The following is a 445,316-nucleotide window of genomic DNA, read 5'->3' as shown; positions in this document are numbered from 1 at the left end:
GGGCTGGACGCCTATATCGTGATCACCCGGGCGAGATCGAAACTCGGAAACGGTCGCAACGTCGAGGGCGTCGGGCTCGCTCAATATCGGACGCTGCTTGCGGACTACGGCCTCATCCACGCGTTGTATGAGGTGCGTGTGATCGAGGGGAAATCATTCGACGTGATCGAGAAGCGTGCCGCCGCGCCGCTCGACAACACGGGGACCATGCGGCTTGCGGGTCCAAGCGGGCCGGTCGACGAGACGTTTGAAGGCCCGGCTGCGAACGACCGGCTGCGCGCGGCGATTGCGGATCTCATCACGCGCAGCCTGCCGGTCACGCTGGGTGATATGCACCTGATCGATGGTCAGTGACCGGGGGGTTATTGTCCTCAGGTCACCGGCGCCGGGTTGAACAGCGTGAGATCATTGTGGATACCCCAGCGGTCCGACCACGGCTTGGTCCGGCCGCTGGCGACGTCGAGGATCAGGCGGAACAGGTCCCAGCCGGTTTCCTCGATGGTCTTCTCGCCGGTGGCGATGCCGCCCGCGTCGAAGTCGATCAGGTCCTTCCAGCGGCGCGCAAGCTCGGTGCGGGTCGCGACCTTGATCACGGGCGCGGCCGCAAGGCCGTAGGGCGTGCCGCGGCCGGTGGTGAACACTTGCAGTGTCATGCCGGAGGCGAGCTGGAGCGTGCCGCAGATGAAGTCTGACGCGGGCGTCGCCGCGAACAGCATGCCCTTCTGCGTCGCCTTCTCGCCGGGCGAGAGCACGCCGGTGATGGCGCTCGAGCCGGACTTGACGATCGAGCCCAATGATTTCTCGACGATGTTGGCGAGGCCGCCCTTCTTGTTGCCGGGCGTGGTGTTGGCGCTGCGATCGGCGCCGCCGCGGGCGAGATAGGAATCGTACCAGGCCATCTCGCGCACCAGCGCGCGGCCGACGTCCTCGTTGATGGCGCGGCGCGTCGGCAACTGGATCGCGTCGCGTACTTCGGTGACCTCGGAGAACATCACGGTGGCGCCGGCGCGCACCAAGAGGTCGGCGGCAAAGCCGACGGCGGGGTTCGCCGTGACGCCGGAGAACGCGTCGCTGCCGCCGCACTGCAGGCCGATGACGAGGTCCGAGGCCGGACAGGTCTCGCGCGTGCGGGTGTTGAGGATTTTCAGGCGGGCTTCGGCCTGGGTCATGATCGCATCGACGATCGCGCCAAAGCCGTCGAAGGCTTCGTCCTGCATCCGCACGATGGCGTCACTGACGCCTTCCGGCACCAGCCGCTCCGGCGCGAGCTTTTCGCAGCCGAGGCTGATGACCAGAATCTCGCCGCCGAAATTCGGGTTCTGCGCGATGTTCTGCAGCGTGCGGATCGGCACGATCGCATCGGGGGCATTGATGGCGACCCCGCAGCCATAGGCGTGCGTCAGCGGCACGACGTCATCGACGTTCGGGTACTTCGGCAGCAGTTCGGCGCGGATGCGCTTGACCGCATATTCCATCGTGCCCTTGACGCATTGCACGGAGGAGGAGATGCCGAGGATGTTCTTGGTGCCGACCGAACCGTCGGTGTTGCGAAAGCCCTCGAAGGTGAAACCTTCGAGCGGCGGCAGCGGCGCGGGGACGGCGGTGGAGATTTCGAGCTTGTCGAGGGCAGGAGCCTCCGGCATGCGGATGCGCGCCTCATCCACCCATTCTCCGGCCAGAATCTGCGACAGCGCGTGGCCGATGACCTCGCCATAGCGGACGATCGGGGCGCCTTCCGCGATGTCGACCAGCGCCGTCTTGTGCCCTTGCGGCACGAAGGCGCGCAGTGTCAGGCCGCTGGCGAAGCGCGAGCCGGCGGGAAGCCCGAAATCATTGACCACGATCGCGACATTGTCGCGCTCGTTGAGCTTGATGTAGCGGGGCTGCTCTTTCGCGGCGACGTCCTGGTCCATTTGCTTTGCCTCAGAAGCCGAAGTCGTAGGTGGGCAAAGGCGCAACGCGCCGTGCCCACCATGCTTCACGTCAAGCGTAGGCGGTGGGCACGCTTCGCTTTGCCCACCCTACGGGGTTTCAGCCCGGAAAGGTATAAGCCGTCTTCACCGTCGTGTAGAACTCGCGCGCATAGGAGCCCTGCTCGCGGGCGCCGTAGCTCGAGCCCTTCCGGCCGCCGAACGGGACGTGATAGTCGACGCCGGCGGTCGGCACATTGACCATCACCATGCCGGACTCGCTGTTGCGCTTGTAGTGCGAGGCATATTTCAGGCTCGACGTGCAGATGCCGGAAGCGAGGCCGAACTCGGTGTCGTTGGAGATCGCCAGCGCTTCGTCGTAATTCTTGGCGCGGATGACCGCGGCGACGGGGCCGAAGATTTCCTCGCGCGCGATACGCATGTTGTTGTTGGCTTCGGTGAACAGCGCCGGCTGGAGGTAGTGGCCGGGCGTCTCGCGCTTGAGCAGCTCGCCGCCGAAGGCGAGCTTGGCGCCCTCGTCCTGGCCGATCTTGATGTAGCGCAGGTCCTGGTCGAGCTGGCTCTGGTCGACGACGGGGCCGATATGCACGCCGGTCTTGAGCGCGTCGTCGACCGAGAGGCTCTTCAATCGTTCGGCCATCGCGGCGACGAAGCGGTCGTGGATGCCTTCGGTCACGATCAGGCGGGAGGAGGCGGTGCAGCGCTGTCCCGTGGAGAAATAGGAACCGTTGACGGCGACCTCGACGGCAGTCTTCAGGTCGGCGTCGTCGAGCACGACCAGCGGATTCTTGCCGCCCATTTCGAGCTGGAACTTCTTCATCGGGTTCGACAGCACGCAAGCCTGGGCGATCTTGCGTCCGGTCTGCACCGAGCCGGTGAAGGAGATCGCGGCGACATCAGGATGTTCGAGCAGGGTCTGGCCGACGACGGAGCCGGAGCCGATCACGAGATTGAACACACCGGCGGGAATGCCGGAGCGGGTGATGATCTCGGACAGCGCATGCGCGGAGCCCGGCACCAGCTCAGCCGGCTTGAACACCACCGTATTGCCGTAGCAGAGCGCCGGCGCGATCTTCCAGGCCGGGATCGCGATCGGGAAATTCCAGGGCGTAATCATGCCGATGACGCCGACCGGCTCGCGCGTGAGCTCGACGTCGAGACCGGGACGCACGGAGGCGCCCTTTTCGCCGATCAGCCGCAGGGCCTCGCCGGCGAAGAACGCGAAGATCTGGCCGGCACGCGCGACCTCGCCGACGCCTTCCGGAAGCGTCTTGCCTTCCTCGCGCGCCAGCAGACGGCCGAGTTCGTCCTTGCGGGCGAGAATTTCGAGAGAGATCTTGTTCAGTGCGTCAAAGCGCGCTTGCGGCGTCGATTGCGCCCAGGCGGGGAAGGCGGCCTTGGCGGCGGCGATCGCCTTCTCGGTCTGCGCCTTGTCGGCCTTGGCGTATTCGCCGACGACGTCGTTGGTGTTGGAAGGATTGATGTTCCTGGTGACGCCGGAGCCGTCGACCCATTCGCCGCCGATGAAGTTCTTCAGGATCGCAGTCATCTCACTTCCTCCAAATTTTCTAGCGCACGAGGCAGGGGCGCTTGTCGTCAAACGTCCAGCCGGGGATCAAGTCCTGCATGGCAATAGCGTCATCACGGGCGCCAAGTCCATGCTGTTTGTAGAGCTCATGGGCGGTCTCGATGGCTGCGCGGTCGATCTCGATGCCGAGGCCGGGACGTTCCGGCACCGCGATCTTGCCGCCCCTGATCCGGAGCGGCTGTTTGGTCAGCGCCTGGCCGTCCTGCCAGATCCAGTGGGTGTCGATCGCCGTGACCTTGCCGGGGGCGGCGGCACCGACATGGGTGAACATCGCGAGCGAAATGTCAAAATGGTTGTTGGAGTGCGAGCCCCAGGTCAGGCCGTTGTCACGGCAGGTCTGGGCGACGCGCACCGAGCCCTGCATGGTCCAGAAGTGGGGATCGGCGAGCGGAATGTCTACCGCACCCAAGCGCAGCGCATGGGAGAGCTGGCGCCAGTCGGTCGCGATCATGTTGGTGGCGGTCGGCAGGCTGGTTGCGCGTCGAAACTCGGCCATGATCTCGCGGCCGGAGAAGCCGGCCTCGGCGCCGCAGGGGTCCTCGGCATAGGCGAGGATGCCGTGCATGTCCTTGCAGAGCCGGATCGCCTCATCCAGCGACCAGGCACCGTTCGGGTCCAGCGTGACGCGCGCCTTCGGAAAGCGCCTGGCGATCGCGGTGACGGCCTCGATCTCCTGCTCACCGTCCAGCACGCCGCCCTTGAGCTTGAAGTCCGCGAAACCGTAGTGATCGTGGGTGGCTTCCGCGAGGCGCACCACGGTTTCCTGCGTCATCGCCTCCTGATGGCGGAGGTTGAACCATTCGGCCTTGCCGGTCTCGCCCTTGACGTAGTCGAGCTTGCTCTTCCGGCGGTCGCCGACGAAGAAGAGATAGCCGAGCGTCTCGACGCTGTTGCGCTGCTGGCCTTCGCCGAGCAGGGCGGCAACGGGCAGATCGAGATGCTGGCCGAGCAGGTCGAGCAGCGCGGATTCGATCCCCGTGACCGCGTGGATCATCACGCGCAGGTCGAACGTCTGCTTGCCGCGGCCGCCGGCATCACGGTCGGCGAAGGCGGTGCGGACGTCGGCGAGGATGTCGTTCATCGCGCCGACGGTCTTGCCGACCACGAGATCTCGGGCATCCTGGAGCGTCTGCCGGATCTTCTCGCTCCCCGGCACCTCGCCGACGCCGGTGTGGCCGGCATTGTCGGTGAGGATGACGATGTTGCGGGTGAAGAACGGCGCATGCGCGCCGCTGAGGTTGAGGAGCATGCTGTCACGGCCGGCGACCGGGATCACCTGCATCGACGTAACGACCGGTGCACCAGAAATTTTGGTTTCGGCCATCGCACGCTCCTCCCTGTTGTCGTCTGTTATTCTGCAGCCTGTTGTGACGATCGAATGGCGGGCAGATTCTTCACCAGCGCGGCCAGCTCGGCGATCTCCTGCTCGGTGAGGTCGGTCAGCGGCGGGCGGACCGGGCCGGAATCGCGGCCGATCACCTTCATGCCGGCCTTGATGATCGAAACCGCATAACCCTTCCTGCGGTTGCGGATCGCGATCAGCGGCAGGATGAAGTCCTTCAGTCCGGCGTGGATCGTCGCATGGTCGCGCTTGCGCACCGCGGCGTAGAAATTGGTGGCGAATTCCGGAACGAAGTTGAACACGGCCGAGGAGTAGGTCGTCACGCCCATGTCGAGATATGGCAGCGCGAAGGTCTCCGCGGTCGGCAGACCGCCGATATAGGTCAGGCGGTCGCCGAGCTTGGTGTAGACGCGGGTCATCAGCTCGATGTCGCCGATGCCGTCCTTGTAGCCGACGAGGTTCGGGCAGCGCTCGGCGAGGCGGGCGAGCGTGTCGGGCTGGAGGATGGCGTTGTCGCGGTTGTAGACGATGACGCCGATCTTCACGGAGGCGCAGACTGCCTCGACATGGGCGGCAAGGCCGTCCTGCTCCGAATGGGTGAGATAGGGCGGCAGCAGCAACAGGCCGTCGGCGCCGGCTTTCTCTGCGCCAATAGCGATCTCGCGGGCGGTGGCGGTGCCGTAGCCCGTGCCGGCGAGCACGGGCACGCGGCCTTTGGTCTCGTCCACGGCGATCTTGACGATCTCCGGCACTTCGCTCGCCGTCAACGAGAAGAACTCGCCGGTGCCGCCGGCGGCGAACAGACCTGCAACATCATAGCCGCACAGCCAGTCCATGTTGGCGCGGTAGGTCGCCTCGTCGAAGGAATGGTCCGCTTTGAATGGTGTGACGGGGAAGGACAGCAGGCCCGATCCGATCTTCTGGGCCATTTCCTGCGGGGTCATCTTGCTCATAGGCGCGGCTCCCTTGCCTCGTGTTGTGGAGGACGCGAGCCTGCGCGTCCATGCGCCGTGGTTTAGGAGACCGTTCGATGCGCGTCCAAGCCAAAGCCTATATCGACCAATGCGAAATCAGCATCAATCTTCCATCGGGTCCGCGCAGGACAATTCACCGGCGATTTTGACCAGGGCCGACAGCAGCGGATTCTCGTCGTCGCGGCGCCAGACCATGAATAGCTCCACCGGAAGGCGCGTGCGCAGCTTGAGGGGACGCAGGCGGACGTCGGAGATCTTCAGCCCGGCAGCCGCGGCCGGCACGATGGCAAGGCCGAGGCCGGCGCGGACCATGGCGAGGATCGAGTGGATCTGGCTGAGATGCTGGACGTAGCGCGGCAACACGTCGGCGCGGGTGAACAGCGCCACCAGCAGATCGTGGAAGTAGCGGCTCTCGTAAGGCGAATACATCACGAAGGGCTGGTCGTCGAAATCCTTGATGGTGATGCTCTCCGCATTCGCCAGCGGATGCTTCCTGGGGATCGCGGCGAGCAGGGGTTCGGCGACGACGCGGCGGCTGGCCACTTCGGGGCGCGCGATCGGCGGGCGGAGCAGGCCGGCGTCGATCTGACCGGAACTGAGCGCTTCGAACTGGTCGCCCGAGACCATCTCCTTCAGCGAAAAATCCACCTCCGGCAACTTGGCGCGGCAAGCCGCGACCAACTCGGGCAGGAAGCCGTAGGCGGCGGCGGCCGTAAAGCCGATCTTCAACGAGCCGGTCTTGCCGAGCGCGATGCGGCGGGCGACCTGCGAAGCGCTCTCCGCAAGCTTCAGGATCCGGCGTGCCTCCGGCAGGAAGCTGCGTCCGGCCGGCGTCAGCCGCACCGAGCGGCTCGTCCGCTCCAGCAGCGGCGCATCGATGATGTGCTCGAGCACTTGGATCTGCCGCGACAGCGGCGGCTGGGTCATGTTCAGCCGCGCGGCGGCGCGGCCGAAATGCAGTTCTTCGGCCACAGTGACGAAACAGCGGAGCTGGTTGAGGTCGAACATCGATGCATGTCTTAGATGGATAAGGCGCTTCCTCGGAACTTCTAGCATCGATCATCCCCAGAACAAAGACGGCGGCTTTTTGAGCCGCCGTTGAGTTGCCTGTCCCGCTCCGATCCTTTGGAGCGCCCAGGAGGAACATTTGAGCACCACCCGCTGGATCCTGCCGACCACCATTTCGAGGTCGGCGGCATGCGATTCCTAGAGGTGCGCGCGGCGGAGTGTCCAAGTTGAAGGGGGTATCGATCGATGCCGTTTTTGGATTGATGGAACGGCAGGTGCTCCGCGCTCCACTGGTCATTCCCCGCGAAGGCGGGAAATCCAGTACGCCGCGGCATCTCGATTCAAGCACTGCTGTCACGGAGTACTGGATCGGCCGCTTTCGCGGGCGATGACAACGCGGGTGGGGAGAGAGCTCGCTCTCGCTTCTACTGCTGCGTACCTAGCAGCGGGGCCAGCAGCCCGCGCGTCACGCCCGGCGGCACGGCATCGAGCCCCAGCACCGCGCTCGCGGCCGGCAGCGTGGCGTCCGCCATCGCAGCGTGGCCCTCGGCGCTCGGATGTACGGCGCCGCCATAGACGGCCGACAGCACGCCCCAGGTGGCGTCGTGGATATCGGTCGGCTGGCTCGCCGCCGGCAGGCCCTGCGGATAGGTCATCGCGGCGAAATAGCTGTCATTGGCGTCGCGGATCCAGCGAGCGCGGGGCAGGTAGGCGCGATATTCGGAGGCGCCGCGACCGCACAGCATCGGCTGGCTCGCCGCGCTGACGATATCCGGATTGAAGCTCCGGCCGTTCTCGGCAAAGCAAGTGCGGTCGAATTCGGGATCGTTGCCGGCATGAGCGCAGAAGCCGTGATCGGCGAACGCGGCCTGATGCGAATCCACGAAGGTCATGCGGTCGGCTTCGGGATCGCGGCACAGCGCGCCGCGCGTGCAGGTCGCGAGCCCCTTCAGTTGCGGCAAGAACTCGGTGTCGACGAAAGTCGAGACGCGGGCGATACGCTGTGGGTCGGCGTTGAAGGACGGATGGATGTCGAAGCCGGCGCGGCCGCCGCGGCATGGCACGCCGCCGTCGGCGAGCGCGGGATTGGCGTAGGAGACATAGACCACGTGCGAGAGGTCGCCGCCGACCAGCGGCTTCAACGCCTCGCGCAACTTGACGAAATTCTGCGGCAGCTCGCGCGCGAGCGCGTCGCGGGAATCATCGACGCTCGCCATCACGCCGGAGCGGCGGAAGATGGCGCGTTCGGTCGCGGTCTCGACGATGACGTCGGCGACGAGGCCGGAGAAATAGACATCGTTGGCGCCGACCGAAAGCAGCACGAGGTCGAGGTTGCGGTCGGGCTGGCGCTTCTTCGCGGCGGTGAGCGCTTCGCGCAGCTCGGCGACCTGCGCGTTCACACTGGTGTTGCAGACGCCGGTTTTGCCGGGCGGGCATTCGCGGGCACGCTGCGAACCGAGCAGACCATCACTGATGCTGGCGCCGGTGCAGGCGAGCGGGAGGAAGGTCACCGCGATGTGGGTGTAGCGGACCGCGAGGGCGAGCGCCGTGCGTGCCTGGTAGCTGTAGAGCGAACGGTGGCAGGGCGAGTTCAACCAGAGCGCGCCGTAGCGTTGCCAGTTGGCGAGCGTATCGGGCGCCTCGCAGGCACGGCCGCCCTTGTAGCCGGCGCGGCTCGGCCGGTAATACTGCGCACCGGCGGTGCCGAGATAGGAGCGGAAGCAGAAGCCTTCGTCCGACAGCGCCAGCGGCCGGTCCGGATTGCCTTCGCCCGAGGCGATGCTGTCCCCGAGCCCGGCAATGAAGATGTCGCGAACCTGGATCTCGGTCTGGACGCGCTGTGTCGGATCGGAGCCGGAGGAGACGTCCACGCTTGCGACCGTCTGCTTGCCGTAGCGGACCCGCAGATTGATCGGCTCGGCGCAGTCGAAGGTCGATTGTTGTGGCCCGTCGCCGTCGTCGAACGACCAGGCGCAGGTGGCGCCGACCGGGACCGCGCCGGTCAGGCGCACCGTGACGGGATGGTCGATCGGGGTAATGTAGTTCTCTTTGACGTTGTCCCGGGTACAGGGCTGGTTGACGCGGCCCTGCAGGTCGATGCAGAGCCGGTTGACCATGTTGCGAGCCCAGCCGCGGCCCTCGCTCTGCAGCTCCAGCGACTGCTCGGCGGCGAGAATGCTGCGGTTACGCGCGTTCTCGACGTGGAGCAGGAAGTCGCGCTCTTCGCGAAAGAGGCGAAAGCGGTTGCGCACCTCCCAATTGATCTGCATCGCGCCGGCGTCCTGCGCGGCGGCGTGCTGGAGCGGCAAAGACGTCAGAAGCCCGACGAGCAGCAGAGCGCCCGCGGCGAGGGTACGAAAGGAGACAGCGATCATGGCCCGCGTGTTCAACGGCAAAGTTGAGGCGGAAATAAGAGAGGATTGCTGCGCCGCCCGCAACCCTTGTTTGGACCGTCCAGCCTCTTAACGCTTGCTGGCCTGCCGCAGCGACCGCTCGCGCTCCATCGCTGCCACCTGCTTGGGAAGGTTGGCCTGGGCGCAGGCCTCCGCCAGCCGCCGTCGCTCCTGCCAGGGCTCGACCACGTTCATCCAGAGCTCGCGCGCGCCCATGATGGAGATGGCCAGACCGAACGGGATCACGAAATAGAGGATGCGGAACACCAGCAAGGTCGCCAGCAGCTGCTCGCGGCCGAATTCGGGCAGCGCCACCAGCATGGCGGCGTCGAACACGCCGAGCGAGCCCGGGGCGTGGCTGGCAAAGCCGAGCAGCGTCGCCAGGATGAACACGACGGAGAGCGACAGGAAATCGATGTGCGGATTGGCCGGCACAAGCAGGTACATCGCCAGCGCGCAGAAGCCGAGATCGACCACGCCGATCATGATCTGCACCAGCGTCAGCGGCGCCGACGGCAGCACCACCTTCCAGCCCTTCTGGCCGAGCTCGCGGCGCTTCTCGCCCATGCACAGCCAGACCAGATAGGCGCCGATCGAGACCAGGCCGCCGATCGCGATCAGCCGGTTGATCGACGGAGGGAGCTGGTCCATGTAGGTGGCGGCATCCGGATGGATGGCCATGCCGATCGAGAGCACGAAGATGTTACCGAGCCAGAAGGTCAGGCCGGACAGGAAGCAGATCTTGGCAACGTCGATCGCGTTCAGCCCGTAATCCGAATAGATCCGGAAGCGGATCGCGCCGCCGGTAAACACGGTGGCGCCGATGTTGTGGCCGATCGAATAGGACGTGAAGCTGGAAAGTGCTGCGATGCGATAGGGCACGTGTTTCTTGCCGATCGTTCGCAGCGCAAAAAGTCGTAGAAGGTCAGCGTACAGAACGCGAAGACGACGCAGATCGCCGCCAGCCCGATATTGGCGCGGGGGATTTCGGTCAGCGCGGTCAGGATGACGCCGGTATCGATCCCCTTGAGGGTGCGCACCAGCGTGGTGACGGCAAAGGCGATGATGAAGACGCTCGCGGCAATGCCGAGCCGTCGCCAGCCGATCCATCTCTTGAAGCCGCGTTTCAGCGCGGGCAGCAGTCCGTGCATTCATCCTCCCGGCGGGGGCAAGACCGACCGGGCCAGACATTGGCCGGTCGGGTACGATCAGTGCCCGAACTGGGCGTCGATCGCTAGGCATGATGTAGCTCATTTAAGGCAAAAACAGCGACTTGTGCAGCCCTTGACAAGGATAGGTTCTGCGTTCGGCAACCGCTTTTGTCATATGTGGTTCACATCCGGCGCGTTAAGCATATGAGTCGCGAGGTTGCGGGCGGACCGTGCGTCCGTAAGTTGCCATGATCGCAACTGCGACCCTCGCCGGCATTGTTCCAGCGCAAGCCTTGCGGGCTTTTTAGGAACGTCGCTGCCGCGCGATGGTTAGCGTCCCATCAGCAATCGAACATGGCGGAAGATGCGGCTTTTCTTGTGAGCCGTTGCCGTCGTGTTCCCGAACCCCGAGAGGATCCGCAACGATGGGACTGTTCACCAAGGACATCAAGACGATGAACGATTTGTTCGTGCACCAGCTGCAGGACATCTATTACGCCGAACAGCAGCTCACCAAGGCGCTGCCGAAAATGGCGGAGAAGGCGACCGATCCGCAGCTGAAGCAGGGCTTTTGACGCACCTCGAAGAGACCAGGCAGCACGTCGCCCGCCTCGAGGAAGTGTTCAAGATGCACGGCGCCCAGGTCAAGGCGGTTGATTGCCCGGCGATCGACGGCATCATCGAGGAAGCCGAGGAGACCGCCGGCGAAGTCGCCGACAAGGCGGTGCTCGACGCGGCGCTGATCAACGCGGCGCAGGCCGCGGAGCATTACGAGATCGTCCGTTACGGCAGCCTGATCGCCTGGGCCAAGCAGCTTGGCCGTACCGATTGCGCGGCCGTGCTCGCCAAGACGCTCGAGGAGGAGAAGGCGACCGACAGGAAGCTGACGACGCTTGCCGAGAGCAAGGTGAATCTGCGCGCCGCCAGCTAACGCGAAGCTGCTGCTTGAAACGCCGCGCGGTTTTTCGCGCGGCGTTTTCGTGTTCAGCCGCGGCGCAGCGCGAAATGCGCGCCGCAGAACGCCATCACCGCGCCAAGGCAGAGCGCGGCCAGCCCGGCGAGCACGCCGGAGACGGTCGGGATCGGGCTTGGCGCCGAAGCCACCTGGCCCGCACCCGCGAGCAGGAGCACGCCGACCGCGATCAGGAACTGGCGCATGCGCTGCGGGATCTGGCCGTCGGCGGCGCTCTGCATCAACGTCGCGGTAAAATAGCCGCCGGAAAAACCGACCGTGGCGATCAGCCACCAGGCGATCGCCGCGCCCGCGGGAATGAACTCATGCGTGTCGGAGTGCCAGAGGCCGCCGAGGTCGAGGCCGTAGCGCGCGCCCAGCATGTGCACCGCGAGCGCGAGCAGCACGCCGGAGATCATTGCGGCGCCGAGAATCAGGCGTCGCGGAAAAAGGTCGTCTCAGCCATGTCCCGCTTGTAGGATGGGCGAGGGCGATCGTGCAAGCGGATCGCCGACGGGATTGCGGTACGGGTTGATTGCCGAGATGCAGGTTTCGGAAGCTGAGGTGCCTTCGGGTGAGAGCTACGCCTACAAGGCGTCGCTGATCGGCTCGGCGCATCGCTTCGAGCTGACGGACGAGGGGCTGTCCTGGCACATCTCCGGCCGTTCCGGCCTGTGGCCCTATGACGAGATCAGCGCTGTCAGTTTGTCGTTCCGCCCGGTGTCGATGCAGCAGCACCGCTTCCGCGCCGATGTCAGCCATGCCGGTGGCGGCCGCATCAGGATCCTGTCGACGAGCTGGCAGACCCCGGCGCTGGTGGCGCCGCAGGACAATGGATTTCGCGATTTCATCATCGCCCTGCACGCGCGGATGGCGAAGGCCGGCAGCCGTGCCACACTCACGGCGGGTCTGGGTCGCAGGACCTATGCGGCGGTGCTGGCGTTCCTGGCCGTGCTGGCGGTGGCAATGACGGGCCTGCTGATCCGCGCGCTGGTGATCGGCGAATTCGCCGGCGCGCTGTTCATCATCGGCTTTGCCGCGCTGTTCATCTGGCAAGTCGGCGGCTTCGTCCGGCGCAACCAGCCGCAAAGCTACAGCTTCGATCGCGTGCCCAAGGCTTTATTGCCATAAGGCTTTGTTGCCATAGCCCTTGCTGCCTTAGCGCTACTCCGTCGAGTCGAAATCCTCTTCCTTGGTGCCGAGCAGCGAGACGAGCGTGCGCAGGCCGGAATCGAGTTGTTCGGGCGAGGGCGGTGCGAGCGCGAGCCGCACTGCGTTCGGAGCGTGTCCATGTGCGATGGCGAAGGTCGAGGACGGCGTCAGTGCAATGCCGCGCCGGGCGGCCGCGGCGACGAAGGTCTGCGAGCGCCAGTGCGGCGGCAGCGTCAGCCACAGATGATAGGAGCGCGGGTCGGCCGCGAGCTGGTAGCCTGCGAGCAGCCGTGCCGCGGTGTGCTGGCGGCGCGCAGCGTCGATCCGCTTCAGCCGCGTCAGCTCGGCGACGGTGCCGTCGGCCATCAGCCGCTGCCCGGAGGCGAGCGCGTGGCCCGAGGCGATCCAGCCGCCGGTGCGGACTGCGCCCATCACGCTCTCGCGCAGATGCGGCGGCGCGACCATGATGCCGAGTGCGAGTCCCGGCGCGACCTTCTTGGACAGGCTGTCGATTACGATGCAGCGGTCGGGCCCGAGCGCCGCGAGCGGCGTATCGTCGGCGAGGAAGCCGTAGACGGCGTCCTCGATGATGTTGAGATCGAGCTTCTCGGCGACGCGCATGATGTCGGCGCGCCGCGTCGCGTTCATGGTGACGCCGAGCGGGTTCTGGATGATCGGCTGCAGATACAGCGCCGACAGATGCGCTTCGCGATGCGCCTTCTGGATCGCATCGGGACGCGCGCCGAATTCGTCCATCGTGATCGGGACCAGCGTCACACCCAGCCGCGCCGCGATGCTCTTGACGTAGGGGTAGGTCAGCGCCTCGACGCCGCAGCGGCCGCCGGTGGGGACGAGTGCCGCAAGCGCGGCTGCGAGCGATTGCTTGCCGTTGGCGGTGAAGACGATCTGCTCGGCCTGCGGCGTGAAATCCTTGCGCGCGAGATAGGCTGCGGCCGCATTGCGCGCGCTCTTGGTGCCGGTGCTGGTCGAGACGCGCAACGCGGATTCGAGCGCATCGACGCGTTCGAGTCCGGCAAGGCTCTTGGCGATCATCGCCCATTGCTGCGGTAATAACGGATAATTGACCTCGAAGTCGATCCGCGCGTCGCGCGGCTCGCTCAGCGACTCGACCTCGCGCCTGATGTCGCCGGAGATGAAGGTGCCGCGGCCGACTTCGCCGACGACGAGGCCGCGACGGAGCAACTCCGTATAAACCCGGCTCGCGGTCGAGACGGCGATGCCCCGATCGTAAGCAAAATTTCGCTGTGGCGGCAGACGGTCGCCGGGCCTTAACGTCCCGTTAGAAATATCCGAGGCTATTGCGTCGGCAAGCTTCACGTACTCGAACTTGGACATTATTGCACCGAGAGCAATGTTTTACTTGCTCCGAGTAATGTACTGGAGCATTTAAGTTCCATCAAGGCCCGCGATTGAGCCGAGGAAAGCGAGAGCAATCCGACGGCAAATGAGGTGCAAACGCTCAGGCGTCTGCGCCAACGGCATCCGCTTCGCCGCGTGGACCACAGGCCGGAGAAGAAACATGACCACGATTTCCCAAACTGCCGGGCGGAGTTTGCGCCCGTCCTCGACGGGCGGATTTTTCAGCACGCTCGTCAACGCCGCCTATGCCCTGTTCGATCGTCTGGAGCACCGCACCGCGGTCAAGACGCTGAACGAACTCGACGACCGCGCCCTGCGCGACATCGGGATCAATCGCAGCCAGATCGAGGATGCGGTGTACGGTCAGTTCAAGGCCGAGCTGACGCGGTATCTGTAAGCGCATCTTCTCTTGTCCCGGACGCGCTTCAACGCAAAGCGTTGCTGCGCAGCGTCCGGGGCATGAGACCGAGGCTTGGTGCGTAGCTGCTGCTTCTGCTCCGTCATTGCGAGCGCAGCGAAGCAATCCAGCCTGTCACCGCGGAAAGTCTCTGGATTGCCTCGCTGCGCTCGCAATGACGGAGCACGAGGCGTCGGCCCCGCTCTTTCAATTTGCATTCTCGTTTGCGGACGCACCTTCGCCCTCTCGCGGCGCATGTCGCCCGAGCTTTGCTTCATCTCGACACCCTCAAGTGAAAGAGGGCGCAGGGAAGGCCGGGTGCCGGCCGGGCACCCACGGTCCACTGTGCGAAAGGTGGCAACAAGAATCTGCACAGCGGCATACAGGTGAAGCCAAACATCCGGCCTTCCCTGCGCAGTGGCTTTACGGCTTATGTCGTACTCTCCTCGGGGAGCGATGCACTATTGCCCCCGTCGCCTTGCGGCTGACGATGCGCATGTCCGGTTGGACAACGCCCATCACCGCAACGCTTGACGCCAGCCTGCGGGCGCCAGGACCACACGATTTTGCCGTACGCAGATCACACCGGTCGTGCGTGCGATGTGCGTCGCTCACGGTTTCCCGCCCTGCGATCACCGTCGCACCAGTGTGACCCACGTCCACCGCCGTCCGGCCCGCGTTCGTGACGATCGCGATACGCCCCTTGTCGTTGGGCCGGAGTGCGCGCAATATCCGCCTATTCCGAAATTCTGTAAAGGCGAATATTTTGATGGCGGGCGTTGACCGGTAGGTTGTGTGTTTTGCCCGACGGGCAACGCAAGGGCTTGTAGATGGGATCAGGCGACCGCGACCTGATCCCAGACGCCGCCATAAGCTCGATCGTCCCCGGATTGATCAGGCTTGCGGCGCGGCCTCGTCGGTACGCTGCGTTGGCGCCGATGCCGGACGTCGAGCCGCCGCACATGCGCGACGACGCTGCACGCGAGCAGGGCGATACGCGCGGCAGCCTGCCTGACCACGAACAGGATCGTCGTGACGCGGCTCAACACGCCGAGCAGGAACAGCGCCGAGAAGATGTCGATATAGGCGAGGAAGTCGCCGACCAGCATCAGCTCCGGCGGGATCGGGATGCTGTGGTAGTAGGCCAGTACGAGGATCACGACGGGGATGAAGGCGATGACCTTCCGCACCGTCAGTCTGTCCAACAGAGCGGCCAGTTGTACGACCAGCACGTCCCACAGCGCATCGCCAATCGCGAGCGGGACCTCGTAAGTCCATCTCCGCCACCATTGCTTCACGACATTGCTCCGAGCTAATGCCTGACCACCAGCACCGAACATTTGGCGTAGCGCACGACGTGGCCGGCGTTGGAGCCGAGGAAATAGGTGCGCATGGCCGGCCGATGTGAGGTCATCACGATCAGATCGGCCTTCATGTGCACGGCTTCCTCGAGGATCTCGTGATAGATGCCGCCCTGCCGCACCACGCTGGAGATGCGCGCCGCGTCGATGCCGGATTCGCGGGCGACGATGGCGAGGGCTTCTTCCGAGGTCTGGCGCTGCTGTTCGTCGAAATCGGCAGGCACGTATTCGGCCAGCATCACCGGCGTCATCGGCAGCACGTTGAGCAGGCGCACCACGCCGCTCCAGGTCTGCGACAGCGTTGCCGCGGTCGCGATCGCAGGCTTGGCGAGGTCGGTGTCGGCGAGGTCGATGGGAACGAGGATGGACTTGAACATCTGCGCCTCCAAATCTTCCGGTCAGGACGTCCTGCCGGTACGTCGCGCGATCAACCCGATCGAAGCAGCCTCGAATTACCGAAGCAGCTTTGGGCTCACGAACAGCACCAGTTTGCCGCGGCGGTAGGCCACGTCGCTCCAATCCTCGACGTCAAAGTCGAAGACCGCAAGCCCCGCGGTGGGCAGGTTGTCGGCCAGCGCCTTGGCGCCGGCCGGATCGCCGCTGCCCATCAGCATCAAGGCGGCCTCGTGCATGCCGGGATTGTGGGCGATCAGCAGCAATTGCTTCGGGTCGGCCGGGGCGGTTGCAGTGCGAATGGATTCAAGGATCTGTGCGGGATCGGCGCCGTAGAGTTCCGGCAGGACCTCGACCTGCGGCGCCGCGACGCGGTCCTTCATCGTCTCCCAGGCCGCGTCCCAGGTCTGCCTTGCACGGACGGCGTGCGACACCAGCACCGCATCGGGGAAGGGGGTGGGTGGCGATCCAGTCGCCGATCCGGGCCGCGTCCTTGTGGCCGCGGTCGTCGAGGCGGCGATCCTGGTCACGGCCGCTCGGCGCGTCGGTCTCGGTCTTGGCGTGACGCAGCAGCATCAAACGGCGCATGGCATTCTCGAATCGTTATACGTCCAGGATATCCAGATGGATCATCTACAGGCGCCGGCTGAGGGCAAGGTGACAACGGCCCGCACGGTCCTCTAAAGCGCGACGAGATTAGGACAAATCCTCATCGCGCTTAAATTTTTCGTTTGGAGCATGATCTTTTCGGAAAACCGCTGCACACTTTTCCGGATCATGCTCTAAGAAAACGACATGAGCGAGACTTTCACAAGCGTGGCCCAGGAAGAAGCCGGCTTTCGCGACCGCGCGCGGCTGTCGTTCGACCTCGATGCCGACATCTGCGTCATCGGGGCCGGGCTCGCCGGGCTTTCGATCGCGCTGGAGGCGGCCCGGCTCGGGGCCAGCGTCGCGGTGCTCGAGGGTCGCCATATCGGCTGGAACGCCTCCGGCAACCAGCTCGGCACCGTGATGCCGGGCTTCGCCCTGCCGCTGACCGACCTGATCGAGCGCATCGGCTTCGAGGACGCGCGCGAATTGTGGGCGATGTCGAAAGAGGGCGCCGAGTTCGTCCGGGCCAACGCCACCGAGGCGAACATGCCGGGGATCGGGCCCAGCGACGGCGTGCTGGAGGTCTCCAATGTCGATGCCGGCGACCGGCTGATCAGCCGGCTGCAGATGCTTCACGAAGATTTCGACACCGAGGTCGAGGGCTGGCAGGTCGATCGCGTCCGCGAGGCGCTCAAGACCGACCATTACTTCCACGGCGTCTACTATCCCAGGGCATTCCAGGTCGACGGCCGCAAATACGTGCACGGCCTTGCGGCGCTGGCGCGGCGGGCAGGCGCCCGCATCTTCGAGGATACGCCGGTCGTCAGCATCGATCATTCCGGCATCCGCAAGCGCATCGTCACGCCCTCGGCGCGGCTGCGCGCCACGCACATCGTACTGGCGGGCAACATCCACCTCGGCGCGCCGCTGAGGCGCCTGTCGGAGACGCTGTTGCCGGTCTGGCGCTATGCCGGCATCACGGCGCCGCTCGGCGAGCGCCTGCACGAGATCATCGCCTTCAAGGGATCGGTGATGGATTCCGACGGCATCGACCATTTCCGTATCGTCGACGGCGACCGGCTGATGTGGGAAAGCCCGGAGACCACCTGGGCGGCGCGGCCGCAGCGCTTTGCAGGCAGCGTCAGGCGGCGGGTCCGGACGATCTTCCCCCAGCTCGGCAATGTCGAGATCACCGAGACGTTCGGCGGCGCCACCGGCCAGACCGTCCACGGCATGCCGCAGATCGGCCAGCTGCGCAAAGGCCTGTGGGTCGCCAGCGGCTTCGGCCGCCAGGGCATGAACACCTCGGCCATGGCCGGACAGCTGATCGCCCGCAGCATCTTGTGGGGTGACGAGCGCTGGAAGCTGTTCTCGCCGTTCGAGCTGGTCTGGGCGGGCGGCACCACGGGGCGCGTCGCGGGCCAATTGGTGGGAATCTGGGGCAGGGCGAGTTCCGCCGCCGCTGGTTCACTCGCCCGCTATCGCGAGCGTGCCAGGATCAAGGACAGGGAACGCGAGGCGCGGTTGGCCGCAGCCAACCGGGCTGCCGGAACCGGTCCGCGCCGTCCGCCTCCCGGCGTCCGGCCGCGATCGGCCCCGCCGCCGAAACCTGCAGTCGCGGAGGTGGAACCGGCCTCGCACGACGGCGGCGTCCCGCAATAATCCCGCGAAAAATTCCGCCCGAAAGTGTAACGTCGGCCGTTAGACCCCGTATCTCAGGACGTGGGAGTCCCCGCGCACGGAGAATGAGATGTTTGACCGCCGCATCCTGCTAACCACCGTCGCCGGCTTGTTCGGCCTTTCGGCCTTCCGCTGGCTGAGAGCAACCCCTGCCGAGGCCGGCGAGAAGGCCGCGCAGAATTCGAGATCGAGAAGACGGACGCCGAGTGGCGCGCCCAGCTCACGCCGCAGCAATATGAAATTCTCCGCAAGGAGGGCACCGAACGGCCGGGCTCCAGCCCGCTGCTGAAGGAACACCGCAAGGGCGTCTTCGCCTGCGCCGGCTGCGACCTGCCGCTGTTTGCGTCCGACACCAAGTTCGAGAGCGGCACCGGCTGGCCGAGCTTCTACCAGCCGATCGAGGGCAATGTCGGCAAGACCGAGGACCGCACCTACGGCATGCTCCGCACCGAGGTGCATTGCCGTCGCTGCGGCGGCCATCTCGGCCACGTCTTCGACGACGGCCCGAAGCCGACCGGACTCCGCTACTGCATCGACGGTTTCGGGCTGGTCTTCCACCCTGCGGCGGCCTCCGCCACGTAGGCCTCTTGTGACCTCATGCCCCGGCAATTGTTGCCGGCCCGGCAATTGTGCCCCGGTCATCCGACCGGGGCCTGTCCATTCAAGTCATTGATTTCATGAAAATACCCGCATTGGCATAGCCCTTGCGACTGTCTCCTCCGACTGCGGCCATGGTCGACCGGCCGCCGAGATCGGATCTGGAGACAAAGTTATGGGTATCTTCGATGCAATGAACACCTCGGTGGGTGGCCTGCAGGCGCAGTCCTACGCGCTACAGAACATTTCCGGCAACATCGCGAACTCATCCACCACCGGTTACAAGGGCATCGGCACCAGCTTCGTCGATCTGATCCCCGACTCTTCCACGCCGAGCAAGCAGGTCGCGGGCGGCGTCACGGCCAACGCCAAGGCCACCATCACCACGCAGGGCACGATCTCGTCCTCCAGCGTCGCCACCAACATGGCGATCACCGGCGACGGCTTCTTCTCGATCCAGAAGGCGACCGGCACGGTCGATAACGTGCCGGTGTTCAGCGGCGTCACCTATTACACCCGCCGCGGCGACTTCCAGCTCAATGCCAACGGCAACCTGGTCAACGGCGCCGGCTACTACCTGATGGGCGTCGCTGTCGACTCCAAGACCGGCAACCCGACCGGCAGCGTGTCGACGGTGCTGAAATTCCAGAACAACTTCATTCCGGCGCAGGCGACGACAGCGATCCAGTACGCGGCGAACCTGCCGACCCAGCCGAACACGTCGGCGAGCACGACGGCGGCGAGCGGCACGTTGCTGGCGGAAGGCGGCCTCAACCCATCCGATTTCGCGGCCAACCCGCTGCCGGTCGGCACACCGCCCGCGCCCTACACCAACGCGACGGCGTCCGGCGCGGCCGCCACCGGCAACATCCGCTCCGCCTATTCATCGACGACGGCGACGGGCACGACTGCACTCCAGAACAACTCCTCGGCCGTGGCCTCGACGACGACGTCGCTCGACGCCACCGTGGGCACGCATCTCGCCTCCAGCATCCTCACCGCGCTGAGCGGCCAGACGCTGACGGTCAACGGCAACACGATCACGTTCGACACCAGCACCACGGTCACGACGACCGGCAGCAACACCACGATCGGTCTCGGCGCGGGCACGACGGCCACGGTTGCCGACATCCTCGGCGCGATTCAGACCGCTGGCGGCGCTGGCGTCACCGCGTCGCTGAGCGCCAGCGGCAACATCGTGATCTCGAGCGGCACCGGCACCGACGTGGCGGTCAACAGCGGCACGGCAGCCACGGCTCTTGGCATCACCAGCGTGACCCGCGGCGGCAACGTGCTGTCCTCGCCGGCGATTTCGGGCGCCACGGTGCTGAGCGGCGCCGCGGCGGCCGGCGGCGCCCAGGTGCTTTCGTCCGGCTTCGCGGCCGGCGACACCATCACGGTCGACGGCCAGACGCTGACCTTCATGGCCTCCGGCGCGTCAGGCCCGAACCAGATCGACATCACCGACAACATCACGACCCTGCTCGGCAAGATCGATGCGCTCGCTGGCGCCTCGGGATCGTCGGTCAGCACTGGTGGCGTGATCACGCTGAACACCGGAACGGCCGGCGATCTGTCGGTATCCAGCTCCAACAGCGCCGCCTTCGCCGCGCTCGGCTTCACCTCGACCATCACCAAGAGCCGCAATGGCGGCGGCACCGCCGGCACCGGCGGTGTGATCGGCAACGATATCTCGACATTCACCAAGGAATCGATCAGCGGTGGCGCCGTCACGGCCTACAATGCGGCCGGCACGCCGGTGAATCTGCAATTGCGCTGGGCCAAGACCGACAGCACCTCGCTGGGCGCGGGCCATGCCGATACCTGGAACCTGTTCTACCAGACCGATCCGGATGCGACAGGCACGACGGTCGGCTGGGTCAATACCGGACAGGCTTTCACCTTCGGCAGTGACGGGTCGCTGACCTCGCCGAGCGGCTCCGGCATCACCATCAACAACGTCTCTGTCAGCGGACAATCGCTCGGCTCGGTCGCTTTCAACATCTCTTCGGGCGGGCTGACGCAATATGCCAGCACCAGCGGCGCGGTGACCATCAACACCATCACGCAGAACGGCTACGCCGCCGGTCAGCTCCGTTCGGTCGCCGTCAACAACAGTGGTCTCGTGGTCGGCACGTTCTCGAACGGCCAGAACCTCAACCTCGCCCAGGTGACGCTCTCGCATTTCAACGGCACCAACTATCTGAAGGCGATGGACGGCGGCGCCTACGCTGCGACCGAACAGTCGGGAATTGCCATCGACGGTGCCTCGGGCAGCATCAGCGGCTCGTCGCTGGAAGGCTCGAACACCGACATCGCCGACGAATTCACCAAGCTGATCGTGACCCAGCAGGCCTATTCGGCCAACACCAAGGTGATCACGACGGCGAATTCGATGGTGCAGGACCTCCTCAACGTATTGCGCTGAACGGCGCGTGACGTAACCAAAGGCGGCTAGTCAAAATGGGTTTGAGTTCAGCCCTTGCCAGTGCGATGAGCGGTCTGCGCGCCAACCAGGCCGCGCTCTCGATCGTCTCGTCGAACGTCGCCAACGCGCAGACGCCGGGTTACACCGTCCAGACCCCGAACCAGATCGAGGTCACCACAGGCGATTTCGGCTCGACGGTGACGACCACCGGCGTCAGCCGGGAGCTCGACACTTACGTGCAGAACCAGCTGCGTACCGAGACCGGGGGCAGCGGCTACGCCGACCAGATGGCCAACATCCTGAAGCAGCTTCAGAATGTCTACGGCACGCCCGGCAACAGCGGCACGCTCGAAACCGCGCTCAACAATTTCACCACCGCGTTGCAGGCACTGTCGACCAGCGCGGGCTCGTCGTCGGCGCAGACGGTTGCCGTCGGTGCGGCGCAGGCGCTGGCACAGCAGCTCAACGTCACCACCAAGGGCATCCAGTCGCTGCGCTCCAATGTCGAGCAGGATCTCGGCAACTCGGCGCAGGCCGCCAATTCGGCGTTGAACCAGATCGCAGACATCAACACCAAGCTGCAGGGCCTGTCGGCAAACGATCCGTCCGCGGCGACGCTGATGGACCAGCGCGACCAGGCCATCAACACGCTGTCAAAACTGGTCGATGTCCGCGTCACCACCGACGGATCGAACCAGGCCAACATCTACACCACCACCGGCATCCAGCTCGTCGGCGCCGGGCTCGCGTCGCAGTTCTCCTTCTCGGCGGCCGGTGCGCTGTCGGCGACCGACCAGTACAACATCGATCCGGCCAAGTCAGGCGTCGGCGCGTTCAACATCAGGCTGCCGAACGGCTCGCAGATCGACGTCGTCGCCAACAACGTGGTCTCTTCCGGCCAGATCGCGGCCGATCTGAAGCTGCGCGACCAGACGCTGGTGCAGGCGCAGACCCAGATCGACCAGCTCGCCGCCACGATGTCGAGCGCGCTGTCGGACAAGACCACGGCCGGCAGCACCGTCACCGGTCCGCCGGCCGGTTTCGACATCGACCTCGCCGGTGCGCAGCCGGGCAACACCGTCAACTTCACCTATACGGATACGACGACCAACACGCAGCGCCAGATCACGCTGGTCAACGTGACCGATCCGGCGGCGCTGCCGTTGCAAAACGCCACCAACGCCAACCCGATGCAGATCGGCGTGAACTTCAACGGCGGCATGGGCGCGATCGCCTCCGCGCTCAACACCGCGCTGTCGGGCGCGCATCTGACCTTCGCCGCGGCTCCGTCGCCGGCGACGGCCACGACGCTGCGCATCACCGACGACAACACCGGCCTTGCCAGTGTCAATTCATCATCGATCACCAAGACGATCTCGTCGCTGACCTCGGGCAATCCGCAACTGCCGCTGTTCACGGACGGCGGGCAGGCGCTCTACACCGGCGCGATCACGGCGTCGGGCTCGCAGATGACCGGCCTTGCCGGGCGCATCGCCGTGAACACGCAGCTGGTCACCGATCCGACCAAGCTGTCGGTCTACAGCACTTCGCCGGTGACGCCCGCGGGCGACACCACGCGCTCGGACTATCTCTATTCGCAGCTCACCAATGCGCTGTTCTCCTATTCCCCGCAGACGGGCCTCGGCTCGGCGAACCAGCCCTTCACCGGCAGCGTCTCGAACTATCTCCAGCAGTTCTTGAGCATCCAGGGCAACGCTGCGACGCAGGCGACCCAGCTCCAGCAGGGCCAGAGCGTCGTTGTCTCGACGCTCCAGGCGAAGTTCAACTCGACCTCCAGCGTCAACCTCGACTCGGAGATGTCGAACCTGATCCAGCTCCAGAATGCCTATGCCGCCAACGCCCACGTCATGTCGGTGGTGCAGAGCATGATGAACACGTTGCTCCAGGCGCAAGTGTAACAAGTAACAGGGCCCTGAAACATGTCGATCAGCAGCATCAATTACGCGTCGTCGATTCTCGGCTCGCAGATCCGCAACATCAACCAGCAGCTCACCGACCTGTCGACGCAACTGTCGACCGGGAAGCTGTCGCAGAACTATTCCGGCATGGGCACCAACGAGGGCTTCGCGATCGCCGGGCGCGCGCAGCTCTCCAACATCGCCGCCTATACCGACACGATCACCAACGTCAACGTCAACATCAACCTCGCCAACACCGCGCTCCAGTCGCTGACGACGATCCGCAACACGGTGCAGACGGGCTCCGCCAGCACCTCGCGGGATCTCAACGTCAATGGACAGACGGTAGCGCAGAACACGGCGGCCGCGCAGTTCGGCTCGATGGTCGGCGTCCTCAACACCCAGTCGGGCAACCGCTATCTGTTCTCCGGGACGGCGTTCAACACGCAGTCGGTCGCCAATGCCAGCGATATCATCAACGGCACCACGACCCAGGCGGGTTTCAAGACCGTCATGGCGGAGCGACAGGCCGCCGATCTCGGCGCCGACGGCATGGGCCGGCTGGTGCAGACCCAGCCGACGCCCAGCTCGGTGCAGGTGTCGGAGGACGTCGCGGGATCGCCGTTCGGGCTGAAGATCGCCGCAGTGTCCTCGACGCTGACGGGCGCCACAGTCACCGGCCCGAGCGGCTCGCCGGTCTCATTCTCGATCGACTTTGGCGCGACTCCTCCCAACAACGGCGACAAGTTCAGTGTTCAGTTCACCCTGCCGGACGGTACGACCGAACAGATCGACCTGACCGCTTCCTCGGCCACGCCGACGCCGCTCGGCGGCTTCGCGATCGACCCCGGCAATCCCAACGCCATTCCGCCGGTTGCCTCCAACCCGAACATCACGGCGTCGAACCTCAACACCGCGCTGGGCACCGCGATCAAGAAGCTCGCGGGTACCTCGCTGGTGGCGGCATCCGCCGTGACCGCCGGCGACAATTTCTTCAATACGGCGGGTTCGGCCACCGCGAATGTGGTAGCCACCGGCAATCTGCTCCCGGCCTATACCTCGACGACCGGGACAGGCTCGGTCGCGTTGCAGGACAGCGCATTGGCGGCTTCGTCCGCGACCACGTCGCTCGATGCTTCGGCGACCCCGCATCTCGACGGAACCATTCTCAGCGCACTCGCCAACGCTCCGACCGGAACCACCCTGACCATCACCGGCGCGAGCGGCGTCCACACGATCACCTTCGACCCTGCCGCCACAACTGTCACGACGGCCGGCGGCGATACCACGATCGGATTGGGGTCGGGAAGCGCCGCAAAGGTCTCTGATATCCTGAATGCGATCGCGACGGCCGCCGGCGTCCCCGCCGCGAACGTGACTCTGAGCGCCAGCGGCAACATCGAGATCGCGACCGGCACCGGCACCGACGTGGCGGTCACCGGCGGGGCGGCGGCCACAGCGCTCGGTCTCAGCAGCGTGACGCGCGGCGGAAACGTGCCGTCGACGCCTCCGATCACCGGTTCAACCGTGCTGAGCGGCACTGCGACCTTGGGCGGGCCGGAAGTGCTCTCCACGGCGTTCCAGGCGGCCGATACGATCACGGTGAACGGTCAGACGCTGACGTTTGTCGCCTCAGGCGCCACCGGCCCAAACCAGATCAACATTACCGACGACATAACGACTCTGCTTGGCAAGATCGATCAGATCACCGGCACCACGAAGCCATCGACCATTCATGGCGGCGTGATCACGATCAATACGGATGATGCCGCAAGCCTCAACATCGCGAGCTCGAACAGCACGGCGTTCGCGGCGCTCGGCTTCACGTCCTCCCCGGTCACTGCAACCCAGCCGCCGCTGCGCGTCGGCTCGTCGCCCGCAAGCTCGGCAACGACGCTGGTGAACGGCTCGGCCAATACCGTGAAGTGGTACCTTGGCAATGACGGCCCGGGTTCGGCGCGCTCCACCGCGGTGGCGCGGGTCGACGATTCCGTCGCGGTGCAATACGGCGCACAGGCCGACGAGGACGCGATCCGCCGCCAATTGCAGGCGATTGCCGTGTTCGGGACGTTCTCGACCTCGCCGACCGGGCAGTATTCCGGCGAACAGGTCTCGGCGCTGAGCTCGCGGGTGACGCAAGCGCTGACGCCGCAGCCCGGTCAGCAGCGCATCGAGGACATCCAGACCGACATCGCGATGGCCCAGAACACGATGAAGGACGCGAGCACGCGCCAGACCCAGGCCAAGGCGCAGCTTCAGTCCATCATCGACCAGGCGGAGTCGGCCTCGCCCGACCAGGTCGCGAGCCAGATCCTGGCGCTGCAGAACGCGCTTCAGGCGTCCTACCAGGTGACCTCGAACCTCTCGCAACTGTCCCTCGTCAAGTTCTTGTAAGGAGGCATTAAGGCTCCGTTAACCATGCTTCTTTACGTCTTGGTGAGGATTTGAGCGCGGGGCGGAGCCGCCAATGTCGGACAAGATGCAGCTGGTGGTGGCGACGCCGTGCTTCGGCGGGCAGGTGTCCAGCATCTATGCGAGCTCGATCTTCGCGCTCCAGCGCGCCGTGCACGACATGTCGAACCTCGGGCTCAAGGTGCTGCTGCGCGACGGTGATGCGCTGATCACGCGGGCGCGGGCCAATCTGGTCGCGATGTTCCTGGACGATCCAAAGGCGACCCACCTCCTGTTCATCGACGCCGACATCGGCTTCAAGCCCGAGCAGGTGTTCCGGCTGATCGAGAGCGGCGCGGATGTCGTCGCCGGCTGCTACCCGATCAAGCGGGTCAACTGGGACAAGGCGAAGCGGGCGATCCAGTCGGGCCGTGATGACGTGCCGGCCGCCTCGCTCGACTACGTGCTCGAGATCGAGGACCCCGACCGCATCGTGGTGGTCAACGGATTCACCCGCGTGCGCTACGCCGGCACCGGCTTCCTGATGATCCGCCGCCACGTGCTGGAGGCGATGTGCCGCCACCCCGGTTACGCCAACCTGCAATTCTTCCGCGAGCATTCGCACGATACGCTGGCAGCGAGCCAGAACCGCTTCGCGCTGTTCGAGTGCATGATCGACCCGGCGACAGGCATGTATCTGTCCGAGGACTTCGCCTTCTGCAAACGCTGGACCGACATGGGCGGCGAGATCTGGGCCGACATCCAGAGCCCGCTCGATCACGTCGGGCCGTCGGTGTTCCACGGCGACATCGCTTCGCAATTCGCGGCGGCGGCCGATGCGGCGTGAGCTTCCCGGGATGAGCGCCGGCGCATCCCGTATGTCGGCCCGCGAGCGCACGCCCGACGACGGCTCGCGCTACCGTCTGCGCGATCTCTTCACGCCACTGGACACGCTGCTCGTCTCCGGTGGAGACCCGCGGCTGGCGCTCGATCCGAACGACCGCCTCAACGCCCATGGCTGTGCGGCCGCGCCGGAGCCGGAGCTCTGGAATTTCGCCTCGGCGACCGCCTCGACGATCTCGCAATCGGCTTATGACCGCGCCGCGCTGGCGCGCGAAGAGCTGATGCACAAGTGCCTCTTCGACGAGGTCGAGGTCGCCTTCGATGCGCGCTGCGAGGACATGCGCGAGGAATTGCGCGGCCATCTCCAGCTCCCGTCGCGCGTCGACATCGTGTTCTCGCCTTCGGGTACGGACTCCCAGCTCCACGCACTGTTCCTGGCACGCGCGGTGCTCGGCGCAGCTCCCGTGACGATCGTGGTCGGCGCCGACCAGACCGGCAGCGGCACGGTCCACACCGCGCGCGGCCACCATTTCAGCTCCCTGACGGCCAGCGGCTTTGCCGTGCGCAAGAACGGCCCGGTCGCGGGTCTTGCCGGCGACAGCATCGCGGTGCCTCTGCTCGATGATGCCTCCGACGTGGCGATGCGCCGGGATCCGGATGCTGCTGTCATGCGTGCTATCCAGGACAGCCTCGCGCAAGGCCGGCGCGTTTTGTTGCACATCATGGATTCGTCAAAGCTCGGCTGGCGCGCCCCAAGCGAGGCCTGCCTCGACGAGATCGCCAAGCGCTGGAATGGCCAGGTGCAGATTGTGGTTGATGCCTGCCAGACGCGGCTCGGGCGCCGGCGACTGCGCTTCTATCTGGATCGCGGCTACATGGTGCTGATGACGGGGTCGAAGTTCTTCGGCGGACCCGCCTTCAGTGGCGCGCTGCTGGTTCCGAAGGGATTGTCTCGCGTTGTCGATCAGTTGGGTGAGATCGCGCCGGGCTTGTTCGACTACGCCGGACGCTGCGACTGGCCGATGGGCTGGACGGCATTGCGCTCGCGCTTCGAGCGTCGGCCGAATTTCGGTCAATGGCTGCGCTGGGAGGCGGCGCTCGCGGAGATCGGCAGCTACTACGCCGTGCCTGGGGCCTTTCGAGCGAGAGTGCTGGCCGAGCTTGCCGCCGGCATCGACAGCATGATTGCGTTGTCGCCATCGCTTCGCCGCGTTTCGATCGGGACCCGGACGACCGGTCCGGACGACGAGGAATTTGCGCACGCCACGATCTTTCCCTTCACGCTGCAGCGCGATGGCAAGCCGGTCTCTATCGCCGAGACAGTCGCCGTTCACCGGGCGCTGGCACGGGACATGAACGAGGTGATCAGCGGCAGCGCGGCGGACCGGCAGGTCGCCGCGCAGCGCTGCCTGATCGGCCAGCCGGTCCGGCTGGAGCAACCGGACGCGGCGCCGCAGGCCGTCTTGCGCCTCTGTGTCGGCGCGCGGCTGGTCACCGAAGCCTGGTCGGCGGACGCCGCGCAGGCGCAACGCAATTTGCAGCACATTCTCGATCGCATCGCCCATGTCGTGACGAAGATCGAACTGCTGCTTGATCGTGCCACGGCTGCGCCGGGGAAGTTTGTGCTCGAGGCCTGAGATGCTGCATCCTGTTTCCGCGCCTGACAGCGTGACCACGCCGAACTATTCCGACCGCATCGGCTTTGCGCAATTAACGCGCCGTGCCTTCGAGGGCGGCGATCTGCATCCGCTCCGCGAGCATCTGCTGGCACGGATCGCGGATGGAACGGCCGAGGCGGGCGAAGGCCTGGATCTGTCACTGGTTGCGCAGCTTCTTGGTGAGAAAGAAGCGGGGCTCGTGATCCAGAGCGAGGTACTCTCCTTCCATCAATTGTTTCGGACCCCATGCGCAGTTCCGAAACCCCGCCTGCGCGTGCTCGCGCTCGCGGCCGATATCGACATGGGCGGCAACACCCCGATCGAATTCCTGCTCGAAGGCTCCGACATCGAGCTGCTGACGCTTTATGTGGTCAAGGGCGTCGGCCTTCCCGAGACATTGCCCGATCACGACGTCGCCATCGTGGTCGCTTCCGATTCCGAGGAGTGCCGCGAGACACTCGCCGTGATCGAACAGGCCGCGCCACGCTGGCCGCGGCCGCTGCTCAATCGTCCCGAGTTCATCGGCAACCTCGATCGCGACAAGCTGTTCCGGTTGCTGGCCGGCATCTCCGGTCTGGACATTCCAGTGACCGCCCACGCGACGCGCGCGCGATTGTCTGAACTTTCGGAAGGGAAGATCGGTTGCGAGAGCATCACGGGGGAGCTGCGCTTTCCGATGATCGTGCGGCCGCGCGGCACGCATGCCGGCGTCGGGCTCGCGAAGGTCGACGACGCTGCGGCGCTCCAGGCTTATCTTGCGGAGCGGCAGGAGCAGGATTTCTTCGTCGCGCGCTTCGTCGACTATGCGAGCCCGGACGGGCTTTACCGCAAATATCGTCTCACCATGGTCGACGGCAAGCCTTACGCCTGCCACATGGCAATCGCCGATCGCTGGGACATCTGGTATCTCAACGCGTATATGGCGTTCAGCGAGGAGAAGCGGGCGGAAGAAGCCATCTTCATGAGCGACTTCGATCGTGCTTTCGCTGCGCGTCACAAGGCAGCGCTCGACGAGATGAGCAGGCGCGTTGGTCTGGATTATTTTATCGTCGATTGCGCCGAAAACCAGAACGGCGAGCTGCTGGTGTTCGAGGCCGACAACACCGCCGTCGTGCACAACATGGATCCGCCGGCCGTCTTTCCGTACAAGCCGCCGCAGATGCGCAAGATCTTTGCCGCGTTCACGGCGATGCTGTCGCGGCATGCAAAGGCGCGCGAGGAGAGTGTTGCATGAACGAGATCATCCGCAACGCGCAAAGCGCCGTCACGCACACCTCGCTCGATCCGCAGGATTGGAGCGAATTTCGCGCGCTTGCCCATCGCATGCTGGACGATGCGATCGACGGCATCGCCAATGTTCGTGCGCGTCCCGTGTGGCAGCCGATCCCAGATGATGTCCGTGGGGCGATGAAGGCCGGCGTGCCGCGCGAAGCCAGCGATCTTGCCGATGTCTATCGAGAATTCTCCGAGCATGTCGCGCCCTATGCGACCGGCAACGTTCATCCCGGCTTCATGGGCTGGGTGCATGGCGGCGGGACAGCTGTCGGCATGCTCGCGGAAATGCTCGCAGCCGGCCTCAACGCCAATCTCGGCGGGCGCGACCACATGCCGATCGAGGTCGAGCGCCAGATCGTCGCCTGGATGCGCGATCTGTTCGCCTTCCCGGAAAGCGCCAGCGGCATCTTCGTCACGGGCACGTCGATGGCCAATCTGATGGCCGTGCTGGTGGCGCGCACAGCCGTGCTCGGTGCGCTGGCGCGGCAGCACGGCATCGGCAACGATGGCGCGCTGCTCACGGCTTACACCTCGCGGGTCGCGCATGGCTGTGTCTCCAGGGCGATGGACATTGCCGGGCTCGGCACCGACGCGCTGCGCAAGATCGATGTCGATTCCGATCATCGCATCGACGTGGCCGCACTGCGCGCGCAGATCGAGGCGGATCGCGCGGTCGGCTTCAAGCCGTTCCTGGTGGTCGCCTCCGCCGGCACGGTCGATATCGGCGCGATCGACGATCTCAATGCGATCGCGGAGCTGTGCCGCGAGCAAGGGATCTGGTTTCACGTCGACGGCGCCTTCGGTGCGCTCGCGATCCTCTCGCCGGAGCTTGCGCCCCTGCTCGGCGGCATCGAGTGTGCGGATTCCATTGCGCTCGACTTCCACAAATGGGGGCAGGTGCCTTACGACGCCGGCTTCCTGCTGGTGCGCGACGGCGAGCGGCATCGGCAGGCGTTCGCGCAGCCGGCGGCGTATCTGAGCCGCGAGGCGAGGGGCTTGCAACCGGCGCGGTCTGGCCCTGCGATCTCGGTCCCGATCTGTCGCGCGGCTTCCGCGCGCTGAAGACCTGGTTCACGCTGAAGACGTTCGGGACCGAACGGCTGGGCGCGGTCATCGCGCGAAGCTGCGCGCTGGCGAAATATCTGGAGGCGCGCGTTGTCGCCGAGCCGCGGCTGGAGCTGCTCGCGCCGGTCAACCTCAATATCGTCTGCTTTCGCTACCGTGCCGACGATGCGGTCAATCGCGAGATCGTCGCCGATGTCCAGGAGTCCGGCATCGCGGCGCCGTCGAGCACGACGCTGGACGGCAAGTTCGCGATCCGCGCGGCCATCGTCAATCACCGTACCGATGCGAGGGACGTCGACGCGCTCCTGGCTGCGGTGCTGGAGTTCGGCGGACGCCGCAGTGCCGGGGCGGTGATCGAGGTCGACGCGCCGCCGCTCGCGGCGCAGTGACATCAGGACCTGTTTTGACGCGTTGAAACGAAAACGCCCCGGAGCTGGTCCGGGGCGTTCTCGTTCGGATGTGCGCAGCGTCAGGCGGCCGAGCTGACTCCGGCCGCGACGCCGCCCTTGGGATGGGTCGCCTCGAACTGCTCACGCAGCTTGTCTTCATAGGAGATCAGTTTGCGGGCCTCCTTCAAAGCCCGGTAGAGATCGCCGTTCATGATGTTGTTGTTGATGCTTTCAATGATCGGCCAGGCGCTCGGCACGGCGGTGACGATATCCCGCACCAGGTTGAAGTAGGTGCCGTGCTGGCTCTGTGGATCCGGAGAGATGTACATGAGCTGGACCGCCAGATAGACGAGCTTCGCAGGCGAGTCCGCGGTCTCGGGCGTGAGGATGTCGCGCTCGCGCAGGATCGGCACGTTCTCGCCGTCGATCAGGAGGCGGGCGCGCTGGTCCGTATTGGTAATCACGCAGTTACCGACGATGATGCGTTCGTGCGGTCTCAGCTCGACCTTGAGGGCCATGCCAGTTCTCCATTAACTCGACTGTAATGATCGGGCGACGTGCACCGCGTTACAAGCGTTCGTCGCCGATTTTGGTCGCAATCCTTGCTGAACATGGTTAATGGCTGGTAAACGCCGCGGCCCGCGAGAAAAAGGCCAGCAATTTCAAATGCTTTGATGCCCCCTCCGGAACGCGGCTCTGGCGCGCGGAGAGTCCGTCGCGCGTCATGTCCGCAAAGGCGGCGGCTTTGTTTCATGGATTGTTAGAGGCTTGGACGCACGGTCCGCCGGTCGTTCGATCAATCTCGGTCGAGCAGGGCACATAGCTACCAGAAAGGTACAGATTATGTCCGGTATTGTTCTCTCCGCGTCGGTTCGTCAGAACCTCCTCTCCCTCCAGTCCACCGCCGACCTTCTCGCCACCACCCAGAGCCGCCTTTCGACCGGCAAGAGCGTGACCTCGGCGCTCGACAATCCCACGAACTTCTTCACCGCGCAGGGTCTCGACAACCGCGCGAGCGACATCAACAACCTGCTGGACGGCATCGCCAACGGCGTGCAGGTGCTGCAGGCCGCCAACACCGGCATCACCTCGCTGCAGAAGCTGGTCGATACCGCCAAGTCGATCGCCAACCAGGCGCTGCAGGCGACCTCGGGCTACAGCACCAAGGCGACACTGACCAGCGCTTCGATCGCCGGCCTGTCCTCCACCAGCCTGACCGGCAGCGCCGGCGCGACCTCCAGCGCCACCAACACCGGCACGGCTCTGACCTCCACCGGCACGGCCGTGACCGCGCAGACCGTCACCGGCAGCACGCTGACGGCCGACACGACCACCTCCGCGGTTGTGGCCAGCAAGACCGGCACCGCTCTCCATGCCTATGACAAGGCGACGCTCACCACCGGCATTGACAATACGGGCGCCTCCGGCTTCTCGGCTGGCGACACCTTCACGATTTCGACCGACGCTGGCGATACGATCGTGTCGTTCTACACCGGTGGTGCACCGGCTCCGGCAGCCAATACGGTGTTCATCGACGCCGCTACGCTCACTGGTACGGGCGATGCGACTGCGATCGCCGCCGCGATCAATGGCGGCACGTCGACCTCTGGCGTCGTGGCTGACGCGACCAGCGGTTCGCTGGTGCTGACGGCTGCCACCACGGGCACGTCGCTGTCGGTCACCGACAACTCTCCCTCCAGCTCGAACCTGTTCAACGGTGTTGCCGGTGTTTCCGGCGCAACCGTCACGGCTGCTCCCACTGCCAACGGCGCCGGCGCAACGCCCACCGGCGGCAGCCTGGTGAGCGATCTCGGCATCAACGCCGGTGACACGTTCACCGTCAACGGCACGACGGTCACCGTCGCCGGCAGCGATACCATCAGCGGCCTGGTCACCAAGATCAACACGGCGGCCGGCGGCACTGTTGCCAGCTTCGCTACTGGCCAGTTCACGCTGACCTCGACGGCCTCGATCGCCAACGTGTCCGTTCAGGACGGCACGGCCGGCACGGTCGCCAAGCTCGGCCTGACGGGCAACAACACGGTGGCCAGCACGCCGGCGGGAACGCCCCCGACGGTGTCCGCAGCCACCCTGCTGAAAGGCACGGCCAGCAACACCTCGAACGATCTGAGCACCGCCATCACCGCCGGCAGCACGCTGGTCGTCAATGGCACCAAGACCATCTCGTTCTACGACTCGGGCGCCGGTGGTTCGGCTGGTAGTGCGGCCGACACCACCTATCTCGATCTCGCCACCTCCCGCGTGGGCGATGTTCTGGGTGCGATCGACGCCATCACCGGCGGCACGTCCTCGGTCAGCGCCGCCGGCAAGCTGCAGATCAGCACCGGCACGACCGACGATTTCAGCATCACCGGTACGGGCAACGCGCTGACCGCGCTTGGCCTGAACGGCTCGCTGGCGGTCAGCGGCGGTTCGGCCACGACGCTGGCGGCGGGTGCGACTCTTGCCAAATATGCGGCGCCTGCGGCGATCTCGGCCACCACCTCGCTCAGCGATCTGACTAATATCGGTAACATCGCCAATGGCTCGTCGTTCGTCGTGAACGGCAAGACCATCACCTTCTCCACGAGCGCTGCCACAAGCACGAACTCGACCGGCAGCACGATCAACCTGGCCTCCGGCAAGGTGCAGGACCTGCTCGACGCCGTCGACAAGGCGCAGGGCACCTACAACTACGTGTCGCAGACCGGTGCGTCGTCGGTGTCCGCCGACGGCAAGCTCCAGCTCGCCACCGGCACGACCAGCAACCTGGTGATCGCGGCCTCCAGCGACAACAGCGACGCGACCGTGGCGACCAAGAGTGCGGCGGCCCTCGGGGCGCTCGGCCTGGCGGCCGGCACCACGGCGGTCACCGGCAGCACCACGTCCGGCCTGTCCGGCAAGACGCTGCACATCGACTCGTTCGGCGGCGGCACGGCGCTCGACATCACCTTCGGCACCGGCACCGGCCAGGTCAACACGCTGGATGCCCTCAACACGGCGCTGGCGGCGAACAATCTGTCGGCCTCGATCGACGGCGCGAGCGGTACGCTGAAGATCACCAGCACCAACGACTACGCCTCGCAGACCTTCTCTGTGAGCGGCACTGCGATCACCGACAGCGGCTCGGCATTCGAGAGCAAGACGGTGTCGGCTCCGGTGGCTGATGTGAACGCGCAGAACTCCCGCGCGTCGCTGGTGGCTCAGTACAACAACGTGATCGACCAGATCCGTACCACGGCGCAGGATGCCTCCTTCAACGGCGTCAACCTGCTGAACGGCGACCAGCTCAAGCTGGTGTTCAACGAAACCGGCAAGTCCACGCTGAACGTTACCGGCATCAACTTCGACCCGGCCGGTCTCGGCCTGTCGTCGCTGACCTCCGGGACCGACTTCGTGGACAACAACTCGACCAACTCGGTTCTGTCCAGCCTCTCCAAGGCTTCGACCGCGCTGCGTTCGGAAGCTTCGACGCTGGGTTCGAACCTGTCGGTCGTGCAGATCCGTCAGGACTTCAACAAGAACCTGATCAACGTGCTGCAGACCGGTTCGTCCAACCTGACGCTGGCCGACACCAACGAGGAAGCCGCCAACAGCCAGGCGCTGTCGACCCGCCAGTCGATCGCGGTCTCCGCGCTGTCGCTGGCCAACCAGTCGCAGCAGAGCGTGCTCCAGCTGCTCCGCTAAGCACGGAAGCCACACAAGATACGGAAAACGGCGGGGGCAACCCCGCCGTTTTGCTTTGTCGTTCGATCCTTTGGTTCCGTCACCCCGGGACCTTGCGGACATGCAGCAGGCGGCGGCTTTCCAGCTCGAGCTCCTCCGCCGACGGGCGATTGAAATCACTCAATAAATCCAAGCCGCGGGGGCATTTCCCCGCGGCTATTCTTTTGGTCCGGACGGGGGCAGGGGCCTTTACGAGCGATTAACCCTGTCTCTTAAACCGGCGTTAACCATACTTTAAAGGACAGCCCGTAAAACTGGACGAAAGCTCGCTCTTCAGACCTGCACGGTCGATTCGCATTCGGTTCAAGAGGAAGACCTGCCAATGTCCAACATCGTTCTCTCGGCATCGGTTCGCCAGAACCTGTTGTCGCTGCAATCGACGGCCGAATTGCTGGCCACGACGCAGGAGCGGCTTTCCACCGGGAAGAAGGTGAACACCGCGCTCGACAATCCCACGAACTTCTTCACCGCGCAGGGCCTCGACAACCGCGCGAGCGACATCAACAACCTGCTGGACGGCATCGCAAACGGCGTGCAGGTGCTCCAGGCCGCCAACACCGGCATCACCTCGCTGCAGAAGCTGGTCGATACCGCCAAATCGATCGCCAGCCAGGCGCTGCAGGCGACCTCGGGCTACGACACCAGGGCCACACTGACCAGCGCTGCGATCGCCGGCCTGTCCTCCACCAACCTGACCGGCAGCGCCGGGGCGACCTCCAGCGCCACCAATACCGGCACGGCCCTGACCGCCACCGGCACGACCGTGACCGCGCAGACCGTCACCGGCAGCACGCTGACGGCCGACACGCTGAGCTCCGCGATTGTGGCCAGCAAGACTGGCACGGCGCTTCATGCCTATGACGCCGCGAAGCTCACCACCGGCATTGACGATACGGGTGCCTCCGGCTTCTCGGCTGGCGACAGCTTCACGATTTCGACCGACGCCGGCGATACGATCGTGTCGTTCTACACCGGTGCTGCACCGCCGCCCGCAACAAATACGGTGTTCATCGACGCCGCTACGCTCACTGGTACGGGCGATGCGACCGCGATCGCCGCCGCGATCACTGGCGGCACGTCCAGCTCGGGCGTCGCGGCGAGCGTGGTCGGCGGTAAGCTGACGCTGACGGCCGCCAACACCGGCACGTCGCTATCGGTCACCGACAACTCCGCCGCCAGCTCGACCCTGTTCACCGGTGTCGCCGGTGTCTCCGGCGCATCGGTCACGGTCAATGCCACTGCCAACGGTGCCGGCGCAACGCCGACGGGCGGCAGCCTGGTGAGCGATCTCGGCATCAAGACCGGTGACACGTTCACCGTCAACGGCACGACAGTCACCGTCGCCGGCGGCGATACCATCAGCGGCCTGGTCACCAAGATCAACACGGCGGCCGGCGGCACTGTTGCCAGCTTCGCTACTGGCCAGTTCACGCTGACCTCGACGGCCTCGATCGCCAACGTCAGCGTTCAGGACGGCACGGCCGGCACGGTTGCCAAACTCGGCCTGACCGGCAACAACACGGTGGCCAGCACGCCGGCGGGAACGCCCCCGACGGTGTCCGCAGCCACCCTGCTCAAGGGCACGCCCAGCAACACCTCGAACGATCTGAGCACCACCATCACCGCCGGCAGCACGCTGGTCGTCAATGGCACCAAGACCATCTCGTTCTACGACTCGGGCGCCGGTGGTTCGGCGGGTAGTGCGGCCGACACCACCTATCTCGATCTCGCCACCTCCCGCGTGGGCGACGTTCTGGGTGCGATCGACGCCATCACCGGCGGCACGTCTTCGGTCAGCGCCGCCGGCAAGCTGCAGATCAGCACCGGCACGACCGACGATTTCAGCATCACCGGTACGGGCAACGCGCTGACCGCGCTTGGCCTGAACGGCACGCTGGCGGTCAGCGGCGGTTCGGCCACGACGCTGGCGGCGGGTGCGACTCTTGCCAAATATGCGGCGCCTGCGGCGATCTCCGCCACCACCTCGCTCAGCGATCTGACCAATATCGGCAACATCGCCGATGGCTCGTCGTTCGTCGTGAACGGCAAGACCATCACCTTCTCCACGAGCGCTGCCACAAGCACGAACTCGACCGGCAGCACCATCAACCTGGCCTCCGGCAAGGTGCAGGACCTGCTCGACGCCGTCGACAAGGCGCAAGGCACCTACAATTACGTGACGCAGACCGGTGCGTCGTCGGTGTCCGCCACCGGCGAGCTCAAGCTCGCCACCGGCACGACCAGCAACCTGGTGATCGCGGCCTCCAGCGACAACAGCGATGCGACCGTGGCGACCAAGAGTGCGGCGGCCCTCGGGGCGCTCGGCCTGGTGGCCGGCACCACGGCGGTCACCGGCAGCACCACGTCCGGCCTGTCCGGCAAGACGCTGCACTTCGACTCGTTCGGCGGCGGCACGGCGCTCGATATCACCTTCGGCACCGGCACCGGCCAGATCAACACGCTGGACCAGCTCAACACGGCGCTGGCGGCGAACAATCTGCGGGCCTCGATCGACAGCGCGAGCCACACGCTGCAGATCACCAGCACCAACGACTATGCGTCGCAGACCTTCGCGGTGAGCGGCACTGCGATCACCGACAGCGGCTCGGCATTCGAGAGCAAGACGGTGTCGGCTCCGGTGCCGGATGCGGACGCGCAGAACGCCCGTGCGTCGCTGGTGGCTCAGTTCAACAACGTGATCGACCAGATCCGTACCACATCGCAGGATGCCTCCTTCAACGGCGTCAACCTGCTGAACGGCGATCAGCTCAAGCTGGTGTTCAACGAGACAGGGACCTCCACGCTGAACATCCCCGGCTCTGTCTTCGACCCGGTCGGCCTCGGCCTGTCGGCCCTGACCGCCGGCGTGGACCTGGTGGACGGCGCCTCGACCAAAGCGATCGTGTCGGCTCTCAACGGGGCTTCGACCGCGCTGCGCTCGGCAGCTTCGACGCTGGGTTCGAACCTGTCGGTCGTGCAGATCCGTCAGGACTTCAACAAGAACCTGATCAACGTGCTGCAGACCGGTTCGTCCAACCTGACGCTGGCCGACACCAACGAAGAAGCCGCCAACAGCCAGGCGCTGTCGACCCGCCAGTCGATCGCGGTCTCCGCGCTGTCGCTGGCCAACCAGTCGCAGCAGAGCGTGCTCCAGCTGCTCCGCTAATTTCGCCAGCGCAAGATCGCAAGTTGAAATGTCGCGGCGGGGCTCATGCTCCGCCGTACTCTTGAGAGAGATCGCTCAGATTAGTTGGGATCGGATCGATGCCGATGATGCAGGGCACGTCTACAGCTTGCGTGCGCGCATCCAATCTCGCGCTGACGAAGGACTCCATGACCCGTAATAGTCCGGAGTGCTTCCAAGCTTACACGTAAGCAAATCTTAAGCCGTGCTGCCTAGGGTTAAACAAGAAATTTTTAAGCTTGCTCAACGAGCTAGGTAACTTCCAAGGTGTGATTGATGTCGAATTACGGTGCCTCGGCCTACGCGCGTGTTGCCACAACCACCGCCACCCCTCGCGATGTCGAGGCGCAGACCTTGCTCAAGGCCGCCATGAAGCTCCAGGACGCGGTCAACGGCGCCGATCCGTTCAGCGAGCAGGCCAAGCACGCGCTGATGTTCAATCGCAAGCTATGGACGATTTTCCTGAGCGAGGCGATGCGCGAGAACAATCCGCAGCCATTCGATGTCCGGCAGAAGATCGCCAACATCAGCGTGTTCGTGCTGAGCCAGACCGCCGCGCTGCAGATGAGCCCGCAATTGGATCACTTCCATCCGCTGATCGAGATCAACCGCAACATCGCCGCCGGTCTGTCCGGCCGTCCGTGACGGAAGCTCGTCATGGCCGACGTCCTGAGCATCCTGTCGACGGCGTATAAGTCGAACGTGCTTTCGAGCACAGCGAGTTCGTCGAAATACGTTGCGGTCGATTCCTCGCTCTATCAAGGCAGCTGGTCAGGCAAGTATCCGGACGGCAAGAAGTTCTCGCTGAACGTCTCGCAGGTCAGCGGATTTCGCGCGCAGGTCCACTACGAGAGCGAAGGCACGTCACAGTACCAGCAGGTGCTGATCAAGGACGGTTCGTTCCGCTTCGGGAATACCAGGTTCACGCTGACGGACGTCGGCAAGGCGCAGGTCAAGAACGTCGTCACCGATCCCGCGACCGGCTCGACCTATCTCGATACCGCGCAAGCCACGCTCGACACCTGATGCTCAGGCGCTGACGTCCGTATTGAGCGGACGCGAGGGCTGGGACTTCAAATCCTCTGCATGGAAATAGGCCCGCCGGCGCAGCATGGCTTCGTCGGGGAACTGATTGACCACCGCGTCGGTCTTGTCGTTGACCACCTGAAAGACGAAAGATGCGGCGGCCTGGTCGAACACGACCTGACGCGAGACGTTCTCGTTCTTCGGCAGATCGCTGCGCACGGCCGCACTGGTATCGCTTGCGGCCACCGTCTGGATCACCGGCAAATCAGTTTGCACGGCCTCGTTCGCCGCCGAATTCGACGTCGTTACGGTCTGCACAGGTGCCGGTATCCCCACCGGCCTGATGCTGAAATCTGTACTCATGGCAGCCTCCTGGTTGCCTCACGTGAGTCAAATCCCAACCCCTCTCAATACGCAACCATGGGACACCAGGTTTGAACATCGGGTAAGGAAACGTGCCTAACCGCGCGGCGAGATCGCCGCGCGGTTTTTCGTAAAATTACAGATGTTCTTGCGTGCGTTCAGAGCGAGCGGCTGACCGCGAGCGGGGTGATGTGGCGCGGGCCCGGCGTGGCGCGGCGGCCGGCAGCCGTATAGGTGTTCGGCACGTTGCGCTTCTGGATCTCGGCGTTGACGCCGCGCACGACGCTCTCTGAGACCGCATGTGCGGTCGCGAGCACGGTGAGATTGACCTGGAGCATCGCGCGGAACGCATCGTGGTGCCGATGCAGCGTCGAGAGCAGCTCGGGCGCGGATTTGGCGATCTGGGGCTGGTTCGCCTTCAATTCGCTGACGGCACTGACGTAGTTTCGCGACAACTCCTGCTTTTGCTCTCGAGCGTCATCGCCTCGCGGACCTTGCCGGCGCGAACGAGCTCGGTCTCGCGCTCGATCAGCCCGAGCAGGGCACTCATCGCGTCCATCAATCGCTCGGCGACCTTGCGCGCTTCGGCATTGCCGGGTGCAGTGTTCGGACGCTGCGCTTGCACCGGCTGTCGTGAGGCGTTGAAGTGGTTCATCTCGTTTGACCTTATGCCGTGCGGATGGTTTTCGCCTGCTGCATGATGAGGGTGCGGTAGACCTCGGTCGCGACGCCGACGCCGCCGGCCTTGGCGAAGTTCCTGGAATATTGCTCGGTCAGCATCGAGCGCCACACGCCGGTGCCCGTCGTGTCGCCGAACGGACCTTCGCCCTTCAGGCCCGAGGTCATCTGCGAGAACATGCTGTTGAGGAACATCGCCTCGAAATCGGTGGCGGTCTTCTGCGCCTTTGCCTGCTGCTTCGGCGAGACCTTTTGCAACGCGGCTGCGAGCTCGAAATCGGGCCGGCCGTTACGGCTCTCGACGGAGAACGCCGGGGAGCTCGCGACGTGCGGGGTGTTGATCATGCTCGTCTGCATCACATCACCTCGATGTCGGCTTCGATCGCGCCGGCGGCCTTGATCGCCTGCAGGATGCTGATGAGGTCGCGGGGGCCGATGCCGAGGCCGTTGAGCCCGTCGACGAGCTGTTGCAGCGAGACACCGTCCTTGACGACGGCGAACTTCTTGCCGTCCTCGGTGACGCTGACGCCGGTGCGCGGCGTGACGACGGTACGGCCGCGTGACAGCGGGTTGGGCTGGCTGACCTGCGGGCTCTCGGAAATGGTGACGGTGAGGTTGCCCTGGGCCACCGCGACCGTGGCGACGCGGACATCGCGGCCCATCACGATGATGCCGCTGCGCTCGTCGATGATGATCTTGGCGGCGAGGTCGGGATCGACCTGAAGCTGCTCGATCTCGGTGAGGAAGGCGACGACGTTGCCCTTGAAATCCGGCGGGATCGACAATTGCACCGTCGAGGGGTCGATCGGCTCGGCGCTTTTGACGCCGAGATAGTCGTTGATCGCGGCCGCGATCCGCTTGGCCGTGGTGAAGTCGGCGTTGCGCAGCGCCAGACGCACGTTCGGCAGCCGATTGAGCGCGAACTCGATCTCGCGCTCGATGATGGCGCCGTTGACGATGCGGCCCACGGTCGGAACGCCGCGCACGATCTTGGCCGCTTCACCCTCGGCCTGGAAGCCGGAGATCGCGAGCGAGCCCTGTGCAACCGAGTAGACGTTGCCGTCGGCGCCGAGCAGGGGGTGACCAGCAGCGTGCCGCCGCGCAGATCCTTGGCGTCGCCGAGCGCGGAGACGGTGACATCCATGCGCGTGCCCTGGGTGGCAAAAGCCGGCAGATTGCCCGTCACCATCACGGCGGCGACGTTGCCGGTGCGGATGGTGGCGCCGCGGATGTTGACGCCCATGCGTTCGAGCATCGCCTGCAGCGACTGCTTGGTGAAGGGGATGTTGTTGAGCGTGTCGCCGGTGCCGTTGAGGCCGACGACGAGGCCGTAGCCGATGAGCTGGTTCTGCCGCACGCCCTCGATATTGGCGAGATCCTTGATGCGCGACGTCGCGCTTGCGGACGCGACCGAGAGCGCCAGCGCTGACAGCGCGGCGCAGGCCACCCCAAGAATCCTCACCCAACGAACGCCTTGCATCCTCTGCTCCCCAAGGCTCCCGAGAAAGCCTCCTCAAATCTCGGACCAATCCCGACACTCCCATGACGAGCTGGTCCGACGCTGTCCTTGCGAGCGCTGTGCCAACACGGGATAATGGGAGCAGGTGATTGAATAGGTTGAATAAACCTGTTTCGACCGGTCTCAGCCGGCGTTCGCTTTGAGGAGCGAAACTGCCGCCTCCCGGCAGATTTTGCCGGGCTGTTTACGCGCCGTTAACCATAAGGCGGCGAATGTGACGCATCGATCACCCGGATTGCTGCGATGCGCATCTACGGACCGAACGGCACAACGCTTGGAGCGCCGGCCAGCCAGGCCAAGCGGACGGGCTCCGGCACCTTTGTTCTGCCCGACGCCTCGTCGGCGCAGGAGACGCGGAGCGCTGCCGCACCGAAGGCCGCCGCCAACATCGATGCGCTGCTCGCACTGCAGGGCATCGAGGAGGATCCGGTCGAGCGCCGCAAGCGTTCGGTTGCTCGCGGCAGGACCGCGCTCGACGTGCTCGACGATCTCAAGATGGGTCTGCTGTCCGGCAATCTCGACGCGTCGACGGTGACGCGGCTGCGGGATGCCGCGACGAATCTGAAATCGTCCTCCGGTGATCCCGGTCTCGATTCCGTGCTGTCCGAGATCGAGCTGCGCGTCGAGGTCGAACTCGCCAAGGCCGGGCAGGCGTAACGTCGGCCCTTACGCCGCGACATCCTTCAGCTGCGCGTCGTAGCGCCGCTGTGCGGCGAGGACGTCTTTCAGGTTTTGCTCGGCCCAGTCGCGCAGGGGGTCGACTGCGGCGGCGAGCGTCACGCCGAGCTGCGTGATCGAATATTCCACCGTCACCGGCACGGTCGCGATGGCGTGACGCTTGATCAATCCGTCGCGCTCGAGCGACTTGAGAACCTGGCTCAGCATCTTCTGCGAAATCCCTTCAATCGTGCGGCGCAACTGATTGAAGCGCATCGGCTCCTCGCGCAGCAGCAGCAGGATCAGCACCGCCCATTTGTCGCCGACGCGGTCGAGTATCTGGCGTGTGGGGCAGTTCGCTGCATAGACGTCTGGCTTCATCGTCGGGTCCTCACGATCCATGCCGGCTGCTTGCCGGTTACTCCTGCGTAATCAGGTAAGCACAAAGTGCTCTCTTAACACCAGCATCCTTTGCGATATCTAGTCACCATTAGTTACCATAGAAGCAAAGGAAGCCTTCCATGAAAATCGCAGTCGCCGGCGCCTCCGGCCGGGCCGGATCGGAAATCACCAAGGAACTGGCCCGTCGTGGCCACACGGTTACGGCCATTGCCCGGAACCCCGAGAAGATCGCGGCCCTGCCGAATGTCACGCCCACCAAGGGCAACGTGCTCGACCAAGCGGGCCTTGCCAGGCTGTGGGCCGGACACGATGCGGCCGTGAGTTCCGTGCACTTCCTGGCCAGCGACCCGCTCAAGCTGATCGGGGCGGCAAAGGAGTCCAGGGTCGGCCGCTACCTCGTCGTCGGCGGAGCCGGAAGCCTGGAAGTCGCTCCCGGTGTGAAACTGGTTACAACCACCGGTTTTCCGGCCGAATACAAGGCGGAAGCGGAAAAGGCGGGGCGTTCCTCGACCTGCTGCGGCAGGAGAAGGACCTGAACTGGACCTTCATCTCGCCTTCGGCCCTGTTCATCGAGGGGGAGCGGACCGGCAAGTTCCGGCTGGGGACCGACCAGCTTCTCGCAGATGCGAGCGGGAAGAGCTGGATCAGCTTTGCCGACTACGCCATCGCGCTTGCCGACGAGATCGAGCGGCCGGCCCATGCGCGGCAGCGTTTCACGGTCGGTTACTAGGCTTTTGGCCGCCTCCGGACCCTCCAGGATAAACCTTCCTGTGCAAGGGTTTGGGGGCGGTAACCGAGCGATTAAGGAAATATTGTCTGTCACAGGAGGTCGCTATATAAGCCCCGGCTCAGCGGACGTCGTTCCGTTCACGAGTCGTTGCTTGAGAAGATAGGCCGCCCTTGGAAAAGTTGAAAAACTACCGACCGACCGAAAAAGAGCCTTTCATGAACGACCGGCAGAAGGAGTACTTCCGTTTGAAGCTCCTCGCCTGGAAGGATGAGATCCTCAAAGAGTCCAAGCTCACCCTGCAGGCTCTGCAGGAGGAGAACGTGAATCACCCCGATCTCGCCGATCGGGCATCGTCCGAAACCGACCGCGCCATCGAACTCCGCGCCCGCGACCGCCAGCGCAAGTTGATCGCCAAGATCGACGCCGCGCTCCAGCGCATCGAGGACAACACCTACGGTTATTGCGAGGACACCGGCGAGCCGATCTCTTTGAAGCGGCTCGAAGCCCGGCCCATCGCGACGCTCTCGGTGGAAGCGCAGGAGCGCCACGAGAAACGCGAGAAGGTCTATCGCGACGAATAGAGTCCGAGCCGCAGCGATGCGGCTCTTTGTTTTAGGACCCAAGGTGCCGCTTCGCGCCCTGATCAGCATGTTGCCTGTCGCTTGCGGCCGCTCGTCGCGCGGCCGCAATCGCGAAAAGTGAATCGCGATCAATGAGCTAGACTCGACTCTTCCGAGCTCACGTGAGTTCGGATGAGAACCAGCCTTCACTTCAGGTGCGGGACGTTTTGTGAGTCGCATCAACGGGATCGACCCGGATGCTGAGACACCGATACAGCAGCATCACACGTCGCTGCAATCAGGCCTGCCGCGGCGCCACGAGGCGCGCATCCCCATAAAGCCTGGACCAGCTCAATATTTCCTTAAACGCCGGCAGCAGGCCGTAGGCTGCATCCGTCAGTTCGTACTCCACCCGCAGCGGCTTCTCCGCGAAGACGGTGCGCGACACCAGGCCATCCTGCTCGAGCTCGCGCAGTTGCGTGGTCAGCATGTGCTGGGTGATGCCGCTGATCGATCGCCGCAAGGCGCCGAAGCGAACCGCGCCGTTCATCAGCACGAACAGGATCTCCAGCTTCCACTTGCCGCCGAGCGCGTGGATCGCCCGCTTGAAGTCGGTGAGCAGGGCGGGGTCGGGGCTGCAATCGCAGTCGCCGTCGCAAATGCTGGTCAGGTTTTCCATACCGGTCTCGAAATCCATTCTACTTGTGCGCTCTCAGATAGTGACCAGATGCGGCCTTGAGCAGGTCCGGCGGAACCCATTCGCCCGGCCGCGCACCGAGGGGAATTTGGCAATGAGCACCGTTCTGGTCACCGGCGGGTCCGGCTTCGTCGGCAGCCATGTCGTCCTGCAACTTCTGGCCGCCGGTCACGCGGTCCGGACGACGGTGCGCCGTCCGGATCGGCGGGACGACGTGCTGGCGATGCTGCACGAGGGCGGGGCGACTTCGCCGGAGAGCCTGTCCTTCCTGACCGCCGACCTCACGGCAGACGAGGGGTGGCGCAAGGCGGTCTCGGGTTGCGACTACGTGCTCCATGTCGCCTCGCCATTGTCGACCAGCGTTCCCAGGGACGAGAACGAGATGATCATCCCGGCGCGTGACGGCACGCTGCGGGTGTTGCGCGCCGCGCGGGACGCCGGCGTCAGGCGGGTCGTCATCACCTCCTCGCTGGGCGCGATCGGCTATGGCCATTCACCGCGCGAAAAGCCGTTCGACGAGACCGACTGGACCAATCTCGAAGGCGCCGACGTGCAGCCCTACATCAAGTCCAAGACGCTGGCCGAGCGGGCGGCCTGGGATTTCGTCGCGCGCGAGGGCGGCGGGCTGGAGCTGTCGGTCGTCAATCCCGCCGGCATCTTCGGTCCGGTGCTGGGGCCAGACTTCTCCGGCTCGATCGAGATCGTCAAATCGCTGCTCGACGGTGCCATGCTGGCGGTGCCGCGGGTCTATTTCGGCGTGGTTGACGTGCGCGACGTCGCCGATCTGCATCTGCGGGCAATGATTGCGCCCGAGGCGAAAGGCGAGCGCTTCATCGCGGTGTCCGGCGAGGCGATGTCGATCCTCGACATCGCCAAGGTGCTGCGGCGGGAACTCGGACCGGCCGCGCGGCGGGTTCCGCGGCTCCAGGCCCCGGACTGGCTGGTGCGGCTGGCCGCCCACCGGATTCCGCTGCTGCGCGCCGTAGTGCCGATGCTCGGCAAGGTCAGGCATTCCACCAGCGCCAAGGCAAGGTCGCTGCTCGGCTGGCAGGCCCGCTCCAATGACGAGGCGATCCTGGCCACGGCCGGGAGCCTGATCCGTCTTGGTCTCGTCAAGGCGTGAGGCCGCCCCGTCCTTGTCACGCCCCGGCGGGGATGCTGAAGTGCCGTCCTCGATTGGGTAGCGTAGGAGGCGGCGCCGATGGACAATATTCTCGAAGCCGCAAAGGCGATCGCGCTGGCGCGGCGCAACCATGCGCCGCTTGCCGCGCTTGAGGTTCCTCCCGCCGACGAAGACGAAGGCTACGAAGTCCAGCGCGCGCTGCACGATCTGCTGCTGCCGCATGCCGGGCCGCTGGTCGGCTACAAGATCGGCTGCACCAGTGCGGTGATGCAGGACTATATCGGCATTCCGCACCCCTGCGGCGGCGGCGTGTTCCAGAAGGGCGTGCACGACAGCGGCGTCAAGCTCGCTTCTGCCGACTATGTCCGGGTCGGCGTCGAATGCGAGATCGCGGTGCGCCTGAAGCGCGACCTTGCCGCCGGCGAGGCGCCGTTCACGGCCGAATGGGTCGGTGAAGCCGTCGAGGCCTATCATCCCGCCATCGAGATCGTCGACGACCGCTATGTGAAGTGGGAGACGATGGGCGCGCCGACGCTGATCGCCGACGATTTCTTCGCTGCCGGCTGCGTGCTGGGGCCGTCCGTGCCGCGCTCGTCGGTGCCGGACCTCAAGGCGGTCAAGGGCCGCGCCATCGTCAACGGCGAGGAGGTCAGCAACGGCACCGGCGCCGACGTGCTCGGCCATCCCCACAACGCACTCGCCTGGCTCGCCAACCACCTCGCCGCCGAAGGCAGGGGTCTTCACGCGGGACAGCTCGTGCTCACCGGAAGCCTCGTCAAGACGCTGTGGCTCAAGGCCGGCGACAAGGTGCGGATGGAGCTGGACGGGCTGGGCGTGGTGGAGGCGGAGTTTACTTAAGGGGGCCGGCACCCTGCGCGGTCCCCTCCGCGCAGCGGGCGTGCGTTCGCCATCGAGACCAAACGTAAGGCGAGCCGTCAGCGACGCCGTCGCGGCCACCGCATTCCATTTCTTGTTCGGGACGGTCGCGTGGCGCCCCCTTGCGGCGTGGAACAAAAAGTGAACATAATGGGTTGATCGAGGGTGTCGAGTTTAATTCCTAAAACCCGAATTTACGGGATTGGATTTAATAGCAAAAGTGCTATATTCTGGGTGGAAATGCCCAATCGCAAGCCGACGATTTGGATTGGCTCTTCCCTGGATGATCTGCGGGCATTCCCGGACGAGGTGCGTCGCCTCATGGGATTTGCGATCGACGACGCGCAGAATGGGGCAGAGCATCCGCGTGTCAAAGCGTTGAAAGGGTTTGGCGGGCGCAGCGTTGCTCGAAGTGGTCGATGATTTCGATGGCGATACTTTCAGGGCGGTCTACACGGTTCGCTTTGCTGACGTGATTTACGTTCTCCATGCCTTTCAGAAGAAGTCGAAGCGAGGAATCGAGACGCCGAAGCATCATATCGATCTTGTCAAGACGCGTTTGAAGCTTGCCGAGGCACACTACCATGAGCGCTATGGCAAAGGAGGCCTCAGATGAGCGATGATAAAAATATCAGGGTAGGCAGCGACAATGTGTTTGCCGATCTCGGCTTTGCCAATCCCGAAGAGGAGTTGCTCAAGGCCAAGCTCGTCCGTGAGATTCGTGATATTCTGAAGCGCCGTAAACTCACACAGGCCAAGGCCGCAACCCTGCTGGGTCTGAAGCAGCCGGACGTCTCCGGTCTTGTCACGGGGCGTGTCGGCAAGTTTTCGATTGAACGTCTGGTCCGCTGTCTGGATCGGCTGGACTACAAGGTCGATTTGGTGGTGCGCCAAAAGCCGCGGCGCGCTGCTGCTTGAATGATCGAGATTGTTTTTGTGGGTGCAGCGAGCGCCGCTACGATCGCGGGCCTGACTCGCTGTGCGTGTCCCAAAATACATGCGGCCTCCGGCGAGGAGCTACCGGAGGCCGCGTCGTACATCGTCGTTCGCGCCTAGGTTCGCGAACACGATGTGGGAGCTCGGGAGAAACTTAGAAGGGCAGCAGCACGTCCATGACTTGCTGGCCGTAGCGCGGTTGCTGCACGTCCATGATCTGGCCGCGGCCGCCGTAGGCGATGCGGGCCTGCGCGATCTTGGTGGAGTCGATGGTGTTGTCGCTCTGGATGTCCTCGGGCCGCACGACGCCGGCGACGATGAGCTCGCGGATCTCGTAATTGACCCGGATCTCCTGCTTGCCCTCGACCACGAGGTTGCCGTTTGGCAGCACCTGCGTGACCACCGCGGCGACGTTGGTCTGCAACGCTTCCGTGCGATTGACCGAGCCCTTGCCATCGCTGGCGGCGCTGGAATCGGCGGTGAGGATGCGGCCGGGCAGCACCTTCTGCGCCTGCGCGCCGAGCGTCTTGGCGCCGATGAAGTCGGTGATGCCCGAGTCTTCCGAATTGGTCCGGCTGCGCTGGGTCTCGTTGGAGAGGTTGGCCTTGTCGGTGATGTTGACGGTCACGGTGAGGAGGTCGCCGATCTGGTGGGCGCGCTGGTCCTTGAAGAAGGCGCGGCTGCCGCTGCGCCACAGCGAGTTCGGATTGTAGGAGGCGACTTCCGGCTTCGGCATCGGCATCTGCACCGGCTTGTAGCCGGGCTGCGTCGTCGGATTGTCGATCGCCGACAGTTTCGGTTGCTCGCCAATCTGCGACAGGCGGTCGATCGAGGAGCAGCCGCTCGCCAGCGCGCAAGTCGCCAGCAGCAGGGCAGAGATCGCGATGCGACGAGGACGGAAAGCCGAACTGAACCTGGACATGACTTACTCTGACTTGGCTGGAGCTTGCGAGACGCGAACTTGCGGGAGCTGGGCCTGTGCGACCTGGGCCGGCGAAGCGGGGCCCTGGACCAGGCTCCGGAGCAGGGCAGCAGTGTCGACGGGGGCGGGCGCTTCGTCGCGTTTGAGCGATGAGGTCTGCTCGACCGCAGCCGGTATCGGTGCGGACTGGCTGGCGCCCTGGACGGTGATCTGGCCGCGGGCGGTGACGGTCCCGGTCAGCGTGCGCTTGGTCTGCAGATTGAGGACGCTCACGGTATCGCCCTCGGCGCCGCTCTCGAGCCGCCTTGCCGCGGGTGGTGAGGTAGATCCCGGGGACCTGGTAGATCACGGTGACGCTCTGGTCGCGCGACACGAAGTCGGGCTTGACGATGTCGGCGACGCGGATTGGCGTGCCCGCCCGCATCGGCCGGCGCAGCTGCATGCCGATGGCGCGGTCGCGCGAGGCGGCCTCGCCGGTGATCTCGGCCCTCGGCCGACGCTCCAGTGCGATGTCGGAGAACTTCAGGAGTTCGACGCGGTCGATGTCGCGCGTCAGCACGGCCACTTCCACCGTCTCGATCGCGGTGCCGGTGAAGCGCAGCTTGGTCAGCGTCGGATTGTTGTCGTTGCCGATCTCGAAGGCAATGTCGAAACGGCCGCTGCGGGCGTCGTAGCGCGTCGCCACCGGTTGCAGCGCGCCGCTGTTGGACGCGTCCAGCCGCATGTCGGAGATGCCGCGGTCGAAGGTGACGGTGATGTTGGCGGCGTCCCCAAGGCCGAAGCGGCGCTCCAGCGCCGAGGCGACCGCGTTTTCGAGGTCCTTGTGAACGAGCGTGCGGGCGAGGCGGGTGACCTGGACTTCCTTGATGTCGCCGGTCATCACGCCGATCACCTGTTTTCCGCGCAGCACCGACAGCACCTGCGCGACCGGCAGCTCGCCGGTGGTGCCGAGATCGGGCGAACGGTAGACCGGGATCGGCGCGGCCGAGCCGGCATTGTCGATGAGATCGCCGACCCGCACCACGTCCGAGGTGACGGTGACGCTGGCGCGCAGCGTCGGCGCTGCGATGAAATCGTCGGCGGCCCGCGCCGGCAGCGCCAGCGCGAGAAGGACGGAGATCGTGGCAAGGGCGGTGCGGATCATCGTCATTGCCTCAGCGGAACAGCGCCGTGGTCGATTGCATCATCTGGTCGGCCGCGCTGATGACTTTTGCGTTCATCTCGTAAGCGCGCTGCGCGGCAATCAGGTCGCTCATCTCCGAGACGACGTCGACATTGGCCTGCTCCAGGCTGCCCTGCGTGAGCTTGCCGTAGCCTTCGGAGTTCGCGGTGCCGTCCTGCGGCGCGCCGGAGGCCGGCGTTTCGGTGAACAGGTTGCTGCCGACGGGCTGGAGGCCGGCCTTGTTGATGAAACGCGTCACGCCGATCTGGCCGACGATCGAGGAGGTCGACGAGCCGGGCAGCGTCACCGAGACCTGGCCCTGCTCGCTCACGGCGATGCCCGAGGCGTTGTTCGGGATGGTGATCGTCGGCTGCACCGGGTTGCCCTGCGCCGTGACGACGCGGCCCTGATTGTCCATCTGGAAGGTGCCGTCGCGGGTGTACTGGTAGGTGCCGTCGGGCATCAGGATCTTGAAGAAGCCTTCGCCCGAGATCGCGAGGTCGAGGTCGTTGCCGGTCTGCGACAGCGTGCCCTGCGTCATGCTGCGCGGCGTGCCGACGGTCTTGACGCCGCCGCCGATGTCGACGCCGACGGGCAGGATGGTGCCCTGGTCCGAGGCCTGCGCGCCGACGCGGCGGACGTGTTCGTAGATCAGGTCCTGGAACGAGGCGGTCTGCTTCTTGAAGCCGGTTGTGCGCAGGTTGGCGATGTTGTTGGAGATGACCTGGACGTTGAGTTCCTGGGCCGCCATTCCGGTCGCAGCGGTGTGGAGCGCTTGCATGTCAGTAATCCCTTACATCAGGCCGGAACGTCGGCGAGTTTCTCGATCGCCGATTTGTGGAGGTCGCTCTGCTGCTGGAGCAGATTGGCGATGGCGGTGTAGCTGCGCATGACTTCGACCATGCGGCTCATTTCCCCGACCGAGTTGACGTTCGATTTCTCGATGTAGCCTTGGCGGACCACGGATTTGGCGTCGGCCTGGATGACGGCGGAGCCGGCGCTGTAGAGGTTGGCGCCGAGCTTGGTCAGCTTGGCCGGGTCGTCGAACGAGGCCATGCGGATCTTGCCGCGGATCGAGTCGGTCCTGGCCGTGCCCTCGAGCACGGTGACGGTGCCGTCGGGGGCGACGTTGATGTCGTGGTCGGTCGGCTGGAATGTGATCGGGCCGCCGGTGCCGAGCACGAGGTTGCCGTCGGAGGTGACGAGCTGGCCGGTGCTGTTGAGCGAGAACTTGCCGTCGCGGGTATAGCGTTCGGCGCCATTGGCCTGCACGGCGAAGAACGCGTTGCCGTCGATCGCCATGTCGAGCGGATTGTTGGTCGGCTCCATCGGCCCTTGGCCGACGTCGCGGAAGGTGCCGCGGTCCTGCACATAGGAGACCCGGCGGTCGGAGGCGACGAAATTGTCTTCACGCGCGTTCGAATTGAGGAATTCCTCGAACAGCGAATGGTCGGCCTTGAAGCCGTTGGTGTTGGCATTGGCGACGTTGTTGGCGATGACATCCATCTGCCGTTCCAACGTCATCTGCCGTGACAAGCCGATCAGAAGCGCGTTCTGCATCGGAAATCTCCCCTGAGCGAGCCCGCCACCTCGCTCTCCCAAGCGCCTTGGCCGACCCCGTGAACGAGACTGTCAGGTTCTCCCAAACCCTCCGGTCTCCGCCCTCTCTCAGCGAAAGCCGTGCCAACGTGGGAAGTTAAGAAATTTCAATGGCTTGTTGATTTTCCGAGGGCGCGGGAAGGCGGCAGAAAGGTTCTGTTAGCCATGTTTGCCCGGCAGATTTTTCCTAGTGCAGGCCCGATCGAAAGGTTCCGTTAACCATTATTACCGTAGCGTTTGCGAGCAAGAGGAGCGCATTGCGCTGGGACATTTGTATCGCGTCATTGTCTGCCAGGAGGCTTCGCTCTTTCGAACCGTTTAAGATGAGCGAGCCTGATCGACCATGGCAGAGAACGAAGCGGAAGGCGGCGCAGCCGCCGAAGGCGCGGAAGCCGCTGCCCCCAAGAGCAAGTTCAAGCTGATCCTGATCATCGTCGGCGCACTCGTCCTGCTCGGGGGCGGCGCTGCGACCTGGTTCCTGTTCTTCCGCCATGGCGAGGACGAGCATCACGCCGAGGCGGCGCCACCGCCGAAGCCGCCGGCCTTCGTCGAGGTGCCCGACATCATGGTCAACCTCGCCGGCGCGCCGGGTGAGCGCGTGCAATACCTGAAGCTGAAGGTCGTGCTGGAGCTGAAGGAAGAGAAGCAGATCGAGGCGATCAAGCCGACGATGCCGCGCATCACCGACATCTTCCAGACCTATGTGCGCGAATTGCGCTCGTCCGACCTCAACGGCTCCGCCGGCATCTTCCGCCTCAAGGAAGAGTTGACCAAGCGCGTCAACGCGGCGGTCGCGCCGGTCCAGGTCAGCGCGGTGCTGTTCAAGGAAGTCGTGATCCAGTGAGCATGGTGGGCTAGGGATCATGGCGGGCACCGACCAACCAGACCAGGATGCAATTGCCGCCCAATGGGAGGCCTCGCTCGATTCCGAGGATCCCGCCGAGGCCGCGAAGGCTGCTGCCGAAAACGAACTATCCGAAACCATGGCCCTGCAATGGGCCGCCATGGTCGAGGACGGCAGCCGCGATCTCGGCGCCGGCAAGAATTCCGGCGAGCGGGTGCTGTCGCAGGAGGAGATCGACAACCTCCTCGGCTTCACGGTCGGCGACGTCACGCTCGACGACCATTCCGGCATTCGCGCCATCATCGATTCGGCGATGGTCTCCTACGAGCGTCTGCCGATGCTCGAAATCGTCTTCGACCGCCTGGTGCGGTTGCTGACGACCTCCCTGCGCAATTTCACTTCCGACAACGTCGAAGTCTCGCTCGACCGCATTACCTCGGTTCGCTTCGGCGACTACATGAACTCGATTCCGCTGCCCGCCGTCCTCACCGTCTTCAAGGCCGAGGAGTGGGACAATTTCGGCATGGCGGTGGTCGATTCCAGCCTGATCTATTCGATGATCGACGTCCTGCTCGGCGGCCGCCGCGGCTCGAGCTCAGCTCCGCATCGAGGGCCGGCCCTACACCACGATCGAGACCGAGCTGGTCAAGCGGCTGGTCGAGGTCGTCATGGCCGATGCCGAACAGGCGTTCCGGCCGCTGTCGCCGGTAACCTTCACGATCGACCGGCTCGAGACCAACCCGCGTTTCGCCGCGATCAGCCGTCCTGCCAACGCCGCGATTCTGGTGCGCCTGCGCATCGACATGGAAGATCGCGGCGGCAACATCGAGTTGCTGCTGCCTTACGCGACCATCGAGCCGATCCGGGGCGTCCTGCTCCAGATGTTCATGGGCGAAAAATTCGGCCGTGACACGGTCTGGGAGGGCCATTTCGCCACCGAGATCAACCAGGCCGAGATTGCGGTCGACGCCGTGCTCTACGAGGCCGAAATCCCGCTCAAGCAGCTGATGCGGCTGAAGGTCGGCGACACCCTGCCGCTCGACATGCGTGCGGATGCCAACGTGACCGTGCGCTGCGGCGACGTCACCCTGACCGAGGGGCGCATGGGCCGGGTCGGCGACCGCGTCGCTATCCGCGTGACGAAACCCTTGCGCAAGCCAAGTACGACACTTGCGATGTTCGAGAAAGTCGACGAGCAGAACAAGATGATGGAGGCCCCATGAACCACTCCCTGGGAATGGCGATCGAGACACTGGTGGCTATCCTGCTGATGCTGACGATCTTCTACTGCGTCATGCTCAACAAGCGACTGACGCGGCTGAAGGCGGACGAGCATTCGCTGAAAGCGGTCATCGGCGAGCTGATCACGGCGACCGAGATCGCCGAGCGCGCGATCGGCGGGCTGAAGCTCGCGGTGCGCGACGTCAACGAGAACCTCGGCAACCAGCTCGCGGCGGCAACCCAGATGTCGGACCAGCTCTACAAGCAGCTCGGCGAAGCCGACAACGTGGTGCGGCGCCTGTCCAAGATCGCGATCGCCGCGCGTCCCATGACCGGTCCGGAAACGGTTGCCGCGCCCGTGGCCAAGCCATCCTCGGCGAAGGCGGTGGCGGCCGCGGCCGAAGCCTTCTCCGAGCGCCGACGATCCAACGGCGGCCTTGCCGCATAAAGTCAGGGTATGAAGTCCTTTCGTAACATCCGCGTCATTCCGATCGTCCTGGTCGCCGTCGCAGGCCTCGCCACGCTCAAGGTCGCGGGCCTCGTGATCAATGGCGGCTATGTCTTCGACTACCAGCCGAACAAGCTCAAAAAATCCTGGGCGCAGGAGAACCTGAATTTCCCGGGACGGGAAGACCCCGACATCACCGGCTCGACCCATGGCGCGCCGAAGGAGGCACCGAAGCCCGCTGCTCCCGAGACCAAGATGGAGGGGGCACCGTGATCAAGATCGACGAGACCCAGCCGCAGATCTCGGCCTCGGAGCGCGCGATCCTGGAACGGCTGCAGGCGCGTCGGCAGGAGATCGAGGCCCGGCAGCGCGAGATCGACATTCGCGAGAGCCTGCTCAAGTCGGCCGAAAAGCGTATCGAAAACAAGGTCGACGAGATGAAGGCGGTGGAATCCCGCATTTCCGCAGGCCAGGCCGAGCAGAAGGCCGCCGAAGCCCAGCGCATGAAGGGTCTCGTGACCATGTATGAGGGCATGAAGCCCAAGGACGCCGCGCGGGTGTTCGACCGGCTCGAGATGGGCGTTCTGATCGAGATCGCCTCCGCCATCGCGCCGCGAAAGATGTCGGACATCCTGGGACTGATGTCGTCGGAAGCCGCCGAGCGGCTGACGGTCGAGATGGCCCGCCGTGCCAATGGCGGTGGCGATCAATCGGCCTCGGCCGGCGATTTGCCCAAGATCGACGGCAAGCCGACGCAAAAGCCGAATTGAGGGCTCATACTTAAGAAGCCCTTAATTGGCAAAACCTACAATCGACGGCACGGGCCGGCGCCAGTGCCGGCATGGACCGTCGAACTGGAAGAAATGCCGCCAATGGCGCAGCAGGCAGCCGCTGGATTTGTGTCGCGAGCCCGCGCTTTGGCGCGGTTGCCGTCGCGCCATGTCCGCAAGGCCGTCATGCTGGCCGCCTGCCTGCTGATCGGCTTCAGTGCGCCCGCCGGGGCGGCCGACCCGATCCGGGGCGAGGCGAGTTTCTCGGCCGCCGGCGGCTTCGCCCGGTTGGTGATCAAGCTCGGCGAGGACGTTCCCTCCGAGGTCACGACCGCGGGTTCCATTCTCATCATCCGCTTCGACCGGCCGGTCGACGTTCCCGTCGACCGCGTTCCGGAAGGCGCGCCCGACTACGTCAATTCTGCCCGGCGCGATCCCGATGGCGGCGCCATCCGGCTGTCGCTCGCGCGGCGCGTCACCGTCAACACCATGAATGCCGGCGAGCGCACCTTCATCGATCTGTTGCCGGACGGCTGGAAGGGGCCGCCGCCGAGCCTGCCCATGGACGTGGTCAAGGACCTCGCCGAGCGCGCGCGTGTGGCCGAACGCGCCTTGCGCGCCCAGCGCGCCGCCGCCGAGAGCAAGAAGCGTCCGCCGATCCGCGTCCGCGCCTCGGTGCAGCCGACCTTCGTGCGTTTCGTGTTCGAGATGCCCGACGGCGTCGGTGTGTCCTCCGTGCTCAACGAGCAGAAGCTCACGCTGGCCTTCAACGCCAACCTCAGTTTCGATCTGGCGGACGCCGTCGTCGCCGCCCCCCGAACGTCGCCTCGATCAAGCAGAAGGGCGACATCGACCAGACCAGCGTCGAGATCGCCCTGATCGGCGATTCCGACGTGCACTCCTTCCGCGACGAGAAGAACTACGTCGTCGACATCGCCTTCCAGCCGGACAAGGGCAAGACGGCCACAACCGCCGAATCCGTGCTCGCGCAGGCGAAGCCTGCTGCCCAAGGTCGTGCACCGGCGCCGGAAAAGCCGGCGGCGGAAAAGCCGAAGGGCGCCCAGCGCGAGATCGTGCCGCCGACCTCGGAGACGATCGCCCGTGAAGCCAGGATCGAGGTGAAGCCCCAGGCGAAGATGGAAGCACCCGCCGCGGTGCCGCCCGGCGAAGCCCCCAAGGAAGGACTCAAGGAGGCACCCAAGGCGGCGCCCGCTCCCATGGTCGAAGCGCCGCCCGCGGCTGAAGCGCCCAAGGAAGCAGTCAGGGAAGCAGTCAAGGAAGTCGCCAAGGAGGCCGTCAAGGAAGCCCCGAAGCCGGTCGCACCGGCAATGGAAGCCGCGGTCGCGCCCGTCAAGGCTGCGGCTGCCGAGGCGCCGGCCGCGCCGTCGCCGCCCATTGCCAGCGTCGATGTACGCCGTGACAGCGACGGCTTGCGCGTCACGTTCCCGCTTCAGGTCGCAACGCCCGCGGCGGCGTTCCGCCGCGGCGACACGGTGTGGCTGGTGTTCGACACCCCGAAGCCGATCGACGTCGAGGCGATCCGCACCAGGGGCGGTACGATGATCGGCGAAGTCAGCCGCATGCCGCTCGACAAGGGGCAGGCGGTGCGCATCCGTCTCACCCGGCCGCTGGTCTACTCGCTGACGAGCGAGGAGGTCGGCAAGGAGACCAACTGGCTGCTGACGCTCGCCGACAAGATCCAGGCGACGCCTTTGCCGCTGATGATGTCGCGCAACATCACCGATCCCGCGCTCGCCACCATCGCGATCCCCTTCGCCAATCCGGGCGTTTTGCATAAACTGACCGATCCCGACGCCGGCGACATGCTCTATGTCGTCACCGCGCAGCGACCGGTCCGCGGCTTCATCAAGCGGCAGGACCTCGTCGATCTCTCGCTGCTGGAATCCGCGCACGGCATTGCGATCCGGCCGAACTCCGACGAGGTCGGTGTGGAGGTCGGTTCCGACAAGGTCATTCTCGGCAAGAAGGGCGGACTGACACTGTCACCGGTCGATATTTCCGCCGACCGGGCGCCGACCGCGGTGCGGCCGATCTTCAGCCCGGAAAGCTGGCGCAAGGGCCAGTCCGAGAACTTCGTAGCGAGGCAGGGTGAGCTGATCATGGCGGCCGCCGCCGCCGAGCCGGCGCAGCGCTCGCTGCCTCGGCTCGACCTCGCGCAGTTCTACATGTCGCGCGCCATGTATCACGAAGCCAAGGCCGTGACCGACCTGATGCTGAGCGATCCTCTCAACAAGGAGGAGAGCAGCGCGCTGATCACGCATGCGATCGCGAGCATCCTGATCGGCCGGCCGGCGCAGGGTCTGAAGGACCTCGCCAATCCCGTGATCGGCAACAGCCATGATTCCCAGCTCTGGAAGGCGCTCGCCTATGCGCGCCAGGGCAAATGGGCCGATGCGCGCGAGAAGTTCAAGAACGTCGAATTCGCCATCGCCTCGCTGCCGCTCGACATCCAGCGCATCGTGACGATGGACGCGATGCGCGCTTCGCTCGAGGTCAAGGACTATGCCGGTGCCTCCAAGCGCCGCAGCGAGATCGAGGTCGTCGGCGTCCCGCCCGAGGCCGCGCCCGGCTTCGCGGTGCTGCGCGGCCGGCTCGCCGAGGCGCTCGGTCACGACAAGGACGCGCTCGACGACTACAAGTTCGCGGTCGACTCGAACGACCGGCCGGCGGCGGCGGAGGCCAAGCAGCTCGAGGTGGCGTTGCGGCAGAAGCGCGACGAGATCAGCAAGGAAGACGCGCTGCGCGAGCTCGAGACGCTGTCGATGACCTGGCGCGGCGACTCGATCGAGGTCAAGACGCTCCAGTTGCTGTCCCAGATGTACGCGGAGAACGGGCGCTATCGCGACGCACTCACGGCGGCGCGCACCGCGACGAGGCTTCAGCCGAACGCCGAGGCCTCGCGCCAGGCACAGGACCTCGCCTCCGACCTGTTCACGCAGATCTTCCTGGGCCCCAAGGGCGACGACCTGCCGGAGGTCGAGGCGCTCGGGCTGTTCTACGAGTTTCGCGAGCTGACACCGATCGGCAGGCGCGGCGACGAGTTGATCCGCCGCCTCGCCGACCGTCTCGCCTCGATCGACCTGCTCGACCAGGCCGCCGAGCTGCTGCAATACCAGGTCGACCACCGTCTCGAAGGCGCCGCCCGCGCCCAGGTCGCCGCACGCCTGTCCATGATCTATCTCGCCAACCGCAGGCCGGACAAGGCGATCGCGGCGCTGCGCGCGAGCCGCATCAGCGATCTCTCCGGCGAGCTGCGCCAGCAGCGCCTGCTGCTGGAGGCGCGGGCGCAGAGCGACGTCGGCCGTCACGACCTCGCGCTCGACATCGTCTCCAACGTCTCCGGGCGCGAGGTGCTTCGCCTGCGCTCCGACATCTTCTGGGCGGCGCGGCGCTGGCGCGAGTCCGCCGAGCAGATCGAGCTCTATTACGGCGAGCGCTTCCGCGACTTCAAGCCGCTCAATGCGGTGGAGAAAAGCGACATCATCCGGGCCGCCGTCGGCTATGCGCTCGCGGACGATTCGATCGGCCTGTCGCGATTCCGCGAGAAGTACGCGCCGCTGATGAGCGAGAGCGCCGACCGTCTAGCCTTCGACATCGCCAGCAAGCCGGCCGCTTCCTCGAGCCGCCGAATTCGCCGAGATCGCCAAGCTCGCCGCCAGCGTCGACACGCTCGACGGCTTCCTGCGCGAGATGAAGCAGCGCTTCCCCGACGCCACCGCCCGCGGGCCGGGCTCGCCGCAGGCCAAGGAAGAGGCCGACCACACCGGCTCGCTGCCCACGATCCCCGTCGTGCGGCAGATCAAGATGACGCGGTAGGAACCTGCGGCTTCCGGAGTTCTCGACAGGTGCCGTTGAGGCAGCACCCGTACCTTCATGCCGTGCAAGCTTTGACTGTGGGCAAGGCTGCCAATGCCGAAGCCGAACTCAGCGCCATAACGTGGGCCGCAGGAAGCTATCCCCCGTAACTCTGCACCAGACTCCCCGCCACCAGCGACCAGCCGTCGACCAGCACGAAGAAGATCAGCTTGAACGGCAGCGAGATCGTCGCCGGCGGCAGCATCATCATGCCCATCGACATCAGCACGGAGGCGACGACGAGGTCGATGATCAGGAAGGGCAGGAACAGAAGGAAGCCGATCTCGAAGGCGCGCTTCAGTTCGGAGATCATGAAGGAGGGGACGAGGATGCGCAGCGCGACATCGTCGGGGGTGGCCGGCGGCGGCTCGCGGGACAGGTCCAGGAACAGCTTGAGGTCCTTCTCGCGCACGTTCTTCTGCATGAAGCCGCGCAACGGGACGGAGGCGCGCTGGAGCGCGTCCTCGACGCTGATCTGGTTGGCGACGAGCGGACGGATGCCCTCGTCATAGGATTTTTGCAGCACGGGTCCCATCACGAAGAAGGTGAGGAACATCGCGAGCGCGATGATCACCGAGTTTGGCGGTGCGGTCGCCGTGCCCATCGCGGTGCGCAGCAGCGACAGCACGACCACGATGCGCGTGAACGACGTCATCATGATCAGGATCGACGGCGCGATCGACAGCACCGTGAGCAGGGCGATGAGCTGGATCGCGCGCTCGGTGACACCGCCGCCGCCCTGACCGCCCAGATTGATGCTGATGTCCTGCGCATGCGCAGGGCCCGCGAGCGAAGCCGCGCCGATCAGGACAGAAAGAAGAAAAACTCTACGCGGGAGGGCCGGCAGCCTCACGAAGACGGCTTCGGACGGCCGAGTAGCGAGGCCATCTCGTCTTCGAGATTTTCAAAGCTGGTCTTTTCCACGGCCGGCTTTGCGGGCGGAGCCGGCGGCTCGCTGCGTGCCGCGCGCGGCGGGGCGGGCGGCTCCGGTGCAACCGGCGGCGCGACCGTCTCACCGGCGGGACGGCGCAGCGCGGCTTCGAGCCGCTGCGCCATCTCCGCGAGATTTTGCTCGGCGCTCGATGGCGCCGCAGGGGCGAGAGCCGGCGGCGCCGGAATGGACGGTGCCTGCGGCACGGGCGGAGGAGGGGGCGGCGGCGCGGGCGCGCGCTCGGCGCGGACCGGCGGCACCTTCACCGGCTCGCTCTGGCGCGGCGGACGCGGCATCAGCGGCGGTTCGTTGCGGGCGATGCGGGGCGGTACGGGATCGGGACGCAGCTCGCGCTCAGGGCGCGGCGCGATCGGCTCGGGCGTCAAGCCGCCCAGTTGCGGCTCGCCGCGGCGCTCGGCCAAAGCAGGCGCGGGACGGCGCACCTCGTCGGCGAAGGAGGGACGTGCGGGCCGTGGCGGCGGCTCGGGCATCTGCGGCTCGGGATGATCGAGCAGTTCGGGCCGCGGCGCTTCGTCTGCCCAGCCGCCGGTGTCGGGCATCGGCGCAAGGCGCGGCGGCTCGGCGGCGTTGGAACGCTGCGGGAGCTGGTCGCGGCCGGGCGCGCCGCGCACGATATTCGGCTCGACGACGATGTCGGTGGGGCCGCCGATCATCAAGAGGTGTTCGACATTGTCACGCCGGACCAGCACCAGGCGGCGCCGGCCGTCGACCGCGGCGGCATCGATCACGGCGAGCCGGGGCATCCTGCCGCGTTGGGTGTTGGCGCCGAGCCGGCTGGAGGCGAATCGGCGAACCAGCCATGCAGCGACGCCGATCAACGCCAGAACGACGATGAACGCGACGATGAAGGTAATAGGGCTGCCTTGCATACTTGTCCCCGACAAATGGCGCTTTTCTCGTGCCCAAGGTCAGACGCGCCGACCACAGGCGTGCAATGCCCCAAACTGCGATTTCTTAACGTCCCACGGCAAGTTTTGCCGTCCCCAACTCTTAATAACCCATGAATCGCCCGATCCAAAACGACTTCTTGGCCTGTACATGGCCGGCCAAGCGGTTGGGTTAATGCCGCTTTTCGGGGCGTAGAATCACGGGGGCGCAAACGCGTGTTCCGCACGTTGGCAAGCGTCGATCGCATCCTTAACCACCTGTTAACCATACACGCGGCAAATTCTGCCTAGCTTCGGACCTCAGATCCGCAAGAGGCGGAAGGAGCCGCAACGATGTCCATCAACGACCTTCCGGTGCTGTCGGCGCTTCGCACCAAGATGCAGTGGCACCAGGAGCGCCAACGCGTCCTGTCCGAGAACGTCTCCAATTCCGACACGCCCCAATTCCGGCCGCGCGATCTGGTCGAGCCGAAGCTCGACAAGGCAGGCGCGGTCACGGGCGCGATGGGCCCTCTGGCGCTCACCCGCACCAGCGGCTCTCACATCAGCCCGTCAGGCGCGGCTTCGGGCTTCGACCAGAACAAGAATGCGGGCTTCGAGACTCGTCCCGCGGGCAACGCCGTCAATCTCGAAGAGGAGATGATGAAGGCTGCCAGCAACCAGATGGATTACGCGGCGGCGACCTCGCTCTACTCGAAGAGCCTGCATCTGCTCAAGACCGCGATCGGTAAAGGCTAGGGCCGGAGAGGTAGACCATGGCGAATGACAGCAGCGACTTTGCCCGCTCGATGGCGATCGCGACCTCCGGGTTGCGCGCGCAAGCCGGGCGCATGCGGGTGATCTCGGAAAACATCGCGAATGCGGACTCGACCTCGCAGACGGCAGGCGGCAATCCCTACCGGCGCAAGGTGCCGACCTTCTCCTCCGCGCTCGACCGCACCCTCGATGCGCAGGTGGTGACGCTGGGCAAGATCAAGCCCGACCAGTCCAACTTCCGCGTCAAATACGAGCCGAACAATCCGGCGGCGGACGCCTCCGGCAACGTCAAATATCCCAACGTGAACTCGGTGGTCGAGATGACCGACATGCGCGATGCGCAGCGGTCCTACGAGGCCAACCTCAACATCATCAGTGCGACGCGCCGGATGATCCAGCGCACTCTCGACATCCTCAAGAGCTGAACAGGACAATTGAGCCATGGCAACACCGACAGTCGCCGCCAATGCTTATGCCAACCTCGCCCGCGTGCTGGAAAACAGCGGCGCCGGTGCCGGCAAGGGCAGCGAAGCAAGCGGGCAATCCTTTGCGTCGCTGCTGAAAGACGCGGTCGGCAGCGTCATGGAGTCCGGCAGAAAGTCCGACGCGCAGACGGTGGCAATGGCCGCCGGCAAGGCCAACGTGATGGACGTGGTGACGGCGGTCGCCGACACCGACGTCGCCGTGTCCACGCTGGTCTCGGTCCGCGACCGCGTGATCGCGGCCTATGAAGACATCATGAAGATGCCGATCTGATTTTTGCGCTCGCGCTCGCCCCGGGCGTCATTGCGAGCGCAGCGAAGAAATCCAGAGTCTTTCCGCGGGATGCAGTCTGGATTGCTTCGCTGTACTCGCAATGACGGGGGATAGGCCTTTGCATCGCTCACAGGAGTGGTGGGAGGCGAGGAATGAACAGAGGAAGTTTGTAGATGACCGGACCCGAAACCCTCGACGTCGCGCGTGATGCGATATGGACCATCGTGATCGTGTCGTCGCCGCTGATGGTGGTCGGCCTCGTGGTCGGCGTCATCGTGTCGCTGTTCCAGGCGCTGACGCAGATCCAGGAGCAGACACTGATCTATGTGCCAAAGATCCTGGCGATCTTCGCCACGATGCTGCTGGCGCTGCCGTTCATGGCCGACGCCCTTCATTCCCACATGCTGCGGATCTCGTCGCGAATCATCGGCGGCTGAGGCACAATGCGCCTGTCATGCGCATCGACGTCTCGCTGCTGCCGGCGCTCGCCGCGGCCTTCATGCTCGTCTTCGCCCGGGTCGGCGCGATGGTGATGCTGCTGCCGGGGCTGGGCGAGACCAATATTCCGACGCGGATCAAGCTGTCGATCGCGCTGCTGCTCACTCTGATCATCCTGCCGCTGCATCGCAGCGCCTACCAGGTCGACATGGGCTCGCTGGCGCCGCTTCTGGTCCTGATGCTGCATGAAATCGTGATCGGCATCGTGCTGGGCGCGACCGCCCGCGTGACGCTCTCGGCGCTTCAGGTCGCAGGTTCCGTCATCGCGCAGCAGATGGGGCTCGGCTTCGTTACCTCGGTCGACCCGACCCAGGGACAGCAGGGCGTGCTGGTCGGCAACTTCCTGACCATGCTCGGCATCACGCTGCTGTTCGCCACCGACAGCCATCACCTGGTGATCGCGGCGCTGAACGACAGCTACGCGATCTTCTCGCCGGGCGAGACCGTGTCGAGCGGCGATGTCGCTTCGCTGGCGACGCGTGCCTTTGCCGCCGCGTTCCTGCTCGGCCTGCAGCTTTCCGGGCCGTTCCTGGTGTTCGGCCTCGTCTTCAATATCGGGCTCGGCGTGCTGGCGCGGCTGATGCCGCAGATGCAGGTCTATTTCGTCGGCGTGCCGCTTTCGATCTTCGCGGGCTTTCTGGTGCTCGCCGTGGTGCTGACCGCGATGATGGGCACGTTTCTCGACTATTTCATCGGTGTCATGCACCAGATGATGCCGTTGAACAGGTGATCGATGTCGGACGACAAGGATCCAGAGAGTCAAACAGAAGACCCGACGCAAAAACGCATCGAGGAGGCGCTCGAACGCGGTGACGTCGCCAAGAGCCAGGAGATCAACACCTGGTTCATGATCGCCGGCGGCACGCTCGTGGTCTCGACCTTCTCGGGATCGGTCGGCAGCGGGCTGCTGACGCCGATGCGTGGCCTGCTCGCCAATTCCTGGATGATCAAGACAGACGGCAAGGCCCTGCTGGCGTTGATGCAGCAGATCGAATTGGCGGTGCTCGCGGCGGTCGGTGTGCCGCTGATGATGCTGGCGCTGGCGGCGATCGCCGGCAACATGCTCCAGCACCGGCTGGTGTGGTCGGCGGACTCCCTCAAGCCCAAATTCAGCAAGATTTCGCCCGCCGCGGGCTTCGCCCGCATCTTCGGCAAGCAGGCGGCGGCAAACTTCCTGAAGGGCATCGGCAAGCTGATCGCGCTCAGCGTGGTGATGACCATCGTCCTGTGGCCGGAACGGCACCGCATGGAGGCGATGGTCAAGCTCGACCCGGCCGCCCTGCTGGGCGCCACCACCGGCATGACCATCCATCTGCTCGGTGCCGTGGTCGCTGCGCTCGCGATCGTCGCCATCGGCGACTATTTCTTCCAGTATCGCAGCTGGTTCCAGCGGCAGAAGATGTCGCTCCAGGAGATCAAGGAAGAGTACAAGCAGTCCGAAGGCGACCCGCATATCAAGGGCAAGCTCAGGCAGTTGCGCCAGCAGCGCTCCAAGAAGCGCATGATGGCTGCGGTTCCCAAGGCGTCCGTGATCATCACCAACCCGACCCACTATTCGGTGGCGCTGTCCTACGAGCGCGGCATGTCGGCGCCGATCTGCGTCGCCAAGGGCGTCGACAACCTCGCCTTCAAGATCCGGGAGATCGCGCGGGAGCACGACATTCCGATCGTCGAGAACGTGCCGCTGGCCCGCGCACTTTACGCCACCGTCGAAATCGACCAGGAAATCCCGACCGAGCACTACCATGCGGTCGCCGAGGTCATCGGCTACGTGATGCGGCTGAAGCGCGGATTCAGCGCCGGCCGCGGATAAAACCCCCGAAAAGTACCGGAAATGGCCGTAATCTGGGAATCAGCGTACCTTTCGCCCTTGCTGCCCTTGCGCCTGCGGGTCCGATTCAGGCAGGGAGGACCCTGCGCGCGGCGTAGCGCGTTGATTCTCTGCCGACAGGCTGTGCCAGCTTGAGATGACTGCCGAGACCGACCACGACCTCCCACGCGAGCCCGTTGCGGCGCACGAGCCGTCGCCGCGCTCGGGCAGCATTGCGCTCGTGCTGCTGGTGGCGGCCGGCCTGGTCGCGGTCGCGGTCGGGCTGATGACGCTCGGGCGCGTGCAGGCGCAGCCCTACATTCTCGGCATCCTCGCCGTGCTGGCGATGGTCGGCCTGTTCAACCTGTTCGCCTTCGCCGCCGGCATCATCCGCTTCGTCGACCGCAGTCTCGACGATCCCGTGATGGGCCGCATCGCCGACCACGCCTTCGATGGGCTGGCGGTGACCGACCCGCGCGGCCATGTGATCTATTCCAATGCGGCCTATCTGACGCTGACCGGCGCCACCGGTCCACAGGACGTGCGTCCCGTGGAGCGCGTCTTCATCGGCAACCCCGACGTCTCCGAAGCCGTGTTCCGCTTGCTGAAGGCGGCCCGCGAAGGCAAGCGGCAGCAGGAGGAGGTGCGCATCTCCGGCCAGGACGGCAGCCAGGGCCGCTGGCTGCGCATGCGGGTGCGTCCGCTCGGCACGGGAAAGCGCGAGACGCGCTATGCGGTGTGGTCGATCGCCGACATCACCCGTGATCGCGAACGCCAGGAAGACGTGTTCCAGGAACTGCAGCACGCGATCGAATATCTCGATCACGCGCCCTGCGGCTTCTTCTCGGTCAATCCGGCCGGGGAGCTCGCCTATGTCAACGCGACGCTGGCGAACTGGCTCGACTACGATCTGGCCGAGATCGGCTCGGGCGGGCTGAAGCTCACCGACATCGTCTCGGGCGATGGCGCCTCGCTGCTGACGTCGATCGTGGCGGTGCCGGGCGAGGTGAAGACGGAAGTTTTCGACATCGACCTGCGCATGCGCACCGGCAAGACCATGCCGGTGCGGCTGTATCACAAGCTCGCCTTCGGCGCCGACGGGGCGCCGGGGCCGTCGCGCACGCTGGTCATCAGCCGCGCCCGCGACGAGCGCAGCGATCCGGACCGCGCCGCCGAAGTGCGCTTCATGCGCTTCTTCGACCACACGCCGATGGCGATCGCGACCGTCGACCGCGGCGGCAACGTCGTGCGCGCCAATGCGCGCTATGCCAAGCTCGGGCAGGCGCTCGGGCTCGACAGCGCCAGCAAGTCGATCTTCCGTGCGGTCAGTTCGCGCGACCGTCATCTGCTGATTGCGGCCATCAACCAGGCCGCAGAAGGCCAGGCGGACATCGCGCCGGTCGAGGTCGCCCTCGAGGGGACGAAAGAGCGCTGGGGCCAGTTCTTCGTCACGCCGGTCGACTCGGCCGAAAACGACGCCGAAGCCGCCATCGTGCACATGCTCGAGACCACCGAGCGGCGCGCGCTGGAGAACCAGATCAATCAGTCGCAGAAGATGGAGACCGTCGGTCAGCTCGCCGGCGGCATCGCCCACGACTTCAACAACGTGCTCTCCGCCATCATGATGGCGAACGACTTCCTGCTGAACGCGCACAAGCCGACCGATCCGTCGTTCCAGGACATCATGCAGATCAAGCAGAACGCGACGCGTGCCGCCACGCTGGTGCGGCAGCTGCTGGCGTTCTCGCGGCGGCAGACACTGCGGCCGCAGGTGCTCGATCTCGGCGATGCGCTTTCCGACCTCGCGATGCTGCTGCGCCGCCTGATCGGCGAGAAGGTCAAGCAGGAAACCATCCACGGCCGCGACCTCTGGCCGGTGAAGGTGGACGTCTCCCAGTTCGAGCAGGTGATCGTCAATCTCGCGGTCAACGCGCGCGATGCCATGCCCGACGGCGGCAAGCTGATCGTCCGCACCGCCAACGTCACCGCGGAAGAAGCGGCCAAGCTCGCCTACAAGGGCATGCCGGCCGCGGACTATGTGCGGATCGAGGTCGCCGATACCGGCACCGGCATTCCCGCCGACATCCGCGACAAGATTTTCGAGCCGTTCTTCTCGACCAAGGAAGTCGGCAAGGGCACCGGCCTCGGACTGTCCACGGTCTACGGCATCGTCAAGCAGACCGGTGGTTTCATCTACGTCGATTCCGAGCCGGGGCAGGGCACCTCGTTCCAGATCTTCCTGCCGCGCCATCATGCCGAGCCCGAAGCGCAGGTCGAGCAGCCCGCGGCTGTGGCCAGCGCGACCAATGGCGCCGCCAAGGACGCTGCGCCCGCGGCGGAGGCGAAGCCGCGCACAGATCTCACCGGACAGGGCACCATCCTGCTGGTCGAGGACGAGGAGGGCCTGCGCGCGCTCAACGCACGCGGCCTGCGCTCGCGCGGCTACACCGTGGTCGAGGCCGAGAACGGCGTCGAGGCCATGGAGTTGCTGGAGGAGCAGAACGGCGCGATCGATCTCGTCGTCTCCGACGTCGTGATGCCGGAGATGGACGGCCCGACGCTGCTCAAGGCGATGCGGGAAACCAATCCTGACATCAGGTTTATCTTTGTCTCCGGCTATGCCGAGGACGCGTTCGAGAAGAGCCTGCCGGAAGGCCAGCAGTTCGACTTCCTGCCAAAGCCGTTCACGCTCAGCCAGCTCGTGGCGGCCGTGAAGGAGACGATGACGAAATAGGGGTAAGCGTCCGCACCACCGTTCCGTCGCAAGAGCGCCTCGCGAGGTAGAGGAAAAGCGGAATCCCTGCCGTTAAATCGCCGGTAACCCGCGACCACGGTTCCCTGACATGCCCGGCCAAAGCCCCGTCAAATATGGGCTTTTGCCACATCCCCGCGACTGAGGGCCGCAGCCACGGGTTCCGAAACCGGCTTCCTTTTTCGGGAAGTCTGCCCATCTTAGGAGCACGTCCCCATGTCGGGGATCTGGGAAACGAACATGAATTTCTCGCAACGCTCCCGCAGCCTCTTCAAGACGATCGCCGTGATGCTGGCGCTTGCGCTGCCGACCGCACTGGCGATCTCGTCCGCCGATGCGCGCGTCGGCGGTGGCATGTCGTCGGGTTCGCGCGGCTCGCGGACCTATTCGGCGCCGCCCTCGACCACGACCGCGCCGGGCTCGGCCTCGCAGTTCAACCGCACCTACACCCAACCGGGTGCAGGCATGAATTCGGCCGCAGCCGCGCCCGCGCGCGGCGGCCTGTTCGGCCGTGCCGGCGGCTTCATGGGCGGCCTCGCGGCCGGCTTCCTCGGCGCAGGCCTGCTCGGCATGCTGTTTGGCGGTGGCCTGTTCGGCGGCCTCGGCGGCCTGTCGTCCATCATTGGCCTGATCATCCAGATCGTGCTGGTGGTTGTCGTGGTGCGGCTGGCGATGTCTTGGTGGCAGCGCCGCCACACGCCGCAGGCGGCCTATGCCAACGCTGATGCGAATGCTGGCCAGGGTCCGCAGCCGAACTATCGCAGCGGCCTTGGCGGCGGTGCTCCTGGTGGTGGCCTTGGCGGTGGTCTTGGCAGCGGCCTTGGCGGCTTCGGCTTCGGTGGTGCCAACAACGCGCCGCTCGAGATCAAGCCTGATGACTACGAGGCGTTCGAGCGCCTGCTCGGCGACGTTCAGGCCGCCTGGTCGAACGAGGACGTGGCCAAGCTGCACACGCTCGCGACGCCGGAGATGGTCTCTTATTTCGAGCAGGACCTCGGCAAGAACGGGGCGCGCAACGTCGTCAACAAGGTCACGAATGTGAAGCTGTTGCAGGGCGACCTCGCGGAATCCTGGCGCGAAGGCGAGACCGACTACGCCACGGTGGCGCTGCGCTTCGCACTCACCGACAAGACGCTCGACCGCAATACCGGCGCGATCGTCGATGGCAGCGAGCAGCCAGGCGAGGCCACCGAGGTCTGGACCTTCGCCCGCCGTCCGAACGGTGCTTGGGAATTGTCGGCGATCCAGCAGACCAACTGATCGCCTTCGAATTGAAGACAAGGGCGTCGTGCTTCGGCACGGCGCCCTTTCCGTTTGCGTGGCGTGAGCTCTCTCCTTCGTCACTGAGCCCGACCCTGACGGAACCGGCAGCCGCGTGTTAGATTGGTCCGTCGCCTCCACATGCACGGACCCTTCCCATGAAATACGAGCTCTTCTATTGGCCCGAGATCCAGGGCCGCGGCGAATATGTGCGGCTGGCGCTGGAGGAGGCGGGTGCGGCTTACGTGGACGTCGCGCGCGGCCCGCGCGGTACCGGCACGATGATGAAGATGATGGACGCGGACAAGGGCACGCCGCCCTTTGCGCCGCCGTTCCTGAAAGCCGGCAAGCTCGTCATCGGTCAGACCGCCAACATTCTGCTCTATCTCGGCGGTCGTCACGGGCTCGCACCGAAGACGGAAGCGGGAAAGCTCTGGGTGCACCAGCTTCAGCTTACCATCACCGATCTCGTGCTGGAGATCCACGACACCCATCATCCGCTCGGGCCTTCGCTCTACTACGAAGACCAGAAGCCGGCGGCCAGGAAGCGCACGGCCGAGTTCTGGAGCGAGCGGGTGCCGAAATATCTCGGCTATTTCGAGCAACTCGTCACCGGCAATGGCGGCGCTTATGTCACCGGACGCAGGCTCACCTATGTCGATCTCTCGCTATTCCAGATCGTCGCCGGGCTGCGCTACGCCTTCCCCAGGCGCATGAAGGCGTTCGAGGCGGACATCCCCGGCCTTGTCGACCTGCACGACCGGATCGCCGGGCGGCCGAACATCAAGGCCTATCTTGCGAGCGAGCGCCGCATTCCCTTCAACGAGCAGGGCATCTTCCGCCGCTATCGCGAACTGGATGGTTAGCGTGTTAGCCGGTCCGGACGGAGGCTGGCGGCAGCCCCCGTTCCGGACCGGCCGTTTCGGGCGCGATCAATCGCCCGAACGCGTCATGGCTCCCGAGCGTCTGTGAACACTCCGGACCGGATCGCTCGTTTGAATCGTCGGGGACGGGGGAGAGGTCGTGCTCGTCTGGGCAGGGGGCTTGCAGAACATCGTCACGACTCCCGTTGCGTGGGTGCGGACGCTGTCTAGCGGGGCCCGGACGCGGCGGCGTCGCCCGATTGGAGGAGCGCGCGCGTTTTTCCGGGAAGTCCCGTTTTCGCAGAGCTGCGTGATGCTTGCTTAGGGACGGGCGATTTGCAGCGCGTACCTCGCGACGGGTGCGGCTGCATCGGAGACGCCAAAGGCCCGATCGACCGGATCGGGCGCTTCGTCTTCGTTAGTCTCGATCAGGCGAGCTGATCGATCCGCGTGCCCTGACCCGGCGGCAGCGGCGCCGGCGGCGGCGGCTTGTAGGTCGGGTCGTTGTCCTTGGTCTTGGCCTGGTCGTCCTGCTGCTTGGTCGTGTCGTAGCTCGGGACCACGATCGCGATCGGCGGCGGCGTAACGGTAGAAACGCTCATCCACAAATCCTCACATATGGAAACAATTGACTTTGCGCCGCGAGGCGCGAAACTTCCGTCAAGCCAATCGTTAAAATGCGAGGGATCTGGTGTGGCGGAAGGCGCCCTTCTATTCGTCCTTGCCGCGCGTGATCGCAATGGACGCGTCCGTCTTGGTGCGGGTGCATTCCATGTTGAGCCGGCGATAGCGCATAACGACCTTGTCGCCGCGGAGCAGCCCCATCCGTTTCAGGCAGCGTGTCGCGCCCGTCGTGGTGTCGTCCTTGGTCACGGTAAACACGATCGCCGCCATCGATCCTACCAGCGCAAAGAATTCCGGCTTCGGCTTGCGATCACCCTTGGCATAGAGCTCGATGGAATATTTGTCGCCGCGGCAAGCCACGGACAGCTCCTTGGCCGACGGATGCGTCAGGTAGACCACGTTGGCAGCGCGGAAATTCACCTTGAGGCGATCGACCTGGTTGGCCAACTCCTTGGCGCTGTCGTCGCAGCGGTCGGCGCGCGCGGGCGAGGTGAGGGTCACAAGGCCGGTGATGGCGGCGGCGACCAGGATCGCGCCGCGGACGTGCAGTTTGAAAATCATGATGAAAAGCCCCTTAGAGCGCGCATTCAACCGTCGTCGCACGCAGAGTGCAAGGGGGCGCCTTGGTCTTCCCACGCATCATGATGGCCCCGGCTTGCCGCCGACAGCCGCCGAATCGGGATGCCCTGGCCGCGCCGTAGCGCCTTCCCTTTGTGGCAAAAAAGCTTAGAACGCTTCCATGCTGAGAGGCCCGCGAGGGCTCCAAAACCCCGAGATCCGCCCCCATGAACGCTCCCACGGCCTTCCCCGACCCCGCAAAGCCCGTTCCGCCCTACAAGCACACTCCGCTGTTCCCGCTGGGCAAGGACGAGACGCCCTACAAGAAGATCTCGGCCGAGGGCGTGCGGATCGAGAAGGTCCTGGGCAGGGACATGCTGGTGGTGTCGCGCGAGGCGCTGCGGGCGCTGTCGGAGGCGGCTTTCGGCGACATCAACCATTACCTGCGCCCCGGCCATCTGAAGCAGCTCCGCGCGATCCTGGAGGACGGCGAGGCGAGCCCGAACGACAAATTCGTCGCGCTGGACTTTTTGAAGAACGCCAACATCGCGGCCGGCGGCGTTCTGCCGATGTGCCAGGACACCGGCACCGCGATCATCATGGGCAAGAAGGGCTGCAACGTCATCACCGACGGTGACGACGAGGCCGCGCTGTCGGAAGGCGCGCGCGATGCGTATCTGCGCCGCAATCTGCGCTACTCGCAGGTCGCGCCGCTCTCGATGTACGAGGAGAAGAACACCGCCAACAACATGCCGGCGCAGTGCGAGATCTACGCCGAGGGCGAAGACGCCTACAAGTTCATGTTCATGGCGAAGGGCGGCGGCTCCGCCAACAAGAGCTTTCTGTTCCAGGCCACGCCCTCGGTCCTGACCAAGGACCGGCTGCTCGCCTTCCTGAAGGAGAAGGTGTTGACGCTGGGCACGGCGGCATGCCCGCCCTATCACCTCGCCATCGTGATCGGCGGCACCTCGGCCGAGCTCTGCATGAAGACGGTGAAGCTCGCTTCCGCCCGCTATCTCGATGCGCTGCCGACCCACGGCTCGCCCGACGGCAACGCGTTCCGCGATCTCGAGATGGAGCAGGAAATCCTGAAGATGACGCAGTCGCTGGGCGTCGGCGCGCAGTTCGGCGGCAAGTATTTCTGCCACGACGTGCGGGTGATCCGCCTGCCGCGTCACGGCGCCTCGCTGCCGATCGGGCTTGGCGTGTCCTGCTCGGCTGACCGCCAGGTGCTCGGCAAGATCACGAAAGACGGCGTCTATCTGGAAGAGCTCGAGCACAACCCGGCGCAATATCTGCCTGAGGTCGAGCAGGCGCTCGGCGGCGAGGTCGTCAAGATCGACCTCAACCAGCCGATGAAGGAGATCCTGGCGACGTTCTCGAAGTTTCCGATCAAGACCCGGGTCTCGATGACCGGCACCATGATCGTCGCGCGCGACAGCGCGCATGCCAAGCTGCGCGAGCGCCTGGACAAGGGCGAGCCGCTGCCGGATTACTTCAAGAACCACCCGGTCTATTACGCGGGCCCCGCCAAGACGCCTGAAGGCTACGCCTCCGGCGCATTCGGTCCGACTACCGCTGGCCGCATGGATTCCTTCGTCGACCAGTTCCAGGCCGCGGGCGGCTCGATGGTGATGGTGGCGAAGGGCAACCGCGCGCCGGCCGTGCGCGAGGCCTGCAAGAAGTATGGCGGCTTCTATCTCGGCTCGATCGGCGGCGCCGCGGCGAATCTCGCCGAGCACTGCATCAAGAAGGTCGAGGTGCTCGAATATCCCGAGCTCGGCATGGAAGCGATCTGGCGCATCGAAGTCGTCGACTTCCCGGCCTTCATCATCATCGACGACAAGGGCAACGACTTCTTCAAGGAATTGAATTTGGGCTAGACCTGCATCTCGCCGTCATGTCCGGGCTTGTCCCGGGCATCCACGTTCTTGCTGCCCAGAAGAAGACGTGGATGGCCGGGACAAGCTCGGCCATGACGACGCGGACGCTTCAGTCCCCCTAACTGCAATTCGTCACCTGGTTCGAGCACAGACCGCGCCACCAGCCGCGGATGCCGTCCTGGCTCTCGACCAAGGCCCAGAGGCCGCTGCACGCAAAGATGCGCTTCGGGCCGCCGTCGGTGTCGATCGCGCCGCCGAGCTCGCGCTGGGCGGGCGTCCATTTGGCATCGACGAAGGGCGCCTGAAACAGTCCGCCCATACGGGTCGCGCCGTTGGCATAGGCGGCGCCAACCTTGTTGGAGGCGACCCAGCCGCGGCCGGCATAGGGTTTGGGCGCGCTGCGCGGATATCGCTTCTCGTCCTCGTAGTCCTTGCCCGGGGGCCTCGCGCCTTCGATCAGGAACCAGCCGTCCCTGAAGCCGATGATGCGGAATTCGGTGAACCAGCCGCCATCCGGCGTGTTCTCGGCGCCGCCGAGCTTAAGCCGGTAGGGCGGCGGCAGCGTGCCGAGCACGCGCGACTTCACCGACGGCTCGGCCCGGACGTTGAGTCCGTTGGGATCCTTGTCGGCGGACCAGGCGCCGAGATCGCACGGCTCGGTGCCTTCAGGCAGGCTAGCGCGCCTGGCGGCGAGATCGGCGTGCAGCTTGGCGAAATCGGTGTCGTCGTTATCAGGATCCGGCCCGGTGCGCGGCTTCAGCTCGGCCGAGATCGCGCGCGTCGCATCCGGTGTGAGCGTGACGACGAGCGACTGGCGCGCAGCGAACACGCTTGCCGGTGTCTTCGGATCGTTCGACGTGGCGGGATCGACGGCGAGGTAGCCGGTCGCGCCATCGGTCCGGTAGGCGGAGCCTGCGACATAGCCCGCGGGCACCATGGCGAGCGCGCTTGCGCGCCACGCCAGTTCGGCGTCATCCGCACGCGCCGCTTGTGTCGCGACGCAGAGGAGCGTTGCCGCGATGAGACGGAGAATGCGCATGGTTGCCTGATGCGCGGCTTTACGCCTTCGTGCCGGTGAACGGGAAGCTGCCCATCGGGCCTATGCCCATTTCGCCGCTCATGCTGTCGCCGGAGACCTTTCCGATGAACTCGAGCGTCAACGGCATCGGCTTGTCGATCGAGACTTTCCAGTTGACGGCGTCGCCGCTGACGGTGCCGTCGAAGATCTCGGCGGAGTTGCCATCGGCGCCCTGAGTGCCCGTCAGCGCGCCGCCGGAGCTCGACAGAGTCAACGTCGCCTGGCGCTCGCCCATCGGCGTGGTCATGGTCAGATTCCAGTTGCCGTCTACGGCCATTCCCGTCTCCCGAACAAATCCCGGCGGACCGCGACGATCGCGGCCAGTCCTGGGCCGAGCGTATAGCGCAACTTGTCGCGGCTGCCTAACCCGGCGTGAGCGGCAATCAGGCGCGGGCCGCAGCACGCCGGCGACTGGTGACGACGAGCCGGAGCACGATGTACTGGACGGCAAAGGCGAGGATCTTGGCACCGCCTGCGACGACCGAGATGTAGAATGCCCACAGCTTCAGATCGCCGGTCGAGGCGACCGCGATCGTGCCGGCGCCAATCGCGAACATCAGCGCGGCCCATATATAACCCGCGGCCGTTACATATTCGGGGACTGTTTCCGTCACGATCGGCGGCATGTAGCGCAGCATCCAGCCGCGCTTGAGCATGATGATTCCGATCGCAAAATGCGCGATCGCCGGCTTTGCCAGCATGAAGCGGGGATCGTTGGTGAGCAGCGTGACCGCCCCGAGCACGACGACGAGTCCGAGACTCGCATAGGTCATGAAGCTCAGCTGGTGCCCCTTAACGCGAGCATAGATCACTTGCGCGATCGCACCGGCAATCGCCACCGATGTCGCGAGGACGACGTTGTCGGTGGCGAGATAAATGACCAGAAAGATGATGGCTGACAGGAAGTCGGAGGCGAGGCGGGCGAATACGTCCTTCATCGTCGATCCTGTTCAGTGAGGGGTGGGCAGTGCGTCGGCCAGCGTACCGTACTTGATCTGGCGATATTCGGGATACCACTTCGTGAAATAGATCGCACTGTTGCGGGCGGCGAAGGCGACCGCAAGGCCCGACCAGACCGGCAGGCCGGGGAAGTAGAGCAGCGCGATGTTCGCTGCCATCATCAACAGCGCGGCCGCGGTCCAGGCACCGGTGATGATGTAGTTGGCGGTGAGGAAGCCGGGCATCGCCGCAGTTTCGGCAGGGACCGCTTCAACCGCATATTGCAGTGTGAAGGGACGGCGAACCAGCATCGAGCCGAGCGAGACCACGAAGATCCCGATATCAACCGACAGCTTGACGCCGAGCGTTCCGAGCGCGGGATCGACCAGCGCGAGGGTGAGGCCGATGGCGGCGAAGACGATCGCCGAGCCCGCGGCCAGGATCTTCACGGAGCGGCCGCGCGCAACGTCGATCGCGATGGTGGCGAGGCAGATCGCGGAGGCTGCGAACACGCTTGAAGTCGCCGACGTCACCAGCATCAGGAAAGAGTAGGCGCCGTAAGGCGCGAGGATCAGGAAAATCGCCATGGACGGCCTCGGTCTGGCTAATCTTTACAATGTCAAGATAGATAGTCGAGCCGGTCCGGTGGGTCAAGCGAAATCTTTACAGTGTCAAAATGACATAAGTAACTTCTGAAAAATGAAGGGCGGCAATGGCTTGGTCGGATGCTTCGTCGGCTAGCTCGGCCCAAGGCAGGTGCGACAGGGTCGGCAACGCCGCAGCGACCGCGAGGCCGATGGCGAGCAGGAAGCCGCCGTTCAAGATGGTCTGGCAGCTCCGTCGCGGCCGGCTCGCCAGGAAAGCGAGCGCGGCGCAGGCGAGTGCGAGGACGGCGAGGCAATCCGTGGTGATTGAGGGCATGTGCATGGGAGGCTCCTCTTATGTCATTCCGGGGCGACGCGAAGCGCCGAGCTCTGGTGCACACTTGCGCATCGGAGAATCCATCGGGCGTCAGACGTGTGGCAAAATGGATTCCGGGTTCGCGCGAACGCGCGCCCCGGAATGGCGAAGGGAGAGCTACGCCGCCCCCACCCAATTGCCGTGAAAGCCGTCCGGCACGCGATGGCCGAGCTGCACCAGCGCGACGGGGCCCGCCTCGACATCGGTGGCGTTGAACACGGCGAGGTCGCTGCGGTTTTCCCGCGCGCGCCAGACAACCGCGAGCAGCCAGCCGTCGCCTTCGGCCGCATCCTTCGCGCGCTCGACGAACACCGGCTCGGAGATGGTGTCGCCGGCCGGCAGCAGATAGTGGCCGAGCCGCTTGCCGTTGCCGTCGACATGAACGACGCCTGACAGCGCGCCGAACATCGGCAGTTTCGGATTGGCGCAGGCGTACCAGCCGTGGTGGTTCTTCAGCCCCGCGCGACGGTCGTCGATGCGGGGAATTCGCCGGTGAGATCGTCCAGATACGTCTGCTGGAAGCGGTCGGTATTGCCGGAGAGATCGAACGTCCAGCGGCAGTGGCGGGCGCGCGATTTCTCGGGATCCGTCGGCCGGCCGTCGGGATGCGGAAACAGCGGCGCTTCCTCGAACTGCATGACGTCAGCGACGATGCGATTGCCGTCCTCCCATGCATTCATGACGTGGAAGACGTAGCACGCCTCGGCACGAAACCAGACGATGTCCTTCGCTTCGCCGTTGCGCTTCATCACGCCGACATAGGCACCCTTGTCCGGCTCCCAGGCATAAGGCGGCCGCCCGCTCATGGCGCGCTCCATGCTGCCGGTGATGGGGAGGATCGGAAACAGCACGTGGTTCTCGGTGACGATGAAGTCGTGCACCATGCTGGCATAGGGCGCCTCGAAGCGTTCGAACCGCGTCGCCTTGCCGGATGCGTCGATCGATCCCCAGGAGAGGGCAGGCGTCAGCGGTCCCGCCGCGTTGTAGCCGAAGAACACCAATTCGCCGGTCGCGGGATCGGTCTTCGGATGCGCGGTAAAGCTGCCGGCGACGCGGCCCTGATAATTGTGATAGCCGCGCGTCGCCAGCGTTCCCGGCTCGATCTCGGTCGGCAGATGCGCTTCTTCCAGTGCCAGCAATTTGCCGGCATGGAAGATGATGTTGGTGTTGGCGACGCCACCGTCGGTGATGGTCGCAGGCGCATCCGGCAGCTTGCGGCCGAAGCCGCCGAACAGCGCGCGGCCGGCATCATGCTCGGCCAGCCATTTTGGCGTGCGGACCCAGCGGTTGCGATAGCTGGCGCGGCCGTTTTCGAGATGGAAGGCGTGCAGCATGCCGTCGCCGACGAACCAGTGCGCGCCGGGCGAGTCGAACTGTGGATTGGGGCCGTTGCGATAGAGCGTGCCGTTCAGGTCGCGTGGGAGTTCGCCGACGATCCCGAGGAAGGGCGCGTCGGCCTCGAATGGGATTGGCCCGAGATTGTTGCGACGCTCAGTGGCGGCGTTCGGCTGCACGGCGTATCCCTCCCTTTATCTTTACATCGTAAAGATCAAATAATGCCGATCGCGGTGCCGGTCAAGCGAAATCTTTACACTGTCAATATTGCATCCTATAGCTGGGGGCATGGCCAGGACAGAAACGGCGCGCCGTCCGCGCGCTTCGAAAAAGACACCATCGGCATCGTCGGCGCCGCCCCGCACCGCGAGCGCGAAGACCGAGACGCCTTATCATCACGGCGCCCTGCGCGAGGCGTTGCTGCAGGCGGCCGAACGGGTGCTGGAACGCGAGGGGCTGTCCGGCCTGACCTTGCGCGCGGTGGCGCGCGAGGCGGGCGTGTCGCATGCCGCACCGACCCATCATTTCGGCGATCTCACCGGCCTGCTCAGCGAGCTCGCGGCCGTCGGCTTCCGCCAGTTCAACGCGGCAATGGTGTCGGCGTGCGATACAGCCGCCACGCCGCTCGCGCGCGCGCTGGCGCGGCCGAAAGCCTATGTCGCCTATGCGCAGGCCCATCCGGGCATGTACGGCATCATGTTCCGTACCGAACGCCTCGATTATTCCCGGCCCTCGCTGCACGAGGCGGCCGAGGCCTCCTTCGCCGGGCTCGCCAACGCCATCGGCATGATGCGGCAGGAGCAGATCAGCGAGGACTCGCTGACGCTGAACCAGGGCGCTGCGATCGCGCGCGCCTGGTCGATGGTGCACGGTTTCACCATGCTGCTGCTCGACGGACGAGCTCGAGGATATCATGGGGCGCCTGCCCGAGGGCACGACGTCCGAACGACTATTCGAGGCGATGCTGACGGCGCCCATGAGCGGGAAGCTGCCGGGGCCCTGATCGATCGGCGGGCGCGCAACCCTTGCCATCGTCGGGCGTTGACGCCGCATGGCAAGAGCACCCCGCGCGCCCTGGAAACGCGCCAACCCGCGCAAGCGCGCGGGCAAGGCGTCGAAGCATCTCACGCCCTCGCAGAAATCATCGGCAAAGGCACGTGCGCGCCGCGCGGGCCGCCGCTATCCGAACCTCGTGGACAACATGCGCATGGCAGCGAAGAAAACCACCAAGGCGAAATCCTCCAAGACAAAATCCTCGAAAACAAAATCCTCGAAAACAAAATCCTCGAAGACGAAATCCGCGAAGTCGCGCAAGCGCAAGACCGCCAAGAAGGGCGTCCGGAAGATCGCAAAGACCTCTCGCAAGCGCAGCACCGCGGCGAAGGAAAGGAACCCGCACGGTGGCCTGACCGCGGCGGGTCGCAAGGCCTTCGCACGCAAGCAGGGCGCGCATTTGAAACCGGGCGTCACAAAGCATGAATCCGAGATGACGCCGCAGGAGATGCGGCGAAAGGGAAGCTGGGCGGTGCGCTTCTATGGCCGTGCCAACCTGCCGCCGCTGGTCGATGCCAAGGGGAGGCCGACCCGGCACGCGCTGTCGGCCCATGCCTGGGGCGAGCCCGTTCCCAAGACGGTGGCGGCGGCGCGGCGTATTGCAGCGAAGGGAGAGCGGCTATTGGCCCGTTATAACCGCGCCAAAGCAAAGGCCTAGCGCCGCGCTGCGAGCTCGACCGCGCGCCCGCTATTTCCAATGATCTTCACCTCGTCCCTGTCGCAGTTGAAGCCGCGGGCACCTTCGTCCGCTGCCTGGCGCGCGAGCTCATTGGCGTTCGGATTGGCTGTCGCATCGACATAGGCAACATGGCAGACCGGGCCCGGCGGCAGCCGCGTCACGACCAGCATGGCCTTGGTGTTCGGACGCCCCCACTTGTCGGGATCGGTGCTGTCGGCGATGTGCCAGCGCTGGATGATCGCGAACGGCTTTCCATCCGCCGCGCGCCACTCGACTGTGATTTCCGACGAATTGAACGGGCCGAACCAGACCCTTGCCGCCGGCTCCTCGCCGGCGGCCTTGCGGTTGCGGCCGACCGAGACGATTTCGCGCAAATCGTCCTCCGAGATCAGCACCACCAGCCCGGCCTTGCCCGGGCAGACCCGCGTGGTGCTGCCGTCAAGCTCGCTGGGCTTGCCGATCTGGCGGCAATTCTTTGGTGCAGTAGAGGTGTAGGTGCTGCCCAGCGATTGGGCGTCGGCATTGCCTGCGTTCGAGCAGGCAAGCAGCCCGGCAAGGCAAATCAACGCAATACGCCTCATGATGACGCCCTGATGCAGCGGGAACTCCGTACCATCAGACGTCTTCATTGTGGGCAAGGTTCAAACAGGGGCGGGATATACCTGACAGGGCCGAGGAATCGTTCTAGAAGAGCGGCTTCGCTTGGGGCATAGGGCCTCGTTTGCGTCCTCATTTTTTCGATCATGCCAGCCATCGCTTCCAGCAAATCCTATCGTGTCGGCCGTTCCAAAACCGGACTTGGCCTCTTCGCCACCATGCCGATCAAGAAGGGGACCCGGATCATCCGTTATTTCGGACCGATCCTGGACTCCAAAATTCCCGCGCATGACGAGATCGAGAACAAGTATCTGTTCGAGCTCAACAACCGCTGGACCATCGACGGTTCGGTGCGTAAGAACCTCGCCCGCTACATCAACCATTCCTGCCGGCCCAACGCCGAATCCGACGTCAGGCCGCGCGAGCGCAAGGTCTTCATCCGCGCCATCAGGAACATCGAGCCGGGCGACGAGATCAACTACGATTACGGCACCGATTATTTCAAAGCCTATCTGAAGCCGATCGGCTGCAAGTGCGACTCGTGCGAGAAGAAGCGCAAGAAGCTGCGCGCAGAGGCGCGCGCCGAACGCGCCAAGGTGAAGGCCCGCGCGGAGCGCAAGGCGCTGAAGGCCGGCGCGAAGGGCGCCGCTGCGAAAAAGAAGAAGCTGAACGGCAAGCATTTCGGCGGCAAGGTCGGCCGGGCGAAGGCGTAGCTTCTGCCGGTCACGGCTTGCTGGTGCTGCCTGCATCCAGCGCCGACCGGACGGCGGAGGCGAGCTCGGCAGGCCGGAACGGCTTGCGGAGAAACGGTGCGGAGCCCATCGCGGCTTCCAGGGCCGCGGAATCGGCATAACCGCTGACGAACAGCACGGGCAAATTGGGTTGCACGACCCGCGCCGCCTTGACGACCTCGGCGCCGTTGGTGCCGGGCATCGAAAAGTCGATGATCATCAGTTGCGGGTTTACGGTGCTCTGCATGGCGAGCGCCGCGTTGCCGTGGTCTGCTTCGTGCACCACGTATCCGATCTCGGACAGGAAGCTGGTCATCAGCCCGCGGACATCGTGGTCGTCGTCGACGACCAGGATTCGTTCCGCGTGTCCGCTTTCGGCCGCGCCCTGCGCTTCGGCGGTCGCCTCTGTGCCGATAGTCGACCTGCGCAGTGACAGTTGGATCGACGTGCCCTTGCCGACTTCGCTCTTGATGTCGACGTCGCCGCCCATCTGCCGTACCAACCCGTAGACCTGCGACAATCCGAGGCCCGTCCCCTTGCCGGGTGGCTTGGTGGTGAAGAAGGGATCGAACGCCCGCGCAATCACGTCCGGTGGCATCCCCGTCCCGGTGTCCGTCACGGACAGCTTGACCCTGAGATCGTCCGTGTCGTGGGGAGCCGTGGTGATCGTCAGGGTGCCACCGTCCGGCATCGCATCCCGGGCGTTGATCGCCAGATTAAGCAGGCTCACTTCGAGTTGGTTGTAGTCGGCGACGACGAAGGGCGCGCCCGCATCGAGATCGGTCTTGATCGCAATGTTGGCTCCGAGCGACTGACCGAGCAGTTCGGAGGCGTCCAGGATCAGGCGATTGAGGTCGACCGATTGGGTCGCAAGCTTCTGGGTCCGCGAAAACGCCAGCAATTGCGCAGTCAATTTCGAGCCGCGCTCGGCCGCCTTGAAGGCATTCTCCGCCAGCCTCGTGATACGCGGCTCTGTCGTACGGGAACGTATAAGATCGAGATTGCCCACCACTGCGGTCAGGAGATTGTTGAAATCGTGCGCGAGCCCGCCAGTCAACTGGCCGACGGCCTCCATTTTCTGGGCCTGCAGCAGCTCGGACTCCACCTTCTGTCGTTGCTCGATTTCCTGGCGCAGTTTTCGGTTGGCTCCTTCAAGCTCTTCGGTGCGCTGCTGAACCTGCTTGTCGAGTGTCGCATTCAGCGATCGCAAGGCGTCCTCGGACCTGCGGACACGCAGAAGCGCATTGATCGCGGCGGCAAGCTCGAGTGGTTCGGCCGGCTGCACGAGATAGGAATCGGCGCCAGCATTCAGTCCAATGACGCGGTGTTCGCTCGCCGTGAAAGTGGCCGACGTCTGCAGCACCATCACTTGCGGCCATTTCTGCTTGATGAAGGCGCAGACTTCGAAGCCGTTGATGTCTGGCAATTGAACGTCAAGGAGAACGAGAGGCGGCATGTGCTGCTCGATCAGCCGCAGCGCCTCCGCGCCGGTCTTGGCCTCGATCACGGCAAATCCGGCGGCCTGCAGATCGCGTGTCTTCACGTAACGCTGCGATTCGAGGTCGTCCACGTTGAGGATGACGGTCTTTTCGCTGCTGCTCATGAGACACCCTGGACGGCGTCGCGCAGGAACGAGGTTACGCTCTCCCGGGAGATCGCGTTCTTGGAGATCAGCCGCACATGCTCGGGCAGCCGCGCCCGGAGCGGGCCGTCGATCGTCATCGACGTCGAGACGACGACGGGGATGCCGTTGGTGCGGTCGTCGGCGGCGAGCTGCTGCAGCACGGTGAAGCCGTCGACCGCCGGCATTTGCAGGTCGAGAACGATCACGTCGGGTTTTTTCTCGCGAGCCAGCCGCAGGCCTGCTTCGCCGCCGTCGGCCTCCATGAACTCGTAGCGCGTCTCGTTACCGATGATCTGGCGCATGACGTAGCGGAAGGTCTCGTCGTCGTCGATGAGCAGCACGCTCTTGCTGTCGTCGGCTGAGCGAGCCAGCGTCTCGCGGTCGGGCTCGCCGAGCGAGGCCGGGATCTTCAGCGAGAAAGTTGAGCCCTGGCCCTGGTTGCTATCAACGGTGAGGTCGCCGCCGAGCAGGCGCGCGAGCGACCGTGACAGGGGCAGGCCAAGGCCGGTGCCTTTCACCTTTCTTTGCAGTTTCGTGTCGACCTGGGAAAATTCCTCGAAAATGCGCTCATGGTGCTCCGGAGCGATCCCGATGCCGGTGTCGCGGACGGAGAAGAGGATGCTCGCGCCGTTGTCGCCGGTGCGGGCAGTCACCCGCACTTCGCCTTCCTCGGTGAATTTCAACGCGTTGGAGATCAGATTGCGCAGGATCTGCGCCACCTTCGCCTCATCGGTGTAAAGCGGTTGCAGTTCTTTCGGGGATTCGAACAGCAGCTCGACGGCCGAGCTGGTCAAGAGCGGCTTCAGCGCGCCGCGCAGCGCCCCGAACAGGCTCGTGACCGCGAACCGCACCGGCTTGATCTCGGCCTTGCCGGCCTCGACCTTGGCGAGGTCAAGCATGTCGTTGACGAGATCGAGCAGGCTCTCCGCCGATCGCCTGATGTAGCCGACCTGTCGCTCCTGTTCGGGCGTCAAATCGCCGTCAATGCGATCGAGCAGCAGACGCGACAGCGCGAGCACCGAATTCAGCGGTGTCCTGAATTCGTGACTCATGTTGGACAGGAAGCGGGTCTTGAGTTCGCTGGCCTGCCGCAATTGTTCGGCGCGGCCGTCGAGCTCGGCGTAGAGCGCCACCACGCCGCGGTTGGTATCGCCGAGCTCTTGGTTGAGCTGCTGGCTCTCCTCTTCGCGGCGCCGCAGCTCCTCCAGGTTCTGCATCAGCTCGCGATTCTGCTCGCGCAGGGCTGCGAGCGGATCGGACGAGGTCTCCTTCTTCAGGCTGCTGACCACGTCGGTGAGCTTGGCGCGCGGCCACGGCGCAATGTGGGGCGGCAGCTTGTGCCCGACCTCGACGATCGTCCCCCGGCCCGGCGTCGACTCGATATTGAACGTGTCCATCAGCCGGCGCGCGCCGATCAGACCAAGGCCCATCCCGCTCGACGAACGGTATTGCCCGTCGAGGATGAGCTGGAGATTGTCGATGCCCGGCCCGTTGTCGCAGATGCGGACGGCGAAACGCTGCGGAACCGTCCCGGCATCCAACGCAAATTCGGCGCGCCCGCCACCGGCATAGCCATAGGCGTTGCGTGCGAGCTCGGAGACCGCGGTGGCGATGCGGGTCTGGTCCTGCCGCTCAAATCCCAGCATGTCGGCGACGCGATGAGCGCGTTGGCGGACTGCGACGACATCGCTCTCGTTCTCGATCGGCACGGTGACGATGGGCCACAATTTGGCGGATGCGGGCATGTGCTTCACCATTTGCCCACGAGCACGGTCGCGTCGTCGCGAACCCGGGTGAAATCGCGATAGAGGATCGCGGCGATCAGAGACGGGTGCAGGGCCGCGAGATTGGGATAGCGGTCCACCGTCCAGCTCGAAGCCAGACCGTCGGAATGCAGGACGATCAGACCGTGCGAGAAGGGGTAGTCGAAAGTCCGGATCTTGCGCGTATTGAAACCCGCCGTTCCGGCCATCGACACCATCCGCTTGGTTTCGCCGGCGGTGATGATGACACCGGCGACATTGCCGATTCCGGAGAAGCTGACGTTTTTTGTGGCGGGATCGAAGCGCGCAACCGAGACCGCTGCCCCGCGCGTCGAGCGCAAGCCGCCATGGATGTAGTCGAGCAAATTGGCGATCGTGTTTCCGTTGTAGCGATGGAATAGCCGGACAGCCTCGACCGCGGCTTCGGCCGCTTCCGGCCCATGCCCCAAGCCGTCAACCACGAGCAGGGTGCGTACGTTTCCGGCATCGGAGACGCTCAAGGCGTCGCCGCAGACTTCTTCGCCGGCCTTGGCAACGGACACACCGCCCCAGGTCGGGACGGTCGGCGGTTTGACCAATGGAGCAGCGCCGGGTGCGACGCGTGCCAGCACGGCCGTCCCCACGCCGGGCCACGAGCCGATGTCGATGAAGTGGGATTGCCGTATCACCGCGCCGAGGCCACGGCCTGCGGTGCCTGCACTTGAATACCCGTCCTCCAGGCAAGCGGCGACATTGCTCATGCCGGGGCCCTTGTCGAGCGCGAGGATCTCAATGCCCTGGCTTTCGCTGTCCTCATAGGCTCCGACCAGAATTTCCCCGCCCGACCCGTGCTTGACGAGGTTGGTTGAAAGTTCGGTCGCGACCAGGGCGAGCTTGCCCTTATCGGTCTCGTTGAAGCCCAGGCGCTGTGCGAGATCGGTAGCTGCCCGCCTTGCCTCCGCGACGCCGCTTGGATCGTTGACGCCGACGGATTTCATCATCATTTCCAACGTGCGATTGTGACTTTGGTGCCTGTGCCCGGCGCCGAGACGATGGAAAATTCATTGCAGAGCCGTTTCGAGCCGCCGAGACCGAGGCCCATGCCCTTGCCGGACGTGAAGCCGTCCTTGAGGGCCTGCTCGATATCGGCGATACCCGGGCCCTTGTCGTCGAATGTCAGGCGAACGCCGCGGCGGCCGCCTTGCTCGACGATTTCCGCTGTCACTTCGCCACCCCCGCCATAGTCGAGCGTATTGCGCGCGAGCTCGCTGGACGCCGTGACGATCTTGGTCTGGTCAACCAGGCTGAGGCCGACTTCGACCGCGAACGCCCGGGTCAGCTGCCTCACCCGTACCACGTCGTCCGAGACCTTGATCCCGACGCGTTCAGTCTTCGTCGTCGGCATCGTCAGCCTCCGCCCCCGCGAGGCGGTCGTGGATCATGGCCATGCCGCGCTCGACGTTCAGCGCGGTCTTCACGCCAGTCAATGAAAGGCCGAGCTCGACCAGGGTGATCGCCACCGCGGGCCGCATTCCAACGACGACCGTGTCGGCGTCGAGGATGCGCGAAACCGCGGCGATATTGTCCAGCATGCGGCCGATGAAGCTGTCGACGACTTCGAGCGCCGAAATGTCGATCAGCACACCACGGGCATTGTGAGTGACAATCCGGGCGGTCAGATCTTCCTCCAGCGCCGTCGCAAGCCGGTCGTGCATGTCGACCTGAATGGTGACGAGAAGCGCGTGGCCGAATTTGAGGATTGGGATGCGGTCCATCGTCAGGCGTCCTGCCCGCCGCTCTTCTTATCCGCAAACGAGTATCCTTCGACGCGCTTCGCCTTGACGATGGTCCGCCCGGTCTGGCGCAGTGCGACCGCGAACGCGTCGGCCAGCGAGGCCTTTGAAATGACGTTCAGCTCGACGCCGAGATGCACCATGGTCTGGGCGATCTGGGGCCTGATGCCGCTGATCAGGCAATCGGCCCCCATCAGGCGAGCTGCCGCGACGGTCTTCAGGAGATGCTGAGCCGTGAGCGTGTCGACCGTCGGCACGCCGGTGATGTCGATGATGGCGATCTCGGCCTCGTCGTCGACGATCGTTTGCAGCAGGTTCTCCATCACCACCTGTGTGCGCTGGCTGTCCAGCGTACCGATCAGGGGCAGGGCGAGAATGCCCTCCCACAGCTTGACCACAGGGGTCGACAGTTCGGCAATTTCGCGCTGCTGGCGAACGATGACCTCTTCGCGGCTTCGCTGGAAAATCTCCAGCGTGAACAACCCGAGTTCGTCGAGCAGCATGGTCAACGTCCAGACCGTTGACGCGACCCGCTCCGCGGACAGCGCTCCCTCGCGATTGAGCGCGTTGAACAAAGGCTGCTTGAGCGAAAAGACGAATGTCGCGGTTTCGCTGGGGGAGAAACCCTGCATTGCCCGCGTTCGGGAGAGGTCGGCCAGCATGGACTTGGCCGGCTCGTAAGCGTCGGCGGACGTGTCGGTCCCTCCCTGCGTCAATGCCTCATGTAGCAAATGGAGGAAATTCCTGGACTGCGACAGCAGTTCGGCTTCCGAAATGCGCCCGGTATGAAGGATGCCTGCCTTCTTCTGCAGTTCGACCCATTCCGGAAGGATGGCCTTCTCGTTTCGTGACACGAGTGACGCGACGTCACTGCCTGCCTGCGCTGCCATTATTGTTCTCCTTGATTACGCATCGTCGCAGCCGCTCGTTCAGAGTGGCGACACTCCGGTGGCAAATGCGCCTGCCTGCATCCTGCTGAATTGTCGGTAGTTTTCGTTGCCCTAAGCAACATGATAGCTCAGCTTGACGTGCTGAGACCCCCAATATGCCGCAACGACAACGCGCCTTGGAACGATTGGTTCCGGGCTTTTCTAAAATTTTCTGCGGCCGATGCCTATGTGCACTTTTAAACATTCAAAGCTCAAAAGAGCGGGCATATTTTACCTATGCCGTATCAGGTCAAATTAGGCTCGTTTATGATCGTCGCACCGTCGCTGCCCGCAGCGCTCAAGCTGTACGACGACATGCGAACCGGATCCGAGGAGGTGTCGATTCGGGACATGGAGGGCAGGGAGATCGATATCGACGAAATCCGTCCGGTCCTCAATGACGGCGAGCCTTCGTAAACTCTGCTGATCTGGTGGCCCGGTCTGCCGTGTTGCCTGTTGGCCGAAAATGGGCGTCGCAGCGACAATCACTGTCGCGAGCTGCTCGCTCCAGCCAATGGTCGTGCCTTTCTCCGCATCCATAGGTCGGCCAAGACCTTGACCGCCGCCGCGAGGACGAGCGCGCAAAGCACGGCCTTCGACACCGTCTCCATCGTTCCCTCGATCAGCAGGCAATGGACGACACTGCCGATGACGATGACGATCGCGAGGGGGATGTGAGCGATGCGCCACGCTCGTAGCCGCAGCCCCAATCGCCGGCGCAGGGCGGCCAGCAGCCCAACAGCGAAGATGGCCCACATCGCGATCACGCCAAAGGGGAGAACGGCGTCGGCGATGAGAAGGTCAGGGCGTCGATCATATCGGGCGGACTGGTGAACCAGAGGCCGGCGACATGGATCATCACCGCCACGAGCAGCACGCCACCGATCCAGTGATGGGCGCGGCGTCCGCGATAAGCCGACAGCAGCGGCAAATAGCCGCCGATCAGCAGAGGCTGAACCAGCACCAGTCCCAGCGCGATAATGCCTGCGAACCCTGCCAGGATGTAGACCGGACCGCGCCATGCGAGCAGCTCGCTCGTCGCGGCCGCGGCGATCGGCACGCCGACGGCTGCTGCAAGGGCGGCCCAGATCAGGGTCACCTTCGCCAATCTCATTCCTGTGTTCCCAATTCGGTCAGGCCTGCTGAAGGACGAAGTGGGCCTCCAGGCTCGTTTCCTTTGCACTGCGCATCACCGGCCGCAGGAAGACGGTTTTGAATTCACCGCTGTCATAGGCGAGGTGACCGTGCGGCTGGCCGAAGACGGGAATGATCTGCGGCATCTCGAGCCGGAACGCCCCGTTCTTGTCGGTGAGCGTGGCGCCATGGCTTTGCGGCTCGTGCTCCTGCCCTTCGGTCGTGTGCGCCCAGATCTGGATGCGCTGCCCGGCAAGCGGGGTTCCGTCGCCGGCGCGGCGCACCGTGCCGCTCATCCAGAAGCCGCCCTTTCCGATACGGTCCACGATCGGCGCGCCCTTGCGGTAGTTGTTCGACCCGCCCGACATCGAAGCTGTCGGTGGGAGGCCTTCTGCGCGCGCGGGCAACAGCAGCCCGGAGACCCCGGTTGCGAGAACGGAACCGCCGGCGGCAAGGAGGAGGTTGCGGCGGTTGAGTACCACGTTTGTCATGTCCATTCCTCCTGGCGGCCGGGCAATTGCGCCACCGATCGTACAACAACATGCGCGAGAGGCCCAGTTGAGGAAGGCGAACAGGTCGACAGGCCGCAATGACAGTGTTGTGAACGGGGCGTGCCGCTTCCCGGCTCTGCGTCGCAACGCGAGAAGCGTTGCGGCGCGTCCGGGCGCGGGAAGATCACGCCGTCACGACACCGCTGCTCTTGCGCAAGCCCACATATTGCAGCTCCGCGAACACGCCGGTCGCGATCGCTTGCGCGACTACAATCAGCTCGCCGCCGATGTTCGGCGACACCGCGCCCGAAAGCAGCAGCGCAATGCTGCCGGCCGTCCAGGCCGCATTGCCGACCACGACCAGCAGCACGAGCGGCCTCGGCACGGCTGAGCGCGTGGCGAGCCAGCCGACCAGCGCGGTGTAGGCGATCAGGAACAGCCCGGTCTCGCGCAGCAGCGATTCAGGCAGATTGAACAGCGTCGCGAACGCGCCTGCACCGAAAGTGAAGCCGAGGGCGGCGACGCCGCTGAAGATCGCGTCGGCAAGGAGCGCGCGGCGCAAGAAGGTGGATGCGTCAATCATCGTGGGTCTCCATGGCTGGTTTGGCTTGGGGTAAACTTAATGCAGTCCGCGCCACCAGGCGCGAAGCAGGCGGGCGAGACGGAACGGGCAGAGACTTCTGCCGACGCTGTGCTCGAAGGCCGTGACCCGCGCGACGACGTAGTCGCCGGTCGAATGCACCAGCGGCTCCGGCATGTTGAGGCTGCGCGCCAGCATCCGTGTGGCGAACGCGATGGCCAAGGGGACGAGGTGGTCTGCGACGGTCCGGTAGAGCAGCAGCGCGAGCATGGTCATCTCCTGTTGCGATCGAAGATGCGCGGGGCCGAGGTGGAATTCGATTACCCCGGGGGTAATGGAAGGGCCGAAATCCGCATGCTAGGTTTTCGACCATGACTGCACATGCATCCACGGCACGCGCCGAACACAGCCAGCCGGCCCGTATCGGCGATCATTTGCGCGAATGGCGGCAGCGCCGCCGCATGAGCCAGCTCGATCTCGCCGGCGAGGCCGAGATCTCCGCGCGGCATCTGAGTTTCGTCGAGACCGGCCGCGCCGCGCCATCGCGCGACATGGTGCTCAGGCTTGCCGAGCGCCTCGACGTACCCTTGCGCGAACGCAACGTGCTGCTGGTCGCGGCTGGCTACGCGCCGGCCTTTCCGCAACGCCCGCTGGAGGATCCCGCCTTGAAATCAGCCCGTCAGGCGATCGACCTCGTCCTCAGGGCGCATGAGCCCAATCCGGCGCTGGCTTATGACCGGCACTGGAATCTGGTCGCCGCCAACCGCATGCTGGCACCTCTGCTCGACGGCATTCCGCAGCGCTTGCTCGGCCAGCCCGTCAACGTGCTGCGGCTGGCGTTTCATCCCGAGGCTTTGGCGCCGCGCACGGTCAATCTGGCGGAATGGTGCGGACACCTGCTGGAGCGGCTGCACCGGCAATGCGAGGCGACTGCGGATTCCGAGCTGATCAAGCTCTACAATGATCTGAAGAACTATCCCATCCCGGCGCGCTCGGCGCCGCTGTCGAGCGACAATGTCGCGATCCCTTTCAAGCTCCGTCTTGGCGGTGAGATACTTAGTTTCTTCTCCACCACCATGGTGTTCGGAACCCCGGTCGATATCACCCTGTCCGAGCTGGCGCTGGAGACGTTCTTTCCGGCGGACGAGCGCACCGCCGAGCGGCTGAAGCAGATGGCCGCAGATCTGGGCTAACACCCTTGCCTCAGACGCTTCTTCAGGCCCTTGCCTCAGGCGGAGTTCGGCTTATCTTCGGACAAAACCACACCATCCTAACGAGGCGCCAATGAGCACCCTTAAACCGCTCCAGATCGATGTCGTCTCCGACGTGGTGTGCCCCTGGTGCTATATCGGCAAGCATCGCATCGAGAGCGCGCTGGCGCTCGTGCCCGACGTTCCCGTCAAGCTCAATTTCCGTCCCTTCTTCCTCAATCCCTGGGTGCCTCGCGAAGGAATCAGCCGCGAGGCGTATCTCACCCAGAAGTTCGGCTCGGTCGAGGCCTATAAGGGCATTGCAGGCCGCGTGGTCGGGGCGGCGGGCGAAGAGGGCCTCATCTATCGGCCCGAACTGGTCGCGCGCCAGCCCAACACGACCGACTGCCATCGCCTGATCCTCTGGGCCGAAGCGATCGGCAAGGCACCCGAGATGAAGCAGCGCCTGATGGAGCTCTACTTCCGCGACGGCGGCGACCTGACCGACGTCAACGTGCTGGTGCAGGCCGCTGCGGATATCGGTCTCGATGCCGATGACGTGCGCAAGCGCCTTGCCACCGACGAGGACGTCGCACGCGTCTCGGCTGATGCGCAGGAAGCCGCCGAGAAAGGCATCTCCGGCGTGCCGACCTACGTGTTCGCGCAGAAATACGCCGTATCAGGCGCGCAGGATCCGAACCTGCTCGCCCGTGCCATCCGCGAGGTCTCGGCGGAAATCAACGCCCAGGCGGCGGAGTAGCTTATTTGCGCAGCCGGCGGACCACGCGCCGCGCGGCCTCGTGCGCGAGGTTGAGGCCGGTCAACGCTGCGTGAATCAGGGCGACGACCGGATCGTTCCTCCGCAGCGGAATCAGCACGTCACCGATCGCGAAGCGCCCGCGCCAGATCGGATTGATCATGGGGTGATCCGCGCTTGCGGTGGAATCCGCGCTGGCAATGGCGGGATCGGCGCAGAGGTGGCGGGTGAGCTCGAGCGTGAGCTGCACACCCGGCGAATATTTTGCAAAGCGCTCGTCAATGCCGAGCTTGAAGAAGAAGGCACGGTCCTGGTGGCGCAGCACGATTCCGGCGGCCACCGGTGTGGTGCCCGTGCGCAAGGTTATGATCTCGCATTGCGCGGTCTCGGCGAGTGCCGGGACGGCGCGGCGGATGAAGGTCGCATCGCCCGCATGCTGGACCAGCGCGGTGCCGCGCTTGCCTTTCCAGCCGCTGGCTTCGAGCTGCAGGAATGTTTCGAGTGCTGGTCGGATCTCGTCGGGCTTGCGCGCAACCTCGAACAGGACGGGGCCGTGCTCTTCGAGGCGATGGCGCTGACGGCGGAGCTCCTTGACTCGTCTGGCGCCGAGCGCCTCGCGGAGCAGCGTCTCGCCATCCCGCGTCGCATCGAGGCTCGCGCGGATGTAGGAGGATAGAACGCGCGGCTTCAGGCCGTCGCGATCGAGAGCCTCGCCGAGCGCATTCATCGCCGCACCGTCAAGCGCGACATCTTTCAGAACGAGCACATGGGCTCCGGCGGCGCGCGCCTGCTGCAACAGACGCGTGGCCGCCTCGATCGGAGCGTCGCGGTCGATGAGAGGGCTGCAGAGCGTGCCGTAGGGATGCGCGCTCACCAGCGCGGGCAGGGGAATCTTGTGGGCGCGCCAGAGCGAGATCACAGGCATCAGTCCGATCAGCCGCGAGGAATATCCGTCGAATGCGGCCAGCGTCGAAGCATCCGTGCGGCCGCGCGCGGCGGCGCTGACGGCAAGCTCCCAGCCCGGCAGGTAATATCCGTTCGGCTCGATCGCGCGCTGCGCCAGCGCGCGCCATTGGCCCGGGTCGATGGAGATGAGCGGGACGAGCGCGTGCGCCGCCGCGGCATCTCTTGCCGATGCCGGATTGATCGCAGCCTCATGCGCGATATCGACCACGTCCCGTCGTCCCCGTTCACGCGGGCCACGCCCGTGTTGCACGGCCATGTTTAGCGCAAAGACTGGAAAGATACCGTTGGCAGGTCGCGTCAATTCGAGTGGTAGCGTTAATGTCTCATTGACCATCCGGCGGCCGGTGCCGGCGATGAGGGGATCATTTGTCGCCCGGGATGAAGTGGTCGCGGGCGCTTGCGCGTGCCCCGCTGGCGGTGTCGGTGATGGCGATGTCGATGTCGCGCGACGTCTGCGGCAGATTGGCCGGGCCGACCTGCACCGACAGTCTGACCTCGTGGGTCTGATCCTGCCCAACCTCGACGACTGGCCTGCCGTCGGGCTCGGTCTCGACGCCGGCGACGCGAATGGTCGCACCGGGCAGGCCGGAGACCTTGATTGCGAATGATCGCTGCGCGCCCTTGTTGAGGATGCGCACGGTGTAGTCGTTGCGCACCCCGCCATCCGACAGCTGCACGAACAGCGGATTGCGCTCGTGCAGTACGTTGACGTCCATGGTCGCGCGCGTGGCCAGCGTGTAGAGCATGATGCTGCCGACGACGGCGATGGCGGCGACATAGATCAGCGTGCGCGCGCGGATGATGCGGTAGATCGGCGTCTTGCCCTCGCGCCGGCGCTGCATGTTGATGTCGGTGTCATAGCCGATCAGGCCCGCGGGCCGGCCGATCTCGCGCATGACGTTGTCGCAGGCGTCGATGCACAGGCCGCACTGGATGCAGCCGAGCTGGATTCCGTGGCGAATGTCGACGCCGGTCGGGCAGACATTGATGCACTGATGGCAGTCGATGCAGTCGCCGGCGGGCTCTCCGTGCATGCGGGCGGCTTGTGCCTTCTTGACCGACATGCGCGGCTCGCCGCGGTCGAGGCGATAGGTGACGTTCAGCGCCCACTCGTCGGTCAACGCCGCCTGGATGCGCGGCCACGGGCACATGTAGATGCAGACCTGCTCGCGGGCGTGGCCGGCGAAGAGGTAGGTCGTCGCGGTGAGGATGCCGATCCAGAGATAGGCGATGAAGGGCGCCTGGAAGGTCGCCAGCTCCTTCACCAGTGTGGGTGCGTCGGCAAAATACAGCACCCAGGCACCGCCGGTCCACCAGGCGATCATGATCCAGAGGAAGTGCTTGAGCGCGACCTTTCGGATGTGGTCCAGCGTCCAGTAGCGCTTGTCACCCTGCATGCGCTCGCGCCGGTCGCCCTCGACCCAGCGCTCGACCGCGTAGAACAGGTCGGTCCACACCGTCTGCGGACACATGTATCCGCACCAGAGCCGGCCGGCGACGGCGTTCATCAGAAACAGCGTCATCGCGGCGATGATCAGAAGGCCGGTGAAGTAGTAGACCTCCTGCGGCCACAGCTCGATGAAGAAGAAGTAGAAACGCCGATGCGGGAGGTCGACGAGCACGGCCTGGTCGGGCAGGCCGGCCCCCCGATTCCAGCGCACGAAGGGGAGCAGATAGTAAGTCCCGAGTGTGACGCAGAGAATTGCCCATTTGATGCGGCGGAAGGGGCCATGGACCGACTGCGGATAGACCTTCCTGCGCTTCTCGTAGAGAGGTCCCTCGATGAGGGTGTCGTCAGTCATGGGCGGAATTCCTCGCGATCAATAATATGTGCTCAGGCGACGTCGGCGACGACCTGCCTGAGCAGTTCGCGCACCTTGCCGGCCACAGCACCAAGTCCAGGGTTCTCGATCGATGCCATCGACGCGACCGGATCAACCGCGGAAATCTCGACAACGCCGGGATCGTGCTGTTGAACTACGACATTGCACGGAAGCATCGTGCCGATCTTGTCCTCGAGCGTCAGCGCTTCGTAGGCAAGCTTCGGATTGCACGCGCCGAGGATCAGGTAAGGGCGGAAGTCCACCCCGATCTTCTTGCCGAGGGTTTCTTTCACGTCGATTTGCGTGAGAACGCCGAAGCCGTGTTTCTGCAGGGCTGCGGTTACGGCCGTCACGGCCGCGTCGAACGGCATGTCGACGGTCTTCGAGAAATGGTAGGTCATTGCTGTGTTCCCTCGAGCGGGTTGCGTCCGCAGGGCCGCGTTCACGAGAATGCGCAACCGCTGCGCAAGCCGAGTTTCCTGAACACCATTGCCGCCGGGCAGAAGCCGGTGATCGACGCCTGAATCATGTTGAGGCCGGCGAACGCCGTCAGCAGGTACCAGTAGGCATTCACATATGTGCCGAGCGCGAGTCCGAGCAGAACGACGCATCCGGCGAAGGCGAGAACGGCTTTATCGAGATTCATAGTGAGCTCCTCTTTGTGCGATTTGGTGTGACTTGCGAGCGCGTCAGCCCGGACTCCGTCCAGGCCACGATACTGCGCGCATCCATTGCTCCGGCGTGGCGAGCGATTTCGCGGCCGCCGTGCATCAGCAACAGGGTCGGGATGCCGCTGATGTTGAATCGTGACGACATCGCAGGCGCATTGTCGGAATTGAGCTTCAACAGCCGGACTTTCGGCTCCAGTTGCTGCGCGGCCCGCTCGAACATCGGGGCCATCGCCCGGCATGGTCCGCACCAGGGCGCCCAGACGTCCACGAGCACCGGGATGTCGCTGTTGGCGACATGGCGTTCGAAGGCTTCTTCGTCCACTTCGACGGGGTGGCCGGTAAACATCGCCTGGTGGCATGCGCCGCAGCGCGCGCCTTCCGGCGCGCGCCCGGCGGGCAGGCGGTTGATGCGCCCGCAATGACCGCAGACGATCTGGGTTGTCTCGCTCATGCGTCCGTCCTGACCTCCTTGATCTTGGTGATGTTCAGCTTGTCGAGCAGGAAGCGTTCGTAGAACGGCTCGCTCTCGCCCCGCCGCATCTTTCGGATGAAGTATTTCTCGAAGGCGACCTTGGCGTAGTGAACCCACTCGCCCTTGGACGACCAATTCACGTTGCGTGGCGGGATCTGCGGCTGCGCCAGGAAGGCGACGCCGGAATCGCCGAAGTCGGCGAGGCAGATCGCGTTCCACGTCGGCTGTGCGGTCGGAACATGACCGCGCAACAGGGCTCCGATATTCATCGCCGTTGCCGTCACCATGGATTCGATCATGAAGCCGGTCTTCGGCACGCCGACCGGCACCGGCGTCGACCCGATCGGGGCGATCGCGACACAGACCCCGACTGCGAACACGTTGGGGAAGGACGGATTGCGCTGATGCTTGTCGACGATGACGAAGCCCCGCGGATTGGTCAGCTTCTCGATGCCGCGCACCGCCTCGACGCCGCGAAAGGCGGGAAGCATCATCGAATAGGCAAAGGGCAGGTCGTGCGCCCTGTGAGCCGTGCCGTTCTCGGCAAGCTCCTCCACCGACATCATGCCCGGCCCGACGTTGTCGATGCGCGCGTTGGTAATCCACTTGATGTGCTTCTCGCGCATCTCGCTTTCGAGCAGCCCCTTGGTATCGCCGACGCCGTCGAGGCCGAGATGGCCGATATAGGGCTCGGAGGTGACGAAGGTCATCGGCACCCGGTCGCGCAGCTTGCGGCGGCGCAGCTCGGTTTCCAGAATGAAGAGGAATTCGTAGGCCGGCCCGAAGCAGGAGGCGCCCTGGACCGCGCCGATCACGACAGGGCCGGGATTGGCTGCGAGCTTTTCAAACGCTTCGTTGGCGTGCGAGGCATGGTCCACGTGACAGATCGATTGCGTGTGGCCTTGCGGACCGAGGCCCGGGATTTCGTCAAACGCAAGCTCGGGACCCGTCGCGACGACCAGATAGTCGTAGTCGATCGAGGTACCGTCGCCGAGATCGATACGATTCTCCGCCGGATGCACGCGCTTGGCGCCCTGCGTCAGCAGGCGGATACCCTTGCGCTTCATGATCTCTTCGAGATCGATCTCGATCTCGTTTCGCTTGCGCCAGCCGATTGCCACCCAGGGATTCGACGGAACGAAATGATAGACGGCGCCCTGCGAGATCACGCTCAGGCGATCGTCCTTTCTCAACTGTGGCAGCAATTCATAGGCCATCAGCGTTCCGCTAAGCCCGGCTCCGATTACGACGATTTCCGCCATGGGGACCTCCCGTTGAATGTCGATCGCCGGTTCAGTTCCGGCCGTTCTGTGCTTGACGATATATTCGTAATTGCGTATATACGCAAGTATGAAAATAAACAGCGAAGTCATGGAACGGGCGGCCGATCAGGCGAGCGAATTGCTGAAGGCGCTCTCGAATCGGCACCGGCTTCTGATCATTTGCCAGTTGATCGACGGCGAACGATCGGTCGGTGAGCTGGCCGAATTCCTCAGCTTGCGGGATTCCACGGTCTCCCAGCATCTTGCGCTCCTTCGCAAGGATGGCTTGGTGTCCGCCCGCCGGGACGCGCAGACGATCTTCTACTCGATCGCAAGTGAGCCGGCGCGTGAGGTCCTGAAGACGCTGTATCAGGTGTTCTGCGCACCGAAATCCGCAAGAGCGAAATAAAATCTACGAGCGATCGCGTGGCGGCGCCTTGAGCGAGATCAACGTCCCACCGGATAAAACCAACGAGATGACGGAGGCGCACCGTGCCGCGGTGTGACGGCTTCATGATTATGCGGATAGACCTTATGCGCACCTTGGGATTTCTGGTCGCGCTCGCGGCCGCCACCCTGCATGCCAGTCTCGCGACGGCGGAAACGCTGACGGTGGCGCAACACGTCGTTACCGACGAAAAGGCCGTCTTTGCCACGGTCGAGAGCATCAGCGTAGTACCGGCGCGCGGGCGCATCGGCGGAACCGTAGTCCAGCTCCACGTCAGGGAAGGCGATCGCGTGACCGCAGGGCAGGCGATCGCCGCCATCGGCGACGAGAAGCTCGGTCTGCAGATGAAGTCTCTGGATGCGCAGATCGAAGCACTGCAGGCGCAGGCCAACCAGGCGCAGATCGATTTCACCCGGATCGAAGGTCTGGTCGAGCGCGGCACGCTTCCGCGCGTCAAGCTCGACGAGGCCCGGACCGCGCTGAACGTGGCGGAGAACGGCCTTCGCGCCAAGACCGCCGAGCGTGCCGTGATCAACGAGCAACTCAACCAGGGGCAGGTGCTGGCGCCGACAGAGGGGCGCGTGCTGAAGAGGCTCATCACGATTGGTTCTGTCGTATTGCCAGGTGATCCCATCGTCACGGTCGCGCAACAGAACTTCAAATTACGCTTGCGGGTGCCGGAGCGCCATGCGCGCCGTCTCAAGGCCGGCGACAAGGTTCGCGTCGACGGCGCGGAGCTTGGCGGCGAAGCCGCCAAGTGGGGCGTTGTCGATCTGGTCTATCCGCTGATCGAGGAAGGACGGGTCATTGCGGATGCGACCGTCGATGGGCTCGGCGAATATTTCGTAGGCGATCGGCTCCGGGTCTGGATCTCCGGTGGCGCGCGGCCGGCTTTCATCGTTCCGGCAGGCTACGTGACGACCCGGTTCGGCATCGACTACGTGCGGCTGCAAAAAGGCGGCGGGGTGATCGACGTGCCGGTGCAGCGCGGTCCGGAATTGCCGACGCCCGCGCTTCCCGACGGACTTGAGATCCTGTCCGGCATTCGCGCCGGCGACCAATTGGTGCGGCCGTGAATCTCGGACTCTCGGGCAGGCTCACCAAGGCGACGATCGCATCGCCGCTGACGCCGCTGTTTCTGATCGCAGCTTTCGTCGTCGGTCTGATCGCGGTCATCGTGATTCCGCGCGAGGAGGAGCCGCAGATCAGCGTCCCGATGGTCGATATCCGCGTCAACGCCGACGGCTTGCGCGGACCCGACGCGGTCGAGCTCGTCACCAAGCCGCTCGAGGCAATCGTCAAGGGCATCGACGGCATCGAGCATGTCTACAGCCAGACCGAGGACGACCGGGTGATGGTCACCGCGCGGTTTCTGGTGGGCACCAAGGCGGAGGACGCGATTCTCCGTGTTCATGAAAAGATTCGAGCCAATCTCGATCGCATCCCGGTTGGAATTCCCGAACCCTCGATCGTCGGCCGCGGCATCAATGACGTCGCTGTGACCGTCTTGACGCTTTCGCCGAAGCCGGAAGCGGCGGAACGCTGGACCGACAAGGATCTGTTCGAGCTCGCCGACAAGCTCCGCTCGGAGCTCGTGAAGGTCGACAGCATCGGACTGACCTACATTTCCGGGGGCGCGGCGCAGCAGATCAGGGTCGAGCCAGATCCGGAAAAATTGTCGCTGTTCGGCGTCACGCTGCAACAGCTCGTAGCCAAGGTTAAGGACGCCAATCGCTCGTTCCTGGCCGGCCAGGTTCGCGATGCCGGCATCGTTCGCAACGTCGCCGCAGGCCAGACGCTCGCAGGTATTCCCGATATCGGCCTGCTCCTGATCTCGACCCGAGACGGACGGCCGGTCTACGTCAAGGACGTGGCGAGCGTCATCATCGGCCCGAATACGATCGAACACCGGGTCTGGAACGATGCGCGGGACGAGAAGGGGCAGTGGGCCCGGGTGCCCGCGGTCAGCCTCGCACTCGCCAAGCGCGCCGGCGCCAATGCGGTGGTTGTGTCTGCCGATATCAATCACCGCCTGGAGGGATTGAAGGGGCGTCTGATCCCCGAGGATGTCCAGGTCACGGTGACCCGCGACTATGGCGAGACCGCCAACGAAAAGGCCAACGAACTTCTGTTCCACCTTGGGCTCGCGACCGTCTCGATCGTCGTCCTGATCGCAATCGCGATCGGCTGGCGTGAAGCGTTGGTGACCTTCGTCGTGATTCCGACGACGATCCTGCTGACGATGTTCGCCGCCAACCTGATGGGCTACACCATCAATCGCGTCAGCCTGTTCGCGCTGATCTTCTCAATTGGCATCCTCGTCGACGACGCCATCGTCGTCGTCGAGAACATAGCGCGGCACTGGGCCATGCGCGACGGCCGGCCGCGCCTGCAGGCGACCATCGAGGCCGTTGCGGAGGTCGGCAATCCCACCGTCGTCGCGACGCTGACCGTGGTTGCGGCGCTGTTGCCGATGCTGTTCGTGTCGGGGCTGATGGGCCCTTATATGGCGCCTATTCCCGCCAACGCGTCGGCGGCGATGCTGTTTTCCTTCTTTGTCGCCATGGTGGTCGCGCCGTGGCTGATGCTGAAGCTGGCCCCGAAGGGCGAAATGACATCCGCGCATGCAGCGCATGACGAAGGACGCCTGGGCCGGCTCTACCGACGCATTGCCACGCCGATCGTGCGCAGCAGGCGTTCTGCCTGGATATTCCTGCTTGGCGTCGGCATCGCGACGCTGTTGTCGATGACGCTGTTTGCAACCAAGTCGGTGACCGTCAAGCTTCTGCCGTTCGACAACAAGTCCGAGATCGCCGTGGTCGTCGACCTGCCGGAGGGCGCAAGCCTGGAGGCGACCGAGCGCACCTTGTTCGGCGCGGCCGAGATCGCCCGGCAATTGCCGGAGGTCACCTCGTTGCAATCCTACGCGGGCACGCCGGCTCCCTTCAATTTCAACGGACTTGTGCGGCACTATTATCTGCGGGAGAGGCCTGAGCTCGGTGAAGTGCAGGTCAACCTGGCTGCGCGTGGCGATCGCAAGCGCGCGAGCCATGAAATCGCGCTGGAGCTGCGCGAGAAGCTGAAGGCACTCGATCCGCCCAAGGGCACCAGCATCAAGGTGGTCGAGGTACCGCCCGGGCCGCCGGTGCTTTCGACGTTACTCGCCGAGGTCTATGGCCCCAATGCGGCCACGCGCCGCGCGGTCACGGCCGAGCTCAAGAAGGTCTTTGCGGAAGTGCCGTTCATCGTCGATGTCGACGATTCGATCGGGGAGAAGCGGCCGCGGTTGCGGCTCTCGATCGACCAGGATCGGCTCGAGTTCTTCGGCGTCGAGCAGCGCGATGTCTACGACACGATCCAGGCGCTGTTCAGCGGCATTTCGATAGGCTACTCGCATCGCGGCGAGGACCGCAACCCGATCGAGATCGCAGTACATCTGGGCAAGCGCGATCTGGTCTGGGATGAGGCATTGGCCTCCACGCCTGTGCCGGCCAACACGGTGCCCGGCAGCAAGACGGTGGTCGAACTCGGCCAGGTCGTGAAGGCGACCATGGAGGAGGGCTCGCCGACGATCTTCCGCCGCGACGGTCGTTTCGCCGACATGGTAATGGCCGAACTTGCCGGGCGCTTCGAGGCGCCGCTCTACGGCATGCTTGCAGTAGCCGACCGCGTCGATGCCCATGACTGGGGCAATCTCCCGAAGCCGGCGATCAGTCTGCACGGGCAGCCGGTGGATGAGTCGCGTCCGACGCTGTTGTGGGACGGAGAATGGGAAATCACCTGGGTGACCTTCCGCGACATGGGCGCGGCTTTCGGTGCGGCGATCCTCGGCATCTACGTGCTGGTCGTCGCCCAGTTCAAGAGTTTCCGTTTGCCGCTCGTCATCCTGACGCCGATCCCGCTGACGTTGATCGGAATCCTCGTCGGACATTGGCTGCTGGCTGCACCGTTCACGGCGACGTCGATGATCGGCTTCATCGCGCTGGCCGGCATCATCGTGCGCAACTCGATCCTGCTGGTCGACTTCATCAGGCACAGCGGCGGGGACGGCAAGTCGCTTCGTGAGGTGGTGCTCGAGGCCGGCGCGGTCCGCTTCAAGCCGATCCTGCTCACCGCGCTTGCTGCCATGATCGGCGCCGCGACCATCCTGCTCGATCCGATCTTTCAGGGATTGGCGATCTCGCTGCTGTTCGGGCTTGCGTCGTCGACTCTTCTCACCGTGCTGGTGATTCCCGCGATCTATATCGCCCTGCGCGCGCCGCGCGAGGCGACTTCGACCACTACACTCAGCTAGCGAGGGTCCGATGGACAAGAACTACGTCGATATCACCAGGAACATCTCGGCCAACCTGAAGAAGCTGCGCAGCGACATTCCCGACACGATGAAAGGGTTTGCGATGCTCGCGCAGGCCGCGACGCGGGACGGCGCGCTGGACAAGAAGACCAAGGAGCTGATCGCGCTTGCGCTCGGCGTCGCCGCGCATTGCGACGGCTGCATCGGCTTTCACACCGAAGCGCTGGTCAAGCTCGGCGCTAAGCGCGAGGAAGTCGAGGAGGCGCTTGGTATGGCCGTCTACATGGGCGGCGGGCCGTCGCTGATGTATGCCGCGGATGCGATTGCGGCATACGAGCAGTTCCAGCAACAGGAAAGCGCCGCGTGACGTCGGCGAGGTGCTATATGGGCTCGTAGTTCTCCGACCCGCAGATGTCGTCCGCTTCGGCACGTCGGCGATCGACCACCTTTCCGTCCGATATCGTCACGATGTAGATCTGGGTGCCGAGCTGGGAGCCGGTGGCGGAGGTGAGCTGCGCGCGGACGCAGGCCGTCCAGCCCGCTCCGCGCACCTCGCGATGCGGCGGGGCCACCTGAACCTCGCGCGGATAGGACGTGTTGAGGAAGACCACGTTGACTTGCTCGCGCACGACGCGCTTGACGTCGGGGGCGGGTTCGGGCGGCGGCGGCTCGGCTTCCTTCAGGCGCATGAACTCGGGCACCGGCGCGCGGCTGTCGGCAAAGCCACAAGACGCCAGTGCCAGCGCGGCGGCGATCAGCGCCGCATGAGCAACAATCCGCAACATCCGTGAAGGTCCCCTGCGGGCCAACAGATAGTCAGAAATGTGATCTGGCGAAGTCCCGGCCGATCAAGATTTGCTGAAGATCCGGCAGCCGGGTACATTTGCTATTACGGGATTGCAGGCTAGTTTGTACCCCGGACGAGGGGGATTGCTCCAATGAGAGTTTTGGTCATAGCGGCCGCACTGCTGGCACTGATGGCCGTGTCGGTACAGGCGCAGGGCCGTGGCAGAGGCCAGCCGAACGAGGGCGCGCCCAAGGCGGACAACAAGCCCAAGGTCGACGAGAAGGCCTACAAGGCCGCAGCTCGAGCCGCATTCCCGAGCCCAAGGAGAAGTACGACCCTTGGGGCGGTGCGCGTCCTGCCGAGCCCGTCAAGAAACCGAAATAGGCGAGGCGGGCGTTGGCGACCCGCCCGTGCTGTTTGGCCGCTGTCCTCGCGCTTCTCCTGCTTGCGTCATGGCCGTGCATGGCTTGGGACAGCTGGGGCGGCGATGCCGGCGGCTCGCGCTTTTCGCTCTTGCGAGACATTACGCCCGACAATGTCGGTCATCTGGTCCGGGCGTTCGAATTCCACACCGGCGATCTTGCGGCCCGTCCGCCAGAGTTGATGCGGCGAACAAAATTCCAGGCGACGCCACTCTTCGTCGAAGACAGCCTGATCTTCTGCACGCCCTTCAACGAGGTGATTGCGCTCGATCCCGGCACCGGCGTGCAGAAGTGGCGCTTCGATCCGAAGATCGCCACAAATCAACGCCCCGCCAATCGCTACGTCTGCCGCGGCGTGACGTACTGGATCGACGATGGGGCGCCTGCGAATGCCGCCTGTCGATCGCGCATCTTCATGGGCACCAACGATGTTCGCCTGATCGCGCTCGACGCGAAGACGGGGCTCCCTGTACCGGCTTTGGCGAGAATGGGCAGATCAGGCTCGATATCGGCACGGCGCTGGAATGGCCCGGCGAATTCCAGATCACCTCCCCGCCGGCCGTTGGCCGCGGTGTCATCGTGGTCGGCTCTGCGATCGGTGACAACCGCCGCGTCGACGCGCCGAGCGGCGTGGTGCGCGCGTTCGATGCGCGCACGGGTCAGGCACGCTGGACCTTCGAGCCACTGAAGCGCGACGGCATCGAGGCTGGTCACGCCAATGTCTGGGCGCCGATGTCGGTGGACGCGGCGCGCGGGCTGGTGTTCCTGCCGACATCCTCGCCGTCGCCGGACTTCTGGGGCGGCAAGCGGCCGGGCAACAACGAGCACGCCAATTCGGTGGTCGCACTGCGCATCGAGACCGGCGAACTCGTGTGGGCATTCCAGACCGTGCACCACGACGTCTGGGACTACGATCTGCCGGCGCAGCCGACGCTGACGCGCCTCGATACCGGTGACGGCCAGCGCGACGTGGTGATCCAGCCGACCAAGCAGGGTTTTGTCTTCGTGCTCGACCGCGACACCGGCAAGCCGGTGTGGCCGGTCGAGGAGCGCGCGGTGCCGCAGGGCGGCGCCGCGGGGAACGGCTGTCGCCGACACAGCCGTATCCGACGCATGTGCCGGCGCTGACATCGCAGACGATTTCGACCGACGATGCGCTCTCGCTGTGGCCGGGCCTGCGCCGCTCTGCTTGCGAAAAGCAGTTCGCGGAGGCGCGCAACGACGGGCTGTTCACGCCGCCCTCGACGCAGGGCACGATGGAATTTCCGTTCACGGGCGGCGGGGTGAACTGGGGCAGCGCTGCGTTCGATCCGCTCAATCAGATTCTCTACGCCAACACGGGCCGCGCCGTTCATCTCATCAGGCTGATCCCGCGCGCCGAGGCCGCCGGATTCAATCCGCCGCCCGGCCACGATTTCGGCCAGCAGCGCGGCGCGCCGTTCGCGATGTCGCGTGCGGTGATGATGTCGCCGCTCGGATTGCTCTGCAACAAGCCGCCCTGGGGCGAAATGGTCGCGGTCGATCTGAAGGCCGGCAAGATCATCTGGCGTGCGACGGTCGGGACCACCGAGGACCTCGCGCCGCTCGGCGTGCCGCTGCCCTGGGGCGCGCCGCTCGTGAACGGGCTCGCGGTCACCGCGGGTGGTCTGGTCTTCACCGGTGCGATGGACGCTTACTTGCGCGCCTTCGATGCGCGAAGCGGCAGGGAGCTGTGGCAAGGCCGGCTGCCCGTGCCCGGCGTCGCCAATCCCATGACCTATCTCTGGAACGGCGAGCAATATGTCGCGATCGGAGCCGGCGGCCATTCCGAGGCGGGCACCTCGATCGGCGACAGCGTCGTTGCGTTTCGTCTGGCGCGGCCGGGCGAGGGGCGGTCATTGTGGTCGCGCACGATCGATCGTCCGGGCGGACGATTTTTTGCGGAGGCCTCACTGGTCGTGTTCGCGATCGTCGTGCTCGCGATCGGGAGCCTGCGCTGGCGTCGCAGACGTCGTATCGGGCGAACATAGCACCGCATCGTGCGCGCGTTGCGAACGAGCATTCACACCATGTGTACTACCGTACGAAAGCGAGGCCGACGCGTCTGTCGCTGCGCCAAACGGCACGGCAATTCCGCACGAAATTGTCGCGCGCGATCGACAGCGTGAACGATTGCGGCAATGTGGCGGAGCCTTCGACATCGATCGCCGCGCCGCTGGACGACATATTTCGCACCGTGCACGCGATGCCGCTGTTTTCAAAAATGATCTTTCCGCCCTTAAAAACACGGTGCCGCTGCGTTGCACGCTTCTCGATCATTCGCGTTAATCCCTACTGACGCTTGTCAAATAGTGCATAGAAATTACGTTGAACTAAACTCAATACTGGCGCTACTTGCGCAGCGCTTCAGAACTTCGTTTACGACGTTGAAGCGGAGTCGCTCCGCCGACTTTCCCCACAAGCCTTTTCTTTTATGGCGTCTCGCGCCGATGGAGATACTGATGAAGACCACGATTTCGCTTTTGTTCGCCGCTGCGCTCTCGCTGTCATCGATGCCCGCCCATGCCGTCAAATGGGACCTCTCGACCATGACCTGCAAGCAGTTCCTGGAGAGCGGAGAGGACAACATCTCGGTGGTGCTGACCTGGATGGACGGCTGGTACAAGGGCGACGAGGACAATGCGATCATCGACACCGACGTGTTCATCGACAACGCCAAGAAGTTCGGCGCCTATTGCGGAAAGAATCCGACCGTCAGCATCGTGACCGCGGCCGACGAGATCCTCGGCAAGTAATGCTCGACGTGCGCCGGCTGGAGCGCGGATGCGATTGCGCTTTTGCCTCTCGCTTCGATGCGAATGTGACGAAGGGCCGCGGTGCGCTTTGCGCTCACGCGGCCCTGTTGTTTCGGGATGACGCTCAGCCCGGCAACATCGCGAACGCGCTCGATACCATCGCCACCGGCTTGTTGTCGGTGGCCGAGAGCAGCGTGACGCGGCCGAAGCTCATGGTGCGTCCGAGCCTCACCACGCGGGCGTCGGCGAGCACGTCGGAGGAGGAGACCGCGCGCATGAAATGCGTGGTCTGGTCGACCGTGGTCATCGGACGATAGCCGCGGTTGGCGGCGAGGTTCGCGATCACCATCGCGGTGTCGGCGAGCGCCATCAGCGCCTGGCCGCAGACCACGCCGCCGTTGCGGCACAGGCGTTCAGAGAACGGCATGCGAAGCAGCGCGCTCGGCTGCCAGTCCGGCATATCGTCCGGCTGCGCGTGCTCGATGCGCTCGACGGTGAGGTTGAGATCCTGGACCCATGGTGCGAAGACCTCACTGAGGATGCGTCTGGCCTCGGTGATGCCGAACTCGGCTTCTGGCTGCGATGGCATTGCTGTCGTTTCCCCTGTGTTGCCGGATGTTGCGGCCATCTTGCGCGGATTGCCGCGGCAAAGTCACCCGGTCTTGCGCCGGTCGGTCGGCTTGAAAATGCCTGACTTGGCCCGATATGGTGCAGCGGATGCGGCCCTCGGCGGGCGGTTGACAGGGACGACCAGGCGCGGTTGATCCGTCCCTGATGGACCTAGGGAGTACATGATGAAGCTTTTCCGTATGGCGGCGGTGCTGCTGGCCGTGCTGGCGGGACCGGCCTACGCGCAAATGCCCAATCTCAATTTGCTGCAGGACGGCCCGAGCAAGACGCCGGAAGAGAAGGCTGCGGAAGCCGAGCGTGACCGGGCCTACAAGGAAACGCTGAAGAAGATTCCGGACTCCAAGGCCTCCAACGATCCCTGGGGCGGCATGCGCTCCGATCCGCCGAAACCGTCTGCTGCGCCGAAGGCGTCGGCCGCAACCAGCGCGCCGAAGAAGAAGTCCAGCACGACCCCCAATTGATCGTATCGTCCGATCGGAAGCGGTTGACGCCTCCGGCAGGGACTCCTCTTCGTCCGGTCGCGCCCTACATTCCTGAATGCGTGTTGCGTAGTGGAGGTACGGGATGGCCGATCGTCCGCGGGATCTCGCCGAGCGGATGGCGCGCCGGCGCAAGATGGGCGGCCGGCCGGGCGAAAGCCGCGGCGACGGATATCTGCGTGAGACTTTCACCCTGCCGCGTGAGGCGGCGCGGGCAAGGGCGCAGGCCTTCTTCGCCCGCTATCCCAAGGCGGGCTATATGAGCGCCGTCGAGGCCTGGCGCGAACTGCCCGGCGGCGAGATCGAATTCACCATGCGGCGGCTGCCCAGCGCGGACTAGGCGTTTTCACCCGCGAGGCCGCCGCCGATCTCGGTTCTACGGGGTCAAGCCTTCTGTCCGATCGCCTTCAACTCCCGATCGATGCGTAGCTGCACACGGCGGATCGCCAGCAGGTCGATCTTCGTCTCGGTCTTGCCCGTCTTGGTCTCTTCACCGATGCGGAACTGCCACTGCCAGATGCCCGGTATGGCGGTCTTGGCGACGGTGAACTCGACGCCCCTGTGATTCATGGTCACCTCCACGATTCACTTCCATGATCGCAAACATGTTGGGCGTCACAATATTCCCGCGACAAGCGAAATCTGCCGGTAACCCATGGATAGATCGTCGGAATCTGGAAATCGCGCGTGGTCCGAAACAAACGAAGTGGATTTCGAAAGGCGAATGGCTCGTGAAGCCCGCGCCGCGCGCGCAGGCGCCTGAGGTGAGTGGCCGACGATCCTGACGCGACGGTGCGACTCGTCGCCCTGCACTGGGATGCGCCCTCGGCGAGGCGCGGGAACTCTGTTCAGGGTGGGAGAACCACGGACGATCCATGGCGAGTGGCGGCACGTGCCTTGCTTGACCTGATGCCCTGCCAGCAACAAGGATGCGTCATGCTCGGCATTCCCCGCCGCTACAGTCATTTCGTCTTCGGCATCATCCAGTCCGGCCTGACCTCGCTGGTCGCGGCGGGCATCGCCAGCTTTCCCGCAGCCAGCGCAATGAGTTTCCTCGAGCACTGGATGGCGTCGTGGCTGATCGCCTGGGCCGTGATGCTGCCGATCGTGTTGCTGGCGGCGCCCGTGATCCGCGCCTTCGCGCTGCGGCTGACGCGGGAGGAGAGGGCGCCGTGATCCTGCCCGCGGGCATGAAAAAACCCGCTTGGGGAGAGCCAAGCGGGTGGATGAGTTGTTGGAGGCTGAGGTGCTGGGCTGCAACACCATAGCCGGAGAACACTAGCCTGCCCGGCTTACGACAGCCTGACAGGCCGGCCGATCGAATCCGCGCTCGTGCCAGCACGCCAAAAACCCCGCTCGGGGCAGAGCGGGGTCCTCGGGCTGGTATGGAGACCCGGTGTTGGTCCACCGGGCCGAGGAAGATTAGGGGAGCAGGCTTACGGGTGCCTGACGGCGATCGACAGCCGCTCCCGAACAGGCCGCAGACTGGCCCCGCACACGTCCCAATTTGGCCATCCGATCGCACGACTGGAGCCACAGCCGCGGGCGAGATTTCGCACCGTCAGGCGCGGCCATGGGGAAACGTGGTTCGCCGGCAAGCGGGGTCGCATCATGGACAAGGTAGAGCGTTCGTTCGCCGCCGCGACGGCGGTTGGCTTTGTGGTGCTGGTGATCGGCATCGGGTTGCTGGCGCTGATGTAGGCGCAGCATGGGCGGAGGGGGACTGCCATTGCCGGGCGGCCACGCGCCGCCGCAGAAACATCGAAAACAACCCCATGCACAGTAGGTCGCCGAGGGATTTCGCTGCGCCGTCAATGGCTTGTTGGAGGTGTTAGGATACCAATGGCCCGCTCGTGGGCGGCCCTATTGGACATTGATCGGGTCGAGAGGAAGGTGAAGTTCGGCGGCGCGCTCCCGGCGATCCTTCTGGCGGAATTCGTTTTCCTTCCGTTCGAACTTCGCCATCTCCTCGAGCCGCTGCCGCCAGCAGCCGATTGCGCCCCGCGGCATCGTGATGCGTCGTTTCAGTCATGATCGAGGTCCCCGAAGTGGCGGTCTCCGCACTGATAAAGCCGTTCGCCGCCAAATGTTCGCTACGGCAGGATTGCGAAATCATGACGGCGCCCGGGCGATGCGTCTTTGATGCGCGTCATGCTTCGGGCGCGTGTCCTCGGCCGGTCCCCGTTATCCGCAAAAGAACATATTGCGAACTCGGAACAAATAGGGTACATTGCTTTTGTCGACGACCCCCGCGCCAGCCGTTTGTCCCCCTAGCGAATCCCCGCCATAAGGAGCACGACCCATGTCCACCACTGCCCTGCGTATCGTCGAAGGATCCTCCATGGACAAGACTAAAGCCCTGGCCGCCGCGCTCTCCCAGATCGAGCGCCAGTTCGGCAAGGGCTCGGTGATGAAGCTCGGAAAGAACGACCGCTCGATGGATGTCGAGGCGATCTCGTCGGGGTCGCTGGGGCTCGATATCGCGCTCGGGATCGGCGGCCTGCCGAAGGGGCGCGTGGTGGAAATCTACGGGCCGGAATCCTCGGGCAAGACCACGCTGGCGCTGCATACGGTTGCGGAAGCGCAGAAGAAGGGCGGGATCTGTGCCTTCATCGACGCCGAGCACGCGCTCGACCCGGTCTATGCGCGCAAGCTCGGGGTCAATATCGACGAGCTCCTGATCTCGCAGCCGGACACCGGCGAGCAGGCGCTGGAAATCTGCGACACGCTGGTGCGCTCGGGTGCGGTAGACGTTCTGGTGGTCGATTCGGTCGCGGCGCTGGTGCCGAAGGCCGAACTCGAGGGCGAGATGGGCGACGCGCTGCCGGGACTTCAGGCGCGATTGATGAGCCAGGCGCTGCGCAAGCTGACGGCGTCGATCAACAAGTCCAACACCATGGTGATCTTCATCAACCAGATCCGCATGAAGATCGGTGTGATGTACGGCTCGCCTGAAACCACGACCGGCGGCAACGCGCTGAAATTCTACGCTTCGATCCGCCTCGACATCCGCCGCATCGGCGCGATCAAGGAGCGCGACGAGGTCGTCGGCAACACCACCCGCGTCAAGGTGGTGAAGAACAAGCTGGCGCCGCCCTTCAAGCAGGTCGAATTCGACATCATGTACGGCGAGGGCGTCTCCAAGATGGGCGAGATCCTCGATCTCGGCGTCAAGGCCGGCATTGTCGAGAAATCAGGCGCCTGGTTCTCCTACGACAGCCAGCGTCTCGGCCAGGGCCGCGAGAACTCGAAAGCGTTTTTGAAGGCCAACCCTGATATCACCGCCAAGATCGAGACCGCGATCCGCCAGAACTCCGGCCTGATCGCCGAGCAGATTTTGGCCGGTACGCCCGAGCGTGACGCCGACGGCGAGGAGCCGGGAGACGAGTAAGCCATAGCGCGAAAGAGTTTTTCGCGAGGAGCGGGCGCCGAGGACGTTGAGTTGCCGACGTCTTCGGGGCCCGTTTCGTTTTGCGTTGGAGTGATCAGGTGGTGCGATGAAGCGTCTGATCTTGACCAGTTCGTTCGGAAGTGATCTCGCCAAATCGGGGCTGGCCGAGATTGCAGTCTTCTTCGCTTTCCGTTTCGTGTGGGGGCGCTGCCTTCGCCGGAATATTTCGCAGCTTATTTCGGAGCGCGTTCGGGGACGCTCAAGACAGGCGATCACTGGTCGGATTGGGGCATCGTCTGGCCTCCCGCCTTCAAGAATCGCAGGGAACGGCCCTTTGCCGAATTTTGCGAGCGCTATGACGAGATTGAACTTTGGTTTGATCGGAGCCCCGAAGACCAATTGCAGTTGATTTGGCTGCTCGACTATCTCGGGTCATGCCCCGCGCTGCTGGAAAAGCTCCGATTGCGCTTGGTACCGTCTGATTTTCTCGACGTGAGCATCGAACGACTCGGAACTTCCACCTCGTATATTCCCCTCGTGGACGTTGGGGCCCGTGAGCTCGCAACCGCCAGGATGGCTTGGCAGGCCTATTGCGCGCCGACACCGGAGGCCTCCGCTGATCTGCTCCACAAAGACCTTAGCGCTCTGCCGATGTTGAGGCCGACTCTGGTCGATCTGTTGGCAGAGCTTCCGTCGCCTTTAACAGGACTTGGTGCGACTGAGTTGCGGTTCTTGGAGCTCATTGCGCGCGGGTTCACGCTCACAAATGCGCTATTTCACCTGCGCTCACTCCGAGGCACGCGGATATTTGGTGAGTTTGAGTCGGGATGGTTGCTTCAAGGGCTGGCGCATGGTCCGAAGCCTGCGGTGGCAGGGCTGGACGATGAACTGCGCACAATCGACCGAGAGAACCTGAGGGATCGGCACGCCGCGTATCTCCGCAGCCGGTTGTCGCTGACCGAGTTCGGCAAGGCCGTCCTGGCTCATCAGGAAGATTTCAGCCGTTACAATCCGATTGATCGTTGGTGGGGCGGTACGCATCTGACCAACGACCGGCTGTGGCGCTACGGCGCTGCTCTGACGAAGCCTTGATGGATCCGAGCAATGACGAAGCTCATGGTGACGACCGACTCGTCCATCGCCGGCGCCGTCCAACAAGCGGGCCTTGCCGACCTCGTGATCGCGATCGAGCGTCGGCTCGTGTGGGGTCGATTGCCGTCCGCTGCGGAGTGCGAGGCGTTCTTTGCGCCGCGTACGACTCAGCCGCAGGGGCTTCATTGGCTCGACGATACGCCGTCCTGGCTTCTCGAGGAATCGGGGGTAAAGGATCGAGGATTCATGGAGCTGCTGGGGGAATACGACAAGGTCGAGTTTTGGCGGGGACCAGCGCCAAATGCCCAATTGATCCTGCTCTGGCTGCTCGATCATTGGCGCCGTGGCACCGCAACCGCGAGTTCGAATTTCACCCTGCGTCCGCTGCACCCGGCCGTCGGCGACATCGACCCACAAGAGCTTGCCAGGCCGTACCCGTTCGTAAATGAGATCGAACCTCATGACTTCAAATTGGCCAGCCTTGCTTGGCAGGCCTACCGTGCTCCCACGCCCGAGAGCTGGCACAATCTCTTCAAGAACAATCCGGTTTTACTTCCGCAACTCGGTCCTTGTGTAACGGCACTTCTCGAAGAGCTTCCGAATTGCGCCTCGGGCCTAAGCGCCACGGAATGTAGGATTCTGAAGCTCATCCAGAGAGGCGGCGTGCTGCCTCTCGATGTCTTAAACCGTGCTAACCGCCACGTGCTTCCTGTCTACGGATATTGGGAAGTTGGCGCATTGCTCGATGGGCTCGCCCGGTGCGGGCGGCCGGCAGTCTCGGGACTCGATGAAGGTCCGTTTTCCCTGGAGATGCACAACGATCCCGTCCGTTTCGATCGGTACAAGCGGTCGCAATTATCGCTCACCGAGTTCGGCAAGGCGGTGCTGGGAGGCGACCAGGATTTCCGACGTCACAACCCAATCGACCGCTGGTGGGGCGGCACCCACCTGACCAACGAGCGGCTGTGGCGGTGGGACAGCGAGACCCACGCCGTTGTTGCGCCCGGATGATGTCTGCGTCGTCGCTCAAGGCGTTCCTGTATTGCGCATCGATTTTGAGAGGCAATCGTGTCCCATTTGATCCTGACGACGAACGATCGCGCGGAAAACACGCTTAGCCAGACGCGCCTCGCGAATGTCGTGCTCGCACTCTGTCCGCGCTTCGTCTGGGCGAAATTGCCTTCCGAGAATCAGCTTTTGATGGGGCTGGAGCGTCGATCGGCGAATCATCGTAATCCCGGCGATCATTGGCTCGATCACGCCTGTCCCGACAAGCTCAGCGGTTTCGGCACGCGCGATGTCGGCTTCTTCGAGCTGTGTGCGAAGTTCGACTCAATTGAAATATGGGTCGATCCTCGGCCAAATGACCAGCTTGTGCTGGTCTGGCTGCTGGACCTGCTTCGTCCCTACAAGGAGATCACGACGAAGCTGAGCCTGGTGCACACAGACGATCAGGTTGCGAACTATGCGCCGGAGTCTGTCGCAAAATGGAAGCTGCCGGCCTTCAGGGTGACCGACAATCATTTCGCGATGGCAAGCCGCGCCTGGCAAGCCTACCGGGCTGAAACGCCGGAATCATGTTTCAATCTCCTGATGACGAATCTGATGATCCTGCCGCGACTTCGATCGGCGCTCATTGCGTTGCTTGAAGAACTTCCGGACAGCGTGACGGGACTCGGTGCCAGCGAAATGGACATTCTGGACTTTGTGAACGATGGGCACATCGACCCAAAGCGCGTCGCCGAGGCGAGGTGGATGCGCGATGTGTTCGACGAAAACGACGCGGGCGATGCCTTGCTCGAACTGGGTGCACATCCGGCGCCGGCGGTCCTGCTGGGCGATCCGGCGTTCGACAATGAGGACCGCTACTTCGGCAGGAGCGAGTGGAAGGTCACGCTGACCGAACTCGGGCGTTCAATTTTTGCGCGCGAGGACGACATGTGGCGCCACAACCGGATCTATCGCTGGTGGGGCGGGACTGAACTCACCAACGAAAAGCTCTGGCGATGGGATTGCGAGAGCCGATCCCTGGTTGCACCTTGAGTCGGAATGGTAGGGTGGATTAGCCGAAGGCGTAATCCACCACTGTTGATTTCCGCGGATGTAGAAATGGTGGGTTACGGCTTCGCCTAACCCACCCTACGAAGCCTACTCCGCGGCTTCCGCGTAATCGCTCACCGGCGGGCACGAACACACCAGATTGCGGTCGCCATAGACGTTGTCGACGCGGCCCACGGGGCACCAGTATTTGTCGGTGCGCGAGGTGCCCGCGGGGAAGCAGCCCTCAGTGCGGGAGTAGGCGCGCGTCCAGTCGTCATCGGCGATGTCGTGCACGGTGTGCGGGGCGTGACGCAGCGGCGATGCTTCGATCTTGAAGCGGCCGGCTTCGACCTCGGCGATCTCCTTGCGGATCGCGATCATGGCGTCGCAGAAGCGATCCAGCTCCGCTTTCGACTCCGATCTCGGTCGGCTCGATCATCAGCGTGCCCGGCACCGGGAAGCTCATCGTCGGGGCATGAAAGCCGTAATCGATCAGGCGTTTTGCGATGTCGTCGACGGTGACGCCGCTCGTCGTCTTGAGCGGACGGGGATCGACGATGCACTCATGTGCGACGCGGCCCTTCTCGTTCTTGTAGAGCACCGGGAAGTGCGGATCGAGGCGGGCTGCGATGTAGTTGGCGTTGAGGATCGCGATCTCGGTGGCGCGCTTCAGGCCGTCGCCGCCCATCATCAGGATGTAGATATAGGAGATGGTCAGAATCGACGCCGAGCCGAACGGCGCGGCCGAGACCGGGCCGACCGGAGCGTCCGCCTGCGTCGCGGGATGGCCGGGCAGGAAGGGCGCCAGATGCGCCTTGACGCCGATCGGGCCCATGCCGGGGCCGCCGCCGCCATGCGGGATGCAGAAGGTCTTGTGCAGGTTGAGATGGCTGACATCGGCGCCGTAATCGCCGGGCCTGCTGAGCCCGACCTGCGCGTTGAGGTTGGCGCCGTCGAGATACACCTGGCCGCCATGGCCGTGGACGATCTCGCAGATCTCGCGGATGTGCTCCTCGAACACGCCATGGGTGGAGGGATAGGTGATCATGACCGCGGCAAGATTCGCCGCGTGCTTTTCCGCCTTGGCGCGGAGATCATTGACGTCGACGTCGCCATTCTTTTCGCAGGCGACCACCACCACATCCATGCCGGCCATCGCGGCCGAGGCAGGGTTGGTGCCGTGGGCGGAGGAGGGGATCAGGCAGATCTTGCGATGACTCTCGCCGCGCGCGGCGTGATAGCCGCGAATGGCCAGAAGCCCGGCATATTCGCCCTGCGCGCCGGAATTCGGCTGCAGCGAGATCGCGTCATAGCCGGTGATGTCGCACAGCCATTTTTCCAGCCGCGCGAACAGCGCGTGATAGCCGCGTGCCTGCTCGCGCGGGACGAACGGGTGCAGCGTCGCAAATTCCGGCCAGGTCAGCGGCATCATCTCGGTGGTCGCGTTCAGCTTCATCGTGCAGGAGCCGAGCGGGATCATCGCACGGTCGAGCGCGAGGTCGCGGTCGCTGAGCTTGCGCATGTAGCGCAGCATCTCGGTCTCCGAGCGATGCGCGTGGAACACCGGATGGGTGAGGAAAGCGGTGGTGCGCTTCAGCGCCTCCGGCAGCGCCTCGCGTGTGGTCGCGTCGATCTCGGCATAGGAAAGCGTGCCGCCGAAGGCGCGCCAGACCGCCTCGACCGTCGCGGGCGTGGTGGTCTCGTCGAGCGCGATGCGCAATGCGGTCTCACCGACACCAAGATTGATCTTCTCGGCGGCGGCGCGCGCGACGATCTCGGCTCGCTCAGCGCCGGCATCCACGCTAAGCGTGTCGAAGAAGCTTTCCGACTGCGGTGCAAAGCCGAGCTGGCGCAGGCCGGCGGCGAGCACGGCGGTGCGGCGATGCACATTGCGCGCAATCTGCGTCAGGCCCTCGGGGCCGTGATAGACGGCGTACATCGAGGCGATCACGGCGAGCAGCACCTGCGCCGTGCAGATGTTGGAGGTCGCCTTCTCGCGGCGGATGTGCTGCTCGCGGGTCTGCAGCGCAAGGCGGTAGGCGGGCGCGCCGCGGGAGTCCACGGAGAGGCCGACGATGCGGCCGGGCAGCGAGCGCTTCAGCGCATCGCGCACCGCCATGTAGGCCGCGTGCGGTCCGCCGTAACCCATCGGCACGCCGAAGCGCTGCGCCGAACCGATGGCGATGTCGGCGCCGAGCTCTCCGGGCGAGGCGATCAGCGTCAGCGCCAAGAGATCGGCGGCCACGATCGCGAGTGCGCCCTTGGCCTTCAGCGCTGCGATCGCGGGGCGGAGGTCGCGCAATGCGCCCGAGCTTCCAGGATGTTGCAGCAGCGCGCCGACCACGTCGGCCTTGTCGAGATCGGCAAGGGGATCGCCGACGACCAGGGTCCAGCCCAGCGGCTCGGCACGGGTGCGCATCACCGCCAGCGTCTGCGGATGCACGTCCTTGTCGACGAAGAAGGCTTTTGCTTTCACCTGCGAGTGCCGCTCGGCGAGCGCCATCGCTTCGGCGGCGGCGGTCGCCTCGTCCAGCAGCGAGGCATTGGCGACGTCGAGCCCGGTGAGGTCGCAGATCATGGTCTGGAAGTTGAGCAGCGCCTCCAGCCGGCCCTGGCTGATCTCGGGCTGGTAGGGCGTGTAGGCCGTGTACCAAGCCGGGTTTTCCAGGATGTTGCGCTGGATCACCGTGGGCAAGATCGTGCCGGAATAGCCTTGGCCGATCAGCGAGGTGAAGACCTGGTTCTCTCGCGCGAGCTCGCCCATATGCGCGATCGCCTCGGTCTCGCTAAGCGGCTTGCCGAGGTCGAGCGGGGCGGCCTGCCGGATCGAGGAGGGCAGCGTCTCCGACATCAGCGCGTCGACGCTCTTGGCGCCGACGGTTTCCAGCATCGCGGTGACGTCGCGCGCGGACGGGCCGATGTGGCGGCGGACGAAGGAGGTGGCGGTGTCGCCGTTGGATTTGCGGTGCGCGGTCATCATGGGTCCTCGCTTTAGGAGTTCTTGTCGCCGTCATGCCCCGCGAAGGCGGGGCATCCAGTACACGCAGGCGTCACGGCTTGAACCGAAAAGCCGCGGCGTACTGGATCGTCCGCCCCAGTGCGCCGTGCGCACAAGGCGGACGATGACACCGAACATGAGGTCAGAGTTCGCTTCATCTCACGCCGTATGGGCCTTGTACGCCGCTTCATCCATGAGGCCGCCGAGCTCGCCCTTGTCGGCAATCCTGATCTTGAAGAACCAGGCCTTGCTTTGCGCATCGGAATTGACCAGCGCGGGCTCGGCGGTGAGGGCATCGTTCACTTCGAGCACCTCGCCGGTCACAGGCGCGTAGACGTCGGAGGCGGCCTTGACCGATTCCACCACGGCGGCGGCTTCCGCCTTCTTCAGAGCGCGGCCAACCTTGGGCAGTTCGACGAACACGACGTCGCCGAGCTGCGACTGCGCGTAGTCGGTGATGCCGACGGTGGCGACATCGCCGTCGATGGCGAGCCATTCATGGTCGGAGGTGTACAGCGTCGTGGTCATTCTCGGATCCTCAGCGTTTGTAGGTGTTTTTCACGAAGGGCATGGCGGCGACGGTGAGCGGCAGGCGCTGGCCGCGTACCTCGGCGAAGATTTGCGTGCCGAGCGCGCTCGATGCGGAGGGCACGTAGCCCATCGCGACCGGCGCATTCAGGCTCGGGCCGAAGCCGCCTGATGTCACTTTTCCGATCGGCTCGCCGCCTGCACTGGCCGCGAACAGCAGCGCGCCTTCGCGCACCGGCGCGCGGCCCTGGGCCAGCAGGCCGACACGGCGACGGGAGGCGCCGTTGTCGAAATGGGCGAGGATCTTGTCCGCGCCGGGAAAGCCGCCGGCGCGCGCGCCGCCGCTGCGTCGGCTCTTCTGCACCGACCATTCCAGCGCGGCTTCGACCGGCGTGGACCCAGTGTCGATGTCGTGGCCGTAGAGGCAAAGCCCGGCTTCGAGCCGCAGGCTGTCGCGGGCACCCAGGCCGATCGGCATGACGTCGGGATTGTCGAGCAGCATTTTGGCCAGGCGCTCGGCATCGGCGGCGGGGACTGAAATCTCGAATCCGTCCTCGCCGGTGTAGCCGGAGCGTGAAACGAAACAGTCGAGGCCGGCGACCTCGTGCGGGCCGGCGTCCATGAACTTCATGGACGGCGCCTCTGCACATAATTTCGCCAGCACCGATTCCGCCTTCGGGCCCTGCAACGCGACCAGCGCGCGGTCAGCGAGCGGCTCGATGACGCAGTCGCCGGAAAGATTCGCGCGCAGATGCGCTTCGTCCGCGTCCTTGCAGGCGGCGTTGACGACCAGGAACAGGTGATCACCGAAATTGGCGACCATGAGATCGTCGAGGATGCCGCCATCCGCATTGGTGAACTGGGCGTAGCGCTGCCGTCCCGGCGCAATCGCGACGATATCCTGCGGCACCAGCCGCTCCAGCGCGCGGGCGGCGTCCTCGATCCTCCCGGACTTCGGCCGGAGCGCGAGCTGGCCCATGTGGGAGACGTCGAACAGGCCGGCGGAAGAGCGGGTATGCAGGTGCTCTTTCAGCACGCCCGCGGGGTACTGCACCGGCATGTCATAGCCCGCGAACGGCACCATCTTGCCGCCGAGTGATACGTGAAGGTCGTAAAGGGGGTACGTTTCAGGGAGTCTTGATCGTCGCGCGCAAGCATCACGGGGCCCTCGGCGGTTCCCCGAGGACGATTCCCCGGTGGACACCCATCGAAGCCCCATCTGTCGCTGTGCCTGAGAGTATTATCCCGTCGGCGGACGCTGCCCGGGTCTTGAAACCCGCCAGTGCCTCTTTCCAGATGTCGTCAAAGCCACGCGGTCCTTTTGCCTGAGAGTTTCCGGGGCGGTTGCTCCTTCGGCGCCGGCACCCATGCCGGTCTCTCCCGACGTGGCCGTACGATACAGATGGGTACAGACCACAGGGCAGCCAAGCCTGTCAACGCAGGCTTTGCGGCTTTCCAAAGGGATTGCAACGGGATTGCGCTGATGCGGCAACCCACTGATCCGGCTGCACAGTTTCTGGACAGCGAAGCTGGCCTTGTCTAAAAGCGCTCTGGCCCGCAGATATCAGTCCAAACTCGCGGTTTGGATGGCAAGTCAGCGGGTTCTAAAGCGCGATGAGAGTCATCGCGCTTTAGCTCTTTGTTTGAGCATGATCTTTTCGGAAAACCGCTTCACACTTTTCCGGATCATGCTCCAGCACACCCGATTGGATGAACATGAGCGGCGTCAACGAGATCAGGTCGACCTTTCTGAACTTCTTTGCCGAGAACGGCCACGAGATCGTGTCGTCCTCGCCATTGGTGCCGCGCAACGATCCGACACTGATGTTCACCAATGCCGGCATGGTGCAGTTCAAGAATGTCTTCACCGGCGTCGAGAAGCGGCCCTATCAGCGCGCCACCACCTCGCAGAAATGCGTGCGCGCCGGCGGCAAGCACAACGACCTCGACAATGTCGGCTACACCGCGCGCCATCTCACCTTCTTCGAGATGCTCGGCAACTTCTCGTTCGGCGACTATTTCAAGGAGCGCGCGATCGAGCTGGCCTGGAAACTCATCACCAAAGAGTACGGACTGAAGAAGGACAAGCTGCTCGTCACCGTCTACCACACCGACGACGAGGCGGCTGATCTCTGGAAGAAGATCGCGGGCTTCTCCGACGACCGCATCATCCGCATCCCGACCTCGGACAATTTCTGGGCGATGGGCGACACCGGTCCGTGCGGGCCGTGCTCGGAGATCTTCATCGACCGCGGCGATCACATCTGGGGTGGACCGCCGGGCTCGCCGGAAGAGGACGGCGACCGCTTCCTCGAGTTCTGGAATCTCGTGTTCATGCAATACGAGCAGGTGACGAAGGAGGAGCGCGTGGCGCTGCCGCGTCCCTCGATCGACACGGGCATGGGCCTCGAGCGCATGGCCAGCATCATGCAGGGCGTCGACAGCGTGTTCGAGACCGACCTGTTCCGCCATTTGATCGACGCGACGTCGTCCGCGCTCGGCGGTGGGCCGAACGAGCAGACGATGGCCTCGTTCCGCGTCATCGCCGACCATTTGCGCTCCTCGGCCTTCCTGGTCTCCGACGGCGTGCTGCCCTCGAACGAGGGCCGCGGCTATGTGCTGCGCCGGATCATGCGCCGCGCGATGCGCCATGCGCAGCTGCTGGGCGCGAAGGAGCCGCTGATGCATCGGCTGGTCTGGGCGCTGGTGCGCGAGATGGGCCAGGCCTATCCCGAGCTGATGCGCGCGGAGAATTTGATCGAGGAAACCCTTCGGCTGGAAGAGACCCGATTCCGCAAGACGTTGACCCGCGGCCTTGCCATCCTCGACGAGAAGAGCGCGTCCTTGAAGAAGGGCGACATGTTCGACGGCGACGTTGCCTTCACGCTGTACGACACCTACGGCTTCCCGCTGGACCTGACGCAGGACGCGCTGAAATCGCGCGGCATCGGTGTCGATCAGGCCTCGTTCACCGACGCGATGGAGCGCCAGAAGGCCAAGGCGCGCGAGTCCTGGAAGGGCTCGGGCGAAGCAGCTTCCGAGGCGATCTGGTTCCCGCTGCGCGAGAAGCTCGGGGCCACTGAATTCCTGGGCTACGAGACCGAGAGCGCCGAAGGCGTGGTCTCCGCACTGGTCAAGGACGGCCAGGAAGTCGCCCACCTCAAGACCGGCGACACCGGCGCGCTGCTGCTGAACCAGACGCCGTTCTACGCGGAGTCCGGCGGCCAGGTCGGCGACACCGGCGTGCTGACGGGCGAGGGCGGCATCAAGTTCCGCGTCACCGATACGCAGAAGAAGCTCGGCGATCTCTTTGTCCATGTCGGCATCGTGGAGAGCGGCGAGCTCAAGCTCGGCACCGCGCTGCAGCTCGAGGTCGATCACGGCAGGCGCTCGTCGATCCGCGCGCATCACTCGGCGACGCATCTCATTCACGAGGCGCTGCGCCAGGTGCTCGGCGATCACATCGCCCAGCGCGGCTCGATGGTCGCGCCGGATCGTTTGCGCTTCGACTTCGTGCATCCCAAGCCCATCACGGCGGAAGAGCTCGCCCGCGTCGAGGACATCGCCAACGACGTGGTGCTGGAGAACGACGAGGTCACGACGCGCGTCATGGGCGTCGATGAAGCGCGTGAAGCGGGCGCGCGCGCCCTGTTCGGCGAGAAATACGGCGACGAGGTCCGCGTCGTCTCGATGGGCCGGACCGCGCGTGAGCGCGGCGCCAACGCGCTCGGCTGGTCGGTCGAGCTCTGCGGCGGCACGCATGTGAAGCGCACCGGCGACATCGGCCTGATCACGCTGACCGGCGAGAGCGCGGTGGCCTCCGGCGTGCGCCGCATCGAGGCGTTGACGGGCAATTACGCGCGCAGGCACGCCAACGACACCATGGCGCTGGCGAAGACGGCAGCCAACGAGCTGCGCACCTCGATCGACGACGTCCCGGCGCGCATCGCAGCGCTGATGGACGAGCGCAAGAAGCTCGAGCGCGAACTCTCCGACGCTCGCAAGAAGCTCGCGATGGGCGGCGGTGCATCTGCCGGCAATAGTGCAGCTTCCGGTGTGCGCGAGGTCGGCGACGTCAAGCTGATGGCGCGTGCGGTCGAGGGCGTGGAGATGAAGGATCTCAAGAGCCTTGCCGACGAGGCCAAGAAGCAGATCGGCTCCGGCGTGATCGCCATCGTCGGCGTTACCGAGGACGGCAAGGCTGGAATCGTGGTGGGCGTCACCGCCGATCTCACCTCGCGCTTCAATGCCGTGAACCTCGTGCGCGTCGCCTCCGAGGCGCTCGGCGGCAAGGGCGGCGGCGGCCGGCCGGACATGGCGCAGGCCGGCGGTCCCGATGGTGCCAAGGCGCCCGAGGCGCTCGCGGCGATCGAAAAAGCGATGACGGGCGCGTAAGGCTCGTGGGCCTCGTTCCGCGAGGGCGTGGGCTTCGCGATCCCAACTTAAGGGATCGCCTCTACGAATTGCTGGAGCACGATCCGCTGGCCTATTCGGCGGGATCGCGCTTCATCCAGCTCATCATCGGCGTCATCGTGCTCGACGTCGCCGCGATGATCCTCGCCTCGGTGCCGGAGCTCGACTCGGAATTCGGCGCACTGTTCTCGGCGATCACGATCCTGTCCGTGATCGTGTTCGCGCTGGAATATGCCGCGCGGATGTGGACGGTGGCGGGGCACACCCAACGCAAGGCCTCGGCACTCGCCGACCGGCTCGGCTATGCCTTCTCGACGCTCGGCATCATCGATCTGCTGGCGTTCCTGCCCGCCGCGATCGTATTGGCCACGGGCGGGCACGCGACGCTGGCGGCCCTGGGCGTGCTGCCGTTCTTCAAGCTGATACGATACTCGCCGGCGATGCGCTCGCTGCTGGCCGCCGTGCACGCCGAACGGCGCGCGCTGATCGGCTGCATCGTCATCCTGATCGGCGCGGTGCTGACCTTCGCCTCGCTGCTCTACGCCATCGAGCGCGACGTGCAGCCGGACAAGCTCGGCACCATCCCGCAGGCGATGTGGTGGGCGATCGTGACGCTCGGCACCGTCGGCTATGGCGACGTCGTGCCGGTGACGGGGCTCGGAAAATTCATCTCCGTCTTCACGATCATCGCAGGTTTTGCCATGATCGCGCTGCCGGTCGCGATCATCTCGACGGCCTTTGCCGAAGAGGTGAAGCGGCGCGATTTCGTCGTGACCTGGGGCATGCTGGCGCGGGTGCCGCTGTTCTCGCATCTGTCGGCCGCGGAGATCGCCGATATCATGCGGCTGCTCCGGGCCCGCACCATCGAGCAGGGCGAGATTTTGGTCCGCCGGGGCGATGCCGCCTCGTCGATGTATTTCATCACCGCCGGCGAGGTCGAGATCGCGCTGCCGAGCCAGCAAGTGAAGCTGGCCGACGGCACCTTCTTCGGCGAGATCGCGCTGCTGCACAAGACCAAGCGCAGCGGCACGGTGACGGCGACGCGCAAGACACGGCTGCTGGTGCTGGATGCCCATGATTTTCACGCGCTGATCGCGCGCATGCCGACGCTCGCCGAGCACGTCCACACCACCGCCAAGGCGCGGCTCGCCGACACCGGCGACCTTGCGCCGGCCGAGCTGGCACAGGCCGAACAGGACGACGGGCGCCGCGGCGAGTAGCCGTCAGTCCTTGTCGAGGAAGGGCGCGACGACCTCGCGCGTCTCCTTGCTGGGCACCACAGGCACGATCTCGAAGGTCATGCCATTGCCCTGGCAGTTCAAAACCCATTCCTGCAGCAGGCGGGCATCGTCGCATTCCATCAGCTGGAAGCAGCGGTCGAAATTCGGCTCGATCCAGCTGCCGTGATATCTAAGGCCGTCCGGAAACTTGACGCCCTCGTCGCGCACGCGGCGATAGACCGGAATCGGGTCACGGTCCCTGAAGCGTTCGATCACCATGAAGAGCATCGGCCTCAGCCCTTCTTCAGGAAGACGTACTCGGCCGAATAGGGCGCGCTTCTGAACTCGCCGGCTTTCTCGCAAGACCCCTCGAGCTTGCCGCCATGGGTGTTGATGCGCTGGACCGTGGTGACGGGAGTGAGGACGCCGCTGCCGCGATGGGCGGTGACGTCCAGCTTCAGCCAGGCGATGTCGGCCGCGGTGGCGCCGGGCGCGTTGCCGAGCACCTTGCCGACGATGGCGCTGCCGTCGGCCAGCTCCCAGTTCGGGCCCGCATAATGCCGGCCGATGGTCTTGCCCTCGGACAGCAGCGTCGCGATCGGCTCGCGGAAGGCCCAGGCGAGCTTGCCGTCGGTGCCGGCTTTGCACTCATAGACCTGCGCGCCTTCGGCATGGACGCTGAGCACGATGGATTCGCCCGGCGCTGCGATGGCGTCAGGGAGTGGGTCCGCGGCGGCGGCCGGTCTGATCAGGGCCGCGAGCAGCAGCAGGCAGGCGACGGCTGGCTTGAAGGGCATGGTGGTCTCCGCGCGGGGGTCACAAAAGCAAACGGGCCGCGCATGCTGCGCGGCCCGTGATGATGTCCGGCCCAGTCGGGCGAAATTGCGGATGGCCGTCAGGCCGCCAGCGCCTTTGCCAGGTTTTCCGCGACCTTGTCGAGGAAGCCGGTGGTCGAGAGCCAGCGCTGGTCGGCGCCGACCAGGAGCGCGAGGTCCTTGGTCATGTAGCCTTCCTCGACGGTGTCGACGCAGACCTTCTCCAGCGTGTTGGCGAACTTGGCGAGCTCGACATTGTTGTCGAGCTTGGCGCGGTGGGCGAGACCGCGGGTCCAGGCGAAGATCGACGCGATCGAGTTGGTCGAGGTCTCCTTGCCCTTCTGGTGCTCGCGGTAGTGCCGGGTCACGGTGCCGTGAGCGGCTTCGGCTTCGACCGTCTTGCCGTCGGGGGTGAGCAGCACCGAGGTCATCAGGCCGAGCGAGCCGTAGCCCTGCGCGACCGTGTCGGACTGCACGTCGCCGTCGTAGTTCTTGCAGGCCCAGACATAGCCGCCGGACCATTTCAGCGCCGAGGCCACCATGTCGTCGATCAGGCGGTGCTCGTAGGTCAGGCCCTTGGCCTCGAATTCCTTCTTGAACTCGCGGTCGTAGATGTCCTGGAAGATGTCCTTGAAGCGGCCGTCATAGACCTTGAGGATGGTGTTCTTGGTCGAGAGGTAGACCGGATAGTTGCGCAGCAGGCCGTAGTTCAGCGAGGCGCGGGCGAAGTCGATGATGGAATCGTCGAGATTGTACATCTCCATGGCGACGCCGGCGCCCGGGGCCTTGAACACTTCCTTCTCGATCACGGTGCCGTCCTCGCCGACGAACTTCATCGACAGGGTGCCCTTGCCCGGGAACTTGAAATCGGTGGCGCGGTACTGGTCGCCATAGGCGTGGCGGCCGATGATGATCGGCTTGGTCCAGCCTGGAACGAGGCGCGGCACGTTCTTGCAGATGATCGGCTCGCGGAAGATCACGCCGCCGAGGATGTTGCGGATGGTGCCGTTCGGCGACTTCCACATCTGCTTGAGGTTGAACTCCTTCACCCGGGCCTCGTCCGGAGTGATGGTGGCGCACTTGACGCCGACGCCGACCTTCTTGATCGCTTCGGCGGCGTCGATGGTGACCTGATCGTTGGTCTGGTCGCGGTACTCCATGCCCAGGTCGAAATAGAGCAGTTCGACGTCAAGGAACGGGTTGATCAGCTTGTCCTTGATGTACTGCCAGATGATCCGGGTCATCTCGTCGCCATCGAGTTCGACGACGGGATTGGATACCTTGATTTTTGCCATGATCGGGGAAGCCCTCTTGGGAACGGCGCTTGCGGCGCGCCACGTGAATATCCGCCGCCTCTTAGCACCGCCGCGCGGCGGGCGAAAGCCAAGGGATTATGCACTTTTAGCTCATCCAGCTTCCGCAGATGGGGGCGGGGAGCGGCCCGGCCGCGGGGCGAGCTTGAGGTTTCAGGCGAGATTCAAAAGTCGAATCCAACCCGTTATTTCCCTTGAGAATTTCGTCAGGACAGGCAAACGACAGGCGAGCGGGCGGAGCCGGCCCTAGACCTTCCCAAGACCGGTCCAAAGCCCGGGCCGAGTCCGGGCCAAGGCCGGCCTCCAATCCATTCCTGAAGTGCGCCTTGGCAAGGCCTTGAGAACCAGTGTGAAAGCGAAACGAGATGTCGGGGACTGACAAGAGCAAGGAGGGCCTTTCCCTCGCCGGTCCCATCGTGATCCTGGTCGAGCCGCAGCTTGGCGAGAACATCGGCATGGCCGCGCGTGCCATGGGCAATTTTGCGCTTGGCGCCTTGCGCATCGTCAACCCCCGCGACGGCTGGCCCAACATCGCCGCGCAGCGCGCCGCGGCCGGCGCCGACCACATCCTGGAGAAGGTCGAATTGTTCGGCACGGTCGAAGAGGCGGTCGCCGACCTCGACCTGCTGTTCGCCACCACCGCACGTCCCCATGACCAGGCCAAGCCGGTGGTGGGGCCCGAGGCCGCCGCCGCCGAAATTTCGGGGCACGTCGCGGCCGGGGGCAAGGCCGGCATCCTGTTCGGACGGGAGCGCTGGGGCCTGACCAACGAGGAGGTCGGGCTCGCCAACCGCATCATCACCTTTCCGGTCAATCCGGGCTTCGCCTCGCTGAACCTCGCCCAGGCGGTGCTGCTGGTCGGCTATGAATGGTTCAAGCGGGCGACCTCCGGCGCGTTGCCGCACGCGATGCCGGAGCGCTCCGAGCGCGCCTCGCAGCACCAGATGCAGGCCTTCTTCGACAACCTGATCCGTGAGCTCGACCGCGTCGAATTCTTGCGCCCGGCCGAGAAGCGCGACACCATGCTGGTCAACCTGCGCAACATCTTCAGCCGGATGGAGCCGACCAAGCAGGACATGCACACCCTGCACGGGGTGGTGATGGCGATCGCGGAAGGGCGCAAGGGCCCGGCCAAGGGCGGCGTGCTCGACGGCGAGCAGGCCACGCGGCTGCGCGCGCTGCTGGCCGAGCACGGCAGCGGGACGCCCGACAGCGGCTCCACCGTGCGCGGCCTCGCCCGCCTGCTCCGCCGCAACCCGACCGATGCCGAGCGCCTGCTCTGGCAGGCGCTCACGCGCGATCGCCGTTTTGCCGGTCAATTCCAGCGCCAGACCCCGGTCGGCCGCCACATCCCGGACTTCGTCTCGTTCCCGCACCGGATCGCGATCGAGCTGGTCAACCCGGGTGAGGGCGAGACGATCGCCGCGGATCGGGCGGGCCGGCGGACGTGGCTCGAGGCGAGGGATTATCGGGTGATCGAGATACGGGCGGCGGACGTGGAGCGGGATATCGAGCCGGAACTGGTGAAGCTGCAGGCGATGATCGAGCAGGCTTCGTAGGTCTCGTAGGGTGGATTAGCCGAAGGCGTAATCCACCTCTTTGCTATCCGAGCGGACAGAGAGGTGGTGGATTACGCTTCGCTAATCCACCCGACGCACCCGTTGCGATTCAGCATTCACTTGCCGGGCGGGTCGAGGAATACGTAGAGCGCGGCGATCCTGCCGTCCTCCACGATGATGACGTCCCATCCGGTGTAATCAGGTGCTTCGCCGCGCGGACCCGATCCCCAGGCCAGCCGCCCAGCGTTGTGAAGCGCCTGCGGCTCGCCGATTGGCGTGTAGACGAAGTGGGGATGAGTGGCCCGCAACTCGCTGGCGAACTTGTCGATCGCGTCGCGGCCGACAATGACGCCCGGCGGCGCGTATAGGGCGCCGTTCCCGGCCCACAGCTCGTCGATGGCGGCGCGGCGGCGCTTCGCGTCGCCCTCGCCGAAAACCTCCTGAAGGTTGCGACGGAGCAACTCGTGGATGCGATCCGCCGATTCATTGGTCTTTGTCATCGGTCTTCTCCAATTTGCGTGAGTTGTACTGAGGTCGATGCGGGTTGCGCTTTCAGATCTGAGCCTGTCCGCCGTCGACGAAGAGCTCTACGCCGTTGACGAAGCTGGACTCGTCCGAGGCGAGGAACAGAACGGCCTTGGCGATCTCCTCGGGCTTGCCGACGCGGCCCGCCGGAATGAGGCTGGCCAGAGACGTCTTGGTGCCTTCCGCCTGCGCGCCGCCGCCGAACAGATGGCTGAGGCCGGGCGTTTCGGTCACGCCGGGGCTGACCGCGTTGACGCGGATGCGCCGGTCCTTCAGGTCGAGGATCCAGTTGCGCGCGAAATTGCGTACGGCGGCTTTCGTTGCCGAATAGACGCTGAAGGCCGGCGTGCCCGAGATGCTGGTGGTCGACGCGTTCAGGACGATGGAAGCGCCGTCCCGGAGCAACGGCAATGCCTTCTGCACGGTAAAGAGGACGCCCTTCACGTTGGTGTCGAACGTGCGCTGGTAGTGCTCTTCCGTGATCGCGCCGAGCGGTGCGAATTCGCCGCCACCTGCATTGGCGAAGATCGCGTCGATGTGCTGGTGCTTGTTCTGAACGGCGTCGTAGAGCCGGTCGATGTCGGCGAGGACAGCCATGTCGCCTTGCACGCCGGTCACGCGGCCGCCGATCGATTTCACCGCCGCGTCGAGCGCATCCTTGCGGCGGCCGGTGATGAACACCGAAGCGCCCTCGTCGGCAAAAGCCTTTGCGGTTGCGAGCCCAATGCCGCTCGTGCCGCCGGTCACCACCACGACCTTGTTGTTGAACCTGTCAGTCATCGTCCGTCTCCGTTGGAAGCACCTGGCAGAAGCGCCGTTGCTCTTCGTAGATGTATTCAGAACGATGATGCGGGTAGTTGGCGAATATGATACACAGCGTTCCATATGAGGAACGATGAAGACCGATTTGAACGACTTTGCCTATTTTGCCGAGGTGGTGGGACATGGCGGCTTCGCCGCCGCCGGACGGGCCCTGCGCGAGCCCAAGTCAAAGCTCAGCCGGCGCATTGCCGGGCTCGAGGAGCGCCTCGGCCTGCGCCTGATCGAGCGGTCGAGCCGGCGCTTTCGAGTTACAGAGGTGGGACAGGCCTTCTACGAGCGCTGTCGCGCGATCCTGGCCGAAGCGGAACAGGCGGAGGCGCTGGTGACGCAGGCGCAGGCCGAACCCCACGGCCGCATTCGCTTCAGCTGCCCGACCGGCATGGTCGCGGAAATCTTCGGGCTAACGTCGAGCTTTCTGATCCGCTATCCCAAGGTTCGCCTGCAACTCGTCGCCATCGACCGGCCGGTCGACCTGATTGAAGAGCGGATCGATTTGGCTCTGCGCGTTCGATCCGTGCTCGTGGGCGATGCTGCGCTCACCATGCGCTCGCTGGGGACGTCCACGCGCATCCTCGTTGCGAGCCCGCAATTGGCAAGCCGGTTGCGAACGCTGGATGATTTGAGCGCGCTTCCGACGCTGGCGACCTCAGATGAGGACAATCTGGTCGAATGGCATCTTGAAACGGATGACGGGCGCGCGCGCATCGTCAAACACGAACCGCGCATGGGGAGCGGTGACTTCAGCGCGGTGCGTGATGCGGCGGTCGCGGGCATCGGTATTGCGCTGCTGCCAGATCACCTTTGCCGGGAGGCGCTTGGGCAAGGCAAGCTGGTCCATGTGCTTTCGGACTGGCGCGGCCAGCGCGGCATGGTGCATCTCGTCTTCACGACACGACGAGGCCTGCCGCGGGCGGTTCGCGCGCTGATCGATCATCTGGCGGCTGGTTTTTCCAAGACGTTGGTCTCGCAGGATAGCTAGCCGGCCGAGAACGAACGGCTCACGCAGCGACGCCGGTCTCGTTCGTGCCGCGCTTGCTGCTATGCTGAAGCCGGCGCAGCGCGGTCAGGTTCAGATCGATCGAAGCCAGGCAGCAGCGAGACTTGCCGCTGGATTTCGCCTCGTAGAGGGCTCCATCCGCGACCGCAAGCAGCTCGGCCACCTGGGAGCCGTGATCCGGTGACAGCGCAATGCCCACGCTCGCACCGATACTGGCGTGGGTCTCGCTATCGAGCTGATAGGGCGCCCCAATCTCGCCGACGATGCGTTGTCCCATCGCCAGCGCCTGCTCGGCTGTGACGTTGTCAACGAGCGCGACAAATTCGTCGCCGCCCATCCGCGCGATTGCCGCGCTCTCCGGCACTGCCTTGCGCAGTCGCTCGGCGGCTCCCTTGAGCACCCGATCGCCGGCTCCATGCCCGAACGTGTCGTTGATCGGCTTGAAAGCGTCGAGATCCACGAAGAACAGGGCAACAGGGCGGTCCTCGCGACTGGATGCCGCGATCTTCGCCTCCAGCGCGTCGATGAATCCTGCGCGGTTCAGCAGACCCGTGAGCGCGTCATGCTGCGCGCGATGGCTGTTCTCGCGCTCGGCCCGCATGGTCGTGATCAGCATCCTGTTGAGCCGGAAGGCCGCGCCCGCCATGGCCGCGAGATACATCGGGATCTGATAGATCATGATGTAGAGCATCGGCTCGCCAAGAAGAGCGATGTACACGGCGACGGGGCCGAGGCTGATCAGCATCATCACCCCGGCAAATCGCGGCGCGCCGAAATTGCGGAAGCAGATGCCGCCGATCATGGCCGCTGTGGACATCGAAGCGAGCATCGCGACCAGCCAGTCGCCGCTGCCGATGCTCGCGATAGCGCCCAATCCGAGGCTGAGACTCCAGGCCATCGAGAGCAAGAGATGAAGATCGGTCGGGGTAGGCCGGTGCAGCCGGATCGCGCGATGCGCCGCGACCAGAACCGCAAGGCGAGCAAGGCAAATCATCAGTTCGAGTACGAACCAGGCGACAAGCAACCCGGTCTGCAGGCGATAAGCGATGATAGCCGCGATCGCGACGGAATTGATGGCGCCGCCCGCGAAGATCGGGACCGCACCGAAGAGTTGGGAGATGAGGGCTGCGCGAATGTCGCCCGGCACGTCGGGGCCGACATCGGTCAACCAACGCATCGCGCGCCAGCGCGGCAAGCTGTATCGTCCGCCGTTGGACAACATCCCGGAGCATCCCCTCGTCTTGCGGATGACCAAAGACGAAGTGGTGCTAAAGCCGTCTTTACAGGCCTCGCCCGATCGCAAGCCGTGCTTGACGGAAGGTAAATTCGATGGAGGCTCGCCCTACGAAGGACGCCCGATCTGCACCTCGCGGTCGACCGCGATCCATGTCGTCCGCGCCACGGCCAGCAACGTCCCGGCTTCATCATGCAGCGCAGCCTCGGCGGTGCGCTTGCGGCCGTCGCGGCCGATGGGCCAGGCCGTGATGATGCAGCGGTCGCCGGGGTGTGGCCGTGCATCGATCCGTGCCGCCATCCGTCCCAGCAGGAGCGGCGTCGTGTCGTAGGTGCCGCCCTGCGGATTGCAATTGCAGGCAAAGCCGGTGGGGCAATCGAGCGCCGACCAGAGGAATTCAGGCGCGACCAGGCCATCCTCCGCAGCGAGATTCGGATCCGGCGTCCAGCTCGCCGCAAGAACGGCGTTTCGCGCATGGCGCCCGAGCGGTCCGGCAAAGATGCGCAGGCCGTCGCCTTTGGCCCGCGCGGGGCCGCACACGAAACAGGTCGGCAGCGGATGTTCGTGCGGCTTGACCGGCGTCAATAGTTCGGCGGCGCAGGCTTCCTCGAAGCTGGCTGTCTCGATCTGGGGCAGCTCGACGCTCGTCGTGCGCCCGGTAGCGACGACGATGGCGCCGTCGCGAAGCTCCCATGTGCCGGCGTCCGTCGCGATCGCAGCAAGCCGCTTGTCCAGAGGAGGCGGTGCGCGCAGCGTCACCTCCGCAGCCCCGGGAATGTGCCGGGCGAGCTGGCCGCAGACATAGCCGCCGTTGCCGGAATTCGGAGGGCCGCAAAAGCGCTTGTCGATGATGATCTCGGTCAACTCTTGCGGTCCTTTGTTGCCGTTCTCCACGCAATCTATCTGATCCTCAGGACAATTCTTCCCTGAACCGTGCGATTGGCGACGGCTTGCATGGCTTCGGTGGCCTCCTCCAAAGGGAGGATGCGATCGATATGCGGGCGGATTTTTCCTTCAGCCAGCAACTGCACCAGCGCATCGTTCATGCGCGCGGCCTCTGTGGAGTATTTTTCCGCCCAGGCGCCGACGAAGACGCCGATGATGGAATAATTCTTCAGGAGCGGCAGGTTCATCGGGATCGAGGGAACCTCGCCGCTGGTGAAGCCGATCGGCATCAGCCGTCCGCCCCATGTCATCAGCCGGGCGATCTGCTCGAAAATAGCGCCGCCGATATTGTCGAAGCCGATATCGATGCCGTCTCCGGATGTGATCGACTTGATCCGGTCGCGCAGATCCTCGCTGCGGTAGTTGACGATGTCGCCGGCGCCGTAGCGGCGGACCAGGGCCGCCTTGTCGTCGGAGCCGACACCGGCAATGACGCGCAGGCCCAGATGGCGGCCGAGGTCGACGGCGGCAAGGCCGACCCCGCCGGAAGCGCCGGTGACGAGCAGCGTTTCGCCGTGTTTGGCCCGAGCCCGCTCGACCAGCGCATAATAGGCCGTGCCGTAATTGTGCAGCACCGTCGCCGCGGATTCGAACGCGACGCCGTCCGGCAGAAGCACGCTCTTCGATGCCTTGGCTGTCATCCGTTCGGCGTAGCCGCCGGTCCAGCTGCTGCAGGCGACGCGATCGCCGGGCCGGAAGGCCGTGACCTTGTCGCCGATTGCGACGACGATTCCGGACGCTTCCGTGCCGGGCACGAACGGCGTCGGCGGCCGCATCTGGTAGAGGCCCGAGACCAGCAACTGGTCCATGAAGCTCACGGACGCTGCATGGACGTCGATGAGAATCTCGTCGGCCGCCGGCTTCGGCTCGTCGATCTCGCCGAGGCGCAAATCACCAGGTCCCGTGAACGACCTGCAGAGAACCGCTTTCATCATGACTCTCCCATGTCGCGCAGCGGCGTCGCATATCCCGCGACGAGCTTGACGAAATCGGCCTGCCGCGCGGTGCCGGTCTTTTCGAACAGGCGGCGGACATGCGTCCGGACCGTCGTCGCGGCCACGCCGAGTGCCGCGGCGACTTCGGGAATGCCGCCGAGTTCGACGATGGCGAGCAGCACGCGCAGCTCGGTCGGCGTCAATCTGAACGCGTCGCGCAGCGCATCCGAGCGAGGCGGTATCGTCAGCGCGACCTTGCGGACGAACAATGCGGCGACGGCGCGGTAGGCGGCCCCCGCACGCCGGCGTGGGCCTGACGTCAGCGGCAAGACGTGGGCGATGTGGCGCGCGCCGTCCAAGCCGACCATCGGGATAGCGCTTTCGCGGGCGCCCGCGGCCGCATCGCCGCGGCCGCTCGCCGCGAAGGCCTGCCGCAACCGATGCGTGACCATGGGATCGCAGGCCATCAGTTGCCCGCGGATCTCCAGCAGGACGTTGTACGCATCCAGCATGGCCCGCCCGGCGGCATTGGCGTGAATGAGACGTCCGTCCGCATCGACGAGATAGAGGCCGGCGTCGAGACCATCGAGGGTGTCGGCGAACGCAGCGGCGTCCGCGGCCTCCGGCTCAGGCGTTCGGGCGGCAGCGGGCGTGCGGCATGGCACGACGTTCATTGCGGCGCTCCGGCAGGCCGCGGCAATGGGCGCTCTTCGCTGCGGCGGCGACCGAACAGGCGTGGCACCAGCATGGGAACGCGCCGGCGATACTCCAGGTAGGTCGCGCCGAACGCGGCGATCAGATCCCGCTCCTCGAACTGCAGCGCGACCAGGATGTAGGCCGTGTTGGCGATGGCGAACAGCAGATGGCCGGCGGTCATCTCGGGCGTGGCCCAGAACGCGAGCAGGAAGCCCAGCATGAGCGGATGGCGCACGATCTTGTAGAGCAGCGGGGTCTTGAAGGATTGACCCGATATTTCGGTACCGCGGAGCGCGACGAAAGCCTGGCGCAGGCCGAACAGGTCGAAATGATCGATCATGTGGGTCGAGGCAAACGCGATCAGCCAGCCAAGCCAGTGGACGCCGATCAGCAGCCAGGCCGCAATGCCGTGGACTTGCCAGACCGGAGCCGGGATCGGCCGCCACTGCCAGAACAGCAGCAGGAGGATCAGGCTGGAGAGCAGCACATAGGTGCTGCGCTCGCAGGCGGCCGGGAGGAATTGGGTCAACCGTCGTTTGAAGGATGCGCGGGCCATGACGCTGTGCTGGACTGCGAACAGGCTCATCAGCAGCAGGTTGACGACGATGGCCTCGCCTGGATTGGTGGCGGCACCGACGTCGATCGGCCCATCGATCGACTTGGGGACGACATAATTGCCGACGAAGCCGAGCGCATAGAGGAATGACGCGGTGAAGATGCCATAGCTCACGATGGCGTAGAGCAGGATTGCGAGGCGCGCGACCATGGATTTTCCTATTGTGCCTGATGAGGCGGTGCCGCATGCAGGAGCATGAGCCGCTCGCTGGCGAGCCGGCTCGATCTGGCCCGACTGTTACCGTTCGACCGTCCCCTGCACGTCCCCCGGGGACGCCGCGAGGGGAGGGAGGATTTTAATGACGGCTTTCTCGCTCGGGGCGTTCGGGTTCCCCGAGGTCCATGCCGACGGCCGTCCGATCAAGCTGGCCTTGCGCAAGGGTCTCGCGCTGCTGGTCTATCTTGGGGAGGCCAGGGTCGCCGTGGCACGGGACGTCATTGCCGCGCTGCTGTGGCCCGAGACGGACCGCGAGACCGGCCTGGCGCGATTGAGGCGGCTGCTTCACCGCGTCGAGCTGACGCTGGGCCAGCCGGTTTTCGAGACCGACCGCACCAGCGTGCGATGGTCGCCTGCGGCCCTGCTGACGATCGACTCACATGTGTTCGAGAGCGCCTGTGACGCCGGCGACTTCGAGCAGGCCTGCGCTATCTATCGGGGCGACTTCCTGGCGGGCTTCGCTCTGGATGGCTGTGCCGAATTCGACGATTGGGCGTTCTTTCGCCGGGAGGCGCTGCGGGGACGGCTCATGCATGCGCTGGAGCGTCTGGTGCAGGACAGGAACGCCGTCGGCGACCATTTTGCCGCCACGGTACATGCGGGCCGGCTGGTCGAGCTCGATCCGCTCAGCGAAGTGTATGGCCGGCATCTGATCCGCAGTCTGCTGCTCGCCGGCGACCGAAGCGCGGCGGAGCGGCAGCACGGGGCACTGACGCGGCGACTGCGGGACGAACTCGGGGTGGCGCCGGAAGCCGAGACGGAGGCGCTGATGAGCCCCGCGGCGGCGCCGCATGCCGCCCCGATGACGCGCTACGTCAAGGGCGCCGGCGTGCATCTGGCCTATCAGACCTATGGCAGCGGCCCGCTCGACATTCTGGTCATGCCCGGTTTCGTCTCGCATGTGGAGCGCGCCTGGGAGCATCCCGGGAGCCGCGCGTTTCTGGCGTCGTTGATGAAGCTTGGACGCCTGGTCGTTTTCGATCGTCGCGGCATCGGACTGTCCGACCGGGTTGGATCAGCCCCGGGCATCGACGTCACCGCACAGGATATCGGCACGGTGCTGCGGGCGGCGGATTCGCGCCGCGTCGTGCTGTTTGGCGCATCCGAATGCGGGCCCGCCTGCATCAAATTCGCGGTCGATGAACCGCGCCGCGTGGCCGGGCTCATCCTGTTCGGCGCGCTGGCCAAGGGCTGCTGGTCACAGGACTATCCGCACGCGCTGCGCGCCAGCCAGTATGACGCCTGGAGCAAGCATCTCATCGCGCAATGGGGCGGCCCGGTCGGGATCGAAACCTTTGCGCCGAGCCTGGCCAATGATCCGCAGGCGCGGGCCTGGTGGGCCGGGCTGCTGCGCGCGGCCTCCAGCCCCGGAGGCATCTCCGCCGTGCTGGAGGCGTTTCGCGACGCCGACGTGCGGCATCTTCTGGCGCAGATCGCCGTGCCGACATTGGTGCTGCACAGGCGGGAGGACAAGGCCGTGCGATTCGCGGCCGGCCGCGATATTGCGAGCCGGATCAAAGGTGCGGAGTTCGTCGAGCTCGACGGCAGTGATCACTGGTTCTTTGCGGGGGATCAGGGGCCGGTGCTGGCGGCGATCGAAGGATTCATGAAACGAATTTTGTAGGGTGGGCAAAGCGAAGCGTGCCCACCATGTCGGTCAACGAAGCCGAAAGATTTGGTGGGCACGGCGCTATGCGCCTTTGCCCACCCTACGAGATCACGGCAAGTTCACACCGTCTCCAACTGATCGGCTGCGCGTTTCTTCTTCGGCTTCGTTTGGCCGAGCAGGGGGCCCGCGGTTAGCGCTGCCGTATCCGCCACGCCGGGATCGCGCGAGATCATCGCCGCGACGATGGCGCCGTCGATGAGGAGCCCGAGCTGATGCGCGAGCACTGCAGGCTCGCTCGAGCCGAGCTCGCCGGCGAGCTTCTCGATATGGCCGAGCACGATCTTCTTGTGCTTCAACGCGATGTTGCGGAACTGCTTGGCGTCCTTGTCGTGCTCGCCGACGGCATTGATGAAGGGGCAGCCGTAGAAGCGCTCCTGCGCGAACCAGCTCTTCAGTGCCGGGAAGATGCGCGTCAGTTTCGCCTGTGCGTCGCCGCCGCCGTCCTCCATGGCGCCGATGAACCATTCGCGCCACTGCTTGCCTTCGCTCTCCAGCACCGCGTTGACGAGATTGGTCTTGGAGCCGAACAGTTTGTAGAGCGTGGTCTTCGCCGTGCCGGCTTCCTCGATGATCGCGTCGATGCCGGTGGCGTTGATGCCGTTCTTGCAAAATAGATGCGTCGCGGCGCTCAGGAGGCGCCCGCGCGCGGACTCGTCGTCGCCTGCAACGGCATGCGGCGAGGACTTCTTGGATGACGTCTTGTTCAGCGAGGGCTTGGCCATGAGTGCGAACTTACCTGCAGCCGCGCCGCATCAGCAAGCCGCATCTGCTCTGCGCTGAAAAGATTCGCAGGCGGCGCGCCATCTGCACCGCCTTTGAGCAAGCGGCCGCTGATCAATCCTCAGGCAGGGATCGCTAAGCGGCTCCAATGCTTCGCCTTTTGTTTTTGGGCTGCTCTGGCACGCTCCATGCAAGGAAACAGACCGTTCGGTATCCTGCCGTTTTCCACGGCTGCCAGGGAGAATATGATGACTGCCGTCGTTCAAAAGACAGTGCTGACGGGGTGCCTTGCGCCCATCGACAAGAATGGCCTCGAGCAACTGATTGCGAGCGGCAAGGCCAATCCGAAGGTCATCAAGACCTTGAAATGCAAGACGGTCGCGGAAGGTAAATTCCGCCACGCCAACTACATCCGCAACCTGCCGCCCTACATCGTCGACGAGCCGCCGGGCCTTCTGGGCGACGACACCGCGCCGAATCCGTCGGAGGCCTCGCTTGCCGCACTCGGTTCGTGCCTTGCGGTCGGCCTGCATGCCAACGCCGTGCATCGCGGCTGGATCGTCAACAAGCTCGAGCTCGAACTCGAGGGCGATCTCAACATCACCGCGGTCTGGGGCACCGGCGACATGTCGGACAAGCCCGTTGGATTTACCGATGTGCGCGTCAAGGTCGACATGGAATGCGAGGGCATCCCGCAGGACGAGATCAACGCGCTGGTCGCCCATGTGAAGAAATGGTCGCCGGTCGCCAACACCTTCACCCGCCCGGTCAATCTCGAGGTCGGCATCTAGGCTGACGGCAACAGGACAAGGTGCGGGAGACGATCATGGGTTCACTGGCTTTATCACGGGTCGAGACTTTGGATCAGCCCGCACCGTCCATTGCAGGGGAAGTGGCGCGGATTGCACGCGAGCAACTCGCGCCGCTCGCCGCCGGCATCGACGACGGCTCGGTCTATCCGGCCGAGGTGCTGCGTGCGTTCGGCGCCGTCGGCGCCTGGGGCAGTCATGTACCGCACGAAGGTCCTGCGGATCTTCGCTGTGCCATCCAGGCGATGGCGGCGATCGGCGAAGTCTGCGGCGGCACGGCCTTCATGGCGTGGTGCCAGAACACGCTGGTCTGGTACGCCGCCAACTCGACCAACATGAAGCTTGCAAAGCGCTTCGGCGACGCCTTCTCGACCGGCCGTGTGCTCGGCGGCACTGGCCTCTCCAACCCGATGAAGAGCTTTTTCGGCATCGAAAAACTGAAATTGAAGGGGCGCAAGGTCGAGGGTGGCTACATCGTGCGCGGCGCGCTGCCCTGGGTCTCCAATCTCGGTCCCGATCATTACTTTGGCACCATCTTCGAGCGAGAGGACGATCAGGGCAGCGCAAGCGGCGCGCCGGGCACGGTGATGTTCCTCGCCGACTGCTCCGATCCCGCGATCGCGCTGACGCCCTGCAAGCCGTTCCTCGCCATGGACGGCACCGGCACCTATGGCGTCCAGTTCCGCGATGTCTTCGTGCCGGACGACCTGATCCTCGCCGATCCTGCTGGCCCGTTCGTCAAGAAGATCCGCGCCGGCTTCATCCTGCTCCAGGCCGGCATGGCACTCGGGCTGATCAAGGATTGCATCAACATCATGGATGAGGTCGGCGGTCCGCTTGGCCACATCAACCGCTATTTGCCGCAGCAGCCGGTGAATTTCCGCGAACTCGCGGCCGAGCTCGAGACCGAGACCATGATGCTGGCACGCGATCCCTACAACGAGGAGGAGATCTACTGGCGCAAGGTGATCGCGCTCAGGCTTCGCGCCGGCGAGGCCAGCGTCGCGGCGGCGCATGCGGCGATGCTGCATTGTGGCGCGCGCGGCTACCTCATGAGCCACCGCGCGCAGCGCCGCCTGCGCGAGGCCTATTTCGTCGCGATCGTCACGCCCGCCACCAAGCAGTTGCGCAAGATGCTCGCCGACACCTGAATCCATACGTGCCCACCCCGAAGACCCCTCAACCTCAACCGAGAGGCTGCCATGACTGACGTCCTGATCACTGCCGTCGAACTTGCCGATCTCTTGAAGCTAGAGCCGTGTGTCGTGATCGACACCCGCAATCCCGACGCCTACGCCGCCGGGCACCTGCCGAACGCCGTCAACGTGCACGAGATCTTCACCTTCCTCGCGACCTCGACGCCGGAGGGCATGGCCGAGCTGAAGACGAAATTCGCCGACGCCTTCGGCGCCGCCGGCCTTTCCGGCAAGGAAACGGCGGTGATCTACGAGCAGTCGATGAACTCCGGCTTCGGCCAGTCCTGCCGCGGCTATTATCTCCTCACCATGCTCGGCTATCCCAAGGTGAAGGTGCTGCATGGCGGCTTCGACGCCTGGGCGGGCGCGGGCTTCCCGGTGACGAAGGACGTGCCGGCGCCGGCGAAGGCCTCGTTCGCGATCGTGCCCGAAGCAGGCGAGATTCTGATCGATGCCAAGACCATGTTGGCAGCAGTCGGCAAGCCGGGCGTCGCCATTCTCGACGTGCGCGACGTTGACGAGTGGATCGGCGACAGCTCGTCGCCCTACGGCAAGGATTTCTGCCCGCGCAAGGGCCGCATCCCCGGCGCCGTCTGGCTGGAATGGTACCGCATGATGAAGCCGACCGCGGAAGGCCCGCGCTTCAAGTCCAAGGACGAGATTCTCGCGGAATGCGCCACCGTCGGCATCTCGACGACGACGCCTGTCTATCTCTATTGCTTCAAGGGTGCGCGCGCCTCGAACACTTTCCTCGCGCTGAAGAATGCCGGCGTGAAGGACGTGCGGATGTATTTCGGCTCCTGGAACGAATGGTCGCGCGATCCTTCGCTGCCGATCGAGCAGGGGTTGCCGATTGCATCTGACGTCACGACCAAGGCCGCGTGAGCGCCCGCGATCACACCTGCGATCACATGGCCCGCGGACGGGGCGCGATTCCAAGCGCCTTGATCCGCGAGGCCAGCGTGGTCGGCTTGATGTCGAGCATCTCGGCCGCCCCGCCGGGGCCGAACACTTTTCCGGCGCAGGCCTCCAATGCGGCGAGGATGTTGGTGCGCTCGTGATCGCGCATCTCCGATGAGGTCATGACCGTCGGGCGCGCTTCGGCCTTCTGGCGTGCGGCGCCTGCGGTCGGCTGTATGGCGGAGCCATCCGGCAGGTCGATCCGCAGGCGGCCGTTCTGCGACAGGATCGCGGCGCGCTCGATCACGTTCTGCAATTCGCGGACATTGCCGGGCCAGTCGTAGCGCGTCAGTCGCCGCGCATCGCCTTCCGACAGCCGCAGGTTCGATTTCAACGCCTTGCTCTCGCGCGTCAGAAAATGTTGCGCCAGCAGGGGATGTCTTCGCGCCGTTCGCGCAAGGGCACCGTCTCGATCGGGAACACGTTGAGGCGGAAATAGAGGTCCTCGCGAAAACGTCCGCGCTGCACCTCCTGCTTGAGGTCGCGATTGGTCGCGGCGATGACGCGGACGTCGACCGCGCGCGTGCGCTCCTCGCCCACACGCTCGAAATTGCCTTCCTGCAGCACCCGCAGCAGCTTGCCTTGCAGTTCGAGCGGGATCTCGCCGACCTCGTCGAGAAACAGCGTGCCGCCGTCGGCGAGCTCGAAGCGGCCGATGCGGTCGCGCATCGCACCGGTGAAGGCGCCGCGGACGTGGCCGAAAAACTCGCTCTCGAACAATTCGCGGGGGATCGCGGCGCAATTGACGCGGATCAGCGGGCGGTCGCTGCGGGTGGAGTCTTCATGGATGGCGCGTGCGATCAGCTCCTTGCCGGTGCCGGACTCGCCTGTGATCATCACCGCCGCCGTGGTCGGCGCCACCAGCTTGACCTGGCGCAACGTTGTCTGGATCGCCTCGCTGCCACCGATGATGCCGCGCGGATTGGTCTCGATGCGGATTTCTTCCTGGAGATAGGCGTTTTCCAGCTCCAGCCGCTCGCGCAGGCGGTCGACTTCGGCGAGCGCGGCATGCAGCTTCTCGTCGGCCTCGCGCCGCTGGCTGACGTCGCGAAACACCACGACCGCGCCGACCACCACGCCGCGGTCGCGGATCGGGGTCGAGGTGTATTCGACCCAGGCCGGCGAGCCGTCCTTGCGCCAGAACACCTCGCCATCAACCTGATGCACGGCGCCGTCGCGGAATGCCGCGTAGATCGGGCAATCATGATTGGGATAGTGCCGGCCATCATGGTGGGTGTGATGCATGATGGGGTGGATTTCCTTGCCGACCAGCTCCTCGGCGGTCCAGCCCAGCATGCGCTCGGCCGCGGGGTTGACGAAGGTGGTCTTGCCGTCGGCGTTGACGCCATAGATGCCTTCGCCGGCGGCGCGCAGGATCAACTGGTTCTCGCGCTCGATGTCCTGGAACACGCGCTCGACCCGCTGCCAGGTCGCAATGCCGCTGCGCATGTGATCTTCCGCGGCGGCGTCGACATTGCGGCGGCGGCGCGCTTCAAGATCGGTCAGGGTGATCTGCACCAGCGTACGGCCGTCATGGGGGAGGACGCAGCCGGCATATTCGAGACGGAGCGTTTGCCCGGTGGCATGGCGGGGGTTGAGTGCAGTGGTCCAGTAGGCGCCCTTGTGCAGCACGGCCTGGGTGAACACGGTCAGGGCCGGAAGCTCGCCGGCGTGGAGGGTGCTCGCTTTGGTCTGGCGCAGCAGCGCCCGGTCGTAGCCAAGCAGGGCGCAGGCGGCCGGATTGGCGTCGACGATCTGATCGCCATAGGGGTCGACCAGAAGGGTCGCCTCGACCGATGACTCGAACGCTGCAACGCGCGGATCGAGGGGCTGGACCGCATCGTCGTGGGCAAGCATTGGCGTCGTTGCCATTGCGAAATCTCGTAATTTGACTACGAAATCTCGTTTATCACGAATTTTCGTAGCGGCCAAGCCTGAGCGAAAGCTCTGCGTCATCAAGGTACTGGCCTGCTGGAGGATCATGGCATGCTCCTTGCGTAATTCCTCCTCGCAATGACGCGCAGGAGGTCCGATGTCCATTTTCGACAATCCGTTTGATCCCGATCGCAATCTTCGAGGCGGCTGTGCCTGTGGCCAGCACCAATCAGCGGCCGAGCACGAGCAGGCGACGGCGTTGCGTTGTGATCCCGTCGAGAGCGAGGAGAAGCGCTACGAGGGCGTCGTCGCCTCCGCTGTAATGCGCGCGATGTTTCCGCAGGACGTGGCACGACGTGCCTTCCTGAAATCGGTCGGCGCGTCCACGGCGCTCGCCGCGATCTCGCAATTCTTCCCGCTTCAGACGGCGACCGAGGTGTTTGCGCAAACCGGCACGCCGGAGAAGAAGGACCTCAAGGTCGGCTTCATTCCCATCACGTGTGCGACGCCGATCATCATGGCGGCGCCGCTTGGGTTCTATTCCAAGCACGGCCTCAATGTCGACGTGGTGAAGACCGCCGGCTGGGCGGTGGTTCGCGACAAGACCATCAACAAGGAATACGACGCCGCCCACATGCTGGCGCCGATGCCGCTCGCAATCTCGTTGGGCCTGGGGTCGAACCCGATTCCGTTCGCTGTGCCTGCGATCGAGAACATCAACGGGCAGGGCATCACGCTTGCGATGAAGCACAAGGACAAGCGCGATCCCAAGGACTGGAAGGGGATGAAGTTCGCGATCCCGTTCGACTACTCGATGCACAATTATTTGCTGCGCTATTATCTCGCCGAGCACGGCATCGATCCCGACACCGATGTGCAGTTGCGCTCGGTGCCGCCGCCGGAGATGGTCGCTAACCTTCGCGCCGACAACATCGACGGTTTCCTCGCGCCCGACAACATCTGCCAGCGCGCGATCTATGATGGCGTCGGTTTCATGCACATCCTGTCCAAGGAAATCTGGGACGGACATCCCTGCTGCAGCTTCGCCGCCAGCCGCGAGTTCATCACGTCAGCACCGAACAGCTTTGCCGCGCTGACGCGCGCCATCGTCGATGCGACCGCGTATGCATCCAAGGCCGAGAATCGCAAGCAGATCGCCGAGGCCATCGCGCCCGCCAACTACATCAACGCGCCCGTCACGGTGCTGGAGCAGGTGTTGACCGGAACTTATGCCGACGGCCTCGGCGGCGTGAAGACCGATGCCAAGCGCGTCGACTTCGATCCGTTCCCCTGGCAGTCCTTTGCGGTGTGGATGCTCACGCAGATGAAGCGGTGGGGCCAGATCAAGGGCGACGTCGACTACAAGGCCGTTGCCGAGCAGGTGTATCTGGCGACGGATACCAAGAAGCTGATGACCGAGATGGGGCTGACACCGCCGACGACCGCCTACAAATCGTTCTCGGTGATGGGCAAGAATTTCGATCCGGCCAAGCCGGAGGATTACGTCGCGAGCTTCAAGATCAGGAAGGCGTCGTGAACGCGCCGCTCGCGCCATTGTCGTCCCGGCGAACGCCGGGACCCATACCGCGGAATCTGTCGGTCGCGATCGATAGTGGTACCGAACTTCGAGTCTTCGCCAAATATCTCCCTGGGGTTATGGGTCCCGGCGTTCGCCGGGACGACGCATGGAGAAATATCTCACGATGACCTCCTCCCTCCGCCTCCGGGCCGGCCTCGTCTCGATCGTGCTGCTCGCCGCGTTCCTCGGCATCTGGCATCTTGCCACGCGCTCGACCGGGTCGGTCGCCACGATGAGCCCGGAATATGCCAAGCTGATGGGCCTGACCGCGACGCAGGGCAAATCCGCTATGCCCGGGCCGCTCGATGTCGGCGCCAAGCTGTGGGAGCATTTGAAGCGGCCGTTCTACGACAACGGGCCGAACGACAAGGGACTCGGCATCCAGCTCGGCTATTCGATTGCGCGCGTAGGGCTCGGCTATCTGCTCGCGGTGCTGGTCGCGATTCCCCTCGGCTTCCTGATCGGAATGTCGCCGCTGCTCAGCAAGGCGCTCGATCCGTTCATTCAGGTGCTCAAGCCGATCTCGCCGCTGGCCTGGATGCCGCTCGCGCTCTACACCATCAAGGATTCCTCGATCTCGGCGATTTTCGTTATCTTCATCTGCTCGATCTGGCCGATGCTGCTCAACACCGTGTTTGGCGTGGCGAGCGTGCGGAAGGAATGGATCAACGTCGCACGTACGCTGGAAGTGGGCACGCTCAGGCGCGCCTTCACCGTGATCCTGCCGGCAGCCGCGCCGACGATCCTGACCGGCATGCGTATCTCCATCGGGATCGCCTGGCTCGTGATCGTCGCCGCCGAGATGCTCGTCGGCGGTACCGGCATCGGTTACTTCGTCTGGAACGAGTGGAACAACCTTTCGATCACCAATGTGATCATCGCGATCCTGCTGATCGGGGTCGTCGGCATGCTGCTCGACCAGATCCTCGCCCGCTTCACGCGCATGGTCACGTTTCCGGAGTAGAGCCTGTGACCGACAAATTCGTCTCCATCGAAGGCATTGCAAAGCGTTATCCGGGCGCGAACGGCACGACGACAACCGTGTTCGAGAATCTCTGGCTGTCGATGGCCCGCGGCGAGTTCTGTTGCGTGATCGGTCATTCCGGTTGCGGCAAGACCACGGTGCTCAACATCCTCGCCGGCCTTGATACGCCGAGCGAGGGCGTGGTGATCGTCGACGGGCAGGCGATCTCCGGCACCAGCCTCGACCGCGCCGTGATCTTCCAAAGCCACGCGCTTCTGCCCTGGCGCACCGTGCTCGGCAACGTTGCCTACGCCGTGAGCTCGAAATGGCGCAGCTGGGACCGCGCCAAGGTCAAGGCGCATGCGCAGAAATTCATCGACCTCGTCGGCCTCTCGGGGTCGGAGCACAAGCGTCCCTCGGAGCTGTCGGGCGGCATGAAGCAGCGCGTCGGCATCGCGCGGGCGCTGTCGATCACGCCGAAGATGATGCTGATGGACGAGCCGTTCTCGGCGCTGGACGCGCTGACGCGCGGCACGTTGCAGGACGAGGTGCGGCGCATTTGTCTCGAGACCGGGCAGACGGCGTTCATGATCACCCATGACGTCGACGAGGCGATCTACCTCGCCGACAGGATCTTCCTGATGACCAATGGTCCCGGCGCGGTGCTGGCGGAGGTCGTCGAGAATCCCCTGCCGAGGGATCGCGGCCGCACCGATCTACACCGTCATCCGCTGTACTACGCGCTGCGCAACCACATCATCGATTTCCTGGTGACGCGCAGCAAGACGTTCACCGCCGAAACGCCCGACCACGATCCCCGCAGCGTGCCCGTGGTCCAGATCGGCAAGCCCGGGCTGACGATAGCGTCCGATGTGAAACCGGAGTCGCCAAGAGAGCCGTCATGGCCGGGCTTGTCCCGGCCATCCACGTCTTCTTGAGGCCGGCAAGAACGTGGATGCCCGGGACAAGCCCGGGCATGACGAGAATTAACGAAAGGAGACCCTGACATGAAACGCAAAGACCTCACCGAGAAGCTGCTCGACATCAAGCGCGAGAAGGGCTGGAGCTGGAAATACATCTGCGAGAAGATCGGCGGCTATTCGGAGGTGCTGATCACAGGCGCGATCCTCGGCCAGATGAAGCTGACCAAGCCGCAGGCCGCCAATGCCGCCGAGCTGTTCGGCCTATCGAAGGCCGAGACGGCGATGCTGAACGAGACGCCGATGCGGGGCATGCCGATGCCGCCGACCGATCCGCTGATCTATCGCTTCTACGAACTCGTCATGGTTAACGGACCGGCCTGGAAGGCGCTGATCGAGGAGGAGTACGGCGACGGCATCATGTCGGCGATCGACTTCGACATGGTGATGGAGCGCCAGCCCAATCCGAAGGGAGATCGCGTCAAGATCACGATGTCCGGCAAGTTCCTGCCGTACAAATATTACGGCGCCAGCGGCAACGTGCCCGAGTACGGGTTCAAGGAAGGCTGAAACACGCGAATGGCGAGTAGCGAATAGGGGTCCATTCGCTACTCGCGGCTCGTTGTTTGCTTACTTTCCCGCCTTCACCTCGGCGGCCGCCACCGCGATCAGTTCGCTCATCTTGGCGCGAATCGCCTGCTCCGTGATGGCGACGTTCTTGGCGGCGAAATCGGCCATGACCTTGCGCAGGACGTCGGCATCGCCGGCTTCCTCGAAATCGGCCGCAACGACTTCCTTGGCATAGGCCGTGGCGGCCTCGCCGGTGATTCCGAGCTTTTCGGCGGCCCAGAGCCCGAGCAGCCGGTTACGGCGGGCTTCCGCCTTGAATTTCTGCTCCTCGTCGAGGGCGAACTTCTTCTCGAAGCCTTCCTCGCGCTTGTCCAACGTGCTCATGCCTTTTCCAATTCCCTGCTGACTGGACCCGGGGCCCTCGTTGCGAGAGCCCCGTCGCATGCCTAGATAGGGGGCACGAATCGGCAAAACAACGGGCCGTTAAGCCGCAGGCAAGGCGGTATAAGTTGGCATCGAATGAGCCGGATCGATTGTACTGGGACAGCCAATCGGATAGGTTGCCCGAAGGCTTGGTTCCCGTTCTGTTTCCAAGAGTTGCAGATGGGGTCCCGGTCGTTCACGGCAGCTCCGCTGTGGGTCGTATTCCTGGTAACCGGAGCACACCAAATACATGGATTTCAACAAAACACGGTACATCCCCATGAGCCGTCGGCGTCGCATTTATGAAGGCAAGGCAAAGGTTCTTTACGAAGGCCCGGAGCCCGGTACCCTGATCCAGCACTTCAAGGATGACGCCACCGCGTTCAATGCGAAAAAGCATCAGGTGATTGAGGGCAAGGGTGTCCTCAACAACCGGATCTCGGAGTACCTGTTTCAGCACCTCAACGACATCGGGGTGCCGACCCACTTCATCCGCCGCCTCAACATGCGTGAGCAGTTGATTCGCGAGGTCGAGATCGTGCCGCTCGAGGTGGTGGTGCGGAACGTCGCTGCCGGCTCGCTGTCGCAGCGCCTCGGCATCGAGGAGGGCACGCAACTGCCCCGCTCGATCATCGAATTCTACTACAAGAACGACCAGCTCAACGACCCCATGGTGTCGGAAGAGCACATCACCGCCTTCGGCTGGGCGACACCCCAGGAGATCGACGACATCATGGCACTCGCCATCCGCGTCAACGATTTCCTCACCGGACTCTTCCTCGGCATCGGCATCCGCCTCGTCGACTTCAAGATGGAGTGCGGCCGGCTGTTCGAGAACGATATGATGCGCATCATCGTCGCCGACGAGATCTCGCCGGATAGCTGCCGCCTGTGGGACATCAAGTCGAACGAGAAGCTCGACAAGGATCGCTTCCGCAGGGATCTCGGCGGCCTCCTGGAGGCCTATACCGAAGTCGCCAAGCGTCTCGGCATCCTCATGGAGAACGAGCGCCCGGCGGGCTCCGGCCCGGTGCTGGTGAAGAGCTAAGAGGGATCTAACGTGAAGGCACGTGTTACCGTTACCTTGAAGACGGGCATCCTCGATCCGCAAGGCAAGGCCATCGAAGGCGCGCTGAAGTCGCTCGGCGTCGACGGCGTCGCCAGCGTCCGGCAAGGCAAGGTGTTCGACATCGAGCTCGCCGGCGCCGACAAGGCCAAGGCGGAAGCGGCGTTGAAAGACGCCGCCGACAAGCTCTTGGCGAACACCGTGATCGAGAACTACCGGGTGGAACTGCTCTGATGAAGGCCGCGATCCTCGTATTTCCCGGGATCAATCGCGAGCGCGACATGGCGCGTGCGCTGAAGCTCATCTCGGGCCATGAGCCCGCGATGGTCTGGCACGCCGAGCCGTCGCTTCCTGCGGGCACCGATCTCGTGGTGGTGCCGGGCGGCTTCTCCTACGGCGACTATCTGCGCTGCGGCGCGATTGCGGCGCGCGCGCCGGTGATGGATGCGGTGCGCGACTACGCGGCCAAGGGCGGCCTCGTGCTCGGCGTCTGCAACGGCTTCCAGATCCTTTGCGAATCCGGCCTGCTGCCGGGCGTGCTGATGCGCAATGCGCAGCTCAAGTTCATCTGCAAGGACGTGCATCTGCGCGTCGAGCGCTCCGACACCCCGTTCACGCGCGGCTACAATGCGGGCCAGGTGATCCGCGTGCCGGTCGCGCACGGCGAGGGCAATTACGAGGCGGACGAAGACACCATCAAGCGGATCGAGGGCGAGGGGCGGGTGCTCTATCGCTACTGCTCCGCCGACGGCGCGGTCGACGAAAGCCACAACATCAACGGCGCGGCGCATTCCATCGCCGGTCTCGTCAACGACAGGGGCAACGTGCTCGGCATGATGCCCCACCCCGAAAACCACGTCGAAGACATCATGGGCTGCACCGACGGCCGCGGGCTGTTCGCGGGCCTGGTCCAGCATCTGGAAAAGGCCGCGTGATCTCGTTCGTGGCGAAGCGGCTTTCGGCCGCCATTGCCGTCGTTGCGTTTGCGTCCGCTGCGTTGGCGCAGGACTTCCCCAAGCGTCCCGTTACCATGATCGTGCCGTTCGCGGCCGGCGGCACGTCGGACGTGATCGCGCGTACGGTCGCCGAGCAGATGGGTATCGCGCTCGGCCAGACCATCGTGATCGAGAACGTCGCGGGTGCGGGCGGATCGACCGCGCTGGCGCGGGCCTCCCGCGCCGAGCCTGACGGCTACACCATCGCGATCGGCAATGCCGGCACGAACGCGGCGACCTACACGATCTATCCGAAGCTCCCCTTCACGCCCGAGTCCTTCGTGCCGATCGGAATGGTGGCGAAGACGTTCGGCATCATCGCGCTGCGCAAGGATTTTCCGGCGAAGGATCTGAAAGAGTTCATCGCCTATGCCAAGGCCAATCCGGGCAAGATTAATCTCGGCCATGCCGGCGTCGGCTCGTCGAACTATCTGATCTGCAAGAGCTTCGTCACGGCGGCCGGGATCGACGCCACGCTGATCGGCTATCGCGGCGCGGCGCCCGCGCTCACCGACGCGGTCGGCGGCCAGATCGATGGCGTCTGCGACGCAGCGGCCTCCGTCTCGCAATCGATCAACGAGAAGCTGGTGCGGGGACTCGTGGTCGGCTCGACCGTGCGGCTCGCCACGGTGCCCGATTTGCCGACGTCGACTGAAGCGGGCTTGCCGGAATTCGAGGCGCAGGGCTGGAACGGCCTGTTCGCGCCCAAGGGCACGCCGCCGGCCGTCATCGCGAAGCTGAATGCCGCCGCGCGCACGGCCGTGGAGACCGACGCCGTCAAGAAGCGTTTTGCCGAGCTGTCGACCGTTGTGCCCGACGACAACGAGCACACGCCGGAGGTGCTCCAGCAGCTCGTGACGCGCGACGTCGAAAAATACCGGAAGATGCTGGCGGACGACGCCAAGTAATAGCGTTCGAAGCTACCGCCTCTTCAGCCGTTCCGCCGGCACTGTCATCGCGGCGACGCCGGCCATGACCAGCAGCAGTCCCAGCGCCAGGTTCGACGGCACGCTCTCGCCGAGCAGCAGCACTGATAGCCCGACGCCGATCGGGATGCGCAAATAGCCTTGCGCGTTCGTGGTCAGCGTGCCGAGCCGTCCCAGGCACATGTAGAACAGCATCAATCCCAGCGCGCTGGAGACGATGCCCATCACGATGGTGGCGATGATCGCCGTCGGCGTCGGGTGCAGCGTCCAGGGCTGATCGATGATCAGCGAGGGCGGTAGCAACACCAGGCCGCCGAACAGCAGCGAGCCGGCCGCCACCACCATCGGGTCGTAGTCGGAGAGCCGCAAGCCGAAGATCGTCGCGCAGGCGAAGGAGATGGTGGCGAGCAGGATCGCGATCTCCGCGATGATCTCGCTACCGAAGCCGCGCAGTGCGTCGAGGCCGACGATGACAACAGTGCCGGCAAGGCCGAGGATCGCGCCCGCGAGCTTCAGCAGCGTGGCCGGCTCGTGACGCGTGATCAGCGAGGTGATCAGGAAAGCGAAGATCGGCGTCGTCGAAGCAAGCACCACGGTATTCGACGCCGGCACATATTGCTGCGACCAGGTGATGATCAGGAACGGGAACGTCGAGTTGATCAATTGCTGGGTCGCGAACAGCTTCCAGGCTTTCAAATCGGTCGGCAGGCTGATGCCTCGCATCCAGAGGATCGCGAACAGGAACGCGGCCGCGATCAGCGAGCGCGCCGAGATGAAGGTGATCGGCGGGATGGTGGGAAGCGCGAGCTTGGCCAGAGGATAGGTGGAACTCCAGCAACAGGCGAGCGCGAACAACAGCGCATAGTCGCGCCAGTTGCGCGCGCCGGTGGCGACCATCGATGGCAATGGCGATGCGACGGAGGCCGCTGTGCGGCCCGTCCTCGATGTGCTCTGCGGCACCTTGGTCCTGCTCCCCGGCGCGATAGCGCTTGGCCCAACTTTGGGCGAGGGGACGCGAAAAGGGAAGGTATCGAGCTATGCGTTTGGCTGCAGGGCCGGCTTCCGCTTCACCCGCTTGATCGTGCCGGAGAAGGTGAACAGGGGTCGCCCGCCGGACGTCAGCTTGCCGCGCAGGAAGATCATCGAGCCGCCGGCGCGGGATACTTCGCCCGTGCACTCGATCAGCTCGCCCTCGCGGGCCGCGTCCAGGAAATCGCAGGCAAAATTGGTGGTCACCGCCGGCCCATCCAGTTCGTGGGTCGCGATCGCGAACAGGCAATAGTCGGAAAATGCCATGAAGCAGCCGCCATGAACGTTTCCGGAGCCGTTGAGGTGCTTTTTCTCGACCCGGAAGGCGCTGCGGACGCTGCCGTCGTCCTCGATCTTGTGCCAGAACGGGCCGATATGGCTCTCGAAACTGTCGCGAATCCAGGTCCGCCAGCCCTTGAATTCGCCCTCGGTGGCGACGTGCAGGTCGGGGCGGCGGGTGGATGGGACTTTGGTCAATTCGTGCAAGGGAATGGGCCTTCAATTACGGGTCTTTAGCCCTTAAATCGGATCCGTCAGCGCCTTGCAATTCCCGTTCCCGCCGACCCCGCCTGCAAAACGTGGGACAGCGGGAAAATGCTTGATAAAGGGCTTTTCGTAGGCCCCCGATCTTCCTAAGAACGGCCACAGCACGCCGAAAGCCCCGAATCCATGAAGAACGAACCCAAGATCACCCCCGAACTGGTTGCCGCCCACGGGCTCAAGCCCGACGAGTATGAGCGCATCCTGAAGCTGATCGGGCGGGAGCCGACCTTCACCGAGCTCGGCATCTTCTCGGCGATGTGGAACGAGCACTGCTCGTACAAATCCTCGCGCATCCATTTGAAGGGGCTGCCGACGAAGGCGCCGTGGGTGATCCAGGGACCCGGCGAGAACGCCGGCGTGATCGACATCGGCGACGGCCAGGCGGTTGTCTTCAAGATGGAGAGCCACAACCATCCGAGCTATATCGAGCCCTATCAGGGCGCGACCACCGGCGTCGGCGGCATTTTGCGCGACGTGTTCACCATGGGGGCGCGTCCGATCGCCTGCCTCAATGCACTGAGCTTCGGTGCGCCCGAGCATGCCAGGACGCGGCATCTCGTCTCCGGGGTGGTCGCCGGTGTCGGCGGCTACGGCAATTCCTTCGGCGTGCCGACGGTCGGCGGCCAGGTGCGTTTTCACACCCGCTATGACGGCAACATCCTCGTCAACGCGATGGCGGTCGGCCTCGCCGACACCGACAAGATCTTCTATGCCGCCGCCTCCGGCGTGAACATGCCGATCGTCTATCTCGGCTCCAAAACGGGGCGCGACGGCATCCATGGCGCTTCTATGGCGTCGGCCGAATTTGACGACAAGTCGGAGGAGAAGCGTCCCACCGTGCAGGTCGGCGATCCCTTCGCCGAGAAGCTGCTGCTGGAAGCCTGCCTCGAGATCATGGAGAAGGGCTGCGTTATCGCGATCCAGGACATGGGCGCCGCGGGGCTCACATGCTCGGCGGTCGAGATGGGCGCCAAGGGCGACCTCGGTGTCGATCTCGATCTCGATTCGGTGCCGACCCGCGAGACCGGCATGAGCGCCTACGAGATGATGCTCTCGGAGAGCCAGGAGCGCATGCTGATGGTGCTCAAGCCCGAGAAGGAAAAGGAAGCCGAGGCGATCTTCAAGAAGTGGGGTCTCGACTTCGCCGTGGTCGGCTACACCACGCCGAGCAAGCGCTTCGTGGTCAAGCATGGCGGCGACGTCATGGCCGATCTGCCGATCAAGGAGCTCGGCGACGAGGCGCCGCTCTATGACCGCCCGCATGTGCCCTCCGCCGCGCTGCCGGTCGTGCACGCGCGCGAGGTGCCGGCGCCGATGGGCGTCGGTAGCGCGCTGGAGAAGCTGATCGGCACGCCGGACATGTGCAGCAAGCGCTGGGTCTGGGAGCAGTACGACCACGTCATTCTCGGCAACACATTGCAGCGTCCGGGCGGCGATGCCGCCGTGGTGCGCGTGCAGGACGGGCCGAAGGGGCTGGCGCTGACCGTCGACGTCACGCCGCGCTATTGCGAGGCCGATCCCTATCAGGGCGGCATGCAGGCCGTGGCGGAAGCCTGGCGCAACATCACCGCGGTCGGCGGCAAGCCGCTTGCGATCACCGACAATCTCAATTTCGGCAACCCCGAGCGGCCCGAGATCATGGGCCAGTTCGTCGGCTGCCTGAAGGGCATCTCGGAAGCCTGCCGCACGCTCGACTTCCCGGTCGTCTCCGGCAACGTCTCGCTCTACAACGAGACCAACGGCCGCGCGATCCTGCCGACGCCCTCGATCGGCGGCGTCGGCCTGCTCGACGACTTCACCAAATCGGCTTCGCTCGCCTTCAAAGCCGAGGAGAGGCGATCCTGCTGATCGGCGAGACCCATGGCTGGCTCGGCCAATCGGTTTATCTGCGCGACCTCTGCGGTCGCGAGGAGGGCGCGCCGCCGCCGGTCGATCTCGCCGCCGAGAAGCGTAACGGCGACTGCGTCCGCGGCATGATCCATGCGGGCACCGCGACCGCCGTGCACGACCTCTCCGACGGCGGCCTCTTGATCGCTCTGGCCGAGATGGCGATGGCGAGCGGGATCGGTGCCAAGCTGCTGGCGGCGCCAACTTCGCTCGTCTCGCAGGCCTATTGGTTCGGCGAGGACCAGGCGCGCTATCTCGTCACCGTGCCGGAGGCGGAGGCAGGTCTGGTGCTTGCCAAGATGCGCGGCTGCGAGGTGCCCTGCGTGCGGATCGGCACCACCGGCGGTGATGCGATCGCGATCGCCGGCGAAGCGCCGGTTACGATCGATGCTCTGCGCAAGTCGTTCGAGCGCTGGCTGCCGGAGTATATGGGCGGCAAGGCGGCGTAAGCTGCTGCCGCATACGTCGTCATTGCGAGCGTAGCGAAGCAATCCAGACTGTCCCCGCGGAGAGATTCTGGATTGCTTCGCTGCGCTCGCAATGACGAGCGGATAGGCCTCGGCCTCACAACACGTGCGACGCGCCCGGAATCTTCCTTAAGCCCGCCGTCAGGCCCCAGCTCAGCATCACCGTGAGCACAAAGCCGACCGCGGCCTTCATGATGGCCGGCCAGCCGTAGTCGAACAGCGCGTACTGGATCCACAGCGCGATCGGGTAATGCACCAGGAACATGCCGTAGGCATCGGCCTGCATGCGGTCGAGCAGGTTCGGCCCCGGCGATTTCTGGTGCAGGAAGAAGGCGAGGATCGCGAGCAGGATCGAGCCGAGAACAGCACGAAGAACGTGCTGTAAATCGCCTGATACCAGTGCGGCTGCGGGTCGGGATTGCCGAGAATTTCGCGCTTGATGTAGATCATCGCCCACATCAGGCAATAGGGAATCAGCGTGACGAGCAGCCACGTCCAGCGTTTCTTCGGCAGTTGGCCATCGGCGCTGAGGATGCCGCGATCGAAATTCGCAGCACCAACGCTGACGCCGATGAAAAAATACGCGAAATAGAGCAGGACGCGGCTCGCCTGCACCGAGAACGGCCCGAACTCGAACCATTTGCTGCCGCCGAAATAGAGCAGGGCCGGCACATAGACGATGGCGCTGACGACGACGAGCAGCAGCCAGAACGCTGCGGGCTGGTCGAAGCCGCGCAGCGAGACGCGGTTGACCGGATCGACCAGATGCGCCGAGACCCGGTAGAGCAGGCTCGCGGTCAGGTCGAACGCCAGCAGCACCCACACGAACCAGATCGGACCGCTCGGCCACGGGCCGACGGTGATCGTCTTCCACCAGAACGAAGCAAAGGTCAGCTCGGGATCGGCCCGCAGCGCGATCGCGTAATAGGCGAGCGGAATGACGGTGAAGGCCGCGATGACGAACGGCAGCCCCAGCCGCAACAGGCGGTCGCGCAGGAAGACCTGCGGCGCCTTGCGCGCGATGCCGGACCAGGTGAACAGTCCCGACAGGAAGAAGAACATCGCCATGAAGAAGCTGTCGGTGGCGAGCACGATCACGTCGAAGCCGATCCAGGACACGGGATCGGTGTGGCCGAAATGGGTATAGGGAATGACGGCGTGATGCAGCAGCACCACCAGCGTCAGGAAGGTGCGTGTGCGATCGAGCGACAGATTGCGCGCCCTGGCCTTCGGCGCGGCGTGCGCCTCCGCACCGATCGTCGCGGAATGTGACATCGTGATCATGGTCGCCCCGGTCGCGCTTCTCTCCGGTACGACTGTGCCGCGGGGAACCCAATTCAGCAAGCGCCGTTTGGCCGCAACGGTCAAAGGCCAGCGGAACCAGTTCCGGGCAGGGAAGTTGAAGTTCCCGAACAGGTTGAACGGCTGCTGCGTGCGGCCTCAGGTCGGAGTTTGACGATGACGATTCTGAAATGGGCGCTGATATTCCTCCTCGTCTCGATCGTGGCCGGCGTGCTCGGCTTCACCGGCATCTCGGCCGCCTCCGCCGACATCGCCCGCTTTCTGTTCTATGTCTTCGTGGTGATCTTCCTGGTGCTGCTGATACTGGGGCTCACGATCTTCAGGGCTTGAGCAGGTTGGGCAAACTTTCGCGTCCGTCATGGCCGGGCTTGTCCCGGCCATCCACGCATCTCCGCCCGCGATCAAGAACGTGGATGCCCGGGACAAGCCCGGGCATGACGTCGAGAAGCTACCCCACTTCCTCGATCTTCACCTTGTCCGGATAAAAGGCGAGGTGACCGGAAATCTCGGTCATCGCGGGGAAGGGCGTCTCGTAGGTCCAGATCGCGTTGTCCAGCGTCTTGCCGTCGGCCTTGACGCTGTAGTAGCTCGCATCGCCCTTGTAGGGGCAATGGGTGACGCGGTCGGTGCGCTCCAGCAGCGCCATGTTGGCATCCTCCCGCGGCACATACTGCACCGCCGGATATTTGGCCTCCTTCAAGGTCAGGGCCTTGCTGGTCTCGGCGATCACGATGTCGCCGGCCATGACGCGGACACGACGCGGGTTTTGGGTGATGGTGATGGGGTGGTCGGGCCCTGGAAGCTTCATGATGTCACGCCTTTTCGATTGATCTGCCGCGCGCGGCACTTTGTCGTGCCTTTATCCTGATGGGATCAGGGATATAGTGCCTGAAGGCGTGACGTAGAAGGCCATTCACGCTAAGTTTGGTCTCTGCTGGCAAGCTTGGCTTTCCAGATCAGGACCCCGGCAGCGATTCGACGCCGAGCCGAGACAAGGAGCAAGACCAGAATGCCTATGGACGCCCACGATATCGAGGCGATGATCAAGGCAGCGATCCCCGATGCCGAGGTGACCATCCGTGACCTCGCCGGCGATGGCGACCACTATGCCGCGACCGTGATCTCTGAATCCTTCCGCGGCAAGTCCCGCGTCCAGCAGCACCAGATCGTCTACCGGTCCCTGCAAGGCCAGATGGGCGGCGTGCTGCACGCGCTGGCGCTGCAGACCGGAGTCCCTGGCGGGCCCGGGTTGCCCGGCGCCTGATCTGACGAGCACCTGATCCGATCGCGACGGGGGCGATGATGGCTGCGGACAACCCGCGCGGCGCGATGTTTCGCGTCATCCTGCCGAACCAGCACAGCCGCGTCACCAATGTCGAGCTGTTCTTCGATCTCGTCTTCGTCTTTGCCGTCACGCAGGTCTCGCACACCCTGCTGCACCATTTTACGCCGCTCGGCGCGGTGCATGTCACGGTGCTGTTTCTCGCGATGTGGTGGGTATGGATCTACACGGCCTGGGTCACCAACTGGCTCAATCCCGACCTGACGCCGGTTCGCATCCTGATCTTCCTGATGATGCTGGGCGGCCTCGTGCTGTCGACGACGATCCCGACCGCGTTCGAAGGGCGGGGCCTGTGGTTCGCGCTCGCCTACGCGACGATGCAGGTCGGACGTACCGCGTTCTGGCTGCTCGCAACGCCCGCGCATCGGACTCTGGTGCGGCACAACGCGATCCGCATCCTGGTCTGGCTCTGTGGCTCCGCGATTTTCTGGATTCTCGGCGGCCTCGCGCATGAGGAAGCGCGGCTATGGTTCTGGATCGTGGCGCTGACCATCGAATATGTCGGGCCGTCGGCCCGCTTCTGGGTCCCGAAGCTGGGTTTCTCGTCGGTCGAGGCCTGGGCCGTCGAGGGCGGCCACATGGCCGAGCGCTGCGCCCTCTTCGTCATCATCGCGCTCGGCGAGGCCGTCGTCGTCAACGGCGCGACCTTCGCCGAGCTGGAATGGACCGCCGACAATATTCTCGCCTTCGCGTCTGCGCTGGTCGGCGCCATCGCAATGTGGTGGATCTATTTCCACAAGGGCGCCGAGGCCGGCGCCGAGCAGATCTCGAAATCCGCCGAATCCGGCCGGCTGGCGCGGCTCGCCTACACCTATCTGCACATGCCGATCGTCGCCGGCATCATCCTGACGGCTGTGTCGGATGAACTGGTGCTGAAGCATCCGACCGGCCATTCCGATATCAGGACCATCGTGAGCACGATCGGCGGCCCGCTGGTGTTCCTGGTCGGCACCATCCTGTTCAAGCACGCGATCCGCGGCTTCCTCCAGCTCTCGCACGGCGTCGGAATCATGCTGCTGTTGGCGCTGTGGTGGTTCGCGTCGGAGCTGTCGCCGGTCTGGCTGTCGGTTGCGACCACCGTGATCATGATCGTGGTTGCGATATGGGAGTCGGTGTCGCTGGGGTCAGCGCCGGAAGGGGCTGAGGCGCATTGAGCTCCCCGCGCGCCTACTCCGCAGCCTCCAGCGCATGCACCGAAAACATCTTCGCCGCGTCCGTCCAGCTCTCGCGCACCCGCCAGCCAGCGCCCTGCGCCAGCGCCGCAAAACGTTCGAGGCTGTACTTGTAGCTGTTCTCGGTGTGGATGCTCTCGCCGGCCCGGAAGGAGAAGCTGGTTCCCAGCAAACGCACCGTCTGGTTCTTCTTGCTGATGAGATGCATCTCGATGCGGTGCCGCTCGCGATTGTAGATGGCGCGATGGGTAAAGGCGGACAGATCGAAATTGCCGCCGAGCTCGCGATTGATCCGCACCAGCACATTGAGGTTGAAGCGAGCGGTGACGCCGGCGGCATCGTTATAGGCGTCGTGAAGCAGGCGCTCGTCCTTTTCGAGGTCGGCGCCGACGATCATCTGCGCGCCCGCACCCAGAATTTCGCGCGCGCTCTTCAGGAAGGCCTGGGCCTGCTCCGGTTCGAAATTGCCGATGGTCGAGCCGGGGAAGAAGCCGACCTTGGGCATAGAGGCAACCGCCTTGGGCAGCTCGAACGGCGTGGTGAAGTCGGCCGCGACCGGATAGATGCCGAGCGTGGGGAAATCACGCTTGAGGCCGTTCGCCTGCGCCTTCAGGAAGTCGCCGGAGATATCGACTGGGACATAGGCCGCGAACTTGCACTGGTTGAGCAGCAAGCGGACCTTCGTGGTCGCGCCCGCGCCGAACTCGACCAGCGCCGCATGCTCCGGAATGATTTTTGCGATCTCGCTGCCGCGCTCTTTCAGGATCGATAGCTCGGTGCGGGTCGGATAATATTCCGGCAGGCGCGTGATCGCCTCGAACAGCTCCGAACCGGTCGCGTCGTAGAAATATTTCGGCGACAGTTTTTTCGGCTGCTGCGAGAGGTCCTCAATGGCTTCGCGGGCGAAGGCAGTGGTCTGCTCGTCGGGAAGATGGGCTTCGGCCAAAGCGCTGGCGTGCACATTCATGATACTCTCCTGAACGCGCTGTCCGGCGCGCGATTGTCGTCGGATAAGAATTTCACTCGTAGTCGGCGAGCCGCAGTCCCGTGAATTGCCAGCGGTGGTGCGGATAAAAGAAGTTGCGATAGGTAATACGGCTGTGGCCTTCAGGAGTTGCAAGCGAGGAGCCGCGCAACACCAGCTGATTGATCATGAACTTGCCGTTGTACTCGCCGAGCGCGCCTTCGACGGCCCGGTAACCAGGGTAGGGTGAGTACGACGATCGGGTCCACTGCCAGACGATGCCGAAGGCGTCGTTGAGCTGGCCGGCGCGCGCCGCGACCTCCCATTCCATCTCGGTCGGCAGGTGTTTTCCGGACCAGCGCGCAAACGCATCGGCCTCATAGTAGCTGATGTGGCAGACCGGGGCGTCGGGATCGATCGGCTTGAGCCCGGCCAGAGTCATCACCTGCCATTGGCCGTCGACCTCGCACCAATGGCCCGGAGCCTGCCAGTCTTCCTTGCTGGCGGCAGCAAAGCCGTCCATCAACCACAGCGTTGCTTTCGCATAGCCGCCGTCGCGCATGAAGGCGAGCCATTCGGCGTTGGTGACGAGATTGCGGGCGATCTTGACCGGGCCGACGAGGGCGCGATGCGCCGGCTTCTCGTTGTCGAAATGGAAGCTGTCGTCGACATGGCCGACGGTGTGGATGCCCTCGTTCAGCGACAGCCAATCTTCGCCCGTCCGTGTCGCGGCCGGAAAGCGCCAGTCCGGATCGTAAGCCGGCGAGACCGGATTTTGCGCAAAGGCGTGCAGGATGTCCGTGAACATCAACTCCTGATGCTGCTGCTCGTGGTTGAGCCCGACCTCGACCAGCGGCGCCAAGGCGAGGAGCTTGTCCTCGCCGGCCTCGCGGAAGAATTTGACGACGGCTGCATCGACATATTTGCGATAGGCGCCGACCTCGCCCGCGCTCGGGCGGGTGATGTCGCCGCGATGTCCCCGTGCATGGCGCGGGCCGGCGCTGACGTAATAGGAATTGAACAGGAACGCGAAATCGGGGTGGAAGGGCCGGTAGCCCGGACAGTGCTCGCCGAGCAGGAATTGTTCCCAGAACCAGGTCGTGTGAGCCCGGTGCCATTTCGCCGGGCTGGCATCCGGCATGGACTGGATCTGCTGGTCCTCGGGCGACAGGGAGGCGGAGCGGCGTTCGGTCTCGGTGCGGACGGCGAGAAAAGCGTCTTCCAGCTGCTGGGCGAGGGTGCCCGGGGCGGAGGACGGTGACGAAATCGGGGGGCGGCCGTAGCGGAGGCTTGTTTCGTCACGTTTTTCTCCAGACAGGACAAGAGAACGTCGTTCGCGTTGTCCGGTTCCAAAAATGAGGTTCGTCCTAGATAGGGGCTCCGTTACGGTATGAAAGTCCTGCCCGGTGATGATATTCGTGCCATCATGTAATGGGCCCGATGCCGCCAGGACCGGCTGCGGAGGGGCTGTTCGCCGCCATTTTACTTTGGATGCACAACGGTTTGGGCTACATATATAGGCAGGTATCGGGTTAAATCGGCTGAGCCGGCCCGGAGTGATCGGTTAGGGCTCCGCCCCAGAAGGACATGGATATGAGCATCGAGGAATTCATCGCCAACGAAGTGAAGTCGAACGACGTGGTTCTGTTTATGAAGGGTACGCCGCAATTTCCGCAGTGCGGTTTCTCCGGCCAGGTCGTCCAGATCCTCGACCATATCGGTGTTGGCTATAAGGGACTCAACGTCCTCGAATCCGCCGAACTGCGCAACGGCATCAAGGACTACTCGAACTGGCCGACCATCCCGCAGCTTTACGTGAAGGGCGAGTTCGTCGGCGGTTGCGACATCGTCCGCGAGATGTTCCAGGCCGGCGAATTGCAGCAGCTCTTGTCCGAGAAGGGCGTCGCTGCCGCGGCCTGAGGTGCCCCCGCTGACGTGCCGGTTCGGCGGCGCGCAGCTCGAGGTCATCGTTGCTGACATCACCACACTGAGCGTTGACGCCATCGTCAACGCCGCTAACACGTCGCTCCTTGGCGGGGGCGGCGTCGATGGCGCGATCCATCGGGCGGCCGGGCCAGACCTGGTCGCCGAATGCCGTACGCTCCACGGCTGCAAAACGGGCGACGCCAGGATTACCAAAGGTTATCGGCTCAAGGCCGCGCATGTGATCCACACCGTCGGACCGGTCTGGAATGGCGGCACGCTGGGCGAGGACGATCTGCTGGCCTCCTGCTATCGCCGCTCGATGGAGCTGTGCCGGCAGCACGAGCTGACTTCGGTGGCATTCCCCGCGATTTCGACCGGTGTTTTTCGTTTCCCCGCCGACCGGGCAGCCGATATCGCCGTTCGTACGACGATTGAAGGGCTCTCGGCCGCGCCATCCGTTTCTCGCGTTGTGTTCTGCTGCTTTGCGGAGCCGAGCGCCAGGCACCATGCCGAGGCGCTTGCGCGACACGGCGGCTCTTGTGCCGGATGACGTGGTCAGTACACTCCGCCCGCCATGTTCCGGGGAGGGGATATGATTTTTAACTTTGGACTTCGTTCGTTGGTTTGTGGCGCACTGGTGTCGCTTGGCGCGATATCGTTGGCTCGCGCCGAGGGCACCTACGAGATTCCGGCCGGAGCGCATTTCAATCAGGAGAAGCTCGGCAAGATCAGCGAGTTCTTCAAGAACGAGGTCGCGACTGGCAAGATCGCCGGCGCAACCGTATTGATCAAGCAGCACGGCAAGCCGGTCTACCACGAAGCGTTCGGCGTGCAGGATGTGGTCAGCAAGGCGCCGATCACGGACAAGACGATCTTTCGCCTGTTCTCGATGAGCAAGGCAATCACGTCCGTCGTCGCGGTGCAATTGATCGAGGACGGCAAAATCAAGCTCGACGATCCCGTCTCGAAATACATTCCGTCGTTTGCCAACGTGAAAGTCGGCGTCGAGAAGAAGGCTGATGACGGCACCAAGTCGCTCGAGCTCGTGCCGCCGAACCGGCCGATGACGGTGCACGATCTGATGACGCACACTTCGGGCATCACCTATGGCTTCTATGGTGACAGCCTGGTCCGCAAGGCCTATCGCGACGCCAACATCTACGCCGGCGATTTCGACCTCGCGGAGTTCGCCGAGCGCATCGCCAAACTGCCGCTGCATAACCAGCCCGGCGCGCTGTGGCAATACGGCCATTCCACCGACATCCTCGCGCGCGTGATGGAGGTCGCGACCGGCAAGCCGCTGCTCGATATCATGCGGGAGAAGCTGCTGGGCCCGCTCGGCATGGTCGACACCGGCTTCTTCGTCACGGAGCCGGAGAAGCAGAAGCTGATTGCCCAGCCGGTGCCGAACGACAGTGATTTCCGGGTTGGCCGGATCAACGATCCGACGGTCGTCAAGAAGATCCAGTTCGCCAGCGGCGGCATGGTCACGACCATGGCGGACTATGAGCGCTTCGCGCAGATGCTGCTCAACGGTGGGACCCTCGACGGCAAGACCATCCTCAAGCCCGAAACGTTCAAGCTGATGACGACCGATCACATCGGTCCAAAATCGGGCGTCGATCGTGATTATTTCTACTTCCCCGGCGACGGTTTCGGCTTCGGCCTCGGGCTTGCGGTCCGCACCGATCCCGGCAACGCCAAGCCGCCACCGCCCGGCGATCTCGGTGAATTGAAGTGGGACGGCGCCTCCGGCTGCTATTTCGTGATCGACCCGAAGCAGGACATGTTCTTTGTTCTGCTGGAGCAGACCCCGACCGAGCGCCAGCGTGTGCAGCGGACATTGAAGCAGTTGGTCTATGAAGCCATGGAGAAGTGACGTGTTCGGGCGCCGCGTTCTGATCGCGGCGCTCGTGCTTCTGTCCGGTGCCATCGGAGCGAAGGCGGGTTCCGAGGAGCACGTCGCGCGCAGTTTCACGCCCGAGGGGCTGGCGAAAGTCTCCGACTACATCCGGAACGAGGTCGCGACCGGGAAGATTCCGGGCGCGATCATGCTGCTCCAGCAGCACGGCAGGCCGGTCTATTCCGAGAATTTCGGCGTCCGCGACGTCGCGACCGAGATCTCGATGAGCGCGGATACGATCTTCCGCCTCTATTCGATGTCGAAGCCGATTACTTCAGTCGTGGCGATGATGCTGGTCGAGGAGGGTAAGCTCTCGCTCGACGATCCCGTCTCCAAATACATCCCCGCCTTCGCCAGCATGAAGGTCGGCGTTGAGAAAAAGGCCGAGGACGGCAAGGTCGCGCTGGTGCTGGAGCCGCTGGAACGTCCCGTCACGGTCAAGGATCTGCTGCGCCACACCGCCGGACTGCCGTACGGCTATTACGGCGGGGAGTTGGTGAACAAGCTCTATGCCGACGCAGGTCTGTTCAACAACGGCAATTCGACCAATGCCGAGTTCGTCGCAAAAATCACCACGCTGCCGCTCGCCGAACAGCCCGGTACGAAGTGGGATTATGGCCACGCCACCGATGTGCTCGGCCGCATCGTCGAAGTGATCTCGGGGAAATCGCTGCTGCAGTTCGAGAAGGAGCGGTTGCTCGATCCGCTTCACATGACCGAGACGGCGTTCTTCGTTGCCGATCCCGCCAAATTTCCGCGCGTCGCCGAGCCGATGCCCGCGGACCGCAACATCAATCCGACGACGCAGCTTCGCGACATCAGGCGTCCCGTGACATGGGAATCAGGCGGCGGCGGCATGGTCGGCACAATCGGCGACTACGCCCGCTTCGCGCAGATGCTGCTGAACGGCGGGAGCTATGAGGGGCGGCGCTACCTCAAGCCCGAGACCATCGCGCTGATGGCGTCGGACCACATCGGCCCCGAGACCGGGATCGCGCGCGACCAGAATTATTATCCAGGCGGGAGTTCCGGTTTCGGCCTCGGCTTCGCTGTTCGCACCTCGGTGCCGTCAGGCACGTCGTGGCCGCTGGGCGAATATCGCTGGGATGGCGTCGGCGGCACCTTCTTCTTCATCGATCCCGAAGACGATTTGTTCGGAATCTTCATGGTGCAGACCCCGTCGCAGCGCGGCCGGATTCAACTGGCGTTGAAGACGCTGATCTATCAGGCGATGGGGCGGTAGCCAGCCGCTACGGGGCTACGCCCCGCGGACGATCTCCCTGATTTGCCCGATCGTCTCCTCGATCTGGGCGGCATTGACGTCGAGATGGGTGCAGGCGCGGATGCGGCCGTCCATCATCGCGAGCGTCACGCCGCGCTGGCGCAGTGCCGCGACCATCTTGTCGCCGGGGATGCCGGCGCCATCGGGCTTGAAGAACACGAGATTGGTCTCGGGCTCCTGAACCTCGACGCCCGCGATCTGCGACAGGCCGCGAGCCAGAGCGCGCGCATTGGCATGATCGTCGGCGAGGCGGTCGACGTGATGATCGAGCGCGTAGATGCAGGCGGCGGCGCAGATTCCGGCCTGCCGCATTGAACCGCCGAGACGCTGCTTCCACTGCCAGACCGCGTCGATGAAGGCGCGCGAGCCTGCGAGCACGCCGCCGATCGGGGCGCCGAGGCCCTTGGAGAAATCGATCCAGGCCGAATCCCACCCCGCCGTCATGTCGCGCGGAGAGATGCCGCTCGCCACCGTGGCGTTGAGCAGGCGCGCGCCGTCCATGTGGGTGACAAGGCCATGTTCTTTGGCGATCGCGACGATCTCGTCGAGCGCCGCCTTTTTCCAGATCGTGCCGCCGCCGATATTGGCGGTCTGCTCGACGCTGACGACGGTCTGCGGCGGCTGGTAGCGTGTGCGCGGATGCAGCGCCTTGCGGAACGTCTCCGGTGTGAACTGGCCGTCGACGCCTTTCAACTGCGTCACCTGGAAGCCGCCGATCGCGGCATGCGCGCCGCCTTCGCGGGCGATGATGTGCGCGCTCTCATGCGCCAGAATCTCGTCGCCGGGGCGGCAATGCACCAGCGTCGCCGTGACATTGCACATCGTGCCCGACGGCATGTAGACCGCGGCTTCCTTGCCGAGCAGCTCGGCGACGCGCGCGCACAGCGCATTCACGGTCGGATCGTCGCCGACCTGCTCGTCGCCGACCTCGGCGCGCGCCATCGCCTCGCGCATCGCGGGTGTCGGCTTGGTCTGCGTGTCCGAGAGCAGATTGATGCGCACCGGCGGCGCCTTGGGATCGATCGGGGAGGGGTGTAGAGCATCACAAACCGTGTTTCTTCCACATGGCGCGAACATCGTCGGCACTCGCTAACTCGCCGCGGGCGATTTCAGCTGCTGCCTCGTCTAATTCGGCCTCTTCCATTGTTGTTGGCTTTAGCGGAGGCCGATCATCAACATTGTCGAAGACCTCGTCGAGAGGACGCGTCATGATCAAGCTCCATCGCTCGGGACCTTAGCACAGGCGATTCCCGAGATGGAGTGGCCGCCTCAAACGAAAAGGCCCCGGAAAACCGGGGCCTTTGAATGTCGTTCTGCCGAGCCTATCAGCGCGAATAGAATTCGACGACCAGATGGGGCTCCATCTGGACCGGGAACGGCACGTCGGAGAGGTGGGGGATGCGCACGTATTTCGCGGTCATCTTGCCGTGGTCGACTTCGAGATAGTCAGGGGTGTCGCGCTCGGGAAGCTGGCTGGCTTCGAGAACGTGAGCGAGCTGCTTGGAGGCTTCCTTGACCTCGATCACGTCGCCGATCTTGACCTGATAGCTGGAGATGTTGACCTTGCGGCCGTTCACCTTGACGTGGCCGTGGTTGATGAACTGGCGCGCCGCGAAGATCGTCGAGACGAACTTGGCGCGGTACACCACCGCATCGAGACGGCGGCTCGAGCAGGCCGATCAGGTTCTCGCCGGTGTCGCCCTTGAGGCGGCTGGCCTCGACATAGATGCTGTGGAACTGGCGCTCGCTGATGTTGGCGTAGTAGCCCTTCAACTTCTGCTTGGCGCGCAGCTGCACGCCGAAGTCCGAGAGCTTGCCCTTGCGGCGCTGGCCATGCTGGCCGGGGCCGTATTCGCGGCGGTTCACGGGGCTCTTCGGGCGGCCCCAGATGTTCTGGCCCATACGGCGGTCGAGTTTGTACTTGGCTTCACTGCGCTTAGTCATCGCGTCCTCGAGAGGTTCATGGTTTGAGGAAACGCGCCCTCCTGTGTGACGGGCTAGCCCGGCACTGACAGGTCCGATCCCCAAAGCATAGGAGGCAGGACCACGGGTCGCGAAACGCTTCGCGGGCCGAAATCGGCCCGCGAGCAGGCGGCTTTTAGGTGAGTTTGGGGCTCGCTGTCAATGCGAATGGGCCGGAATCAGGTCCCGACTGCCCGAATCGGCTTCGACCCGGCCGCCCGCAATTCGGCAGCGATTTCAGCGTTCAGGACCTGTTCGAGCCGGGTCAGGACCCGGGCGATCGGGGCGGCGTCGGTAACCCGGTGGTCCCAGCGGATCACGACATGGATGGTCTGGTCGGCCTGGACCACCCCATAGCTGACGATGAACGGGCCGGGTGTAATGGGGTGGAGCTCGCCGCCGCCATAGGCGGCCACCGAGCTGACCGCGAAGCTGCCGAACCAGTTGCCGCGCTGCCGGCCGAAATTCAGCCCAACGGCCCAGGACAGGCGGCGCAGCGGCAGCGGCAGGCGGGTCGCCCGCATGATCTTGCGGAACATCGGGACGTCGTCGACCAGCGCCGTCTTGGCGCGCCGGATCTCGGCATCGATCGAAGCCAGCGCCATGGCCTCGGGAGCCGCGATTCGCTGCGGGAGCACGCATTCCTCGCCGTCCTCGACCCGGGCGATAGCCACCGACGCCACGCTCTTCGGCAGCTCGTAAAGCATAGGCCAGGGCCATTTGGCGTAGACGGTGCGCAGGATCGGCTCGTCCCTGGCGACCAAGGCAAAGGCCTTGACGAACATCGCGGCCCAGCCGGCGGGCGCCATTGCGCCGGCGCGGGCCTCCAGCAGGGGGCGGATATTGAGCGAGCGGGAGAGCGAGACGAACGGCACGTCCATCGACGCGCGCATGAGGTCGCAAATCAGGCGGCGCGGCAGCGAAATGGTCTTGGGCGTCCCGCGCATTGGTCTCCGTTTCCCGGCGATTAAAAAATGTGCAGCGAGCGGGTTCCCGCTCGCCGCTTGCTGTACCACGAACCAACCCGCCTGGGGCCGGTCGGTTCGCCGCATCAGGGTGCTGGTGAGGCCAGCGGCTTGGTCTTGTCGACGATGTAAACTCCAAGCACTTTCATAGCCTTATCGCCGTGGGCTTTGGCGTCATGCACGACGCCTGCGGGAATCTGATAGGAATCGCCGGCTTTCAGGGTTTTTCCGGCTGCCCGTCGACGAGCAGATTAAGCTCGCCTTCGAGCACGTAGCCGGTCTCGATGCCCGGATGGGTATGGCGTCCGGCCGCGCCGCCCGCCGGGACTTCGGCGATGGCGGTGATGGTGTTGTAGCCGTCTGGGAATTCGACCTTCTGCAGCGGGGTGCGCTTGATGCCGGTCTGCTGGGCGAAGGCTGCGGCGGCAAGGCCGGTGAAGGCGAGAATGAGCAGGCTCTTTTTGAGCATTGGTATTTCCTCCCTGGAACGACCGACCCTAGCAGCGCCGCCGCTCCGGGCAAGATGGCAGGGAGGTTTCAGCGCCTGATGCCCTCGAACGCCGCCATGATGCCGCGCTGGAACAGTGACCAGTCGAAGCCGAGCGCGATGGCACGGTAGCCGCGATCGACCAGGGCGTTGGCCTGGTCGGCGGTGCGGGCGACGCCGCCGATCGGCACACCGCTTCTGAGGATGCCGGCCTCGGCGCGCGCGACCAGCTCCAGCAATTCCGGGTCGTCCATCTGTCCGCGCTTGTTGATGGAGGTGGCGAGATCGCCGGGGCCGATCACCGCGACGTCGATGCCGGGCGTTGCCATGATCTCGTCGATGCGGTTGACGGCGTCGACATGCTCGATGGTGATCATGCAGATCATCTCGTCGTCGGCGCTGGCCATGTAGTCCGGCATCGACTGGCCCCACCGGAACGGCGCGTGGAACGGTCCCCACAGACGGTCGCCGCGCGGCGGATAGCGCACGCTGCGCACCGCCTTCTCGGCGTCGGCGCGATTGGTGATCATCGGGAAGTTGATGCCGAAGGCGCCGATGTCCATCGGCGCTTTCGCGAGCCACGGCTCGTTCGCGGCAATCCGCACCAGGGGCGTGCATGGCGTGCCCGTGGTGGCGGCGATCATCGCATGCGCTTCGGTCAGCCCGATCGGCCCGTGCTCGAGATCGACGATGATCCAGTCGAGCGAACGCGCCATGATCTGGACCAGCTGCACGCTCGGGATGGTCGCGATCGCGCCGAAGGCGGGACGGCCCTCGCTCCACAATTGTCGGAGTCGATTGAGCGGCGGAGTCGGGACCGACATGGGATGACCTGCGGAAAGATGACGACGGCGAAGCCTAGCAGCGCGCCGTGGCCGCGAAAAGTCAGGCCAGCGCGCGGCCGCCGAAGAACGGCGTCAGCGTGGCGCTGAGGCCATGCGTGCGGTTCGAGGTGAAGATCATCTCGGCGCCCGACTGGGCTTTGCCGCCAGCGTGTGGGCCGAGCAGGTCCGAGACGCGGCGGGCGATGGCCGGCGCCGGGTCGATCCATTCCACCGGCCAGGGCGCCAGCCGCTTCAGCCGGTCGAGCAGCAGCGGATAATGCGTGCAGGCGAGCACCACAATGTCGGTGCGTGCGCCCGCATCCGTGGGGTCACCGACGAAGCAAGGCGCGATCTCGGCGAGGATGTCGCCGTCGCTGATCGGATGGCCGCCGAGTTCGCGTTCGGCGAGCGAGGCGAGTTCGGGCGAGCCCACCAGCGTCACCTCGCAGCCCTGCGCGAAATCGCGGATCAGCGCCTTGGTATATTCGCGCTTCACCGTGCCCTTGAGTGCCGAGTACGGAGACCCGGCGGGTCTTCGATTGCGCGCAGGCCGGCTTGATCGCCGGCACCGTGCCGACAAAGGGCAGGGAATAAGCGGCGCGTAGGTGGGATAGGACCAGGGTGGAGGCCGTGTTGCAGGCGATAACGGCGAGGTCAGGATCATGCGTGCCGATCAACTCCCCCATCAGCGGCACGACGCGGGCGATGATCTCCTCCTCGCTGTGGTGGCCGTAAGGGAAAAAGGCGTCGTCGGCCACGTAGACGTAATGCGCGTCCGGGCGCGCGGCCACGACCTCGCGCAGCACCGTGAGCCCGCCAAGGCCGGAATCGAACACCAGGATGGTCGGAGAGTCTGTCACGTCGATACCCTAGCCCGGCATGGTTACCATTCGGTTTTTGGGGCGGTTTTGCGGCAAGGCCGCCAGGCGACGATTAAAACGGTTCAATTTGAGGATGGCCGCATGTTCCCGCTATGAGCCGGATGCCCGGCTGCGGACGGCGTCGGGGGCCGCGTCCATGACAGGAGCATGGCGGACAGCTTCTCCCGATGACGAAGTATGATACGACCCCACGACTGACCAGTTCGCGGTTGCAGGAGACGCCCATGCTCACCGTCCACCATCTCGGCAAGTCGCAATCCGAGCGCATCGTCTGGCTCTGTGAGGAGCTCGGAATCCCCTATGAGCTGAAGCGCTACACGCGCGATCCCGTCACCATGCTGGCACCGGCCGAGTACAAGGCGTTGCATCCGATCGGGGCGGCGCCCGTGATCACGGATGGCGATCTTCTGCTCGCCGAATCCGGCGCCATCGTCGATTACATCATGGCCAAATACGGCAACGGCCGTCTCGTGCTCGGTCCGGACGATCCTGATTTCGCGCAGTTCCTGTACTGGTTTCACTTCGCCAACGGCACGCTGCAGGCCGGCATGGGCCGGTTGATGATCCTGAACCGGCTGAAGCTTGCAGAGGATAATCCGATGCTGGTCGCGACCATGACGCGCGTCGACCGGGCCTTCGATCTGGTCGACGCGCGCGTTCGTGATGCCGAATATCTTGCCGGAGACACCTTCACCACCGCCGACATCATGATGGGCTTCTCGCTCACCACGATGCGCTACTTCCAGCCCTACGATCTCCAGCGCTGCCCGAACGTGGTGAAATATCTCGGCCGCATCGGCGCGCGGGCGGCCTACCGGCGAGCGATGGAAAAGGGCGACCCCGGCATGGCGCTGCTGCTGAGCTGAGCGGCCGCGCGGTCTATGCTGTTCTGTTCGTGGTGGCGGTCCGCTCGGTCGCGAGCTGCTTCTGCAAGCGATCGATGTTCTGCAGCAGGCGCTGGCTGGTCAGCACCAGGAAATAATAGCCGAACTGTGGATCCTGGAAGTAGATCTCGAGCAGGCGGTCATAGGTGATCGTCAGCACCTGGCCGTCCTCGATGCATTCGATCGTGCCGGTGCGCCGGTTGTCGGGCGTCAGGAAGCCGAGTTCTCCCATCAGGGCGCCGGGCCCGATCTCGACGTTGATCTCCTTGACCAGGAATTTGCCGGTGACCGTGAGCAGCATCTCCTTGGCCGAATCGCCCAGCCTGAACAGGGTGTCGCCGCGGCGATATTTGCGCTCCGTCATGAACGGCTTGAGCCATTCGATCGACATGTCGCCTTCGGCGGCATGTCGCGCTTTCTTGACCAGCTTGAGCATCTGCCGCAGGCGCACGGCGTTGATCGGAAGCAGCAGAAGATAGAGCAGGAACGTCGAGACGTTAGCCGAGAGTGCACCGAAGACGGCGAAGAAGGCGCAGCCGACCATGTTGGCGACGCGCAGGGGCACCATCGTCCGCATCAGCAGGGTGGCGACGAAGAAGCCGGCGCCGACCGCGGCGAACAGATTGGCCAGCGTGATGTTGTGGACGAAGATCTCCAGCATCCGGTTGAAGATCGCGTCGTAGGTCACGTCGTTCGGATCGAGGCCCATCTGGACCAGGATCTTCGCGATCCTGAGGTTATCCGTCGCCGCGTCGAGAATGCGGTCGAGGATCGACGAAATGTCTGCGCTGCCGGACGGCATGGTGCTAACCCCGCGTAAGGCCTTCAGTCCTGGTCGGTATCGTATAGCCGAAATCGAGTGACGACCGCTTGAATGGAGCCTTCGGCCGTCATGCCGCAAGAGGCAAATTTTAGCCTGATCGGTGATTTCGGCAATTGCCCGTTGGTTGTGCGTATTGGTGCGCCCGTGATTCGGGGGACCTCGGCAGGGCTTCGGCGTCGCGGACCTAGACCTGGGCGCCCGACGGGGCGGCGGGGTGGGGAGCTTCGCCCTACGGCTTGGCGGCGGGCTGCACGATCTGCTGTTCGACAAGGGCGAGGTGCCCCGGCAGCGCACCGGCGCGCAGCAACATGGCGACGCTGTTGGCCTCCTCCAGGCTGAAATTGCCGGAGATCTGGCCGGAACCCCCGGTGATGGGCTCGCGGATCACCGGAGCCGAGATCACCTTGTCGTCGAGCACGATGGCGAAGGGCTTTCCGATGTTTTCCTCGGTGACGTGGGCGAAGCGCCGCGTGCCGCGGCCATTGAAGCGGAACGAGGCGATCGGCTCATTCGTTGCACTCGCAAAGCCCGGCCCCGCGTAGCTGACGTCGTTGCCATCGAGCGCGCTGTCCCTGGCAACCAGATAAGGGCGCTTGTCCTTGAAGCCGAACAGGACCTCGCTGCCGGGAGGCGGCGTGCCGGATTGCGCCTGCTCGACCGGCATCGAGAGGTCAACCAGGCGAAAGCTGACCTTGACCTTTCTGGCGAAGATCGCGGCGACGCGCTCGGGCTCCAGTTCGCCCGGCACGAAGATGCGGATGCGGTCCTTCCCGTCAGGCTGGACGCTGGCGAGCTTGACGCCGGAATCCTTGAGACGCTGCTCGATCATGGCGATGCAATCCTCGACGAGATCGCGCAGCCGTGCGGCGGATGCGGCATCGGTCGGCGTGAGCCCGACCAGCCCGTCGCCGCCGTCGGCCACGGTGAGCGAGTGCGACGGCAGTCCTTCCGCGGCCGAGGCGAGCCTGCGTGCGAGCTGTTCGCGGCCCTTGGCATCTGCGATCTTCAATTCGACGCCGCCGTCGCGGATCGCAAGCCCGGAGAAGGCGATCTTGCCCTCGCGTAGGGTCTTGTAGACGTCGTCGCGCAAATCCGTGATGACGCTCTCGCGCAGCCCGTCGCTGTCCACCTTGTAGACGATGCGTGAGCCGCCCAGCTTCTCCATCTTGTCGCCGACGAAGGCCGCGATCCTGGCGCGCATCTTGTCGAACTGGCTGTCCGCGGCGAACGCGGCGCGGGGCATGGCGATCGCCGCGGCCATGATCGCCGACGTCATGGCGAGCGCGGCAATCAGTCGTGTCATCCGGTCCCGCAGGAGCAGGGGCATCGTGTCTTCGCGTATCGCAGCAGGGCGCTGACGGGCAACTCTGCCGCCAGTCCTTGGTCCCGCAACCGCGTGAGGAGGTTCAATCGGCCCGCCTTGGCACGGGCCGGCCCGGATTCTCGCGCTGTAACCGCTAGATCACGCGCTCGCTGTGGACGCAGCGGCAGTCCATCTCATAGTCGAGACCGACCACCGGAGGCCGGTTGAAATGCCAGGTCACGCCATGGCGCGCCGCGCCACGCCGGCCCAGCTCGCTGGCGAGGAAGGGGTGGATGTCGTGCACGGTATAGACCTGCACGCCGGTGGTGTCGCGCCAGCTGCCGCCAAAGGCGCTCATCCGGCGCTCCATCTCGCCGAGCACGTATTTGGCCTTTTCCAGCATGCCCTCAGGGCTGGTGTCGCCCAGCCGCACCGTGTGGTCGCGGTAGTTGGCCTTGCCTTCGACGGATTCTCCGCTGCCGGCGACGACGAAGGATGGTGCAGCATCCGTGGCCGGTACGGTGAAGGAGAAGGCGTGAAAACTCGGCTCCGCGGGCGGGGCGATCTCGGGACAGACATTGCTGCGCGCCACCGGATTGACGCCGTCCTTCATGATGCCCCATTCGATCAGGGTCTTGATGTAGATCTCGTTGAAGGCCTTGAAACCGTCTTCCGTGAACGGTGCGGGCGAGCGCAGCTCGCAGGCGCCGAACGCGGTCAGCGGTCGGCCGGCCTGCTTCAGGATTTCCGTGATCCGTGCAAAGCCCGCCTTCAGCGGGACCGGCTCGGCGAAGCGCACGCGCTCGATCGAGAAACCGGGCAGGGCGGCGATGCCGCAGGAATACTGGCTGACGCCCGGCATGAAACGATAGCCGCTGTTGGGTGCTTCGACGGTGCTGATCATGATGCCTCTTTGACCTGAAGGGGACGACGGGGTGGCGGCGCGCTCATTCGCTTGCTCATGCGCTTGCTCATTCCTGGAGCACGCCGAGATAGGCGTCGCGCACGATGGGATCGGCGAGCAGCTCGGTGCCCGATCCCTCGCGCACGATGCGGCCCATGTCCATGACGAAGGCGTGGTGACAAAGATCGAGCGCGGTGGTGACGTCCTGCTCGACCAGCAGGATCGACATGCCCTTGGCGTTGAGGGCGCGGAGCGCCGCCACGAGCTGTTCGACCAGCAGCGGCGACAGCCCGGGCGACAATTCGTCGATCATCAGCAGGAGAGGCGCGCTCATCAGGCCACGGCCGATGGCGCACATCTGCTGCTCGCCGCCCGGAGCGTCGCGGCGGCCTGGCGGCGCCGTTCGAGCAGCCGGGGGAAGGTGGCGTAGACCTGGTCGAGATCCCGCGCGACCGCGGCCCGGCCGTCCCTGCGCAGATAGGCGCCCATCAGCAGGTTTTCCTCGACGCTCATGGCGCCGAACAGACGGCGCCCTTCCGGCACATGCACGATGCCGTGGCCGAGGATCTCCGCGGCACTTCGGCCGGTGAGATTGCGGCCTTCCGAGAAGCACTCGCCTGCGGACATCGGGAGCAGCCCGGAGAGCACGCGCATCAGGGTGGACTTGCCGGCGCCGTTGGAGCCGATCAGCGCGGTGATCTCGCCGCGGCGCACGGCGATGTCGACGCCCCACAGCACCTGGATCTCGCCGTAGCCCGCGCACAGCGCCTTGGTTTCCAGGATCAGCGAACTAGCCATGGCCGGCGTTCCGCTGTGCGTATTTCTGTCCGAGATAGGCTTCGACCACCGCCGGATTGCTGATCACTTCGCGCGGTGCGCCGTCGGCGATGAGCGTTCCGTTGTGCAGGACAACGATGCGGGTGCAGACGTTGAGCACGACCTTCATGAGATGCTCGATCATCACGATGGTGATGCCGCCGGCTGCAAGCTCGTGGATCAGCCTGGTGGCGCGCTCGACCTCCGCGCTGTTGAGGCCGGCATTGACCTCGTCGAGGAACAGCAGCTTCGGTTTCATGGCGAGCGCCTTGGCGAGCTCGAGCCGCTTGCGCATCGCAAGCGTGAGCGTTGCGGCGGGCTGCGAGGCCTGTGCCTCGAGTCCGACGAAGGCAAGATGCGCGCGCGCGGCATCGCGCGCCGTCTTCAGGCTGACGCCCGGCTGCGAGAACAACGCGGCGGCCGCGACATTGTCGAGCGCAGTGAACTCGGAGAACGGCTGCACGATCTGAAAGGTCCGCGACAGGCCCAGGCGAGCGGCCTGATAGGTCTTGATGCGCGTGATGTCGGTGCCGTCGAAGGTCACGGTGCCGGAATTGGCGGGCGTGACGCCGCAGATCGTGTTCACCAGCGTGGTCTTGCCGGCGCCGTTCGGGCCGATCAGGCCGAGGACTTCGCCTGTTGCGACCGACAACGTGACATCGCGCAGCGCCTGCAGGCCGGAGAAGTGGCGCGATACGCGGCTCGAGGTGAAGAAGCTCAGACATGCTTCGCCCTCCGCCAGAGACGATCGGGGCGCAGGGAGCTCAATCCATGCGGCAGGAACAGCAGCAGCAGCACGATGAGCAGGCCAAGCACACCGGTATGGATCTGGATGTAGTTGCGCCAGACGACCTCTTCGAGGCCGAGGTAGAGAAACGCGCCGCAGGCAACGCCGAGCGGCGAGCCGAGGCCGCCCATCAGCGCCATGACGATCGGCTTGACCGAGTAGAGCACGTCGAACACGTCGGACGGGTCGATGTAATGGACCCAGGCGGCATAGATGCCGCCGGCCGCGCTGACGAAGCACGCCGAGAGGCCGAAGGCGGCGGCCTTGTAGAGCGTGGTGTTGAGCCCGACCATGCTGGAGGCGGTCTCGTTCTGCCTGATGCAGGCGAGCGCGAAGCCGAGCTTGGAGCCGCCAACGATGATCGCCATCAGCGCCGTCGCCAGCAACACGCCCCACATCGCGAAGAAGAAGAACGTTGCCTCCGCCATGATGCCCGCGCCGGAGGCGAGCGGGATGTTGAGGCCCATGCCGCCGCCGGTGAGATCGGTGGCGTTGTTGACGAGCTCGCGCAGCTACTTCGGCCAGCGACAGGCTGGCGATGGCGAAATAATGTCCGCGCAGACGCAGCAGCACGGCGCCGAGTGCCGCGGCCGCGACAAGCGCGCTCAGCGTCGCAAACGCGACCGCCGCCCATAGCGGCCATCCCAGGCCGAGCAGGACGCCGGCCGCATAGGCGCCGTATCCGAAGAACGCGGCCGTCGCGAAGGACGGATAACCGGCGAGCCCGCCGACGATATTCCAGGACAGCGCCAGCACCGCATAGAGACAGGCGATGGTGCCGAGCCTCAGCGCATAGGCGCCGCCGAACAACGGCAGCGCGGCGACGGCCGCGATCAGGACCAGTAGTGCGATGTTGCTCCGGGTCATTCAAAGCCCTTCCGACCGACCAGGCCCTGCGGCCGCAGCACCAGGAAGACGATCAGCAGGACGAACGACAACGTGGTCGCATGCGACGGGCCGAGGAAGGTCGATCCAACGCCCTCGACCAGCGCCAGCAACAATCCGCCGGCGAGAGCCCCGGAGACGCTGCCGAGGCCGCCGAGCACGCAGACCACGAAGGCCTTGCCGAGATAGGCCGACGACGTCAGCGGCGAGATCGGGAAGATCAGCGCCATCAGCACGCCGGCGCAGCCCGCGAGCGCCGCACCGAGGCCAAAGGCGATGGCGTAGATCGAGGGCACGTTGACGCCCATCAGCACGGCGGCGTCGCGGTCGAGCCTGACAGCGACGATGGCGCGGCCGATCCTGGAACGGCGCAGCAGCAGATAGAGCAGCCCGGTCAGCGCGAGCGCCGCGGCGGTCGCGATCAGGCGGTCGACCGGCACGACGACATCGAGGACGGAGACCGACCCCAGCGACGGCGTCAGCGTCAGCTTGCGATAATCGGCCTTGAAGAAATAGATCATCGCGTTGTTGAGGATCAGGTCGAGGCCGAACGTCAGCGTCAGCGTCACCAGCACGGGGGCCGTGATGACGCGGTTGAGAACCAGGCGCTGCAGCAGATAGCCCAGCGCGAAGAACAGGGGCGCTGCGACGATGACGGCGTACCAGGGCGGGATATGCAGGGCGTTGTAGAGCCCGAACGCCAGGTAGGCGCCGAGCACGATGAATGAGCCGTGGATCAGGTTGATGACGTTGAGGACGCCCCAGACCAGCGAGAAGCCGATCGCGATGCAGGCATACAGGCAGCCCAGAACGAGTGCGTTGATCAGGATCTGGGCGGCTTGCATGAGCGGCGGGCCGGCTCAGTTCACGCCGATTTTCAGATCGCCCTGCTTGATGGCCTGAGGAAACAGCACCACGGGCTTGCCTCCCTGGATCTGGAAGACCGGCGGATCGAGCGAGTTGATCTGGCCGTTGGCGCCGAACTTCACGGGACCGAAGAAGGTGACGACGTCGAGCTTGGCGAGCTCGTCGCGGACCTTGTCGCGGTCGAGCGAGCCGGCCTTTTCGATCGCCATCTGGAACAGCGCGCCGCAGAGTGCGGCGGAGGCCTGGCCGTAATCGGGCTCGCTGTTGTACTTGGCCTTGAACAGCTTCACGAAATTCGCGGTCGTGCCGAAGATGTCCTTGCCGTCATATTGCTCGGCCGGGTGCCACCAGGCGGCGCTGGAGACGTTCTCGGCTGCAGGTCCCAGTGCGTCAATGAACTCCTGATAGGCGGGGCCTGCGATCATCGTGACGACGGGCGCCTTCATCTGCTGGTCGACCATCTGCTTGCGCACCAGCAGCAGGTCGTTGGTGTAACCGGTGACGAAGATCCATTGCGGCGCCAGCGACTTGATCTGCGACAGGGCGGCGGAGTGATCGAGCGTGCCGATCGCATATTTCTCGGAATAGACGACCTCGTAGCCTTCCGCCTTCGCCGACTTCTCCATCTCCTGCGCGATCGCCAGCGGGAACAGATCGTTGCGGGCGAGGATCGCGACCTTCTTCACGTCGGGGACCTTGGTCTTGATGATCTTGGTCAGCGGCGTGGTAAGCGTGTCGTTCGGCGTGAAGGTCCCGAACAGGTATTTGTAACCCTGGTCGTAGACCTGCGAGGACGAGGCGGTCGCGGCCAGCGTCGGCACCTTGTACTTCTCGGACACGGTGCTGGCCGCCTTCGCGGCGCCCGAGCCGAAGGCGCCGAACATGAAGTTGACGTTGTCCTGGCTGATCATCTGCTCGGTGGCCTGCACCGCGCGCGGCGTGTTCGACTGATAGTCGGTGTAGACGATCTGCACCTTGTACTTCTTGCCGCCGACCGAGATACCGCCGGCCTTGTTGGCCTGCTCGGCCCAGAGATCGTAGCCCTGTTGCTGCTTGACCGCCTCGGGCGCCAGCGCGCCGGTGATCGGCAGCGGCGCGCCGAAGCGGATGACGTCCTCGGCGGAGGCGGCGGACAATTGCGCTCCGAGCGCCAGCACCGCAGCGCTCAACGGAATGGATCGACGGACGCGGCGAGCAACCCACGACTGATTCATCTCAGGAATTCTCCATGGCGGTGTCTCTGCGCTCAAGCATGGCAAATCCACCATTCGAATAAAAGCATTGAAATTAGAGGTCTTGGATCGAATAATTAGAACGCTAGCCAGCCCCCTGCCGTCCTGTTGGGCAGCGCCGGTTCATCAGGGAAGGCCCGCTTGTGATCGAGTCCGCTGCCATCCGATATTTTCGCGAAGTGACCGAAAGCGGTTCGATCAAGCAGGCCGCAACAGCGCTCCGGATCGCGCCGAGCGCCATCAGCCGGCAGGTCCAGGCGGCTCGAGGAGGAGTTGTCGGTCAAGCTGTTCGAACGCGGGGCGCGCGGCATGATGCTGACCGATGCAGGCCGGTTGCTCTATCGCTACGCAGTCGAGAACCGCCACCAGCTCGACGGCATCCGGGTCAAGGTGCAGGAATTCGAGACCATGCGCCGCGGCCAGGTCAAGTTCGCGGCCGTCGAAGGCATGGTCACGAACTTCCTGTCCAATTTCGTGATTGATCTGTCCGCCAACTATCCCGGCATCTCGACCTCGATGACCGTGGTGGGCTCGCGCGCGGTGGCCGAGATGGTCAGCCGCAACGAGGTCGATCTCGGGCTGGTGTTCGGACGCGCACCGCGCCGCGAGCTGATCGAGCTGGCGCGCATGCGCCAGTCGCTGTGCCTGATCGTGTCTCCGAAGCATTCGCTGGCCCACCGCGACAGCTGCTCGGTCAAGGAGCTGGCCGGCCTGCGCGTCGTGGTGCCCGATCCATCCTTCGGCATCCGGCAGGAGATCGATCGTGCCTGCGCCAATGCCAAGGTGCGGCTGGAGATCTGCAACGAGACGAACTCGCTGGCCTTTGCCCAGACACTGGCCGCGCGCACCGATCTGGCGACGTTCCTGCCGCGTGATACTGCCATGCCGTCGATCGAAGCCGGCCGGCTGGTTGCCGTCCCCTTGCGTGACAAGCGACTGGAAGCCACGCAGGTGACGCTGGTTCAGCTTGCCGGCCGCAACATGTCGCCGTCGGGCAGGCTGGTGGCCGATCTGCTGATCGGGCGGATGAAGGCCTCGCGAGAGTGACGGTGCCAGCGTGCCGCCTCTCGATTCGTGCACGGCCAGCCCCATGGACGAACGCCAAATCATCCATCATTGTGCTTCCCGCTTGACCGGCCAATCGGTCGAGGCCTCGCCACACCAAAATGTCAAAAGACAGGGGGCGGGGAAATGCATCTGAGGGAGGACGGAATTCCATGGCGGGCATCCACGCGCTCGATCGCCTTATCGGCAACGACTATCCGGAGCTTTCGACGGACGAAGAGGTCCGGGCCTTCGAGCAGGTCCCCTACGCGAAACGCGTCGCGGCCGAGAGCACCTACGACGCCATCAGGCTCGGTGCCGAGTGCAACCCCGACGGCGCCGCGATCCAGTTCCTGCAAAATGCCGATCCGGCCGATACGCCCGTCGTGGTCACCTACCGCGACTTCATCGCGCGCGTGACGCAGGCGGCCAACATGTTTCACGCCCTCTGCGTGGAGAAGGGTGATGTCGTCAGCTTCATGCTGCCCCTGGTGCCAGACGCCTTCGTGACGCTGTTCGGCGCGGAAGCCGCGGGCATCGCCAATCCCGTCAATCCGCTGCTGGAGCCGCATCAGATCGCCGAGATCCTGGAAGCCGCGAACACAAAGGTCCTCGTGGCGCTCGGGCCGATGCCGGGTACCGACATCTGGCAGAAGGTCGAGCAGATCCGTCCGCAGTTGAAACATCTCAAGGCGATCGTGCAGGTGTTCGGCGGCGGCGATCCGGCGCAGGGAGTCTTTGCCTTCAACGATTTGATCAAGCAGCAGCCGTCCGACCGCCTGGTCAGCGGGCGCAGGATTTCCGGTAGCGACGTCGCCGCCTATTTCCATACCGGCGGTACCACCGGCACGCCGAAGCTGGTTCGGCACACTCACGCCAATCAGGTCTATCAGGCCTGGGCGCTTAATCTCCTGCTGAAGTCGAAGCCCGGCGCCAACATGCTGTTCGGCATGCCGCTGTTTCATGTCGGCGGATCGCTGACCCAGGTGCTTACGACGCTGTCGAGCGGCGGCTCGCTGGTCGTGCTCTCGCCGAGCGGCTGGCGCAATCCCAATGCGGTGAAGAACATCTGGAGCCTGGTGGAGCGCTTCAAGCCTGAAGCGCTGTCGAGCGTGCCGACGGTGCTGGCGGCGACGCTCGGCGTGCCGCCGGGCAACGCCGATATCTCCAGCCTGAAATATGCAGCCGGCGGCGGCTCGGCGATCCCCGTCGCGGTCGGCTCGGCGATCCAGGAGAAGCTCAAGCTGCCGGTGGTCGAGGTCTACGGCATGACCGAGACGTCGAGCGTGCACACGCTGGCCTATCCGTCGCGGCCGATCAGGCTCGGTTCGGTAGGGCTGCCGATGCCTTACGCGCGCGTGCGCATCGTGCAGCTCGATGCCGACGGCCGGCTGATCCGCGACTGCGCACCCGACGAGATCGGCGTCGTCATCATGGCAGGGCCGGGCGTGTTCGGCGGCTATCTCAATAACGAGCACAACAGGGGCGCGTTCGTCGACGATGTCTGGGTCAATTCCGGCGACCTCGGCCGGCTCGATGCCGACGGCTATCTGTGGATCACCGGCCGCGCCAAGGATCTCGTGATCCGCGGCGGTCACAATATCGATCCGGCGCCGATCGAGGAGATCATGTTCCAGCACCCCGCGGTCGGATTTGCCGCCGTGGTCGGCCAGCCCGACGCCTATGCCGGCGAACTGCCGGTGGGGTACGTGCAACTGAAGCCGGGCGCCAAGGTCGAGCCGGGTGAGCTCGAGAATTGGGTCCGTGAGCGCACGCCTGAGCGCGCCGCTGTCCCGGTGCAGGTCATCGCGATCGACCCGATGCCGGTCACCGGCGTCGGCAAGGTGTTCAAGCCGCAGCTGCGTTGGGACGCAGCGCAACGCGTCTTCACCAGAGTGCTGACACCGATTATCGCGCGCGGCATCGATTGCAAGGTGAAGGTCGGCGCCCACGGCAGCCACGGCTCGATCGCCACCGTGACGCTCGCGGGCCTGCCGGCGGATCAGCACGAGGTCGTCGCGGGGGAGGTGCACACGCTGCTCGACCCGTTCGTGATGCGGCACGAGGTGGTGCAGGGGTAGACCTTGTCGCGCAAGCTTGTCGTGGCTCAACTTGGCGTGACCATTCGCCACGTCCCGAAGTGTGAGGGTTGTCACATAGGGAAAAATTGGCATCAGGTAAGCTTTTGCATAAACTCATGGAATTGCATTCGCGGGGACACACGTGATTCCGCTTCGGCTATTTGCCTTATTGATGTTTGCGATCGGCTTTTCCTGCGCACCGGCGCAGGCCGAGAAGCGCGTGGCGCTGGTGATCGGCAACTCCGCCTACAAGAGCGCCCCCAAGCTCGGCAATCCCGTCAACGACGCCACCCTGGTCGGTAGCATGTTCAAGTTGGCCGGCTTCGACTCCGTCGACGTCAGGTTGGATCTCAATGCCAGCGACATGCGGCGCGCATTGCGGGAATTTGCTGGCCGGACGCGCGATGCCGATGTGGCGGTGGTGTATTATGCCGGCCACGGTATCGAGCTCGACGGAAACAACTATCTCATTCCGACCGACGCAGCACTCGAGAGCGATGGTGACGTTCTCGACGAGACCATTCCGGTCGAGCGCGTGCAATTCTCGGTCGAGCCTGCCAAACAGCTCCGCCTTATCATTCTCGACGCCTGCCGCGACAACCCGTTCGCCAGGACGATGAAGCGTACGCTGGCCTCGCGCGCGATGGGCCGCGGGCTCGCCAAGGTCGAGCCGACAAGCCCCAACACAATGATTGCCTTCGCGGCGAAGGCGGGTTCGACCGCGTCCGACGGCGACACCCGTAATAGCCCGTTCGCTACGGCGATCGCTGAGCATTTGCCCAAGCCGGGCCTCGATCTGCGCAAGGCGTTCGGCTTCGTTCGCGACGACGTCCTCAAACGGACCGGCTACAAGCAGGAGCCGTTCGTCTACGGCTCGCTCGGTGGCGACGACGTGCCCCTGGTTGCGGCTAGGCCCGCGGTGACGGGACCGCAAGCCAACCCGCAAGATGCCATTCGTCGGGATTATGAACTCGCGCTGCAACTCGCCACGCGTGATGGTTGGGAGGCGTTCATCGCGCAGTATCCCGACGGCTTTTATGCCAACCTCGCCAAGGGCCAGTTGAACAAGATCGCCGCCGAGGAAACGCGCGCGTCGGCCGAGCAAAAGGCGAAGGCGGCCGAACAGGAAAAGGCGAGGCTCGTCGCCGAGCGCGCCCAGAAGGCCGAGCAGGAGAAGGCGGCCGCTGCCGCGAAAGCCGCCGGAGAGGCCCGGATCGCGGCGGAGAAGCAGAAGCAGATCGAGCAGGCGAGGGCTGACGCGGCCGAGCAGCAGCGCAAGATCGCCGAGGCGGCGGCTGCGAAAGCCCTGGCCGAGAAGCAGGCGGCGGAGAAGGCCAAGGCCGAGCTTGCCGCCAAACAGGCCGCCGAGAAGGCCGAGCAAGCGGCAACGCCGGCGGCCGACCGGCAGCGGCCTGAAGTCGAGAGCCAGAAAGTGGCCGCGCTCGCGCCTGCGCCGGCGTCCACGTTATCCGCGGCCGACCTCGCGAAATCCGTGCAGGCCGAATTGCGCCGCGTCGGCTGCCTGTCCGCCGCCGCCGATGGCGACTGGAGCGCCGCGTCACAGCGCTCACTGACGCTGTTCAACAAATATGCCGGCACCCAGTTCGACGCGAAGCTCGCAAGCCTCGATGCGCTCGACGCGCTGAAGGCCAAGCCTGGACGGGTCTGCCCGCTGGTGTGCAATTTCGGCTTCAAGGCCGACGGCGATCAATGCGTCAAGATCACCTGCCGCGCCGGCTATCGCGTCGGCGACGACAATGAGTGCGAGAAGATCCCGGAGAAGAAGCCGGTTGCAACGCGCGAGGATTTGAGGAAACGCGATAGCGAGCGTCAGCAGAAGGAAGCAGCGCCCACGAGTCCGCAAGCCCGGTCATCGGGCCAGATCTATTGTGGCGCGGCTGGCTGTCGTCCGGTCCGCCCCGGATGCAGGGTCGTGGCCGCCAGCGCCGGATCTGGAACAGGGGCAGCCGGCGCCGGAGTGGTCGGCCAGGGAAACGTCATCGAGGTCTGCAACTGAGATTCAGCGGGTAGAAGACGCTTTGCAATCTACCCGCATCCTGGAAGCCCGGTCCTATCCCGCCGGCATCCGCGTCTCGACCAGGCGTGCCCAGAACGATGCGCCGTGGCCGAGAATGTTGTCGTTGAAGACATAGGCCGGGTGGTGGCACTCGTTGCCGTCGCCCATGCCGACCAGCACCATCGCGCCGGGACGCGCTTCCAGCATGAAGGAGAAGTCTTCGGCGCCCATCATCGGAATGAATTTGTCGTTGACGCGGTCGGTGCCGACGATGTCGCGGGCGACGTCGGCGGCAAGGCCGGCCTCGCGCGCATGGTTCATCGTCACCGGATACATCCGCGTGTATCTGGTCTCGGCCGAGCCGCCATAGGCGCGGGCGATGCTGTCGGCGACTTCGCCGATGCGGCGCTCGACGAGGTCGCGCACTTCAGGATCGAGCGTGCGCACGGTGCCGCCGAGCTCCGCCCTTTCGGGGATGATGTTGAAGGCGGTACCGGAGTGGAACTGCGTGATCGAGATGACGGCCGACTTCAGCGGATCGACGTTGCGCGCGACGATCGACTGCAGCGCATTGACGATCTGCGAGCCGATCAGCACGCTGTCGACCGACTTGTGCGGACTGGCGCCGGCGTGGCCGCCCTTGCCGTGGACGATGATCTGGATGTTGTCGGAGGAGGCGAGCATCGCGCCGGGCGTGGTCGCGAAATGGCCCTCGGGCAGGCCGGGCATGTTGTGCATGCCGTAGACCTCCTGGATGTTCCAGCGGGTCATCAGCCCGTCCTCGACCATGGCCTTGCCGCCGCCGCCACCTTCCTCGGCGGGCTGGAAGATCACGACCGCGGTGCCGTCGAAATTGCGCGTCTCGGTGAGATATTTGGCGGCACCGAGCAGCATCGCGGTGTGGCCGTCATGACCGCAGGCGTGCATCTTGCCGGGGACCTTGGAGGCGTAGGCGACGCCGGACGTCTCCATGATCGGCAGCGCGTCCATGTCGGCGCGCAGGCCAATGGTCTTGCCCGATGCCGATTTGCGGCCGCGGATCACGCCGACGACGCCGGTGCGGCCGATGCCCGTCACCACCTCGTCGCAGCCGAACTCGCGCAAGCGATCGGCGACGATGCCGGCGGTGCGGTGGACTTCGTAGAGCAGCTCCGGGTTCTCGTGGAAGTCATGGCGCCAGGCGGCCATTTCGTCGGAGAGGGCGGCAACGCGGTTGACGATGGGCATGGGGTGAGGTCCGTTTTGTTGTCGTTTTCAGCAAGGGTCACGCAGATTTCTACGACTCTCCGAACACGCGCTTGAAGATCGTGTCGACGTGCTTGAGGTGATAGCCGAGGTCGAACTGCTCCTCGATCTCGGCGTCGGTGAGATATTTCTTCACCTCGGCGTCCTTCTTCAGCAGAACAAGGAAGTCGCCTTCGCCGCGCCAGACCGGCATCGCGTTGCGCTGCACAAGCTTGTAGGCGTCCTCGCGGCTCGCGCCCTTCTGCGTGAGCGCCAGCAGCACCCGCTGCGAATGCACGAGGCCGCCGAGGCGGTCGAGGTTCTTCTGCATGTTGGCGGGGTACACCAAGAGCTTGTCGATCAGACCGGCAAGGCGCACCAGCGCGAAGTCGAGCGTCACGGTCGCGTCCGGGGCCATCATGCGCTCGGCGGAGGAGTGCGAGATGTCGCGCTCGTGCCAGAGCACGACGTTCTCCAGCGCCGGCGTCACATAGGCGCGCACCATGCGGGAGAGACCGGTGAGGTTTTCCGACAGCACCGGGTTGCGCTTGTGGGGCATCGCGGACGAGCCCTTTCGCCCTTCGGAGAAGAACTCCTCGGCCTCCAGCACCTCGGTGCGCTGCATGTGGCGGATCTCGACCGCGATGCGCTCGACCGACGAGGCGATCACGCCGAGCGTCGAGAAATACATGGCGTGACGGTCGCGCGGAATCACCTGCGTCGAGATCGGCTCGGGCACGAGGCCCATCGCCTTGGCGACGTGCTCTTCGACGCGCGGATCGATCTGCGCGAAGGTGCCGACGGCACCGGAAATGGCGCAGGTCGCCACTTCCTTGCGCGCCGCGATCAGGCGCTCCTTGGCGCGCGAGAATTCGGCATAGGCATAGGCGAGCTTGAGGCCGAAGGTGACGGGCTCGGCATGGATGCCGTGGGACCGGCCGATGGTCGGCGTCATCTTGTGCTCGAAGGCACGCTTCTTCAGAGCGGCCAGCACCTTGTCGAGATCGGCGAGCAGCAGGTCGGCGGCGCGGGTGAGCTGGACGTTGAGGCAGGTGTCGAGCACGTCGGAGGAGGTCATGCCCTGGTGCACGAAGCGCGCCTCGGGGCCGACGATTTCGGCAAGGTGGGTCAGGAAGGCGATGACGTCGTGCTTGGTCTCGCGCTCGATCTCGTCGATGCGGGCGACGTCAAAGGTGGCGTTTTTGGCCTTGGCCCAGACCGTCCTGGCGGCTTCCTTGGGGATCGTCCCGAGCTCGGCGAGGGCATCCGCCGCATGCGCCTCGATCTCGAACCAGATCTTGAACCGGGTCTGCGGCTCCCAGATCGAGGCCATTTCCGGACGGGTATAGCGGGGGATCATTGGACGACTCCAGATAGGTGGGCGGGCGGCCCAAGGGGGCTGCGACCTGCCAAAATGCTTTTTACGCCGTGATTTAGCAGAGCGGGCAGGGCGAAACAAACGGTCTGGGGCCGCAGAGAGGGCGATCGCCGAGCTTTCCACCGGCCCGGCAAGCCAGGACGGCCCAAGGGAGGAGGGGTCCACCTGCAAATATTCACTGTCAATCACGGATCATTGACTGACAGATATTGAAATCTGTCAGCGAGACGTGTATATCCGTTCCCGGACGCTCCGATTGGGCGTCCCGTGGTGATCCCTCCCGGGGAGCTCGAGGTTCGTAACGACTGCGGATCCAGGGCGTAATTTTGGGGTGGGGACCGCGGACGAATGGAGACTTGAGACAATGACGACCGAAATCATCAATCTCACCGGCACGATTGGGCATTGGCTCAATTTGCTGGTGGCGCGCCAGATCGCGGCGCAGGCTGCAAAACTGCCTCATTAAGGCGAGAGCTTTCCGAACGACCGGCACGGGCGCTTCGGAAAGCACCCATCGCCGGGTAACTGAGCCCTCAACGGGAACATGGTGCTGGCATGAATGAAGCCGTTATCTTGACGCCGGAGCGGATCCTCGAAGTGACCGAGGACGTGCTGCGGCGTTACGGACTTGCCAAGGCCACCGTGGTCGATGTTGCCCGTGCGCTCGATGTGAGCCACGGCAGCGTCTATCGCCACTTCCCGAGCAAGGCTTCGTTGCGCGAGGCCGTCGCCAAACGTTGGTTGGACCGCATCGACGCGCCGTTGCTGGCGATCGCCGAGGAGCAGGGCCCCGCGCCGGTGCGGCTCGACCGCTGGCTTCGTACCCTGTTCGCCGCCAAGCGTTCGCGCGTGCTCGACGACCCCGAGATGTTCGATACCTATCTGACACTGGCGCGGGAAGCCTGTGCTGCCGTGAAGTGCCACAAGGACACCATGATCGACCAGATCGCGGCGATCCTGGCCGACGGCGTCACGCAGGGCGTCTTCGCGGTAGACGACGTCAAGGCCACAGCGCGCGCCGTCTTCGATGCGACCAGCCGATTCCATCATCCGGGCCATGCCGACGAGTGGAAGGACGCGGATCTGCAGGCGCGCGTGGACGCGACCCTGGCGCTGCTGCTGCGCGGGTTGAAGGCCTAGACTTCCTCAGCCTCTCCTAAATCCTCGTCAGTCCGCACGCCGCGGCCAGCCGCACGAGTTGCGCGTCCGTGCGCGCACCGGTCTTGGTCTTGATCAGGTAGTGATAGTTCTGCACCGTTTTCACACTGAGATTGAGATGCGCCGCGATCTGCTCGGTGGTGGCGCCGCCGGCGAACTGGCGCAGGATTTCAATCTCGCGCTCGCCCAACTGATCCAGCACTGAGCCGGTCGGCGACAGGCTCTCCTCGGCCAAAATATGTGCGATGTCGTCGCTCATGGCGCGTTCGCCGCTGGCGATGCTGCGGATCGCGGCGACGACCGCGGACGGTTCGCTGCTCTTGGTGACGAAGCCAGAAGCGCCCGCGCCGAAGGCGGCCTTCACCAGCACGGCCTCGTTGTGCATGGTGAAGACGAGTATCCGCGCCCGCGGGGACCACGCGCAGATGTTGCGGATCGCCTCCAGTCCGCTCGCGCCGGGCATCGAGATATCCAGCAGGACAACGTCGGGATCGTGCGCCTTGAAGGCGGCGTAGGCATCCGCGGCGTTGTCGGCTTCCGCCACGACGTGAAGGTTCCCCTGGCTTTCCAGCACGCGCCGGTAGCCTTGCCGCACGATCGGATGATCGTCCACCAGCAGCACGGAAATGCCTGTCGCCGTAACTTCGCTCATCCCGGCCTCACGCGGCGAGCGGGATGGTGGCGGCGACGCTCAGGCCGCCTCTGGCGGGCAGGATCGACAGCGATCCGCCGGCGGCCGCCACGCGTTCGCGAATGCCGGTGAGACCGAAGCCGGCCGACCGCGCAACGCGCGTCGCATCGCCGCCGCCGTCATCCTCGACGCGGATCAGAAGCGCATCGTCCTCGCCCACGCGCCGCTCGACGCACAAGGAAATCTCGCGTGCCGAGCTGTGGCGCAGCGCGTTGGTCAGGCATTCCTGGGCGATGCGATAGGCGGTGGTGGCAGCCGTGCCGCTGATGTCGGTGAGATCGCCCCTGAGATCGAGCTGGATCGTCGGCCGCGCCGTGCTCTGTGAACGCCAGCTGTCGACGAGATTGACGAGGCTGGCCTCGAGCCCGAGCTCCTCTGGCAGGGGATTGCGCAGGCGCTTGAGCGCATCGCGCAGCGAGGCCATCAGATGATGGGTGGCCTGCGAGATCATGCGCGCGTCCTGCACGATGCCGATATCCTTGCCTTTCTTCGCACTCGCCGTCTCGATGGTGTTGGCGAAGGCGAGTATGGCCGAGAGATTCTGCCCGAACTCGTCGTGCAGCTCGCGGGCGAGCGCGCGGCGCTCATCGTCGCGGATCTCGATCAGGCGCCTGGTCAGCGCCGCGCGCTGCTCGGTCGCTTCTTCCAGCCGGCCGCCGAGCTGGCTGACGGCGCCGCCGATCATCGCAAGCTCCATCGAACGGAAGCGCGGCAGCTTCGTGCGGTAATGGCCGCGCGCCATGCGCTGGAGCGCAGTGACGATGGTGCGCGCCGGCGCCAGCGCATGCGCAATCGCAATCGAGGCCAGAAGCGCGATCGCCACCGCCATCAGCAGCGCGACGTCGATCACGTTGAGGATGTACTCCCAGGCGAGCGAGATCGCGGCCGCTGCGTCCGGCGTCGCGACGACGGCGCCGGCCGCCGCGGCGCGCGGACTGACGGGGCGCACGACCTCGGCGTGGCTGCCGAGGAAGGTCGGCACGATCGAGGCGAACCAGCGCGGCGGCGTCTTGCCGATGCCCTGGCTCTGGCCGCAGAGCGGCTTTTCGAATGCCGCGGCCGGCTGGAACTCGACGCAGACGCCCGGGGAGATCAGCTTCATCATATCGAGGGTGCGCCAGTCCGGAACCGGCAACAGATGCTCGCGCGCTCTGCTGCTGCGCAACAGGAGTTCCTGCCAGTACAGCGCCTGAAGCGCATGCGCGACCCGCTGCGCCGAGGCGGCCGTCGCCCGGTCGATACTGCGATAGGCGTCGAACGTGGCCCACACGGTTGCCGCGCCAAGGCAGAGCGCGACGATGAGAAGCAGACGGGCGACGAGCTGAAGCACGAGGCGCATGCGATCACCCTCAACGTTTGGTAGGGTCAGCCTAACAACGCCGCCGCGCCTTGCCAATTGCAGGGTTCGGGCCGGGTCGCAGGTCGGGCAAATTTCCCAAGCCGGATTGGGCATGGCTCTTTGGACGGGGCGCGGCGAATTTGATCTAATCGGAGAGGAAGCGTTGCAGGTCAGTCCTTGCAAGCCAGGAGCAGTGCAGCATGAGTTCGATGACGATTGGGCCGATCGCGGGCTCTGCTGCCGACCCGTCCGAGCGCAGCGCGCTGCTGTTCTGGATGATCTTCACCGGGCTTTCGGTCTTCGCCGTCGTTCTGCTGTGGAGGTTCGGCCTCATCCGTCTGATGCTGGCATCGGACCGCACCTACATCTCCAGCGTGATCGCGCTGCTTTATGTTCTGACCTGTGGTCACTGCTTCCTGCGCACGCGGGTGATCGCCCGTGAAGGCGCAGCGGCCCGGCGCTGCCGAGCGCTGCTCGCGGCGCCAGGGGGCAGCAAGGCGCTGGATGCGGGCGCGGCGACGCTGCCGCACGGGCTCGTGCGGGACCACATCGAGAGCCTGGTGACCAAGGCCGCTGCGCAGGACTACCGGCGGGTCGACCAGACACTCCTGCTGAGGACACTCGCCGACCGCCTGAGGGGCTCCAACGGTTTCGGTGCGTTCGTCTCGGACACGCTGATGAAGCTCGGATTGCTCGGCACCATTGTCGGCTTCATCATCATGCTGGCGCCGATCGCGGGGCTCGATGCCGCCGACAAGGTCGCGATGCGCTCATCGATGGGGCTGATGAGCGACGGCATGGCGGTCGCGATGTACACGACGCTGGCGGGCCTGGTCGGCTCGATCCTGGTCCGCATCCAGTACTACATGCTGGATACCGCGACCCAGCGGGTGTTCTCGGACGCGGTGGTGCTGACCGAGACCTATGTGACGCCGGTGCTGGAGCGCCAAGGCGTTGAACTCAAAGGCGTCGAACTTAAAGGCGTTGAACTTAAAGGCGCTGGAACCTCGTCATGATGGACGACTTTGGTCTCTATCCGCGCGAGGAGCCGTTCGATCCGCTGGGGGTGATGCTGTTCAAGGCGCTCCAGGTGATCGCGTTCCTGTTCTTCCTCGCGCTGCTCGCGGTCTCGCCGGATGCCAAGGACGGCAAGATCGACTCCAAGGCGGAGTTCATGATCACGCTGGACTGGCCAGACAGCCACCCCGACGATCTCGACCTGTTCGTGCAGGATCCCGCCGGCAACATCGCCTGGTATCGCCATCGCGAGGCCGGCTTCCTCACGCTCGACCGCGACGACCGCGGCGGCGCCAACGATTTCATCATGGTCAACGGCAAGAAGATCGCTTCGCCCATCCGCGAAGAGATCGTCACGCTGCGCGGCATCATTCCGGGCGAATACACCGTCAACGTCTCGCATTTCGTCGCCACGACCGGCGAGCCCGTGACGGCGAATGTGAAGGTACAGAAACTCAATCCGACGGCGCAGGTGGTGTTCGACAACAAGTTCACGCTCGACCACACCGGCGACGAGAAGACGGCGGTGCGGTTCCGGCTCGACGCCGAGGGCAAAGTCGTCGATGTGAGCCAGCGGCCGAAATCGCTGCTGGAGACCTTTCGCAGCACCTGGCGCAACGGGGCCGATCTCGACCCGAGCACCGGTGTGAGCAAGAACGCCGTGAGGGTGCGCCGTGACTAGTCTGCAAACGGTGATCCTCACGCTGTCGGTCGCCTACGCCGTCATCGGCGCGCTGCTGCTGGTCGTGCTGGTCTATGCGCGGCTGCATTGGTCGCTGAAGGCGGTGGCGGTGGTCGTGACCAGCGCTTTCTATGTCGTCAGCTTCACTGAAATGCGCGGGCTGCTCGGCTGGGCCAGCACGGACCGGCTGCCCACCTCCTTCAAGCTGCTCAAGGCCCGCATCGTCGAGCCGCATTCGCTGGAGGGCGATCCCGGCTCGGTCTACCTCTGGGTCGAGCAGCTCGACGCGGACAATCGTCCGAGCGGCATCCCCCGGGCCTTCCGTGTGCCCTACAATGACAGGCTGGCCGACAAGACCCACGCAGCCGAGAACGAGATCGCGCTGGGACATCCGCAGGGCGGGCGCGCGGCGGATTTCGGCGGCGGCGACGGCAGCCTGATCGACATGGTCCGGGAATATGTGACGCCCAAGACGATCATGGAGACCACCGGCGGCGATTCCTCGACCGGTGAATTCATTGCGCCGCCGGCCGGCGCGCAGGGCGCCCTGTTCACGCCGCTGCCGCCGCCCCGGATGCCGCCAAAGGACGAGCAATAGCCTCTTCACCATCCCCGCGGAGCTGCGCTGGTAAACCGTTCCGCACTGGCGCATCCTGTTGACCTCCCTCAATTTGGCCTTACCGGCTTCGAATAAGAGTCTGAGGGTGGAGGGTGCGTGCTTCTCGCTGTTTTCTCGGATATCCACGGCAACCGGCAGGCGTTCGAGGCGTGCCTGAAGGCGGCGCGTGCGAAAGGCGCGGAGCGGTTCGTCCTGCTCGGCGATTTCGTCGGCTATGGCGCGGATCCCGAATGGGTCGTGGACACCGCGATGGAGCTGGCGGCCCAGGGGGCCGTTGCGGTTCGCGGCAATCATGATGAAGCCGTCAGCACCACGACCGAGACCATGAATGCCGAGGCGCAGATCGCGATCGAATGGACCCGCGGGCGGCTCGACGTCGCACAGCGGCGCTTTCTGGCAGAACTGCCGATGACGGTCGACGAGAAGGAGCGCTTTTACGTCCACGCGGAGGCTTCACAGCCGACGCGGTGGCACTATGTCCGTGCCACCGCCGACGCGGCCAAGAGCCTGATCTCGACCCCCGCCCATGTCACCTTCTGCGGCCACGTCCATCGCCCCGCGCTCTATTCGATGTCGGTGACGGCGAAGATGACGAACTTCGTGCCGAAGACCGACGTCCCCGTGCAGCTCCTGCGCGGGCGGCAATGGCTGGCGGTGCTGGGCTCGGTCGGCCAGCCCCGCGACGGCGATCCGTCCGCAGCCTTCGTGCTGTTCGACACGGAGTCGTGCGAGATCACCTATTGCCGCGCGCCCTATGACATCGCGAGCGCTGCGAACAAGATCCGCGAGAATGGCCTGCCGTCCTGGCTGGCCGATCGCCTGTCGCAGGGGCGCTAGCGGCCGATGCCCAAACCTCTGGTCAAATCAGGCGCGGTGATCGACGGCTACACCATCGGCGAATGCGTCCATGCCGGCGGCATGGCGACGCTGTGGGCCGTCACTCATCCCGGCATCGACGTGCCGCTGCTGATGAAGATCCCGCGGGTGTCGGAGGGCGAGGACCCCGCCGCGATCGTCTCCTTCGAGATGGAGATGATGATCCTGCCGCGGCTCGCGGGGCCGCATGTGCCGGCCTGCTTCGGCACCGGCGATTTCGCGCACCAGGCCTATGCCGTGATCGAGCGCATTCCGGGCATCACGCTCTACAAGCGGTTGCCGGACTTGCCGCTGCCTTACGAGGAGGCGCGGCTGCTGGTGTCGAAGATCGCGGCCGCGTTGGCCGATCTGCACCGGCAGAACGTGATCCATCACGACATCAAGCCGAGCAGCATCATGTTCCGCGATAGCGGTGAAGCCGTGCTGATCGATTACGGCCTGTCGCACCACAACCATCTGCCGGATTTGTTGCAGGAGGAATTCCGACTGCCTTACGGCACCGCGCCCTATATGGCGCCGGAACGGCTGCTCGGCGTGCGCGACGATCCGCGCAGCGATCTGTTCTCGCTCGGCGTGCTGCTCTACTTCTTCACGACAGGCGAGCGGCCGTTCGGAGAGGGCGAGACGCTGCGCGCGATGCGGCGCAGGCTGTGGCGCGATCCGCATCCGCCGCGCAAATTGCGCGCCGACTATCCACCTTGGCTGCAGGAGGTGGTGCTGCGATGTTTGGAGATCGAGCCGGTCCGGCGTTACCCCACTGCGTCCCAGCTCGCCTTCGATCTGGCCCATCCGAACCAGGTCAGGCTGACCGCGCGTTCGGAGCGGATGAATCGCGATCGCTGGAGCGTCGCCTGGCGGCGCCGCTTCAACCAGGGCGTCATGGCGCCCCGTGCCAAATCGGACGTCGCAGAGCAGATCGCGTCGAGCCCGATTCTCGCGGTCGCGCTCGATACGGTGGAAGGTGAGCCGGAGCTGAACGAGGCATTACGCGTGACCACGGAGCGGATCCTCGCAACGCTTCCGTCAGCGCGACTTGCCTGTGTCAACGTGTTGAAGCTCAACCGTATCGCCATCGACAAGACGCTGGATGAGCAAGGCTCCAACAAGCACATTGATCGGCTCGTTGCCCTCCGGCACTGGGCGACGCCCTTGAAGCTGGATGAAAGCCGGTTGTCCGTTCACGTGCTGGAGTCGGTTGATCCCGCCACGGCGCTGCTGGAATTCGCCGAGATGAACTCGGTCGACCATCTCATCATCGGGGCGCGGCAAAATTCGTTCCGACGTACCTGGCTGGGCAGCGTCTCGGCCAAGGTGGCTGCGGAGGCGACCTGCACCGTCACCGTGGTGCGGCCACAGCGGATGGCTGCAGCCAAACCAGACGCCGGCGTGGTGTGGGGATAGGAAGGCTCAGGCCGCGTGGGCGGTCTGGACGGAGCGCTTGCGGCGGATGGGCCAGGAGAACTGGGGACCGGGCTCGCCGTGATCCGCACTGCCGCCGAAATACTGGATGATCTCGCGGCAGGGCTCGCAGTTGAACAGGTTGCGCGACGCGGATGTCTTGGTCATTTCCTTCAGGCAGTTCGGGCAGTGCGGTTTCATCAATCTTGGTCCAATCAAGAATTTCAATGCCGGCGCGGTGACCGGAACGGATAATCCGGGTCCGCCGTGTCGGATCCGGTGTCGTCGCGCATCTCGCCTTCGGTGCGTTCGAGCCGGCCGAAGAAATCATCGAGGCTCGGATGCGGACGCCGCGGGATGCGACACCGGCGTTTCGGTTGACGCTTCACGAGGACGATCTGCATGGGGTCAGACCCGATGAGGGCGGGTGTGACGTGCCGAACGTGCCGGGACCTGGACTGGTCCGGCCGACGGGCCAAACACGACAAACGCACAAAAACCGATCCACAACGCCACGCCAGTCCAAACCAGGGTCGTCGTCATGATGTGCTCCCGCGAAAACAGGCAGGAATCACTAACGGTGATTTGCGCGAATCAGGGAAGTCCGGAGGAGTACGGACCGAGGTTGCAATTTAGGCATTACGCGCCGCAACCCCCGTAAGAGCCGCAGTTTTTCCCGCGTGCGATCGTCGCATCTGGTCTGCGCGCGCGCCTTCGAGGACATCCCGAACGCGCGGAGCGTCTCGAACACAGCGAAATCCGTAGCGGCCGGTGTAGTCGGTATCGGGCGAATGGGTCGATCGACCCGACGCGAAGTTGAGGTGACCGGCGCCACCGCCGATGTCGAGAATTTCGAACTCCGCGTCCATCGCCTGGAATGGCGTCTGGCTCACCGTCCGTCTGCCCCAGGCCGTTCGCAGGATCAGCGCGCGGCGATCGGTGATCAGATAGAGCGTCTGCAGGTCTTGCAGCAGCATCACCAGGGGGCCGCAACCATCGCAACTCCGAGCATCACGAGAGGTTGGGCCGCTTGGTCGATCCAACCGTTTCTGATGGCGATGACGGTCAGCAACAGCCAGGGGAATCCGATCCACCAGAGAAATCGCCACATGATCATGCGGGCGACGCCGTCGGGCTGGCCCTGCCAGACCACCTGCTCCCCGTCCTCCAGGGACAGGACGCGCAAACGCCGCAGGACTGCGGAAAACGGAGTGGCGCGGATTTCGTCCATTGCCATTGGTCGCAGCGGCCGCAAGGCCGGTTCGGACCGCAAATGGCTGTCAGATGGCTTCGCCGCGTGCCGTTGCCGCCGCGTTGCGGATCGCCGCGATGTTGGTCTTGTAGGCCTCATGGGTGCCGCCCCTGAACACGGAGGTGCCAGCGACGAAGGCGTTGGCGCCCGCCGCGGCAAGCGGGCCTGCGACGTCGGGGCCGACACCGCCATCGACCTCGATGTCAACAGGACGCCCCGCGGTCATCGCGCGGATGTCGCGGATCTTGCCGATCGCGGAGGGGATGAAGGCCTGGCCGCCGAAGCCGGGATTGACCGACATCACCAGCACGAGGTCGACGAGGTCGATGACGTATTCGAGCACGCTGATCGGCGTGCCCGGGTTGAGCGAGACGCCGGCCTTCTTGCCGAGCGCGCGGATGGCCTGGAGCGAGCGGTGCAGATGGGGTCCGGCCTCCGCATGCACGGTGATGTGGTCGCAGCCGGCCTTCGCGAAGGCCTCGAGATAGGGATCGCAGGGCGAGATCATCAGATGCGCGTCGAAGATCTTCCTGGTGTGCGGGCGCATCGCCTTGATGACATCGGGGCCGTAGGAGATGTTTGGAACGAAGTGCCCGTCCATCACGTCGAGATGGATCCAGTCAGCGCCAGCGGCGTCGACCGCCCGGACCTCTTCGCCGAGCTTCGAGAAGTCCGAGGCCAGGATCGAGGGCGCGATGGCCAGGGGGCGGGGGGCGAAGGCTTGGGTCATGGCGCGGTGTCCCGTGGCGGCCGTGAAGGATGATGCTCGCCTAACATGGGCCTCCCGGCCGGGCAATGCAGGGGCGGTGAGCTTCCTGTGGGCGGAAATTTCTGCCGCGCCCGGCATGAATTGCCGGTGTTCCCGGGCTGCGCCAAACGCACGGACGCCGGATTTCATTGAGTTTTTCGCGCTGGCACGACGCTTGCTGACTTCACCGCCAGAACATTGGCTGCGGCGTGCCGCATCGGTTGGAGTTGTGCAATGTTGTTCGCCCTTGGCGCGGTATCGAGTGCACTCGACGCGATCCAGTCGCTGACGAACTCGAAATCGTCCTCGTCGACTCAGAAGACGGGGTCTTCGCAGAAATCGACGACGAATCCGTTCGCGATCGACAGCGGCAGCAACACGACGACCGGCGCGACCTCTTCGGTCAATGCGGGCAAAACTCCGCAGATATCTCCGGAGACGATGAACGCTCTGTTCGCCGCGCAAAGCCAGTCGTCCACCAGCACGAACAGCACCGCCAGTTCGACCTCATCCAGCTCGACCTCCTCGACGTCGACCAGCCGGGATGCGGCGCTGAAGGACCTGTTCTCGCAGATCGATGGCGACGGCGACGGCAAGATCACCAAATCCGAGTTCGAGAACGCGCTGGGAGCCGGCGGCACCAGCCTCGCGAAGGCGGACGACGTCTTCTCGAAAATGGATTCGGACTCCGACGGCGGCGTCAGCCTGGATGAGATGTCGAAGGCGCTGAAGAGCGGCCATCACGGTCACCACGCGCAAGGTGCCAGCGGTTCGGGCGATGGATCGGATTCGTCGTCGCAGTCCAGCGGCGGATCGACCTCGACCACGACGACCGCCGCCGACGGCTCGTCCACCACCACCGTCACTTATGCCGACGGCTTCAAGATGTCGACGACGGTGCCGGGCGCCTCCAGCTCCTCCGCCAATTCGGCCTATGATCTGTTCGCGCAGTTGATGCAGCGGCAAGGCGGGCAGGGGCAAGGCGCCTCGGCGCCCGCCGGCTCGTCCATGTCGATGAGCGTCTGACGTTTTCAGCGCCGCCGCCGTTATCCGCCGAACCTGTCCTTCCACGCTGGCAGCGCGCCGGGGAACGGCAGCGCCGTCGCATTGTACACGCCGCGCGCGATCGCGCGTGCGACCACGTTGGCAGCCACCGTGCCGAGCTCGGTGAGACCGACCAGCGGCTCGATCGGCTTCTCGCAGGTCGCGGCCGCAAACAGCACATCTCCATCAGTCGGTGCATGCACCGGATAGATCGCACGCGCAAATCCGGTATGCGCGATCATCGCTAGCCGCTTGGCCTGCGCCTTGGTCAGCGTAGCATCGGTAACGACAAGGCCGATCGTGGTGTTTTCGCGCGCGCTCGCGGCAGGGCCGCCCTTGATGCGCATCGCCAGCATGTCCTGCGTGAATTTGGGCGGCAGGCCGCGCCCGCCGAACTCGCCGTTGTCTTCGAACGGCGCCGCCCAGAACCACGGCCCTTCGCCGACGGTTGCGCTGCCGACTGCGTTGACGACGATGATTGCGGCGACCTTGATGCCATTGGCCAGCACGGCTGAAGCCGAGCCGAGCCCGCCCTTGAAGGTCGCGGTGGTGGCCCCCAGGCCCGCGCCGACGCTGCCCAGCGCGAAGTCGTCGCCAGCGGCCACTGCCGCGGCGTAGCCGAGGTCGCGATAGGGCGCAAAGCGCCCCCAATTCTTGTCGCCGCCATTGAGCAGGTCGAACACGATCGCGCCCGGCACGATCGGGATCACCGCCTCGCGGATCCGGAAGCCGCGGCCTTGCTCGGCCAGCCAGGCCTGGGTGCCGCCGCCGGCATCGATGCCGAAGGCGGAGCCGCCGGACAGCGCAATCGCGTCAACGCGCTCGACCGTGCTGGCAAGGTCCAGCATCGCGTCCTCGCGCGTGCCGGGGCCGCCGCCGCGCACGTCGATTGCCGCGACCGCCGGTTGGTCGAAAATGATCGCGGTCGTGCCCGAAGCGAGCTTCGCATCATGGGCATGGCCGACGCGGACGCCGGCGACATCGGTGAGCAGATTTTTCAAGGCCGGCACTCCATGCGCTGCAGCCGTTAGCGATAGCGCACCGATGTCGCGGGCTCAACTCGCCAGCGCCGTTCTGAGCATCTTGGCGAGCTCGGACTTGCGGTAGGGCTTGGCCAGCAGCAGCACGCCGGAATCGAGCCTGCCGTGATGGACGATGGCGTTTTCGGTATATCCCGAGGTGAACAGCGTCTTCAGGTCGGGGCGCCGCCGTGCCGCCTCGTCGGCGAGCTGCCGGCCGTTCATGTTGCCGGGCATGATGATGTCGGTGAAGAGCAGGTCGATGTCCTCGTCGGCGTCGATGATGACGAGGGCTTCGGCCGCGTTGGCCGCTTCCAGCGCGGTGTAGCCGAGGCTCTTGACCTGGGTCATGACGTACTGCCGCACCAGCGCGTCGTCCTCGACGATGAGGATTCGCTCGTCGCCGCCGGTGATGGGCACGTTCTGAAGCGCCTCGAATTCGGTCTCCTGCACGCCGGCTCGAGCGTGGCAGGTAGATCTTCACGCTCGTGCCGTGGCCTTCCTCGCTGTAAATCTTGATGTGGCCGCCCGACTGCTTGACGAAGCCGAACACCATACTGAGCCCGAGGCCGGTGCCCTTGCCGACTTCCTTGGTCGTGAAGAAGGGATCGAACACCCGCTCGATCAGGTCAGGCGGAATGCCCGTGCCGGTGTCGCTGACCGCGATCATCACGTAATTGCCGGCGAGGACGTCGGGATTCATGCTGGCGTAACCGTCGTCGAGGAAGACGTTGCGGGTTTCCAGCACCAGGGTGCCGCCGTCGGGCATGGCGTCACGCGCATTCAGCGCGAGATTGAGGATTGCGGTCGAGAGCTGACCGGGGTCGATCAATGCCGGCCAGGCGTCCTCGGTGAGTTGCGGCATGATGGTGATCTGCTCGCCGAGGGTCGGATGCAGCAGCTTGGCGGCCTCGAGCGTCAGCGCGTTGACGTCGATCTCGCGCGGTTGAAGCGGCTGCTTGCGGGCAAAGGCGAGCAGGTGCTTGGTCAGTTGCGCGCCGCGCTCGGCGGCATCGTCGATCAGCTTGGTGATGGCGGCGAGTTCGGGGCGGTCGGCCACGGCGTCGGCCAGGATGCCGATCGTGCCGGTGATGACGGTCAGCACATTGTTGAAATCGTGGGCGACCCCGCCGGTCAATTGGCCGATCGAGTCCATCTTCTGGACTTGTCGAAACTGGGCCTCGGCGGCCTGCTTGTCGGTCAGGTCACGGCCGATGAAGAAATGGCGCTTCACCGGTTCCGACCAGGTACCCATCCAGTTCAGCGTGACCTCGTGACCGTCGTCGTGATAGTAGCGCGCCTCGAAGCTGCGCTTGACCGCGCCGCGCCGCGCCGCGCGCATCTCGTTGCGTGTCTTGTCGAGATCGTCGGGGTGAATGAACTCGGTCGCGCTGTGCCCGATCATGTCGTCCGGGCTATAGCCGAGAATGTCCTTCACGCTGGGGCTGACCTGCACGAAATTGCCAAAACCGTCGGTGACCAGAATCAGATCCTGCGAGGTCTCGAAGATGCGCTGGCGCTCTTCGGTCTCGCGGCGCAGTTTCTCCCTGGCTTGCTTCTCCTCGGTGATGTCATGGGCGATCTTGGAGGCGCCGATGATCTCGCCGCTGTCCGATCGCAGTGGCGAGACATTCAGGACGACGTCGAGTTGGCGGCCGTCCTTGCGAATGCGGATCGTCTCGTGCTGGGCGATCGTCTCGTTGTCGCTGATGCGGTTGAGAATACCCCTGGCCTCGGCCTTACGCTCCTCCGGCACGACCAGGTAGATCGACTGGCCGATGGCCTCGGCGGCGGTGTAGCCGAACAGATGCTCGGCAGCATTGTTCCAGCCCGTGATGATGCCGTCGAGTGACTCGGTGATGATGGCGTCGTTGGAGGACTCGACCACGGCGCCGTAGAGCGCCAGGCGCTTGCCGTAGAAGTCGCGATCCGAGGCCGATTGCTGCCGAAGTTTGCCGACGAGGCCGACCGTTTGCGCCTGGAGGCGGACGTTCTCGATCAGCAGTACGGCAAGCACGAAGCTCGCAGCGCAGAGGCCGTAGAGGCGGCCGGCGTAGAAGCCGAGATCATAGCGGGCGACGTTGACGATTGCCGACAGGGCGATGTCGAACAGCCAGGCGCACATCGTGACCATGAGCCAGACGTCGATCACCGTGTGCGGCCTGCGGAACCACAGCGTGATCAGCGCCGCAAAGCTCAGGGACCAGACGAACGACACCACCCCGATCATGGTGGTGGTGTAGCGGCCATCCTTCAGCAGGACCGGCAGCAGGCCATGCTGCGCAGTTACGAGCCAGGCGAACACGGTCATCGCGGCGAGCACGCTGGCGACGGAAAGTGCGACCGCGGACGCCGTCGAGCCCGTGATCCTGTTTCCGCCATTGCCGTCCTTCAGCCAGCCGTAGGCCAGCACGAACAGCGGGAAGCCGCCATGCCAGATCATGTAGAGCCAGACGGTGGTTTGCGGGCCGGCACCGAACAGTCCGGCCGGGGCGAACAGCCCGGGGAAGGTGAGGGCGTGGGTCACAGCGGCCGCCGCCGTGAACAGATAGCCTGTCGCCAGCAGTTGCAGCGCACGGCTGCGCAGCACGGCGACCTGTGACAGCAGAAGAACGGCGGTGATGATGTCGCTGACCGCGAGCGCCGACTGATAGCTCGCCACGAACGCCGGCACCTGCGCCAGCGGCGTGCCCGCAAACGGCACGGCCAGCGCGAACAGGATCGCGGAGATGCCGACGATCGCCAAGGCCGCCTTGCGATCGCTCTGCGTGGCCGACAAGGTCGAAAGGAAGGTGCTCCGGTCGGCGGGGGCTAGCACGTTGATCTCTCGCAAGCCGGCATGGTGACCTCGTACGTCAATCTCTTCCGTCCGGGACAGCAGCTTCCGTCATGGTAGCCGGCTCCGGGCGCGCATCCTGACAGAAAGCGCTTGCGACTCAACCGAGGGTTACAGCTTACTTAACTTGGAGGGGGACTCGGAACTGATATCTGGTAAGGGCTGATTTACTGGACAGACTCATACTGCCTTGCTGCCCTTCTGCGGTACATTGAATCAATTAATGATGCGAATTCGGGAGTTGTTCCCATGCCTCGTGTCCTCGTTATCGATGATCAGAAGGGCGTCCGTGCCATGATCGCGATGGTGCTTCGGGTCAACCATTATGACGTAGTCGAAGCTGAAAGTGGTGCCGAGGCGTTGAGGGCGTTCGGCGAGAGCCCTTTTGACGCTGCGATTGTCGATATTTTCCTGGCCGAGACCAGCGGAGTCGATGTCATGGCAACCATTCGGGAGCGTGTTCCGGGGTTTCCGATCGTGGCGGTCTCCGGCATGACCGCGCTGGATTTCGTTGGCGAGGCGCCCGATCTGGAAGGCGTCGTCTGCCTGCAAAAGCCGTTTCGGCCGAACGATCTGCTGCAAGCACTGAAGACTGCGCAGGGCCAGGCTGCAACTGGCGAAGCTGCGCGGGCGGTCTGACAAAAAACGCCCCGGCGAACCGGGGCGTTGGTTGGGCGGGCCAAAGGTCAGCCTGGCTGTCTCAGGTCCCGTTGCCCTTGATCTCGGCGTAGCCGCCCTTGGCGTCCCACTTGTAGACGACGTAGTCGAGCTGCTTGATGTCGCCCTTCGAGGTCGTACTCGATCGGGCCGATCACGGTGTCCCACTTGCCGGCCTTGATCGCCGCCATCACCTTCTTGGCGTCGGTGGTGCCGGCCTTCTTGGCGGCCTGCGACCAGACCTGCATCGCCGCGTAGGTGTAGAGGGTGTAGCCTTCGGGGTCGATGTTCTTGGCCTTGAAGGCGTCGACGATCTTCTTCGCCGTCGGCTTCTCGCGCGGGTCCGGGCCGAAGGTGAACAGGGTGCCTTCGCCGGCCGGACCGGTGATGGACGCGTACTCCTTGTCGGCGAGCGCGTCGCCGGCCATCAGGATCGTCTTGAGGCCCTGGTCGCGCATCTGGCGCAGGATCAGGCCGCTCTCCTGATGGTAGCCGCCGACATAGACGAGGTCGATGTTGTCACGCTTCAGGCGCGAGACGATCGCGTTGAAGTCCTTGTCGCCCTTGTTGTAGGACTCGTACATCTTCTCGGTGATGCCGGCCTTGTTGAGCGCCTTCTTGGTCTCGTCGGCAAGACCTTTGCCGTAAGTGGTCTTGTCGTTGAGGATCGCGATGTTCTTGCCCTTGAAGTTCTTGGCGATGTACTGCGCCGCGACCAGGCCCTGCTGATCGTCGCGGCCGCACGCCCGCGCCACGTTCCACAGACCGCTGTCGGTGAACTTCGGATTGGTGGAGGCGGGGGTGATCTGGAGCACGTTGCCGTCGGCATAGGCTTCCGAGGCGGGGATCGACGACGACGAGCAATAGTGCCCGGCGACGAACGGCATCTTCGCGCTTGCGATCTTCTCGGCGACAGAGCGGGCCTGCTTGGGATCGCAGGCATCGTCCTCGACGGAGAGCGCGAGCTTCTTGCCGTTGACACCGCCGGCGGCGTTGATGTCGGCGACGGCCATCTCGGCGCCGTTCTTCATCTGGCGGCCGAAGGCGGACTCGCCGCCCGTCATCGGGCCTGCGACTGCGACCGTGACATCCTGCGCGAACGCCGCGCTCGAGAGCGCGAGCGACGCGCCGAATGCCAGACCGATGAGCTTCAGTGATTTCATGAGATACCTCGCGGGTGGTCGCCTGTGGGAGTTGCCGGGTGCACCCGGTCCAAACCGGCGCCATTCTTGAATGAATTCGGCGAGAAGTCACCGGCAAAATACGGGCATTGGCGGAGATATCTCGCCACATTCGGCCGCACTTGATCCGGCTTTGGGCCGCTCAGCCGTGCCGGCCGCCTTCCAGATAGGCGGCGCGAATCTCGGGGCGCTGCAGCAACTCGGCGCCGGTCCCGGCCAGCGTGATCAGGCCGTTGACCATGACATAGCCGCGATGGGCGAGCTTGAGCGCGTGGTTGGCGTTCTGCTCAACGATCAGCACGGTCAGCCCGTCCTGTCGGTTCAGGGTGCGGATCGCGTCGAAAATCTGGCGGGCAATCAGCGGCGCGAGCCCGAGCGAGGGCTCGTCAAGCAGGAGCAGGCGGGGGCGGCTCATCAGGGCACGGCCGATCGCCAGCATCTGCTGCTCGCCGCCGGACAGCGTTCCGCCGCGCTGGGCGTAGCGCTCCTTCAGCCGCGGAAACAGCGAGAACACGCGTTGCAGCGTCGCCTCGCGTTCGGCGTCCGTGCATTCGGTGGCGTCCGCCCCCATCTGGAGGTTCTCCGCCACGCTCATGCGCGGGAAGATGCGGCGTCCCTCAGGCGATTGGGCGATGCGCAAATGCGCGATCTGATGGGTCGGTACGTTGGTGATGTCGCGGCCTTCGTACAGGATCTGGCCGGAGCGGGCCCGCGGCTTGCCGAAGATCGTCATCATCAGCGTCGACTTGCCGGCGCCGTTGGCGCCGATCAGCGCCACGATCTCGCCGGCATTGATCTCGACGTCGACGCCCTTCAGCGCCTCGATCTTGCCGTAGGCGGCGCGCAAGGACCGGATCGCGAGCAGGGGAGCGGGGGGCGTCACGACCCGCTCTCCAACACGGCCACGGCTTCGTCCTCGTCGGTGCCGAGATAGGCGGCGATCACCTTCGGATCGTCGCGGACCGCGCGGGGCGATCCTTCCGCGATCTTGACGCCATGGTCCATCACCACGATGTGGTCGGAGATCTCCATCACCACCGACATGTCGTGTTCGATCAGCAGGATCGAGGTGCCGAGCTCGTTGCGAATCGAGAGCAGCAGGTCGCTCAGGGCGGCGCTCTCACGCGCGTTGAGGCCGGCGGCGGGCTCGTCCAGGCACAGCAGCGCGGGTTCGGTACACATCGCGCGGGCGATCTCGAGCCGGCGCTGGTCGCCATAGGCGAGATTGCCGGCCGCATCATCGGCGCGGTCGAGCAGATTGACCCGCCTCAGCCAGTCGGTGGCTTGAGCGATCGCGTGCTTCTCGGCGGCGCGGTAGACGGGCGCGCCGATCAAGCCGAGAAAGGTGAAGCCGGAGGCGCGCATCAGTGCGTTGTGCTGCGCCACCATCAGGTTTTCCAGCGCGGTCATGCCGGGAAACAGCCGGATGTTCTGGAAGGTGCGGGCGACCTTGGCCTGCTTGGCGATGCGGAAATCGTTCAGCCGCTCCAGTGCGATCACCTTGCCGTCGTCATGGGTGAGGCGGATGGTGCCGCCGCTCGGCTTGTAGAAGCCGGTGATGCAGTTGAAGACTGTGGTCTTGCCGGCGCCGTTCGGCCCGATCAGCGCGGTGATCTTGTTGCGCTCGGCGGCAAAGGACAGGTCCTGCACCGCAACGATGCCGCCGAAGCGCATGGTCAGCCGGTCGACGCTGAGAATCTTCGCGCCGCTCATCCCTGGCCTTCCTTGACGAGGTCGGAGGAGATCGCGTGTGCCTTGGTCAGGTATACGGTCGGCGCGCGATGGCCGATCAAGCCGCGCGGCCGCCAGATCATGATCAGCACCATGGCCATGCCGAACACCAGCATGCGGTAGGTCTCGAGGCTGCGGAACAGCTCGAAGCCGCCGATCATGGCGAGTGCGGCGAGTGCCACGCCGAGCTGCGAGCCCATGCCGCCGAGCACGACGATGGCGAGCACCAGCGCCGATTCCTGGAAAGTGAAGGATTCCGGGCTGATGAAGCCCTGGCGCGTTGCGAAGAATGCACCGGCGAAGCCGCCGAACATCGCGCCGGTCGCGAACGCCGTGAGTTTCGTCGTCGTGGTGTTGATGCCGAGCGCACGGCAGGCGACTTCGTCCTCGCGCAGCGCCTCCCAGGCGCGGCCGATCGGCAGGCGGCGCAGGCGGATCGTCACCCAGTTGGTGAGCAGCGCCAGCGCCAGGATCAGATAGAACAGGAAGACGATGCGATGGGTCGTCGAATATTCGATGTGGAGCCAGGCGGCGAGCCCGTTGTCGCTGTTGTCGAGCGGGATGCCGAAGAAGGAGGGACGCGGAATGCTGGAGACGCCGTTGGGCCCGCCGGTCAGATCCTGCCAGTTGATGATGACGAGGCGGATGATCTCGCCGAAGGCGAGCGTCACGATGGCGAGATAGTCGCCGCGCAGGCGCAGCACGGGAAAGCCGAGCAGCACGCCCCAGAACGCAGCCAGGATGCCCGCGAGCGGAAGGCAGACCCAGAACGACCAGCCGAAATTGGTGGCAAGCAGCGCATAGGAATAGGCGCCCACCGCGTAGAACGCGACGTAGCCGAGATCGAGCAGGCCCGCGAGCCCGACCACCACATTCAGCCCCCAGCCGAGCATCACATAGGTGAGAACGAGGATCGCGAGGTCGAGGATGTAGCGCTGGTCGTAGAAGATCACGGGCACCAGCAGCGTGAAGATCAGCAGCGCCGGCGCGAGGTAGCGGCCGACGAAGGACATGCCGGTTTGCACCGCGGGCGGAATCAACTTCTCAGTGCCCGCCGGGCCGATCCACTGTCGCAACAGCTCGATCACGATCGAGCCGCCGAACACCGCGGCGACGAGGGCTGCGACGTCGCCGAAGCGTGTCCAATAGGTGAGCTGGCCGTCGGAGCCCGCCTCGGTGCGGATGCCGACCATCAGCGAGAACAGCACCAGCGCGATCAAGGCGTTGACGAAGGCCGTTTGCAGGAGAGCGGGGATGCCGGCGGAGCGGCTTGCGGAGGCGGTTTCTGGCGAAAGGACTGTCACGCGCGACCGTCAGACTTTTTCGACTTCGGGACGGCCGAGCAGGCCGGTCGGCATGAAGATCAGCACGACGATCAGGATCGAGAACGCCGCGACGTCCTTGTACTCGACCGAGAAATAGGCCGACCAGAACGTCTCGATCAGGCCGATCGCCAGACCGCCGAGCATGGCGCCCGGCAGCGAGCCGATGCCGCCGAGCACGGCGGCGGTGAAGGCCTTGATGCCGGCGACGAAGCCCATGAAGAAATCGACCAGGCCGTAATAGAGCAGGTACATCAGGCCGGCGACGGCTGCGAGCGCGGCGCCGATCACGAATGTCATCGAGATGGTGCGGTCGACGTCGACACCGAGCAGCGCCGCCATGGTCTGGTCCTGCTCGCAAGCGCGCATGTCGCGCCCGAGCCTCGTGTGCGACACCAGCCAGGTGAAGATCGCCAGCAGCACGATGGTGGTGACGACCACGATGATCTGGATGTTGGAAAGCTGGATCACGAAGCCGTCCGCGCTCTCGTGCAGCGTATAGCCGCCGGTGATGACGGGCGGGATCGGCTTGACGCGCGCGCCCTGTGCCACCTGCGAGTAGTTGGTCAGCACGAAGGACATGCCGATCGCCGACAGCATCGGGGCGAGGCGGAAGGAATGCCGCAGCGGCCGGTAGGCGATGCGCTCGATGGTCCAGCCATAGAGCGCGGTGATCGCCATCGAGACCAGCAGCACGATGAGCAGGATCACCGGGATCGCGGTGAGCCCGGTCGAGATCAGGAGCAGGAAGGTGATGAGGGCGATGAAGCCGCCGATCATGAAGACGTCGCCGTGGGCGAAGTTGATCATGCCGACGATGCCGTAGACCATCGTGTAGCCGATCGCGATCAGGCCGTAGATGGAGCCGAGCACGAGGCCGTTGATGAGCTGCTGGGCGAAATAATCCATAGGCTGCCGTTACCCAAACCTGACGCGGCTCAAAGGGAGCTCTTTGAAGATTTTCTCGGGCCCCGGCAGCCCATGAGCATTCACAGGGTTTTGTAACAGGAGGGAACTGGCGGCCGCAACTGGTCAGGGCTCGGCATAAAGGCTTGTACAGGGTGATTTCGTGACGGATGTCGTATGGAGGTTCCGGTGGGAGCGAGGAACCGGGTTTCTGTAGCAACCAAAGTTGGTATCGGCCGTTATCTTCACACTGAACGTCCAACAAGGGAGTTTCCCGATGACGAACCAGCAGAACCAGAATCCCGGCCAAGGCCAGCAGGGTCAGAATCCCGGTCAACAGGGTGGCGGCCAGAAACCCGGCCAGCAGCAGCAGGATCCGCAGCGCCAGGGCGACAAGCCCGGCCAGCAGGGTGGGCAGCACCGTCAGGACAACAAGTAATCTGGGAGCCCTGGACAGAAGGCTCGCGAAGAGGCCCCGCCGAAAGGCGGGGCTTTTCTTGGGCCCGCTTCTTGGGCCGCGCGGTCCACAGGGCAGTTAAGGTAAACAAAGGGTTTAAATTGCCGCCATAGTCTGATGCGAGTTAGCTCTCCGCAAAGCCTTACCTCGAAGGCACGTAGCAGGCGAAGCGGGAAGCGGCATGTTCAGGAATTGGCGGATTGGCTCGGTCAACGGCGCGCTGGTGGCCGCCTATTTCATCCCGGCCTGGACGCTGGTCGCCTTCAACATCATGGTCGCACCGGTGCACGGCCTCTACGAGCGGCCGAGCGTCGCGGTGGCGCTGTTCCTCAGCGACCATCTCCAGATGGCTGGGATGGAGACGGTACGCGCGGCCTGGCTGCTGGCGCTCGGCCGGCTGACCGTCGTGGCGTTCTTTGCGATCTCCCTTGTGCTTCTGTGCATCCCGCGCGTCCGCAAGGGCGGCGGCAGCGACGAGGCGCTCGGCATCGCGCTGGCGATCGGCAGCCTGATCTCGTTCGCCAGCATGGTGATGGCCTCGAAGGTCGGCGAGTTGGCCGCTCTCCGCCTGCACGCCACGGAGTTGCTGTTGCTGCTCGGCGCTGCCATCGTGGTGGTGATCGAACGGCCTGCGCCGGCGCCGAAGTCCGTCGAGGCCCAAGCGCCGCTAGCTCTTGAGCAGGCCGAGCTCCTGCACAATCGCTGAGGCTTCCTTGATGGCGTGGTTCACCGCCGGCACGCCGCAATAGATCGCCTGCTGCAGCAGGATTTCCTTGATGTCGTCGGGGGTGAAACCACCCTCGGCGAGCGCCGCGCGCACATGCAGGCGGAACTCGTCCCATTGCCCGAGCGCGACCATGGTGCCGATCACCAGCACCCGCCGCGTGCGCTCGTCGAAATGCGGCCGTGTCCAGATCTCGCCCCAGGCATAGCGCGTGATCATGTCCTGGAAGTCGGTGTTGAAGGCGTTGCGGTTCGCGACCGACTTGTCGACCCAGGCATTGCCGAGCACTTTTCGGCGCATGGTCATGCCGGCGTCGCGGCGCTTCTCGTCGTCCATTCTATCCTCCCTCCGTCATTGCGAGCGCAGCGAAGCAATCCCGAATCTTTCTGCGGAGACAGTCTGGATTGCTTCGCTGCGCTCGCGATGACGATCGTGATTAGCGCTGCGTCAGGAATCCCACCACCGCGTCGGTGAACGCGTGCGGCTGCTCGACATTTGAAATGTGGGCGGCGTCGATGATGGTCATGCTGGCGCCGGGAATGTTGGAGCGGATCAGTTCGCCCGCCGAGATCGGCGTCGCCTGGTCGTGGCGGCCGGCAATCACCAATGTCGGGCTCTTGATCTTGGGCAGCAGCGCGCGCTGGTCGAGCGTGGACAGCGCTTCGCAGCAGGCCAGATACCCCTCGACCGGGGTGGCGAGCAGCATCGATTTCATCTTCGCGGTGATGTCAGGCTCGCGCTCGCGGAAATCCTGCGTCAGCCAGCCCGCAATGACGGCATCGGCGACGGCGGCGATGCCGCCTTTCTTCACGGCGTCGATGCGCTCCAGCCATTTGGTCGGCTCGGCGTAGTAGCAGGAGGTGTTGGCGAGGATGAGCTTGCCGAACCTCTCAGGCGCATTCGCGCCCAGCCATTGCCCGACCATGCCGCCCATCGACAGGCCGCACCAATGCACCTTCTCGATGTTTAGGTCGTCGAGGATCGCCAGCACGTCGCGGCCGAAGCGCTCCATCGTGTACGGCGCGGGCGGGACGTTCGACTTGCCGTGGCCGCGACGGTCGTAGCGGATGACGCGGAACACCTGCGTCAGCGCCTTCATCTGCGGCTCCCACATCTGCAGCGTGCAGCCGAGTGAATTGGAGAGCATCAAGGTCGGCCCGCCGTCGCGGCCCTCGACGGAGACGTTGATCAGGCAACCGTCGGCATCGATCATGGGCATGCGGCGTCTCCGTTTTATTCTCGCGCTTCTATTCGCGATCGAGGCTGTCGAGCAGGCGGTCGATCAGCGCCTGCGAAGCCCCTTGATAGGCCATCGGCTCGAACAATGCCGCAATTTTTTCCGGCGAAAGATGCGCGGTGACGAGCGAATCGGCCGCGAGAATTTCGCGCAGATGCTTCTTGCCGGCAACCGCGCGCTTGCTCGCGGCCTCGATCAGATGGTGCGCATCGCTCTTGCCGATCTTGTCGGCCAGCGCAAAGGTGACGGCCTCCGCCATGATCAGCCCGTGCGTCGCGTCGAGATTGCTGCGCATGCGCGCCGCGTCGACGTCCAGCCCTTCGGCGATGTCGACGATGGCGGCAAGCGCGCCCGAGGTGACCAGCATCAGTTGCGGCAGCGTCGGCCATTCCGCGTGCCAGGGGCCGGCGCTACGCTCGTGATCCTGCACCTGGGCCGCGAAAATCGTCGCGGCGAGCTGCGGGGCCATGGTCGCGCAGCCCAGCGCGCTTGCGGCGGCGACCGGGTTACGCTTGTGCGGCATGGTCGAGGAGCCGCCGCGGCCTTCGCCGGCGGGCTCGAACGCTTCGCCGACATCGGTCTGCATCATCAGCGAGACGTCGCGCGCGATCTTGCCGCAACTGCCGGCGAGAATCGCAAGACACGAGGCCGCCTCCGCGATCCGGTCGCGATGGGTGTGCCAGGGCGCCTCGGGGAGCGGCAGATCCAACTCTTGAGCCAGCCGTTCGGCCACCGCAAGCCCCTTGTCGCCGAGGGCGGCAAGCGTGCCGGCGGCGCCGCCGAATTGCAGCGCGAGGCCCTCGCGGCGCAAGCGCCGCAAGCGGCAGCGGGCGCGGGCAAGGCTGGCGGCATATTCGGCGGCTTTCAGCCCGAACGGCATCGGCAGCGCGTGCTGGAGCCAGGTCCGGGCCACCATCGGGGTGTTGCGATGCGTCCGTGCCAGTGCGGCAAAACCCTTGATGGCACGGCTGAGGTCGGCATCCAGCGCGTCGATGCCGGCGCGAAGCGTCAGCATGGTCGCGGTGTCGATGACGTCCTGGCTGGTCGCGCCCCAATGCACGTAGCGTGCAGCCTCCGCATCGGCCTTGCCGACATTGGCGGTCAGCATCTTGACCAGGGGAATGGCGAGGTTGCCGGAGCGCGTCGCGGCCTCGGCCAGGGCGTTCCTATCGAAGGAATCGGCCTTGCAGGCAGCGCTGATCGGGCCCACTGCGGACCCCGGAATCACGCCCGTGGCGGCCTCGGCCCGTGCCAGGGCTGCCTCGAAATCGAGCATGTTCTGCAGGGTAGACCGGTCGTCGCAGACGGCGCGCATGGCCGCGCTCGACAGCATCGGCGCGAGCAGGGGGAGAGGGCTGTGCTCATGTTGCGCGCGACCTAACCATCATGGCCCGGCTGTGCCAATCCAAAACCGACAGCACAAGACTTATTGCGGTTGCGAATATGCATTGCACGTGGCCGAGGGCCACCCTTTCCTTTGCGGCTTCTGTGCGTTACTTGAGCACTATTATTCTGACACGGTCCAAGCTCGATATCCCGGGAGGTACCCCATGGCCATGACAATGAACGGCGAAGTCCAGCTTGCGGCGCCGCGCGAGGCTGTGTGGGAGAAGCTCAACGATCCCGCGGTGCTGAAGGCCTGCATTCCCGGCTGCGAGGAGCTGGAGAGGACCGACGACGGCGGCTTCCGCGCAACGGCAAAAATGAAGGTCGGCCCGGTCTCGGCCCGCTTCAAGGGCAAGGTCACGCTAAGCGATCTCGACCCTCCGAACGGCTACAAGATCTCCGGTGAGGGCGAAGGCGGGGTGGCCGGATTCGCCAAGGGCGGCGCGGTGGTCAAGCTGGCGGAGAAGGACGGCGGCACGCTGCTCTCCTACGAGGTCGAGGCGCAGATCGGTGGCAAGTTGGCGCAGCTCGGCCAGCGCCTGATCAACGGCACCGCCAAGAAACTGGCCGACGAATTTTTCGCGAACTTCGCCAAAGCGGTACAGGGCTGAAGGCTATCGCCTTTCGTCATGGCACCTTGCGTCCGGGGTGATGTTGCCCCCGGGCATAATGGCCCATATGATGGGTTGGAAGAATTATAAGAACCGCTTCGACGGGACCCGTCGGGGCGCTGATAGAGAGTGCTTATGGCAAAAATCTCCCTCATCGTGAACGGCAATCCTGTTACCGCCAATGTCGACCCCCGCACCCTCCTGGTGCAATTCCTGCGCGAGAATCTGCGCCTGACCGGCACCCATGTCGGCTGCGACACGTCGCAGTGCGGCGCCTGCGTCGTGCATCTCGACGGCAAGGCGGTGAAGTCGTGCACCACGCTGGCCGTGATGGCCGATGGCCACGAGGTCAAGACGATCGAGGGGCTGGCCGCCGACGGCGCGCCGCTGCATCCGATGCAGGAAGCTTTCCGCGAGCACCATGGCCTGCAGTGCGGCTTCTGCACGCCGGGCATGATCATGACGGCGATCGACATCGTCCATCGCAAGGGCAACGAGCTCGACGATCACACCATCCGCGAGGAGCTGGAAGGCAATCTCTGCCGCTGCACCGGCTACCAGAACATCGTCGCCTCGATCTCCGCCGGCGCCAAGGCGATGGCGAAATCCGACCTCGCGTAAACCGGTATTCTCGCGCATCCCGCGATCAGGACATTCAGATGTACGAATTCAAATATCATCGCCCCGGGACTGTTCGGCAGGCGGCCAATCTCTTGGTGAAGAACGAAGACGCCAAGCTGGTCGCCGGCGGCCACACGTTGATTCCCGTCATGAAGCAGCGCCTCGCCAGCCCGCCGCATCTGGTCGACCTCTCCCATATCGAGGGGCTCAACACGATCGAGATGAAGGGACGCGCGCTCGTGATCGGCGCCACCGCCAAGCATGCCGAGGTCGCAAGCTCCGCGATCGTCGGTGAAGCCATTCCGGCGCTGGCAGATCTCGCCAGCCAGATCGGCGATCCCGCCGTGCGCCATAAGGGTACGATCGGCGGCTCGCTCGCCAATAACGATCCGACCGCGGATTATCCCGCCGCCGTGCTCGCGCTCGGCGCCACCATCGTCACCAACAAGCGCCGCCTCAAGGCCGAGGAGTATTTCCAGGGCCTGTTCACGACGGCGCTCGAAGCCGACGAGATCATCACCAAGGTGATGTTCCCGCTGCCGAAGAAGGCGGCCTACATCAAGTTCCGCAACCAGGCCTCGCGCTATGCGCTGGTCGGCGTGTTCGTGGCGCGGCGCCCCTCAGACGTGCGGGTTGCCGTCACCGGCGCCGGCTCCGAAGGCGTGTTTCGCGTCACCGCGTTCGAGGAAGCCCTCAAGAAGCGCTTCTCGGCAAAGGCGCTCGATGGCATCGAGGTGCCGGCGGACGGCCTCAACAGCGACATTCACGGCAGCGCCGATTACCGTGCGCACCTCATCGGGGTGCTGACGCGGCGCGCCGTCGATGCCGCCAATGCCAAGGAGTGAGTGACCTCACTCCTCGGCCCAAACATGTCCCCCCGGTGAGGGCGTAGCGAGACTGGCTTTTTAATGACTTCAGCTGCCAATTCTTCCGGTGCTTTGCCGGCATCGGTCGATGCGATGCTCGAGCTTCTGACGTCGCGCGGTTATCTCGCCGAGCGGTCGCTGGCGACGGTGACTTATCTGTCGTTGCGCATGGGCCGGCCGCTGTTTCTCGAGGGCGAAGCCGGCGTCGGCAAGACCGAGATCGCGAAGGTGCTGTCGGCAGCGCTGGGGCGCAAGCTGATCCGCCTGCAGTGCTACGAGGGCCTCGACGTCTCCTCCGCGGTCTATGAGTGGAACAGCGCCGCGCAGATGATCGCGATCCGCATGGCGGAAGCGGCCGGCGATACCGATCGCGACCAGCTCTCGTCCGATATCTTCGCCGACCGCTACATGATCAAGCGGCCCTTGCTTCAGGCGCTGGAGCCTGACGTCGCGGGGCCGCCGGTGTTGCTGATCGACGAGCTCGATCGCGCCGACGAGGCGTTCGAGGCGTATCTTCTGGAGATCCTCAGCGACTTCCAGATCACGATTCCGGAGTTCGGCACGGTAAAGGCGCCGAGCCCGCCGATCGTCATCATCACCTCCAACCGCACCCGCGAAATCCACGACGCGCTGAAGCGGCGCTGTCTCTATCACTGGGTCGATTATCCCGCCGCCGAACGCGAGCTCGCCATCGTCAAGTCGCGCGTGCCCGGCATCTCCGCGAAGCTGTCGCAGCAGGTCGTGCGGTTCGTGCAGGCCCTGCGCAACCAGGACTTCTACAAGTCGCCGGGTGTCGCCGAGACCATCGATTGGGCCACCGCCTTGTCCGAGCTCGACGCCCGCTCGCTGACTCCGGAAGTGGTCGGCGACACGCTGGGCGCGCTGCTCAAATACCAGGATGACATCACCCGCATGCAGGGCGACACCTTGCAGAAGGTGTTGAAGGAAGCGACGAGCGAGAATTGATCTCGCGCCACAACTGAGCTCGTCATTCCGGGGCGCGCCCTTGGGCTCGCCGCCCACGCGGCGCCCCGGAATGACGAGAAGATGAGTACCACCATGGCCATCAACCACCTGGCACCCGAGCAGACCGAGCAGTTCGCCGACAACATCGTCGGCTTCGCCCGTGCGCTGCGTTCGGCCGGCATGCCGGTGGGGCCGGGGGCGGTGATCGACGCCATGAGCGCGCTGCAGGTGATCGATATCGGCAATCGCGGCGACGTCTTCACCACGCTGGAGGCGATCTTCGTCAAGCGGCATGAGCATGCGCTGATCTTCAAGCAGGCCTTCAGCCTGTTCTTCCGCGCCTCCGAAGAGTGGAAACACATGCTGGATTCGGTGCCGTTGCCGGACCAGGCCAAGAAGAAGCCGCAGGCCGGCTCCCGCCGCGTGCAGGAGGCGATGTCGAAGCCGCAGATGACGGAGACGCCGCAGCACCAGGAGCAGGATCTGCGTCTGTCGGTCTCCGACAAGGAAATCCTTCAGAAGAAGGATTTTGCCCAGATGAGCGCGGCCGAGATCACCGAGGCCCTGCACGCCATCGAGCGGATGCGGCTGCCGCAGGCTGAGCTTCTGACGCGCCGGCACCGCCCCGATCCACGCGGGCTTCGTCTCGACCTGCGCCGGACGCTGCGGGCATCGCTGCGTACCGGCGGCGACATCATCGACATCCATCATCTCGGGCGGATCGAGAAACCGGCGCCGATCGTCGCGCTGCTCGATATCTCGGGGTCGATGAGCGAGTACACCCGCCTGTTCCTGCATTTCCTCCACGCCGTCGGCGACGCCCGCAAGCGCGTCTCGGTGTTCCTGTTCGGCACCCGACTCACCAACGTCACCCGCGCGCTGCGCCAGCGCGATCCGGACGAGGCGCTGGCGAGCTGCTCGGCTTCGGTCGAGGACTGGGCTGGCGGCACCCGCATCTCGGCCTCGCTGCACAACTTCAACAAATTGTGGGCGAGGCGGGTGCTGAGCCAGGGTGCTATTGTGCTGCTGATTTCGGACGGGCTGGAACGGGAGGCCGATTCCAAGCTGGCCTTCGAGATGGACCGGCTACACCGCTCCTGCCGCCGGCTGATCTGGCTCAACCCGCTGCTCCGGTTCGGCGGCTTCGAGGCCAAGGCGCAGGGTATCAAAATGATGCTCCCGCACGTTGACGAATTCCGCCCGGTACATAATTTGAGTTCGATCCACGAGCTGATCAGCGCGCTGTCCCGGCCGCTGCCGCCGCAACATCGCAGCCTGATCCGCTCCGTAGCCTAAAGAGGCCACCCATGCTCGATCGTGACGAGGATATCCTGAAAGCAGCGGAAGACTGGCAGAAGGCCGGCCACGGCGTCGCGCTGGCGACCGTGGTGGAGACCTGGGGGTCGGCGCCGCGTCCCGCCGGCTCGAGCCTGGTCATCAACGACGACGGCACCTTCCTGGGGTCGGTCTCCGGCGGTTGCGTCGAGGGCGCCGTGGTCACCGAGGCCATGGACGTGATCCAGAGCGGCAAGCCGCGGATGCTGGAATTCGGCGTCGCCGACGAGACCGCCTGGAATGTCGGGCTGTCCTGCGGCGGCACCATCCGGGTCTTCGTCGAGAAAGTCGGCTAGCCGTGAAGCTCGATATCCTGCACGAACTCAATGCCGAGCGCGCCGCGCGCCGGCCGGTCATTCTGGTGACGGACACCGAGAGCGGCGAGCAGCGCCTGGTCAAGGCAAAGGACTTCGCGAAAGATCCTCTGGGCGCCGAACTGGACAAGCAGCTTCGCATGGGCAAGAGCGCCAATGTCGAGGCCGGCGGCAAGGAACTGTTCCTCAACGTCTACGCGCCGACCGCAAAGCTCGTCATCGTTGGCGCGGTCCATATCAGCCAGGCGCTGGCGCCGCTGGCGCGCTCGCTCGGCTACGACGTGACCGTGGTCGACCCGCGCACGGCCTTTGCGAGCCCGGAGCGCTTCCCCGACATTCCGCTGGTCGCCGAGTGGCCCGACACGGCGCTGCCGCCGCTCAACGTCGACCATTACACGGCTTTCGTCGCGGTGACGCACGATCCGAAGATCGACGATCCGGCGCTGCTGCACGCCTTTGAACGCGACTGCTTCTACATCGGCGCGCTCGGCTCGCGGAAGACGCACGCCAAGCGCGGCGACCGGCTGCGGGCGCAGGGCGCAAAGGATTCCGACATCGCGCGGATCCACGCGCCCATTGGCCTTGCGATCGGCGCGGTCTCGCCGTCCGAGATCGCAGTGTCGATCATGGCCGAGATCACGGCGGTGCTTCGCCTGCCACCGAAACAAAGAGAAGAAGCGGCATGAAATTCGGACCGGCGACCCCCAAGGATGCGATCGGCGGGGTGACCGTCCACACCCTGCGTCAGGGACCGCTGGTGCTGAAAAAGGTACGACCATCGGCGAGGCCGAGGTCGAGGCATTGACGCGCGCCGGCATCAAGGATGTCGTGGTGGTGCGCATGGAGGAGGGCGACGTCTCCGAGGACGTTGCGGCCGCCAGCATCGCGCTTGCCGTCGGCGGCGAGGGTATTCACGTCGAGCGCGCCTTCACCGGCCGCGCCAATTTGTTTGCCGCGCGCCCGGGCGTGCTGGTGATCGACCGCGGCGCGGTCGACCGCATCAACAATATCGACGAGGCCATCACCTTTGCGACGCTGTCCGCCTACAAGCCGGTGGTCGAGGGCGAGATGGTCGGCACCGTCAAGATCATCCCGTTCGGCGTCGAAGGCAATTTGCGCGATGCCGCGGTGAAAGCGGCGGGCCGCGACGTGCTGAAGATCGCGCCCTATGTGATCAAGCGCGTCGGCATCGTCTCGACGCTGCTGCCGGGCCTGTCCTCCAAGGTGATCGACAAGACGCTGCGCGTTACCGCCGAACGGCTCGCGCCGGCCGGCGCCAGCATCATCGCCGAGCGACGGGTCCAGCATGAAGAGCACGCGCTGTCGGCCGCGATCAAGGAAATGCTCGGCCTCGGCGCCGAACTCGTGATCGTGTTCGGCGCGTCCGCGATCGCCGACCGCCGCGACGTCATCCCGGCGGCCGTCACGGGCATCGGTGGCGAGATCGAGCATTTCGGCATGCCTGTCGATCCCGGTAACCTGCTGCTGATCGCGCGGGCCGGTGGCGTGCCGGTGCTGGGCGCGCCGGGCTGCGCGCGCTCGCCGGTCGAAAACGGGTTCGACTGGGTGCTGATGCGGCTGCTTGCCGGCATCAAGGTGACGCGGTCCGAGCTGATGGGCATGGGCGTCGGCGGCCTTCTGATGGAGATCGTGACCCGGCCCCAGCCGCGCGCCAAGCCGGAGATCGAAGGCAACAACGTCGCAGCCATCGTGCTTGCGGCGGGACGCTCGACCCGGATGGGCGGGCCGAACAAGCTGCTGGCCGAGCTCGACGGCAGGAAGCTGGTGCGCATTGCCACCGAGCAGGCGCTGGCCTCGAAGGCATCCGAGGTGATCGTCGTCACGGGCCACCAGACCGAGCTGGTCGAGCAGGCGCTCGAAGGTCTGAAAGTGAAATTCGTCCGCAACCCGGATTTCGCCGGCGGCATCGCAAGCTCGGTCAAGGCTGGTATTGCCGCCGTGCCGGAGACGTGCGACGGCGCTGTGATTTGCCTCGGCGACATGCCGTTGATCGATGCCGGCCTGATCGACCGTCTGATCGACGGCTTTGCGCCGGACCGTGGCAATCTCATCGTTGTCCCCGTCAGCGAAGGCCGTCGCGGCAATCCCGTGCTGTGGGCGCGCCGCTTCTTCAACGAATTGATGACGCTGGACGGCGACGTCGGCGCGCGGCACCTGATCGCCAGACATGCGGAGGCAGTCGCGGAGGTCCCTGTGGAAGGCGAGAGCGCTTTTCTCGACATCGACACGCCGCAGGCGCTGGAAGCGGCACGGCGGGGCTAGTGCAGTAGGGTGGATTAGCGAAGCGTAATCCACCACGGTGTCTCAGCGGAAACAAAAGAGGTGGATTGCGCTTCGCTAATCCACCCTACGGCGTCTCCCGATCGTCCGATTTCAACTCCCCGTTCACCATCTGGAAACGACCGCCTCTTAGAGTGCTCGCCACCTGCCTTGGGGGGAGGGGTTTTCCATGGCTTCCAACGTCGTCGCGCGCCGCTGCGCGATGTTTTTCTTTGCGCTGTCGGTAAGTGTCGCTGGCGCCCGTTATATCACACAGGCTCACGCCGCCGGCGCGTTTGCTGTCGGCAAGTGCGGCGCCTACGGCCAGGCCTTCGATTACGGTGCCGAGCACGACGCCCGCGCTGCGGCGCTCAAGCAATGCAAGGGCGATTGCACGACCGTGACGATGAAGCGCGCCTGCGCTGCGATGTCGGTCGATATGGCCAATCCCTGCGGCGCCTATGGCTACGCCGTCAAGCCGAAGATCTCGGCTACGCTCAATGCCGCCACGCGCGAATGCTACAAATATGGTGGCAAGGAATGCGTGATCCGGGCCTGGGCCTGCGACGCGAAAGGCTGATTCCTCTTGGCTGATTCCTCTTGGCTCATTCAGCGGCGATGAATAGCATTGCTCAGGGAATGACAGTCGAGGATAGGCATGCAGTTCGACACCAAGATCGCCGTCGTGATCCGCAACGATCTTCAGGCTTGGCAGAAGCTCAATGTCGCGGCCTTTCTTACCAGCGGTATTGCCGCGGCGTTCCCGGAATGCATCGGCGAGCCCTATGAGGACGCCTCAAGCACGACATACCACGCGTTGATCGGCCAACCGATCCTGATCTACGGCGCCGACGGTCCCGCATTGTCGCGTGCGCTCGATCGTGCGCTGACGCGCAGCGTCAAGCCGGCGCTCTATACCGAAGACATGTTCAAGACCACGCATGATGCCGCCAATCGCGAGGCGGTGAGGGCGGTGGCACGCACGGACCTCAATCTCGTTGGGATCGCGATGCGCGCCGACCGCAAGGTGATCGACAAGATCGTCGATGGGCTGAAGTTCCATAGCTGATCCGGCCCCGCGCGATGCGCTGCGGTCATCGCAATGTCATGATAACGCGAGCGCTGCGCAAACTTTGTGCGGTTTGACTCCAATCAAGGGTGAACTGTCAGGCCGCACTAGTCTGCTCCGCATATTGCAATGGAGCCGACACATGCCGACCATGAAAGCCGCAATCGTCAGACAATTCGGCAAGCCGCTGGTGATCGAAGACGTGCCGGTGCCGCAGCCCGGTCCCGGCGAGGTGCTGGTCAAAGTGAAGGCTTGCGGCGTTTGCCACACCGATCTGCACGCCGCCTCCGGCGACTGGCCGGTGAAGCCTGTGCCGCCCTTCATCCCCGGCCATGAAGTGGCCGGCATCGTTGCCGCGCTCGGACCCGGTGTGAAAAATCTGAAGGTCGGCGATGCCGTCGGCGTTGCCTGGCTGCACGATGCCTGCATGGCTTGCGAATATTGCGAGACTGGCTGGGAGACGCTATGCGAGCACCAGCACAACACCGGCTACAGCGTGAACGGCGGTTTTGCCGAGTATGTCATTGCATCGTCCGCCTTCGCCGCAAAGCTGCCGGCGTCGGTCGACTTTGCCGCCATCGCGCCGATCCTGTGCGCTGGCGTCACCACCTACAAGGGTCTGAAGGAGACGGATGCGCGGCCCGGCGAATGGGTCGTGATCTCGGGCGTCGGCGGGCTCGGTCATGTCGCTATTCAATACGCCAAGGCAATGGGGCTGAAGGTCGTTGCCGTCGATATCGCCGAGGACAAGCTCAAGCTCGCGCGCGAGACCGGGGCTGATCTCGCGGTCAACGCGCTCGAGGCCGATGCCGTCGACAAGGTGTTGGCCGCAACCGGAGGCGGGGCCCACGGCGTGCTGGTGACGGCGGTGTCGACCGCAGCCTTTGCACAGGCGCTGAAGATGGTGCGCCGGAAGGGCACCGTCAGCCTCGTCGGCCTGCCGCCGGGCGAATTCCCGACGCCGATCTTCGACGTCGTGCTCAAGCGCATCACCGTGCGCGGCTCCATCGTCGGCACGCGGCGCGATCTCGACGAGGCCATCGCCTTCGCCGCTGACGGCAAGGTCAAGGCCGAGGTGGCGAAGGTGCCGCTGGCGCAGATCAACGACGTCTTCGACCGCATGAAGGCCGGCAAGATCGACGGCCGCATGGTGCTCGATTTTGGCTAGCGCCTCAGGCTGGCGGCATGCCCGCGAATTTCGGCAAGGTCGGATCGAGATGATCCCAGCCGTGTCCGCGCGCTGCGTAGGTCACCACTTGCGGCTTGTAGCGGGCGGGCTCGTCGAGGCTTGCAGCACGGATGGTGAAGATGTCGGGCATCGCGGCAAACGTCATGTATACCGGCAAGCCGCACTCGGCGCAGAAGGCACGCGTCTTCACGTTGCCGCTGTCGCCGACCATGTCCCAGTGCTTCGCCTCGCCCGTCAGCGTGACGCCGGCGCGCGCGAACGTGGCGTACGAGCCGTGGCCGCTGCCGCTCTCCCGCTGGCAGTCCCGGCATTGGCAGTGATTGCTGAACAGCGGCTCACCCGCAATCGAATAGCGGATCGCGCCGCAGGCGCAGCCGCCGGTATAGGGCTTGTCCATCGCGATGATGCCTTACTCTTCTTCGCTGCTGATCTCGTCGAGCTGGCGGACGACCTTCTTCCAGCCTCCGCTCATGCCCGTGTAGGCCGACTCGTTCCTGGGCAGGACGAAGCCCGCATGAACCAGGCGGATCCGCGTGCCGGCTTCAACCGGGGTAAGGGACCATGTCACGACGGTGTCGAGCGGCGCGCCGTAACCGGTGTTGCGTGCATCGCCGCCTTTCCAGGCGTAGACGAGGCGGCGGTTCGGTACGACCTCCAGAACCCGGCAATGGATGACGCCGTCCCAGGCGCCGCCCGGCGTCGTCTGGTAGGTGAAAGTGTTGCCTTCGACGGCCTCGAAACCGGTCGGCGGCATTAGCCAGCGCGCGATCAGTTGCGCGCTGGTCAGCGCCTTCCAAATCGTCTCGGGCGCGTGAGGGAGGACCTCGTCGAGGACGATGTCTTTTGTCTCGGCTTTCAACTCGGATGCACTCACGGATCGATCTCCTTCAAGAGGTCACGCAGGTTCTGGAAGCGCTCGCGCCAGAACACGCCGTAATGGTCCATCCAGGTGACCAGCGGCTCGAGTCCTTGCGGCGCGGCGCGGTAGTAGACGTTGCGGCCCTCGGCGCGCTCGGCGACGAGGCCGGCCTGCTTGAGGGACTTCAGGTGCTGCGAGATCGCGCCCTGCGTGACGCCGCTGCCACGGGTCAGTTCGGCGACGCTGATCTCCTTACTCTCGAACACGCGCTCGAACACGGCGCGGCGGGTCGGGTCCGCGAGGGCGCGCATGACGGTCGTTATGGGATTTGGGGCGGCTTCGATCATGCAAATAGATTAGCAGAAGCTAATGCATTAGCAAATGCTAATTCGTCGGCTCGACGAGTCTGGTCTGCGATTGACTATGACTGACTAGTCAGTCATATTTGAGGAATGACAAAGAAGCCGACCAGGTCCGTCAAATCATCTGCAGCCGGCGAGGCGGCGCCCGCCTCGAACCGCGCCGCACGCGCGGCTGAGCGGCGCGCGGCGATCGTGGATGCGGCGATGGAGGAGTTCATCGCGCGCGGCTTTGCCGCGACACGGCTCGACGACATCGCAAAGCGCGCCGGGGTCGCCAAGGGCACGATCTACCTGCACTTCAAGGACAAGGAATCGATGTTCGAGGAACTCGTGCGCACCGTGATCGTGCCGGTGGTCGCGCGGCTGACTGCGCTGCCTCCGCCGACCGGCTCGGTACGCGACCTCGTCGAGGCCTTCGCCGGCGACTTCCTCAAAGAGGTGATCGGGACCAGGCGCGGCGATCTGGTGCGTCTGATCGTGGCGGAGGGGCCGCGCTTTCCGTCCGTTGCCGATTTCTACTACCGTGAAGTGGTTTCGCGGGGGTCGCCGCCATGCGCGCGCTGATCGAGCTCGGCATTGCCCGCGGCGAGATCCGCGAGAAGAACCTCGCACGTTATCCGCAAATCCTGGTCGCGCCCGCGATGATCGCGGTGATCTGGCAGGGCCTTTTTGCGCGACATGCGCCGCTCGACGCCCAGGACATGCTGCGCGTCCATCTCGATTTGATTTTTGGCGAACGGAGGGCGACATGAGGTCGTCGCAGGCGTTTTCTAGATTCGCATTGGCCATCGTGCTCGCAACCGGCCTTGCCGGTTGCAAGGAGAAGCGCGATCCCGGCTTTCAGGGCTGGGTCGAGGCCGACATGATCTTCGTCAGCCCGGACGAAGCCGGCCGGGTGACGAAGCTCGGCGTTCGCGAGGGCGACCAGGTCAAGGTCGGCGACGCCCTCTATTCCGTCGATGACGATCTGCAGTTGGCCGATCTCAACCAGACCAAGGCGACGCTGGCGAACGCACAGCAGACCTATGACCGTGCGGCCTCGTTGAGCAAGACCGGTTCGGGCACGCAGGCTAATCTCGACTCCGCCGTGTCGGCCTTGCGCGTGGCGGAAGCGCGGGTGGTGACGTCGGAGACGCGGCTGGCGCGGCGCAAGGGCTTTGCGCCCGTCGCCGGCACCATCCAGCAGATCTATTTCCGCGAGGGCGAGATGGTGGCGGCGCAGCGGCCGGTGCTCTCGATCATGCCGCCAGGCAACATGAAGCTGCGCTTCTTCCTGCCGGAGACCGAACTGCCGAAGCTTGCGATCGGCGACACGGTGCGAGTCGCCTGCGACAATTGCGCCGCCGATCTCACCGCAAAGATCTATTTCATCGCGACCTCGGCCGAATATACCCCGCCGGTGATCTACAGCCTCGAGGAGCGCAACAAGCTCGTCTATCTCATCCAGGCGCGGCCGTCGCGCCCCGATGCGCTGCGCGTGGGCCAGCCGATCGACGTCAATCTCAATCCCAAGAATCCTGAAAATAAGACTCCGGTGGCGGACAAGCGATGAGCGGCGATAGCGGCATCGCGATCGACGTCAAGGGCCTGACCAAGTCGTTCGGCGGCCGCGAGGTCGTGCACGATCTGTCGATGCAGGTGAAACGCGGCTCGATCTACGGCTTCCTCGGGCCGAACGGCTCCGGCAAGACCACGACCATCCGCATCCTCTGCGGCCTGCTCACGCCCGACAGCGGCGAGGGCACCTGCCTCGGCTACGACATCCTGAAGGATTCCGAAAAGATCAAGCGTCAGGTCGGCTACATGACCCAGCGTTTCAGCCTCTATCAGGACCTCTCGGTGCGCGAGAATCTGGAATTCGTCGCGCGGCTCTATGGCCTCGCCGATGCGCGCGGCGCAGCGCGCGAGATGATCAAGCGGCTCGGGCTGTCGGGCCGCGAGGAGCAGCTTGCGGGCGAGCTCTCCGGCGGCTGGAAGCAGCGGCTGGCGCTGGGGGCCTGCACGCTGCCCAGTCCGAAACTGCTGCTGCTCGACGAGCCCACCGCCGGCGTCGACCCCAAGGCGCGGCGCGATTTCTGGAACGAGATCCACGCGCTCGCGGCCGACGGTCTCACCGTGCTGGTCTCGACCCACTACATGGACGAAGCCGAGCGTTGTCACGAGATCGCCTATATCGCCTACGGCCATCTCCTTGCGCACGGTACGGTGGAAGAGGTGATCGCGAAGTCGGCGCTCTCGACCTACACCGTGACGGGCGAAAACCTGAACGAACTCACGGCCGCGCTTGCCGGCAAGCCCGGTGTGGATATGGTAGCGCCCTTCGGCACCTCGCTGCATGTTTCGGGGCGCGACGTCGCCGCGCTCGAAGCCAGCATCGCGCCGTGGCGCCAGCGCAGCAGCCTGCATTGGCAGACATCGCCGCCATCGCTTGAAGACGTGTTCATCGAACTGATGGGCCGCTCCAAGGACAATTTTCAATGAGCGCCGTCGATCAACCGGCCCCGGTGCATGAAATCCGCGAACGCTTCGGCTTCCTGCGGCGCTCCTATGCGATGCTGATCAAGGAATTCATCCAGCTCAAGCGCGACCGCGTGTCGTTCGCGATGATCGTGATGCTGCCGGTGATGCAGCTCATGCTGTTCGGCTATGCCATCAACACCACGCCGCACAATCTGCCGAGCGCCGTGCTGCTCCAGGAGGATTCAGATCTCGCTCGCTCGATTTTGAAGGCGATGGAGAACACCAAATATTTCCGTTTCATCTACGAAGTGCACGACGTTGACGATTTCGACAATCTCCTGAAATCGGGCAAGGTGCTGTTCGGGGTCGAGATCCCGCGCGGCTTCGAGCGGGCGGTGCGGCGCGGAGACCGGCCGGCGCTTCTGGTCGCGGCCGACGCCACCGACCCCGTGGCGGCGAGTGCCGCGCTCGGTTCGCTCGGCATGCTGGTGCAGACCGCGCTCAAGCACGATCTCTACATCGGCGATCCTCCGGAGATGCCGTTCGAGATCCGCGCCCATGCGCGCTACAATCCCGCCGCGTCCTCCAGCCTCAACATCGTGCCCGGTCTCGTCGGCACCATCCTGACCATGACCATGCTGATCTTCACCGCGCTCTCGGTCACGCGCGAGGTCGAGCGCGGCACCATGGAGAGCCTCTTGTCGATGCCGATCAGGCCGATCGAGGTGATGTTCGGCAAGATCCTGCCCTATGTGTTCGTCGGTTTCGTCCAGGCTTTCCTCATCATCGGCATCGGTGTCACGCTGTTCGGAGTACCGCTGCTCGGCAATGTTTTCCTGCTGGCGTTGCTGTCGACACTGTTCATCGCCACCAATTTGTCGATCGGCTACACCATCTCGACGCTGGTGCAGAACCAGCTCCAGGCCATGCAGATGTCGATGATGTTCTTCCTGCCGAGTATTCTGCTCTCCGGCTTCATGTTTCCGTTCGCCGGCATGCCCGCCTGGGCGCAGTATGTCGGTGAGTGCCTGCCGCTGACCCACTACCTGCGCATCGTCCGCGCCATCATGCTGAAGGGCGCGAGCATGCAGAATCTGCACTTCGACACGTTGGCGCTGGCGACCCTGATGCTGGTCGCCATGACGGTCGCCGTGACGCGCTTCCGCCGCACGCTGGATTGAGGCAAGATGCCCCTGAATCGAAGGGGGCGAAATGGTCAGGTTTGCGAGCAGGAAGACGCGGCAGCATGCCGTCTTGTCTGAAGATTTCGAGCGCGAACTGACGCGGGAAGTGCTTCGCACCGAGCTGTTGCGGGTGCGGGCGCTGATCATGACGGGCTGCGTCCTGATCTTGTTTCTCACCGCGATGTACCTCGTCGACCCCGCCGTCGTGAACCGGGTATGGCGCGGAGCGGAGGGGCTCGCCGAAGTCTACGGCCTGTTGATCGGTTTCATCCTGTTCGAGGTCTGGGTCCATACCCAGATCAGGAAGAACCTCAAGCTCGATCGCGATCTGCCGGTGATCCGGCGCTATATCGGCGCCTTGATCGAGACGTCGTTGCCGACCGTGATCCTGATCCTCCAGATCCGGTCCATGGGCTCGACCCAGGCGCTCGGCTTCGCCGTACCGCTGATCTATTTCATCTTCGTCATCCTCTCGACCCTGCGGCTCGATTTCTACCTGTCCACCTTCACTGGCCTTGTCGCCTCGGCCGAGCTGTTCGTCGTCGCGCTGATCTATGATCCCGCGAGCGTAAGCGGCGAACCGCAGACTTATTTTCACGCAGTGCGCAGCACCATCATCCTGATCTGCGGCGTGCTCGCGGGCTCGGTCGGTGCGCAGTTGCGGCGGCAATTTGCCGCGAGCATTGCCGCCGCCACCGCGCGCGATCGCGTGACGAACCTGTTCGGCCAGCACGTCTCGCCGCAGGTGGTGGAACGGCTGATGGCGGAAGGCACCAGCGCGGCCGGCGACCTGCGCCGCGTCGCCGTGATGTTCGTCGATTTTCGCGGCTTCACCGCCGGCGCACAGTCGCGTACCCCGCAGGAGGTGGTCGACCGGCTCGACGGCGCCTTCGCGGTGCTGGTGGACGTCCTCGACCGCCAGGGCGGCATCGTGAACAAGTTTCTGGGCGACGGCTTTCTCGCGCTGTTCGGCGCGCCGCTGGAAGCTTCCGATGCCGCGCAACGTGCAGTCGCTGCCGGCCGCGAGATGCTGACCGCGATGGAGCGCATCAACGCGCAGACCAGCTGGCCGCTGCGCATCGGTATCGGCATTCATTTCGGCGAGGTCGTGGCCGGCAATATCGGCTCGCCCCGGCGCAAGGAATACACGGTGATTGGCGACACCGTGAACTTCGCCTCGCGGCTTGAGGCGCTGAACAAGGAGTTCGGCTCGCAACTGCTGATCTCCGCGACGGTGCGTGAGGCGCTCGGCGACGACGGCAAGGATGCCGTCGCGCTCGGCGAGGTCGAGGTGCGCGGCTATGAGCAGAAGGTGGCGGTTTATCAACTGGGTTGACGCGTTTCGAGACGAGCGCGCTTTGGATACTTGAATCGTCCGAGCGTCGCGTCTGACGCTCCGTCCACCATTGCTCCGATTGCTCCGAATTTTTGGGCATGACGGACGATACCACCGGCTTGTAGATTGCCGGCGATGCGGCCGATCGCGGCCGCGACTGTCATGAGGAAGTGACGATGCAGCGCCGCTACATCACCGTCGACGTGTTCACTGATCGCGCCTTCGGCGGCAACCAGCTCGCCGTTGTGCTCGACGCCGGCGGACTGTCGACGCAGCAGATGCAGGCGATCGCAACCGAGTTCAACTATTCCGAGACGACTTTCGTGCTGCCGCCGCGCGACAAGGCGAACGATGCCGAGGTGCGCATCTTCACGCCGGTGAGGGAGCTGCCCTTCGCCGGCCATCCCAATGTCGGCACCGCCTTCGTGCTGGCGACGCACGCGAAAGAACCGAAGCCGCGGCTGCTGTTCGAGGAGAAGGCGGGCCTCGTGCCGGTGGATATCGTTCGGGAGCAGGGACGGGTGGCCAGCACCGAACTCACGGCGCCGCAGCCGCTCTCGCGGCTTGCGCACTGTTCGGCCGACGAGGTCGCAGCCTGCATTTCCCTGACCGCGGCCGACATCGTGCTCGATCACCACGCGCCGCAAATTGTCAGTGTTGGAACGCCTTTCGTGGTGGCGGAAGCGCGCTCGCGCGAGGCCGTTCGCCGGGCGAAGCCCGACGCCGCGGCGTTTGCCCGGATGCTGCCGCGCGACGGCGCGTTCTCGGTTTATTTCTACACCCGCGAGGTGCCCCCCGCGGAGGCGCCTTGCGAACGGCAGGCGCGCATGTTCTTCCCCGGCGCCAGCGGCCTGATCGAGGATCCAGCCACCGGCAGCGCGACGGTCGCGGCCGCCGCATTGTTCGCCGATCTGGATCCCATGCGCGACGGCGAGCTGAAGCTCACCATCGGCCAAGGCTTCGACATGGGCCGGCCGAGCCTGCTCCTGACGCGAGTGCGCAAGCAGGACGGCAAGACCGTCTCTGCGCATGTCGGTGGCAGTTGTGTGCAGATGATGGAAGGGACGTTCCGGCTGGCTAGGGAAGAGTAGGATCGCGTTTCCAAATTCGTGCTGCACGCCGCCACGTAGATCCGCCATCCTGAGGTGCGAGCCCCTGCGAGCCTCGAAGGATGCGCGGCCGAGATGCCCCACCGGTGGCACGCCGTCGTCCTTCGAGGGCCGCTGAAGAAGCGGCCACCTCAGGATGACGGCTACGGCTACACTTGCCGCCCCACCAGGTTCTTCACCGTCACCCCATCGCGCTCCTCGATCACTTCCGCGATCATCTGGCGGTGGCAATGGCTGTGGTCGCGCTCGTAGCAGAGCAGGCATACAGGGCCCGCCTTCTTTACCAAGGCCGCGAGTTCGTCCATTTGCTCCCGGGCTTGAGGCGTTTTCAGGTGCTTTGAGAAAATCTTCTCCAGCACGTCGTACTGTCCGCTGCGCGCGGCGAGCCGGCCCTCTTTCGGCGTGCCCAGCGCGGCGAGATGGACGTAGGCGATGCCGCGTTCGTCGAGCCCTGCGGCAAGCTGCTTCTTGGAAAAGCCCGGCCGGCGCGATGACGTCACCGCGCGCACGTCGACCACGAGCTTAACGCCGGCTTCTTCCAGCTCGTCCAGCACCGCCTTGGGCGGCGTCTGCTCATAGCCGATGGTGAAGAGCTTTTTGCCTTTGCCATGCCGCGTCCTCAGCTTACCCGCGCGATCAGTTCCATGGCGCCGTGCGGCGCTCGCACCTTGCCCTCGTGGATGACATAGGCGAACACATCGCGCGGCTCTTTCTTCGGCTTGGCCTTGTCGACCTTCGGCAGATCGTCGGGTTCCCCGCCCGCGGCCCAGGCCTGAAGGCGCTCCGCCCAGGCGTCCAGCTGCTTCGGCGGATAGCAGGTTTTGATGTCGTCATTGCCTTTCTGCAGCCGCGCATAGACGAAGTCGCTCGCGACATCGGCAACCGCCGGATATTTGCCGTGCTCTGCGAACACCACGGGCGTCTCGAATTCGCGGATCAGTGCGATGAAGTCAGGCGTGCAAAAACTGTCGTGGCGGACTTCGACGACATGGCGTAGCGCGCGCCCCTCGAGCTTGCGCGGCAACAGCTCCAGGAACTTGCCGAAATCGGCGCCGTCGAATTTCTTGGTCGGCGCGAACTGCCATAGCACCGGCCCGAGCCGGTCGCCGAGTTCCAGCACGCCGGAATCATAGAATCGCTTGATGGAATCGCCGGCCTCGCCGAGCACGCGGCGGTTGGTCGCAAAGCGCGGCCCCTTCACCGAGAACACGAATCCGTCCGGCACTTCGCTGGCCCATTTGCGAAAGCTCTCCGGCTTCTGCGAGCCGTAATAGGTGCCGTTGATCTCGATCGAAGTCAGCTTCGAGGCCGCGTAGGACAGCTCCTTCGCCTGCGTCAGCTTCTCCGGATAGAACACGCCGCGCCAGGGCTCGAAGGTCCAGCCGCCGATGCCGATGAAGATGTTGCCGGATTTTTGGACGCGGTTTTTGCTTTGGCCACGGAGGATCTCGCATCGTCGGGGGAGGGACCTCATCCTAGTCAAACGAGTTGTGATTGGCCAGTTGCCGCGGCCCGTCTAAGCTCGCAAAACGGTCTGCGAAAAAGGAGAACAAGATGCGGAGGCTGATGCTGGGAGCGGCGCTCGTCATGATGACATCTGCTGCCATGACACGAGCTGCCATGGCTGACGATGACGATGCGAAAGGGGCGCAGAAGCTCGCCATGCAGGGCCGCGACGACTACTGGCATTGCCTGGCGCGGGAATATTCGCGCCACAGCAATCAGGGCCTCTCGGAACAGGATTTTGGCCGCTCGGTTGCCGGCGCCTGTCCGTCGGAACGGCAATATTACCGGGTCGCGTTGCTGGATTATCTCACCACGCAATATCCGGCCATCGATGCCGGCGCTCATCTCGCGACCGCGAACAGGGCAGTGGAGTCGGCGCAGAAGGATGTCGTGACGGCCTTCGTCAAGCACAGGCCGCCGGCCAGGTAGGGAGTGGCGAATGGCGAGTGGCAAATAGGGCACGACCACGGCTGCCTTGTTCGCTCCTCGCCATTCGCTATTCGCCCCTTCCGGCCCCGCGCTCATCCATGATATTACCGCGCGATCTGGAGCAAGGGATGGGTTTCCATGTCGTCTGAGTCGGTGGGTGGCATTCTGGGCGCGATCGTCGCGGCGATCGTGCTTGCGGTCGCCGTCGTCTTCGGGCCGATCGGCCAGTACGGCAAGCCGCCCAAACCGGCGAAAGTCGAGCCTGCTCCTGCTGTGGCGCCGGTGGCACCCGCCGCACCCGTACCGCGTGGTCCGGTGATCAAGGAAGTCCCGAACTAGCGGCGGCCCCAAAATCGGGGGCCTTTGCCCCCTTGAAAAGCGGTATTGCCGTCCCCATCTAGCTTGTAACGGCGACGTTGAGCGGAAAACTCCGGCGCTGGGACGACCTTGGAATAGCATGGGCTCGCGCCGGATGTACGCGCGGTCCGCCGTTCCGGGGTCGTTGGCATTTTGAGGCCCCTTTTGGGCCGTTTCCCCTCGAAAATCCCGGCTTCGCATCGCCGAACTTGGCAGCGCAGGACGCGGCGGATATACGCTGCCGTCATGAATGAAGCGATCAGACCGGGCACCGACAACACGCCGCAGGCCCATCAGGCATCTTCGCCGTCGCCGCAATTGTCGGTCGTCGTCCCGACCTTCAACGAGCGCGACAACGTCACGGTGCTCTACCGGCGGCTGGAGGCGGTGCTTGCCGGGATCGCCTGGGAGGTCGTGTTCGTCGATGACAATTCGCCGGATGGCACCTGGGACGTCGTGCGCGCGCTGGCGCAGCGCGACGAGCCGCGTGCGCTGCATCCGCCGCATCGGCAGGCGCGGCCTGTCGGGCGCCTGCATCGAGGAATCCTGGCCTCCAGCGCGCCCTACGCGGCCGTGATCGACGCCGACCTGCAGCACGACGAGACGCAACTGCCGAAGATGCTATCGCTGCTCGCGAGCGGGCAGGCCGATCTCGTGGTCGGCAGCCGCTACATCGAGGGTTACAAGAGCGAAGGTTTCAACAAGCAGCGCGCCGGCGCCAGCGCGCTCGCGACCGAATTCGCCAGGAAGACGCTGCGGGTCGAGATCGCCGATCCCATGAGCGGCTTCTTCATGGTCCGCCGCGATCGCTTCGAGCAACTGGCGCCGAAATTGTCGGTGCACGGCTTCAAGATCCTGCTCGATCTCGTGGCCAGCGCAAACGGCAGCCTGCGCGCCGTCGAGATTCCCTACACGTTCGGCGAGCGCCAGCACGGCGAGAGCAAGCTCGATTCCATGGTCGCGCTGGATTTTCTGGGTCTGGTGCTGGCCAAGTTCACCAACGACGCCGTCTCGCTGCGCTTCATCCTGTTCGCGATGGTCGGCGGCATTGGCCTCGTGGTGCATCTTACCACGCTGTTCATCGCGCTTCGGCTGATCAAGGTGCCGTTCGCGGAGGCGCAGGCCGCCGGCGCCGTCGTCGCCATGACCAGCAATTTCGTCCTCAACAACTTCCTCACCTATCGCGACCAGCGGCTGAAGGGTTTTGCGCTGCTGCGCGGCCTGATCGCATTCTACATCGTGTGTAGCGTCGGCCTGCTCGCCAATGTCGGCGTCGCGTTCTCGGTCTACGACCAGGAGCCGATCTGGTGGCTTGCCGGCATGGCCGGTGCGCTGATGGGCGTGGTGTGGAACTACGCGATGTCCGGACTGTTCGTTTGGCGCAAGAAATAGCGCGTCAAGGAAACCGGCAAGGAAAGCGGTATGGGCGGGGCTGACGCGCGGATCGTCCGCAATACGGCGCTGGTGATCCTTGTGCTGGTGGCACTGCGGCTCGTCGCAGCGGCGTTCACCCCGATCACGTTCGACGAAGCCTATTACTGGATGTGGTCGAAGAATTTGGCGGGCGGCTACTATGACCACCCGCCGATGGTCGCCTATGTGATCCGCGCCGGCACTATGATCGCGGGCGACACCGAGTTCGGCGTGCGCGTGTTCTCGATCCTGCTCGCGCTGCCGATGAGCTATGCGATCTATCGCTCCGCTGCGATCCTGTTCGGTGGTGCGCGCGTGGCCGCGACCAGCGCCATCCTGCTCAATGTCACGATGATGGCCTCGGTCGGCACGCTGATCGTGACGCCCGATGCGCCGCTGCTCGTTGCCTCCAGCTTCGTGCTGTTCTTTCTCGCAAAAGTGCTGGAGACCGGCCGGGGCGCCTGGTGGCTCGCGGTCGGCGCAGCGGTCGGTGCGGCGCTGCTGTCGAAATACACCGCGATGTTCTTCGGGCTGGCGATCCTGATCTGGCTCGCTGCCGTGCCGAAGCTCAGGCACTGGTTCCTTTCGCCCTGGCCGTATCTCGGCGGCCTCGTTGCGCTGGCGCTGTTCTCGCCGGTGATCCTGTGGAATGCGGATCATCAATGGGTCTCGTTCGCAAAGCAGCTCGGGCGTGCGAAGATCGAGGATTTCCGTCCGGTCTTCATCGCCGAGCTGATCCCGACCCAGATCGCATTCGCAACGCCGCTGGTCTTCATCCTCGGCGCGATGGGGCTGCACGCGCTGACCTGGCGCCGGGCCGGTGCGCTGGCCTCGCGCGTGCTGATCGAGACGATGTTCTGGACCATCGTCGCCTATTTCGTCTGGCATTCGCTTCATGCCCGCGTCGAGGCCAACTGGTTCGCGCCGGTCTACCCGCCCTTCGTCGTCGCCGCAGCCGCGGCCGCCAACCTGGTGCAGTGGAAGCCGCGGCAGCGGCGCCTGGTGGAGTTTTGCCAACGCTGGGCCGCGCCCGCCGGCATCGTGATGTTTGCAGCGCTGATCATGCAGGCCAACACTGGTTGGCTGTCCGGTTATCGCCGCGACGCGACCGTGCGCAGCGTCGGTGTCGGCTGGCGGGAGCTCGCCGCGGAGATTGAAACCGTGCGCGCGCGCCATGGCGCGACCTGCGTCCTTGCGCCGGACTACGGCACCACCGGCTGGCTCGCCTTCTATCTGCCGCGCGGCTCCTGCGTGGTGCAACAGAACCAGCGCATCCGCTGGGTCAACATGCCCGAGCCCGATCCGAAGCTGCTCGCCGGCAAGCTGCTCTATGTCGACGAACTGCGTCCGAACGGCAATCCCTTCCTCAGCGATCTCTTTGCGCAGGTGACGCAGGTCGCGCAATTGCAGCGCAAGCGCGGCCCGCTCGTGGTCGAGACCTACGGCATCGATCTGCTCGAAGGCGCCAAAGGCGATGTGCTGGATCGCTCGCCGCCGCCGGAAGCAAGGTAGCGACTCAAAAATCAGTCGATCATCTCGGCCCTGGCCGCGGTCTGGCTCGGCCCGTTCCGGTCGCGCCAGAACCACACCGTCACGACGCCGGAGCGGCCGCGGACCTGGGTGAGCAGCGGGCCGGTCAGAACGCCGTCGGGATCGCCCTGAAAGTCGGCCGCATTCAGCAGCGTATCGGTCAGCGCGAGCCGCGCCTTGTTTTGTGCGGCGACCTCCATCAGCCGGCTCGCGACGTTGACGGTGTCGCCCGTCGCCGTGATGTGCTGGTGGCTTTCGCCGAGACGAGAGGCGACGATCGGACCGAAATGCGCGCCGATCTTGAAGCCGAGCCGGCCGCCGATCGCAGGGGGCAGCGCCGCGATCCAGTCTTCGACGCGACGATGCAGGCTGATCGCGCACTTCAGGGCGCGGGCGGCGTCGTCGGGCATGGCGCCGGGCAGGCCGAACAGGATCATGGCGCCGTCGCCGAGAAAGCCGGTGATCAGGCCGTCGCAGTCGACGGCCGCCTTGTCGATCAGCGCGTGAAACGTCCTGAGCAGATCCTGGAGTTCGTCCGGATCGATCTTTTCGCTGAACGCCGTGAAGCCGGAGAGATCGATGAAGACCACGGCTGCGTCCTGCCGCACGGGCCTGGACAGGAAATCGGGATCGCGCGCCAGCCACTCCTGCACCGCAGGCGCCTGAAATTGCGCGAGCGACCGGCTCTTGGCGGCTAAATACTGCGTACGGCGGCCGCCCACCCAGAGCTGCGCGCCGGCAAAGACCACGACCGGCGGGACGGCGGCAGCGAGCGTTGTTGCGGCATTCAACCAGACGCCGTGCGTGAACGCGAACAGGTTCAATCCGCCCCACGCCATCATCACCGCGGCCGCGGCCATGAGGCCGGGTGCACTGCGCCGCCAGGCCAGCAGGCCGACCAGCAGCATCGGCAGCAGGATCGCGGTGAGCGCGTCGGCGATACGGACCTTGCGGTCGCGCACGATGCCGTCGCCGGCGACGAGATGGGTGATCGCGGTCGAGACCACCTCCACGCCCGGCATCAGGGAATCGAATGGTGTCGGGTAGAAGTCGCCGCCGCCGGCGACCGCTGCGCCGATCACGACGATGCGGTTCTCGATCGCCGCGCGATTGAGCGTGCCGTCGAAAATGCTCTGCGCGCTGACGGTGCGGATGGTGCGGCGCGGGCCGTAATAGGTGATCGGCAGTGCGAAATCGGCATCGGTCGGCACCGCGCGGTCGCCCAGCAGGAGATGATCCGGCGCGATCGTCAGCGGCTTGTCGAGCGCACGGCTTGCGACGCGCAAGGGGAACGACAGCTCGACTTTGTCTGCCGTCCGGAACAGCATCGGCACCGAGAGCGGCGAGCCCGACTGCCCCGTCGCGACGTTGACGATTCCGACATCGGCGTGGTCGGCGAACGCCGGAAGCGGCAGCAGGAAGCGCTCGGCCCGAGGCAGAACGGCGAGGGGCCGTCGCTGCTCGGCTCCACGGTCTCGCTGGCGCTCGGGAAGATCGCCGCGGCGGCGAGCACCATCGGGCCCGTGGCCAGCGTGTTCGCCAGCGTGGCGTCGCCGATCGCGGCGCTGCGGTCGACCAGCAGCAGGTCGATCGCGACCACCTTCGGCTTGAACTGCACGATGGTGTCGACGACGCGGGCGAGATCTGCGCGCGGCAGCGGATAGCTGCCGCCCCGCTTGACCACGGTGTCGTCGATCGCGACGATGGTCACGAGATCGGGCGGAACCTGCACGCCGCGGACCTGGGTTCGCCAATCCGTCAGCGTCGCCTCGAGGCGATCGAGAAAACGCAGGTGACCATTGGCATGGCCGGCATAGATGCCCGCGCCCCACAGCCCGGTGAGGATGAGTGCCGCCAAAATCTGAACGCGTCTCTTCATTACGTCGTACTGCAATCTTCTGTGTTGTCAGGGCCTGACGGAGCAGGCCTTACCGACCGGGCCTCATTGGCCCAGTCTCATTGGCCCAGTCTTGCCATCAGCGCGTCGACGCGCGGCTGGCCCCATGTCTTGACGGTCAATGGACCGGTTGCCTCGACATCGACGCCTTCGCCGGGACCCAGCACGACGCTGCGTCCACGAACTCTGCGGCTCACGCCGACGCGGCCGTCGGCGACGAAGACCGAAGTCTTTGCATCTGCGACATCGACCGCCCATCTGGTGCCGCGCACCGCGGCGATCGCTTGCGGCGTCAGCACCTTGAAGGGATTGCCGCCGGGCTTCTTGCGCACCTCGACCAGCAGCGCTTTGCTGCTCAACTCCACCGAGTCTCATATGTCCGTCGCGGTTGGCGTCCTTCAGTTCAAATCTGGCACCGCTTTCGGCGACGATGGTGATGCCGTTGTCGCAGCGCCAGGTCTGCGTGCCCGCGGCCGTCGGCGATGCCGTGCAGCCCGCCTTGGTGGCAGGCTGTGCACCGGCAGCTCCAGCCAACAGAACCAACCCCGCCAGAGCGAAAAACCCGGCGCGCGCGAACCCTCTCATGCCAGCCTCCGTTTGCGTGCTCGGCACAGTTCAAGGCGGTGTTGATACGGCACCGTATCACACGCAGAGGCTGCTGAATAGTGCCGCTCTGGGAGCTATTTCCTCGCTGCGGCATTTTCCAGACAGGCGCGATCAACTTTCAGTCAGGCCGCCGGAGCGCGGACACGCGCAGTGCGTGAGTGGGCCACCACGAGTGACACGGGAGGGAGGCGGATCCGCCAGCCTCGCACAACGCTTCCCCGCTATCGTGCGGGTATTGAAGACCACGAAAACGACTTGGTTGGATGGCCTAGAGAGGCGGCCGGAGAGGTTCGCTGACCGTGCTGAACCGGCCGAGAATGATGGTTAACAGATGCGCCTAAGTCCGTAATTCTGCGGGATTTTTCTCGAAATGGCACAGCGTTAACGAGTTGCCTCACATCCGCCCGAACTTAATCCGCATTTAACTAAAAGTCGCCTTAATGACGCTCCGGCCCTCTGCGAAATGCTGTTCCCGGATCGTGACCAGCGGCACTTCTAAGGGGGACTTAGTGACACCGTCCTGGACGCAAGGCGAATGAGTACGAGTATCGCGGCGCATAGTAACGCGGCACGGAAGTCCGAAAATCTCTCCAGAAAGTCTCTTCGGAAACCTTCCCGGAACATGACCAACACCAATTGGCTTGGCGCTGCCGCCATCGGCTGCGCCGTGCTCGGAGCCGGCTGGACCGTCTACAGCAACGTGCTCGGCGCCAGCGTCTATCCGAGCGTCGGCAGCACCGGCTACGACGAGCCCGTGATCAAGCGCGCGCCCAAGGCCGCGCTGCGCGAGGCGGGCGACGCCATCAAGGAAGCCTTCGCGCTGTTGCCTGACCGGCTTCAGGTCGCAGCTCCGATCTCGCGCGAGATGTTCAACGAGCGCTTCGCCGCGGCCGCGACCCAGGGCGTGGCATCCAATGCATCGAGCGCCGTGCCCCCGACTCAGGTTGCCGTCGCCAAGGAGACGTCGAAGGACGCCCCGAAGCAGAGCGTGATCGCGAAGGTCGCCGAAGCGCTGAAGCCGGCGGCGGCGCCCAAGATCGCGGATGGAGCCAAGGCCAAGCGCGGCGCCGATGCGCCAGTGCAACTGGCTTCAGCCGATCCGGCCGAGATCGTCCCGGCGCCCGAAGCAAAACCAAAGTCGTTCGCCGATCGCGCCAAGGCTGCGGTGATGTCGATCACCGGTCCCCGCCAGTCGATGGTGGAAAAGCTCTGGGGCAAGCGCGAGCCGTCCGGCGGCCTGCTCGCCTATGCTTCCGCCGATGCCAGCGTGACCGCCTCGATCGCACCGCGGGAGCAGAACCCCATGCTCGGCGGTTCGGCGCCCTATGAGCGCGACACCGCGGTCTACGACATCACCGCCAAGACGGTTTACCTGCCCGACGGCACCAAGCTCGAGGCGCATTCCGGCCTCGGCTCCAATCTCGACGATCCGCGCTCGTCGAAGGTGCGCATGCGCGGCGTGACGCCGCCGCACATCTACACGCTGAAGCCGCGCGAGGCGCTGTTCCACGGCGTGCCGGCGCTGCGGCTGACCCCGATCGGCGGCGAAAGCGCGATCTACGGCCGCGACGGCCTGCTCGCGCACACCTTCATGCTCGGGCCGAACGGCGACTCCAACGGCTGCGTGTCGTTCAAGGATTACTACGCATTCCTCGACGCCTACCGCAACAAGGGCATCCGCAAGCTCGCGGTGCTGGCGCGGGTGGACTGATCCCGGCTCGTTCTCGATGATGCAAAGGGGCCGCCCGCAGCGGCCCTTTTCCTTGTCCTGCGTCGCTCGGTGGAAGCGCTCAACCCGGCCAGCACTGTCCGCCACCGTCGATCCTCAGCACCTGGCCGGAGACGAAGGCGCCCATGGGGCCGGCGAAAAACTCGACGACGCGCGCGACTTCGTCGACGGTCGCGATGCGGTCGAGCGTGCCGGTTTCGACCATCCTGTCGGGGTCCACCGCGCGGGTGCCGAGGAAACGGCCGGTGCGGGTATCGCCGGGTGCGATGCAGTTGACGGCGATGTCGTAGGGGCGGAGCTGGTCGGCGAGGCATCGCGTGTAATGGGTCACGCCGGCCTTCGACACCGCATAGATCGCGCCATTGGTGCGTCCCTTGAACGCGGCGACCGAGCCGAGCGTGACGATGCGGCCGCGCCGCCGCTCCATCATGCCCTTGGCGACCGCCTGGCAGGTCAGGATGGTCGAGAGCAGATTGCGCTCCAGCACGGCGCGCACGTCGGCCTCCTTGATGTGCACCGCGTCGTTCGGATCGGGCTTGCCGCCGGCCGCAGCGATGTCGCCGCCGGCATTGTGCACGAGAATGTCGATCGGTCCGAGCGAGCTTTCCGTCTCCGCAATCACGCGCGTGATGTCGTCGCCTTTGGTGAGATCGCCGAGCACGCGCTGGCTGCGGACACCGAACGCCTGGCCGATCTCCGCGGCCACCGCGGTCAGCGTAGTGCCCTCGCCATATTCCGCCGGCCCGTTCTCGCGCATGCCGTGGATGGCGACGTCGGCGCCGAGCGCGGCGAGCTTCTCGGCAAAGGCGCGGCCGAGCCCGCGGCCTGCGCCGGTGACGAGCGCCACTTTGCCAGCCAAAATCTTCGCGGTGTCATGCGATGTCATGATCTTCTCCTGTTATGAAATCAGTCTGCCGCCAGGTCGAGCCCGATCGCCATCGCCTGCACCAGGCACATCGGCGCGACCAGCGTGCGCAGCGCGGGCTCGGGCATGTCCTGGATCTCGAACACCACGCTCGCGCCTTCGACGATCGGGCTCAGCAGACTGTCGGTGATGGAGATCGCGGGCACGCCGCGTGCGATCAGTTCGGGAAACAGCCGCGCCGTATCCGGATAATAGTTCCGGAAGCTGATGGCGACCAGCGCGTCGTCCACGGTTGCGGCATGCGACTGCTCGTGGATGCTGCCGCCGGTGCCGTCGAGCAGGACGACGCGACGTCCGAGCTTGCGCAGCACATAGGCGAGGTGGGTCGCAACCGGAAACGAGCCGCCGAGGCCGAGCAGATAGATGTCGCGCGCTTTGGCTAGAATTGCAGTTGCCGCGTCGAGCTCGCGCGCGTGCACAGACTGGCTCAACGTGACCAGCGACGATTGCGCTTCCGAGACGAAGCGCGACAGCACAGCGGCCGGCTGGCGGCCGAGCACCGATTTCTCCTCGCTCTTCATGCGCGCGAGCCGCGCCTTGTAGCTTGGCGCGACGCCGGCGACGAGGCGGGAGCGAAACACCTGCTGCATCTCGGTGAAGCCGCCGAATCCGAGCGCATGGGCAAAGCGAACGATCGCCGACGGCGGCACGCCAGAGCGCTGCGCCACCTCGGCCACCGTGCCGAGCGCGACGTCGGTCGGGTGATCGAGCACGAACTCCGCGATCTGCTGCAGCCGGCCGGACAGCGCACGATGCCGCTGCGCGATTGCACCGCGCAGCTCGTCGTAGCTCATCGCGCCTTGCGCCTTGTTCATCGTCTGGGGTCTCCAAGTCGATCGCCTGTTTAACGGCATTTCACCGTTTGGATCAAATATTCCACTTTACATAACATATGGAATGAATATTCTAACGACACAAAAAGCAAAAGACTTCGAAAACGGGAGGAAATGATGAGAGGGCGTCAGATCTCACGGCGAAGCGTTTTGAAGGGCAGCCTGATGGCGAGCGTCATCGGCGGCACCGGCAGCTTCTTTGGGCCGTGGAAAGAGAATCACGCGTGGGCGCAAGGCGCCAAGCCGATCAAGCTCGGCCTGACCTGCGATGCCAGTGGCCAATACGGCAACAGCGGCCAGGACGATTTCCGCGGCATCAAGATGGCGATTGACGAGTTCAACGCCAAAGGCGGCGTGCTCGGGCGTCAGATATCGTTCATCACCGCGGATACCGAAACGACGCCGGCCACCGGCAGCCGAGTCGCCGAGCGGTTCATCACCCGAGAGGACTGCACCATCCTGATCGGCGCGCTGCATTCCGGCGTCGCCAACGCCATCACGCAGGTCGCCAGCAAATACGGCGTGATCTACATGAACACCAATTCCTCCGCGCCGAGCGAAGCTGGTGAGAACTGCTCGCGCGTGAAATTCGTCTGGGACGGCAACGGCACCAATTTCTCGAAGGCATCGGTCAAGAACTCGGTCGATTCCATCGGCAAGAACTGGATGCTGCTGACTAACGACTACGTCTGGGGTCACACGACATCTGCCGCAACCAAGGCGCAGGTCGAGGCGGCCGGCGGCAAGATCATCGACAATCTTCTGGTGCCGCAGAACACGCGCGACTTCACGGCCTATCTGCTCAAGATCCAACAGGCCAAACCCGACGTGGTGGCGACTGCGGTCGGCGGCGACGACATCAAGGCACTGCGCGAGCAGGTGGCGCAGCTCAAGCTCGACGGCAAGCCGGCCTGGATCAACAACCAGCAGGACTGGCCCGACGTCTGGGGCGCGCCCGACAGTCTGTTCGGTGTGTTCGGCACCACCTGGTATCACAAGCTGCCGCTGCCCGGCGTCGCCGACTTCGTCAAGAAGTGGCAGGCCGCCAACAAGGACGGTCCGATCCCGGTGCCGGGCAATGTCTCCTATAACGGCTACATGAGCACGCGCGAATTGCTTCGCGCAATCGAGCGGGCGGGGTCGACCAACAACGTCAAGATCATCAAGGAGCTCGAGAATCTGAAGGTCTCGGCAACCGACCGCATGCAGCATTTTGATGCCTACATGGATCCGATGACGCATCAGATGCAGCAGACGATCTATCTGGCACGGCGCAACGCCAAGCCGTCCGACACCACCGACCTGTTCGAGATCATCAGTTGGACAGAACCGAAATCGGCCGCCGATGACGCTGCGACCGGCAAGTGCAAGCTCACGCCCTACGAACAGGTGCCGACCGTCGACTCCTAGAGGCGGTTCGCCACGTCGCAGAACGGCGGCGCGCAAGTCGTGCGCCGCGCACCCGGGCCCTCGGTGTCGCGGGTGTAAGCAAATGCCAGTTGTGAGCCCAAGGCCTTGTTCGACCTTCTTCCGCATCTTCTGAACGGCCTGACGCTGGGCCTGCTGTTCGCGCTGATTGCGCTCGGCTTCATGCTCATTGTCGGGCTGATGGAGCAGATCAACCTCGCGCACGGCTCCCTGTTCGCGCTCGGGGCCTATGTCGCCATGCAGCTGACCGGACCGCGTCCGCCATTGCCGGCCGATCTGGCCAAGGTGTGGCTCGCGCTACCGCTTGGCTGGCGCTATGTCGCGACGCTGATCATAGCACCCGTGATCGTGAGCATGGTCGGCATGCTGATCGAGCTCTGCATGCGGCGCACCTACGGCAAGGATCCGCTGTACGGGTTGCTCCTGACTTTCGGCGCGGCGATGGTGATCGAGGAGCTGATCCGCCTGGTCTGGGGCACGCGCGACTACGTGCTCCAGGTGCCATCCGCCATCAATGGCGGCTTCCTGTTCGGCGATCTGATCTGGTCGACTTATCGCTTCTATGCGGCCGGGATCGCAGCCGGGGTCATCGGGCTGGTCTGGCTGCTGATCGAAAAGACCTCGTTCGGCGCGACAGTCAAGGCCGGCGCCCATGACAGCGAGATCGTCCGCGCGCTCGGCATCAATCTGTCGCGACTGCGGCTGCTGGTGTTCGTGTTCGGCACGATGCTGGCGGCGATCGCCGGCATCATCGTCGCGCCGATCTGGGGCATTCGCCCGCATATGGGTGTCGATGCCGTCATCCCCGCATTCCTGGTGATCGTGCTCGGCGGCGTCGGCAGCTTTTGGGGCGCGGTCGTGGCGGGGCTGCTGGTCGGGCTGTGCGTCGGCCTTGCCGGCGCTTACGCGTCCGAATGGTCGCTGTTGTCGATGTACATTCTGCTGGTCGCCGTCGTGACGTTCCGCGCGCGCGGCCTGTGGGGCAAGAAGAGCGTGCTCGAGGCCTAGGGAATGATTGTGGGATCAAATTCTTCATCCGATACCGCGCGCCTCGTCACGCCGACAATGCTGGTGCTCTGGCTCGTGCTTACAACGGTGCCGCTCTGGATCACGCGGATCGGGCTCTATCCTTATCTCGGGATCGAGATCCTGATCTGGTCGCTCTATGCGCTCGCGTTCAATCTGGTGCTGGGCACGGCCGGACTGCCGTCGTTCGGACACGGCGCCTATTTCGGCATCGGCGCCTATGCGTTCGGGCTCTGCCAGCTCGATATCGCCGCCAATCTCTGGATCTGCCTGATCGCGGCGGCCGGGGTCGCGGGGCTTGCAGGCGTGTTGGTTGCGCTGTTCATCTCGCATCGGCGCGGCATCTACTACGCCTTCATGACGATCGCCTTCGGCCAGATCTTCTGGACTCTGGCGATCAAGTCGCACCGGATCACGGGAGGGGAGGACGGACTTCTCAAGATCAAGCGCCTGCCGGCCGATTTCGGGCTGGTGTCGTTCGATCTCACCGACAATGTCGCATTCTACTATTTCGTGCTCGCGGTCTTTGCGGTCGGCACCGCCGCATTGTGGCGGCTGGTGCACTCGCCCTACGGCCGCGTGGTCGCTGCGATCAGGCAGAGCGAGGTCCGCGCCGCCCATCTCGGCTATAATGTTTGGCTCTACAAGGCATCGGTGTTCGCACTGTCGGCCGCCGTCTCCGGCTTTGCCGGCGGACTGTTCGCGATGGCGCAGCTCGCCGCATTCCCCGATGTGATGAGCCTGCATCAATCCGGCTACGTCGTGATGATGACGCTGGTCGGCGGCGGGCTCGTCAGCTTCTGGGGGCCGGTGATCGGCGTGTTTCTTTTCCTCACCGCCCGCGACGTGATCGGCGCGCTGACCAATGCCTGGACGCTCTATTTCGGTCTGCTGTTCATCGCGATCGTGCTGTTCCGCCCTGAAGGCATTGCCGGCGCGCTCTCGGCTGCTCTTCAGCAGCATTCGCTCAACGCGCTGAGGCGCCGTGGCACGTCAGCAATGCGGCTGCTGGTCGGGGGCGGACGATGAGCATGTTGGAGGCTGCAGGTGTGCACGTCCGTTTCGGTGACCGCGTCGTGCTGGAAAGCGTCGATCTCGCGGTGGCCGAGGGGGAGTTTCATGGCGTGATGGGTCCGAATGGCGCCGGCAAGACCACCTTCTTCAACGTTCTGACCGGCCGGGTGAAGCCGAGCCGCGGCAAAGTGCTGCTCGGTGGTGAGGATGTCACGGGCTTGAGCCCGCACCGCATCGCCGCCAAGGGCATTGCGCGCTCGTTCCAGGTCATGACGCTGTTCGACGAGTTCTCGGCCCGCGACAACGTCATGATGGGCTTGCCCGAGTTTCGCGCCCGCGGCCTCGATATCGCCCGTGCCGCTGCCGGCGACCGCCAGTTTGCCGATCAAGCCACCGAAGCGCTCGCCGCGGTCGGGCTTGCGGACAAAGGCGATATTCGCGCCAAGGATCTGTCCTATGGCGACCGACGCGCGCTGGAGATCGCGGTCGCGCTGGCGCAAGCGCCGCGCGTGCTGTGCCTGGACGAGCCGACCTCCGGCCTCGGCTCCGACGGCGTGCAGCGCCTCGCCACGCTTGTCGCGCGTTTGAAAGGCAAGCTGACCATCGTCGCGATCGAGCACGACATGGAATTCCTGTTCTCGCTCGCGGACCGCATCTCGGTGATTCATTGGGGCCAGGTGGTGGCGCGCGGCACGCCGCACGAGTTGCAGCAGAACGAATGGGTGCGGCGCTCCAATCTCGGGAAGTTCGCATGATCCTCGAAGTGGACGCGGTCGATACCTTCTACGGCGAAACCCAGGCGCTGTTCGGCGCCTCGCTCGCCATCGAGCACGCCAAGGTGTTTGCTCTGCTCGGGCCGAACGGCGCCGGCAAAACCACCATGCTACGATCAATCCTCGGACTGACGCGGCCGCGCCGCGGCGCCGTTCGTTTCGACGGACACGACGTGACGCGCAACCCCACCCATGAGATCGCGCGCGCCGGCATCGGCTGGGTTCCGGACGACCGGCGGCTGTGCCCGACCTTGTCGGTGGCGCGCAACCTCGCGATCGCGCAAAAGCGCACGCGCTTTCGCAACTGGAGCGTCAAGGAAGCCGGCGCAATCTTCTCGCCGCTCGAATATCTGATGGAGCGCGACTGCGAGAACCTGTCGGGTGGTGAAATGCAGATGGTCGCCATTGCGCGCGCGCTGGTCGGTTCGCCCGGCCTGGTGCTGTTCGACGAGCCGAGCCAGGGGTTGGCGCCAAAAATCGTCGGCGACGTGCTCGCCACCATTTTGCGGATGAAGGACGAGGGCATCGCCTCGCTGGTCGTCGAACAGAACGCCGAGATCGCGCTGTCGGTCGCAGACCGCGCCGCGGTGATCGATCGCGGCAGAATTATCTGGAGCGGTGAGGCCGCGACGTTGCGCGATGATCTCAGGCTTCGTCAGCGCTTGCTGGGAGTACGATAAGTGGTCGCACCTCTGCTCGTTCTCGATGACGTTCGCAAGGTCTATACGCGGGGCCGCGTGATACGCCGTCCGACATTCACGCTTCAGGCAAACCTGTCGCTGGACGAGCCAGGCATCGTCGGCGTGGTCGGACCGAACGGCGCCGGCAAGACGACCCTGTTCGAGATGATGACAGGCTCCAACGCGCCGACCTCGGGGCGCGTGCTGGTCGCGGGCACCGATATCCACGGCGTCAAATATCGCGAGCGCGACCGGCTCGCAATCCACTATCACCAGTCCTACCAGGTCAGGCGCTTCCGCAAGCGCGTTCCGTCCGCCTTTCTGGCGCCGTCGCCGACCAAAACGCCGCTGGTTCATCTGTTCGACGAGCCGCAGTTCAACCTGCAAGACGGCTATATCGGCTTCATGCTCGATTTCTTCCGCAAGCTGCGCGACGAGGGCAGGCTGGTCGTGCTCTGCATGCATCCGACAGCGGCGTGGCACCTCGACATCCTCGCCGAGATCGCCGGACGCTTCCTGTTCGTGGCCGGCGGCGGGGTGACGCCGATGGCGGATTTCGGCTCGCTCATCGCTGATCCGCGCTGCCGCTCTTATCTCGGGCCGGACATGACAGGGGCGGCAGACGCGATTTGTGACCGCACCGTTCACAGCTCTACCTAAAAGGAAGAATCCGTTGGCCTATTCGAACACCCAGCTTTTCATTGCCGGAAAATGGCGCCCGGCCCATTCGGGTAAGATCATCGAGGTCGTCAATCCCGCGACGGAAGAGGTGATCGGCACCGTGGCCCATGCCGGCCAGTCCGACCTCGACGAGTCGCTGGCCGCAGCCAGCGCGGGCTTCAAGATCTGGCGCAACATTGCGCCGTTCGAGCGCTGCCGGATCATGCGCAAGGCGGCCGCGATCATGCGCGAGCGCAATGACGAGATCGCGCCGCTGCTGACGATGGAGCAGGGCAAGACGCTCGGCGAAGCCAGGATGGAGGCGATGGCGGCCGCCGACGTGATCGAGTGGTTCGCCGAGGAAGCCAAGCGCGCCTATGGCCGGCTGATCCCCGCGCGCGGACCCGGCATCTATCAGCTCGCGATCAAGGAGCCGGTCGGCCCGGTCGCGGCCTTCACGCCCTGGAATTTTCCGATTAACCAGGTAGTGCGCAAGCTCTCGGCCGCGCTCGCTGCCGGTTGCTCGATCATCGTCAAGGCGCCGGAGGAGACCCCAGCGTCGCCCGCGCAGCTCATCCGCGCGTTTGCGGATGCCGGCGTCCCCGATGGCGTCATCAACCTCGTCTACGGTATTCCTTCCGAAATCTCCGAATATCTGATCCCGCATCCGGTGATCCGCAAGATTTCCTTCACCGGCTCGACCCAGGTCGGCAAGCAGCTCAACGCGCTCGCCGGCCTGCACATGAAGCGGGCCACCATGGAGCTCGGCGGCCATGCACCGGCAATCGTGTTCAAGGACGCAGACGTCGCCTCGGCTGCAAAGATACTGGCGGCGGCGAAGTATCGTAATGCCGGGCAGGTCTGCATCTCGCCGACGCGCATGCTGGTGCAGGACGATGTGTTCCGCGAGTTCGTCGACAAGTTCGTCGAGGGTGCAGAGGCGTTCAAGGTCGGCAATGGCCTCGATCCCGATTCGAAGATGGGCTCGCTCGCCAACCCGCGCCGCGTCGCCGCCATCGAAAACATGGTGCAGGACGCCGTCGGTAAGGGCGCCACGCTCGAAACCGGGGGCAAGCGCGTCGGCAACAAGGGCTATTTCTTCGAGCCGACCGTGGTGAGCGACGTGCCGAAAGACGCGCGCGCCATGAACGAGGAGCCGTTCGGCCCGCTCGCCCTGATTTCGCGCTTCTCGTCCTTCGACGAGGTGGTCGAGGAGGCCAACCGCCTGCCGTTCGGCCTTGCCTCCTACGCCTTCACCAGTTCGACCAAGACGGCGACCGCGATCGGCTCGGCGGTGGAGGCCGGTATGATGTCGATAAACAGTTTTGGTCTCGCGCTGCCCGAAGTGCCTTTCGGCGGCACCAAGGATTCCGGCTACGGCTCGGAAGGCGGCACCGAGGCGATGGAGGGCTACTTCAACACCAAGTTCATCAGCCAGACCGGCGTCTGACGCAGGACGATGCGAGCTAACGTTTGACGAAAACCAGATTGCAGGGACGCGCCTCGTTGCGCTTGCCGCTGCCGCGGGTGCGGTCGAACTGCGCATCGACCGTGAAGGCGTAGGGCGAGCCAGGGGCGACGTTGTTGAGGGTATAGGTGCTCGCCCCCGTCGTCCCGCGCGCGCTCAGCGTCGTCTTGCCGTCCGCCGGGATCTGGCCGTCGATCTCCAGCCGGTTGGCTCCGCTCGGGCCCTGCACCTCGGCGTGGAATACGCCGTTCGTCACGGTTGCCGCGAGGGCTCTGGTGAAGCCCTGCGCCTTGCCGCTGGTCTGGCAATTCAGCGTCACGTCCCAATTGCCGTCGAAATCCTTGCTGCCGCCGGCTCGCGCGTTGCCGGCCGCCGGCGCCAGCGCCGTCTTCTGCTTCAACCCTTCGACGCGTGCCTTGGCGAGCGTGGCGAAGATGCAGTTCGGGAATCTGGCGAGATGGTCTTCGAATGCTCCCAGCGTGCCGATGCTGTCCGCGGCTTTCCAATGTGCCTCTGCGGCGGCGCAGGGATCTGCCCGCGGCGCGGCCTGGGCGCGGCCGGCGCCACGGTGACCGACACAGGCCCGTTCAGGTAGAACTTGCCGATGATCGACAGCGACAGCTCCGGAAGCTGGCTCTTGCCGCTGGAGTCATAGACGTCGCTGCTGATGTCGCGGAAGACGTCGCCGATTTCCTGCGGTTCCTCGATGTGCTTCAGGAACGCGGTCGTGTAGGGACTGTTGCGTCCGACGCCATCAGCCGCGACCTGCCCGGATTGCGTCGAGAACGACACGATCGTGCCGCGCGGCGCCTCGACCTTCGACAGGCCCCGTCCGATCGAGGCGGCGCGCGTCGAGCCGGCGGAGCGCTTGAGGGTTTCGGCCAGCGGATTGTCGCGGCAGGAATCGAGCACGAGGATGCGCAGGTTCTTGGCCTGCTGCAGATCGTTCACGATGTCGTCGACCCGCACGAAGCGCTTGAGGTCCGCTTCATCCGTCAGCACGGCGTCTACCGGCATCAGATAGTTCACGCCGTTGTACTGCATCGCGTGGCCACTGTAATAGAACATGGCGACGTCGGCCCGGCTTGCGGCGCGCGCGAAGCGGATGGTCAGATCCTGCATGTCGGCCTGGCGCAGGTCGATCCCCTGAAACACCTCGAAGCCGCTACGCTTGAGCGAGGCGGCGACGTCCTCGGCATCGTGTGAGGGGTTCGGGAGCTGCGCCGTCGAGACATAGGCGCCGTTGCCGATCACCAGCGCCACCCGGGTGTCTGCCGATGCGGGAACAACGCAGAGCCAGCAGGCGAGGAGGGCCAAAGAGAGACCGGGCAAGAGTCCAGACAAGTGAAATCTTGAAAGAGCGCGCATGAATACCGTCCGAGGAAAAATCGAAAAATATCCTCCAGATTAACGCATGCGGCACCGACTTCAATGCCCTTGCCGGGAACCGCCCGGATCAGGCGGCCGTGGCATGCCGTCACGCCGGGCTCGCGGCCACCGTCTTGCGCAGCGCCATCTCCGTCGCGATCGCCTCCCGCACTGCGGGGCGCGCCTGCATGCGGCCGAGATAGCGCGACAAGGCTGGCCATTGCGCGATGTCGACGCCGGCCGGGCGAAGCAGCAGCAAGGCCCAGGTGAGGTGAGCATCCGCGACGGTGAAGCTGTCACCGACGAGGAATTCGTGGTCCGCCAGATGCGTGGCGGGTGTCGACAATGTCTGTGCGATCCGTGCGCGCGGCTTGGCGAGCGAGCCGTCGTCCTTGTACCAGAAGGTCGGGAACAGGAACGCCTTGTGGATCTCGGTGCCGATGAAACTCAGCCATTCCTGCAGGCGATAGCGGTCGGGATCGCCGAAGCCCGGCGCAAGGGCGGTCTCCGGCTTCGCGTCGGCGATGTATTGCAGCACAGCGGCGCTCTCGGTCAGCCGTTCGCCGTTCTCCAGCACCAGGACGGGCACCGCGCCCTTCGGCGAGATACCGCGAAAATCGCTGCCGTCGTCCGCGACCTTCTTCGTCCAGATATGGGCGAGGTGATACTGCGCCTCGATGCCGGCCTCCATCAGCGCGATACGGCTGGCGAGCGAGCAGGCCATCGGAAAGAAATAGAGTTGCAGCATCGTGCGCTCCGTCAGCTCAGGGCCTCGCCTTGCGCGATGATCGCAAACCGGTCCGACAATTCGGCCATCGCGACCTCGTGAATCGTGCGTGCCGAGAGCGCGCCGCCGCGGCCGTCGGGCAGGTCGCGGGTGGCACAGGCGTCGGCCGCGATCGTGGTGCGCAGCCCGAGGTCGAGCGCGGCGCGCGCCGTTGAGCTGACGCACATGTGGGTCATGAAGCCCGCCAACACGATGTCGGTGCGTCCGGTCGCGGCCAATCTGGCTTGCAGGTCGGTACCGGCAAAGGCATTCGGCAATGCCTTCTCGATCACGGGCTCGCCCGCGAGCGGCGTCAGGCTCGACACGATCGCCCCGCGCTCGGCCTCGCGATCGAACAGGCTGCCGGCGCGCCCCTTGTGCGCGATGTGGAAGATCGCAGCGCCGCTCTGCCGCGCGCGGGCGAGCAGTTTGGCGGCGACCGCGATCGCGGGCTCGGCGTCGGGCAAGGCGAGGGGACCGGAACGATATTCATTCTGGATGTCGATCAGCACGAGACAGGAGTCGGCGAGCCTGGGTGGATTGAGATCGGCGCCGGAGAGCTCGAGCAGGGTTTTTGGAGCGGTCATGCGGGTCAGGCCTTCCTGGAATATCGGATGGTCCAACCCTAGCGCGGCCGTGGCCTGCCATTGTGCAGGACTATTGCAGCAGATGGCTGCAAGTTTGCAGGAGGCCTGTGTGCCTGCTAGTCTCATCGCCATGAACTGGGACGATCTGCGCATCATTGCCGCGGTGAGGGACGAGGGCACTTATGCCGGCGCCAGCGCGCGGCTGCGCATCGACGAGACCACGGTCGGCCGCAGGCTTGCGCGGATCCAGCGCGATCTCGGCGTGCCGCTGTTCGACGCGGTGGACGGGCTGCGCCGGCCGACCCGCCATTGCGAAGCGGTGCTCGAACATGTCGGCGCGATGGCCGCCCATGTCGCCGCGATCGACCGCATCAAGGAGAGCCAGGTGGGCCCGGTCGGCCGGCTGCGCATTGCCTCGACCAATGCGGTTGCCGAAGAGCTGCTGGCGCCGCACGCAGGTGCCTTCCTGCGCGATCATCCCGGGCTCACACTCGAGTTTCTGACGTCCAGCGGCAACGTCAAGTTCTCGCGCTGGCAGGCCGATCTTGCCATTCGCCTGCGCAAGCCGGAGAAGGGTGATTTCACCATCTCGAAGCTCGGCGAGGTCAGGCTGTATTTCTTCGAGCCCGCCGACCGCAGCGGCGGCGAACCGGTCACATGTGTCTATCCGGACGAGCTCGACACCATTCCGGAGCAGCAGTTCCTGCGCGCCAAGCGGCTGACAAACATGCGCTGCGTCACCGACAACGTCCGCATCATCAAGACCCTGATCCAGTCGCATCAGGCCGTCGGCGTGCTGCCCGAGCACAGCTGCGCCCCGCTGCTCGCCGACCGCAGCCTGCACGCGACGCTGCTGCCGAGGGGCCGCGACGTCTGGCTGCTGGTGCAGAACCACCTCAAGCGCGATCCGGCGACACGCGTGACGATCGCCTGGGTGAGGGCATGCTTCGCGGATCTTTCGCGCGGCTGACGGCGTGAACGCGATTGATGCGGGGCGCGACCAAATCATGGGATTGCGCGCCCGCGCAGGTTGCGTAATCTCGCGGGAAAAAGTTGAGATCGGGCAGACGCATGACCATCCTCGAGGAAACTATCCGGCCGAAAGCCAAATCGCGGGAATGGAAGGCCATCGTCGTCCTGATCCTGCTGATCCCGGTGCTGTGGTCGCCGCCGTTCCTGTTTCGCTTCTTCCTGTACCAGCCGTTCAGCATTCCCTCGAGCTCGATGATGCCGACGCTGATGACCGGCGACTACGTCTTCGCTTCGAAGCGCGCCTATGGCTACGGACCCTATTCGTTTCCCTTTGCATCATCCCTGATCTCGAGCCGTGTCTTTGCCGCGGAGCCCGAATATGGCGACATCGTCGTGTTTCGCACGCCAAAGGATACATCGGTCGACTACGTCAAGCGCGTGGTCGGCCTGCCCGGCGACCGCATCCAGATGCGGCAGGGCCAACTCTTTCTCAATGAGAAGCCGGTGACCTCGCATCGCCCTCAAGGAGGCGGACGGCGAGGCCGCCTGCGGCACCGACGACGCGAAAGTCAGGAATTGGCGCGAGACGCTGCCGAACGGCGCGTCCTACGTCACCTACGACTGCGTCGACAACGGTTATTACGACAACACTGGCGTCTACACCGTGCCGCCGGGTCATCTCTTCATGCTCGGCGACAACCGCGATAACTCCACCGACAGCCGCGTGACGACTACGATGGGCTTTGTCCCCATGGAGAATCTCGTGGGCCGCGTGACGCGGATCATCTGGTCGCTCGACGACGACGGCGAGCCGCGTTTCGAGCGGATGGGGGAGGTGAGGGATACTTCCGTCATTCCGGGCTCGCCACTTCGTCGCGCCCCGGAATGACGAACAAAACAAAAACCCCGGCATCGCTGCCGGGGTTTCGCATTTTTGACTTCGCCTGAATGGCTGGACTTAGAAGTCCATGCCGCCCATGCCGCCGCCCGGGGGCATTGCGGGGCCGGCGCCGCCCTTCTTGGGCAGCTCGGCGACCATGGCTTCCGTGGTGATCAGCAGGGCCGCAACCGAGGCTGCGTTCTGGATCGCGGTACGGACCACCTTGGTCGGGTCGATGATGCCCTTCTTGACGAGGTCACCGTATTCGCCGGTCTGGGAGTCGAAGCCGAAAGCGTACGACTTGTTCTCCAGGACCTTGCCGACGATCACCGAGCCGTCTTCGCCGGCGTTGATCGCGATCTGGCGAGCGGGAGCCGACAGCGCCTTGCGGACGATCTCGACACCGGTCTTCTGGTCGTCGTTCTTGGTGCGCAGGCCCTTGAGCTGCTCGGAAGCACGGAGCAGGGCGACGCCGCCGCCCGGGACGATGCCTTCCTCGACCGCAGCGCGGGTCGCATGCATCGCGTCATCAACGCGATCCTTGCGCTCCTTCACCTCGATCTCGGTCGCGCCGCCGACGCGGATCACCGCGACGCCGCCGGCGAGCTTCGCCAGACGCTCCTGGAGCTTCTCGCGGTCGTAGTCCGAGGTGGTTTCCTCGATCTGCGCCTTGATCTGGGCCACGCGCGCCTCGATGTCGGCCTTCTTGCCGGCGCCGTTGACGATCGTGGTGTTCTCCTTGTCGATCATCACCTTCTTGGCGCGACCGAGCATGTTGAGCGTGACGTTCTCGAGCTTGATGCCGAGATCTTCCGAGATCGCCTGGCCGCCGGTCAGGATCGCGATGTCCTGCAGCATGGCCTTGCGGCGATCGCCGAAGCCCGGAGCCTTGACGGCCGCGACCTTCAGGCCGCCGCGCAGGCGGTTCACGACCAGGGTCGCAAGCGCTTCACCTTCGACGTCCTCGGCGACGATGACCAGCGGCTTGCCGGTCTGCACTACGGCCTCGAGCAGCGGGAGCAGCTCGTTCAGCGACGAGAGCTTCTTCTCGTTGATGAGGATGTAGGCGTCGTCCATCTCAACGCGCATCTTGTCGGCGTTGGTGACGAAGTAGGGCGAGATGTAGCCGCGGTCGAACTGCATGCCCTCGACGACGTCGAGTTCGGTCTCGAGCGACTTGGCTTCCTCGACGGTGATGACACCCTCGTTGCCGACCTTCTTCATGGCGTCGGACAGGAACTTGCCGATCTCCGCGTCGCCGTTCGCCGAGATGGTACCGACCTGGGCGATCTCGTCGTTCGAGGTGACCTTCTTGGAGTTCTTGACGAGGTCCGCAACGACGGCTTCGACCGCGAGGTCGATACCGCGCTTGAGATCCATCGGGTTCATGCCGGCGGCAACCGACTTGGCGCCTTCGCGCACGATCGCCTGGGCCAGCACGGTGGCGGTGGTGGTGCCGTCGCCGGCCGCGTCAGCGGACTTGGAGGCGACTTCGCGCACCATCTGCGCGCCCATGTTCTCGAACTTGTCCTCGAGCTCGATCTCCTTGGCGACGGTGACGCCGTCCTTGGTGATGCGGGGAGCGCCGAACGACTTGTCGAGCACGACGTTGCGGCCCTTGGGACCGAGCGTGACCTTCACCGCGTTGGCGAGGATGTCGACGCCGCGAAGCATCTTGTCGCGCGCATCGACGGAGAATTTGACTTCTTTAGCTGCCATGTGGATTTTTCCTTAGGTGTTTAGCTGGGTGAGAGAGGGGGCTCTTAGGCCGCCTTCTTCTTGGAAGCGGGGACGTCGAGGACGCCCATGATGTCGCTTTCCTTCATGATCAGCAGGTCGACATTGTCGATCTTGACCTCGGTGCCGGACCACTTGCCGAACAGCACGCGGTCGCCGACCTTCAGGTCGATCGGGATCAGCTTGCCGGCCTCGTCGCGGCCACCCGGGCCGACGGCGACGATTTCGCCCTGCGAGGGCTTTTCCTTGGCACTGTCGGGAATGATGATGCCGCCAGCGGTCTTCTCTTCTGCGTCGATGCGCTTGACCACGACGCGGTCGTGAAGCGGACGGAATTTCATGCAGTCCTCCTAAGCAATTGCTCGGGTTGATAAATCTGGATTGTTAGCAGTCCCTGCTAGCGAGTGCCAGCGTGGGCACTGCTGAGATAAGCCAGGATTTTTGCGGGGGCAAGGGCTTCTAGCAGAAAAATAAGCACTCAGAAGGTGCGCCTGCCAAATTCCTTTACCAGCGTTAACCGGCAATTGGGGCCGTATTAGCACGGAGTCATGTCTGCTGCTAACGCATTGAATTTCAACAGCTTGTTAAACTTTTGGGCTTGAGATGGATTGTCAGTTTGCGTCACATTTCTCTCATGTGAGCGCATCGTCTCCGGGTGGCTCGTAGCAGCGTACCGGCAAGCCACCCCTCGAATATGCGCTCCTGCAAAGGAGGTTGGCATGGTCTCGCGGGTTGGGGTTGTTTCCGACGACTTTCGGAAACAGGTGCTGGGTTACGGGCTGACGACGGCGGAAATCCTCTATCGGATGCCGGATCATCCCTCGCTGCTTCAGACCTACGTCTGGCAGAATTACGATCTCTTCCCGAAATTCCCGGCGCTGAAGGATTTTCTGGCCTTCTGGCAGGAGAAGCTCGACGGTCCGCTCCACTCGGTAACGGTTGCGCATTCCAAGCTGATCAAGCCGGCCGAGCTGCGCGCCGTGGACGGCGTGTTCCGGCTGCATTGAGACGGACACCGGAATTGTAGGGTTGGCAAAGGCGCGCACGCCGTGCCCACAATCCATCTGCATCTGGCAATGGTGGGCACGCTGCGCTTTGCCCACCCTACGATATCTCATTATGTGCTAGCCTTCCCCCATAACAAAAGGGGAGGCCGTGCATGGCCAAGAAGGCAAAATCGCGCAGCGCAGTGCAGGTCGTGGTGAAGAAGCGGAGCGGGGCCAAGGTCGCGGTGCGATCCGCCGCGCGCAAGGTGCTGAAGGCAAAGGCCAGCGCGACGCCCGTCGTATCAACAGTCAAAAAGCCCGCCCGTCCCAAGCAGCGCATCGCCATCAGCCATCACCGCGAAGAAGACTTCAAGGCGGACGGCCTGCGCGCCTACGCCAAGTACCGCGACCTGGGCATCGCCGCCGCAAGCCACGGCCTCGCGCAGGCTCACGTGATCAGGCTACAGGGCCCGTGCGATCCGGCTGAGGTGTCGAAGCTGCACTTCCACCACGTCGACTTCCAGATGGTCTACGTCCTCAAGGGCTGGGTGAAGACCTACATGGAGGGGCAGGGCGAGACCCTGATGAAGGAAGGCAGTGCCTGGACCCAGCCGCCGAAGATCAAGCACATGATCCTGGATTATTCTGATGACGTCGAACTGCTGGAGGTGATCCTGCCGGCGGAGTTCAAGACGGTGGAGCTGAAGGCGTAGCGCTCATCTCTCCTCGTCATTGCGAGGAGCCCTTGCGACGAAGCAATCCAGAATTCTCTCCGCGGATGTATCTCTGGATTGCTTCGCTTCGCTCGCAATGACAGGGAGGGTGTCTTCGTAGCCCGGATGGAGCGCAGCGTAATCCGGGGCCGCTGCCCGCGACGGCGTACACTTTCCCGGATTGCGCTGCGCTCCATCCGGGCTACGGGCTCCTGGCTACGCCAACACCCCCACCACCGCGCCCATCAAGCACGTCGTCAGCGTCCCCGATACGATCGACTTCAATCCGAGCGCGTTGATCTCCTCGCGCCGCTGCGGCGCCATCATGCCGAGCCCGCCGATCATGATGCCGAGGCTGGCGAAATTGGCGAAGCCGCACATCGCGTAGAGCATGATCAGGCGCGAGCGCGGATCGAGCGCGTCGGGCGGCAGCTTCGAGAAGTCGACATAGGCGATCAACTCGTTGAGCACGGTCTTGGTGCCCATCAGGCTGCCGGCGGTGACGGCCTGATCCCACGGCAATCCCATCAGCCAGCACACCGGCGCCATCACGAGGCCGAGCAGGCGCTGCAGCGAGATCGCGGCGCCGCCAACATGCGGCAGCAGGCCGAGCATGGCATTGACGAGATAGACCAGCGCCACCAACACCAGCAGCATCGCGACAATGTTGATGAGCAGCTCGATCCCCGCGCCGGTGCCCTTCACGATCGCATCCATCGTGCTGGCGACCTCCATCTCGGGATCCTCGAGCCGTACCGCCGGTTCGCTTGTCGGAGGTTTCAGGGACCATGATCAGGCTGACGAGGATCGCGGCCGGTGCGCCCAGCACGGAGGCAATGACGAAATGCGCGGCAGCATCGGGGATGAGCGGAGCAAGGAGCGTCGCATAGAGCACCAGCACCGTGCCGGCGATGCCGGCCATGCCGCCGGTCATCACCAGGAACAATTCGCTGCGGGTCATCTGCGTCAGATACGGCCGCACGAACAGCGGTGCCTCCACCATCCCGAGGAAGATGTTGGCGGCGGTCGACAGCCCGACCGCACCGCCGACGCCAAGCGTCCGCTCCAGCAGCCAGGCCATGCCGCGCACCACCGGCGGCAGCACGCGCCAATAGAACAGCAGCGTCGTCAGCACGCTCATGACCAGCACGATCGGGAGCGCCTGGAACGCCAGGATGAAATCGGCGCCGGGCACTTTCACGTCGAAAGGCGGCGCGCTGCCGCCGACATAACCGAACACGAAGGAGGAGCCGGCGCGCGAGGCCGCCGAGATCGCGCCGACTGCATCGTTGATGGTGCCGAAGGCGCGCGCGACGACGGGCACCTTCATCAGGAGGATCGCGGTGGCGAAGGTTGCGACGAGGCCGATCACCGCCTGCCGCAGCGAGACGGCGCGCCGATTCTCGGCCAGCGCGAAGGCGAGCAGCAGCAATGCGAAAATGCCGAGTGCCGATTGCAGCCGCAGCATGATGTCCCCAAACCTCCAATGATTATGGCCGTGCATGCGTTGCAAACGCAATGCCGGGAGGTGATCAGAGCCGCCCGCTGTTGACAAGAAGGTCCGCGTCAGCCACGCGGGGCGTCGTCAAGATCAGGCGCGGACGGTCCCAAAAAGGTGAGTCAGAAGCTGAGCGAAGAGCTGCCGCGACAGGTGAATCCGCCGGTCAGCGCCCGCGCGCTGCTGTCCCACCGTGCTTTCCTGCTCTTCGTGCTCTCGCGCAGCCTGTCGCGCTTCTCCAGCCAGATCGCCGCGGTTGCGATCGGCTGGCAGATCTACGACCTCACCGGCTCGGCCTTCGACCTCGGCATGGTCGGCCTCGTGCAGTTCCTGCCCACGGCGCTGCTGGTGTTCGTCGCCGGCCACGCCGCCGACCGTTTCGAGCGCAAGCGCGTGGTCCAGCTCTGCCAGCTCGTGGAAGCTGCGACCGCGCTGTATCTCGGTGTCATCACCTATCTCGGCGCGGTCAGCGAAGTGCAGATCTTCATCGCGACCTTCGTGCTCGGCATTGCCGGCGCCTTCGAGAGCCCGACCACCGCGGCGCTGCTGCCGGCGATCGCGCCGCAAGGATCGCTCCAGCGCGCGACCGCCGTATCCAGCGGCGCGGCGCAGGTCGCGACCATTACGGGCCCCGCGCTCGGCGGTTTCGCCTATGCGATCGCGCCGCATCTCGCCTATGCCGTGATGCTGCTGTTCTGGATATTCGGGATGATCCTGACCGGCTTCATCCGCCCGCGCCCGCAGGCGGTGGCCAAGGAAGGGACGGACGCCGATAACATCTATGCCGGCGTCCGCTTCATCCGCAGCAATCCGGCGATTCTCGGCACCATCTCGCTCGATTTGTTCGCGGTGCTGTTCGGCGGCGTCACCGCGCTGCTGCCGATCTATGCCCGCGACATTCTCCAGACCGGCCCGATGGGGCTTGGCATCCTGCGCGCGGCGCCGGCGGTCGGTGCGCTGCTGATGACGGTGGTGCTGGCGCGTCACGCCATCTCGCGTCACGTCGGCCTGCGCATGTTCCAGGCCGTGATCGTGTTCGGCCTCGCCACGATCGTGTTCGCGCTGTCGTCCTGGATGTGGCTGTCGGTGCTCTCGCTCGCGATTTTGGGCGCCGCCGACACGATCAGCGTCGTGATCCGTTTTTCGCTGGTTCAGCTTGCGACGCCCGACGAGATGCGCGGCCGCGTCGGCGCGGTGAACTTTCTGTTCATCAACGCCTCCAACCAGCTCGGCCAGTTCGAGAGCGGCGTGGCCGCCGCGCTGCTTGGTGCGATGCCAGCCGCCGTGCTCGGCGGCGTCGCGACCGTCGCGGTGGCGCTGCTGTGGATGAAGCTGTTTCCCAGCCTGCGGCAGGTGGAGAGTCTGGAGTAGGGCTCCGCTCTCTCCCCGTCATTGCGAGCGCAGCGAAGCAATCCAGAATCTCGCCGCGTTTGGCCGTCTGGATTGCCTCGCTGCGCTCGCAATGACGATTGTGGAGGCAGTACGGGGATTTACGTCACGTCACCCCGGCGGCCGGCAACTGCAGGCGTCGTCTTGACGCCTACTGTGCATGGGGTTGTTTTCGCAGTTTTTGTTCAGCCCCGTCCGACGAACGGCATCTTCGTCGCCATGACCGTCATGGTCAGCACGTTGGCGTCGAGCGGCAGGCCGGCCATATAGGCGACGGCATCGCCGACCGCTTTCGCGTCCATGCGCGGCTCGTGCTTCATCGTGCCGTCGGGCTGCATCACGCCGGGACCGGCGACCATGCGGTCGGTCATCGGCGTCGCAGCGTTGCCGATATCGACCTGCCCGACCGCGATGTCGTACATGCGCCCGTCGAGGTTGGAGGCCTTGGTGAGGCCGGTGATGGCGTGCTTGGTCGAGGTGTATGCCGCCGAGAACGGCCGCGGCGCATGCGCCGAGATCGAGCCGTTGTTGATGATGCGGCCGCCGCGCGGGCTCTGATCCTTCATGATGCGGAAGGCGTGCTGGGTGCACAGGAACGGGCCGGTGAGGTTGGTGTTCACCACCGCCTGCCACTGTTCGAGGCTGAGATCCTCGAAGTTCACCGGCGGGGCACCCATGCCGGCATTGTTGAACAGCACGTCGAGCCGGCCGTAGGTCGCCTTCACCTTGTCGAACAGGGCGGCGATGGAGTCCGGCTTGGTCATGTCGGCGGTGACGCACAGGCTCTTGCCTGCGAGACCGAGCTTGGCGGTCTCCTCGAGCATGTCGAGCCGGCGTCCCACGAGCACCACGGTGAAGCCGGTGTTCATCAGCGCCAGCGATGCCGCGCGCCCGACACCGGTGCCTGCGCCCGTCACCACTGCGATCTTGTTTGCTTCACTCATCGTTTCCTGCCTTTTCTCTTGAGCTGTCAGGTTTTCGGTTCTTTTTCGTTCTTGTAGGGCGGCCGCGGGATGTTCTGATGCGCCGCGCGCAGCGCCGCCGACCAGCGCGAGCGCAGATCGTGGAAATAGGGCTCGCCGGCCTCGATGCGGTGGTTGAGATCGGCATCGCAGGCGTCGGCCCGCACCACCAGCACGTCGATCGGCAGGCCGACGCCGAGATTGGAGCGCATGGTGGAGTCCATCGAGATCAGGCCGGTCTTCAGCGCCTCGTAGAGCTCGACGTCGTAATGCATGGCGCGGTCGAGCACCGGCTTGCCGTATTTGTGCTCTCCGATCTGCAGGTAAGGCGTGTCGGTCGTGCACTCGATGAAATTGCCCGCCGTGTAGACCATGAACAGGCGCATCCGCGCGCCCTTGATCTGGCCGCCGAACAGGAAGGAGACGTCGAACGAGACGTCCTCGGACTTCAGCGCCGGCCCTTCAGTCGCATGCACGGCCCGGATCGCCCGACCGATGCGCTGGGCGGCCTGGAACATGGTCGGCGCGTTCATCAGCGTCTCGATGTCGCCGGTGGTGGGGTCTTCCAGGCCCTCGGTGAGGGTGGAGAGCACCGACTGGCTGATGGCGAGGTTGCCGGCACTGGCGATCGCCATGATGCGGTCGCCGGGCTTGGAGAAGATGTGCAGCTTGCGGAAGGTCGAGACGTTGTCGAGGCCGGCATTGGTGCGGGTGTCGGCGATCATCACCAGACCGTCCCGAACCAGGATTCCGCAACAATAGGTCATTTCCGATCCCCGAACGCGTTTGCGCGGAATTACTAGCCAATTTCAGGGGGCATGTAACCCCCTGTTCCCAAGGGGAGCCATGTATCCGCTGGAAGGGGCCTCAGTCCGCGGCATCGACGAGAAATGCCTCGTCGACCGGAACGCCCAGCGCGGTGACCAGCCGGTTCGTCTCCGCGGCCATGCCGACGATGGCGAGCATCTCGCCATATTCGGCCTCGGTCATGCCCTTCGCCCGTGCGCCCGCGGTGTGCGAGTGGATGCAGTAGCTGCAGCCATGCGCCACCGAGACCGCGACATAGATCATTTCCTTGATCTTGGGATCGAGCGCCCCAGGCGCCATCACCTGCTTGATGCTCTCCCAGGTCCGCCGCAACGTCTTCGGATCGTGCGCCAGCGCGCGCCAGAAATTGTTGACGAAGTCCGACTGCCGCACCTTGCGGATGTCGTCGAAAACGGCGCGCGCTTCAGCGGAGAGCTCGTCGTCCGAAAGCAGTTTTACGGTCGCCATGGGGTCCTCGCAGGGTCTGATCTGACCCTGCGATCATAGCACGGCTGATCCGGTCAGCCGGCAGAGTCTCGTGACGAATGCGGCCGTGCTCAAGTCTGCCGCTGTGATTGCGATTGCGATTGCCCACCGCGGCCGGCCTGCTCGACCTTGACGGCGACCGTCAGCGTCTCCGTGCCGCCGCCATAGCGGGTGCCGCGCACAGGGGCCGCGCCGAGATAATCGAGCCCGATCGCGACGCGGACATGGGCGTCGGTGGTGCAGATGCTGTTGGCGGGATCGAAGCCGACCCAGCCCAGGTCGGGAACGTAGGCCTCCGCCCAGGCATGGCCGGCGTCCTGATGCACCGTGCCGTCGGCGCGCAGGAAATGGCCGGAGACGAAGCGCGCCGGCACGCCCCCGCTGCGAGCGCAGGCGATGAAGATATGCGCGTAGTCCTGGCAGACGCCGCGCTTGAGCGTAAACGCTTCGGCCGCCGAGGTGCCGCTGTTGGTCGGATCCTCGTCGAAGGTCATGTGGTCGCCGATCTCCGTCATCAGCGTGTGCAGAAAGCCGAGCGTGTCGCTCTCGGCTTCGCTGCGCAACTGGCGCGCGACCGCCGCCATCGCCAGATTGACCTCGGTCAGTTCGGTCGTGCGCAGGAACATGTCGGCCGGGAAGCGTTCGTCGGCGCCGCGCAGCACACCGCCGGTGTCATGGGTCTCGATCAGGCCCTCGGCGATGATCTTGATGTCGCCGACGGGGCCGCAGGACAGCACGTGGGTGACGTTGCCGAATGCGTCCTCATGGGTATCGAGCTTGGTATCGGTGGAGACGTCGATCTGCCACTCCGCCACATATTGCCCGTCATGGCTGCACGGTGTCATGCGCAGGATCTGGATCACGCTGGTGGCCGGCGGCTCGTAGCGATAGGTCGTGGTGTGCTGGATTCTGCAGGCGCATGGGGATCCGTTGTTCTGGCGTCGCCATTCCGGGCTCGCCCTGCGGGCGCCCCGGAATAGAGGCAGTATCAGATCAAATACTGCTTCGTGATGATTTCGCCCAGCCTGGAATTGTCCGCGATGAATTCCTGAATGAATTCATGCACGCCATGCTGGAAAATGTCGTTCATATTGCTGTGTTCGAGCCGGTTGCGGATGCCGCGGGCGTGGCGCTGGGCCGGGCCCTGGCGGCCATAGGCGACGCCGATCTGGTCGAGATTGCGCACGAGGTTGCCGTAGCAGCTCGCCAGCGATCGCGGCAGCGTGTCGTTGAGGATGAGCAGGTCCGCGATCAGCCAGGGTTTCAGCGTCTCGCGATAGACCCAGTGATAGGCCGTCAGCGCCGAGACCGAGCGCAGGATCGAGGTCCACTGGTAGAAATCGAGCGGGCCGCCGACATGCTCCTCTTCGGGCAACAGCACGTGGTACTTCACGTCGAGAATGCGCGCGGTGTTGTCGGCGCGCTCGAGATGCAGGCCCATCCGGGAGAACCAGTAGGCGTCGTTGCGCAGCATGGTCCGGTAGGCCGATCCGTCGAAGCGCAGCGAGGTCTCCTGCACGAAGCGCAGGAATTTGGCGAGCTCCTCGCGCGTCGAGGCACCCTTGCTCCAGACCTCCTGCAACTCGATCCAGGCCGAATTGATGGTGTCCCACATCTCGCTGGTGAGGGCGGTGCGCACCGAGCGCGAGTTCAGCCGCGCCGCCTCGATGCAGTTCCGGATCGAGGACGGGTTGTTCGGCGAGAACGAGAGGTATTCGACGACGTTGTGCTCGTTGGCTTCCTCATATTGCTGATAGAAGCTCGCGGCGACGCCGGCGGTCAGCAGCGCCGAGTCCCATTCGTTGGTCTTGCCGATATAGGTGGCGGGCAGCGCGGTGACGCGCAAAGTCGCATCGATGGTGCGCGCGAGATATTCGGCCCGTTCGACGTAGCGGGCGAGCCAGTAGAGGTTTTCGGCGGTACGCGACAGCATCTGACTACTCGTCCAGGATCCAGGTGTCTTTGGTGCCGCCGCCCTGGCTGGAATTCACCACCAGAGAGCCCTCCTTCAGCGCAACACGTGTCAGTCCACCGGGCACGATCGTCGTGGTCTTGCTGCCCGTAAGCACGAAGGGCCGCAGATCGACGTGCCGCGGCGCGAGACCGGACGCGGTGCAGGTCGGGCAGGTCGACAGCGCCAGCGTCGGCTGTGCGATGAAGCCTTCCGGCTCGCGCTTGAGCTTTTCCCGGAACGCCTCGATGGTCGCCTTCGTCGCGGCTGGTCCGATCAGCATGCCGTAGCCGCCGGAGCCGTGCACTTCCTTGACGACGAGCTCGTTCAGATTGTCCAGCACATAGGCGAGATCCTTCGGCTCACGGCAGCGCCAGGTCGGCACGTTCTTCAGGATCGGCTCCTCGCCGAGATAGAACTTCACGATATCGGGCATGTAGGAGTAAATCGCCTTGTCGTCGGCGATGCCGGTGCCGACGGCGTTGGCGAGCGTGATGTTGCCGGCCGCATAGGCCGACATCAGCCCGGGCACACCGAGCACGGAGTCGGGGCGGAAGGTGAGGGGATCGATGAAATCGTCGTCGACGCGGCGGTAGATCACGTCGACCCGTTTCAGCCCCTCGGTCGTCCGCATGAACACTTCGTTGTTCTTGATGATGAGGTCGCGTCCCTCGACCAGCTCGATGCCGAGCTTGTCGGCGAGGAAGGAGTGCTCGTAATAGGCCGAGTTGTAGACGCCCGGCGTGAGCAGCGCGACCGTCGGCTCGCCGGAGGCGCCCTGCGGGGCGACCGAGCGAAGCGCGGAGAGCAGCTCGTCCGGATAACGCTCGACCGGCGCCACCCTGTGGCGGGCGAACAGATCCGGAAACAGCCGCATCATGATCTCGCGGTTTTCCAGCATGTAGGACACGCCGGACGGCGTGCGCGCGTTGTCCTCCAGCACGATGAAGTCCTCGGCGTCGACCCGGACGATGTCGATGCCGGCGATGTGCACGTAGACGTCGTGCGGCACCTGCTGGCCGTTCATCTCCGGGCGGAACACCGGATTCTGGAAGATCAGGTCGTCGGGCACGATCCCGGCACGCAGGATATCGCGGCCGTGATAGATGTCGCGCAGGAACATGTTGAGCGCTTTCACGCGCTGCTTCAGGCCCTTTTCCAGCACCCCCATTCCTTGCCGGACATGATCCGCGGGATCACGTCGAAGGGAATCAGGCGCTCGGTGGATTCGGAATCGCCATAGACGGCAAAGGTGATCCCGATGCGGCGGAACAGGAGCTCGGCTTCCTGGCGGCGATATTCAAGCGCCTCGGGAGGCGTCTCCTTGAGCCAGCGCGCCAGCTCCTGATAGGCGGGGCGAAGGTCCCCGCCGGGAATGTTCATTTCGTCAAACGCGACTGCCATAGATCCCGACTGTCTCCCTGGCCATGCCTGACAGTGCATGACTTACCCGGGTGGTAGCAAGGGCCGGGCCAGCGCGATAAGCATGGACTGGCAACATTTACCGGGGACGATCGGCGGCTTGCCTGAAAAAATGGCTGAGGACTGCTTATTTCGGCAGCAAAACCGCGTGACTTCAACGCGTTACCTCGGCAAAGTCGGGCCGACAGGTGAGGGACTTAAGGCATGAGCGAGATCGTCACGGCAGGCATTCTGGTCATCGGGGATGAAATCCTGTCCGGCCGGACCAAGGACAAGAATATCGGCTTCATCGCCGAATACCTGACCAATATCGGCATCGACCTCAAGGAAGTCCGGGTCGTTTCCGACGACGAGGCTGACATCATCGCCGCGTTGGATGCGCTGCGGCATCGCTACACCTATGTCTTCACCACCGGCGGCATCGGGCCGACCCATGACGACATCACCGCCGACAGCGTCGCCAAGGCCTTCGGCGTCGGCATCGACCACCATCCGGAAGTAGTCGCCCGCTTTAAGGAGCGCTGGAGCGAGCAGGACCTCAACGAGGCCCGGCTGCGCATGGCCCGCATTCCCGACGGCGCCGAGCTGATCCAGAGCGCCACCATCCTCGCCCCCGGCTTCAAGATCGGCAATGTCATCGTGATGGCCGGCGTGCCGTCGATCATGCAGGCGATGATGGACATCGTCTCGCCCAAGCTGAAATCCGGCGTGCGCATGCTGTCCGAATCGGTTCGCGCCAACGCGCGGGAGGGCGACATCGGCAGCCCGCTGCGGGAAATCGCCGCCGCCCATCCCGACACCATCATCGGCAGTTATCCCTTCATGGACGAGGAGCAGAAGCCCAACACCAATCTGGTGGTGCGCTCGCGCGATGCCGACAAGCTCGCAGCGGCAATGGCCGCGGTGAAGGACATGCTGGCGGGATTGAACATCACCCGGTAGCTGCCGGCGGACGAAGCAGGAGACGACGATGGCTGGTGAAGCACCGGAACTGAGTGCGCAGGAGCGGGCCGGCAAGGCCTTCCCGGTCTCGTGGGACCAGTTCCACAGGGATTGCCGGGCGCTGACCTGGCGCCTCAACGAAGTCGGCCCGTTCCACGCGGTGATCGCGATCACCCGCGGCGGCCTGGTGCCGGCTGCGATCGTGGCGCGCGAGCTCGGAGTGCGTGTGATCGACACGGTCTGCATCGCCAGCTACGACCACGATAAGCAGGGGGAGCTCCAGGTCCTCAAGGGCATCTCGGAAGCAGCGATGAAGCTCGGCGGCGGCACCGGCAAGGGCCTCCTGATTGTCGACGACCTCGTCGACACCGGCAAGACCGGCAGGCTGGTCCGCAAGATGCTGCCCGATGCGCATTTCGCCACCGTCTACGCCAAGCCGATGGGGCGTCCGCTGGTCGACACCTTCATCACGGAAGTGTCGCAGGACACGTGGATATTCTTCCCGTGGGACACCGCGCTGTCCTACCACCCGCCGCTCCGCGACGGCGCGGCGTGATTCCCGCCGTCATTGCGAGCGAAGCGAAGCAATCCAGAAATGTATCCGCGGACATAGTCTGGATTGCTTCGCTCCGCTCGCAATGATGAGTGGAGGCAGCCATGCCCCTGCAAAACCGCGTCACGCCGACCGGCGACATCATCGCCACGCCGCATCGCGGCCTGTTCACCGGCAATCGCGGGATCATCCATGATCCCGCGACGAAGACGCTGCTGAAGAAGCGCTGGTCATCGCCGGCATGGATCACCTGCCTGTGTGAATTTCGCGGTTGGCGGAGGCCGGTGATGGCGCGGCGGAGCTGGACCGAGCTGTTCTTCCTCGACGAAGCCACGGCCTTGGCGGCGGGACATCGGCCCTGCTTCTTCTGCCGCCGCGACGATGCCAAGCGGTTTCGCGCGGCGTGGGAAGCGGCGAATGGTGCGCGTAACGTGACCGCAAGGGCGATGGATGCCCAACTTCATCTGGAGCGGCTCGATCATGGGAGCAAGCGCTTGCATGCGCTGCCGATGCCGCTCGCGGAATTGCCCGACGGCGCGATGGTGCAGCAGGACGACGACTGCTTCCTGGCCGCACAGGGCGAGGCGCTGCTGTGGTCACCCCAGGGCTACGTCCCGCATGCACGCGCCCTCGATCGCCCGATGTTGCTGACGCCGCCATCCACGCTGCGCGCGATTATCGCCGGATATCAGCCGGTGCTGCATCCTACCGCGCGCAGCTAGCGCAGCGGCTTGCCCTCTTCATCCACGGTGGTTCGGGCATCGCGCAGCGCCCATTCGCGGATCACCTGGCGGCAACGGGTCAACTCGGCTTCGCTCGCGGCGCTGGCATCCTTCGCTGCGCGCGCGACCATCGCCTTGCAGTTCGAGAGCACGGAGCGATCCTCCGCGCGCACGGGCAGCGTGATCGCCGCGAAAGCCGCGACGACGAGCATCGAACGAACCACCGCCATCATCCCAGCTTCTCGCGCGCCAGCGCCGCGCCGGCGCCGAGCGCCATCAGCTTGGCTTCGGCGATGTCGCGGCGCATCGGCGCCATGCCGCAATTGGTGGTGGCGATGATGTTGCTCTTCGGCACGAACTTCGACACTGCGTCGATCACCTTGACGACGTCCTCGGCGGTCTCGACTTCGTCGCTGGCAACGTCAATTACGCCGGCCTGCACGATCTTGTTCTTCAGAAGCGCGAGCAGATCGAGCGGGACCTTCGAGTTGCGGCACTCGATTGCGACCTGCTGGATCGGGCTCGCGTCGATTGCCGGGAAGATCTGCTCGTACTGCCGCCACTGGCTGCCCAACGTCTCTTTCCAGTCGGTGTTGGCCTTGATGCCGTAGCCGTAGCAGATGTGCACGGCAGTGGTGCAGGTGAGTCCCTCTGCGGCTCGCTCCAGCGCCTTGATGCCCCAATCGTTGACTTCGTCCATGTAGACGTTGAAGGCGGGCTCGTCGAACTGCACCAGATCGACGCCGTCGGCCTGCAGCGCCTTGGCCTCCTCGTTCAATAGCTCGGCGAAAGCAAACGCCATCTTGACGCGGTCGCCGTAATAACTGTCGGAGATGGTGTCGATGATGGTCATCGGGCCGGGCAGGGTGAATTTCAGTTTCTTCTTCGTATGCGTGCGGGCGACGCGCGCTTCCTCGGCGTGGACGCGGCCCTTCAACCGCAGCGGCGCGACCACCTGCGGCACCATTGCCTTGTAGCGGTCCTTGCGGATGCCCATCTCGACCTTGTGGGCGAAATCGATGCCCTCGACCTTCTCCAGGAACCCGTGCACGAAATGCTGGCGGGCCTGTTCGCCCTCGGTGACGATATCGATGCCGGCGTCCTCCTGGATCTTCACCGCCAACATGGTCGCATCGCGCTTGGCGCGCAGAAGCGCGTCGCCCTCAGATTTCCAGGGCGCCCACAGCATGTTGGGCTCGGCGAGCCATTCCGGCTTCGGCAGGGAGCCGGCGATCGTGGTTGGAAACAGCATGGCGCGGCCCTCCCGGCAGGTTGTGTTGCGCCCCCTCTTGCCATGTCTTAACGTCGAGGTACAGAACAACAAAAGTCGCTCGCCATTCCGGTGACGCAAGCAGGGAAGGCCCAAGGGAGGCCGGAGGAAAAGGTCATGATCGACCTCTATTACGCGCCGACGCCGAACGGCTGGAAAATCTCGATCATGCTGGAGGAACTCGGGCTCCCTTACAGCGTGAAGCCCGTCAATATCCGTGCCGGTGAGCAGTTCAGCCCGGAGTTTCTGGCGATCTCCCCGAACAACCGTATTCCCGCGATCGTCGATCACGCGCCGGCCGACGGCGGCGGACCGTTCCCGGTGTTCGAGACCGGCGCGATCCTGATCTATCTCGCGGAGAAGACCGGCCGCTTCCTGCCCAATGATTTGCGCGGACGATCCACCACCATCCAGTGGGTGATGTGGCAGATGGCCGGCCTTGGTCCCATGCTCGGCCAGCACGGCCATTTCGCGCTCTATGCGGCCGAGAAGATTCCCTACGCGATCGAGCGCTATCGCGACGAAGCCGCGCGGCTCTATGGCGTGCTCGACCGTCAATTGGCCAGGACCGGCGCCTATGTGGCCGGCGACTATTCCATCGCCGACATCGCCTGTTTCCCCTGGACCATGACCCACAAGGCGCAAGGTTTTACGCTCGACGACTATCCGAACGTCAAGCGCTGGTATGCTGAGGTGCGCGCCAGGCCCCAGGTACAGGCAGGACTTGCGATCGGGAAATTCATCAAGGAGTCGTTCGACGAAGAATCACGCAAGATCATGTTCGGCCAGCGTGCGAAGGAAGTACTGGGAAAGAAGTGACGGCCACCGCTCTCTCCCCGTCATTGCGAGGAGCGAAGCGACGAAGCAATCCAGACTGGTTCCGCGGAAAGATTCTGGATTGCTTCGCTTCGCTCGCAATGACGGAGGAGAGAGCGTGCCGGATACAAACAAAGGAAACGCCATGATCGAATTCTTCTTCGACTGTTCCAGCCCCTGGACCTATCTCGCCTTCCACAACATCCAGCCGCTGGCGAAGGAGGTCGGCGTCGAGATCATTTGGCGGCCGATCCTGGTCGGCGGCATCTTCAACACGGTCAATCCGAGCGTCTACGCGCAGCGCGAGACGCCGGTGCCGCTGAAGGCGCGCTACATGAAGAAGGACCTTGCGGACTGGGCGCGCTCGGCTGGGCTGTCGATCAAGATGCCGCCGACCGTATTCCCGGTGAACAGCGTCAAGGCCATGCGCGGCTGCATCTGGCTGGGTAATGACATGGTGCCGTTCGCGACATCAGTATTCGAGACCTATTGGGGCGGCGACAAGGACATCTCGCAGGACGCGGTGCTGGCCGAGATCTGCAGGAAGGTCGGGATCGACGAGCAGAAGTTCTTCGCGGGCATTTCGGAGCAGGCGATCAAGGATCAGCTCAAGGCCAACACCGAAGAGGTCGTCGCGCGCGGCGGGTTCGGCTCGCCGACGATCTTCGTGGGCAAGACCGACATGTACTTTGGCAACGACCGGCTGCCGCTGATCCGCGAGGCGCTGCTGCGCAGCAAGGCGAGCGCCGCCTGATGGTGCGGGCTGTCGTCTGCCGCGCGCTCGGCGCGCCCGAAACTTTGCGCTTGGAGGAGTTTCCGTCGCGCGCCCTGAAACCGGGCGAGGTGCGTGTCGCGATCCGTTCCGCCGGGCTGAATTTTCCTGATGTGCTGATGGCCGCCGGGGAATACCAGCTCAAGCCGGAGCTGCCGTTCACGCCCGGCATGGAGGCCGCCGGTGACGTGACCGAGGTGGGCGCGGAGGCGAGCGGCGTTGCCGTCGGCGACAAGGTCATCGTCAAGATGCGCCATGGCGCCTTCACCGATGAAGCGGTGGTGACATCGGGCCAGCTCACGCCGATGCCGTCGACGTTCGATTATGCGGAGGCCGCAACCTACCTCGCCGGCCATGGCACCGCCTATCATGCGCTGATCGATCGCGGCCGAGTCGAGCCCGGCGAGGTTCTGCTCGTGCACGGCGCTGGCGGCGGCGTCGGCCTTGCCGCCGTCGAACTCGGCAAGATGCTGGGCGCGACCGTGATCGCGACGGCCTCCAGCGACGAGAAACTTGCGATCGCGAAAGCGCGGGGCGCCGATCACCTGATCCGCTACGATCGCGAGCCGTTCCGCGACGCCGTCAAGCGCATCACCGATGGCCGTGGCGCGGACGTCGTGTTCGATCCCGTCGGCGGCGAGGTGTTCGAGAACTCGATGCGCTGCATCGCTTGGGGCGCGCGGCTGCTGGTGATCGGCTTCACCGGCGGCATCGGCTCGGCGAAGACCAATCTCTTGCTGATCAAGGGCGCCAGCGTGCTCGGCGTGCGCGCGGGCGAGGCCGTGCGGAAAAATCCTGCGCTCGGTGACGTGCGCCTGAAGGCGCTGCTGCAATGGGCGGAGGAGGGCAAGCTGCGCCCCAACGTCTCGCACCGCCTGCCGCTTAAGGAATACGCGCAGGCGATGCGGCTGTTGCTGGACCGCAAGGCGATCGGGCGCGTGGCGCTGGTGATGGAGTGAAGGTGCTGTAGGGTGGGCAAAGGCGCTTTTGCGCCGTGCCCACCATCTCTCTCGGTCAGGAAAATGCGTGGGCACGCTTCGCTTTGCCCACCCTACGAGAGCCTCACTTGTATTCCCGCTCCGTCCACCACGGAAAATAATCCGGCATATCGCTCGTCACCTTGTCCTTGAACTGCGCCGGCCGCTTCTCCAGGAACGACACCACGCCTTCCTTCACATCCTCGGACCGGCCGCGGGCATAGATGCCGCGGCTGTCGACCTTGTGGGCTTCCATGGGATCGTCGGCACCCATCATGCGCCACATCATCTGGCGGATTAGCGCGACCGACACCGGCGCGGTTTTGGCCGCGAACTCCTTGGCGAGCGCGCGGGCGGTCGGCAGCAGATCATCGGGGGCGACGACCCTGCTGACGAGACGGCCGGCGAGGGCTTCCTGCGCCGGGAAGACGCGGCCCGAGTAGCACCATTCCAGCGCCTGCGAGATGCCGACGATGCGCGGCAGGAACCAGCTCGACGCAGCCTCCGGCACGATGCCGCGCTGGGAGAATACGAAGCCGAAGCGCGCGGCGTCGGACGCAATGCGGATGTCCATGGCGAGCTGCATGGTGACACCGATTCCGACGGCGGGACCGTTTACCGCGGCGATCACCGGCTTCAGGCATTTGAAGATGCGCAACGTCACCTGGCCGCCGCCGTCGCGAACCTGCGGATCGCTGTAGTCGACCTTGCCGTCGGCGAAGCGCTTCACCGGGCCGCGCCGTGCGTCGCGATCGAAGGTGTCGGCGCCCGACGAGAGATCGGCGCCCGCGCAAAAACCGCGGCCGGCGCCGGTGACGATGATGGCGCGGACGTTGTCGTCCTTGTCGGCGGCGTCGAACGCCTCGATCAGCTCGGCCTGCATCTGCGCGTTGAAGGCGTTGAGCTTGTCGGGCCGGTTCAGCGTGATGGTGAGGATCTGCTCGGCGACCTCGTATTTGATCGTCTCATACGCCATGGTGGTTTCCTTCCTTCTTGAACGCAGTCTTGAATAGACGTCATGCATGCGCGCCACTGTCCGTCTTGCGCGGACTGGGCATGTCTTCTTTCCTGACTAACCAAACGACAATGGCCGGAGCAAGCCCCGGCCATGTCGCAGTCTGACAGTATCAGTGCCTCAATGCGCCGGCGGCTTGGGCCATGGCTTCTGCGGGCCGCGCAGGCCCTCGAAGGCCTTGGCCATGCCGAGCACGCCGATATCGTCGAAGCGGCGGCCGACGATCTGCACGCCGATCGGAAAGCCGTTGGGGTCGAAACCGCCGTTGAGGGAAACCGCCGGGTTCTCCGACATATTCCACGGCACGGTATAGCAGATGTGCTCGAACGGTCGCATCGGATCATTGGTCGGCGAAGCCCAGTCCGCCGGATAGTTCACGTTCGGCGCAGTCGGCGAGATCAGGTAGTCGAGCTCGCAGAACAGCTTTGCGGCGGCGGCGCGGATTGCCATGGTCTGGTTGAAGCCGCGGATTACGTCCACACCCGACAGTTTCGCGCCGGACTCGCCCCATTTGAAGATGTAGGGCAGCACCTTGGCCTGCTCTTCCGGCGTCAGCTTCGACAGATCGTCCCACATCCGCGCGCGCCAGAAATTGTCGAGGCCGTCGAGCATCTCGCGCGTGAGGATGCCGTCGATCTCGGTGACGACGCTTCCTGCGGATTCGAATGCCTTGGCGGCTTTCACCGCAACGTCGCGGACCGGCCGTTCGGCCGGCAGGCCAACGCCGGCATCCAGCATCAATCCGATGCGCAGCTTGCGCGGAGACTTCTCCAGCCCCTTCCAGTTGAGCGGTTCGGCGGGCAGGCTCATGCCGTCGCGCCGGTCCGGCTTTGCGATCACGCTCATCATCAGCGCGCAATCGTCGACGGTGCGGGTCATGGGACCCGCGACGCGGCCGACATAGGTGGGGTCGATCGGCACGCGGCCAAAGCTCGGCTTCAGGCCGACCAGGCCGCACCAGCCCGCGGGCAGGCGAACCGAGCCGTCAATATCGGTGCCGAGATGCAGCGGACCGTAACCGGCCGCCGCGGCTGCGCCAGCACCCGCGCTGGAGCCGCCGGGATTCTTGGAGAGGTCCCAGGGATTGCGCGCCAGCGCGTGGAAGCTGGAGAGCCCCGAGGACAGCATGCCGTAATCAGGCATGGTGGTCTTGGCGAAGATGATGGAGCCTGCCTCGCGCAGGCGCGCGGCGGGCGGGGCATCCTTCTCGGCCGGCACCAGCTTGACGCTGGCGGCGCCCAGCGGCACGGGTACGCCCTTGGTTGCGATGTTGTCCTTCACGGTCACAGGCACGCCGTCGAGCGCGCCGGAGGGTTCGCCTCCGGTCCAGCGCGCGGTCGAGGCCTTTGCAGCCTCGCGCGCGCCGTCGGGATCGAACGCATAGAGCGCCTTCAGATGCGGTTCCCACGCGGCGACGTGCGTGAGCAAATCCTCCAGCACCTCGCTCGGCGAGAACTGCCTGGCGCGATAGCCCGCGATCAGATCGACCGCGGACAGATCGTGCAGCGAGGTGACCGTCTCTTCGACGCTCTTCTTCGGCATTGCTAGCCCACTGGCATGCGCGTTTCGATGATGCGAGCGAACATGCTGGCGCCGATTGGCAGGATCTTGTCGTCGAGCACGAAGCCGGGATTGTGCACCGGCACCGAGCCGTCATGGCCGACCCAGAAATAGGCGCCGGGAATGGTTTGCAGCATGTCGGCGAAATCTTCGCTGCCCATCTTCGGCTGGGTGCGGGTGATGACGTTGGCGGGGTCGACGATGGTGCGCGCGACGTCCTCCACCACCTTGGACTGCTCGACCTGGTTGACCAGCACGTCGAAGGTGTCGCGGATGTCGACGTCGATCACGCACTGATAGGCGCTCGCGATGCCGGCGCAGATCGTGCGAATGCGTTCGCTGATGAGGGTGCGGACTTCTTTCGAGAAAGTGCGGATGGTGCCGCAAAGATGCGCGTCGCCGGGGATGACGTTGTAGGCGGAGCCGGCGTGAATTTGCGTGATCGAGATGACGGCGGCTTGCAGCGGCTCGACGTTGCGGCTGACGATGGTCTGGATCGCCTGTGCCAGCGTGGTCGCGATGATCACCGCGTCCTTGGAGCGTTCCGGCATCGCGCCATGCGCGCCGTAGCCGGTGATGCGGAGGTCGAAGAAGTCGGCGCTGGCCATTGCCGGGCCGGGCAGGATCGCGATCTCGCCGTGGTTGAGATCGGGCGCGTTATGCAGGCCGTAGAGCTCGTCGCACGGAAACTTCTCGAACAGCCCGTCCTTGATCATGGCGCGGGCGCCGCCGAGGCCTTCCTCGGCCGGCTGGAAGATCAGGTGCACGGTGCCGTCGAAGTTCTTCGTTTCGGCAAGATAACGCGCGGTGCCGAGCAGCATGGTGGTGTGGCCGTCATGGCCGCAGCCGTGGAAGCGGCCGGGGATTTTCGAACTCCATTTCAGATTGGTGTTCTCTTCCATCGGCAGCGCGTCCATGTCGGCGCGAAGGCCAATGCGCTTGCTCCCAGCGCCCTTGCCCTTGATGACGCCGATCACGCCGGTGCCGCCGAGACCGCGATGCACCTCGATGCCCCAGCTCTTCAGCTTGTCGGCGACGATGCCGGAGGTGCGCACTTCCTCGAAGCCGATCTCGGGATGAGCGTGGAGGTCGCGGCGGATGGCGGTGAGTTCGTCGGCATAGCCGTCGATGCGCTCGAGTGTGGGCATGTGGTCCTGTCCGGTTAGCGTGAAGGGGGATTGAAAACGGGGCCGTTCGGCTTGATGCGGATGCCCGGACGCAGGCGCGTCCAGGGCAGCGAAGCGGTGTCGGCCGGCATCGCGCCGGGCGCGGCGCAGATCATCAGCTTTTCGGCGATCGGCTCGAAATCGGCGCGGAAATGCACCGAGCTCTTGTTGACCAGAATCTTCTGCTCGGTCGGCTCGATGCCGACATAGCGATACATCGCCTGGTCGGCGAGCTGCGCCTTGTGCGAGGAGACGACCACGCGGACGTCGCCGATCCGCAAGGCTGCCGAGGGGCCCATCTCCATCTCGCGGCCGCCGTAATAGGGGCCGGGCGCGATGAAGCGGCCGTCGGAGAGTTTTTCGACGACGAAGGTCTCGCGATAGGGCTCGTCGCCGGGAATGCCGGACTTGCCGCCGAGCGACAGCGTCACGGTGGCGCCGACGCCGGCCGCATGCGCGGCTTTGGCCGATTCCGGATCGTAGATGGCGCCGGTTGCGGCACTGGCCTTGTTGCGCACCAGCGCACGCAGCATGCCGGTGGTGTCGGAATCGCCGCCGGCGCCCGGATTGTCCTGGGTGTCGGCGATGATGATCGGTTTCTTGGCGTTCTTCGAGAGCTCCATCGCATGGCGCACGCCGTCGTCCGGCGACCAGATCTTGCCGTCGAAATCATCCTCGTGGCTCTCGATCAGTTTCACGACGGCATCGGCCGCGCGGTCGGCGTCTTCTTGTGTCTTGCCGTAGGCGAACACGCTCGGGCCGCAGTCGCGGAAATCGGCGGCGGGGAAGCCCGGCGCGAACGAGAGCGTCGGAACCGCATCGCCCTCGAGCGCGGCGACCTGTTCGTAGATGCCCTTGGTGGGAAAATCGTTGGTGCATTGCCAGCTGATGGCGATCAGGAACGGCAACTGGCGGAATGACTTTGCGAAACGCTGTTTCGTGTTCAGGAGCAGCGCGAGGTGCTTCGCCGAGGCGCGGCCGGTCTCGGCCATGTCGACATGGGGATAGGTGCGGTAGGCGATCAGCGCGTCCGCATGTTCCATCATCTCTGGCGTGACGTTGGCGTGCAGGTCGAGGCTGGCGACCAGCGGAACGTTCTTGCCGATGACGCGGCGCACGCGCGCCAGGATCTCGCCTTCGCCGTCGTCGAGGTGCTCCGTCACCATGGCGCCGTGCAGGTCGAGATAGACGGCGTCGAGCGGGCCGGCGGCCGCGATGCCGTCGACCATCACCTTCACGATGCGCTCGAACGCATCCCTGGTGACGTGCGCCGACGGGCTCGCACCGCAGGCGATGGTCGGAACCAGTTCCCAGCCGTTGGCTTCGGCGCTGTCGACGAAGCCGGCGAGGCCGACATTGATGCGCCGCATCACCTTCAGCACGTCGGGCCCTTCCGTCATCGCCGGCCAGCCGCCGCCGTGCTGAAAGTCCGCGAATGTCGCCTTCGTCGGAGCGAAGGTGTTGGTCTCGTGCAGGAAGCCGCCGACGGCGATACGTGTCATCAATTCTGGTCCAGTGAGCAAAGAGGGGGGACGTTAGCCTTGGCCTTGCGGAGAGAGCAAGGCGGGACGCACTCGCGCCGTGCATGGCCTCAAGCTGTTTTGGGAATGCTTTCCGCGATCACCGTCATTGCGAGCGTAGCGAAGCAATCCAGGATCCCTCCGCGGAGACAGTCTGGATTGCTTCGTCGCTTCGCTCCTCGCAATGACGGGGGAGGGCTACGCGCTCGCCGCCACACCTTCCGACACCGGCCGGAAGTTCGCGAAATCCCAGCCGCGTCCCGGTGCTGCTTCCAGCAAGGCGCGGGTGTAATCCTCTTTCGGACTCGTCAGAACCGCGGCCGCCGGGCCTTGCTCGACGACGCGGCCGTGCTGCATCACCACGACCTCGTCGCAGATCTGGGCTGCGACGCGCAGATCGTGGGTGATGAACAGGATCGCAATGCCGAGCCGATTCTGGATTTCGTCGAGCAGTTCCAGCACCTGCGCCTGCACCGAGACGTCGAGTGCGGAGACCGCTTCGTCGGCGACCAGCACGTCCGGATCGAGCGCGAGCGCCCGCGCGATGGCGATGCGCTGGCGCTGGCCGCCGGAGAACTGGTGCGGATAGCGCGTCACGGCGTCCGCGGGCAGGCCGACCAGCTCGAGCAGCTCGCGGGCGCGCTTCATCGCATCGGCATGCGAGGTGCCGTAATTGATCGGGCCTTCGGCGATGCTCTCGCCGACGGTGACGCGCGGGTTGAGCGAGCGATAGGGATCCTGGAAGACGATCTGGATCTTCTTCCGGTGCGGCTGGAGCAGGCGACGCGAGATGTCGGAGATCTCGCGGCCGGCGAGGCGCACGCCGCCGGAGGTCGGGTCGATCAGGCGGACGATGCAGCGCGCCACCGTCGACTTGCCCGAGCCGCTTTCGCCGACGATGCCGAGTGTACGGCCCTTGCGCAGCGTCAGCGTGACCTTGTCGGCGGCGACGACCTCGCGGCCTTTGCCGAAGAAAGAGCGTTCCTTGTAGACCTTGCCGAGGTCGTTGGCCTCCAGCACCACCGGCTCGCGGCTCTCCTCGCGCGGGGCGCGCGGCACCAGGCTCGGCACCGCCGAGAGCAGGTTGCGGGTGTATTCCATGGTCGGGTTGCGCAGCACGGTCTCGAGCGGACCGGTTTCGACCAGCCGGCCCTGTCGCATCACCGCGACGCGGTCGGCGATCTCGGCGACGACGCCCATGTCGTGGGTGATGAACAGCACGGCCGTGCCGTGATCGCGCTGGAGGTCGCGGATCAGGGTCAGGATCTGCTTCTGCGTGGTCACGTCGAGCGCGGTGGTCGGCTCGTCCGCGATCAGCAGCTTCGGCTCCAGCACCAATGCCATCGCGATCATGATGCGCTGGCGCTGGCCGCCGGAGAGGCGGTGCGGGTAGGAGGCGAAAATGCGCTCGACCTGCGGCAGGCGGACCTGCTCCATCATGTCGAGGATGCGCTTCTTGCGCGCCCTCGCGTCGAGATTGGTATGGGCGCGCAGCACTTCGTCGATCTGGCGGCCGACCGGCACCACCGGATTGAGCGCGGTCATCGGTTCCTGGAAGATCATCGCCATCTGCGTCGCGCGCAGCTGCCGCAGGCGGCGGTCGGTCGCGGTGAGAATCTCCTCACCGACCAGCTTGACGCTGCCGCCGGTCGGAACCAGCGTGCCCTTCGGCAGCAGGCCCATCGTGGTCAGCGAGGTCACCGACTTGCCAGATCCGCTCTCGCCGACGAGGCACAGCGTCTCGCCCTTGTGCACCTGGATCGAGATGCCGTCGATGATCTTTGGCCCGCCCGGCTTCTTGCCGACGGAGACGACGAGGTTGTTGATGTCGAGGATGGGGTTGGTCATCACTTGATCCGTCATCACTTGCCCTCCCGCTGCTTCATGCGCGGATCGAGTGCGTCGCGCGCGGCGTCGCCGATCAGGTTGATGCTGAGGATGGCGATCGAGAGCAGCAGGCCCGGCCAGAAGATCAGCGTCGGCTTGAGCTGAAAATACTGGCGGCCCTCGGCCATGATGTTGCCCCAGGTCGGCGTCTCCGGCGAGATGCCGGCGCCGAGGAAGGACAGGATGGCCTCGGTCAGGATCGCGGAGGCGCAGACATAGCTGCCCTGGACGATCAGTGGTGCGATCGTATTCGGCATCAGATGTCGCCACATGATCTTCGGGAGCGATGAGCCGACCGAGATTGCGGCTTCAACGTAAGGCTCCTCGCGGGCGGACAGCACGACCGAGCGCACCAGGCGCGCCACCCGCGGAACTTCGGGGATGGTAATCGCCACCAGCACCGTCCAGATGCTGGCGCCGGACAGCGACACCACGGCGATCGCGAGCAGGATGCTCGGCATCGCCATCAGGCCGTCCATGACGCGCATCAGCACGGAATCGACCAGCTTGAAGAAGCCGGAGACGAGGCCGATCGCAAGGCCGATGACGATCGCCAGGATCGCCGACCCGACGCCGATCAGCAGCGAGATGCGCCCGCCATAAATCACGCGCGAGAGCAGGTCGCGGCCATAGGCGTCGGTACCGAGCAGGAACTGCGCCGAGGCAGGCTTCAGCCGCTGCGACGGCGCAAGCTGGATCGGATCATGCGGCGCGATCAGCGGCGCCAGAATCGAGATCATCACGATCAGCGCAAGGCAGACCGTGGCCGCCGCGATGATCGGCGTCGAGGTGAGGAATCCGAAACGCGGCCGCAGCGGCGTCGTGATCGGGATGGATGACTGGGGAAGGCTATCGACCGACATTGTTTTTACCCTTGCCTCAGTACCGGATCCGGGGATCGAGCAGCGTATAGGCGACGTCGATCAGCAGATTGACGACGACGTAGATCAGTGACGTCAGCAGGATCATGGCCTGGATCACCGGATAATCGCGCGCCAGCACCGCGTCCACCGTGAGGCGGCCGATGCCGGGAATGTTGAACACGCTCTCGGTGACGACGACGCCGGAGATCAAGAGCGCAAAGCCGGTGCCGATCACGGTAATCACGGGTACGGCGGCGTTGCGCAGCGCATGGCGCATCATCACCGCGACCTCGTTGATGCCCTTCGCGCGCGCCGTTCGTACGTAATCTTCGCCGAGCACATCGAGCATCGCCGCCCGCGTCATGCGCGCGATCAGCGCGACGTAGATGAAGGACAGCGCGCAGGTCGGCAGGATGATGCGCTCGAAGAACGGTCCGAAGCCGTTGAAGATGCTGCGGAAGCCCTGCACCGGCACCCAGCGCAGATCGATCGCGAACACCTGGATCAGGAGGTAGCCGACCACGAACACCGGTACCGAGAAGCCGAGCACGGAGAGACCCATCACGAAGCGGTCGATCCATGTGCCATGCTTCCAAGCCGCGATGACGCCCAGGGGAACGGCGACGGCGACCGCGAGGATGATGGTCGAGAGCGCGATCGAGATCGACGGCTCGACACGCTGGCTGATCATCTTGATCACGGGCAGATTGGAGATCAGCGACGTTCCGAGGTCGCCGTGCAGCAGCTTGTTCACCCAGGTGATGAACTGCACGATCAACGGCTCGTTGAGGCCGAGGGAGTCGCGGATGCGCTCCAGCCGTTCAGGTGTCGCGTTGTCGCCGGCGAGAATCGCGGCGGGGTCGCCGGGGGTCAGTCGCAGCAGCAGAAACACGAACAGCGCGACGACACCCATCACGGGGACCGCCGCCAGGACGCGGCGAATGAGATAACCTAGCATGCACCTATCTCCGGCTGCGGAACGTGTGGCGCCCTGGGGCGTCCGTGGAATCTGTCGTGTCTATCATGCGCGCCTGTCATTCGGGCTGGGAAAGCCGGCCGGAGATGCCGACTTTGCGGGGCAAATTGTGTGCCAAGGGCAGGGCGGTATCAAGGGGCCGCTCTGCGTCCGCCGGGAACCACTCAGGATGCATGACGCAGCTCGGTCTCAACCTTGAGTGACGGAACGGTTGGCGGAGCGTTGAGCCCGCGCCAGCCGTCGATGGTCCCGGCAATCATCTGCGCGGTCGCGGCCGACAGGGTCCAGCCGAGATGGCCGTGGCCGGTGTTGAAGAACACGCCCGGTATCCGGCCTGCGCGCACCACCGGCATCATGTTCGGCATCATCGGCCGTAGTCCGGCCCACGGAACGACACGCGACGTTTCGACGTCGGGGAAGTTGCTGCGCACCCAGTCGACCAGCGGCTGCACGCGGTCGGCGTGAATGTCGCGGTTGAAGTCGTTGAATTCGGCGGTGCCGGCGACGCGGAAGCGATCGGCACCGAGCCGGCTGGTGACGATCTTGGCGGCTTCGTCGAGCAGGCTGACGGTCGGCGTCGCGTTGCGGCTCGCGGCGGTGTCGAGCTGCACGGTGATCGAATAGCCCTTCACCGGATAGATGTTGACGCGCTCGTCGAGAAGGGTGGCGAAGTGACGGCTCGCCACACCTGCGCAAACCACGACCCCGTCCACCTTCAGCATGCCGCGCGCGGATGCGACCGCATCGCTTGCGGACAGATCGGCCCAGCCGATGACAAAGCCGGCGCCGGCGCGAGCGATCGAATCGATGTTGGCCTCGTGGATGAAGGTGGCGCCGCGTCGCTTGCAGACCTCGGCCAGCCCGCGGGTAAACTTGTGGATATCGCCGGTCGCATCCGACGGGGTGTAGAAGCCGCCGTAATAGTCCTTGCGCAGCGTCGGCTCGATGGCGCGGATTTCCTCAGGTGTCACCGGACGGCGGTCGAGGCCGCCTTCCTGCAGCAGCGCGTTGACGCGCAGGCCGGACTCAAAACCCTTCTTGTCGTGATAGATGTGGAGGATGCCGCGGCGTTCGAGATCGAAGTCGATGCCTTCGCGTGCCGCGATCTCGAACAGATGCTTGCGGGCTTCGATCGCAAGCCGCGTGGTCTCTATGGTGTTGGCGCGGTAGTTGCCGATGTTGGCGACGAACTCGCTCATCCAGGAATATTTGTGCCAGTTCGGGCGCGGGTTCATCAGCAACGGCGCGTCGCGCCGAAACATCCAGCGCAGGCCTTTGAGGATCGTCGCGGTGCTATTCCAGACCTCGGCATTGCTGGCGGAGAGCTGTCCGCCATTGGCGAAGGAGGTCTCCATCGCGGCGTAACGGTGCTTGTCGAGCACCGTCACCTTGTAGCCGCGTTCGAGCAGGGCATAGGCGGTCGTTACGCCGGTGATGCCGGCGCCGATGATGGCGATATGGGTCATGGCAGGTTCGGGGCTCCCGTGAATTAGAGTCGGCTAACCGCCGGCCACACGGCCGTTGGCGGCGCCCCATCTGTCACGGTTACCTGAGAGCTTGACCCGGCGCGGACCCCGTAAGGTCAGCTCCGGACTATCCCCTTCGGTGGACGTCACGACTTTCAAATCGTGCCGTCTCTCTCCAGATCGTCCTGACGATACAGTCCTTTTGCCTGAGAGTTTCCGGGGCGGTTGCTCCGTCGGCGCCGCAAAGAAGGCCGAAACCTTCGTTGCGATCTCTCCCGCATCGTCGCTTGGACGCTCGAGCAGTACGATGCGCCTCATTTTTAGACAAGGCTAAATTTCAACCGCTGCTGCCAACGTATTGTGCAGTGCAAACTTGATTCAATTTACTCGAGTGTCGCCAGCAAGCCCGCCATCAGACGCCCGCGTTCGACCAGGCTCTCGACCTCGATGAACTCCTCGAGCGTATGGCCATTGCCGCCGCGCACGCCCAGACCGTCGAGCGTCGGGATGCCCATCGCGCCCGTGAAGTTGCCGTCGGAACCGCCGCCGGAGCTCGCATGCGGCAGCTCGGCGCCGAGCGATTTGGCGATGTCGCGCGCCTTTTCATACAGCGCCATCGTGCCAGCATCCGGCTCCCACACCGGCCGCGTGACGCCGCGCGTCACTTTGAAGGAAACATCATTGGCGGTGCCTGATAATGCCAGCATCCTTTCGACGCCGCGATCGAGATCGGCCTGGCGCTTCGCCATGGACAGCGCTTCGCCGGTGGCGGTCGTTGCAACGCAATTGACCCATTGTCCGCCATGCACGACGCCGACCGAGAAGGTGCAGTCGTCGGTCGTCATCGCGTCGATCGCAAGGATCTGCCGCGCCATCTCGCGGATCGCCGAGCGTCCCGCCGACAACGTCGCGCCGGCGTGGCTCGGCCGTCCCGTCGCCTCGAGATTGAAGCGCGCGATGGCGTAACGTCCGGTGGTGACGCCGTTGTCGGCGCGGCCGGGCTCGGGCACCAGCACATATTTGTTGCGCGCAGCCTCCGCCTCGATGATGTCGCGCGTCGAAGGCGTGCCCACTTCCTCGTCCGGCGTGAACAGCACGGTGATCGGCAGCGGCGTGGTGAAGGAGGCGCGCGCCAGTTGCCGGATGGCTTCCAGCGAGAGGTAATTGCCGCCCTTCATGTCGTAGATGCCGGGGCCGTAGCACTTGTTGCCCTCGCGGCGCCATTTCAGCTTCTCGATGGTGCCGACCGGGTGGACGGTGTCCATGTGGCCGGCGATCAGGATACCTGGCTCACCTTGCTTCGGATGCGGGAAGCGTGCGCGGATGACGCCGCCAAAGCCCTGGCGGCCGGCGATGCGTTCGATGGTCGCACCCATGATCGCCATATCCCGCGCTGCGATATCGAGCATGCGGTTAACGGCACCGGCGTCCCAGGTCGGGCTCTCGCAGTCGACCCAGGTGCGCAGGCCTTCGAGCATGGCCTCGGAATCGAAGGGAAGATTGGCTGGATTCATCTTAATGTCTCTCAAGCTTCGAAAGATGGAACGCGCATTGCATTGCGCAGGGCAGGACGAGCGGGGAGTGTTGTAGAGCCAAACCGATCGTTGTGGAGCCCGTGCGCGCGCCGCTTGGGCTTGCAGCGAAACCGGATTGACGCGGTTGGCACTGTCTGCAAGTCTTGAAAAGATAAAGGCATTGCATGAGGTTAGTTCGCCTAAGGAACGAACCGAATGCTCAACCAATAACCTGCCTTTGAACAGTTTCACGTCAGGAGAGACTTTTATGTTGAGCTTAATGCGCCGGGGGCGTCGCGCGTTCGCCTCCACACTTGCGCTGTCGGTCGTGGCGCTTTCGACCGCAATGGCCTCGCCGGTATTCGCCGCCGGCAAGACCATCACCGCGGTGATGCATTCGGATCTACGCATCATCGATCCGATCTTCACCACCGCCTACATCACGCGAGACCATGGTTACATGGTCTACGACACGCTGATCACGACGGATTCGAATTTCAAGATCCAGCCGCAGATGGCGGATTGGAAGATCTCCGACGACAAGCTCACCTACACCTTCACCCTGCGCGACGGCCTGAAGTGGCATGACGGCAAACCGGTGACGGCGGAAGACTGCGTCGCCTCGCTCAAGCGCTGGGCCGCAGTCGACGGCATGGGCCAGCAGATGATGCAGTTCACTGCAAGCATCGAGGCGACCGATCCCAAGACCATTACGCTGAAGCTCAAGGAGCCCTACGGCCTCGTGCTCGACTCGATCGGCAAGCCATCCTCGCGCGTCGCCTTCATGATGCCGAAGCGTCTTGCCGAGACGCCGCCGGACAAGCAGATTCCTGAGCAGATCGGCTCCGGCCCCTTCAAGTTCGTCCAGGGTGAATTCCAGCCGGGCGTGAAGGCTGTCTATGTCAAGAACACCGACTACGTGCCGCGCAAAGAGCCGGCGAGCTGGACTGCCGGCGGCAAGGTCGTGAAGGTCGACCGGGTCGAATGGGTGACCATGCCTGACGCGCAGACCGCGGTGAACGCGCTGCAGTCGGGTGACATCGATTTCCTCGAGAACCCCTCGTTCGATCTCGTTCCGGTTCTCGAAGGCAACAAGGAACTCAACGTCCAGGTGCTGAACAAGTTCGGCTTCCAGACGCTCGGCCGCATGAACTTCCTGTATCCGCCCTTCGACAACGTCAAGGTTCGCCGCGCGGCGATGATGGCGATGAACCAGAAGGACGTGCTGGACGCTCTGATCGGCAATCCGAAGTACTACAAGATCTGCGGCGCCTTCTTCATCTGCGACACCCCGCTCGCAACCGACGTCGGCTCGGAATCGCTGGTCAAGGGCAACGGCATGGCGGAAGCCAAGAAGCTGCTCGCCGAGTCCGGCTACGATGGCACGCCCGTCGTGATCATGGCGCCGGGCGACGTCACCACGCTGAAGGCCCAGCCGGTCGTTGCCGCGCAGGCGCTGCGTGAAGCCGGCTTCAAGGTCGATCTGCAGGCGACCGACTGGCAGACGGTGGTGAGCCGCCGCGCTAGCCAGAAGCCCCCGAAGGAGGGCGGCTGGAACATGTTCTTCACCAACTGGGTCAGCGCCGACGTCTCCAACCCGATCTCCAACCTCTCGATCGGTGGTCAGGGCAAGAAGGGCGGCTGGTTCGGCTGGGCTGAGAACGCCAAGATCGAGAAGCTCAAGGACGACTTCGTCCGCGCGGCCTCGCTCGATGATCAGAAGAAGATCGCGACCGAGATCCAGAAGGAAGCCTACGATCAGGTCATCTACATCCCGCTCGGCCAGTATCAGGCGCCCAGCGCTTGGCGGAAGTCGTTGACCGGTGTGATCGACGGCCCGGCGACCCCGGTGTTCTGGAACATCGACAAGAGCGAGTAAGGCGAGGGCGCGTGAGCGCGCCTTCCGTCTCGACCATCACGCGGCGCCGCTGTCATCAGCGGCGCCGCTCGCCAATGAACTTCCCAAGAGAGCTTGCAAAGAAAATTTCTCAGGAGAACTTTAGTGTTCCAACTCATGCGGCACGGGCGTCGGGCGGTTTCCTCCACACTTGCGATCTCGGTCGTCGCGCTTTCGGCACTGGCCTCGCCGGTTCTTGCCGCGGGCAAGACCATTACCGCCGTGATGCATTCGGATCTGCGTGTCCTCGATCCGATCTTCACCACCGCCTACATCACGCGTGACCATGGCTACATGGTCTACGATACGCTGATCGCGACGGATTCGAATTTCAAGATCCAGCCGCAGATGGCGGACTGGAGGATCTCCGACGACAAGCTGACCTACACCTTCACGCTGCGCGACGGCCTGAAATGGCATGACGGCGCGCCGGTGACGGCGGAAGACTGCGTCGCCTCGCTCAAGCGCTGGGCCGCAGTCGACGGCATGGGCCAGCAGATGATGCAGTTCACGGCCAGCATCGAGGCGACCGATCCCAAGACCATCACGCTGAAGCTGAAGGAGCCCTACGCGCTCGTGCTGGACTCGATCGGCAAGCCGTCCTCCCGGGTCGCCTTCATGATGCCGAAGCGTCTTGCCGAGACGCCGGTGGACAAGCAGATCCCAGAGCAGATCGGCTCCGGCCCGTTCAAGTTCGTGCCCGGCGAATTCCAGCCCGGCGTGAAATCCATCTACGTCAAGAACACCGATTACGTCCCGCGCAAGGAACCGGCGAGCTGGACTGCCGGCGGCAAGGTGGTCAAGGTCGACCGCGTCGAATGGATCACCATGCCGGACGCGCAGACGGCGTTGAACGCGCTGCAGTCTGGCGACGTCGATTTCATGGAGAATCCCGCCATCGAAATGTTGCCGACCATCGAGGCCGACAAGGGGCTCAAGACCGAGATCCTGAACAAGTTCGGCTTTCAGACCGGCGCGCGGATGAACTTCCTCTATCCGCCATTCGATAACGTCAAGGTTCGCCGTGCAGCATTCCTCGCGATGAAACAGAAGGACGTGCTGGACGCGCTGATCGGCAACCCCAAGTTCTACAAGACCTGCGCTGCGGCCTTCATCTGCGATACGCCGTTCGCGACGGACGTTGGCGGCGAGACCCTGGCGAAGGGTGGCGACATGGCTGCGGCCAGGAAGGCGCTTGCCGAATCCGGTTACGACGGGACGCCCGTGGTGCTCATGGCGCCGGGCGACGTGCTGACGCTGAAGGCTCAACCGATCGTGGTGGCCCAGCAACTGCGCGAAGCCGGCTTCAAGGTCGACCTGCAGGCCACCGACTGGCAGACGGTGGTGAGCCGGCGCGCCAGCATGAAGCCCCCGAAGGAGGGCGGCTGGAACATGTTCATCACCAACTGGGTCAGTGCCGACGCGTCCAACCCGATCTCCAATGTCGCGGTCGGCGGGCAGGGCAAGAAGGGCGGCTGGTTCGGCTGGCCCGAGGATCCCAAGATCGAGCAGCTCAAGGACGCCTTCGTGCGCGCTGCTTCGCTCGAAGAGCAGAAGAAGATCGCGGCCGAAATCCAGAAGGAGGCCTATGATCAGGTGCTCTACATGCCGCTCGGTCAGTACCAGATTCCGAGCGCATGGCGGAAGTCGATCAGCGGCGTGATCGACGGTCCGGCGACGCCGGTGTTCTGGAATATGGACAAGTCGGAGTAGGACTAAAACCGAGTATGCGAGAGGGTGCTTGTCGCACCTTTCGTGCAAACGAGCGGCGCCGCTGCCATCAGCGGCGCCGTTTTCGTTTGTCGGCTTCACGTCAGCTTGGGAGTGGAGCTTTGAGTTCTTCCAGCCTCCAGTTGTTGCCCACCGCGACCGCCCACGACGCCTTGCAAGTTTCGAACGCGCAGAAAGCACCAGGTCGCGAGGAAGCACGATGCCCGAGAATGCAGCGGAAGATTCCAGCGCCAGCAGGCGTGCGACCAACTATGCCTTGCACTCAGCAATGGCTGTCGCGCACACCCTCCAGGCCTTCGCTCGCGAAAGGCACAGTGAACGCGGCGTGCTCCGGCTGTGGGGGCGGACGTTTCGTTTCGGTCGGCTCCAGGGCGTGATGGTCTTCGCGGAGTTCCGGTTCCATGGCGGCGGCCTTTCGAATTGCTGCAGTACAACATCGAGGCCGCCGGCAAGTTCCTCGGGCCAAGTTCCTCAGGTGACGGGGCGGTGATGCGGCTTGAACATCCGTCCATTTTCCACCACCAGCACGATCGCGAGTGCCGCGACGGTCGACAGGAAGAAGCCGACCGCGAACGGCATCAGCGTGCCGTCGAAGCTTTGCCCGATGGCCATGCCGATCGCGATCCCGATCAGGGTGGTGATGGAGCCGTAGAGCGACGAGGCCGTGCCGGCGATGTGGCCCTGCGGCTCCATTGCGAGCGCCGTGAAGTTCGCAACCATCATGCCGAACGAGAACATCATCAGCGCCGACAGCGCCATGAACAGCGCGAGCGGCAGCACATTCAGGCTTTCCGTGATGAGCAGGATGGTAGCCACGACGGCATAGAGCGTCAGCGCGCCGTGCGAGATCACGCGCATGCCGAGCCGTCCGACGAGGCGCGCATTGAGGAAGCCCGCGATGGCGACGCCGGTCGCGATCGCGGCGAAGGCGAGCGGGAAATAATGGCCGAGGTGGTAGATCTCGGTGAAGACCTGCTGCGCCGAGAACACGTAGGCGAACAGCGCGCCCATGACGCTGCCTGCGGCCATCGCATAGCCGATGGTCTGGCGGTTGGTCAGGGTTTGCCGGAAGGCGGCGAGCACATCGGCGGGTGCAAGCGACCTGCGTTCGGAATCCGGCAGCGTCTCCGGCAGCCGCAGCACGCTCCAGGCGAGGGCAAGCAGCCCATAGAGCGCCAGCACGATGAAGATGCCTCGCCATTGCGACACCAGCAGCACCGCCTGTCCGAACGACGGCGCGACTACCGGCACCGCGATGAACACCATCATCGCAAGCGACATCACGCTCGCCATCCTGCGGCCGACATAGCAATCGCGCACGATCGAGGTCGCGATCACGCGCGTCGCAGCGGTGCCAAACCCCTGCAGTGCGCGCGCCAGCAATAGTGTTTCGAACGAGGGCGCGGCGATCGCCAGCAAGCTCGCCACTGCATAGACCGTCATGCCGCCGAGCAGCACCGGGCGTCGTCCAAACCGGTCGGACAGCGGTCCCATGATGAACTGGCCGGCGCCGAAGCCAATCAGGAAGATCGACAGCACGAGCTGGAGATGGTTGGCGTTCGGAATCTTGAAGGTTGCCCCGATATTGGGCAGCGCCGGCAGCATCATGTCCATCGCGAGCGGATTCAGCGCCATGATGGACGCGATCACGACAACGAATTCCGGAAAACCCATAGGACGGTGCCCCGAGGACACCCAATCGTCGGCGTTGACGTCGGACAAGCAGCTCACCTCTTAAATTCAGGGGCTTTTCTATCGTCTATGCTGCGTTGCACAACCCATGTTTCGGGATGGCTGTCAGGCGGGGCGGTCGCGGACACGAGTTGGTGAGGTTGCGGACTGGGCCAGCGATGTGTCGGGGTTAACCGCGGCTTAAGCGCGGCGGGTCTTTTGAGCTGCTTCGACCAGGCCGAGCGCCAATTGCCCTGCGGTCTCGACATAGGCGAGATCGCGGTGGATCAGCATCACGGTGGTGGCGCCGTCAAGCAGGATCACGAGCTGGCGTGCGAGCGCCGTCGCGCCGGCAACGCCGTGATCGCGCAACTCCGTTGCGAGCCACGTCTCAAAACGCTTCTTGTGCGCCGCGCCCGCCTTGACCGCCGGATGTGCCGGCGTGTTTGCGAGTTCGGCGATCGTGCGCAGGAAGCCGCAGCCGCGCCATCGCGGCGTATCCACCGAGCGACCGAGTTTTGTGAAGAGACCGCGGACCTTGTCGGCGACCCCACCGTCAGTCTCCGCGAACCAGCGCCTGTAGAGCTCCAGCGTCGGCTGGTCGCTGGCCGCGATGGTTGCGGCGACGAGTTCGTCCTTGCTGGTGAAGTGATAGTACAGCGTCTTCTTGGTGACGCCCGCCTTCTCGGCGATCGCGTCCATGCTCGCCGCCCGGATGCCTTCGCCATAGAACAGGCGCGTCGCCGCAACGACGATCTGATCGCGGGTGGTGTCGCCTTTCCCTGACATCCGCGCAATGTATACCGCCTAGTGAGTATACACAATGCGGCCGCTGTGGCTGACTCCCTATCCTGTTCGATCTGGAAGGAGCTGCGACTTGTCCGACCTGGTACTCTCCGAGACGCGCGGCGCCGTCGCGCTGTTGACGTTCAATCGCCCGAACAAGCTCAATGCGCTGAGTTACGCCCTCATCGACCGCCTGATGGCGGTGCTCGACCGCATCGAGGACGACGCAAAGATCCGGGCGGTGGTGCTGACAGGCGCGGGCGATCGCGCCTTCTCGGCCGGTGCCGACATTGCCGAATTCTCGGACAGCGTGAGGGGCGGGCCGGATGTCGCGGTGAAGCGAATTCGTGCGGCGCGGGCAGGGGATGACGGCGCGCCTGGAATCGTTTCCAAAGCCGATCATCGCCGCCGTCAACGGCATAGCTTTCGGCGGCGGCTGCGAGATCACGGAAGCCGTGCATCTGGCCGTTGCGAGCGAGCGGGCGAATTTTGCCAAGCCCGAGATTGCCATCGGCATTACGCCGACCTTCGGCGGCACGCAGCGCCTGCCGCGGCTCGCGGGCCGCAAGCGGGCGCTGGAGCACCTGTTGACCGGAGATTCCTTTTCACCACAGCGAGCGCTGGAGATGGGACTGGTCAACCGCATCGTGCCTCACGAGCAACTGCTGGACGCAGCCTTCGCGCTGGCGGATCGGATCACGCGGCATTCACAGCTGGCGGTGGCCCGAATCATCACCGCCGCCACGCGCGGGCTCAACGTCTCGATTTCGGAAGGTCTCGCCATCGAGAGCGAGCAGTTCGCGCGCATGGCCGCGACACAGGACACGCGCGAGGCGCTCGATAGATGGCTCGCCGCCCGCGCGCAGCGCTAGACGCCGCGGGGCTGTGTTGACGGCTGCGACGACGGTGGCCGGTTCCGCAAACCGTCCAGGCGGAGCGCTGGCAACCCACGATTCACCATAAGCGCGACGGCAAGGCATCGGGGAGATAAATCCGCAACCCATCCTGTCCATTGTGGCCGGGCCTGGTGCCGCATTGGCGCCCGGAGAAGCCAGGCCAGACAGGGTATTCGATTGTGTCCGATCTCACCGGTGCAGCACGATGGCTGGAGCCCGTCGCCGACATGGCGCCGCGACCGAACATCTGGCTCGCCTGCCTGATCGCACTGACCGCGCTGCTGGTGTTCGGCAATCTCGCCAACGATGCCGTGCTCGATGTCAAATATGGCTGGGACGTCCGGGTCAATTGCGCGGCGGTCGATGCGCATGTCGCCGGACTTGATCCCTACGTCGTCAAGAATCTGAAAGGCACCCGGCTTTCCTATCCCTATCTGCCGGTGACGCTGGATGCTTTCCGTCCCCTGTGTGCGGGCGGCGTTCTGGTCGGTCACTATCAAGGCGCCTTTTTCGCTCTCGCCGTGCTCTGTGGGCTGCTCCTGCCCGGTCTCGGCCGCGCGCGCCCGGGTGCGCGCGACGTCGGGCTCAGGGTGCTCTGCGCGCTCGGTGCCTTCGTCGGTTTCGAATGGGTGCAGGCGCATGGCAATTTCGCCATTCTAAGCGGCGTCCTGACCGCGATCGCGCTGAGGCTCCTGCTTTCTCTGCCTCCCTCCCGAACGGCGGAGCACCGCAGCTCTCTGCTGCATCTGGCCGGCGCTGCGCTGCTCGGCCTCGTGATGTCGTTCAAGCTGGTGTTCTTTCCCGTGCTGGCTGCGCTGTATTTCCTGCCGCTGCCGCGCGGCCGCAAGCTGGTGCTGATTGCGGTGGCGGCGTTCAGCTTCGCATTGCCGATCCTGATATCGTGGCTGGGGTACCCCGATCTGTTCGCCAGCTGGCAGCTTGCGATGGCCGGCAAGATTCCCGACCAGCACGTCGTCGATCTCTTCGAGCTCAATCCGTCGCTGCTGCTGCTGGTGCGGGACCTCATGGCCCATGCCGGCCTCGGTGGCAGCAAGCCGGCCATCTTCGCGACCTACGCATTCGGAGCCCTCGCGCTGGTGCTGGTGCCGTTCGCCTTGTCCGTCTTTCGCGCGGTCGCAAGCCGGCCGTTGCGGGAAGGAGAAACGCTTCTTGCGCGACTGGATCGCTGGCTGATCGATCATCCCCGCGCGGCCATGCGCATCACGGTGCTGGCCATGTTTGCGCTCTACCTCTGCTCGCCGCGTCTCAAGGAATATGCCTTCTTCGAGCTCGCGCTCTATGCCGCGATCCTGCTCGTTGATCTCCCGGCGACGGCACTCGCCGCCGTTCTCACCGTCGCCCTGCTCGTTCCCTCGTTGAACTCGCTTGTGGGACATTCGGCTCGAGGGCAGTTATCTGCTGCTCGTTGCCGCGGCGGCATGCTTCTGGATCCTGCTGCTCGATTTTCGGGCGGAGCCGAAACGCCTCGATCAGGAGGTTGCGGATGCATGAGCGGCGCTGCGGCCGCAGGACGCATGTCACTGGATGGATCGGATTCCGGCTCGCCTCGGTTTACGCCATCCGATTTTGAGATCTTGCTGGTGCGGGCAGCCGGGGTCGAACCGGCACAGCGCTTGCGCACCGAGGGATTTTAAGTCCCTTGCGTCTACCAATTCCGCCATGCCCGCTTGATCCAACGAGATCAAACACTTAAGTCCACCTCCGGCCGTCTGGAATTGGCGCGCGTCGCGGGCCGGATGGATGGTTCTTTCCTTAAGCGAGGCGGCCGCGCAAGGCAAAGCCCTCAATCCGGACATCTGACCCTGCTTTAGGCATTCTCAATTCAAAAGGACTATCTTCCCGGCATGCCTGTTTCGTTTTCCTTCCGCCTGCGCTCATGTTGCGCGGCTGCCGCGCTCCTCGCGGCCGGTTTCGCGCTGTCCGGCTGCGCGGGTATGAGCGAGACGATCGCTCCGGCTTTCGCCGATCCCGCCAAATACGAATTGTACGACTGCAAGCAGCTCGAGGCGGAGCGCAAGTCGCTGGCCATCCGCACGGCGGATCTGCAGAGGCTGATGGACAAGGCTGAGACGGGGACCGGTGGCGCGGTCGTGTCCGAGCTTGCCTATCGCAACGACTACGTTGCGGTGCGTGGGCAGGCGCAGCTCGCCGAAGACGCCTGGCGGCGCAACCGGTGCCGGGAAACCCCGCCTGGTGCGCCATCGGCGACCTCGGCGCCGCAGCGGCCGGACATCAAGCCGGCGCCGCAATCTGGTCGCACCGTTCGCTGAGCCGAATTTCGCCCTCAGGGGCGCCAGCCGTAGATCCAGTCCTGCCGCGCCAGCATCCGCTCGGGCCCGAGCGCGCGGATCGCAAGATCGCGCGCGATCGCGAGCGGCCCGCCCAAATGATAGATGCGGCCCTGCTGCCGCGCGGTCCGCTGCACCCGCCGCACCCGCGCCTCACGCGCGCGGCCATATTGCTTCAGCGCGGCCGTGATCCCGGCCGTGCTCTCCGCGGCTTCAGGGCTCAAATGCCGGGCCAGCACGGCGGCATCCTCGATCGCCATGCCCGCGCCCTGGGCCGCGAATGGCAGCATCGCATGCACGGCATCGCCGAGCAGCGCGACCGGGCCGTTGTTCCACGGGCAGCCATCGGGCACGCCGAACAGCGCCCATTTGCGCCAGGTGTCGACCGCGGTGAGCATCATCTCGCGCCGCCGGCGGCCAGCGCGGCGCGGCGAAGGCGTCCATCACCTCGAACGGATCGCCCGGCGTGCTCCAGCCCGGCCTGTTCCAGGTGCCCGGCAGCACCGCGACCACGTTGATCTGGCGTCCGCCCGCGATCGGGTAGGCGACGAGATGGGCGTTCGGCCCCATCCAGAGCTGCACCCGCCGTGCAGTGAAATCCTTCGGCAGTTGCGTCGCGTCCAGCGTGCCGCGCCAGGCGATCAGCCCGGAAAAGCGCGGCTGCACGTCGGGGAACAGATGCTGGCGCACCGTCGACCAGATGCCGTCGGCGCCGATCAACGCGCTCGCAAGATCGCTGCGGCGGATCGTGCCGCTGCGGTGGACGACTGTCAGCCCCTGGCGTGGGGCGCGACATCCTCGAAGGTCGCACCCAGCTTGAGGTCGATATCGGGATGATCGGACACCGCGCCTGATAGTGCCGATTGCAGGTCGGCGCGGTGCACCACCCAATAGGGGGCACCGGCGCGCGCGGACGCGGCTTCGCCCAGCGGCATGCGCAGCAATTCGCCGCCGGCCCGCGCGCTCATGACGCAGAGCGCCTCGGGCGTGACGGCGCGCAGCGCGAGCCGCTCGGTGAGGCCGAGCTCGACCAGCACGCGGCTGGCATTGGGAGAGAGTTGCAGGCCGGCGCCGACTTCCTCGAGCCGCTCGGCCTTTTCCAGCACCACGATGCGGAAGCCGCGGGCCGCGAGCGCAAGCGCGGCCGTCAGTCCACCGATGCCGGCACCGGCGATGACAATCGTTCGGGAGAGCGTCACCCCTGACCGATGCGGGCGGTCAGGCCACCTTGTCCTTCAGCACGCATTCCGGCGGACGGGCTTCGCCCGGCTTCAGGTCGGCGGCGAAGCGGTACAGCGTCGAGCAGTAGGGACAGATGATCTCGTTGTCGTTGCCGAGGTCCAGGAAGACGTGCGGATGGTCGAACGGAGGGTTGGCGCCGACGCACATGAACTCTTTCGAGCCGATCTCGATGACGGGAACGCCGGCATCGTTGTGGAAGTGCGGGACGACATGGTCGGACATCGTAGTTCATCCTGGAGTGGCAATGGCGGCAGACACAATCAAGCACTGACGCGGCATCTTTGAGGCGCCGCGGACCATACTGGCGGGTGCAGCTGATTGCTAGTCCGGCGGAACCGATAGGTCCGCATTGCCCCATGCTCATTTGCTCATGCAAATTCGACACAATCTTGCGGCCTGAGAGAAGCCCTTCTTTCGTCGGGGACGTTGTGTCGCAATTTTGGCATACTATGTCTGTGGACAAGCGGAATTGCGACGAAAGACGAACAGGCGCAACCGTCATCAGGACGTCCGGGCTTTTGGCATGAAGTGGCTGCGAATCAGCACAGCGTTGACCGGGATTGCGGCCTGCAGCTTCCTGCTCGCGCAGGTGGCGCCGCATGCCCGCGAGGCCGGCGCGATTTTTGCCGCCCAGGACGATCCGGCTGCGTTGTCCGAGCTCAAGCTCGACGCGGCTCTCGCGCAGAACGACCGCCTGGTTCAGGACAATATCGAGGCCGCGCTGTCTGCCGGCGATGCCGACCTCGCCGACAGTTTCGTGGCTCTGGCGCGTGACCGCAACATCGCGCTATCAGACGATCTGCTGAGCCGCGTGAGCGATGCGGTCAAGGCCGAGAATTCCACCGCGCATTTTGCAAAGCGGTTTGCCACCGGCCTCGTCACAGGGAATGCCGACGATGTCGCGAGCCTGTCCGGGACGGTGGCCGGCGATCTCTTCGTGATCGGCGACGTCAGGGACGTCGTGCGCGAGGGCAAGCACCTCGTGATGGGCGAGGAAACCGACCGCCTCATCCTCGGCCTTGCGACGGCGGGCCTTGCGGTGACGGCCGTGACCTACGTGTCGGTCGGTGGCGCGGCGCCGGTGCGCGCCGGTCTGACGCTGGTGAAGGATGCGCGGAAAGTCGGGCGGCTCGGCGAGGGCCTCGCGAAATGGGCCGGCCGGTCCGCGCGCGAGGTCGTCGATGCGCCGATGCTTCAGAACGCCGTCGCCAAGGGGTCGGTGTTCCGTCCCGGCGAGACCGTCAGCGCGATCAAGGCTGCGTTTCGCGTCGAGAAGGCCGGCGCGCTGGTCCGGCTCGGCAAGGACGTCACGCGCGTTGCCGAGAAGACCGGCACGCGCGGCGCCATGGACAGCCTGCGGATCGCCGAAGGCCCGAAGGACGTGGCGCGCGCGGCACGGCTTGCGGAAGCGCAGGGCGGCAAGACCCGCGCGATCATGAAGCTGTTCGGCCGCGGCGCGCTGCTGCTCGTCGGCGGCGCGTTCAATCTGACGCTCTGGCTGTTCGGCGCGGCGCTGACGCTGTTCGGCCTGGTGTCGTCGATCAAGGCGACCACCGAACGCCTCACCCAGGCCTGGTGTGATCGCAGACGGGCGCGGCGGCTGCGCCGGGCGCAGCTCGCCGCTGAGTCCGCTCTGGCGAACGCGGCGCTGACCGCCTAAGATCAATCTCTCCCCCTCGATACCGGAATTGCTGATGCCGAGCTTTCACAACGGCGACGTTGAAATTGCCTATCTCGACGAAGGCGAGGGCGATCCGATCGTCCTGGTACACGGCTTTGCCTCCAGCAAGAACGTGAACTGGGTCTATCCGACCTGGGTCTCCGAGTTGCGCAAGAACGGCCGCCGCGTCATCGCGCTCGACAATCGCGGCCATGGCGACAGCGCCAAGCTCTACGAGCCCGCGCAGTACTCGATCCCCACCATGGCCGGCGACGTGCTCGCGCTGATGGATCATCTCGCCATCCCGCAGGCCGACGTCATGGGCTATTCGATGGGCGGACGGATGACGGCATGGCTTGCACTCAACGAGCCGCAGCGCCTGCGCTCGGCGATCCTCGGCGGCATCGGCATCGGCGGCCTGATCGAGGGCACCGGGCCCGGCGAGAACGTCGCGGAGGCGCTGGAAGCGCCCTCGCTCGACGACGTCACCGATCCCGTCGGCCGCACCTTTCGCGCATTCGCCGATCAGACCCGCTCCGACCGTGTGGCGCTCGCCGCCTGCCTGCGCGGCACGCGCGATCTGATGACGCGGGAAGAAGCCGCGCGCATCGACGTGCCCGTGCTGATCGCGGTCGGCTCGACCGACGACGTCGCAGGCTCCGCCAGCGCGCTCGGCGCCATCATTCCGGGCTCGGAAGTGCTCGATATCCCCAACCGCGACCACATGCGCGCGGTCGGCGACAAGGTCTACAAATCAGGCGTGCTCGACTTTCTCTCACGCCGCGGTTGAGCTGTCGTCTGCCGGTTCGTCCCCAACCCGCTGCGCCAACGCCATCAGCACCACGAACGTCGCAACCCAAACCATCCGCGCGCCATAGCGGTCGTGCGGGCCTGATATCACGGCGCAGATGAAGGCGTTGCCGAGCAGCGCCAGCGTGACGGTCGCCGCCAGCAGCGTCAGATCGTCGAGCCGGCGGCGCGCGAGCGAATGCGCGAGCAGGGCCACCAGCCCCAGCATCGAGATCAGCGCGACGGGGACGTGCAGCCAGTTGACGTACGCGAAATCGATGCCCCAGTGCTGCTGGCGCGCCGCGCGCATCGGCGCGACCTGGGCGGGGATATAGCGCTCGATGATGCCATAGGTGTGCGGGATCCAGACGCTGGCGCCTTCGCCGGTCGCCACATGCAGCAATTGCTGCCCCATCGCGCGCAGTGCCGCGCCGGCCTGCCACGCCGGATATTCCTTGAGCGACTCCACGACGATGGTCCCCATCTCGTCGTTCAGGCCTTCGAACCGGCCGAGCGTATTGAACACGCTCTTGCCCCACAGGAAATCGTCGGCGGTTGCCGGCAGTTCGTTGCGATAGGGGCAGAGCTTGTACTGCTTGCGCGGGCAGTGGTCGTTGAGGAAGCGCGCGACGATGCCGTCCTGCATCATGCGGCCGAAGGCGACGCCGGTGCCGCCGGGGGTCCAGGCCCATTTGCCCGACAGCGCGTGGTTCGCCGCCACCAGCATCAGGCCGCCCGCCACAATCGTCAGGCTCGCCTGCGCCAAGCCGGCCATCGGCAGACGCGGCCCCAGCAACGGCCGCACCATCCAGCCGGCAACGCAGAGCCCGAGCAGCACGCCGAGCGTGGCGCTGTGGGTGGCGGCGGCAAACGCCGTGAAGACGAACAGCGCGATCTTTTCGAGCGTCGACGTCCTGTTACCACCGACGACCAGCAGGAACAGCGACAGGATCGAGAGCCCGGCAAAAATGTCGGTGAGCAGCATGCTCGCGATCCAGGGCAACGCGGTCGACAGGATCAGCAGCAGGCTGATCGCGACGAAGCGAAAGGTCTGCATCATCGAGAGCACACGCAAGGTGAGCTGCAACAGCCACAGCGTCGCCAGCGACTGGAGGGCGAGGTTGATCCAGAAGCCGAAACTCTCGCCATAATGCAGATAAAGGCCGAACACGGTGGAGCGGCTGGGGACGAGATAACCTTCGTACCAGCGCGCCAGATAGCCGCCGGTATCCCATTGCAACAGCGGGTAGCCGTTCCAGAACGCCGGTGCGATCATCAGGAGGGGCAGGGCTGCTGCCGCAAGTCGCAGCCAGAGCGAGCCCGTGGCGGGGCTGCGCCGATGATCGGTGGTCGTGGTGGTCAAATCCGCTCCGTCCTCTTCCGGACCAAGTCTGCAATAGCCTCTGGAATGGAATTCACCAATAGTTTGCGGCCGCATGGCTTGAATTTGCCAAAACCCTGACCATTTTGAGCCAACCTTGCCGCTTGGGGGCGTCAGAAGAAGCTATTGTGTTTCAAGGCGTTGGCATGCTTTCGCGGGGCAACGCGCTGTTCACTCTCAGGCAAGCCTGTCAGGACTTTGTCGCCTAGACTGTGTTATAGAGCCCGCCAAACGAGCCCATTCGAAAGAGCAGATCCCAAAGAGAAAACCCATGGCAGTGCATCAGGTCAATCCGGGAGGAAAGCTCGCGTCCCTCGATCCGATCTGGGATCGGATCCGCGGCGAGGCGGAAGACATTGTCCATCGCGAGCCCGAGCTTGCGACCTTCATCTATTCGACGGTGCTGCATCACAGCCGCCTGGAAGATTCGGTGATCCATCGTGTCGCCGACCGGCTCGATCACTCCGCGCTGTCGGGCGATCTGGTGCGCCAGACCTATGACGAGGCGCTGCGCGACGATCCCGATCTCGGCAACGCCTTCCGCGCCGATCTCGTCGCAGTCTACGATCGCGATCCCGCGACCTCGCGCTTCATCGATCCCTTGCTCTACTTCAAGGGCTTCCACGCGATCCAGACCCATCGCCTCGCGCACTGGCTCTGGCTGAAGGGCCGCAAGGATTTTGCGTATTATCTCCAGAGCCGCGCCTCCGCGGTGTTCCAGACCGACATCAATCCCGCCGCGCGCATCGGCCGCGGTATCTTCCTCGACCACGCCACCGGATTCGTCTGCGGCGAGACGGCGATCATCGAGGACGACGTCTCGATCCTGCACGGCGTCACGCTCGGCGGCACCGGCAAGGAGAACGAGGACCGTCATCCGAAGATTCGCCACGGCGTGCTGATCGGCGCCGGCGCGAAGATTCTCGGCAATATCGAGATCGGCCATTGCGCGCGCATCGCCGCGGGCTCGGTCGTGGTCAAGCCGGTGCCTCACAACGTCACGGTTGCCGGGGTGCCCGCCAAGATCGTCGGCGAAGCCGGCTGCGCCGAGCCGTCGCGCACCATGGATCAGATGATCAACGCCACGGGACTTTGAGACATGGGTCCTTTAGGAGCCGGGGCTTTGATCCCGTGAGGTGAGGGCCGGATTCTCCGGCCCTTTCGTCCCCAAATTGTTTGGCAATTCATGCTGGCGGTTCGTCGCGTCTCGTCCTAAAAGCCCGCCAGCCAATTTCGATCGGAGACTTGCCGTGGACGTCAAAGAAGTCAGAAAGCTCGATGCGTATCTGAAGCGCGTATTCGGCAATCCCAAGATCCGCGTCGTGCCGCGGCCGAAGAAGGATGATTCCGCCGAGGTCTATATCGGCGAGGAATTCATCGGCGTGCTGTTCGTCGACGACGAGGACGATGATCGCTCGTTCCAGTTCCAGATGGCGATCCTCGAAGACGATCTCGTCGATCAGGAATAGTTGTTGATCTTTACCTCGCCCCGCTTGCGGGAGAGGTCGCATCGCATCGAAGATGCGATGCGGGTGAGGGGGAGTCTCCGCGAGTCCAATTGTCGCCGTCCTCGCGGAGACTCCCCTCACCCCAACCCTCTCTCCGCAAGCGGGGCGAGGGGGCGCAGCGTCTCCACCGAGGGATTCTGGATTGCTTCGCCGCGCTCGCAATGTCGAGGACAGCATTTCGCCACCCATCACTCGCCCGATAGGGACAGCCCCGCGAGAAGCGGAGCGTATGCGGCTAGCCTTCTTGATACGAACTCCGTGAAGAGCCTCACGCGCTTTGTCTTTCGTGTCTCCCCTTGGGTGAGGAGCCAAACCGTTCCGTACATATGCAGCTCGGTGCCCGGCACCCTCGCCAGCAGAGCGTCGGCATCGCCGACGAAGCACGGCAGTGTCGTCATTCCGATCCCTTGGCGTGCTGCAACGATCTGCGCCTCGGCGTCCGTGACCCGGAATGGAACCTCCGTGGTGCGAACCTCACCGGCGCTGGCCCAATCCGGAATTCCATGCATGCTGATGACGATCCACCTGATGGGATCTGGCGCGGCCGCACGCCACGCGGCCAGCCGATCCCTGGACATGTAGACGCCGCCGAACAGCTCCGGCCCCTTCAGGCCGTGAAGATTGAGCGGGAGGGTTTTGCGGTCGTAGACGACGCGGATCGCGACGTCGGCCTCCCGGTTGGTCAGATTTGCCAGCTCGCCGAGTGACAGGATATCCATCTCGATGTCAGGATGCAGCCGCGCGAAATCGGCGAAATCCGGCATGAGCAGGTGGGTCACGAGGGGCGGCGCCAGCGTCACCCGCAGACGCCCGCGCACGCTCTGGTCGCGCCCGAAGACGCGCGTCTCCAACTGGTGCGACGACGCTTCCATCTGGTCCGCGAATTCGAGCACCTCCTCGCCCGCGGCCGTCAGGCGGTAGCCCGACGGCAGCTTTTCGAACATGTGCACCCCGAGGCGTTCCTCGAGCTGGGCGATGCGTCGCAGCACGGTCGCGTGGTTCACGCCGAGGCGCTCGGCGGCCGCCTGCACCGAGCCGCCGCGCGCGACGGCCAGAAAATAGCGAACGTCATCCCAGTCGATCATGGTGCAATCCCGCACCGCTCGGTGCGTCCTTCAAAACCCGTATCCAGTGCTTCGTACAGCAGTCCGGGCGGTCGTCATAGCTCGTGTCGACACGGCTCATTGCGGCCGGCGCCGGTCGTCCAGCCGGATCGATTTCGCACCACCGATGTGCGCGCTTCCGCACTCCACGCCTGACTCCGGCGGACCTAAGTGGAGGTTCTCAGGGGCAGATGCTGTCCCGGCGAATGGAGACATCATGGGAAAGCTTCAAGGCAAAGTTGCAGTCATCACGGGTGGATCGAGTGGCATGGCGCTGGCGAGCGCCAGGCGGTTCGTTGAAGAAGGTGCGTATGTTTTCATCACGGGCCGGAAGCAGGAGAAGCTCGACGAGGCCGTCAAGCTGATCGGCCGCAACGTGACCGGCGTGCGCGGCGACGCGGCCAATCTCGACGACCTCGACCGCCTGTTCGACACGGTCAAACGGGAGAAGGGCAAGATCGACGTCCTGTACGCCAGCGCCGGCATGGGCGACGCCGCCCCGCTGGGCCAGATCACCGAGCAGCAATTCGATGCGACCTTCGGCTTGAATGCGCGCGGCACCTTGTTCACGGTCCAGAAGGCGCTGCCGCTGCTCAAGGATGGCGGCTCGATCTTCATGACCGGATCGGTCGCCTCGCTCAAAGGTTTTCCCGGCTACAGCGTCTATGCGGCGAGCAAGGCGACGCTGCATGCATTCGCCCGCGGCTGGCTCAACGAATTGAAGGGCCGGAATATCCGGGTGAACGTGCTGCACCCGGGGCCGATCGCCACGCCGATGCAGGACGAGGTGCTCACAGAGGAGGCGAAGCGGATGTTCGAATCCTTGATCCCGCGCGGCACGATGGGGCGTCCCGAGGAAATCGCCGCGGTCGCGGTCTTCCTGGCTTCCGACGATTCCAGCTTCGTGAACGGGTTGGAGCTATCCGTCGACGGTGGCTTCTCGGCCATCTGAAATCGTGCCCGATCGCGGCTACGTGCATCGCTCGAACGGCGGCCTCTCTCGCGAGGGCCGCCGCGCAGCGGAACGGGGGATCCCGTACGCGATCGGATCGCGCGTGATCCGATCAGGGCGAAATGGAGAATTGCCATGAGCATCGAGAACAACATCCAGACCGTGAAGGATTTCTTCGCCGCGATCGGTCGCGGCGACAGGGAAGGCTTGCTGGCGCTGGTCGCCGAAGACATCGAGTGGATCGTCCCCGGCGAGGACTGGCCGCTGGCCGGCACGCATCGCGGGCACGCGGGGCTGGCGAATTTGCTCAAGACGGCGTCCACCGCGATGGAGACCTCCACAGAACCCCGGGAGTTCGTCGCGCAAGGAGACCGGGTTTTGGTCGTCGGCTTCGCGAAGGGCAGGATCAGAGCCACGAACAAGACGTTCGAGGACGACTGGATCTTCGCCATCACCGTGCGCGACGGCAAACTGACCAGCATCCGCGAATACGTCGATACACAAGCGCTGGCGCGAGCCGCGCAGATGGGCGCGTCCGGAAAGGCGTAGCGCCGGCGATCTGCGACCCCAACCGTAAAAGGAGATACCGATGTACGACCAATCCAAGCTGTCCGAGTTGATCCGGTTCGCACGCGTAGAGGCGGGCTCGACCGTGATCGACGTTTACCCAGGCGACGGTGACTGGACCCGTCTCTTCTCCGAAATCGTAGGACCCGAAGGCCGCGTCTACAGCTTCGTGCCGGCCGAAGTCGCCCACTTCAAGAACGATCCGGTCGGCCGCATGCGGACGCTTGCGAAGGAGCCGGGCCGGGAGAACGTCGACGTCGTCTCGACGGACCTCGTGGCGATGCAGGACGCCATCCAGCCGGCGGATGTCCTGTGGCTGCACCTGTTCTATCATGACCTCCACACCGCGCTGATCCAGGCCAGGGGCGCGACGGCGGCCCACTTCAATCGAGCTGTGTACGAGCGGCTGAAGCCCGGTGGATCCTACGTCATAGTCGATCACGCCGCCGCCGCCGGGGTGGCCACGGGCGACGCCCAGTCGCTGCATCGGATCGAGCCCGCATCCGTCCGCGCGGAGGTGGAGGCGGCCGGCTTCGTGCTGGACGCGGAAAGCACCATGCTCGCGAACAAGGATGATCCGCACGCGATCAAGGTGTTCGATCCCTCGATCAAGGGCCAGACCGATCGCTTCGCCTATCGGTTCGTGAAAACCTGATCGGTCCTGCTACCGGGGGCGATCTTGCACGCCGAATGACAAAGACGCAGCTTCATGACTGCAATGCCGGCAGGCTTCAGGTCGTCCGATGCCCGCCGGTGGCCTCATCAAATCGACCACGCCATGATGCCATCATGCGCCTGTTTTGCCCGGCGCGTCAAGTTGTTTTTCTAAAAATACGAAATTCCAGAAATACGAAGCCATGGCAGTGGCATGGCTACTGTGCATGGGGTTGTTTTCGACATTCGTTGTCGGAGGCCCGGTCCCGCGGTGGCGGAGAGCGCGCTCAGCCCTTCGGCCCGCGCAACTGCACGGTCAGCCTGTCCATCGCGTTCGCCACATCCTGCCATTGCGACAGCCAGCTGCGCGGAAAGCGGAAGGTGAGGTCGGCGCTGCCGACGCGGCGCTCGGAGAGGCACATGCCGGGCGTGGACGCATCACGGGTGCAGCGCGCGGTCAGCGCGGGGCTTGTCGAGGAGTAGAAGTCCTCGCTGCCGTAGGGGGTCTCGGCGCGGAACATCCGCATCGTCAGCCCGTCGGCGGGCATCGTTGCTGCCTGGTCGAAATAGCGCGGATAGATCGTGGCCGTGCGCTGCTCCGGCGCCAGCGCATCGTGATGGGCCGCGATCGACACGAAGATGCGGTCGATCGGCTGCATCGTCGTTTCCACCGCATCGGCGGTGACATGCTTCGGTGCGCCCGGCGGCTCCAGCGAGGGATACAGGAAATCGAGGTCGATGCGCTCTTGCGGTCCGGAGTGCCGCTGGATCTTCATCCGGATCGCGGCCGCCGGCAGGTTGAACAGCGTGCCGCCGACGCTGACCGGCAGCTTGTCCGGCGCGCTCGCGCCGCCCGCGCCCCAGGTCGGCCACAGCAGGTAGGCGACGAGCGCGACCGCGCACACCGCGGCGGCGCCGCCGAGCATGATCGGGACGACGTGCGCCCGGGGGCGCGTCCTGGAGGACCGGGAAGAGGTTGCCGAAAATACCGTCATGAGTTGCGCGAGCGACCGGAGGTCGGCCGGTGGCCGACGAATCAGCGGCGAATATGCCATGCGGCAGCGATTTCGCGGAGCATTCCAGGCTCGCGGGCATGGGGGAGGGCCCTGCGCCATCGGGCGGGCCTTGTTAACCTTCCCTTAAGGATAATGTAGCGTTAACCGGCACTATTTGTCACAGGTAGGCTCCGGCGTTGCGTAAGGGCGGACCGTTCCGATGACACCTGAAGCTTTCAACACCTTGTTCTCGATCTGCATCGGCTTCGCGCTCGCGGGCGCGCTCGTGAACGGGTACCAGGCGCTCGCACAGCGGCCTGCCGGGTTCGGCCTGTTGCAGGACGGTGTGGCGCCGAAGACCTTTGCCGCGGTTCCATTCCTGGTGTTCGCGGCGCCCTTCATCATCATGCGCAACACGCTGCGCGGCATGCGGGTCGAAAGCCGCCGCGTGGAATTCGTGATGATGGCAACCGTCATCGCCGGCTTCTGGAGCATGATGAGCGGCACCTTCTTCCTGATGACGCTGCGCGCGACCGGCGTGCTGGGCTGACGCGCGAGTCCGGGCCAGGCCCTTTGCTTCGGGGCCACTGTTTCGCTATGGCTGGGTCAGAATGACAGGAGACCTCCATGGCGATCTATGAGCTCGACGGGCAGGCGCCCGATCTTCCCGCCGACGGCAATTATTTCATCGCGGAAACCGCCACCGTGATCGGCCGCGTGCGCCTGAAGCCGGGCGCGAGCGTCTGGTTCGGCGCGGTGCTGCGCGGCGACAATGAGTGGATCGAGATCGGCGGGGGCGCCAACGTGCAGGACGGCTCGACCTGCCACACCGACCTCGGCTTTCCCATGGTCATCGGCAGGAACTGCACCGTCGGCCACAACGTCATCCTGCACGGTTGCACCATCGAGGAGGGCGCGCTGATCGGCATGGGCTCGATCGTGATGAACGGCGCGAAGATCGGCCGCAACAGCATCGTCGGCGCCGGCTCCGTCATCACCGAGGGCAAGGAGTTTCCCGAGCGCTCCCTGATCATCGGCTCGCCCGCGCGCGTGATCCGCAACCTCGACGACGCGCAGGTGCAGAAGATGGGAAGCGCGGCGAGGTTCTATGTCGCCAACGGTCCGCGCTTCAAGAAGGGCCTGAAGCGGATCGGCTGAACTCAGCTGCCTTCGGACTCTCGCGCTTCCATCGCGCCGGCGGTCTTCTCGTGGCCGGCAGACCACAGCGCGTGCTCGTCACTGCCGCTCTGATAAGGATTGGCCTCGGAAGGAATGTTCTCGCGCGCGGCGCGTTCGCCCTCTGCAAAAGGATCGCGGTCGGTCATCGTGACTTTGCCTTTCTGATTTTGGGACGCGCTGTCGTCTTCGTAGTCTCGCCGCCGCGTCCCAATTGCTTCAGCTTGTCGAACGTGGCCTCGTCGAACGCGATCAGTTTGCGCATGATCGCGCCAGCCCTTCCTTGGCTCAAGCTGATGCGGCGGCATTTGTTCCGGAACGGGTCTTGATCCGGGCCGTTGACTGCCAAAGGAGAATTTCCGATGGCCCCGTCGTCCGCAACCGCCTCCATGAGAACACTGATCGTGATCCTCAGTCTCGCCGCGATGCCGGCTGTCGCATTCGCGCAGGCGAGCGGTGGCACGGGCGGCTCCGCTGGATCGACCGGAGGTGTCGCCGGCTCCCCATCGCCGGCGCCCGGCACCAACAGCCTCGGCACGGCCCAATCGTCCGGCGCGGCTCCCGGGACCGGGATGACCACCGGTACGGCTGGGCCTACCGACGCCGCCGTCAATGCCGAGAACCGCATTCTCGACAAGAAGCTGAAGAGCATCTGCCGCGGCTGCTGATGCTCGCGCGGAAGTGAGCCGGCTCGTCTGTCATCCCCCTCGAGTGACGCTAGTTTGCCTCGCGTTGGAGCGTGGACAGTTTCCACGCGGAGGATTGCGTGATGTTACGGAAGGTGATGTTGGCGGCTCTGGCCATCGTGGCGGTCGGCTTGTCGGTCCCGCAGGCGGCACAGGCGGGCGGCCATGGCGGTCACGGTGGTTGGGGCCACGGCGGTGGTGGCTGGGGCCATGGTGGCCACTGGCATGGTGGCGGCTTCTGGCCGGGCATCGGGATCGGCGCCGGCATCGCTGGCGCCGGCTACTATGGTGGCTACTATGGCTACGGACCCTATTATTACGGTCCCGGTCCCGCTTACTATTCTGAGGACGGTGGCTATGGCGGTTGCTACGTCGCCCGCAAGCGCGTCATGACGCCGTCAGGCTGGCGATACCGTCGCGTGGATGTTTGCGAATAGCGGCGACGCTGGGCGGTCCGTTAAAAAACAAGGTCGTTGACGCAGTATACCGTCAACGACCTTGCCAGCCCCGGACATTGAAATCGGCTCACGCCATCCGGTAACCGCTACCATCGCGCGGAATCATACGGGCAAATGTGATCCAGTTCACAAGCGGCGAAAATAATAGTCCAATTGCGTCGATGTCCGGTCAGCTGCGCGATTTGCCGCGTTTTCGCGCGCTGGCATGATGCCTGGCAGGTTTCCTGCGGGTAACCGAGGGCGTTTCGGCCTCGGTCGTCCGGGCGCTGGCAAAGGACTGCCGCAGATTGTCGATGGACTCATTCAGCGTGGTGACTTGCTCGGACAGCCGCTTGGTATCGGCTTGCTGCGCCGCCATCAGCCGTCTCATCGTCTGAAGCTGGTCCTGCACGACCTGCAACTGGTCGATTGATTCCTGCTGTGTCGCCTCCAGCCCCTTGGTCTTCTCGACCAATTGCTCCGAGGCCTGTGCGGTGCGGGCCTGAAGCTGCCGCGACGCCACCACCCGATCAGCCTCAGGGGCTGCCCCCGTGTAGGCACGCCAGATCGCGATTGAGGTCACGCCGGCGATCAGCAGGAGGAGGGCGGCGGCGGTCAGCGCGATAGGCTGGGCGCCAAGGCGAAGGAGGGGATGGGACCGTGAATCCTCTGCGAGATCGATCATCGCTGACAAAACCCAAATTGAAACTTGGTGAGTGGCGAAGACCGGCAAGCCGAAAGCCGCCGGGGCGTCCCGAAAGCGTTACTGTTCGGCAACAATTGGGACCAAAAAGAGGCTGGCCTGCCCAGATCAGCGCAATAAGCGGAAAAAGAGGTTTGATAATACCCTAAGCGCCGTGCCTCGTCCGCTTCGGCGCAGGCCGGATCGCGGGCGCCCCGTCCGAGGAGGCGCCGCCAGCCTGATTGATCGATGCCGGGCGGATCAGTGATCCGTATCAGAATCGGTAGGCGATGCCGACCGTCGCGGTGTGGGTGCGGGCCTTCACATGCGCAGTGAAGCGGTCGTCGAACACCAGCCCGTTGGCGGTGAAGAAGGTCTGGGTGAACGTCGAGAAAGCGGCATAGCTGTAGTCGGCGCGCACCACCCAGTGACCGGCGATCATCTGCTCGACGCCGCCGCCGACGGTCCATCCTATTCGCGTTGACGCATGGGTTTCGTTGTAGGAGGCGCCCGTGCAGTAGCTGCCCGGAACCGAGGTACAAGTGGCGTTAAGTTCGAAGCGCTGCCACGCCACGCCGCCGGTGCCGTACACCAGTGTAGCGGGCGTCACGAGATAGCCGAGCCGGCCGCGGAGGTTGCCGTCCCACGTTTCCTTCACCGAGGCGGTGGGGAGTTCGTTCGCCGGTGCTCCGAAATACAGACCTGTGATCCCCGGTGCGGGATTGGCTCTCTTGCTGGCATCGGCCCAGCCGAAATTGCCTTCGGCACCGGCAACCCAGGACGTCGAGATTTGCGCATTGTAGCCGAGATAACCGCCGAACCTGGCCGCGACGCTATCCATCGCGCCGCCGGTGCCGGCCGTTGGTACGAAGATGCCGACGCCGAGACCGGGGGCGACGTCGCTGGTCTGCCAGTCATTCTCTCCCCAGCGGGCGCCGATCGAAACACCGGCGTAAAATCCCGACCATGACGGCGCCGCAACCGGCGGCGCTTTTACCGGCATGTCGGCCGCCAGCGCCGGGCTCATCAAGGCAGCCCATGCCAGCGACCCGGCAACGGTCGAGATCAAGTATTTCACCACGTTCAGCCCCACCGCGCCCCGAATCTGCAAATGATTTCAGGCAAGCTCGCAGCTCACTGAATCGGTCGCAACAGCATTGGAACTCGGCGCTACAATAGGTTCACGATGTTGCCGACAGGACACGCCGCTTCCGGCAGAGAGCAGCACCGTTGCGCAACGCTTACGGTTGGTAGCTCGACAACATGCCGGAATAAGTCTTCGACCGCGGCGCTGCATACGGCCCGAGTCGCGAGGTCGTCAGCCCCAGCCGCACCAGTGATTCCGCCAGCGTCACGGCTGCGGCGATACCGTCGATGACGGGCAGGCCGTGCTCCCTGGAAAGCTCGGCAGCGAGATCGGCCATGCCGGCGCAGCCGAGCACGATCGCCTCCGCACGGTCGTCGCGGATCGCGGCCGTAATCTCAGTGGAGATCTTTGCGAGCGCATCGGTATTGCGCTCCTCGAGCGCGAGCACGGGGACCTCGGCGGCGCGGACGCGGGCGCAGCGCTCGGCGAGACCGTATTTCCGCAAATTGTGCTCGATCGGCACGATGGAGACACCGAGCGTCGTTACCACCGCGAAGCGCGCGGCGATCAGGCTTGCCATGTGGAAGCCGGCCTCGCCGATGCCGATCACCGGCGCCTTCGCGGCGGCGCGCGCGGCGTCGAGGCCGGTGTCGTCGAAGCAGGCGATGATGTGGGCGTCCGCGCCGTCGCGGTCGGCGTCACGGATGCAGCCGAGCATTCCGGGGACGGCAAAGGCCTCGTCGTAAAAGCCCTCGATCGAGACCGGGCCCATCGCGGGCTGGCGCGCGTCGATCTCGGTGCCGGGCAACGCGACGCTGCGCGCCGCAGCGGCAATCTTCGCCGTCATCGACGCGGTGGTGTTGGGATTGACGACGTGAAGTCGCATCGCGATCAGACGAGTCCCTTGCCGGCGTCCGAGCCTTTGGCCGCCTGCCGCTTGTTCAGCACGTGGATGGTGCCGAGCGCAAGCGTGATCACCGTGAACGAGACGGCCGAAATCACGGTGCCGAGTGCATAGATGTCGGGGTTCGTCACGGTGGTGGTGAGGCCCTGCAGATCCAGCGGCAGCGTGTTCACGGCCCCGATCGCCTGGCTGGAGCGCGCCAGTTCGTCCCAAGACAGCGTGAAGCCGAACAGGCCGATGCCGATCACGGAGGGCAGGATGATCGGCAGCACGACATGGCGGAAGGCCTGCCACGGCGTCGCACCGAGATCGCGCGCGGCTTCTTCGAGCCGCGGATCGAAGCGGTTGAAGATCGCGAACATGATGAGCAGGCCGAACGGCAGCGTCCAGGTCAGGTGCGCGCCCAGGCCCGAGGTCAGCAGGCCCATCGATGTCTCGAAATTCTCGTTCCAATGCGCCTTGATCAGATCGTCGATGATGCGGAATTCCAGCGAGATGCCGAGCGATGTAATGATTGAAGGAACGATGAGGCTCGCGATCGCCGAATAGAACAGGATGCTCTGCGCCCTGAACTTGCGGCGGAACGCCATGCCGGCGGCGACCGACAGCACGACGGTGACGATCATCACGATGATGCCGAGCAGCAGCGAGCGGCGGAATGCCGCGCCGAGATCGACGATTCCGGTGCCCTGGAACAGTTTTGCGATCCAGAACGTCGACACGCCGTTCATCGGGAAGGTGAGGCCGCCCTGCGGTCCCTGGAACGACAGCACGTAGATCGCGATCATCGGGCCGTAGAGGAACAGCACATAGGCCGCGAAGAAGATCGCGAGCACGTAGAACGAGCGCGAGCGTCCTTCCGTCATGCCCTATAGCTCCTTCTTGATGTCGACGATGCGCGACATCATGGAGATGATCAGGAAGGTGATGATCAGCAGGATCACGGCGTTGGCGGCTGCGGCCGGGAATTGTAGCGCGTTCACCCGCGTCTCGATGATCTTGCCCGCGGCCGCGATCTGCTGGCCGCCCATCACGCCGATGGTGATGAAGTCGCCCATCACGATGGTGATGACGAAGATCGAGCCGATCACGATGCCTGGCTTTGCGAGTGGAATGATGACGTTGACCAGCGTCTGGAAGCCGGTCGCGCCGGCGTCGTAGGCGGCCTCGATCAGCGACTTGTCGATGCGCACCATCGAATTGAAGATCGGCACCACCATGAAGAAGGTGAAGAGGTGGACCAGCGCCAGCACCACGGAGAATTCGGAGAACAGCAGCCATTCGATCGGCTGGTGGATCAGCCCCGTCTTGACCAGGCCGGAGTTGACGAGGCCGTTGCGCCCCAGCAGCGGAATCCATGCGATCATGCGGATCACGTTTGAAGTCCAGAACGGGATCGTGCAGAGCAGCGACAATCCCATTTGCCAGGTCTTGGACTTGACGTGGAAGGCGAGGAAGTAGGCGACCCAGAAGCCGATGAAGAGGGTGATGGCCCAGACCATGAAGCACAGCTTCAGCGTCATCACATAGGTCCGGCCGATCGTGCAGAGCTCTGGCAGCTTGTCGATGCAGCCTTCGAACGTATCGGTGTAGCCGCGGCCGGAGAAAGCCGGCAGCAGCTGATATTCGTTGTAGTCCCAGAACGAGACGATGACGACGAAGACGAGCGGAATGAGGAAGAAGGCGAGAAACACCAGCATCATCGGCCCGGCCTGGAGCCAGGAGATGATTGACGGCGACAGGCGCGTCGGCTTTGCGGCGCGCGCCGTACCGGACCCCGGGATCAATCCCGGGGATGCCTGTTGCAGAACCTCTTCCGACATGTCCATCACGCAGCGATGAACTCATTCCATTTGCGGACCATGTAGTCGTTCTCGTCCATCACGGCGTTCCAGCAGGCGACGCCGCCCATGCGGTCCTCGTACGAGCCGCCGTCACGCACGGCGCCGGCCTTTTCGAGCAGCGAGCCGTCGGGTGCCTTGATGTCCTTCTCGGCGGGCTTGCCTTCCATCCAGTATGCCCACTCGTAGGGCTCCATGTGCGCCTTCGCGGTCGAGAGTACGGCCGAGTAGTAGCCCTGACGGTTGAGATAGGCGCCGGCATAGCCTGATAGAAACCAGTTGACGAACTCATAGGCCCATTCGAGCTTCGGACCCGACACGCCCTTGGAGACGCAGAAGCCCGAGGCCCAGGAGCGGTAGCCTTCCTTGAGCGGCTGGAAGGTGCAAGCGATGCCCATCGAGCGCACTTTCGTCACCGCGGGCGACCACATCGACTGAATGACAGTTTCACCTGATGCCATCAGGTTGACGCTCTCATTGAAATCCTTCCAGAACGCGCGGAACTGGCCGGCCTTCTTGGCTTCGGTCATCACCTTCATGGTGAGATCAATCTCTTCCTTGGTCATGTTGCCCTTGTCGGCGTATTTGTACTTGCCGGAGGCTTCCACGACCATTGCGGCATCCATGATGCCGATCGAGGGAATGTTGAGGATCGAGGCCTTGCCCTTGAACTCGGGATTGAGCAGTTCCGACCACGAGCTGATCGGCCGCTTGATCAGGTCGGGACGAATGCCCAACGTGTCGGCGTTGTAGACCGTCGGGATCAGCGTGACGAATTCGGTCGCCGACGTCGCGAACTTCTTGGAGTCCTTGCCTTCGAGATACAGCACCTTCCAGGGCGCGGTGCCCTGGCCGCCGATCTTCTTGCCGCCGGGCGTCTCGCCCTTGGTGAAGACAGGCGTGATGTTGCCGAACTCCTTGATCTTCCTGGCATCGAGCGCAAGGATGTTGCCCGATGGCACGATCTTCTTCAGCGAGAAATATTCGGTGTCCAGCACGTCGAAGGAGTTCGGCTGGGTCATTACGCGCTTGGTGACGTCGTCGGTGGTCGCGGTGATGTATTCGATCTTGATGCCGGTGTCCTTCAGGCACTGCTTGGAGATGTCGTCGCCCTCGTTCACGGCGGTGCCGAGATAGCGCAGCACCTTGGTCTCCGCCGACTTCACATAGGGAAAGCCGGTGATGGCGCCGGAGCCGGCCGCGAGGCCGGCGAGACCCGCGGTGCTCTTCAATAGTGTGCGGCGGCTGACACCGGTCGTCTTGGTCGTCTCGGTCATATCGCTCACTCCTCTGTTTTGCGCATTTCTTGAGATGACGGCGCTATTGCAGGCGCTGCGCCTTGGCGGGATCCCAGGTGGCCAGCACGCGATCGCCCGGACGGAACGGGTGAACGTCGAAGGCAGCCTCGGGGAGATGGGAGAACAGGGCGGTGCCGTCGTCCAGCGTGAGCGAGACGGCGATGTAGGAGCCCTGGTACTCGGTCTGGGTCAGCAGCGCAGGCGCGCCATACGCGCCGTCAACGAACGGCACGATGCCGAGCTGATCGGCGCGCACGGCGATGAGTTTGCCGGCGTCGCTGAGGACGTTGTGGCCGCCGATGAAGCGCGCCACGAATTCGGTGCGGGGGTGGTGGAAGATCTCGCGCGCGGTACCCTGCTGCTCGATCCTGCCCTGGTTCATCACCACGATGTGGTCGGCGAGGGCCATCGCCTCTTCCTGGCCGTGGGTGACCTGGATGAAGCTGATGCCGAGTTCGCGCTGCAGCCGCTTGAGCTCACCGCGCATCTTCACCCGCAGGAACGGGTCGAGCGCGGAGAGCGGTTCGTCCAGCAGCAGGATCTGCGGCTCTGTGATCAGCGCGCGGGCGAGCGCCACGCGCTGCTGCTGGCCGCCGGAGAGCTGCGCCGGGAGCCGGGCCGCATAGGGCGTCATCGCCACCAGTTCGAGCAATTCACCGGCGCGCTTGTGCCGCGCCGCGCGATCGACGCCGCGCATTTTCAGGGCGAACGCGACGTTGTCGAGCACCGTCAGGTGCGGAAACAGGGCGTAGGACTGGAACATCATCGCCGTGCCGCGCTTGGCGGGCTCGAGATCCGTGACGTTCTGCGCGCCGAGGATGATGTCGCCCTCGCTGACCGCCTCATGGCCTGCGATCATCCGCAGGGTCGAGGTCTTGCCGCAGCCGGAGGGGCCGAGCAGGCAGCAATAGGTGCCGGCCGGAATCTTCAAATTGACGGTGTCGACCGCCAGGGTCGTATCGTAGCGCTTGGTGACGGCGACCAGTTCGAGGGCAGCGGGAGTGGCCATGGCGTGTCCGAGGCGAGGGCGATGCTTTCAGCCTCTCTCCGCAAGGTCCGTGCCAACCGTCCTTGGCCGCTTAAATCTCAAAACTGTGAAGCGGAGTCAGATTGTTAGATCGAATCCGGCGCATCGAGGCGGCTTGCCGCGTGAGCACTAGTCTGCACACAAAACGGGCGAAGATTGTATAATGTTTCGCCTGTGATTGGATACAGCTCGTCGACTAACATTCGGCGCGATCTTCGCCGATCGAGCCCTCAAACCCAACCTCTCAAGCCGATGGCCGCCAGGACCCGACCGAAATCCGAAGCCCCAGACGTGAGCGATCGCGTCGGCCGGATCAGGGAAGGCGTGACCGCGGCGATCCTCGAGCATCGCCTGCTGCCGGGCACCAAGCTCGGCGAGGACGAGATCGGCGAAATTTATGGCGCGAGCCGCACGCTGGTCCGCACGGCGCTGCAGCAACTGACGCACGAGGGCATCGTCAACATCGAGAAGAACCGCGGCGCCTTCGTCGCGCGCCCGACGCCGGCCGATGCCCGCGAAGTGTTCGAGGCGCGCCGCCTGATCGAGCCCACCATCGTCGACCATGCCGTCGACGCGGTATCGCCTGCCTGGATCGATCGGCTCCAGCGCCATCTCATCGAGGAGCGCGACGCCGAGCAGCGCGGCGACGCGCGCGCCTCGGTCCGGCTCTCCGGCGAGTTTCATCGTCTCGTCGCCGAGATGAGCGGCCACAGCATCTATCTCGGTTTCCTGAAAGAGTTGATCGCGCGCTCCTCGCTCATCATCCTGCTCTACCGTCGTCACGATACACCGGCCTGCGGCACCGATCATCATGCCGGCATCGTCAGCGCGATCCGCAAGCGCGACAAGCAGGCTGCACGCGCGCAAATGCTGTCGCATCTTCGCGAGATCGAAGCCGAGCTGTTCCTGAAGGATCCCGCCGCCGACGAACTGCGGCTCGCGGACGTGCTGGGTGCGTAAGCACGCGCGAACGGAACCGCAGCAGGCCGCGTCGGGCCTGTCACAATCGCTGACGTTCATCTCGTTTTCGAAAACGGCAGGATTCGCTACGAATTCGATCGCTTGCGGTGCAAGACGGTCATTTAATTCCCGACGTCACGCCATATTGTGACAATCCTTGGCAGATTTTTGCGCCTTGTTGGGATGAGAGCGCGCTGCGGCGTCACGTGACTATTCCTCGCGGGCCGCACCGGCTATAGGATGTGGCTCTGTCATCGAATTGTCATGTCACCAGAAATGCTCAAATCAGACGCAAGCCCGACCCGCAAAACTGCGTGTGCGCCGGAAGGGAACCCTGTCGCCAGGGACAACAGGAGGGCGCAAGCGGTCGTCGGCTTCCTCAAGCAAATCGAACCGGCTGAATTCGGCGCGGAGCCTGTAATCGTCGAGGGCACTGGGGTTGATCAGACGCCATCGCAAAATGCGAATGTCGCCGCGCAGCTCACCGGCGAAATCGAGCTCAAGCTTCTGGTCGGTGCCGATCGCATGGCGCATTTCAACGCCGCGCCCGTCATCGCGAGCAACGCGCGCAACAAGGGCTCGCGAAAACATCTCAGATCCGTCTATTACGACACGCCGGAGCGGACGCTGCGGCGCAACGGCCTGAGCTTGCGCGTGCGCCAGAGCGGCGCGCGCTTCGTGCAGACGGTGAAGACCGACGCTGCGGAGGATCCGCTCCGCCGCGGCGAGTGGGAGGCCAGCGTCGCCTCGCTCGCGCCCGATCTCGCTTTGGCGATGCCTTTCATTCCGGAGAAGCTTCGCGGTCGTCTTGAAACGCAGCCGCTCGAAGCCGTCTTCATCGCAGACGTCCATCGCCACGCGCGGATGATCGACCTGCCGACCGGCAGCGTCGAGATCGCCTTCGACCACGGCGTGCTGACCGCGGGCGATCGCTCCGTGCCGGTGAGCGAGATCGAGCTCGAATTGAAGAGCGGCAGCGCCAGCACGATCTACGAGATCGCGTTGCGGCTGGCGGAGCACGGGGCGGTGAAACCATCGATCCGCACCAAGTCGGCGCGCGGCTTCGACCTCGCTGCCGATACGCCGCCATCGGCCCGTCGGCCGGGCAGGCTTCGCCTTGATCCGTCCGTGACGCTCGACGAGGCCTTCGCGACGATCCTGCGCTCCTGCTTCCTCCATCTGCTGCAGTCACTGCCTGCGGCCGAGGACGGCCGCAATCCGGAAGGCGTGCATCAACTGCGTGTTTCGCTGCGCCGGCTGCGATCGGCGCTCGATCTGATGCGATCGGTGGGTGCGCTGAGCAATCTCGACGTGCTGCGATCGGAGGCCAAATGGCTGGCGCAGGACCTCTCCGCCGCGCGTGACTGGGACGTGTTCCAGCTCGAGACCTTGCCGACGATCGCAACAGCCTGTCCTGCGGTCGCCGGCTTCGATTCGCTCGGCCGGGCCGCGGCCAGTCGACAGTCCGATGCCTATCGCAAGGCGCATGATGCGCTCGGCGATCGCCGCTGCGCCATGTTCCTGATCGGCCTCGGCGGATGGATCGAGACGCGGGGCTGGCGCAACGACGTTGCGGCCGAAGATCTCGGCCAGCTCTCCGAGCCCGCCGTCAACTTCGCGCAGCGCATCCTGTCGGAGCAATACGCGAAGGTGCTCAAGCGCGGCCGCCGCTTCAGGTCGCTTCCGGCGGCGGAGCTGCACCGGGTGCGGCTCGCGACCAAGCGGCTGCGCTATCTCAGCGAGTTCCTGCTGCCGCTGTTCGCCGATCGCAAGTCCGCGAGGAAATTCTCGCGCCGGCTTGTCGCTTTGCAGGAGCAGCTCGGCGCCTTCAACGACATGGCGGTCACGGCATCGTTGCTCGACGGGCTCGGCACCGGCCCTGACAGCGCCATCGCGGCGGCGGCGATCGCCGGCTGGCAAGCGCGCGCATCGGTGGGTGTGCAGCCTGCCTTGCGAGGCACATGGCGCGATTTCACCGCCGCGCGCGTGCCGTGGTCGTCACAGGGCTGACCGCGCATCCCCCAAAAAGTTGCGGCCAGGCTTTGGGGGAAGCCTGGCCGCGCGCGAACCGGTCTGGGACGGGGAGGGGTGGGGATGTGACCGGGTCGCGTAACCTGTTGTCTCGTTCCTACTGATCTCTTGCGCTGGCGGTGGAAACCGCCGGCTTGGTATCGCCGAGCGAGACCCAGACGTTGGGATCGCTCTGCGACTGGCGCTTGACGAAGCGGTAGCCGGTCTCCGTCCAGGCAACGACGCTCTCGTTCTGATTGTCGAGAACGAACTCGCCCTTGTCGGTCTTCACCGTCAGCACCGCGTGCCCTTCACCCTTCTTGTCGCGCACGACGGTGATGAGCAGGGCCTCGCGCGGCCATCCGGCATCGATCAGCATCTTGCGCTTCAACAACACGTAGTCTTCACAGTCGCCGTAACCGTCGGTCGGCAGCGACCACTTCTCGATCACGCCCCAGTGCTCCTGGTCGGTCAAAGGCTTGACGGTCTCGTTGACCCAGCGATTGACCTTGACGAGGTCGCGCCATGCGGCCTGCGACATCACGATGTCGCGCGGCTGCGTCGGTGCGCCCTTGCACTGCGCGGCATTGTCCGCACAGAACTCGACCCAGCCGATCGGCGCACGCGTGGTGTCGCCGAGGCTCGCGTAGAGCAGGCGGCTTTCACCGGCCTGCGCTGTCGCGCCGATCCCGAAGAGCATGACGGCCAGCGCCAAACCCTTCCCCTGTCCCCTGAAGTCCAACATTGCGGCCCCCGTTTCTTGTTGGGACCACCATGCGCATGGAGCTTTTGAGCCGCCGCTAAGTCAACCAAGTCAAGTCGAGACGAATGCAAGTAAAATACGGGGCGAATACGATCTATACTTGATTCAAATACGCATAAAATTTGACATGACTGCAATTGATTCAAATTTTAGGAGTTAACGCGGAAACGCTGGCGGAACCGCGGTTTTCGCGCGCAAAGGGGCCCGCGTTAACGCGCGCGCGTCCCGCCGCCAGGCATGAAAAAGGCGGCGTCCGCATCGCGGAGGCCGCCTTCGGGGCTGAAAATCATGTGGTTTTGACGTGCTCGCGCTTTACCGCGCGGTAACGCTCTCTTCGAGAGTCTCGATCGGCTGCGAATGCAAGAACTCCAGCGCGAAGCCGTCTTCGAGGTTTCGGACTACGCGGCCCTGGACCCGGCCGAGCAGAACCGTCGATAGCAGCGGCGGACGGTTCTCCGCGGCGATGGCCGCGCCGGACAGCGAAAGGTCGATGATGCGGCAGGTCATCTTGGTGCCGTCCTCGAGCGTGAGCACCGCGATCGGGTTACGCGGCACGATACGGTCGTGGCGGCGGTCTTCCGGCAGATTGAGGATGTCGCGGTTCGCGAGCCAGGTCAGCTGTGCCGCGAGCTTGTCGCGCTTGCGGGGCGTCGCCCCCACCGTCATGGCGAAGCCATTGTCGATGATGCGGGTGATCTTGCCCTCGACGCGGCCGATATGGTCGAGATAGGCGACCACACGGTCGCCGACATTGCCGATGCCGGGGGCGAGCAGTGCAAGCCCGCCCGGTGACATGTTGATCACCTGGCAGGGGAATTCCCGGCGGTCCGGCAGCATGTAGCGGCCCAGCAGGTGGACTTTCACCCGCTGGAAACGCCGACGTTCCTCGGCGGCCGGAAGAAACTTTTTGTTAGCCAACGCCATTTTCAGCACCCGACTCCCCGCCCGGGCGGAGTCCGGGACGACCCTAAGGTGCACAGGGTTAATGCCGCGTTAGGATTGGACGCGTCGATCACGGACAGACACAATCCGTTCAAGAAACCACATCAAGGGCGGGCAGGCCGGTCAGGCCGGGCTTGCTCCCGACGATACAACCACAGCAGCAGCGCCAGCAGCACGGCGGCCGACAGCCCCAGCGACCAGTGAATGCCGATCGCCGCGCCAAAGACCCCGACGGTGATGCCGCTGAAGGCGCGCATGCCGAGCCCGGCCATATTGTAGAGGCCGACGACGCGGCCGCGGATGTCGGCCGGCGCGTTCAATTGCACCAGCGCCTGCGCCATGGTGTTGAACGACAGCTCGAAGAAGCCCGCGAAGAACAGCAGCACGATCGCCACGGGATAGATCCGCACCGCCGCGAAGCCGAGCAGTGCCACGCTCCACAGCATCGCGAGCGTGATCGCGGTGCGGGGCGTGCCCTTCAGCCGTCCCCAGGATTCCAGCGCAAGGCCGGCGAGCAGGGCGCCGCCGGCGTCGGCCGCCAGCAGCACGCTATAGGAGACGCCGGGATCGCCATGGCCGAGATCGCCATGGCCGAGATCGCCGGCAAAGCCCGGCATCTGCGCGTGATAGGCATTGCCGATCATGAAGGAGGTGAGGCCGGCCAGCCATGTCATCGCCGTCAGCACCGGCTGGGTGCCGATGGCACGGATCGTCAGCATGATGTCGGCAAAGCCGCGCACCGCGAAGCGCCTGATGGCGATGCTGTTGTCGCGGACCGGCGCCCAGAACAGCCACAGCAGCATCGGCAGGTAGAACAGCGTGTTGAAGATGATGCCGTGCGAGGTGCCGAGCGTCAGCATGATGACGCCGCCGACCGCCGGCCCGACCAGGATGCCGAGATAGCGCGCCATCGCGTTGAGCCGCACCGCGCTCGGCAAATCGGCGGGGCCGACGAGGTCGTAGAGCAGCAGCTGGTTCGGCGTCTGCCACAGCACGCCGGCGCAGCCGTGGATCACCAGCAGCAGCATCGCGTGCCACATCTCGATCGTGTCGGTGATGAAGAAGAAGCCCCAGCCCGCCGAGGCCACGATGAAAAGCAGCATGCCGCACTGGATGATGCGGCGCGGGTCAAACCGGTCGGCCAACCCGCCGACCGCGACCGAGAACAGCAGGAACGGCAGCCAGTGCGACAGCACGGCAAATCCCCCCAGCGTCGGCGAATGGAATTTCTGGAACACCACCCAATAGCTGATCACGTGCTCGATATTGTCGGCCATCATCGCCAGCACATAAGCGATGAACTGGAGCCGGTATGGCACCGACTTCATGGCCGCGAATGAGCCGGACGCGGCGACGGGATTTTGGGGGAGGGGTTCAAGGGAGCACCTGACAAAGAGTTGGGCCGTTCCCACGAGGCCGAGGCGGCAAATTCCAACTGCGCCGATACACGTTGGTGGTCGTATGCTCAAGATGTATGGCGAGCGTGATGAATTAAGGTCCAGCTTCACGAAATCTGACTCTCCCTCGTCGTGACGCGAAAGATCGCTCTGAGGTTGCAGGATCGCATTTCGCGTGATATCAACTAAAGCGTGTATTAGACTCTGAAGACGCTGAATTTAACTCAGGTGTCGCAATTTGATCGTTGCGGATTGCAATTGATTGCCAGCGGGTCTGTCTTCGGGCGGTTCTCTTTCAACTGTGTTTTTCTGACGTAACGATAACAGGAGACAATGATGAAGCCGATCGCATCGGTGCTTCTCATGGCGCTCGCATTCGCGGGTACCGCACGCGCTCAAACCGCCGACCCCGATCCTGCGCTGAACAATCCCGACAAGGTGTCGTGGGAACTCTTCGCTGTGGTCAATAAGTCGGTTCCGAGTATAAACAACAACGTCGTGTTCGAGACTTGGGCTTCTAATGAGGATACATTCCAGTCAAATCCCAAGTTTCCGGGTTCTTCCTCTCCGCCTAACTGCGCGCCGGCACAAGTCGCGACACTCACCACGGCGCTGCCACAGCAGCCGACAATTACGCCCGTCGCAAGTCCGAAGATCTTAAACGTGCCGGCACTGATTGCGTTGGCGCCACGGGAGCCGGGATTGCAACCACACGTGCTGCCGGCAGAGCCCGGATTCGAAGCAGTTGAAGAGACGCGGCGCAACCGGGCAACATTTGATTTTATCGTGTGCAACAGGTTGCAGACTAGGGCTGGTCTAAGGGCGGCTTTTGCCATCGGGCAGCCGATCTCGTTTCCGGTCGACTCGATGGAGGTGAAAGCGAACTGGGTTTTGGCCAAGGATCTCAGCTCATCCGATTATCATATCAACACAGCTTCTGATAATAAGCGCTACGCACTCATTTCGATGCACATTATCTCCAAGCAGATCCCGAACTGGACTTGGGCCACGTTCGAGCACAGGGACAATGTTGGACGCTGCGACTTCATCGGTTGCCACGACAGATTCGGCGCGGTTGTACAGGATGTCAGAGCGCATGATGCTCCGGGTGGAAAGTATGGGCCGTGCGTCAAGACCGCGGCGCTGAAGAAGCTGTTCGCCGACAACGGTCTTCCCGCTCTCTGGGAGAACTATTGCCTGAAGGGTAGTCAGGCCGATTTTGTGACCGCGACAGGACTTCCGGTTCATTTGGGCAATTCTGTAACCGAAGCTGGCTTTGTCGACACTTCGTCGTGCATGACCTGCCACAGCCGTGCCGCAGTCAATTCAAATGGGGTCGGAACGACCGGGGCAGGCTTCCTCATACCGGCTATTCCTACGTCATTGTGTCCCAACGGTCCGCAAAAGCGGTGCAGCCCGAACGGGGCACCACTTCCAGCTTGGTTCTGGAACAATCCTGGTCCCGACCAGTCGATGCTTGCCCTTCAGACGGACTTTATCTGGTCGATTCCTCGAGAGGCGATCGGTCCGTAATCTCTATGGCTCGACTGAAGCGCACTCGCGGGCATCTGCCTAAGCAGCGGGCAACTGGCGATATCGACTATCTACCGCCGGATGCGCTGCTGGGCCTGACGCTCTATTTGCGTCATCGTTTTCCCGTACGCCGACGTCCGGGAAGCGCAATCGACTTGTCGGAACTGAACCGGCGCGTCACGCTGAGTGACCTGAGGGCCGAGCGCAGACGCATCTTAAAACGCTCTGTCGAACTCATCCGACGCTTTGCCGGGCGACTGGGCATGACCGTCACGTCGGTCGACTTCCTCGGCCGTCGTGTCAGACTCAAGACGCGCGTGGCTGCGGCCGAACGCGCGTTTGCAACGCGACTGGCATGGATCAATGATGGCGGCGTATGGCGCCATTACCCCTGCCGGCAGCCGAGCGTACCGCGGCAGTTGAAGCCGATCGTCCATTCTGTTCTCGGGCTCGATACCAGGAAACCTAGGCTGAGCAGGCTGCGCCAGAACGCAATTGCGAATGATGGCAGCGGTTTGTTGCCGTCCGAGATGGCTCGCCTCTACGGCCTTGACCGCCGCGACCGCGGTGCAGGCCAATGCGTTGCTATTATTGAACCGGCCGGTGGTTATCGACCCGACGACATCGTAGCGGCCTGCCAAGCTATGCAGATCGCTCCGCCGGAGATTGTCGATATCAACGTGGGAGCGGCCGCAATCGACCGGGCCAGGATCGCCGCGCGGATCAGGAGGTTGCTCTCGATATCCAAGTCGTTGCCGGCGTCGCACCCGCGGCGCGCATCGTCGTGTATTTCACCGAGCTCAGCGAGCCCGGGTTGGTCGCGGGCGTCAGTCGCGCGGTGCATGGTCCCGAGCGGCCCAATGTCATTATCATCACGTGGGGCGAACCGGAAACGCTCTGGCCGCCGCAGTCCCGGCTTGGTCTCGATCCGGTGCTGCAGGACGCGGTTCGACTCGGGATTACAGTACTTGCGACCTCCGGCGACGATCTTGCGTCCGAGCGCATGCAAGATGGCAAGGTCTACGTCAACTATCCGGCATCTAGCCCATACGTTCTGGGTTGCGGCGGGACGAGCATTGCGCTCGACGCGGCGCGGACGAGTATCGAGAACGAGACAGTCTGGAACGATCGCGGCGTGCGTGGCACTGGGGGCGGCATCAGCGAGAAATATCTAGTTCCCGCCTTTCAGGCGACGCAGCGGATTCGAGGCTCGCTCAACGACGACAAGCGCGGTCGCGGCGTGCCTGATGTCGCCGCGGCCGCAGCATCGACGAACGGCTATCGCATTTTTCTCGATGGCAACGATTTCGTCGCGAGTGGCACCAGCGCGGTCGCTCCACTCTGGGGCGCTTTCATCGCGCTCATCAATGCCGAGCGTGGGCAAGCGCTCGGTTTTGTCAATGATCGTCTCTATCGGAGCCCGCATCTGTTGCGGCCAATCACGACTGGTGACAACAAGGACACTTCTGGCCTGGGTTACGACGCGGGACACGGTTGGAATCCTTGCACCGGCCTTGGCTCGCCAGATGGCGCAGCGATTGCTTCGACCTTTGCGACCATTCCCTGATCACGAGCAATAGCACATTGCCGAGCTTTTTGGCCGACGAGCCCCACCTTGGCAGCACCGCGCAGCTCACATACGCTTCGCTTCAGTCCGCATCGCCAATCATAATAGACGGGCACCGAGGAAACAGCCATGGATCAAATCCGCGTCTGCACCCACGCAGGGCCGGGCTCGGAGCCCGTCATCCGCACCGTGCCGTGGCCGAAGGTCGGCCGCAAGGGCGCGCTGATCAAGGGTCGGTGCCTGCGGCGTCTGCGGCACCGATTTGCATATCCTGAAAGGTCATTGGCCGAAGCCGCTGCCCTGGCCGTTTACGCTCGGGCACGAGATCGGCGGTGTCATCGTCGAATGCGGCGACGAATTCACCGAGGACTTCATGAGCAAGCCGCTCAAGGTCGGATCAAAAGTGATGATCCCGCCGCTGATGCCCTGCGGCCGTTGCTATTACTGCATCCACTATCCGCAAACAGCGAACAAATGCCTGACGCCGGTCTATTACGGCCGCTATCTCGGCTTCGACAAGGCGCCGCACATGTGGGGCGGCTGGGCCGAATATGTCTATGTCGATCTCGACATGCTGCCGGGCACCAAGATCTACAAGCTGCCCGACGACATGTCGCTGCGGCTCGGCGCGCTGTCGGAGCCGCTGACTTCCTGCATCCGCGCCTTCAACCGCGCCAGCCGTGCCGGCGGGTTTTCCTGGGGCGACTCGGTGGTGATCCAGGGCTCCGGCCCGATCGGCATTTTGGCCGTCGCGGCGGCGAAGGAGATGGGGGCAGGGCGCGTGATCTGCGTCGGCGCGCCGGAAGAGCCGCGGCTCAAGCTCGCGCGCGAGTTCGGCGCCGAGGCGACGGTGAACATCGAAGAGGTCACATCGCCGCAGCAGCGCATCGCCCGCGTGCGCGAGATCGTAGGTCACTTCGGCGCCGATCTGGTGATGGATTGCTCGGGCCACCCCTCGGCCGGCCCCGAAGGCATCGAGATGCTGCGCGACGGCGGCACCTATGTCGAGATGGGTCAGTTCACCGACGCCGGCTCGATCGAGACGTCATGGCACCGCATCTGCACCAAGGACCTCAACGTACTGGGATCCTGGGGTTTTACCGGCAACGATCTGCCGCTCGGCGTCGACATGCTCTACCGCACGCGCGACAAATATCCGTGGCTGAAGATGCAGACGATCTATCCGTTTACGGAAGACGGTGTTGCGCAGGCGGTGCGGGATGCGATGGCGATGAAGACGGTGAAGTCGACCATCGTGCCGTGGCCGGAGCTGGTGGACTAGGCAATGGCGTCCATCCCGTCCGATCTTGCGGCGTTTCTGGTCGAAGCCAAGCGGCGCACCTATGCGGGTCTCGACGACGACGCGACCGTGGCCATGCCTCTGCTTGCAGGCTCCAGGCAGCTCGAACATCGCGCGGCACCTTACGCGTACCGCGATATCTATTTCGGGATGGGGTTCTTCGTCGGGCAGGAGACCGTGTCGCGGGCCGACCGCGTCATCTGGTCGATGAGCTACAGCGGTGGCGCCCGCGCGGATATCACGGATCGGGATACTTTTCTCGCGATCTACAAATTCCTGCGGCAGGCGTTGCTGGGCGTTTCCACGGAGGAGCCCTATCGGGGACCGCGTCTGTTCGAGCAGGCAGGCATGATCTACCGCAACCGGGTTCACGGCGCGCTCGATCGTTTTCACGGCGTCGAGACCATCGACCGAGTGGATGACGCACCTCTCTACGAGCTGCGCTATAGCGGCGGTCTGCTGCGATAGTTATTGAACTTGTTGCCCGGATCGAGCGCAGCGTAATCCGGGGCCGCTGCTACCGTATTTCGCTTCGCTTCATACGGGCTACGAGGCGGAGGCTGGTATGAAGGACGAGATGACAAACGAACGAACACCAGATCCAACCCGGCGCGCTCGCTCGCCTTTCAGCGCCATCCGCGCGATCGACTACACCGTCATCTTCGTACGCGACATGACCGCGATGCGGCGCTTCTACGAGGACGTTCTCGCCTTTCCGCTGCTTCGCGAACTCTCCCCGAACTGGATCGAGTACGCCCTCGGCGGCAACACGCTGGCGCTGGCAAAGCCGGGTCGGACCGCCGCCGATGCGCCGGTGCCTACCGGCACGGCCTCGCTGCAATTGGCCTTCAAGGTTTCGGCAGCCGAAGTTGATGCGTGCGCCGACGAACTGGTGAGGCAGGGCGTGGCGCTGCTGTCACCGCCGACGAACCAGTCCTTCGGACACCGCACGCTGTTCTTTCGTGATCCCGACGGCAATCTCCTGGAGGTCTACGCGGAAATCTGAGAAGGGGCTCGCAACGACCGGTGGCAGCCAATTCCTCCGCTTTGGCCCCAAATCCCGCTATATGCAGCAAAAGGGCCCGAAAACGCTGGATGTAGTGGGTCGGGCCGGCGGTAAGCTTATTCTCGATGGTGCCGAAGCCATGCATCATAGGCATGGTGATTTGCCTGCGCTTGGCGTAAAGAGCGTCCAAATCAGATCACCACGCGTGCGGCTGGACCATTTTGCCGCGTACGCAGCTTCAGGTCGCGCGGCTCGACGTTCCGCGCCTGGACCAACCAAGGTTTATCCCGTGTCTTTCCCGACCATGAGTGCGCCGCTCGCCCGAGCTTTGGCCGAGCGCAACTACGACCGTCCGACCCCCGTTCAGCTCGCCGTGCTGGCGAACGAAGCCGCTGACCGTGACCTGCTGGTCTCGGCCCAGACCGGCTCCGGCAAGACCCTCGCTTACGGGCTCGCCATGGCCAAGGATCTGCTCGGCGACGCCGAGCGGTTCGAACGGGCGGGCGCACCGCTCGCCCTGATCGTGGCGCCGACCCGCGAGCTCGCCTTGCAGGTTCAGCGCGAACTTGCGTGGCTGTACGAGCATGCCAACGGCCGCGTCGTCTCCTGCGTCGGCGGCATGGATCCGCGGCGTGAGCAGCGCGAGCTTGCCGCCGGTGCGCACATCGTCGTCGGCACGCCCGGCCGCTTGTGCGATCATTTGCGCCGCAACCGTCTCGACATCTCGGAATTGAAGGTGGTCGTGCTCGACGAGGCCGACGAGATGCTCAATCTCGGCTTTCGCGAGGACATGGAATTCATCCTCAAGACCACGCCCGAGACACGCCGGACGCTGCTGTTCTCGGCGACGTTTCCGCGCGGCATCGTCGCGCTGGCCAAGCAATATCAGCAGCAGGCGTTCCGGATCGAGGTCGCGGGTGACGAAGGCGGTCACGCCGACATCGAGTACCGCGCCATCCGGGTTGCTCCCGGCGACGTCGAGCACGCAGTCGTCAACGTGCTGCGCTTCTACGAAGCGCCGAGCGCGCTGGTGTTTTGCAGCACGCGCGATCACGTCAGGCATTTGCAGGCGGCGTTGCTGGAGCGGGGCTTCTCCGTGGTCGCTTTGTCGGGCGAATTGACGCAGAACGAGCGAACCACGGCGTTGCAATCGCTCCGCGACGGACGCTCTCGCGTCTGCGTGGCAACCGACGTTGCCGCCCGTGGCATCGACTTGCCGAGCCTCGACCTCGTCATTCACGCGGACCTGCCCAATGATGCCGAGGTCATGCAGCATCGCTCGGGTCGAACGGGGCGCGCGGGCCGAAAGGGGACAAGCGTCCTGCTGGTGCCGCCGATACGACGGCGCCGCGCCGAAATGCTGCTGAATGTCTCGGGGATCGACGCGGTCTGGGGGACGGCCCCGCAGGCGGAGGAAATCCGCAAGCTCGATCACGACCGCATGAAGGACGTGTTGTTCACGGAAGAGACCACTCCCGACGATCAGGTGCTGGCGCAGGCATTGCTCGCCGAGCGCTCGGCTGAGGATATTGCCGCCGCGCTCGCGCGGCTCTATCGCGCGCGGCTGCCGTCGCCGGAAGACATCATGGATCCCGGCGAGCGAAGCAGCAACCGGCCGCGTGACGATCGAGGTCGCGACAATGCTCGCGCGCCGCGCGACGATCGGGCGCCGCGCGACGATGTCCGCAACTCGCGTGGTGATGATCGTTCCGAAAGGCCTCGGCCAAAACCCGGAAAATCGTCGTCGAAACACGGCATGGCGGATGGCAGTGTCTGGTTCCGCGCCAACATCGGCCGCAAGAAGAATGCGGAAGCGCGTTGGCTGCTGCCGATGATCTGCCGCCGTGGCGGCATCGACAAGGGCGACATCGGCGCCATCAAGATCATGGACACCACCACGGAGTTCGAGATTTCCGAGCGGGTCGCGGAGTCCTTTGCTGCCAAGATCAAGCGTCCGGACAAGGAAGACAATATCCGCCTTGAGGCGATGGCGGATGCGCCGCAGCGCCAGGCGCCTTCCGAGAAGCGGCCGCACACGCCTCGGCGCGACAGCGGCGAGGGCGATCATCGTGAACGTCGCGACGATCGCGCGCGCGAGGTGAGCGACTTCAAGCCGCGCGGCAAGACACATGGCGAGCGCGCGCCGAAATTCGAGGATGCTCCTTCTTTCGCGAAGAAAAAGCAGCACAAGAACAAGCCGGGACACGCCGAGCCGTCGGTGACGCCGTGGGCCGGGAAGGGCGCGCCGGGAAAGAAGCCCAAGAAGAAACATCGGGGCTGAGCTTCAGCCTGACTGCGCAGACAGGAAGGGATGCCGCCGGATCGCACCGGCGGCATTTTCATTTCAATTCTCAGGTGGGCTCAGCGACCGCCGCCGCCGCCACCACCACCACCTCCTCCGCCGCCACCACCGCCGGCATCACGCATCGACGAGCTGTAGCGCGGATCGGCCTGCTTCATGTAGGTGGGCGAGGTGTCATGATGGATGACACTGGGGCGGCTTCTGCCAGGCGAGGTCGGCATCTCGATCAGGACACCGCAACCCTCGAAGAAGGCGGTGTCGCAGCCATAGGTCCGGAGCTGCGCCGCGTTGGCGCTGGTTGCGCTGAACGCGCTCGTCGCAACGAAGGCAATCAAGGCAATTTTCGGCAATGTGAGTTTCATGGAAATTCTCCAGTCTCGTTTCGGCGAGACCGGAAGCGGCCCGCACACACCTTCGACGGGAGCTGATCGAAGCCGGTTCGAGCGGATGGCTTCACGCCCGCGTGAGCCGCGCCGATCGGGGAGGGACGTTACGTCGCAGCGATGTCGCGCAGCATGTAGGTCGCGCTGTCGCCATAGGACGCGAGCTTTGCACGCAGTTCCGCATCCGCCATGACCGGTCGAAAGCCGAGGCGTTCCCACAGCGGCCGCGTGGCGTAGACCGAGACCAGCGCGAGCGCCGTGATGTGTGATGCGCGGGCCAGCGTCTCGATCGTCGCAACATAGTCGCGCGCCGCGCCGCCGCGAAAGTCGGGCAGCACGGCGACATCGTGGACGTAGAGGCAATCCGCATCGTCGGGCAATCGTTCGAGGAAGCTGTCGAGCGGTGGGATCCGGTGCTGCCTCCAGGGATGCGCGAGCCCGTAGCCGGCGATCGCATTGTCCGCGACGAGCACGCGGCAGCCGTCGGGATAGAGCCGCATCTTCTCCGCGAAGACGTCGGGACGTTCCGGAAGATCAGGATGGATCCGCGCCGCGATCGCGCCGATCGCGGGCAGGTCGGTGGTGCGCGCGGGACGCCAATGCGGCTTGCTCATGTCGATTCGTCGGTCCGTCTCTCTCAATCCAGTTTATTCCGCCACGACGCCGCGCGCAGCGAAAAATATCTTTGGCGCTTTCTCAGGAATACCGCGGGCCATGCGGCGTCCTAACCCATGCAAGCCAATTGCATGACAGGAGAGACCATGACGACATCCCCGATCCGCCTCGCACTCGCGCTCGCCGTCTCGCTCGCGATCATTCCGGCCGCCTTCGCCGCGCCGCCGACCAAGACCGGCAAGACCGACAAGGGCAACGTGCTCACCGACGCCAAGGGCATGAGCCTCTACACGTTCGACAAGGATGCCGACGGCAAGTCGGCCTGCAACGGTCCGTGTGCGACCAACTGGCCGGCGCTGAAGGCCGAGGCCAGCGACGCCGCCGCCGACGGCTACACCATCATCACCCGCGACGACGGTTCGAAGCAATGGGCCCACAAGGGCAAGCCGCTCTACACCTTCGCCAAGGACACCAAGCCCGGCGATGTCACCGGCGACGGCTTTCTGAACGGCGCCTGGCATCTGGCGACGCCGTAGAGACGGGCTCGGGCCCCGGACGCAGCGCAGCACTGCCTTGACGATGCGAAGCATCGTTGGGGAGTAATGCGCTGCAAAGCCGTGCCGCGCCTTGTAATCTGCGGTTTCGTAGCCACTTCGAGCTGTCATACAGCCGAAAGGGCATTTCGATGAAGTTCCGTGTCGGATTCGAAATGCTCTACGATTTCCCGCAGCCAACACCGATGATCATGGTTCTGGGCACGCATTTCACGCGCGCCTCCGATGTCATCGTGCCGGACTTCGTCACCTCAACGCCTGCAGTCGAGATTACGCCCTATCGGGACGTGTTCGGAAATTGGTGCAGCCGCATGGTGGCGCCGGCCGGCCGCATGCGCCTTGCCGCCGACGGTGTCGTTCGCGACGGCGGCCTGCCGGATCCGGTGGTTGCCACGGCCGTTCAGCACAGGATCGAAGAGCTGCCGTCCGATACGCTGGTTTATCTGCTCGGCAGCCGCTATTGCGAGACCGACCGGCTTTCGGAGATCGCCTGGAAGCTGTTCGAGAAGACGCCGCCGGGTTGGGCGCGGGTACAGGCGATCTGCGATTTCGTTCACCGCCACATCGCCTTCGGCTACGAGCATGCGCGCGCCACCAAGACGGCGTGGGAGGCGTATCAGGAAGGCAAGGGCGTCTGCCGCGACTATGCGCATCTGGCCATTGCGTTCTGCCGCTGCATGAACATCCCCGCGCGCTATTGCACCGGATATCTGAGCGACGTCGGCACGCCGAAGCCGTGGGCCGCGGGCGATTTCGCCGGCTGGTTCGAAGCCTATCTCGGCGGGCGCTGGCACACCTTCGATCCGCGCAACAACGAGCCGCGGCAGGGGCGCATCCTGATCGCGCAGGGGCGCGATGCCTGCGACGTTCCGATCACGCAGACATTCGGCCCGAACAAGCTGGTCAGCTTCAAGGTCTGGACCGACGAGATCGCGCCGTAACGGCGCGAACGATCGCTGCCTAGCGAAGCCCCTCATACACCATCAGCCCGCGGGCGATCTGCAATTTGCGGATCGCGCGCGGCAGCAGTTTCTCCGGCTGGTGCAGATAGCGCCAGGAGGTGAGGGTGAAGGTGCCGAGCGCGCCGCATTCGTCGTCGAACGGCGCGAGCACGCCTGTCACGCTGACCGGAGTATGCGGGCGCGCGTTGAAGGGCAGCAGCAGCAATTCGAGATGCGCCTTGCTGCCGTCCTCGCGCGCGGCGGTGACGCCGGCGATCGCACCCAGCGTCTCGTCGGCGACGATCGTTGTGATCTCCTCGATCTCGCGGCGGCTGGCTTCGCTGAACAGCGCCGCAAAGCTCTGGTCCTTGAGGTCACGCCCTGCGAGGGCGCAGACGCGCGTGCCGGCGACGCGGAACGGGAAGCCGAGGTCTTGCTCGCTGGCCAGCACGAAGATGTCGCCGAGCAGCTCGCGGACGGCAGCCGGGTCGATATCGGCCCGGTCAGGGGCCCGTGCAGCGCCGCGCTTCTCATTCCAATACGCAAAGAATGCGCGGCTCGACGGATGTTTCATGACTGAACGCTTTACCCCGGGGGACATCTGGCGGGACAAAGCTGTCCCGCTTCAGTGCACCCGCGATCCCTTTGTTGTTGTGCAGGAGCGGATTTGCACCGTCCATGCCGCAGAGGCGTTTTCGGCCCCGTCGGGCGGGCCTTTGCATCGTTAACGTTAAGTTAACTATGCGCTTTGCTCAGGCCGCGCCGCTGCTATGGTGACCGCGATCGCAAGCCTCGCCGCTTTGCTCCAGGTTCTCGGCGGGGCCTGTACACAGGCGTCAAACAGTTTGGTCACGGGCGCGGGAGGGGTGGGGATACACCTTATTCCCAAAGCCGCCGGAAGACCGACACGGACAGGCAGGGCTTTCCCAGAGCCCTGCCTTTTCCTTTTGTGCACTTGCGCAGGGCCGGCAAAGGCGACTATCTCCAAGTGGACCGCTCCGATCGCGCCTGAAAGCGAAGCTGCCTTGGATTCCCCGCACAATTCTCCGCCGCACGATTCGTCGCAGCAAGGTCTGCCGCAGGACCTGCAGGCCGTCCGCGAGGAGGCTCCGCGCGAGCCGATCCTGACGCTGCCGTTCGCGCTGACCGCCTATATCGTCCTGCTGGCGGTCATTCATCTGCGGATGCTGCTGCCGCCGGAACTGGAGAACTGGACCATCGACGTCTTCGGCTTCATCCCGAAGCGCTACGATTCCTCGCTGCTCAATCTGGAGATTCCCGGCGGGGCCGGCGCAAAGGTCTGGAGCTTCGTCACCTATTCGCTGTTGCACGCCAATCTGACGCATCTGGGCTTCAACGTGCTGTGGCTGTTGCCGTTCGGCAGCGCGCTGGCGCGGCGCTTCGGCGCCGTCAGGTTCTTCTTGTTTCTCGCGGTGACGGCGGCGGCGGGCGCGCTCGCCCATCTCGTTACCCACGAGCATGCGGTGGCGCCGATGATCGGCGCCTCAGCCTCGGTGTCGGGCGCGATGGCGGCGGCGATCCGGTTCGCCTTTGTGCGCGGCAGCTTCCTGTCGTTCAGCCGATCGGACGCCGATACCGCCGCGAAGGTTCCGGCGCTGCCGTTGTCGCGGGCGCTGCGCGACGGCCGTGTGGTCGGCTTCCTTGCGGTGTGGTTCGGCGTCAACATCATCTTCGGCGTCGGTGCGATCGGTGTCGATGCCGAAACCACGAGCGTGGCCTGGCAGGCGCATATCGGCGGCTTCCTTGCAGGCCTTCTGCTGTTCACGCTGTTCGATCCCGTGCCGCGCGTGCGAAGCGATGCTGCGGATGCGTCATCACGGGATCTGTCAGACCGTCTTTGAGGCGGCGCTTGCGGCGCGGCCCGAATTCATCCATCATTCTCGGGAAGAATGTGTCGAAGCGACAAAGCCGTTCGCGGCCTGGCTTCCCAAAGCGCCCGAGCGTGAAACCGGCGCCTGAACTGTTAGTTGAAGACTCGACGAACAAGTCCGGACCGCGAAAGCGGACGGGTCCGATTCAGGGAGGCGACAATGACGGTACGTTCCATTCTCAATACCAAGGGCCACCAGATCATGAGCGTCGAGCCCGACGCGAAGCTGGCTGTCGCGGCAAAACTGCTTGGTGAGAAGAAGATCGGCGCGGTGCTGGTGATGAACCAGAGCCGGCTCGAGGGCATCCTGTCCGAGCGCGACATCGTGCGCGTGATCGGCGAGCGCGGTGCGGCCGCGCTGGAGGAGCCGGTCTCTCAGGTCATGACCCGCAAGGTCGTCACCTGCAAGGAGGCCGACACGGTCGCCGAGCTGATGGAGATGATGACCGACGGCAAGTTCCGCCATCTGCCCGTGATCGACGGCGGCAAGGTGGTCGGCCTGATCTCGATCGGCGACATCGTCAAGCGCCGCGTCCAGGAATACGAGTCCGAGCAGGAAGCCCTGCGCGACTACATCAAGACGGCCTGACCGGACTTTACGCGCCGCCTTGACTGCCGGCTTTGGGCGCATGACCAGCGGGCGCCGGAGCCAGCACCTCGATCGCTTCCTGGATCGACTCCAGCGCGCGCTCGGCCGCGCGGGCGCCGTGTGCGATCAGGTCCTCGGAGCGGTGGAAGTCGAACCAGCCGAACTGGCCGACCCGCGGCGAGATCAGCAGGTCCGGCGGATCGCCGGCGAGGCGCGCGCGGGTGATGCGGTCCTGCATGATGTTGAAGGCATCCACCATCACCGAAGAGATGCCGGGCCGGCCGCCGCCGCCGAAGAACTCGCGCTTCATGGTCTTCTCCGCCGAGAACAGGCGCGGAAAGCGCCGTTTGGCTGTCGTCTCCTCGGCTTCCGGCGCCGCCGGCGCGGGCACCGCGCCGTGCGAATAGATCGTCGTGGAATGGGTGAAGATGTCGCTGGAAAGGTTTGCGGCGATGACGATTTCGGCGCCGAGCGCCCGGGCGGCCGAAACCGGCACCGGATTCACCAGCGCGCCATCGACCAGCCAGCGGTCGCCGATCAGCACCGGCGAGAAGATGCCGGGCAGGGCGTAGGAGGCGCGCATTGCATCGACCACGCGGCCGCGCGTCAACCAGATCTCGTGGCCGGTGCGCACTTCGGTCGCAACGGTCGCGAACTTGATCGGCAGGTCCTCGACCAGGGTCTGGCCAACCGCCTCCTCGAGCCGGGTTGCGAGCTTCTCGCCGCCAAGCAGGCCGGAGCCGTTGAGGCGGATGTCGAGATAGCCGAGGATGTTGCGCATCCCCTGCAGGCTGCGTCCCCACTCTTCGAATGTATCGAGCCGGCCGGCCGCATGGAGCCCTCCGACCACGGCGCCGATCGAGGTGCCGACCACGACATCGGGCACGATGCCGTTGGCAGCCAGGGTTCGGAGGATGCCAATATGGGCAAAGCCGCGCGCGGCGCCGCCTCCGAGTGCAAGGCCAATGACCGGCTTGCGAATGCTGCCAAGTCCGACCTTTTCGCCATTGGAGCCGTTCGCGCCCCGACCCTTCAAGATATCCAGCACCGAAACTCTCCTACCCGGGCCAGCCCTCACACCAGAGTAGGCACCGTACTTCCGCTTCGCCAGAACGATGGCGAAGCATGGTTTATACCGTTCGGGACGCAGGGGGCAGCAGTGTGGCGAGGGCGGGTTGCCTCATCTCCAATCACGCAGGCGTCAACCGGGTTCCATTGAACCCGACAGGGCCGTATTTCCTGGGATATCAGAGGCTTGAATTTGCCGCGTTTTCGGTGAAAAGCAGGTGTCATGACACACGGGGGTGACGGCATCGTCGGATGGCGGCGCAGCGGCAGGCTGCTGCCGGCGCTGATCGTTGCTGTGTGCCTCGTTACCTCAGGCCAAAACGCTGCACAGGCGCAGCTTTTCTCCGATCGTCCGCCGCCGGTGCCGCCGGCGTCGGTGCCCGACCCCGGCGGCGCCGTCAGCCTGGCGCCGCCCTCCGGTCCCGGCGCCGGCCCCCCGAGCCTGCCGCCGACCCTGATGCAGCCGAATACGCCGAGCATGCCGCCGCCCGCGGTCACCATGGTGCCGTCGGCTCCGCCGCTCAATGCCGCCGTGCCCGGACAGGGCGTGCTGTCGCTGACCGCGAAATACGGCAAGGACTCTCCCGCGATCACCAGCGGTCTGGTCTGGCGGGTGTTTGCCGATCGTCCCGACGAGAACGGCACCTTCAAGCTGATCCGCGAGGACCGCAGCGCCACGCCGAACATCGTGCTGCCGCCCGGCAATTACGTCGTGCACGTCGCCTTCGGCCTCGTCAGCGCGGTGCGCAACGTCAGCCTGAAGGCGGAGACCGACCGCGAATCCTTCGTGCTGCCGGCCGGCGGCCTGCGTATCGAGGGCCGCGTCGGCACCAGCCGCATTCCGCTGAACCAGATTTCGTTCGCGATCTACAAGGGCAGCCAGTTCGAATCCGGCGAGCGTGCCTCGCTGGTGCCGAACGTCGCCGCCGGCGACGTCGTGCTGCTGCCGGAGGGCACCTACTACATCATCTCCAACTACGGCGACGCCAATTCGGTGGTGCGCTCGGACATCCGCGTCCAGGCCGGCAAGCTCACCGACGTCACCATCACCCACCGCGCCGCCGTGATCACGCTCAAGCTCGTCAGCGACAGGGGCGGCGAGGCGCTCGCCAACACTGCCTGGTCGGTGCTGACGCCGGGCGGCGACGTCATCAAGGAATCGATCGGCGCCTTCCCGCGCGTCGTGCTCTCCGAAGGCGAATACCGCGCCATCGCCAAGAACGAGGGCAAGGTCTACGAGCGCGGCTTCAACGTCGTCAACGGCGTCGACGGCGAAGTGGAAGTCGTGGCGCGCTGATCCTCACTTCCGATACCGCAACGCCTCCACCAGCACCGCGAACGCCGGGGTCGGCTGCCGCCGGCTCGGGTAGTACAAATGATAGCCCGCGAACGGCGCGCACCAGTCGGCGAGCACGCGGACCAGACGTCCATCGGCGATCTCGCGCTTCACGAGATCTTCGGGCATGTAGGCGAGGCCAAGGCCCGCCAGTACGGCATTCATCCTGAGCAGGCCGGAGTTGAACACCAACTGGCCGTCGACCCGCACCTTCACCGCGCGGCCGCGCTTTTCGAATTCCCAGGCATAGATGCCGCCATAGGTCGGCAGGCGCAGGTTGATGCAATTGTGCTCGGTGAGATCCTGCGGCTGCTTCGGCTTGCCGTGCGCGGCGAAATAGGCGGGCGCACCGACCACGGCCATGCGCATCTCCGGTCCGATCCGCACCGCGATCATGTCCTTGGCGACCTGTTCGCCGAGACGCACGCCGGCGTCGTAGCGCTCGGCGACGATATCGGTCAGGCCGTAGTCGACGACGAGCTCGACCTTGATGTCGGGGTAGCGCGGCAACAGCTTCGCGAGCGCCGGCCACAGCACCGTCTGCGCGGAGTGCTCGCCGGCGGTGATGCGGACGGTGCCGGCCGGCGTCTCGCGCAGCGCGGTCAGCGCCGATAGCTCCGCGTCGATCTCCTCGAAGCGCGGCCCGATATTGCGCAGCAGGCGCTCGCCGGCCTCGGTCGGCGCGACGCTGCGGGTGGTGCGGGTGAGCAGCCGCAGGCCGAGCCGTTCCTCCAGGCCGCGCACGGTGTGGCTGAGCGCCGATTGCGAGACGCCGAGCTGGGCGGCGGCGCGGGTAAAGCTGCGCTCGCGCGCGACCGCGAGGAAGGCGAGGAGGTCGTTGATGTTGGTGCGGGCCATTCATGAGTCCGGATCATGAGTACATGCCGATTTTATCACCTAATCGCAGGCCCGCGCGTCGCCTAAATTCGCCGTCGAACGTGATTTTCGCAAAGGAGAGCTTCGATGCAGACGCGCAAACTGGGCAAGAGTGGTCTGGAGGTTTCGGCCCTCGGCCTCGGCTGCATGGGCCTGAGCTATGGCTATGGCCCCGCCACCGAGAGGTCACAGGCGATCACACTGATCAGGGCCGCGTTCGAGCGCGGCGTGACCTTGTTTGACACCGCCGAGGCCTACGGTCCCTTCGTCAATGAGGAGTTGCTCGGCGAGGCGCTCGCGCCGGTCCGCGACAAGGTCGTGATCGCCACCAAGTTCGGCTTTAAGGGCGGCAGGGTCGAGGCCGGGCTCGACAGCCGGCCCGCCAACGTCAAGGCGGTGGCAGAGGCCGCGCTGAAGCGGCTCAGGACCGATCGCATCGATCTGTTCTACCAGCACCGCGTCGATCCCGACGTGCCGGTCGAGGACACTGCGGGCGCGGTCAGGGATCTGATCCGCGACGGCAAGGTCCTGCATTTCGGCCTGTCGGAGGCGGGCGCGCAGACCGTCCGCCGCGCCCATGCGGTGCAGCCCGTAACCGCACTGCAAAGCGAATATTCGCTGTGGTGGCGCGAGCCGGAGCAGGAGATCCTGCCGACGCTGGAAGAGCTCGGCATCGGCTTCGTTCCCTTCAGCCCGCTCGGCAAGGGCTTTCTCACCGGCGCGATCAGCGAGAGCACGACGTTCGACGCGACCGATTTCCGCAACATCGTACCTCGGTTCTCATCCAGCGCACGCAGTTCCAACCAGACCCTCGTTGTCCTGCTTGGCGAAATCGCCGCGGCCAAAAAGGTGACGCCTGCACAGATCGCGCTGGCCTGGCTGCTCGCGCAAAAGCCGTGGATCGTACCGATCCCCGGCACCACCAGGCTGCACCGGCTCGAGGAAAACCTCGGCGCGGCCGCGGTGATGCTGTCGGACGCGGATCTCGCTGCCATTGCAGGCATGCTGGCCAAGGTGGCGGTGCAAGGCGACCGCTATCCAGCGCATCTGCAGGCGCGGGTCGGACGCTAGGCTGCAGTGAACGCCCGGGGAGCATTCGCTTACCGGACATCCTCCTGTGTTCTGATTTGAATACCCCGGGCAGCACCGTCAGGCCGCATTGGCGGCAAATAACACCGGCAGCGTCGGCTTATTCCATCCGCTCCGTGACTTCGTCAAAGCCGGTGCAAGATACCTATTTCCGATAATCAATTTCATTCGCTTTCCGTCCTGCTGGGTTATATGTCGATTATCCTTCATATGGGGGAGCCGGAGCAGGCTTGTGCAGCTGCGAGACCGGCACGAAACAGGGGACCAAGCCCGTCGGCATGTACGAAGTGATCCTCACCAGGCGTAAGCGGTTTGGCTGGCGATGGCAGGTGTGCGACCAGTCCGGCAAGATCTTTGCCGATGGCTTCGAGCGCACGCGGCCGTCCGCCAAATACCAAGGCGAGCGCGCGTTGTTCTTCCTGTTGTCGCAAGCCTATCTGCGCAAGCGTTTTGCGGCGTCCAGCGAGGACTAGTGCGACCGTAGTTCCGGATTACGAGGCCGACGTCAAATATCGACGACCAGCTTGCCCTTCGCCGCGTGATCCCGGATCAGCGCGTAGGCGTCGCCAACACTCTCCAGCGTGAAGCGCCTGTCGTCGAGCAGCGGTACGAGCTTGCCCGCCTCGGCCAGCCGCGTCGCCTCCGCCATGATCTCCCCGTGATGCGCGCGGCCTTCGCCTGACAGCAGCGGCAGCAGCGTGAACACGCCCGAATAGGTGGCGGCGCGGAACGAAAGCGGCGCCAGCGCATGCGTGCCCCAGCCGAGCGCGCTCACGACATGGCCGAAGCGGCGCACCGCCGCAAAGGAGGCATCGAGCACCTTGCCGCCGACGGTATCGTAGACGATGTCGAAGCCGCGGCCTCCGGTATGCTCGGCAACGTAAGCCTCAACTGTTACGTCACGGTCGACGAAGACGGCGCCAAGGCCTTCGATCGTCGCACGCTGCGATGGCGAGCCGGTCGCGAACGCCTCTGCCCCGAAGGCGCGCGCGATCTGGATCGCGACATGGCCGACGCCGCCCGCGCCGCCATGAATCAAGACTTTCTGGCCGGCCTTCAACGCCGCGCGGTCGATCAGGCCTTCCCAGGCCGTGATGACAATGAGGGGCAGGGCGGCAGCTTCCCGCATGCTGAGATTGGCGGGCTTGAGCGCCAGCAGGTCGGCATCGACGGCCGCGAATTCGGCCAGCGATCCCGGCACGCCGCCGACGCCGCCGGTCATGCCATAGACTTCGTCGCCGGGCTTGAACCGCGTCACCTCGCCCCCGGTGCGCTCGACCGTGCCGGCAAGATCGATTCCGGGAATGGCGGGCAGAGGATGGCGCGCATGCGCCGCGGCACCGGCGTGGATCTTGGTGTCGAGCGGATTGACCCCGCTCGCATGAACCCGCACCAGCACCTCTGACGGGCCGATGTCGGGCGTGGAGATGGTTGAGATGCGCAGCGGCGCGTTGTGGGTTTCCAGGATGGCGGCACGCATCGTCGATGGTCTCGTCATGATCGTCCTGCTCCGTTGTCGGCCTCCAATATGCTCATGATCTTTTGCATGAGAAGGAACAAGGATGTACGATAATCATACAATTTTGTATGACGGGGAGTTCGATGGACTGGAGCGATCTGCGCATCTTCCTGGCGATCGCGCGCGAAGGCACGCTCGGCGCTGCCGCGCGAAAGATCGGCCAGACCCAGCCGACGATGGGGCGGCGGCTTCGCGCGCTCGAGGCCGCGCTCGGACAGACGCTGTTCCAGCGCACCGCCGATGGTTTCGTGCTGACCGACGAAGGCACGGCCGTGCTTCGGCATGCCGAGCGGATCGAGGAAGAGGCGCTCGCCCTTCAGCGCCACGCTTCCGGTGCGGAGACGCAACTCGACGGCCTGTTGCGGCTGTCCTCGTCGGACTGGTTCGGAACGGTCATGCTGTCGCCGGTGATCGCAGCGTTCGGCAAGCTTCATCCCAAGGTGACGGTCGAGCTCCTGACCGATGCGCGGCTCTACAGCCTGCCGCGTCGCGAGGCCGATCTCGTCTTCCGCATCAAGCGGTTCGACGAGCCCGAGGTGATCTCCCGCAAGCTGCTGCACATTCCCTACGCTCTCTATGGCAGGAAAGGCAGCAAGCCGCCGCGCGCCGGCGACGGCAGCGGCGTCCGAATCGTCACCATGAACGCCGAATTCGCCGATATGCCCGATGCGGTCTGGTTGAAGCGCGCGCTGCCGAATGCGAACATCGCCTCGCGCAGCAACAACCGGCAGGCCCAGGCCGAATTGTGCGCGAGCGGAGGCGGGTTGGCCGTGTTGCCGCGTCCGCTCGGCGATCGCGATCGCCGCCTCGTCGCGCTCGACATCGGAACGCCGCCGCCCGGCCGCGACACCTTCATCGGCTATCACCGCGATCTCCGCCGCCTTGCCCGCCTGCGCGCGCTGCTCGATCTGGTGATCGAGCGGTTGGCGGGCACGCCGTAGCCCGGTGGCTCCATCCCATCTACGAGATCTTGCGTTGCCCGACGGGCAAAACACCCAAGCTATCGGTCAATGCGCGCGGCCCAAAATATTCGCCTTTACAGAATTTCGGAATAGGCGGATATTGCGCGCACTCCGGCCCAACGACAAGGGGCGTATCGCGATCGTCACGAACGCGGGCCGGATGGCGGTGGACGTGGGTCACACTGGTGCGACGGTGATCGCAGGGCGGGAAACCGTGAGCGACGCACATCGCACGCACGACCGGTGTGATCGGCGTACGGCAAAATCGTGTGGTCCTGGCGCCCGCAGGCTGGTGCCAAGCGTTGCGGTGATGTAGCGGCCCGACCGGGCACGCGCATCGTCAGCCGCAAGGCGACGGGGGCAAGAGTGCATCGCTCCCCGAGGAGAGTACGACATAAGCCGTCAAACCACTGCGCAGGGAAGGCCGGATGTTTGGCTACACCTGTATGCCGCTGTGCAAATTCTTGTTGCCACCTTTCGCACAGTGGACCGTGGGTGCCCGGCCGGCACCCGGTCTTCCCTGCGCCCTTTTCATTTGAGGGTGACGCGAGATGCAAAGCTCGGGCGAAATGGGCCGCGAGGCTGCAAAGCTGTTTCCGCGATGAAGATGCGGACTGATGGAGTGTCCATGCCCCGTCATACTCTGTCATTGCGAGAAGCGAAGCGACGAAGCAATCCAGGCTGCCTCCGCGGAACGATTCTGGATTGCTTCGCTGCGCTCGCAATGACGATGGGGAGAGGGATGAGCAACCTGACTTTTCGCACCACTGTCATAGTCTCTAACACCCACTAACCAACGCCCGACTTAAAACTGTCATAATCGCCGAATGGAACCCGCGCCTGCGTCCTTTTTACACGGCATTAAGCGCGGCTGCATTGGATGCGGCGAGGAAGTGCTTGGGGACTGCAATGAGTGCCGCGAAGAAGATGCCGGGAAAACCGGCCTCGGAAATGTTCGACGATATCCCGGTGCTTCAGCGCAAATGGCGTGCCGCGTTGAAGCCGGGCGACCGGCTGCCACGCTATGAGGACGTGATGCTCGGCAGCCTTGGACGGCTCGCCGATCATATCGCGCTGCTGAAGAACGACGGCGCGCTCGAATTGTCGCGCAGCGGACGCTACGTGCAGAAATGGCTCGGCGAGGAGCGCTGGGACATCCCGGTCGCGGAGCTGTCGCCCGATTGCGCCACGGCGCTGTCGGAAGCGGCGGCCAACGCGCTGAAGAGCGGACGGCCGCACCAGGCCAGCGCGCATTGCGTGCGCGACGGCATGGTCAGGACCTACGATCTGCTGGCGCTGCCGACCTCCTCGCGCTGGGGCGCCACGCTGGTCGGCGCCTATGTCAACGAGCGCGGCACGCAATACAATCTGCTGGACGCGATCTTCTCAGCGACCGACGACGCGGTGATCTCGCTGGCGACGCTGCGTGACGCCGGCGGCAAGCCGTTCGATCTCCAGATCGTGCATCACAACCAGAGCGCCGCGATGCTGCTGAAAGCCGCAGGTGCCGGCCTGTTGTGGCGCCGGATCGGCGAGAGCGCAAATTGGCTTGCCTCGCCAGACATCGTCAAGTTCCTGCTCAAGGCCGTTTCCGGCGGCCGCGGCGAGCAGCTCGAGATCGAGAGCGAAGGACGGAATCTTCGATTGAGCGCCACCGCATTCGCCGATGTGGTTTCGCTGACGATCTCCGACGTCACTGCGCTGAAGCGGCGCGACGCCTCGTTCCGACTGCTGTTTGACAACAATCCGATGCCGATGTGGGTGTTCGACGCGCAGACCAGGGAATTCCTCAGCGTCAACGACGCCGCGGTCCAGCATTACGGCTACAGCCGCGAGGCATTCCTGCAGATGACGCTGCACGCGATCTGGCCGCAGGACGAATGGGACAGCCATGCCGAAGCGCTCGAACGCATCGGCGACACCTATCATTCCTCGCGCAATTGGCGGCATCTGCGCGCTGACGGCAGCGAGATCGAGGTGCTCACCTTCGGCCGCCGTGTCGCCTTCGACGACCGTGACGGCTATCTGGTCGCGGTGGTCGACATCACCGAGCGGCGCAAGGCCGAGGCGCGCATCGCCCACATGGCGCACCATGATGGGCTCACCGACCTGCCGAACCGCGAGTATTTCCAGGAACGCCTGAAGCAGGCGCTCGACCAGGCCGGCGGAAAAAGGGTCGGCGTGCTCTATATCGACCTCGACCTGTTCAAGAACATCAACGATTCCTTCGGCCATCCTGTGGGCGACCGCCTGTTGAAGGAAGTTGCCGAACGCCTGACGACCGCGGTCCGCGGTGCCAATCTCGCGGCACGGCTTGGCGGCGATGAATTCGCGGTGATCCTCGCGGCCGACGTCTCGCCAAACGAAGCCAGCGCTTGTGCCACGCTGCTGATCGACATGCTGAAGGCGCCCTACGACCTCGACGGCCAGGAGATGGTGATCGGCGCCAGCATCGGCATCGCGCTGTCGCCGGGCGATGGCACGACGTCGGAGGAGTTGATGCGGAACGCCGACATGGCGTTGTACCGGGCCAAGTCTGACGGCGGCGGCGTGCATCATTTCTTCGAGCGCGAGATGGACCTTCAGGCGCAGAAGCGCCGCGACATGGAGCTCGATCTGCGCCGCGCGTTTGCCAATGGCGAGTTCGAGCTGCACTACCAGCCGCTGGTGTCGATCGCCTCCGACCGCATCTCCGGCTTCGAATCGCTGCTGCGCTGGTGCCATCCCGACAAGGGCATGATCTCGCCGGCGGAGTTCATTCCGGTGGCCGAAGACATCGGCCTGATCACCCAGCTTGGCGAATGGGTGCTGCGCGAAGCCTGCGCCGAGGCGATGAAATGGCCCGCCGAGATCAAGGTCGCGGTCAATCTGTCGCCGGCGCAATTCCGCAGCCGCAATCTGGTGCAAGTCGTGATCTCGGCGCTGGCGCAATCCGGCTTGTCGCCGAAGCGGCTCGAGCTTGAGATCACCGAGTCGATTTTCCTGGCCGAGACCGATGCCAATCTCGCAATATTGCACCAGTTGCGCGAGCTCGGCGTCGGTATCTCCATGGATGATTTCGGCACCGGGTATTCCAGCCTCAGCTATCTCCGCAGCTTCCCGTTCGACAAGATCAAGATCGACCGCTCCTTCGTCAAGGATCTGGCGCTGCGGCCCGATTGCGGCGCGATCGTGCGTGCGATCTCGGGGCTCGGCCGCAGCCTCAACATCACCACGACCGCGGAAGGCGTCGAGACCGAGGACCAGCTCGACTGGCTGCGCGCCGAAGGCTGCAACGAGGTGCAGGGGTTTCTGTTCAGCGCGGCGCGGCCCGCCGCCGAGATTGCAAAGCTGCTCGCCGATTTCGGCCAGCGCGCGTCACGGGCGGCGTAGCCCAGGCGGATAGCAGTCGTAGACCAGCGCCTTGAAGGCCGGCGTGATGCGGCTGCGCTCGTTCTGGGTCTGCTGCATCATGAGGTAAACCATGTCGAGTTTGGGGTCGACGCCGAAATAGGTGCCGCTGCCACTGTCCCATTTCAATTCGCCGATCGAGCCCGCCGGCGGCGGCTTCGCATTGCCGGGATCGGTGCGCACGCCAATGCCGTAGCCATAGCCGAAGCCGTCGCCGGGGAAATAGAAATAGTCCCGTCCGACGCCGGACCCGGGCCCGACGTGATCGGTCGTCATGGCCTTGAACGCGGCGGGGCTGAGATAACGCTTGCCCTCGAACTCGCCTCCATTGAGCAGCATCTGCGAGAAGCGCTGATAGTCGGTGATGGTGGAGAGCAGTCCTCCGCCGCCGGACTCCCATTCGGGATGGGCGAGGCGGTCGCGCTCGCCTTCGAGCAGGATCAGGTCGCTCGGCAGCGGCCGCGCCATCCGCGCGCGCTCCTCCGGCGTCTTCAGCACGAATTTGGTGCTGCTCATCCCGAGCGGATCGAGAATGCGTTGCTTGAGGAACGCGTACAGCGTCTGCCCTGAGATGATCTCGATGACGGCGCCGAGCACGTCGGTGGAATGGCCGTAGCGCCACAGCGTCCCGGGCTGGCGCGTGAGCGGCAGTCTTGCGATGCGGTCGGCGAATTGCCTGTTGTTGAACGGCCCCTCGAAAATGTTGGCTGCCTTGTAAACCTGCATCACCCAGGGGGCGCCGATATAATCGTAGCTGATGCCCGAGGTGTGCCGCAGCAGATCCTCGATGTTGACGGGACGGATCGGCGGCTCGAGTGTCAACGTCGAGGTGCCGTCCGGCTCCACGCCGACCTTGGTGTCGGCGAAGAGCGGGACGTATTTCGACACGGGATCGGTGAGCGCAAGCTTGCCTTCGTCGATCAGCATCATCGCGCCGAGGCACGTGATCGGCTTGGTCATCGAGTGGATGGCGAAGATCGTGTCCGGCGTCATGGCGAGGCCGGTCCTGGTGTCGCGCACGCCGAATGTCCTGGAATAGACTGGCTTGCCGTGCTGCTGGACCAGGATCACCGCGCCCGGCAGCCGGCCGCTTGCCACCTCGGCGTCGAAATACGCGGTGATGCGGTCGAGTCTCGCGGGCGACGGAGCGGGGATGTCGGCGGCGCGGCTTCGCGCCATCGTGCCCGCGAGCAGCGCGGCTCCAACCAGAAAGTCACGACGCTTCATCCCTGGCTTCCTCCTCGCCGGGAGCAAAGCCGCAAGACGTCGGGGTCGTCAACAAGCGTTCGATTAAAAACGCGTCACGATTTCCGAAAGGAACGGTCGCGGACGGTCCTCGCTCGGCTTGGTCGGCGTGCCGATATGGACGAGGCCGGCGAGCTTTTCGTCCGGCTTGAGGCCAAGGCCGTCCAGCACGTCGCGGTCGAACGAGAACCAGCCGGTCAGCCAGCAGGCGCCGTAGCCGAGGGCGGTCGCGGCCGTGACGATGTTCATGACGCTGGCGCCGGCCGACAATTCCTGCTCGAAGGCCGGCACCTTGGGGTGCGGCCTGGTGAAGCTGACGATGCCGATCACCAGCGGGGCGTCGGTGAGGCGCTTGCGCTCGATCTCGACGTCGGCCGCGGGCGCGCCGGGATTCTTGCGGGCAAACACCTTGGCGATCACCTCGCCGGCGCGCTGGCGGGCGTCGCCCTCGAAGATGATGAAGCGCCAGGGTGCGAGCTTGCCGTGATCGGGCACGCGCGCGCCGATGGTGAGGATGGTCTCGAGCTCGGCCGGGGAGGGGCCGGGTCCGGTCATCTCGCGCGGCTTGACCGAGCGGCGGGTCTTCAGGAGTTCGATGGCGTCGGGCACGGGCAGTCTCTCTCGTGGGATCGGTTTGGGCCTCGCATTAGCATGCGATCCCGCTCGCCACGAGGCCATAGAGACCCAATTAGACCGATTGTGATCGGTTGCGGCCGACGTCCGGCTTCACCAGGCGAAGCGCACGACACCCTTGCCGGCATAGGCGCGTGTGACGGCAGACAGCTCGCTCTCGAATGTTGCGGCGACGGACCAGCCGCTGGCCCATGCCATCTCGATCGACGTCGTCGTCAGCGCGGAGTCGCGCGCCTGCGCGGCGCCGCTCACCGTGAAGCTTGCCCCAGGAAGCACCTGGAAGGTTGCTGCCGCCGAGCGGTCAGGGTTGAAATCATGAGCCCAGGCGAGGCGGCCGCGGAGGCTCAGGATGCCATCCTGTAGCGCAACGGATTTGTCGCTGCGCAACCCCAGTTCAGTGCGGCTGTCGGTCACGCGCTTCGCCGCGTAGCTCAGCGCAAATGTCGGTGTGCCGGAGACGACCTGTTCCGCGTAGGCCGGCTGATCGAACAGGGCAGCTTGCGCTGCCGCGTAAGGCGTGAGGCCGAAACCGCCGTTGATGGGCACGACGAAGCGATAGCCGCCTTCGACGCGGCCCGCCCAGGCATTGGCCTTGAAGTTGGCCCGCAGCCGATCGGCGCCGGAGATGGTCAGGGTGCGGTCGGTGGTGATGTCCTGCCATCCATAGGCGAGGGCGGCCGCGATGAAAGCCGATCCCTCGGTATGGCGCAGATGGACGCCGGCCTGAAACAGGTCGGAGCGGCCGGAGCCCTGCCCATTCACGCCGAAGCTGGTGCCGCCGCCGGCCAGAGCAAAGCCGGCCACGGTCTGCCGCGAAAGCCAGTGGTCGGCCCCGGCCGCGACGGCGTAAGTCCGGCTCGTCGCGTCGTTGGATCCGGCGGTTGCGTTGCCGGACGTGGATTGAGCGCCGCCGAGGCCTGCCGCCCACACGTTCCAGCGCTGCTCGAAGCTGCTGGCCGGCGCAACGCCAAGCCTTGCAAAGGCATCCGTCGGCCGGGTGGTGCGCTCGTCCGCAAAACTGCTCGCGCCTCCTGTGCCACCGACGCCCCTCGCGGTCGGATCGGTGAGCAGGCCGACGAAGCGTCCCATTGCATCGAAGGTCGCATGCTGCGCGGCCGTTCCGGTCTCGCCGGCCGCCTGGGTCAGGCCCGCCGGGGTGAGCGCGCCGTAGACGGCAGGGATGCCGCCGTTGCGATTGAAGAAATCGGTGAGGGCGTTGGCGACGGCCTGCTGGTTGCCGTTCAATCCGGATGGAACGGCGAACGACAACACGAGATTGAGATAGGCGTCGTTGGCATCGTAGCTCAGGCTGGTCTGGAAACCGAAGGGCAGGCCGGTGTTGACGACGCCCGGCGCGAATGTGCCGGAGATGCCGCCGCTTGCGGTGAGGATCGTGTAGGTCTTGTTGACATAGCCGCCATTGGCGAACACCGCATTCACGGTCGCGCCGCCGAGCGAGGCGGTCCCGTTGACGGTCGCGAACGATGCGGTCGATGGATCGAGCTGCACCCGATAGGTCGCGCCGGATTGCATGGCGAGATTGCCGTCGATGGTCATCGACGAGCCCGGCGTACCGTTGCCCGGCGCCAGCGTTCCGCCGGCATTGATGGTGATCGTGAGAGGCGGATCGACGATGCCCGCACCGGTCAGCGTGCCGCCCGCATTCACGGTCACGGCGGAGGTGCTGGCGAGGGTGCCTTCGACGTCGAGCGTACCGCCATCGATGATGGTTGCGCCCGCATAGGTGCTGGTCCCGGTCAACCGCAGCGTGCCGCTGCCGGCCTTGGTGAAGCCACCGCTTCCGGAGATCGTGCCCGAGAAGGTCGTGCTGCTGTTGTCGCCGCCGGCCGTGAGCGTTGCTGCGCCGAGCGTGACGTTACCCGCGCCTGCGAGGCGAACCGATGGTCTGGTTGAAGCCGTTGAGATCCAGCGTCGCGCCGCCGGCGATCGTGAAGGCGCTCGCGGATGAAAAGGCCCCGGTCGCACCCGCCTGCAGTGTGCCAGCGTTTACATGGGTCGCGCCGGTGTAGGAGTTGGCTCCCGACAGTGTCAATGTGCCGAGGCCGAGCTTGGTCAGTCCGCCGGCGCCAGCGATGTCGCCGGAGAGCGTCGCATCGTTGCCGTTGGTGTCGAAGCTGCCGCCGCCGCTGTTCAGCGTGATGATGCGGCTGGTCGTGAAGCCGGCGAGAAATCGCAAGGTGCCGCCGCCGAACGAGAGCCCGGCGGAGGCCGCGCCCAGGGCATCGTCGGACGATACCTCGAGCGTACCCTGGTTGATGCTCCAGGGCGTCGCCGCCGTCGTCGTGCCGGTCAGGGTCCAGGTGCTGGTCCCGGTCTTCACGAAGGTCGAGAAGCCCTGGTACTGAGCCGCCGGGCCGATGCTGGAGACATCGAAGGTGCTGTCGGTCGCGCCGCCGAGGCGGAACGTATCCGCGCCGGTGCCGACCACATTGCCGGTGATGACCGATCCCGCCTGGAGCTCGAGGATATTGCTGCCGCCGGTGAAGGTGATGGCATTGACGGGCCCCCAGCCGCCCGTTTGCAGCCCGCCCGAGATCGTGCCGCTGTTGATCACCGTCAAATCGGCGCCGAGGATGGCTACGCCGGCATTTCCGGGAGCGCCTGCCGCGCTCTGAAAAGCGGAACTTGCGGTGCCTGCGTCACCGGACATGCCGCCTGTGATGCTGCCGGAATTGATGATCGTCGCCGGACCGCTGGCGAAGACGCCGATACCGCCATTGCCGCCGTCGCCCGCGGCGTTGGCCGATGTACCCGCCAGCGCATTACCCCCGTTGCCGCCGTTGCCGCCGGAAATGCTGCCCGCGTTGTTGAGGACGCTGCTGCCGGTCAGGAAAACACCGATGCCGCCGTCGCCACCGTTTCCGCCATATCCATCGCTCAACGTGTTGGCGCCGCCAGCGCCGCCGTTGCCGCCGCGGATGATCCCGGTGCTGCCGTTCGTATAAGTGAGGGCACTGCCATCGACGACGACACCGTAGCCGCCGGCCCCGCCGCCGCCGCCGGCGCGATTGGTGCCGGTCGTCGAGCCGCCCTTGCCGCCGCGAGTGCCGGCAACGGTCGCCGAGTTGGTGGTGCTGGTCGTCACCACCGCGCCGTGAACGCCACCGGCGCCGCCGCCGCCGCTCGTGATAAAGTCACCATTCTCGCCGTCGTCGCCGTTACCGTCACTGTCGGTGTCCGAGCCGCCCAAAACGTTGCCCGTACTGTCGCTTCCGCCAGAGCCGCTGGTCACGCCAGCACCGCCGCCGCCGCCGCCGCGGGTTGCATTCGAGTAAGCTGTGCCGTTGCCCCCCGCGCCGGTTGCCGAACTCAGGCCGCCATTGGTGAAGTTGGCGCTGGAGCTGCCGCCCGAACCGCCGCGGGTGGTCTGCGCCAGAGCGGGGCTGGCAGCGACCAGCGCCAATACAGCGGCACTTGCCAGGTAAGACAGCCTCGGCCGCCTCCGGCTGCATCCCGGAGGGTCGCGATGAATTGCGTGAGCGGCCGGCAACGTCACCCCCTTGCGCAAAGACGCTCATGCAGACCCTGCAGCGCCTTCGGCTCCGCTCCTGCGGAGCGGCACATGTCCATCAGGAGTTACCTGCGCCGTCGGGCCGCTAGAACTGAGACTTTTTGGGTGGATCGTCCAACAGCGACAACGTGAGGCTTGTGCGCAACATCCGGGTTGTGCGAACGAAGACGACACGCGCTCATCGTAAGTCTCTGGAATGCCTGTCAAGCAGCCAACATTGTCGCCGGATGCCGTCGCGGAACTGCGCCGGCATGCATGTTTTCCGCGCGCGATGCGCGCGTCGGCGGAGGGATGGTTGCGATCTACCGGACCAACAGGCTCCTCAACCTGCTCCTGAGCGACCGCGCCAGGGCGCTGTTCACCCATGTCGCCCTCTATCTGCATTTTCGGGGAGCGGAGCCGGGTCAACCCGGCCTGACCGCCGGCGCCATGAAGGATCTCTGTGCCCAGCTTCGTCTCTGCAGCCGCGGCCGCTGCGAGGCCCTGCTGATCCTGATGCGCGCCGGGGGACTGTTGACGGCGGCGCCGGATCCCGACCGCCGCAAGCGTCTGCTCGCGCCGACGGAAAAGCTGCTCGCCTTGCATCGGGCGCGCTGGGGTCTGCATTTCGAGGCGATGCAAGGCCTCGTTCCGCAAGCTGCGGACTATCTCGCCGCTATCAGGAGCGATCCCGCCTTCACGGAAGCCTTCGCGATTGCGCTCGGCCGCCGTTTCGTCGCCGGTCTTCGCGTCCTCGACAATGCGCCCGACCTCGAGCCGTTCGCCGAGCGCAACGCAGGCTTCGTCATCCTGTTCAGTCTCGCGCTGTCGGGCAACATGAGTGACGGGTTTCCTCCGGCAGCACCTGTGCAGCTTTCGATCAATGCGCTGGCCAGGAATTTCGCGGTCTCGCGCAAGCACGTGCTGTCATTGCTGCGAGAGGCCGAGGCCAGGCAATTGCTGATGCGCAGCGGAACTGCGCACAATGAAGTCAGCTTGTTGCCGCGCGGTCGCAACGCGCTGGAGACGATGTTCGCGACCATGTACCTCTATCTCGCGCAATGCGCGGACGAGGCGCTCGGCGCCCGTAGCGGGGGCGCCGAGCCGTCTGTGCTGACCGCAACGGCGGTTTAAGCTGCTGAGGCAGCGCGCATCCGCTGGGTATCGGGCGGTGTCGCTTCCTCGACCAGAGCTGCGATCGCCTCCGCGGTGCTCATCACCTTCTGACCGTCGCTGCCGAGCCGGCGCACCGAGACCGAGTGCGTCTCGGCCTCCTTCTTGCCGACCACGAGCAGTGCCGGGATCTTCGCCAGCGAGTGCTCGCGGACCTTGTAGTTGATCTTTTCGTTGCGCAGGTCGATCTCGACCCGCAGCCCCGCGCGCCGCGCCTGCTCCAGCACCTGCTTGGCGTACTCGTCGCCTTCCGAGGTGATGGTGGTGACCACCGCCTGCACCGGCGAGAGCCAGAGCGGGAAGTTGCCGGCATAGTGCTCGATCAGGATGCCGATGTAGCGTTCCATCGAGCCGCAGATCGCGCGGTGCACCATCACCGGCGGTTTCTTGCCGCCGTCATGGTCGATATAGAACGCGCCGAACCGTTCCGGCAGGTTGAAGTCGACCTGCGTGGTCCCGCATTGCCAGTCGCGGCCGATGGCGTCGCGCAGCACATATTCGAACTTGGGTCCGTAGAAGGCGCCTTCGCCCGGGTTGATCTCGGTCTTGATGTGGTTGTTCTGCGACTGGATCTCGCGCAGCACCGTCGCCATCACGCGCTCGGCGTGGTCCCACATCTCGTCGGTGCCGACGCGCTTCTCCGGCCGGGTCGAGAGCTTGACCGTGAGGTCGCCGGTGAAGCCGAAATCGGCATAGGTCGACAGGATCAGATCGTTGATCTTCAGGCACTCGTCCGCGAGCTGGTCCTCGGTGCAGAAGACGTGCGCATCGTCCTGGGTGAAGCCGCGCACGCGCATCAATCCGTGCATGGCGCCGGACGGCTCGTAGCGGTGCACCACGCCGAATTCGGCGAGCCGCAGCGGCAGGTCGCGGTAGCTCTTCAGGCCATGCTTGAAGATCTGCACGTGGCCGGGGCAGTTCATCGGCTTCAGCGCAAACCAGCGTTTGTCCTCGGCCTCGTCGCCGGCCGACTGGGCCGCGAACATGTTCTCGCGATACCAGCCCCAATGACCGGAGGTCTCCCACAGGGACTTGTCGAGGATCTGCGGTGCGTTGACCTCGCTGTAGTCGCCGGTCAGGCGGCGTCGCATATAGGCGATCAGTTGCTGGAAGATCGTCCAGCCCTTGGCGTGCCAGAACACGACGCCCGGCCCTTCCTCCTGGAAGTGGAAGAGGTCGAGCTCGCGCCCGAGCTTGCGATGGTCGCGCTTCTCGGCTTCCTCGATCTGCTTGAGGTAAGCGTCGAGGTCGTCCTGCTTGGCGAAGGCTGTGCCGTAGATGCGGGTCAGCATCGGATTGTTGCTGTCGCCGCGCCAATAGGCGCCGGCCACCTTCATCAGCTTGAAGGCATTGCCGACCTTGCCGGTAGAGGTCATGTGCGGGCCGCGGCACAGGTCGAACCAGTCGCCCTGGTAGTAGATCTTGATCGGCTCGCTGCCGGGAATGGCGTCGACCAGCTCGACCTTGAAGGCCTCGCCCTTGTCACGGAACACCTGCTTGGTCTTCTCGCGGTCCCAGACTTCCTTGGTGAACGGTTTGTCGCGCGCGACGATCTCGCGCATCTTCTTCTCGATCGCGGCAAAGTCGTCCGGCGTGAACGGCTCGTTGCGGAAGAAGTCGTAGTAGAATCCGTTCTCGATCACCGGGCCGATGGTGACCTGCGTGCCCGGCCACAGCGTCTGCACGGCCTCCGCCAGCACGTGGGCGCAGTCGTGGCGGATCAGCTCGAGCGCGCGCGGATCGTCGCGGTTGATCAGTTCGATGTTGGCATCGGCTTCGATGGGGTCGTCGAGGTCGCAGACCACGCCGTCGAGCGCCATTGCGACCGTGCGCTTGGCCAGCGACGGTGAGATGCCTTTGGCGAGCTCGAGGCCGGTGATGCTCTTGGCGTATTCGCGCCGGGCGCCGTCGGGGAAGGTGAGGGTGATCTTTTCTGGCGGGGTCACGGGCCTGAGATTGCTGAGGCTGTACTGGAAGCCGGACTCGGATTTGGGCTGGTCGGTCATTGCTTTTCTCCTGAGGCTCACTCCTGCGAACGAGCGCAGGTAAGCGGGAACGAGCGATATATCAGGCGATTCGGCCTGTGCAATCGGGCATTTCCAAGAAAGTGGAGCGCAAAGCCGAGACGTTGCCCCAACTATTTCGCGCGGTGCCCTTTAACAGGTCGCAGCCTGCTCTACATGCAGTTGCATGGAAAATTTGCCTGCCGCGGCCCGTTTCACGCCGACCGCCCTGATGCTTGGCAATCTCGTCACCGGCTGCTCGGTGCTTGCGCCGGCGGGGATGCTGCCGGAATTGTCGGCCGGACTCGGCATCAGCATCCATGCGGCAGGACTCCTGATCACCTTTGGCGCGATCACGCTGTGCATCGGCTCGCCGCTCACGGCCTGGCTCACCAGCCGCATCGAACGGCGGACGCTGCTCGCCTCGACGCTCGCGGTGCTCGCCATTGGCAATCTCGCCTCGGCATTTGCGCCCGACTACGCCAGCCTCCTCATCATCCGCCTGGTGATGCTCGCGGTCGGCGCGCTTTACACGCCGCAGGCGGCCGGCACCGCGGCGCTGATCGTGCCGGTGGAGCGGCGGGGCAGCACGATCGCCTACATCTTTCTCGGCTGGTCGCTCGCGGCCGCCGTCGGCCTGCCGCTGATCACCTTCATCGCCAGCCGCTATGGCTGGAGCGCGGCCTATGGTGGGATCGGCGCGCTCGGCTGCGTCAGTTTCCTGCTGTTGCTGCTGCGCCTGCCGGCCGGCTTGAAGGGCACGCCGGTGGATCTGAAGACATGGAGCGCGGTCGGCCGCAGCAGGACGATCCTGCTGCTGCTTGCAATCACCATGCTGCAGATGTCCGGGCAGTTCGTGGTGTTCACCTTCATGGGCCCGCTGCTCAAGAAGCTCACCGATGCCGGCCCTGATGCGATCGGCATGGTGTTCGGCATCTACGGCGTCTGCGGCTTCCTCGGCGTCGTCATTGCGACCCGCATCGTCGACACCTGGGGGCCGTATCGCACCTCGCTGCTATTCACCTGCCTGCTGCTTGCGGGCATCACGGGCTGGGCGCTCGGCGCCGGTACGCTCCCATTGATGGCGATCGCGGTCGCAATCTGGGGCTTTGGTTTTGCCTCGACCAATTCGATGCAGCAGGTGCGGCTGGTCGCGGCCGCGCCGCCGCTTGCATCGGCGACCGTCGCGCTCAACACCTCCGTGCTCTATATCGGCCAGGCCGTCGGCTCCGCCATCGGTGGGCTGTTGTTCGCCCGCGATCTCCTGCATCCGCTTGGCTTCGTCGCGGCCGGCTTCGTCGTACTGGCGCTGGTCCTTGTGATCCTCACCCGGCCGCAGCCGGGGGCCGCGACGGCATGAACCCCGCGTATTCCCGTGCGCAAGGCGCTTGGCAAATGGCGCGTCAGAGCGCTAGAAGGCGAGGCATGGGGACCAAAGAGAGTTGACTGAAATGAGGATGATTCTGGCGGTTGCCGCGGTGCTCTATTCAGCCTCCGCGTTCGCGCAAGCCGACAAGCCACCGATGGTGGGGGACAAGCCGCTGGTGCAGGTCAAGCCCAAAGGGAGCAAGGAGGCCGCAGCCAAGCCGGCCGCCGCGCCGAAGGGCAAGCCGCAATCGATCGCGGCGCGTCTCCAGGCCTGCCTCGACCTCGACGATGGCACCAAGGACCGGCTCAACTGCTATGATGCCGTGATCGCGCCGGCGCCGAAACCGAAGCCGGCGAAGGCCAAGGGCTACGCCGACTGCCGCTACTTCAAGGAAGAGGACGAGCGGCTGGCCTGCTTCAACGGCTTTGCCGAGAGCATTCCGAAGCTGCCCAAGACCTGAAGTTTGAAGCCGGACGGTTAGTCGCTGATCCGGCTCAGCACGGCCCTGAAGGCAACGCCCGGCAGTTGCAGTGCGGTGCCTTCGAACTCCGCCGTATCGCCGTCCTCGCGGCCGGCGAGCGTCAGCGTGATCCTGTCCTGCCCGAACAGCGCCTTGAAGGACGGATCGTCGTTATAGCGCTGGGTCGAGATCTTGACCTTGATGCTGTCGCCTTCGCCGGTGTAGCTGCCGATGAACGCGAAGGCGGAATTGCCGCCGCGCATCTTGCCGCCGGTCACATAGACGACGCCGCAGCCGGTTCCATGAACGGTGTGGAAGTCGACCTTGTACAGTCCTTGACGCACGACATGTCCTCAATGAAATGCCAGCTGCAACTCGGCCGGCAAGTTATGAGAGTTGTCGGCGGAAACAACCCGGTGGCTCCCGGGGATGCCGGCCATCAACATCACATTTTGATCAAGGCGTGAGATAATCGCAGGCAGCGCGGTCAAATGCCGACTGGCGCAATATCGGGCCTAACGGCTCGATGCAGCGGCCACGCGCGTCAGCGCAAGCGCTGGCGTTGCCGACATCTTCACCAGCACGTCCTTGAGCGGATACTGGGTCCACGCGCGGTTGACGTAGTCGCGATGTGTGATGCCGTCGCCGGTTTCGACGAACACCACGCTGCCGGGACGCAACGGCCCATTGATGTCCTCGGAGACGCTGATGCCCTTTTGCCTGAGCATGCCCATCAACTCGCGGTCGCGCCGCGCGGTATAGTGGGTATAGGAGCTGACGAAGAAGCTGGTGCGGTGGCTCTCGATCCAGGAGGCGAACTTGTCCATTTCGCCGTAGACGGCGTCGAGCAGCACCACGCCGCGGACGCGGTCGCTGATGCCGCCGACTTCGAGGCTCCATGCGGTCGGGAGGAAGCCGCCGCTATAGCCGACGATTACGATCGGCATGTTGGCGAAGGCGCGTGCGCTGTTGGGATCGCCGGTGGCGCGGGCGAGGTGGTTTGCCGATTCCTCCATGAAGCGCTTGAAGCCGCCGGGTTGCCAGAATTTTCCGGCGCTGGAATCGGCGGCATCCACCGCCATCTGCGGTGCAAGCAGGACGGCGTTGGCGCCGGAATCGGTGATCTGCTGCGGCACCAGCTGCCGGTCGCGCACATCACGCTCGAGCGTTGCGCCGTTGCCGTGGAAGAACACCACGATCACGCCCGGCTTGCGCACGTCGAAATGCTCGGGCACGTGCATCAGCACGCGATTGTCGCTGTAGGTCTCATCCTGCCAGTAGACGCGGCCCGAATAACTGCGGTGGCCGCGGCGGTCGCCCTTGGCAATGTTGAGGAAGGGAGCCTCGGAGGCGGGATTGTTGCCGAAATAGGGGAAGGCCGACGATTTCATGCTCACGAGCGTCGTCAGGTCTTCGCGGAGCGGACGTTGGTAGGGTACCTGCGGCGCGAGCGAGGCCACCTTGTAAGGAGCCTGTTCAGGCCGTGGCTGCACGGCGCGCTTCGGCGAAAAGTCAGACATCTGCCGTTGCAGGAAACCCTCGCTCGCCGACGGGAAGCGTTCCCTGAACTGCGGGGCGGGGAAGCGATCCTCGAACGTGTCGCCGCTTGCGACTTGCTGTTTGGCGGCTTGCGGGCTGGTTTTGGCGACGACCTGATTGACAGTGTGGACATTGGCCTGCGAGTTCGCCGCGAGCGCCGCTGGATCGGGCGCCTTGCCGCATTGAACCAGCGTCAAGGACAGCGGCACCAAGGCTGAGATCAAGCCGATCCGGAGCGCACGACCGCGCGAACCGGACGTCGTCCGGTCGGCACGCATGTCAGCTCTCAATTTCGGAACGGCCCCGACCATCCACCCATGACCCCAAGTCACGATCCAAGTCACGTCAATCGGCAATATCAAGACAATTGATCCGACTGGCGTTTAGGCGACGTTAAGTGTCCGGAGAAACTCCCCACATCCGGAACGCTCAGAGGACCACGTAATCGTGTCGTGATTGTGGGGGAGGAAAACGGGATTCCCCGGTGTTTGCGCAGGTTTATTGGCCGAAATCGTGCTCAAAAGGTGCTTAATTACCAAATTGGCCTGCCTCATTTAACCCTTGTTAACCCTGCTTGAATTGACTGACCGAACTGCACGATGCTCCCACGAGGCGCGACGCCTGAGGTTGAGAACCCCGATGACGGCATCAGATGCGGGACCCGCGCCCTGGACGGGGCGGCTGACCGGGAGCGGGCCGGGGGTCTCCGTTCTGGTCGCAACCGCCATCGTCGTCGCCGACATGATCGGGGTCGGCGTCTTCACCAGCCTCGGCTTCCAGGTGAAGGACATCCCATCCGGTTTCTCGATCCTGTTGCTGTGGACCATTGGCGGCATCGTCGCGCTGTGCGGGGTGTTCTCCTACAGCGAGTTAGGGGCGATGTTTCCGCGGCTCGAGCGGCGAGTACAATTTCCTTGGTCGCGCCTACCATCCCGCCTTCGGCTTTCTCGCTGGCTGGGTCTCGGCGACGGTCGGCTTTGCGGCGCCGGTCGCGCTTGCGGCGATGGCGTTCGGCGAATACGCCAAATCGGTCGTCCCCGGTCTGCCGCCGATCCCGCTCGCCATTGGGGTGGTGTGGCTGGTCTCGCTCGTGCAACTGACCGGCGTCAGGCACTCCTCGACCTTCCAGCTGATCGCGACCATCCTGAAAGTCTTGTTGATCGTCGCCTTTCTGGTCGCCGGCTTCATCATCGGCGTGCCGCAGCCGATCGCCTTCACGCCGCAGCCGGGTGATCTCGCGCACATCGTCAGTGCACCCTTCGCCATAGGTCTCGTCTTCGTGATGTACTCGTTCTCGGGCTGGAATGCCGCGACCTACATCATCGGTGAGATGAACATGCCGCAGCGGGACCTGCCACGCGCGTTGCTCGCGGGCACGCTGATCGTGCTGGTGCTCTACGTCGCGCTGAACGCGGTGTTTCTCTACTCCACGCCGGTCAATGCGCTCGCCGGCCAGCTCGACGTCGCCAGCGTCGCCGGCACCGCCATCTTCGGCAGCCTCGGCGGCCGGATCGTCGGCGCGATGATCTGCTTCGGCCTGATCTCCTCGATCAGCGCGATGATGTGGATCGGGCCACGCGTGATGATGACGATGGGGGAGGACATTCCGGCCCTGCGCGTGTTCTCGAAGCGGTCTGTGAGCGGCGCGCCGGCCTATGCCATCCTGTTCCAGCTGGCGGTCGCCAATCTGCTGCTGTTCACCCGCAGCTTCGAGGCGGTGCTCGACTTCATCCAGTTCGCGCTTTTGTTCTGCTCGTTTTTCACGGTCGCAGGCGTTATCAAGCTGCGCATCACCGATCCCGATCTGCCGCGGCCCTATCGCGCCTGGGGATACCCGTTCACGCCGCTGGTTTTCCTGCTCGTGACCGGGTTCATGATGTACTACCTTTTGACCGAGCGTCCGGTGCAGTCTCTCTCGGGGATGCTCGTCATGCTCGCTGGCCTGTTGATTTATGCTGTTTTCCGCAGGCGGCCGGTCGCCGCTGGCACGTCACACAATCGCGAATAGACATGTTTTTTCGACCCCTGAGAATTGCGGCCGTCGCTCTCGCCCTGCTGGCTGCGGCCGTCTCGTCCGCGCGCGCCGCCGATGCAACCTTCGACGACACCGCGCGATTCCTCGCAGGTATGCAGCCTTCGGCGGACTCGCCGCTGACGCCGCTCACCAAGGACCCGGGCTGGCAGCGCCACGCGAAATTTTTCGATGGCGCCTTCGCCCAACTCGAACAGCGCCAGCTCTCGAAGATCCGCAACTGGGCCGACGTCAATCTGGCCGCGCCGCGACCGACCATGTTCTACATGTTCAGCGGCCCGGACTTCCTCTATGCCAACGCCTTCTATTCCAAGGCGAGCACTTATGTGCTCGGCGCGCTGGAGCCGGTCGGCGCCGTGCCCGACCTGACGCGGCTGCCGCGCGGGTCGGTCGGTGCCGCGCTCTATAATGTCGAGCGTTCGCTCGGCTCGATCCTGAGCTTCTCCTTTTTCATCACCAAGCAGATGAAGGTCGATCTGCACACCAATCAGGTCAACGGCACCCTGCCGATCCTCTATGTCTTCCTCGTCCGCTCCGGCAAGACCATCCGCAACGTCGAGATGGTCGCGCTCGACGACAAGGGCGGGATGCACACCGGCAACGACACTCCGGGACCGAATGCCACGCGCGGCGTCCGCATCACCTTCGCCGGCAGCGATGGCGAGGCGCGTACGCTGTATTATTTCTCGACCGACCTCTCCAATCCCGGCGCGCGTGCGGCGGGCTTCCTGAAGTTCTGCGAGACGCTCGGACCGGGCAACAGCCTGATCAAGAGCGCGTCCTATCTGCTCCACTCCGGCAACTTCACCGTCGTTCGCGACTGGCTGCTCGCCAACAGCGCCACCATCGTCCAGGACGATTCCGGAATTCCACTTGCGAACTACAACACGCGGCAATGGCGGTTCTTCCCGTTTGGCCGCTATCTCGGGCCGATCGGGGAATTCCCCGGCCGCTACCAGGAGCGCTACGCCGAACTGTTCACCCGAGCCCAGCCGATCGATTTCGGCGTCGGCTATCGCTGGCGCATGCATGAGTCGAACTTGCTGCTGTCGGTGAGGGTGCCGGGAAGCGAGAGCGCGCCGACCGCGGAGACGACATCTTCCGCCGAGCCGCCGCCAAAGCGGCCCCACCCGAAGCGGCTGCGCCCACCCGAGCCGATCCCGCCGCCGTCCGGGCGTATCTACTGGTTCCGTTAGCTACCAGTGCACGCTCTGGCTGGGCACGATGAATGCCGTCGTGCTCGGCGGCGTGGCGAGGCTCGTCGCCAGATACCAGCCGGAGCCGAGGACGAGCGCGAGCAGCGCGATGATGGCGAGCATGTCAATGGCTCTGGGGTCGTGATCCCTCCAACTGAACTTGGGATGGGGACCAGACCTGACGTCGAAACGAGGGCTGATTTTCCAGCGCATTGTTGTTTCCTCCCTTGGGAGCAACAGAACAACGCGAGGCAAAAGTTCCGGTTCCGGTCAAGGCTGTGATGCGCAAAGCACTGCAGCATGCTTACGAAGCGTTGACTCCGCGCCAGCGGCCGTAGCGCCAGGGCAGATACCAGCGCGCGCCTTGCGGCGCGGCGAGAGGCACGCTGTCAATGCCCGACGTGCCGAACGGATTGCAGCGGAGCAGGCGCGCCAGAGTCATCCAGCCGCCAGCCCAGAGCCCGAACCGCTCGATCGCCTCGTCGCCATAGACGGAGCAGGTCGGCAGGTGGCGGCAATTGTAGCCCACCAGCGGCGAGAGTGTGTGCCGGTAGAGCCAGATCAGCGCGCGTCCGAATCTGCGCGGCAGTCGCAGCGCGCCCTCGATGGGAATGGAACAATGCTCGCAGGTTGAATGCTTCATGTGCGCGGTGCTGCGATCCTGTGCGCCATGTTGCGCGGTTCCGGCGCAGGGAACAGCGAGCTGTTGTGCGCGAGCCATACTTTGTCTGATTTCAGGGAGCAGTGCAGCAAGTACCTATGGACGATCTGTATTCCCCCGGATACCATTTTTGTGACGTCCATGTGTAGACTCGTTGGAACGTCTGAACGGGGATTGCCTGAATCGGCTTGGGCTTAGTGCTTGGGGCTTGGGGAAGGGACCAGTTTGAAACTTCTGAAGTCGCTTCATCTTCGCGGCTGGTTGCTGGTGGGAACCGCTGCTTGTGGGGTCGTGTTGGCGGGAGCCGTCACGACCTTGGGATCGTCGGCTCGGGCAGGTGCTACGCTCGAAGAGCGCAAGCTGCCGATGAAGTTCAACTGGGTTGCCTGCGAGCCGAACTGCCGTGGGTGGGTCAGCGCGGTCGGCATCATCACCGCAGATACGCCCAAGGACTTCGAAGAGTTTGCCCGCGAGCGCCAGCTTGGCGGCGCCACCGTGGTTCTCGACTCCAGCGGCGGTTCCGTCAACGACGCCATCACCCTCGGCCGGCGCTTCCGCAATCTCGGCCTTCTGACGACAGTCGGCATCAGTCTTCAGAACCGCGGCGGCCGGTCGGCCCGTCCGGCGGTCGCGCCCGAAGCCTATTGCGAATCCATGTGCGTATTCCTGCTGCTGGCCGGCAAGACGCGCTATGTGCCGGAGGCGGCGCATGTGCGGGTCCACCAGATCTGGATGGGCGACCGCGCCGACGATGCCAAGGCGGCCAGCTACAGCGCGCAGGACCTGATGATCGTGGAGCGCGACATCGGCCGGCTCGCCAAATACACCTTTGACATGGGCGGCGCCGGCGACCTGCTGTCGCTCGCGCTCAGCGTGCCGCCGTGGGAAGATCTGCACGAGCTGGACGCTGCCGAGCTGAAGCTCACCAATCTCGTGACGACCAATCTGGTGGCCGACGTGCTGCCGCATGCGGACGTCGCCGCGCCTGCGGTGGCGGAGCTCGCGCCGAAGACGCAGGCGAGGTTTGGCGCGGAACAGGAGCAACAGCCGCTCAAATCGACCAAGACGGCGGAGGCGGTGGTACCGACCGGCGCGGTGCAGAGCGCGGGCTCCCAGAAGTAGGACGTCCCGCAGGTCGTCGTTCGGGATTGGTGCGCCAGCGCGTAGCCAAGACTGCCTCGGCCCTGAATCAGCCTTGAGCGGCGGCGGGCTGCTTGGCCTTCGCCTCGATCTGGCCGATGGCATCGACCACGGCATCGAAGGTCAGCAAGGTCGAGGCATGTCGCGCCTTGTAGTCGCGGACCGGCTCGAGGAATTTGATTTCCTCCCACTTGCCTTCAGGAGGCGAGCCATTCTCTTTCAGCATCTTGCGAACGGTTTCGCGTAACTCACGGAGTTCGCTCGCAGTCGAGCCGACCACGTGACTTGCCATGATGGATGAAGAGGCCTGTCCCAGCGCGCAGGCCTTCACGTCATGAGCGAAGTCGGTCACGGTGTCGCCCTCCATTTTGAGGTCGATCTTCACGGTCGAGCCGCACAATTTGGAGTGGGCGGTGGCACTTGCGTCGGGGTTCGGGAGTCGTCCGAGGCGCGGAATATTCCCGGCCAGCTCGATGATCCGCTTGTTATAGATGTCGTTCAGCATGTGATGAAGTCCAACACTTCCGTACCGGATCGGCCTTGGCGGGCGCCGTCCAGGGTCCTATATAGGGTCGGAACTCGCGGAAAAACAGTCCAGCGGAGCGGCAGCGGTGATCCAGATCTGCGCGGCTGGCGTAATGAGCCAAGGACGTTTTCGCTAATACTGTTTTCTTCAGGCGTCCGGCGGCATGCCGCCCCGTCTGCCGGTGACACTCCGGCCATGAGGCCGTCGAACGGAGTAGACATGGACGCTGCGATCAAATCCATCCGCCCGGGCAAGCCCGCCGACAAGCATCCCGAGAGCCGACCGGCAGAGCTCGATCCCGCCGAATTCCTCGCGGCCGCCGTCCGCGCCGACCAGCCGCGCCCGGCGCGTGCAGAGGCGGAAGCGGCGGTGAAGACGCTGCTCGCCTACATCGGAGAGAACACAGAGCGCGAGGGCCTGCTCGACACGCCGCGCCGCGTGGTCGAGGCCTTCGACGAGCTTTACCAGGGCTACCACCAGTGCCCGGCCGAGGTGCTCGACCGCACCTTTGGCGAGACCGCGGGCTATGACGATTTCGTGCTGGTGCGCGACATCGAGTTCACCTCGCAGTGCGAGCATCACATGATGCCGTTCTACGGCAGGGCGCATATCGCCTATACGCCGGTGGAACGCGTCGTCGGCCTGTCCAAGCTCGCCCGCCTGACCGACATCTTCGCCCGCCGGCTCCAGACCCAGGAGCATCTGACGGCGCAGATCGCCGCGGCCATCGACGAAGTGCTCAAGCCCCGCGGCGTTGCGGTGCTGATCGAAGCCGAGCATACCTGCATGTCGGTGCGTGGCGTCGCCAAGCATGGCGCCTCCACCTTCACCAGCCGCTTTACCGGCATGTTCCGCGACAATCCGGCAGAGCAGGCTCGTTTCCTGTCCCTGGTGCGAGGCCTGCAGCGCTGACCTCGCGAAAGCTTTTGGCGAGGACGCCCGTGTCCGCTCACTCTCATGACATCGAGGAAGGTCTGTCCTTCCAGCCGCGCTTCGACGCAGGCGGCCTTGTGACCTGCGTGGCTACCGATGTCGCCACCGGCGATGTGCTGATGGTCGCCCACATGAACGACGAGGCCCTGCGCAAGACGATTGCGACCGGCGAGGCTTGGTACTTCAGCCGCTCGCGCAATGCCTTGTGGCGAAAAGGTGAGACCTCGGGGCAGACCCAGCGCGTGGTCGAGATCCGTACCGATTGCGACCAGGACGCGGTCTGGATCCGTGTCGAGCAGATCGGCGCGGCCTGCCACACCGGCCGAAGGTCCTGCTTCTACCGCAAGGTCGAGGCCGAGGGCGGAGAGACGAAGCTCGTCTTCGTCGATGCGGACAGAGCTGTTCGATCCCGGCGACGTCTACAAGAAGTAGGCCTCCGTCATTCCCGGCCTACACCCCTGGAATGCCGGGGAGCCTCGAAATTAACCCCGCATTAACCATACCTGTCCCACGGTGAGACGACAGGGCGTCCGAATTGCCGGCGCCGCTCAACGCCGCGCGGGGCGGGCACTCTATCATGTCGGTCGACAATTCCAGTGCCTCGCAGACGGCGGTTCTCGATCCGTCGCGGGCGCGTGTCGCCGGTGCGATCAAGCAGGCCTCGAACATTTCCGGCGTCAGCTTCCAATACATGCTGACCACGGCCAAGATGGAATCGGATTTCGATCCGACCGCGGGCGCCACCACATCCTCCGCGCACGGGCTCTACCAGTTCATCGACCAGACCTGGCTCGGCACGGTCAAGGAGGCGGGCACACAGCTTGGCTATGGCAATTATTCCGACGCCATCACCAGGACGTCGTCGGGCACCTACACGGTCGACGATCCCGCCATGAAGCGGTCGATCATGAAGCTGCGCGACGATCCGGAGGCCGCGTCCAGCATGGCCGCGGCGCTGACGCAGTCGAACAGCTTCAAGCTCACGGGCCTGCTCGGCCGCAGGCCGTCCGACAGTGAACTCTACATGGCGCATTTCATGGGCGTCGGCGGCGCCGCGAAACTGATCGCCAATGCCGAAGACAATCCGCAAGCGGTCGGCGCGCGGCTGTTTCCCAATGCGGCATCCGCCAACCGCTCGATCTTCTATGCCAAGGACGGCCGTGCCCGCAGCGTCTCCGAAGTCTATTCGGTGCTGGACGCGCGCTACGCCGGCGCCGCGAATTCCAAGACGACGCGCAGCGCGATGGCGATGTATGGCGGCACGCCGTCAACGACACAGGTTGCGAGCGCGAACGGCGTGCAGCCGACTGCGCCCGTGGTCGACAATGCCGCCTATCTCCAGACTTTCCCGAATACGAACGCCGTGACGCCGGTCAGCGCGACATCGTCGACGACCGTCGCAGACAGCACACCGGTTGCACCGGCGTTCCGCTCGATCTATCAGCCCGGCGATGTCACGCAGCCGGTCTCGACCACCGTGCAGAAATTGTGGGGCAACAACGCCTCGCTCACGTCAGTCGCGTCGGCGACGCCCGACGTACGACCGCCGCAGCCGCTCGATCTCTTCAGCGATCGCAGCGGCACGTTCAGCAGCTGATACTGACTCTCGTGTCCCGGACGCGCTGCGGCGCGTAGCGCTGCTGCGCAGAGCCGGACCCATGAAGCGGGCACGGCTTCCGATCATCGTCGGCCCCGGCTCTGCAGCGCATCACTTCGCGCTGCATGCGTCCGGGCCATGTGCGGCGGCAGCCTTTGCTCTCTTAACAAATCATCAATAAAACCAGCCAGTTATGGTGAACGCTTTGTTAAGCGTCGTGGTTTATTTTGTGTTGCAGGTGACAAGCCGTCACCGCTTCGTCTTCGTTGCGTAAGCCGGAAGCACCATGATCGTTCGGCAGTTCATCAATTGGATCAGGACGGCGCCCGCTGGCGAGCGGGCCGAGGCCACGCGGGCATTGGCCCGGGCCTGGCTGATCTCAGACCTCTCCCACGACGACCGCATCGCCGCCGAAGGCGCGCTGCTGATGCTGCTCGACGATCCCTCGCCTCTGGTGCGGCAGGCGATGGCCGAGGCTTTTGCACGCAGCATTGAAGCGCCCGCGACAATCGTGCGGGCACTGTCGGCGGATCAGCCGACCGTGGCGCTGCCCGTGCTCGAACATTCTCCGCTCCTGATCGATGCCGATCTGGTCGATCTTGTCGCGACCGGCAATGACGAGGTGCAGTGCGCGGTCGCGCGCCGCATCGCGCTGCCGGTATCTGTATGCGCCGCCATTGCCGAAGTCGGCTGCGCGGCGGCGGCGCTCGAGCTGATCGAGAACTCCCATGCCGAGCTTGCGCCATTCTCCTGGGATCGCATTGTCGAGCGTCACGGTCATCTCGCCGCGATCCGCGAGGCGATGCTGGTGCTGGAGGATCTACCGGCCGCCACACGCGCAGCGCTGGTGGCAAAACTCTCCGAGACCCTTGCGCAATTCGTCGTGGCACGGAACTGGCTGAGCGCCGATCGTGCCGATCGCATCGCGGCCGAGGCGCGCGACCGTTCCACAATGAACATTGCGGCGCGTTCGCGCGGCGAGGACATGCAGGGCCTGGTGCGGCACCTGCGCATCACCGGCCAGCTCACCGCAGGCCTGATCCTGCGTGCGCTGCTGTCGAGCAATCTGGACCTGTTCGACGCGGCGCTTGCCGAGCTCGCCGATCTGCCCCGGGCGCGCGTGTCTGCGCTGCTGCACGATCGCGGCAGCAACAGCCTGCATGCGCTGCTCCGTCGCGCCGGCCTGCCCGAAGCGACCTTCGCGGCATTCCAGGTCGCGCTCGATGCATGTCACGAGCAGGGCTTTGTCGACAGCGACGACGGCGCGGTGCGGCTGCGCCGGCGCATGGTCGAGCGCGTGCTCACCCATTGCGAGACCGATCGCGGCGCCACCGAGCCGCTGATGGTCCTGCTCCGCCGCTTCGCCACCGAGTCGGCGCGCGAGGAGGCAAGGCTATTCTGCGACGAGCTGGTCGCAGAGGGTGACGTCGGTCCCGTATATGATGATCTGATCGCGGCGTAGTTCGAGACGGCCGCCGCAAGCTCCGTCATGCGAGCGCAGCGAAGCAGTCCAGAATCTTTCCGCCGAAAGAGTCTGGACTGCTTCGTCGCAAGTGCTCCTGGCAATGACGAGAGGAGAAAGGGCTCGATTTACTCCGCCGGCACGATGCTCGGTGCCAGGATCACCTCGAGATGCTCGGGGCGATCGCGGTTGACGTCGGCAAGATAGTCGTCGGCGACCTTGCGGAGGCGGCGGCTGAGCTCGGCAGAGACGCTGATTCTGTCGAGCTTGGTGTTCTCGTGCACGATGGCGAGGATGGCGTTGATGTGATGCGTGAACAGCTCGGCCGGCACCCGTGCGAGGTCGGGCGCGTGCTCGATGACGCGGCACAGGCTCTCGGCGATCCCCGCCGCTTCCGGATAGCCGAACGTCGCGGCGTCGCCCTTGATGTCGTGGGCGGCGTGGAACAGCTCGTCGCGACGTGCCTTGGTGAAGCCGTCATTGCGGATGGCGGCGTAGGCGGCGGACAGCCGGTCGACCTCGGTCGCCATCCAACCCTTGAACTCGCCGGAAAGATCCGCCAGCGCCTGCTCGGCGCGGGCGACCGGATCGTCCATGTCCTTTTCATCGACCCGGCGCAGGACTTTCCGCAGCGGATTGGGCTGCGTGATGACCTGATGCGTGGCGAAGGCCGTGACCTCGATGTCCCTTGCGCTGTTCTTCGCCATGATGTCTGCCCGATCGAGTGAGAACGTTGCGCTAGATGGTGGAGCGCGCCTTGTCGAGCAGCGAGGGCTGCTGCAGCACCTCGTGCTTTTCGCCGACGCGGCGTTCGGGACCCATATAGGCGGAGCTGGTGTTGCGGCGCCGGTCCGGACCGAAATAGGTCTTGGTCTTGATGAAGGGCCGGGGACTGGCGACCACGTTGAGAATGCGCTGGTAGAGGCCCTTGGCCGAAATCGGCTTGGCCAGGAATTCGGTGACGCCGGCATCGCGCGCGACGGTGACGCGGCGCTTCTCGGAATGACCGGTCAGCATGATGATCGGCGCGTAAGGATTGCCTTTGGATTCCGGCTGCCGGATCATCTGCGCGGAGCTCGAGGCCGTCGAAGATCGGCATCGCCCAGTCGGCGATGACGATGTCGGGCACGTAATGGCTGTACATTTCAAGCGCCGTGGCGCCGTCCTCGGCCTCGTAGACTTCGCGCGCGCCGAACGAATGCAGCAGCGTCCGCAGGATGCGGCGCATGTGCGGATTGTCGTCGCAGATGAGGAAGCGCAGCTTGTTGAAATCGATGCGGAACATGACGCCTGGGCCAGAGCGGTCAACCTTCATTAACCATATCGCGCCGGGAGTTAACGAAGGGTTGCCGCTGCAGTCGTGGGGCGCAGCCGGGAAGTAGATTGGCATATCGCAATTCCGCCATTTTTTATTGTAAAACAATAAAAATGTTCAGAAGCGGAGAGTTACTCAGATGAGCGTGATCGTGTTTCCTTTTCCTGCGCCGGCAGTGCCGCGGTTGCGACGTATCGGGCGGACCGTCAGCGTCGGCGCGCTCGTCTGTGTCGCCGGCACGGTGATCGCGGTTCCCTTGCTATGGTCCAGCGACGAGGTGCTGTGGCATTGGATCGCGACGCAATCCCCGCTGGGAGCGCGGCAGTTCACGCTCAATGCCGGTACGCGCTTGTTGGGCGCGCTGATCAGCATGATCGGCCTTGCGCCCGTGATCTACGCCCTGCTGCAGCTCTCGATGCTGTTCGCCCGTTTCGCACGCGGTGAGGTGTTCGTGACCGACAACGCCTGGCGCATCCGCCGCATGGGCTTCGCGCTGATCGCCAATGCGTTGATGTCGCCGCTGGTTCAGATGCTCACCACGATCAACCTGACGCGGGCCAACGTTCCTGGCCAGCTTGTGGTGATGTTCGGTATCGAACAGTCGCAAGTGTTGTCTGTGCTGAGTGGTCTAGCCCTCGTCGCGTTCGCAACCGTGATGGCTGATGCCGTCCGCCTCTGGCACGAGAACAGCGAGATCATCTGACCATGCCGATCATCGTCAATCTCGACGTCATGCTTGCCAAGCGAAAGATCAGGTCGCGCGAGCTTGCCGCGCGCATCGAGCTCACGGAGGCGAACGTCTCCCTGCTGAAGTCGGGCAAGGTGCGCGGCATTCGCTTCGACACGTTGGAGCGGATCTGCGCCGTGCTCGACTGCCAGCCCGGCGATATCCTGGAATATGTCCCTGACAACGCGAACGGCTCTCTAGACCCCCGCGCGATCGGCCGGAAATCGGCCTAGCCACTTCCTCAAGTCTAGACTGGAGATACCTGCGATGAACCGCCTGGCGCGTGTTCTTGCGAGCGCGGCTGCGCTCATGCTCGGTGGTTGCAGTTCGGTTCCGCTCACATCGATCCCGCGCCTGGCCCGTATCGATGCCAAGACGACGGATTTGTCGATGCTGCGCGTTGCCATGCAATTGCCCGAGGCGTTGCGACCTCGTTCGGATGGCGTCAGGCTCGACGTCGTCACCAAAGTGGCCGGCGAGGCCGAGATGAAGACGAGTTTTGTCATGGTGGAGATGAGCGACGCACGAGATCGCGCCGGTCTGCCCGCGCCGCCGCGGGGTTCATCAACCTACCCCTATCGCTTGTCATCAGCCGATGCAGCACGCTTCGAGGCGCTGCGCGCGTCGATGGTCGAGCAGGGGAAACAAGGCAAGCGCGGTTCGATGGGGCTCGGCGTCGCAGCGAAGGAATTCTGTCGTGTGAACGAGGCGCAGCAGACGTCGTTGCCCGTGACGATCTACCTGATGACATCGGAGACGAAGAGCTTCGTTCCCGTCGTCAGAGATTTCGACCTGTTGAGCGATCCCACGGTGGCAGGCGGCCTGGAATCGATTGATCGCTGCGGCAAGTGAGCCGCGCGCTGGAGCTCAGTAGCCGAACTGCTCGCGCAGGATACGCTCTTCCAGGCTATGGCCGGGGTCGAACAGCATGCGCATCGAGATGGTCCGGTCGGACAGGACTTCGACGCGGCGGACATCGCGCACCTCGTCATGGTCCGCCACCGCCGCCACGGGGCGCTTGTCGCCCTCCAGCACCTCGATCACGACATAGGCCGTGTTCGGCAACAGAGCGCCGCGCCAGCGGCGCGGCCGGAAGGCGCTGATCGGGGTCAGTGCGAGGAGGGCGGCGTTGATCGGCAGGATCGGTCCCTGCGCCGACAGATTGTACGCGGTGGAGCCGGCCGGCGTTGCCACCATGATGCCGTCGGCGATCAGCTCGGGCATGCGCTCGCGCTCGTCGATCAGGATCCGCAGGCGCGCCGCCTGGTAGGTCTGCCGAAACAGAGCGACTTCGTTGATGGCGTGATGCAGGTGGACGCGGTCGTTGACATCGGTCGCACGCATCAGCAGCGGATTGATCTCGGATTCATGCGCGGCTTCCAGACGCCCACGCAGATCGACCGTCGAATATTCGTTCATCAGGAAGCCGACAGTGCCGCGGTGCATGCCGTAGATCGGCTTTCCCGTGTGCATGTGTTGGTGCAGCGTCTGGAGCATCAGGCCGTCGCCGCCGAGCGCGACGACGATGTCAGCCTCGTTCGGGTCGCAATTGCCGTACTCCCTGCTGAGTTGGCCGAAGGCCGCTTGCGCCTCGCTGCTCGGGCTGGCGACGAAGGCGATCCGGTCGTATCGCGCTGGCTTGGTCATGGCTTCCGGGCAGGGCCGCTGGCTGGAGAGAAGTTCCGCCGGGCTCGTCTATACGACCTAGGCCTGCATTGTCGAGGAGGACTGCGGCTCAAGGCAAACGGGCGGTTGTTCATCCCGATTCAGGACCAAACCAGGTCGATTTCCGTCCGATCGGGCTGTTCGGGCTCCGCCTGGCCGGTGATCCCCCAAACCGTCGCAATTCCTCGCTAGCCTTTCGGTACGCGGCGGTCCTCAGAGAGCCGGGCAAGGAGACGATCATGATCACGAGTTTGCCGGCGCTCCGCCATGCGGCTCTGGTGCTGGCGGTGTCGGCTTTCGCATTCGCAGGCTTGGCGCGCGCGGACGATCCGCCGCAGCCGCGCTCCGAGGCGTCTGCGCCGGCCGGACAGAAAGGCGGGCGCGGCGGTGGCGCGCAAAGCGCGTCGCAGAATTCGCCGGCAGCCGAGCTGCACCGTCTGCCGCCGGATTCGACAACGAAGCAGACGCTCGATCTGCCCGGCCTTACGCTCGATTTCACCGCGACCGCCGGCTCGATCCGCGTGTTCGACGGCAAGGGCGAGCCGCTGGCCGATATCGCCGCGACGTCCTATGAGCTTACCGGCGCCGATCGCGCGACGCGTCCCGTGACGTTCCTGTTCAACGGTGGGCCCGGCGCATCCTCCGCATGGCTTCAGTTCGGCGCGGCCGGGCCGTGGCGGTTGCCGCTCGATGGCGAAGCGCTGTCGCCGTCGGCCTCGCCCGAGGTGAAGCCGAATGCGGAAACCTGGCTCGACTTCACCGATCTCGTCTTCATCGATCCCGTCAGCACCGGTTACAGCCGCTTCGTCGCAAGCGGCGAGGACGCGCGCAAATCGTTCTACTCCGTCGATGGTGACGCCAATGCGATCGCGCTGGTGATCCGTCGCTGAGCTCGAGAAGCACGACCGGCTGACCTCGCCGAAATACGTCGCGGGCGAGAGCTATGGCGGCATTCGCGGGCCGAAGGTCGTGCGCCAGTTGCAGCTTCAGCATGGTGTCGGCATCAGGGGATTGATCCTGGTATCGCCATTGCTGGATTTTCGCGAGTTCACCGGCACGAGCCTCCTGCAATATGTCGCGACGCTGCCGAGCTATGTGGCAGTTGCCCGCGAACTCAAGGGACCGGTGAAGCGCGCCGATCTGGCCGACGTCGAGGCCTATGCGCGCGGTGAATTCCTGGCTGATCTCGTCAAGGGCGAGGCGGACAAGGAAGCCACCAACCGCCTCGCCGACAAGGTCGCCGAGCTCACCGGCATCGACCCGACGGTGAGCCGCAGGCTCGCCGGGCGCTTCGACGTCGGCGAATTCCGCCGCGAGTTCGATCGCAGGAACGGCAAGGTGACGGGGCGCTACGATGCCTCGGTGCGAGGCTTCGACCCCTATCCGGATTCGGGCAACTCCCGTTTCGGCGACCCTTCGGGCGATGCGCTCCAGGCGCCGTTGACGAGTGCTGCGGTCGACGTGCTGACGCGCAAGCTCAACTGGCGGCCGGATGGCTCCTATGAAGTCCTGAACGGCGCCGTGGAAGGCCATTGGGATTTTGGCCGCGGCATCAACCCGCCGCAGTCCGTGTCGGATCTGCGCCAGATTCTCGCCACCGATGCGAAGCTGAACGTGCTGGTTGCGCACGGCCTGTTTGATCTCGCCACGCCTTATTTCGGCTCGAAGCGGGTGCTCGACCAGTTGCCGGCGTTCGCGACGCAGCGCGTGAAGTTCGTCGTCTATCCCGGCGGCCACATGTTCTATTCGCGCGACGGGGCGCGGCAGGCGCTTCGGAGCGAGGTCGAGGCGCTGATCAGGGAATAGGCCGGCGCTTGCGCGGCTTGTATCTCCGCTCGATTTCGCGGGCCACGACGCTCGCAGGCTTGACGTTGGCTCCTGCGATCCAGACGTCGCTGACCTTGCCGCGCTTGTCTCGGACCCGCCGTACCGGCTCGCCGTAACTTGAATAGCCGGCGGCGGAGGACAAGCTTGCCGGTGTCGCGGCCGGTCACCTCGATCTCGCCAGAATCCATGAACGGATTGTTGAACTGGGGGTTGGCGATCAGCACGCGGTTGCCCATCGGCACTAGGTCCGTCGCGCCCCAGAGCGTCCACCAGCGGCCGGTCCAGTCGCGCAGGCGCCGGTCGGGCGCGCCGCGGGTCTTGAAGACGCGCAGGATCTGCATCGCGCCATCCATCCAGAACGGCGCCGCGCCATCGATGGAGTTGCTGATGATGCTGATCGTGAGCTCGCAGGCGGGGATGGAGCAGGTCCGGGAGATGTAACCCTGAAAGTGGCCGCCATGGCCAAACCAGTCCCAGCCGTCCAGCTTGCCGGCGCCGATGCCCAGGCCGTAATAGCCTTCGAAACTCTGCGGGATGCGCCAATGATGCCGCGTCATCTCGCGGCGGCTGGCGACGGACAGCAGGCTCTTTTTCGCATTGGGTGCGAGCTGCGCGAAAAAGCGGGCGGTGTCGGCGGCGGTCGCGGCGAAGCCCGTGGCCGATGCCATCGCGTTCGTGGGATTGTCGCCTGGGATCACGCAACGCTCGCCAAGTGGAACCCTTCGCGTGTGGCCGCGCGCGAACGATGCGCCCTTGGGAAGTGGCGCGTCCGGCTCGGTTTCGCGCAGGCCTGCGGCCTCGACGATCTCGCGTTTGATCCAGACGGAGTAGGGCTCTTTCGTCACGGCTTCGACGACGAGGCCGAGCAGCCCAAAGCCATGGTTGGAATATTTGAAGCGCGTGCCGGGCTCGATCGCGGTCGGCAGCTTCAGCTCGGCGAGCAGCTCCTTCGCGCTCAGATACGGACGACGATCGATGAACTGGCCGGAATCGGCGCCGTCGCGCGTCAGCCCCGCGGTATGCGAGAGCAGCTGCGCGATGGTCGTCTCGGCGACGCGCGGATGCATGCCGTCGACATATTGGCCGACGGGATCATCGAGCCGGAGCTTGCGCTGCTCGCGCAGCTTCATGATGCCGGCCGACGTAAAGCTCTTCGAGTGCGAGGCGATGCGACAGCGATGGCGCGGGGTGAGCTTCTCGCCGGTGTCGAGATTGGCAATGCCGAACGCATGTTCGGCGACGATCTCGCCGCGATGGGCAAACGCGACGATGACGCCGGGCTGCTGGATTGTCGTCTGCTGGAATTCGATCCAGGAAGAGATGTAGTCGATCGCGGATCGCAGCCACGTATCCATTGCGCACCAATTTCAGGGAGGATTCGTGCGCGAAGGCTAGCCGAGAAAGCGGAACGGGCACAACCCCGAGGTTGTGCCCGTTCAATCGGTCCGAAGACGCGACGTCTTCAGTAGACGAGCGTCGCGCCGGTCGGCTTGTCGAGCGCGGCGGCGAGCGAGCGATATTCGGAGCTGTCGGCGCCGGCGAGCGCGGCGATCTTGTTCAGATGATACTGCGCCTGTTCGCGGTTGCCCTGCTCGAGCTGCCAGAGGCCGTAATACTGCCAGGTGCGGACGTGGTTCGGATCGTCTTTCAGCGCCAGCTCGTAATAGACCTTTGACGACTGGTAGTCGCCGAGCTTGCGATAGGAGTAGCCGATCAGGTTCGCGACGTCGGCGACGTCGTCGCGCTTGAGCGACTTCAACTGGCTGATCGCACCGGTGTAGTCGTGGTTGTCGTAGATCGTGGTGTAGGCGGTGCGATAGGCAGCCAGGAATTTGGGATCGCTGATGGAGGAGCTCTTCTTCTTGCCCTTCTTGGACGAGTCGTCGGACTTCGGCGGCGAGGAGGGCTCGTCGCTGCCTGCGGCATAGGCGCTGGTCACAACCGGCCCGGCCGCCAGCGTCATGGCGACGAGTCCCGGCACAAGAAGCGTAGAGAGTTTGCGCATCTAAGTTCTCCCGAATGGAACGTGGCGATCCTACACGATTGCCCTAGGACCGGAACACCCATCCGCCAGAAACATTCCCGTCCCGTGCGTGGATGACGAACTTGTCATCGAGATGAACGGGAGCCTGCAAGGGGCTTCAGACCGGGTTCAGCGCGGTGCTCCTAGGCTCTCACTTACGATCGAAGAGGAGACGAGAGGGCGCCGCCTCAAGATCCTTCCAAGAGGAGACCGACCATGTTGAAGACCATTTCCGCAGCCTTGCTCGCCGCTTCTGTGATCGCAGCCCCGGCCTTCGCGGCCGAGGCCGGCAAGACCACCACGACTGCGCCGTTGATCAAGGCGGACCAGAGCCAGACCAAGGCATCGACCACTGCCGCGAAGCCCGAGGCTGGCGTCAAGGCCGATGCCAAGGCAACCGACGCGAAGGCCGCTGCCGACGTCAAGGCGGATACCACGGCGAACGCGATGAACGCCAATGCCGCTGTGACGCCCGACCAGCACAAGACCGTGCGGACCCATCGCCATCATCACAAGCAGGTATCGGCCAAGAAGTCGCCGATCACGCAGCCGGATCTCACCAAGCCGGTGACGTCGGACAAGCGCAGCTAGGACTGATCCCGCGCGGCGGCATCCAGCATTGCCCCGCCGCCGTGTGCGGACATCAGGCCCGGCCCGTTCGTCACGCCTCGCGCGAAAGCTCGAAGTGTCGGCGGCGGGCCGGTGCGCCGATCCCAACAAACATGAACTTCGAAAACAACCCCATGCACAGTAGACGGCGATAGGCATATCAATGGTTTGACGCCTGCCGTAATACGGATTTTGCGAATCCGGTTGACTCGTCGGGCAAAACACCTCTAGACATGCATCATCGCAACCTTGGGGCTGGACGTCTCCGGGTCTGATTGAGCGGCGAGCGTGACCTGTGGAGCGATTGGCGAAACGTGCGATGATCCTGGCGTTGCCGCTGGCGCTCGCTGGATGTTTCGGCGGAGACGGTGACCGTCCGTCCCTGATCGGCGGGGGGCAGGCCGGCGGTCCGCAGCCGTTCCCCGACAATTTCCGCAGCGATACGCTCGCTCTGATGCGCGCCTATCTGAACAATCCGGTCGGTGTGCGCGAGGCCGGCATGGCCGACCCCGTGCAGCGCGAGCTCGGCGGCCGGCAGTTCTATGTCAGCTGCCTGCGGTTCACCCCGCGTGAGACCGACGGAAGCTATAAGGGCATGCGCGAGCGCGCGGTGGTGTTCGTCAACGGCAGAGCGGACCGTGTCGTCGACAAGGCGAGCGAACTCTGCGCAGGCGCGGTTTACGGACCCTTTCCGGAACTGGAAAAGATGACGCGGTAGCGCAAAGCCGACCTTCATCGCCCGGTGGTAGGACAGAGGCCGCCGGAGCCGCTGGATCACATTTCGGCGAGCTTTGAACGGGTGGTTTGGCCTTGCGACGAGATCGTTACGGCAGGCTTTGCGCCGGCGACAAAATCTGTCGGCGCAAGCAGACGTGACGGAACAAAATCGCTCTGTTGCCGCTCCGTCACAGTTACGAACGATCAACGTTCCGGCATCGCCGCGAAGCAACCTAAATCACGCCACGTTGTTTCCTGAGTGTCGATTTTGAAAGAACGGGGATGACCATGAAGACGATTTTGCTTGGCGCAGCAGCCGCTCTGCTGGCACTGGCCGCGCCGGCCGCCGCGGCCGACATGCAGGCGCGCACCTACACCAAGGCTCCGGCCTATACACCGCCGCAGGTGATCTACAACTGGACCGGTTTCTACATCGGCGGCCACGTCGGCGGCGCCTTTGCCGGCGACAGCAGCTTCCAGTCCAGCGACGCCCGCTTCCTGGGCGGCGTGCAGGGCGGCTTCGACTACCAGTTCGCGCCCAACTGGGTCGTGGGTATCGAGGCCCAGTATTCCTGGCTGCCGACCAACAACAACGGTGTCACGTTCCCGCTGGGTACGCAGGTAACGTCGAATACCGATCAGCTTGGGTCGGTGACGGGCCGCCTGGGCTACACTTGGGGTCCGGCGCTGCTCTACGCCAAGGGCGGTTACGCCTGGCGCAATGGCGGCCTTGGCGTCAACGTCGCCGGCGTCGCGCAGCCCTTCACCGCCACCGGCAACAACAAGGACGGCTATACCGTCGGTGCCGGCCTCGAATACATGTTCGCGCCCAACTGGTCGGCCAAGGCCGAGTACCAGTATTACAATTTCGGCAGCACGACCATTACCTCCGGTCCGGCCGACGTTGTCGGCGTCCGGGGCCGGGACGACGAGCATACCGTCAAGGTCGGTGTGAACTATCGCTTCGGCTGGGGTGGCCCCGCGGCCTCGCGCTACTGACCCGCGGCCAGCGACCAAGATCTGCCCATGCTCTGACAAAGGCCGGCTCCCGCCGGCGCTTTCGTTTGCCAGGCTCGTTTTTGTCGACGCCTTGTTTGCTTTGTGTGAACCATCTGGCGCGTCATTTGCAGGCAAACAGTCGGACGCGCGCTTTCTCACGGGCGTCATGGGGCGCGGGTAAAGCAAAAATAATTTTTGCGGACTAGGCAACTCGCGCTCCGGAACGCGTTATATGAGAATTACCGGGCTGGTGGGACGACGGACATGCGTATCTTGGTGTCGGCAGTAGCGCTCTCGTGCATCATTTCCTTTCCTTGTGCTGCACAGACAATCCTCAAGTCCGAGCCTTTGATGCTGGCACCCTATGAGGTGGCCTTCGTCAAGGATGCGTCCTGCCCGTCAGGCAAGGTGCTCAAGGTCACGGGCGCGATCCGCGGGCTGCACCGCCGCAAGGCCTGCGTAGTGCTGGCGGGCGAGCAGGCCTCGCTGGCCACCGCGACGCCCTGATCTCCCGCTTGCGTCACTCTCCGGCTTTCCGCCGGACGTCAGGAATTCAACTCAAGCTCTATCCTGGACAGGCGCTCGGCCTCGGCCTTGTTCCTGGCGGGGTCCTCGTTTTGGGCGGCCCGGCACGGCTTGATCTCGTAGTCATTGTCGAGCACCCGGCGCGGCCCGGGACGGTCGTCGTCGATGACATCCACGACGAGGCCGCTCCGCTGCGCGAACTTCCACACGTCGGCCTCATCGGGATAGGCCTTGCTGAGTTGGGCGTCGTTGCAGAACAGGGCGTAGGGCATTCGGGCCGCTCCCGGAAAGCCCGTTAACGACCAAAAGCGGGTCGGGTTCCGGCTCGCCTGCGATCACGGGGGCGTGATCTGAGGGGCGGGTGCCTGAGTCGTAAACGAGTCCTGAATCCCCAAAAAAGAATCCCCGGGACTCATTTGGCGGAATCAGCGGATGTTTTGGGCCATGACGACCGACCTCAAAACCTCCTGCGGGCACATGCTGCTGCCCCTCACGCTGGCACTTTTCGGTGCCTGCGCGGCCAACCTCTGGCTGGTGTGGTCGTGGCTATAAGGTCTTGGCTATAACGTCTTGGCCATGAGGCCCTGGCTATGAGGTCTTGCCTCCAAGCTCCCGGCTGTGAGGCGGTCGCCCCCTCACTTGTCCGCCTCTGGGCGGACAGAGGGGTCGCGGATGGCGGCACGCAATTTGGTCAGGGTCGCCGCGCAATATTCCTCGCGCTCGCGCTCGAACCGCTCCTGGTGCTTGCGGAAACTGGCGATGCGGGCCTGCATCTCGGAGCGGAAATCGCCGCTTGCCCGCGGTGGCGAGACCATGCGCGGTTGGGGCGGCGGGGCAGCTTTCGGCGGCTCGACCTCGACCGTGAAGGTCTCGATGGTCACGGTCTCGACGGCGGCGGTCTCCACCCACACGGCAGGAGCACCCGTCGGGATTTCCGGCGGATGGAAGCCATCCTTCTTGCCGGTCACCGACTGGACGAAGGCCATTGTCTGCGCGATCAGCGCGTCGCGTTCCCTGATCCACTTCATGGGGCACCTTTGTTGGTCCCATTCCAGCAAAGCTGGCCGGCCGAATCAAGAAGATACCCCCGGGGATTGCATATTTTTCCCGATCGCCCGACAGTGGGGGATGGATGCTAAAACGACCCCATCGGACGAAGCGCAGGGCTTGAGGCTCGTGCGGACTTACATGTCGCTGTCGCCCGAGAAGCGCGCAGAGGTCATCGCATTTGTCGAGAGGTTGGCAGGCGGAGAACCCCGGCGCGAGGAAGGCCAAGAAGCTTCGCCGACTTGAGCGCTATCGCTCACGTGGATTGACGTTGGGAACGAAAATCGTTCCACCAACAACGCGGACGGGCGGCTCGATAGCGCCATCGGCAAACCGGCTGCCGACAACCTGCTTCCCCGCCACCTGTGCCGGAGCCTCCGCAAATACCGAGCTCGAGAAGCGTCGCGGTCCCGGCCACCACGCCGCAGCACAGCGTCACAGTCGCCAGCAGGAATATGTTTCGATTCTCTTCTCTGATCCGCATGGGCCAAGAACGGCCGACCCTCGCAAATTGTTCCGTGAGGCAGAGCAACCGTCGCCAAAGCAGGGCGCAGCTTACGCGAGGCTTACGCCCATGCCTCCAACCGTTATTTTTCCGTAAGAAGAATCCGCGTCATTTGGTATCAATTTTTAACGTCCTGGAGTTCCAATGGCGTCGCTGGGAATGCGTCGGTCGCTGTCGACCGCGATATCATTGGAATGCTGGAATGAGCGTCTTGAACAATCTGAAGATCGTATGGAAGGTCGCGCTGATCGTGACCGTCATGGGTTGCGCGATGGTCGGAGTTGCCGCTTTCGGCACCCGCGAACTCTCCGCGACCGTCGACGGATTTGGAGAGCTCGATGCCGCACAGTCGGCCGCGCTCAACCTTACACGGGCCCAGCGCCGCATCGAGACCTATCATGCCGCGCTCTATGCGGTGTTCACCGAAGCGACCGAAGCAGGCAACGCCAATCGTCTCAAGACCGCAAACCAGAACCGCAACGAGATCACCCAATATCTCGATGCGGCGGAAAAGGATGATCCCTCCCGCGCGACCGAGATCAAGAGCATCAGCAGCCAGTTGAAGGCCGTCTTCGGCGGATGCGATCCCGTCCTCCAGGCCGGCTCGCAGGCGACCAGCCCGGAGGAGAATTCCAGGGCTGCGGAGCGTGCGCACAAGGAATGCGATCCGTTGATCGACGCGTCGCTGGATCGCGTGGCGAAATTCACGGCTGAAGTCTCAAAGGTTGTTGCACAGCGCAAGGACGCCATTGACCGCGACGCCAAATCCGCGACCTGGACCGTGCTCGGCGTCAGCGCCGGCGGCCTTCTGATCGGCATCGCGATCGCGCTCTTCATCGGCCTCAACGCGATGTCCCGGCCGATCGCCCGGCTCAAGCTCGCGATGGAGGGCCTTGCCCGCAACGATCTCAAGACCGAGGTGCCCGAGAAGGATCGCCGCGACGAGATCGGCGACATGGCCAGGACGGTCGAAGTGTTCAAGACCAACGCGGCTCGAGGTCGAACGCCTCAAGGCAGCCCAGGTCGAAGCGGAGAAGCAGGCTGCCGAGCAGCGTCGCCGCGACATGGTCAACCTGGCCGACGGCTTCGAACGCGCAGTCGGCGAGATCATCGAGACGGTAGGCTCGGCCTCTACCGAGCTCGAGGCGTCGTCCTCGACGCTCGCTACCACCGCACAGCGCGCGGAGGAACTGACCTCGGTCGTCGTGACCGCGTCGGGCGAAGCCACCGGCAACGTGCAGTCGGTTGCCACCGCCACGGAAGAGCTGACCTCCTCCGTCAACGAGATCAGCCGTCAGGTGCAGGAATCCGCGCGGATGGCGGGCGAGGCCGTCACCCAGGCCCGCACCACGACCGAACGGGTCAGCGAGCTCTCGGTCGCGGCCACGCGCATCGGCGACGTCGTCGAGCTTATCAACACCATCGCCGGCCAGACCAATTTGCTGGCGCTGAACGCCACGATCGAAGCGGCGCGTGCCGGCGAGGCCGGCCGCGGCTTCGCCGTCGTCGCCGCCGAGGTGAAGACGCTGGCCGAACAGACCGCCAAGGCGACCGGCGAGATCAGCCAGCAGATTTCCGGCATCCAGTCCGCGACGCAGGACTCCGTCAATGCGATCCGCGACATCTCCGCGACGATCGAGCGTCTGTCCGAGGTGTCGTCGACCATTGCCGCGGCCGTCGAGGAGCAGGGCGCCGCGACCCAGGAGATCTCGCGCAACGTGCAGCAGGCCGCTCACGGCACCCAGCGGGTCTCGTCGAACATCACCGACGTGCAGCGCGGCGCGGCCGGGACCGGCTCGGCCTCTTCGCAGGTGCTCTCGACCGCGAAGATGCTGGCATCCGACAGCACCCGGCTGAAGGACGAAGTCGGAAAATTCCTGCGAACGGTGCGCGCGGCGTAAGGCATCCGTCCGCCGTGAACCTGCGATCTAACGCGCGAGCAGGACACCCAGAGCGAACACCAGCAGCACGGCCGTCATGATGACGGCCGTTGCCGCACCGGCAATGATCCTGGCCTTCTCTCTGGGAGTGGTGGAGCGCATCGGTGCTGCAGTCTACCTGATGTTGAACTCTGATCCAATCTGTGGTCAGTAGCCGCGCCCGCGACGCCTGCGGCCAACATCCATGTCCGAAGGTTGCCCATGAACGAGGATGTCAGCGACGGCTGGGCCGCGTCCGCGGCGGCCTGGATCGTCGAGCAGGGTGAGGAGGGCGACTACGGTCGCCGCTTCGTGCTGGATGAGCCGATGCGGGCGCGGGTCGAAGGGCGAGGTTTCCGCACTGCGCTCGACGTCGGCTGCGGGGAAGGGCGTTTCTGCCGTCTCATGCAGCGTGCCGGCATCCGCACGACCGGCATCGATCCGACCGAGGCGCTGCTCGCGCGCGCAAGGGAGCTGGACCCGAACGGCGACTATCGGCTCGGCCGCGCCGAGGCGATGGATTTCGATGAATCCCATGATCTCGTCGTCAGCTATCTCAGCCTGATCGACATGCCGGATCTCGCCGCGGCGATCGCGAACATGGTGGCGGCGCTGCGGCCGGGCGGAACGCTGCTGATCGCCAACATGACCAGCTTCAATACCGCGGGGCCGCCCGAAGGCTGGACGCGTGACGGCGATGGCATACCGCGCTTCGTGATCGACCATTATATGGAGGAACGCTGCAACTGGGTGAGCTGGGGCGGGATCCGGATCCAGAACTGGCACCGCCCGCTCAGCACCTACATGACGCTACTGCTCGATCACGGGCTCCAATTGCGCCTGTTCGTCGAGCCGCAGCCGACGGGCGGAGATCCCAACAGAAATGCGCGCCATCGCCGCGTGCCCTACTTCCACATCATGGAGTGGCAGAAGCCGGCGTGAGCATGACGGGATGGAGATTCCGGATGCACGACCTGTTAGTGTGGTCACGACGGAATCCTGATTTGAGGTCCGCCCGATGATCGCGAAACGTCCCCCCGTGCTCGCCCACGACCGCTTCGTCGCCGATCGGGAGAATTTTGCCGGCCTCGATCTCGCCGCGCGGTTCGAGCAGAATCGAGAAGACGAACCTCTGGGGCGCGGCCAGTTCGGTCTCAGGCCTCGGCTCGGAGGACCCGGCGACAGAAGCGATCCGGGAGGAGCTTCCTTTCCTGCTGCAACGGCTCGGCGCGCGCTCGCTGCTGGATGCGCCCTGCGGCGATGCCGGCTGGATCGGCCGCGTCAAGCTCGGCTGCGACTACACCGGCATCGACATCGTGCCGGCGCTGATCGAGGGCAATCGCCGTCGCGTGGCGGACGGCGCGTTGTCCGGCCGGTTCCTCATTGCCGACATCACGCGCGACGCGCTGCCGCGCGCGGATGTCATTCTTTGCCGGGACTGCCTGGTTCATTTGAGCTTCGCCAACATCGCCCGAGCCGTCGCGCGTTTTGCCGAGAGCGGTGCACGCTACTTGCTGGTCACGACGTTTCCCGAATGGGATAGCAATCGCGATTGCGAGGACGGCGACTGGCGCGCGCTGAACATGGAGCGAGCGCCGTTCAACTGGCCCCCGCCGCACGCGCTGATCAACGAGCGTTGCGAGGAGGGCGACGGCGGCTGGCGCGACAAGAGCCTCGGGCTGTGGCGGCTGGACGAATTGCCGGAGGGCGGCCGCGATGCAGCAGCCGCTTGAAGCAAAGCTGGGACTTCATAATGCCCCGATTGTGCCTGCTGCGCGATTGCGGCCGAGCAGCCATCATCGCGGCTGGATTGGGCACGACAGCACGAGCACCATGACCGCGGGTTGTCCGACAACGCCCGCGACCGCGGTTGCGATCGGCATGCTGTAGTCGGCGCTGATGACGCCAGCCATGTACTCGCTGCGGGCGTAGGCGATCACGACACCGCCGGACAATTCCGCGCATCGAAACCCCTGGAAGTACGTATCGTATATTTTGGCACCAAGAATGAAATTCAGCTTGGCTTGAACGGCGAGGTCTTCTTCGTCAGTCAAAACAACCATAGGCACTCCGCATTCGGCACGAGATACGGAGCAGGGTGGCGGAGCGTTGTGCATGAGCCCATGCGTAGCCGGGTGGGAACGGATTGCGCGGGCGCTGAAGAACAGGTGCGAAGGTGCAGTTCCTGATCGATGCAGGATGCAGTTGCGGCGCCGTTGCGCGCGAAGGCAGCGCGTCGAACACTGGTGCCGGCTGAGGGGATTGAACCCCCGACCTTCGGTTTACAAAACCGCTGCTCTACCGCTGAGCTAAGCCGGCGACGCTGGAATGCGGGCAGGAGCCGGCATTCGCCGGGGCTGTCCGCCCGTGCGCGTCGCAATATCAGACTTGGATGGAAAGTGCCAGAACCCGGCGATGGATCATGGGTATGAAACAGGCGGCCCGAGGGCCGCCTGTTCGGTCTCGCTCAGATCATGTCCGCTTACTGGCAAAGATGCGGACGGCCGTCCTCGCCCTTGAAGTAGGTGCCGGGCGTGCAGACGAAGCCGTTGCGCTGGGCGTAGGTGCGGTTGTCCCAGCCGCGGTTGTCCCAGCCGCGATTCCAGCTATCGTCATAGGCGTAGCTGTTGTCCCAGGCGCGAGCAGGCGCAGTTGCGATCGCAGCCGCGGTGCCGACCGCTGCGCCGGCGACGCCGGCCGCGACGTCGGTCGGCCAGAAGCCGGTGCGGTTCCTGTTCCAGTCGTTGTTCCAGTCGCCATTGCTCTGGCGATAGGCCGCGCGGCGCTGGCGGGTGCCGCCGTCGGTGTAGGGATTGCCGGGGCCGAGGTTCTGGCAATTGGCGTTGGGGAATTGGGCCGAGCAGCGGGCCGGATTGGTGACCACCGCCTGCGCCATTGCCGAGCCTGCCAGCATGGTCGACGCCACCGCGACGGCGCCGAGGAATTTCATCTTCGTCATTTGTCGTCTCCCGTTTGATTGATGGGGGGCTAAATGCCGGCGGCGGCGGATGTTCCGATGCAACAGATCGATTATTGCTGTCGCGGAACAAACGCGCGGAACTAACGGATGTGAGCGCGTGTTCCAGCACGCGGGAGCACGTTAACGCTTCGCTATCGTGCGTTGCTGCATTTGAGCGGCATGCGATGCTGCCGTGTTAGGCTTACCGGCATTTGGCGAGGGGCCTTAACCCTCTGTGCGTCGTGATCGGTTAGGTTGCGGGCCGGATAAACGGGATCCTGTCATGCGCGCATTTGCGCTCGCTGCCTTTCTGATCGGACTGCCCGCGACGGCGTTTGCCGGCGGCGGCTTCGATATCGTCGTGCCCGGCCGTCCCGGCGTGCCGATCATCATCAACAATATCGACGCATCCTATAGCGTCGTCGAGGGCGTCTGGGGCCTCGGCAAGAACATCCAGGTGCAGCCCACCATCTATGGCGGGCGCTATGTCGCCGAGCGTCAGCCCGAGGACGTCGGCCATTATTATCCGACGCTGGGCTTGCGGCCGGGCTACGGCCGGCTCGAGGTCGAGCCGCCGGCGAACCGCAAACTGCCGAAGCCCGCCGAGGGCTATCACGAGAGCTGGAGCGCGCGATCCGCGCCGCTGCCGGCGCAGATGGACGTGCCCGTCAATCCGCCGGCGGTGATCCTTGCACCCGAGTTCAACGACACTCCGCGGTACCGTCGGCCGCGCTGAAGTGCCCGGCGGTCGCCGGGTCAAGAAACGTCAAAATCCAACAAGCGGAAATCAACAGGAGAGAGTAATGCGTCAGATGATTTCGGGACTGGTTGCGGCGGCTGCCGTGATGTTCGTCGGGGCCGCGCCGGCTGCTGCCTGCGGCTTCAATCCGTGCCAGCCGGTCGCGCCGGTCTATTCCGGCTGCAACACCGGTTGCGGTGGCTACGGTTACGGCGCCTATGAGCGTCTCGCCGAGCCGACCACGCAGTATTATTACGTCAACCAGGGCCCGACCTATACCGGCCCGGGCGCCTTTGCGCCGTATCCGACCTACCGTGAGGACGCGGTCGTTGCGCCCGCCGAATACGGCTACGGCCGTGGCTATGGCCACGGTTACGGCTATCGCGCTGCCGCCGTCGCAGCGCCGGCCGCCTATCCCTATCGCCGCCCGTACTACCGTCCGTATCGCTACGGCTACGGCCCGCGCGCCGGCTATCTGCCGCGCACGCATTACGGCTACGGTCCGCGCTACGGCTACGCCCATCGCCACGCGCCCGCGCCGTACTACGGCGGTCACCGCGTGCTGCGCCGCTATTACTGATCGCTTGATCGGTTGAATTGACGGGACGCCCGTCCGCGCCGTGCGGGCGGGCGTTTCGTTGTTAGCGCTTCATCAGGCCGAGCCGGCTCGCGCCGACATAGAGCGACAGCACGGCTGCGTTCGAGACGTTGAGGCTCTTGATCGCGCCGGGCATGTCGAGCCGCGCCACGATGCTGCAGGTCTCGCGCGTCAAACGCCGCAGTCCCGTGCCTTCAGCCCCAAGCACCAGCGCGAGCGGTTCGCGCAGCGGGACCTCGCTGAGATCTTCGCCGCCTTCGCTGTCGAGGCCGATGGTCAGGAAGCCGAGCTCGTTCAGTTCGGTCAGCGCGCGCGCGAGGTTCGGCACGGTGACAATAGGCACCAGTTCGAGCGCGCCCGAGGCGGCCTTGGCCAGCACGCCGGTGGCCTCCGGACTGTGGCGCGCGGTGGTGACGATCGCCTTCACCGCGAACGCCGCGGCGGAGCGCAGGATGGCGCCGACATTGTGCGGATCGGTGATCTGGTCGAGCACCAGCACCATGCCCTCGAGCTGCAGGTCCTCGAGACCAGGCGAGGGCAGGGGATCGGCCTCGGCGAGCAGGCCCTGGTGCACCGCGTCGGGCGACAGCAGCCGGTCGATGTCCTGGGGCCGGACGATCTCGGGGGCGACCCGGGTTTCGATGTTTTCGTCCGCCAGCCGCCTTGCGGCGTTCTCGGTCAGCGTCAGCTTGCGGATCTGCCGCGCAGGATTGGCGAGCGCCATGGTGACGGTGTGCCAGCCATAGAGGATGACCGGCCCGTCGGGGTCCGAATCGCGCTCGCGCCAGGTCGGCTGGCCGGCCGATTTCCCGGGTTTTTGAAGGGCTTACCGCCGCCGCGGCGACCTTTCGGGCCGAATTTTCGATCGTTCATGGGCTTGCTTGTGTCATGGGTCCCTGAATATGGCAATTTGGGCCTATCCGGGGTGATTTAGCTGGTCGTCTTGGTTGACTTTGCCCACCCGTTTCGCCCATAACCGCGCCCGGTCGCGTCCCCGTCAGGGCTGTTGCGGCTTCAAGTTCCATGGCCGTCTTCGGTCGCCGGAAAGTCCGGCCCGATGTGCTGCCGTCGAGCGGGGGAGTGTCCCGAGTGGCAAAGGGAGCTGACTGTAAATCAGCCGTCTTATGACTTCGAAGGTTCGAGTCCTTCTTCCCCCACCATCCTTCGCGAGCTGCGGCTCGGCAAGCCGGCACTGAACGTCAGCGCCACGCATATGACCTATCGTCCGTGCTCTTCCCGTTCGTGGATGACGTTGGCGCGTCCGACCAGGAGGTCGTCGACCATGCCGATGCGCTTGGGGTCCTTGCCGGCGTACGGCATGGAGTGCAGCACGTAGCGCATCGCGTTCAGCCGTGCGCGTTTCTTGTCGTCGGACTTGATGACGATCCAGGGACAGTCTGCGGTGTCGGTGTGGAAGAACATCCCTTCCTTGGCGCGCGTGTAATCGTCCCATTTGTCGAGCGAGGCGAGATCGATCGGCGACAGCTTCCACTGTTTCAGCGGATGACCTTCGCGCTCCTTGAAACGCCGCCGCTGCTCCTCGCGGCTGACGGAGAACCAGAACTTGACGAGGTGCAGGCCGCTGCGAGCCAGGTTGCGCTCGAACTCCGGGACCTGGCGCAGGAATTCATCGTACTCCGCCGGCGAGCAGAAATTCATGACGCGCTCGACCCCGGCGCGGTTGTACCAGCTCCGGTCGAACAGCACGATCTCGCCGGCGGTCGGCAGATGCTGCACGTAGCGCTGGAAATACCACTGGCCGCGCTCGACGTCGCTCGGCTTTTCCAGCGCCACGACGCGGGCGCCGCGCGGATTGAGATGCTCCATGAAGCGCTTGATGGCGCCGCCCTTGCCGGCGGCGTCGCGGCCCTCGAACAGCAGGACGAGGCGCTGCCTTGTCTCCTTCATCCAGTTCTGTAGCTTCAGCAACTCGGTCTGGAGAGCGAATTTCTGCTCCTCATAGTCGCGGCGAAACATGCGGGATTTGTAGGGGTAGCCGCCCATCCGCCAGTCCTCGGCGAGTTCGTCGCTGGTCTGCCGCCTCGCGCGTTTGCTTTCCTTGCCGACCAGGAGAGCCTGAAGACGCCGGGCGTCGTCCGGCGCGGCGCCGGTGAGCATGGCCTGCACGGGGGCGCTGTCGGGCGGTAAGGCGGGAGTGCCATTGAGAACGCTGTCGAGCGCCGCCAATTCGGTTTCGAGCGCGCCCGCGGATGATTGTTCGACCAGCGATCGTTCGACGGGACTGAGCTTGAGGGCTTGCGCGCGCGTCGCCGTCTTGCGCCTGACGGGCTTTGCTTGCGCTTTCCTGGCGCGACCTTGCCTGGGCTTCCTGGGAAGAGATGCCATGGGATGAACTCTCGCGTGAGCTGTGCGGGAGTCTCCATTTAGCCGGATAACCCGGCCAAATGGCTTGACGTGAATCAAACCACGCCTGGCCCCGCGCTGTCGATCACCCCACCATCTCCCGCACCATCGGCACCACCTTGCGCCCATAGAGCTCGATGCTCGTCATCAGATTCTCGTGCGGCAGCGGGCCCGCCGAATATTTCAACTGGAAGCGCGAGATGCCGAGCGTCTTTGCTGTCCTGGCGATCTTGCGCGCGACCGTTTCGGGCGAGCCGACATAGAGCGAGCCGTGCTCGGCCTCGCTGACGAACTCGTCGCGGCCCATCGGCGGCCAGCCGCGCTCCTTGCCGATGCGGTCGCGCATCGCCTTGTAGTGGGGCCACAGCTCCTCGCGCGCCTGCGCGTCGGTCTCGGCGACATAGCCGGGCGAATGCACGCCGATCGGCTGCGCGGCGCGGCCGAATTCCCTAGAGGCGCGGTGATAGAGCTCGACGAAGGGCGCAAAGCGCGCGGGATCGCCGCCGATGATCGCGAGCATCAAGGGCAGATCGTAATGCGCCGCGCGCACCACCGATTGCGGGCTGCCGCCGACGCCGATCCATGTCTTCAGCGTGCCGTTCTCGACAGGGGGATAGACCAGCTGATCCCTGAGCGGCGGACGCAGCTTGCCTTCCCAGCTCACCGGCTTCTGCGGCAGCAGGGCGGCGAACAGATCGAGCTTCTCCTCGAACAGCTCTTCGTATTTGCGCAGATCGAATCCGAACAGCGGAAAGGATTCCGTGAACGAGCCGCGGCCGAGGATCACTTCTGCGCGGCCGCTCGAGAGTGCATCCAGCGTCGCAAAGCGCTGGAATACGCGGATCGGGTCGTCCGACGACAGCACCGTCACGGCCGAGCCAAGATGAATGCGTTTTGTCCGCGACGCGATCGCGGCCAGCACGGTCTCGGGCGAGGAGATCGCAAAATCAGCCCGGTGGTGCTCGCCGAGCCCGATGAAGTCGAGGCCGATCTCGTCGGCCAGCACCGCCTCGTCGACGACGTTACGGATCACCTGCGCATGCGCAAGCGTGGCGCCGGAGGCATCCCCGGTGACGTCGCCAAAGGTATCCAGTCCGAATTCGAGCGGTGCGGTCATCGATCAGATCTCTGTGGGATGATCGGCCAGATTTAATGCACGCTCGCCCGGTCACAAGGGCACGACTGGAAATGCTCGGTTTCCGGTTTTTCAATCCGTCCTATCGGGATCCAGGTGATCAGCCGCGGGGCGACGCAGGCTGGATGGTGTCCGTCCATAGCGGCGGCGGAAGCTCCGATTGAAGGTCGAGAGGTCGCCGAAGCCGGAGGCGAGCGCGATGTCGCCGATCCGTTGTTGCCGTCGTGCGGGATCGAGCAGCATCGCCGTGGCGCGCTCGAGCTCGTTCGTCCGTGACAAAGGACAAAAAACCGAGACCGCCGCGTTCGAACAGCAGATAGATCGATCGTTCGGACAGGCCTAGTCGCTGCGCGACGTGTCTGGCCGACAGGGTTGGATCGGCGAGATGGGCGCGGATATCCGTCTTCGCGGCGGAAAGGCGCGTCATTGCTGTTGCGCCCGCAGGGTCATGCACGAACGTGTCGTCACTTCGCGGCAGCGAGGCCGCGATCAGGTCGACGATGTGGTCGTGGATGCGGCAGGCGAGTCCGCGATCAGCGGGAATGCCGCTCGCGGCAAGGGCATCGACATAGGCTTGGAGCAGGCGAAGCGCGATGCTGTTCGAAGGTCGTTGAAACCGCAGCCGTGCGTCGATGTCCGGAATCCTGCCGCGGATCCGCGTGCCGTCGAGGCGGACGTTGATGAGCCGGGCAGGGCTTGCGATCGCGGATGAACCCGTGCGGTCGCAGCACAGCAGGATCGCGTCGGCGGTATCCGGTAGATTTGCCCTGTCCTCGCCAGGGACCAGATAGCCGGATTGCCTAACCCAGCTGAGCGCAAAGCCGCCGTCGCCATTCGCGGGCAGTTCGGTCTCGCCGAGGTGGCGGCACGCGACCTCGAGCCGCACATCGTGGTCGCAGATATCCTCCACCGAGACTGCAAGCCTGTCCTCCGGCGGCAGAACGTCGGTGTCGAACAGGAAACGCGTTGCGCGGCTGGTCGTCAAAACGGATCGAGCCCCCGTCAAAGTCCGAGCCTTTGTCGTGCGCTCGCCGAACACGGTTCGAACCGACGTCCGCAAGGCACGGCATGGCGCGGTAGTCCGTGTGATGTCCTCGCAACAGGGGAAACAATTCCGCGCGATTGCGGAAATTGCAGTGCTGGTTGCGGGGAGTGCCGAGACCTCGCCGCGGCATCTCTTAGGATGGCCTGGAGTCTGGGACGGGGCGCGGGCGCAAGCTCGTGCGTAATGCGACAATGACAGGACGCGGTATGAAGAAGGCCCTTGTAGCGACGTCAATGGTTCTCGGCGGATGCGCATCCGCAGCGGCCGGCGAGGTCAGTTGGACGGGCTTTCACGCCGGCATCAACGGGGGCTATGGCTGGGCAAGAGGCGCCGTCACGGCGCTTCCGGGAGATACGCTCACGCAGAGCCTGTCGTTCGGCCAGCCCGTCGTTCCCGCGCTCTCGGCCTCTCCGAATGCCGACGGCGGGCTCGGCGGCGGGCAGGTCGGCTATGACTGGCAATTTGCCGGCCGCGGCGTGGTCGGGCTCGAAGCCGATATCGCGGCGGCGAGCCTGAAATCCGGTGCCTCGATGCCGACGGTTTTGTTCGGGATGCAGCCGGCGACGTTCGACGTCAGCCGCAACGTCGACTGGTTCGGCACCGTCCGCGGCCGTATCGGATTCCTGGCCACGCAGGATCTGTTGATCTTCGCGACCGGCGGCTTCGCGTACGGCCGCGTGAGCGAGTCGGCCAGCGTGTCGCTGCCGCTTGGCGCGTCCAACTCGATCGGCAATTTCGGCTATGCCTTCGCCTGCGGTCCGACTTACGGAGCCACGTCGTGCTTCGCCGGAAGCTCGTCCCGCATCGCGACCGGCTGGACCGCCGGCATCGGCGGCGAAAAGCGCTTCACGCAGAACCTCAGCCTGAAAGTCGAATATCTTCACATCGACCTTGGCAGCAGCAGCTACCCGGTCGCCGGTAGCCTCAATGCGGGCACGCCGTTCACGCCGAGCTTTCTCAATGCCCGTTCAACGGCCACGATTGATCTCTTGCGGGCTGGGCTGAACTACAATTTCTGACCCGGCTGCGCGGAGTCCGTCACCGGTGCGCTAGGACGAGATCCGCACGACCATCTTGCCGAGTGCGGCGCGCGTTTGCATCGTCTTGAACGCCTCGCGAAAGTCTTCCAGTGCGAAGACGCGGCCGACCGCGGGCTTCAGCCTGCCATCGGCGAGCCATCCGGTCAGTTGCGACATCAGGCGCTTCTGAATGTCAGGCTCGCGCACGGGAATCTGCGCGAGGTCGACGCCGAGCAGGGCGCCGCCCTTCAGCAGCGGCAGATTGAACGGCAATGCGGGAATGGCGCCGCCGGCAAAGCCGACCACGAGATAGCGTCCGCGCCAGGCGATGGATCGAAACGCCTGCACCGAGATTTCGCCGCCGACGGGGTCGAAGATCACGTCGGCGCCGTGTCCTCCCGTCAAATCCTTGAACGTGTCGCGCCAGCCGGCCTGCGTGTAGTCGATCACCGCGTCGGCGCCGTGCGCCCGTGCGAAGGCGCGCTTTTCCTCTGTCGATGCCGCCGCGATCACGCGGGCGCCGAGCAGCTTGCCGATCTGCACGGCCGCGGTGCCGGTGCCGCCGGCCGCGCCCAGCACGAGCAACTGTTCACCTGCGACGATCATGGCGCGCGCGCTCAGGGCGTAGAGCGCAGTGAGATAATTGGCGCGGAAGGAAGCGGCGACCTCGGCTGCAACGCCATCCGGTAGCGGGTGGAGTGCTTCAGGCTTGACCACGATCTCTTCGGCGAGCGCGCCCGAGCGCGTCATGCCCATCACGCGCATGCCGGGTCGATAGCCTGCAGGCTCGCCCGGAGCTTCCGCCACAACGCCCGCGAACTCCGTTCCGGGAATGAAGGGCAGGGGATCCCTGGTTTGGTAGAGACCCTGGATCTTCAAGCCGTCGACAAATCCGATCCCCGCCGCCTCCACCCGAATGCGCAACTGTCCGGGTTCGATCCGCGGAGACGGAACGTCCTTCAGCGCGATCTGATCGATGGGGGCATATTGCTCGACGACGACGGCTTTCATGGCGGACCTCTGCGGCTCCTTTTATCCTGACAGGTCCCGACGCCAGTCTCTTGCGTCTACCGCCACATCCCCCGCATCCGCGCGCCGATATCGACCTTCGGGCCCTGCGCGCCAGTACGCGCAGCGCCGGCGGTGGCCTTCGGCCAGGCGGTGCGATCGAACAGGTAGATCAGGGATTCCGGGATGAAGCGGGTGCGCGAGGCGTAGACGTGGCGATCGCCCTTGGCGACCTGGCCGTGGACGAAGAAGCGCTGGGGAACGACGAGGTGCAAATCGTCCTTGGCGCGCGTCATCGCGACGTAGAGCAGGCGCCGCTCCTCCTCGAGCTCGGCGGAGGTGCCGGCGCCGAGGTCGGACGGCATGCAGCCGTCGACGACGTTGAGCACGAACACCGACTTCCACTCCTGGCCCTTGGCGGAGTGGATGGTGGAGAGGATCAGATAATCCTCGTCGCGCAAGGGCGGCCCGGATTTGTCGCTGGTCGCATCCGGCGGATCGAGCGTGAGCTCGGTGAGGAATTTCTCGCGGCTGGGATAGCCGCTCGCGATCTGCTCGAGCTGCATCAGGTCGGCGCGGCGCGTCTCGGACTCCTCGTGGATGCGGTCGAGATGCGGCTCGTACCACAGCCGCACGCGCTCGAGATCAACAGGCCATTCCGAATAGCGCAGATTCTCGATGGTGCGGACGAAGTCGGTCCAGTCGGCGCCCGTGCGCGCGGGCACCGGGAGCCGGCCGAGCGCGGCAAGCGGGTCGGCGCTTTCCGCCATCTGGTCGAGCACGCGCTGCGCGGTCGCGGGACCGACGCCCGGCAACAGATGCAGGATGCGAAAGCCGGCGACGCGGTCGCGCGGATTTTCGGCAAAGCGCAGCAGCGCCAGCACGTCCTTGACGTGCGCGGCATCGAGGAATTTCAGCCCGCCGAACTTCACGAAAGGGATGTTGCGGCGGGTCAGCTCGATTTCGAGCGGGCCGGAATGCGAGGACGTGCGGAACAGCACAGCCTGGTGCTTGAGCAGCGCGCCTTGCTCGCGATTGGCCAGCACCTCCTCGACGATGTAGCGGGCCTGGTCGGCCTCGTCGTGCACGGTGACGAGTTGCGGCTTTTGCGACGCGGTGCGGTCGGTCCAGAGGTTCTTGGTGAAGCGCTCGCGGGCAAGGCCGATGACGCCGTTGGCCGCCGCCAGCACGGGTTGCGTCGAGCGGTAATTGCGGTCGAGCGTGATGATCTCCGCGCGCGGCGAAAAGCTCTGCGGAAAATCCAGGATGTTGCGCACGGTGGCGGCGCGGAACGAGTAGATCGACTGCGCGTCGTCGCCGACGACGGTGAGCCCGCGTCCATCCGGCTTCAGCGCCAGCAGGATCGAGGATTGCAGGCGGTTGGTGTCCTGATATTCGTCGACCAGGACGTGATCGAAGCGGCCGCCGATCTCTTCGGCGATCAGCGCGTCGCCCATCATCTGCGACCAGTAGAGCAGCAAATCGTCGTAATCGAGCACGTGCTGGGCCTGCTTGGCTTCGACATAGGCCGCGAACAGGCCCTTCAGCTCGGCGGCCCAGCCGGCGCACCAGGGATAATGCGCCCCCAGCACCTTCTCGATCTCCATCTCGGCATTGACGCAGCGCGAGTAGATCGACAGGCAGGTGCCCTTGGCGGGAAAGCGGCTCTCGGTCTTCGACAATCCGCGCTCGTGCCGGACCAGGTTCATCAGGTCGGCGGAATCCTCGCGGTCGTGGATGGTGAAGGCGGGATCGACGCCGATGCGCTCGGCATATTCGCGCAGCAGGCGCGCGCCGATGCCGTGGAAGGTGCCGGCCCAGGTGAGGGCGTCGCGCATGATCGCGGCGTTGTTCTCGCCGAGCACCTTTCGGGCGATACGCTCGACCCGGCCGGCCATCTCGGCGGCGGCGCGGCGGGAGAACGTCATCAGCAGGATGCGGCGCGGATCGGCGCCTGCGACGATCAGATGCGCGACGCGGTGGGCCAGCGTGTTGGTCTTGCCGGAGCCGGCGCCGGCAATGACGAGCAGGGGGCGCCCACGGTCACGCCGTCGGCCACGCCATGCTCCACGGCGCGGCGCTGCTCCGCATTGAGCGTATCCAGATATGTCGCCACGAATCGCCCCGGTGAAACGGGGAGAATCGGCTATCGCGGCGCAGATCGCAATGCGGCTGGACGGCACCGGTGTTAAGACCTAGGGAGAAGACGGCCCAAGGTTCCAGCCCAAAGAGCGCTCCCGGCATGACTGAGTTCAAGCCCGAACAATTCGAGATGCGGCGGCTGGAATCGCTCAGCAACACCATCTTCGGCGTTGCCATGACGCTGCTCGCCTACGACCTGCCGAAGGCGGCCGTGTTCACCGGCGCGCCGGACTGGAACGATCTGGCCCGGGTCTATTCGGGCAAGCTGATCGGCTTTGCGCTCAGCTTCATCATCGCCGGCGTGTTCTGGATCAGCCATCACCGGCGGCTGGCGCGGCAGCCGGTGGGCAGCCGCGGTGCGGTGATGCTCAATTTGTTTTTCCTGCTGTCGATCGTGCTGCTGCCGGTGACCAACGGCCTCTACACCAACTATCCCCTGAGCAGCGCGGTCGCCGTGCTCTATGGCGTGCATCTGAGCGCGATCGCCGGCCTCAACGCCTGGCTCTGGTGGAGGATATTGGGCGGCTGGAGCCATGAGATCATGGCCTCGTTGTTTCCGCTGCTCGTGTTCATTCCAGGCACGATCGTGGCGGCCTTCGCGCCGCACGCCGCGCCCTACCTGTGGTTCCTTGCCTTCGGCGGCCTTCTGATCCAGCGCTTCTATGGCGCGCGGACCGGGCCGGGCGCGTAAGGCTGCTGCTCAGCCTCGTGCCCCGCCGAAACTGTCGGCCGGCACGTAAAGCTTGACCGGGCGGATTTCGTAGACGGCCGACGGGTTGACCTCGCGCAGCTTGCGCGCCGCCGAAATCGCCTCTTCCTCCGTATCGTAGTTCACGAGGTGGAAGCCCAGAAGCTGCTCCTTGGTCTCGGCAAACGGGCCGTCGAGCACCATGCCGGCGCCAGGACCGCGCAGGGTCTTGGCCTTCTGGGTGTCATCCAGGCGGGCGGCCGGGCCGAAATGTCCGCTTGCCCGCAGAGGCGCCTGGACCTCGATCACTTTCGACACGACGGCCGCGTCCTGCTCGGGCGTCCAGGCCAGGAGCTCGTCTTCCACGTGATAGGCCAGGATGGCGTAGAGCATCGTCACCTCGGTTGCTTATGTCCGCTGTCCGAAGGACGTATCACCGCCGTCGAATCCGACAAGCCCGCCGACGAAAATATTGCGTCGCGCCGCGCGTGACGAAACCGTCCTGAAACCCGATTGCCGCCTTGCGGGGTGAACGCTGCCCAAAGCCGAGGCGACTGATGGCCACCAAGAACACTTCGGAGGCGGCCATGTCGACCATCAGGATCATCTGCGACGCGCGTCGGGCGGGACAATCGGATGCCGCGGATCTGCACGACCAGAGCGGCCACCACCGCTATTACGGCAGCTCGGCCGAGAACGGCGGCGAGCGCATCGTCGAAAGCCGCCGCGGCAAGCGCCCGCGCGCGCCGAACGTCTGCGGCTTCTGAAGCCCCGCGCTTTGAGACAGCCTGCGACAATGAGCGTTCTGCAGATATCGATTGCCGCGATGCCGTTCCTGCTCTCGCTCGTGAGCAGGTCCAGCAAGGTGATTGCGCCATGCCTGCTCGCGAGCATCTTCACCGTGCTGCTCGGCGATGAGCCCCACCGGGCGGTCATGGCCTGGTGCGTCGGCACGCTGATCGCCGCCGTCGCCATGCGCGAATGGCTCCGCGCGATCTGAGCCGGCCCGCCGATGAAGGCAAATCCCAAAAGACAAATCCCAAAAGAAAAGGCGCGGCGGGGAGACCCCGTCGCGCCCGATTCTTGCTCGCTGGTCCAGGGCTGAGAGCGCCCCGATGCCAAGCCCTTCTCAGAACTTAGCGGGCGATCCCAGCGAGGTGACAGCGCTTGGTAAGAGACACTGGATCACCTCCTTTCGTTGGTTGCGGAAGACTTCAATATAGGCCGGGATGCCGCCGCTGTTAAGGGGAGGGCAAGCGACCGGGAACCAGCCCGTCCGCGAGGTACGGAAAGACCGGCCAGAGGCAGTTGAGACCGCCGCCCGGCCGTGTTAGGGAGCGCCCTGACGCGGGTGTAGCTCAATGGTAGAGCAGCAGCCTTCCAAGCTGAATACGAGGGTTCGATTCCCTTCACCCGCTCCATTTCCCCGTCGCGAAAATCACCTACGGTTCAATGAGTTGCATTGAGTGCGGACTCCGTCAAGAGTCCGAAAAAGGTTTGCGCCCTTTTTTCTAGGGCGCTCTTCGGGCGCACGATTTTCCTAAGTCGTTGTAACTTCAGTAGCGCAATAGATTCGCAGCAAGAAATCAGCAAACAGCTGGGCAGCGTGATGGGGCCGATTGCACTCTTCGACAAGTCATTCGTCGAAATGCTCAACATCGATGAGGCCGCGATCTTCGACTGCCTCTACAGCTCAATCATATGTCCGATATTTTATACGGAGGTTTTGGCTGATCTTTCCAAGGAGCCGCCTGGTCAGCGTTCAGCAGAACGAATAGTCGGCGACGTCGCGAAGAAGACGCCAATAATGCACGCTACTCCGAACATGCTTCACACTGCGATATGTATGGCAGAGCTGGCAGGCAACGCCGTTGAGATGCGCAATGTCCCAGTAAGATCGGGTGGGAAGCCAGTCCGCAGGCCAGACGGAACGGTGGGCGTCATCTATAATCAAGCGCCCGAGGCAAAGGCGTTTGATCGTTGGCAACGTGGTCAGTTCAGAGAAATTGAACGCGATTTTGCATTTGGCTGGCGCAAACAGCTTCTTGAAGCCGACGACGGACTGACGGCGAAATTAACACGCCAAATTCTTGCGATCACGCAAGAACCAAAAAATCTCGCCGAGGCCTTGGCTATAGCCAAACAAGTGCTTCAGGGTGATGGCCAGCGTTTCTGGCTTCTAAGAACGGCATACCTTCTGCTTGGACTCAATCCACGGAATTTCCAGCGCGTTCAGGCGCGATGGGTTGCGGCTGGACGACCACCCCTACACGATTTCGCACCTTATACCGCTCACTGCCTTCTTGTTGAGGTCTTCTTCAACGTAGCTATCGGGAAGAAGTTGATCTCACCTGACCGAGCTAGCAATCGCGTTGATATGGCATACTTATTCTATCTGCCATTCTCGATGATCTTCATTTCCAATGACAAGCTCCATCAAAGAGCCGCGCCGCTGTTCATGACCGACAAGCAAATTTTTGTGGACGGAGATGATCTCAAAAAGATCTCACGGCCCTCAATACCCGATATTCCATGCTGTCAGATGAAGAGAAGAGTGAAGGCTTGATTCGGATAGCCCGGTATCCACCAAATGATGACAGCTGCCTCACGACACGCATCTGGAAGCAGTTGGGAATGCCCATTGAACGGCAAACGACTACGCGCGATTCTGAGTCTCCCAGCGCGACTGAATTGCTAGCCCATGTGAAGCACATGCGGGAAGATTCAAAGCGGGGCGACAGCGCAACACGGTTCAGCCAATCGGAGTTGGAAGACCCGACTCATTTGGTGATAGAGCGCATGGTCCCACTGCGTCGGGGCAAGTGGCGTTTCATGCCAATTGGTGTTGAAGCTTCGGACAATTAGTCTAGCGAAGCTGACCAGGCGTTCGCGGCCCAGGAAAAGAAGTGATAAAGAGAGCGCCGTGGGCTGACACGGCGCTTTTTTCTTATCGCGCCCTCGCCAAAACTTCCGTTTTTCAGGGCGCTCCTTGGGCGCAATAATCCGTGATCTGCGGGTGCTTTCGGGGATCCAGCGTGAAGTTTGGAATACAGGAAAGTGCCTGTTTTACGCTGTTTGATGAACTTCGGTGATGTGGCGGGAGGGATTCCGCATCGACTTCCAAGCTGAATACGAGGGTTCGATTCCCTTCACCCGCTCCAGCTTTTGCATTGTCCGGTTAAGGTTGCTCTCCGATGGATCGGGGCTCACCCGCCCCCGTCACAGCACCACATCCCGGTTGACGTTCTTGTACAGCAGATACACCGCTTGGCTCGCACCGGTCGGATAGAATTGCTGCGGGCAGAACGAGCCCATCCAGATGAAGTTATCGACCCAGATTTCGTGCCAGCTATTGCAGAGATAATACAGGCCTTGCCCCTCCAGCATCAGCAACCCGTGCTCCATGATGTGGATCTCGACGGCTGGAAAGCAGACGCCGGGCTGGAAGAACATCAGGTTCATCTCGAAATCGAACCGCAGGTCGCCCATGGGTAGCAGGTGCTTGAAGCCGCGCCCCTGCAAGCCGGTATGGTTCGTCATCGGCATCGCCTGGTGTTGAGCGACGATGGCCGTGGGTGCCGCAATGCCGTCGGCCATTTCATAACGCTTCTTCACCGCGATGACGCGAGCGGGCGCGGTCAGATGGCAGTGCATCGCGAACGACGTTCCCGGGGGCACATAGGCAAAGCCGCCTGCCGTCAGCGAGGCCGGGGCTTCGGTGCCAATGCTGATGTCGACGGCTCCCGTCACCACGTAGAAGAAATGCTGAAGATCCACGCGGATCGGCTGGGCGGTGCCGCCCGAGGGCTCGATCTCCAGCATGAACTGGACGAAGGCGGCGCCGAGCGAGGGCGCCGCCAGGAAACGAACGGTCGTCGACGACCAGGCCGGCAGCCGGCTATTCAAGACGCCTTCGGGCAGGATGAACGCGAAGTTGCGGCCCACGACGGCGCGGCTGTGTCCGATTGCGCCGGGGCGAACGACACCGGGTTGGGCCGGCAGATCGGTGGGGTGCATCTAGAATTCCCTGGTCAGCTCGCAGAGCGTTGCGACGTGGCGAATGTGGTTCGGTTCACGCCAGCTTCTTCGATTCGATAAATGAGAGAGGAGGGTATCGCAACGCCGGTTGGCCGCTGCCCGCCATACCGGCCTGACTGACATCAGCCGGTGCCACGGCCTCGCTTCACGATGGATTGAAGCGCGCTGCTGCGCCGTATTCGCCCACGCGAACAGGTGACCGGACTAGGAACCTTTCTCCACAAGCACGAGTTGGACGTTGGGTGGGCAAGATAACACACGAGGCAAACCGTGCAGGAAGCTGTGCACGTGCGCTCGACCGCGCAAATCGCAAACCATCCAATTCATCCGATGCTGGTGCCGATACCCATCGTGTGTTTCATCGGCGCATTGCTCACCGACATCGCCTACGTCGCCAGCGCCGAGATCATGTGGGCGGATTTTTCGGCCTGGCTTCTGGTTGTCGGGGTCATCTTCGGCGTGCTGGCGGCGATCGCCGGCCTGATCGATTTTCTCGGCAACCGCCTGGTGCGGGCACAGGCGCCGGCCTGGCCGCATCTGATCGGCAATGCCGTGGTGCTGATCCTGGCGACCGTCAACGCGTTGATCCACACGCGCGATGCCTGGACCTCGGTGTGGCCCACCGGGCTCATTCTCTCAGTGATCACCGTCCTGATTTTAGCTGTCACCGGCTGGCTTGGCTGGGCGATGGTGTATCGCCACGGCGTAGGAGTTACGAGATGAAGACGATGTTCGCCCGCGCCTTGCTGTGCTCTTCGCTGCTTTGTCTTGCCGGCTGCGATGACGGCAGCGGCGATCCCAAGGCGCAGATCGGCGCTAATCCGAAGCTGCCCGAGATCCAGCAATATCTGTTGCCGCCGATGCACATCGCCCGCATCGTCGGCTGGAAGAAGGACGAAACGCCGGCGGTTGCGGAGGGTCTTCAGGTCAAGGCCTTTGCGACCGGCTTGCAGCATCCGCGCTCGATCTACGTGCTGCCCAACGGGGACGTGCTGGTGGTCGAGTCGAAGGCGCCGAAAGGTGGTGCGATCAAGCGGCCCAAGGAAATCGTGATGAGCTATGTCGAGATCCTGGGCAACGTCCGGCGGCGACACGGGCCCGAGCAACCGCATCACGCTGCTGCGCGACACCAATGGCGACGGCGTGCCGGATACGCAAAGCGTCTTCCTCGACCATCTCAACTCACCCTTCGGCGTCGCGCTGGTGGGCAACGACCTCTATGTCGCCAACACCGATGCGATCGTGAAATATCCCTACACGGAGGGCGATACGAAGATCACCGCGCCGGGCACGGTGCTGACGCCGTTGCCGGGCGGGCCGATCGACCATCACTGGACCAAGAGCCTGGTCGCAAGCCCCGATGGCTCAAAGCTCTATGTCGGCGTCGGCTCCAACAGCAACATCACAGAGAACGGCATCGAGGCCGAGCACAATCGCGCCAACATTCTCGAGGTCGACCGCGCCAGCGGCCGCTGGCGCATGTTTGCGAGCGGGCTGCGCAATCCGAACGGCCTCAGCTTCGAGCCGCAGACCGGCGCACTGTGGACGGTGGTCAACGAGCGCGACGAACTCGGCCCCGATCTCGTGCCGGACTACATGACGTCGGTGAAGGACGGCGGCTTCTATGGCTGGCCCTACAGCTATTACGGCCAGCACGTCGATCCCCGCGTCAAGCCGCAGCGGCCCGACCTCGTCGCCAAGGCGATCATGCCAGATTATGCGCTGAGTTCGCATGTTGCGCCGCTTGGCATGGCGTTCTCCACCGGCACCAGCCTGCCGGCGGCCTATCGCGGCGGCGCCTTCGTCGGCGAGCACGGCAGTTGGAACAGACAGGTCCTGAACGGCTACAAGGTCGTGTACGTGCCGTTCACGGACGGCAAGCCGAGCGGGCCGGCGCAAGACGTCGTGACCGGGTTCCTCAACAGCGACAACCAGGCACGCGGCCGACCTGTCGGCGTCGCCCTCGACAAGACGGGCGCGCTGCTGATCGCCGACGACAGCGGCAACACCGTCTGGCGGGTGACCGCCGCGCATCCGCAAGTCACGCAGCGATAGAGAATTGAAGGAGTTGGATGATGGGCCTTGCTCAATACGCAATCGTACCGGTTGAGGATGAATGGGGCGTGCTTCACGACGGCAACGTCAACGGCAAATACGCCACCAAGGAATCGGCGTTTGAATCGGCGGTGGCCGCTGCGTCCCTGGCGCTTCGACAGGGGCACGAGGTTCATGTCAGCGTGCCCGCCCGCGAAGCGGGCGAGAACGCGCTCGGCAGCTAGCGGGGGATTTTCCGGGCATCGGGGCGCCGTGAACGCCGGAGGCTTGGCCTGCGTCTCCGCCCGAGCAACCCGACATCTTGAAGCGGATTTATGCGCGCTTTCGTCAAAGGCGACTCGGCGCTTGCAATGCTGCGGCCAGTTTTATAACGTTCGATCTAAATCAGCCGGCGATGTGACGAGCGCCGTTCGTGCCCGGATGATCGACAGTTTCACGGAGCCGCCTGAATGATCCGGTTTTACTTCCACCATACGCCCAACCCCATGAAGGTGGCGCTCCTGCTCGAGGAGGCCTCGATTCCCTATGAAGTGGTGCCCGTCGACACGCTGAAGGGCGAGCAGCACACACCCGAGTTCAGGGCCATCAATCCGAACGGCAAGACGCCGGCGATCGTCGATACGGAGGGGCTCGGCAAGGGGCCGGTGCGGGTCTTCGACAGCAACGCGATCCTGCTCTATCTCGCCGAAAAATCCGGCAAGCTGCTCGGCGACCCGGCCGACCGCGGCGAATTGTTGTCCTGGCTCATGTTCGTGGCTACCGGACTGGGACCGTATTCGGGCCAATCGGTTCATTTCCGCCGCGCCGCCCCCGAGCAAATTCCGTATGCACAAAACCGCTATCTGCGGGAAGCGGAGCGGCATTATCAGGTGCTGGATGGGCACCTCGCCGGGCGGGATTTTCTCGTGGGCGACGGTTTCACGATCGCGGATGTTGCGGCGTGGGGCTGGGTCGACCGATCCAACTTCGTGCTCGGCGAGGGCCGCCTCGGGGAGTTTCCGAACGTCGCGCGCTGGTTTGCCGCCGTGGACGGCCGCCCCGCTGTGCGCGCGCGCGCGCGATCGGCAAGGGCCTCACCTTCAAGCGCGAGATGGATGATGAGGCGCGCCGCAATTTGTTTCCGCAGAACTACGTGGGTGCCTGATCACAGCGCATCCGCCGAGAGGGCAGACATGAGCAAGACACTTTCTGAGCAACTCGAGGAGTTTCTCGCCGGCTGGATGCAGCGCGTGCCGGCCGAGCGTCGCGCGATCATGGAGCGCCACATTGCTCATTTGAGCGATGTGGCGCTTGGCAAACGCGCCAGGCAAGTCGGCGACCATGCGCCTCCAATCGTCCTTCCCGGCCTCGACGGGCGGCAGTTCGACGTTTCGACCTTGCTGGCAAAAGGTCCCGTCGTCGTGACGTTCTACCGCGGCGGCTGGTGCCCTTACTGCAACCTCGAACTGAAGGCCTATCAGAACCTCCTGCCGCAGATTCGTGCCGCCGGTGCGAGCCTGGTCGCGATCAGTCCCGGAGAAGCCCGACGATACGGTGACGACTGCGGAGAAGAACGCTCTGACCTTTCCGGTGTTGAGCGATGTCGGTCAGGAGGTCGGCAAGGCATTTGGCCTCGTCTACGCCTTCACCGATGAGTTGAGGTCGGCCTATGACGGATTCGGTCTCGATATCCCGGCGAAGAACGGGGCGCCGGACGATTGGTTGCTGCCGCTCTCGGCGACCTATGCCATCGGCATGGATGGCGTGATTCTGTTCGCCGATACGGGGGTGGACTATCGCCGCCGGGCCGAACCGCTGGATGTCCTGGCGGTGCTCCAGCGATCGGCGGAAGCGGCCGAATAGGCGGCGGCGCCGATTGCAGGCTGCAGTCGGCAATGCGTAATGTGTGCGGACATGATCTTCGGGAGGAAGACGATGACCGGGTTGCGAACCCCGACGAAAATTTCATTGGCCTGCCTGGCTACCCATTCTTGCCGCATTATCGCGAAGACCGCAGCGGCTTGCGCATGCACTATGTCGATGAGGGTCCGTCGACCGCGCCGGTCGCGTTGTGCCTGCACGGGCAACCGACATGGTCCTATCTCTATCGCAAGATGGTGCCGGCCTTTGTCGCCGCCGGCATGCGCGTTGTGGCGCCGGACTTTTTCGGTTTTGGCCGGTCAGACAAGCCGGCTGATGACGCTGCCTACACGTTCAATTTCCACCGTGACTCGGTCGTAGCGTTGATCGAAGCGCTGGATCTCACGCGCATCACGCTCGTCTGTCAGGACTGGGGCGGGCTCATCGGTCTGACCATTCCGATGGACATGCAGCCGCGCTTCGAGCGGCTTCTCGTCATGAACACCACGCTCGGGACAGGCGATGCACCCCTCACGGAAGGCTTCCTGTCCTGGCGTGCCTTCTCGAACAGCAAGCCCGACATGGACATCGCGGGCCTGATGCGTCGCGCCGTGCCGACCCTCAGCGACGCTGAAGCCGCGGCGTACGCCGCGCCTTATCCCGACGCGAGATACAAGGCCGGCGTTCGGCGTTTTCCAAACCTCGTGCCGGATCGGCCGGACGCGGATGGGGCTGCGCTGTCGCGCCGGGCCCGTGACTTCTGGTCGAAGCAATGGAGCGGCAAGAGCTTCATGGCGATCGGTGTAAAGGACCCCGTTCTGGGCCCGCCGGTGATGGAAGCCCTGCGGGCGAGCATCCGGAACTGTCCGCCAGCTCTCGAACTGGCGGATGCAGGACATTTCACACAGGAGGCGGGCGCGGTGATTGTCGAAGCGGCAATGAAGAGCTTCGCAGGCGACCCCGCGGGGTCATAGGCTTTGGGCGCCTCGCGTGGCCGGAAGAGGTTCGGCATCCGGCCGGGTTGCGTTCCGTGATATCGAGGGCTTATTTCATCGTGCGCGATCGGAGCGAGGCTTGAATGGCACGGCCGAGAGAATTCGACGAGCGGGCGGCTCTCGACGCGGCGGTCCGCCGCTTCTGGTCGCGGGGATATGAGGCGACGTCGGTTCGGGATCTTGCCCAGAGCATGGGCATGACCGGTGCAAGTCTCTATAACGCATTCGGAGACAAGCGATCGCTCTACCGGCGGTCGCTGGACCATTATGTCAGCAGCAGCTTCGGCGATCGGGTGCGACGGTTCGAGAACGAGCTTGCGCCATACGACGCGCTGGAGGGGTTTTTCGCCGAGATCATCGCGCGCTCTCTTGCGGACAAGGAGCGCAAGGGCTGCATGCTGGTAAATTCGGCCCTCGAACTCGCGCCGCATGACAGGGAATTCCGCGAGGTGGTCGTCGGCGTCCTCGGCGAGGTCGAGGCCTTTTTCCGGCGCTGCGTGGAAAGGGGGCAGGCGTCGGGAACGATCACGACCACCCAGTCGAGCGAGGATCTCGCGCGCCTGCTTCTCAGTGTTCTCCTCGGACTCCGGGTGTTGGCGCGTTCGCGACCCAGTCGCGAATTGCTGGAGGGGGCCGTACGTCCGGTATTTGCACTCCTGGCGGCAAAACAGTGAGCGGCGATCCCTGTGCTGATCTTGCGCCCGGGGAGGGCTTCGGGAGGCGAGGCGGCCGCCGCCGTGCGGCTGACGCGACTGTGCCATTCGGAACCAACGTTCCCGCGCGCCGAGTCTCCGGCTAAGAGATGTCTCTTGGGCGCGATCAGCGCCTGCCGGGCGGGCGGTCTCTGGAATGCGGTTTCTGAAATCTGACAGCGGGCTCATCGGCGTCCTGCTGGTGCTGGCCATCACCCAACTCATCGGATGGGCTACGATCACCCTCCCGGCAATCGTCGGCCGCGACCTTTCGGCTGATCTTGGCCTGAGCCTGCCGGCGGTGTTCGCGGGCAGTTCGGTGTTTTATGTCACCATGGGCCTTTGCGCTCCCTGGCTCGGCAAGGCTTTTGCGCGGCACGGTGCACGCAAGGTGATGATGGTGGGCACGATCGTTGCGGTGCCGGGCTACATCGTTCTGTCCTTGGCGCATGAGCCGCTGCTGTATTTTGCCGGCTGGGTCGTTCTCGGCATCGGCGGCAGCGCGATGCTGTCGACCGGCGCCTACATCATGCTCAACGAGATTGCCGGGCGGCAGGCCAAGAGTGCCATCGGTGCCTTGATGCTGGTGTCGGGCCTGTCCAGCAGCATTTTCTGGCCGGCCACCTCGTTTCTCAGCGGTCATTTCGGCTGGCGCGTCACATGCCTCACTTATGCGGCGATGCTGTTGCTGATCTCGCTGCCGCTGTTGGCCTTCGGCGCGCCACGCCGGCCTGTGTTGAGGAGGAAGCCGGACTGGCAGCCAAGCCTTCCAAGCCTTCCAAGCCTTCCAAGCCCTCCATGCCGTCCAAGGCGACCGCGCTTCCGCGAAGCACGTTCAACCTCGTGGTCTGCGCGATCACGCTCAACGCCTTCGTCCAGTTCGGGCTAGGCGCCATCCTGATCGAGCTGTTGCGGGCCGAGGGGCTGTCGCCGGCGCAGGCGATCGCGTTCGGTTCGATGCTCGGCGTGATTCAGGTCAGCGCACGCGGGCTCGACTTCCTCGGCGGCGGGCGGTGGGACGGAATCACGACGGGGCTGGTCGCAGGCACGGCGCTGCCTGTTGCCATGCTGCTCCTGATGACGAGCGAGGGCGCGACATGGGCGGTTGCGGTCTTCATCCTGCTCTATGGTGCCGGCAGCGGCGCGATGGCGGTGGCGCGGGCGACGATTCCGCTGGTGTTCTACGACCAGGCCGAGTTCGCCAAGGCGTCGTCGATGATCGCACTGCCGCTTAATTTTGCATCCGCCATCTCGCCGCCGCTGCTGGCCGGCCTGCTTACCCAGTTCGGCAGCCGCGGTGTGCTCGGTCTCACCTTCGTCTTCTCCTGTGCGACGGTGCTGATTTTGGTCCTGCTCGGTCGCCGGCGTCCGCAGGTGGCTGCGGCGGCCGCCACCTGAGCCCGGCCGGTAATCTTCGCAGCGCGGAATTCGCCGCCCGCGGGCGATCTCCCTTGCGGGGCAGGGGATGGCCTTATGCCCGGCGTGCAGTGCTCACGGCGCGAAAATGGTGTATCCGCAGGGAGCACGGCCCGCGACCTCGCCGCCGCGCCAAGATTCAGTTCAAGATCCAGTTTCCCGGAGGAAATCGACATGTCGGCCCTGCCGCTCTCAGGCATCAAGATCCTTGACCTTACCCGCGTGCTTGCCGGGCCGTTGTCGGCCCAGATGCTCGGTGATCTCGGCGCGGAGGTGATCAAGATCGAGCGGCCGGGCACCGGCGACGACGCGCGCGCCTTCGGCCCGCCTTACCTCAACGACCCCGAGGGTAAGGCCAACAACAACAATTCGTTCTACCTCTGCGCCAACCGCAACAAGAAGTCGGTCACGGTCAACATCGCCAAGCCCGAGGGGCAGGCGATCATCCGCGAGCTCGCCAAGGACGCCGACGTCTTCATGGAAAACTACAAGGTCGGCGATCTCAAGCGCTACGGCCTCGACTACGAGACCATCAAGGCGATCAACCCCGGCATCATCTATTGCTCGGTGACCGGCTTCGGCCAGACCGGTCCCTATGCGCCGCGCGCCGGCTATGATGCCATTCTCCAGGCGATGGGCGGCCTGATGAGCGTCACCGGCCACATCGATGGCGAGCCCGGCGAGGGCCCGATGAAGGTCGGCCCGTCGATCGTCGATTACATGACCGGCATGAACACCTCGATCGGCATTCTCTCGGCGCTCTATCATCGCGACGCCAATGACGGGCAGGGCCAGCAGATCGACGTCTGCCTGTTCGACACCGTCATCGCGTCGCTGTCGCACTGGCTGCAGATCTTCCTCGTCAACGGCAAGACGCCGCCGCGCCGTGGCACCTGGGGCAATGGCGGCATGCCGGCCGGCGTGTTCCGCTGCACCGACGGCGAGCTGATGCTGGTGGTCGGCAATGACGGCCAGTTCCGGAAGACCTGCGCGGTACTCGGCGAGCCGGAACTCGCGAACGATCCGCGCTTCGTCAAGAACAACGACCGCGTCGTGCACGGCAAGGAGATCATGGCGATCTTCGCCGGCCTGTTCCTGAAGCAGCCGGTGGCCTACTGGCTGGAGAAGCTGGAGGAGGCCGGCGTGCCGTCGGGTCCGATCAACAATTTCGAGCAGGTGTTTGCCGATCCGCACGTCCAGTCGCGCGGCATGCGGGTGAAGGTCGATCATCCCTTCGAGCCCGATCTCTCGCTGATCCGCAACGCGCTGACGCTCTCGGGGACCCCGATCAAGGACTACCGCGCCCCGCCGCTGCTCGGCGAGCACACCCAGGAGGTGCTTGGCGGGAAGCTCGGCTATGACGCCGGGAGGATCGAAGAGCTGAAGAAGCAGGGCATCATCTAGCGCGTACAGTTGAGCGCGTTGCATTACACAGTGCAACTCTGCAACAGCGTGACGAAATTGCCTGAAATCATTCGATTGGAGGACGCCGGATTCGGATCCTGCAAGTAAGTCCCTGAGAGCGTATTCAACTCGACGAGGGACTTCGTGAAAAAGCGCATTCTGCTTGCCGCTGTTTCGCAAATCGCATTGGTCGCCGCAAGCGGCGCCGATGCGGCCGACATCCAGCTCAAAGCGGCGCCGCGGATCGCGGCGCCGGTCTATAGCTGGACCGGATGCTACGTCGGCGCGCATGTGGGCTTCGGCTGGGGCCGTCACGACGTCGCGGCCTCAAACTCCAGCTTCGGTCCGGGCGACGGTGCAAGCGGCAGCACCAGCACCAACGCGCTGGATTCCGGCAGTGGGATTTTTGGCGGTCAGCTCGGCTGCAACTACCAGTTCTCGGGCAATTGGGTCGTCGGCCTGCAAGGCGATTTCGCCGGCACCAGCCTTGGCGGCGAAGTCGCGGACCCCTGGGATCGGATTATCCCTGGTCCGTTTCCCGGCTCGATCGGCGTCAAGACCGACTGGCTTGCCAGCGTCACGGGGCGGGTGGGGATGACTGCCTGGGACAATCGTGCGCTGTTCTACCTCAAGGGCGGCGCTGGGTTCACCCGCAATCGTTTCGATTTCAACCGGTCGTCATACTGCTTCTATGCAGATGGCTGTCGCGACCTGAATCCGGCCGAAACCCGCGTCGGATGGACGGTCGGCACCGGTGCCGAATGGGTGCTCTCGCCCAGCCTGCCGAACTGGACGGCGTTCGCCGAATATAACTACTACGGCTTCGGCCGTGACGGGGCCAGCTACCCGGTCGGGTTTATCGGAGTCGATGCCCGTAATGCGCTCGCATCGGCCCGTCAGGACATCCAGACCGTCAAGGTCGGCGTGAACTACAAGCTGTTCACGCCGTAAGTCAGATTGTCGCTTGGTCGGCGCCGTCGGGCACCGGCACGACGGCGAAGCTGGCGGGCGCGTCGCCGCGCTGCCAACGCTCCCACATTGTGGTGTAAGCAGATTCAAGGTGCCGGCGGTAACGATCGCCGTGGAACAGGGGTTGAGACATCCGGTTCTGCTGCAGCCGCTGGCGTAACGTCCCAAGCATCGCCGGATCGGACGCGAGACGCAGCGCCAGACGTTCATAGGCGCCGAGATCGGACGTGACGAGATCCGGCATGCCGACGGCCTGAAGCAGGCTCGCCGCGACCCGTCCGGCAAAGGACTTGCCCTTGCAGGTGACAACAGGCAATCCGGTCCACAAGGCATCGGACGCGGTGGTGTGGGCGTTGTAAGGCAGGGTATCCAGGAACAGATCCGCCAGACGGTGGCGCGCCAGATGTTGGTGCTGCGGCAGGCGCGGCGCAAAGACCAGGCGTGCCGGATCGATCCCGCGCGCGGCGGCCTCGCGGCGGAGATGGCTTTCGGCGCCGGCGCGGTCGCCATAGAGCCACAAGGCGCTGCCCGGGACCTGCGCGAGCAGGCGCATCCAGACATCGAAGACCGCGGGCGTGATCTTGTAGTTGTTGTTGAAGCAGCAGAACACGAAACCTTCGGATGGCAAGCCAACGTCTTCGCGCGTGGGGATGTGGGTGGTGCGCTGTCGCCTGGAATCATTCGGCAGATAGCAGTCGGGAAGATGAACGATGTTCTCGCTGTAGAACGGCTGCTGCTCGATCGGAAGAACTGTCGCATCGCCGATGACGTAATCGTAGAAGTCAGCGCCAAGGCTGCCGGGAAAGCCGACATAGTTGACCTGGATCGGAGCCGGCCGCGCCGCGAAGATGGCCGGCCTTGCATTGACGGTGTAGCCGCTGCGGTCGATCGCGATGTCGATCCGCATGTCGTCCAACAAGGCGGCGACATCCCGGTCGCTCCGGTCCCTCACGTCGTGAAACGCGTCGAAGGCCGCTTTCAAGCGGGAGCGGATTTCGCTGCGATCGTCCGGGCCGAGCGAGATGCCGATCACCTCGAAACGCGAGCGGTCATGCAGCTCGATCAACTCCGCCGTGAGGTAAGCGGTGGGATGGTCGTGGAACCCGCAGGCCACATATGCCACCCTGATCCGGTCGTTGCGCCAATGAGCGCCGCGCCAGAGCGGGGCTGGGCGCACGGGAACCTGGTGGCGGATGTAGTGTCGGGCGCAGGCGAGATGCAGCTCTGCATCGTCGCTGTAACTGAGACAACTGAAGGCATCGAAGAAGCGCCCGGAGGCGACGCGCGTGGCCACCTGGCCGCGCAACGGCACCGTGCGCGCCCAGTCGCATGACGCAAGCGCCGTTCGGGCCAGGCCGTCGAAGGCGAAATCATGGTCGGCATCCACCGCAAGCGCCGTCTCGTAGCAACCGATCGCGTCCGCGTCGCGCCGCATTCGGGCCAGTGCGTCGCCGCGCCGGCACAGAATGTCGGCGTCCTCGGGCTGGATCGCGAGCACCCGATCGTAGTGCGCGATCGCCTCGTCCTCGCGCATCAGCCCGAGCAGCGCGTCCCCCAGATTGACCAGGGCTTCGCGATAGTTGTCCCTGACGGCAATCGCTGTCTCGTAATGCGCGATCGCCTCGTCGCTCCGGCCGAGCGCGCGCAGCGTGTTGCCGAGGCTGTTATGGGCTTCCGCGTAATTGGGCCTGATCGCGATCGCCGCGGCATAGGCGTTCGACGCATCGTCCAGCCGCCCGATGGCGCGCAACGCGGTGCCGAGATTCCAGCGGGCCTCGGCATAGCCCGGGTTGATCTGGATCGCCCTTTGATAGTGCGGGATGGCCTTGTCGGATTGATCCTGCAGGTGATGGGCATTGCCGAGATTGTTGTGGGCTTCGGCGTAATCGGGGCGAAGCGAGATCGCCTTCCGGTAGCGCGCGATCGCGTCGTTCGGTCGGCCGAGCCGTTGCAGGGCATAGCCGAGATTGTTGTGCGCCTCGGCGAAGCCTGCCTGCAACGCGATGGCCTTCTCGTAGCTGCGGACCGCCTCGTCGAGGCGGTCCAGCCCGGTCAGGGCGAAGCCGAGCAGATGATGCGCCTCCGCGGAGCGCTTGTCGGCCCTGGTGGCACGGCGGAACAGCGGCTCGGCATCGGCAAGCCGGCGCTGGTCCAGCCGCAGCATGCCAAGCCGGAGCAGCGCACCGGAATGCCGCGCGTCCTCGGCAAGGACGGCTTGATAGAGCTGCTCGGCCTCCCGCACCCGTCCCTGATCGTGGGCGAGAGCGGCTTGCTGGAACATCAACTGCGGATGACCTGAAGTGGGATGCATCGTCGCTTTTGTAAGCTGGCGCGCAATGGGCAGCAAGCTGGCTTCAAACCGTGACGCCTGATCACAAATCAGTATAAGGATGAGGCAACAGGAGAGGGCGGAGTACCATCGATGACATCAGGCAAGACCATCATCACCTGCGCGATCACGGGCAACCTTACCAAGCCCGAGCAGTCGCCGTATCTGCCCATCACGCCCGAGCAGATCGCGACGTCCGCGCTGGAAGCGGCCGAAGCCGGTGCGGCCATCGCACACATCCACGTGCGCGATCCCGCCACCGGGCGGCCCTCGATGGAGATCGATCTCTATCGCGAAGTGGTCGAGCTGATCCGCGCCCGCAACAAGAGCCTGGTCATCAACCTCACCACCGGCCCCGGCGGGCGCTTCGTGCCCTCGGTCGAGGATCCTCGCGTCGCCGGCCCGGGCACCACGCTGCTTCCGCCCGAAAAGCGCGTCGAACATATCGAACTGCTCAAGCCCGACATCTGCACGCTCGACCTCAACACCATGAATTCCGGCGGCGAGGTCGTGATCAACACCCCGCGCAACGTCCGGATCATGGCCGAGCGGATGAAGGCGGTCGGCGTGCTGCCCGAGATCGAGCTGTTCGATTCCGGCGATTGCCATCTGGCACGCGACCTGTTCGCCGACGGCACGCTGAAAGGCCCGGGCCTGTTCTCGCTCGTGCTCGGCGTGAAGTACGGCTTCTCGGCCACGCCGGAGACGATGTTCTACGCCCGCAGCCTGCTGCCGCCGGGCGCGATCTGGTCCGGCTTCGGCATCGGCCGCGCCGAATTCCCCATGGTGGCGCAGGCCTTTCTGCTCGGTGGCCACGTCCGCGTTGGCATGGAAGACAATCTCTATATGTCGAAGGGCGTGCTGGCGAAGACCAACGCCGAGCTGGTCGCGCATGCCGCCAGCATCCTGAAGAGCCTGGGCGCAAGCGTCGCGACGGCAGCCGATGCGCGCGCGATGCTGGGGCTCGGCTGATCGGCATCGCATAAATCGTGACCTCAGCATGACGCACGCGCGGCCTTATGCGAAGCTTGCGCGCAATCCCCAGATAAACCCTATCCGTACAGATACAGGCTTCCGCTTCGCGCGCGAGTCAGATCTCGATCTCTTCACTGGGTTCGGGAGAGAGCGAATGTCGTACACGATCGGGTTTCAGTCCAAAAACCAGAAGGCAGTTCTGGCGACCGAGGCCGCAACGGCCAACCAGGCCGTCGCCATCATTGCCGCGCTGCGGCGGAGTGCCGATGAGATAAAGTTCATCCGCTCGCCGCAGGAAGGCGACATGGGTATCGAGATGCTGCTGCTGCTCGCCAAGGAAGAGGCCGAGGAGATGCCGCAGCGGGCATGACCCGCTCCGCGACCACACTTCGATCAAAAGCGAAGCATGCCGGCTGCAATATAATGTAGCCGTCTAGCACTCTCGCTCGAACCGAAGGTGGCCGCCATGAAACGCGAAGCGCTCCGCGTCGAACCGATCTCGTCCTTTCTCGATCGGCGCAATGCGCCGGTCTCGCCGGTGACACGCGCCGGCAACATGATCTTCGTCGCCGGCCTGCCGCCGTTCGACCCCGAGACGGGAGAGATCGGCGGGATGCCGATCGAGCGGCAAAGCGAGATCGTCATGGAGCAGATGAAGCTGTGCCTTCAGGCGGCCGGCGCTTCGCTGGACAATGTCATGAAGTGCAACGTCTACTGCACCTCGACGAAACACTTCGCCGCCTTCAACGCGGTCTATGCGCGCTACTTCCCGACCGATCCGCCGGCGCGGATCTTCGTCGTGACGCCGGAATGGTTCGGCCCCTTCGACGTCGAGATCGACTGCATCGCGATGGCCTGAGAGACCTAGTTCAATCTCTGAACGGCCGGGCAAACGGAATGGAGCTAAATCACAGATAGTATTGCAAATGCTTGAAGCCTTCCGGTAGTCTAGCTGCAAGTTTTCGCGCAGGTCAATATTGCTGATCTTGCCGTACCCCGGAAGAAATAGCCCTTGAAACATCTCATTTCGTTGATTGACGGTACTTGGATTTCTCCAAACAGAATTGGAGCAGGCGAAACTCACTCGAATATCTACAAGATAAATCTGCTTCTAGCTGATGACTTTGCATCAGATCGTAAGCAGCAGATCGTATTCTATAGCCGCGGTCTCGGTGCAGTTTCTGGAGTACGCCGTTATACTTCGGGAGGCTTTGCGTACGGAATCAAAGAAGAAATCGAAGACGTGTATATTAACATCGCGTCCAACTACGTTCGCGGTGAGACGAACGATAGCTCGGACAAGATCTATCTATACGGCTTCTCGCGTGGGGCTGTGATCGCCCGCGTCGTCGCGGCCTTGATCTCAAATATTGGGCTTCTCTATCCTTGGGAAATTGATGCCTTTCCCAAGATTTGGCGCCTTTATCGAGAGAAACAGGTCTTCTTGGACTATCACCGTCCACCTGAGTGCCATGAGCGTGCCGACATAGAGTTTTTGGGGGTGTTTGACACCGTTTATGGGGGAAACGACGACGATGCTTCGGCTGAGCGCCGCTTGCAGTTTGCAGGAAGGGTGCTTTCAAGGAATGTGAAGAATGCCCTTCACATCCTCGCCATTGACGAGCAAAGGCCATTCTTTCGTCCGCTCCTTTGGGAAGAATCGGAGGATACGAACGCGGTCGCCCACAAGGGAATGAGGCAGATATGGATGCCAGGAGTCCATGCTGACATAGGGGGTTAGCGGCGCCGCTTTTCTTGGTCAGATGAGTCTTCTTACGATGATCGATGCAACAACGGCGAAGACTGCGTTAGCCTTCGATGAGGATCGAATAAGTAAGCTTCGTTCATCCGTCGAAGAGTCTTATCTTGCAAAGAATGTTTCGGTTTCGAATGAATGGTCAAGGTTTTGGTCGCTGGCGACCGCTGCAACGCTTCGTTCCAAGCTCGTCCGAAAACCTACAGCTCTAGGCGCCAATCAAGCTTTGCATTTCTTGTGCAAGCAGTTGCGGCACAAGAGTTTTACCGTACGACGCCAGCGCCCAGAATATGCTTATGATTCTAGCTTCGATAGATGTCCCGTGATCTCGTTGCCGAAAACCTACAATTGGACATGGGATCCCTAATTAGTGATGTAGGTAGCCGCCCTTAGTCTTTGCCATGCTGTCTGTGCCCCCAAATCGAACAGATTTCTTTGGCCTAACGCGCGTTTCGAACCAACACCTTCGTCTCGACCTTTCCCGCCGTCAGCGCCATCGTCGCCACGTTGACGACGCGCGCGACCACGTCCTCGACGTCGTCGAGATCGCATTTGCCTTCGGACAGCTTCGTCAGCCGCTCGCTTTCGCGGATGGTGTGGTGCGCCATGGCGAGCGCGAAGTTCAGTCCCCAATAGATATCGACGTCGCTGCGGTCGGGCAGGGCGCGGCGCATCGCGCCAGCGAATTTCCTGAGATGGTCGATCTCGCGGTTCTTGATGCGGCGGATCGGCGGCACGGATTCGATCGAGGCGCGGATCATGAAGCGTGCCGCGGTCGAACGCTGGTTCTCGGGGCCGAGGCAGCCGCGCAGGGTCGGGCCGACGAGGGCGTGCAGGATCACCTCGATCGGCGCGCGCCCGCCGCCTTGCTCTTCCGCCGCTTTCAATTCGCGCAGGCGTTCGCGGTTGGTCGCGATCGAGCGGGTGACGAATAATTCCGCGATCAACTCGTCCTTCGAGCCGAAATGATAGTTCACAGCGGCCAGGTTGACATTGGCCTCCGCGACGATGTCGCGCAGCGTCACGTCGCCGAAGCCGCGATCGGCATAGAGCCGTTCGGCGGCGGCGAGAATGGCAGACCTCGTATGATCGCTGGCCATGGATGCCCTCAGGGAGGGGAGTTGCAATTCAAACACTTGTATGAAACTATCGTTTGAAGGCCGGAGAAAGTCAATCCGCAATCGCAACTCGTTCGCAACGCGCGAGCCGGTTCCGAAGTGTCAGCAAGGCTCGCGCATCAAGGCATTCGCGCTTGCGGGCCGTGCGCAGCGGGAGGACAAGTCCGGCGCAAAACAGTTTCGCAAAGAGAGACCGAGGAGCGTCCCATGGATTTCGATCTGTCCACCAAACAGAAGGAATGGCTCGACCGCGTGCAGTCGTTCATGACCAAGCACGTGCGTCCGGCAGTGCCGATCTATAACGAGCAGGACAAGACCGGCGAGCGCTGGAAGGTCATCCCGGTGCTGGAGGACCTGAAGAAGAAGGCGAAGGCCGAAGGCCTCTGGAACATGTTCATGCCGCCGAACGAGCATGAAGATGACGAATTCCGCGGTGCGGGATTGACCAATCTCGAATACGCGCTGCTGTCGGAGCAGATGGGCCACATCTCCTGGGCCTCGGAAGTGTTCAACTGTTCCGCGCCCGACACCGGCAACATGGAAGTGTTCATGCGCTACGGCTCCAAGGAGCAGAAGCGCAAATGGCTGCGTCCGCTGATGGACGGCGAGATCCGCTCCGCGTTCCTGATGACGGAACCCGCGGTGGCTTCATCCGACGCGACCAACATCGAAACCAGCATCACGCGCGACGGCGATCATTACGTCATCAACGGCCGCAAATGGTGGTCGTCCGGCGTCGGCGATCCCCGCTGCAAGATCGCGATCCTGATGGGCAAGACGGACTTCAAGGCGGCCAAGCACCAGCAGCAGTCGCAGATCCTGGTTCCGCTCGACACTCCCGGCATCAAGGTCGAGAAGATGCTCCCCGTGTTTGGCTTCGACGATGCGCCTCACGGCCACGCCCAGGTGCTGCTCGAGAACGTGCGCGTGCCCAAGGAGAACATCCTGCTCGGCGAGGGTCGCGGCTTCGAGATCGCACAGGGCCGCCTCGGTCCCGGCCGTATCCATCACTGCATGCGCACCATCGGCAAGGCCGAGGAAGCGCTGGAGAAGATGGTGAAGCGTCTGATGTCGCGCACCGCCTTCGGCAAGAAGATCGTCGAGCACTCTGTGTGGGAGCAGCGCATCGGCGAAGCCCGCACCAACATCGAGATGACGCGTCTGCTCTGCCTCAAGGCCGCCGACATGATGGACAAGGTCGGCAACAAGACCGCCCAGGCCGAGATCGCCATGATCAAGGTCGCAGCGCCCAACATGGCGCTGAAGATCATCGACGAGGCGATCCAGGCCTTTGGTGGCGCGGGCGTCTCGGACGAAGCGGGTCTGGCCAAGGACTACGCCGGCATCCGCACGCTGCGGCTCGCCGACGGTCCGGACGAGGTGCACAATCGCGCCATTGCCAGGCTTGAAGTTCGGAAGTATCAAAACTCTCCCAAGCACTAACAAAAGGGAGAGCCTTGGGGCGCTCCCGACCTGAAGATACGACAGGGCATGATCCCATTCGGAATGACCGCTTGACGCAAGTGCGTCAGCGGTTACCGATTAGGATCATGCTCGACCTGGAATGGTCAGGACTGAAGAGGGAGCGTCACATTGGCTGACGGCGTCAGGAAAGACGAAGAGTTCTCCGGCACCAAGCCGGTCGAAGAGCGGCATCGCATCGACGAGATGCGGCTTGAGGCATGGCTGCGCGACAACGTCGAAGGCTATGAGGGCCCGCTGGTCGTCCTCCAGTTCAAGGGCGGCCAGTCCAACCCGACCTACCGTCTCGACACGCCGAAGCGTTCCTACGTGATGCGCCGCAAGCCGTTCGGCAAGCTGCTGCCGTCGGCGCATGCGGTCGACCGCGAATATCGCGTCATCGCGGCGCTGGGAAAGCAGGGCTTTCCGGTCGCGCACGCCTATGCGCTGTGCCAGGACGACGGCGTCATCGGTTCGGCCTTCTACATCATGTCGATGGAAGACGGGCGCGTGTTCTGGGATCCGACGCTGCCGAGCCAGACGCCGGATGCCCGCCGAAAAATCTTCACCAGCAAGATCGAGACGCTGGCCAAACTCCACATGTACGATCCCGTCGCGATCGGTCTCGGCGAATTCGGCAAGCCCGGGAATTATTTCGCGCGCCAGATCGACCGCTGGACCAAGCAGTATCGGGCGTCCGAGACCCAGCACATTCCGGAGTTCGAGAAGGTCGCCGAGTGGCTGCCGAAGACCGTGCCGGAGCAGGCGCGGGTCTCGATCGTCCATGGTGACTATCGCCTCGACAACATGATTTTCCACGCGACGGAACCGCGCGTGCAGGCCGTACTGGATTGGGAGCTGTCGACGCTCGGCGATCCCATGGCCGACTTCACCTACCTCTTGATGCAATGGATCATGCCGGGCCTCGAGGGCGCCGACCTCAAGGCACTCAACATCCCGAGCGTCGAAGAGGCCGCGCAGATCTATTGCAACGTCACCAAGATGACGGTGCCCGATCTCAACTGGTACTTTGCCTATAATCTGTTCCGCCTCGCCGGCATCACGCAGGGAATCGCCGGCCGCGTCCGCGACGGCACCGCCGCAAATGCCAAGGCGCTGGAGTCAGCCAAGCGCACCGTGCCGCTGTCGAAGGCGTCGTGGGAATACGCACAGAAGGCGGGGGCGGTTTAGACCGCGCCCGATCTGGAAGGGGTGCGTCGGCGTCTCACGCGGCTCTGACGGCGGCGAGAAATCGTGCAACCGTCGTTTTGAGGTTGTCGCTGTCACCCGATAGCATTTTGGCGGCCGACAGCACCTGCGTGGACGCGTGTCCGGTCTCGTTCGCTCCATGCGCCACGTCGGAAATGTTGGCAGAGACTTCGACGGTGCCCTGGGCGGCGTGCTGCACGTTGCGCGAGATTTCCCGAGTCGCGGCGCCTTGCTGTTCGACTGCCGCCGAGATCGTAGACGATATCTCCGACAGTTTGTGAATGGTGCTGCTTATGTTCTTGATGGCGGTCACCGAGTCGTCCGTCGCACCTTGAATTGCAGAAATGTGCTGACTGATTTCGTCGGTCGCCTTGGCGGTCTGCTCGGCGAGTTGCTTCACTTCGGACGCGACGACCGCAAAGCCGCGGCCGGAATCCCCTGCGCGTGCCGCCTCGATGGTGGCGTTGAGTGCGAGAAGATTTGTCTGGCCCGCGATCGTGTTGATGAGATCGACCACGTCGCCGATGCGCGCCGCCGCCATGGACAGTTCCCCGACTCTGTCATTGGTGGCTCGGGCTTGGTCCACGGCCTCGTTGGCGACGCGCGCTGATTCCTGAATCTGGCGGCTTATTTCGGTAACCGAGGCCGAAAGTTCCTCGGTGGCGGAGGCGACGGATTGCACGTTCGTCGATGCCTCCTCGGACGCCGCCGAAACCACGCTTGCCAGTTGCCGCGAGCGGTCGGCGGTCGATGTCAGAGTTTGTGCGGAGGCTTCGAGTTCGACCGAGGCCGACGACACGGTCTCGACGATCTGGGCCACGGAGGTCTCGAAAGCGGTGGTCAGTTCATCCACCTTTCGGGCCCGGTCGAGCTTCGCGGACGCTTCTCTCGCGGCATTGTTGTCGCTGGCCTGCTTGGCGATGAGCGCTGTGCGGAACACCTCGAGAGCCTGCGCCATGTCTCCGACCTCGTCCTTGCGTTCGAGGCTCGGGACCGCGACCTCGAAATGTCCCGCGGAGACTTCACTCATGGCGGACGTAAGGGAGGAAAGAGGCCAGACGATCTTCGACCACGCCACCCGGAAGCCGATCGTGGCGAGCACAAAGCATGCAATCAGCAGCGCGGCGGACACCAGCAGGTTCTGCAGACTGTCCTGCGCCTCGGTTTCGGAGACCGCGTCCGCGGTCATGCTGATGGCGGTGGCGAGCTGGAGGATCGCGTCGATGCCCGTCGTCGCCTGCGCAAAAAAATCCTTGCTGCTGATCTGATAATCGCCTGTCGCGCCGGCGATGATCACCTGATCGCGAGATCTTGTCGTAGCTGCCAAAGTAGCTGCCCTCGACCGCCGCTACGGCGCGTTGAATGGAATCAGGAGCATCGGCCCTCCGCCCGATCGGCAGCAGCGTCTCCCAGGCGAGCCGGACTCCGCCGCGCAGCTCGGAAATTCGGCGTACTCCGTCGCCGGACAGCTTGTTGCGGGAGGCGATCGTGCCTGCGAGAAAGGCTCGCTCTTGTCCTGCCAGTTCGGCCATCATCGCCGCCAGATGGCGGACGTTCAGATATTGCGTCAGAGCGGCGTTTGGCGGAATCGAGAGGCTTTCGACGGCCAGTCGCAGTTTCGTAGCCGCGACATCCACGAGATTGATGACGGCCGGCACCCAACCGTTCACGACGTCGGGGACGCGCTGGTCGGCAGGCTTTGCAAGATTCGCGTCGACTTGTGCGCGCAGTTGCTGAACGGACTTGAACGTCCGCTCGGCAACGTCGATCGCTGGCTGCGCGGCGTTCAATTCCGGCCTCTGTTTCCACAGCCGGATCGCGGTATCGAAGGCTTGATCCGCCCCCGCGCGGAGCTTGGCAATCTCCGCCAACCGCTCGGGCGAGATCGGCTCAGGCGCCTTGAGCGCCGTATTCGTCAAACCTCGTTCGCTGGCCCATTGGCCGCCGCTGCGCAGCAACAGTTGCGCGATCTGGTTGGCCTCCAGAAACGACAGCGAGCTACGACGAGCTTCCCAGGCGCGGTAAGCCGTTAGTCCTGATGAGAAAACCGCCATGGCAACGAGACCTGCAATGACCAGCGGCAGTAATGTCGCAATGCGAAAATTCATGGTGAAATTTCCGTCAGATTGGCCCCGCTGCGAGCAGCTGCGGGTGAGCCGTCGGCTGGCGTCGGAGCGGTATTGCGTGTCGGGCAAAGGAATTCGTTTAGATAATGATAACCATACCCGGCTGCGAATTCCTTAAGATTGTATACCGGAGAAATACCGCCCTGGACGGGCGGAGCCCAAGACGGGCGCTTGCCGCCGGTCGCAAACATTGCGCCGGCGCAGCGGTGGGCAGGGGGCAGGCGAGCCCGCGATGAATTCGGCTGAACTCGAGCGCAGTCGCGCGTCATCCTTTGCAATGCGCAATCAGCTTCTCCACGAATGCCGCGCATTTCTCCAGCTCCGCCATGGCCACGAATTCATCCGGCGTATGCGCCTGCGCGATTGCCCCGGGGCCGATCACCACCGACGGCACGTCCGCCATGCTGGCGAACAGGCTCGCTTCGGTGCCGAAGGCGACCTTGGCGTGGTCGTTGCGTCCCGCAAGGCTCTTGGCGAGCGTGACGATGGCGGCGTCGGCCGCGGTGTCGAGCGCGGGATAGTCGAGGATCTCCTCGAAATCGATGCCGCAGTCCGGATGTTGCGCCTTCATCGCGGGCTCGATCTCGGCCTTGGCCCAGGCCACGATCGCATCCGTCACCTCGCGCGACTCGGTGATGCCGATGCCGCGGCATTCGAAGTCCACCGTGCAGGTGTCGGGCACGATGTTCAACGCGGCGCCGCCATGCACGATGCTGGTGAGCAGCGTCGAGTGCGGGACGTCGTAGAGGCTGTCGCTTGCTCGCACCGCTGCGAGCGCCACGGCGCGGCGCCGAATCTCGACGATCAGCTCGGCGGCATATTCGATCGCATTGACGCCGTCGGGCGCGATCGACGAGTGTTTGGCGAGCCCGTGAAAGGTCGCGCGCACGCCGTGCTTGCCCTTGTGGCCGATGATGACCTTCATCTCGGTCGGCTCGCCGATGAAAGCGCCCAGCGGTTTGACTTTCTTCTTGGCGACCTCGCCGAGCATCGGCCGTACGCCGACGCAGCCGATCTCCTCGTCATAGGAGATCGCAAGATGGATAGGCGTGTTGAGCTTCGCGTCCAGCATCTCCGGCACCATGGCGAGACACACCGCGACAAAGCCCTTCATGTCCGTGGTGCCGCGGCCATAGAGCTTGCCGTCGCGCTCGATCAGCTTGAACGGATTGTGGCTCCAGTCCTGGCCAACGACCGGCACGACGTCGGTATGGCCCGACAGCACGAGGCCCGGCCGATCCTCCGGCCCGATCGTGACCCACAGCGAGGCCTTCTCCCCGGTTTCGTCGGTGATACGTTCGCCCTTGACGCCGAGCGAGGCGAGATAGCTCTCGATATGCGCGATCAGGGGCAGGTTGCTGCGGTCGCTGATGGTGTCGAAGCCGACGAGGTCGGCGAGAAGCTTGCGGATACGGTCGGGTCTTGAGCTCGGGAAAATCGGGTTCGGCATTGTCATTTCTGTCGGAGATTGCGGAGGCTGAGGTTGCCTGCACGAACCATACCAATGTGAGGCCCTGATAAGCAAATCAACACCGCAGCCGTCGTTCCGGGTTCTCGCCCTTGTCGCAATCCGGAATGACGAGGTGAGGTTACAAGACCTTGTGTTGTCCGACGGGCAAAACACCCAAGCTGCTGATCAATCCAAGTACGACATAAGCCGTCAACCCACTGCGCAGGGAAGGCCGGATGTTTTGGCTTCACCTGTAATGCCGCTGTGCAGCTTTCTAAAAGCACACGTTTCGCACAGTGGACCGCGGGTGTCAGCCGGCACCCGGCCTTCCCTGCGCCCTCTTTCATCGAGGGTGAGAGGCAGAAGCAAAACTCGGGTGAAATGCGCCGCGAGGATGCGAAGGTGTGTCTGCAAATGAAAATGCAAATTGAAAGAGCGGGGCCGATCCCGCTTGCTCCGTCATTGCGAGCGCAGCGAAGCAATCCAGAATCTCTCCAGGGAACAGACTGGATTGCTTCGCGGCGCTCGCAATGACGATGTTGAAACGGTCGTGCCCGACGCCCCGCTCTCGTGTCCCGGACGCTGCGCAGCAACGCAAGAGCGTTGCAGCGCGTCCGGGACACGAGAGAGCGATTACTAAACCGGCTTGCCTGCATACGGCATCGATGCCGTCAGCCCGCCGTCCACCGGGAACGCCTGGCCGTTGACATACGAGGCTTCGTCGCTGGCCAGAAACAATCCCATCGCGGCGAGCTCGTGCGGCTGGCCGGCGCGCTTGAGCGGATTGAGCTGGCCGATCTTGTCTGCGGTGCCGCGCTCCTTGGCGCGGTCGAACACCGGCTTGGTCATGCCGGTCTCGATCAGGCCGGGGCAGACCGCGTTGATACGCACGCCGGTGCCGGAGAGCGAATACGCCGTGGTTTGCACCAGGCTGATCACGCCGGCCTTGCTCGCCGCATAGGGATGACCGCTGGCGCCGGCCTTGAGGCCCGCGACGGATGCGGTCAACACGATCGCGCCGGATTGTTGTTTGACCATGTGCGGCATCGCGTACTTCACCGCGAGGAACGGCCCGATCAGATTGACGCGCAGGACCTCCTGCCACTGCTCCACGGTCTGCTCGCCGAGCGGCACGAGCCCGCCGGAGACGCCGGCATTGGCCCAGATCACGTCGAGCCGTCCGTGCGCCTTCACCGCCTTGTCGATGACCGCGATGACGTCCTTCTCAGAGCCCGCATCCGCGATCATCGCTTCCGCGACACCGCCGGCCTTCTTCACCTCGTCGACGGTCTCCTTCACCGCTTCGGTGCGATCGACCGCGATCAGCTTCGCGCCTTCTTTGGTGAACAGCAGCGCGGCGGCGCGGCCGATGCCGCTGCCGGCGCCGGTGATGATGACGGATTTGCCTTGCAGGCGGCCCATGCGTTTCTCCCTTTGGTGTGTTACGCGACGCTTGCCGCGCGATGGAATTTCAAACAAGATTTCAAACGGTAAAGTGTCTTGAGACACGTTGACTACTCACGTACAGCGACATCAGACGGGATGGAAGGGGATCATGGCAGCCGCAGACAAGCCCAATGTGGTCACGACACGGTGGTGGTGGGTCCGTCACGCGCCGGTGCGCAATGACGGCGGCAACATCTATGGACAGAGCGATCTCGCCTGCGACACCAGCGACACCTATGTGTTCAACGCCGTTGCCAAGGTGCTGCCACGCAAGGCGGTCTGGTACTCGAGCAATCTGATGCGCACCCACCAGACTGCGGAGGCGATCTGGGCGGCCGGCTATCCGAAGCCGGCGTCGATGCCTTGGGTGGCGGATCTGGCCGAGCAAAATCTCGGGAAATGGCAAGGCATGAACCGCGCGCAGTTCATCGCCAGCCGCCCGGTAGGATCGAGCTGGTTCGCCGACATCAACGAGCCTGCCCCTGGCGGCGAAAGCTTCATGGACCTCTACAACCGCACGCGTCGCACCATCGAGCGGATCAACGCCGAGGCGGCCGGGCAGGACATCATCGCGGTTGCGCATGGCGGCACCATCAAGGCGGCGCTCGGGCTGGCGCTCGACGGACAGCTGGAGAGGGCGCTGTCGTTCGACATCGACAATTGCTCGATCACGCGCATCGATCATTTTGCAAGCCCCGGACGCACGGTCTGGCGATTGCCGATGGTGAACCAGCAGCCCTGGATCGCCGACGACGCGCATGCGGCGATGCACCAGCCGGCCGGACCGGAAGTCAAGAAGCTCGCCTGATACCGCTGTCCGCGCGCGCGGACGCGGCGTAAGCTTCGGGCCAATTCAAATCATACTCTGGGAGAGAAACATGACCTTGTTCGACATGAAGGGCAAAGTTGCCGTCATCACGGGATCGACGCGCGGCATCGGGCTTGCGATCGCCGAGCGCATGGCCGAGCACGGCGCCAAGGTGGTGATCTCCTCGCGCAAGGCCGATGTCTGCGACCAGGTCGCCAAGGGGATCAACGACAAGTTCGGCAAGGGCACTGCGGTCGCGATTGCCGCGAACATCTCGTCGAAGGAAAATCTGCAGAACCTGATCGACGAGAGCAATCGCGCGTTCAGCAAGATCGACGTGCTGGTCTGCAACGCGGCGTCGAACCCGTATTACGGTCCGCTCGCCGGCATCTCCGACGATCAGTTCAGGAAGATTCTCGACAACAACATCGTCGCCAACAACTGGCTGATCTCGATGGTGGTGCCGCAGATGATCGAGCGAAAGGACGGCTCGATCATCATCGTCTCCTCGATCGGCGGTCTCAAGGGCTCGACCATCCTCGGCGCCTACGCGATCTCGAAGGCCGCCGACATGCAGCTCGCGCGCAACCTCGCCTGCGAATACGGCCCGCACAACATCCGGGTGAACTGCATCGCGCCCGGCCTGATCAAGACCGATTTCGCCAAGGCGCTGTGGGACAATCCGGAGAATCTGAAGGCCTCGACCTCGCGCTCGCCGCTGCTCCGCATCGGCATCCCCGACGAGATCGCGGGCGCCGCCGTGTTCCTGGGCTCGAAGGCCGGCGACTTCATGACCGGCCAGACCATGGTGATCGACGGCGGCGCGACCATCAGCTGAGGCACTCGCGCAGGAAGGAAGGCGGTTGGGGGCGAGCCGATACGGCGAGGAACCAACCGGGTTCCGGCTCGTTAGGCTGCACATTCATCTTTGAATGGCGCAGCAGGCGAGGGCCGGAAGCGAGACAGATGATCCCCACGGTGATCAAGCCGCAATCTTCCGACGACGTCTCCGCGATGGTTGTCACGGTGGGCGCGGCGATCCTGAGCATCATCATCGTCGCGGCGCTCTATCTGGGGCGGGAAATCTTCGTTCCCGTCGCACTGGCCATTTTGCTGAGCTTCGTGCTCGCGGCTCCAGTCAGACTGATGCAGCGTCTTCACGCCCCGCGCGCGCTGGCTGTGGTCGGTGTCGTGCTGTTCGCCTTCGTGATCATTTTCGCGCTGGGAAGCGTGATCGCGACGCAGCTCAATGGCCTGGCCGGCGACCTGCCGAAGTACCAGGCCACGATCCTGTCCAAGATCCAGTCGGTGCGCGGCGTGGCAGGCGGCAGCTCCACGCTCGAGCGTGCGGCCGAGATGCTTCAGGATCTCGGCAAGGAGCTGGACAAGCCGAATTCGGTCGCGCCCGCCAATCCGCTGACCTCGGGCCCAGCGGCCAAGACCGGCGTCAAGCCGGTGCCGGTGGAGGTGTTGCAGCCCGACCCCGGCGCGCTGGAGAGCCTGCGCTCGCTGATCGCGCCCCTGGTGTCGCCGCTGGCAACGACGGGAATCATCGTCATCTTCGTGATCTTCATCCTGATTCAGCGCGAGGATCTGCGAAACCGTCTGATCAGGCTGGCCGGCTCCCACGATCTGCAACGCACCACTGCGGCCCTCGACGACGCCGCAGCGCGCCTCAGCCGGCTTTTCCTCAACCAGCTCATGCTGAATACCGGCTTCGGCGTGATGATCGGCACCGGCCTGTGGCTGATCGGAGTTCCCAGCGCGGCGCTGTGGGGCATCCTCGCAGCCGTGCTGCGCTTCGTGCCTTATATCGGCTCGATCATAGCAGCAGCGTTTCCGCTTGCGCTCGCCGTGGCGGTCGATCCCGGCTGGTGGATGCTGGCCTGGACCGCGGCGCTGTTTTTCGTCATCGAACCGCTGGTCGGGCAGGTGGTCGAACCGCTGTTGTATGGCCGCACCACCGGCCTTTCGCCCGTCGCTGTCGTCGTCTCCGCAACGTTCTGGACAGCGCTGTGGGGACCGATCGGGCTCGTGCTCGCAACGCCGCTGACTGTGTGTCTGGTCGTGCTGGGGCGGCACGTCGAGCGGCTGTCCTTCCTGGATGTCATGTTCGGCGACCGCCCGGCACTGTCGCCTCCGGAGATTTTCTATCAGCGCATGCTGGCGGGAGATCCGACCGAGGCCGCTGAGAAGGCCGAGCAGTTTCTCAAGGAGCGGTCGCTCGCTGCCTACTACGATGACGTCGCGCTCAAAGGCATGCAACTGGCCCAATCGGACCTCGACCGCGCTGCCCTGGACCAGATCCGGCTCGCACGCATCCGCGACACAGTGGTCGAATTTGTCGACGATCTCTCCGACCTGGACGACGGCCGTCCCGTCGGGAGTGAGCGCACCGAGGATGCTGAAGCAGTCGATGCCGTCGAAACCGTCGCCCCGGCCAGTGACCGACCGGACATCCCCGTGCTCGATGCAGCCAAACTTGCGGAGCCATTTCGCGGCGAAAATGCCGTGCTTTGCATTGGCGGCCGTACCATGCTCGACGAGGCCGGTGCGATCATGCTCGCGCAGCTGTGCCGCGCGCATGGCGTCGGCAGCCGTGTCGAAGGACCGGAGGCCTTGTCCACGGCCAACATCTTCCGCCTAGAAACCTCGGGCGTGGCCTTGGTATGTCTGGGCTATGTCGGCATCACGAGCCCGGCGCATCTGCGCTACGCGGTGCGCCGGCTTCGACGCAAGCTGCCGCATGCGTCCATCATGGTTGGATGCTGGGCGGAGGACGTCGCAAACATCGACGAACTGCGTGAGACGGCGAAGGCCGATCTGTTTGCCACCTCGCTGCGCGAGGCAGCGCAAATCGTCGTTGCGATGGCCCAAGGCAAGGACGACCCCGCAGCGTCCGTCGCGGAACCGGCTTTGCTGGCGCGGGCCTGAGACGGTTACTCGACCGCCGCGTAAACGAGGTTCCGCACCAAGGTCCGCGTATGGTCGCGCTGGCCCGGGCCCTGGCTCATGAACACGACGAAAAGGTCTTCCTTCGGATCGATCCAGAAGAACGTTCCCGCGATGCCGCTCCAGAAGTAATTGCCGACGCTGCCGGGGAAGGGTGCGATGCCGGCTTCGCGGCGGACGGCGAAGCCGAGACCAAAGCCGTGGCCGGGCGACAGCAGCGTGCCGTTGGTCACGACGTGCGGCCCGAGGTGATCGGAGGCCATCAACTCCAGCGTCTTGCGGCCGATGATCCTGTTGCCGTCGAGCGTGCCGCCATTGCGCAGCATCAGCGCGAAGCGAGCATAGTCCATCGTGGTGGAGACGAGACCGCCGCCGCCCGATTCCATGATCGGCTGCTCCAGCGCGCTGAATAGCGCGACCTTGTCGCCGGTCCAGGGATCGGCCGCGAACGGCTCGGCGAGCCGGCCGGCGTTGGCTTCACTTGTCGAGAAGCCGGTTTCGGCCATCTGGAGCGGAGCGAGGATGCGCTCGGTGAGGAAGGCGCCAAGCGACTTGCCGCTGACGACCTCGATGATGCGGCCGAGGATGTCCGTGGAGCGGCTGTAGTTGAACTCGTCGCCGGGATGGCAGACCAGCGGGAAGCTCGCCACCAACGCGGCGTGCTCGGCATTGGTGATCTTGCGGCTGCGCACCCGCGAGTCCTGGTAGATCTTGTGCACGGGGCCGTCGCCCTGGTGCTCGTAGGTCAGGCCGGAGGTGTGGCGGAGCAGGTCCTGCACCGTCATCGGCCGCTTCGGCGGAACCAGTTCCAGCTTGCCGCCGCTGACGACACCGACCTTCTGGTTGGCAAACTCCGGGATGAATTTGGCGACGGGATCGCCAAGGAGCAGATGGCCGTCCTCGAGCAGCGCCATGATGCCGACCGACACGATCGGCTTGGTCATCGAGAAGATGCGGAAGATCGAGATCAAGCGCCATCGGGGTAGACCCGGTCGGGGTCTGCTTGCCGAGCGCCTCGAACCAGCCGACTTGGCCGCTTCGAGCCACCAGCACGGTCACGCCGGGGATGGTTCCCTTGTCGATCTCGCGCTTGAAGGCATCCGACATTGCCTGGAGGCGCGGGCGCGACAGGCCCAGCGTCTCGGGCCTGGACTCGGGCAGAGGCGGGGATTTCGGCGCGATCGCGGCGCGAGGGGCGGCTGTGGCGGTCATGTTCACTCCCGGGGGCACATTATTGTCAGGGACGAAGTGTGGCCCAGAAGGCGCGGCACAAACAAGCGAAGCCAGCGCGCTTCACCCTTGCAATCCGTCCTTGCAAACCGGCCGTCCCCTGTGCTTGAAAGCGCCCCTGATCCGCGCGGCGACGTGAGGGTCCGTAGGAGTGTAGCTCAATTGGTAGAGCACCGGTCTCCAAAACCGGGGGTCGCAGGTTCGAGCCCTGCCACTCCTGCCAGCTAATCCCGGCAATCAGGATCGACAGGCAGGACGGCTCCGGGCAAAAGCTCGGACCGTAGGTGATAGGGACCGGGTAAGCCCTTGATCCGGATCATGTCCGCGGCAGGTGGCCACGGGCATTCCGGGTGGCCTACACCTTGACCTTTGGCCCCATCCGCAGTATCTACGCCGCACTCGCAGCCGGCCCGTTAGACGCGGATCTCCGGCGCGGCTTTGAAATCCCCGAACAATCGAGCCCGGTTTCCGGCTCATCCTTCGAGACAGAGGGCTGGGCCAACGGCGGCTGTTCGGATCCCTGAAATTCATTCGCGTCCGGCGACGGACGTTGGACATCAAACGATGGCAGTCAGCCCGTTCAAGTTCTTGCAGGAAGTGCGCTCGGAGACCGCCAAGGTCACCTGGCCGACCCGTCGTGAGACCACGATCACCACCATCATGGTGTTCGTCATGGTCGCCGTGGCCTCGATCTTCTTCTTCGCCGCCGACCAGATCATCCGCGTCCTCATCACCTTCCTTTTGGGCATTCACTGATGGCTACAGCCGCTGCAACCCAATCGTCCGACAAGCGCTGGTACATCGTCCACGCCTATTCGAACTTCGAGAAGAAGGTCGCCGAATCGATCCGCGAGCAGGCCAAGCAGCGCGGGCTCGAGGAGCTGTTCGAGCTGGTGCTGGTACCGACCGAGAAGGTCACGGAAGTGCGCCGCGGCCGCAAGATCGACGCCGAGCGCAAGTTCTTCCCGGGCTACGTGCTGGTGAAGATGAAGCTGACCGACGAGGCGTTTCATCTGATCAAGAACACGCCGAAGGTCACGGGCTTCCTCGGCGCCGAAAACAAGCCGATGCCGATTTCCGAATCGGAAGCCATGCGCATCCTGCACCAGGTGCAGGAGGGCGTGGAGCGGCCGAAGGCGTCGGTGTCGTTCGAGATCGGCGAGAACGTGCGCGTGGCCGATGGCCCGTTCGCTTCGTTCTCGGGAGTGGTCGAGGAAATCGACGAGGCGCGTTCGCGCGTGAAGGTCGCGGTGTCGATCTTCGGTCGCGCCACGCCGGTCGAGCTGGAATTCGGTCAGGTCGAGAAGGTCTGATCGTTTGAGGCGCGAGGCTTCGGTCTCGCGCAATGAAGAGGCCGTGGGAGGGAGAGGGCGGTTGCCAGCCGCATCCGACCCAGACCACGAACCTGAAACCGCCGGCCTGCCGGCACAACAGGAGTGATACATGGCAAAGAAAGTGACCGGATACCTGAAGCTTCAGGTCCCGGCCGGTGCGGCGAATCCTTCGCCCCCGATCGGTCCCGCGCTTGGTCAGCGCGGTCTCAACATCATGGAGTTCTGCAAGGCGTTCAACGCCCAGACCCAGAAGGAAGAGAAGAACACCCCGATTCCCGTCGTGATCACGATCTACGCCGATCGTTCGTTCACGTTCGAGATGAAGACGCCCCCGATGTCCTTCTTCCTCAAGCAGGCCGCCAAGATCCAGTCCGGTTCGAAGGCTCCGGGCCGCGACAAGGCCGGCGCGGTGACCAAGGCGCAGGTGCGCGAGATCGCCGAGAAGAAGATGAAGGATCTGAATTGCGACTCGATCGAGTCGGCCATGAAGATGGTCGAGGGCTCTGCCCGTTCGATGGGTCTGGAAGTGGCGGGGTAAGCGGCTATGGCAATCGGAAAGCGTTTGAACAAAGCCCGCGAAGGTGTTGACCGCGAAAAGCTTTACCCGCTCGCGGACGCCATCAAGATGGTCAAGGAACGCGCCAAGGCGAAGTTCGACGAGACCATTGAGGTCGCGATCAATCTCGGCGTCGATCCGCGTCACGCCGACCAGATGGTTCGCGGTGTCGTGACCCTGCCGAACGGCACCGGCCGTACGCTCCGCGTCGGCGTGTTCGCCCGCGGCGCCAAGGCCGATGAGGCCAAGGCTGCCGGTGCCGACGTCGTCGGTGCCGAGGATTTGGTCGAGAAGGTGCAGAACGGCACGATCGAGTTCGACCGCTGCATCGCCACCCCCGACATGATGCCGCTGGTCGGCCGTCTCGGTAAGGTGCTCGGCCCGCGCGGCCTGATGCCGAACCCGAAGATCGGCACGGTGACCATGGACGTCACCAACGCCGTCAAGGGTGCCAAGGGCGGCTCGGTCGAGTTCCGCGTCGAGAAGGCCGGCATCCTGCAGGCCGGCGTCGGCAAGGCCTCGTTCTCCGAGGAGAAGCTGGTCGAGAACATCAAGGCGCTCGCGGACGCGGTCTCCAAGGCCAAGCCCGCCGGCTCCAAGGGCACCTACATCCAGCGCGTTGCGGTGTCCTCGACGATGGGCCCGGGCGTGAAGGTCGAGCCGGGCACCATCCTCGCCTAAGGCTCAAGGATTGCATGAGATGAGGGGCGGAATCGGGCAACCGATTCCGCCCCTTTCCATTTTCAGCGGCGCTCACCGGAAACAAGAACGATGACTGACAAGGTCCTGATCTATTCGCGCTTTCCCAAGACGATGATGGCGCGCTTTGCCGAGCGGTTCGAGCTGCTCGACACCGCCGGCAAGCCGGCCGGTGAGGTGTTTCCGGCAGAGGAGCTCGGCGGCATCAGCGCGATCCTGACCGGGGGCGCCCAGCCGTTCGGTGCGGAGGCGATGGACCAGTTTCCGAAACTCGGCGCCATCATCTGCTATGGCACCGGCTATGACGGTATCGACCTGAAGGCGGCGGTTGCCCGCAACATCGCAGTCGGGCACAGCCCCGGCGCCAACGCCGCCTCGGTCGCCGACATCGCGATGACGCTGATGTTGGCGACGACGCGGCGGATCCTGGTCGCCGACCAATATGTCCGCAGCGGCGATTGGGCATCCTCGAAGCAGTCGCCGATGATGCGGCCCCAGGCCGGCATGCCCGGCCGCCGCATCGGCGTCTACGGCATGGGCGAGATCGGCCGCAAGATCGCCGCGCGCTGCGCCGCCTTCGAGAGCGAGGTCGGCTATTTCAGCCGCAGCCAATACGATCTGCCCTATCAATATTTCCCCACGCTGGAAGCGCTCGCCGACTGGTGCAGCGTCCTGATGATCGCGGTCAGGGCAGGGGCCCAGACCCAGCACGCCGTCGACGCCGGTATCCTCAAGCGCCTCGGCGCCGATGGCCATGTCGTCAACATTTCGCGGGGCTCGGTGATTGACCAAAAGGCCCTGGTCGCAGCGCTGACCGACAAGACCATCGCCGGCGCCGGCCTCGATGTCTTCGAGACGGAGCCGCACGCCCCCGACGCTCTGACCGCGTTCCCCAACGTGGTGTTCGCCCCCCATATCGGCGGCCACACCCTCGAATCGCACGTCGCCATGCAGAACTGCGTCCTGGCGAACCTGACCGCGTTCTTTGCGGGCAAGCCGCTGCCTTACGCCGTCAAATCGGCCTGAATCGGCCTTTGTCGGTCCGGATTAAGGGCCTGCGGCAGCGGATTGGAACTGGTGTGAATTTTGCTCTTGGCAAGCGGGCTCCGAGCGGTTAAAGAACCGCTTCCGGACGTGCCGGCCTCGGCTGGCGCGTTCGTGCACGCATTCCGAAAACCCGACAAGACAGGAGATCATTCCTTTTCAGGACGTCCGCGAGGATTTGTCGGAAAAGGAAGGAAAACCCGTCGGTTGGTGGAGTGCGGGCAGAGGTCGGGCGGTTCGCCGGCTGACCTTGTCCTGTCCAAGACTGCAGGCGCCTGCGAGAAATTTCGATTTCTCAACGGCTTAATCGTATGGCCTGCATAGACGGGTGAAGACCGGATTTCACTTTGCCTCCTACCTCAAGGTGGTGGCGGAATGGGTTTGGTTCGGACCTCGACACGCCGTGGGCTCTAGTAGGCTCCCGGAGGGCAGGCTTTGAATTGTCGTCTCGCCCGGCGCGTGTCCGAAGGGTTTTGCCCCGAGGTTCAGGTTTTGGGTGGGACGATGGGTGCAACCCGGCGGTCCCGCTTCTCGCGATGACCGCCAACCGGAAAGAGCTTGCTGTGGAACGAGCGGCAAAAAGGAAGCGGTCGAACAGCTCAATTTGGCCTTCAAGGCCACGAGCGTCGCGGTCGTTGCCCAATATTCCGGCCTGACCGTTGCCCAGATGCAGAAGCTGCGTACGCAGATGAAGCAGGCTGGCGCCTCGGTGAAGGTCTCGAAGAACCGTCTCGCCAAAATTGCTCTTGAAGGCACTGACGTCGTTGCCATCGGTCCCATGCTGAAGGGACCGACCGTGATCGCCACTTCGAACGATCCGGTAGCGGCGCCAAAGGTCGCCGTCGAATTCGCCAAGGCGAACGAAAAGTTCGTCATCATTGGCGGATCGATGGGAACGACCGTCCTGAATGTCGATGGCGTGAAGGCGCTTGCCTCGCTGCCGTCGCTTGATGAACTGCGTGCCAAGATCGTCGGCCTGCTCGTGGCTCCGGCGACCAAGCTTGCGCAGCTCGCAAACGCGCCCGCGGGCAAGCTCGCGCGCGTCATCCAGGCTCATGCCTCAAAGAGCGAAGCGGCCTGACGCCCTTCGCAAAACTCAAACCCGAACCAGACCAGTTTAAGGAACAGAACAATGGCCGACTTGCAGAAAATCGTTGACGACCTCTCGAGCCTCACCGTGCTCGAAGCCGCTGAACTCGCCAAGCTCCTCGAAGAAAAGTGGGGCGTGTCCGCCGCTGCGGCAGTGGCCGTTGCCGGTCCCGCCGCTGCTGCCGCTGCTCCGGCGGAAGAGAAGACCGAGTTCACGGTCGTCCTGGCCGCCGCCGGCGACAAGAAGATCGAAGTCATCAAGGAAGTCCGCGCCATCACGGGCCTCGGCCTGAAGGAAGCAAAGGACCTCGTCGAGGGCGCGCCGAAGCCTGTCAAGGAAGGCGTGAACAAGGACGAAGCCGAGAAGATCAAGGTCCAGCTCGAGAAGGCTGGCGCGAAGGTCGAGCTCAAGTAAGCAAAGCTTACTGGCGAAAGATCCCGGCGAGCATCAGCGAAGCCGGGGTCTTGGTCCATCTCTAAAGGGTGGGCCAGATGCAAAAGGCGTGCGACGGAACGTCCCGACGCAGGCTGAACACGAAAAAGTGTGAGGATTTGAGGGTTATCCCCTCGAATCTCCACTATTGTCGCCCCATATCGGTTCGGCAGCACGAAAGCGCGGTGGGCAGGGATGCGGGTTCCCTGTAAGCCGTTGGGAGAGCAAGCTATTTCGGGCTTTTTCAGTCCGTGAAGACGATCGTTGTGACGGGCGGGCGTGCCTATGCGCCCCGCGCGTCGTTTTGCGTTTTGAAGGTCTGAAGAACAGATTCAGGACATGACGGCCTGAAACTGGATTTTTGGTCCCCAAAACGGGTTCGAAAAATTCAACCCGGGGAGCGGTGGCAGCCGCGTCCTGGACGACGCGCCCCGAGCGGGCGACGAAATGAGAGGCCACCATGGCGCAGCAGACATTCACTGGTCGCAAACGCGTTCGCAAGTTCTTCGGACACATCAAGGAAGTCGCCGAGATGCCGAACCTCATCGAGGTTCAGAAGGCGTCCTATGACCAGTTCCTGATGGTCGACGAACCCGTGGGCGGTCGTCTCGACGAGGGCCTGCAGGCCGTGTTCCGTTCCGTGTTCCCGATCTCCGACTTCTCCGGGCACCTCGATGCTGGAATTCGTCCGTTACGAGTTTGAGCAGCCGAAATACGACGTCGACGAGTGCCGCCAGCGCGGCATGACCTTCGCGGCTCCCCTCAAGGTGACGCTGCGCCTCATCGTGTTCGATATCGACGAGGAAACCGGCGCGAAGTCGGTGAAGGACATCAAGGAGCAGGACGTCTACATGGGCGATATCCCGCTCATGACGATGAACGGCACCTTCATCGTCAACGGCACCGAACGCGTCATCGTCTCGCAGATGCACCGGTCGCCCGGCGTGTTCTTCGACCATGACAAGGGCAAGACCCATTCCTCGGGCAAGCTGCTATTCGCTGCCCGCGTGATCCCGTATCGCGGTTCCTGGCTCGACATCGAATTCGACGCCAAGGACATCGTCTATGCGCGTATCGATCGTCGCCGCAAGATTCCGGTGACGTCGCTGATGTTCGCGCTCGGCCTCGACGGCGAGGCGATCCTGTCGACGTTCTACAAGAAGATTCTGTACAAGCGGACCAAGGAAGGCTGGCGCGTTCCGTTCGACGCCAACCGTTTCCGCGGCTACTCGACCATCAACGACCTGATCGACGCCGATACCGGCAAGGTCGTGCTCGAGGCCGGCAAGAAGCTCACCGTGCGCGGTGCGCGTCAGATGCAGGAGAAGGGCCTGAAGGCGCTGCGCCTTTCGGATGAGGAGCTCGTCGGCAACTATCTGGCCGAGGATCTCGTCAACCCGAAGACCGGCGAGATCCACGCCGAAGCCGGCGAAGAGATCACCGACAAGTCGATGAAGGCCCTCAACGAGCACGGCTACAAGGAACTGCCGCTGCTCGACATCGACCACGTCAATGTCGGCGCCTACATCCGCAACACGCTCTCGGCAGACAAGAACATGACGCGTGAGGACGCGCTGTTCGACATCTACCGCGTGATGCGTCCGGGCGAGCCGCCGACGCTGGATTCGGCGCAGGCGATGTTCCAGTCGCTGTTCTTCGACGCCGAGCGTTACGACCTCTCCGCGGTCGGCCGCGTCAAGATGAACATGCGCCTCGACCTCGATGCGCCCGACACCCAGCGCACGCTGCGCAAGGAAGACATCCTCTCCGTCATCAAGACGCTGGTGGATTTGCGCGACGGCAAGGGCGAGATCGACGACATCGACCATCTCGGCAACCGCCGTGTGCGCTCGGTCGGCGAGCTCATGGAGAACCAGTACCGCATCGGCCTGTTGCGCATGGAGCGCGCGATCAAGGAGCGCATGTCCTCGGTCGACATCGACACGGTTATGCCGCAGGACCTGATCAACGCCAAGCCGGCGGCTGCCGCCGTGCGCGAGTTCTTCGGCTCCTCGCAGCTCTCGCAGTTCATGGACCAGACCAACCCGCTGTCGGAGATCACCCACAAGCGCCGTCTTTCGGCGCTTGGACCGGGCGGTCTGACCCGTGAGCGTGCCGGCTTCGAGGTGCGCGACGTGCATCCGACGCATTACGGCCGCATCTGCCCGATCGAGACGCCGGAAGGCCCGAACATCGGCCTCATCAACTCGCTCGCCACCTTCGCGCGCGTGAACAAGTACGGCTTCGTCGAGACGCCTTATCGCAAGGTGAAGGACGGCCGCGTCACCGACGAGGTCGTGTACCTCTCGGCGATGGAGGAGGGACGGTACTCGGTCGCGCAGGCCAACGTGCCGATCGACGCCAAGGGCCGCTTCACTGAGGATCTGGTCGTCTGCCGTTCGAGCGGAACCCGCGACGTCGTGCCGATGACGCCCGACAAGGTCGACTACATGGACGTGTCGCCGAAGCAGCTCGTTTCGGTCGCCGCCGCGCTGATCCCGTTCCTCGAGAACGACGACGCCAACCGCGCGCTGATGGGCTCGAACATGCAGCGCCAGGCGGTGCCGCTGGTTCGCGCCGAGGCTCCGTTCGTCGGCACCGGCATGGAAGGCGTCGTTGCGCGCGACTCGGGTGCCGCGATCGCGGCACGCCGTTCGGGCGTGATCGACCAGATCGACGCGACCCGCGTCGTCATCCGCGCCACGGAAGATCTCGATCCGACCAAGTCGGGCGTCGATATCTACCGTCTGATGAAGTACCAGCGCTCCAACCAGTCGACCTGCATCAACCAGCGTCCGCTGGTGAAGGTCGGCGACATCGTCAAGAAGGGCGACATCATCGCCGACGGTCCGTCGACCGATCTCGGCGAGCTCGCGCTTGGCCGCAACGTGCTCGTCGCGTTCATGCCGTGGAACGGGTACAACTTCGAAGACTCGATCCTGCTCTCCGAGCGGATCGTGAAGGAAGACGTGTTCACCTCGATTCATATCGAAGAATTCGAGGTGATGGCTCGCGACACCAAGCTCGGACCCGAGGAAATCACCCGCGACATTCCGAACGTCTCGGAAGAAGCGCTGAAGAACCTCGACGAAGCCGGTATCGTCTACATCGGCGCGGAAGTGCGCGCCGGCGACATCCTGGTCGGCAAGATCACGCCGAAGGGCGAAAGCCCGATGACGCCGGAAGAAAAGCTCCTGCGCGCCATCTTCGGCGAAAAGGCCTCCGACGTTCGCGACACCTCGCTGCGCGTTCCTCCGGGCGTGCAGGGCACGATCGTGGAAGTGCGCGTGTTCAACCGGCACGGCGTCGACAAGGACGAGCGTGCGCTGGCGATCGAGCGGGAAGAGATCGAGCGTCTGGCCAAGGATCGCGACGACGAACAGGCGATCCTGGACCGCAACGTCTACAACCGTCTTGCCGAGCTGCTCGAAGGGCGGCAGGGCATTGCCGGTCCGAAGGGCTTCAAGAAGGACACCAAGATCACCCGTGCGGTGCTCGAGGAGTACCCGAAGTCGCAGTGGTGGCTGTTCGCTTCGCCGAACGACAAGCTGATGGCCGAGATCGAGGCCATGCGGAAGCAGTACGACGAGTCGAAGAAGGGGCTCGAGCAGCGCTTCCTCGACAAGGTCGAGAAGCTTCAGCGCGGTGACGAATTGCCGCCCGGCGTGATGAAGATGGTCAAGGTCTTCGTCGCGGTGAAGCGCAAGATCCAGCCCGGCGACAAGATGGCCGGCCGCCACGGCAACAAGGGCGTGGTGTCGAAAATCGTGCCGATCGAGGACATGCCGTTCCTCGAAGACGGCACGCATGCCGACATCGTGCTCAATCCGCTCGGCGTGCCCTCGCGCATGAACGTCGGACAGATCCTCGAGACCCATCTCGGCTGGGCCTGCGCCGGCCTCGGCAAGCGTATCGGCCAGACGGTCGATGCTTACCTGTCGAAGCAGGACATCAAGCCGCTGAAGGAAACCTTGAAGAAGGTCTACGGCGAGGACGAGACGATCAAGTCGCTCAACGACAACGAACTGATCGAGCTCGGCCATAATCTGAGCCGCGGCGTGCCGATCGCGACGCCGGTGTTCGACGGCGCCAAGGAAGCCGACATCGAGGAGATGCTCAAGCTTGCCGGTCTCGACGCTTCGGGTCAGTCGACCGTCTATGACGGCCGCACCGGCGATGCGTTCGATCGCAAGGTGACGGTGGGCTACATCTACATGCTCAAGCTGCACCATCTGGTCGACGACAAGATCCACGCGCGTTCGATCGGTCCGTACTCGCTCGTTACCCAGCAGCCGCTGGGCGGCAAGGCGCAGTTCGGTGGCCAGCGCTTCGGCGAAATGGAGGTGTGGGCGCTCGAGGCTTACGGCGCGGCGTACACGCTCCAGGAGATGCTGACGGTGAAGTCGGACGACGTCGCCGGCCGTACCAAGGTGTACGAGGCGATCGTGCGCGGCGACGACACGTTCGAGGCCGGTATTCCGGAATCGTTCAACGTGCTGGTCAAGGAAATGCGCTCGCTCGGCCTCAACGTCGACCTGCACAATTCCAAGGTGGGACCGGCGCCGACGTCGGAAGCTGCCGAGTAACACGACCTTTCATGCCCGGCCTTCACGGCCGGGCATTGGCGCCCCTCCCGAGGCCTTGAGGGCAGGGCGCACCGATTGAGTGATTTTCGAATTTGCGGCCGTAGGCGACCGGCACGCGAGGAGAAGACGATGAACCAAGAAATTATGAATCTCTTCAACCCGACGACTCCGGCTCAGGTCTTCGACCAGATCCGGATTTCGATCGCGAGCCCAGAGAAGATTCTGTCCTGGTCCTACGGCGAGATCAAAAAGCCGGAGACCATCAACTACCGTACCTTCAAGCCCGAGCGCGACGGCCTGTTCTGCGCCCGCATCTTCGGGCCGATCAAGGACTACGAGTGCTTGTGCGGCAAGTACAAGCGCATGAAGTACAAGGGCATCATCTGCGAGAAGTGCTCGGTCGAGGTCACGCTGTCGCGCGTCCGGCGCGAGCGCATGGGCCATATCGAGCTCGCGGCCCCCGTCGCCCACATCTGGTTCCTGAAGTCGCTGCCCTCGCGCATCGGGCTTCTGCTGGACATGACGCTGAAGGATCTCGAGCGGATCCTCTACTTCGAATATTACGTCGTTCTCGAGCTCGGGTCTCACCGCGCTCAAGGACCGTCAGCTGCTGTCGGAAGACGAGTATCTGAAGGCGCAGGACGAGTATGGCCAGGATTCCTTCACCGCCATGATCGGCGCGGAAGCGATCCGCGAACTGCTCAAGGGCATGGACCTCGAGAAGCTCGAAGCCACCTTGCGCCTCGAGATGCAGGAGACCGACTCCGACATCAAGCACAAGAAGCTCGCCAAGCGCCTGAAGATCGTGGAAGCGTTCCGCCACTCCGGCAACAAGCCGGAATGGATGATCATGACCGTCGTCCCGGTGATCCCGCCGGACCTGCGTCCGCTGGTGCCGCTGGACGGCGGCCGCTTCGCGACTTCGGACCTCAACGACCTCTATCGCCGCGTCATCAACCGCAACAACCGCTTGAAGCGGCTGATGGAGCTGCGCGCGCCTGACATCATCATCCGCAACGAGAAGCGCATGCTTCAGGAAGCGGTCGATGCCCTGTTCGACAACGGCCGGCGCGGCCGCGTCATCACGGGTGCCAACAAGCGTCCGCTGAAGTCGCTCGCCGACATGCTCAAGGGCAAGCAGGGCCGTTTCCGCCAGAACCTGCTCGGCAAGCGCGTCGACTATTCGGGCCGTTCGGTGATCGTGGTCGGTCCCGAGCTGCGCCTGCATCAGTGCGGCCTGCCGAAGAAGATGGCGCTCGAGCTGTTCAAGCCGTTCATCTATTCGCGGCTCGACGCCAAGGGTCTGTCCACCACCGTGAAGCAGGCCAAGAAGCTGGTCGAGAAGGAGCGGCCCGAGGTCTGGGACATCCTGGACGAGGTGATCCGCGAGCATCCCGTGCTGCTCAACCGCGCGCCGACGCTGCATCGCCTCGGCATCCAGGCGTTCGAGCCCGTGCTGATCGAGGGCAAGGCGATCCAGCTTCACCCGCTGGTCTGCGCCGCGTTCAACGCCGACTTCGACGGCGACCAGATGGCCGTGCACGTTCCGCTGTCGCTCGAAGCGCAGCTGGAAGCGCGCGTCCTGATGATGTCGACCAACAACATCCTGCATCCGGCGAACGGCCAGCCGATCATCGTGCCGTCGCAGGACATCGTGCTCGGTCTCTACTACGTCTCGATCATGCGCGAAGGCCTGCCCGGCGAGGGCAAGATCTTCGGCGAGATGGCCGAGCTCGAGCACGCGCTGCACGCGAAGGTCATCCACCTCCACACCAAGATCAAGTACCGGTGGCAGGGCATGGATGAGACCGGCAAGGTCTCGACGCGCTGGATCGAGACCACCGCCGGCCGCGTCATGCTCGGCAATCTGCTGCCGAAGAACCCGCGGATTTCGTACGAGATCATCAACAAGCTGATGACCAAGCGCGAAATCTCGGGCGTGATCGACCAGGTCTATCGCCACTGCGGTCAGAAGGAGACGGTGATCTTCTGCGATCGCATCATGGCGCTCGGCTTCTACAACGCGTTCAAGGCCGGTATCTCGTTCGGCAAGGACGACATGGTCGTGCCGCACTCCAAGTGGAAGATCGTCGACACCACCCGTACGCTGGCGAAGGATTTCGAGCAGCAGTACAACGACGGTCTGATCACCCATGGCGAGAAGTACAACAAGGTCGTCGACGCCTGGTCGAAGGCGACCGAGGAAATCGCCAAGGCGATGATGAAGGAGATCTCCTCGACCAAGAAGACGGCGAGCGGGGCTGATGCCGACATCAACTCGATCTACATGATGGCTCACTCCGGTGCCCGCGGTTCGCCGGCCCAGATGCGCCAGCTCGCCGGCATGCGCGGCCTGATGGCCAAGCCGTCGGGTGAGATCATCGAGACGCCGATCATCTCGAACTTCAAGGAAGGCCTTTCGGTTCTCGAGTACTTCAACTCGACCCACGGTGCCCGTAAGGGTCTCGCGGACACCGCCTTGAAGACCGCGAACTCCGGCTACCTGACCCGTCGTCTCGTCGACGTCGCGCAGGACTGCATCATCACGCAGAGCGACTGCGGCACCAAGCTCGGCATCAAGATGCGCGCCATCGTCGACGCCGGCACCGTGGTTGCTTCGCTCGGTTCGCGCATCCTCGGACGCACGGCCTGCGAAGACATCCGCGACAGCTCGGGCAAGGTGATCATCAAGCGCGATACGCTGATGGAGGAGAGCCATCTGGACGCCATCCACCAGGGTGGTGTGCAGGAGGTGAAGATCCGTTCGGCTCTGACCTGCGAACTCGTCAACGGCATCTGCGGCATGTGCTATGGCCGCGATCTCGCCCGCGGCACGCCGGTCAACCACGGTGAGGCCGTCGGCGTCATCGCGGCGCAGTCGATCGGCGAGCCGGGCACCCAGCTCACCATGCGTACCTTCCACATCGGTGGCGCGGCGCAGCTCAACGAGCAGTCGTTCGTCGAATCCAACTTCGACGGCAAGATCGTGATCAGGAACAAGGCCATCGCCCGCAACAGCGAAGGTCATCTGGTCGCGATGGTGCGCAACATGGTGGTGGCGATCGTCGATGCCGACGGCACCGAGCGTGCGACCCACCGTATCCAGTACGGCTCGCGCCTGCACATCGACGAAGGCGATACGGTCAAGCGCGGCCAGCGCATCGTCGAGTGGGATCCCTACACCCGTCCGCTGCTCACCGAAGTCGAAGGTACGATCGGCTTCGAGGATCTGGTCGAAGGGCAGTCGATCTCGGAAACGCTGGACGAAGCCACCGGTATCGCCAAGCGCGTGGTTATCGACTGGCGCTCCACCCGCGGCGGTGCGGACCTGCGTCCCGCCATCGTGGTGAAGGGCAAGGACGGCAAGGTGCTCAAGCTCGCCCGTGGCGGCGATGCCCGCTACATGCTGTCGGTCGATGCCATTCTCTCGGTCGACGTCGGAGCCAAGGTCAATACGGGTGACATCCTCGCCCGTGTCTCGACCGAAAGCGCCAAGACGCGTGACATCACCGGCGGTCTGCCGCGGGTGGCGGAACTGTTCGAGGCTCGGCGTCCGAAGGATGCGGCGATCATCGCCGAAATCGCGGGCACCATCCGGTTCGGGCGCGACTACAAGAACAAGCGTCGCATCTCGATCGAGCCGATGGACAAGACCGACGAGGCACGCGAGTACCTGATCCCGAAGGGCAAGCACATCCACCTTCAGGATGGCGACGTCGTCGAAAAGGGCGACTTCATCGTGGAAGGCAACCCGGCGCCGCACGACATTCTCGCGGTCAAGGGCATCGAGGAACTCGCGGCCTATCTGGTCAACGAGATCCAGGAGGTCTACCGGCTCCAGGGCGTGCTCATCAACGACAAGCACATCGAGGTGATTGTCCGTCAGATGCTCCAGAAGGTGGAAGTCACCGACCAGGGCGACACGGACATGATCTCCGGCGAGCAGGTCGACAAGATCGAGTTCGACGTGCTGAACGAGAAGGCCAAGGAAGAGGGCAAGAAGATCGCCACGGGTACGCCGGTTCTGCTCGGCATCACCAAGGCGAGCCTCCAGACCCGGTCCTTCTTCTCGGCGGCCTCGTTCCAGGAGACCACGCGCGTCCTCACGGAAGCGGCGGTCAACGGCAAGGTCGATCCGCTCGAAGGCCTCAAGGAGAACGTCATCGTCGGCCGGCTGATCCCGGCGGGCACCGGCGCCTCCATGGCCAAGATCCGCGAAGTCGCGATGAAGCGCGACAAGATGATCCTGGACGAGCGCGAGAAGCAGGCGGCCGTCGTGTCGCCGGCTCCGGAGGCTGAACTTCCTGCGCTCCCGCCTGCGGAATAATCGTTCATCCGTAGGAATACCGAGGACAATGAAAAGGCCGGCGCAAGCCGGCCTTTTTGCTGCTTTGTTTCCCTGTTGCGGTGCAGGATCAACCTTTGTTCATCTTTCCTTCAGGCGCAAAAGCGCTTCTGCTAAGGGAGCTTAGACGGCGGTCCCGTGACGGGGGGCAGGGCCGGAGACCACGGAACGCACATGCTTGATCTCGCAATCGTAGGCGGCGGCCCCGGAGGGCTGATGAGCGCCTGGTACCTGAAGCGTAAGCTCGGCGACCTCTGCCGCGTCACCATCTATGAGGCCTCGGATCGACTCGGCGGCAAGATTGTCACGCGCAAATTCGATTCCGCACCCGCGATGTATGAAGCCGGCGTTGCCGAGATCTACGACTACTCGATGACCGGCCCCGATCCGCTGCGCGAGCTGATCCAGCATTTCGGACTTCAAACCATTCCGATGGACGCCGAGCAGGTCCAGTTCGGCGGTGAACTCCTCAACGACGTCGCAGGCATGCGCCGCAAATACGGCGCCAAGACCGCGGCCGCGATCGAGGCGTTCCGCAAGCGCTGTGCTGAGGCGCTGTCGCCGATCGAGTATTACGAGGGCGTCGGCGCGCACGACAACGAGAACCCCTGGGCCTACAAGACCGCCGAGCAGGTGCTCGACGAGGAGGTCGAGGACGAAACCGCAAAGCGTTTCTTCAAGGTGATGGCGCGCTCGGACATCGCGACAGAAAGCCACAACACCAACGGCCTCAACGCGTTGAAGAACTACCTGATGGATGTCGACGGCTATATCGGCCTCTACTCCATCCAGAACGGCAACGAGCAACTGATCGAGTGCCTGCAGTCGGAGGTCAATGCCGACATCCAGCTCAATCATCGCGTGCTCGCAGTCGGCAAGGCGCCGACCGGCCGCTACCAGCTCAAGATGATGAACGGCAAGGGGCCGGAGACGCGCGATTTCGATCTCGTGCTGGTCTGCCTGCCGCATTCCTGGCTCGCCACCGTCGGCTGGGAAGGCGAGCAGCTTCGCAAGTCGATGGTCAAGCACGTCTCGTATTTCGATCGTCCCGCACACTACCTGCGCGTCTCGATCCTGTTCGACACGCCGTTCTGGGGCGAGAAGATCCCCGGCGCCTGGTTCATGTCGGAGGCCTTCGGCGGCTGCTGCGTCTACAATGAAGGCGCGCGCCACGATGTCGGCAAGCATGGCGTCCTGAACTGGCTCATTCCCGGCTCGGATGCGCTGGCTTTCGCGAATCTCTCGGACCAGGAGCTGATCGACGCTGCGCTGAAATCGCTGCCGGCATCGTTCGGCGATGCGCGGGCGCATTTCATGGAAGGCAAGATCCATCGCTGGCTGTCGTCGGTGAACGCGATTCCGGGCGGTATGCCCGTGCGCGATGTCATGACCAATCACCGGCCCGAGCCGAAGGAGCATCCCGGCATCGTGGTGGTCGGCGACTATCTGTTCGACTCGACCCTGAACGGGCTGCTCGATTCGTCGGATGCGGCAACCGACATCATCCTGACCGAGATGATGCGGCTGCGCCGGGAGCGTGCGCAGGACGGCAAGCCGCTGTCGGACAAGATCGATCGCGAGTATTTCGAGAACTATCGCGGCCTCGGCCCCTATAGCGAGGTGTGGCGGCATTTCACGGATCCCGACTATCTCACAAAGCTGATCGGCATCGTCTGGGGCAAGGTCAAGGGCGCCAGGCTGTTGATCGCGGGCTCGGCCAGCGGCGAACTGGTCGGCGCACTGCGCGAGCGCGGCATCGATGCCTGGGGCATCGAGAACAACCGCGCTATCCACGCCAAGACGCCGAAGGCTCTGAAGAAGTACAACAAGCTCGGCTCGATCACCGACATGCCGTTCAAGGACGGCGCGTTCGACTTCGTGTTCGAGACCAGCCTCTGCCATGTTTCCCCGAAGCAGGTGGTCCGGGCGATCCGCGAGCTCAACCGCGTGGTCAGGACCGGTCTCGTGTTCGGCTCGATCACCTCGGACATGGCCTCGGCCGTGATCGACCGCTACGACCTGCTGCGCGGGGTCAAGAAGCTCGGCACCTGGTGGGAATGGTCGGAACTGTTCTTCGGCAACGGCTTCGACCTGTCGATGCACCGCAAGGACTGCGCCGATGCGCTGTGGGAAGCGACGCTCGCGGCCAACAAGGGCCCGGGCCAGTGGTACGCCGACGCCGACAGCTTGCGTTATTCGTTCTTCGACAAGGTCGAGGACGAGGACGAAGACTAGCCTTTCGGGGCGCACCGGATTCGCCAATTGCTTTGCCGAATTCATCATGATCGCATAGAATCGGCGCAATAGCGGTTGTCGCTATTTCCTGCTTTCTCTGCGGTCATGCCGGCCGTCAGCATCGGTTGGTTTCATGGCGTCCAAGCCTCCCACTTCCAGGCCTCCTTCTCCCGACGAAAAGAAGCTCGCTGCGGAAGAGGCGGCCGAGCTCGACAGGAAGCTCGCCGCCGCCAAGCCGGACCTCGAAGACGACGAAGACGAGGAGGATGACGAGCTGGAGCTCGATGACGACGATGAGGACGAGGACCTCGTCGTCTTTACCGCGCGCGAGGCCGCCGGCGCGCTCGCCACCATCCTCGGTTTCGTCAAACCCTTTCTGACCAACTACAAGCGGATGCTGTCATTCGTGGGGTTCGGCGTCTTCGTCGAGACGCTGTTCAACGTCATCATGCCGCTCAGCCTGAAGTACCTGATCGACGACGCGCTCGGCGAGGAGGATTTTCATGCGCTTTACAAGATCCTCGGCGTGCTCGCGGTCGCCGGCATCTTCACCTCCATCGTCGCGGTCTGGTACGAGCGCTGGGACGCGCGGCTTGCCGCTTGCATCATCTCCGACGTCCGCAAGCGCCTGTTCGAGCATGTTCAGGACCTGCCGGCGGCGTATTTCGGGCGGACCAAGCGCGGCGAGATACTGTCGCGCTTTTCCGTCGACCTTGCGGCCTTCGAGGGTTCGGTCAAGACCTTCGCCAACAGCGCGGCTCTGCCGTTCCTGGAGTTGATCGCGGGCATCATCCTGATGGTGTTCCTGAACTGGCAGCTCGCGGTGGTTGCGCTGCTGGTGTTTCCGATCACGCTGATCGGTCCGCGCATGCTCACGCCGAAGGCGGTGCAGGCCAATTACGAGCAGAAGCTCAACGAGAGCGCGCTGCTCGGCATGGTGCAGGAAAACGTCGCCGCGCAGGCGGTGATCAAGGCGTTCAGCCTGCAACGCCGGATGTTCGGCTTCTTCACCTTTCGCAACGACGAGACCCGCAACAAGATGGCCTCGGCCGCGTTCCTCTCCACCATGGTGGAGAGGACGGTCACCATCTCGGTGTTGCTGTTGCACATCGTGGTGCTCGCGATCGGGGCCTATCTGGCAACCAAGGGGCAGATCACCATCGGCACCTTCGTGACCTTCGAGAGCGCGTTCTGGGAGGTGTCCTACAACATCGCCCACGTCATGCACTTCGTTCCGGTGTCGATCTCCTCGGCCGCCGCGATCCGCCACATGCAGGAACTGCTCGACGAACCGACGCGCAGTGCCGATCGGCCCGGCGCGCCCGATCTGCCGCGCGTCACCCACGACATCACCTTCGACCGAGTGACGTTCCAGTACGAGGGCAGCCGGACGCCGGTGCTGGACAATCTCAGCCTCAAGCTCGATGTCGGCAAGCGTATCGCCATCGTCGGGCCCAGCGGCTCCGGCAAGAGCACGCTGCTCAATCTGATCCTGCGACTCTACGTGCCCGATGAGGGCCGCGTCACCATCGACGGCGTCGACGTCCGCAAGGTGACGCTTGATTCGCTGCGCCGGAGCATGGCGGTGGTGTTCCAGGAGAACATGCTGTTCAACATGTCGATCCGCGAGAACATCCGGCTCGGCAAGGAAGGCGCGACCGACGAGGAGGTGGAGGAGGCCGCCAGGAAGGCCGAGATCCACCGCTACATCATGAGTCTGCCGCAGCGATACGACACGCCGGTCGGCGAGCGCGGCGATACCTTGTCGGGCGGCCAGCGTCAGCGCATTGCGATCGCACGCGCGGTCATCCGCAATCCGTCCGTGCTGCTGCTCGACGAGGCGACTTCGGCGCTCGACCAGACCACGGAGGCCGCGATCAACCGCACACTGCTCAAGGTCGCCAAGGGCCGCACCATGATCTGGTCGACCCATCGCCTGAGCTCGGTGGTCGAGATGGACGAGATCATCGTGATTTCAGGGGGCAGGGCGATTGAACGCGGCTCCCATGCCGAGCTGCTCGCCAGGAACGGAACCTATCGCAAATTGTGGAACGACCAGACCCACCAGCCGCACGAAGCGGTGGCTCAGGTCGATGACGACAGCGACGATGATGACGACGACCTCGAGGATGATGAGGACGAGGACGACGAGGAGGAGTGACCGAGGAGGTTCGGCTGCAGATCGTGATTCGCGGAGATGTTGAACCGACGGCTCGGCACCTTGTCGAGCAAGCGGCCGAATCGCGCGATCCAGTTCTCGCAGGCGAAGGTCGCCCGGCGCAGCACCGATTCTCCGATTCCGGACCTCAGGAATCGCCCGACCTGGGGCGACTGCTGAGTTTTTCGACTCGAAAGTCCGCCGGATAGCTCTCATGCGGACCGACCAGCACAGCCGAAATGCCGGCGCGGCCGAGCATTGCGGCGGCGGTAGAGCCGGACAATCCCCCGCCGATGACGGGAATCTCGGTGGAGCGCATGGAGTGATCTCTACCGAAGGCGGCAGATTGCCTCATCAACAGACAAGAAAGCCTTAACGGAGGTTATAAAAGTACTTTTCACCCGGATATAAAATCTCAACGGGTGGCGGAACCGGCCTGCCGTTCTTATATCGGGCGAGGCGCGATCAGTGCGGCGAACGGGCAAATTCCCTAGGTGCGAGAAGCGCTTTGTGACTGTCGTTTCGCCTTGACTTGATCGACTCCCACTTATAGAAAGCGCCTCACTTAACGACAGGCGGTGAGCATCGCCAACGTCGGAACGGGCCACCTGTTGATCCCCCGGGATCGGATCCCAAGGGATCGCTGAAGACGGGCACCAACCTCGACGAATGCCGCTCAAACGCTGTCGATCATAGCTAGGCAATGCCAGTGCGATTTTAGTTCTCTTGAGCTCGTTCTCTTGAGATCGAATTCGGATGCATGACCTCGGTGCGCAGGCCACGGCTTTATGCCGATTGGCCTGAAAACTGCGGTCCTCTGTGGCGTCGTAACGCTTTCCGCTCAGTGATGGAGTGGTTGGCGCAATTTCGCTTTGTGCGGTTTGTTCTGCACGAGGTGGCCTCGTCGGGCAGGGAGCTCGAAAGAATTTGCGGACCCGAAAGGGGCCGCGGCAGAAAAAGGGTGAAGGCCAGAATGCCGACGATCAACCAGCTGATCGCTCAACCGCGGGAAGTGCAGAAGTCGCGCAAGAAGGTGCCGGCGCTGCAGCAGTCGCCGCAGAAGCGTGGTGTTTGCACGCGCGTTTACACCACGACCCCGAAGAAGCCGAACTCGGCGCTTCGTAAGGTTGCCAAGGTGCGCCTGACCAACGGCTTCGAGGTGATCGGCTACATCCCCGGCGAGGGCCATAACCTCCAGGAGCACTCGGTGGTCATGATCCGTGGCGGTCGCGTCAAGGATTTGCCCGGCGTGCGCTACCACATCCTCCGCGGCGTTCTGGATACCCAGGGCGTCAAGAACCGTAAGCAGCGTCGTTCGAAGTACGGCGCCAAGCGTCCGAAGTAAGCGGGAACCAGCTCCATGTCTCGTCGCCACTCAGCGGAAAAGCGCGAAGTTCTCCCGGATCCGAAGTTCGGGAACATCATCGTCACGAAGTTCATGAACTCGGTGATGTACGCCGGCAAGAAGTCGGTCGCCGAAGGCATCGTCTACGGTGCGTTCGGTCTCATCGAAGCCAAGACCAAGCAGAGCCCGCTCGGCGTGTTCGAGCAGGCGCTCGAGAACGTCATGCCGACGATCGAGGTTCGCTCCCGCCGCGTCGGCGGCGCGACCTACCAGGTTCCGGTCGAGGTTCGCTCGGTGCGCCGTCAGGCGCTGGGCATCCGCTGGCTGATCTCGGCCGCGCGCGAGCGCAACGAGAAGACGATGACCGAGCGGCTCTCTGCCGAGCTCCTGGACGCGTCGAACAACCGTGGCAACGCCGTCAAGAAGCGTGAAGACGTTCATCGGATGGCGGAAGCCAACCGTGCCTTCTCGCACTATCGCTGGTAACGGCGACACACTCGGACTCGCAAGGAACGACCTATGCCCCGCCAACATGCCATCGAAGACTACCGTAACTTCGGTATTATGGCGCATATCGACGCCGGCAAGACCACGACGACCGAGCGCATCCTTTATTACACCGGCAAGAGCCACAAGATCGGCGAAGTGCACGAAGGTGCCGCGACGATGGACTGGATGGAGCAGGAGCAGGAGCGTGGCATCACGATCACCTCGGCTGCGACCACCGCGTTCTGGGCCGGCAAGCGTCTGAACATCATCGACACGCCCGGCCACGTCGACTTCACCATCGAAGTCGAGCGTTCGCTGCGCGTGCTCGACGGCGCCGTATGCGTGCTCGACTCGAACCAGGGCGTCGAGCCCCAGACCGAGACCGTCTGGCGCCAGGGTGACAAATACAAGGTTCCGCGGATCGTCTTCGCCAACAAGATGGACAAGACCGGCGCTGACTTCTTCAAGTGTCTGGCCGACATCGTCGACCGTCTCGGCGCCAAGCCGATCGCGATCCAGCTTCCGATCGGTGCCGAGAACAACTTCAAGGGTCTCGTCGACCTCGTGAAGATGAAGGGCATCGTCTGGAACGACGAATCGCTCGGTGCGAAGTTCGACTACGTCGACATTCCGGAAGACCTCGTCGACCAGGCCAAGGAATACCGCGAGAAGATGGTGGAAGCCGCCGTCGAGCTCGACGACGACGCTTTGGCTGCCTTCCTCGACGGCAACGAGCCGGACGAAGCGACGCTGAAGCGGCTGATCCGCAAGGCGGTGCTGACCGGTGCGTTCTATCCCGTGCTGTGCGGCTCGGCCTTCAAGAACAAGGGCGTGCAGCCGCTGCTCGACGCCGTCGTCGACTACCTGCCGTCGCCGATCGACGTGCCCGCGATCAAGGGCACTGACGACAGCGGCAACGAGGTCGTGCGCAAGGCCGACGACAAGGAGCCGCTCGCGCTGCTCGCGTTCAAGATCATGGACGACCCGTTCGTCGGCACCATCACCTTCTGCCGCATCTACTCCGGCGTCCTGCAGAGCGGCACCGGCGTCGTGAATTCGACGCGCGAGAAGAAGGAGCGCATCGGGCGCATGCTGCTGATGCATGCGAACAACCGCGAAGACATCAAGGAAGCCTATGCCGGCGACATCGTTGCGCTGGCCGGCCTGAAGGAAGCGCGCACCGGTGACACGCTGTGCGATCCCGACAAGCAGGTGATCCTCGAGAAGATGGAATTCCCCGAGCCGGTCATCGAGATCGCGATCGAGCCGAAGTCCAAGGCCGACCAGGAAAAGCTGGGCGTGGCGCTGGCCAAGCTTGCCGCGGAGGATCCGTCCTTCCGCGTGTCGACCGACCAGGAGTCCGGCCAGACCATTCTCAAGGGCATGGGCGAGCTCCACCTCGACATCAAGGTCGACATCCTCCGTCGTACCTACAAGGTCGACGCAAACATCGGCGCGCCGCAGGTGGCGTTCCGTGAGCGCGTCACCAAGAAGGCCGAGGTCAAGTACACCCACAAGAAGCAGACCGGCGGTACCGGTCAGTTCGCGGAAGTGTCGATCGTGGTCGAGCCGAACGAGCCCGGCAAGGGCTATGAGTTCGAGTCCAAGATCGTCGGCGGTGCTGTTCCGAAGGAATACATCCCCGGCGTCGAAAAGGGCCTCAACAGCGTGATGAGCTCTGGCGTGGTCGCGGGCTTCCCCGTGGTCGACGTCAAGGTTCAGCTCGTCGACGGCAAGTATCACGACGTCGACTCGTCGGCGCTCGCCTTCGAAATTGCATCGCGCGCGGCGTTCCGCGAAGCGCTGCAGAAGGGCAAGTCCGTCCTGCTCGAGCCGATCATGAAGGTCGAAGTGGTGACCCCGGAAGACTATACCGGCTCGGTCATTGGCGACCTGAATTCGCGGCGCGGTCAGATTCAGGGTCAAGACATGCGCGGCAACGCCAACGTCATCAACGCGATGGTGCCGCTCATGAACATGTTCGGTTACGTGAATAACCTGCGCTCGATGAGCCAGGGTCGTGCAACCTTCACCATGCAATTCGACCACTACGCAGAAGCGCCGGCCAACGTGTCGGCAGAAGTCCAGAAGAAGTTTGCCTGATTGTCGTCGGTCTAGAGCTGACGATTGAACGGAGAGTCAAATGGCCAAAGCAAAGTTTGAACGTAACAAGCCGCACTGCAACATCGGCACCATCGGTCACGTCGACCATGGCAAGACATCGCTGACCGCGGCGATCACCAAGGTCCTCGCCGAAGCCGGCGGCGCGACGTTCACCGCGTACGACCAGATCGACAAGGCGCCGGAAGAGAAGGCGCGCGGCATCACCATCTCGACCGCGCACGTCGAGTACGAGACGCCGAACCGCCACTACGCCCACGTCGACTGCCCCGGCCACGCCGACTACGTGAAGAACATGATCACCGGTGCCGCCCAGATGGACGGTGCGATCCTGGTCGTGTCGGCCGCTGACGGCCCGATGCCGCAGACCCGCGAGCACATCCTGCTCGCCCGCCAGGTCGGCGTGCCCGCGCTCGTCGTGTTCCTCAACAAGTGCGACATGGTCGACGATCCGGAACTGCTCGAACTCGTCGAGCTCGAAGTTCGCGAGCTGCTCTCGAAGTACGACTTCCCGGGCGACAAGATCCCGATCATCAAGGGCTCGGCGCTCGCCGCTCTCGAAGATTCCGACAAGAAGCTCGGCCACGACGCCATCCTCGAGCTGATGAAGAACGTCGACGAATACATCCCGCAGCCGGAGCGTCCGATCGACCAGCCGTTCCTGATGCCAGTTGAAGACGTGTTCTCGATCTCGGGCCGCGGCACCGTCGTGACCGGCCGTGTCGAGCGCGGCATCGTCAAGGTCGGCGAGGAAATCGAGATCGTCGGTCTCCGCGCGACCCAGAAGACCACCGTCACCGGCGTCGAAATGTTCCGCAAGCTGCTCGATCAGGGCCAGGCCGGCGACAACATCGGTGCGCTGCTCCGCGGCACCAAGCGCGAGGACGTCGAGCGCGGCCAGGTGCTGTGCAAGCCGGGTTCGGTCAAGCCGCACACCAAGTTCAAGGCTGAGGCGTACATCCTCACCAAGGAAGAGGGCGGTCGCCACACTCCGTTCTTCACCAACTACCGTCCGCAGTTCTACTTCCGCACCACCGACGTGACCGGTGTCGTGCATCTGCCGGAAGGCACCGAGATGGTGATGCCGGGCGACAACATCGCGATGGAAGTGCACCTGATCGTGCCGATCGCGATGGAAGAGAAGCTCCGCTTCGCGATCCGCGAAGGCGGTCGCACCGTCGGCGCCGGCGTCGTCGCCTCGATCATCGAGTAATCACGCGACAGGGAATGGCGAGTGGCGAATGGATGAAATCCATTCGCTATTCGCTACTCGCCACTCACTAAGAAAGACACGGCAATGAACGGCCAAAACATTCGTATCCGTCTCAAGGCGTTCGACCATCGTATCCTCGATACGTCGACCCGCGAGATCGTGAACACGGCGAAGCGCACCGGCGCGCAGGTCCGCGGACCCATTCCGCTGCCCACCCGCATCGAGAAGTTCACCGTCAACCGTTCGCCTCACGTCGACAAGAAGAGCCGCGAGCAGTTCGAGATGCGCACCCACAAGCGCCTGCTCGATATCGTCGATCCGACCCCGCAGACTGTCGATGCTTTGATGAAGCTCGACCTGGCCGCCGGTGTCGACGTCGAGATCAAGCTCTAAGATTTTTGGATCACGTTCGCGACTTAGCGGACAGAAAGAACAGGAAGCACGCCGATGCGCTCCGGAGTGATCGCACAAAAGGTCGGGATGACGCGGGTCTTTACGGAGGCCGGCGAACATATCCCAGTGACCGTGCTGAAGCTCGGCAATTGCCAGGTCGTAGGCCACCGCACTGAAGAGAAGAACGGTTACGTCGCGCTCCAGCTTGGTTCTGGCAGCCGCAAGACCGTGTACTTGCCCAAGGCCGAGCGCGGCCAGTTCGCGGTCGCCAAGGTCGAGCCGAAGCGGCAGGTCGAGGAGTTCCGCGTCTCCGCGGATGCCATGATCCCCGTTGGCGCCGAGATCCTCGCCGACCACTTCGTCGTCGGCCAGTTCGTCGACGTCACCGGCACCTCGGTCGGTAAGGGCTTCGCGGGCGGCATGAAGCGCTGGAACTTCGGCGGTCTTCGCGCCACGCACGGTGTTTCGGTCTCGCACCGTTCGATCGGTTCGACCGGTGGTCGTCAGGACCCCGGCAAGACCTGGAAGAACAAGAAGATGCCCGGCCATATGGGTGTCGATCGCATTACCACGCTCAACCTTCGAGTCGTTCAGCTCGATGTCGAGCGCGGCCTGATCCTCGTCGAAGGCGCCGTTCCCGGCTCCAAGGGCGGCTGGATCCGCGTGCGCGACGCCGTCAAGAAGCCGCTGCCCAAGGAAGCTCCGAAGCCCGGCAAGTTCAAGGTTGCTGGCGACGCGGAAGCCGCCCCGGCTGCGCAGGAGGCGTGAGATGGAATTGAAAGTCACGACCCTCGAAGGTAAGGAAGCCGGCTCGGTCCAGCTTTCCGACGCCATTTTCGGTCTCGAGCCGCGCCAGGACATCATTGCGCGTTGCGTGCAGTGGCAGCTCAACAAGCGTCAGGCCGGCACCCACAAGGCCAAGGGCCGCGCCGAGATCTGGCGCACCGGCAAGAAGATGTACAAGCAGAAGGGCACCGGCGGTGCTCGTCACGGCTCGGCCCGCGTGCCGCAGTTCCGCGGCGGCGGTCGTGCCTTCGGTCCGGTGGTGCGTTCGCACGCCACCGACCTGCCGAAGAAGGTCCGCGCGCTGGCTCTCAAGCATGCGCTGTCCGCCAAGGCCAAGGACGGCGATCTCCTGGTGATCGACAAGGCTGCGCTGGAGGCCGCCAAGACCAAGGCGCTGCTCGGTCACTTCTCGGGCCTCGGCCTGACCAACGCGCTGATCATCGATGGTGCCGAGCTCAACAACGGCTTTGCCGCTGCGGCCCGCAACATCCCGAACATGGATGTGCTGCCGATCCAGGGCATCAACGTCTATGACATCCTGCGCCGTCGGAAACTTGTTCTGACCAAGGCCGCCATCGATGCGCTGGAGGCGCGCTTCAAATGACGAAGAACATCGAGCCTCGCCATTACGACGTGATCGTCGCTCCGGTCGTCACCGAAAAGGCGACGCTGGCGTCCGAGCACAACAAGGTCCTGTTCAAGGTGGCCGCGAAGGCGACCAAGCCGCAGATCAAGGAAGCGATCGAGAAGCTGTTTGACGTCAAGGTCAAGAGCGTCAACACGCTGGTCCGCAAGGGCAAGACCAAGGTCTTCCGCGGCCATCTCGGTTCGCAGTCGAACACCAAGCGCGCGATCGTGACCCTCGAAGAGGGCCACAGGATCGACGTCACCACCGGTCTGTAAGGTCGTACGACGATGGCACTGAAGACATTCAATCCCACGACGCCGGGTCAGCGCCAGCTGGTCATGGTCGATCGTTCGGCCCTGTACAAGGGCAAGCCGGTCAAGGCGCTCACCGAAGGCAAGCACTCCTCGGGCGGTCGTAACAATACCGGTCGCATCACCGTGCGCTTCCGTGGCGGTGGTCACAAGCGGACGCTTCGTACCGTCGACTTCAAGCGTGACAAGGTCGATGCGCCCGCGACGGTCGAGCGGCTGGAGTACGATCCGAACCGGACCGCGTTCATCGCGCTGGTGAAGTACGAGGACGGCACCCAGGCCTATATCCTGGCGCCGCAGCGTCTGGCCGTCGGCGATTCCGTGGTTGCCGGCAACTATGTCGACGTGAAGCCGGGCAACGTCATGCCGCTCGGCAACATGCCGGTCGGTACGATCATCCACAACATCGAGGTCAAGATCGGGAAGGGCGGCCAGCTCGCCCGTTCGGCCGGTACCTACGCCCAGCTCGTCGGCCGCGACCATGACTACGTGATCATCCGCCTGAATTCGGGCGAGCAGCGCCTGGTGCATGGCCGTTGCCGCGGCACGATCGGCGCGGTGTCGAACCCGGATCACATGAACACCTCGATCGGCAAGGCCGGCCGCAACCGTTGGCTGGGCCGCAAGCCGCATAACCGCGGCGTTTCGATGAACCCGATCGACCATCCGCACGGCGGTGGTGAAGGTCGCACCTCGGGCGGTCGCCACCCGGTTACACCGTGGGGCAAGCCGACCAAGGGCAAGAAGACCCGCAGCAACAAGTCGACCAACAAATTCATTCTCCTAAGCCGCCACAAGCGGAAGAAGTAAGGAACGACGGACATGGTTCGTTCAGTCTGGAAAGGCCCGTTCGTCGAGGGTTCTCTGCTCAAGAAGGCAGATGCCGCGCGCGCGTCCGGCCGTCACGACGTCATCAAGATCTGGAGCCGTCGTTCGACGATCCTGCCGCAGTTCGTTGGTCTGACCTTCGGTGTCTACAATGGTCAGAAGCACGTCCCGGTGGCCGTCAACGAGGAAATGGTCGGTCACAAGTTCGGCGAGTTTTCGCCGACCCGGACCTTCCATGGCCACTCCGGGGACAAGAAAGCCAAGAAGGCTTGAGGATTAAACGATGAGCAAACCTAAGCGCGAACGGAGCCTCGCCGAGAACGAGGCCAAGGCGGTCGCCCGGATGCTGCGGGTGAGCCCGCAGAAGCTCAACCTGGTCGCCCAGCTCATTCGCGGCCGGAAGGCGGCTCGCTGCGCTCGCCGATCTGCAGTTTTCGCGCAAGCGGATCGCGGTCGACGTGAAGAAGTGCCTGGAATCGGCTATCGCCAATGCCGAGAACAACCACGACCTCGACGTCGACGATCTCGTCGTGGCGCAGGCCTTCGTCGGCAACGGTCTCGTGATGAAGCGCTTTGCCGCCCGGGGCCGTGGCCGTTCGGGTCGCGTCTACAAACCATTTTCGCAGCTGACGATCATCGTTCGTCAGGTCGAAGCCGAAGCAGCGGCCTAAGGGACGCAGGAGCACACGATGGGTCAAAAGATCAATCCGATCGGTCTGCGTCTCGGCATCAACCGGACCTGGGATTCCCGCTGGTTCGCCGGCAAGCAGGAATACGGCAAGCTGCTGCATGAGGACGTCAAGATCCGCGAGATCCTGCACAAGGAGCTCAAGCAGGCGGCCGTCGCCCGCATCGTGATCGAGCGTCCGCACAAGAAGTGCCGCGTCACCATCCACTCGGCTCGTCCGGGCGTGGTGATCGGCAAGAAGGGCGCCGACATCGACAAGCTGCGCAAGAAGGTCGCGGACATCACCTCGTCCGACGTCGTCATCAACATCGTCGAGATCCGCAAGCCGGAGCTCGATGCGACGCTGGTGGCTGAATCGATCGCGCAGCAGTTGGAGCGCCGCGTGGCGTTCCGCCGCGCCATGAAGCGCGCCGTTCAGTCGGCGATGCGTCTGGGCGCGGAAGGCATCCGCATCAACTGCTCGGGTCGTCTGGGCGGTGCGGAAATCGCGCGCATGGAGTGGTACCGCGAAGGTCGCGTGCCGCTTCACACGCTGCGCGCCGACATCGACTACGGCGTTGCGACCGCGTTCACGACCTTCGGCACCTGCGGCGTCAAGGTCTGGATCTTCAAGGGCGAGATCCTCGAGCACGATCCGATGGCCCAGGACAAGAGAATGGCCGAAGGCGAGACCAGCGGCGGTGGTGATCGCGGCGGTGGCCGTGGGCGCCGTGACAACGCTGCGGCTTGACGCCAGCACAGAGAATTTGAGGGCTTGAAGCCATGATGCAACCTAAGAAAACGAAGTTCCGGAAGGCGCATAAGGGCCGTATCCACGGCGTTGCGTCTTCGGGCGCGACGTTGGCCTTCGGTCAATTCGGCCTGAAGGCGGCCGAGCCTGATCGCGTCACCGCGCGCCAGATCGAGGCCGCTCGCCGCGCGCTGACCCGCCACATGAAGCGTGCCGGCCGCGTCTGGATCCGCGTGTTCCCCGACGTCCCGGTGTCGAAGAAGCCCGCCGAAGTCCGCATGGGCTCCGGCAAGGGTGCTCCGGAGCTGTGGGTCGCGCGCGTCAAGCCGGGTCGGGTGATTTTCGAGATCGACGGCGTCAACACCCAGACGGCGCGTGAAGCTCTGACCCTGGCGGCCGCCAAGCTGCCGATCAAGACGCGCTTCGTCGAGCGCATTGCGGAGTAATGGCCATGGCCCAGATGAAGATCGAAGACATCCGCGCGATGAGCCCCGACCAGCAGGATGACGCCATCCTGAACCTGAAGAAGGAGCGCTTCAACCTGCGCTTCCAGCGCGCCACCGGGCAGCTCGAGAACACCTCGCGCCTGCGCGAGGCTCGCCGCGACATCGCCCGCATCAAGACCATCGCCGCGCAGAAGCGCGCGAAAGAGAAGTAAGGGGCTCACGAATATGCCGAAACGTACTTTGCAAGGCGTGGTCGTCAGCGACAAGCAGGCCAAGACCATCGTGGTGCGCGTCGATCGCCGCTTCACGCATCCGATCTACAAGAAGACGATCCGCCGTTCGAAGAACTATCACGCGCACGACGAGAGCAACGAGTTCAAGCCGGGCGACCTGGTGTGGATCGAGGAATCGAAGCCGATTTCGAAGCTGAAGCGCTGGGTCGTGATCCGGGGCGAACACAAGAAAAGCGCCTGATCTGTTGGCTTTAGCCGACTGACTTCAGGGAAATGTTGAGCGCCGGCTGGGCTGGCGCAAGAGAGAAGAGGACGAGGTGCATCAATGATTCAGATGCAGACCAACCTCGACGTGGCCGACAATTCTGGCGCACGCCGTGTCATGTGTATCAAGGTGCTCGGAGGCTCCAAGCGCCGCTACGCCACGATCGGCGACATCATTGTCGTCTCGATCAAGGAAGCGATTCCGCGTGGCAAGGTGAAGAAGGGCGACGTGATGAAGGCCGTCGTGGTGCGCGTCCGCAAGGACATCCGCCGCGCCGACGGTTCGGTCATTCGCTTCGACCGCAACGCGGCCGTGCTGATCAACAATCAGTCCGAGCCGGTCGGCACCCGTATCTTCGGGCCCGTGCCGCGCGAGCTGCGCGCCAAGAACCACATGAAGATCATTTCGCTCGCGCCGGAGGTGCTGTGATGGCCGCGAAGATCCGCAAGGGCGACAAGGTCGTCGTGCTGACCGGTCGCGACAAGGGTCGCACCGGCGAGGTGTTCGAAGTGCGTCCCGACGCCGGCACGGCGCTGGTGCGCGGCATCAACGTGGTCAAGCGTCACCAGAAGCAGACGCAGGCCCAGGAGGGCGGCATCATCTCGAAAGAGGCGCCGATCCAACTGTCCAACATCGCGTATGTCGGCAAGGATGGAAAGCCGACCCGCGTCGGATTCAAGATTCTGGCGGACGGCAAGAAGGTCCGCATCGCCAAGAGCTCGGGAGCTGAGATCGATGGCTGAGGCCGCTTACACCCCGCGCCTGCGCGCGGAATACGACGCGAAGATCCGCACGGAGATGACCGAGAAGTTCGGTTATGAGAACGTGATGCAGGTTCCGCGCCTGGACAAGGTCGTGCTGAACATGGGCGTTGGCGATTCTGTCAACGACCGCAAGAAGGCCGAGACCGCCGCCACCGAGCTGACCCAGATCGCCGGCCAGAAGGCGATCGTGACCTATTCGCGTATCGCGATCGCGACCTTCAAGCTGCGTGAAAACCAGCCGATCGGCTGCAAGGTCACGCTGCGCAAGGCCCGCATGTACGAGTTCATCGATCGCCTGGTGACGGTCGCGCTGCCGCGCGTCCGCGACTTCCGTGGCCTGAACCCGAAGAGCTTCGACGGTCGCGGCAACTATTCGCTCGGCATCAAGGAACACATCATTTTCCCCGAGATCGACTTCGACAAGGTCACGGAAGCCCGCGGTATGGACATCACCGTCTGCACCACGGCCAAGACCGACGAAGAGGCGAGGGCCTTGTTGACCGCTTTCAATTTCCTGTTCCGGCAGTGAGACGCTGACCTAAAGCCTCTCAAACGCGGATACCCAGGAGCCAAGCATGGCAAAGAAGAGTTCAATCGAGAAGAACAACCGGCGCAAGCGGATGACGAAGAACGCCGCTCCGAAGCGCGCGCGGTTGAAGGCGATCATCGCCGACAAGACGCTGCCGATGGAGGAGCGGTTCGCCGCCACCCTGAAGCTTGCGGAAATGCCGCGCAACTCGTCGGCGACCCGCATCCGTCTGCGTTGCGAACTGTCGGGCCGTTCGCGCTCGAACTACCGCAAGACCAAACTGTCCCGTATCGCGATGCGCGACCTTGGCTCCAAGGGCATGGTCCCGGGCCTCGTGAAGTCCAGCTGGTAAGGAGGGTCGTTTAGATGTCTACGCACGATCCAATCAGCGATCTGATCACCCGTATCCGCAACGCGCAGATGCGCTCCAAGAGCAAGGTCTCGACGCCTGGTTCGAAGATGCGCGAGAACGTCCTCGAAGTGCTGAAGTCCGAGGGCTACATCCGCGGTTACGCCACGCTCGAGCATTCCTCGGGCCGCAGCGAGATCGAGATCGAGCTGAAGTATTTCGACGGCGAGCCCGTCATCCGCGAGATCGAACGTGTTTCCAAGCCTGGGCGTCGCGTCTACGCCTCGGTGAAGAACCTGCCGCGGGTCAACAACGGACTCGGTATTTCGGTGTTGTCGACGCCGAAGGGAATCATGGCCGACCACAGTGCGCGTGAAGCGAACGTGGGCGGTGAAGTTCTCTTCACGGTGTTCTGAGAAGGATTTTTGATCCATGTCACGAGTTGGCAAAAGGCCCGTTCCGGTTCCGTCGGGTGTGACCGCGACCGTCGATGGGCAGACCGTCAAGATGAAGGGGCCGAAGGGTCAACTTCAGTTCATCGTCCATGACGACGTCGAGGTGAAGCTCGAGGACGGCCAGGTTAAGGTGAACCCGCGGGTCGAGACCAATCGCGCGCAAGCGCTGTACGGTACCGCTCGCGCCCAGGTCGCGAATCTGGTCGAAGGCGTCACCAAGGGCTTCGAGAAGAAGCTCGAAATCACCGGCGTCGGCTATCGCGCCGCGTTGCAGGGCAAGAACCTGCAGCTCGCGCTCGGTTACAGCCACGACGTGGTCTATGCGATCCCGGAAGGGATCACGATCACCGTGCCGAAGCCGACCGAGATCACGGTGACGGGCAGCGA

General features: G+C 64.5%; 399 protein-coding genes, 5 tRNA genes, 59 pseudogenes and 3 riboswitches (2 of these 466 only partly in view). Of the genes and pseudogenes, 256 read left to right on the top strand and 207 right to left on the bottom strand.

The window, feature by feature from the left end; translation table 11 throughout:
• A protein-coding gene (locus ACQ86E_RS02895) for a hypothetical protein (protein ID WP_431204101.1) crosses the window boundary here: on the top strand, nucleotides 1–354 show its 3' portion. 387 nt of this gene lie to the left of the window's left edge; 354 of the gene's 741 nt are visible here — the last part of the coding sequence; the start codon falls outside the window, past its left edge; it ends in the stop codon at nucleotides 352–354.
• Between the two features lie 17 nt (nucleotides 355–371).
• On the opposite strand, the gene garD is transcribed toward ACQ86E_RS02895, so the two are convergent.
• From garD to ACQ86E_RS02860, 7 genes and pseudogenes are all read right to left on the bottom strand, one after another.
• Nucleotides 372–1,913, bottom strand: a complete 1,542-nt coding sequence (gene garD, locus ACQ86E_RS02890) for a galactarate dehydratase (RefSeq protein WP_431204100.1) — start codon at nucleotides 1,911–1,913, stop codon at nucleotides 372–374.
• 118 nt (nucleotides 1,914–2,031) lie between these two features.
• A complete protein-coding gene (locus ACQ86E_RS02885) occupies nucleotides 2,032–3,480 on the bottom strand; it encodes an aldehyde dehydrogenase family protein (protein WP_431204099.1) in 1,449 nt (482 codons plus the stop codon).
• A gap of 19 nt (nucleotides 3,481–3,499) precedes the next feature.
• Entirely contained in the window at nucleotides 3,500–4,843 is a 1,344-nt protein-coding gene (gene gudD, locus ACQ86E_RS02880; protein WP_431204098.1) for a glucarate dehydratase, read from the bottom strand.
• A 26-nt stretch (nucleotides 4,844–4,869) separates the two neighbouring features.
• Nucleotides 4,870–5,814, bottom strand: a complete 945-nt coding sequence (gene kdgD / locus ACQ86E_RS02875; protein ID WP_431204097.1) for a 5-dehydro-4-deoxyglucarate dehydratase — start codon at nucleotides 5,812–5,814, stop codon at nucleotides 4,870–4,872.
• 123 nt (nucleotides 5,815–5,937) lie between these two features.
• A complete protein-coding gene (locus ACQ86E_RS02870) occupies nucleotides 5,938–6,843 on the bottom strand; it encodes a LysR substrate-binding domain-containing protein (RefSeq protein WP_431204096.1) in 906 nt (301 codons plus the stop codon).
• Nucleotides 6,844–7,268: 425 nt separating this feature from the next.
• Nucleotides 7,269–9,218 (bottom strand): hypothetical protein, encoded by a 1,950-nt coding sequence (locus ACQ86E_RS02865; protein ID WP_431204095.1) that lies wholly within the window; start codon nucleotides 9,216–9,218, stop codon nucleotides 7,269–7,271.
• Between the two features lie 87 nt (nucleotides 9,219–9,305).
• Nucleotides 9,306–10,387, bottom strand: a pseudogene (locus ACQ86E_RS02860) (lysylphosphatidylglycerol synthase transmembrane domain-containing protein).
• A gap of 425 nt (nucleotides 10,388–10,812) precedes the next feature.
• Here ACQ86E_RS02860 and ACQ86E_RS02855 point away from each other — a divergent pair.
• Nucleotides 10,813–11,318: pseudogene (locus ACQ86E_RS02855) on the top strand (ferritin-like domain-containing protein).
• 53 nt (nucleotides 11,319–11,371) lie between these two features.
• Here the strand turns inward: ACQ86E_RS02855 and ACQ86E_RS02850 are convergent.
• The gene (locus ACQ86E_RS02850; protein WP_431204094.1) at nucleotides 11,372–11,758 is read right to left on the bottom strand and encodes a hypothetical protein; all 387 of its coding nucleotides are present in this window, start codon (nucleotides 11,756–11,758) and stop codon (nucleotides 11,372–11,374) included.
• Between the two features lie 124 nt (nucleotides 11,759–11,882).
• On the opposite strand from ACQ86E_RS02850, the gene ACQ86E_RS02845 reads away from it, so the two are divergent.
• Complete coding sequence (locus ACQ86E_RS02845) at nucleotides 11,883–12,470, top strand: hypothetical protein (protein WP_431204093.1); 588 nt, start codon at nucleotides 11,883–11,885, stop codon at nucleotides 12,468–12,470.
• A gap of 33 nt (nucleotides 12,471–12,503) precedes the next feature.
• On the opposite strand, the gene ACQ86E_RS02840 is transcribed toward ACQ86E_RS02845, so the two are convergent.
• Nucleotides 12,504–13,847 (bottom strand): PLP-dependent aminotransferase family protein, encoded by a 1,344-nt coding sequence (locus tag ACQ86E_RS02840; protein ID WP_431204092.1) that lies wholly within the window; start codon nucleotides 13,845–13,847, stop codon nucleotides 12,504–12,506.
• Between the two features lie 184 nt (nucleotides 13,848–14,031).
• On the opposite strand from ACQ86E_RS02840, the gene ACQ86E_RS02835 reads away from it, so the two are divergent.
• On the top strand, nucleotides 14,032–14,268 hold the full coding sequence (locus ACQ86E_RS02835) for a DUF1127 domain-containing protein (protein ID WP_262048321.1): 237 nt from the start codon (nucleotides 14,032–14,034) through the stop codon (nucleotides 14,266–14,268).
• A gap of 836 nt (nucleotides 14,269–15,104) precedes the next feature.
• On the opposite strand, the gene ACQ86E_RS02830 is transcribed toward ACQ86E_RS02835, so the two are convergent.
• The 3 genes and pseudogenes from ACQ86E_RS02830 to ACQ86E_RS02820 all read right to left on the bottom strand — a co-directional run bounded on the left by ACQ86E_RS02830 (nucleotide 15,105) and on the right by ACQ86E_RS02820 (nucleotide 16,610).
• Nucleotides 15,105–15,566 carry a hypothetical protein gene (locus ACQ86E_RS02830; protein WP_431204091.1) on the bottom strand — a complete coding sequence of 154 codons (462 nt, stop codon included), beginning with the start codon at nucleotides 15,564–15,566 and terminating at the stop codon, nucleotides 15,105–15,107.
• A gap of 14 nt (nucleotides 15,567–15,580) precedes the next feature.
• Nucleotides 15,581–16,006, bottom strand: a complete 426-nt coding sequence (locus ACQ86E_RS02825; RefSeq protein WP_151649272.1) for a universal stress protein — start codon at nucleotides 16,004–16,006, stop codon at nucleotides 15,581–15,583.
• A gap of 75 nt (nucleotides 16,007–16,081) precedes the next feature.
• A pseudogene (locus ACQ86E_RS02820) lies at nucleotides 16,082–16,610 on the bottom strand (SixA phosphatase family protein).
• 207 nt (nucleotides 16,611–16,817) lie between these two features.
• Here ACQ86E_RS02820 and ACQ86E_RS02815 point away from each other — a divergent pair.
• The 9 genes and pseudogenes from ACQ86E_RS02815 (at nucleotide 16,818) to ACQ86E_RS02775 (ending at nucleotide 30,858) form a co-directional block, all read left to right on the top strand.
• Nucleotides 16,818–18,275: an NAD(P)/FAD-dependent oxidoreductase gene (locus ACQ86E_RS02815; RefSeq protein ID WP_431204090.1), complete on the top strand. Its 1,458-nt coding sequence runs from the start codon at nucleotides 16,818–16,820 to the stop codon at nucleotides 18,273–18,275.
• An 88-nt stretch (nucleotides 18,276–18,363) separates the two neighbouring features.
• A pseudogene (gene msrB, locus ACQ86E_RS02810) lies at nucleotides 18,364–18,875 on the top strand (peptide-methionine (R)-S-oxide reductase MsrB).
• A 190-nt stretch (nucleotides 18,876–19,065) separates the two neighbouring features.
• Complete coding sequence (locus ACQ86E_RS02805; RefSeq protein ID WP_431204089.1) at nucleotides 19,066–21,318, top strand: flagellar hook-basal body complex protein; 2,253 nt, start codon at nucleotides 19,066–19,068, stop codon at nucleotides 21,316–21,318.
• 35 nt (nucleotides 21,319–21,353) lie between these two features.
• Nucleotides 21,354–23,237 (top strand): flagellar hook-associated protein FlgK, encoded by a 1,884-nt coding sequence (flgK, locus tag ACQ86E_RS02800; RefSeq protein WP_431204088.1) that lies wholly within the window; start codon nucleotides 21,354–21,356, stop codon nucleotides 23,235–23,237.
• A gap of 21 nt (nucleotides 23,238–23,258) precedes the next feature.
• Nucleotides 23,259–25,631 carry a beta strand repeat-containing protein gene (locus ACQ86E_RS02795; RefSeq protein WP_431204087.1) on the top strand — a complete coding sequence of 791 codons (2,373 nt, stop codon included), beginning with the start codon at nucleotides 23,259–23,261 and terminating at the stop codon, nucleotides 25,629–25,631.
• A 73-nt stretch (nucleotides 25,632–25,704) separates the two neighbouring features.
• The gene (locus ACQ86E_RS02790; protein ID WP_431204086.1) at nucleotides 25,705–26,475 is read left to right on the top strand and encodes a hypothetical protein; all 771 of its coding nucleotides are present in this window, start codon (nucleotides 25,705–25,707) and stop codon (nucleotides 26,473–26,475) included.
• A complete protein-coding gene (locus ACQ86E_RS02785; RefSeq protein ID WP_431204085.1) occupies nucleotides 26,465–28,108 on the top strand; it encodes a hypothetical protein in 1,644 nt (547 codons plus the stop codon). Before ACQ86E_RS02790 ends, ACQ86E_RS02785 begins: the two co-directional genes overlap by 11 nt.
• 1 nt (nucleotide 28,109) lies before the next feature.
• Nucleotides 28,110–29,363: an ATP-grasp domain-containing protein gene (locus tag ACQ86E_RS02780; RefSeq protein WP_431204084.1), complete on the top strand. Its 1,254-nt coding sequence runs from the start codon at nucleotides 28,110–28,112 to the stop codon at nucleotides 29,361–29,363.
• A pseudogene (locus ACQ86E_RS02775) lies at nucleotides 29,360–30,858 on the top strand (pyridoxal phosphate-dependent decarboxylase family protein). Before ACQ86E_RS02780 ends, ACQ86E_RS02775 begins: the two are co-directional and overlap by 4 nt.
• A gap of 80 nt (nucleotides 30,859–30,938) precedes the next feature.
• On the opposite strand, the gene flbT reads toward ACQ86E_RS02775, so the two are convergent.
• On the bottom strand, nucleotides 30,939–31,376 hold the full coding sequence (gene flbT, locus ACQ86E_RS02770; protein WP_431204083.1) for a flagellar biosynthesis repressor FlbT: 438 nt from the start codon (nucleotides 31,374–31,376) through the stop codon (nucleotides 30,939–30,941).
• A 325-nt stretch (nucleotides 31,377–31,701) separates the two neighbouring features.
• On the opposite strand from flbT, the gene ACQ86E_RS02765 reads away from it, so the two are divergent.
• From ACQ86E_RS02765 to ACQ86E_RS02750, 4 genes are all read left to right on the top strand, one after another.
• The gene (locus ACQ86E_RS02765; RefSeq protein ID WP_431204082.1) at nucleotides 31,702–34,545 is read left to right on the top strand and encodes a flagellin; all 2,844 of its coding nucleotides are present in this window, start codon (nucleotides 31,702–31,704) and stop codon (nucleotides 34,543–34,545) included.
• 361 nt (nucleotides 34,546–34,906) lie between these two features.
• On the top strand, nucleotides 34,907–37,750 hold the full coding sequence (locus ACQ86E_RS02760; protein WP_431204081.1) for a flagellin: 2,844 nt from the start codon (nucleotides 34,907–34,909) through the stop codon (nucleotides 37,748–37,750).
• A gap of 294 nt (nucleotides 37,751–38,044) precedes the next feature.
• Nucleotides 38,045–38,413, top strand: coding sequence for a flagellar biosynthesis regulator FlaF (flaF, locus tag ACQ86E_RS02755; protein WP_431204080.1), 369 nt, complete (start codon nucleotides 38,045–38,047; stop codon nucleotides 38,411–38,413).
• Between the two features lie 12 nt (nucleotides 38,414–38,425).
• Nucleotides 38,426–38,794, top strand: coding sequence for a hypothetical protein (locus tag ACQ86E_RS02750; protein WP_431204079.1), 369 nt, complete (start codon nucleotides 38,426–38,428; stop codon nucleotides 38,792–38,794).
• A gap of 3 nt (nucleotides 38,795–38,797) precedes the next feature.
• On the opposite strand, the gene ACQ86E_RS02745 is transcribed toward ACQ86E_RS02750, so the two are convergent.
• The 4 genes and pseudogenes from ACQ86E_RS02745 to ACQ86E_RS02730 form a co-directional block, all read right to left on the bottom strand.
• A complete protein-coding gene (locus tag ACQ86E_RS02745) occupies nucleotides 38,798–39,157 on the bottom strand; it encodes a hypothetical protein (protein WP_431204078.1) in 360 nt (119 codons plus the stop codon).
• Between the two features lie 158 nt (nucleotides 39,158–39,315).
• Nucleotides 39,316–39,812, bottom strand: a pseudogene (locus ACQ86E_RS02740) (hypothetical protein).
• An 11-nt stretch (nucleotides 39,813–39,823) separates the two neighbouring features.
• On the bottom strand, nucleotides 39,824–40,192 hold the full coding sequence (flgJ, locus tag ACQ86E_RS02735; protein ID WP_431204077.1) for a flagellar assembly peptidoglycan hydrolase FlgJ: 369 nt from the start codon (nucleotides 40,190–40,192) through the stop codon (nucleotides 39,824–39,826).
• Nucleotides 40,192–41,315 (bottom strand): annotated as a pseudogene (locus ACQ86E_RS02730) (flagellar basal body P-ring protein FlgI). Before ACQ86E_RS02730 ends, flgJ begins: the two are co-directional and overlap by 1 nt.
• A gap of 282 nt (nucleotides 41,316–41,597) precedes the next feature.
• Here ACQ86E_RS02730 and ACQ86E_RS02725 point away from each other — a divergent pair.
• A complete protein-coding gene (locus ACQ86E_RS02725; protein WP_431204076.1) occupies nucleotides 41,598–42,011 on the top strand; it encodes a flagellar assembly protein FliX in 414 nt (137 codons plus the stop codon).
• 9 nt (nucleotides 42,012–42,020) lie between these two features.
• On the opposite strand, the gene ACQ86E_RS02720 is transcribed toward ACQ86E_RS02725, so the two are convergent.
• On the bottom strand, nucleotides 42,021–42,392 hold the full coding sequence (locus tag ACQ86E_RS02720) for a winged helix-turn-helix transcriptional regulator (protein WP_151649292.1): 372 nt from the start codon (nucleotides 42,390–42,392) through the stop codon (nucleotides 42,021–42,023).
• A 140-nt stretch (nucleotides 42,393–42,532) separates the two neighbouring features.
• Between ACQ86E_RS02720 and ACQ86E_RS02715 the strand changes: the two are divergent.
• Nucleotides 42,533–43,143, top strand: a pseudogene (locus ACQ86E_RS02715) (NAD(P)-dependent oxidoreductase).
• 215 nt (nucleotides 43,144–43,358) lie between these two features.
• A complete protein-coding gene (gene dksA / locus ACQ86E_RS02710; protein ID WP_008554760.1) occupies nucleotides 43,359–43,724 on the top strand; it encodes an RNA polymerase-binding protein DksA in 366 nt (121 codons plus the stop codon).
• Nucleotides 43,725–44,001: 277 nt separating this feature from the next.
• Here dksA and ACQ86E_RS02705 read toward each other — a convergent pair whose 3' ends face one another.
• Entirely contained in the window at nucleotides 44,002–44,400 is a 399-nt protein-coding gene (locus ACQ86E_RS02705) for a winged helix-turn-helix transcriptional regulator (protein ID WP_431204075.1), read from the bottom strand.
• A gap of 94 nt (nucleotides 44,401–44,494) precedes the next feature.
• On the opposite strand from ACQ86E_RS02705, the gene ACQ86E_RS02700 reads away from it, so the two are divergent.
• The 4 genes from ACQ86E_RS02700 to ACQ86E_RS02685 all read left to right on the top strand — a co-directional run bounded on the left by ACQ86E_RS02700 (nucleotide 44,495) and on the right by ACQ86E_RS02685 (nucleotide 47,317).
• Complete coding sequence (locus tag ACQ86E_RS02700) at nucleotides 44,495–45,523, top strand: SDR family oxidoreductase (protein WP_431204074.1); 1,029 nt, start codon at nucleotides 44,495–44,497, stop codon at nucleotides 45,521–45,523.
• Between the two features lie 78 nt (nucleotides 45,524–45,601).
• A complete protein-coding gene (locus ACQ86E_RS02695) occupies nucleotides 45,602–46,381 on the top strand; it encodes a 2-keto-4-pentenoate hydratase (RefSeq protein WP_431204073.1) in 780 nt (259 codons plus the stop codon).
• Between the two features lie 430 nt (nucleotides 46,382–46,811).
• Nucleotides 46,812–47,015: a type II toxin-antitoxin system RelE/ParE family toxin gene (locus ACQ86E_RS02690; protein ID WP_431206382.1), complete on the top strand. Its 204-nt coding sequence runs from the start codon at nucleotides 46,812–46,814 to the stop codon at nucleotides 47,013–47,015.
• Complete coding sequence (locus tag ACQ86E_RS02685; protein WP_431204072.1) at nucleotides 47,012–47,317, top strand: helix-turn-helix domain-containing protein; 306 nt, start codon at nucleotides 47,012–47,014, stop codon at nucleotides 47,315–47,317. Before ACQ86E_RS02690 ends, ACQ86E_RS02685 begins: the two co-directional genes overlap by 4 nt.
• A 172-nt stretch (nucleotides 47,318–47,489) precedes the next feature.
• Here the strand turns inward: ACQ86E_RS02685 and flgH are convergent, their stop codons facing one another.
• The 4 genes and pseudogenes from flgH to flgF all read right to left on the bottom strand — a co-directional run bounded on the left by flgH (nucleotide 47,490) and on the right by flgF (nucleotide 50,979).
• A complete protein-coding gene (gene flgH / locus ACQ86E_RS02680) occupies nucleotides 47,490–48,257 on the bottom strand; it encodes a flagellar basal body L-ring protein FlgH (RefSeq protein ID WP_431204071.1) in 768 nt (255 codons plus the stop codon).
• A gap of 3 nt (nucleotides 48,258–48,260) precedes the next feature.
• Nucleotides 48,261–49,401 (bottom strand): annotated as a pseudogene (gene flgA, locus ACQ86E_RS02675) (flagellar basal body P-ring formation chaperone FlgA).
• A 10-nt stretch (nucleotides 49,402–49,411) separates the two neighbouring features.
• Complete coding sequence (gene flgG, locus ACQ86E_RS02670) at nucleotides 49,412–50,200, bottom strand: flagellar basal-body rod protein FlgG (protein ID WP_431204070.1); 789 nt, start codon at nucleotides 50,198–50,200, stop codon at nucleotides 49,412–49,414.
• Nucleotides 50,201–50,217: 17 nt separating this feature from the next.
• Nucleotides 50,218–50,979, bottom strand: coding sequence for a flagellar basal-body rod protein FlgF (flgF, locus tag ACQ86E_RS02665; protein WP_431204069.1), 762 nt, complete (start codon nucleotides 50,977–50,979; stop codon nucleotides 50,218–50,220).
• A 382-nt stretch (nucleotides 50,980–51,361) separates the two neighbouring features.
• On the opposite strand from flgF, the gene fliL reads away from it, so the two are divergent.
• The 5 genes and pseudogenes from fliL (at nucleotide 51,362) to ACQ86E_RS02640 (ending at nucleotide 58,138) form a co-directional block, all read left to right on the top strand.
• Nucleotides 51,362–51,862: a flagellar basal body-associated protein FliL gene (fliL, locus tag ACQ86E_RS02660; RefSeq protein ID WP_431204068.1), complete on the top strand. Its 501-nt coding sequence runs from the start codon at nucleotides 51,362–51,364 to the stop codon at nucleotides 51,860–51,862.
• Nucleotides 51,863–51,881: 19 nt separating this feature from the next.
• Nucleotides 51,882–53,085: pseudogene (gene fliM, locus ACQ86E_RS02655) on the top strand (flagellar motor switch protein FliM).
• Nucleotides 53,082–53,531, top strand: a complete 450-nt coding sequence (locus ACQ86E_RS02650; RefSeq protein WP_431204067.1) for a DUF6468 domain-containing protein — start codon at nucleotides 53,082–53,084, stop codon at nucleotides 53,529–53,531. The pseudogene fliM and the gene ACQ86E_RS02650 overlap by 4 nt, the downstream one beginning before the upstream one ends.
• Before the next feature lie 9 nt (nucleotides 53,532–53,540).
• A pseudogene (locus ACQ86E_RS02645) lies at nucleotides 53,541–54,301 on the top strand (MotE family protein).
• Nucleotides 54,302–54,403: 102 nt separating this feature from the next.
• A pseudogene (locus tag ACQ86E_RS02640) lies at nucleotides 54,404–58,138 on the top strand (tetratricopeptide repeat protein).
• A gap of 136 nt (nucleotides 58,139–58,274) precedes the next feature.
• Here the strand turns inward: ACQ86E_RS02640 and fliP are convergent.
• Together fliP and ACQ86E_RS02630 are read right to left on the bottom strand one after the other, a co-directional pair.
• The gene (gene fliP / locus ACQ86E_RS02635; protein ID WP_431204066.1) at nucleotides 58,275–59,030 is read right to left on the bottom strand and encodes a flagellar type III secretion system pore protein FliP; all 756 of its coding nucleotides are present in this window, start codon (nucleotides 59,028–59,030) and stop codon (nucleotides 58,275–58,277) included.
• Nucleotides 59,027–59,998 carry a flagellar biosynthetic protein FliO gene (locus ACQ86E_RS02630; protein ID WP_431204065.1) on the bottom strand — a complete coding sequence of 324 codons (972 nt, stop codon included), beginning with the start codon at nucleotides 59,996–59,998 and terminating at the stop codon, nucleotides 59,027–59,029. Before ACQ86E_RS02630 ends, fliP begins: the two co-directional genes overlap by 4 nt.
• A gap of 351 nt (nucleotides 59,999–60,349) precedes the next feature.
• On the opposite strand from ACQ86E_RS02630, the gene flgB reads away from it, so the two are divergent.
• From flgB to ACQ86E_RS02585, 9 genes are all read left to right on the top strand, one after another.
• Complete coding sequence (flgB, locus tag ACQ86E_RS02625; RefSeq protein WP_431204064.1) at nucleotides 60,350–60,754, top strand: flagellar basal body rod protein FlgB; 405 nt, start codon at nucleotides 60,350–60,352, stop codon at nucleotides 60,752–60,754.
• Nucleotides 60,755–60,771: 17 nt separating this feature from the next.
• Complete coding sequence (gene flgC / locus ACQ86E_RS02620; protein WP_375313747.1) at nucleotides 60,772–61,197, top strand: flagellar basal body rod protein FlgC; 426 nt, start codon at nucleotides 60,772–60,774, stop codon at nucleotides 61,195–61,197.
• A 16-nt stretch (nucleotides 61,198–61,213) separates the two neighbouring features.
• Nucleotides 61,214–61,528: a flagellar hook-basal body complex protein FliE gene (gene fliE, locus ACQ86E_RS02615; RefSeq protein ID WP_431204063.1), complete on the top strand. Its 315-nt coding sequence runs from the start codon at nucleotides 61,214–61,216 to the stop codon at nucleotides 61,526–61,528.
• A 173-nt stretch (nucleotides 61,529–61,701) separates the two neighbouring features.
• A complete protein-coding gene (gene fliQ / locus ACQ86E_RS02610; protein ID WP_015684971.1) occupies nucleotides 61,702–61,965 on the top strand; it encodes a flagellar biosynthesis protein FliQ in 264 nt (87 codons plus the stop codon).
• A gap of 17 nt (nucleotides 61,966–61,982) precedes the next feature.
• Nucleotides 61,983–62,756, top strand: coding sequence for a flagellar biosynthetic protein FliR (fliR, locus tag ACQ86E_RS02605; RefSeq protein ID WP_015684972.1), 774 nt, complete (start codon nucleotides 61,983–61,985; stop codon nucleotides 62,754–62,756).
• Nucleotides 62,757–62,759: 3 nt separating this feature from the next.
• On the top strand, nucleotides 62,760–63,839 hold the full coding sequence (gene flhB / locus ACQ86E_RS02600; protein ID WP_431204062.1) for a flagellar biosynthesis protein FlhB: 1,080 nt from the start codon (nucleotides 62,760–62,762) through the stop codon (nucleotides 63,837–63,839).
• 154 nt (nucleotides 63,840–63,993) lie between these two features.
• On the top strand, nucleotides 63,994–66,570 hold the full coding sequence (cckA, locus tag ACQ86E_RS02595) for a cell cycle histidine kinase CckA (RefSeq protein ID WP_431204061.1): 2,577 nt from the start codon (nucleotides 63,994–63,996) through the stop codon (nucleotides 66,568–66,570).
• A 234-nt stretch (nucleotides 66,571–66,804) separates the two neighbouring features.
• Entirely contained in the window at nucleotides 66,805–67,848 is a 1,044-nt protein-coding gene (locus ACQ86E_RS02590; RefSeq protein WP_431204060.1) for a Tim44 domain-containing protein, read from the top strand.
• A gap of 158 nt (nucleotides 67,849–68,006) precedes the next feature.
• Entirely contained in the window at nucleotides 68,007–68,714 is a 708-nt protein-coding gene (locus tag ACQ86E_RS02585; RefSeq protein WP_431204059.1) for a glutathione S-transferase, read from the top strand.
• 425 nt (nucleotides 68,715–69,139) lie between these two features.
• Here ACQ86E_RS02585 and ACQ86E_RS02580 read toward each other — a convergent pair whose 3' ends face one another.
• Together ACQ86E_RS02580 and ACQ86E_RS02575 are read right to left on the bottom strand one after the other, a co-directional pair.
• The gene (locus tag ACQ86E_RS02580) at nucleotides 69,140–69,313 is read right to left on the bottom strand and encodes a hypothetical protein (protein WP_015684977.1); all 174 of its coding nucleotides are present in this window, start codon (nucleotides 69,311–69,313) and stop codon (nucleotides 69,140–69,142) included.
• 109 nt (nucleotides 69,314–69,422) lie between these two features.
• Nucleotides 69,423–69,896 carry a hypothetical protein gene (locus ACQ86E_RS02575; protein WP_431204058.1) on the bottom strand — a complete coding sequence of 158 codons (474 nt, stop codon included), beginning with the start codon at nucleotides 69,894–69,896 and terminating at the stop codon, nucleotides 69,423–69,425.
• A gap of 224 nt (nucleotides 69,897–70,120) precedes the next feature.
• On the opposite strand from ACQ86E_RS02575, the gene ACQ86E_RS02570 reads away from it, so the two are divergent.
• Nucleotides 70,121–71,776, top strand: a complete 1,656-nt coding sequence (locus tag ACQ86E_RS02570; protein ID WP_431204057.1) for a fumarate hydratase — start codon at nucleotides 70,121–70,123, stop codon at nucleotides 71,774–71,776.
• A 118-nt stretch (nucleotides 71,777–71,894) separates the two neighbouring features.
• Here the strand turns inward: ACQ86E_RS02570 and ACQ86E_RS02565 are convergent, their stop codons facing one another.
• From ACQ86E_RS02565 to ACQ86E_RS02540, 6 genes and pseudogenes are all read right to left on the bottom strand, one after another.
• On the bottom strand, nucleotides 71,895–72,815 hold the full coding sequence (locus ACQ86E_RS02565; RefSeq protein ID WP_431204056.1) for an SH3 domain-containing protein: 921 nt from the start codon (nucleotides 72,813–72,815) through the stop codon (nucleotides 71,895–71,897).
• A gap of 19 nt (nucleotides 72,816–72,834) precedes the next feature.
• The gene (locus ACQ86E_RS02560) at nucleotides 72,835–73,131 is read right to left on the bottom strand and encodes a hypothetical protein (protein WP_431204055.1); all 297 of its coding nucleotides are present in this window, start codon (nucleotides 73,129–73,131) and stop codon (nucleotides 72,835–72,837) included.
• A 106-nt stretch (nucleotides 73,132–73,237) separates the two neighbouring features.
• Nucleotides 73,238–73,792: an inner membrane-spanning protein YciB gene (locus tag ACQ86E_RS02555; protein ID WP_431204054.1), complete on the bottom strand. Its 555-nt coding sequence runs from the start codon at nucleotides 73,790–73,792 to the stop codon at nucleotides 73,238–73,240.
• Nucleotides 73,793–73,804: 12 nt separating this feature from the next.
• Nucleotides 73,805–74,380: a hypothetical protein gene (locus tag ACQ86E_RS02550; protein WP_431204053.1), complete on the bottom strand. Its 576-nt coding sequence runs from the start codon at nucleotides 74,378–74,380 to the stop codon at nucleotides 73,805–73,807.
• Nucleotides 74,381–74,456: 76 nt separating this feature from the next.
• Nucleotides 74,457–74,720, bottom strand: coding sequence for a hypothetical protein (locus ACQ86E_RS02545; RefSeq protein WP_431204052.1), 264 nt, complete (start codon nucleotides 74,718–74,720; stop codon nucleotides 74,457–74,459).
• Nucleotides 74,721–74,870: 150 nt separating this feature from the next.
• A pseudogene (locus ACQ86E_RS02540) lies at nucleotides 74,871–76,267 on the bottom strand (carotenoid oxygenase family protein).
• A gap of 109 nt (nucleotides 76,268–76,376) precedes the next feature.
• On the opposite strand from ACQ86E_RS02540, the pseudogene ACQ86E_RS02535 reads away from it, so the two are divergent.
• Both ACQ86E_RS02535 and ACQ86E_RS02530 read left to right on the top strand, forming a co-directional pair.
• Nucleotides 76,377–77,091 (top strand): annotated as a pseudogene (locus ACQ86E_RS02535) (TetR/AcrR family transcriptional regulator).
• A 48-nt stretch (nucleotides 77,092–77,139) separates the two neighbouring features.
• On the top strand, nucleotides 77,140–77,799 hold the full coding sequence (locus tag ACQ86E_RS02530; protein ID WP_431204051.1) for a DUF6321 domain-containing protein: 660 nt from the start codon (nucleotides 77,140–77,142) through the stop codon (nucleotides 77,797–77,799).
• Here the strand turns inward: ACQ86E_RS02530 and ACQ86E_RS02525 are convergent.
• Nucleotides 77,796–78,401, bottom strand: a complete 606-nt coding sequence (locus ACQ86E_RS02525) for a hypothetical protein (protein ID WP_431204050.1) — start codon at nucleotides 78,399–78,401, stop codon at nucleotides 77,796–77,798. The two genes, ACQ86E_RS02530 and ACQ86E_RS02525, sit on opposite strands and share 4 nt — an antisense overlap.
• Nucleotides 78,402–78,563: 162 nt before the next feature.
• Between ACQ86E_RS02525 and ACQ86E_RS02520 the strand changes: the two genes are divergently transcribed.
• Nucleotides 78,564–79,130, top strand: coding sequence for an SET domain-containing protein (locus tag ACQ86E_RS02520; protein WP_431204049.1), 567 nt, complete (start codon nucleotides 78,564–78,566; stop codon nucleotides 79,128–79,130).
• Between the two features lie 10 nt (nucleotides 79,131–79,140).
• On the opposite strand, the gene ACQ86E_RS02515 is transcribed toward ACQ86E_RS02520, so the two are convergent.
• The 6 genes from ACQ86E_RS02515 to ACQ86E_RS02490 are packed head-to-tail and all read right to left on the bottom strand — an operon-like array spanning nucleotide 79,141 to nucleotide 85,197.
• Nucleotides 79,141–80,751 (bottom strand): response regulator, encoded by a 1,611-nt coding sequence (locus ACQ86E_RS02515; RefSeq protein WP_431204048.1) that lies wholly within the window; start codon nucleotides 80,749–80,751, stop codon nucleotides 79,141–79,143.
• A complete protein-coding gene (locus ACQ86E_RS02510; protein ID WP_431204047.1) occupies nucleotides 80,748–82,517 on the bottom strand; it encodes an ATP-binding protein in 1,770 nt (589 codons plus the stop codon). Before ACQ86E_RS02510 ends, ACQ86E_RS02515 begins: the two co-directional genes overlap by 4 nt.
• Before the next feature lie 5 nt (nucleotides 82,518–82,522).
• Nucleotides 82,523–83,518, bottom strand: a complete 996-nt coding sequence (locus ACQ86E_RS02505) for an ATP-binding SpoIIE family protein phosphatase (protein WP_431204046.1) — start codon at nucleotides 83,516–83,518, stop codon at nucleotides 82,523–82,525.
• Entirely contained in the window at nucleotides 83,515–83,919 is a 405-nt protein-coding gene (locus ACQ86E_RS02500) for an anti-sigma regulatory factor (RefSeq protein ID WP_431204045.1), read from the bottom strand. Before ACQ86E_RS02500 ends, ACQ86E_RS02505 begins: the two co-directional genes overlap by 4 nt.
• Nucleotides 83,900–84,289 carry an STAS domain-containing protein gene (locus ACQ86E_RS02495; protein ID WP_015684994.1) on the bottom strand — a complete coding sequence of 130 codons (390 nt, stop codon included), beginning with the start codon at nucleotides 84,287–84,289 and terminating at the stop codon, nucleotides 83,900–83,902. Before ACQ86E_RS02495 ends, ACQ86E_RS02500 begins: the two co-directional genes overlap by 20 nt.
• A gap of 2 nt (nucleotides 84,290–84,291) precedes the next feature.
• Nucleotides 84,292–85,197 carry an STAS domain-containing protein gene (locus ACQ86E_RS02490; RefSeq protein ID WP_431204044.1) on the bottom strand — a complete coding sequence of 302 codons (906 nt, stop codon included), beginning with the start codon at nucleotides 85,195–85,197 and terminating at the stop codon, nucleotides 84,292–84,294.
• A 276-nt stretch (nucleotides 85,198–85,473) separates the two neighbouring features.
• Here ACQ86E_RS02490 and ACQ86E_RS02485 point away from each other — a divergent pair, with 276 nt between their 5' ends.
• Nucleotides 85,474–85,653 (top strand): hypothetical protein, encoded by a 180-nt coding sequence (locus ACQ86E_RS02485; RefSeq protein WP_431204043.1) that lies wholly within the window; start codon nucleotides 85,474–85,476, stop codon nucleotides 85,651–85,653.
• 68 nt (nucleotides 85,654–85,721) lie between these two features.
• Here the strand turns inward: ACQ86E_RS02485 and ACQ86E_RS02480 are convergent.
• The 4 genes and pseudogenes from ACQ86E_RS02480 to ACQ86E_RS02465 form a co-directional block, all read right to left on the bottom strand.
• Nucleotides 85,722–86,350 (bottom strand): annotated as a pseudogene (locus ACQ86E_RS02480) (ferric reductase).
• A gap of 19 nt (nucleotides 86,351–86,369) precedes the next feature.
• The gene (locus ACQ86E_RS02475) at nucleotides 86,370–86,861 is read right to left on the bottom strand and encodes a Twin-arginine translocation pathway signal (RefSeq protein WP_431206381.1); all 492 of its coding nucleotides are present in this window, start codon (nucleotides 86,859–86,861) and stop codon (nucleotides 86,370–86,372) included.
• 184 nt (nucleotides 86,862–87,045) lie between these two features.
• The gene (locus ACQ86E_RS02470) at nucleotides 87,046–87,444 is read right to left on the bottom strand and encodes a hypothetical protein (RefSeq protein ID WP_431204042.1); all 399 of its coding nucleotides are present in this window, start codon (nucleotides 87,442–87,444) and stop codon (nucleotides 87,046–87,048) included.
• A gap of 36 nt (nucleotides 87,445–87,480) precedes the next feature.
• Nucleotides 87,481–87,711: a hypothetical protein gene (locus ACQ86E_RS02465; protein ID WP_431206380.1), complete on the bottom strand. Its 231-nt coding sequence runs from the start codon at nucleotides 87,709–87,711 to the stop codon at nucleotides 87,481–87,483.
• Between the two features lie 101 nt (nucleotides 87,712–87,812).
• Between ACQ86E_RS02465 and ACQ86E_RS02460 the strand changes: the two genes are divergently transcribed.
• Together ACQ86E_RS02460 and ACQ86E_RS02455 are read left to right on the top strand one after the other, a co-directional pair.
• A complete protein-coding gene (locus ACQ86E_RS02460; RefSeq protein WP_431204041.1) occupies nucleotides 87,813–88,634 on the top strand; it encodes a helix-turn-helix domain-containing protein in 822 nt (273 codons plus the stop codon).
• 91 nt (nucleotides 88,635–88,725) lie between these two features.
• A complete protein-coding gene (locus ACQ86E_RS02455; protein ID WP_431204040.1) occupies nucleotides 88,726–89,391 on the top strand; it encodes a DsbA family oxidoreductase in 666 nt (221 codons plus the stop codon).
• Between the two features lies 1 nt (nucleotide 89,392).
• Here ACQ86E_RS02455 and ACQ86E_RS02450 read toward each other — a convergent pair whose 3' ends face one another.
• From ACQ86E_RS02450 to ACQ86E_RS02425, 6 genes are all read right to left on the bottom strand, one after another.
• Entirely contained in the window at nucleotides 89,393–90,562 is a 1,170-nt protein-coding gene (locus ACQ86E_RS02450; RefSeq protein WP_431204039.1) for a GNAT family N-acetyltransferase, read from the bottom strand.
• Nucleotides 90,563–90,716: 154 nt separating this feature from the next.
• Nucleotides 90,717–92,156 (bottom strand): cytochrome c oxidase accessory protein CcoG, encoded by a 1,440-nt coding sequence (gene ccoG / locus ACQ86E_RS02445; RefSeq protein ID WP_431204038.1) that lies wholly within the window; start codon nucleotides 92,154–92,156, stop codon nucleotides 90,717–90,719.
• 32 nt (nucleotides 92,157–92,188) lie between these two features.
• Complete coding sequence (locus tag ACQ86E_RS02440) at nucleotides 92,189–92,578, bottom strand: DUF302 domain-containing protein (RefSeq protein ID WP_431206379.1); 390 nt, start codon at nucleotides 92,576–92,578, stop codon at nucleotides 92,189–92,191.
• A 41-nt stretch (nucleotides 92,579–92,619) separates the two neighbouring features.
• A complete protein-coding gene (locus ACQ86E_RS02435; RefSeq protein WP_431204037.1) occupies nucleotides 92,620–92,823 on the bottom strand; it encodes a YgaP family membrane protein in 204 nt (67 codons plus the stop codon).
• The gene (gene trxC / locus ACQ86E_RS02430; protein ID WP_431204036.1) at nucleotides 92,820–93,299 is read right to left on the bottom strand and encodes a thioredoxin TrxC; all 480 of its coding nucleotides are present in this window, start codon (nucleotides 93,297–93,299) and stop codon (nucleotides 92,820–92,822) included. Before trxC ends, ACQ86E_RS02435 begins: the two co-directional genes overlap by 4 nt.
• Nucleotides 93,296–94,582 carry an NAD(P)/FAD-dependent oxidoreductase gene (locus ACQ86E_RS02425; protein ID WP_431204035.1) on the bottom strand — a complete coding sequence of 429 codons (1,287 nt, stop codon included), beginning with the start codon at nucleotides 94,580–94,582 and terminating at the stop codon, nucleotides 93,296–93,298. Before ACQ86E_RS02425 ends, trxC begins: the two co-directional genes overlap by 4 nt.
• Nucleotides 94,583–94,691: 109 nt before the next feature.
• On the opposite strand from ACQ86E_RS02425, the gene ACQ86E_RS02420 reads away from it, so the two are divergent.
• The 4 genes from ACQ86E_RS02420 to ACQ86E_RS02405 all read left to right on the top strand — a co-directional run bounded on the left by ACQ86E_RS02420 (nucleotide 94,692) and on the right by ACQ86E_RS02405 (nucleotide 99,691).
• Complete coding sequence (locus ACQ86E_RS02420; protein ID WP_431204034.1) at nucleotides 94,692–94,991, top strand: ArsR/SmtB family transcription factor; 300 nt, start codon at nucleotides 94,692–94,694, stop codon at nucleotides 94,989–94,991.
• 125 nt (nucleotides 94,992–95,116) lie between these two features.
• A complete protein-coding gene (locus ACQ86E_RS02415) occupies nucleotides 95,117–96,106 on the top strand; it encodes an efflux RND transporter periplasmic adaptor subunit (protein ID WP_431204033.1) in 990 nt (329 codons plus the stop codon).
• Complete coding sequence (locus tag ACQ86E_RS02410) at nucleotides 96,103–99,324, top strand: efflux RND transporter permease subunit (protein WP_431204032.1); 3,222 nt, start codon at nucleotides 96,103–96,105, stop codon at nucleotides 99,322–99,324. Before ACQ86E_RS02415 ends, ACQ86E_RS02410 begins: the two co-directional genes overlap by 4 nt.
• Nucleotides 99,325–99,334: 10 nt before the next feature.
• Entirely contained in the window at nucleotides 99,335–99,691 is a 357-nt protein-coding gene (locus ACQ86E_RS02405; protein WP_431204031.1) for a carboxymuconolactone decarboxylase family protein, read from the top strand.
• Between the two features lie 13 nt (nucleotides 99,692–99,704).
• On the opposite strand, the gene ACQ86E_RS02400 is transcribed toward ACQ86E_RS02405, so the two are convergent.
• Complete coding sequence (locus ACQ86E_RS02400) at nucleotides 99,705–100,109, bottom strand: hypothetical protein (RefSeq protein WP_431204030.1); 405 nt, start codon at nucleotides 100,107–100,109, stop codon at nucleotides 99,705–99,707.
• Between the two features lie 153 nt (nucleotides 100,110–100,262).
• Between ACQ86E_RS02400 and ACQ86E_RS02395 the strand changes: the two are divergent.
• Both ACQ86E_RS02395 and ACQ86E_RS02390 read left to right on the top strand, forming a co-directional pair.
• Nucleotides 100,263–100,495, top strand: a pseudogene (locus ACQ86E_RS02395) (hypothetical protein).
• Nucleotides 100,496–100,573: 78 nt separating this feature from the next.
• Nucleotides 100,574–102,542 (top strand): annotated as a pseudogene (locus ACQ86E_RS02390) (pyrroloquinoline quinone-dependent dehydrogenase).
• A gap of 46 nt (nucleotides 102,543–102,588) precedes the next feature.
• On the opposite strand, the gene ACQ86E_RS02385 reads toward ACQ86E_RS02390, so the two are convergent.
• Entirely contained in the window at nucleotides 102,589–102,831 is a 243-nt protein-coding gene (locus ACQ86E_RS02385) for a PilZ domain-containing protein (RefSeq protein WP_431204029.1), read from the bottom strand.
• 182 nt (nucleotides 102,832–103,013) lie between these two features.
• On the opposite strand from ACQ86E_RS02385, the gene ACQ86E_RS02380 reads away from it, so the two are divergent.
• Nucleotides 103,014–103,307, top strand: a complete 294-nt coding sequence (locus ACQ86E_RS02380; protein ID WP_431204028.1) for an HdeA family protein — start codon at nucleotides 103,014–103,016, stop codon at nucleotides 103,305–103,307.
• A 124-nt stretch (nucleotides 103,308–103,431) separates the two neighbouring features.
• Here ACQ86E_RS02380 and ACQ86E_RS02375 read toward each other — a convergent pair whose 3' ends face one another.
• Complete coding sequence (locus ACQ86E_RS02375) at nucleotides 103,432–103,896, bottom strand: PaaI family thioesterase (RefSeq protein WP_431204027.1); 465 nt, start codon at nucleotides 103,894–103,896, stop codon at nucleotides 103,432–103,434.
• A gap of 205 nt (nucleotides 103,897–104,101) precedes the next feature.
• Here ACQ86E_RS02375 and ACQ86E_RS02370 point away from each other — a divergent pair, with 205 nt between their 5' ends.
• Both ACQ86E_RS02370 and ACQ86E_RS02365 read left to right on the top strand, forming a co-directional pair.
• On the top strand, nucleotides 104,102–104,398 hold the full coding sequence (locus tag ACQ86E_RS02370; protein ID WP_431206378.1) for a hypothetical protein: 297 nt from the start codon (nucleotides 104,102–104,104) through the stop codon (nucleotides 104,396–104,398).
• A gap of 103 nt (nucleotides 104,399–104,501) precedes the next feature.
• Nucleotides 104,502–104,756, top strand: a complete 255-nt coding sequence (locus tag ACQ86E_RS02365; protein ID WP_431204026.1) for a hypothetical protein — start codon at nucleotides 104,502–104,504, stop codon at nucleotides 104,754–104,756.
• A gap of 44 nt (nucleotides 104,757–104,800) precedes the next feature.
• On the opposite strand, the gene ACQ86E_RS02360 is transcribed toward ACQ86E_RS02365, so the two are convergent.
• Nucleotides 104,801–104,986, bottom strand: a complete 186-nt coding sequence (locus tag ACQ86E_RS02360; protein ID WP_431204025.1) for a hypothetical protein — start codon at nucleotides 104,984–104,986, stop codon at nucleotides 104,801–104,803.
• Nucleotides 104,987–105,352: 366 nt separating this feature from the next.
• Here ACQ86E_RS02360 and ACQ86E_RS02355 point away from each other — a divergent pair, with 366 nt between their 5' ends.
• The 5 genes from ACQ86E_RS02355 (at nucleotide 105,353) to ACQ86E_RS02335 (ending at nucleotide 110,942) form a co-directional block, all read left to right on the top strand.
• Complete coding sequence (locus ACQ86E_RS02355; protein WP_431204024.1) at nucleotides 105,353–105,592, top strand: DUF2798 domain-containing protein; 240 nt, start codon at nucleotides 105,353–105,355, stop codon at nucleotides 105,590–105,592.
• Nucleotides 105,593–106,718: 1,126 nt separating this feature from the next.
• Nucleotides 106,719–107,807, top strand: a complete 1,089-nt coding sequence (gene recA / locus ACQ86E_RS02350) for a recombinase RecA (protein WP_431204023.1) — start codon at nucleotides 106,719–106,721, stop codon at nucleotides 107,805–107,807.
• A 198-nt stretch (nucleotides 107,808–108,005) separates the two neighbouring features.
• Nucleotides 108,006–108,899: a hypothetical protein gene (locus tag ACQ86E_RS02345; protein ID WP_431204022.1), complete on the top strand. Its 894-nt coding sequence runs from the start codon at nucleotides 108,006–108,008 to the stop codon at nucleotides 108,897–108,899.
• 12 nt (nucleotides 108,900–108,911) lie between these two features.
• Complete coding sequence (locus ACQ86E_RS02340) at nucleotides 108,912–109,910, top strand: hypothetical protein (RefSeq protein ID WP_431204021.1); 999 nt, start codon at nucleotides 108,912–108,914, stop codon at nucleotides 109,908–109,910.
• 57 nt (nucleotides 109,911–109,967) lie between these two features.
• Nucleotides 109,968–110,942 (top strand): hypothetical protein, encoded by a 975-nt coding sequence (locus ACQ86E_RS02335; RefSeq protein ID WP_431204020.1) that lies wholly within the window; start codon nucleotides 109,968–109,970, stop codon nucleotides 110,940–110,942.
• 105 nt (nucleotides 110,943–111,047) lie between these two features.
• Here ACQ86E_RS02335 and gcvP read toward each other — a convergent pair.
• The 3 genes and pseudogenes from gcvP to gcvT form a co-directional block, all read right to left on the bottom strand.
• Nucleotides 111,048–113,916 (bottom strand): annotated as a pseudogene (gene gcvP, locus ACQ86E_RS02330) (aminomethyl-transferring glycine dehydrogenase).
• 180 nt (nucleotides 113,917–114,096) lie between these two features.
• Nucleotides 114,097–114,465, bottom strand: coding sequence for a glycine cleavage system protein GcvH (gene gcvH / locus ACQ86E_RS02325; protein WP_015685032.1), 369 nt, complete (start codon nucleotides 114,463–114,465; stop codon nucleotides 114,097–114,099).
• A 10-nt stretch (nucleotides 114,466–114,475) separates the two neighbouring features.
• Nucleotides 114,476–115,549 (bottom strand): glycine cleavage system aminomethyltransferase GcvT, encoded by a 1,074-nt coding sequence (gene gcvT / locus ACQ86E_RS02320; protein ID WP_431204019.1) that lies wholly within the window; start codon nucleotides 115,547–115,549, stop codon nucleotides 114,476–114,478.
• Nucleotides 115,550–115,769: 220 nt separating this feature from the next.
• Nucleotides 115,770–115,858, bottom strand: a riboswitch (glycine riboswitch).
• A 323-nt stretch (nucleotides 115,859–116,181) separates the two neighbouring features.
• Here gcvT and alaS point away from each other — a divergent pair.
• Together alaS and ACQ86E_RS02310 are read left to right on the top strand one after the other, a co-directional pair.
• A complete protein-coding gene (alaS, locus tag ACQ86E_RS02315; RefSeq protein WP_431204018.1) occupies nucleotides 116,182–118,860 on the top strand; it encodes an alanine--tRNA ligase in 2,679 nt (892 codons plus the stop codon).
• 5 nt (nucleotides 118,861–118,865) lie between these two features.
• The gene (locus ACQ86E_RS02310) at nucleotides 118,866–120,098 is read left to right on the top strand and encodes a cyclic nucleotide-gated ion channel (RefSeq protein WP_431204017.1); all 1,233 of its coding nucleotides are present in this window, start codon (nucleotides 118,866–118,868) and stop codon (nucleotides 120,096–120,098) included.
• A gap of 3 nt (nucleotides 120,099–120,101) precedes the next feature.
• On the opposite strand, the gene ACQ86E_RS02305 is transcribed toward ACQ86E_RS02310, so the two are convergent.
• The 3 genes from ACQ86E_RS02305 to ACQ86E_RS02295 form a co-directional block, all read right to left on the bottom strand.
• Nucleotides 120,102–120,386: a DUF3303 domain-containing protein gene (locus ACQ86E_RS02305; RefSeq protein WP_431204016.1), complete on the bottom strand. Its 285-nt coding sequence runs from the start codon at nucleotides 120,384–120,386 to the stop codon at nucleotides 120,102–120,104.
• Between the two features lie 5 nt (nucleotides 120,387–120,391).
• Nucleotides 120,392–120,895: a DUF3455 domain-containing protein gene (locus tag ACQ86E_RS02300; RefSeq protein ID WP_431204015.1), complete on the bottom strand. Its 504-nt coding sequence runs from the start codon at nucleotides 120,893–120,895 to the stop codon at nucleotides 120,392–120,394.
• 98 nt (nucleotides 120,896–120,993) lie between these two features.
• Nucleotides 120,994–122,208 carry an NADP-dependent isocitrate dehydrogenase gene (locus tag ACQ86E_RS02295; protein ID WP_431204014.1) on the bottom strand — a complete coding sequence of 405 codons (1,215 nt, stop codon included), beginning with the start codon at nucleotides 122,206–122,208 and terminating at the stop codon, nucleotides 120,994–120,996.
• Between the two features lie 383 nt (nucleotides 122,209–122,591).
• On the opposite strand from ACQ86E_RS02295, the gene ACQ86E_RS02290 reads away from it, so the two are divergent.
• Nucleotides 122,592–123,785, top strand: coding sequence for a TrmJ/YjtD family RNA methyltransferase (locus ACQ86E_RS02290; protein ID WP_431204013.1), 1,194 nt, complete (start codon nucleotides 122,592–122,594; stop codon nucleotides 123,783–123,785).
• A 116-nt stretch (nucleotides 123,786–123,901) separates the two neighbouring features.
• On the opposite strand, the gene ACQ86E_RS02285 is transcribed toward ACQ86E_RS02290, so the two are convergent.
• Both ACQ86E_RS02285 and ACQ86E_RS02280 read right to left on the bottom strand, forming a co-directional pair.
• Nucleotides 123,902–124,285: a nuclear transport factor 2 family protein gene (locus ACQ86E_RS02285; RefSeq protein WP_431204012.1), complete on the bottom strand. Its 384-nt coding sequence runs from the start codon at nucleotides 124,283–124,285 to the stop codon at nucleotides 123,902–123,904.
• Nucleotides 124,286–124,337: 52 nt separating this feature from the next.
• Nucleotides 124,338–125,090: an SDR family NAD(P)-dependent oxidoreductase gene (locus tag ACQ86E_RS02280; RefSeq protein WP_431204011.1), complete on the bottom strand. Its 753-nt coding sequence runs from the start codon at nucleotides 125,088–125,090 to the stop codon at nucleotides 124,338–124,340.
• A gap of 115 nt (nucleotides 125,091–125,205) precedes the next feature.
• Here ACQ86E_RS02280 and ACQ86E_RS02275 point away from each other — a divergent pair, with 115 nt between their 5' ends.
• Nucleotides 125,206–126,111, top strand: a complete 906-nt coding sequence (locus ACQ86E_RS02275; RefSeq protein WP_431204010.1) for a LysR family transcriptional regulator — start codon at nucleotides 125,206–125,208, stop codon at nucleotides 126,109–126,111.
• A gap of 19 nt (nucleotides 126,112–126,130) precedes the next feature.
• Here ACQ86E_RS02275 and ACQ86E_RS02270 read toward each other — a convergent pair whose 3' ends face one another.
• Genes ACQ86E_RS02270 through mddA form a run of 5 tightly spaced genes read right to left on the bottom strand, consistent with a single transcriptional unit; the run spans nucleotide 126,131 to nucleotide 130,705 of the window.
• Nucleotides 126,131–127,432: a diguanylate cyclase gene (locus tag ACQ86E_RS02270; RefSeq protein ID WP_431204009.1), complete on the bottom strand. Its 1,302-nt coding sequence runs from the start codon at nucleotides 127,430–127,432 to the stop codon at nucleotides 126,131–126,133.
• A gap of 39 nt (nucleotides 127,433–127,471) precedes the next feature.
• Nucleotides 127,472–128,227 (bottom strand): hypothetical protein, encoded by a 756-nt coding sequence (locus ACQ86E_RS02265; RefSeq protein WP_431204008.1) that lies wholly within the window; start codon nucleotides 128,225–128,227, stop codon nucleotides 127,472–127,474.
• 35 nt (nucleotides 128,228–128,262) lie between these two features.
• The gene (locus ACQ86E_RS02260) at nucleotides 128,263–129,240 is read right to left on the bottom strand and encodes an NADPH:quinone oxidoreductase family protein (protein ID WP_431206377.1); all 978 of its coding nucleotides are present in this window, start codon (nucleotides 129,238–129,240) and stop codon (nucleotides 128,263–128,265) included.
• On the bottom strand, nucleotides 129,240–129,917 hold the full coding sequence (locus ACQ86E_RS02255) for a helix-turn-helix transcriptional regulator (RefSeq protein WP_431204007.1): 678 nt from the start codon (nucleotides 129,915–129,917) through the stop codon (nucleotides 129,240–129,242). The genes ACQ86E_RS02260 and ACQ86E_RS02255 overlap by 1 nt, the downstream gene beginning before the upstream one ends.
• Nucleotides 129,914–130,705, bottom strand: a complete 792-nt coding sequence (gene mddA, locus ACQ86E_RS02250) for a methanethiol S-methyltransferase (RefSeq protein ID WP_431204006.1) — start codon at nucleotides 130,703–130,705, stop codon at nucleotides 129,914–129,916. The genes ACQ86E_RS02255 and mddA overlap by 4 nt, the downstream gene beginning before the upstream one ends.
• 148 nt (nucleotides 130,706–130,853) lie before the next feature.
• Here mddA and ACQ86E_RS02245 point away from each other — a divergent pair, with 148 nt between their 5' ends.
• Entirely contained in the window at nucleotides 130,854–132,395 is a 1,542-nt protein-coding gene (locus ACQ86E_RS02245; protein ID WP_431204005.1) for an alpha/beta fold hydrolase, read from the top strand.
• Between the two features lie 104 nt (nucleotides 132,396–132,499).
• On the opposite strand, the gene ACQ86E_RS02240 is transcribed toward ACQ86E_RS02245, so the two are convergent.
• Nucleotides 132,500–133,162, bottom strand: coding sequence for a TetR/AcrR family transcriptional regulator (locus tag ACQ86E_RS02240; RefSeq protein WP_431204004.1), 663 nt, complete (start codon nucleotides 133,160–133,162; stop codon nucleotides 132,500–132,502).
• A 246-nt stretch (nucleotides 133,163–133,408) separates the two neighbouring features.
• Here ACQ86E_RS02240 and ACQ86E_RS02235 point away from each other — a divergent pair, with 246 nt between their 5' ends.
• The 3 genes from ACQ86E_RS02235 to ACQ86E_RS02225 are packed head-to-tail and all read left to right on the top strand — an operon-like array spanning nucleotide 133,409 to nucleotide 136,050.
• The gene (locus ACQ86E_RS02235) at nucleotides 133,409–133,951 is read left to right on the top strand and encodes an OsmC family protein (RefSeq protein WP_431206376.1); all 543 of its coding nucleotides are present in this window, start codon (nucleotides 133,409–133,411) and stop codon (nucleotides 133,949–133,951) included.
• 35 nt (nucleotides 133,952–133,986) lie between these two features.
• Nucleotides 133,987–135,120 carry an acyl-CoA dehydrogenase family protein gene (locus ACQ86E_RS02230; RefSeq protein WP_431204003.1) on the top strand — a complete coding sequence of 378 codons (1,134 nt, stop codon included), beginning with the start codon at nucleotides 133,987–133,989 and terminating at the stop codon, nucleotides 135,118–135,120.
• A gap of 51 nt (nucleotides 135,121–135,171) precedes the next feature.
• The gene (locus tag ACQ86E_RS02225) at nucleotides 135,172–136,050 is read left to right on the top strand and encodes a sulfurtransferase (RefSeq protein ID WP_431204002.1); all 879 of its coding nucleotides are present in this window, start codon (nucleotides 135,172–135,174) and stop codon (nucleotides 136,048–136,050) included.
• Nucleotides 136,051–136,072: 22 nt separating this feature from the next.
• Here ACQ86E_RS02225 and ACQ86E_RS02220 read toward each other — a convergent pair.
• Nucleotides 136,073–137,997: pseudogene (locus ACQ86E_RS02220) on the bottom strand (sigma 54-interacting transcriptional regulator).
• A gap of 160 nt (nucleotides 137,998–138,157) precedes the next feature.
• Between ACQ86E_RS02220 and ACQ86E_RS02215 the strand changes: the two are divergent.
• The 4 genes from ACQ86E_RS02215 (at nucleotide 138,158) to cynS (ending at nucleotide 142,033) form a co-directional block, all read left to right on the top strand.
• A complete protein-coding gene (locus tag ACQ86E_RS02215; protein WP_431204001.1) occupies nucleotides 138,158–139,537 on the top strand; it encodes a CmpA/NrtA family ABC transporter substrate-binding protein in 1,380 nt (459 codons plus the stop codon).
• Between the two features lie 166 nt (nucleotides 139,538–139,703).
• Entirely contained in the window at nucleotides 139,704–140,543 is an 840-nt protein-coding gene (gene ntrB, locus ACQ86E_RS02210; protein WP_431204000.1) for a nitrate ABC transporter permease, read from the top strand.
• A 5-nt stretch (nucleotides 140,544–140,548) separates the two neighbouring features.
• Nucleotides 140,549–141,481: an ABC transporter ATP-binding protein gene (locus tag ACQ86E_RS02205; RefSeq protein ID WP_431203999.1), complete on the top strand. Its 933-nt coding sequence runs from the start codon at nucleotides 140,549–140,551 to the stop codon at nucleotides 141,479–141,481.
• 69 nt (nucleotides 141,482–141,550) lie between these two features.
• Nucleotides 141,551–142,033 carry a cyanase gene (cynS, locus tag ACQ86E_RS02200; RefSeq protein WP_431203998.1) on the top strand — a complete coding sequence of 161 codons (483 nt, stop codon included), beginning with the start codon at nucleotides 141,551–141,553 and terminating at the stop codon, nucleotides 142,031–142,033.
• A 60-nt stretch (nucleotides 142,034–142,093) separates the two neighbouring features.
• Here the strand turns inward: cynS and ACQ86E_RS02195 are convergent, their stop codons facing one another.
• Nucleotides 142,094–142,417: a DUF1476 domain-containing protein gene (locus ACQ86E_RS02195; protein ID WP_041748198.1), complete on the bottom strand. Its 324-nt coding sequence runs from the start codon at nucleotides 142,415–142,417 to the stop codon at nucleotides 142,094–142,096.
• 319 nt (nucleotides 142,418–142,736) lie between these two features.
• Between ACQ86E_RS02195 and purC the strand changes: the two genes are divergently transcribed.
• Genes purC through ACQ86E_RS02175 form a run of 4 tightly spaced genes read left to right on the top strand, consistent with a single transcriptional unit; the run spans nucleotide 142,737 to nucleotide 145,425 of the window.
• Complete coding sequence (gene purC / locus ACQ86E_RS02190; RefSeq protein WP_171944915.1) at nucleotides 142,737–143,504, top strand: phosphoribosylaminoimidazolesuccinocarboxamide synthase; 768 nt, start codon at nucleotides 142,737–142,739, stop codon at nucleotides 143,502–143,504.
• 12 nt (nucleotides 143,505–143,516) lie between these two features.
• A complete protein-coding gene (purS, locus tag ACQ86E_RS02185) occupies nucleotides 143,517–143,756 on the top strand; it encodes a phosphoribosylformylglycinamidine synthase subunit PurS (RefSeq protein WP_015685059.1) in 240 nt (79 codons plus the stop codon).
• Nucleotides 143,756–144,457, top strand: coding sequence for a phosphoribosylformylglycinamidine synthase subunit PurQ (gene purQ / locus ACQ86E_RS02180; protein ID WP_431203997.1), 702 nt, complete (start codon nucleotides 143,756–143,758; stop codon nucleotides 144,455–144,457). Before purS ends, purQ begins: the two co-directional genes overlap by 1 nt.
• Complete coding sequence (locus tag ACQ86E_RS02175) at nucleotides 144,454–145,425, top strand: tripartite tricarboxylate transporter substrate binding protein BugD (protein WP_431203996.1); 972 nt, start codon at nucleotides 144,454–144,456, stop codon at nucleotides 145,423–145,425. Before purQ ends, ACQ86E_RS02175 begins: the two co-directional genes overlap by 4 nt.
• Nucleotides 145,426–145,437: 12 nt before the next feature.
• Here the strand turns inward: ACQ86E_RS02175 and ACQ86E_RS02170 are convergent, their stop codons facing one another.
• Nucleotides 145,438–146,403, bottom strand: a complete 966-nt coding sequence (locus ACQ86E_RS02170) for a DMT family transporter (protein ID WP_431203995.1) — start codon at nucleotides 146,401–146,403, stop codon at nucleotides 145,438–145,440.
• Nucleotides 146,404–146,478: 75 nt separating this feature from the next.
• Complete coding sequence (locus ACQ86E_RS02165) at nucleotides 146,479–146,958, bottom strand: PaaI family thioesterase (RefSeq protein ID WP_431203994.1); 480 nt, start codon at nucleotides 146,956–146,958, stop codon at nucleotides 146,479–146,481.
• A 183-nt stretch (nucleotides 146,959–147,141) separates the two neighbouring features.
• On the opposite strand from ACQ86E_RS02165, the pseudogene purL reads away from it, so the two are divergent.
• A pseudogene (gene purL, locus ACQ86E_RS02160) lies at nucleotides 147,142–149,351 on the top strand (phosphoribosylformylglycinamidine synthase subunit PurL).
• Between the two features lie 115 nt (nucleotides 149,352–149,466).
• Here the strand turns inward: purL and ACQ86E_RS02155 are convergent.
• Nucleotides 149,467–150,653, bottom strand: a pseudogene (locus tag ACQ86E_RS02155) (acyltransferase family protein).
• 174 nt (nucleotides 150,654–150,827) lie between these two features.
• Here ACQ86E_RS02155 and ACQ86E_RS02150 point away from each other — a divergent pair.
• Complete coding sequence (locus tag ACQ86E_RS02150) at nucleotides 150,828–151,001, top strand: DUF1328 domain-containing protein (protein ID WP_007612121.1); 174 nt, start codon at nucleotides 150,828–150,830, stop codon at nucleotides 150,999–151,001.
• Between the two features lie 118 nt (nucleotides 151,002–151,119).
• Here ACQ86E_RS02150 and ACQ86E_RS02145 read toward each other — a convergent pair whose 3' ends face one another.
• Nucleotides 151,120–151,479, bottom strand: a complete 360-nt coding sequence (locus tag ACQ86E_RS02145) for a DUF427 domain-containing protein (RefSeq protein WP_431203993.1) — start codon at nucleotides 151,477–151,479, stop codon at nucleotides 151,120–151,122.
• A gap of 201 nt (nucleotides 151,480–151,680) precedes the next feature.
• Between ACQ86E_RS02145 and ACQ86E_RS02140 the strand changes: the two genes are divergently transcribed.
• Together ACQ86E_RS02140 and ACQ86E_RS02135 are read left to right on the top strand one after the other, a co-directional pair.
• A complete protein-coding gene (locus ACQ86E_RS02140; protein WP_431203992.1) occupies nucleotides 151,681–151,935 on the top strand; it encodes a BolA/IbaG family iron-sulfur metabolism protein in 255 nt (84 codons plus the stop codon).
• A 38-nt stretch (nucleotides 151,936–151,973) separates the two neighbouring features.
• Nucleotides 151,974–153,167 carry a low temperature requirement protein A gene (locus ACQ86E_RS02135; RefSeq protein WP_431206375.1) on the top strand — a complete coding sequence of 398 codons (1,194 nt, stop codon included), beginning with the start codon at nucleotides 151,974–151,976 and terminating at the stop codon, nucleotides 153,165–153,167.
• Nucleotides 153,168–153,180: 13 nt separating this feature from the next.
• Here the strand turns inward: ACQ86E_RS02135 and egtD are convergent, their stop codons facing one another.
• Nucleotides 153,181–154,152 (bottom strand): L-histidine N(alpha)-methyltransferase, encoded by a 972-nt coding sequence (gene egtD, locus ACQ86E_RS02130; RefSeq protein WP_431203991.1) that lies wholly within the window; start codon nucleotides 154,150–154,152, stop codon nucleotides 153,181–153,183.
• 52 nt (nucleotides 154,153–154,204) lie between these two features.
• Nucleotides 154,205–155,502 (bottom strand): annotated as a pseudogene (egtB, locus tag ACQ86E_RS02125) (ergothioneine biosynthesis protein EgtB).
• Nucleotides 155,503–155,742: 240 nt separating this feature from the next.
• Here egtB and grxD point away from each other — a divergent pair.
• Genes grxD through ACQ86E_RS02105 form a run of 4 tightly spaced genes read left to right on the top strand, consistent with a single transcriptional unit; the run spans nucleotide 155,743 to nucleotide 159,221 of the window.
• Nucleotides 155,743–156,069, top strand: a complete 327-nt coding sequence (grxD, locus tag ACQ86E_RS02120) for a Grx4 family monothiol glutaredoxin (protein WP_431203990.1) — start codon at nucleotides 155,743–155,745, stop codon at nucleotides 156,067–156,069.
• A 1-nt stretch (nucleotide 156,070) separates the two neighbouring features.
• Nucleotides 156,071–156,625 carry an O-acetyl-ADP-ribose deacetylase gene (locus tag ACQ86E_RS02115; protein WP_431203989.1) on the top strand — a complete coding sequence of 185 codons (555 nt, stop codon included), beginning with the start codon at nucleotides 156,071–156,073 and terminating at the stop codon, nucleotides 156,623–156,625.
• A 42-nt stretch (nucleotides 156,626–156,667) separates the two neighbouring features.
• On the top strand, nucleotides 156,668–157,954 hold the full coding sequence (locus ACQ86E_RS02110) for a serine hydrolase domain-containing protein (protein ID WP_431203988.1): 1,287 nt from the start codon (nucleotides 156,668–156,670) through the stop codon (nucleotides 157,952–157,954).
• Nucleotide 157,955: 1 nt separating this feature from the next.
• Nucleotides 157,956–159,221, top strand: coding sequence for a serine hydrolase domain-containing protein (locus tag ACQ86E_RS02105; protein ID WP_431203987.1), 1,266 nt, complete (start codon nucleotides 157,956–157,958; stop codon nucleotides 159,219–159,221).
• Nucleotides 159,222–159,236: 15 nt separating this feature from the next.
• On the opposite strand, the gene ACQ86E_RS02100 is transcribed toward ACQ86E_RS02105, so the two are convergent.
• The 7 genes and pseudogenes from ACQ86E_RS02100 to murI all read right to left on the bottom strand — a co-directional run bounded on the left by ACQ86E_RS02100 (nucleotide 159,237) and on the right by murI (nucleotide 164,358).
• Nucleotides 159,237–160,337 (bottom strand): threonine aldolase family protein, encoded by a 1,101-nt coding sequence (locus ACQ86E_RS02100; protein ID WP_431206374.1) that lies wholly within the window; start codon nucleotides 160,335–160,337, stop codon nucleotides 159,237–159,239.
• A complete protein-coding gene (locus tag ACQ86E_RS02095; protein ID WP_431203986.1) occupies nucleotides 160,303–160,470 on the bottom strand; it encodes a hypothetical protein in 168 nt (55 codons plus the stop codon). The genes ACQ86E_RS02100 and ACQ86E_RS02095 overlap by 35 nt, the downstream gene beginning before the upstream one ends.
• Nucleotides 160,471–160,585: 115 nt before the next feature.
• Nucleotides 160,586–161,204, bottom strand: a pseudogene (gene rpsD / locus ACQ86E_RS02090) (30S ribosomal protein S4).
• Between the two features lie 197 nt (nucleotides 161,205–161,401).
• Nucleotides 161,402–162,169: an acyltransferase gene (locus ACQ86E_RS02085; protein ID WP_431206373.1), complete on the bottom strand. Its 768-nt coding sequence runs from the start codon at nucleotides 162,167–162,169 to the stop codon at nucleotides 161,402–161,404.
• Nucleotides 162,170–162,273: 104 nt separating this feature from the next.
• A pseudogene (locus ACQ86E_RS02080) lies at nucleotides 162,274–162,656 on the bottom strand (cupin domain-containing protein).
• Nucleotides 162,657–162,724: 68 nt separating this feature from the next.
• Nucleotides 162,725–163,498, bottom strand: a complete 774-nt coding sequence (locus ACQ86E_RS02075; protein ID WP_431203985.1) for an HpcH/HpaI aldolase family protein — start codon at nucleotides 163,496–163,498, stop codon at nucleotides 162,725–162,727.
• A 61-nt stretch (nucleotides 163,499–163,559) separates the two neighbouring features.
• Nucleotides 163,560–164,358, bottom strand: a pseudogene (murI, locus tag ACQ86E_RS02070) (glutamate racemase).
• A gap of 245 nt (nucleotides 164,359–164,603) precedes the next feature.
• Here murI and ACQ86E_RS02065 point away from each other — a divergent pair.
• A complete protein-coding gene (locus tag ACQ86E_RS02065; protein ID WP_431203984.1) occupies nucleotides 164,604–165,245 on the top strand; it encodes a glutathione S-transferase family protein in 642 nt (213 codons plus the stop codon).
• A gap of 13 nt (nucleotides 165,246–165,258) precedes the next feature.
• On the opposite strand, the gene ACQ86E_RS02060 is transcribed toward ACQ86E_RS02065, so the two are convergent.
• The 9 genes and pseudogenes from ACQ86E_RS02060 to ACQ86E_RS02020 all read right to left on the bottom strand — a co-directional run bounded on the left by ACQ86E_RS02060 (nucleotide 165,259) and on the right by ACQ86E_RS02020 (nucleotide 172,862).
• A complete protein-coding gene (locus ACQ86E_RS02060; RefSeq protein ID WP_431203983.1) occupies nucleotides 165,259–166,065 on the bottom strand; it encodes a Crp/Fnr family transcriptional regulator in 807 nt (268 codons plus the stop codon).
• A gap of 250 nt (nucleotides 166,066–166,315) precedes the next feature.
• Nucleotides 166,316–167,413 (bottom strand): SecDF P1 head subdomain-containing protein, encoded by a 1,098-nt coding sequence (locus tag ACQ86E_RS02055; RefSeq protein ID WP_431203982.1) that lies wholly within the window; start codon nucleotides 167,411–167,413, stop codon nucleotides 166,316–166,318.
• A gap of 130 nt (nucleotides 167,414–167,543) precedes the next feature.
• Nucleotides 167,544–168,293: a 2-amino-5-chloromuconate deaminase CnbZ gene (cnbZ, locus tag ACQ86E_RS02050; RefSeq protein ID WP_431203981.1), complete on the bottom strand. Its 750-nt coding sequence runs from the start codon at nucleotides 168,291–168,293 to the stop codon at nucleotides 167,544–167,546.
• Between the two features lie 67 nt (nucleotides 168,294–168,360).
• Nucleotides 168,361–169,091: pseudogene (locus ACQ86E_RS02045) on the bottom strand (ABC transporter ATP-binding protein).
• Nucleotides 169,084–169,761 (bottom strand): ABC transporter ATP-binding protein, encoded by a 678-nt coding sequence (locus ACQ86E_RS02040; RefSeq protein WP_431206372.1) that lies wholly within the window; start codon nucleotides 169,759–169,761, stop codon nucleotides 169,084–169,086. Before ACQ86E_RS02040 ends, ACQ86E_RS02045 begins: the two are co-directional and overlap by 8 nt.
• Before the next feature lie 65 nt (nucleotides 169,762–169,826).
• On the bottom strand, nucleotides 169,827–170,363 hold the full coding sequence (locus ACQ86E_RS02035; RefSeq protein ID WP_431203980.1) for a branched-chain amino acid ABC transporter permease: 537 nt from the start codon (nucleotides 170,361–170,363) through the stop codon (nucleotides 169,827–169,829).
• 106 nt (nucleotides 170,364–170,469) lie between these two features.
• Nucleotides 170,470–170,763 (bottom strand): annotated as a pseudogene (locus ACQ86E_RS02030) (ABC transporter permease subunit); the annotation flags it as partial.
• Nucleotides 170,760–171,626 (bottom strand): branched-chain amino acid ABC transporter permease, encoded by an 867-nt coding sequence (locus tag ACQ86E_RS02025; protein WP_431203979.1) that lies wholly within the window; start codon nucleotides 171,624–171,626, stop codon nucleotides 170,760–170,762. The pseudogene ACQ86E_RS02030 and the gene ACQ86E_RS02025, both read right to left, overlap by 4 nt.
• 15 nt (nucleotides 171,627–171,641) lie before the next feature.
• Nucleotides 171,642–172,862 carry an amino acid ABC transporter substrate-binding protein gene (locus tag ACQ86E_RS02020; protein WP_431203978.1) on the bottom strand — a complete coding sequence of 407 codons (1,221 nt, stop codon included), beginning with the start codon at nucleotides 172,860–172,862 and terminating at the stop codon, nucleotides 171,642–171,644.
• A gap of 161 nt (nucleotides 172,863–173,023) precedes the next feature.
• On the opposite strand from ACQ86E_RS02020, the pseudogene ACQ86E_RS02015 reads away from it, so the two are divergent.
• From ACQ86E_RS02015 to ACQ86E_RS02000, 4 genes and pseudogenes are all read left to right on the top strand, one after another.
• Nucleotides 173,024–173,092: pseudogene (locus ACQ86E_RS02015) on the top strand (hypothetical protein); the annotation flags it as partial.
• A 61-nt stretch (nucleotides 173,093–173,153) separates the two neighbouring features.
• Nucleotides 173,154–173,927, top strand: coding sequence for a LysR substrate-binding domain-containing protein (locus ACQ86E_RS02010; RefSeq protein WP_431203977.1), 774 nt, complete (start codon nucleotides 173,154–173,156; stop codon nucleotides 173,925–173,927).
• Between the two features lie 170 nt (nucleotides 173,928–174,097).
• Nucleotides 174,098–176,005: an acyl-CoA synthetase gene (locus ACQ86E_RS02005; protein ID WP_431203976.1), complete on the top strand. Its 1,908-nt coding sequence runs from the start codon at nucleotides 174,098–174,100 to the stop codon at nucleotides 176,003–176,005.
• 172 nt (nucleotides 176,006–176,177) lie between these two features.
• Complete coding sequence (locus ACQ86E_RS02000; protein WP_431206371.1) at nucleotides 176,178–178,022, top strand: caspase family protein; 1,845 nt, start codon at nucleotides 176,178–176,180, stop codon at nucleotides 178,020–178,022.
• A 54-nt stretch (nucleotides 178,023–178,076) separates the two neighbouring features.
• Here the strand turns inward: ACQ86E_RS02000 and ACQ86E_RS01995 are convergent, their stop codons facing one another.
• Nucleotides 178,077–179,249, bottom strand: a complete 1,173-nt coding sequence (locus ACQ86E_RS01995) for a M20 aminoacylase family protein (protein ID WP_431203975.1) — start codon at nucleotides 179,247–179,249, stop codon at nucleotides 178,077–178,079.
• Nucleotides 179,250–179,298: 49 nt separating this feature from the next.
• Nucleotides 179,299–180,606 carry an adenylosuccinate lyase gene (purB, locus tag ACQ86E_RS01990; protein ID WP_431203974.1) on the bottom strand — a complete coding sequence of 436 codons (1,308 nt, stop codon included), beginning with the start codon at nucleotides 180,604–180,606 and terminating at the stop codon, nucleotides 179,299–179,301.
• A 573-nt stretch (nucleotides 180,607–181,179) separates the two neighbouring features.
• Here purB and ACQ86E_RS01985 point away from each other — a divergent pair.
• Nucleotides 181,180–181,764: a TetR family transcriptional regulator gene (locus tag ACQ86E_RS01985; RefSeq protein ID WP_143840688.1), complete on the top strand. Its 585-nt coding sequence runs from the start codon at nucleotides 181,180–181,182 to the stop codon at nucleotides 181,762–181,764.
• A gap of 16 nt (nucleotides 181,765–181,780) precedes the next feature.
• Here ACQ86E_RS01985 and ACQ86E_RS01980 read toward each other — a convergent pair whose 3' ends face one another.
• Nucleotides 181,781–182,434 carry a response regulator gene (locus tag ACQ86E_RS01980; protein ID WP_431203973.1) on the bottom strand — a complete coding sequence of 218 codons (654 nt, stop codon included), beginning with the start codon at nucleotides 182,432–182,434 and terminating at the stop codon, nucleotides 181,781–181,783.
• Nucleotides 182,435–182,441: 7 nt separating this feature from the next.
• On the bottom strand, nucleotides 182,442–183,812 hold the full coding sequence (locus ACQ86E_RS01975) for a histidine kinase (RefSeq protein WP_431203972.1): 1,371 nt from the start codon (nucleotides 183,810–183,812) through the stop codon (nucleotides 182,442–182,444).
• 200 nt (nucleotides 183,813–184,012) lie between these two features.
• Between ACQ86E_RS01975 and ACQ86E_RS01970 the strand changes: the two genes are divergently transcribed.
• From ACQ86E_RS01970 to ACQ86E_RS01950, 5 genes are all read left to right on the top strand, one after another.
• Complete coding sequence (locus ACQ86E_RS01970; protein WP_431203971.1) at nucleotides 184,013–184,828, top strand: MotA/TolQ/ExbB proton channel family protein; 816 nt, start codon at nucleotides 184,013–184,015, stop codon at nucleotides 184,826–184,828.
• Nucleotides 184,825–185,511, top strand: a complete 687-nt coding sequence (locus tag ACQ86E_RS01965) for a hypothetical protein (RefSeq protein ID WP_431203970.1) — start codon at nucleotides 184,825–184,827, stop codon at nucleotides 185,509–185,511. Before ACQ86E_RS01970 ends, ACQ86E_RS01965 begins: the two co-directional genes overlap by 4 nt.
• Nucleotides 185,504–186,109 carry a hypothetical protein gene (locus ACQ86E_RS01960; protein WP_431203969.1) on the top strand — a complete coding sequence of 202 codons (606 nt, stop codon included), beginning with the start codon at nucleotides 185,504–185,506 and terminating at the stop codon, nucleotides 186,107–186,109. Before ACQ86E_RS01965 ends, ACQ86E_RS01960 begins: the two co-directional genes overlap by 8 nt.
• A 117-nt stretch (nucleotides 186,110–186,226) precedes the next feature.
• Nucleotides 186,227–186,967: a metallophosphoesterase family protein gene (locus tag ACQ86E_RS01955; RefSeq protein ID WP_431203968.1), complete on the top strand. Its 741-nt coding sequence runs from the start codon at nucleotides 186,227–186,229 to the stop codon at nucleotides 186,965–186,967.
• Nucleotides 186,968–186,973: 6 nt separating this feature from the next.
• On the top strand, nucleotides 186,974–188,407 hold the full coding sequence (locus tag ACQ86E_RS01950) for a protein kinase domain-containing protein (RefSeq protein WP_431203967.1): 1,434 nt from the start codon (nucleotides 186,974–186,976) through the stop codon (nucleotides 188,405–188,407).
• Between the two features lie 6 nt (nucleotides 188,408–188,413).
• On the opposite strand, the gene ACQ86E_RS01945 is transcribed toward ACQ86E_RS01950, so the two are convergent.
• The 5 genes from ACQ86E_RS01945 to rpe form a co-directional block, all read right to left on the bottom strand.
• Entirely contained in the window at nucleotides 188,414–188,572 is a 159-nt protein-coding gene (locus tag ACQ86E_RS01945) for a hypothetical protein (protein WP_240536168.1), read from the bottom strand.
• A 56-nt stretch (nucleotides 188,573–188,628) separates the two neighbouring features.
• The gene (locus ACQ86E_RS01940; RefSeq protein ID WP_431203966.1) at nucleotides 188,629–188,808 is read right to left on the bottom strand and encodes a hypothetical protein; all 180 of its coding nucleotides are present in this window, start codon (nucleotides 188,806–188,808) and stop codon (nucleotides 188,629–188,631) included.
• A gap of 228 nt (nucleotides 188,809–189,036) precedes the next feature.
• On the bottom strand, nucleotides 189,037–189,381 hold the full coding sequence (locus ACQ86E_RS01935; RefSeq protein WP_431203965.1) for a hypothetical protein: 345 nt from the start codon (nucleotides 189,379–189,381) through the stop codon (nucleotides 189,037–189,039).
• Complete coding sequence (locus ACQ86E_RS01930; RefSeq protein WP_431203964.1) at nucleotides 189,381–189,635, bottom strand: hypothetical protein; 255 nt, start codon at nucleotides 189,633–189,635, stop codon at nucleotides 189,381–189,383. The genes ACQ86E_RS01935 and ACQ86E_RS01930 overlap by 1 nt, the downstream gene beginning before the upstream one ends.
• Nucleotides 189,636–189,684: 49 nt before the next feature.
• Entirely contained in the window at nucleotides 189,685–190,386 is a 702-nt protein-coding gene (rpe, locus tag ACQ86E_RS01925; RefSeq protein ID WP_431203963.1) for a ribulose-phosphate 3-epimerase, read from the bottom strand.
• Between the two features lie 252 nt (nucleotides 190,387–190,638).
• On the opposite strand from rpe, the gene ACQ86E_RS01920 reads away from it, so the two are divergent.
• Entirely contained in the window at nucleotides 190,639–191,430 is a 792-nt protein-coding gene (locus ACQ86E_RS01920) for an EF-hand domain-containing protein (protein ID WP_431203962.1), read from the top strand.
• Between the two features lie 20 nt (nucleotides 191,431–191,450).
• Here ACQ86E_RS01920 and ACQ86E_RS01915 read toward each other — a convergent pair whose 3' ends face one another.
• Together ACQ86E_RS01915 and ACQ86E_RS01910 are read right to left on the bottom strand one after the other, a co-directional pair.
• Complete coding sequence (locus tag ACQ86E_RS01915; RefSeq protein WP_431203961.1) at nucleotides 191,451–192,449, bottom strand: P1 family peptidase; 999 nt, start codon at nucleotides 192,447–192,449, stop codon at nucleotides 191,451–191,453.
• 54 nt (nucleotides 192,450–192,503) lie between these two features.
• Nucleotides 192,504–195,285: pseudogene (locus ACQ86E_RS01910) on the bottom strand (PAS domain S-box protein).
• Between the two features lie 267 nt (nucleotides 195,286–195,552).
• On the opposite strand from ACQ86E_RS01910, the gene ACQ86E_RS01905 reads away from it, so the two are divergent.
• Complete coding sequence (locus ACQ86E_RS01905) at nucleotides 195,553–195,942, top strand: response regulator (protein WP_431203960.1); 390 nt, start codon at nucleotides 195,553–195,555, stop codon at nucleotides 195,940–195,942.
• A 61-nt stretch (nucleotides 195,943–196,003) separates the two neighbouring features.
• Here the strand turns inward: ACQ86E_RS01905 and ACQ86E_RS01900 are convergent.
• From ACQ86E_RS01900 to ACQ86E_RS01880, 5 genes and pseudogenes are all read right to left on the bottom strand, one after another.
• Nucleotides 196,004–197,123, bottom strand: a pseudogene (locus ACQ86E_RS01900) (branched-chain amino acid ABC transporter substrate-binding protein).
• Between the two features lie 160 nt (nucleotides 197,124–197,283).
• The gene (locus tag ACQ86E_RS01895; protein ID WP_431203959.1) at nucleotides 197,284–198,024 is read right to left on the bottom strand and encodes an ABC transporter ATP-binding protein; all 741 of its coding nucleotides are present in this window, start codon (nucleotides 198,022–198,024) and stop codon (nucleotides 197,284–197,286) included.
• Complete coding sequence (locus ACQ86E_RS01890; protein ID WP_431203958.1) at nucleotides 198,021–198,854, bottom strand: ABC transporter ATP-binding protein; 834 nt, start codon at nucleotides 198,852–198,854, stop codon at nucleotides 198,021–198,023. Before ACQ86E_RS01890 ends, ACQ86E_RS01895 begins: the two co-directional genes overlap by 4 nt.
• Nucleotides 198,851–200,176: a high-affinity branched-chain amino acid ABC transporter permease LivM gene (gene livM, locus ACQ86E_RS01885; RefSeq protein WP_431203957.1), complete on the bottom strand. Its 1,326-nt coding sequence runs from the start codon at nucleotides 200,174–200,176 to the stop codon at nucleotides 198,851–198,853. The genes ACQ86E_RS01890 and livM overlap by 4 nt, the downstream gene beginning before the upstream one ends.
• Nucleotides 200,177–200,185: 9 nt before the next feature.
• Nucleotides 200,186–201,103: an ABC transporter permease subunit gene (locus ACQ86E_RS01880; RefSeq protein ID WP_431203956.1), complete on the bottom strand. Its 918-nt coding sequence runs from the start codon at nucleotides 201,101–201,103 to the stop codon at nucleotides 200,186–200,188.
• Between the two features lie 274 nt (nucleotides 201,104–201,377).
• Here ACQ86E_RS01880 and ACQ86E_RS01875 point away from each other — a divergent pair, with 274 nt between their 5' ends.
• Both ACQ86E_RS01875 and ACQ86E_RS01870 read left to right on the top strand, forming a co-directional pair.
• Nucleotides 201,378–201,539: a hypothetical protein gene (locus ACQ86E_RS01875; RefSeq protein ID WP_431203955.1), complete on the top strand. Its 162-nt coding sequence runs from the start codon at nucleotides 201,378–201,380 to the stop codon at nucleotides 201,537–201,539.
• Between the two features lie 199 nt (nucleotides 201,540–201,738).
• Complete coding sequence (locus ACQ86E_RS01870; RefSeq protein WP_431203954.1) at nucleotides 201,739–202,263, top strand: hypothetical protein; 525 nt, start codon at nucleotides 201,739–201,741, stop codon at nucleotides 202,261–202,263.
• On the opposite strand, the gene ACQ86E_RS01865 is transcribed toward ACQ86E_RS01870, so the two are convergent.
• The 3 genes from ACQ86E_RS01865 to ACQ86E_RS01855 all read right to left on the bottom strand — a co-directional run bounded on the left by ACQ86E_RS01865 (nucleotide 202,225) and on the right by ACQ86E_RS01855 (nucleotide 204,851).
• A complete protein-coding gene (locus ACQ86E_RS01865) occupies nucleotides 202,225–202,617 on the bottom strand; it encodes a carboxymuconolactone decarboxylase family protein (RefSeq protein ID WP_431203953.1) in 393 nt (130 codons plus the stop codon). The two genes, ACQ86E_RS01870 and ACQ86E_RS01865, sit on opposite strands and share 39 nt — an antisense overlap.
• A 100-nt stretch (nucleotides 202,618–202,717) precedes the next feature.
• Nucleotides 202,718–203,500, bottom strand: a complete 783-nt coding sequence (gene pcaD / locus ACQ86E_RS01860) for a 3-oxoadipate enol-lactonase (RefSeq protein WP_143840671.1) — start codon at nucleotides 203,498–203,500, stop codon at nucleotides 202,718–202,720.
• Nucleotides 203,501–203,528: 28 nt separating this feature from the next.
• Nucleotides 203,529–204,851 carry a 3-carboxy-cis,cis-muconate cycloisomerase gene (locus tag ACQ86E_RS01855; RefSeq protein WP_431203952.1) on the bottom strand — a complete coding sequence of 441 codons (1,323 nt, stop codon included), beginning with the start codon at nucleotides 204,849–204,851 and terminating at the stop codon, nucleotides 203,529–203,531.
• A gap of 217 nt (nucleotides 204,852–205,068) precedes the next feature.
• Here ACQ86E_RS01855 and ACQ86E_RS01850 point away from each other — a divergent pair, with 217 nt between their 5' ends.
• The 11 genes and pseudogenes from ACQ86E_RS01850 (at nucleotide 205,069) to adhP (ending at nucleotide 214,134) form a co-directional block, all read left to right on the top strand.
• Nucleotides 205,069–205,515 carry an SRPBCC family protein gene (locus ACQ86E_RS01850; RefSeq protein ID WP_015685124.1) on the top strand — a complete coding sequence of 149 codons (447 nt, stop codon included), beginning with the start codon at nucleotides 205,069–205,071 and terminating at the stop codon, nucleotides 205,513–205,515.
• 135 nt (nucleotides 205,516–205,650) lie between these two features.
• The gene (locus ACQ86E_RS01845) at nucleotides 205,651–206,136 is read left to right on the top strand and encodes a (2Fe-2S)-binding protein (RefSeq protein WP_008137528.1); all 486 of its coding nucleotides are present in this window, start codon (nucleotides 205,651–205,653) and stop codon (nucleotides 206,134–206,136) included.
• 38 nt (nucleotides 206,137–206,174) lie between these two features.
• The gene (locus tag ACQ86E_RS01840) at nucleotides 206,175–206,981 is read left to right on the top strand and encodes an FAD binding domain-containing protein (protein WP_431203951.1); all 807 of its coding nucleotides are present in this window, start codon (nucleotides 206,175–206,177) and stop codon (nucleotides 206,979–206,981) included.
• Nucleotides 206,982–207,044: 63 nt separating this feature from the next.
• Nucleotides 207,045–207,968, top strand: coding sequence for an AAA family ATPase (locus ACQ86E_RS01835; protein WP_431203950.1), 924 nt, complete (start codon nucleotides 207,045–207,047; stop codon nucleotides 207,966–207,968).
• 93 nt (nucleotides 207,969–208,061) lie between these two features.
• Nucleotides 208,062–209,264, top strand: a complete 1,203-nt coding sequence (locus ACQ86E_RS01830) for a vWA domain-containing protein (RefSeq protein WP_431203949.1) — start codon at nucleotides 208,062–208,064, stop codon at nucleotides 209,262–209,264.
• Between the two features lie 11 nt (nucleotides 209,265–209,275).
• Complete coding sequence (locus ACQ86E_RS01825) at nucleotides 209,276–209,599, top strand: XdhC family protein (protein ID WP_015685128.1); 324 nt, start codon at nucleotides 209,276–209,278, stop codon at nucleotides 209,597–209,599.
• 2 nt (nucleotides 209,600–209,601) lie between these two features.
• Nucleotides 209,602–210,303, top strand: coding sequence for an XdhC family protein (locus ACQ86E_RS01820; RefSeq protein WP_431203948.1), 702 nt, complete (start codon nucleotides 209,602–209,604; stop codon nucleotides 210,301–210,303).
• Nucleotides 210,300–211,900: pseudogene (locus ACQ86E_RS01815) on the top strand (NTP transferase domain-containing protein). Before ACQ86E_RS01820 ends, ACQ86E_RS01815 begins: the two are co-directional and overlap by 4 nt.
• Before the next feature lie 187 nt (nucleotides 211,901–212,087).
• On the top strand, nucleotides 212,088–212,477 hold the full coding sequence (locus ACQ86E_RS01810; RefSeq protein ID WP_431203947.1) for a DUF4189 domain-containing protein: 390 nt from the start codon (nucleotides 212,088–212,090) through the stop codon (nucleotides 212,475–212,477).
• A 78-nt stretch (nucleotides 212,478–212,555) separates the two neighbouring features.
• Nucleotides 212,556–212,966, top strand: a complete 411-nt coding sequence (locus tag ACQ86E_RS01805) for a DUF2000 family protein (protein ID WP_431203946.1) — start codon at nucleotides 212,556–212,558, stop codon at nucleotides 212,964–212,966.
• Nucleotides 212,967–213,108: 142 nt separating this feature from the next.
• Nucleotides 213,109–214,134: an alcohol dehydrogenase AdhP gene (gene adhP, locus ACQ86E_RS01800; RefSeq protein WP_431203945.1), complete on the top strand. Its 1,026-nt coding sequence runs from the start codon at nucleotides 213,109–213,111 to the stop codon at nucleotides 214,132–214,134.
• A gap of 4 nt (nucleotides 214,135–214,138) precedes the next feature.
• Here the strand turns inward: adhP and ACQ86E_RS01795 are convergent, their stop codons facing one another.
• The 3 genes from ACQ86E_RS01795 to ACQ86E_RS01785 are packed head-to-tail and all read right to left on the bottom strand — an operon-like array spanning nucleotide 214,139 to nucleotide 215,361.
• A complete protein-coding gene (locus ACQ86E_RS01795) occupies nucleotides 214,139–214,552 on the bottom strand; it encodes a GFA family protein (RefSeq protein WP_431203944.1) in 414 nt (137 codons plus the stop codon).
• 12 nt (nucleotides 214,553–214,564) lie between these two features.
• On the bottom strand, nucleotides 214,565–215,029 hold the full coding sequence (locus ACQ86E_RS01790; protein ID WP_431203943.1) for an SRPBCC family protein: 465 nt from the start codon (nucleotides 215,027–215,029) through the stop codon (nucleotides 214,565–214,567).
• Nucleotides 215,026–215,361: an ArsR/SmtB family transcription factor gene (locus ACQ86E_RS01785; protein ID WP_212023706.1), complete on the bottom strand. Its 336-nt coding sequence runs from the start codon at nucleotides 215,359–215,361 to the stop codon at nucleotides 215,026–215,028. The genes ACQ86E_RS01790 and ACQ86E_RS01785 overlap by 4 nt, the downstream gene beginning before the upstream one ends.
• A gap of 105 nt (nucleotides 215,362–215,466) precedes the next feature.
• Here ACQ86E_RS01785 and ACQ86E_RS01780 point away from each other — a divergent pair.
• The 6 genes and pseudogenes from ACQ86E_RS01780 (at nucleotide 215,467) to ACQ86E_RS01755 (ending at nucleotide 221,447) form a co-directional block, all read left to right on the top strand.
• Nucleotides 215,467–216,128: pseudogene (locus tag ACQ86E_RS01780) on the top strand (TetR/AcrR family transcriptional regulator).
• The gene (locus tag ACQ86E_RS01775; protein WP_431203942.1) at nucleotides 216,125–216,928 is read left to right on the top strand and encodes an HlyD family secretion protein; all 804 of its coding nucleotides are present in this window, start codon (nucleotides 216,125–216,127) and stop codon (nucleotides 216,926–216,928) included. Before ACQ86E_RS01780 ends, ACQ86E_RS01775 begins: the two are co-directional and overlap by 4 nt.
• Nucleotides 216,925–217,857, top strand: coding sequence for an ABC transporter ATP-binding protein (locus tag ACQ86E_RS01770; protein WP_431203941.1), 933 nt, complete (start codon nucleotides 216,925–216,927; stop codon nucleotides 217,855–217,857). Before ACQ86E_RS01775 ends, ACQ86E_RS01770 begins: the two co-directional genes overlap by 4 nt.
• The gene (locus ACQ86E_RS01765; RefSeq protein ID WP_431203940.1) at nucleotides 217,854–219,017 is read left to right on the top strand and encodes an ABC transporter permease; all 1,164 of its coding nucleotides are present in this window, start codon (nucleotides 217,854–217,856) and stop codon (nucleotides 219,015–219,017) included. The genes ACQ86E_RS01770 and ACQ86E_RS01765 overlap by 4 nt, the downstream gene beginning before the upstream one ends.
• 31 nt (nucleotides 219,018–219,048) lie before the next feature.
• On the top strand, nucleotides 219,049–220,356 hold the full coding sequence (locus ACQ86E_RS01760) for an adenylate/guanylate cyclase domain-containing protein (RefSeq protein WP_431203939.1): 1,308 nt from the start codon (nucleotides 219,049–219,051) through the stop codon (nucleotides 220,354–220,356).
• 176 nt (nucleotides 220,357–220,532) lie between these two features.
• On the top strand, nucleotides 220,533–221,447 hold the full coding sequence (locus tag ACQ86E_RS01755) for a PhzF family phenazine biosynthesis protein (RefSeq protein ID WP_431203938.1): 915 nt from the start codon (nucleotides 220,533–220,535) through the stop codon (nucleotides 221,445–221,447).
• Between the two features lie 167 nt (nucleotides 221,448–221,614).
• Here ACQ86E_RS01755 and ACQ86E_RS01750 read toward each other — a convergent pair whose 3' ends face one another.
• Nucleotides 221,615–222,088, bottom strand: coding sequence for a DUF488 family protein (locus ACQ86E_RS01750; RefSeq protein ID WP_431206370.1), 474 nt, complete (start codon nucleotides 222,086–222,088; stop codon nucleotides 221,615–221,617).
• Nucleotides 222,085–222,939, bottom strand: a complete 855-nt coding sequence (locus tag ACQ86E_RS01745; protein ID WP_431203937.1) for a DUF72 domain-containing protein — start codon at nucleotides 222,937–222,939, stop codon at nucleotides 222,085–222,087. Before ACQ86E_RS01745 ends, ACQ86E_RS01750 begins: the two co-directional genes overlap by 4 nt.
• 80 nt (nucleotides 222,940–223,019) lie before the next feature.
• On the opposite strand from ACQ86E_RS01745, the gene ACQ86E_RS01740 reads away from it, so the two are divergent.
• The 4 genes from ACQ86E_RS01740 to ACQ86E_RS01725 all read left to right on the top strand — a co-directional run bounded on the left by ACQ86E_RS01740 (nucleotide 223,020) and on the right by ACQ86E_RS01725 (nucleotide 226,682).
• Complete coding sequence (locus ACQ86E_RS01740) at nucleotides 223,020–223,400, top strand: hypothetical protein (protein WP_431203936.1); 381 nt, start codon at nucleotides 223,020–223,022, stop codon at nucleotides 223,398–223,400.
• Nucleotides 223,401–223,538: 138 nt separating this feature from the next.
• A complete protein-coding gene (locus ACQ86E_RS01735) occupies nucleotides 223,539–223,739 on the top strand; it encodes a hypothetical protein (RefSeq protein WP_431203935.1) in 201 nt (66 codons plus the stop codon).
• A gap of 264 nt (nucleotides 223,740–224,003) precedes the next feature.
• Nucleotides 224,004–225,149, top strand: a complete 1,146-nt coding sequence (locus tag ACQ86E_RS01730; protein ID WP_431203934.1) for a glycosyltransferase family 2 protein — start codon at nucleotides 224,004–224,006, stop codon at nucleotides 225,147–225,149.
• 30 nt (nucleotides 225,150–225,179) lie between these two features.
• On the top strand, nucleotides 225,180–226,682 hold the full coding sequence (locus tag ACQ86E_RS01725; RefSeq protein ID WP_431203933.1) for a glycosyltransferase family 39 protein: 1,503 nt from the start codon (nucleotides 225,180–225,182) through the stop codon (nucleotides 226,680–226,682).
• Nucleotides 226,683–226,693: 11 nt separating this feature from the next.
• On the opposite strand, the pseudogene ACQ86E_RS01720 reads toward ACQ86E_RS01725, so the two are convergent.
• Both ACQ86E_RS01720 and ACQ86E_RS01715 read right to left on the bottom strand, forming a co-directional pair.
• Nucleotides 226,694–228,579: pseudogene (locus ACQ86E_RS01720) on the bottom strand (CHASE2 domain-containing protein).
• Between the two features lie 77 nt (nucleotides 228,580–228,656).
• Nucleotides 228,657–229,182 (bottom strand): annotated as a pseudogene (locus ACQ86E_RS01715) (FecR domain-containing protein).
• 643 nt (nucleotides 229,183–229,825) lie between these two features.
• Between ACQ86E_RS01715 and ACQ86E_RS01710 the strand changes: the two are divergent.
• A complete protein-coding gene (locus tag ACQ86E_RS01710; RefSeq protein WP_431203932.1) occupies nucleotides 229,826–230,914 on the top strand; it encodes a tlde1 domain-containing protein in 1,089 nt (362 codons plus the stop codon).
• 79 nt (nucleotides 230,915–230,993) lie between these two features.
• Here ACQ86E_RS01710 and ACQ86E_RS01705 read toward each other — a convergent pair whose 3' ends face one another.
• Nucleotides 230,994–231,818, bottom strand: coding sequence for an SDR family NAD(P)-dependent oxidoreductase (locus tag ACQ86E_RS01705; RefSeq protein WP_431203931.1), 825 nt, complete (start codon nucleotides 231,816–231,818; stop codon nucleotides 230,994–230,996).
• Nucleotides 231,819–231,838: 20 nt separating this feature from the next.
• Nucleotides 231,839–232,672 (bottom strand): MurR/RpiR family transcriptional regulator, encoded by an 834-nt coding sequence (locus ACQ86E_RS01700; protein WP_431203930.1) that lies wholly within the window; start codon nucleotides 232,670–232,672, stop codon nucleotides 231,839–231,841.
• Between the two features lie 183 nt (nucleotides 232,673–232,855).
• On the opposite strand from ACQ86E_RS01700, the gene ACQ86E_RS01695 reads away from it, so the two are divergent.
• The 7 genes from ACQ86E_RS01695 (at nucleotide 232,856) to ACQ86E_RS01665 (ending at nucleotide 239,721) form a co-directional block, all read left to right on the top strand.
• On the top strand, nucleotides 232,856–234,100 hold the full coding sequence (locus tag ACQ86E_RS01695) for an ABC transporter substrate-binding protein (protein WP_431203929.1): 1,245 nt from the start codon (nucleotides 232,856–232,858) through the stop codon (nucleotides 234,098–234,100).
• Nucleotides 234,101–234,205: 105 nt separating this feature from the next.
• The gene (locus ACQ86E_RS01690; protein ID WP_431203928.1) at nucleotides 234,206–235,126 is read left to right on the top strand and encodes a branched-chain amino acid ABC transporter permease; all 921 of its coding nucleotides are present in this window, start codon (nucleotides 234,206–234,208) and stop codon (nucleotides 235,124–235,126) included.
• Nucleotides 235,127–235,129: 3 nt separating this feature from the next.
• Complete coding sequence (locus ACQ86E_RS01685; RefSeq protein WP_431203927.1) at nucleotides 235,130–236,173, top strand: branched-chain amino acid ABC transporter permease; 1,044 nt, start codon at nucleotides 235,130–235,132, stop codon at nucleotides 236,171–236,173.
• Complete coding sequence (locus ACQ86E_RS01680; protein ID WP_431203926.1) at nucleotides 236,170–236,913, top strand: ABC transporter ATP-binding protein; 744 nt, start codon at nucleotides 236,170–236,172, stop codon at nucleotides 236,911–236,913. The genes ACQ86E_RS01685 and ACQ86E_RS01680 overlap by 4 nt, the downstream gene beginning before the upstream one ends.
• On the top strand, nucleotides 236,910–237,611 hold the full coding sequence (locus ACQ86E_RS01675) for an ABC transporter ATP-binding protein (RefSeq protein WP_431203925.1): 702 nt from the start codon (nucleotides 236,910–236,912) through the stop codon (nucleotides 237,609–237,611). The genes ACQ86E_RS01680 and ACQ86E_RS01675 overlap by 4 nt, the downstream gene beginning before the upstream one ends.
• A complete protein-coding gene (locus tag ACQ86E_RS01670; RefSeq protein ID WP_431203924.1) occupies nucleotides 237,612–238,271 on the top strand; it encodes an ATP-binding cassette domain-containing protein in 660 nt (219 codons plus the stop codon).
• Nucleotides 238,272–238,284: 13 nt separating this feature from the next.
• Complete coding sequence (locus ACQ86E_RS01665) at nucleotides 238,285–239,721, top strand: NAD-dependent succinate-semialdehyde dehydrogenase (RefSeq protein WP_431203923.1); 1,437 nt, start codon at nucleotides 238,285–238,287, stop codon at nucleotides 239,719–239,721.
• Nucleotides 239,722–239,737: 16 nt separating this feature from the next.
• Here ACQ86E_RS01665 and ACQ86E_RS01660 read toward each other — a convergent pair.
• The 3 genes and pseudogenes from ACQ86E_RS01660 to ACQ86E_RS01650 form a co-directional block, all read right to left on the bottom strand.
• Nucleotides 239,738–241,107 (bottom strand): annotated as a pseudogene (locus ACQ86E_RS01660) (caspase family protein).
• A 109-nt stretch (nucleotides 241,108–241,216) separates the two neighbouring features.
• Nucleotides 241,217–241,855, bottom strand: a complete 639-nt coding sequence (locus tag ACQ86E_RS01655; RefSeq protein ID WP_431203922.1) for a glutathione binding-like protein — start codon at nucleotides 241,853–241,855, stop codon at nucleotides 241,217–241,219.
• Nucleotides 241,856–241,866: 11 nt separating this feature from the next.
• Nucleotides 241,867–242,460, bottom strand: a complete 594-nt coding sequence (locus ACQ86E_RS01650; RefSeq protein ID WP_431203921.1) for a cysteine hydrolase family protein — start codon at nucleotides 242,458–242,460, stop codon at nucleotides 241,867–241,869.
• Between the two features lie 130 nt (nucleotides 242,461–242,590).
• Between ACQ86E_RS01650 and ACQ86E_RS01645 the strand changes: the two genes are divergently transcribed.
• Together ACQ86E_RS01645 and lepB are read left to right on the top strand one after the other, a co-directional pair.
• Nucleotides 242,591–243,430: a LysR family transcriptional regulator gene (locus ACQ86E_RS01645; RefSeq protein WP_431206369.1), complete on the top strand. Its 840-nt coding sequence runs from the start codon at nucleotides 242,591–242,593 to the stop codon at nucleotides 243,428–243,430.
• 101 nt (nucleotides 243,431–243,531) lie between these two features.
• Nucleotides 243,532–244,321, top strand: a pseudogene (gene lepB / locus ACQ86E_RS01640) (signal peptidase I).
• 69 nt (nucleotides 244,322–244,390) lie between these two features.
• On the opposite strand, the gene groL reads toward lepB, so the two are convergent.
• On the bottom strand, nucleotides 244,391–246,031 hold the full coding sequence (gene groL / locus ACQ86E_RS01635) for a chaperonin GroEL (protein WP_431203920.1): 1,641 nt from the start codon (nucleotides 246,029–246,031) through the stop codon (nucleotides 244,391–244,393).
• Between the two features lie 44 nt (nucleotides 246,032–246,075).
• Nucleotides 246,076–246,390 carry a co-chaperone GroES gene (locus ACQ86E_RS01630; RefSeq protein WP_015685161.1) on the bottom strand — a complete coding sequence of 105 codons (315 nt, stop codon included), beginning with the start codon at nucleotides 246,388–246,390 and terminating at the stop codon, nucleotides 246,076–246,078.
• A gap of 378 nt (nucleotides 246,391–246,768) precedes the next feature.
• On the opposite strand from ACQ86E_RS01630, the gene ACQ86E_RS01625 reads away from it, so the two are divergent.
• Both ACQ86E_RS01625 and ACQ86E_RS01620 read left to right on the top strand, forming a co-directional pair.
• The gene (locus ACQ86E_RS01625) at nucleotides 246,769–247,056 is read left to right on the top strand and encodes an usg protein (protein WP_211378660.1); all 288 of its coding nucleotides are present in this window, start codon (nucleotides 246,769–246,771) and stop codon (nucleotides 247,054–247,056) included.
• Nucleotides 247,057–247,208: 152 nt separating this feature from the next.
• Nucleotides 247,209–247,748 carry a cupin domain-containing protein gene (locus tag ACQ86E_RS01620; RefSeq protein WP_431203919.1) on the top strand — a complete coding sequence of 180 codons (540 nt, stop codon included), beginning with the start codon at nucleotides 247,209–247,211 and terminating at the stop codon, nucleotides 247,746–247,748.
• Nucleotides 247,749–247,964: 216 nt separating this feature from the next.
• Here ACQ86E_RS01620 and ACQ86E_RS01615 read toward each other — a convergent pair.
• Nucleotides 247,965–249,216 (bottom strand): annotated as a pseudogene (locus tag ACQ86E_RS01615) (NupC/NupG family nucleoside CNT transporter).
• 147 nt (nucleotides 249,217–249,363) lie between these two features.
• On the opposite strand from ACQ86E_RS01615, the gene ACQ86E_RS01610 reads away from it, so the two are divergent.
• Nucleotides 249,364–250,617 carry an MFS transporter gene (locus tag ACQ86E_RS01610; RefSeq protein WP_431203918.1) on the top strand — a complete coding sequence of 418 codons (1,254 nt, stop codon included), beginning with the start codon at nucleotides 249,364–249,366 and terminating at the stop codon, nucleotides 250,615–250,617.
• 203 nt (nucleotides 250,618–250,820) lie between these two features.
• On the opposite strand, the gene ACQ86E_RS01605 is transcribed toward ACQ86E_RS01610, so the two are convergent.
• The 6 genes and pseudogenes from ACQ86E_RS01605 to ACQ86E_RS01580 all read right to left on the bottom strand — a co-directional run bounded on the left by ACQ86E_RS01605 (nucleotide 250,821) and on the right by ACQ86E_RS01580 (nucleotide 256,245).
• A complete protein-coding gene (locus ACQ86E_RS01605; protein ID WP_431203917.1) occupies nucleotides 250,821–251,579 on the bottom strand; it encodes an SDR family oxidoreductase in 759 nt (252 codons plus the stop codon).
• A 26-nt stretch (nucleotides 251,580–251,605) separates the two neighbouring features.
• Nucleotides 251,606–252,364 carry a peptidase gene (locus ACQ86E_RS01600; RefSeq protein ID WP_431203916.1) on the bottom strand — a complete coding sequence of 253 codons (759 nt, stop codon included), beginning with the start codon at nucleotides 252,362–252,364 and terminating at the stop codon, nucleotides 251,606–251,608.
• A gap of 100 nt (nucleotides 252,365–252,464) precedes the next feature.
• On the bottom strand, nucleotides 252,465–252,872 hold the full coding sequence (locus tag ACQ86E_RS01595; RefSeq protein ID WP_431203915.1) for a carboxymuconolactone decarboxylase family protein: 408 nt from the start codon (nucleotides 252,870–252,872) through the stop codon (nucleotides 252,465–252,467).
• An 89-nt stretch (nucleotides 252,873–252,961) separates the two neighbouring features.
• Nucleotides 252,962–253,798 (bottom strand): transglutaminase family protein, encoded by an 837-nt coding sequence (locus ACQ86E_RS01590; protein ID WP_431206368.1) that lies wholly within the window; start codon nucleotides 253,796–253,798, stop codon nucleotides 252,962–252,964.
• An 80-nt stretch (nucleotides 253,799–253,878) separates the two neighbouring features.
• Nucleotides 253,879–254,823, bottom strand: a complete 945-nt coding sequence (locus ACQ86E_RS01585) for an alpha-E domain-containing protein (RefSeq protein WP_431203914.1) — start codon at nucleotides 254,821–254,823, stop codon at nucleotides 253,879–253,881.
• Between the two features lie 4 nt (nucleotides 254,824–254,827).
• Nucleotides 254,828–256,245: pseudogene (locus tag ACQ86E_RS01580) on the bottom strand (circularly permuted type 2 ATP-grasp protein).
• A 222-nt stretch (nucleotides 256,246–256,467) separates the two neighbouring features.
• On the opposite strand from ACQ86E_RS01580, the gene ACQ86E_RS01575 reads away from it, so the two are divergent.
• The 3 genes from ACQ86E_RS01575 to ACQ86E_RS01565 all read left to right on the top strand — a co-directional run bounded on the left by ACQ86E_RS01575 (nucleotide 256,468) and on the right by ACQ86E_RS01565 (nucleotide 258,480).
• Nucleotides 256,468–257,205, top strand: coding sequence for a competence/damage-inducible protein A (locus tag ACQ86E_RS01575; RefSeq protein WP_151649467.1), 738 nt, complete (start codon nucleotides 256,468–256,470; stop codon nucleotides 257,203–257,205).
• Between the two features lie 28 nt (nucleotides 257,206–257,233).
• On the top strand, nucleotides 257,234–257,761 hold the full coding sequence (gene gpt, locus ACQ86E_RS01570) for a xanthine phosphoribosyltransferase (protein WP_431203913.1): 528 nt from the start codon (nucleotides 257,234–257,236) through the stop codon (nucleotides 257,759–257,761).
• Between the two features lie 101 nt (nucleotides 257,762–257,862).
• Nucleotides 257,863–258,480, top strand: a complete 618-nt coding sequence (locus ACQ86E_RS01565) for a hypothetical protein (RefSeq protein WP_431203912.1) — start codon at nucleotides 257,863–257,865, stop codon at nucleotides 258,478–258,480.
• Here the strand turns inward: ACQ86E_RS01565 and ACQ86E_RS01560 are convergent.
• Complete coding sequence (locus ACQ86E_RS01560) at nucleotides 258,477–258,713, bottom strand: hypothetical protein (RefSeq protein WP_431203911.1); 237 nt, start codon at nucleotides 258,711–258,713, stop codon at nucleotides 258,477–258,479. The genes ACQ86E_RS01565 and ACQ86E_RS01560 overlap by 4 nt on opposite strands.
• Entirely contained in the window at nucleotides 258,710–259,732 is a 1,023-nt protein-coding gene (locus ACQ86E_RS01555) for a methionine synthase (RefSeq protein ID WP_431203910.1), read from the bottom strand. Before ACQ86E_RS01555 ends, ACQ86E_RS01560 begins: the two co-directional genes overlap by 4 nt.
• 135 nt (nucleotides 259,733–259,867) lie before the next feature.
• On the opposite strand from ACQ86E_RS01555, the gene ACQ86E_RS01550 reads away from it, so the two are divergent.
• The 3 genes from ACQ86E_RS01550 (at nucleotide 259,868) to ACQ86E_RS01540 (ending at nucleotide 262,297) form a co-directional block, all read left to right on the top strand.
• On the top strand, nucleotides 259,868–260,569 hold the full coding sequence (locus ACQ86E_RS01550; RefSeq protein ID WP_431203909.1) for a glutathione S-transferase N-terminal domain-containing protein: 702 nt from the start codon (nucleotides 259,868–259,870) through the stop codon (nucleotides 260,567–260,569).
• Between the two features lie 142 nt (nucleotides 260,570–260,711).
• Nucleotides 260,712–261,320: a 2-hydroxychromene-2-carboxylate isomerase gene (locus ACQ86E_RS01545; RefSeq protein WP_431203908.1), complete on the top strand. Its 609-nt coding sequence runs from the start codon at nucleotides 260,712–260,714 to the stop codon at nucleotides 261,318–261,320.
• Nucleotides 261,320–262,297, top strand: a complete 978-nt coding sequence (locus ACQ86E_RS01540) for an NADPH:quinone oxidoreductase family protein (protein WP_431203907.1) — start codon at nucleotides 261,320–261,322, stop codon at nucleotides 262,295–262,297. The genes ACQ86E_RS01545 and ACQ86E_RS01540 overlap by 1 nt, the downstream gene beginning before the upstream one ends.
• A gap of 103 nt (nucleotides 262,298–262,400) precedes the next feature.
• On the opposite strand, the gene ACQ86E_RS01535 is transcribed toward ACQ86E_RS01540, so the two are convergent.
• The 9 genes from ACQ86E_RS01535 to ACQ86E_RS01495 form a co-directional block, all read right to left on the bottom strand.
• Nucleotides 262,401–263,291 carry a crotonase/enoyl-CoA hydratase family protein gene (locus tag ACQ86E_RS01535; RefSeq protein WP_431203906.1) on the bottom strand — a complete coding sequence of 297 codons (891 nt, stop codon included), beginning with the start codon at nucleotides 263,289–263,291 and terminating at the stop codon, nucleotides 262,401–262,403.
• Between the two features lie 159 nt (nucleotides 263,292–263,450).
• Entirely contained in the window at nucleotides 263,451–264,872 is a 1,422-nt protein-coding gene (locus tag ACQ86E_RS01530) for an amidase (protein ID WP_431203905.1), read from the bottom strand.
• Between the two features lie 2 nt (nucleotides 264,873–264,874).
• Nucleotides 264,875–266,038 carry a M20 aminoacylase family protein gene (locus tag ACQ86E_RS01525; RefSeq protein WP_431203904.1) on the bottom strand — a complete coding sequence of 388 codons (1,164 nt, stop codon included), beginning with the start codon at nucleotides 266,036–266,038 and terminating at the stop codon, nucleotides 264,875–264,877.
• A gap of 14 nt (nucleotides 266,039–266,052) precedes the next feature.
• Complete coding sequence (locus tag ACQ86E_RS01520; RefSeq protein ID WP_431203903.1) at nucleotides 266,053–267,558, bottom strand: M81 family metallopeptidase; 1,506 nt, start codon at nucleotides 267,556–267,558, stop codon at nucleotides 266,053–266,055.
• Between the two features lie 216 nt (nucleotides 267,559–267,774).
• Nucleotides 267,775–269,424 carry an ABC transporter ATP-binding protein gene (locus ACQ86E_RS01515; RefSeq protein ID WP_431203902.1) on the bottom strand — a complete coding sequence of 550 codons (1,650 nt, stop codon included), beginning with the start codon at nucleotides 269,422–269,424 and terminating at the stop codon, nucleotides 267,775–267,777.
• 14 nt (nucleotides 269,425–269,438) lie between these two features.
• Nucleotides 269,439–270,326 (bottom strand): ABC transporter permease, encoded by an 888-nt coding sequence (locus ACQ86E_RS01510; protein WP_431203901.1) that lies wholly within the window; start codon nucleotides 270,324–270,326, stop codon nucleotides 269,439–269,441.
• 16 nt (nucleotides 270,327–270,342) lie between these two features.
• Nucleotides 270,343–271,284, bottom strand: coding sequence for an ABC transporter permease (locus ACQ86E_RS01505; protein ID WP_431203900.1), 942 nt, complete (start codon nucleotides 271,282–271,284; stop codon nucleotides 270,343–270,345).
• Between the two features lie 182 nt (nucleotides 271,285–271,466).
• Nucleotides 271,467–272,768: a D-amino acid dehydrogenase gene (locus tag ACQ86E_RS01500; RefSeq protein ID WP_431203899.1), complete on the bottom strand. Its 1,302-nt coding sequence runs from the start codon at nucleotides 272,766–272,768 to the stop codon at nucleotides 271,467–271,469.
• A 68-nt stretch (nucleotides 272,769–272,836) separates the two neighbouring features.
• A riboswitch (glycine riboswitch) is annotated at nucleotides 272,837–272,949 on the bottom strand.
• A 3-nt stretch (nucleotides 272,950–272,952) separates the two neighbouring features.
• Nucleotides 272,953–273,056, bottom strand: a riboswitch (glycine riboswitch).
• Between the two features lie 95 nt (nucleotides 273,057–273,151).
• Nucleotides 273,152–274,282 carry a M20/M25/M40 family metallo-hydrolase gene (locus tag ACQ86E_RS01495; RefSeq protein ID WP_431203898.1) on the bottom strand — a complete coding sequence of 377 codons (1,131 nt, stop codon included), beginning with the start codon at nucleotides 274,280–274,282 and terminating at the stop codon, nucleotides 273,152–273,154.
• 268 nt (nucleotides 274,283–274,550) lie between these two features.
• Here ACQ86E_RS01495 and ACQ86E_RS01490 point away from each other — a divergent pair, with 268 nt between their 5' ends.
• Entirely contained in the window at nucleotides 274,551–276,161 is a 1,611-nt protein-coding gene (locus ACQ86E_RS01490; protein ID WP_431203897.1) for an ABC transporter substrate-binding protein, read from the top strand.
• Nucleotides 276,162–276,284: 123 nt separating this feature from the next.
• The gene (locus tag ACQ86E_RS01485; protein WP_431203896.1) at nucleotides 276,285–277,892 is read left to right on the top strand and encodes an ABC transporter substrate-binding protein; all 1,608 of its coding nucleotides are present in this window, start codon (nucleotides 276,285–276,287) and stop codon (nucleotides 277,890–277,892) included.
• Nucleotides 277,893–278,381: 489 nt separating this feature from the next.
• On the opposite strand, the gene ACQ86E_RS01480 is transcribed toward ACQ86E_RS01485, so the two are convergent.
• Nucleotides 278,382–279,632: a multidrug effflux MFS transporter gene (locus ACQ86E_RS01480; RefSeq protein WP_431203895.1), complete on the bottom strand. Its 1,251-nt coding sequence runs from the start codon at nucleotides 279,630–279,632 to the stop codon at nucleotides 278,382–278,384.
• Between the two features lie 150 nt (nucleotides 279,633–279,782).
• Nucleotides 279,783–280,370, bottom strand: coding sequence for a TetR/AcrR family transcriptional regulator (locus tag ACQ86E_RS01475; protein ID WP_431203894.1), 588 nt, complete (start codon nucleotides 280,368–280,370; stop codon nucleotides 279,783–279,785).
• A gap of 88 nt (nucleotides 280,371–280,458) precedes the next feature.
• On the opposite strand from ACQ86E_RS01475, the pseudogene ACQ86E_RS01470 reads away from it, so the two are divergent.
• A pseudogene (locus tag ACQ86E_RS01470) lies at nucleotides 280,459–281,239 on the top strand (crotonase/enoyl-CoA hydratase family protein).
• Here the strand turns inward: ACQ86E_RS01470 and ACQ86E_RS01465 are convergent.
• From ACQ86E_RS01465 to ACQ86E_RS01455, 3 genes are all read right to left on the bottom strand, one after another.
• Nucleotides 281,236–281,904 (bottom strand): hypothetical protein, encoded by a 669-nt coding sequence (locus ACQ86E_RS01465; protein WP_431203893.1) that lies wholly within the window; start codon nucleotides 281,902–281,904, stop codon nucleotides 281,236–281,238. The pseudogene ACQ86E_RS01470 and the gene ACQ86E_RS01465 sit on opposite strands and share 4 nt — an antisense overlap.
• Before the next feature lie 15 nt (nucleotides 281,905–281,919).
• Entirely contained in the window at nucleotides 281,920–282,660 is a 741-nt protein-coding gene (locus tag ACQ86E_RS01460; RefSeq protein ID WP_431203892.1) for a hypothetical protein, read from the bottom strand.
• Nucleotides 282,661–282,862: 202 nt separating this feature from the next.
• Nucleotides 282,863–282,951, bottom strand: a tRNA-Leu gene (locus ACQ86E_RS01455).
• A 177-nt stretch (nucleotides 282,952–283,128) separates the two neighbouring features.
• Between ACQ86E_RS01455 and ACQ86E_RS01450 the strand changes: the two genes are divergently transcribed.
• Complete coding sequence (locus ACQ86E_RS01450; protein ID WP_431203891.1) at nucleotides 283,129–283,554, top strand: twin-arginine translocation pathway signal; 426 nt, start codon at nucleotides 283,129–283,131, stop codon at nucleotides 283,552–283,554.
• Nucleotides 283,555–283,568: 14 nt separating this feature from the next.
• Here the strand turns inward: ACQ86E_RS01450 and ACQ86E_RS01445 are convergent.
• Both ACQ86E_RS01445 and ACQ86E_RS01440 read right to left on the bottom strand, forming a co-directional pair.
• Nucleotides 283,569–284,771: pseudogene (locus ACQ86E_RS01445) on the bottom strand (FAD-dependent monooxygenase).
• Nucleotides 284,772–284,790: 19 nt separating this feature from the next.
• A complete protein-coding gene (locus ACQ86E_RS01440) occupies nucleotides 284,791–285,036 on the bottom strand; it encodes a zinc-finger domain-containing protein (protein ID WP_131871198.1) in 246 nt (81 codons plus the stop codon).
• 301 nt (nucleotides 285,037–285,337) lie between these two features.
• On the opposite strand from ACQ86E_RS01440, the gene ACQ86E_RS01435 reads away from it, so the two are divergent.
• A complete protein-coding gene (locus ACQ86E_RS01435; RefSeq protein ID WP_431203890.1) occupies nucleotides 285,338–286,474 on the top strand; it encodes a hypothetical protein in 1,137 nt (378 codons plus the stop codon).
• A gap of 34 nt (nucleotides 286,475–286,508) precedes the next feature.
• Nucleotides 286,509–287,264, top strand: coding sequence for an alpha/beta fold hydrolase (locus ACQ86E_RS01430; RefSeq protein ID WP_431203889.1), 756 nt, complete (start codon nucleotides 286,509–286,511; stop codon nucleotides 287,262–287,264).
• Here ACQ86E_RS01430 and ACQ86E_RS01425 read toward each other — a convergent pair.
• Nucleotides 287,250–288,626: a hypothetical protein gene (locus ACQ86E_RS01425; protein WP_431203888.1), complete on the bottom strand. Its 1,377-nt coding sequence runs from the start codon at nucleotides 288,624–288,626 to the stop codon at nucleotides 287,250–287,252. The genes ACQ86E_RS01430 and ACQ86E_RS01425 overlap by 15 nt on opposite strands.
• 289 nt (nucleotides 288,627–288,915) lie before the next feature.
• Between ACQ86E_RS01425 and cysE the strand changes: the two genes are divergently transcribed.
• Nucleotides 288,916–289,740 (top strand): serine O-acetyltransferase, encoded by an 825-nt coding sequence (gene cysE / locus ACQ86E_RS01420; RefSeq protein WP_431203887.1) that lies wholly within the window; start codon nucleotides 288,916–288,918, stop codon nucleotides 289,738–289,740.
• 154 nt (nucleotides 289,741–289,894) lie between these two features.
• The gene (locus ACQ86E_RS01415; protein ID WP_007602550.1) at nucleotides 289,895–290,113 is read left to right on the top strand and encodes a DUF3126 family protein; all 219 of its coding nucleotides are present in this window, start codon (nucleotides 289,895–289,897) and stop codon (nucleotides 290,111–290,113) included.
• Nucleotides 290,114–290,340: 227 nt separating this feature from the next.
• Here the strand turns inward: ACQ86E_RS01415 and ACQ86E_RS01410 are convergent, their stop codons facing one another.
• A complete protein-coding gene (locus tag ACQ86E_RS01410) occupies nucleotides 290,341–291,237 on the bottom strand; it encodes a LysR family transcriptional regulator (protein WP_431203886.1) in 897 nt (298 codons plus the stop codon).
• 235 nt (nucleotides 291,238–291,472) lie between these two features.
• On the opposite strand from ACQ86E_RS01410, the gene ACQ86E_RS01405 reads away from it, so the two are divergent.
• The 3 genes from ACQ86E_RS01405 to ACQ86E_RS01395 all read left to right on the top strand — a co-directional run bounded on the left by ACQ86E_RS01405 (nucleotide 291,473) and on the right by ACQ86E_RS01395 (nucleotide 293,429).
• Entirely contained in the window at nucleotides 291,473–292,207 is a 735-nt protein-coding gene (locus ACQ86E_RS01405) for an SDR family NAD(P)-dependent oxidoreductase (protein WP_431203885.1), read from the top strand.
• Nucleotides 292,208–292,342: 135 nt separating this feature from the next.
• Nucleotides 292,343–292,756 (top strand): nuclear transport factor 2 family protein, encoded by a 414-nt coding sequence (locus ACQ86E_RS01400; protein WP_431203884.1) that lies wholly within the window; start codon nucleotides 292,343–292,345, stop codon nucleotides 292,754–292,756.
• Between the two features lie 40 nt (nucleotides 292,757–292,796).
• Nucleotides 292,797–293,429 carry a class I SAM-dependent methyltransferase gene (locus ACQ86E_RS01395; RefSeq protein WP_431203883.1) on the top strand — a complete coding sequence of 211 codons (633 nt, stop codon included), beginning with the start codon at nucleotides 292,797–292,799 and terminating at the stop codon, nucleotides 293,427–293,429.
• Between the two features lie 286 nt (nucleotides 293,430–293,715).
• On the opposite strand, the gene ACQ86E_RS01390 is transcribed toward ACQ86E_RS01395, so the two are convergent.
• The gene (locus tag ACQ86E_RS01390) at nucleotides 293,716–294,423 is read right to left on the bottom strand and encodes a hypothetical protein (RefSeq protein WP_431203882.1); all 708 of its coding nucleotides are present in this window, start codon (nucleotides 294,421–294,423) and stop codon (nucleotides 293,716–293,718) included.
• Nucleotides 294,424–294,643: 220 nt separating this feature from the next.
• Between ACQ86E_RS01390 and ACQ86E_RS01385 the strand changes: the two genes are divergently transcribed.
• Together ACQ86E_RS01385 and ACQ86E_RS01380 are read left to right on the top strand one after the other, a co-directional pair.
• Nucleotides 294,644–294,973, top strand: a complete 330-nt coding sequence (locus tag ACQ86E_RS01385) for a DUF6949 family protein (RefSeq protein ID WP_151649496.1) — start codon at nucleotides 294,644–294,646, stop codon at nucleotides 294,971–294,973.
• A 77-nt stretch (nucleotides 294,974–295,050) separates the two neighbouring features.
• Entirely contained in the window at nucleotides 295,051–295,581 is a 531-nt protein-coding gene (locus tag ACQ86E_RS01380) for a gamma carbonic anhydrase family protein (protein ID WP_431203881.1), read from the top strand.
• Nucleotides 295,582–295,583: 2 nt separating this feature from the next.
• Here ACQ86E_RS01380 and ACQ86E_RS01375 read toward each other — a convergent pair whose 3' ends face one another.
• Nucleotides 295,584–295,748: a hypothetical protein gene (locus ACQ86E_RS01375; RefSeq protein ID WP_431203880.1), complete on the bottom strand. Its 165-nt coding sequence runs from the start codon at nucleotides 295,746–295,748 to the stop codon at nucleotides 295,584–295,586.
• Nucleotides 295,745–295,990 carry a hypothetical protein gene (locus ACQ86E_RS01370; RefSeq protein WP_431206658.1) on the bottom strand — a complete coding sequence of 82 codons (246 nt, stop codon included), beginning with the start codon at nucleotides 295,988–295,990 and terminating at the stop codon, nucleotides 295,745–295,747. Before ACQ86E_RS01370 ends, ACQ86E_RS01375 begins: the two co-directional genes overlap by 4 nt.
• On the opposite strand from ACQ86E_RS01370, the gene ACQ86E_RS01365 reads away from it, so the two are divergent.
• Nucleotides 295,962–296,267 (top strand): hypothetical protein, encoded by a 306-nt coding sequence (locus ACQ86E_RS01365; protein WP_431203879.1) that lies wholly within the window; start codon nucleotides 295,962–295,964, stop codon nucleotides 296,265–296,267. The genes ACQ86E_RS01370 and ACQ86E_RS01365 overlap by 29 nt on opposite strands.
• A gap of 101 nt (nucleotides 296,268–296,368) precedes the next feature.
• On the top strand, nucleotides 296,369–296,722 hold the full coding sequence (locus tag ACQ86E_RS01360) for a hypothetical protein (RefSeq protein WP_431203878.1): 354 nt from the start codon (nucleotides 296,369–296,371) through the stop codon (nucleotides 296,720–296,722).
• A gap of 190 nt (nucleotides 296,723–296,912) precedes the next feature.
• Here the strand turns inward: ACQ86E_RS01360 and ACQ86E_RS01355 are convergent, their stop codons facing one another.
• The 7 genes from ACQ86E_RS01355 to ACQ86E_RS01325 form a co-directional block, all read right to left on the bottom strand.
• Complete coding sequence (locus ACQ86E_RS01355; protein ID WP_431203877.1) at nucleotides 296,913–297,407, bottom strand: hypothetical protein; 495 nt, start codon at nucleotides 297,405–297,407, stop codon at nucleotides 296,913–296,915.
• A gap of 271 nt (nucleotides 297,408–297,678) precedes the next feature.
• Nucleotides 297,679–298,485, bottom strand: a complete 807-nt coding sequence (locus tag ACQ86E_RS01350; protein ID WP_431203876.1) for an outer membrane protein — start codon at nucleotides 298,483–298,485, stop codon at nucleotides 297,679–297,681.
• A gap of 160 nt (nucleotides 298,486–298,645) precedes the next feature.
• On the bottom strand, nucleotides 298,646–299,377 hold the full coding sequence (locus ACQ86E_RS01345) for an aspartate/glutamate racemase family protein (protein ID WP_431203875.1): 732 nt from the start codon (nucleotides 299,375–299,377) through the stop codon (nucleotides 298,646–298,648).
• Between the two features lie 5 nt (nucleotides 299,378–299,382).
• A complete protein-coding gene (locus ACQ86E_RS01340; RefSeq protein WP_431203874.1) occupies nucleotides 299,383–300,261 on the bottom strand; it encodes an ABC transporter permease in 879 nt (292 codons plus the stop codon).
• Between the two features lie 3 nt (nucleotides 300,262–300,264).
• Complete coding sequence (locus ACQ86E_RS01335) at nucleotides 300,265–301,224, bottom strand: ABC transporter permease (RefSeq protein ID WP_431206645.1); 960 nt, start codon at nucleotides 301,222–301,224, stop codon at nucleotides 300,265–300,267.
• Complete coding sequence (locus ACQ86E_RS01330) at nucleotides 301,224–302,513, bottom strand: ABC transporter substrate-binding protein (RefSeq protein WP_431203873.1); 1,290 nt, start codon at nucleotides 302,511–302,513, stop codon at nucleotides 301,224–301,226. Before ACQ86E_RS01330 ends, ACQ86E_RS01335 begins: the two co-directional genes overlap by 1 nt.
• Before the next feature lie 43 nt (nucleotides 302,514–302,556).
• On the bottom strand, nucleotides 302,557–303,543 hold the full coding sequence (locus ACQ86E_RS01325) for an ABC transporter ATP-binding protein (RefSeq protein WP_431203872.1): 987 nt from the start codon (nucleotides 303,541–303,543) through the stop codon (nucleotides 302,557–302,559).
• 270 nt (nucleotides 303,544–303,813) lie between these two features.
• Here ACQ86E_RS01325 and ACQ86E_RS01320 point away from each other — a divergent pair, with 270 nt between their 5' ends.
• Nucleotides 303,814–304,521: a GntR family transcriptional regulator gene (locus ACQ86E_RS01320; protein ID WP_431203871.1), complete on the top strand. Its 708-nt coding sequence runs from the start codon at nucleotides 303,814–303,816 to the stop codon at nucleotides 304,519–304,521.
• A gap of 276 nt (nucleotides 304,522–304,797) precedes the next feature.
• Nucleotides 304,798–306,531 (top strand): CHAD domain-containing protein, encoded by a 1,734-nt coding sequence (locus ACQ86E_RS01315; protein ID WP_431203870.1) that lies wholly within the window; start codon nucleotides 304,798–304,800, stop codon nucleotides 306,529–306,531.
• Nucleotides 306,532–306,649: 118 nt separating this feature from the next.
• Here the strand turns inward: ACQ86E_RS01315 and ACQ86E_RS01310 are convergent, their stop codons facing one another.
• The 3 genes from ACQ86E_RS01310 to ACQ86E_RS01300 all read right to left on the bottom strand — a co-directional run bounded on the left by ACQ86E_RS01310 (nucleotide 306,650) and on the right by ACQ86E_RS01300 (nucleotide 309,648).
• Nucleotides 306,650–307,276 carry a transglutaminase-like cysteine peptidase gene (locus ACQ86E_RS01310; RefSeq protein ID WP_431203869.1) on the bottom strand — a complete coding sequence of 209 codons (627 nt, stop codon included), beginning with the start codon at nucleotides 307,274–307,276 and terminating at the stop codon, nucleotides 306,650–306,652.
• 330 nt (nucleotides 307,277–307,606) lie between these two features.
• The gene (locus tag ACQ86E_RS01305; protein WP_431203868.1) at nucleotides 307,607–308,218 is read right to left on the bottom strand and encodes a PilZ domain-containing protein; all 612 of its coding nucleotides are present in this window, start codon (nucleotides 308,216–308,218) and stop codon (nucleotides 307,607–307,609) included.
• Nucleotides 308,219–308,340: 122 nt separating this feature from the next.
• Nucleotides 308,341–309,648, bottom strand: coding sequence for an MFS transporter (locus tag ACQ86E_RS01300; protein WP_431203867.1), 1,308 nt, complete (start codon nucleotides 309,646–309,648; stop codon nucleotides 308,341–308,343).
• 318 nt (nucleotides 309,649–309,966) lie between these two features.
• Here ACQ86E_RS01300 and ACQ86E_RS01295 point away from each other — a divergent pair, with 318 nt between their 5' ends.
• From ACQ86E_RS01295 to ACQ86E_RS01265, 7 genes and pseudogenes are all read left to right on the top strand, one after another.
• Nucleotides 309,967–311,166, top strand: coding sequence for a hypothetical protein (locus ACQ86E_RS01295; RefSeq protein ID WP_431203866.1), 1,200 nt, complete (start codon nucleotides 309,967–309,969; stop codon nucleotides 311,164–311,166).
• Between the two features lie 5 nt (nucleotides 311,167–311,171).
• Nucleotides 311,172–311,564 (top strand): annotated as a pseudogene (locus ACQ86E_RS01290) (hypothetical protein); the annotation flags it as partial.
• A 386-nt stretch (nucleotides 311,565–311,950) separates the two neighbouring features.
• Entirely contained in the window at nucleotides 311,951–312,733 is a 783-nt protein-coding gene (locus ACQ86E_RS01285; RefSeq protein WP_431206657.1) for a S53 family peptidase, read from the top strand.
• A gap of 129 nt (nucleotides 312,734–312,862) precedes the next feature.
• Nucleotides 312,863–314,015: pseudogene (locus ACQ86E_RS01280) on the top strand (zinc-binding dehydrogenase).
• Nucleotides 314,016–314,018: 3 nt separating this feature from the next.
• A complete protein-coding gene (locus tag ACQ86E_RS01275; RefSeq protein WP_431203865.1) occupies nucleotides 314,019–314,501 on the top strand; it encodes a DUF5680 domain-containing protein in 483 nt (160 codons plus the stop codon).
• Between the two features lie 109 nt (nucleotides 314,502–314,610).
• A complete protein-coding gene (locus ACQ86E_RS01270) occupies nucleotides 314,611–315,039 on the top strand; it encodes a VOC family protein (protein WP_431203864.1) in 429 nt (142 codons plus the stop codon).
• 304 nt (nucleotides 315,040–315,343) lie between these two features.
• Complete coding sequence (locus tag ACQ86E_RS01265) at nucleotides 315,344–317,320, top strand: DEAD/DEAH box helicase (protein WP_431206644.1); 1,977 nt, start codon at nucleotides 315,344–315,346, stop codon at nucleotides 317,318–317,320.
• Between the two features lie 80 nt (nucleotides 317,321–317,400).
• Here ACQ86E_RS01265 and ACQ86E_RS01260 read toward each other — a convergent pair whose 3' ends face one another.
• Both ACQ86E_RS01260 and ACQ86E_RS01255 read right to left on the bottom strand, forming a co-directional pair.
• Nucleotides 317,401–317,703 carry a hypothetical protein gene (locus ACQ86E_RS01260; RefSeq protein ID WP_431203863.1) on the bottom strand — a complete coding sequence of 101 codons (303 nt, stop codon included), beginning with the start codon at nucleotides 317,701–317,703 and terminating at the stop codon, nucleotides 317,401–317,403.
• Between the two features lie 128 nt (nucleotides 317,704–317,831).
• A complete protein-coding gene (locus tag ACQ86E_RS01255; protein WP_431203862.1) occupies nucleotides 317,832–318,338 on the bottom strand; it encodes a GNAT family N-acetyltransferase in 507 nt (168 codons plus the stop codon).
• 147 nt (nucleotides 318,339–318,485) lie between these two features.
• On the opposite strand from ACQ86E_RS01255, the gene ACQ86E_RS01250 reads away from it, so the two are divergent.
• Together ACQ86E_RS01250 and ACQ86E_RS01245 are read left to right on the top strand one after the other, a co-directional pair.
• Entirely contained in the window at nucleotides 318,486–318,875 is a 390-nt protein-coding gene (locus ACQ86E_RS01250) for a COG4315 family predicted lipoprotein (protein WP_431203861.1), read from the top strand.
• Nucleotides 318,876–319,024: 149 nt separating this feature from the next.
• Nucleotides 319,025–319,834 (top strand): transglutaminase-like domain-containing protein, encoded by an 810-nt coding sequence (locus ACQ86E_RS01245; RefSeq protein WP_431203860.1) that lies wholly within the window; start codon nucleotides 319,025–319,027, stop codon nucleotides 319,832–319,834.
• A gap of 19 nt (nucleotides 319,835–319,853) precedes the next feature.
• Here ACQ86E_RS01245 and ACQ86E_RS01240 read toward each other — a convergent pair whose 3' ends face one another.
• Complete coding sequence (locus ACQ86E_RS01240) at nucleotides 319,854–320,408, bottom strand: PAS domain-containing protein (RefSeq protein ID WP_431203859.1); 555 nt, start codon at nucleotides 320,406–320,408, stop codon at nucleotides 319,854–319,856.
• Between the two features lie 451 nt (nucleotides 320,409–320,859).
• Here ACQ86E_RS01240 and ACQ86E_RS01235 point away from each other — a divergent pair, with 451 nt between their 5' ends.
• Entirely contained in the window at nucleotides 320,860–321,696 is an 837-nt protein-coding gene (locus ACQ86E_RS01235) for a rhomboid family intramembrane serine protease (protein WP_431203858.1), read from the top strand.
• Between the two features lie 189 nt (nucleotides 321,697–321,885).
• Nucleotides 321,886–322,314 carry a CBS domain-containing protein gene (locus ACQ86E_RS01230; protein WP_431203857.1) on the top strand — a complete coding sequence of 143 codons (429 nt, stop codon included), beginning with the start codon at nucleotides 321,886–321,888 and terminating at the stop codon, nucleotides 322,312–322,314.
• A 7-nt stretch (nucleotides 322,315–322,321) separates the two neighbouring features.
• On the opposite strand, the gene ACQ86E_RS01225 is transcribed toward ACQ86E_RS01230, so the two are convergent.
• Nucleotides 322,322–323,362, bottom strand: coding sequence for a patatin-like phospholipase family protein (locus ACQ86E_RS01225; protein ID WP_431203856.1), 1,041 nt, complete (start codon nucleotides 323,360–323,362; stop codon nucleotides 322,322–322,324).
• Between the two features lie 243 nt (nucleotides 323,363–323,605).
• Here ACQ86E_RS01225 and ACQ86E_RS01220 point away from each other — a divergent pair, with 243 nt between their 5' ends.
• Complete coding sequence (locus ACQ86E_RS01220; RefSeq protein ID WP_431203855.1) at nucleotides 323,606–324,679, top strand: hypothetical protein; 1,074 nt, start codon at nucleotides 323,606–323,608, stop codon at nucleotides 324,677–324,679.
• A 3-nt stretch (nucleotides 324,680–324,682) separates the two neighbouring features.
• On the opposite strand, the gene ACQ86E_RS01215 is transcribed toward ACQ86E_RS01220, so the two are convergent.
• Nucleotides 324,683–325,576, bottom strand: coding sequence for a LysR family transcriptional regulator (locus tag ACQ86E_RS01215; RefSeq protein ID WP_431203854.1), 894 nt, complete (start codon nucleotides 325,574–325,576; stop codon nucleotides 324,683–324,685).
• 105 nt (nucleotides 325,577–325,681) lie between these two features.
• On the opposite strand from ACQ86E_RS01215, the gene ACQ86E_RS01210 reads away from it, so the two are divergent.
• Nucleotides 325,682–326,665: an aldo/keto reductase gene (locus ACQ86E_RS01210; protein ID WP_431203853.1), complete on the top strand. Its 984-nt coding sequence runs from the start codon at nucleotides 325,682–325,684 to the stop codon at nucleotides 326,663–326,665.
• A 296-nt stretch (nucleotides 326,666–326,961) separates the two neighbouring features.
• Nucleotides 326,962–327,156 (top strand): hypothetical protein, encoded by a 195-nt coding sequence (locus tag ACQ86E_RS01205; protein ID WP_431203852.1) that lies wholly within the window; start codon nucleotides 326,962–326,964, stop codon nucleotides 327,154–327,156.
• Nucleotides 327,157–327,188: 32 nt separating this feature from the next.
• On the opposite strand, the gene ACQ86E_RS01200 is transcribed toward ACQ86E_RS01205, so the two are convergent.
• Nucleotides 327,189–328,181, bottom strand: a complete 993-nt coding sequence (locus tag ACQ86E_RS01200; protein ID WP_431203851.1) for a zinc-dependent alcohol dehydrogenase family protein — start codon at nucleotides 328,179–328,181, stop codon at nucleotides 327,189–327,191.
• A 104-nt stretch (nucleotides 328,182–328,285) separates the two neighbouring features.
• Between ACQ86E_RS01200 and ACQ86E_RS01195 the strand changes: the two genes are divergently transcribed.
• Nucleotides 328,286–329,143 (top strand): LysR family transcriptional regulator, encoded by an 858-nt coding sequence (locus tag ACQ86E_RS01195; protein ID WP_431203850.1) that lies wholly within the window; start codon nucleotides 328,286–328,288, stop codon nucleotides 329,141–329,143.
• Between the two features lie 930 nt (nucleotides 329,144–330,073).
• Nucleotides 330,074–332,536: a putative bifunctional diguanylate cyclase/phosphodiesterase gene (locus ACQ86E_RS01190; RefSeq protein ID WP_431203849.1), complete on the top strand. Its 2,463-nt coding sequence runs from the start codon at nucleotides 330,074–330,076 to the stop codon at nucleotides 332,534–332,536.
• On the opposite strand, the gene ACQ86E_RS01185 is transcribed toward ACQ86E_RS01190, so the two are convergent.
• From ACQ86E_RS01185 to ACQ86E_RS01170, 4 genes are all read right to left on the bottom strand, one after another.
• The gene (locus tag ACQ86E_RS01185; RefSeq protein WP_431203848.1) at nucleotides 332,522–333,781 is read right to left on the bottom strand and encodes a serine hydrolase domain-containing protein; all 1,260 of its coding nucleotides are present in this window, start codon (nucleotides 333,779–333,781) and stop codon (nucleotides 332,522–332,524) included. The genes ACQ86E_RS01190 and ACQ86E_RS01185 overlap by 15 nt on opposite strands.
• Nucleotides 333,782–333,844: 63 nt before the next feature.
• A complete protein-coding gene (locus ACQ86E_RS01180; RefSeq protein WP_431203847.1) occupies nucleotides 333,845–334,408 on the bottom strand; it encodes a nitroreductase family protein in 564 nt (187 codons plus the stop codon).
• Between the two features lie 117 nt (nucleotides 334,409–334,525).
• Nucleotides 334,526–336,193 carry an autotransporter domain-containing protein gene (locus tag ACQ86E_RS01175; RefSeq protein WP_431203846.1) on the bottom strand — a complete coding sequence of 556 codons (1,668 nt, stop codon included), beginning with the start codon at nucleotides 336,191–336,193 and terminating at the stop codon, nucleotides 334,526–334,528.
• Nucleotides 336,194–336,308: 115 nt separating this feature from the next.
• Nucleotides 336,309–337,856 carry an autotransporter-associated beta strand repeat-containing protein gene (locus ACQ86E_RS01170; RefSeq protein ID WP_431203845.1) on the bottom strand — a complete coding sequence of 516 codons (1,548 nt, stop codon included), beginning with the start codon at nucleotides 337,854–337,856 and terminating at the stop codon, nucleotides 336,309–336,311.
• Nucleotides 337,857–338,219: 363 nt separating this feature from the next.
• On the opposite strand from ACQ86E_RS01170, the gene ACQ86E_RS01165 reads away from it, so the two are divergent.
• A complete protein-coding gene (locus tag ACQ86E_RS01165; RefSeq protein ID WP_431203844.1) occupies nucleotides 338,220–339,077 on the top strand; it encodes a hypothetical protein in 858 nt (285 codons plus the stop codon).
• Here the strand turns inward: ACQ86E_RS01165 and thrS are convergent.
• On the bottom strand, nucleotides 339,074–341,122 hold the full coding sequence (gene thrS, locus ACQ86E_RS01160; RefSeq protein WP_431203843.1) for a threonine--tRNA ligase: 2,049 nt from the start codon (nucleotides 341,120–341,122) through the stop codon (nucleotides 339,074–339,076). The two genes, ACQ86E_RS01165 and thrS, sit on opposite strands and share 4 nt — an antisense overlap.
• Before the next feature lie 184 nt (nucleotides 341,123–341,306).
• Between thrS and ACQ86E_RS01155 the strand changes: the two genes are divergently transcribed.
• Nucleotides 341,307–342,479, top strand: coding sequence for an MFS transporter (locus ACQ86E_RS01155; RefSeq protein WP_431203842.1), 1,173 nt, complete (start codon nucleotides 341,307–341,309; stop codon nucleotides 342,477–342,479).
• Between the two features lie 91 nt (nucleotides 342,480–342,570).
• Entirely contained in the window at nucleotides 342,571–342,948 is a 378-nt protein-coding gene (locus tag ACQ86E_RS01150; protein ID WP_431203841.1) for a hypothetical protein, read from the top strand.
• A gap of 17 nt (nucleotides 342,949–342,965) precedes the next feature.
• On the opposite strand, the gene ACQ86E_RS01145 is transcribed toward ACQ86E_RS01150, so the two are convergent.
• Both ACQ86E_RS01145 and ACQ86E_RS01140 read right to left on the bottom strand, forming a co-directional pair.
• A complete protein-coding gene (locus ACQ86E_RS01145) occupies nucleotides 342,966–343,292 on the bottom strand; it encodes a hypothetical protein (RefSeq protein ID WP_431203840.1) in 327 nt (108 codons plus the stop codon).
• Nucleotides 343,293–343,463: 171 nt separating this feature from the next.
• Complete coding sequence (locus ACQ86E_RS01140) at nucleotides 343,464–344,765, bottom strand: alpha/beta hydrolase (RefSeq protein ID WP_431203839.1); 1,302 nt, start codon at nucleotides 344,763–344,765, stop codon at nucleotides 343,464–343,466.
• Nucleotides 344,766–345,126: 361 nt separating this feature from the next.
• Between ACQ86E_RS01140 and ACQ86E_RS01135 the strand changes: the two are divergent.
• A pseudogene (locus ACQ86E_RS01135) lies at nucleotides 345,127–346,495 on the top strand (APC family permease).
• A 2-nt stretch (nucleotides 346,496–346,497) separates the two neighbouring features.
• Nucleotides 346,498–347,715 (top strand): hypothetical protein, encoded by a 1,218-nt coding sequence (locus ACQ86E_RS01130; RefSeq protein ID WP_431203838.1) that lies wholly within the window; start codon nucleotides 346,498–346,500, stop codon nucleotides 347,713–347,715.
• On the opposite strand, the gene ACQ86E_RS01125 is transcribed toward ACQ86E_RS01130, so the two are convergent.
• Nucleotides 347,716–347,928, bottom strand: a complete 213-nt coding sequence (locus ACQ86E_RS01125; RefSeq protein WP_431203837.1) for a hypothetical protein — start codon at nucleotides 347,926–347,928, stop codon at nucleotides 347,716–347,718.
• Nucleotides 347,929–348,019: 91 nt separating this feature from the next.
• Nucleotides 348,020–348,358 carry a membrane protein insertion efficiency factor YidD gene (gene yidD, locus ACQ86E_RS01120; protein WP_431203836.1) on the bottom strand — a complete coding sequence of 113 codons (339 nt, stop codon included), beginning with the start codon at nucleotides 348,356–348,358 and terminating at the stop codon, nucleotides 348,020–348,022.
• A 243-nt stretch (nucleotides 348,359–348,601) separates the two neighbouring features.
• Between yidD and ACQ86E_RS01115 the strand changes: the two genes are divergently transcribed.
• Complete coding sequence (locus ACQ86E_RS01115; protein WP_431203835.1) at nucleotides 348,602–349,498, top strand: hypothetical protein; 897 nt, start codon at nucleotides 348,602–348,604, stop codon at nucleotides 349,496–349,498.
• A 67-nt stretch (nucleotides 349,499–349,565) separates the two neighbouring features.
• On the opposite strand, the gene ACQ86E_RS01110 is transcribed toward ACQ86E_RS01115, so the two are convergent.
• On the bottom strand, nucleotides 349,566–350,021 hold the full coding sequence (locus ACQ86E_RS01110; protein ID WP_431203834.1) for an iron-sulfur cluster assembly scaffold protein: 456 nt from the start codon (nucleotides 350,019–350,021) through the stop codon (nucleotides 349,566–349,568).
• A gap of 240 nt (nucleotides 350,022–350,261) precedes the next feature.
• Here ACQ86E_RS01110 and folE point away from each other — a divergent pair, with 240 nt between their 5' ends.
• The 4 genes and pseudogenes from folE to ACQ86E_RS01090 all read left to right on the top strand — a co-directional run bounded on the left by folE (nucleotide 350,262) and on the right by ACQ86E_RS01090 (nucleotide 354,034).
• The gene (gene folE / locus ACQ86E_RS01105) at nucleotides 350,262–350,954 is read left to right on the top strand and encodes a GTP cyclohydrolase I FolE (RefSeq protein ID WP_431203833.1); all 693 of its coding nucleotides are present in this window, start codon (nucleotides 350,262–350,264) and stop codon (nucleotides 350,952–350,954) included.
• A 29-nt stretch (nucleotides 350,955–350,983) separates the two neighbouring features.
• A pseudogene (gene hisI, locus ACQ86E_RS01100) lies at nucleotides 350,984–351,407 on the top strand (phosphoribosyl-AMP cyclohydrolase).
• Between the two features lie 103 nt (nucleotides 351,408–351,510).
• Nucleotides 351,511–352,572 carry a lytic transglycosylase domain-containing protein gene (locus ACQ86E_RS01095; RefSeq protein WP_431203832.1) on the top strand — a complete coding sequence of 354 codons (1,062 nt, stop codon included), beginning with the start codon at nucleotides 351,511–351,513 and terminating at the stop codon, nucleotides 352,570–352,572.
• Between the two features lie 286 nt (nucleotides 352,573–352,858).
• A complete protein-coding gene (locus ACQ86E_RS01090) occupies nucleotides 352,859–354,034 on the top strand; it encodes a DUF2336 domain-containing protein (RefSeq protein ID WP_431203831.1) in 1,176 nt (391 codons plus the stop codon).
• A gap of 128 nt (nucleotides 354,035–354,162) precedes the next feature.
• Here ACQ86E_RS01090 and ACQ86E_RS01085 read toward each other — a convergent pair whose 3' ends face one another.
• On the bottom strand, nucleotides 354,163–354,741 hold the full coding sequence (locus tag ACQ86E_RS01085; protein ID WP_431203830.1) for an Hpt domain-containing protein: 579 nt from the start codon (nucleotides 354,739–354,741) through the stop codon (nucleotides 354,163–354,165).
• A gap of 31 nt (nucleotides 354,742–354,772) precedes the next feature.
• Nucleotides 354,773–355,238, bottom strand: a pseudogene (locus ACQ86E_RS01080) (response regulator).
• Between ACQ86E_RS01080 and ACQ86E_RS01075 the strand changes: the two are divergent.
• The 4 genes from ACQ86E_RS01075 to ACQ86E_RS01060 all read left to right on the top strand — a co-directional run bounded on the left by ACQ86E_RS01075 (nucleotide 355,167) and on the right by ACQ86E_RS01060 (nucleotide 356,928).
• The gene (locus ACQ86E_RS01075) at nucleotides 355,167–355,352 is read left to right on the top strand and encodes a hypothetical protein (RefSeq protein ID WP_431206656.1); all 186 of its coding nucleotides are present in this window, start codon (nucleotides 355,167–355,169) and stop codon (nucleotides 355,350–355,352) included. The pseudogene ACQ86E_RS01080 and the gene ACQ86E_RS01075 sit on opposite strands and share 72 nt — an antisense overlap.
• A gap of 136 nt (nucleotides 355,353–355,488) precedes the next feature.
• The gene (locus tag ACQ86E_RS01070) at nucleotides 355,489–356,052 is read left to right on the top strand and encodes a DUF2975 domain-containing protein (RefSeq protein ID WP_431203829.1); all 564 of its coding nucleotides are present in this window, start codon (nucleotides 355,489–355,491) and stop codon (nucleotides 356,050–356,052) included.
• A gap of 2 nt (nucleotides 356,053–356,054) precedes the next feature.
• Nucleotides 356,055–356,309: a helix-turn-helix domain-containing protein gene (locus ACQ86E_RS01065; RefSeq protein ID WP_431203828.1), complete on the top strand. Its 255-nt coding sequence runs from the start codon at nucleotides 356,055–356,057 to the stop codon at nucleotides 356,307–356,309.
• 34 nt (nucleotides 356,310–356,343) lie between these two features.
• On the top strand, nucleotides 356,344–356,928 hold the full coding sequence (locus ACQ86E_RS01060) for a hypothetical protein (protein ID WP_431203827.1): 585 nt from the start codon (nucleotides 356,344–356,346) through the stop codon (nucleotides 356,926–356,928).
• Between the two features lie 15 nt (nucleotides 356,929–356,943).
• Here ACQ86E_RS01060 and ACQ86E_RS01055 read toward each other — a convergent pair whose 3' ends face one another.
• Nucleotides 356,944–357,723: an NAD kinase gene (locus ACQ86E_RS01055; RefSeq protein ID WP_431203826.1), complete on the bottom strand. Its 780-nt coding sequence runs from the start codon at nucleotides 357,721–357,723 to the stop codon at nucleotides 356,944–356,946.
• Nucleotides 357,724–357,980: 257 nt separating this feature from the next.
• Between ACQ86E_RS01055 and ACQ86E_RS01050 the strand changes: the two are divergent.
• Nucleotides 357,981–359,547: pseudogene (locus ACQ86E_RS01050) on the top strand (S10 family peptidase).
• On the opposite strand, the pseudogene ACQ86E_RS01045 reads toward ACQ86E_RS01050, so the two are convergent.
• Together ACQ86E_RS01045 and ACQ86E_RS01040 are read right to left on the bottom strand one after the other, a co-directional pair.
• Nucleotides 359,537–360,923 (bottom strand): annotated as a pseudogene (locus ACQ86E_RS01045) (serine hydrolase domain-containing protein). The pseudogenes ACQ86E_RS01050 and ACQ86E_RS01045 sit on opposite strands and share 11 nt — an antisense overlap.
• A 107-nt stretch (nucleotides 360,924–361,030) precedes the next feature.
• Entirely contained in the window at nucleotides 361,031–361,573 is a 543-nt protein-coding gene (locus ACQ86E_RS01040) for a tetratricopeptide repeat protein (RefSeq protein WP_431203825.1), read from the bottom strand.
• Between the two features lie 234 nt (nucleotides 361,574–361,807).
• Here ACQ86E_RS01040 and ACQ86E_RS01035 point away from each other — a divergent pair, with 234 nt between their 5' ends.
• The 4 genes from ACQ86E_RS01035 to ACQ86E_RS01020 all read left to right on the top strand — a co-directional run bounded on the left by ACQ86E_RS01035 (nucleotide 361,808) and on the right by ACQ86E_RS01020 (nucleotide 364,423).
• On the top strand, nucleotides 361,808–362,182 hold the full coding sequence (locus tag ACQ86E_RS01035) for a His-rich protein BRANT (protein WP_431203824.1): 375 nt from the start codon (nucleotides 361,808–361,810) through the stop codon (nucleotides 362,180–362,182).
• Nucleotides 362,183–362,519: 337 nt separating this feature from the next.
• The gene (locus ACQ86E_RS01030) at nucleotides 362,520–362,918 is read left to right on the top strand and encodes a hypothetical protein (RefSeq protein WP_431203823.1); all 399 of its coding nucleotides are present in this window, start codon (nucleotides 362,520–362,522) and stop codon (nucleotides 362,916–362,918) included.
• A gap of 287 nt (nucleotides 362,919–363,205) precedes the next feature.
• Complete coding sequence (locus tag ACQ86E_RS01025; protein ID WP_168213723.1) at nucleotides 363,206–363,916, top strand: outer membrane protein; 711 nt, start codon at nucleotides 363,206–363,208, stop codon at nucleotides 363,914–363,916.
• A 264-nt stretch (nucleotides 363,917–364,180) separates the two neighbouring features.
• Nucleotides 364,181–364,423, top strand: coding sequence for a hypothetical protein (locus tag ACQ86E_RS01020; protein ID WP_431203822.1), 243 nt, complete (start codon nucleotides 364,181–364,183; stop codon nucleotides 364,421–364,423).
• A gap of 38 nt (nucleotides 364,424–364,461) precedes the next feature.
• Here ACQ86E_RS01020 and ACQ86E_RS01015 read toward each other — a convergent pair whose 3' ends face one another.
• Nucleotides 364,462–364,713 (bottom strand): hypothetical protein, encoded by a 252-nt coding sequence (locus tag ACQ86E_RS01015; protein WP_431203821.1) that lies wholly within the window; start codon nucleotides 364,711–364,713, stop codon nucleotides 364,462–364,464.
• 363 nt (nucleotides 364,714–365,076) lie between these two features.
• Nucleotides 365,077–365,469, bottom strand: coding sequence for a hypothetical protein (locus tag ACQ86E_RS01010; protein WP_431203820.1), 393 nt, complete (start codon nucleotides 365,467–365,469; stop codon nucleotides 365,077–365,079).
• A gap of 726 nt (nucleotides 365,470–366,195) precedes the next feature.
• Between ACQ86E_RS01010 and ACQ86E_RS01005 the strand changes: the two are divergent.
• The 3 genes and pseudogenes from ACQ86E_RS01005 (at nucleotide 366,196) to ACQ86E_RS00995 (ending at nucleotide 369,645) form a co-directional block, all read left to right on the top strand.
• Nucleotides 366,196–367,894, top strand: a pseudogene (locus tag ACQ86E_RS01005) (methyl-accepting chemotaxis protein).
• Nucleotides 367,895–368,134: 240 nt separating this feature from the next.
• Nucleotides 368,135–368,854, top strand: a complete 720-nt coding sequence (locus ACQ86E_RS01000) for a class I SAM-dependent methyltransferase (RefSeq protein WP_431203819.1) — start codon at nucleotides 368,135–368,137, stop codon at nucleotides 368,852–368,854.
• Between the two features lie 76 nt (nucleotides 368,855–368,930).
• Nucleotides 368,931–369,645: pseudogene (locus tag ACQ86E_RS00995) on the top strand (class I SAM-dependent methyltransferase).
• A 63-nt stretch (nucleotides 369,646–369,708) separates the two neighbouring features.
• On the opposite strand, the gene ACQ86E_RS00990 reads toward ACQ86E_RS00995, so the two are convergent.
• The 3 genes from ACQ86E_RS00990 to ACQ86E_RS00980 all read right to left on the bottom strand — a co-directional run bounded on the left by ACQ86E_RS00990 (nucleotide 369,709) and on the right by ACQ86E_RS00980 (nucleotide 370,871).
• Nucleotides 369,709–369,975 carry a hypothetical protein gene (locus ACQ86E_RS00990; RefSeq protein WP_431203818.1) on the bottom strand — a complete coding sequence of 89 codons (267 nt, stop codon included), beginning with the start codon at nucleotides 369,973–369,975 and terminating at the stop codon, nucleotides 369,709–369,711.
• Nucleotides 369,976–370,156: 181 nt separating this feature from the next.
• A tRNA-Thr gene (locus ACQ86E_RS00985) sits at nucleotides 370,157–370,231 on the bottom strand.
• Between the two features lie 163 nt (nucleotides 370,232–370,394).
• Nucleotides 370,395–370,871 (bottom strand): hypothetical protein, encoded by a 477-nt coding sequence (locus ACQ86E_RS00980; RefSeq protein ID WP_431203817.1) that lies wholly within the window; start codon nucleotides 370,869–370,871, stop codon nucleotides 370,395–370,397.
• A gap of 283 nt (nucleotides 370,872–371,154) precedes the next feature.
• Here ACQ86E_RS00980 and ACQ86E_RS00975 point away from each other — a divergent pair, with 283 nt between their 5' ends.
• Both ACQ86E_RS00975 and ACQ86E_RS00970 read left to right on the top strand, forming a co-directional pair.
• Nucleotides 371,155–371,607 carry a hypothetical protein gene (locus tag ACQ86E_RS00975; RefSeq protein WP_431203816.1) on the top strand — a complete coding sequence of 151 codons (453 nt, stop codon included), beginning with the start codon at nucleotides 371,155–371,157 and terminating at the stop codon, nucleotides 371,605–371,607.
• 67 nt (nucleotides 371,608–371,674) lie between these two features.
• Entirely contained in the window at nucleotides 371,675–372,190 is a 516-nt protein-coding gene (locus tag ACQ86E_RS00970) for a hypothetical protein (protein ID WP_431203815.1), read from the top strand.
• 61 nt (nucleotides 372,191–372,251) lie between these two features.
• On the opposite strand, the pseudogene rlmB reads toward ACQ86E_RS00970, so the two are convergent.
• Nucleotides 372,252–373,081 (bottom strand): annotated as a pseudogene (gene rlmB / locus ACQ86E_RS00965) (23S rRNA (guanosine(2251)-2'-O)-methyltransferase RlmB).
• A 201-nt stretch (nucleotides 373,082–373,282) separates the two neighbouring features.
• Between rlmB and ACQ86E_RS00960 the strand changes: the two are divergent.
• Nucleotides 373,283–373,368 (top strand) — tRNA-Tyr (locus tag ACQ86E_RS00960).
• Between the two features lie 58 nt (nucleotides 373,369–373,426).
• On the opposite strand, the gene ppk2 is transcribed toward ACQ86E_RS00960, so the two are convergent.
• The 3 genes from ppk2 to ACQ86E_RS00945 all read right to left on the bottom strand — a co-directional run bounded on the left by ppk2 (nucleotide 373,427) and on the right by ACQ86E_RS00945 (nucleotide 375,950).
• Nucleotides 373,427–374,554, bottom strand: a complete 1,128-nt coding sequence (gene ppk2, locus ACQ86E_RS00955) for a polyphosphate kinase 2 (RefSeq protein ID WP_431203814.1) — start codon at nucleotides 374,552–374,554, stop codon at nucleotides 373,427–373,429.
• A 103-nt stretch (nucleotides 374,555–374,657) separates the two neighbouring features.
• The gene (locus ACQ86E_RS00950) at nucleotides 374,658–375,689 is read right to left on the bottom strand and encodes an LLM class flavin-dependent oxidoreductase (protein WP_431203813.1); all 1,032 of its coding nucleotides are present in this window, start codon (nucleotides 375,687–375,689) and stop codon (nucleotides 374,658–374,660) included.
• 90 nt (nucleotides 375,690–375,779) lie between these two features.
• Complete coding sequence (locus ACQ86E_RS00945; protein ID WP_431206643.1) at nucleotides 375,780–375,950, bottom strand: helix-turn-helix domain-containing protein; 171 nt, start codon at nucleotides 375,948–375,950, stop codon at nucleotides 375,780–375,782.
• 142 nt (nucleotides 375,951–376,092) lie between these two features.
• Here ACQ86E_RS00945 and ACQ86E_RS00940 point away from each other — a divergent pair, with 142 nt between their 5' ends.
• Together ACQ86E_RS00940 and ACQ86E_RS00935 are read left to right on the top strand one after the other, a co-directional pair.
• Nucleotides 376,093–376,419, top strand: a complete 327-nt coding sequence (locus tag ACQ86E_RS00940; protein ID WP_431203812.1) for a hypothetical protein — start codon at nucleotides 376,093–376,095, stop codon at nucleotides 376,417–376,419.
• A 539-nt stretch (nucleotides 376,420–376,958) separates the two neighbouring features.
• Complete coding sequence (locus tag ACQ86E_RS00935) at nucleotides 376,959–377,771, top strand: outer membrane protein (RefSeq protein WP_431203811.1); 813 nt, start codon at nucleotides 376,959–376,961, stop codon at nucleotides 377,769–377,771.
• Nucleotides 377,772–377,801: 30 nt separating this feature from the next.
• Here ACQ86E_RS00935 and ACQ86E_RS00930 read toward each other — a convergent pair whose 3' ends face one another.
• Entirely contained in the window at nucleotides 377,802–378,782 is a 981-nt protein-coding gene (locus ACQ86E_RS00930; RefSeq protein ID WP_431203810.1) for an NADPH:quinone oxidoreductase family protein, read from the bottom strand.
• A gap of 56 nt (nucleotides 378,783–378,838) precedes the next feature.
• Nucleotides 378,839–380,895, bottom strand: a pseudogene (locus ACQ86E_RS00925) (ATP-dependent helicase).
• A 126-nt stretch (nucleotides 380,896–381,021) separates the two neighbouring features.
• Here ACQ86E_RS00925 and ACQ86E_RS00920 point away from each other — a divergent pair.
• On the top strand, nucleotides 381,022–381,612 hold the full coding sequence (locus tag ACQ86E_RS00920; protein ID WP_431203809.1) for a TMEM175 family protein: 591 nt from the start codon (nucleotides 381,022–381,024) through the stop codon (nucleotides 381,610–381,612).
• A 9-nt stretch (nucleotides 381,613–381,621) separates the two neighbouring features.
• Here ACQ86E_RS00920 and ACQ86E_RS00915 read toward each other — a convergent pair whose 3' ends face one another.
• Nucleotides 381,622–382,002, bottom strand: coding sequence for a YciI family protein (locus ACQ86E_RS00915; protein WP_431203808.1), 381 nt, complete (start codon nucleotides 382,000–382,002; stop codon nucleotides 381,622–381,624).
• 164 nt (nucleotides 382,003–382,166) lie between these two features.
• Between ACQ86E_RS00915 and ACQ86E_RS00910 the strand changes: the two genes are divergently transcribed.
• From ACQ86E_RS00910 to ACQ86E_RS00895, 4 genes are all read left to right on the top strand, one after another.
• Nucleotides 382,167–382,376 carry a hypothetical protein gene (locus tag ACQ86E_RS00910; RefSeq protein WP_143845945.1) on the top strand — a complete coding sequence of 70 codons (210 nt, stop codon included), beginning with the start codon at nucleotides 382,167–382,169 and terminating at the stop codon, nucleotides 382,374–382,376.
• Nucleotides 382,377–382,405: 29 nt separating this feature from the next.
• Complete coding sequence (locus tag ACQ86E_RS00905) at nucleotides 382,406–382,609, top strand: hypothetical protein (protein ID WP_431203807.1); 204 nt, start codon at nucleotides 382,406–382,408, stop codon at nucleotides 382,607–382,609.
• A 347-nt stretch (nucleotides 382,610–382,956) separates the two neighbouring features.
• Nucleotides 382,957–383,030 (top strand) — tRNA-Gly (locus ACQ86E_RS00900).
• A gap of 41 nt (nucleotides 383,031–383,071) precedes the next feature.
• Nucleotides 383,072–384,175, top strand: coding sequence for a hypothetical protein (locus ACQ86E_RS00895; protein ID WP_431203806.1), 1,104 nt, complete (start codon nucleotides 383,072–383,074; stop codon nucleotides 384,173–384,175).
• A 653-nt stretch (nucleotides 384,176–384,828) separates the two neighbouring features.
• On the opposite strand, the gene allE is transcribed toward ACQ86E_RS00895, so the two are convergent.
• Entirely contained in the window at nucleotides 384,829–385,626 is a 798-nt protein-coding gene (gene allE / locus ACQ86E_RS00890) for a (S)-ureidoglycine aminohydrolase (protein WP_431203805.1), read from the bottom strand.
• A gap of 291 nt (nucleotides 385,627–385,917) precedes the next feature.
• On the opposite strand from allE, the gene ACQ86E_RS00885 reads away from it, so the two are divergent.
• The 11 genes and pseudogenes from ACQ86E_RS00885 to ACQ86E_RS00835 all read left to right on the top strand — a co-directional run bounded on the left by ACQ86E_RS00885 (nucleotide 385,918) and on the right by ACQ86E_RS00835 (nucleotide 394,999).
• A complete protein-coding gene (locus ACQ86E_RS00885; RefSeq protein ID WP_431203804.1) occupies nucleotides 385,918–386,370 on the top strand; it encodes a DUF2231 domain-containing protein in 453 nt (150 codons plus the stop codon).
• Nucleotides 386,367–387,702, top strand: a pseudogene (locus ACQ86E_RS00880) (PQQ-dependent sugar dehydrogenase). The gene ACQ86E_RS00885 and the pseudogene ACQ86E_RS00880 overlap by 4 nt, the downstream one beginning before the upstream one ends.
• 20 nt (nucleotides 387,703–387,722) lie before the next feature.
• On the top strand, nucleotides 387,723–387,926 hold the full coding sequence (locus ACQ86E_RS00875) for a hypothetical protein (protein WP_431206642.1): 204 nt from the start codon (nucleotides 387,723–387,725) through the stop codon (nucleotides 387,924–387,926).
• Between the two features lie 225 nt (nucleotides 387,927–388,151).
• Nucleotides 388,152–388,846: pseudogene (locus ACQ86E_RS00870) on the top strand (glutathione S-transferase family protein).
• Nucleotides 388,797–389,336: a redoxin domain-containing protein gene (locus ACQ86E_RS00865; RefSeq protein WP_431203803.1), complete on the top strand. Its 540-nt coding sequence runs from the start codon at nucleotides 388,797–388,799 to the stop codon at nucleotides 389,334–389,336. The pseudogene ACQ86E_RS00870 and the gene ACQ86E_RS00865 overlap by 50 nt, the downstream one beginning before the upstream one ends.
• Complete coding sequence (locus ACQ86E_RS00860; RefSeq protein ID WP_431203802.1) at nucleotides 389,275–389,544, top strand: hypothetical protein; 270 nt, start codon at nucleotides 389,275–389,277, stop codon at nucleotides 389,542–389,544. Before ACQ86E_RS00865 ends, ACQ86E_RS00860 begins: the two co-directional genes overlap by 62 nt.
• Nucleotides 389,545–389,576: 32 nt before the next feature.
• Nucleotides 389,577–390,515 (top strand): haloalkane dehalogenase, encoded by a 939-nt coding sequence (locus tag ACQ86E_RS00855; protein ID WP_431203801.1) that lies wholly within the window; start codon nucleotides 389,577–389,579, stop codon nucleotides 390,513–390,515.
• 104 nt (nucleotides 390,516–390,619) lie between these two features.
• The gene (locus ACQ86E_RS00850; protein ID WP_431203800.1) at nucleotides 390,620–391,210 is read left to right on the top strand and encodes a TetR/AcrR family transcriptional regulator; all 591 of its coding nucleotides are present in this window, start codon (nucleotides 390,620–390,622) and stop codon (nucleotides 391,208–391,210) included.
• Between the two features lie 175 nt (nucleotides 391,211–391,385).
• A pseudogene (locus ACQ86E_RS00845) lies at nucleotides 391,386–392,626 on the top strand (MFS transporter).
• Nucleotides 392,627–392,818: 192 nt separating this feature from the next.
• Nucleotides 392,819–394,048 carry a CaiB/BaiF CoA transferase family protein gene (locus ACQ86E_RS00840; RefSeq protein WP_431203799.1) on the top strand — a complete coding sequence of 410 codons (1,230 nt, stop codon included), beginning with the start codon at nucleotides 392,819–392,821 and terminating at the stop codon, nucleotides 394,046–394,048.
• A 144-nt stretch (nucleotides 394,049–394,192) separates the two neighbouring features.
• A complete protein-coding gene (locus tag ACQ86E_RS00835; protein WP_431203798.1) occupies nucleotides 394,193–394,999 on the top strand; it encodes an outer membrane protein in 807 nt (268 codons plus the stop codon).
• A gap of 1 nt (nucleotide 395,000) precedes the next feature.
• On the opposite strand, the gene ACQ86E_RS00830 is transcribed toward ACQ86E_RS00835, so the two are convergent.
• Nucleotides 395,001–397,328: a tetratricopeptide repeat protein gene (locus ACQ86E_RS00830; protein ID WP_431203797.1), complete on the bottom strand. Its 2,328-nt coding sequence runs from the start codon at nucleotides 397,326–397,328 to the stop codon at nucleotides 395,001–395,003.
• Between the two features lie 111 nt (nucleotides 397,329–397,439).
• Between ACQ86E_RS00830 and ACQ86E_RS00825 the strand changes: the two genes are divergently transcribed.
• The 4 genes from ACQ86E_RS00825 to ACQ86E_RS00810 all read left to right on the top strand — a co-directional run bounded on the left by ACQ86E_RS00825 (nucleotide 397,440) and on the right by ACQ86E_RS00810 (nucleotide 400,062).
• Nucleotides 397,440–398,318, top strand: coding sequence for a 3-keto-5-aminohexanoate cleavage protein (locus ACQ86E_RS00825; protein WP_431203796.1), 879 nt, complete (start codon nucleotides 397,440–397,442; stop codon nucleotides 398,316–398,318).
• 157 nt (nucleotides 398,319–398,475) lie between these two features.
• A complete protein-coding gene (locus ACQ86E_RS00820) occupies nucleotides 398,476–398,691 on the top strand; it encodes a hypothetical protein (RefSeq protein ID WP_431203795.1) in 216 nt (71 codons plus the stop codon).
• Nucleotides 398,692–398,787: 96 nt separating this feature from the next.
• Entirely contained in the window at nucleotides 398,788–399,180 is a 393-nt protein-coding gene (locus ACQ86E_RS00815) for a RidA family protein (protein WP_431203794.1), read from the top strand.
• A gap of 153 nt (nucleotides 399,181–399,333) precedes the next feature.
• Nucleotides 399,334–400,062, top strand: coding sequence for a T6SS phospholipase effector Tle1-like catalytic domain-containing protein (locus tag ACQ86E_RS00810; protein ID WP_431203793.1), 729 nt, complete (start codon nucleotides 399,334–399,336; stop codon nucleotides 400,060–400,062).
• Nucleotides 400,063–400,517: 455 nt separating this feature from the next.
• On the opposite strand, the gene ACQ86E_RS00805 is transcribed toward ACQ86E_RS00810, so the two are convergent.
• Nucleotides 400,518–401,177: a TetR/AcrR family transcriptional regulator gene (locus tag ACQ86E_RS00805; RefSeq protein ID WP_431203792.1), complete on the bottom strand. Its 660-nt coding sequence runs from the start codon at nucleotides 401,175–401,177 to the stop codon at nucleotides 400,518–400,520.
• Between the two features lie 225 nt (nucleotides 401,178–401,402).
• On the opposite strand from ACQ86E_RS00805, the gene ACQ86E_RS00800 reads away from it, so the two are divergent.
• Together ACQ86E_RS00800 and ACQ86E_RS00795 are read left to right on the top strand one after the other, a co-directional pair.
• Nucleotides 401,403–402,638 (top strand): acyl-CoA dehydrogenase family protein, encoded by a 1,236-nt coding sequence (locus ACQ86E_RS00800; RefSeq protein WP_431203791.1) that lies wholly within the window; start codon nucleotides 401,403–401,405, stop codon nucleotides 402,636–402,638.
• Nucleotides 402,639–402,788: 150 nt separating this feature from the next.
• On the top strand, nucleotides 402,789–403,847 hold the full coding sequence (locus tag ACQ86E_RS00795; protein ID WP_431203790.1) for a phosphotransferase family protein: 1,059 nt from the start codon (nucleotides 402,789–402,791) through the stop codon (nucleotides 403,845–403,847).
• A gap of 34 nt (nucleotides 403,848–403,881) precedes the next feature.
• On the opposite strand, the gene ACQ86E_RS00790 is transcribed toward ACQ86E_RS00795, so the two are convergent.
• From ACQ86E_RS00790 to ACQ86E_RS00775, 4 genes are all read right to left on the bottom strand, one after another.
• Nucleotides 403,882–404,895, bottom strand: coding sequence for a methyl-accepting chemotaxis protein (locus ACQ86E_RS00790; protein WP_431206641.1), 1,014 nt, complete (start codon nucleotides 404,893–404,895; stop codon nucleotides 403,882–403,884).
• Nucleotides 404,888–405,973, bottom strand: a complete 1,086-nt coding sequence (locus tag ACQ86E_RS00785) for a nitrate- and nitrite sensing domain-containing protein (RefSeq protein ID WP_431203789.1) — start codon at nucleotides 405,971–405,973, stop codon at nucleotides 404,888–404,890. The genes ACQ86E_RS00790 and ACQ86E_RS00785 overlap by 8 nt, the downstream gene beginning before the upstream one ends.
• 283 nt (nucleotides 405,974–406,256) lie before the next feature.
• On the bottom strand, nucleotides 406,257–407,441 hold the full coding sequence (gene argE, locus ACQ86E_RS00780) for an acetylornithine deacetylase (protein ID WP_431203788.1): 1,185 nt from the start codon (nucleotides 407,439–407,441) through the stop codon (nucleotides 406,257–406,259).
• A gap of 636 nt (nucleotides 407,442–408,077) precedes the next feature.
• Complete coding sequence (locus ACQ86E_RS00775; RefSeq protein WP_431203787.1) at nucleotides 408,078–408,863, bottom strand: SDR family NAD(P)-dependent oxidoreductase; 786 nt, start codon at nucleotides 408,861–408,863, stop codon at nucleotides 408,078–408,080.
• Nucleotides 408,864–408,996: 133 nt separating this feature from the next.
• Between ACQ86E_RS00775 and ACQ86E_RS00770 the strand changes: the two genes are divergently transcribed.
• The 3 genes from ACQ86E_RS00770 to ACQ86E_RS00760 all read left to right on the top strand — a co-directional run bounded on the left by ACQ86E_RS00770 (nucleotide 408,997) and on the right by ACQ86E_RS00760 (nucleotide 412,629).
• On the top strand, nucleotides 408,997–409,695 hold the full coding sequence (locus tag ACQ86E_RS00770) for a histidine phosphatase family protein (RefSeq protein ID WP_431203786.1): 699 nt from the start codon (nucleotides 408,997–408,999) through the stop codon (nucleotides 409,693–409,695).
• Nucleotides 409,696–409,765: 70 nt separating this feature from the next.
• The gene (locus ACQ86E_RS00765) at nucleotides 409,766–410,533 is read left to right on the top strand and encodes an SDR family NAD(P)-dependent oxidoreductase (protein WP_431203785.1); all 768 of its coding nucleotides are present in this window, start codon (nucleotides 409,766–409,768) and stop codon (nucleotides 410,531–410,533) included.
• Nucleotides 410,534–410,661: 128 nt separating this feature from the next.
• The gene (locus ACQ86E_RS00760) at nucleotides 410,662–412,629 is read left to right on the top strand and encodes an AI-2E family transporter (RefSeq protein ID WP_431203784.1); all 1,968 of its coding nucleotides are present in this window, start codon (nucleotides 410,662–410,664) and stop codon (nucleotides 412,627–412,629) included.
• A gap of 5 nt (nucleotides 412,630–412,634) precedes the next feature.
• Here the strand turns inward: ACQ86E_RS00760 and ACQ86E_RS00755 are convergent.
• A pseudogene (locus ACQ86E_RS00755) lies at nucleotides 412,635–413,859 on the bottom strand (serine hydrolase domain-containing protein).
• Nucleotides 413,860–414,024: 165 nt separating this feature from the next.
• Here ACQ86E_RS00755 and ACQ86E_RS00750 point away from each other — a divergent pair.
• The 12 genes and pseudogenes from ACQ86E_RS00750 to ACQ86E_RS00695 all read left to right on the top strand — a co-directional run bounded on the left by ACQ86E_RS00750 (nucleotide 414,025) and on the right by ACQ86E_RS00695 (nucleotide 432,359).
• A tRNA-Trp gene (locus tag ACQ86E_RS00750) sits at nucleotides 414,025–414,100 on the top strand.
• Between the two features lie 341 nt (nucleotides 414,101–414,441).
• Nucleotides 414,442–414,633, top strand: a complete 192-nt coding sequence (gene secE, locus ACQ86E_RS00745) for a preprotein translocase subunit SecE (protein ID WP_007602984.1) — start codon at nucleotides 414,442–414,444, stop codon at nucleotides 414,631–414,633.
• The gene (gene nusG / locus ACQ86E_RS00740) at nucleotides 414,633–415,190 is read left to right on the top strand and encodes a transcription termination/antitermination protein NusG (RefSeq protein WP_015685389.1); all 558 of its coding nucleotides are present in this window, start codon (nucleotides 414,633–414,635) and stop codon (nucleotides 415,188–415,190) included. The genes secE and nusG overlap by 1 nt, the downstream gene beginning before the upstream one ends.
• Before the next feature lie 130 nt (nucleotides 415,191–415,320).
• A complete protein-coding gene (gene rplK / locus ACQ86E_RS00735; RefSeq protein ID WP_007602986.1) occupies nucleotides 415,321–415,749 on the top strand; it encodes a 50S ribosomal protein L11 in 429 nt (142 codons plus the stop codon).
• 6 nt (nucleotides 415,750–415,755) lie between these two features.
• A complete protein-coding gene (rplA, locus tag ACQ86E_RS00730) occupies nucleotides 415,756–416,448 on the top strand; it encodes a 50S ribosomal protein L1 (protein WP_431203783.1) in 693 nt (230 codons plus the stop codon).
• A 90-nt stretch (nucleotides 416,449–416,538) separates the two neighbouring features.
• A complete protein-coding gene (locus ACQ86E_RS00725; protein WP_431203782.1) occupies nucleotides 416,539–417,492 on the top strand; it encodes a 2-hydroxyacid dehydrogenase in 954 nt (317 codons plus the stop codon).
• A gap of 622 nt (nucleotides 417,493–418,114) precedes the next feature.
• Nucleotides 418,115–418,591: a 50S ribosomal protein L10 gene (gene rplJ / locus ACQ86E_RS00720; RefSeq protein ID WP_431203781.1), complete on the top strand. Its 477-nt coding sequence runs from the start codon at nucleotides 418,115–418,117 to the stop codon at nucleotides 418,589–418,591.
• A 51-nt stretch (nucleotides 418,592–418,642) separates the two neighbouring features.
• The gene (gene rplL, locus ACQ86E_RS00715) at nucleotides 418,643–419,014 is read left to right on the top strand and encodes a 50S ribosomal protein L7/L12 (RefSeq protein WP_211386663.1); all 372 of its coding nucleotides are present in this window, start codon (nucleotides 418,643–418,645) and stop codon (nucleotides 419,012–419,014) included.
• Nucleotides 419,015–419,492: 478 nt separating this feature from the next.
• Nucleotides 419,493–423,618 (top strand): annotated as a pseudogene (gene rpoB, locus ACQ86E_RS00710) (DNA-directed RNA polymerase subunit beta).
• A 129-nt stretch (nucleotides 423,619–423,747) separates the two neighbouring features.
• Nucleotides 423,748–427,945: pseudogene (rpoC, locus tag ACQ86E_RS00705) on the top strand (DNA-directed RNA polymerase subunit beta').
• Nucleotides 427,946–428,137: 192 nt separating this feature from the next.
• Nucleotides 428,138–430,198, top strand: a complete 2,061-nt coding sequence (locus tag ACQ86E_RS00700; RefSeq protein ID WP_431203780.1) for an FAD-dependent oxidoreductase — start codon at nucleotides 428,138–428,140, stop codon at nucleotides 430,196–430,198.
• Between the two features lie 133 nt (nucleotides 430,199–430,331).
• Nucleotides 430,332–432,359, top strand: a complete 2,028-nt coding sequence (locus ACQ86E_RS00695) for an ABC transporter ATP-binding protein (RefSeq protein ID WP_431203779.1) — start codon at nucleotides 430,332–430,334, stop codon at nucleotides 432,357–432,359.
• A gap of 145 nt (nucleotides 432,360–432,504) precedes the next feature.
• Here the strand turns inward: ACQ86E_RS00695 and ACQ86E_RS00690 are convergent, their stop codons facing one another.
• The gene (locus ACQ86E_RS00690; protein ID WP_431203778.1) at nucleotides 432,505–432,675 is read right to left on the bottom strand and encodes an FAD-dependent monooxygenase; all 171 of its coding nucleotides are present in this window, start codon (nucleotides 432,673–432,675) and stop codon (nucleotides 432,505–432,507) included.
• Nucleotides 432,676–433,329: 654 nt separating this feature from the next.
• Between ACQ86E_RS00690 and rpsL the strand changes: the two genes are divergently transcribed.
• The 21 genes and pseudogenes from rpsL to rplF all read left to right on the top strand — a co-directional run.
• Complete coding sequence (gene rpsL, locus ACQ86E_RS00685; RefSeq protein ID WP_007603006.1) at nucleotides 433,330–433,701, top strand: 30S ribosomal protein S12; 372 nt, start codon at nucleotides 433,330–433,332, stop codon at nucleotides 433,699–433,701.
• Between the two features lie 15 nt (nucleotides 433,702–433,716).
• Nucleotides 433,717–434,187: a 30S ribosomal protein S7 gene (gene rpsG, locus ACQ86E_RS00680; protein WP_041748231.1), complete on the top strand. Its 471-nt coding sequence runs from the start codon at nucleotides 433,717–433,719 to the stop codon at nucleotides 434,185–434,187.
• Nucleotides 434,188–434,220: 33 nt separating this feature from the next.
• On the top strand, nucleotides 434,221–436,293 hold the full coding sequence (gene fusA, locus ACQ86E_RS00675) for an elongation factor G (protein WP_015685400.1): 2,073 nt from the start codon (nucleotides 434,221–434,223) through the stop codon (nucleotides 436,291–436,293).
• A gap of 40 nt (nucleotides 436,294–436,333) precedes the next feature.
• Nucleotides 436,334–437,524, top strand: coding sequence for an elongation factor Tu (gene tuf / locus ACQ86E_RS00670; protein ID WP_008136415.1), 1,191 nt, complete (start codon nucleotides 436,334–436,336; stop codon nucleotides 437,522–437,524).
• Nucleotides 437,525–437,608: 84 nt separating this feature from the next.
• Nucleotides 437,609–437,917, top strand: a complete 309-nt coding sequence (rpsJ, locus tag ACQ86E_RS00665; protein WP_002712302.1) for a 30S ribosomal protein S10 — start codon at nucleotides 437,609–437,611, stop codon at nucleotides 437,915–437,917.
• Nucleotides 437,918–437,971: 54 nt separating this feature from the next.
• Nucleotides 437,972–438,685: a 50S ribosomal protein L3 gene (gene rplC / locus ACQ86E_RS00660; RefSeq protein WP_015685401.1), complete on the top strand. Its 714-nt coding sequence runs from the start codon at nucleotides 437,972–437,974 to the stop codon at nucleotides 438,683–438,685.
• Nucleotide 438,686: 1 nt separating this feature from the next.
• Nucleotides 438,687–439,307 (top strand): 50S ribosomal protein L4, encoded by a 621-nt coding sequence (gene rplD / locus ACQ86E_RS00655; protein WP_015685402.1) that lies wholly within the window; start codon nucleotides 438,687–438,689, stop codon nucleotides 439,305–439,307.
• Entirely contained in the window at nucleotides 439,304–439,606 is a 303-nt protein-coding gene (locus tag ACQ86E_RS00650; RefSeq protein WP_431203777.1) for a 50S ribosomal protein L23, read from the top strand. The genes rplD and ACQ86E_RS00650 overlap by 4 nt, the downstream gene beginning before the upstream one ends.
• 12 nt (nucleotides 439,607–439,618) lie before the next feature.
• Nucleotides 439,619–440,452 (top strand): 50S ribosomal protein L2, encoded by an 834-nt coding sequence (gene rplB / locus ACQ86E_RS00645; protein ID WP_106944313.1) that lies wholly within the window; start codon nucleotides 439,619–439,621, stop codon nucleotides 440,450–440,452.
• Nucleotides 440,453–440,464: 12 nt separating this feature from the next.
• A complete protein-coding gene (gene rpsS / locus ACQ86E_RS00640; RefSeq protein ID WP_008136357.1) occupies nucleotides 440,465–440,743 on the top strand; it encodes a 30S ribosomal protein S19 in 279 nt (92 codons plus the stop codon).
• A gap of 10 nt (nucleotides 440,744–440,753) precedes the next feature.
• A pseudogene (rplV, locus tag ACQ86E_RS00635) lies at nucleotides 440,754–441,141 on the top strand (50S ribosomal protein L22).
• 18 nt (nucleotides 441,142–441,159) lie between these two features.
• Nucleotides 441,160–441,888, top strand: coding sequence for a 30S ribosomal protein S3 (rpsC, locus tag ACQ86E_RS00630; RefSeq protein ID WP_431203776.1), 729 nt, complete (start codon nucleotides 441,160–441,162; stop codon nucleotides 441,886–441,888).
• Between the two features lie 32 nt (nucleotides 441,889–441,920).
• Nucleotides 441,921–442,334 (top strand): 50S ribosomal protein L16, encoded by a 414-nt coding sequence (gene rplP, locus ACQ86E_RS00625; RefSeq protein ID WP_431203775.1) that lies wholly within the window; start codon nucleotides 441,921–441,923, stop codon nucleotides 442,332–442,334.
• Between the two features lie 5 nt (nucleotides 442,335–442,339).
• Nucleotides 442,340–442,546: a 50S ribosomal protein L29 gene (rpmC, locus tag ACQ86E_RS00620; protein WP_151649652.1), complete on the top strand. Its 207-nt coding sequence runs from the start codon at nucleotides 442,340–442,342 to the stop codon at nucleotides 442,544–442,546.
• 13 nt (nucleotides 442,547–442,559) lie between these two features.
• Nucleotides 442,560–442,808 (top strand): 30S ribosomal protein S17, encoded by a 249-nt coding sequence (gene rpsQ / locus ACQ86E_RS00615; RefSeq protein ID WP_431203774.1) that lies wholly within the window; start codon nucleotides 442,560–442,562, stop codon nucleotides 442,806–442,808.
• Between the two features lie 84 nt (nucleotides 442,809–442,892).
• On the top strand, nucleotides 442,893–443,261 hold the full coding sequence (gene rplN, locus ACQ86E_RS00610; RefSeq protein ID WP_007603030.1) for a 50S ribosomal protein L14: 369 nt from the start codon (nucleotides 442,893–442,895) through the stop codon (nucleotides 443,259–443,261).
• Nucleotides 443,261–443,575: a 50S ribosomal protein L24 gene (gene rplX, locus ACQ86E_RS00605; protein ID WP_008549245.1), complete on the top strand. Its 315-nt coding sequence runs from the start codon at nucleotides 443,261–443,263 to the stop codon at nucleotides 443,573–443,575. Before rplN ends, rplX begins: the two co-directional genes overlap by 1 nt.
• Nucleotides 443,568–444,125, top strand: a complete 558-nt coding sequence (gene rplE, locus ACQ86E_RS00600) for a 50S ribosomal protein L5 (protein ID WP_431203773.1) — start codon at nucleotides 443,568–443,570, stop codon at nucleotides 444,123–444,125. The genes rplX and rplE overlap by 8 nt, the downstream gene beginning before the upstream one ends.
• A gap of 46 nt (nucleotides 444,126–444,171) precedes the next feature.
• The gene (rpsN, locus tag ACQ86E_RS00595; RefSeq protein WP_015685406.1) at nucleotides 444,172–444,477 is read left to right on the top strand and encodes a 30S ribosomal protein S14; all 306 of its coding nucleotides are present in this window, start codon (nucleotides 444,172–444,174) and stop codon (nucleotides 444,475–444,477) included.
• 14 nt (nucleotides 444,478–444,491) lie between these two features.
• A complete protein-coding gene (gene rpsH / locus ACQ86E_RS00590; protein WP_015685407.1) occupies nucleotides 444,492–444,890 on the top strand; it encodes a 30S ribosomal protein S8 in 399 nt (132 codons plus the stop codon).
• A gap of 16 nt (nucleotides 444,891–444,906) precedes the next feature.
• Nucleotides 444,907–445,316: pseudogene (gene rplF, locus ACQ86E_RS00585) on the top strand (50S ribosomal protein L6) (it continues 125 nt past the right edge of the window).

Origin of the sequence: Bradyrhizobium betae (genome assembly GCF_050632175.1) — a bacterium.
Taxonomy (GTDB): domain Bacteria; phylum Pseudomonadota; class Alphaproteobacteria; order Rhizobiales; family Xanthobacteraceae; genus Bradyrhizobium; species Bradyrhizobium betae_B.
The sequence above is the reverse complement of the archived record's forward strand: the minus strand, read 5'-3'. Positions and strand labels throughout refer to the sequence as shown.

Excerpts from the sequence above, each read along its gene's own strand:
- ACQ86E_RS02650 (WP_431204067.1), top strand. The coding sequence starts at position 53,082 with ATGAACCACTCCCTGGGAATGGCGATCGAGACACTGGTGGCTATCCTG.
- fliQ (WP_015684971.1), top strand. The coding sequence starts at position 61,702 with ATGACCGGACCCGAAACCCTCGACGTCGCGCGTGATGCGATATGGACC.
- ACQ86E_RS01840 (WP_431203951.1), top strand. The coding sequence starts at position 206,175 with ATGTACGAATTCAAATATCATCGCCCCGGGACTGTTCGGCAGGCGGCC.
- ACQ86E_RS02870 (WP_431204096.1), bottom strand. The coding sequence starts at position 6,843 with ATGTTCGACCTCAACCAGCTCCGCTGTTTCGTCACTGTGGCCGAAGAA.
- ACQ86E_RS02370 (WP_431206378.1), top strand. The coding sequence starts at position 104,102 with ATGAAGCTTTTCCGTATGGCGGCGGTGCTGCTGGCCGTGCTGGCGGGA.
- ACQ86E_RS01805 (WP_431203946.1), top strand. The coding sequence starts at position 212,556 with ATGCAGTTCGACACCAAGATCGCCGTCGTGATCCGCAACGATCTTCAG.
- ACQ86E_RS00910 (WP_143845945.1), top strand. The coding sequence starts at position 382,167 with ATGGCCACCAAGAACACTTCGGAGGCGGCCATGTCGACCATCAGGATC.
- ACQ86E_RS02475 (WP_431206381.1), bottom strand. The coding sequence starts at position 86,861 with ATGACAAACGTGGTACTCAACCGCCGCAACCTCCTCCTTGCCGCCGGC.
- flbT (WP_431204083.1), bottom strand. The coding sequence starts at position 31,376 with ATGGCCCTCAAGGTCGAGCTGAGACCGCACGAACGCATCATCGTCGGT.
- ACQ86E_RS02570 (WP_431204057.1), top strand. The coding sequence starts at position 70,121 with ATGAACGCTCCCACGGCCTTCCCCGACCCCGCAAAGCCCGTTCCGCCC.
- ACQ86E_RS00825 (WP_431203796.1), top strand. The coding sequence starts at position 397,440 with ATGACATCAGGCAAGACCATCATCACCTGCGCGATCACGGGCAACCTT.
- ACQ86E_RS02405 (WP_431204031.1), top strand. The coding sequence starts at position 99,335 with ATGGACAAGAACTACGTCGATATCACCAGGAACATCTCGGCCAACCTG.
- ACQ86E_RS02005 (WP_431203976.1), top strand. The coding sequence starts at position 174,098 with ATGGCGGGCATCCACGCGCTCGATCGCCTTATCGGCAACGACTATCCG.
- purC (WP_171944915.1), top strand. The coding sequence starts at position 142,737 with ATGAGCCGTCGGCGTCGCATTTATGAAGGCAAGGCAAAGGTTCTTTAC.
- ACQ86E_RS00700 (WP_431203780.1), top strand. The coding sequence starts at position 428,138 with ATGCTTGATCTCGCAATCGTAGGCGGCGGCCCCGGAGGGCTGATGAGC.
- ACQ86E_RS00850 (WP_431203800.1), top strand. The coding sequence starts at position 390,620 with ATGGCACGGCCGAGAGAATTCGACGAGCGGGCGGCTCTCGACGCGGCG.
- ACQ86E_RS00800 (WP_431203791.1), top strand. The coding sequence starts at position 401,403 with ATGGATTTCGATCTGTCCACCAAACAGAAGGAATGGCTCGACCGCGTG.
- ACQ86E_RS01070 (WP_431203829.1), top strand. The coding sequence starts at position 355,489 with ATGAGCGTGATCGTGTTTCCTTTTCCTGCGCCGGCAGTGCCGCGGTTG.
- ACQ86E_RS02460 (WP_431204041.1), top strand. The coding sequence starts at position 87,813 with ATGACTGCACATGCATCCACGGCACGCGCCGAACACAGCCAGCCGGCC.
- ACQ86E_RS01685 (WP_431203927.1), top strand. The coding sequence starts at position 235,130 with ATGATTGTGGGATCAAATTCTTCATCCGATACCGCGCGCCTCGTCACG.
- ACQ86E_RS01835 (WP_431203950.1), top strand. The coding sequence starts at position 207,045 with ATGACTTCAGCTGCCAATTCTTCCGGTGCTTTGCCGGCATCGGTCGAT.
- ACQ86E_RS00650 (WP_431203777.1), top strand. The coding sequence starts at position 439,304 with ATGACGAAGAACATCGAGCCTCGCCATTACGACGTGATCGTCGCTCCG.
- ACQ86E_RS02575 (WP_431204058.1), bottom strand. The coding sequence starts at position 69,896 with ATGATTTTCAAACTGCACGTCCGCGGCGCGATCCTGGTCGCCGCCGCC.
- ACQ86E_RS00815 (WP_431203794.1), top strand. The coding sequence starts at position 398,788 with ATGAAACGCGAAGCGCTCCGCGTCGAACCGATCTCGTCCTTTCTCGAT.
- purB (WP_431203974.1), bottom strand. The coding sequence starts at position 180,606 with ATGATCCCCCGCTATACCCGTCCGGAAATGGCCTCGATCTGGGAGCCG.
- ACQ86E_RS02225 (WP_431204002.1), top strand. The coding sequence starts at position 135,172 with ATGACTGACGTCCTGATCACTGCCGTCGAACTTGCCGATCTCTTGAAG.
- ACQ86E_RS01030 (WP_431203823.1), top strand. The coding sequence starts at position 362,520 with ATGATCCTGGCGTTGCCGCTGGCGCTCGCTGGATGTTTCGGCGGAGAC.
- ACQ86E_RS02145 (WP_431203993.1), bottom strand. The coding sequence starts at position 151,479 with ATGAAGCTTCCAGGGCCCGACCACCCCATCACCATCACCCAAAACCCG.
- flgH (WP_431204071.1), bottom strand. The coding sequence starts at position 48,257 with ATGTCCAGGTTCAGTTCGGCTTTCCGTCCTCGTCGCATCGCGATCTCT.
- ACQ86E_RS01950 (WP_431203967.1), top strand. The coding sequence starts at position 186,974 with ATGCCCAAACCTCTGGTCAAATCAGGCGCGGTGATCGACGGCTACACC.
- ACQ86E_RS01400 (WP_431203884.1), top strand. The coding sequence starts at position 292,343 with ATGAGCATCGAGAACAACATCCAGACCGTGAAGGATTTCTTCGCCGCG.
- ACQ86E_RS00805 (WP_431203792.1), bottom strand. The coding sequence starts at position 401,177 with ATGGCCAGCGATCATACGAGGTCTGCCATTCTCGCCGCCGCCGAACGG.
- ACQ86E_RS00840 (WP_431203799.1), top strand. The coding sequence starts at position 392,819 with ATGTCGGCCCTGCCGCTCTCAGGCATCAAGATCCTTGACCTTACCCGC.
- ACQ86E_RS01010 (WP_431203820.1), bottom strand. The coding sequence starts at position 365,469 with ATGAAGTGGATCAGGGAACGCGACGCGCTGATCGCGCAGACAATGGCC.
- argE (WP_431203788.1), bottom strand. The coding sequence starts at position 407,441 with ATGCCGAACCCGATTTTCCCGAGCTCAAGACCCGACCGTATCCGCAAG.
- ACQ86E_RS01850 (WP_015685124.1), top strand. The coding sequence starts at position 205,069 with ATGGCCATGACAATGAACGGCGAAGTCCAGCTTGCGGCGCCGCGCGAG.
- ACQ86E_RS01705 (WP_431203931.1), bottom strand. The coding sequence starts at position 231,818 with ATGACATCGCATGACACCGCGAAGATTTTGGCTGGCAAAGTGGCGCTC.
- ACQ86E_RS02795 (WP_431204087.1), top strand. The coding sequence starts at position 23,259 with ATGTCGATCAGCAGCATCAATTACGCGTCGTCGATTCTCGGCTCGCAG.
- ACQ86E_RS02020 (WP_431203978.1), bottom strand. The coding sequence starts at position 172,862 with ATGAATCAGTCGTGGGTTGCTCGCCGCGTCCGTCGATCCATTCCGTTG.
- recA (WP_431204023.1), top strand. The coding sequence starts at position 106,719 with ATGTCCACCACTGCCCTGCGTATCGTCGAAGGATCCTCCATGGACAAG.
- ACQ86E_RS01295 (WP_431203866.1), top strand. The coding sequence starts at position 309,967 with ATGATGAAGCCGATCGCATCGGTGCTTCTCATGGCGCTCGCATTCGCG.
- ACQ86E_RS01215 (WP_431203854.1), bottom strand. The coding sequence starts at position 325,576 with ATGGCCCGCACCAACATCAACGACCTCCTCGCCTTCCTCGCGGTCGCG.
- ACQ86E_RS01735 (WP_431203935.1), top strand. The coding sequence starts at position 223,539 with ATGTCGTCTGAGTCGGTGGGTGGCATTCTGGGCGCGATCGTCGCGGCG.
- rplB (WP_106944313.1), top strand. The coding sequence starts at position 439,619 with ATGGCACTGAAGACATTCAATCCCACGACGCCGGGTCAGCGCCAGCTG.
- ACQ86E_RS01410 (WP_431203886.1), bottom strand. The coding sequence starts at position 291,237 with ATGATCGACTGGGATGACGTTCGCTATTTTCTGGCCGTCGCGCGCGGC.
- ACQ86E_RS02035 (WP_431203980.1), bottom strand. The coding sequence starts at position 170,363 with ATGGGCCTCAACATCCCGCTCGCCTCCGGCGCGGGCATCATGGCGGAG.
- pcaD (WP_143840671.1), bottom strand. The coding sequence starts at position 203,500 with ATGCCCATGATCGATGCCGACGGTTGCCTGATCAACGTCTCCGTCGAG.
- ACQ86E_RS02525 (WP_431204050.1), bottom strand. The coding sequence starts at position 78,401 with ATGAGGCGTATTGCGTTGATTTGCCTTGCCGGGCTGCTTGCCTGCTCG.
- ACQ86E_RS01935 (WP_431203965.1), bottom strand. The coding sequence starts at position 189,381 with ATGCTGCTGCAAGACCTGCAGACGCTCTATCTGATCACCGATCGCCGC.
- ACQ86E_RS01325 (WP_431203872.1), bottom strand. The coding sequence starts at position 303,543 with ATGGCCACTCCCGCTGCCCTCGAACTGGTCGCCGTCACCAAGCGCTAC.
- rplN (WP_007603030.1), top strand. The coding sequence starts at position 442,893 with ATGATTCAGATGCAGACCAACCTCGACGTGGCCGACAATTCTGGCGCA.
- ACQ86E_RS02835 (WP_262048321.1), top strand. The coding sequence starts at position 14,032 with ATGACCACGATTTCCCAAACTGCCGGGCGGAGTTTGCGCCCGTCCTCG.
- ACQ86E_RS01230 (WP_431203857.1), top strand. The coding sequence starts at position 321,886 with ATGACGGTACGTTCCATTCTCAATACCAAGGGCCACCAGATCATGAGC.
- ACQ86E_RS02505 (WP_431204046.1), bottom strand. The coding sequence starts at position 83,518 with ATGATGATGAAATCCGTCGGCGTCAACGATCCAAGCGGCGTCGCGGAG.
- ACQ86E_RS02060 (WP_431203983.1), bottom strand. The coding sequence starts at position 166,065 with ATGCCGTCCGGCAGCGCAGACATTTCGTCGATCCTCGACCGCATTCTC.
- dksA (WP_008554760.1), top strand. The coding sequence starts at position 43,359 with ATGAACGACCGGCAGAAGGAGTACTTCCGTTTGAAGCTCCTCGCCTGG.
- ACQ86E_RS01560 (WP_431203911.1), bottom strand. The coding sequence starts at position 258,713 with ATGATGGCGGTGGTTCGTTCGATGCTCGTCGTCGCGGCTTTCGCGGCG.
- ACQ86E_RS01260 (WP_431203863.1), bottom strand. The coding sequence starts at position 317,703 with ATGAAACTCACATTGCCGAAAATTGCCTTGATTGCCTTCGTTGCGACG.
- ACQ86E_RS00975 (WP_431203816.1), top strand. The coding sequence starts at position 371,155 with ATGCGCGCATTTGCGCTCGCTGCCTTTCTGATCGGACTGCCCGCGACG.
- ACQ86E_RS02280 (WP_431204011.1), bottom strand. The coding sequence starts at position 125,090 with ATGACTGACAGGTTCAACAACAAGGTCGTGGTGGTGACCGGCGGCACG.
- ACQ86E_RS01035 (WP_431203824.1), top strand. The coding sequence starts at position 361,808 with ATGTTGAAGACCATTTCCGCAGCCTTGCTCGCCGCTTCTGTGATCGCA.
- rpe (WP_431203963.1), bottom strand. The coding sequence starts at position 190,386 with ATGACCCAAGCCTTCGCCCCCCGCCCCCTGGCCATCGCGCCCTCGATC.
- ACQ86E_RS02850 (WP_431204094.1), bottom strand. The coding sequence starts at position 11,758 with ATGATCTCCGGCGTGCTGCTCGCGCTCGCGGTGCACATGCTGGGCGCG.
- ACQ86E_RS01250 (WP_431203861.1), top strand. The coding sequence starts at position 318,486 with ATGACGACATCCCCGATCCGCCTCGCACTCGCGCTCGCCGTCTCGCTC.
- ACQ86E_RS02485 (WP_431204043.1), top strand. The coding sequence starts at position 85,474 with ATGCCGTATCAGGTCAAATTAGGCTCGTTTATGATCGTCGCACCGTCG.
- ACQ86E_RS01125 (WP_431203837.1), bottom strand. The coding sequence starts at position 347,928 with ATGCGCTGGAAAATCAGCCCTCGTTTCGACGTCAGGTCTGGTCCCCAT.
- rpsS (WP_008136357.1), top strand. The coding sequence starts at position 440,465 with ATGGTTCGTTCAGTCTGGAAAGGCCCGTTCGTCGAGGGTTCTCTGCTC.
- gcvT (WP_431204019.1), bottom strand. The coding sequence starts at position 115,549 with ATGGTGCCGTTCGCGGGCTATGACATGCCGGTGCAGTACCCCGCGGGC.
- ACQ86E_RS02425 (WP_431204035.1), bottom strand. The coding sequence starts at position 94,582 with ATGGCGGAAATCGTCGTAATCGGAGCCGGGCTTAGCGGAACGCTGATG.
- ACQ86E_RS02075 (WP_431203985.1), bottom strand. The coding sequence starts at position 163,498 with ATGTCGGTCCCGACTCCGCCGCTCAATCGACTCCGACAATTGTGGAGC.
- ACQ86E_RS02085 (WP_431206373.1), bottom strand. The coding sequence starts at position 162,169 with ATGCGCGGGACGCCCAAGACCATTTCGCTGCCGCGCCGCCTGATTTGC.
- ACQ86E_RS02555 (WP_431204054.1), bottom strand. The coding sequence starts at position 73,792 with ATGAAGGACGTATTCGCCCGCCTCGCCTCCGACTTCCTGTCAGCCATC.
- fusA (WP_015685400.1), top strand. The coding sequence starts at position 434,221 with ATGCCCCGCCAACATGCCATCGAAGACTACCGTAACTTCGGTATTATG.
- flgC (WP_375313747.1), top strand. The coding sequence starts at position 60,772 with ATGGCGAATGACAGCAGCGACTTTGCCCGCTCGATGGCGATCGCGACC.
- cysE (WP_431203887.1), top strand. The coding sequence starts at position 288,916 with ATGGCAGTGCATCAGGTCAATCCGGGAGGAAAGCTCGCGTCCCTCGAT.
- rpsG (WP_041748231.1), top strand. The coding sequence starts at position 433,717 with ATGTCTCGTCGCCACTCAGCGGAAAAGCGCGAAGTTCTCCCGGATCCG.
- ACQ86E_RS01535 (WP_431203906.1), bottom strand. The coding sequence starts at position 263,291 with ATGGCGTATGAGACGATCAAATACGAGGTCGCCGAGCAGATCCTCACC.
- ACQ86E_RS01970 (WP_431203971.1), top strand. The coding sequence starts at position 184,013 with ATGAGTTCGATGACGATTGGGCCGATCGCGGGCTCTGCTGCCGACCCG.
- ACQ86E_RS01630 (WP_015685161.1), bottom strand. The coding sequence starts at position 246,390 with ATGAAATTCCGTCCGCTTCACGACCGCGTCGTGGTCAAGCGCATCGAC.
- ACQ86E_RS02780 (WP_431204084.1), top strand. The coding sequence starts at position 28,110 with ATGCTGCATCCTGTTTCCGCGCCTGACAGCGTGACCACGCCGAACTAT.
- ACQ86E_RS01360 (WP_431203878.1), top strand. The coding sequence starts at position 296,369 with ATGTTACGGAAGGTGATGTTGGCGGCTCTGGCCATCGTGGCGGTCGGC.
- gudD (WP_431204098.1), bottom strand. The coding sequence starts at position 4,843 with ATGGCCGAAACCAAAATTTCTGGTGCACCGGTCGTTACGTCGATGCAG.
- ACQ86E_RS01140 (WP_431203839.1), bottom strand. The coding sequence starts at position 344,765 with ATGCGTGCCGACCGGACGACGTCCGGTTCGCGCGGTCGTGCGCTCCGG.
- ACQ86E_RS01395 (WP_431203883.1), top strand. The coding sequence starts at position 292,797 with ATGTACGACCAATCCAAGCTGTCCGAGTTGATCCGGTTCGCACGCGTA.
- ACQ86E_RS02195 (WP_041748198.1), bottom strand. The coding sequence starts at position 142,417 with ATGAGCACGTTGGACAAGCGCGAGGAAGGCTTCGAGAAGAAGTTCGCC.
- ACQ86E_RS01335 (WP_431206645.1), bottom strand. The coding sequence starts at position 301,224 with ATGGACATGTCGGAAGAGGTTCTGCAACAGGCATCCCCGGGATTGATC.
- ACQ86E_RS00820 (WP_431203795.1), top strand. The coding sequence starts at position 398,476 with ATGTCGTACACGATCGGGTTTCAGTCCAAAAACCAGAAGGCAGTTCTG.
- ACQ86E_RS01585 (WP_431203914.1), bottom strand. The coding sequence starts at position 254,823 with ATGCTGTCGCGTACCGCCGAAAACCTCTACTGGCTCGCCCGCTACGTC.
- ACQ86E_RS02240 (WP_431204004.1), bottom strand. The coding sequence starts at position 133,162 with ATGGCCAAGCCCTCGCTGAACAAGACGTCATCCAAGAAGTCCTCGCCG.
- ACQ86E_RS00770 (WP_431203786.1), top strand. The coding sequence starts at position 408,997 with ATGGCAGCCGCAGACAAGCCCAATGTGGTCACGACACGGTGGTGGTGG.
- ACQ86E_RS01500 (WP_431203899.1), bottom strand. The coding sequence starts at position 272,768 with ATGACCCATATCGCCATCATCGGCGCCGGCATCACCGGCGTAACGACC.
- ACQ86E_RS00905 (WP_431203807.1), top strand. The coding sequence starts at position 382,406 with ATGAGCGTTCTGCAGATATCGATTGCCGCGATGCCGTTCCTGCTCTCG.
- ACQ86E_RS01520 (WP_431203903.1), bottom strand. The coding sequence starts at position 267,558 with ATGACACGTATCGCCGTCGGCGGCTTCCTGCACGAGACCAACACCTTC.
- adhP (WP_431203945.1), top strand. The coding sequence starts at position 213,109 with ATGCCGACCATGAAAGCCGCAATCGTCAGACAATTCGGCAAGCCGCTG.
- ACQ86E_RS01065 (WP_431203828.1), top strand. The coding sequence starts at position 356,055 with ATGCCGATCATCGTCAATCTCGACGTCATGCTTGCCAAGCGAAAGATC.
- ACQ86E_RS01545 (WP_431203908.1), top strand. The coding sequence starts at position 260,712 with ATGATCGAATTCTTCTTCGACTGTTCCAGCCCCTGGACCTATCTCGCC.
- ACQ86E_RS01460 (WP_431203892.1), bottom strand. The coding sequence starts at position 282,660 with ATGTCCCACAAGCGAGTTCAACGAGGGAACGAGCAGGGCGACGGTGAG.
- ACQ86E_RS01740 (WP_431203936.1), top strand. The coding sequence starts at position 223,020 with ATGCGGAGGCTGATGCTGGGAGCGGCGCTCGTCATGATGACATCTGCT.
- ACQ86E_RS01355 (WP_431203877.1), bottom strand. The coding sequence starts at position 297,407 with ATGATCGATCTCGCAGAGGATTCACGGTCCCATCCCCTCCTTCGCCTT.
- yidD (WP_431203836.1), bottom strand. The coding sequence starts at position 348,358 with ATGAAGCATTCAACCTGCGAGCATTGTTCCATTCCCATCGAGGGCGCG.
- ACQ86E_RS01310 (WP_431203869.1), bottom strand. The coding sequence starts at position 307,276 with ATGTTGGACTTCAGGGGACAGGGGAAGGGTTTGGCGCTGGCCGTCATG.
- ACQ86E_RS01320 (WP_431203871.1), top strand. The coding sequence starts at position 303,814 with ATGGCCGCCAGGACCCGACCGAAATCCGAAGCCCCAGACGTGAGCGAT.
- rplD (WP_015685402.1), top strand. The coding sequence starts at position 438,687 with ATGGAATTGAAAGTCACGACCCTCGAAGGTAAGGAAGCCGGCTCGGTC.
- ACQ86E_RS01305 (WP_431203868.1), bottom strand. The coding sequence starts at position 308,218 with ATGGCGTTGGCTAACAAAAAGTTTCTTCCGGCCGCCGAGGAACGTCGG.
- ACQ86E_RS01255 (WP_431203862.1), bottom strand. The coding sequence starts at position 318,338 with ATGAGCAAGCCGCATTGGCGTCCCGCGCGCACCACCGACCTGCCCGCG.
- ACQ86E_RS01555 (WP_431203910.1), bottom strand. The coding sequence starts at position 259,732 with ATGCTGTTTCCAACCACGATCGCCGGCTCCCTGCCGAAGCCGGAATGG.
- fliR (WP_015684972.1), top strand. The coding sequence starts at position 61,983 with ATGCGCATCGACGTCTCGCTGCTGCCGGCGCTCGCCGCGGCCTTCATG.
- alaS (WP_431204018.1), top strand. The coding sequence starts at position 116,182 with ATGAGCGGCGTCAACGAGATCAGGTCGACCTTTCTGAACTTCTTTGCC.
- ACQ86E_RS02025 (WP_431203979.1), bottom strand. The coding sequence starts at position 171,626 with ATGCAAGCCGCCCAGATCCTGATCAACGCACTCGTTCTGGGCTGCCTG.
- ACQ86E_RS00945 (WP_431206643.1), bottom strand. The coding sequence starts at position 375,950 with ATGCTGCTCGATCCCGCACGACGGCAACAACGGATCGGCGACATCGCG.
- ACQ86E_RS00915 (WP_431203808.1), bottom strand. The coding sequence starts at position 382,002 with ATGCTCTACGCCATCCTGGCCTATCACGTGGAAGACGAGCTCCTGGCC.
- ACQ86E_RS02695 (WP_431204073.1), top strand. The coding sequence starts at position 45,602 with ATGGACAATATTCTCGAAGCCGCAAAGGCGATCGCGCTGGCGCGGCGC.
- ACQ86E_RS01725 (WP_431203933.1), top strand. The coding sequence starts at position 225,180 with ATGGGCGGGGCTGACGCGCGGATCGTCCGCAATACGGCGCTGGTGATC.
- ACQ86E_RS01765 (WP_431203940.1), top strand. The coding sequence starts at position 217,854 with ATGAGCGCCGTCGATCAACCGGCCCCGGTGCATGAAATCCGCGAACGC.
- ACQ86E_RS02765 (WP_431204082.1), top strand. The coding sequence starts at position 31,702 with ATGTCCGGTATTGTTCTCTCCGCGTCGGTTCGTCAGAACCTCCTCTCC.
- ACQ86E_RS02790 (WP_431204086.1), top strand. The coding sequence starts at position 25,705 with ATGTCGGACAAGATGCAGCTGGTGGTGGCGACGCCGTGCTTCGGCGGG.
- ACQ86E_RS01710 (WP_431203932.1), top strand. The coding sequence starts at position 229,826 with ATGACCAACACCAATTGGCTTGGCGCTGCCGCCATCGGCTGCGCCGTG.
- ACQ86E_RS00930 (WP_431203810.1), bottom strand. The coding sequence starts at position 378,782 with ATGAAAGCCGTCGTCGTCGAGCAATATGCCCCCATCGATCAGATCGCG.
- cckA (WP_431204061.1), top strand. The coding sequence starts at position 63,994 with ATGACTGCCGAGACCGACCACGACCTCCCACGCGAGCCCGTTGCGGCG.
- ACQ86E_RS01810 (WP_431203947.1), top strand. The coding sequence starts at position 212,088 with ATGGCTTCCAACGTCGTCGCGCGCCGCTGCGCGATGTTTTTCTTTGCG.
- secE (WP_007602984.1), top strand. The coding sequence starts at position 414,442 with ATGGCAGTCAGCCCGTTCAAGTTCTTGCAGGAAGTGCGCTCGGAGACC.
- rpsL (WP_007603006.1), top strand. The coding sequence starts at position 433,330 with ATGCCGACGATCAACCAGCTGATCGCTCAACCGCGGGAAGTGCAGAAG.
- ACQ86E_RS02585 (WP_431204059.1), top strand. The coding sequence starts at position 68,007 with ATGAAATACGAGCTCTTCTATTGGCCCGAGATCCAGGGCCGCGGCGAA.
- rpsN (WP_015685406.1), top strand. The coding sequence starts at position 444,172 with ATGGCAAAGAAGAGTTCAATCGAGAAGAACAACCGGCGCAAGCGGATG.
- cynS (WP_431203998.1), top strand. The coding sequence starts at position 141,551 with ATGAAACGCAAAGACCTCACCGAGAAGCTGCTCGACATCAAGCGCGAG.
- ACQ86E_RS01265 (WP_431206644.1), top strand. The coding sequence starts at position 315,344 with ATGAGTGCGCCGCTCGCCCGAGCTTTGGCCGAGCGCAACTACGACCGT.
- ACQ86E_RS02055 (WP_431203982.1), bottom strand. The coding sequence starts at position 167,413 with ATGCCCCTGCTCCTGCGGGACCGGATGACACGACTGATTGCCGCGCTC.
- ACQ86E_RS02435 (WP_431204037.1), bottom strand. The coding sequence starts at position 92,823 with ATGAATCTCGATAAAGCCGTTCTCGCCTTCGCCGGATGCGTCGTTCTG.
- ACQ86E_RS01565 (WP_431203912.1), top strand. The coding sequence starts at position 257,863 with ATGCCCCTGCAAAACCGCGTCACGCCGACCGGCGACATCATCGCCACG.
- ACQ86E_RS01945 (WP_240536168.1), bottom strand. The coding sequence starts at position 188,572 with ATGACCAAGACATCCGCGTCGCGCAACCTGTTCAACTGCGAGCCCTGC.
- ACQ86E_RS02705 (WP_431204075.1), bottom strand. The coding sequence starts at position 44,400 with ATGGATTTCGAGACCGGTATGGAAAACCTGACCAGCATTTGCGACGGC.
- ACQ86E_RS00935 (WP_431203811.1), top strand. The coding sequence starts at position 376,959 with ATGAAGAAGGCCCTTGTAGCGACGTCAATGGTTCTCGGCGGATGCGCA.
- ACQ86E_RS00765 (WP_431203785.1), top strand. The coding sequence starts at position 409,766 with ATGACCTTGTTCGACATGAAGGGCAAAGTTGCCGTCATCACGGGATCG.
- rplC (WP_015685401.1), top strand. The coding sequence starts at position 437,972 with ATGCGCTCCGGAGTGATCGCACAAAAGGTCGGGATGACGCGGGTCTTT.
- ACQ86E_RS02235 (WP_431206376.1), top strand. The coding sequence starts at position 133,409 with ATGACTGCCGTCGTTCAAAAGACAGTGCTGACGGGGTGCCTTGCGCCC.
- ACQ86E_RS01330 (WP_431203873.1), bottom strand. The coding sequence starts at position 302,513 with ATGACCGAGACGACCAAGACGACCGGTGTCAGCCGCCGCACACTATTG.
- folE (WP_431203833.1), top strand. The coding sequence starts at position 350,262 with ATGGACGCTGCGATCAAATCCATCCGCCCGGGCAAGCCCGCCGACAAG.
- rplE (WP_431203773.1), top strand. The coding sequence starts at position 443,568 with ATGGCTGAGGCCGCTTACACCCCGCGCCTGCGCGCGGAATACGACGCG.
- ACQ86E_RS01150 (WP_431203841.1), top strand. The coding sequence starts at position 342,571 with ATGAGGATGATTCTGGCGGTTGCCGCGGTGCTCTATTCAGCCTCCGCG.
- ACQ86E_RS01450 (WP_431203891.1), top strand. The coding sequence starts at position 283,129 with ATGCCTGTTTCGTTTTCCTTCCGCCTGCGCTCATGTTGCGCGGCTGCC.
- ACQ86E_RS01605 (WP_431203917.1), bottom strand. The coding sequence starts at position 251,579 with ATGAGTGAAGCAAACAAGATCGCAGTGGTGACGGGCGCAGGCACCGGT.
- flgB (WP_431204064.1), top strand. The coding sequence starts at position 60,350 with ATGTCCATCAACGACCTTCCGGTGCTGTCGGCGCTTCGCACCAAGATG.
- ACQ86E_RS01650 (WP_431203921.1), bottom strand. The coding sequence starts at position 242,460 with ATGACCGCTCCAAAAACCCTGCTCGAGCTCTCCGGCGCCGATCTCAAT.
- ACQ86E_RS02825 (WP_151649272.1), bottom strand. The coding sequence starts at position 16,006 with ATGTTCAAGTCCATCCTCGTTCCCATCGACCTCGCCGACACCGACCTC.
- ACQ86E_RS01775 (WP_431203942.1), top strand. The coding sequence starts at position 216,125 with ATGAGGTCGTCGCAGGCGTTTTCTAGATTCGCATTGGCCATCGTGCTC.
- tuf (WP_008136415.1), top strand. The coding sequence starts at position 436,334 with ATGGCCAAAGCAAAGTTTGAACGTAACAAGCCGCACTGCAACATCGGC.
- ACQ86E_RS01110 (WP_431203834.1), bottom strand. The coding sequence starts at position 350,021 with ATGCTGAACGACATCTATAACAAGCGGATCATCGAGCTGGCCGGGAAT.
- rplX (WP_008549245.1), top strand. The coding sequence starts at position 443,261 with ATGGCCGCGAAGATCCGCAAGGGCGACAAGGTCGTCGTGCTGACCGGT.
- ACQ86E_RS01680 (WP_431203926.1), top strand. The coding sequence starts at position 236,170 with ATGAGCATGTTGGAGGCTGCAGGTGTGCACGTCCGTTTCGGTGACCGC.
- ACQ86E_RS02300 (WP_431204015.1), bottom strand. The coding sequence starts at position 120,895 with ATGCCCTTCAAGCCAGCCGTCGCCTGCCTGCTGCTGCTCGCGGCCCTG.
- gcvH (WP_015685032.1), bottom strand. The coding sequence starts at position 114,465 with ATGACCACGACGCTGTACACCTCCGACCATGAATGGCTCGCCATCGAC.
- ACQ86E_RS01550 (WP_431203909.1), top strand. The coding sequence starts at position 259,868 with ATGATCGACCTCTATTACGCGCCGACGCCGAACGGCTGGAAAATCTCG.
- ACQ86E_RS01430 (WP_431203889.1), top strand. The coding sequence starts at position 286,509 with ATGCCGAGCTTTCACAACGGCGACGTTGAAATTGCCTATCTCGACGAA.
- ACQ86E_RS00695 (WP_431203779.1), top strand. The coding sequence starts at position 430,332 with ATGGCGTCCAAGCCTCCCACTTCCAGGCCTCCTTCTCCCGACGAAAAG.
- ACQ86E_RS02885 (WP_431204099.1), bottom strand. The coding sequence starts at position 3,480 with ATGACTGCGATCCTGAAGAACTTCATCGGCGGCGAATGGGTCGACGGC.
- rpsH (WP_015685407.1), top strand. The coding sequence starts at position 444,492 with ATGTCTACGCACGATCCAATCAGCGATCTGATCACCCGTATCCGCAAC.
- ACQ86E_RS00970 (WP_431203815.1), top strand. The coding sequence starts at position 371,675 with ATGCGTCAGATGATTTCGGGACTGGTTGCGGCGGCTGCCGTGATGTTC.
- rpsQ (WP_431203774.1), top strand. The coding sequence starts at position 442,560 with ATGCCGAAACGTACTTTGCAAGGCGTGGTCGTCAGCGACAAGCAGGCC.
- ACQ86E_RS01060 (WP_431203827.1), top strand. The coding sequence starts at position 356,344 with ATGAACCGCCTGGCGCGTGTTCTTGCGAGCGCGGCTGCGCTCATGCTC.
- allE (WP_431203805.1), bottom strand. The coding sequence starts at position 385,626 with ATGCACCCCACCGATCTGCCGGCCCAACCCGGTGTCGTTCGCCCCGGC.
- rplP (WP_431203775.1), top strand. The coding sequence starts at position 441,921 with ATGATGCAACCTAAGAAAACGAAGTTCCGGAAGGCGCATAAGGGCCGT.
- ACQ86E_RS01040 (WP_431203825.1), bottom strand. The coding sequence starts at position 361,573 with ATGCGCAAACTCTCTACGCTTCTTGTGCCGGGACTCGTCGCCATGACG.
- ACQ86E_RS01085 (WP_431203830.1), bottom strand. The coding sequence starts at position 354,741 with ATGGCGAAGAACAGCGCAAGGGACATCGAGGTCACGGCCTTCGCCACG.
- ACQ86E_RS02845 (WP_431204093.1), top strand. The coding sequence starts at position 11,883 with ATGCAGGTTTCGGAAGCTGAGGTGCCTTCGGGTGAGAGCTACGCCTAC.
- gpt (WP_431203913.1), top strand. The coding sequence starts at position 257,234 with ATGGCTGGTGAAGCACCGGAACTGAGTGCGCAGGAGCGGGCCGGCAAG.
- ppk2 (WP_431203814.1), bottom strand. The coding sequence starts at position 374,554 with ATGGCATCTCTTCCCAGGAAGCCCAGGCAAGGTCGCGCCAGGAAAGCG.
- ACQ86E_RS02630 (WP_431204065.1), bottom strand. The coding sequence starts at position 59,998 with ATGCAAGGCAGCCCTATTACCTTCATCGTCGCGTTCATCGTCGTTCTG.
- ACQ86E_RS02375 (WP_431204027.1), bottom strand. The coding sequence starts at position 103,896 with ATGCCATCGCAGCCAGAAGCCGAGTTCGGCATCACCGAGGCCAGACGC.
- ACQ86E_RS02805 (WP_431204089.1), top strand. The coding sequence starts at position 19,066 with ATGGGTATCTTCGATGCAATGAACACCTCGGTGGGTGGCCTGCAGGCG.
- ACQ86E_RS02385 (WP_431204029.1), bottom strand. The coding sequence starts at position 102,831 with ATGATCGAGAAGCGTGCAACGCAGCGGCACCGTGTTTTTAAGGGCGGA.
- ACQ86E_RS01875 (WP_431203955.1), top strand. The coding sequence starts at position 201,378 with ATGACGAACCAGCAGAACCAGAATCCCGGCCAAGGCCAGCAGGGTCAG.
- flhB (WP_431204062.1), top strand. The coding sequence starts at position 62,760 with ATGTCGGACGACAAGGATCCAGAGAGTCAAACAGAAGACCCGACGCAA.
- kdgD (WP_431204097.1), bottom strand. The coding sequence starts at position 5,814 with ATGAGCAAGATGACCCCGCAGGAAATGGCCCAGAAGATCGGATCGGGC.
- ACQ86E_RS02100 (WP_431206374.1), bottom strand. The coding sequence starts at position 160,337 with ATGTTCGCGCCATGTGGAAGAAACACGGTTTGTGATGCTCTACACCCC.
- ACQ86E_RS01190 (WP_431203849.1), top strand. The coding sequence starts at position 330,074 with ATGAGTGCCGCGAAGAAGATGCCGGGAAAACCGGCCTCGGAAATGTTC.
- ACQ86E_RS01760 (WP_431203939.1), top strand. The coding sequence starts at position 219,049 with ATGGTCAGGTTTGCGAGCAGGAAGACGCGGCAGCATGCCGTCTTGTCT.
- nusG (WP_015685389.1), top strand. The coding sequence starts at position 414,633 with ATGGCTACAGCCGCTGCAACCCAATCGTCCGACAAGCGCTGGTACATC.
- trxC (WP_431204036.1), bottom strand. The coding sequence starts at position 93,299 with ATGAGCGAGACAACCCAGATCGTCTGCGGTCATTGCGGGCGCATCAAC.
- ACQ86E_RS01865 (WP_431203953.1), bottom strand. The coding sequence starts at position 202,617 with ATGGACGACGAGAAGCGCCGCGACGCCGGCATGACCATGCGCCGAAAA.
- ACQ86E_RS01870 (WP_431203954.1), top strand. The coding sequence starts at position 201,739 with ATGTTCAGGAATTGGCGGATTGGCTCGGTCAACGGCGCGCTGGTGGCC.
- ACQ86E_RS01200 (WP_431203851.1), bottom strand. The coding sequence starts at position 328,181 with ATGACGAGACCATCGACGATGCGTGCCGCCATCCTGGAAACCCACAAC.
- ACQ86E_RS02725 (WP_431204076.1), top strand. The coding sequence starts at position 41,598 with ATGCGCATCTACGGACCGAACGGCACAACGCTTGGAGCGCCGGCCAGC.
- flaF (WP_431204080.1), top strand. The coding sequence starts at position 38,045 with ATGTCGAATTACGGTGCCTCGGCCTACGCGCGTGTTGCCACAACCACC.
- ACQ86E_RS01015 (WP_431203821.1), bottom strand. The coding sequence starts at position 364,713 with ATGCCCTACGCCCTGTTCTGCAACGACGCCCAACTCAGCAAGGCCTAT.
- ACQ86E_RS01880 (WP_431203956.1), bottom strand. The coding sequence starts at position 201,103 with ATGGATTATTTCGCCCAGCAGCTCATCAACGGCCTCGTGCTCGGCTCC.
- ACQ86E_RS01435 (WP_431203890.1), top strand. The coding sequence starts at position 285,338 with ATGAAGTGGCTGCGAATCAGCACAGCGTTGACCGGGATTGCGGCCTGC.
- ACQ86E_RS01655 (WP_431203922.1), bottom strand. The coding sequence starts at position 241,855 with ATGCTGCAACTCTATTTCTTTCCGATGGCCTGCTCGCTCGCCAGCCGT.
- ACQ86E_RS01195 (WP_431203850.1), top strand. The coding sequence starts at position 328,286 with ATGGACTGGAGCGATCTGCGCATCTTCCTGGCGATCGCGCGCGAAGGC.
- ACQ86E_RS02500 (WP_431204045.1), bottom strand. The coding sequence starts at position 83,919 with ATGCCGACGACGAAGACTGAACGCGTCGGGATCAAGGTCTCGGACGAC.
- ACQ86E_RS02465 (WP_431206380.1), bottom strand. The coding sequence starts at position 87,711 with ATGCTCGCGCTGCTGCTCTACCGGACCGTCGCAGACCACCTCGTCCCC.
- flgF (WP_431204069.1), bottom strand. The coding sequence starts at position 50,979 with ATGCAGAACGCGCTTCTGATCGGCTTGTCACGGCAGATGACGTTGGAA.
- rpsJ (WP_002712302.1), top strand. The coding sequence starts at position 437,609 with ATGAACGGCCAAAACATTCGTATCCGTCTCAAGGCGTTCGACCATCGT.
- mddA (WP_431204006.1), bottom strand. The coding sequence starts at position 130,705 with ATGGTCGCGCGCCTCGCAATCCTGCTCTACGCCATCGTGAGCTATGGC.
- ACQ86E_RS02520 (WP_431204049.1), top strand. The coding sequence starts at position 78,564 with ATGCCAGCCATCGCTTCCAGCAAATCCTATCGTGTCGGCCGTTCCAAA.
- ccoG (WP_431204038.1), bottom strand. The coding sequence starts at position 92,156 with ATGACTGACGACACCCTCATCGAGGGACCTCTCTACGAGAAGCGCAGG.
- ACQ86E_RS01385 (WP_151649496.1), top strand. The coding sequence starts at position 294,644 with ATGACACCTGAAGCTTTCAACACCTTGTTCTCGATCTGCATCGGCTTC.
- ACQ86E_RS02305 (WP_431204016.1), bottom strand. The coding sequence starts at position 120,386 with ATGCTCTTCATGGTGATCGAACGCTTCAGGGACCGTGACCCGATTCCG.
- ACQ86E_RS01980 (WP_431203973.1), bottom strand. The coding sequence starts at position 182,434 with ATGAGCGAAGTTACGGCGACAGGCATTTCCGTGCTGCTGGTGGACGAT.
- ACQ86E_RS01055 (WP_431203826.1), bottom strand. The coding sequence starts at position 357,723 with ATGACCAAGCCAGCGCGATACGACCGGATCGCCTTCGTCGCCAGCCCG.
- ACQ86E_RS02550 (WP_431204053.1), bottom strand. The coding sequence starts at position 74,380 with ATGGCGATTTTCCTGATCCTCGCGCCTTACGGCGCCTACTCTTTCCTG.
- ACQ86E_RS02380 (WP_431204028.1), top strand. The coding sequence starts at position 103,014 with ATGAAGACCACGATTTCGCTTTTGTTCGCCGCTGCGCTCTCGCTGTCA.
- ACQ86E_RS01645 (WP_431206369.1), top strand. The coding sequence starts at position 242,591 with ATGAACTGGGACGATCTGCGCATCATTGCCGCGGTGAGGGACGAGGGC.
- ACQ86E_RS00865 (WP_431203803.1), top strand. The coding sequence starts at position 388,797 with ATGATGAGGCGCGCCGCAATTTGTTTCCGCAGAACTACGTGGGTGCCT.
- ACQ86E_RS02260 (WP_431206377.1), bottom strand. The coding sequence starts at position 129,240 with ATGAAAGCGGTTCTCTGCAGGTCGTTCACGGGACCTGGTGATTTGCGC.
- ACQ86E_RS01995 (WP_431203975.1), bottom strand. The coding sequence starts at position 179,249 with ATGCCCATCGTCAACCGCGTTGCCGCCCTCTCCGACGAAATGGCCGCC.
- rpsC (WP_431203776.1), top strand. The coding sequence starts at position 441,160 with ATGGGTCAAAAGATCAATCCGATCGGTCTGCGTCTCGGCATCAACCGG.
- ACQ86E_RS01770 (WP_431203941.1), top strand. The coding sequence starts at position 216,925 with ATGAGCGGCGATAGCGGCATCGCGATCGACGTCAAGGGCCTGACCAAG.
- fliE (WP_431204063.1), top strand. The coding sequence starts at position 61,214 with ATGGCAACACCGACAGTCGCCGCCAATGCTTATGCCAACCTCGCCCGC.
- ACQ86E_RS01000 (WP_431203819.1), top strand. The coding sequence starts at position 368,135 with ATGAACGAGGATGTCAGCGACGGCTGGGCCGCGTCCGCGGCGGCCTGG.
- ACQ86E_RS01185 (WP_431203848.1), bottom strand. The coding sequence starts at position 333,781 with ATGAAGCGTCGTGACTTTCTGGTTGGAGCCGCGCTGCTCGCGGGCACG.
- ACQ86E_RS02400 (WP_431204030.1), bottom strand. The coding sequence starts at position 100,109 with ATGTTGCGGATTGTTGCTCATGCGGCGCTGATCGCCGCCGCGCTGGCA.
- ACQ86E_RS02840 (WP_431204092.1), bottom strand. The coding sequence starts at position 13,847 with ATGTCCAAGTTCGAGTACGTGAAGCTTGCCGACGCAATAGCCTCGGAT.
- ACQ86E_RS01465 (WP_431203893.1), bottom strand. The coding sequence starts at position 281,904 with ATGCGCCTGCACCCATTCGAAACCGACGAAGGCACCGAGCGCGCAGAG.
- ACQ86E_RS01270 (WP_431203864.1), top strand. The coding sequence starts at position 314,611 with ATGACAAACGAACGAACACCAGATCCAACCCGGCGCGCTCGCTCGCCT.
- ACQ86E_RS02700 (WP_431204074.1), top strand. The coding sequence starts at position 44,495 with ATGAGCACCGTTCTGGTCACCGGCGGGTCCGGCTTCGTCGGCAGCCAT.
- ACQ86E_RS02150 (WP_007612121.1), top strand. The coding sequence starts at position 150,828 with ATGACGATTCTGAAATGGGCGCTGATATTCCTCCTCGTCTCGATCGTG.
- ACQ86E_RS02495 (WP_015684994.1), bottom strand. The coding sequence starts at position 84,289 with ATGGACCGCATCCCAATCCTCAAATTCGGCCACGCGCTTCTCGTCACC.
- ACQ86E_RS01755 (WP_431203938.1), top strand. The coding sequence starts at position 220,533 with ATGCAGCGCCGCTACATCACCGTCGACGTGTTCACTGATCGCGCCTTC.
- ACQ86E_RS01625 (WP_211378660.1), top strand. The coding sequence starts at position 246,769 with ATGGTCTCGCGGGTTGGGGTTGTTTCCGACGACTTTCGGAAACAGGTG.
- ACQ86E_RS02415 (WP_431204033.1), top strand. The coding sequence starts at position 95,117 with ATGCGCACCTTGGGATTTCTGGTCGCGCTCGCGGCCGCCACCCTGCAT.
- ACQ86E_RS01695 (WP_431203929.1), top strand. The coding sequence starts at position 232,856 with ATGGCGAGCGTCATCGGCGGCACCGGCAGCTTCTTTGGGCCGTGGAAA.
- ACQ86E_RS01620 (WP_431203919.1), top strand. The coding sequence starts at position 247,209 with ATGGCCAAGAAGGCAAAATCGCGCAGCGCAGTGCAGGTCGTGGTGAAG.
- ACQ86E_RS01340 (WP_431203874.1), bottom strand. The coding sequence starts at position 300,261 with ATGACGGAAGGACGCTCGCGCTCGTTCTACGTGCTCGCGATCTTCTTC.
- ACQ86E_RS01845 (WP_008137528.1), top strand. The coding sequence starts at position 205,651 with ATGGCAAAAATCTCCCTCATCGTGAACGGCAATCCTGTTACCGCCAAT.
- ACQ86E_RS00775 (WP_431203787.1), bottom strand. The coding sequence starts at position 408,863 with ATGGGCCGCCTGCAAGGCAAATCCGTCATCATCACCGGCGCCGGCAGC.
- ACQ86E_RS02760 (WP_431204081.1), top strand. The coding sequence starts at position 34,907 with ATGTCCAACATCGTTCTCTCGGCATCGGTTCGCCAGAACCTGTTGTCG.
- ACQ86E_RS01575 (WP_151649467.1), top strand. The coding sequence starts at position 256,468 with ATGAGCGAGATCGTCACGGCAGGCATTCTGGTCATCGGGGATGAAATC.
- ACQ86E_RS02530 (WP_431204051.1), top strand. The coding sequence starts at position 77,140 with ATGGCAAGAGCACCCCGCGCGCCCTGGAAACGCGCCAACCCGCGCAAG.
- ACQ86E_RS01390 (WP_431203882.1), bottom strand. The coding sequence starts at position 294,423 with ATGACGGTATTTTCGGCAACCTCTTCCCGGTCCTCCAGGACGCGCCCC.
- ACQ86E_RS02295 (WP_431204014.1), bottom strand. The coding sequence starts at position 122,208 with ATGGCAAAAATCAAGGTATCCAATCCCGTCGTCGAACTCGATGGCGAC.
- ACQ86E_RS02285 (WP_431204012.1), bottom strand. The coding sequence starts at position 124,285 with ATGACAAAGACCAATGAATCGGCGGATCGCATCCACGAGTTGCTCCGT.
- ACQ86E_RS02785 (WP_431204085.1), top strand. The coding sequence starts at position 26,465 with ATGCGGCGTGAGCTTCCCGGGATGAGCGCCGGCGCATCCCGTATGTCG.
- ACQ86E_RS02275 (WP_431204010.1), top strand. The coding sequence starts at position 125,206 with ATGAAGACCGATTTGAACGACTTTGCCTATTTTGCCGAGGTGGTGGGA.
- ACQ86E_RS02340 (WP_431204021.1), top strand. The coding sequence starts at position 108,912 with ATGACGAAGCTCATGGTGACGACCGACTCGTCCATCGCCGGCGCCGTC.
- ACQ86E_RS01525 (WP_431203904.1), bottom strand. The coding sequence starts at position 266,038 with ATGCCCACACTCGAGCGCATCGACGGCTATGCCGACGAACTCACCGCC.
- ACQ86E_RS01890 (WP_431203958.1), bottom strand. The coding sequence starts at position 198,854 with ATGAGCGGCGCGAAGATTCTCAGCGTCGACCGGCTGACCATGCGCTTC.
- ACQ86E_RS01380 (WP_431203881.1), top strand. The coding sequence starts at position 295,051 with ATGGCGATCTATGAGCTCGACGGGCAGGCGCCCGATCTTCCCGCCGAC.
- ACQ86E_RS02000 (WP_431206371.1), top strand. The coding sequence starts at position 176,178 with ATGTTTGCGATCGGCTTTTCCTGCGCACCGGCGCAGGCCGAGAAGCGC.
- ACQ86E_RS01245 (WP_431203860.1), top strand. The coding sequence starts at position 319,025 with ATGAAGTTCCGTGTCGGATTCGAAATGCTCTACGATTTCCCGCAGCCA.
- ACQ86E_RS02865 (WP_431204095.1), bottom strand. The coding sequence starts at position 9,218 with ATGATCGCTGTCTCCTTTCGTACCCTCGCCGCGGGCGCTCTGCTGCTC.
- ACQ86E_RS00725 (WP_431203782.1), top strand. The coding sequence starts at position 416,539 with ATGACTGACAAGGTCCTGATCTATTCGCGCTTTCCCAAGACGATGATG.
- ACQ86E_RS01505 (WP_431203900.1), bottom strand. The coding sequence starts at position 271,284 with ATGCTAGGTTATCTCATTCGCCGCGTCCTGGCGGCGGTCCCCGTGATG.
- ACQ86E_RS00790 (WP_431206641.1), bottom strand. The coding sequence starts at position 404,895 with ATGAGTGAAGTCTCCGCGGGACATTTCGAGGTCGCGGTCCCGAGCCTC.
- ACQ86E_RS00940 (WP_431203812.1), top strand. The coding sequence starts at position 376,093 with ATGGGCGCGGATATCCGTCTTCGCGGCGGAAAGGCGCGTCATTGCTGT.
- thrS (WP_431203843.1), bottom strand. The coding sequence starts at position 341,122 with ATGACCGACCAGCCCAAATCCGAGTCCGGCTTCCAGTACAGCCTCAGC.
- ACQ86E_RS02565 (WP_431204056.1), bottom strand. The coding sequence starts at position 72,815 with ATGCGCATTCTCCGTCTCATCGCGGCAACGCTCCTCTGCGTCGCGACA.
- ACQ86E_RS02140 (WP_431203992.1), top strand. The coding sequence starts at position 151,681 with ATGCCTATGGACGCCCACGATATCGAGGCGATGATCAAGGCAGCGATC.
- ACQ86E_RS01275 (WP_431203865.1), top strand. The coding sequence starts at position 314,019 with ATGGCGTCCATCCCGTCCGATCTTGCGGCGTTTCTGGTCGAAGCCAAG.
- ACQ86E_RS01595 (WP_431203915.1), bottom strand. The coding sequence starts at position 252,872 with ATGGCGACCGTAAAACTGCTTTCGGACGACGAGCTCTCCGCTGAAGCG.
- ACQ86E_RS01370 (WP_431206658.1), bottom strand. The coding sequence starts at position 295,990 with ATGGAGGCGGTTGCGGACGACGGGGCCATCGGAAATTCTCCTTTGGCA.
- ACQ86E_RS01825 (WP_015685128.1), top strand. The coding sequence starts at position 209,276 with ATGCTCGATCGTGACGAGGATATCCTGAAAGCAGCGGAAGACTGGCAG.
- ACQ86E_RS01365 (WP_431203879.1), top strand. The coding sequence starts at position 295,962 with ATGGCCCCGTCGTCCGCAACCGCCTCCATGAGAACACTGATCGTGATC.
- ACQ86E_RS01475 (WP_431203894.1), bottom strand. The coding sequence starts at position 280,370 with ATGTCAGGGAAAGGCGACACCACCCGCGATCAGATCGTCGTTGCGGCG.
- ACQ86E_RS02515 (WP_431204048.1), bottom strand. The coding sequence starts at position 80,751 with ATGAGCAGCAGCGAAAAGACCGTCATCCTCAACGTGGACGACCTCGAA.
- ACQ86E_RS01240 (WP_431203859.1), bottom strand. The coding sequence starts at position 320,408 with ATGAAACATCCGTCGAGCCGCGCATTCTTTGCGTATTGGAATGAGAAG.
- ACQ86E_RS02580 (WP_015684977.1), bottom strand. The coding sequence starts at position 69,313 with ATGAGCGTTTCTACCGTTACGCCGCCGCCGATCGCGATCGTGGTCCCG.
- ACQ86E_RS01905 (WP_431203960.1), top strand. The coding sequence starts at position 195,553 with ATGCCTCGTGTCCTCGTTATCGATGATCAGAAGGGCGTCCGTGCCATG.
- ACQ86E_RS01675 (WP_431203925.1), top strand. The coding sequence starts at position 236,910 with ATGATCCTCGAAGTGGACGCGGTCGATACCTTCTACGGCGAAACCCAG.
- ACQ86E_RS01405 (WP_431203885.1), top strand. The coding sequence starts at position 291,473 with ATGGGAAAGCTTCAAGGCAAAGTTGCAGTCATCACGGGTGGATCGAGT.
- ACQ86E_RS01795 (WP_431203944.1), bottom strand. The coding sequence starts at position 214,552 with ATGGACAAGCCCTATACCGGCGGCTGCGCCTGCGGCGCGATCCGCTAT.
- ACQ86E_RS01515 (WP_431203902.1), bottom strand. The coding sequence starts at position 269,424 with ATGACCAACCCCATCCTCGACATCAACAACCTCGTCGTCTCCGTCGGC.
- ACQ86E_RS02110 (WP_431203988.1), top strand. The coding sequence starts at position 156,668 with ATGATTTTTAACTTTGGACTTCGTTCGTTGGTTTGTGGCGCACTGGTG.
- ACQ86E_RS01785 (WP_212023706.1), bottom strand. The coding sequence starts at position 215,361 with ATGATCGAAGCCGCCCCAAATCCCATAACGACCGTCATGCGCGCCCTC.
- ACQ86E_RS00785 (WP_431203789.1), bottom strand. The coding sequence starts at position 405,973 with ATGAATTTTCGCATTGCGACATTACTGCCGCTGGTCATTGCAGGTCTC.
- ACQ86E_RS00950 (WP_431203813.1), bottom strand. The coding sequence starts at position 375,689 with ATGACCGCACCGCTCGAATTCGGACTGGATACCTTTGGCGACGTCACC.
- ACQ86E_RS01205 (WP_431203852.1), top strand. The coding sequence starts at position 326,962 with ATGTACGAAGTGATCCTCACCAGGCGTAAGCGGTTTGGCTGGCGATGG.
- grxD (WP_431203990.1), top strand. The coding sequence starts at position 155,743 with ATGAGCATCGAGGAATTCATCGCCAACGAAGTGAAGTCGAACGACGTG.
- ACQ86E_RS02545 (WP_431204052.1), bottom strand. The coding sequence starts at position 74,720 with ATGCACATGCCCTCAATCACCACGGATTGCCTCGCCGTCCTCGCACTC.
- ACQ86E_RS01730 (WP_431203934.1), top strand. The coding sequence starts at position 224,004 with ATGAATGAAGCGATCAGACCGGGCACCGACAACACGCCGCAGGCCCAT.
- ACQ86E_RS01210 (WP_431203853.1), top strand. The coding sequence starts at position 325,682 with ATGCAGACGCGCAAACTGGGCAAGAGTGGTCTGGAGGTTTCGGCCCTC.
- ACQ86E_RS01020 (WP_431203822.1), top strand. The coding sequence starts at position 364,181 with ATGCGTATCTTGGTGTCGGCAGTAGCGCTCTCGTGCATCATTTCCTTT.
- ACQ86E_RS02095 (WP_431203986.1), bottom strand. The coding sequence starts at position 160,470 with ATGACGCGTCCTCTCGACGAGGTCTTCGACAATGTTGATGATCGGCCT.
- ACQ86E_RS02420 (WP_431204034.1), top strand. The coding sequence starts at position 94,692 with ATGGAACGGGCGGCCGATCAGGCGAGCGAATTGCTGAAGGCGCTCTCG.
- ACQ86E_RS01495 (WP_431203898.1), bottom strand. The coding sequence starts at position 274,282 with ATGAATCCAGCCAATCTTCCCTTCGATTCCGAGGCCATGCTCGAAGGC.
- ACQ86E_RS02360 (WP_431204025.1), bottom strand. The coding sequence starts at position 104,986 with ATGAATCACAGGGGCGTCGAGTTCACCGTCGCCAAGACCGCCATACCG.
- ACQ86E_RS01025 (WP_168213723.1), top strand. The coding sequence starts at position 363,206 with ATGAAGACGATTTTGCTTGGCGCAGCAGCCGCTCTGCTGGCACTGGCC.
- groL (WP_431203920.1), bottom strand. The coding sequence starts at position 246,031 with ATGGCAGCTAAAGAAGTCAAATTCTCCGTCGATGCGCGCGACAAGATG.
- ACQ86E_RS01540 (WP_431203907.1), top strand. The coding sequence starts at position 261,320 with ATGGTGCGGGCTGTCGTCTGCCGCGCGCTCGGCGCGCCCGAAACTTTG.
- ACQ86E_RS02720 (WP_151649292.1), bottom strand. The coding sequence starts at position 42,392 with ATGAAGCCAGACGTCTATGCAGCGAACTGCCCCACACGCCAGATACTC.
- ACQ86E_RS02815 (WP_431204090.1), top strand. The coding sequence starts at position 16,818 with ATGAGCGAGACTTTCACAAGCGTGGCCCAGGAAGAAGCCGGCTTTCGC.
- ACQ86E_RS01830 (WP_431203949.1), top strand. The coding sequence starts at position 208,062 with ATGGCCATCAACCACCTGGCACCCGAGCAGACCGAGCAGTTCGCCGAC.
- flgG (WP_431204070.1), bottom strand. The coding sequence starts at position 50,200 with ATGCAAGCGCTCCACACCGCTGCGACCGGAATGGCGGCCCAGGAACTC.
- ACQ86E_RS01090 (WP_431203831.1), top strand. The coding sequence starts at position 352,859 with ATGATCGTTCGGCAGTTCATCAATTGGATCAGGACGGCGCCCGCTGGC.
- ACQ86E_RS01930 (WP_431203964.1), bottom strand. The coding sequence starts at position 189,635 with ATGGACGAAATCCGCGCCACTCCGTTTTCCGCAGTCCTGCGGCGTTTG.
- ACQ86E_RS02065 (WP_431203984.1), top strand. The coding sequence starts at position 164,604 with ATGCTCACCGTCCACCATCTCGGCAAGTCGCAATCCGAGCGCATCGTC.
- purQ (WP_431203997.1), top strand. The coding sequence starts at position 143,756 with ATGAAGGCCGCGATCCTCGTATTTCCCGGGATCAATCGCGAGCGCGAC.
- ACQ86E_RS02490 (WP_431204044.1), bottom strand. The coding sequence starts at position 85,197 with ATGGCAGCGCAGGCAGGCAGTGACGTCGCGTCACTCGTGTCACGAAAC.
- rplK (WP_007602986.1), top strand. The coding sequence starts at position 415,321 with ATGGCAAAGAAAGTGACCGGATACCTGAAGCTTCAGGTCCCGGCCGGT.
- ACQ86E_RS01975 (WP_431203972.1), bottom strand. The coding sequence starts at position 183,812 with ATGCGCCTCGTGCTTCAGCTCGTCGCCCGTCTGCTTCTCATCGTCGCG.
- ACQ86E_RS01345 (WP_431203875.1), bottom strand. The coding sequence starts at position 299,377 with ATGCGACTTCACGTCGTCAATCCCAACACCACCGCGTCGATGACGGCG.
- ACQ86E_RS00920 (WP_431203809.1), top strand. The coding sequence starts at position 381,022 with ATGACTGAGTTCAAGCCCGAACAATTCGAGATGCGGCGGCTGGAATCG.
- ACQ86E_RS02590 (WP_431204060.1), top strand. The coding sequence starts at position 66,805 with ATGTCGGGGATCTGGGAAACGAACATGAATTTCTCGCAACGCTCCCGC.
- ACQ86E_RS02355 (WP_431204024.1), top strand. The coding sequence starts at position 105,353 with ATGCTCGGCATTCCCCGCCGCTACAGTCATTTCGTCTTCGGCATCATC.
- ACQ86E_RS02510 (WP_431204047.1), bottom strand. The coding sequence starts at position 82,517 with ATGCCCGCATCCGCCAAATTGTGGCCCATCGTCACCGTGCCGATCGAG.
- ACQ86E_RS01490 (WP_431203897.1), top strand. The coding sequence starts at position 274,551 with ATGTTGAGCTTAATGCGCCGGGGGCGTCGCGCGTTCGCCTCCACACTT.
- ACQ86E_RS01130 (WP_431203838.1), top strand. The coding sequence starts at position 346,498 with ATGTTTTTTCGACCCCTGAGAATTGCGGCCGTCGCTCTCGCCCTGCTG.
- ACQ86E_RS00830 (WP_431203797.1), bottom strand. The coding sequence starts at position 397,328 with ATGCATCCCACTTCAGGTCATCCGCAGTTGATGTTCCAGCAAGCCGCT.
- ACQ86E_RS00690 (WP_431203778.1), bottom strand. The coding sequence starts at position 432,675 with ATGCGCTCCACCGAGATTCCCGTCATCGGCGGGGGATTGTCCGGCTCT.
- ACQ86E_RS02230 (WP_431204003.1), top strand. The coding sequence starts at position 133,987 with ATGGGTTCACTGGCTTTATCACGGGTCGAGACTTTGGATCAGCCCGCA.
- ACQ86E_RS01155 (WP_431203842.1), top strand. The coding sequence starts at position 341,307 with ATGGAAAATTTGCCTGCCGCGGCCCGTTTCACGCCGACCGCCCTGATG.
- rpmC (WP_151649652.1), top strand. The coding sequence starts at position 442,340 with ATGGCCCAGATGAAGATCGAAGACATCCGCGCGATGAGCCCCGACCAG.
- ACQ86E_RS02470 (WP_431204042.1), bottom strand. The coding sequence starts at position 87,444 with ATGATTGACGCATCCACCTTCTTGCGCCGCGCGCTCCTTGCCGACGCG.
- ACQ86E_RS01920 (WP_431203962.1), top strand. The coding sequence starts at position 190,639 with ATGTTGTTCGCCCTTGGCGCGGTATCGAGTGCACTCGACGCGATCCAG.
- ACQ86E_RS01855 (WP_431203952.1), bottom strand. The coding sequence starts at position 204,851 with ATGCTGTCGAGCGCGGCCATGCGCGCCGTCTGCGACGACCGGTCTACC.
- ACQ86E_RS01375 (WP_431203880.1), bottom strand. The coding sequence starts at position 295,748 with ATGACCGACCGCGATCCTTTTGCAGAGGGCGAACGCGCCGCGCGCGAG.
- ACQ86E_RS01510 (WP_431203901.1), bottom strand. The coding sequence starts at position 270,326 with ATGTCGGTCGATAGCCTTCCCCAGTCATCCATCCCGATCACGACGCCG.
- fliL (WP_431204068.1), top strand. The coding sequence starts at position 51,362 with ATGGCAGAGAACGAAGCGGAAGGCGGCGCAGCCGCCGAAGGCGCGGAA.
- ACQ86E_RS01600 (WP_431203916.1), bottom strand. The coding sequence starts at position 252,364 with ATGACCTATTGTTGCGGAATCCTGGTTCGGGACGGTCTGGTGATGATC.
- ACQ86E_RS01530 (WP_431203905.1), bottom strand. The coding sequence starts at position 264,872 with ATGCCGAAGAAGAGCGTCGAAGAGACGGTCACCTCGCTGCACGATCTG.
- ACQ86E_RS01985 (WP_143840688.1), top strand. The coding sequence starts at position 181,180 with ATGAATGAAGCCGTTATCTTGACGCCGGAGCGGATCCTCGAAGTGACC.
- ACQ86E_RS02440 (WP_431206379.1), bottom strand. The coding sequence starts at position 92,578 with ATGACCTACCATTTCTCGAAGACCGTCGACATGCCGTTCGACGCGGCC.
- ACQ86E_RS02560 (WP_431204055.1), bottom strand. The coding sequence starts at position 73,131 with ATGGCCGTAGACGGCAACTGGAATCTGACCATGACCACGCCGATGGGC.
- ACQ86E_RS00980 (WP_431203817.1), bottom strand. The coding sequence starts at position 370,871 with ATGACGAAGATGAAATTCCTCGGCGCCGTCGCGGTGGCGTCGACCATG.
- ACQ86E_RS00855 (WP_431203801.1), top strand. The coding sequence starts at position 389,577 with ATGCGTAATGTGTGCGGACATGATCTTCGGGAGGAAGACGATGACCGG.
- ACQ86E_RS02455 (WP_431204040.1), top strand. The coding sequence starts at position 88,726 with ATGAGCACCCTTAAACCGCTCCAGATCGATGTCGTCTCCGACGTGGTG.
- ACQ86E_RS00760 (WP_431203784.1), top strand. The coding sequence starts at position 410,662 with ATGATCCCCACGGTGATCAAGCCGCAATCTTCCGACGACGTCTCCGCG.
- ACQ86E_RS02215 (WP_431204001.1), top strand. The coding sequence starts at position 138,158 with ATGTCCATTTTCGACAATCCGTTTGATCCCGATCGCAATCTTCGAGGC.
- ACQ86E_RS01220 (WP_431203855.1), top strand. The coding sequence starts at position 323,606 with ATGACACACGGGGGTGACGGCATCGTCGGATGGCGGCGCAGCGGCAGG.
- ACQ86E_RS02245 (WP_431204005.1), top strand. The coding sequence starts at position 130,854 with ATGACGGCTTTCTCGCTCGGGGCGTTCGGGTTCCCCGAGGTCCATGCC.
- garD (WP_431204100.1), bottom strand. The coding sequence starts at position 1,913 with ATGGACCAGGACGTCGCCGCGAAAGAGCAGCCCCGCTACATCAAGCTC.
- rplL (WP_211386663.1), top strand. The coding sequence starts at position 418,643 with ATGGCCGACTTGCAGAAAATCGTTGACGACCTCTCGAGCCTCACCGTG.
- ACQ86E_RS01315 (WP_431203870.1), top strand. The coding sequence starts at position 304,798 with ATGCTCAAATCAGACGCAAGCCCGACCCGCAAAACTGCGTGTGCGCCG.
- ACQ86E_RS02745 (WP_431204078.1), bottom strand. The coding sequence starts at position 39,157 with ATGAGTACAGATTTCAGCATCAGGCCGGTGGGGATACCGGCACCTGTG.
- ACQ86E_RS02750 (WP_431204079.1), top strand. The coding sequence starts at position 38,426 with ATGGCCGACGTCCTGAGCATCCTGTCGACGGCGTATAAGTCGAACGTG.
- ACQ86E_RS02290 (WP_431204013.1), top strand. The coding sequence starts at position 122,592 with ATGTCGGGGACTGACAAGAGCAAGGAGGGCCTTTCCCTCGCCGGTCCC.
- ACQ86E_RS01075 (WP_431206656.1), top strand. The coding sequence starts at position 355,167 with ATGGCTGTACATTTCAAGCGCCGTGGCGCCGTCCTCGGCCTCGTAGAC.
- ACQ86E_RS00990 (WP_431203818.1), bottom strand. The coding sequence starts at position 369,975 with ATGGTTGTTTTGACTGACGAAGAAGACCTCGCCGTTCAAGCCAAGCTG.
- ACQ86E_RS01745 (WP_431203937.1), bottom strand. The coding sequence starts at position 222,939 with ATGAGGTCCCTCCCCCGACGATGCGAGATCCTCCGTGGCCAAAGCAAA.
- flgK (WP_431204088.1), top strand. The coding sequence starts at position 21,354 with ATGGGTTTGAGTTCAGCCCTTGCCAGTGCGATGAGCGGTCTGCGCGCC.
- ntrB (WP_431204000.1), top strand. The coding sequence starts at position 139,704 with ATGACCTCCTCCCTCCGCCTCCGGGCCGGCCTCGTCTCGATCGTGCTG.
- ACQ86E_RS01940 (WP_431203966.1), bottom strand. The coding sequence starts at position 188,808 with ATGCAGATCGTCCTCGTGAAGCGTCAACCGAAACGCCGGTGTCGCATC.
- ACQ86E_RS02685 (WP_431204072.1), top strand. The coding sequence starts at position 47,012 with ATGAGCGATGATAAAAATATCAGGGTAGGCAGCGACAATGTGTTTGCC.
- ACQ86E_RS01440 (WP_131871198.1), bottom strand. The coding sequence starts at position 285,036 with ATGTCCGACCATGTCGTCCCGCACTTCCACAACGATGCCGGCGTTCCC.
- egtD (WP_431203991.1), bottom strand. The coding sequence starts at position 154,152 with ATGAATGTGCACGCCAGCGCTTTGGCCGAAGCCCATCTTCCCGACGAG.
- rplA (WP_431203783.1), top strand. The coding sequence starts at position 415,756 with ATGGCAATCGGAAAGCGTTTGAACAAAGCCCGCGAAGGTGTTGACCGC.
- flgJ (WP_431204077.1), bottom strand. The coding sequence starts at position 40,192 with ATGCAGACGAGCATGATCAACACCCCGCACGTCGCGAGCTCCCCGGCG.
- cnbZ (WP_431203981.1), bottom strand. The coding sequence starts at position 168,293 with ATGATCAGCACCGTCGAAGCACCCAACAGCGGCTATCGTTTCATGCCG.
- ACQ86E_RS02365 (WP_431204026.1), top strand. The coding sequence starts at position 104,502 with ATGGCCGATCGTCCGCGGGATCTCGCCGAGCGGATGGCGCGCCGGCGC.
- ACQ86E_RS01965 (WP_431203970.1), top strand. The coding sequence starts at position 184,825 with ATGATGGACGACTTTGGTCTCTATCCGCGCGAGGAGCCGTTCGATCCG.
- ACQ86E_RS00875 (WP_431206642.1), top strand. The coding sequence starts at position 387,723 with ATGGGCCTTGCTCAATACGCAATCGTACCGGTTGAGGATGAATGGGGC.
- ACQ86E_RS02135 (WP_431206375.1), top strand. The coding sequence starts at position 151,974 with ATGGCTGCGGACAACCCGCGCGGCGCGATGTTTCGCGTCATCCTGCCG.
- ACQ86E_RS01165 (WP_431203844.1), top strand. The coding sequence starts at position 338,220 with ATGTTTTCCGCGCGCGATGCGCGCGTCGGCGGAGGGATGGTTGCGATC.
- ACQ86E_RS02255 (WP_431204007.1), bottom strand. The coding sequence starts at position 129,917 with ATGAACGTCGTGCCATGCCGCACGCCCGCTGCCGCCCGAACGCCTGAG.
- ACQ86E_RS01700 (WP_431203930.1), bottom strand. The coding sequence starts at position 232,672 with ATGAACAAGGCGCAAGGCGCGATGAGCTACGACGAGCTGCGCGGTGCA.